The following is a 461373-nucleotide window of genomic DNA, read 5'->3' on the forward strand; positions in this document are numbered from 1 at the left end:
AGCAAGTCCGGCCGCTTCGCCGCCACATGATCCCCGGACGACTCGCCCCGCAGCCGTCGGCCGATCCACGGCACCAGGAACTCCCGCGCCCAGTGGATGTCGTCGCGCCGGACCTCCAGCGTGCCGCGCGGCGGCTGCGCCGGCCACGGCTGGTCCGGGTCCGCCGGCACCTCGACGCCGAGCGCCTGCCCCGCCCGCAGCGCGACCCGCGTGTGGCCCTCGGGCGAGAGGTGCAGCCGGTCGCCGTCCCAGGCACGGCGGTCCTGAACGGTCTTGAGGGACCACAGGTCGAGCACCGGGCAGCCGTAGCGGTCGGCGACCGCGCGCACATGCCCGTTGTACGTCGCTATCTTGCCGCGCAGATGCTTGAGGACCGGGACGTCCCGGGTGTCGAAGCCGGTGGTCACCATGACCGTGCCGACGGCGGAGGTCAGCCGGGCCACGGCCTTCTCGAAGCGCTGTGCGACGTCGTCGGGGTCGGTGCCGGGACGGATGATGTCGTTGCCGCCGGCGGCGAAGGTCACCAGGTCCGGGGCGAGTTCGACGGCGCGCGGGAGCTGGTCCTCCACGATCTGGTCGAGGAGCTTGCCGCGCACGGCGAGGTTCGCGTACCGGAAGGAGTGCTCGGGGGTCCGGTCGTCCAGGAGGACGGCGAGACGGTCGGCCCAGCCCACGAAGGCCCCGTCCGGACCGGGGTCCCCGACGCCTTCGGTGAAGCTGTCCCCCACCGCCGCGTAGGACCGAATCGTGCCGCCGCTGAGTGATCTCGATTCGTTTGCCACGACCACACATCTTTCACCCTGCGATGTGACCTACGCGACCGTAGGAAGGGGTTGACGGGTGGTGATATAGCCCACCCGGTCAGTTTCGCGATTTCAGGAATACGACGGGACACGGCGGAGGGCACGACGAAGGGGCGGGCCCGGAACCGGACCCGCCCTTCACCTCACGTCTCGACGAGACACCTTCACGTCACACCGTCAGGGTCGGAGCGACGTCACATCGTCGGAGTCAGAGCGAGACCCCGTGCGCACGGAGGTACGCGATCGGATCCACGTCCGAGCCGTAGCTCGGGGTGGTGCGGATCTCGAAGTGCAGGTGCGGTCCCGTGACGTTGCCGGTCGCGCCGGAGAGGCCGATCTGCTGGCCCCCGGTCACGGTCTGCCCGGACGAGACGGACAGGGACGACATGTGGGCGTACTGCGAGTACTTGCCGTCGGCGTGCTGGATGACGACCTCGTTGCCGTACGCGCCGTCAAGACCGGCCGACACGACGGTGCCCGCGGCTATGGCCTTGAGCGGGGTGCCCGTCGGGACCACGAAGTCGACACCGGTGTGGTAGCCGCTGGACCACATGCTGCCCGCGGTCTTGTACGCCGTGCCCACGGAGGCGCTCTGGACGGGCAGCACATAGCCGGAGCCGGTAGCGGCCTTGGGCGCGGAAGCCTGCGTGGCGGTGGCAGAGGACTTCGCGGCGGGGGCCGCGGCCTTCTGGCCGATCGTCAGCTTCAGGCCCGGGCGGATCAGGGACGGGTCGCTGCCGACGGCCGAGCGGTTGTCGGAGTAGAGCTTCTTCCAGCCGCCGCTGACGTGCTGCGCGTCGGCGATCTTCGAAAGGGTGTCCCCGCCCTTGACGACGTAGGTCTTGGCAGCGGCGGGAGCGGCCGCGGCCTTGACGACCGAGTGGGCGGCCGCGGGGGTCGCGGCGTGGGCGCCGGCGGCACCCACCAGCGGCAGCGCGAGCGCGGCGCCGCCCACTCCGGCAACGACGATCGTGCGTGCGAAGCCCTGGGACTTGGGACGGCGGTGCTTACCCTTCGCGGGCATGGGAATTTCCTCTCCGTCGCCTGCGAGGTGAGCTGTCGGGTTCGGGCTGGAGCTGCCCGGCCGCGCCCCTTTCGGGCACGGCTTCACCCCGAGCCGTTTCCGGTGTTCCGGAAACGGCGGTCCACCTGGGTCCCCCGCTCCTGCCGAGCACGGATCGATGTGCGGATTCCGGGCGGCGGCAGGATTAGGCGGTCCGTCCGGATTGCGCTGAACGTAAGCGAGCGGGGAGCGCGGGGACAAGCCGCGAATTCCCCTGGCCATTCCGGTTCTTGATCCTTGAATGATCCTTTTCGGAAAAGGCGGTCACGCTCCGTCGATTCACGATCTTTGCAACTGCGATACCTGCTGGGAATTCATTCCGCCCCGCCGCCACGGACGGTCACCGCTATGACCCTGCTCACCCATCGGCCACCATATGGCCTCATTTCAGGGTTAGTTATTCCGTAAGGCGCGATTGCCTACCTTCAGGCTTATTTCGGGCATTTGGCATGAAATCACCAGCCTCCTCTCGCATGGTTGCCCCTGGCAGCCATGTCGTATCGTCGAAGTCGCCCGCAGGCGAGCAGCGCCGCGGCCGACCGGGAGGAGCCCCCGTGACGCAGCAGGTCCCGTCCACCGAGCCCGAGTTGGCCGGAGTGCGCAACTTCCGCGATGTGGGTGGCCTCCCGACCGTGGACGGCCGTCGGGTCAGGCAGGGCGTGCTGTTCCGGAGCGGTCACCTCGCGCACGCCACGGATGAGGACGCCGCGTTCCTCTCCTCGCTCGGGCTGCACACGATCTTCGACTTCCGCAACGCCGCCGACCAGCGCCTCGAAGGCCCTGACGTCACGCTGCCCGGCGTGCGGAACGTGAACCTGCCGCTGACCGACCCCGCGGACGGCGCCGAGTTCTGGCAGATGGTGCGCGACGGCAATCTCGACGAGCTGCGCGCCGCCCTCTCCGAGGGCCAGGCCGCGAACCGCATGATCACGTCGTACCGGACGATCATCGCGGAGCGCACCGCCGAGCACAGCCAGGTGCTGCACTCCCTCGCCGAGGACAGCGTGCCCGCGCTCATGCACTGCGCGGCCGGCAAGGACCGCGCGGGCCTCTCGATAGCGGTCACGCTCCTGGCCGTGGGTGTGGAGCGCGACGCCATCGAGGCGGACTACCTGGAGTCGAACGCGGCACACCGCCGCTACAAGGTGCACCGCAGCAGCGCCTCGAAGGACGCGATGTCCCCCGAGGTCATGGAGCTGCTGAGCCCCCTGTTCGACGCTCGCGCCACATACCTGGCCGCCGCCTTCGAGACGGTCGCGGAGACGTGGGGTTCCACCGACCGCTACCTGGAGGAGGGCCTCAAGCTGTCCCCCGCCCAGCGCGAGCGGCTGCGCGAGCGCCTTCTCGACTGAGACCGGGACCGGCAAGCCGAGTGAGGGGCGTCACCCGCGTGACGCCCCCAGCGTGAACAGCAGATAGATGAAGCCCGCGACGAGGTGCCCGGCGAAGACGTAGACAAGCAGGCGCACCCAGATGCCGCGCGGGAGCTTGTCCTCGATGTCACGCCGGGCGGGCTGCCGCTCGGGCTCGGTCACGTCGTCGGTCTCTGCGCTCATCGAGGGCCTCCCTGGGGCTGTTCGCCGCCGCCCGCCGCCGGGCCGAGGCACAGCGCGGCGGACGGGCTCTGCAGCAGGGTGTGTACGAAGAGGAGCTCGGCGCCGTCGCGGTCGGCGGCGGCGATCCGGTGCGGGGTGAGCGAGTCGAAGTGCGCGCTGTCCCCCGGCGCGAGCGCGTACGCGGTGTCCCCGAGCCGCAGCCGCAGCCGCCCTTCGAGGACGTACAGCCACTCCTCACCGGGGTGGACGCGCACGATGTCGCCCTGGGCGCCGAACGGCACATGGACGCGCAGCGCCTGCATGCCGCGCCCCGGGGCGCCCGCCTGCCGGTAGATCCAGCCGCCCGCCTCGGTGGCCTCCATGTCTGCGGAGCGCACGACCGCGTCCCTGTCGGCGGGCGTCTCGCCCAGGAGTTCGGAGACCGTCGTACCGTAGGTGCGGGCGAGGGCGAGCAGCATCGGGAGCGAGGGCTGACGGCGGCCCGTCTCCAGGCGGGAGAGGTGCGCGGGCGAGAGCCCGGCGGCACGGGCCGCGGCCTCCAGGGTCAGGGCGGCGCGGCGCCGTAGTTCGCGCAGCTGCGGGGCGACGGCGGGCAGCTCCGTGGGTTCCGGAGCCGGCTCCGGAGGGGCAGGGCTCATACCGTCGATTGAGCCAGAGCCGTACCTCTGAGGCAAATTTCTTGCCCCATAGGCAAACAGCGTCCTTCTTCTGGGGGCACCCCTACGAAACCGAGAGGTGCCCCCACGAAGCGGTCAGCGGTTGGCCACCGCCTGCTTCACCAGCGTCTTGCCGAAGTCCCACATCAGCCCGCCGCCCGAATGCGCGTCGTCCATGACGGCGGTGAACGCCTCGACGAAGCGGTCCACCTCGTGCTCCCCGATGATCAGCGGCGGGATCAGCTTGATGACCTCCAGATGGTCGCCGGAGACCTGCGTGAGGATCCGGTGCTTCTGGAGCAGCGGCACGACGACCATCTGCGCGAAGAGGCCCTTGCGCGCGGCCTGGAGTATCGTCCAGCGGCTGCGCAGCTTCAGCGACTTCGGCCGCCCGAACTCGATGCCGATCATCAGGCCGCGGCCGCGTACGTCGCTCAGCAGCTCGTAGCGGTCGACGAGGGCGGCGAGCCGGGACGTCAGGAGCTCACCGGTCGCCCGGGCGTTCGCGACGACCTCCTCGTTCTCCATCACGGAGAGCACGGCAAGGCCCGCGGCCATGGCCTGCGCGTTCGAGCCGAAGCTGGCCGAGTGCACGAGGACCCGGTCCATGGACGAGTAGACCTTCTTGAAGATCCAGTCCTTGCCGAGCGTCGCGCCGACGGGCACATAGCCGCCGGAGAGCGCCTTCGCCACGCATACGAGGTCGGGTTCGACGCCCTCGTCGTGCTGGTAGGCGTAGAAGTCGCCCGTCCTGCCGAGCCCTGTCTGTACCTCGTCCGCGATGAGCAGAGCCTTGTGCTGGTGGAGCATCTCCTGGGCGGCGCGCAGATAGCCGGGCGGCGTCCCGTGGACGCCCTTGCCCTGGATGGGCTCGACGATCAGCCCGGCCACGTCGCCCTTCGCGAGCTCCGCGCGCAGGGCGTCGAGGTCGCCGAGCGGCACGGCGGTGTCCGGCAGGAGCGGCGCGAAGCCGTCCCGGAATCCGGACTCGCCGTTCACGGACAGAGACCCGGTGGTCAGCCCGTGGAAGGCGTGCCCGCAGTACAGGACCCTGGGCCTGCCCGTGGCGTACCGGGCGAACTTCAGCGCCGTCTCGACGGCCTCCGTGCCGCTGTTGCCGAAGAAGACCCGGTCCAGGTGCGGGCTGTGCGCGAGGAGCCGTTCGGCGAGCAGGCCCGGCAGCGGCTGGCAGTCGAAGCGGGTGAGGTCGGCGAGCGAGGCGTCGAGGACGTCGTGCAGCGCCTTACGGACGACGGGGTGGTGCCGGCCGAGGCCCATCACACCGAACCCGGCGAGCATGTCCAGGTAGTCGTTGCCGTCCTCGTCCCAGAAGTAGGCGCCTTCCGCCCGCTCGTAGACCTTGTCGAAGCCGATGGTGTGCAGCATGCGCGGGAGCTGGTGGTTGAGGTACTTGGCGTGCAGCTCGTAGCGCTCGGCGCCGCGGTCGGCCAGGAGTCTGGCGAGATCGAACTCCTTGCTCATACGTTGTCGCTCTCCTTGCCGGCCACGAGGGCCGCCGTCTCGGCCCTGCGGGCCATGCTGGTGCCGATCCGCCCGGCGATCTCGACGGGCGTGAGCCCGATGTCCGCGAGCACTTCACCGCGCTTGGCGTGCGCGAGGAACTGGTCGGGGATCCCGAACCGCCGTACGGGTACGTCGACTTCGGCCTCGCCGAGCGCGAGCGCCACGGCGGAGCCGACGCCGGCCGCCTTGCTGTTGTCCTCGACGACGGCGACGAGCCGGTGCCGTGCGGCGAGCGGCGCGAGGTCCGGGTCGACGGGTTTGACCCAACGCGGGTCCACGACCGTGCAGTTGATGCCGCGCGCTGCCAGGAGATCCGCGACCTGGAGGCACACCGGCGCCATCACGCCGACGGAGACGAGGAGCACGTCGGGGTCGTCGGCCCGGTGCAGTACGTCGAGGCCGCCGATCCGGTCGACCGCCGGGATCTCGGGGCCGACGGACTCCTTCGGGAAGCGGATCAGTGTCGGGGCGTCGTCCACGGTGACGGCTTCGCGGAGCTGGGCCCGCAGTTGCTCGGCGTCGCGGGGTGCGGCGATGCGCAGGCCCGGTACGACCTGGAGGACGGACATGTCCCACATGCCGTTGTGCGAGGCGCCGTCGACGCCGGTCACGCCCGCCCGGTCGAGGACGAAGGTCACGCCGCAGTTGTGCAGCGCCACATCCATGAGGAGCTGGTCGAAGGCGCGGTTGAGGAAAGTGGCGTAGACGGCGACGACCGGGTGGAGGCCCCCCGTCGCGAGTCCGGCCGCCGAGACCGCCGCGTGCTGCTCGGCGATCCCCACGTCCCACACCCGGCCCGGGAACTCCTCGGCGAACTTGGTGAGTCCGACCGGGTGCAGCATCGCCGCGGTGATCGCCACGACGTCGTCGCGCTCCCGTCCGATGCGGGCGATCTCGTCGCCGAACACCGAGGTCCAGGAAGGGCCGTTGGGCGGAGCGAGCGGCTCGCAGGTGAGCGGGTCCATCACTCCGACGGTGTGGAACCGGTCGGCCTCGTCCGCGAGGGCGGGCTCGTAGCCGCGGCCCTTCTCGGTGAGGCAGTGCACGAGCACGGGCCCGTGGAACCGTTTCGCCCGTCGCAGCGCGGACTCGACCGCGCCGAGGTCGTGCCCGTCGATGGGCCCCACGTACTTGAGCCCCAGGTCCTCGAACATGCCCTGGGGTGCGAAGGCGTCCTTGAACCCCTTCTTGGCGCCGTGCAGGGACTCGTACACGGTCGGTCCGATGACCGGGGTGCGCAGGAGTACGTCCTTGCCCCAGGCCAGGACCTTCTCGTAGCTGTCGGTGGTGCGCAGGGCCGCCAGGTGGTTGGCGAGTCCGCCGATCGTCGGGGCGTACGACCGTTCGTTGTCGTTGACGACGATGATCAGCGGGCGGTCCTTGGCGGCCGCGATGTTGTTGAGCGCCTCCCAGGCCATGCCGCCGGTGAGCGCCCCGTCTCCTATGACTGCGACGACGTGGCCCCGCTCGCCCAGGACCTGGTTCGCCTTGGCGAGGCCGTCCGCCCAGCCGAGCGCGGTGGACGCGTGGCTGTTCTCGATGACGTCGTGCTCGGACTCCTCGCGCGAGGGGTAGCCGGACAGGCCCCCCTTCCCCCGCAGCTTCGAGAAGTCCTGACGACCCGTCAACATCTTGTGTACGTAGCTCTGGTGGCCGGTGTCCCACAGGATCCGGTCGACCGGCGACTCGAAGACCCGGTGCAGGGCCATCGAGAGCTCCACCACCCCGAGGTTGGGTCCCAGGTGGCCGCCGGTCCTCGCGACCGCGTGGATCAGGAACTCCCTGATCTCCGCGGCCAGTTCGCCGAGCTGTTCCTCGCTCAACGCCTTCAGATCGCGCGGCCCCCGGATGCTTTCCAGAATTGTCACGCTCGGGCCCCCTCTCCGGTTGTCCTCAGCTCACGGTGACGTCGGGAGCGCCCGAGGCCACCCCGGCGTCCGTCATCTGCTCGGCGATCTTCATCGCCTCTTCGATGAGGGTCTCGACGATCTTCGACTCGGGGACGGTCTTGATGACCTCGCCCTTCACGAAGATCTGGCCCTTGCCGTTGCCCGACGCGACGCCGAGATCCGCCTCGCGCGCCTCGCCGGGACCGTTCACCACACACCCCATGACGGCGACCCGAAGGGGCACCTCCATCCCGTCGAGGCCCGCGGAGACCTCGTCGGCCAGCTTGTAGACGTCGACCTGCGCCCGCCCGCACGACGGGCACGACACGATCTCCAGGCGCCGCTCGCGCAGCCCCAGCGACTCCAGGATCTGGATGCCGACCTTGATCTCCTCGACCGGCGGCGCGGACAGCGAGACGCGGATCGTGTCGCCGATCCCCTCACTCAGCAGCGCCCCGAAGGCGACAGCCGACTTGATGGTGCCCTGGAAGGCCGGACCCGCCTCGGTCACGCCGAGGTGCAGCGGATAGTCACTGGCCGCGGCGAGCTGGCGGTAGGCGTTCACCATCACGACCGGGTCGTTGTGCTTGACCGAGATCTTGATGTCGCTGAACCCGTGCTCCTCGAAGAGGGACGCCTCCCACAGCGCCGACTCGACGAGCGCCTCGGGCGTCGCCTTTCCGTACTTCTTCAGCAGCCGGGCGTCCAGGGAACCGGCGTTGACCCCGATACGGATGGGGGTGCCGTGGTCCTTGGCCGCCTGCGCGATCTCCTTGACCTTGTCGTCGAACTGCTTGATGTTGCCCGGGTTCACCCGGACCGCCGCGCAGCCCGCCTCGATGGCGGCGAAGACGTACTTCGGCTGGAAGTGGATGTCCGCGATGACGGGGATCTGCGACTTCCTCGCGATGGTCGCGAGCGCGTCGGCGTCGTCCTGCGTGGGGCACGCCACCCGCACGATCTGGCAGCCGGACGCCGTCAGTTCGGCGATCTGCTGCAGCGTGGCCCCGATGTCCGAGGTCCGTGTCGTCGTCATCGACTGCACGGACACCGGCGCTCCGCCCCCCACTGCCACCGGCCCGACGTGGATCTGCCGACTCGTTCTGCGGTCGGCGATCGGTCGGACCGGCAGCGAAGGGAGCCCCAGTGAGACGGGCTCTCCTGAGGTCATGTCCGTGTCACCCGCGGTTTCCGGAGACGGTCTCGCGGGCGGCGCGGATGGACTCCTTGAGCGAGCCCATCGTGGCGAGGACGGCCGTCGGCTCGTAGCCGCAGTGCGCCATGCAGTTGTTGCAGCGCTCGTCCTTGCCACGCCCGTAGGCGTCCCAGTCGGTCTTCTCGATGAGGTCCTTGTACGTGGTCACGTACCCGTCCGCCATCAGGTAGCAGGGCTTCTGCCAGCCGAAGAGCGAGTAGTTCGGGATCGCCCACGCCGTGCACGGGAAGTCGACCTTGCCCTCGAGGAAGTCGAGGAACAGCGGCGAGTGGTTGAGTCGCCAACGGCGCCTGTTGCCGCCCGCGAAAGCCTTCTTGAAGAGCTCGCGGGTCTGCTCCACGCCCAGGAAGTGCTCCTGGTCGGGCGCCTTCTCGTAGGCGTAGGCGGGCGAGAGCATCATCTCGTCGACCTCGAGGTCGTCGTTGAGGTAGTTCAGGACCTCGATGATGTTCTGCGGGGTGTCCGTGTTGAAGAAGGTGGAGTTCGTGGTGACGCGGAAGCCCCGCTTCTTGGCCTCCTTGATCGCCTCCACCGCCTCGTCGAAGACGCCTTCCTTGGCGACGGACTCGTCGTGGCGCTCACGCATCCCGTCGATGTGCACCGTGAAGGCGAAGTACGGCGAGGGCGTGAACTTGTCCATCTTCTTGCGCATGAGCAGTGCGTTCGTGCAGAGGAAGACGTACTTCTTCTTCGCCACCAGCTGCCGGACGATCTCGTCGATATGCGGGTGCATGAGCGGCTCACCGCCGGCGATGGACACCATCGGCGCACCGGACTCCAGGACGGCGCCCACGGCCTGCGCCACGGGCATCCGCTGCTTGAGCACTCCGGCGGGATGCTGGATCTTTCCGCAGCCCTCGCACTTGAGGTTGCAGGCGTACAGCGGCTCCAGTTCGACAATGAGCGGGAACTTGTCGCGCTTGCGAACCTTCTGTTCAAAGAGGTACGTCGCGACCTTGATGGACTGACGAAGCGGCATGGCCATCTGGCTCACCTCCGGGGGAGCAGCAAAGAACGGTGCCATTCGAAAAATGCGGGAAGCACGGCACGAAGAACGCGGAAGGCCGATATTCCACCGCGTACCGTGCCGATACGGACGAGTTCATGTTCTGGAGCGTCCACGACCACCCGTACGGCCGCAACCGGGCGCGGGCCCCGCGCGGCCACCGTGCGCAGCGTGGCCGCCGACTCCATGTCCACGGCGACCGCGCCCGTGGCGAGCAGGTCGCCACGCTCGTGGCCGCGCACGACATGGTCGGAGCCGGTGAGCGGACCGGTGTGCACGGTCCGTCCCGGTACCGCCCTGACCAGCTCCTTGACGAGGAGTTCCGTGCCGGTGCACGGCGTAGAGCCGTACGGGTCGCGGGTCTCCTCGGCGACGACCAGGTCGCCCGGGTGCATGCCGGGGGCGAGGCCGGCGCAGAAGCCGGTCGCGACGACGGCCGCGTCGTGCAGGGCGGGGTCCTCGAGGGCCTCGGCCACGGACCGCTCGGCCGCCCTGGGTCCCATGCCGGTGCGCAGCACGGTGAGGTGGGCCGGTGCTCCGGTGCGGGCGCCGGTGCGCAGGGCGAAGTACTCGATGCCGAGCGCGCAGGCGACCAGCAGCGGGGCGGCGTCCGGCGGGCGCGGGGCCGCCGGTGATCCGGTCATCAGTTCCCCTTGCCCGTCAAGGCCGCCTGATCGGCGAACGGCTCCCCGTGGACGTACCGGCCCAGTGCCGTGAGCGGGAAGACGTGGCGATAGAGGTGGTAGTTGATCGAGAAGTCCCACGGGAAGCCGGTGCCGGTGAAGTACGGCTCGTCCCAGGTGCCGTCCTCCAGCTGGGTCTCGGTCAGCCAGGCGACTCCTCGCTCGACGGCCTTGGAGTCCCGCTCCCCCGCCGACAGGAGCGCCATCAGCGCCCAGCCGGTCTGCGAGGCGGTCGAGACGCCGTGGCCCTTCCAGTCCTCGTAGCGGTAGGAGCGCAGGTCCTCGCCCCAGCCGCCGTCGTCGTTCTGGACGGATTCGAGCCAGGCGACGGCGCGGCGGACGGCGGGGTGCGAGGGGGGCAGCCCGGCGGCGGTCAGGGCGGGCAGCACCGACCCTGTTCCGTATACGTAGTTGACGCCCCAGCGGCCGAACCAGGCGCCGTTCGGCTCCTGTTCGGCGAGCAGCCACTCGATGCCGCGCCGGGTGCGCGGGTCGTGCGACATGCCCTCGACGGCGAGCATCTCCACCACGTGCCCGGTGACGTCCGCGGACGGGGGGTCGATGACCTCGCCGAAGTCGCAGAACGGAAGCCGGTTCGGGAACGGGCTGGTGTTGTCGACGTCGAAGGCGGCCCAGGCGCCGTTCTTCGACTGCATGCCGAGGTTCCAGCGCACGCCCCGCTCGATGGCCTTCTCCATGCGCGGCCTGTCCGGGTGCCGGACGCGGCGCAGCGCGAGGACGACCTCGGCGGTGTCGTCGATGTCGGGGTAGTTGTCGTTGTGGAACTCGAACGCCCAGCCGCCGGAGGCTAGTTGGGGCCTGCGGACGGACCAGTCGCCGGGCCGGTCGATCTGTTCCTGGAGCATCCAGTCGGCGGCCTTGACGAGCCGGGGGTGGTCGGCGGGCAGGCCGGCGTCGGCGAGGGCGATGACGGCGAGACAGGTGTCCCATACGGGCGACTGGCAGGCCTCGATCATCCGGGCCCCGTCCTCGCGCCACACGGCGAACCGGTCGAGGGACTCCAACCCCGCCTTCATCACGGGGTGTTCGAGGTCGTAGCCGAGCAGGTGGAGGGCGATGACGGAGTACACCGCCGGGGGCTGGATGCCGCCCCAGCAGCCGTCGTTCTCCTGGCGCTCGATGATCCAGCGTGCGGCGGAGTTCATGGCCGCCTTGCGCAGCCTGCGCGGCGCGACCCTGCGGTACAGGTGCATCGCCTTGTCGAGCCGCTCGAAGGCACCGTCCCAACTCGCCACGGGGGCAAGGGGCTTGGCCGGGTTGGGGTTCCGCACGTCGGCGTGGAGCTCGTCGAGCGGGAAGGGCGCGGGCCGTACCGGGCGCTTCGCGGAGACGACCGTGAGCGGCACGATGGTCTGACGGGCCCAGCAGCCGAAGTCGTAGATGTTGAGCGGCATCCACTTCGGGAAGTAGATGATTTCCGGGGGCAGTTCGGGCAGGTCGTCCCACTTCCACCAGCCGAACAGGGCCAGCCAGATGCGGGTGAAGACGCGGCTCGCGGCGATCCCGCCCCGCTCCCGGACCCAGGCGGAGGCCTTCGCCATGTGCGGCTCGTCGGGGGCGTCCCCGGCCAGGCGCAGGGCTACGTACGCCTCGATGGTGGTGGAGAGTTCGCCCGGGCCGCCGTAGAACGTGGCCCACGCGCCGTCGTCGCGCTGTTCACCGCGGATGAAGAGCCCGGCGGCGCGGGTGGTCGCCTCGTCCCCGATCCCGAGGAACTGGCGCAGCAGCAGGTCCTCGGCGTCCATCGTGACGTTCGTGTCGAGGTCCCCCTTCCACCAGCCCTGAGCGTCCTGCCGGGCGAGCAGGAAGTCCGTGGCGCGCTGGACGGAACGGGTGGCGGCGGCGTGCGTCCCGGCCGCCCCGGGGCTCGTGTCGGTCAATAGGGCAGTGGTGGCCGAGGTCGCGCCGGGAGCTGCCGCTCCGCTGCTTCCGTCGGTCGTCGCTGTCATGGCTTCCCCTTCGTGCAGTGCTCGATCTCTGCTGGGTCCGCCGTCGGCCGATGCCCTGGATGGACACCGGCCGGCGACTGCGAGTCATATGCGGCCGATAGTGATCATCTCTTTCGTACGACGACGAAGTCCGCGAGCGCGACGAACTGCGCCCGCACCTGGTCCTGCATCTGGACGGAGTCCAGGGCCTCGATGGCGACGGCGTACTGCCGGCGCGCCTCTTCGGCGGTCCAGTCGCGGCCGCCGGCCTCCTCGATGAGGGCGGCGCGGGCCGCGAACTCCTCCTCGGAGAAGGTGTCGAAGTCGCTGCTCTTGGCGTCGGCGGCGAGGAGTTCACCGAGCCGCTCGGACGCGGGGCCGCCCGCGGCGAGCGCGGCGACGACGGGCAGTGACTTCTTGCGCTGGCGCAGATCGCTCCAGGTCTGCTTGCCGGTGGCCTCCGGGTCGCCCCAGATGCCGAGCAGGTCGTCGACGGCCTGGAAGGCGAGACCGAGGTGGTAGCCGTACTTCTCCAGCTGGTCCGCGGTCCGGTCGTCGGCGCCGCCGAGCACGGCGCCGATGGAGGAGGCGCAGGCCAGCAGGGCGCCGGTCTTGTTGCCCTCCATCTCCAGGCACTCCTCGACGGTGACCCGCTCGCGGTGCTCGTAGCTGATGTCCTGCGCCTGCCCGTCGATGAGGGCGCGCGAGGCGGAGGTCAGGCGGCGCGTGGCACGGCCGGCCTCGACGGTGCCGAGTTCGAGGAGCACCTCGTTGGCGAGGGCGAAGAGGGCGTCGCCGACGAGGATGGCCTGCGCCGGGCCGTGCACCTTCCAGACGGTGTCCCGGTGGCGGCGCTGTTCGTCGCCGTCCATCAGGTCGTCGTGCAGGAGCGAGAAGTTGTGCACCAGCTCGACGGCGACCGCGCCGGGCACGCCCACCTCGGGTGCCGCGCCCGGGACCTGGGCGGACAGCACGGCGAGCGCCGGGCGTACGGCCTTGCCGCCGTCGCCGTCGGCCGGGTTGCCCTGCGCGTCGATCCAGCCGAAGTGATAGGCGGCGACGGTGTCCATCGGGTGTGCGAGGCGGTCCACGGCGGCCCGCAGCACCGGGGTGGCCAGGGTCCGGCCGCGCTCGAGCAGCGCGGTCACGTCCACCGCGTCGGCAGCCGGTTCGGCCGAGGGCACAGCGGGCACAGGGTCTCCTTTTGTTGCGTCACCGGGGGCCGGATGGTCCGCCCCCTGGAGATCGAGCTTCATGCCGCCTCCCGGAACAGATGACCGCGTGGGCGGTCGAGTGCGGCGAGAGCGGCATCGGCGGCGCTGACACCGCTGCGTACCGCGCTTTCCATGGTCGCGGGCCACCCGGTGGCGGTCCACGCGCCGGCCAGGTACAGGCCGGGGGCGTTGGTGCGGGCCGTGGGCCGCAGCGCGCCGACGCCGGGGGCCGGCGCGAAGGTCGCCGTGCGCTCCCGGGTGACGAAGAAGTCGAGTACCTTCGCGCCCCGCGCGGCGGGCAGCAGCCGCTCGAACTCGGGCAGGTAGCGCTCGCGGAGCACGGCGACGGGCTCGTCGATCTCGTCCTGCGCGGCGGACTGGGACACGGCGAGGTACTGCCCCTCGGTGAGTCCGGAGGCCTCCGTGCGGTCGAAGACCCACTGCACGGGCGAGCCGAGCGCAGTGAAGAAGGGCCGCTTGAGGACCTTGCGGTCGTAGACGACGTGCAGGTTGAGGATCGGCGCGGTCCCGATGGCGAGCAGCCGCTCGGCGTCGTCGAGCGCGCCGTCGGGCAGCAGGTCGTACGTCTCGCGCTGGGGCACGGCGAGGACGACGGTGTCCGCCGCGATCCGCTCCCCGGGAACCTCCACGCTCCAACGTCCGTTCTCGGTACGGGAGATGGAGGTGACGCGTGTACGGAGTTCGGTGCGTACACCCGCGGAGTCGAGCGCCTTGCGGGCGAGAGTGTCGTGGAGTTCACCGAGGGGGACGCGCGCCCAGCCGATGTCGGCCGCGCCCGGTTCGGACAGCAGCCCCGTCTTGAACACCATGGCGGCGAGCCCGAGCGAGGACTCGCCGGCGACGGCGTTCAGGGTGGCGACGCCCACCAGGTCCCAGAGGGCCTCGATGGCGCGCCGCGACTGGCCGTGCTCGGCCAGCCAGCTGCCGAAGTCCCGTTCGTCCAGGGCCGGATCGCCCAGGTCGAGCCCCTTGAGGGCCAGCGCGGCACGCCCTACGTTGGCGCGCTCGGCGAGCGAGAGATGCGGATACGTGGCGAGGCTCGCGGCGAGATGCAGCGGCACGGGCAGCGCGGTGCGGCGCAGTCTGCCGAGCCGGTTCCTGTCGGCGTCGAGCACGGGTACGTCGAGACGTTCCTGCAGGGGCGACAGGGCCGTGCCGTCGATGCGGTCGAGGAACCAGCGGTAGGCGGTGCAGCAGCGCAGGTACACGTGCTGGCCGTTGTCGATGGTGAGGTCACCGCGCTTGAAGGAGAACGCGAGGCCGCCCAGTCTCGGGCGTCCTTCGAGCAGGGTGACGTCGAGGCCCGCGTCGGCGAGCGCGAGGGCGGCCGTGGACCCGGCGAGACCTCCGCCGACCACGACCGCGGTCTGCCGCCCGGTGCCGCCGGCGGTGTTCGCGCCCGGCCCGTCGGGCCGCATGTTCCCGTCTCTCATGCGCCCTCCCCTTCGGCCGTTCCGTCAGTGTGCGCGCGATGGTTGAAAGATGCACGGCAGGCCGCTGAAGTCATGGACGCCGCGTCGGCGTGGAGGGTTGCCCGCCGTTTCCCTTCGGTGCGGACCGCTCTGTCGGACGTGCTCATCAGACACGCCTCCTGAGGGACTGCCGGGAGACGCTGCGGGCGTCGAGTCCGGACAGGCCGCGCACGGCGACGTAGGCCTTCTCGCGCCCGGGGAGCGAGACGCGGCCGCGCAGGACGGCCTCGGGCTCGCGCTCGATGCGGTCGAGCAGGCGCCGGTAGATGCCGGCCATGGCGGCGACGCAGGCGCCGCTGCGCCGGTCGAGAAGCGGAAGCAGCCGGTATCCCTCGGCGAACAGGGCGCGGGCGCGGCGCACCTCGAAGTGCACGAGACCCGCGAAGTCCGAGCCCGCCGGGGGTGTCGGGGCGTCGAAGCCGGCCGAGCAGCCGAACTTGGCGAGGTCGTCGGCCGGCAGGTAGGTGCGGCCGTCCGCCGCGTCCTCCCGCACGTCGCGCAGGATGTTCGTGAGCTGGAGCGCGAGCCCGAGCGTGTCCGCGTACTCGGAGGCACGCTCGGCGCCGCGCGCGCCCGGCTCGGTGCCGAAGATGCCGAGCGAGACCCGGCCGATGGCGCCGGCGACGCAGCGGCAGTAGACCTTGAGGTCGTCCCAGGTCTCGTACGTCTCGCCGCGCAGGTCCATCAGGACACCGTCGATGAGTTCGTCGAGGCCGCCGAGCGGGATCGGGAACCGGTGCGCGGCATGCGCGAGGGCGACGCCCACCGGGTCGGTGTCGTCCTCCGCCACATCGCCGTCACGGACCCGGGCGAGCAGTGCCCGGGTCTCGTCGAGCCGGTCGGCCTTGACGTCCGGCGGCAGCCCTCCGTCGCCGATGTCGTCGACACGGCGCGAGAACGCGTACACCGCCGACATGGCCCGCCGCTTGGCCGTCGGCAGCAGCCTGATGCCGTAGGCGAAGTTGCGTGCCTGCTGTCCGGTCACGGTCTCGCAGTAGCTGTATGCGGCGAGTACCGCTGCCGACACGTGCTGGTCTGACTCCACGGTCCGGCTCACCCCTCTCCTCGCAGAGTCGCTCCCACCTCACGCAGCAACCGGAGCTTGGTGGGCTTGGGCGGTCCAGGAAGTACGTCGTACGAAACGGCGGCGATCGCGGTGACCGCCGCCTTCCCCCCTGCCACGAACCCGGCAAGCAGCAGCTTCAGCCTGCCGTGGACGCTACCCACGAGGGGGGTGCCTTCATTCAGGAGACCGAGGGCGCGTTCGGCCTCGAACGCGACCAGGGCGCGCACCGACGCGCCCGCCGTAGGTGCGGCGAGATCGGACTCCTGGACGTGGAACTGTTTCATGTCCTCGGCGGGCAGATAGATCCGCCCCTGCCGTAGGTCCTCGCCGACGTCCTGAAGGTGTTCGACGATCTGCAGGCCGGTGCACACGGAATCCGAGAGGCGGATGCGCTCGGGGGTCGCGGTTCCGGTGATCGCGAGGACGAGGCGGCCGACCGGGTTGGCGGAGAGCTCGCAGTAGGCCAGCAGGTCGTCGTACGTCTCGTAGCGCGTGACCAGCTGGTCCTGGCGGTTGGCCTCGATGAGGCCGAGGAAGGGTTCGGGGGTGAGGCCGCGGCGGTGCACGGTGGGCTGCAGGCCGCGCAGGAGGGGGTGCCGGGGGGTGGAATCGAACACCCGGTGAAGGTCGGCCTCGAAGGCGTCGAGCAAAGCCAGTCGGTCGTCATCGACCCGTTCGGGTGACACGCCCAGGAGGCGGGCGTCGGCGCCGCCGGGAGCGAGGTCGCCGTCACCGATGTCGTCGACGAGGCGGGCGAAGCCGTAGACCGCCATGAGGTCGTCGCGCCAGTCCCGGGGCAGGAAGAAGGGGGCCACCGGAAAATTCTCGTCGGCGGCCTTGTCGAGTGTCGCCCCAGCCGGGGACCCGGCGGGCGCTCCCGATGATCCCGTCACCACGCGCTGCCCGGTACTAGGACGGCGAGAGCATCGTGGAGCTGGAGAGTTTCCATAGCCATTGCCGTCACATCTCCCGTTCTACACTGCCGACCCAAAACATCCCATTTCGGACACGCCGCCCAGCCTTACGCGCGGCAGACCGACCCCCGAGTCAGGATGTCGCGCATTATCGCCCCTTTGCCGCGAATCGGCACCGGTACAGCTTACGTTGTACAACCGGCCCTGCCCCGACGGGGTTTCCCGCAGATCACAACAACACACCGATTGGCTCCAAGATTCCCTGCACGCAAGGAAGTTGGCCTTCGCTTGACCTCGGCGAGAGATAATTGCTACCTACACGCACCTCAAGGCCCCGCCGAAGATATCCCGGCGGGGCCTTGAGACGCGAAAACGGGTGCGGAGGGTTGCTCGGGGGTGCCCGGACTACTTACCCGTGAACTTCTCGTACTCCTTGAGTACCTCAGCTGTCGGTCCGTCCATACGCAGCTCGCCGCGCTCCAGCCAGAGCACTCGGTCGCAGGTGTCGCGGATCGACTTGTTGTTGTGACTGACGAGGAAGACCGTGCCGGCCTCCTTGCGCAGCTCCCGGATGCGGGCCTCGGAGCGCTTCTGGAACTTGCGGTCACCCGTGGCCAGGGCCTCGTCGATCATGAGGACGTCGTGGTCCTTCGCGGCCGCGATGGAGAAGCGCAGCCGCGCCGCCATACCGGAGGAGTAGGTGCGCATCGGGAGCGTGATGAAGTCGCCCTTCTCGTTGATGCCCGAGAAGTCGACGATCTCCTGGTAGCGCTCCCGGATCTGCTCGCGGGACATACCCATCGCGAGCCCGCCGAGTATGACGTTCCGCTCGCCCGTCAGGTCGTTCATGAGCGCCGCGTTCACACCGAGGAGCGAGGGCTGGCCGTCGGTGAAGACCTTGCCCTTCTCCGCCGGCAGGAGCCCGGCGATGGCCCGCAGCAGGGTCGACTTGCCGGACCCGTTCGAGCCGATCAGGCCGATGGCCTCGCCGCGGTACGCGGTGAAGGTGACGCCCTTGACGGCGTGCACCTTGCGGACGCCGCGCTCCTCGCCGCGCTTGACGATGCGGCTCAACGCGGAGGTCGCGCTGCCCTTGCCCGTCTTGGCGCCGTTGACGCGGTACACGATGTGCAGCCCGTCCGCGATGACGGTCGGGATGTGTCCCTTGCCTGCGTTCTTGCCCAGGATGTCTTCGTCAGCCACGGCCGTACCGCTCCTCGGACTTCCAGAAGTAGACGAAGCCGCCGACGGCGACCAGTACCGACCAGCCGACCGCGACCGCCCACACGTGCGGCGGCAGGTTCCCGGAGCCGTATCCGTCGATGAGCGCGAAGCGCATCAGGTCCATGTAGATGGCGGCCGGGTTCCACTGCAGGATGTCGGCGACCCACGCGGGCTTGTCGGCCAGCATGATCGGGATGGAGAACATCACGCCGGACGCGTACATCCACGTACGCATCACGAACGGCATGAGCTGTGCCAGGTCCGGGGTCTTCGAGCCCAGCCTCGCCATGATCAGCGCGAGTCCGGTGTTGAAGAGGAACTGGAGCGCGAGCACCGGGATGATCAGCAGCCAGGACAGACCCGGGTAGCTGCCGAAGCCGATCGCGACGATGAACAGGACGATCATCGAGAACAGCAGCTGCTGGAGCTGCTGGAGCGCGAACGAGATCGGCAGCGAGGCCCGTGGGAAGTGCAGGGCGCGCACCAGGCCCAGATTGCCCGAGATCGCCCGCACGCCCGCCATCACCGAGCTCTGCGTGAAGGTGAAGACGAAGACGCCCGTGACCAGGAACGGGATGTACACGTCCATCGACATGCCCCGGCTGGCGTGCAGGATGAGGCCGAAGATGAGGTAGTACACGGCCGCGTTCAGGAGCGGCGTCGCCACCTGCCAGAGCTGGCCGAGCTTGGCCTGGCTGTACTGGGCGGTGAGCTTCGCCTGCGAGAAGGCGAGGATGAAGTGACGCCGGCCCCACAGCTGGCTGACGTACTCGAACAGGCCGGGCCTGGCACCACTGACGGTCAGACCGTACTTGGCGGCCAGGTCGGCCGGGGAGAGCCCCTCATCGGGCGACGGACGCGCGGTCACCGCGACACCGCCGTCATGCGTTGTCTCACTCACTAGTGGAAACTTTCGTCTTCAAAGTGCGCAGCCGGTCGGGCATAGGCAGGAGCCAGGGACCGGGGTACGGGCCGAATGCTCTCAGACACGAGCTTGTCAGATAATGGGAGGTCGGCCCAGTCGGGTCAGGCGCCACACCGTACGCCACTTCATGGGACGCCGGGGGCCGCACGGGCTCGTCCAGCCTTCCTTGAACCCGCCGAACCAGGCCTTCAGCGCAGGTCCGGAGGGTCGGCGGGCGAGCGTGAGGAGCAGCCAGACGCCGAGGTAGACCGGGACGATGAGCGCGGGCAGATTGCGGCGCGCGAGCCAGACCCGGTTCCTGGCGACCATGCGGTGGTAGACCGCGTGCCGGGAGGGGGCCGTCGTCGGGTGGTGCAGCACCATGTCCGCGCGGTAGTCGATCATCCAGCCCGCGTCGAGGGCACGCCAGGCGAGGTCGGTCTCCTCGTGGGCGTAGAAGAACTCGTCGGGCAGGCCGCCGACCTCCGCGATCACGCGGGTGCGCACCGCGTTGGCGCCGCCGAGGAACGTGGTGACGCGCGAGGAGCGCATCGGGTCGGCGGCGCGCAGGCGCGGGACGTGGCGGCGCTGGGTGACGCCGGTCTCCGGGTCGGCGATCCGGAAGCTGACGATGCCCAGCTTCGGGTCGGACTCGAAGGCATCGCGGCACAGCTGAGCGGTGTCCGTCTTCGGCAGGAGGCCGTCGTCGTCGAGGAAGAGCAGCACGTCCACGTCGGAGCCCGAGGGCCCGAAGGCCTCGATACCGACGTTGCGGCCGCCCGGGATGCCGAGGTTCTCGGGCAGTTCGACGGTGCGCACACCGGCGGGGACGTCCGGGACCGGGGAGCCGTTGCCGACCACGACCACGTCGACCCGGTCGCCGTCCTGCTTGGCGACGGAGTCGAGGAGGGCGCGCAGCTCCTCGGGGCGGTTGCCCATGGTGATGATCACCGCGCCGACCTTCATCGCCGTACTCACTTCAGCCTGCTCGACGCCAGGATGGACACCAGGTGCAGCACGGTCTGGAGCAGCGCGATGCCGGCCAGGACCGCGACACCCAGGCGCGTGAAGAACAGGTCGCCCCGGATCTGGTCGACGATCGCGAGGACCAGGATCAGCAGCGATGCCTCGATGCCGAGGATGAGGCGGTGGAACTTCAGCGCGGACGCCGCCTTGCGGGCAAGCGCCATGCCGGAGGCCTTGATCTCGGAGGCGGACTCCTTGACCTGCTCCCGGCCGTTCTGTGCGCGGGCCACGCCGACCAGGTCCGTCTCGGCCTTGATCAGGATGGCGCCGAGCGCGGCGAGCGTGCCGAGGAAGGCCCACAGCCAGTCGATCCGGCCGGAACCCCACAGGTCGGCGGCGCGCAGACCGAAGCCGACGAGGACCGCGGCGTCGGTCAGGTACGCGCCGACGCGGTCCATCCAGACGCCGGCGAGCGAGTACTGCTTGCGCCACCGGGCGATCTCGCCGTCGACACAGTCGAGCAGCAGGTACAGCTGGACCGCGACGACGCCGAGGACGGCGCCCCAGATGCCCGGGATCAGCAGCGCGGGGGCCGCGAGGACACCGCAGACGGTCATCAGGTAGGTCAGCTGGTTAGGGGTGACCTTGGTGTTCACGAGGTGGCGGTCCACACGCAGCGAGATCTCGCGCATGTAGAGCCGCCCGCCCCAGTGCTCGCCGCTCCGCCGGTCCTTCACCCCCGCGGGGTGAACGACCGGGCGGAGCTCAGCTACCGATGGCTTTTGCATAGTCGGCGTAGGCGTCCCTGATCTGGTCGGTGGACAGATTGAGGTGCTCGAGGATCGTGTACCGGCCCGGACGGGTCTGCGGCGCGAACTCCACGACCTGGACGAACTCGTCCACGGTGAAGCCGATCTCCTCGGGGGTCACGGGCAGGCCGTGCCTGCGCAGGACCTCGACCATGTACAGCGACTCCTCGCGCGCTCCACGGAGGAACATCGCGAAGGCCGCGCCCAGGCCGCACTGCTCGCCGTGGCTCGCGGCGCGCTTGGGGAAGAGGAGGTCGAAGGCGTGGTTGATCTCGTGGCAGGCGCCGGAGGCCGGACGGGAGTCGCCCGACACCGACATCGCGATACCGGTGAGGACCAGGCCCTCGGCCAGGACCTGGAGGAACGCGTCGTCCCCCACGCCGCCGGGGTGGCGCAGCACGGCCTCGCCGGCCTGGCGCGCCATGGCGGCGGCCAGGCCGTCGATGTCCTCGCCACGCTCGCGCGCGGCCAGCTCCCAGTCCGCGATCGCGGAGATGTTGGACAGGGCGTCGCCGATGCCGGAGCGCACGAAGCGGACCGGGGCCTCACGGATGATGTCGAGGTCGATGACCACGGCGATCGGGTTCGGCACACCGTACGAGCCGCGGCCCGCGTCGTTGTCGAGCGTCGCGACCGGCGAGCACAGACCGTCGTGCGACAGGTTCGTCGCGACGGCGACCAGCGGCAGGCCGACGCGCGCCGCGGCGAACTTGGCGCAGTCGATGATCTTGCCGCCGCCGAGTCCCACGACCGCGTCGTAGCGGCCCTTCTTGATGGCATCGGCGAGCTTGATCGCGTCGTCCAGCGTCCCGCCGCCGACCTCGAACCACTCCGCACGGGGCAGCTGCGGCTCGAGGCGCTTGCGCAGGACGGCGCCCGAGCCACCGCTGATCGCGATGGCCAGGCGTCCGGTCGACGAAGAGATCCGCTGGTCGGCGAGAACGGTCGCCAGGTCGTCGATCGCCCCCGCCCGGATGTCGACGACAACCGGCGAGGGGATGAGCCTCGTCAGTACTGGCACGCGATAACACGTCCCTTGGCGAGGTCGTCGTGGTTGTCGATCTCGACCCACTTGACGTCGCCGATCGGGGCCACATCGATCTTGAAGCCGCGGTTCACGAGCTCCTGGTAACCGTGCTCGTAGAACTGCTGCGGGTCCGTCTCGAAGACGGTCTTGAGCGCGTCGGCGAGCTCGTCGGCGGCCTCGCCCTCGATGAGCGTGACGCCGATGTACTCACCGGTCGCCTCGGCCGGGTCCATCAGCTTGGTGATCTTCGTCATGCCGCCCTCGGGGCCGACGACGACCTTCATCTCCTCGTCGGCGAGGGACTTCACCGTGTCGAGGGCGAGGATGATCTTCTTGCCGTCGCCGCGGGCGGCGAGCAGCGTCTTCTCGACGGAGACCGGGTGCACGGTGTCGCCGTTGGCGAGGATCACCGAGTGCTTGATCGCGTCACGGCCGCACCACAGGGAGTAGGCGTTGTTCCACTCCTCGGCCTTGTCGTTGTCGATCAGGGTGATCTTGACGCCGTACTTCTGCTCGAGCGCCTCGCGACGCTCGTAGACGGCCTCCTTGCGGTACCCGACGATGATCGCGACCTCGGTCAGACCGATCTCGGCGAAGTTGCCGAGGGTCAGGTCCAGAACCGTGAGGCTCTCCTCGTCACCCTCGGGGCCGACCGGCACCAGGGCCTTGGGCAGGGTGTCGGTGTAGGGACGCAGACGCCGTCCGGCGCCGGCAGCCAGCACGAGGCCGATCATGCGGGTTCTCCTTCATCGTGTACGGCGGGTGCGCCGCGCCTGTGGGCGGTCACCCAGTAGCGGATGCTCTCGACGAGCACCACCAGTGCCACGGCCACGGCGCAAACCGTGAGCGCGACAGTGAAATCTGTGTTGGTGAGCAGTGCGGCGATCACCGTGACCACCAGCGTCCTGCCCTCGTGCCCGCCGATCGCCCGGACCAGCCAGCGCGGGGGCGCGCCGGTGCCACCGCGGATGCGGTACACCGTGTCGTAGTGATGGTAGGCGACCGCGGCCACCAGTCCGAAAGCCGCCGGCAACGCTCCGTTTACGTCCGCTTTCGCTGCGATCAGCAGGATCGTGCCGTATTCGGCGGCGCGGAAGACGGGCGGGACCAGCCAGTCGAGGGGGCCCTTGAGGGGACGCGAGACGGCCGCGGCGGAGGTCAGCGCGTAGACGGCGGCGCCGAGGACGGGCCACCAGCTGCCGTAGTCCGACAGCGCTGTGGCGAGTACGAGGAGCAGGGCGCCGAGCGCGGCGACCGCCGGGGCCGTGTGACGAGGCACACCGCGCACCGCGCGCTGGAGGAGTTCGCTCAGCGGGCCGCTGTCGGAGAGCTCCACGAGGGCCTGCGCGGCCCGGTCCGTGCGGGTGGCCCGGCGGGTCAGCGAGCGCAGGACGCGGCCGGCCGTGGTGTAGGCCGCCGCGAGGGCACAGCCGATCAGCAGGACGATGAACGTGATGCGCGGCGTCGTCAGCGCGGTGAGTACCGCGATCAGGGCCCAGCGTTCGCCGATCGGCAGCACTATCATCCGGCGCACCCAGACCGTCCACCCGACGCTGTCGAGCTTGTCCGAGAGGGCCGCGGTGGGGCTGGTGTTCGCCGTCGCGTCGTGGTTCGCCTCGTTGAAGGAGAAGTCCACGACATGGCGGCAGGTCTGCAGGACCATCGCGCCGAGCGCGAGCGCCCACACGTCGTCACCGCCGCGGGCCGCGCCGAGCGCGAGGCCCGCGTAGTAGGCGTACTCCTTGGCCCGGTCGAAGGTCGCGTCGAGCCAGGCGCCGAGCGTCGAGTACTGCAGGGAGTAGCGGGCGAGCTGCCCGTCCGTGCAGTCCAGGACGAAGGAGAAGAGGAGCAGCAGGCCGGCGGCGACGAAGCCGGGGCGGGTGCCGGTGGCCGCGCAGCCCGCCGCGATCAGCGCGGTGACCAGCGAGGCGGTCGTCACCTGGTTCGGGGTGAGACCGCGCCGGGCGCACCAGCGGGCGATGTAGCGGGAGTACGGGCTGATGCAGTAGGTCGTGAAGAAGCCGTCGCGCGCCTTGACCGCCGTACGCAGCCGGATCGCCTCGTCGTCGACGGCGGCGACCGCCTGGCGGGCCTCGTTGCGGGCCTGCGGGTCGGCGGGCACGGCGGCGACGAGCTCACCGAGCTCGGGCCGGTGCACGTCGGTGCCGTACGCCGCTGCCAGGCGCTCGGCGACGCGGTCGGCGAGCACACCGGCCAGGGTGTCGGCCCGCGTGCCGAAGTCCGCCGCGGACGGCCCTTCGGCGGCCTCACGCAGGGCGCCGGTCAGCGCCTCGCGGACCGCGGGCTGTACGGAGACGGCTCCGGGGACGGCCGAGGCGGCGAAGCGGGGGTCGGTGAGGCCGAGGCGCAGGGCGTGGGTGTGGCCCACGAAGCCCGCGTCGACGAGCGCGACCCGCTGTCCTGCCGGGACAGCGGCGAGCGCCGTCCGTGCCTGTGCGGCGTCCGAGGCGAGCCGCACGTCGAAGCCGAGTGCCCGCAGCTCGCCCTCGAGCGACGACCCGGGTACCGGCTGACCGGTGACGATGGCGGTCGACAGACGAACTCACTCCTTGGATTGCCTGCACGCCGGCGCAGCGGGCACAGGCGTGATGGGGGCGCCCCGGGCCGAGTGCGGCCGGGCGGCATGTCGGCAGAGGCTATCGGATGATGAGAAGCGGACGTTCACCGCCCGTTCATGGCCCGATAAGAGCGGTCTGAGTGTGCGCGACCGCCCCGTCATCATTGTCGATCAAGGCCCCGCCCCACAAACCGCCGCTTGCGCGAGACACCCCCGGGGCCCGGGAGGGCACATGGGGACACGCCCTAGGGTGGTCGACCATGACATGGCTGATCACAGGTGGAGCGGGTTATATCGGGGCACATGTGGCGCGGGCGATGGCCGCCGCCGGGGAGGACGTGGTCGTCCTCGACGACCTCTCGACCGGGGTGGCCGAACGGCTGCCGTCGGACGTCGGGCTGGTCAGGGGCTCGGCCCTGGACCCCGAGCTGGTGAAGCGGGTGTGCGCGGAGCACTCCGTGACCGGTGTGGTGCATCTCGCGGCCCGCAAACAGGTCGGCGAGTCCGTGGAGCGGCCCGAGCTCTACTACCGCGACAACGTGGGCGGCCTGGCGGTGCTCCTGGAGGCGGTCGCCGAGGCCGGCGTGCGGCGCTTCGTCTTCTCCTCGTCCGCTGCCGTGTACGGCAACCCGGATGTGGACCTCATCACGGAGTCCACCCCCTGCGCGCCGATGAGCCCCTACGGCGAGACGAAGCTGGCGGGAGAGTGGCTGGTGCGGGCGGCCGGCCGGGCGCACGGCATGGCGACCGTGTGCCTGCGCTACTTCAACGTGGCGGGCGCCGCCGCCCCCGAGCTCGCGGACACCGGCGTCTTCAACGTGATCCCGATGATCTTCGACCGGCTGAGCCGCGGCGAGGCCCCCCGGATCTTCGGTGACGACTACGGCACGCCGGACGGCACCTGTGTACGTGACTATCTGCACGTCGCCGATCTCGCCGAGGCCCATCTCGCGGCCGCGCGCCGGCTGACCGAGCCGGGCGCGACGGGCGACCTGACGGTGAACATCGGCTCCGGCGAGGGCGTCTCCGTGCGCGAACTGGTCGGCCTGATCTCCGAGGTCAGCGGCGACCCGCGGGCGGCAGTGGTCGAGCCGCGCCGCGCGGGCGACTCCCCGCGTGCGGTGGCCTCCGCGGAACTCGCGGCAAAGGAACTCGGCTGGGCGACGAGCCGTGGGGTGCGCGAGATGGTCGAGTCGGCGTGGGCGGGCTGGCGGCTGCGGCATCCGGAGACCACCGCCAACTGAACCGGGCGACGCCCTGACCTGCGGCCATTTCCGCAGGTCAGGGCATATGACAACGGTGTTCAGTGCAGTGTTTGCAGATACCCCCTACCCGTAGTTCACTGTGATCGCGGGGGCGGCCGGCCAGGCGCGCCGACGAGCGGACGGAGGGCGGTTTCCATGGGGGCCGGACACGATCACGGGCACAGCCACGCGCCCACGGGCACGGTCTCGGCCGCGCATCTGGGCCGGCTGCGCATCGCGCTCGGCATCACGCTGACCGTGATGGTGGTCGAGATCGTCGGCGGACTCCTCGCCGACTCGCTCGCCCTGGTCGCGGACGCCGCCCATATGGCGACCGACGCGCTCGGCCTCGGCATGGCGCTGCTCGCCATCCACTTCGCCAACCGCCCCGCGAGCGAACAGCGCACGTTCGGCTTCGCCCGCGCCGAGATCCTGGCCGCGCTCGCCAACTGCCTGCTGCTGCTCGGCGTCGGCGGCTATGTGCTGGTCGAGGCGATCCAGCGGTTCTTGGAGCCGGCCGAGACCGAGGGCGGGCTGACGATCGTCTTCGGCGTGATCGGTCTCGTCGCGAACATGATCTCGCTGTCGATCCTGGTGCGCGGCCAGAAGGAGAGCCTCAACGTGCGCGGCGCCTTCCTCGAGGTGGCCGCCGACGCGCTGGGCTCGGTCGCCGTGATCATCTCGGCGACGATCATCCTGACCACCGGCTGGCAGGCCGCCGACCCGATCGCGTCGATCGCGATCGGCCTCATGATCGTCCCGCGGACCGTGAAGCTGCTGCGGGAGACGCTGAACGTGCTGCTCGAAGCGGCACCGAAGGGCGTCGACATGGCAGAGGTGCGGGCCCACATCACGGGACTCCCCGGCGTCCTGGACATCCACGACCTGCACGCCTGGACGATCACGTCGGGCATGCCCGTTCTGTCCGCACACGTGGTCGTGAGCTCGGAGGCCCTCAACGCCATCGGCCACGAGAAGATGCTGCACGAGCTCCAGGGCTGCCTCGGCGTCCACTTCGACGTCGAGCACTGCACGTTCCAGCTGGAGCCGGTCGGTCACGCGGAGCACGAGGCGAAGCTCTGCCACTGACTGCCCGCTTTCTCGGGGCAGGCGTGCACGCTGCGTGCTACGTTGGCCATGGATCTTGAGGAGGTGGGTTGATGACTGTCGTCGCGGTGAGCGCTGCCCCGCGCAGCGACAGGTGCATCCCCATCTTCCGGGCCCACGGCTGACCCTTCCCGCTCACCCAGCAGGAGTGCGCGTCGGCGGGGCCCTCTCACCCAAGGGTTCAAACCGTTGACCGACAACGTCGTACGTGACGCCTTCTTCGCCCTGCACCACGGACTTCCCCGGCAGGGCCCCGGCTCCGACTCCACCACCCTGCGGCTCCTGTCCTTCGTGGGGCCGCTGCCCGAGCGCCCGCGCGTGCTCGACCTCGGCTGCGGCCCCGGCCGCTCCGCGCTGCTCCTGGCCGCCGAGACCGGCGGCGAGGTCACCGCGGTCGACCTCCACGAGCCGTTCCTCGACGAGCTGCGCGCCGCCGCGAAGGCGCGGGGCCTCGCCGACCGAATCCACCCCGTCAACGCCGACATGGGCGAACTCCCCTATCAGGATGCTTCGTTCGATCTGATCTGGGCCGGGAGCTCGGCGTACTCCATCGGCTTCGACAACGCGCTGCGGCGGTGGAAGCGGCTGCTCGCCCCGGGCGGCTCGCTCGTGCTCACCGAGTGCGAGTGGACCACCGCCGAGCCGTCCACCGAGGCGCGGGCCTTCTGGGAGCCGCACTACGCGCTGCGGACGGCCGAGGAGAACGTCCGGGCCTGCACCGAAGCCGGGTACTCCGTGCTCGGCATCCACCGGCAGCCCGAGTCCGACTGGGACGAGTACTACGGCCCGCTCGCCGAGCGCGCCGACGCCACGGACCCGCAGGCACCCGGCATGGCCGAGGCCCTCGCGGGCGCGCGCGCCGAGCTGGCGATGCGGCGCGACCACGGCGGGGACTACGGCTACACCGGCTACGCGCTGCGCCCCGCGGCGTCGTGGCCCACGCGGCCGGAGTCCGCCGCCGACATCACGGCCGTCCACGCCGTGAACGCCGCCGCCTTCCCGACGGCGGCGGAGGCCGACCTGGTGGACGCCCTGCGGGCGGACACCGACGCGTGGCTGCCCGGCCTCTCGTACGTCGCCGAGGCACCGGACGGCACCGTGGCGGCACACGCGCTGATCACCCGCTGCCTGGTCGGCGGGGCACCCGCGGCGGCCCTGGCACCCGTCGCGGTCCTGCCTCAGTACCAGCGCACGGGCGCCGGTTCGGCCGTCGTCCGCGCGGTGCTCGACGCGGCACGCGCGCGTGGGGAGCGCCTCGTCCTCGTACTGGGACACCCGGCGTACTACCCGAAATTCGGCTTCACCCCGGCCTCCGGGTACGGCATCCGGCCCGGATTCGAGGTGCCGGACGAGGCGATGATGGCGCTCGTCCTGGGCGCGGCGGACGGTTCCTGGCAGGTGCCGCAGGGCACGATCACCTACCCGGCCGCTTTCGGCGTCTGACCCTGTGCATGTCCCGCCCGGCCCTCCGGGCGGGACATGCGGGCGCTGCCAAGTGCCGGGACTGTCTGCCCCGTACGGCAGACTTGGGGTTCGAGGACCGAAGCGAAGGATGGGTATGCCGACCACACCTGCCACCGCGGCGAACAGTTCGTCGAACGGCACCGGAGAAGCGATCTTGCTGGAACTCGTGGACGAGGACGGCAGGACGATCGGCACGGCGGAGAAGCTCTCCGCGCATCAGGCGCCCGGACGGCTGCACAGAGCGTTCTCCGTGTTCCTCTTCGACGAACAGGGCCGGCTGCTGCTCCAGCAGCGCGCGCTCGGCAAGTACCACTCCCCCGGCGTGTGGTCGAACACGTGCTGCGGGCACCCGTATCCGGGCGAGGCGCCGTTCGCCGCGGCCGCCCGCAGGACGTTCGAGGAGCTGGGGGTCTCGCCCTCGCTGCTCGCGGAGGCGGGGACGGTGCGCTACAACCACCCGGACCCGGACTCGGGCCTGGTGGAGCAGGAGTTCAACCACCTGTTCGTGGGGATGGTCCAGGCGCCGCTGCGGCCGGATCCCTCCGAGGTGGGCGAGACCGCGTACGTGACGGCGGAGGAGCTGGCCGTGCGGCACGCCCAGGGTCCGTTCTCGGCGTGGTTCATGACCGTGCTGGACGCGGCGCGGCCGGCGATCCGGGAGCTGACGGGGCCGTCCGCCGGCTGGTGAGTCCGCCGCTCAGGCGTCGGCGGGCTTGAGGGGCAGGGCGGCCCAGATCACCTTGCCCCCGCTCGCCGTGTGCTCGACGTCGCACACCCCGCCCGCCTCGCGGGTGACCTCGCGTACGAGGAGGAGGCCGCGCCCGCCCGTCTGCCCGTCGGTGGCCTCCAGGGCGGTCGGGCGGTAGGGGTGCTCGTCCTCCACGGAGACGCGCACCCACTCGGCGCCGACGGCGACCTCCACCGCGAGGACGGGTGAGAGCAGGGCCGCGTGCCGCACGGCGTTGGTGACCAGCTCGGAGACGATGAGCAGCAGCCCCTGAACGAGGTCGTCGGAGGCGGGTACGCCCTGACGGACCAGCAGGTCACGGACGGCGTGCCGGGCCTGCGGCACGGACGCGTCGACGGCCTGCGCCGTGAAGCGCCAGACCCCCTCGTACGGCAGCGGACTTCCCGGTTGCTGATCGGGGGGCAATCCCCCAGTGTCTTGAGGACTCGGGCGGGACCCCCACCCCTGGTCGCTCATCGTCCGGTCGCCGCCCTTGCGCTCGATTGTCACCACACATCGAGTGTTGGGAATCCACTGGTCCATACCGAATGACTGACCAGAAGTCAGCGAGTATCGACGTAATTTGACCGTTGGCGTATGACAGCGTCAGGTGTGCGACTGATCCTGCCGTTCTAGTTCCCTCTTCCATGGCTATTCAGGTTGTACGTGTTTGGACTCGTCATCGGCCGTCATGAGCCCCACGACGCGTCGGCCGCCGAGCCCGGTGGCGAGAAGGCCCAGGCCGTCGAAGAGCAGCGCGAGCGAGAAGAAGCAACCGATGACGTAGCGGCTGCTGCTCGGCCAGTTGCCGAGGACGAGGACGCCGAGCAGGATGCCGAAGGCGCCCTGCACGAGCGTCCAGCCGAACTGGGGTCCACGCACCACGAGCCCGCCGACCAGCCGGAACACACCACCCGTGAGGAACAGCAGCGCCGCGAACATGGTGAGCGCCTCGGCCGTGCCCTCCGGGTGATGGATCACCACGACGCCCGCGGCGAGGTTGAGCGCGGCGACGACGACGCCCAGCCAGAAGAAATTGGTGCCCCTCGACTGGATGGCGTGCAGGAGGCCGACGATACCGCCGATGAGCAGCAGCCAGCCGAAGAGGAGCATCGACGTCAGTGTGGCGACACCGGTGTAGACGAGGCCCACGAGTCCGGCGAGCACGAGGACGCCGCCGAGTCCGGCGATCCAGCCGAATCCGCGCCGCAGCTTCTTCGAGCCCGTCGCCGGATCAGCCCCTTCGTGGTGGGACCGTGCGTCTCTGTGGTGGGACCGTGCCATGACGCCTCCTCGCCGGTCACCCCTTCTTGATCGTACGTTCGAGGCATGCGGATAGCATCCGGCCCATGTCGCACACACCGCCGCAGCTCACGCACTCGGTCACCGACGGCATCGCCACCGTCGTCATCGACCACGCCGCCAAACGGAACGCCATGACGGACGGCATGTGGCGCTCGCTGCCGCCGCTGCTCGCTTCCCTCGACGCCGATCCTGCGGTGCGGGTGCTCGTGCTGACCGGGGCCGGCGGGACGTTCTGCGCGGGCGCCGACATCTCCACGCTCGGCGGCTCGGGGTCGCGGGCGCAGGAGCTCGCAGTCGCGGCCGAGGAGGCGCTCGCGGCCTTCGCCAAGCCGACGCTGGCCGCCGTGCGCGGGTACTGCGTGGGCGGCGGCTGTCAGCTGGCGGCGGCCTGTGACCTGCGGTTCGCGGCCGAGGACGCGCTGTTCGGGGTCACGCCGTCGAAGCTGGGGATCGTGTACCCGGCGGGCTCGACGCGCCGCCTCGCCTCTCTGGTGGGCCCCGCGGCGGCCAAGTACCTGCTGTTCTCGGGCGAGTTGATCGGTACGGAGCGTGCCCTGCGGACCGGGCTCGTGGACGAGGTGCTCGCCGGGGACGAACTGGACAAGCGGGTCGGCGAGTTCGCTCGGATCCTGGGTGGGCGCTCGCAGCTGACGCAGGCCGCGGCGAAGGAGTTCGCCGACGGCCGCGTGGAGCGGGCCGCGCACTGGGCCGAGCAGGCGCGCGGGAGCGGCGACACCGCGGAGGGTGTCGCCGCGTTCCTGGAGCGCAGGAAGCCGCGCTTCACATGGACCACGTCGGGATGAAACGGCTGTCCTGGCCTACGCATGGAGGAGGCGGCTCTCCGCACTACGCCTGGAGAAAGCGGCTCTGCGCGCGGAACTTCTCCACGAGGTGCGCGGGGGCCTTCTCGGGCGAACCCGCGTCGTACGGCGGCTGCGGGTCGTACTCGGTGAGCAGTTGTACGGCCTGCGCGTGCTCGTCGCCCGCGATCGTGCCGACGAGGGTCAGGCCCATGTCGATGCCGGAGGAGACCCCGGCGGCGGTGACGTACTTGCCGTCGACGACGACCCGTTCGCCCGTCGGCTCGGCGCCGAACTTCTTCAGGGCGTCGAGCGCCAGCCAGTGCGACGTCGCGCGCCGGCCGTCCAGCAGACCGGCGGCGGCGAGGAGCAGCGACCCCGTGCACACGGAGGTCGTCCAGGTGCTGGTGGCGTCGGCGGCGCGCAGCCAGTCGAGCAGGACCTCGTTCTCCATCTGCGCGCTCTGGCCCGGCCCGCCGGGGACGATGACGATGTCCGGGTCGGTCAGCTCCGACAGCGTCTTGTCGGCGGTGAGGGCGAGCCGTCCGGTGTCCGACCGCACGGGCCCGGTCCGCTCGGCGACGAAGGTGAGTTCCGCGTCGGGGAGCCTGCCGAGCGTCTCGTAGGGGCCGACGGCGTCGAGCGCGGTGAAGCGGTCGAAAAGGACGATGGCGATCTTCATCGGGTGCCTTTCGGTCAGGAACGGGTGGGCTCGGACGGGCGCCGGCCCGTTGTACGGGTTCCGGGTGCGCAGAAGCGGCGGCGGTACTCGGCCGGGGACGCGCCGAGCGCTCTGGTGAAGGCGCGGCGCATCGCCTCGGGGGTGCCGTAGCCACAGGTGCGGGAGATCTCCTCGACGCCGTCGGAGGTGTCCTCCAGGAGGCGGCGCGCCTGTTCGAGGCGGACCAGGTCGACGTACCGGCCCGGGGTCATGCCGGTCTCGGCCTGGAAGGCGCGGGCGAAGTGGCGCGGCGAGAGGCGGGCGCGGGAGGCGAGCGACTCGACGGAGAGGTCGTCGTCGGGGTGCTCGGTGATCCAGTGCTGGACCTCGCGCAGCGGCTCGCGCCGCGCGGTCTGGGCGGAGAGCTGGGCACTGAACTGGGCCTGGTTTCCCGGGCGTCGCAGGAACACGACGAGGTGGCGGGCGACCGTCAGCGCGGTGTCCCGGCCGTGGTCCTCCTCGACGAGCGCGAGGGCGAGGTCGATGCCCGCGGTGACGCCCGCCGAGGTCGCCACGTTCCCGTCGCGTACGTAGATGGGGTCCGGGTCGACCTCGACGGCCGGGTGGTCGCGGGCGAGGCGGTCGCAGTACGCCCAGTGCGTGGTCACCCGGCGGCCGTCGAGCAGGCCCGCCTCGGCGAGCAGGATGGCGCCCGTGCAGACGGAGACGAGGCGCTGCGCGCGCGGGCCGTGCTCCCGCAGCCAGGCGGTCAGACGCGGATCCGGGCGGCGCGTGCCCCGGCCGCCGGGGACGAGGAGCGTGTGCGGGGCGGGCGCGTCGGCGAGTGCGTGGTCGGGGACGAGCGTGAGCCCGCTGGAGGTGCGGACGGGCCCGCCGTCGAGGGAGGCCGTGCGGATGCGGTACGTGTCCCCGGGGCGCGGACCCCGGCAGAGGGCGGCTCCGGCGAAGACCTCTGCCGGGCCGGTCACGTCCAGGCTCTGGACGTCGTCGAACAACAGGATGAGCACGGTACGGGCGGCCATAAGGCCAGTCTTCGGGCACGGCGGGACGGCCGCAATGACGAGTACCCCACCTTCCCTGCCATCGCGCGCCTGACGTGGTGGGAGCGGTTCGGTGAATCGTTGGGCGAACGTTTCGGCGAAGGGGCCGCGCCCCGCACGTTCCGCCCGTACCAACCAGTCGGTAACGTACTCGCATGACGACCACCCCGGACCCCCGCGCCGCCCGCCGCTGCCACAACATGCTCAACCCGTTCCACTCGATGCACTACTTCTCGCCCGACCTGGGCAAGGAGCTGGGCGCCATCGGGATCACCCACCGGAGCGCGGCGTACTTCGCGGCCCGCGCGGCGGCGATGGGGGCCGTCGGTGCCGGGACCGTGACGGCGACCTTCTACAACTTCAAGCACGAGCTCGTCGCGGAACACGTGCCCGCGGTGTGGGAAACGGCCTCCCCGGAGACGGTCCTCGCGGCACGCGCGCGTGCCGTCGACTCGACGCTGCGCAGGCTCCTGGGCGACGAGATCGTGGCCTCCCCGGAGATGGCCGAGGCCGCCGCTCTCGCGCTTCGGGCCACGGAGGCCTGCACCCGCCACGCCCGGCCGCTGTACGCCGCCCACGCCGACCTGCCGGTGCCCGAGGAGCCGCACCTCGCGTACTGGCACGCCGCCACGCTGCTGCGCGAGCACCGCGGCGACGGGCATCTGGCCGCGCTGCTCGCCACTGACCTCGACCCCGTCGAGGCGCTGGTGAGCCATGTCGCGACCGGCAAGGGCATGGCCCCGAAGTGGCTGCTCGCCACGCGCGGCTGGACCCGCGAGGAGTTCGACGCGGCCGCCGACCGGCTGCGGGAGCGCAAGGTGCTCGACGCGCAGGGCGAGTTGACCGAACTCGGGGCGGCGCTGCGCCACGACCTGGAGGCCCAGACCGACCGGCTCGACCGGGAGCCGTACGCGCACCTGGGCGAGGCGGGCGTGGCCCGGCTCACGGAGCTGGCGGGCGGTTTCATGGGCACCGCCCTCGGCGCGGGCGCGTTCCCCGCCGACCTGATCGGCAAGACCGCCTGAACGGACACCCGGCGCCGGCAGGCCGGTGGGCTGCCCCCCGTTGTCGGCGCCACCTGCCACAATTGCCGCGCACCCTCAGTTGAGAAGGCGGTACGGCATCGTGGCAACACCCAGCGCAGGTCCCATCACGGGGTCCATCGAAGGCAGGATTGCCGAGGAGCTCGGCGTACGGGAGCGGCAGGTGAAGGCCGCCGTCGAGCTGCTCGACGGCGGTTCGACGGTCCCGTTCATCGCGCGCTACCGCAAGGAAGCGACCGAGATGCTCGACGACGCGCAGCTGCGCACGCTCGAGGAGCGGCTGCGCTATCTGCGGGAGCTGGAGGAGCGGCGTGCGGCGGTCCTCGACTCGGTCAGGGAACAGGGCAAGCTGACCGACGAGTTGGCGGCACAGATCATGGCCGCCGAGACCAAGGCGCGCCTCGAGGACATCTATCTGCCGTTCAAGCCGAAGCGCCGCACCAAGGCGCAGATCGCGCGCGAGGCGGGGCTGGAGCCGCTGGCGGACGGGCTGCTCGGGGACCCCACGGTGGAACCGGCTGCCGCGGCGGCCGCGTTCGTCGACGCCGACAAGGGCGTCGCGGACGCGCAGGCCGCGCTCGACGGCGCCCGTGCCATCCTCACCGAGCGCTTCTCCGAGGACGCCGACCTGATCGGCGAGCTGCGTGAGCGCATGTGGAGCCGGGGTCACCTGGCCGCCAAGGTCCGCGAGGGCAAGGAGGAGGCGGGCGCCAAGTTCGCCGACTACTTCGACTTCTCGGAGCCGTTCACCGCGCTGCCCTCCCACCGGATCCTCGCGATGCTCCGCGGCGAGAAGGAGGACATCCTCGACCTGGCCCTGGAGCCGGAGGAGCCGGGCGACGTCGCCGGTGGCCCGTCCTCGTACGAGCCGATCGTCGCGGACCGGTTCGGGATCAGGAACCAGGGACGGCCCGGGGACAAGTGGCTGGCCGACACGGTGCGCTGGGCCTGGCGTACCCGCATCCTGGTGCACCTCGGCCTCGATCTGCGGCTGCGGCTGCGCACGGCCGCGGAGGACGAGGCCGTGCAGGTCTTCGCGGCGAACCTGCGGGACCTGCTGCTCGCCGCCCCGGCGGGCACACGCGCGACGCTGGGCCTCGACCCCGGCTTCCGTACGGGCGTGAAGGTCGCGGTCGTCGACGCGACGGGCAAGGTCGTGGCGACGGACGTCATCCACCCGCACGTGCCCGCCAACCGGTGGGACGAGGCGCTGGCCAAGCTGGCCCGCCTCGCGGCCCAGCACTCGGTCGACCTGATCGCGATCGGCAACGGCACGGCGTCGCGCGAGACCGACAAGCTCGCCGGTGAACTCATCACCAAGCACCCGGAGTTGAACCTCACCAAGGTGATGGTGTCGGAGGCGGGCGCATCGGTGTACTCGGCGTCGGCCTTCGCCTCGCAGGAGCTGCCCGACATGGACGTGTCGCTGCGCGGCGCCGTGTCGATCGCCCGCCGCCTCCAGGACCCGCTGGCCGAACTGGTGAAGATCGACCCGAAGTCGATCGGTGTCGGCCAGTACCAGCACGACCTGTCCGAGGTGAAGCTGTCGCGCTCCCTGGACGCGGTCGTCGAAGACTGTGTGAACGGCGTGGGCGTGGACGTGAACACGGCGTCCGCTCCCCTCCTCGCCCGCGTGTCCGGCATCGGCTCGGGCCTCGCGGAGAACATCGTGGCGCACCGCGACGCGAACGGCCCGTTCACGTCCCGCAAGGGCCTCAAGGACGTGTCCAGGCTGGGCCCGAAGGCGTACGAGCAGTGCGCGGGCTTCCTGCGGATCCGCGGCGGCGACGACCCGCTCGACGCGTCGTCCGTGCACCCGGAGGCGTACCCCGTGGTCCGCCGCATGGTGAAGACGACGGGCGGCGAGGTCGCGTCCCTGATCGGGAACGCGGCGGCGCTGCGCGGGCTGCGGCCGGCCGAGTTCGTGGACGACAAGTTCGGTCTGCCGACGGTCTCGGACATCCTGAAGGAGCTGGAGAAGCCGGGGCGCGACCCGCGTCCCGCCTTCAAGACGGCGACCTTCAAGGACGGCGTCGAGAAGATCTCCGACCTGGCCTCCGGGATGGTGCTCGAGGGCGTCGTGACGAATGTGGCGGCGTTCGGCGCGTTCGTGGACGTCGGTGTGCACCAGGACGGGCTCGTGCACGTGTCCGCGATGTCGAAGACGTTCGTGAAGGACCCGCGGGACGTCGTGAAGCCGGGTGACATCGTCAAGGTGAAGGTCCTCGACGTGGACATCCCGCGCAAGCGCATCTCGCTGACGCTGCGTCTCGACGACGAGGCGGCGACGGGCGAGCCGGGCGCCGGTGGCGGGGCCGGTGCTGCTGCCGGTGGCGGCCGCCGGGAGCGCGGCGGACGCCCGCCGCAGCAGCGAGGGCAGCAGCGCCAGGGACAGGCCGGCCAGGCACAGGGCGGCCAGGGCCAGGGCGGCCAGGGCCGACGCCAGCAGGGCCAGGGCCAGCAGTCCCAGGGGCAGCGGCGCGGTGGCGCGTCCGCGCCGGCGCCCGCGAACAGTGAGATGGCCGAGGCGCTGCGCCGCGCGGGCCTGCTCGACCCGAAGAAGCGCTGACACACCCGGGGCCGGTCACCACGCAGGTGACCGGCCCCGGGCAGCACGTCGACGCGGGCGGCCCATGTATACGCGGCCTGCACGCGTCAGCCCGGCGCCACACGTCAGCCCACGCGGCACCCGTCAGCCCATGGGGCGCACCTCAGACCGACAGCTCCGTCACCTTGCCGTTGGCGACCTCGAGACGCCGCTGCGTCCTGACGGCGTCCAGCATGCGGCGGTCATGGGTGACGAGCAGGAGCGTGCCCTCGTACGAGTCGAGCGCCGACTCCAGCTGCTCGATGGCGGGCAGGTCGAGGTGGTTGGTCGGCTCGTCCAGGACGAGCAGGTTGACGCCCCGGCCCTGGAGCAGCGCCAGCGCGGCGCGGGTGCGCTCGCCCGGCGACAGCGTGGCCGCCGACCGCAGGACGTGATCGGCCTTCAGGCCGAACTTCGCGAGCAGGGTGCGCACCTCGGCCGGCTCGGTGTCCGGCACGGCCGCGCAGAACGCGTCGAGCAGCGACTCCGAGCCGTGGAACAGGGCCCGCGCCTGGTCGACCTCGCCCACGACGACACCGGAGCCGAGCGTCGCGTGCCCCGCGTCCAGCGGCACCCGGCCGAGGAGCGCGCCGAGCAGCGTCGACTTCCCGGCGCCGTTCGCCCCCGTGATCGCGATGCGGTCGGCCCAGTCGATCTGGAGCGAGACCGGACCGAGCGTGAACTCGCCGCGCCGCACCTCTGCGTCGCGCAGCGTGGCGACGACGGCGCCGGAGCGCGGCGCCGCCGCGATCTCCATGCGCAGCTCCCACTCCTTGCGCGGCTCGTCCACGACGTCGAGGCGCTCGATCATGCGCTGCGTCTGCCGGGCCTTGGCCGCCTGCTTCTCGCTGGCCTCGCTGCGGAACTTGCGGCCGATCTTGTCGTTGTCCGTCGCCTTGCGGCGGGCGTTCTTGACGCCCTTGTCCATCCAGCCGCGCTGCATCTGGGCGCGGCCTTCGAGCGCGGCCTTCTTGTCGGCGTACTCGTCGAACTCGTCGCGCGCGTGCCGGCGGGCGACCTCGCGCTCCTCCAGGTAGGCCTCGTATCCGCCGCCGTAGAGGTTGATCTCCTGCTGGGCGAGGTCGAGCTCCAGGACCTTGGTGACGGTGCGGGTCAGGAACTCTCGGTCGTGGCTGACGACGACCGTGCCCGCGCGCAGCCCGCGCACGAAGGACTCCAGGCGCTCCAGGCCGTCCAGGTCGAGGTCGTTGGTCGGCTCGTCGAGCAGGAACACGTCGTAGCGCGACAGCAGCAGCGAGGCGAGGCCCGCGCGCGCGGCCTGGCCGCCGGAGAGCGAGGCCATCTCCTGGTCGAGCCCGACGCCGAGGCCGAGGGAGCCGGTGATCTCCTCGGCGCGCTCGTCGAGGTCGGCGCCGCCGAGGTCGAGCCAGCGCTCCAGGCTCACGGAGTACGCGTCGTCGGCCCCCGGGGCCCCGTCGACGAGGGCCTGGGTGGCCTCGTCCATGGCGCGCTGCGCGGCGTCGACGCCGGTGCGGCGGGCGAGGAACTCGCGCACGGTCTCGCCGGGGCGGCGCTCCGGCTCCTGGGGCAGGTGCCCCACGGTCGCGCCGGGCGGCGAGAGCCGCAGCTCGCCCTGCTCGGGGGTGTCGAGGCCGGCGAGGAGCTTGAGGAGCGTGGACTTCCCGGCGCCGTTGGCGCCGACGAGCCCGATCACGTCCCCGGGCGCGACCACAAGGTCGAGCCCGGAGAACAGGGACCGGTCGCCGTGCCCGGCGGCGAGGTTCTTGGCTACGAGAGTGGCAGTCATCAGACCGCCGATTTTAGCGATCGGACGGACCGCCCACGCCCGCCGCTCCCCGGCTGGGGAAGACCCCCCCCTCACCGGGCCATCGGCGCCACCAGCACGCTGCCCGTGGTGCGGGCCACGACGAACGACTCGCCCCTGGTCGCCTTCGGGTCGAGGGCGATGCGGTGGCGGCCCGGTTCCAGTACGGCGTCGAAGACGTCCTGGGCGTGGCTGCGGTAGAGCCGGTCGAGGCGGTACGCGGTGAGGCGGACCCGGCAGGCGGAGGTGACCTCCAGGCCCGCCTCCCCGTCGGCGGCGACGAGGCGGGTGAGGCGGCGCTGCGGGACCGCGCGGCGGTCCAGGGCGCTCTCTATCTGGGCGACGAGGAGCGGGATGATCGGGGCGAGCCCGTCCACGTAGGCGGTCTCGGCACCCGCCCGCTCGAACTGTTCGCGCACCGCGGCCCGGTCGGACTCGCTGACGGCGCGGCCGAAGGCGACCGCGCCGTAGGTGCGCAGTTCGTCGGGCGGCACACCGGCCGCGTCCTGGGTGATCTCGGCGCCGATGCCGATGGTGCGCAGCGCGGCGGCGAGCTTGGCGAGGACGGCGACGCGGGCCCCGATGAGCAGGACGCGGCGGGCCGGGGCGGGCTCCGCGCCGCCGTCGAGCAGCGGCCGCAGGGACTCGCGGTACGCGGCGCCGTGGAAGCGGAAGGGGCCTATGCCGCGGTAGCCGTTGAGCTCCAGGTCGGCTCGTTCCTCGGTCTGCCAGGCGAAGTCCCGCCAGATGACGTCGGGCCCGTCCGCCTCGATGACCGCGGTGACGGCCCCGCATTCGAGGCCCTCGCACTCGGGGCACCCGTAGATGACGTAGCGGCCGTCGGGGAGCGGAGCGTCCGCTTCGAGGAGCAGGCTGCGGACGTGGGCCGTGAAGATCGCCGGCGGGATGTCGGAGGCGAGCGGGGAGACGGCGTCGAGGTCGGAGAGCTGGAACAGCAGCGGCGAGCCGTTCACGATGAAGTCCAGGAACTCCCGGTGGACTTGGTAGTCCCCGTTCGTGAGAACTCCACCGGCGCGCATGGCCGGTGCCAGGCCGAAAGTCGCGTACTCGGCAGACATGCCCTGAGTATTCCCACCCGCGACCTGATGTGAGCACGGCATGACCCATTCCGCTACTGGGGTTCATTCGCAGTGCATCGGGCTTCGGCTGGCCCGGTGGTGAAGCGAATCTGGTGGTTGCGACGCGGTGCGTCGCGGCGTCTTTGTGGCGGAGCCGGGCTGGGGGGCGTGAACGGTGACAGTCCGTACGAACGTTCCCCAGGACAGCGGACGTTCGGCATGTCTAGTGTGATCGTCATGCAGCTCCGGTACGCCTTCAGGTTGTACCCGGACACCAGCCAGCAGACAGCGTTGGCGAAGGCGTTCGGGTGCGCCCGCGTCGTGTTCAACGATGCGGTGCGCGCCCGTGAGGACGCCCGCGCGGCCGGGACGGCCTTCCCGAAGATCGGTGAGCTGTCCACCCGCCTGATCACCCAGGCGAAGCAGACCGCTTCGCGGTCCTGGCTGGGCGAGGTCTCCGCCGTCGTCCTCCAGCAGTCACTGCGGGATGTCGAGACCGCCTACCGCAACTTCTTCGCCTCCCTGAACGGCACCCGGAAGGGACCCAGGATTAGTGCGCCGCGGTTCAAGTCCCGCAAGGACTCCCGCCAGTCGATCAGGTTCACCACCAACGCCCGCTGGAGCATCACCGGCAGCGGCCGGCTGAACCTGCCGAAGATCGGGCGGTGAAGGTGAAGTGGTCCCGCACGCTGCCCGCCACTGCCACCTCGGTCACCGTCGTCAAGGACGCGGCCGGACGGTACTTCGCCTCCTTCGTCATCGACACCGACCCCAGCGCCGACGCGACACGGATGCCCGAAACCGACCGCACCATCGGCATCGACCTGGGCCTCACCCACTTCGCGGTCCTGTCCGACGGCACAAAGATCGACTCCCCCCAGGTTCCTGCGGCGCGCGGAGAAGAAACTGAAGAAGGCCCAGCGCGAGATGTCCCGCAAACAGAAGGGATCGAAAAACCGCGCCAAGGCCCGCCTCAAGGTCGCCCGCGCCCACGCCAAAGTCGCCGACGCCCGTCGCGAGTTCCACCACCAGCTCTCCACGCAACTGATCCGCGACAACCAAGCGATCGGCGTGGAGGACCTGTCGGTGTCGGGCCTGGCGCGGACCAAGCTGGCCAAGTCCGTCCACGACGCCGGCTGGTCCTCGTTCGTGCACATGCTTCAGTACAAAGCGGAGCGATACGACCGCACCCTGGTCAAGATCGGCCGGTTCGAGCCGACGAGCCAGGTCTGCTCCACCTGCGGTGTCAAGGACGGGCCCAAGCCCCTTGATGTCCGGGAGTGGACCTGTGCCACTTGCGGCGCGGTCCACGACCGGGACATCAACGCCGCGATCAACGTGAAAACGGCCGCCGGACTGGCGGTATCGGCCTGCGGAGCGCCGGTAAGACCAGAACCCGTTCTGGCACAGCGCGAAGAAGCAGGAAGCCACGGATTCTCGACCGAACCCCGTGCCGCGTAGTGGCACAGCAACGATCGAGAAGGCCAGAATCCTCGGGCTTCAGCCCGAGGAGCAAGTCAAGGTCCGCTCGTGGACAGTGACGCGAGCAGCGATGTGATCGTGGTCGGCGGCGGGGTCATCGGCCTGACGACGGCTCTTGAACTCGTACGCATGGGGCGGCGCGTGCGGGTCTGGACGCGGGATCCCACCGCTCTGACGACGTCGGCGGTCGCGGGCGCGCTGTGGTGGCCGTACAGGATCGACCCGGTGGAACGGGTGAGCGACTGGTCGCTGCGGTCCCTGCGCGTGTACGAGGAGTTGGCGGCGCAGCCCGGTCCTGCGGGCGTGCGCATGGCGGAGGGCGTGCAGGCCGACACCGTCCTTGAGGGTCTTGGACCGTGGGCGGACGGGGTGGCGGGGCTTCGTCCGGCGACCCCGGCGGAGTACGGGGGCGGCACGGGCCTGTGGGCGCGGCTTCCGCTGGTGGACATGCCGGTGCACCTGGAGTGGCTGAAGGAGCGCTTCCTGGCGGCGGGCGGGCGCGTGGAGACACGGGAGGTCACGGATCTCGCGGAGGCGGGCGCGGAGGCGCCGGTCGTCGTGAACTGCACGGGCACCGGTGCCCGGGCGCTCGTACCGGACGATGCCGTACGCCCCCTGCGCGGCCAGCTCGTCCTCGTGGAGAACCCGGGTGTGGACACGTGGTTCGCCGGCGGCGGCGACTCCCCCGACACCTCGACGTACTTCTTTCCGCAGCCCGGCCGGCTGATCCTCGGCGGCACGGCACAGGAGGACGACTGGTCGCTCGAACCCGACCCCGCCGTGGCGGAGGCGATCGTGGCGCGGTGTGCGCGGGTGCGGCCCGAGATCGCGGGGGCGCGGGTCATCGGGCATCGGGTGGGGCTGCGGCCGACGCGGCCCGAGGTGCGGGTGGAGCGTGAACGGGCGCCGTGGGGCGGTGTGTTGGTGCACAACTACGGGCACGGCGGGGCCGGGGTGACGGTCGCGTGGGGCTGCGCCCAGGAGGCAGCAGAGCTCGCCGTCTCCTGAGCGGTTCGACCGCGCGACAGCAGGTCAGCCGATCGGGTCGCCCTCCCTCTCCGTGCCCTGTCCCGGCCCGATCCGGATCTCGAAGTCGCCGTCGTACTGCTCGTGGCCGGCGATGACCGCCGCCTCGACGGCCTCGTCGCCCCTGTCGCTGCGGACGATCAGCGGGTCGTGGCGCAGGTCCCGCATGAGGGCCACGCACATCCCGATCATGACGAGGGTGAAGGGCGCGGCGACGAGGATCGTCAGGTTCTGCAGTCCCGTCAGCGCGTTGCCCGAGCCGTTGCCGATGAGGAGCATCACGGCGGCGACGGCTCCGGTGACGACGCCCCAGAAGATGACCACGAAGCGGCCGGGTTCGAGGGCGCCCTTCTGCGAGAGCGTGCCCATCACGATGGAGGCCGCGTCGGCGCCGGACACGAAGAAGATCCCGACGAGGATCATCACGAGCAGGCTCGTCGCGGTGGCGATGGGGAACTCGTCGAGCACGCCGAAGAGTTGGGCTTCGGGAGTGGTCGCGGCGCGGAGTGCTCCATGCTCCTTCAGGTCCATCGCCGTGCCGCCGAAGACCGCGAACCAGACGAGGCTGACGGTGCTGGGGACGAGGATGACGCCGCCGACGAACTGGCGGATCGTACGGCCCTTGCTGATGCGGGCGATGAACATGCCGACGAACGGCGTCCAGGAGATCCACCACGCCCAGTAGAAGACCGTCCAGCTGCCCAGCCAGGCCTCGACGCCCTTGCCGCTGGACGCCTCGGTCCTGCCGATGAGCTGCGGCAGGTCACCGAGGTACGCGCCCAGCGAGGTGGGCAGCAGGTCGAGGACCAGGATCGTCGGCCCGGCGATGAACACGAACACGATCAGGATCAGCGCGAGGACCATGTTGATGTTGGACAGCCACTGGATGCCCTTCTCGACCCCGGACACCGCCGAGGCGACGAAGGCGACGGTGAGGACCGCGATGATGGTGACGAGGAGGCCCGTGCTCGCCTTGTCCATCCAGTCGAGCACCTCGAATCCGCTGCCGATCTGCAGGGCGCCGAGGCCGAGGGACGCGGCGGAGCCGAAGAGGGTGGCGAAGATCGCGATGATGTCGATGACGCGACCCCAGGCGCCGTGCGCGTGCCGCTCGCCGATCAGCGGTACGAAGACGGAGCTGATGGTCTGCCGGCGGCGGCGCCTGAACGTGCTGTAGGCGATGGCCAGTCCGACGACGGCGTAGATAGCCCAGGGGTGCAGTGACCAGTGGAACAGGGTCGTGGCCATGGAAGTCTCCATGGCCTGGGCCGAGTCGACGGGCTGGGTGCCCGGTGGGTGCGTGGTGTAGTGGGCGAGTGGCTCGCTGACTCCGTAGAACATCAGGCCGATGCCCATGCCGGCGCTGAACATCATGGCGACCCAGGAGACGGTCCTGAACTCGGGAGTCTCGCCCTCGTCGCCCAGCGTGATCTTCCCGTACCGGCTGATCGCCAGCCAGAGAGCGAAGACGACGAAGCCGGACGCGGCCAGCATGAACGCCCAACCGCCGTTGTGGATCAGCCCTTTGAGGAGGCGTGTCGAGACGTCCTCAAGGGAGTCGGTGGCGACGGAGCCCCAGATGACGAACGCCACGGTGAGTGCGGCTGTCACGCCGAACACCACCCGGTCGGTCGCCGGACTCCGTCGCCCCGTCGCCTCCGCGGCAGGTTTGATTTCAGGATCATTCACCCCTCAGGACCTACCACAAACGACGCGAACGCCCCGGTTTCAGCACGTGGTGTCGGGCTCCCCCTCGACGAGGTGGTACGGAGCACGCGCGTCGAGGAGCAGCGTCACGAGCGCCCGTTCGGACTGGCGCAGCGGCACGAACACCCCTTCCCCCGTGCGCTCCTTGTGCACGGCGATCCCGTGCAGCGCCAGCTTGTCCTTGACGGACGCGTACTGCGACGGGTCGAGGCGGTAGCCGCACGGCGGGTTCTGGATGATCTCCGCGGGCTCGGCCGGGTCGTTGTCCGCGCCGCCGACGTAGACGGGTCCGCGGTCGCGGTAGCCGGCCACGCGGGCGGCGCCGGTGGCCGCCTCGATCCTGCCTCGATGCTGGTCGGTGAAGGTGAACAGGCCGCCCAGTGCGGAGAGTTGGCTCTTGACCCGGCGCCGGTTGTTGAGTGCCGGGTCAGCCTTCTCCGCGTCGGTCTGAGGGTCGACGCGGCTCTCGATGAGCAGTCCGACCGCGTGCTTCACGCCGGAGACGTTGCGCAGGATGCGCTCCTGCCCGTCCCCCGCGGTCTGCTTGACGGGCTCGCCGGTCACCGGGTCGGTCCAGATGCCGTACGTGCCGGTCGAGTATCCGCCCGCGTTGGCGGCAGGACGGACGTACGCCGTGGAGAGCGTCTCCGCCTCGTCGTGGACCTGGGTGTCGGTGTTGAGGTTGCGCGGCCAGAGGTCGAAGAGATCCTTGTCGTAGTACTTGGGTGTGGCCCCGTACTCGTGAAGGTCGTAGATCACGTCGGGCTTGCGGTCGCGGATGACGGCGGCCATGGCCCGCGCCTCGGCGGTCTCCAGGGCGATGTGGTCACGGTTGATGTCGACGCCGTCGGAGTTGCCGCGGGTGTTCGCGGCACGGCCGTCGGGGTTGGCGGTGGGGACGACGAGCAGGGTGGTGCGGGACAGGAAGCCCTTCGTCTTCTTGTCCTTGGCGTAGGCGAGGTCGCGGATCGTGGTGAGACACGCCTCGCGGCCGGACGGTTCGTTGCCGTGCTGGCTGCAGATGAGCAGCACGGTGTTCGCGGTCCGGTGCTCGCCGATGCGGACGAGCTGGACGGGCCTGCCCTGCTTGGTGGTGCCGGCCGTGTCGACGGAGACGCGGTCACTGCCCTTGTCGACCGCCGCGAGGAAGTCCTGCTCCTCGGGCTGACCGGTCCAGCGGGCGCCGTCGCTCTGCTCGAAACCGGTCCTCGGCGGCGCGGAGGTGGCCTGGGCCGGGGCCGTGAGCAGGGGCGCGGCGAGGGCGGCCGCCGTCGCGGCCAGGGCGAGGGTACGGATACGGGGTGCCATCGAGTGCGGCGTCATCGAGTGCTGCCTCCCGGGACGGGGCGGAACGGGCGGAGGTAGGACAGGCGCTCGGGTGCCGACGTGCGCGGCGCGGCGGCGTGGGTGCCGGCCGTGGCGGACGCGAACGCGTGGGCTCCGCCGACGAGCGGGACGCGCGCCGACGTCCCGGCCAGGTCGAGGGTGAGCGTGGGCCTGGTCGACGGTGGGTCGATGAGGTCCTTGTCGGTGCCCGCGACGATCAGCGCGAGGCGGTGGCCCGCCTGGACGACGTGGTCGCTGGGGGCCAGGTCGAGGGTGATCGTGTAGGGCTTGCCCGGGGTGAGCGGCTTGCCCTTGCGCTCCGAGGCGTAGTTGCCGAGGTCGACCCAGCCGCGGCTGAAGACGGTCCGGTCGACGTCGGCGGTCTTGGCCTCCGTCCGCAGGAAGCAGGAGCTGTCGCCGGCCGTGCTCGCGCCCCAGCAGGTGCGGTCGGTGAGCGTGGTGATGCCCTCTCCGCCGTCGGCGTAGTCACGGATGGTGGCCGGGCCGAGGTCGACGAGTACGGCCGAGAGGTGGGCGGTCGTGGTCGACGGGGTGGCGGTGACGGTGACCTTCGACGAGCCGGACAGGCGCAGGTCCTTGCCGAGCGGCTCGGTGATGAACCCGGCCTTGTCGGGCGTCGACTTGTCGATCTGCGCTGCCCAGTCGGTCTCGCTCAGCTTCGGGTCGTCGGTGAACGCCTCGGTGCCCCGGCCGTGCTTGAGGCCGAGCGTGCCGACGCCGGCCGCGCTGCCCTTGGCGGGGCTCAGACGCACCGAGTCGGTGGTGCGGGGCGGCCAGACGCGGTCGGTGGTCCAGTGATCGGGGGTGCGCTCGATGTCGGCCATCGGCTCGCGGTCCACGCCGTTGTCGTAGCCGAGGAGTTCATGGTCGAACCAGCGGTGGAGGGTGTCGACCCAGGCGTCGCGGCGGGAGTCGAAGGGGTCGACGTGGCCGGTCTGCGCGAGCCAGATCTTGCGGTCGACGCCCGCCTTCGCGAGGGCGTCCCACCACTGGCCGAAGTGCTTGGCGCGGACGTTCAGGTCCTGGATGCCGTGCACGACGAAGACGCTGGCCTTGACCTTGTCGGCGTCGGGCACATAGTTCCGCTCGTCCCACAGGCCGGTCCAGTCACCGGTCCTGGGTGCTTCGTCGACAAGTCGCTTCTGCACGGCGGCGCAGCGGGCGCGGGCCTCGGGGCTCTCGACGTAGTCGGACAGCCCGTCGGGTCCGCTGTCGTACAGGGGCGCGCCCTGCTGGAAGTAGTAGTCGTACCAGGAGGAGATGCCGCCGATCGGGACGATCGTCTTCAGGCCCTCGACTCCGGTCGCGGCGACGCCGTTGGCGATGGTGGCGTCGTAGCTCTTGCCGATCATGCCGGTTCTGCCGTTCGTCCAGCCGGCCTTGGCGCGTTCGGCGCCGGTGCGGCTGGTGTAGCCCTTGCCGCGGCCGTTCAGCCAGTCGACGACGGCCTTGCCGGACTGGATGTCGGAGCGGCCGCCGACGTCGACACAGCCGTCGGAGCGGTTGGTTCCCGCGAGGTCCACGGCGACGAAGGCGTAGCCGCGCGGCACGAAGTAGTTGTCGTAGTACAGCGGGAACTGGACGACGTTCCCGTGCTCGTCATACGTCTTCAGCTGGCTCTCGTTGCCGCGGCCGCAGCAGGCGTAGTACGGGCTCGCGTCCATGATCACGGGGACTTTGCGGCCCTGCTGTGCGGGTTCGCGCGGCCGGATGATGTCGACTGCGACCCGGTCGGTCTTCCCGTCGCCGTCGCCGTCGAGCCGGGTGTCGACCCAGACGGATTCGCGGATGGCCTTGTCGTACGAGTAGACGGGCTTCGACTCACGGGGCGTGGCGCTCTGGGCGGCCCCGGGAGAGACGAGGACGGCAAGGAGTGCGGCGGTGGCCGCTGTCGCGAGCGTCCTCCACAGGGGGCGCATGCGTCTCTCAGGTATCAGCATGGGGCGGAAGCTACCCCGGTGAACTCCCTTGCAAAAGAGGGCAGTCCTTGGCGATGAAAGGTCCATGGGACGGATTGGCGCATGTCGGCCGAATGGCGATCGTGTGACACGTGGGGCCATGGACATGACCGGGGCGGGAGGGGCTGAATAGGGTCGGCAACAACGTTCACGGCCCTACGACTTGGAGCTTTCGTGTACCGCAGACTCATCGCCCCGGGCGCACTGGCGGCCGCTCTCATGCTGGCGATCCCGGCATCGGCGGCGGACTTCGCTCCCGGGGCTCCGGGCATCGGCGACCCCTACTACCCGGACTACGGGAACGGCGGCTACGACGTCTCCCACTACGACCTGCGCCTCAAGTACCAGCCGAAGACGGACCTCCTGGAGGGCACGGCGACGATCCTCGCCACGTCCACGCAGGATCTCTCGCGCTTCGACCTCGACTTCGGCCTCAAGGTCAGCGAGGTCCTGGTCAACGGCAAGAAGGCCAAGTTCGCCACCTCCGGCGTGGAGGAGCTCGAGGTCACTCCGCCGGCGGGCCTGCCCAAGGGATCGTCGTTCACCGTCGTCGTCCGGTACGCCGGCAAGCCGTCCGAGGTGAAGCTGTACGGCTTCACGTCCTGGCAGCGCACCCCGGACGGCGGCATCGGGGCGAACGAGCCGGAGTCAGCGGCCTGGTGGTTCCCGTCGAACGACCACCCGCGCGACAAGGCGACGTACGACGTGTCGGTGGCCGTGCCGGACGGGACGCAGGCGATCTCCAACGGCGTGCTCCAGTCGCAGTCGTCGAAGCTCGGCTGGACGCGCTTCAACTGGCGTTCCAACAAGCCGCAGGCGACGTATCTGACCACGCTCGCGGTCGGGAAGTTCGACATCACCACGGACAAGACGGCGGACGGCCTGCCCGTCGTGAACGCGTACAGCAAGGACCTGGGCGACAACTACGGCGCGGCGCGCGCCAGCGTCGAGCGCACCACCGAGGTCGCCGAGTGGCTGGAGACGAAGTTCGGGAAGTACCCGTTCAACGCGCTCGGCGGGTACGTCCCGAACGTGCCGTCCAGCTTCGCCCTGGAGACGCAGACGCGGCCGTTCTACAGCCCGAAGCAGTTCGCGAACGGGTCGAACGTGTCGGTGATCGTGCACGAGCTGGCGCACCAGTGGTACGGGGACAGCGTCTCCGTGGACGGCTGGAAGGACATCTGGATCAACGAGGGCTTCGCCCGCTACAGCCAGTGGCTGTGGTCGGAGAAGGAGGGCGAGGGCACGGCGCAGGAGCTGGCGGACTACACCTACGCGCAGCACCCGGCCGACGACGCGTTCTGGAAGGTCGAGCCGGGTGACCCGGGCGCGGAGAACCAGTTCGACATCGCCGTGTACGACCGGGGGGCGCTGGCCATCCAGGCGCTGCGCAACGAGGTCGGCGAGAAGAAGTTCGCCGCGATCCTCAAGGGGTGGCCGCAGGAGCACGCGTACGGGAACGCGAAGGTCGCCGACTTCGTGAAGTTCGCCGAGAAGGTCTCGGGCAAGCCGCTCGCGGCGCTCTTCGACACATGGCTCTACCAGCCGTCGAAGCCTGGCACGGCCGCGGCGCAGCGGGACCGGGTCGCGCGGGCCGTGGTGGCGCCGGCGCAGCCGAAGTCGTGGAAGCAGATCGCGGCGACGAACTCGGTGCACGACCACTGAGGCTCAGTGGCCTTTCGGGGTCGGTGGGCTTCGAGGTCAGCGGGCGCGGGCCGTTTCGGCGGCTCGCGCCCGTCGCGCCATCGGCAGATAACGCAGGCGCTCCGGCAGGAGCGGCACCACCCGCCGGACGACCGCGCCGAACCGTCGCAGTCTGCGCTCCTGGACCGGGGTCCACGGCAGGCCGATGGCCTCCCGCGCGTCGGGCGGCATCAGTCCGATCGTGAGGAAGCGGCGGAAGCGGGCGAGCGGGGGCAGCAGCAGCGGCCACAGTGCGCGCAGCGCGAGCCTGACCGGCAGCGGCCCGCGGTCGGGCGGCGGGACCGGTGCGTCGACGGCGACGAGTTCGCGTACGACGGCCGTCAGCTCGATCTCGTCGGCCAGAACCTTGCGGTAGTAGGGCCAGAACTCCTCGACGGTCTGCGGCATGTCGCGGTCGTGCAGGCCGAGGATCCGGCCGACCTGGAGCCATTCCGCGTAGAGCCGGCGTTCCTGCGCCTCGGTGAAGGGGCGGCGGCCGAGGTAGCGCTGGGCCTGCCGGTACACGGGGAAGCCGGTGGCGTGGACCCAGGCGTAGTACGCGGGAGTGAGCGCGTGGTAGCTGCGGCCCCGGGTGTCGGTGCCGCGGATGGTCCGGTGGAGCTGTCGCAGGCGGCGGCCCTCCTGCGCAGCGCCCTCACCGCCGTAGACCCACAGCATCACCGAGCGCAGGGAGCGCTCGCCGCGGCCCCAGGGGTCCGTGCGGAACACGGAGTGCTCGTCGACGCCCGCGCCGACGGCCGGGTGGGCGACCTGAAGGGTGAGCGCCGCGGGGAGGGCGAGCAGGGAGCGCACCTCACCGGCGATGTCCCACAGGATGCCGCCGGGCGGAGGGGGCTCGGGATCGAGGTCGTGCTGCTTCATACGGCTCCCCAGCGGTTCCCGGGTGATACGTGATCCAGTATGCGGCCCCGGGTTCCTGTGGTGCGGCTCAGGGGTGTGCCATGCCGCCGCCCTGCGACTCACTGCCCAAGCGGGACGCCAGGTCGGACGCGAGCTCCGAGACACAGGTGCGCAGGTCCGTCTCGGCGGCGGCGACCGGGCCGCGCGGCACACCGGCGAGGTCCGCGCGGGGCCGGACGGGAGCGCACTGGCAGGGCTGAGGCAGCTGCTCGCTCCCCGGGGCGGCCGCCTCCTGATCCCCGGCCCACCGCCGCGCCCGGCCGAGGACCCCCGCCGCGAACAGGGCAACGGATGCGCCGAGTTGACCCACCTTGAGGTGGAATTCCAGGGGCAGGGATACGAGGGCCATGCCATGGACCTACCCGACCACCCGCCACTCGCAACGTGCGGCTCAGTCCCCGTCGTCGTACACCGTCACCGCGATGCCGCGGGCCACGAGCCGCTCGGCTATCAGCGGTTCGACCCGCGACCACTTCCCGCCCGCGAGCCCGCACCCGATGCGTGGCATGTGCACCGAGGCGCCCAGCTCGGCGGCCTTGGCCGCGATGTCGGTGAGGCCGGCGTCCATCGCCTCGTAGCGGACGGGGACGCCCTTGCTGCCAGTTCTGGTGCCGCGCTGTCCGATCAGGTTCGCGATCCACAGATGGCGTTCGACCTGGACGTACTGGACGGCGCCGAGCCCGAAGTCGTTCTTCGCGCGCTCGCGGTGCCAGCGGCGGTACGCGGCCTCGGGCTCCGGCCAGCGCCGGGACAGCGCGAGGACGAAGCCCTTGCCCCAGCCGCCCATGTCGTTGCAGACATGCGTGACGACGCGCGTCCCCTTGCCCAACGGCACGGTGGCGTCACCTCGGACATACGTGATCTCCGACATGACGCCACCGTAGGTGCTGCCACTGACAGTGGGGGGCCGGCGCTATTCGCCGTCGGTCAGCTTGGTCAGTTCCTGGGTCGACTCACGCTGGATGCGGCGGCGGGCGGCGAACCAGCCGGCGACGAGCATGACCGCGATGACCGGGATCAGCATCAGGGTCTTGCGACCCGTGACCGGGTCATTCCACATGAGGCCGAGCACGAGCAGCAGGAAGACGATCGTGACGATCTCGGTGACCGGGGACCAGGGCAGGCGGAACGACGGCCGCTTGACCAGGCCCTGCTTGGCCCGCCGGACGAACGCCAGGTGGGCGACCATGATCATGACCCAGGTGCCGATGATGCCGATCGAGGAGACCTCGATGACGATCTCGAAGGCGTCGTGCGGGAGGAGGTAGTTGAGGCCGACTCCGAGGACGCCGACACCCGCGGTGAGCAGGATGCCGCCGTACGGCACCTGGCTGCGGTTCATGCGGGCGGTGAACTTGGGCGCGGAGCCCGACATCGCCATGGAGCGCAGGATGCGGCCGGTGGAGTAGAGACCCGAGTTGAGGCTGGACATGGCCGCGGTGAGCACGACCAGGTTCATGATGTCGCCGATGCCGCCGACGCCCAGCTTGCTGAACAGGGTGACGAACGGGCTCTCGTTCGACGAGTACACCGAGGACGGCAGCAGCAGTGCGAGCAGCACCACCGAGCCGCAGTAGAACAGGCCGACGCGCCACATGATCGAGTTCACCGCGCGCGGGACGACCTTCTGCGGGTCGGCGGTCTCGCCCGCCGCGACACCCACCAGCTCCAGAGCGGCGTACGCGAAGACGACACCCTGCATGACGAGGATCACCGACATCGTGCCGCTCGGCATGAATCCGCCGTGGTCCGTGATCATGCTCAGGCCCGGGGTCTGGCCGTCGATCGGGTGCTGCGTGGCGATCAGGAAGACGCCCACGAACAGGAAGGCGACGAGCGTGGCCACCTTGATGATCGCGAACCAGAACTCCATCTCGCCGAAGTACTTCACCGAGATCAGGTTCACGCCGAGCACGACCGCGAGGGCGATCAGCGCGAGGACCCACTGCGGAATGGTCGTGAAGGCACTCCAGTACTGGGTGTAGAGGGCGATCGCGGTGATGTCCGCGATGCCCGTCATCGACCAGTTGAGGAAGTACATCCAGCCGGCGACATAGGCGCCCTTCTCGCCGAGGAACTCGCGCGCGTACGACACAAAGGAACCCGAGGACGGCCGGTACACGACCATCTCGCCCAGGGCACGCACGACCAGGTACGCGAAGACTCCGCAGACGAGGTACGCGACGGCGAGTGCGGGGCCCGCCGAATGGAGGCGGCCGCCCGCTCCGAGGAACAGTCCGGTACCGATCGCGCCACCGATCGCGATCATGTTGACGTGGCGGGCCTTGAGGTCCTTGCTGTAGCCGGCGTCACCCGCGTCGGCGGGCGCCTGGGACGCATCTGTGCGGGATGCGTCCAGAGCCGTGTTGGCGGCTTCCTTGCTCACGTGGGGGGATCCCTCTGTGGTGCCCGGATTGCTCCGGGGTCCGGATGTGCTGCGGCCCGCGACATTCCTGACATGGCGCGGACCGACTGTGCACCTTCCCCCACCAGGCAGGGAGCACGCGGTGGCGGAGATCACATAGCGGCACTTCTCACATGATGATCAGGCTCTGTACAGCGGGTTCCGAGAGGCGTATAAGCGCTTGCTCGCGCCCCAACAGCCCCTTCACGCCAGACCTTTCCACCCCGCGGCGCTTTCACAGCTTTGGTGTCTCAGCGATACTGTTGAACCTGCCGGGTGCGGAACCGGAGCACGCAGGACGCGGGACCCGAGAAGCGAGGCGCAGCATGACGACGGACACCGGGGAGCCGACGCTCACGGTCGACGAACTGGCCGCGCGCGCGGGCGTCACCGTCCGTACGATCCGCTTCTACAGCACGAAGGGCCTGCTCCCGCCGCCCGTGATCGGGCCGCGCCGCGTCGGCCACTACGGCCGTGACCACCTGTCCCGGCTCGCGCTCATCGAGGAGCTCCAGCACCAGGGCATGACGCTCTCCGCGATCGAGCGGTATCTGGAGCAGCTGCCGACGGACCTGAGCGCGAACGACCTGGCGATCCACCGCGCGCTGGTCGCGAGCTGGGCCCCGGACGCGGAGGAGGACGTCACGCGGGCGGAGCTGGAGCGCCGGGCCGGGCGGGCCCTGTCCGGGGAGGATCTGGACCGGCTCGCCGCGATGGGCGTCGTCGCGTACCTGGAGGACAGCGCCACCTTCCGTGTGGACCCCGGTCTGCTGCGGCTCGGGGTGGAGCTGCTCGGGGTGCCGATCGCGCACGAGACGATCCTCGCGGCGCGCACCGTCCTCGTGGAGCACACGAGGGACGCCGCCCAGGAGCTGACGCGGCTGTTCCGCGACGAGGTGTGGGGGCCCTACCGGGAGCGCGAGTCGGACCCGGAGCACGTGGCGGCGATGAAGTCCCTGTCGGCCCATATGCAGCCGATGGTGGTGCAGGCCCTCGTGACGGCGTTCCAGCGGTCGCTCAAGGAGCAGCTGCGGGAGGCGTTCCGCGCCGAGGGCTGACCCCCGGCGCGGAACCCCGTGACCGTCAGGCGTCGGTGAAGGTCTCGCCCTTCTCGGCCTTCTCGACGAGCAGCGCGGTCGGCTGGAACCGCTCGCCGTAGCGCTCGGCCAGTTCGCGCGAGCGGGCCACGAAGCCGGGCAGGCCGCCCTCGTAACCGTTGATGTACTGGAGCACACCGCCGGTCCAGCCGGGGAAGCCGATGCCGAAGATGGAACCGATGTTGGCGTCCGCGACCGAGGTCAGGACGCCCTCCTCCAGGAGGCGCACGGTGTCGAGCGCCTCGGAGAAGAGCATGCGCTCCTGCATGTCCTTGAACGGGATCTCGTACCCGGGCTTGGTGAAGTGCTCGCGCAGGCCCGGCCACAGACCGGCACGCTTGCCGTCCACGTACTCGTAGAAGCCCGCGCCGCCGCTGCGTCCGGGACGGTCGAACTCCTCGACCATGCGGTCGATGACGACGTCCGAGGGGTGGCCAGCCCAGGTGCCGCCCGCTTCCTCGACGGCCCGCTTGGTCTCGTTACGGATCTTGCGGGGCAGCGTCAGCGTCAGCTCGTCCATCAGGGAGAGGACCTTGGCCGGGTAGCCCGCCTGGGCGGCGGCCTGCTCGACGGAGGCGGGCTCGATGCCCTCGGCGACCATCGCGACGCCCTCGTTGATGAAGTGACCGATGACGCGCGAGGTGAAGAAGCCGCGCGAGTCGTTCACGACGATCGGCGTCTTGTTGATCTGGCGGACCAGGTCGAAGGCGCGGGCGAGCGCCTCGTCACCGCTGCGCTCGCCCTTGATGATCTCGACGAGCGGCATCTTGTCGACGGGCGAGAAGAAGTGCAGCCCGATGAAGTCGACGGGCCGCTCGACGCCCTCGGCGAGGAGGGTGATCGGCAGCGTCGAGGTGTTGGAGCACAGCAGCGCGTCGGGCTCGATGACGTGCTGGATCTCCTTGAACACCTTGTGCTTGAGCGCCGGGTCCTCGAAGACGGCCTCGATCACGGCGTCGCAGCCCGCGAGGTCCTGCGGTTCGGCGGTGGGCGTGATCCGGGCGAGGAGCGCGTCCGCCTTCTCCTGGGTGGTGCGGCCGCGGGAGACGGCCTTGGCGCAGAGCTTCTCGGAGTAGCCCTTGCCCCGGGCGGCGGCGTCGGCGGTCACGTCCTTGAGGACGACCTCGATGCCGGCGCGGGCGCACGAGTAGGCGATGCCCGCGCCCATCATGCCGGCGCCGAGGACGGCGACCTTGCGGACGGGGCGCTTCTCGATGCCCTTCGGCCGGTTCGCGCCGGAGTTGACGGCCTGGAGGTCGAAGAAGAACGCCTGGATCATGTTCTTCGCGGTCTGGCCGGTGACGAGCTCGGTGAAGTAGCGCGCCTCGATGGTCAGGGCCGTCTCGAAGTCGACCTGGGAGCCCTCGACGGCCGCGGCGAGGATGTTGCGCGGGGCCGGGTAGGGGGCGCCGTTCGTCTGCTTCTTGAGGTTGGCCGGGAAGGCGGGCAGGTTCGCCGCGAACTTCGGGTTGGCCGGGGTGCCGCCCGGGATGCGGTAGCCGGGCTTGTCCCAGGGCTGCTGCGACTCGGGGTTGGCGTCGATGAAGGCGCGCGCCTGGGCGAGCATCTCCTCGGGGGTGGCCGCCACTTCGTGGACGAGGCCGTTCTCCAGGGCGCGCTTCGGGGTGTACTGAGTGCCCTGGAGGAGCACCTTCAGCAGGGCATCGGCGATGCCCATGAGGCGTACGGTGCGGGTGACGCCGCCACCCGCGGGGAGCAGGCCGAGCGTGACCTCGGGAAGGCCGATCTTGGAGCCCGGGGCGTCGAGGGCGATGCGGTGGTGGGAGGCGAGCGCGATCTCGTAACCGCCGCCCAGGGCCGCGCCGTTGATCGCCGCGACGACGGGCTTGCCGAGCGTCTCGATGCGGCGCAGGGACTTCTTGATGCCGGTGCCGGTCTCGAACGCCTGCTGGGCGTTCTCGGGGCCGACCTTCATCATGTCCTTCAGGTCACCGCCCGCGAAGAACGTCTTCTTGGCGGAGGTGTAGATGATGCCGCGGATCGAGTCCTTCTCGGCCTCGGCGCGGTCGGCGATCGCGGCGATGGAGTCCTTGAACGCCTGGTTCATGGTGTTCGCGGACTGGTTGGGGTCGTCGAGGACGAGGGTGACGATTCCGGTCTCGTCCTGTTCCCAGCGGATGGTGGTGCTCTCGGTCATTTCTGCTGCTCCGTAGATGCCAGTGCGGGAAAGGACGGGGGTCAGAGTCGCTCGACGATCGTGGCGATGCCCATGCCGCCGCCGACGCACAGCGTGGCGAGGCCGTAGCGCTTGTCCTGGCGCTCCAGTTCGTCGATGAGAGTGCCGAGGATCATCGCGCCGGTGGCACCGAGCGGGTGGCCGAGCGCGATGGCGCCGCCGTTGACGTTGACCTTGTCGAGGGAGAGGCCCATGTCCTTGACGAAGCGCAGGACGACGGCCGCGAACGCCTCGTTGATCTCGACGAGGTCGATGTCGTCGATGGTCAGGCCCGCCTTGGCGAGGGCCTTGCGGGTGGCCGGCGCGGGTCCGGTGAGCATGATGGTGGGCTCGGAGCCGGAGACGGCCGCGGAGACGATCCGCGCGCGCGGGGTCAGGCCGTGGCGCTCGCCGACCTCCTTGGTGCCGATGGCGACGAGGGACGCGCCGTCGACGATGCCGGAGGAGTTGCCCGCGTGGTGGACGTGGTCGATCTTCTCGACCCAGTGGTACTTCTGCAGCGCGACGGCGTCGAAGCCGCCGAGGTCACCGATGTCCGCGAACGACGGCTTCAGCTTGGCGAGCGAGTCGGCGGTCGTGCCGGGGCGCAGGAACTCGTCGTGGTCGAGGACGGTCAGGCCGCTGCGGTCCGTGACGGGCACGACGGAGCGGGCGAAGCGGCCGTCCTTCACGGCGGCGGCCGCGCGCTCCTGCGAGAGCGCCGCGTACTCGTCGACGTCGCGCCGGGAGAAGCCCTCGATGGTGGCGATCAGGTCCGCGCCGATGCCCTGCGGCACGAAGCCCGTCTCGTAGTTGGTCATCGGGTCGGCGAACCAGGCGCCGCCGTCCGAGGCCATCGGGACGCGCGACATCGACTCGACGCCGCCGGCGAGGACGAGGTCCTCCCAGCCCGAACGGACCTTCATGGCCGCCAGGTTGACCGCTTCGAGGCCCGAGGCGCAGAAGCGGTTCTCCTGCACACCGGCCACCGTGTCGGGGAGCCCGGCCGCGATGGCCGCGATCCGCGCGATGTCGGAGCCCTGGTCGCCGACCGGTCCGACGACGCCGAGCACGATGTCGTCGATGGCGGCGGGGTCGAGGTCCGGGAAGCGCCGCTGGACCTCGTGGATCAGTCCGACGACGAGGTCGATCGGCTTGGTGCCGTGCAGGGCGCCGTTCGCCTTGCCGCGTCCGCGCGGGGTGCGGATCGCGTCGTACACGTACGCTTCGGTGCTCACTCGCTTGCCTTTCAATGAGGGTGGGCCGGGCAATGAGGTGGGCCGGGCCGGGAGGTCGGTGGGGAGTCAGCCGAGCAGGGAGCGCCCGATGATCTCCTTCATGATCTCGGTCGTGCCGCCGTAGATCGTCTGGATGCGTCCGTCGGTGAAGGCCTTGGCGACGCGGTACTCCGTCATGTAGCCGTAGCCGCCATGGAGCTGGAGGCAGCGGTCCGCGACGCGCTTCTGGAGCTCGGTGGCCCACCACTTGGCCATCGAGGCATGCACCGCGTCGAGTTCGCCGTTCGAGTGGTCGACGATGCAGCGGTCCAGAAAGGTCCGGGTGACGGCGCACTCGGTGGCCATCTCGGCTATCTCGAACCGGATGTGCTGGAGCTTGGCGAGCGGGCGGCCGAAGGCCTCGCGCTCCTTGACGTACGTCGTGGTGATCTCCAGGAGGTGCTCCGCGGCGGCGATCCCGGCGACGGCGATGCCCATGCGCTCCTGCGCGAGGTTCGTCATCAGGTGGACGAAGGCGCCGTTGAGCTCGCCGAGGAGATTCTCCTTCGGGACGCGGACGTCGTTGAAGAAGAGCTCGGCCGTGTCCTGGGACTTCTGGCCGATCTTGTCGAGGTTGCGGCCGCGCTCGAAGCCCTCCATGCCGCGCTCGACGACCAGGAGGGACAGACCGTGGGCGCCGCCCTCGGGCGTCGTCTTCGCGACGACGATCACGAGGTCGGCGAGGATCCCGTTCGAGATGAACGTCTTGGAGCCGTTCAGCACCCAGTGGTCGCCGCGGTCCTCGGCCGAGGTGCGGATGCCCTGGAGGTCCGATCCGGCGCCCGGCTCGGTCATCGCGATGGCGGTGATCAGGGAGCCGTCGCAGAAGCCGGGCAGCCAGCGGCGCTTCTGCTCGTCCGTGGCGAGTGACGTCAGATACGGCCCGATGATGTCGTTGTGGAGACCGATCGCGAGGCCGGCGGCTCCCGCGCGGGTGAACTCCTCGGCGATGACGGCGCTGTAGCGGAAGTCGGCGTTGCCGCCGCCCCCGTACTCCTCGGGCACGGCGAGCCCGAGGAGGCCCTGGCGTCCGGCCGCGAGCCAGGCCTCGCGCGAGACGATGCCGTCCTTCTCCCACTGCTCGTAGTGCGGGGTGACCTCCTTGGCGAGGAAGGTGCGGACGGTCTCGCGGAACGCGTCGTGCTCCTCGGTGAAGATCTGCCGTTCCATTGCCATCGTGGTGCCCTCCCTACAGCCAGTTCTTGACGGTCTCGACCAGCCGGGCGGGCTCAGGGCCGACCGGGATGACGTTCAGCATGGTGACGCCCGCGGCGCGGAAGGCCTCGACACGCTCGCGTACGTAGCTCTCGGGCCCGCACAGGCTCATGAGCTCGCAGAACTCGTCCGGGACGGCGGCCTCCGCCTCCTTCTTCTTCCCGGAGAGGTAGAGCTCCTGGATGAGCTTGGCCTCCTTCTCGTAGCCGTAGGCCACGGCGAGGTCGTTGTAGAAGTTCTTGCCGACCGCTCCCATGCCGCCCACGTAGAGGGCGATGTTGGGGCGGGCGAGGTCGCGAGCGGCTGCCGCGTCCTCGCCGATGGCGAGCAGTCCGCCGGCGACGACCTGGAGCGGCCCGAGCTCGGGGGCACGCTTGGCGGCTCCCTCGGCGAGCGGGGTGCCCCACACCTGGTGGGCCTTCTCGGGAATGAAGAGCGTGGGCAGCCAGCCGTCGGCGATCTCGGCGGTCATCCGCACGTTCGCCGGGCCCAACGAGGCGACGTACAACGGCACTTGGGGGCGTACGGGCTTGGCGAGGATCTTCAGGGGCTTGCCGAGCCTGCCGCCCTTCTCCGGGGGCAGCGGCATGTCCGTGATGCCGTGGTGGTCGATGACCTCGCGGCGCAGGATGCGGCGGGTCAGCTCGATGGTCTCGCGGGTGCGGCCGAGCGGCTTGTCGTACGCCTTGCCGTGCCAGCCCTCGACGACCTGCGGGCCCGACGCGCCCAGGCCGATGATGGCGCGGCCGCCGGAGACGGCGTCGAGTCCGGCGGCGGTCTGGGCGATGAGGGCGGGGGTGCGCGAGTAGACGTTGAGGATCGCGGCGCCGATCTTCATGCGCTCGGTGCGGGCGGCGAGATAGCCCATGATCGTGGGCGAGTCGAAGCCGTAGGCCTCCGCGACCCAGACGGCGTCGAGGCCCGCCGACTCGAGCGCGGCGGCGTCGTCGGCCGCCTGCCGGGGGTCGGCTGCGTAGGCGAGGGGTGCGGACAGCTCCATCAGTTCTCTTCCTTCGTCAGGCTCGGTACGTCCCAGTCGCGGGCCACCCCGGCGGTGTCGGCGCCCGGCTGCGCGGGGCCGCTGCGGACGGCAGTGGGGGTCGCGGAGAAGCGGGGTGCGGGGGCGGGCTGGGTGATGCCGCCGTGGTCGGTGAAGGTGCCGCGCGCCGCCAGGTGGGGGTGGCCGGGCGCCTCGCGCAGGGACAGGACCGGCGCGACGCACGCGTCGGACCCCTCGAAGACGGCGGTCCACTCCTCGCGGGTACGGGTCTTGAAGCGGGCGGCGACGGCGTCGCGCAGCTCGCCCCAGCGGGCGAGGTCCTTGCGGGCGGGGGCCGTGTCCCCGATGCCGAGGAGTGCGATGAACTCGTCGTAGAACTGCTGCTCAAGGGCGCCGACCGCCATGTACTGGCCGTCGGAGGTCTCGTACGTCCCGTAGAACGGGCAGCCGCCGTCGAGGAGGTTGCTGGCGCGCCGGTCCTGCCAGCCGCCGGCCGCGAGCATGCCGTGGATCATCGCGGCGAGGTGCGAGGCGCCGTCGACGATCGCGGCGTCCACGACCTGGCCCGCGCCGGTGTCGCGCGCGTGGTGGAGGGCGGCGAGGATGCCGACGACGAGGTAGAGCGAGCCGCCTGCGTAGTCCCCGACGAGGTTCGCGGGGACGGTCGGCGGCTCGTCCGGCTTGCCGATCATCCCGAGGGTGCCGGTGAGGGCGATGTACGCGATGTCGTGCCCGGCGCGCTGGGCGAGGGGGCCGTCCTGGCCCCAGCCGGTCATGCGTCCGTAGACGAGGCGCGGGTTGCGGGCGTGGCAGGCGTCGGGGCCGACGCCGAGGCGCTCGGCGACGCCTGGACGGTACCCCTCGATGAGGACGTCCGCCTTGGCGACGAGGTCGAGGACGCGCGCGGGGCCGTCGTCCGCCTTGAGGTCGACGATCACGGAGCGTTTGTTGCGGTTGGTGATGTCGTACTCGGGGTTGATCGAGAGCCCGGCGCCTTTGGGGCGGTCCACGCGCACGACATCGGCGCCCAGGTCGGCGAGGAGCATCGCGGCGAACGGGCCCGGGCCGATGCCCGCCAGTTCGACCACGCGCACCCCGGCGAGCGGGCCGCTGTCCGTCATCCCTGCCACTGCCATCGAGCCCCCAGCACTGTGACACAACTGATGTAACACCAGCGATGCTAAGAACGTGTTCCACTCAGCACAACCCCTGGCGAGCAAGCGCTTAGTAATTTACGACGCACTGCTGCGGTGTTGCCAGGAGGCACGTATGGATTCGGGGTAACTCGCCTGAAACGGGATGCCGTCACGTCCGGCCGGGGCGGCGCTCATCGCGCGTCCAGTTCGGCGACGTGCTTCTTCGTGGCCACCGTCCGGTAGCTCTCCTCCACCCAGTCGCAGAGCAGCTCCGCGCCCGGGGCGCCCTTCACGTCCAGGGGGATCTGCACCCAGCCCGCCTTGCCGAGGCCGTATCCGGCGGGCTCGGCGCCCGGGGTCGTGAGTGCGTGCGCGTGGGTCTCCTCGTCCTTGAGCTTGACCGTGAGCCCCATCGGACAGCTGCCGTCGTCGACGCCGAGGAACACGAACACCTTCTTGTTCACCTTCGCGACCGTCTCGCCCCACGGGAAGTCCTCCGTGGCTCCCGGCATCCCGAGTGCGAACTCCCGTACGCGCGCCCACGTCTTGAGCGCCCGCTGCGACGGCTTCCTCGGTTCGGCCACAACGACCTCCCGCTCCAGGCGGGGCCCCTGAACCTCCGCTCATCCCTCACGCTAGCCTCGGCCACCGACAACGGCGCGCGGCGCAGGGCTGAGGGGTGTCATGACCAGGCAGGACAGCGGGCACGGCAAGGATCGGGACATGCGGGACAGGCCCGGCAGAGCCGACAGGGCGGGCCGCGAGTACGACATCGTGCTCTTCGGGGCGACCGGGTTCGCCGGCGCGCTCACCGCCGAGTATCTGGCGGCGCACGCACCCGAGGGGCTGCGGTGGGCCGTCGCGGGGCGCGACACGGGAAAGCTGGAGCGGCTGCGCGAGCGCCTCACCGCGATCGACCCCGCGTGCGCCGTGCTGCCCCTGGTCCGCGCGGACGTCGCCGACCCGGCGTCCCTGCGCGCCCTCGCGGCACGCACGCGCGTGGTGGCCACGACCGTCGGCCCGTACGTCACGTACGGCCAGGACCTGGTGGCGGCGTGCGCCGAGGAGGGCACCGACTACACGGACCTGTGCGGCGAGCCCGAGTTCGTCGACGTCACCTACGTCCGGCACGACGCCCGCGCGCGGGAGACCGGGGCGCGCCTCGTCCACGCGTGCGGCTTCGACTCGATCCCGCACGACCTGGGCGCGCTCTTCACGGTGGGTCAGCTCCCCGAGGACGTGCCGCTGCGCATCGACGGGTTCGTGCGGTCGAACGCGACGTTCTCGGGCGGCACGTTCGCGTCCGCGCTGACGCAGTTCTCGCGGGGCCGGCAGATGCTGGCCGCGCAGCAGGACCGGCGGCGGCACCAGCCACGCCTCGTGGGCCGCAGGGCGTACGCGCCGACGGGCGCGCCGCGCTACGCCAAGGAGGTCGACGCGTGGGCGCTGCCGCTCCCGACGATCGACCCGCAGATCGTGCAGCGGTCCGCGCGGGCCCTGGAGCGCTACGGTCCCGACTTCCGCTACCGGCACTACGCCGCGGTGCGGCACCTGCCCGTCGCGTTCGGCGGCGTCGCGGCTACGGGCGCGCTGTTCGCCGCCGCCCAACTGCCGCCCGCGCGCAGGTGGTTGTCCGATCGGCTCAAGCCGGGTGACGGCCCGGACGAGGCGCGGCGCGCGGCCAGCTGGTTCTCGGTGCGCTTCGTCGGCGAGGGCGGCGGCCGCCGCGTGTACACAGAGGTCTCGGGCGGGGACCCCGGGTACGACGAGACGGCGAAGATGCTCGGCGAGTCGGCCATGTGCCTGGCGCTCGACGACCTGCCCGAGACCTCGGGCCAGGTCACGACGGCCGTCGCGATGGGCGACGCCCTGACGGCGCGCCTGCGGGCCGCCGGAATCACTTTCCGGGTGGCGGCAACGCGGTAGGGAGTCACCACGCGCGCGGGGAGGCGCCTTGGCTTTGGCCTGCGCCTTCGCCTTCGCCAAGAACGCGGCAGGTCACTACGCGCGCGTGGCGCCCTCCTGGGCCTCCGCCAGCGCTCGCCTGCACAGCGCGTCCGCCCTGCGGGTCGTTTCGGGCTGGCGGTAGTTCGGCGTGAGGTGCAGGGTGTGGGCGCACGCGGTGTCGAGGCTCGTGCGGTGGCCGACGGAGACGTAGACGGGCTTGACGCCGTCGCGGGTGCGCAGCGCCCGGCCGACCTCCTCGTCGCCGTCCAGCAGGGGCGCCGTGCTGCCTCGCGCCGCCGCCGGCTCCTCGTGCGTGAAGGTGAACGGGTTCTTCGCGACGCCGATCGTGGGCAGCCCCGTCAGGACGCCCAGGTGGCTGGCGAGGCCGAAGCGGCGCGGGTGGGCGAGGCCGTACCCGTCGCAGACGACAAGGCCGGGGCCGGAGTTGAGGCCCTCCAGGGCGGCGACCACGGTCGGGATCTCGCGGAAGGCCAGCAGGCCCGGCACGTACGGGAAGGAGATCCGGCCGACGGCCGTGGACTCCTCGACGACGTCGAGGGTCGCCGCGTCGAGCACGACGGCCGCCGCCGCGACGAGGTCGCGCTCGTCGTCGTACGCCACGTCGACACCGGTCACGAGTCCGGTGCCGGGCGGGGGCCCCGGCTCGTCGAGGACGACGAGGGCGCGCAGTTCGTCCTGGACCGCGCGGGCGGAGCGCTCGTCGGCGGGCCAGTCGGCGAGGATCTGTCGGTGGCTCATGATGGCGACCACCATAGGGCGGGGGCGCCGGCGGGCCACGGGTAGCCTGGCGATCATGTTTGTACTTGAGCTGACCTACACGGCCCCGGTCGAGCGCGTCGACCCGCTGCTCGAAGCGCACGTCGCCTGGCTCGACGAGCAGTACGAAGCCGGCGTCTTCATCGCTTCCGGCCGCAAGAACCCGCGCGACGGCGGGATCATCCTCGCCGTCGGGGACGACCGCACGCAGATCGAGAAGATCACGGCGGCCGACCCCTTCGTCACCGGCGACGTGTGCACGTACCGCGTCACGGAGTTCATCGCGACGAAGACGGCACCCGAAATGGAGCGATTCCGCCAGCAGCCGGCCGGTTAGACGGCCCCGCCGCAGGTCAACGTTCGAGCCGGGCGATCCGTCCCTTCTCGCCCGAGGCCCAGCACGCGCCGTCGTGCGTGCAGTCCGCCGTGTCGTACGAGCCCGTGTCGACGGTGCGCCAGGTGCGGCCCGCGTCGAGGGTGAGGTCGGTCCCCGTGGGGCCGACCGCGAGGGCGCTCGTGCGGCTGTGCGGGAGCCAGGTGACGCCCGAGCGGTAGGCGGGGACGGGCGCGGCGGACTGCGTCCAGGTGCGGCCGCCGTCGCGCGTCGTGGCCGAGGCCCGGGGAGACGCCTGGTCCGCGCGGTAGTCGCCGCCGACCGCGAGGCCGTGCGTACGGTCGCGGAAGGCGAGACCGAAGACGCCGCGCGCCGGGTCGCCCGCCGGGATCGGGGCGTCGGTCGCCCGCCAGGTCAGGCCACGGTCCGACGAGTGCAGCACGCGCGCGCGTGCGGCCCCGCCCGTGGCCAGCCACACATCGCGCGGACCGGAGCTGACCAGGCACTGGCCGCTCGCCGCGAAGCCGGCCTCGCCCTCCTGCGCCGCCGGCATTCCGTCGCTGGGCAGGACGTCCCAGGAGCGTCCTCCGTCGCGCGTGGACAGGATCCGGTACTTGCCGTCGACCGGGTCGCTCATCGCGAGGCCGTGGCGCGCGTCGAAGAACGTCAGGCAGTCGTAGAACGCCTTCGGGTCGGGGTTGCGGAAGGACTCGGTCCAGGTGGCCCCGCCGTCGTCCGTGCGGAAGACCCGCGAGGCGTCGCCCTCACCGATCGCGAGGACGACCGCGCGCCGGCTGTCGAAGGCCTCGATGTCGCGGAACTCCAGCTCGCCCGCGCCCGGCGGCGACACGTTCCGCCAGTGCGCGCCGCCGTCCGAGGTGCGAAGGACCGTGCCCTTGGACCCGGCCACCCAGGCGGCGTCGCGACTCACCGCGGCAAGTCCCCGGAACCGCGCGTCGGTACCGGATCCCTTCAATGCCCAGTGCGGCATCGCCTGCGCGTGCCCTCCGTCGGCCTGCGCTCCGGCGGCCTGCGCCGGACCCGCCGGAGCGAACGCGAGGGCGAGTGCCGCCCCGGCCAGCCCCATGGACACCCTGCGTCGCGACTTCCCCATGCCCCTCATGGCGGGCGAAGCTAGCCCACTCCCCCGGCCCCGTCCAGATGGCCCGCACCGCAGGGAGCGGAGACCGGTGACAGAGGTCACTCACCTTTCCTCGGCCGTTCGGTGCACGGATTCCCTCGTTCCGCCGTCTCTTCAAGTGGCGGGGAGTCCTACCCGCCGACCCACCCGTCGTCCGACATGCCGTCCGACTCGCCGTCCGAGCTGTTGCCCGAACCGCCGTCCGTTCAGCCGTCACAAGGGAGCAGGCGTTGTCCACCGTCATCGAGCAAGCCGTAGAGGCCCGTCTCGTCGCCGCCGCGCCGCGGATGTCGACCATTCCCGCGACGTTGCGCTACGACATGCGGGACCCCTTCGCCGTGCGCATGTCGTTCCCCGCGCCGGCCACGCTCGAAGGCGTCGACGTGAGCTGGACGTTCGCCCGAGAGCTGCTCGCGGCCGGGGTGCGGGAGCCGGCCGGTGCGGGCGACGTCCGGGTACGGCCGTACGGCTACGACCGCACGGTCCTGGAGTTCCATGCCCACGAGGGCACCGCGGTCGTGCACATCCGGACCGGCGAGCTGCGCCGCTTCCTCAGCAGTACGGCGGCGATGGTGCCGGTGGGCGACGAGCATCTGCACGTGGACCTGGACGGCGATCTGGCGGAGCTGATGCGGGACGCGTACTGACCAGAGCCCCCTCCACCGGGCTCAACTCCCGTCACCGAGCAGGGCGTTGAGCTCTTCGTATGCGAGCCCGCCGGCCAGGCTCTCGTACGTTCCCTCGGTGAGCAGCTCCCGGGCCGCCCTGCGGACGAGGGCGTGCGCGGCCTGCGCGATGCCCGCGCCGACGCTGATCCGGGCGACCCCGAGCGCGGCGAACTCGGCCACGGACGGCGCCCCGGGCCAGGCCATCACGTTGAGCGGCCCCTCGACACCGGCGACGAGCGCCTTCACGGTCACCGGGTCGGCGGCCCCGGGCACGAAGATCCCGTCAGCACCCGCCGCGAGGTAGGCCGCGGCCCGCTCCAGCGTCGCCGCGAGCCGCTCCTCCGGCTCCCCCACGCCCATCAGATACGTGTCGATGCGCGCGTTCACGAACAGCGCCACACCCTCCGCGTCCGCCGCGGCGCGGGCCACCGCGATCCGCTCCGCCTGCGCCTCGACGGGCCGCAGCGGCTCGCTCCCGCCGTGCCAGGCGTCCTCGATGTTGACGCCGACCGCTCCGGCGTCGAGGACGGCGCGCACGGTGACGGCGACGTCCTGGGCCGCGTCGGCGTAGCCGCTCTCGATGTCCGCGGTCAGCGGCACGTCCACGACTGCGGCGATGCGCGCGACGGCTTCGAGCGCCGCGTCCCTGCCGAGCCGGCCGCCGTCCGCCACTCCCAGGTCCCAGGACAGTCCGGCACTGGTGGTGGCGACGGCGGTGGCCCCGGCGTCCGCGACGATGCGGGCGCTCGCGACGTCCCAGGCGTTGGGCAGGACGAGCGGGCGGCCGGCGACATGCTGCGAACGGAAGGCCAGGGCCTGGTCATTGAGGTGCGTACGGTTCGTCATGCCGTACAGCCAACCACCCGAGTCCCGCGTACAGCTGGCAGGAATCCGACACGTACGTGTGACCCACGCTCAACCCCGCGCACCCCTTGTTCAGCCCCCGCCTCCCCCGCCCGCCGAGGCCCGCGACGCCTCCGCCGCCTTGACGGCCGCGGCGAGCGCGGCACGGATGTCGCCCAGGCTCTGCCGCAGCTCGGGGGAGATGCCGCCGGCGCGGGCGGTGAGGTGGTCGAGGCGGCCCTTGTGCGTACGCCTGGCCTTGGCGGGGATCAGCCTGCGGAGCTTGCCCGTGGCGGCGAGCACCGCGAGTACCGCGTCGTCCTCGTCCACCCGGCCGACCGGCTCGCCTCCCTCCAGCGCGCCGAGCACCTCGGCCCGCAGCACCTCGACGTAACCCGCGCGCTCCAGGCCGTAGTGGGTCACGGGGAAGAGCCCGAAGACGCGCTTGCGCTCGGCCGACAGATAGCCCTCGGAGGCGAGTTGGCGGCGCACGGTGTCGAGGGTGGCGCGGGCGCGGTAGCCGATCCAGGCGCGCCAGGTGCGCGGCCTCGACTCCTCGGCCAGCTCCATCAGTTCGTCGAGAACGGGGTCGCCGGTACGAGCGTCGAAGACCGGGGTGACGACGCCGTCCACGTCGCTGATGATGCGGCGCCCGGCCAGTTCGACGAGGGCGGCGGCGCGGACGGCGAGCTCGATGTCGGGGGCGCCGGAGACCCTGCCCTTCTCCGTGTCGAAACCCCGCAGCAAGAGCCGGGCGGGTAGCGAGAGCGAGCCGTGGGGCACGGGGGTCTCCTCCTGCGGGGTAAGGGCGAGGGCGCGAGGGCTCAAGATAATTCGTTGACGGCCCACAGCCACCTTCGTACTGTGGACAGCGTTCCCGTTGATCCTGTTGTCGTCGATCGGAGTAGGACGTTGCTCTTCTGAGGTTCTGAGACACCGCGTCACGCGGCCGCACCCCACCGGTGCGCCCCGTGTCCTGCGTGTGCGACCTCGGATGACCGAGCCGTCCTCCCGCCTGAATCCGGCACAGGACTGTCCTTCGCGCCCCGTGCGCTCTCGTTGCTTCCGGCTGTGGTCGTCCGCGGTGTCCCCATGCGCTGCCCACCGTTCCCACCGAGCGACCGCGAGGCCGTATGTCTACCTCCCCCACCTCCATCACCTGCACCTCCCTCACCTACGCCTGGCCCGACGGCACTCGGGTCTTCGACGGTCTTCAGGCCGCGTTCGGCCCCGGCAGGACCGGGCTCATCGGCCTCAACGGCTCAGGAAAATCAACGCTGTTGAAGCTGATCTCCGGAGAACTCACCCCGGCGGACGGCGCCGTGAAGGTGGCGGGCGAGATCGGCTATCTGCCGCAGAACGTCACCCTCGAAACCTCGCTGCGCGTCGACGAGGCCCTCGGCATCGCCGGTGCCCGCGCCGCGCTGCACGCCATCGAGGCGGGCGATGTACGCGACGAGCACTTCGCCGCGGTCGGCGACGACTGGGACGTCGAGGAGCGCGCCGTCGCGACCCTCGACGGGCTCGGTCTCGGCCGCATCGGTCTCGACCGCACCGTCGGCGAGCTCTCGGGAGGCGAGTCCGTACTGATCCGCCTCGCCGCGCTGCTCCTGCGCCGCCCCGACGTCCTGCTGCTCGACGAGCCGACGAACAACCTGGATCTGGCCGCCCGCAGGCGCCTGTACGCGGCCGTCGAGGCGTGGCCGGGCGTCATGGTCATGGTCAGCCACGACCGCGAACTCCTCGAACGGGTCGACCAGATCGCCGATCTGCGCGCGGGCGACCTCGTTCGCTTCGGCGGGAACCTCTCGGCGTACGAGGAGGCGCTCGCGACCGAGCAGGAGGCGGCGGAGCGCATGCTGCGGGTCGCCGATGCCGACCTGAAGAAGCAGAAGCGCGAACTGGCGGACGCCCAGGTCAAGTTGGCCCGGCGCAAGCGCTACGGACAGAAGATGTGGGACACCAAGCGCGAGCCGAAGGCGATCATGGCCCAGCGCAAGCGGCAGGCCCAGGTCTCGGCGGGCAAGCACCGCCAACTGCACGAGGACCGGCTCGCCGAGGCGAAGGAGCGGCTCGACGAGGCGGTGGAGGCCGTGCGCGACGACGACGAGATCCGCGTCGATCTGCCGCACACGGCGGTGCCGCCCGGCCGTTCCGTGTTCACTCTGTGCCGGCTGGGGATGGCCTACGGGGCGCGTGTGGAGGGCGAGTTCGAGGTGCGCGGTCCTGAGCGGATCGCGCTCGTGGGGCGCAACGGTTCGGGCAAGACCACGCTCCTGCGCACGATCGCCGGGGACCTCGAACCCGTCGCGGGTGAGGTGGTCGCGCATGTTCCGCTGCGGTTCCTGCCGCAGCGCCTCGACGTGCTCGACGAGGGCCTGACCGTCGCCGAGAACGTGGCGCGGTTCGCTCCCGGAGTGACGAACAACCGCGTCAGGGCACGGCTCGCCCACTTCTTGTTCAAGGGGGCACGGGCCGATCAGCCGGCGGCGACCCTCTCGGGCGGCGAGCGGTTCAGGGCGACCCTCGCGGCGCTGATGCTCGCCGAGCCGGCACCCCAGCTGCTGATGCTCGACGAGCCGACGAACAACCTCGACCTGGCCAGCGTCCGGCAGCTGACCACGGCCCTGGAGTCCTACGAGGGCGCGCTGCTCGTGGCCAGCCACGACCTGCCGTTCCTGAAGTCCATCGGGATCACGCGGACGCTGCTCATGGAGGGAGGCCGGCTGCGGGACGTCACGAAGGGGGAGGCCGGATACGGCGGGTAGCGGCCGCGCTGGGCGGGCGGGACGAAACAGGGCGCGGGCCGGGGATTCCGTCACCGGCGCCGGGCTGTGCATGATGTGCGCGCCGGACCATGAACCCGCCCACGAGCCGTCCAGTCCCGAGGAGAGCCGCCCGTGCCCAGCCAGAAGGCCTTGATCCGCCGCCCCGGACCCCGCCTCGCGGACGGGCTCGTCACACACGTCGAGCGCACGCCCGTCGATCCGGAGCTGGCGCTCACGCAGTGGGAGGCCTACGTCGCGGCGCTCGGGGAGCACGGCTGGGAGACGGTCGAGGTCGGGGCCGCCGACGAGTACCCCGACGCGGTCTTCGTCGAGGACGCGGTCGTCATGTACCGCAACGTCGCGCTGATCACCCGGCCCGGCGCCGCGTCCCGGCGCGCGGAGACGGCCGGCGTCGAGGAGGCCGTGGCCCGGCTCGGCTGCTCCGTGAACCGGGTACGGGAACCCGGCACCCTCGACGGCGGCGACGTCCTCAAGGTCGGCGACACGATCTACGTGGGCCGTGGCGGGCGCACGAACGCGGACGGCGTCCGGCAGTTGCGGGCCGTGTTCGAGCCGCTCGGTGCGCAGGTCGTCGCCGTACCGGTCAGCAAGGTGCTGCATCTGAAGTCGGCGGTGACGGCCCTGCCCGACGGCACGGTCGTCGGGCACGAGCCGATGGTGGACGTGCCGTCCCTCTTCCCGCGCTTCCTGCCCGTCCCGGAAGAGGCCGGCGCGCATGTGGTGCTCCTGGGCGGCGGGAAGCTCCTGATGGCGGCGAGCGCGCCGAGGACGGCGGAGCTGTACGCGGATCTCGGCCTGGAGCCGGTTCTGGTGGACATCGGCGAGTTCGAGAAGCTCGAGGGCTGTGTGACGTGCCTCTCAGTCAGGCTCCGCGAGCTGCACTCCTGAGGCGCAATGAAGCCACAGAGGCCACTGAGACCGGAGGGGCCGGTTCCGGGGGGCCCTTTACAGAGGGTTTAACCTACGGCAACGTAACCTACGACACCGTAGGTACAACCGCTCGTGCCTGCGTTTCGTCTCCTCGCACTACTCCCGTCCCCCCTGGAGCCCTCGTGACCATCACCTCTCCCCACCTCGGCAGCTCGTCCTCCACCTGGACGGACGCCCAGCTGCTGTACGCGCTGGAGGAAGTGGTCGAGAAGGAACTGAACCGGCACCTCAAGGTGGCCAAGGACTGGATGCCGCACGAGTACGTGCCGTGGGCCGACGCCCGTAACTTCCCCGGATTCTTCGAGGACGGCGAGGCCTGGGCGAAGGACCAGTCCAAGGTCACCGAGATCGGCCGGGTCGCGCTCGTCGTCAACCTGCTGACCGAGGACAACCTCCCCAGCTACCACCACGAGATCGCCTCCCTCTTCGGCCGCGACGGCGCCTGGGGCACCTGGGTGCACCGCTGGACCGCCGAGGAGGGACGCCACGGCATCGTGATGCGTGACTACCTGCTGGCGTCGCGCGCCGTCGACCCGGACCAGCTCGAGCAGTTCCGCATGGCGCACATGGCCGAGGGCTTCGAGTCCGACAACCGGCACTCGATGCTGCACTCGGTCGCGTACGTCGCCTTCCAGGAGCTCGCGACCCGCGTCTCGCACCGCAACACCGGCCACCAGTCGGGCGACCCGGTCTGCGACCGCATGCTGGCACGCATCGCCACCGACGAGAACCTGCACATGGTCTTCTACCGGAACCTGCTCGGCGCGGCCTTCGAGCTCGCCCCCGACCTCACGATGCAGGCCGTGCGCGACGTCGTCGTCAACTTCCGGATGCCCGGACACGGCATGCCCGGCTTCGAGCGCGCCGCCGCCCAGATGGCCATCGGCGAGATCTACAACATGCGCATCCACCACGACGACGTGATCCAGCCCGTGCTGCGCTTCCTGAAGGTCCTGGACATCGACGGGCTCGGCCCGGAGGGTCTCAAGGCCCAGGAGGAGCTCGGTCTGTACATGGGCGGCCTGGACAGCGAGGCCTCCAAGTTCGACGAGAAGCTCGCCGCCCGCAAGGCCCGCATGGCGGCCCGCGCCGCGGGCTGAGCCCCGCGCAGCAAGCCCCGCACACAGAGCGCCGCGGCTGGTTCAGCCGCGGCGCAGCTGGTGGCGCTCCTTCTCGGAGAGGCCTCCCCAGACGCCGAAGCGCTCGTCGTTGGCGAGCGCGTACTCCAGGCAGGCGGAGCGCATCTCGCACCGGCCGCAGATGCTCTTCGCCTCGCGTACCGAGCTGCCGGGCTCGGGAAAAAAGAAGTCGGCGCCCGTCTGGGCGCACAGCGCCTCGTCCTGCCAGGAGGGGACGGACGCTGCCGCGCCCTCCGGGTTCATCGCCTGCCGCGCGGAGTTGGGGGCCCCGGGAGCGCTCGTGACGGGTCGCAGCGTGTAGTTCGAGTACATGCCACCGATCGTGCCGCGTGGCGAAAAACAGACGATCAACGACTGATCAACGCGGCGCGCCGGGCGGATTCGGCCTGACCCCGCCCAGTCCCTCCGGGACGCGCCCGGACCCGGCTCAGGTCTGGTTCGGGTCTCCCTTGATCACCGCGAAGCGGGCGCCCTGCGGGTCGGTGAGCTTGGCGATGCGGCCGACGCCCGGCAGGTTCGTGGGCGCGAAGCGCACCTTACCGCCGAGCTCCTGCGCCCGGGCGGCGATCGCGTCGACGTCCGGTACATGGAAGTACGGCGACCAGTGCGCCCCGATGTCGGACTCCGCCGGGTCGTCGCCCAGCGTGACCATGCCGCCGAACATGTCGTCCTCGCCCGTGCCCGCCGGGTTCACCGTCACATAGGTGCCGCCGGGGAACGGCACGTCGAACGTGCCCCAGCCGAGCACCGAGCCGTAGAAGTCCTTCGCCACCGCGACATCCGGGGTGTACAACTCGATCCAGTTGAGCGAGCCGTCCTCCGTGGCGAGATCCAGGCCCTTGTTCCGCCCTGGCTGCCAGAGGCCGAACGTCGCCCCCGCGGGATCGGCGATGACGGCCATGCGGCCCAGGTCCAGCACGTCCATGGTCTGGAACGGCGCGGATCCGCCGGCCTGCTCGGCGGCCTTCACCGTCGCGTCCGCGTCCTGCGTCTGGAAATAGACGGTCCAGGACGGCGGCGCCTGGTCGGGCGTGACGGTCACGCCGCCGGCGACGGTCTTGCCGTCCAGCTGGAACAGGCCGTAACCGCCGACCTCGGGGCCGCCCGACTGGAACTGCCAGTCGAAGAGCCCGGTGTAGAAGGAAACGGCGGCGTCGAGATCCGGCGTTCCGAGATCCAGCCAGTTCGGCGAGCCGTCGACGAAACGGGTGGTGAGCATGGTGCCCTCCTCGTTGAGGGTGCCCCCCTTGCAGGGGTCCCGTTGTCTGCGTCACCGAGTCTGGCACCGCGCACCGACAATGGCCGTTCCACGCGCCGCCGCCACTCCGGACCGGCGCCGCGTCGCCGATGAGCCGCCGACCAGCCTCGACCGTGCCACCGCGCAGCCGACGCCCGCCATCACCAAGCCATCGCCAAGAGTTGAACGGTCCGCAGAAATGGGAGCGCTCCCCGTCACAAGTCTTGACCCGTCGCGCCACACTCGCAACAGTGGGGCTCCCCCACATCTCAGGAGTCCTCCGTGATATCGCGCAGACTGTTCCTGACCGGCGCCGCCACGGCCGCCACCGCACTCACCTACCCGGCCTGGGGCAGCGCCCTCAGCCCGGAGGCCAAGGCAGCACCCGCCACCTGCGAACTCGCCCTGCAGAACAAGTCGTTGCCCGGCACCGTGCGTGCCTATGTCACGGGCCACGAGCAGGGCACCGACCGCTGGGTGCTGCTCAAGCCCGACGGCGGGGTCTACCACCCCGACTCGCCGTCAGCCCCGCAGACCCCGCTGCCCGTCGACTGCGCCATCCCGCTGGGCGCGGCGGGTTCGACACCGAAGATCCTGACGCTTCCTCAGATGTATGGTGCCCGCGTCTACTTCGTACGCGACAACACGCTCGACTTCTTCCTCAACCCGGGCCCCGCGCTCGTCGAGCCGGCCTTCGCGACCTCCACCGACGCGAACTACGGGAAGACCTGGTCGTTCTGTGAATTCACCTTCAACTCAGACCAGTTGTACGCGAACATCAGCTACGTCGACCTGGTGACGGCCCTGCCCATCGGCCTGACCCTGGAGGGCGATGCCACGCACACCGTAGCGCCGCTCCCGGACGGCGCGGTGGACAAGATCGCCGCGGATCTCGCGGCCCAGACCGCCAAGGACGGGCAGCCCTGGGACAAGCTCGTCATCCGCGGAGGCGACGGCAAGGTCCTGCGCGTCATCTCGCCGCAGAACCTGATGGCCCCCTACTTCGACCGCCCCGACGAGATGCCGTTCCGGGACGTCTGGGACAGCTATGTCGACCAGGTCTGGGAGAAGTACCGCACGACGGACCTGAAGATCGATCTCCAGGGCGGCCGGGGCGTGTTCACGGGCCGGGTCAGCGGCGACACCCTCACCTTCAACGGCGGGCACAGCTTCCCCAAGCCCGCCTCGAAGGACATCTTCACCTGCAACCACGGCCCGTTCACCAACAACCCCGGCGACCCCGACGACAAGAAGGGCCTCCTCGCCCGTCTCGCCGCCGGGTTCAACCGCAGCATCATGCTGACCCACCCCGAGCAGCCGAACGGCACCACGACGGCCGACTACTACCAGGGCGACGTCACCAACCACTGGTCGCGGGTCGTGCACGCCAACTCGCCCATCGGGTATGCCTTCCCGTACGACGACGTGCGCCCCGACGGACAGCCGGACGTGTCCGGCGCGGCGCACGACGGCAACCCGCGGCGCTTCACGGTCAGCGTCGGATCGTAGGTCCCGGACGACTCACGCCCGGGCGTCCTCGCGGATGAGCTCTGCGGCCTTCTCCGCGAGGGCGACGGTCGGGGCGTGGGTGTGACCGCGGGTGATGCGCGGCATCACCGAGGCATCGACGACGCGCAGGGCCTCAGCACCCCTGACCCGCAGGCGCGGGTCGGTCACCGAGCCCTCGTCGGCGCCCATGCGGCAGGTGCCGACCGGGTGGTAGAGCGTCTCGGCGCCCGCGCGGATCGCCTGCGCGAGCTCCTCGTCGCCGACGGCCCCCGGGTACGGAGCGAGGGGCCCGTCGGTGTACGGGGCGAGCGGCTCGGCCGCGAGGAGTTCCTCGGCGCGGCGCACTCCGGCCATCAGCGTGCGCAGGTCCTCGTCGCGGGCGAGATAGCCGGGGTCGATCAGCGGCCGCGCCGAGGGGTCCGCCCCGCCCGGGGTGATGCGGCCCTCGCTCGCGGGCTGGAGCAGGACGACGCCGATCGTGATGCCGTGCTCGACGGGCGGGGTGAGCCCGTGGTTGACGAACGGCACGGGAGCGTAGATCAACTCGATGTCAGGGGAGGTCAGTTCGGGGCGGGTCCTGATGAAGGCGACCGCCTCGCCGACGTTCGACGTGAGCGGTCCGCGCCCGGCGAGGAGGAAGCGGCCCACATTGGTGAGCGAGTCCGCGCCGGTGAGGGTGACGGGCCGGGGGCAGCGCATCGTGACGGCGAAGGAGAGATGGTCCTGGAGGTGACGGCCCACGTCGGGGGAGGCGACGCGGACGTCGATCCCCGCCTCGGCGAGCTGCCCGGGGTCACCTACGCCCGCCTGCTGGAGCAGCTGCGGTGAACCGATGGCGCCCGCACTGAGGATCACCTCGCGGCGGGCGCGCAGGATGCCGGGGACTCCCTCGGCGACGACGCCGGCCACGCGGGTGCCGTCGAAGTCGAGGCGCGTGACCCGGGCGTCGGTGCGGATGTGCAGGTTGGGCCGGCGCGCGGCCGGTTTCAGATAGCCGTCGGCCGCGCTCCACCGGCGGCCGCGGCGCTGGTTGAGCGGGGTGAGCGCGAAGCCGCCGTGGTCCTCGTGGTTCAGCTCCGTCAGCTCGCGCAGACCGGCGGCGCGGCAGGCGTCGAGGAAGGCGGACGTCGTCACGTTCGGGTCGCGCGGCGGGGAGATCCAGAGCGGGCCCAGGGTGCCGTGCGGGGAGTCGGCGCGCCGGGTGCCCGCCCAGCGTTCGGCGCGCTGGAAGTAGCGCGCGAACTGCTCGTACGACCACTCCTCGCCGGCCGCCTCGCCCCACGCGTCGTAGTCGTCCCGGTGGCCGCGCACCCACATCATGGCGTTCATCGAGGAGGAGCCGCCGAGTGTGTGGCCGCGCGGCCAGTACAGCTCACGGCCGTCGAGCGCGGACTGCTTGGACGTCGAGTAGTCCCAGTCGTACGGCGTCCGGAACAGCTTCGGGAACGCCGCCGGGATACGGATCTCGGGTTTGCGGTCGCGCGGGCCCGACTCGACGAGCGCGACGCGCACGGCCGGATCCTCCGACAGCCGCGCGGCCAGCACACAGCCGGCCGACCCGGCCCCGACGATGACGTAGTCGTACTCGCTGTCCTTGCTCAACTCGACTCCCGGGGTGGGTGGTTGAGGACCAGGTGATGATCCGCTTCCTCCCCGGAGGTGTACACCCGTGGCGCACCCCCGCGAAAGCCCTCTAACCGGTGTGCCCCGCCGGATGGTGCGGCTCGTAGCCCGGGATGGTGCCGTCCTCCTTCTTCACCAGGAAGAGCCCCACCATCCCCATGTCGGAGTGGCTCTGGACGTGGCAGTGGTACATCCAGGCGCCCGCCCCGACGCCCTCGCCCGCGATGACCTGGAAGCCGAACGAGTCCGCGGGGCCGACGATCTTGTTGTCGACGACCTGGCTCGGGTCGTCCGGGCCGGTCAGCATGCCCGTGCGGTTGTCCGCCCAGCGATGACCGTGCATGTGGAAGGTGTGGTAGTACTCGCCGTGCGTGATCATGACGATCTCGACGCGATCACCCACCGTGGCCTCGAAGTTGGGGCCCTCGTGCGCCGGCTTGTTGTTGATGGTCATGTCGTTGAAGACGATCGTGAACGTGGTGTCCGGGAGGACGTCGCCCTTGCGCCGGACGATGACCGGCCCGTACAGGCCCTTGCGGATGCCGCCGGTGCCGTGTTCCGTGCCGACGACGTGGTCGTGGTAGTGCCAGTACCCCGCGCTGCCCGCGCGCCACGTGCCGTCCTTGCGCCGGCCGGGGACGTGCGTCCGCCAGGTGTAGGTGCGCTTGCCCCCGGGCTCGACGTCGCTCTTGTTGAGCTTGGTGCCGTCGCTGGAGACCTCGTAGTCGAGGCCGTGGACGTGCAGGCTGGCCGCCACGTCCATCGTGTTCTCGAACTCGATGTGCAGGGTGTCGCCCTCGTTGAGCTCGATCAGAGGGCCGGGTACGGACGCCTTGCCCTTCTCGAACCCGTAGCCCATCTGCCCGTCCGCGAGCTTCTCGGCGTACATCTTGATGCGCTTGACCTCGCCGCCGGCCGGAGCCGTGCGCACCGGGCCGTCCGCGGGGGCGGCGTCCGTCGCCGCGATGAGCGACAACGATGTCGCGGTCGTCGCGACGGCGGCCCCACCCATCAGCACCCGCCGGTTGAAGCTGCGCCTGTCCATGCCGAACTCCCCACCCTCGTACGGGATTTGCGGACGTGCCACCCGTGCCTGCCGTGACGACCAGAGAGACGGTAACCGGGTGATCTTCGTTTATCCACACTCAGGACAAAGTTCGTGCCATTGCAGCCATACCTATTGGCGAGCCGCGAAAAGAGGTCTAGCTTCGTCCGCGCCGTACCTGTGACCGACGAGGGGTGGGTGAACTCATGCGGTCCACGCCGCATCAAAAACCCTTGGACGTAAGAGGGTTGGACAGAGACAGACGCAGACGACGCCGTGCAGTCGCCGCGGTCCTGGCGTCCGGGGCGGTCGCCGCCGGACTCCTCACCGGGCCCGCCGCCAGCGCGCGTCCGGGTCCCGAACCATCCGTGACAACGATGTCCCTGCCGTCGCCTCCCGGCGGCTCGAATGTGCGCGTCCTGGTGTACTACGGCTCCGCCGCGGGCGGCGACGAGTCACCGGTGGTGAACGCGGGAATCGCGGCCATCGAGAAGATCGGCCAGAGCGGCCCCGCCGCCCAGCGCTTCAAGATCACGGCGACGGACGACGCGTCCGTGTTCACCAACGCCACCAAGCTCGGCCGTTTCAACGCGGTCGTCTTCCTGACCGGCGGCGGCGATGTGCTCGAACCGGACCAGGAGGCGGGGCTCGAGTCGTTCATGGAGGCCGGCGGCGGGTTCGTCGGCATCCACGACGCGGCCCGCGCCGAGCCGTACTCGGACTGGTTCACCGGTCTGATCGGAGCGCGTCCGGCCGACTCCAGCCCGGCGAACGTCCAGCGGGCCACCGTCGAGGTCGGTGACCGCCAGCATCCGGCCACCAAGGACCTTCCCGTGCAGTGGAAGCGGCCCGACCAGTGGCTGAACTGGGTGAAGAACCCGTCCGGCTCGGTGCACACCGTGGCCCGGGTCCGCGAGTCGACGTACCAGCCGGGCGCGAGCGCCAACGGCGCGGACCACCCGGTGTCCTGGTGCCGTGACTACGACGGCGGTCGCTCCTTCTACACGGGCATGGGCGGCACGGCCTCCAGCTACGACGAGGTGGACTTCCAGTCGCATCTGCGCGGCGCCCTGCTGTGGACGAGCCGCATCGTGCGCGCCGACTGCAAGGCCGCGATCGACTCCAACTACAAGGCCGAGCGTCTGACCCAGCCCAACCAGGTGGGCCAGAACGACCAGATCGGCGAGCCGCACGGCCTGGTCACCGCGCCCGACGGACGCGTCCTGTACATCGGCCGCGGCGGCGCCGACTCCTCGCAGCCGGTGATCACCGACTGGAACAACCCCGACGTCGGCAAGGGCAAGGGCGAGATCCACGTCTATGACCCGAAGACCAAGAAGGTCACCCAGGCCGGGGCGCTCACCGTCTTCGGCAACAAGGGCGGCGGCGACGAGCTCACCAAGGTCGAGGAAGGGCTGCTCGGCATCGAGCTCGACCCGAAGTTCGAGCAGAACGGCTGGGTGTATCTGCACTACACGCCGCACTCGCAGATCGACCGCGACAAGCAGATGGCCGAGCGCCGCGTCTCGCGCTTCACGCTGGATCTGAACACGAACAAGCTGGACATGGGCAGTGAGAAGGTGCTGCTCAAGTGGCCGGTGCAGATTCACAGTTGCTGCCACGCGGGCGGCGGGATGGCCTGGGACTCCAAGGGCAACCTGTACGTCGCGACCGGTGACAACAACTCCTCGGGATTCAGCGACGGCTACTCGGGCAACAACCCGCAGCCGAACTACAAGGGCGTCTCCTTCGCGGACGCGCGCCGCACCGCCGGCAACACGAACAACCTCAACGGCAAGATCCTGCGCATCCACCCGGAGGCCGACGGCACGTACACGCTGCCGGAGGGCAACCTCTTCACGGGCAAGGAGACCGCGGAGGGCGGCGGCAAGACACGCGGCGAGATCTATGTGATGGGTGTCCGCAACCCGGCGCGCATCTCCGTCGACAAGAAGACCGACACGCTGTACGCGGGCTGGGTCGGCCCGGACGCCGGTGAGCCGTCGACGACCTGGGGTCCGGCGAAGTACGACACGTTCGCCGTGATCACCAAGGCGTCCAACCGAGGCTGGCCGTACTGCATGGGCAACAAGCAGCCCTACCGTGACCGCAATCTGCCGGACCCGACGAAGCCGCTCGGCTGGTACGACTGCGACCACCCGAAGAACGAGTCGCCGAACAACGACGGCCTGGTCAACCTGCCGCCGGTGACCGGCAACAACATCTGGTACTCGCCGCAGGGCGGGGCGCCGGACTACCCGCGCGACGCCAACGGCATCCCCTCGTACAAGAAGGAGGAGGCCAAGTACCTCCTGCCGTGGCTGAAGGGCGGCGGGCAGGCCGCGATGGACGGGCCCGTCTACCGCTACGACGCGTCGATCCCGAACGCGGACAAGTGGCCGAGCTACTGGGACGGCAAGTGGTTCGTCGGTGACTTCTACGACGCCACGCAGCCGCGGCACGCGGTGATCACCGACCCGAAGACGGCCGGCGACGGCGGCATCCCGGTGCACGCCGACAACCTCAAGAAGATCGTGCCGGTCGGCAACGACGGCATCAAGAACCTCATGGACTGGAAGTTCGGCCCCGACGGCGCGCTCTACGTCCTCGACTACGGCCGCGGCTTCTTCACCTCCGATCCCAAGTCGGCCCTGTGGAAGGTGACTTACACGGGCGGCGAGGCGACCCCTGCGGCCGGTGACCTGGCCAGGAAGGCGCAGTGATGAGGATGCGCACCAAGAACCGGCGAAGACTGTGGACGGCGCTGTTCGCCGCCGTGCTGCTGATGCTCGGACTCGGCTCCCCCGTCGCGTTCGGGCAGGACGCCCCGGTCGCCGCGGCCCAGCAGGTCCTGAACTGGACGGGCAGCGACGACATCACCAAGTACGCCTCGGCGCCGACCACGGCGGTGGCGGGCGCGACGACAATCGTCTTCGAGAACAGCGCGGCGACCGGCAACACCATGGGCATGCCGCACACGCTGACGTTCGACACGTCGGACCCCGAGTACAACAACGACGTGTCGGTGAACATCCTGGCCAACCCGAACGACAGTGAGGGCGGCAAGCACTCGGTCGAGGTCACCCTGACCCCGGGCCGTTACCGCTACCACTGCACGATCCCCGGCCACGAGGGCATGCAGGGCATCCTCGTCGTGACCGAGGGCGGCGGCGAGGACACGGCCGCGCCGGAGACCTCGGCGAAGGTCGACGGGCAGAAGAACGCCCAAGGGGAGTACATCGGTTCGGCGTCGGTCAGTGTGACGGCGACGGACGCGGGATCCGGTGTCGACAAGGTCGAGTACGCGGTCGGCGCCGACGGCGCCTGGCAGCCCTACACGACCGCGGTGGTCGTCGACCAGGTCGGTACGCACAAGATCCGTTACCGGGCGTCCGACAAGGCGGGGAACGTGGCGGCGGAGAAGTCGGCCGACTTCACCGTGGTCGCGCCGCCGACGGACGACAAGACGCCTCCGGAGACCTCGGCGACGGTGAGCGGCGAGAAGAACGACAAGGGCGAGTACCTCTCGATGGCGACGGTCACGGTGACGGCCTCCGACACCGGATCCGGAGTCAACTCCATCGAGTACGCGGTGGGCTCGGACGGCGCCTGGCAGCCGTACACCTCCCCCGTGATGGTGCACGAGGTGGGCGCGCACACGGTCCGCTACCGCGCCGCGGACAAGGCGGGGAACCAGGCCACGGAGAAGTCGGTCGACTTCACCGTGGTCGCGCCGCCCGTGCAGGACAAGACGCCGCCCGAGGTGTCGGCGAAGGTCGACGGCGAGAAGAACTCCGACGGCGCGTACCTCAAGAGCGCCAAGGTGACGGTCTCCGCGTCGGACGCCGAGTCGGGCGTCGAGAAGATCGAGTACTCGCTCGACGCGGGCCCCTACCTCGCGTACACCGCGCCGGTCGTGGTGGACAGGGCGGGCGCGCACACGGTCGCGTACCGGGCGAGCGACAAGGCCGGCAACACGTCGGCGGCGAAGTCGGAGTCCTTCACGGTCACGACGGGCGGCGGGGTCCCGGCGCCCGACTGTGCCGAGTTCGACGAGCGGTTGACGGTGATCGTCGGCACGGTCGACACGGGCATCCCGAACCGGGTCACCAACAACCGGTGCCGGATCAACGAGTTGATCGAGGACGAGCGGGAGTGGACCTCGCAGGCCCTCTTCCTCAAGCACGTCAAGACCGTCACCGACAAGCTCCTCAAGGAAGGCGTGATCGACCAGCGCGAGTACAACAAGATCAACCGCACCGCCAAGCAGTCGGGGATCGGCAAGCCCGGGCAGACCGAGGGCTACCGCAAGATCTTCGACGGCACGCAGGGCTCGCTCGACAAGTGGGAGCAGGTCGGCGGCGGCAAGTTCGGCCTGAACGCGGACGGCTCGATCACGTCGAGCACCACCGTCGAGGGCATGGGCATGCTGTGGTTCCCGCAGCGCAAGTACGGTGACTTCTCGCTGAAGCTCCAGTGGCGGGACGACGCGCCGGGCACGGGCAACGCCAACGGCGGTGTCTTCGTGCGCTTCCCGTGGGTCCACGACCACCCGGAGGAGTCGCGGCCGGAGTGGGTCGCCATCAAGTACGGGCACGAGGTGCAGGTCCTCGACCGTCCTGACGGCGACATGTACAAGACCGGTTCGATCTACGGCTTCGACCGCGTGGGTCTCGCGGGCGCGGGCGTCACCCAGAAGGGCACCTGGAACGACTACGAGATCCGTGTGGTCGGCCAGCACTTCTCGATCCTGCGCAACGGCGTCCTGATCAACGAGTTCGACAACACGGGCGGGCAGGTCTTCGAGCCGCCGCGCGGGGACGACCCGGGCACGGACGGCCGGCGGTACTCCTCCGGCTACGTCGGGCTCCAGGTGCACAGCACGACGGACGTCATCTCGTACCGGGACATCCGCGTCAAGGAGCTGTAACAGGCAGTATCCGTAGGTGAGTTGAGCGAGTCGAGCCGGGTCAGTCCTCGTGTCTGGCCCGGCTCGGCTGTACCCGCTTGGGCTCGCCCGGCATCTTCGGGTACTCGGGCGGGTACGGCATGTCGCCCAGGCCGCGGTCCCGTTCGTCCCGGTCGGCGAGTTCGAGGAGCGCGTCGAGCCGGAAGGCGTGCTCGTCCATGTCCTCGTGGACGTCGCCGAGTTCGGCGTAGCGGGCCGGCATCGACCCGATGTCGAAGTCGGCCGGGCGGGCGTCGTCGACCTCGTCCCAGCGCAGCGGCGCGGAGACGGGGGCGTTCGGCCGTGGCCGTACCGAGTAGGCGGAGGCGATGGTGCGGTCGCGCGCGGTCTGGTTGAAGTCGACGAAGATGCGCTCGCCGCGCTCCTCCTTCCACCAGGCAGTGGTGACGCGGTCCGGCATACGGCGCTCCAGCTCGCGGCCGCAGGCGATGGCCGCGCGGCGCACCTCGACGAACGTCCAGTTCGGGGCGATCGGCACGAAGACGTGCATGCCGCGGCCGCCGGACGTCTTGGGCCAGCCGCGCAGACCGCCGAAGTCATGGAGGACGGAGCGCAGCTCGTGGGCGGCGCGGACGGCGTCGTTGTAGTCGGTGCCGGGCTGCGGGTCGAGGTCGATGCGCAGCTCGTCGGGGTGGTCGGGGTGCGCGCGCCGGACGGGCCAGGGGTGGAAGGTGAGGGTCCCGTACTGGGCCGCCCAGATGACGGCGGCGATCTCGGTGGGGCACATCTCGTCCGCGTGGCGCCCGCTGGGGAAGGTGATGGTGCCGGTGGGGATCCAGTCGGGCAGGTTCTTGGCTGCGCGCTTCTGGTAGAAGGACTCGCCGTCCAGGCCCTCGGGGTAGCGCTGGAGGGTGGTGGGGCGGTCGCGCAGGGCGCGCACGATGCCGGGGCCGACGGAGAGGAAGTAGCGGGCGAGGTCGAGCTTGGTGTAGCCGGGCTCGGGGAACATGACCCGGTCCGGGCTGGACAGGCGTACCGTCCGCTCCCCCGCCTCCAGCTCCACGGCCGCACCGTTCGACTTGCCCATGCGGGCCACGCTAGGCGCATCGGCCTGCGTGCGCATACCGGGCGGGTGACGGCGTATCGCGACAGAATCGGCTCATGGTCATGGATCTGCCGGTGATGCCGCCCGTGAAGCCGATGCTCGCCAAGTCCGTCGCGAAGATCCCGCCGGGGATGCAGTACGAGGCGAAATGGGACGGCTTCCGCGCGATCGTCTTCCGGGACGGCGCCGACCTGGAGATCGGCAGCCGCACGGGCAAACCCCTGACCCGCTACTTCCCCGAGCTGGTCGCCGCCCTCCTCGACCGGCTGCCGGAGCGCTGTGTCCTGGACGGCGAGATCGTGATCGCCAGGGACGGCCGGCTCGACTTCGACGCGCTCACCGAACGCATCCACCCGGCCGCGTCCCGGGTGAAGACGCTGGCGGAGCGGACCCCGGCGTCGTTCGTGGCGTTCGACGTACTGGCCCTCGGCGACGAGTCGCTGATGGACACGCCCATGGCGGACCGCCGGTCCCGCCTGGCCGAGGCGCTGTCCGGCGCGACGCCGCCCGTCCACCTGGCCCCGTCGACGACCGACGCCGAGCTGGCGCAGACGTGGTTCGAGCAGTACGAGGGCGCGGGCCTCGACGGGGTGATCGCCAAGCCGTTCGACCTGCGCTACCGCGAGAACGAACGCCTGATGTTCAAGATCAAGCATGAGCGGACCGCGGACTGTGTCGTGGCCGGCTACCGCTTCCACAAGAGCGGCCCGGTCGTCGGCTCCCTGCTGCTCGGCCTGTACGACGACGAGGGCGTTCTCCAGCACGTGGGCGTCTGCGCGGCGTTCACGATGAAACGGCGTACGGAGCTGATCGCGGAGCTGGAGCCGCTGCGCCTCGAGTCGGCGCAGGACCATCCGTGGGCCGCGTGGACCGAGGAGTCGGCGCACGAGAAGGCCCGCCTGCCCGGGGCGACGAGCCGCTGGACCGGCAAGAAGGACCTGTCGTGGGTGCCCCTCGAACCGCGGCTCGTCGCCGAGGTGGCGTACGAGCACATGGAGAACGGCGCGCGCTTTCGCCATACGGCCCGCTTCCGCCGCTGGCGCCCCGACCGGACGCCCGAGAGCTGCACGTACGCGCAGCTGGACGAGCCGGTGCGGTACGACTTGGCGGATGTCCTGCGCTAGCCGGTACGAGCGTCAGTTCACGCGAGCTCCGCCAAGTATTTCGAACACGTTCGACCGGAACTGATCGATCCGCCCCTGGGCGGGTATCACCCACAGGTGCGAATACGACGGATGCGGGTGACGCGCGTGCGGCGGGCCGCGATCGTCGCGGCGGTCCTGGCCGCTACGGCCGCCGGGTGCACGGTCGGCGACGGACACCCGCCGGACGGCCACTCCGCGAGCCCCACCGGAGGGGGAAGCCGTGGCCCCGTTCTCGCCGTGAAGATCGACAACGTGGGGCCCGCCCGTCCGCAGACCGGCATCGGCCGGGCCGACATCATCTACGCCGAGCAGGTCGAGAGCGGTCTGAGCCGGCTGATGGCCGTGTACGCGACCCGGCTGCCGCCCGTGGTCGGACCGGTGCGCAGCGCCCGCGAGACCGATCTCGAACTGCTGCGGCAGTTCGACCGCCCCGCGCTCGCGTTCTCCGGCGCCCAGTCGAAACTGCTGCCGCTGATCGCCGAGGCCCCGCTCAACGCGCTCCCGCCCGGCAAGGCCCCGGCGGCCGCCTACTTCCGCGGCAGCGACAAGCCCGCGCCGCACAACCTCTACCTCCGACCGGGCAAGCTGGGCGTGACGCCGCAGGCGGGCGCGCTGGCGGCGGCCGGGGTCACGTTCGGGGCGCGCCCGGCGGGCGGGCGGGCCAAGAACGCCCTCACCGTGCGCTTCCCGGCGGCGCGCTTCACCTTCGACTGGTCAGCCCAGAGCGGCAGTTGGCAGGTATCGATGGACGGCACCCGGGCACGCACCACGGACGGCGGGATGCTGAACGCCTCGACCGTCGTCGTCCAGTACGTCGATGTCCGCAGCTCGCGGTTCCACGACCGGTCGGGAAACACGTCACCCTTCTCCGACACCGTGGGTTCGGGCAAGGCGACGGTACTGCGGGACGGGCGGGCGTACGACGTCCGGTGGGAGCGGCGCTCGGCGGCCGACGGCACACAGTTCACGACGGCGGACGGCGGCAAGCGCATGACGTTCGCGCCCGGGCAGGTGTGGGTCCTCTTCGCCGAGCGGTGAGAGCCCCGGCTCGCACCGGGACACCGCCGTCAGGCCTTCGCGAGCGGCTCCGTCGGATTGCGAAGCCCCTCCGCCGCGTCCGAGACGCGCTGGATCAGGTCGAAGAAGACGGCCTGCTCGTCGGCGGACAGCGGCGCGAGGAAGATCTGATTCATCCGCGCCGTGCGCACGGTCAGTTTGCGGTGGACGCGCGTCCCGTCCTCGGTGAGGCGCAGCAGGGAGCGGCGGCCGTCCTGCGGGTCGCGCACCTTGTCGATCAGTCCGCGGCGGCTGAGGCGGCTGATGACCTCGGCGATGGTCGAGCGGTCGAGGCCGACGCGCTCGCCCACGGTGCGCTGGTCGAGGCCGGGCTCGGCGACGAGCGCGTTCAGGACGGCGAACTGCGGTGAGGTGATCTCCTCGGAGACCATCGTGTTCCACAGCAGGTAGTGCGCCTGCTGGAGGCGCCGGGCCAGGTGCCCCGGGTGGGTGGTCAGATCCACCGCGGCCATCGCGGACCTCCGGTCTTTTTCGAGTGTGTACTGACCAATACTCGACCATAGGGCAGCCCATGTCGAGTCGACTCCCCCGCCTCCTACCGTTGCCACCCTGGGCTATTGACGGTACGGGCATGCGGTGGCACCGTAAGCGCCAGTCACATAAATGCTCAGTGCGCTGAGCATTTCAGGTTCGTGGAGAGGCTGGCTCGGATGGACAAGGTGGTGGCGACGGCCGCGGAAGCGGTCGCCGACGTGGGGGACGGGGCGTCCCTCGCAGTCGGCGGGTTCGGCCTGGCCGGCGTCCCTAACGTGCTCATCGGCGCGCTCCACGAGCGCGGCACCACGGGCCTGAGCGTGGTCTCCAACAACTGCGGGGCGATGGACTCGGGCCTGGCCGTGCTGCTCGCGGCCGGGCGGATCGCCCGGGTCACCGGGTCGTACATCGGCGCCAACAAGGAGTTCGCCCGTCAGTACCTGTCCGGCGAGGTCGAGGTCGAGATGATCCCGCAGGGCACGCTCGCCGAGCGCCTGCGGGCCGGCGGCGCCGGCATCCCCGCGTTCTACACGCCCGCCGGCGTCGGCACCCAGGTCGCCGAGGGCGGACTCCCCTGGCGCTACGACGGCCAGGGCGGCGTCGCGCTGGCGTCCCCGCCCAAGGAGGTCCGCACCTTCGACGGCACGGACTACGTCCTCGAGCACGGCATCCGCACCGACTTCGCCCTCGTGCGCGCCGCCAAGGGCGACCGCCACGGGAACCTCGTGTTCAACAAGTCCACCCGCAACTTCAACCCCCTCGCCGCGATGGCCGGACGCGTCACCGTCGCCGAGGTGGAAGAACTCGTCGAACCCGGCGACATCGACCCCGACGCCGTGCACGTGCCCGGCATCTTCGTCCAGCGCGTCGTGCCCCTCACGCCCGGGCAGGCCACGGACAAGCAGATCGAACGGCGCACCGTCTCCGCGCCTCCGGCACGAGGAACGGTGAGCAGCTGATGGCCTGGACCCGCGACGAGATGGCCGCGCGCGCCGCCCGCGAGCTGCGCGACGGCCAGTACGTCAACCTCGGCATCGGCCTGCCGACGCTCATCCCGAACCACCTGCCGCCCGGCGTCGAGGTCGTCCTCGAGTCCGAGAACGGCATCCTGGGCGTCGGCCCCTACCCGGCCGACGACGAGGTAGACCCCGACCTCATCAACGCCGGCAAGGAGACCGTCACCGTCCTGCCCGGCGCCTCGTACTTCGACTCGGCGCTCTCCTTCGGCATGATCCGCGGCGGTCACATCGACGTCGCCGTCCTCGGCGCGATGCAGGTCTCCGCCCGCGGCGACCTCGCCAACTGGGCCGTCCCCGGCAAGATGATCACCGGGATCGGCGGGGCCATGGACCTCGTCCACGGCGCGCGGAAGGTCCTCGTCGCCATGACCCACACCGCCAAGGACGGCACACCCAAGATCGTCGGGGAGTGCACTCTGCCGCTGACCGGCAAGGCCTGCGTCAACCGCGTCATCACCGACCTCTGCGTCCTCGACGTCACCGCCGACGGGCTCGAACTCGTCGAGCTGGCCCCCGGCGTCACCGCCGACGACGTCACCGCGAGGACCGCCGCCAAGGTCCGCATCCCGGAGGAGGCCCGATGAAGGACGTCTACGTCATCGACGCCGTCCGCACGCCGGTCGGCAGATACAACGGCTCCCTCGCCTCCGTCCGCCCGGACGACCTCGGCGCGCATGTCATCCGTGAACTGCTCGCGCGTACACCGGAGTTGGACCCGGCGCTGATCGGCGACGTGTACTTCGGCAACGCGAACGGCGCGGGCGAGGAGAACCGCAACGTCGGCCGCATGGCGGGGCTGCTCGCCGGGCTGCCCACCTCCGTGCCCGGCGTCACCGTCAACCGGCTGTGCGCCTCCGGCCTCGAAGCCGTCATCCAGGCCGCGCGGGCCATCGCGCTCGGCGACATCTCCATCGCCCTGGCCGGCGGCGTCGAGTCGATGACCCGCGCTCCCTACGTGCTCCCCAAGAGCGACCGGCCGTTCCCCGCGGGCAACACGGAGCTGTACTCCACGACCCTGGGCTGGCGCATGGTCAACCCGCGGATGGAGCCGCAGTGGACCGTGCCGCTCGGCGAGTCGGCCGAGCTGATCGCCGACAAGCACGGGATCACGCGTGAGCAGCAGGACGCGTACGCGCTGAGCAGTCATCAGAAGGCGTCCGCGGCACAGAAGAACGGACTGTTCGACGTCGAGATCGTGCCGGTGGCCGTCCCCCAGCGCAAGGGCGACCCGCTCGTCGTCTCACGCGACGAGTGCGTGCGCGAGAGCGCGTCGCCGAAGGCCATGGCCACGCTCAAGCCGTCGTTCCGAAAGGAGAACGGGACGGTGACGGCGGGCAACGCGTCGCCGCTCAACGACGGCGCCGCAGCACTTCTGCTCGTCGACGACGAGGGTCTGAAGGCCACCGGCCGCGAGCCGCTCGCCCGGGTGACGGCCTCCGGGGTCGCCGCGATCGACCCTCACTACTTCGGGCTCGGCCCCGTCGAGGCGGTCAACCGCGCGCTCGCCAGGGCCGGCAAGGGCTTCGGCGACCTGACCACGCTCGAACTGAACGAGGCGTTCGCCGCGCAGGTCCTCGGCTGTGTCGCCGAGTGGCCCGAGTTCGACCCCGCGATCCTCAACCCGCGCGGCGGCGCCATCGCGATCGGCCACCCGCTCGGCGCGTCCGGCGCGCGGCTCGCCGGATCCGTCGCGCACCAGCTCAAGGCCGCCGGTTCCGGCACCGGCGTCGCCACCCTCTGCATCGGCGTCGGACAGGGCCTCGCGCTCGTCCTCGAACGCTAAAGGACTCAGGAACCCACCATGGCACTCACCCAGTCGGACATCGACGTCGAGGTCGCGGACCTCCAGAGCGCGTACGACAAGGCGCGCGCGGGCGGCGCCCCGGCCCAGCACCACCCGCCACGCGACTACGCGCCGTACCGCAGCTCGCTGCTGCGCCACCCGAAGCAGCCGCTCGTCGCCGTGAACGGCGGCGACCCGGAGACCGTCGAACTGTCCGGGCCCGTCTTCGGCGCCACCGACATCACCGACATCGACCAGGACCTGACGCGTCAGCACGCGGGCGAGCCGCTCGGCGAGCGCATCACCGTGTCCGGACGGCTGCTCGACAGCGACGGCCGCCCCGTGCGCGGCCAGCTCGTGGAGATCTGGCAGGCCAACGCGTCGGGCCGGTACGCGCATCTGCGCGACCAGCACCCGGCGCCGCTCGACCCCAACTTCACCGGCGTGGGACGAACCCTGACGGATGATCAGGGCCGGTACTCCTTCACCACCGTCAAGCCGGGCGCGTACCCGTGGCGCAACCACACCAACGCGTGGCGCCCCGCACACATCCACTTCTCCCTGTTCGGCGACGCGTTCACGCAGCGGCTCGTGACGCAGATGTACTTCCCGAACGACCCGCTGTTCCGCTACGACCCGATCCTGCGGTCGGTGACGGACGACGCGGCGCGCGACCGCCTGGTCGCGGCGTACAACCACGACCTGTCCCAGCCCGAGTTCTCCCTCGGCTACGAGTGGGACATCGTCCTCGACGGTCCCTCCGCCACCTGGATCGAGGAAGGCCGATGACCTCCGTGCCCGAGAAGCTGCTCCCCACGCCGTCGCACACCGTCGGACCGTTCTACGGCTACGCCCTGCCGTTCCCCGAGGGCGAGCAGGTCGCGCCGAAGGGGCATCCCGACACGATCGCCCTGCACGGCTACGTGCTCGACGGCGAGGGCGCCCCGGTGCCGGACGCCATCCTGGAGTTCTGGCAGGCCGGACCCGACGGCTCGCTCGACGGGGCGCCCGGCTCGCTGCGCCGCGACACCACGACCGGCGGACATCTCGGCCGCAACGGCACGGACTTCACCGGATTCGGCCGGGTCGCCACGGACGCCGACGGCCACTACGCGCTCTTCACACTGCCGCCGGGCAACGCGGGAGTGCCGTACGTCAGCGTGTGCGTGTTCGCGCGCGGTCTGCTGCACCACCTGTTCACCCGCGCCTACCTCTCCGACGGCGCGGACCCGCTGCTCGACGCCCTGCCCGCGGAGCGGCGCGCGACGCTGCTCGCGCTGCCGCAGGAAGACGCGCACCGCACGTACCGTTTCGACATCCGCCTTCAGGGCGAAGGCGAAACGGTCTTCCTGGAGTTCCAGTGACACCTGTCGATCCCGACGCCGGCCTGCTCGCCCCCGGCCGGGTGGGCTCCCCCGCCGAGTCGGCCACCTCGGACGCGGCGGTCCTGCGCGCCCTGCTCGACGCGGAGGCGGGGCTCACCCGGGCGCAGGCCGCCCTGGGCCTGGCGCCCGCGGCCGCGGCGGACGCGGTGACGCGGGCCGCCGCGGACGAGGGGCGCTTCGACCCCCGTGACCTCGCGCTGCGCGCCCGCTCCGGGGGCAACCCGGTGATCCCCCTGGTCGCCGACCTGACGGCCGCGGTGGCCGGGGAGCACGCCCCGTACGTCCACCGCGGCGCCACCAGCCAGGACATCCTGGACACGGCGCTCATGCTGGTCGCGGCCCGGACGCTGGACGGGCTGCTCGGCGACCTGGCGCGCACCCAGAGCGCGCTCGGTCGGCTCGCGTCCGCGCACCGCGACACCGTCATGCCGGGCCGTACGCTCACGCAGCACGCCGTGCCGACGACGTTCGGCCTGAAGGCGGCGGGCTGGCGCTCGCTCGTCCTCGACGCACGCGACCGGCTGAACACCGTGCGGGCTTCACTTCCTGTCCAGCTGGGCGGCGCGGCGGGCACGTTGGCGGCGTTCGGTGTGTTCGGCGCCACGAACGCCGGTGAGCTGACCGAGGCATACGCGGCCGAACTCGGCCTGGTCGCGCCCGTGTTGCCCTGGCACACCCTGCGCACTCCGGTCGCCGACCTCGCGGGCGCGTTCGCCTTCACGGCCGGGGCCCTCGCCAAGCCGGCGGCGGACGTGCTCACGCTGTCCCGTACGGAGATCGGCGAGCTGTCGGAGGGGGCGGGCGGCGGTTCCTCCGCGATGCCGCACAAGGCGAACCCGGTCAGGGCCACGCTCGTGACGGCGGCCGCCCGCCGCGCACCCGCGCTCGCCGCGACGCTGTACGCGTCGATGGCGGCCGAGGACGAGCGCCCCGCCGGTGCCTGGCACGCGGAGTGGGAGCCGCTGCGCGACCTCCTGCGGCTCGTGGGCGGCGCGGCGCGCGACGCGGCCGAGCTCACCGAGGGGCTTCAGGTCCACGCGGACGTGATGCGTGAACACCTCTTCGCCACCCATGGGTTGATCGTCTCGGAGCGCCTGGCGGCCGAGCTGGCGCCCCTGCTCGGGCGTGCCCGCGCGAAGTCCCTGATCACCGAGGCGGCGCGGCGCACCCGCACCGAGGACAGGCCCCTGGCCGAGATCCTGGCCGACGAGCCCGATCTCAAGGGCGTCGACCTGGCCGACCTCACCGACCCCGCCCGTTACACCGGCTCCGCCGGAGCCCTCACCGACCGTGCCCTGGAGCGACGTTGAGCACTGCATCCCCCGACCGCGGCACCCTTCTTCACCACCGCGCCGAAGGCCCCGCCACCGCTCCCCCGCTCCTCCTGGGCCCCTCGCTCGGCACCTCCACCGCCCTGTGGGACGTGGTCGCGCCCGAACTGTCCGTCACCCACCGTGTGGTGCGCTGGGACCTGCCGGGACACGGGAAGTCCCCGGCAGGCCTGATCGGTCCGGGTGCGACCGTCGCCGATCTGGCCCGGCTCGTCCTGGACCTCGCCGACTCCCTCGGCATCGAGCGCTTCGCGTACGCGGGGGTGTCGCTCGGCGGCGCAGTGGGCCTGCACCTCGCGGTCCACCACCCGGAGCGGGTGACGAGCCTCGCGGTGATCTGCTCGTCGGCGCACTTCGGCGGCTCGAAGCCCTGGGAGGAACGGGCCGCGCTCGTACGCCGCGAGGGGCTCGGCCCGGTCGCCGAGACCGCCGACCGGCGCTGGTTCACGCCCGGATTCACCGTGCCCGCGCTCATCGAGGACCACCGCACCGCCAACTCGGAGGCGTACGCGGCCTGTTGTGACGCGCTCGCCGCGTTCGACATCCGCGAGGAGCTCGCCTCGATCACGGCTCCCACGCTGCTGATCGCGGGCCGCGAGGACCCGGCGACGCCGCCCGCGCATCTGCGGGAGATCGCCGACGCGGTGTCCGGCTCGTCGCTCGTCGAGATCGCGGGTGCCTCGCACCTCGCCCCCGCCCAGTGCCCCGCACCCGTGATCACGGCGCTGCGCGCCCAGCTCGGCGGGGGTGCCGGACGCGGCATGGAGGTGCGCAGGCAGGTGCTCGGCGACGCACACGTCGACCGCGCGCAGGCCAGGCAGAGCCCGTTCACGGCCCGCTTCCAGGACTTCATCTCGCGCTACGCGTGGGGCGAGATCTGGACCGACCCGACGCTGACGCGCCGCGAACGGTCCATGATCACGATGACGGCGCTGGTGGCCCACGGCCACTACGACGAGCTGGCGATGCATGTGCGCGCCTCACTGCGCAACGGCCTGACGCCCGACGAGATCGGCGCCGTACTGCTGCAGTCCGCGGTGTACTGCGGTGTCCCCGCGGCGAATTCGGCGTTCGCGGTGGCTCAGCGGGTCCTCTCCGAGGAGAGCGGCGAGGGCCCGGCGGCAGGCTGAGCCCTCGCGCACGCCGACGGTCAGCGCAGGCCGCGTCCCGTGTCGAGGACCTCGCGGGCGCGGGCGGCCAGGCCGTCGGCGCCGCACGACTTGGCCAGGGTGAGGCCTCGGGTGAGTTCCGCGACCGAGCGGGCGGCGATGCCGTACTCGACGCGGGCCACCGCGTGTTCGTACGCGCAGGGCGACGCTTCGAGATACGTGACCGACTTCGCGTAGAGCGTCAGGGAGCGCTGGCCGGTCTCCAGGGCGGCTTCGCAGCGCAAGGCCTCCCCGATCGCCGTGTCCGTGCCGAAGCGCTCGGCCTGGAGCCGGGCGTCGGCGGCCAGTTCCCTGGAGCGCTTCGGGTCCTCGGTGGTGAGCGCGCGGGCCAGGTCGCAGGCCCAGGGCGCCATGATCGTGTTGTGCCCGCCGCGGGCGGTGGCCGCCTTGGCCGCCGCCTCCAGCTCGTTGACGCCCTCCTCGGTGCGGCCCGCGGCGATCAGCAGGCGTCCGCGGACGGAGTGCGCGTCGGGCAGGACGATCGTGGAGGGGTAGGGCGGGCCGAAGGAGTAGCGCTCCGCGATCTCCATCGCCTCGCCGATCCGGCCGCGGGCCACGAGCGTGTCGATGAGCATGCACGCCGCGTCCCAGTGCATGGGCAGGCCGCGGCCGACGCGGTCGGCCAGGCGCAGGCTCTCGCGCAGGACGGCCTCGGCGTCGGTGAGGCGGCCGCGCCTGCGGTGGACGTAGCCGACGAAGGCGTGCGCGAGCGCCAGATGGCCGCCGCTCCAGCCCGCGGTCTCGTAGACGCGTACGGCCTCGGTGAACAGGCTCTCCGCGCGGTCGAGCCGGTCGGCGAAGAGATAGGCGCTGCCGAGCATGGCGAGGAGTTCGAAGCCCCACTCGGAGTCGGTCCAGCCGAGGCCCGGCGCGAGGCGTTCGTTGACGAGGGAGCGGTCGCAGAGCTCGACCACCTCCTCCGCGTTCTCGCCGCGCGTCATCGCGTCGAAGGCGCGCAGGACGAGCAGGACCCGCTCGGGGTTGTCCCGGCCGGTGAGGGAGCCCGCGAGCGCGGCGAGACTGCGGGAGCGGCCCGGGGAGTCCTCCTCGCCCGCGTGGATGCCCTCCCACATGTAGCGCATGGCCTGGAGGCGGAGGCGGGCCGGACCCGGGTCGAGCCGCGCGGCCTCGGCGTCGATCTCGCGCAGCGCCTCTTCCAGCTGGTTGTTGTGGACGAGGGCCTGGGACAGCCGGCACACGGCGTCCACGCGCGCGTCCCCGTCGAGGCCCGGGTCGGTGTCGAGCGCCTGGCGCAGGTAGCCGATGGTGACGGCGGGCGAGGTGAGGAGGGTGGCACAGCCCAGCTCGTAGAGCAGTTCGGACCGCACGCCGGGCAGCGGCGGTTCCTGGAGGGCGCGCTCCAGACAGCGGCGGGCGGCCTCCGGGGCGCCGACCGCGAGGTGTTCGCCGGCCGCCGCGCGCAGCTGCTCGACGAGTTCGGGGTCGTCGTCCGGGTGGACCTGGAGCAGATGCCGGGAGGCGGCCGCGGCGCCGTGGCCCGAGGCGGTGACGGCCCAGGCGGCCTGTCCGTGCATGGCGGTGCGGGTGGCCGCCGGGATGGAGCGGTACACGGCGCTCGCGATCAGCGGGTGCACGAACTCCAGCCTCACGGAGCCGTCTTCGTACGTCGCGTCGGTGAGGATGCGGGCGGCGCGCAGCCGCACGGCGCAGCGGCCGGCCTCGCCCGGCGTCATCCCGGCGAGTCGCGCCGCGAGGTCGTGGGCGATCCGGGTGCCGAGGATGGCGGCGGCCCAGGCGAAGCGCGTCGCGTCGGTGCCGAGGCCTTCGAGGCGGTCGACGAGGCCGCGGCCGCGCGCCGACTTGTTCAGGGCGCGCAGCTCGCCGGCCGAGCCCTCCGCGGGTTCGAGTTCGCTGTCCTGGACCTTGGCCAGGAGCTCGACCGTCTCGTACGGGTTGCCGCCGGTGACGGCCCACACCTCGCGGCAGAAGGGGGCGTCGGCGTGCTCGCCGAGGGTGGCGCGGGTGAGTCCGGCGGTGGCGTCGGGGGTGAGGGCGTACAGGGTGGTGCGGGGCCGGGCGGCGGCGCCGACGGCTTCGAGGTGTCCGGTGGAGGCGGCGGTCGCCTCGCCGTCGCGGTGGGCGACGACCACGAGGACGGGGAGGTCGTCGAGGCGTTCGGCGAACGCGGAGAGCCAGTGGAGGGTCTCCTCGTCGGCCCATTGCGCGTCGTCGACGAGCAGGACGAGCGGCCAGTGCAGCCGGGCGAGCCGGGACACGGCCGCGACGAGTCCGTCGCGCACACCCTGCGGGTCGGCCTGGCGGCCGCCCGGTTCGGCTATGCCGAGGGCGGGGCCGGCGATCTCGTACCAGTCGCCGAAGTACTCGCGTGCCTCCTCCTGCGAGAGCGCGAGGAGGGCGGGCTGCAGCAACTGGCGTACGACGTTGAAGGGGACGGAGGTGACGGTCTCACCACCGCGGGCCGACCAGACCGTGGCCCGTCCCGCCGCGATGCGGCGCACCTCTTCGAGGAGGGCGGTCTTGCCGATGCCCGCTTCGCCTCTGAACACGACGAGGCTGCCCGACGACGCCGCGTCCCCGCAGAGTTCGCCGAGCGCCCGCTCGACGTCCGCGATCTCCTTGTCCCGCTCCCACAGGGCGGCCGAGGCGGCTCCTTCAGGCCGACTCCGCGTCATCCCGCACCCTCCCGAAGTCGCTCAACCGACGTACAGATGTCGAGAGTAGCCGGAGCCGGGGGGTTGTGGGTGGGGGTCTGCGCAGGTCTTCGCCGTAAGTGGGAGGGTGCCCTTCCGGAACCGGACCTGCCCCCTCTCATGCCTCTTTCACGCACGCCTCATACTGTGGCGCCCATGACCCAGGTGACTCCCCCCGGCTGGTACCCCGATCCCGGCCAGAAGCCCGAAGGCCCCCGCACCGAACGCTGGTGGGACGGCAGCGTGTGGACGGAGCAGACCCGTGCCGCCGAGGCCGGCGCCGCGCCCGCCCCGCCCGCGTACGCGCCGGCGGCTCCCGGCGCGCATCCGCAGGCGTACGGCTATCCGCAGACCCCCCAGCCGCAGGGGCAGTTCGGCCACCCCGGATACCCGGGCTACCCCGCGTACCCGGAGCCGAAGCCGAGACGCGGCCTCAAGATAGCCATCGCCGCCGGTGTCGCCGTAGTGGTCCTCGGCGGCATCGTCGGCGGGGTGTACGCGCTGACGTCCGGGGACGGCGACGGCAAGAGCGACCGGGCCGACTCCTCGTCAAGTCCCTCCACTTCCCCGGGACTTCCTCAGGGGCCGGAGGACGGGACGGGCGGCAGCGGAGGCAGTGGCGGATCCGGTGGCCCCGGTGGCCCCGGTGGCTCCGGTGGCTCCGGTGGCTCCGGTGGCTCCGGTGGCGAGAGTGGTGCTCCGCAGGCGCCGGGTTCCGGCGACGGTTTCGCCGCCGACCTGGTCAACGGGGTGTCGATGCCCGTGCTCGACGGCTGGACCGGCGGCACGACGAAGGGCGGCAACGCGGGGGTGACGACCGGCCCGTACGCCTGCCCCGGCGACACGAAGCAGCAGTGTGTGCGCGGCGGCGCGTTCTCGGCGTCGGCCGAGGCGCTGAAGCTCAAGGCGACCGGCGCGGAGGCCGCGGCCAAGGAGGACATCTCCAAGAACGCGCAGGAGTCCTACGGCGGCGCGATCTACGGGAAGATCACCTCGCACAAGGAACTGGCCTCCAAGGCCGTCACCGTGGCGGGCCGGCAGGGCTATCTGGTGCGCTGGCAGGTCGTCACGGCCAAGGGCGACGACGGCTACGTCGAGTCGCTGGTCTTCCCCGCGCCGGCCAACCCCAAGTCGCTGGTCGTCGTCCGTTTCGGCATCGACGTGAACGACAAGGCGCCGGACGTGACCTCGATGGACAAGATCACCAAGGGCATCAAGAAGTCCGCGATCGCCGAGGGCGGCGGCAACGGGCAGGACGTGTAGGGCCGCGCACAACACGTGTAGCACCCCGTAACAACCCGTCGGGCGCCACAGGGGGAAAGCCCAGGGGCCGGGCGGGTCCCACTCCGCTCAAGGAGGGACCCGCCCGGCCCGGGGGTGCGCGCCGCGCCCGTCCCCACGGTGCGGCGCGGGCAGACCGCCGTCCGGTCATCCCGACAGACGGCGGTCTCCCGTTCAGGTGGCTTCGCTCAGGCCGAGTGCGGGCAGCACCACGGCGTCGACGAAGCGGGTGAGGTAATCCGCGTCCGCGTACCGGCCCTCGAGGACCGGGCGGATGCGCTGCACCCCGAGCAGTTGGGCGGCCAGGAACTCGACGGCCGGATGGTCCGCGGCGATCTCGCCGCGCGCCACGGCCCGGTCGACCATCGCCCCGAGCGCGGCCAGCTCCGGCTCGACCAGGGCCTCGCGCAGCGCCCCCTGGAGTTCCTCGTCACTGAGGACCGCGTGGCCGAGAGCCTGGACGAGCTGAGTGTCGCGTCCGGCCTGCTGCGCCGCCGCGCGAGCGGCCGAGCGCAGGTCGCCGGCGAACGTACCCGTGTCGACACTGGCGAACTTCACGCAGCGTCCCGCCCGCAGTGCGGCGGCCACGAGCTGCGGCTTCGTCTTCCACTGCCGGTAGAGCGTGGACTTGCTGCAGCACGCCTGGGCCGCGACGCCCTCCATGGTGAGCGCCTCGTAGCCGTTCTCGCGGAGCTGGTCGAGGACCGCGTCGTAGAACTCCCGCTCGCGCTCCGGAGTGATCTTGGAGCGGCGCGAAGTGGTCACTGATGTGCCTGCCTGCTCCTGGGACTCCATGGCTCTTCTCCTCGCGATCTTCACTATCGATACGCCAGTGTACCGGTACGCCAGCGTTTCGGTACACTGGCGTATCGATGAGCGCGGTTCACGCCGTGCTCACCTCCGCATCACCGCACCACCCAGTCGTCATGAAAAGGGGCCGGGGGATGAATTCCCTTACCGAGCCTGCCGAACCGGAGCCGGACACAGCCGGCCGCGAGACGGACGCCGTCGGCCACCAGCCGGATGTCGTCGCCCGCCCGCCCCTGGTCCGGGAGCTCCTGCTGGTCGTCGGACTGTTCCTCGTCTACAAGTTCGGCAGGCAACTGGCCAATGGCCACACCGGCGAGGCGTTCCACAACGCGCACCGCGTGTGGGACCTCGAACGCGCCGTCCATCTGCCGGGCGAGGGCGCCGTGCAGCATGCCCTGCTGCACAGCGACGGCCTCGTCCACATCGCGAACACGTACTACGCGACGGTGCACTTCCCGGCGACGGCCGCCTTTCTGATCTGGCTGTATCTGCGCAGGCCCCGGCACTACATATGGACGCGCCGGGTACTGGCCGCCCTCACCGCGGCGGCCCTTGTGCTGCACCTCACCTTCCCGCTGGCCCCGCCCCGGATGCTGGCCGCCGCGCACCTCGTGGACACCGGGCAGGTGTACGGGCCGACCGTCTACGGCGCGACGCCGCAGACCGACTCGATGGCGAACCAGTTCGCCGCGATGCCGTCCCTGCACTTCGGCTGGGCCCTGATGGTCGCCGTCGGCCTCATCGCCGCGACCCGCTCCCGGCTGCGCTGGCTGTGGCTGCTGCACCCGGCGCTCACTCTGTTCGTCGTCGTCGGCACGGCGAACCACTACTGGCTGGACGCGATCGTGGCGACGGCTCTCCTGGGCATCGCGCTCGCGGTGATCCGGCTGCCCGGCACCACTCGGGCCGCGAAGCCCGGTCAGTCCATCGGCCGGCACCTGCTGCCCGCCCCGCGCGCCGCGGCCTCGTTCACGGCGACCGCGGAGGCCATGGGCGCGGCGATCCCCGCCCCCTGGACCCCGGCGCGTCAGCGCGGCGGCTCCCTCTCCGCGTCCGAGGTGCTCGCGCGCATCCCGGTGTCGGTGACGGCGGGCTCCGCGTCCGCCGTCGACGCGCCGGTCGCGTCGGTCACCTCGGGAGCGGCACGTCCGGGGCGCACAGTCCTCACGGCGTCAGGAGCACACCGGTGAACGCCACCCTCCTCGCCGTCGCGCTCTCCCTCGTCTCGGCGGTCGCCTACGCCGCTGCCGCCGTCGCCCAGGAACGCCTCGCATCACGCACCGCGGGGACCGACTCGGGCGTCCTCGGCCTGCTCGGCACGGGCGCCTGGTGGGGGACGGTCCTGCTCAACGCATCCGCCGCGCTCCTGCATGTGGCGGCCCTCAAGTACGGCCCGCTCACCCTCGTACAGCCCCTCGGCGCGCTGACGCTCGTCGCGGCCGTGCCGCTCGGAGCGCGCTTGGCCGGACGGCGCGTCCTGTCCGTCGAATGGCGCGGCACCGCGCTCACGCTCGCCGGGCTCGGCGCGCTCCTGCTCACGGCCTCGGGCCCGGCCCCCGACGACACGCTCAGCCTCGGCGAGGCGCTCGCCGTCGCCGGTGCGACGGCCGCCCTGATCGGTCTCCTGTCGCGGCGCGGCGCGAAGCCGGGGCTGCGGCACGCGACGGCCTCCGGTCTCGCCTCGGGCATCGCCTCGGCGCTCGCCCAGACCGTGACCGTCGCGGTCACCGACCGGACGGGGCCGCTGCTCAGCGTCAAGGTGATCGTCGTGGCGCTGCTGATCGCCGCGTTCGCGGCGGGCGGCCTGCTCCTGTCCCAGGTCGCCTACCGCGGTGGCCTCGGCGCCCCGCTCGCGATGGTCACCCTCTCCAACCCGGTGGCCGCGGCGATCATCGGCGTCACGCTGCTCGGCGAGCGGCTCCAGGGCGGGATCACGGGGATTCTGCTCACGGCGGCGGGGGCGACGCTCGCGGCCCGCGGCGTCCTGCTCCTCACGCGCACGTCACCGGAGAGCCAGGAGACCCGAGAGACTCCGGAGGCTCGACCGCAGCCGTCGCTCACGGCGGCGGAACCGCTGCCCGAGCTGCCGCCCCGCGTGGCGGAAGCGGGCCCGGTCGCGAGCCTGCCCGGGCTGCCGGGCCTGCAGAGCCTTCCGCCGATGCCCGTACTGCCGGGCACGGTGGTCGTCCTGCCGTCGATCCCGCCCCAACCGGAACCGGGCGCGCTCCAGGCGTCCTGACGGCGACCCCCCTACGGCCTCCGCATGACGCGATCCGCTTTACGGGTCCCGCGTCACGGCTTGCGAGGCGCGGGACGCGTCCTCATCCCGTCCAGCGTGATGCCGAAGACCCGGTCGCGCTGCTCGGTGTCCACGTAGGCCGCGCCGGTGACGCCGGAGATCAGGCGGAGCAGGTCGTCGAAGGACATGTCCTCGCGGACCTCCCCGGCGGCCTGCGCGCGCAGCAGCAGCGGTTCACCGGCGTCGATCATGGCGCGGCGGCAGGAGACGAAGATGTCCGACTCACCGCTGAGTGCGTCCCTGATGGCGCGCTTGGTGACGGTGTAGTCCACGAACCGGCGCAGCCACGTGGCGAGCCCGTCCCACGGCGGGGCGTCCGCGAGTTCGTCGGCGAGCCGGCACAGGGCGTCGACCTCTTCCGCGTAGACCGTCTCGAAGAGGTGCCTGCGCGTGGGGAAGTTGCGGTACAGCGTGCCGATGCCGACGCCGGCCTTGCGGGCGATGTCCTCGAGCGACGCCTCCGCACCCTTCTCGGCGAACGCGTCGCGGGCCGCGGCGAGGAGCGAGTCGAAGTTGCGGCGCGCGTCCGCGCGGCGCGGGCGCTGGGCCGCGACGATCCCGCCGACGAGTTCCCTGTCCGTCATGCGTGCCACTCCCGGGGTGAGACAGCGCGGGCTGCCGAGGTTGTACCGGAGGCATCCCTCCGCTATCGTTATCCAAGTCGAGGGATGCCTCCACTTTAGCAGTCGGCGCACCCCGCTTCCCGCCGCACAGTGCTGCGGTCAGACCGGTCGAGACAGCCGGATCCCACCATCCTCCCAGCTCGCGCGCGCCGGCGGACCGCGGCCCTTGCCGCAGGTCACGCCGGTGTGCCCGGCCACCTTCCGTTCAGAGAGACACCGCCTTGAACCGGAATCGCACGATGTCCCCTCGCACGACCCGGAATCCCATGTCCCGGAATCCCAAGGCGCCGAGCGCGGCGCCCAGAAGCTCCAACCGCCTCACCTTCGCGGTCCTCGCGACGGGTGCCGGCGTGTTCTCGATGATGCAGTCGCTGGTCGCCCCGGCCCTGCCCACCGTCCAGCACGCGCTGCACACCAGCCAGGCCACCTCGACCTGGGTGATGACCGCCTATCTGCTGTCCGCCTCGATCTTCACGCCCATACTCGGCCGGGTCGGCGACCTCGTCGGCAAGAAGCGCACCATGGTCGCCGCGCTCGTCGCGCTGACCGTGGGCTGTGTGCTCGCGGCCCTCGCCCCGAGCATCACCGTGCTCATCGTCGCCCGCGTCGTCCAGGGCATCGGCGGCGCGCTCTTCCCGCTGTCGTTCGGCATCATCCGCGACGAGTTCCCCGGCCACCGGGTCAGCCCCAGCATCAGCAACCTGTCCGCCGTCATCGCGGCAGGCGGCGGTGTGGGCATGGTCGCGGCCGGGCCGATCGTGGGCGCGCTCGACTACCGCTGGCTGTTCTGGCTGCCCGCGGCCGTCGTCGCGGTGACGGCGCTGATCGCGTACCGCTACGTTCCGGAGTCGCCGACGCGCGGCACGGGACGCGTGAACTGGCTCGGCTCCGTGCTGCTCTCCGGCTGGCTCGTCGCCCTGCTGCTGCCCATCAGCCAGGCCACGTCCTGGGGCTGGGCATCGATCGAGGTCGTCGGTCTGCTGACCGCCGCCGTGGTCCTCTTCGCCGCATGGGTGCTCGCCGAGGCGCGCTCCGCGAGCCCGCTGATCGACCTGCGCGTCATGCGGCTGCCCGCCGTGTGGACGACGAACACGGCCGCGCTGCTCTTCGGCGCGGGGATGTACGCGGTGTGGTCGTTCCTGCCCGGGTTCGCCCAGACGCCCTCGTCGGCCGGGTACGGCTTCGGGGCGAGCGTGACGGGCGCGGGGCTGTTGATGCTCCCGATGCTCGTGGCGATGTTCCTCGCCGGGGTGCTCAGCGGCCGGCTCGAACCCGCCGTAGGGGCGAAGGCCCTGCTCACCACCGGCGCCGCGCTGGGCGCGGTCTCCTGCGCGATGCTCGCCGCCTGGCACTCCGAGCAGTGGCAAGTCGCCCTCGCGGCAGGCGTGTTCGGGCTCGGCATCGGGCTCGCGTTCGCGTCCATGGCGAACCTGATCGTGCAGAGCGTCCCGGCGGCGCAGACCGGCGCGGCCACCGGCATGAACGCCAACATCCGCACCATCGGCGGCTCGATCGGCGCCGCCGTGATGAGCAGCCTGGTCACGGGGCACCTCCAGGCGTCGGGACTCCCCTACGCCTCCGGGTACACCCACGGCTTCACGCTGCTCGCGGCGCTGTGCCTCGCCGCCGCGCTCGCGGCGCTGCTGGTCCCGGCCGCGCGCCGGTCGGGCGGACCGCACGTCCCGGCCGCGCACGGGACGACGGCCGGGGCGGACGAGCAGGCGGGCCTGGAGCAGCCCACGTCCCGGTGAACCGGCGCCCGCCAGGGCCTCCCGTTGGGATCAGGCCGGATCAGGGAGCGGGGTCATGGGGGTCCCCCCTGCTCGAACGCAGCCGAGAGCTCGGGGGGTTCGGCGACTGCCGACAACGCCGCGAGGTGCGGTGCCAGACCCTGCGAGCCCGGCATGATCCAAACGAGAGGCCCTGGGCGCCGGCCCGGTCAGCCGAAGCCGCGCGCGTCCTGCTTGAGGGCGGTGTCCACCGTGAGGGCGGTCGCCACGACGAGGCTCAGGAGCGGCTCGGGCAGCTGGTAGTGGATCTGGAGGACGTAGTTGTCCGCGGTCGTGAACATCGTCTTGGCGAGTCCCTCCCACGTCTTCGTGATGCGGGCGACCTCGTTGTCGGCGTGGTCGACGATCGCGAAGTTCCAGGCCCGCCAGTTCTCGGCCTTGATCGCGCCGATCTGCTGGCCGTTCACGTTGATCCCGAAGTTGATCTTGCCGATCATGTTCTGCTGGACGATCTCGCCGACGGGCGAGCCGTCCGGGCGCTCCACGACGACACGCGACTTCATGAACTTCGCGGGCCGCGTCATGACGAGCTGCGGCTGCCCGTACGCGTCGCGGATCTCCAGCTTGTGGGTCATGAACTGGTCGAGGCTGGAGACGAAGCGTGCGACCTTCTTGAGGGTGCTCTGGCCGACCTGGACGACGGAGCCGATCTGGGCGCCGTTCTGATCCATGACGGTGTACTCGTTCGTCAGCTCGATCAGCTTGGCCTTCTGGTTCACCACCAGGATCGGCTCGGTGAAGAGGCTGCCGCCGCCCTGCGCGGTGGGCGCGACACCGGCCTGGTGCTGCACCTGGCGCTGCACCTTGGCGGGGTCGACGTACTGCTGCTGCGGGGCCTGCTGCCCGTACGGGCCGGTCGCGTGCTGCTGCTGCTGCTGCGCGAACTGGCCCTGGACCGGCTGCTGCACATGCTGCTGCTGAGGCTGTCGCTGCGCCTGCTGCGGGACCTGCTGGCCCGCGGACTGCTGCACAGGGCTGGTGTGCTCGGTCCACTGCGCGCCGTCCCACCACCGCAGGGTCTGGGGCGCGCCCTGGGGGTCGGGGTACCAGCCTGCCGGGGTGTTCGAATGCGTCGTCACCCGGGCACACTATCGCGCCATCCTGTGATGGCATCCAGGCCGGACAGATGTGACGTACGCCGCCGCCCGAACCGGTACGGAACGGGCAGCGGCGCGATTTTCGAGTGTCGGCGAGGTCTTCGAGATCTAAGCCAAGCCCTTACGGGTCAGACCGTGAGGATCCCGGGGTCGCTCACGCCGGCCTGTCCGTTCTCGACATGGCCCGCGAGGCGGCGCAGGTACGTGCTGTCGCTGTCGGCGGTCACCTTCAGGTCGTACCAGCGCTTGGTCGCGCGCAGGTCGACGGTCTGGGTGACGGTGGCACCGGCCCGCACCGTGTACGTCTGCGGCTGTCCGCCGTAGGCGTTGGTCACGGTGAGGTGGACGTCGGCGCCGGTGGGGTTCGTCAGCGTGAGCGTGAGGTTGCCCGTGCTCGCGTCGTGGCGGGCGGTGAGCCCGGGCTCGGCGACCGTGTTGGTGCCCTTGAAGGCGCGCAGGAACCCGTTAGGGCCGTGCACCGTGAGGTCGTACTTCCCGGCGGAGTAGGTCGAGTTCCAGGCGTCCGAGATCGACTTACCGGCCTCGGTGGAGTACGTCCAGGGGCCGTCGGTCCGGTTGAGCGACCTCACCTGGAACGCCGCGCCCGCGGAGGGCCCGCCGCTGAACGTGAGCTGGAACTTGCCGGTCGACGGCGTGGAGACCCCGTCGACGTAGGGCGCGTACGGCAGCGGGCGCGCGGGCCGGGAGCCCGACTCCTGCTTGGGCAGCACGGGGCTGGCCGGCGGCTTGGGCACGTAGCTGTTGTGCCGGTCGTGGTCCGGCGGCAGGTACCCGGCGGTGCTGGGCAGTTGTGCCGGGGTCGTGTTCGTGAGGGAGAAGTCGAACGCGGAGGAGAGGTCGCCGCAGATGGCGCGGCGCCACGGCGAGATGTTGGTCTCCTTGACGCCGAAGCGCTTCTCCATGAACCGCAGGATCGAGGTGTGGTCGAGCGTCTCGGAGCAGACGTAGCCACCCGTGGACCACGGCGAGACGACGAGCATGGGGACGCGCTGGCCGAGCCCGTAGGGGCCCGCCGAGTAGCTCGCGTTGCCCTTGAAGTAGTCGAGCGTGGTGTCGGCGGTGGACAGGCCCTGGTTGGCGGAGGCGGGGGCGTACGGCGGCACCACGTGGTCGAAGTAGCCGTCGTTCTCGTCGTACGTGATGAACAGCGCCGTCCTGCTCCACACGTCCGGGTTGGACGTGAGCGCGTCGAGGACCTGCGAGATGTACCAAGCGCCGTAGTTCGCGGGCCAGTTGGGGTGCTCGGAGAACGCCTCGGGCGCCGCGATCCAGGAGATCTTGGGGAGCTTGCCTGCCTTGACGTCGGCCTTCAGGACGTCGAAGTAGCCGTCGCCCGCCTTGGCGTTCGTGCCGGTGCGGGCCTTGTCGTAGAGGGGGTCGCCCGGCTTCGCGTTGCGGTAGTTGTTGAAGTAGAGGAGCGAGTTGTCGCCGTAGTTGCCACGGTAGGCGTCGTCGATCCAGCCCCAGCTCCCGGCGGCGTCGAGGCCGTCGCCGATGTCCTGGTAGACCTTCCAGGAGACCCCGGCCTTCTCCAGGCGCTCGGCGTACGTGGTCCAGCCGTAGCCGGCCTCCTGGTTGCCGAGGACGGGCCCGCCGCCGGTGCCGTCGTTGCCGACGTGGCCCGACAGCATGTAGTAGCGGTTGGGGTCGGTGGCCCCCATGAACGAGCAGTGGTAGTCGTCGCACACCGTGAACTTGTCGGCGAGCGCGTAGTGGAACGGGATGTCCTGGCGCGTCAGATACGCCATCGTGCCCGTGCCCTTGGCGGCGATCCAGTTGTCGTACTTGCCGTTGTTGAACGCGCTGTGGCCGCCGGCCCAGTCGTGGTCGAGGCCCGCGATGAACTGCATGCCCAGGTCCGCCGCGTCGGGGTGGTAGGGCAGGACCTCCTTGGCACCGCTCGCCTGGTTCCACACGGGCTTGCCGCTGGGGAGCGTCACCGGTCGCGGGTCGCCGAAGCCGCGGACGCCCTTCATCGTGCCGAAGTAGTGGTCGAAGGACCGGTTCTCCTGCATCAGGACGACGATGTGCTCGATGTCCTGGACAGTTCCCTTGACGCGGGCGGCCGGGATGGCCGCGGCGCGGTCGATGCTGTTCGACAGGGCGGTGAAGCCCGCGGTCGCGCCCGCTATCTGCAGGAAACGCCGCCGGTTGAGTTCAGGCATGGGTGTGGGGCCTCTTGGGTGTGTGGGGACAGAAGCGAACAGAGTGTTCCAAGAGGACCGGTCAGAGGGGAAGGGGTGATGACACTTGCATGAAAATTCGCCGTATGCGTCAGAAACAATCACGGGGCCGGGATCAGTGGGGAGGTCCAACCGGCCCTCCCCACTGACGACGACTTCAGCCCCGGCCGCCCACCGCGAGCCGCAGCGTCACGATCTGGAACGGCCGCAGCGCCACCCGCACCGCGTCACCGCCGTCCGCCGACATCCGCACCTCTTCCGGCTGCCGCGCGAGCGGACGCTCCAGGAGATCGGTGACCTGGACGCCGGCGAGCGGGAAGCCCGTGCGCAGCGTGCCCGCGGCCCGGCCGCCGAGGGACTCGTAGAGCCGCACGACGACATCGCCCGAGCCGTCGTCGGCGAGCTTCACCGCCTCCACCGTCAGACCGTCGCCGTCCACCGACACCACCGGCTCCGGCGCACCGCCCGAACCGGCCACCCGTAGCGGAAGGTTGAGCGCGTACCCCTCGGCGACCGCGTCGGCGATACTCGCGCCGGGCAGCAGGGAGTAGGTGAAGCGGTGCGCGCCCTGGTCGGCCTCCGGGTCGGGGACTCGCGGGGCCCGCACGAGGGAGAGGCGAACGGTGGTGGTCGTGCCGCCGTCGTCGCGGGTCGTGCGCGAGACGTCGTGGCCGTACGTGGAGTCGTTGAGGACCGCGACGCCGTAGCCGGGTTCGCCGATGTGGACCCAGCGGTGGCCGTACACCTCGAAGCGGGCCGCCTCCCAGCTGGTGTTGGTGTGCGTGGGGCGCTTGACGTGGCCGAACTGGATCTCGGCGCTGGAGTGGTCGGCGCGGATGTCGACGGGGAACGCGGCCTTGAGGATCTTCTCGGTCTCGTGCCAGTCGATCTCGGTCTCGACGTCGACGCGCTTGCTGCCCGCGCGCAGGGTGACGGTCTGCGTGATGCGGGAGCCCTTGCCGAAGGCGCGCTCCACACGGACGGCGGCACGCAGCGGCCCTTCCTCGGTCACCGTCACGGACTCGGCGTCGAGGAGGTCGCGGTAGTGGTTCTTGTAGTGCTTGTCGATGTCCCAAGCGTCCCAGTAGTTGGGCAGGTCGCTGTGGAGGCGGAGCAGGTTGCCGGCGCCGGCGAGCACCTCGCGTTCCGCGGTCAGGTCGTACACGGAGGCCAGCGTCCCGTCGGGGCCGATGACGACGCGCACGAGCCCGTTGTCGAGCGTGCGGCCGTCCGTGACGGTGACGGGGTGGTCGGGGGCGGCGGGGGCCGGCGGCGCCGACCCGTTGGCGGGCACGTGGGTGCGGACCAGGTCTCCGGCCGGGGTGCGGATCACTTCGGTACGGGCGTACGGGCTGGTGTTGAACACGTGCGGCCCGCGCTCGCCACCCCCCAGCGCACCGACCACCTCCGCCGTGAGCGCCTCGAGTTCGACCGCCACGCGCGCGTACTCCGCCTCGGCCTCCCGGTGCACCCAGGCGATGGACGACCCGGGCAGGATGTCGTGGAACTGGTGCAGGAGCACCGTCTTCCACAGCCGGTCGAGCTTCTCGTACGGGTACGCGTACCCCGGCGCGCGCAGGGCCGCGGCCGTGGCCCACAACTCTGCCTCGCGCAGGAGGTGTTCGCTGCGGCGGTTGCCCTGCTTGGTGCGGGCCTGCGAGGTGTACGTGGCACGGTGCAGCTCCAGATAGAGCTCGCCCGACCACACCTGGTCCTTGGGGATCTCCTTGCTCGCCTCGGCGAAGAAGGCGTCCGGGTGCTCGACCCTGACCTTCGCGGAGCCCTCCAGGTCGGCCAGGCGGCGGGCGCGCTCCAGCATCTCGCGGGTGGGTCCGCCTCCGCCGTCACCGTGCCCGAAGGGCGCGAGGGACCGGGTGCCTCGCCCCTTGTCCTGGTAGTTGCGGACGGCGTGCGCCATCTCCCTGCCGGAGAACTCCACGTTGTAGGTGTCGACCGGCGGGAAGTGCGTGAAGATCCGCGTGCCGTCGATCCCCTCCCACCAGAACGAGTGGTGGGGCAGCTTGTTGGTCTGGTTCCAGGACAGCTTCTGCGTGAGGAACCACTCGTTTCCGGCGAGCCGGGCGAGCTGCGGGTAGGCGGCGTTGTAGCCGAACGAGTCGGGCAGCCACACGCCCTTCGTCTCGACGCCGAAGTGCTCGATGAAGAAGCGCTTGCCGTGGACGAGCTGGCGGGCGATGGCCTCGCCGCCGGGCAGGTTGCCGTCGGACTCGACCCACATCCCGCCGACGGGCGCCCACTGGCCCTTGGCGACGGCCTCCTTGATGCGGTCCCACACATGCGGGTAGTTGTCCTTGACCCACTCGTACTGCTGGGCCTGCGAGCAGGCGAAGACGAACTCGTCGTACTCGTCTGCGAGCGCCGTCACGTTCGAGAAGGTGCGGGACGTCTTGCGCTTGGTCTCGCGGATCGGCCACAGCCAGGCCGAGTCGATGTGCGCGTGGCCGACGGAGGAGAGGGTGTGCGCGCCCGCGTGCGCCGGCTTCGCGAGGGCCGGGGCGAGGACGGTCCGGGCGGCGGCGGCCGTGCCGGAGATGTCGTCGAGGTCGAGGGCGTCGAGCGCGGCTTCGAGCGTGTGCGCGATCTCGTGGCGGCGCGGCTCGTGTTCGCTCAGCTCCAGCATCAGCTCGCGCAGGACCTGGAGGTCGAGCGAGAGGTGGAAGACGTCCTCGTCGAGGATCGCGAGGTCGGCGCTCCTGAAGGTGTAGAGCGGCTGGTCGCCCGCCGTGCGCGGGTCGCCGAGCGGGGTGGGGTGGGCGAAGCGGTCGGCGAGGATGTCCGGGTTGGAGGCGGCCTCGATGAGGTAGTCGACCTCTTCGCCGCCCTGCGCGGGGCGGGCCACGGGCACGTACTGGTTCTGCGGGTTGACGGCCTTGAGGGGGCGGCCGTCGGGGAGGTGGACGAGGGCCTCCGCCTGGTTGCCGGGCGAGTCGTTGACGAAGCCCAGGTCGAAGACGGCCTCGACGCGGCGGCCCGCCCACTCGGCGGGGACCGTTCCGTGCGCCGTGAACCAGGTGGTGCCCCAGGGCGGCCCCCACGGGGTGCCGACAGCGAACGGCTTGTACGCGGCCGACTTCGCCTCGGCGAAGGGGACGGGCTCGCCGGTCGCGTGCCAGGCCTGGAGGGCGAGCGGGACCCGGGCGCTGTGGACGGCCGGCTTGACGCGCTGGTCGTGGACGCGGGCGACGCGCTGCTCGATGCGGCGGAGTTCGTCGTGCATACGGGCTCCTCTACTCGGGGGGCGGCGGATCACGGGCCGGGGTCGCGACGCCTGGCACGGCACCTCGCCGCGACCTACCCGGCCCTGATCCGCCGGACACCCCCTAGCGGGTCAGGTAGGCGAGGCCGGGGTGAGCCTCCGTGTATCCCTCCAGGAGGCGGCGGGCCACGGTCACGGAATCGACGAGGGGGTGCAGGGCGAAGGCCTTGACGGCGGCGGCGCGCGAGCCGCCCTCGGCCGCTTCGAGCACCTCGCGCTCGACGGCCTTGACCGAGGAGACGAGGCCCGTGGCGTGGCCGGGCAGCGGCGCCACGCCGACGGGGTGCGCGCCGTTGGCGTCGACGAGGCAGGGGATCTCGACCACGGCGTCGTCGTCGAGGGACGGCAGGGCGCCGCGCCCGCGCACGTTGAGGATCAGCGTCGCGCGCTCGTCGCGGGCGATGGCGCGCATCAGGGCGAGCGCCACCTTCTCGTAGCCGCCCGACTCCTCCAGGTCGGCCGCGTCCCGCTCGCCCGCGCCGGACGCCTCGCGGTTGTGCGCCATGTAAGTGGCCTCGCGCTCGGCGCGGGTGCGGTCCCAACTGGCGTACGACGGGTCGGCGTAGAAGGCGGCCTGCTGGTCGAGCAGGAACGCGCCGCGGGTGCGATCGGCCTCCTGGTAGGCGCGGACGGCCTCACGGTTGAAGTAGTAGTAGTGCAGGTACTCGTTGGGGATCGCGCCGAGGGAGCGGAGCCAGTCCGTGCCGAAGAGGCGGCCTTCCTCGAAGGAGCCGAGCAGCTTCTCGTCGGCGAGCAGGCGCGGGAGCTCGTCGCGGCCGTTCACCTTGAGTCCGCGCAGCCAGCCGAGGTGGTTGAGGCCGACGTAATCGATCCAGGCCTCGCCCGGGTCGGCGCCGAGGACGCGCGCCACGCGGCGGCCGAGTCCGACGGGCGAGTCGCAGATGCCGATGACGCGGTCGCCGAGGTGCCGTGACATGGCCTCGGTGACCAGGCCCGCCGGGTTGGTGAAGTTGATGACCCAGGCGTCGGGCGCGAGTTGCCTGACGCGGCGCGCGATGTCGACGGCGACGGGCACGGTCCGCAGGCCGTACGCGATGCCGCCGGCGCCGACGGTCTCCTGGCCGAGCACTCCCTCGGCGAGGGCGACCCGCTCGTCCGCGGCGCGGCCCGCGAGACCGCCGACGCGGATCGCGGAGAACACGAAGTCGGCGCCGCGCAGCGCCTCGTCGAGGTCGGTGGTGGCGTGCACGGCGGGCGCGTCGGGGACGCCGGTGGCTTGTTCCGCCAGTACGCCGGTGACGGCCCGCAGCCGGTCCGGGTCGGTGTCGTGCAGCGTGACCTCGGTGACTCGGCCCGGCGCGTGGTCGCCGAGCAGCGCTCCGTACACCAAGGGCACCCGAAATCCGCCACCGCCGAGAATCGTCAGCCTCATGCGCCGATCGTAGGGCAGCCTGGTCCGCGACCCGATCTTCGACCGGCGGAGGCCGCCATGAAACCCCCCACGCAACGACGGACAAGACGCCAACTCCTCACTCTGGCCGCGGCCCTGGGCGCCCTCGCGCTCGGCGCGGGCACGGCGGTGGCCGCGCCCACCTGGACCGAGACCGGCACCGCGCGGGTGAGTTCACTCACCGGCAGCCAGGGCCTGGCGAGCCACGCCGACGGCTCGCTGGTGTACCGGGGCCTCGCTTCCGTACCGCTCGATCTGCGCACGGCGGGCTGGTCGCACATAGGCGACCCGGATGTGGCGCAGGGGTACACATTCGACGCGTACCAGGGAAGCGACGCCACGACGAAGAAGATGTTCGCGGTGACGGCCCCCGACGGGAAGCGCACCACGTACGAACACGCCCTGGATCAGGGTGAGTTGCTCAACAACTCGTTCGCGTCCGTGTCGCCCGACGGGCAGTGGCTGGTGGCCGGCGAGTGGGGCACCATGAACCGGCTCCAGGTCTTCCCGGCGCCCGTGCTCAACCCGTCGGCGCCCGCGCCCGGCGCGAATCTCCCGCAGGCCGGGCAGATCACTCTCGACAAGCCGGTCGACAACATCCAGGGCTGCGACTTCACCGACGCCACCCATCTGGCGTGCTCGTCCGACGGCTCGACGAAGGAGGTCCTGGAGGTCGCCCTGGACCGCCCGCTGGACGGCTCGCCGGTCACCGGGCACGTCACGGCCGCGTTCGCGATCCCGCAACGCAGCATCTGCTCGGGCACGTTCGAGGCCGAGGGCGTCGACTACGACACCGCAAGCGGCACGCTGCGGGTGGAGATGGTGCCGCCCTCGCCGTGTCTGGTGACGACGACGGTGATCTCGTACCGCAAGGGCTGACCGTGACCTCGGGCCGTAGGACCTGAGGTGTGGGACGGCGGGGTTCGGGGGATGGTCGCGATCATGACAGATCGCACGTCCCCCTCCCCGTCGGCCCCGTCCGGCCCCTCGGACCCGTCGGAGTCGGCGGCCGGGGCCCTGAACACCGCTCCCCCGCGCCGCCCGCTGCGCCAGCTCCTCGCCGCCTCGGTCGGCAACGCCGTCGAGTGGTACGACTGGTACGCGTACACCTTCCTGGCCACGTACATCGCGGGCCAGGTGTTCCCCAAGGGCTCGGGCAACTCCCTCGTACCGCTGCTCTCCACGTTCGCGGTGTTCGCCGTCGGGTTCTTCATGCGGCCGGTCGGCGGGCTCCTCATGGGAGCGGTCGCCGACCGGCACGGCCGCCGGGCCGCGCTGACCGTGACCATCCTGCTGATGGGCGGCAGCAGTCTGCTCGTCGGACTCACCCCGACATACGCGGCCGCGGGCGTCCTCGCGCCCGTGGTGCTCGTCCTCGCGCGGCTGCTCCAAGGGCTCTCCGTCGGGGGCGAGTTCGCGGCCTCGACCACCTTCCTCGTGGAGTCGGCGGGCCCGGGGCGGCGCGGACTGTTCTCGTCCTTCCAGTACGTGTCGACGTCCGCCGGACAGCTCGCGGCGTCCGGTGTCGCGGCGGCGCTGGTGAGCACGCTCGGCGACGGGCAGATGGACGGCTGGGGCTGGCGCGTGCCGTTCGTACTCGGAGCGCTCCTCAGCCTGGTCGGCTTCTGGATCCGGCGCGGCGCGTACGAGACGCGCAGCGCCGAGCAGCGTGCGGCCGAGCGGCCGGGCCTCTTCGACGCGCTGCGCCATCACCCGCGCGAGTCCCTCCTGATCTGCGGCATCACCGCGGGCGGCACGCTCGCCTACTACACGTGGACGTCCTATCTGCCCACTTACGCGGAGCTGAACGCGGGCATCGACAAGGCGGACGCCCTCGTCGCGGGGACCATCGCGCTGGCCTTCTTCGCCCTGCTCCAGCCGGTCGGCGGAATGCTCTCGGACCGGTTCGGGCGCAAGCCGCTGCTCCTCTTCTTCGGCCTGGGTTTCGCGCTGCTCAGCGTGCCGCTGCTGCGCTCGCTCGGCAGCTCGTTCGCCTCGCTGCTCCTGGTGCAGTGCGCGGGGATGGTGCTGCTCACCGGCTTCACGTCGATCTCGGCCGCGGTCAACGCCGAGGTGTTCCCCGCGCGGGTGCGCGCGGCGGGCATCGGGTTCCCGTACTCGCTCACCGTCGCCGTCTTCGGCGGGACGGCTCCCTATGTCGGCACGCTGTTCAAGGAGACCGGGCACGCCGGGCTCTTCCCCTGGTACGTCGCCGTGCTCTGCCTCGTGTCGTCCGTGGTGTATCTGCGGCTGCCGGAGAGCGCGCACAAGGAGCTCGACCGCTGAGGCGCGTTGCACATAGTGCAACCATGGTTGCGCCTCTTGCCAGTTGAATGGGCACGCACCAGGGTAGGAGCCACGTCACTCTGACCCCGGAGGTACCAGGAATGAGCAGCAGCACCGACCGCCGCCGCTTCCTCGGCGGGATCGCGGCCGTCGCGGCCGGCGGTGTCGTCACGGCGGCGGCGGGTCCCGCGCAGGCGCGCCCGCCGCGCGCGGGACGGCCGCTGTACCTCGGCACATACACCTCCCAGGACGGCGGTGGCAGCGGCATCGGGCTCGCCACGTACGACGCGAGCACGGGCCAGGTGACCGGGACCGGCACGATCGACGGGGTGGCCGACCCCTCGTTTCTGGCGGTGCATCCGCGCGGCCACACTCTGTACGCGGTCGACGAGGGACAGGACGGCGGTGTGACGGCGGTCCGGCTCGCGGACCGGCGCGTGCTCGGCCGGCAGAGCACGGGCGGCGCGGGCCCCTGCCATCTGTCGGTGCACCCGAGCGGCCGGTGGCTGCTGAGCGCCAACTACCTTTCGGGCAGCGTCGCCGTGCACCCCATCGCCGACTCCGGCGCACTCGGTGAACGCACCGCTCTCGTCACCCACTCGAAGCCCGCGCCCGGCCCCGGCCAGGAGGGCCCGCACGCGCACCAGATCATCACGTCCCCGGACGGGCGGCACGTGCTCGCCGTCGACCTGGGCAACGACACCGTCTACACGTACCGCCTCGACACGACGGCCGGGACGCTCACGCAGGTGTCGTACGCGTCCCTGCGCCCGGGCGCGGGCCCCCGCCACCTCACGTTCCACCCGGGTGGCCGCTTCGCGTACCTCGCCAACGAGGTGGACAACACAGTGGTCGTCTGCGCGTACGACCCGGGGACGGGACGCCTCACGCCCGGCGAACCCCAGCCCACCGGCACCGGTTCGGGCACCAGCTACCCGGCGCAGATCCTGGTCACGGCCGAGGGCGGCTTCGCCTACCTCGCCAACCGCGGGCACAACAGCCTGACCCGGTACGCGATCGAGGCGGACGGCGCGCGGCTGTGCCTGCTCGACACGGTGCCCGTCGGCGGCGACTTCCCGCGCCAGATCGCCTTCTCGCCGGACGAGCAACTCCTGTTCGCCGCGAACCAGAAGTCGGGATCCGTGACCGTCTTCCACGTCGACCACTGCGGCGGCGGGCTCACCCCGGCGGAGGGTCCCGCGTTCGCCGCACCGATCGCCGTCTGCGCGCTGCCGCTGTAGCGCGCGGGGTCCCGAAGCCGCGGGGTCGGCCGACGAGGCCGACCGGCGACGGCGGCTCCCGTGACGAGGACGGCGGGCACGAAGACGGCCGGCCCCGCGTGGGGCCGGCCGTCTTCGTGCCCGCCGTCAGGTCACCTCATGATCCCGGTGAGCGCGTCCCCTTCCTTCGCGCACTCCCACGCGCCGTCGCAACACGCCTGCCAGGACCGGGCGTCGGGTCCGAGGAGCACGACGCGCTGGCCGGCGGCCGCGGGCGTCAACAGGGACAGGCGCAGTCCCGCGGTCTCGACGACCAGGCCGGTGGCCGTCCGGCCCGCTCCCGCCGCCGGTCCGTCCGGCAGCCGCGTGGCCTCGGGCAGCGCCTCGGCGACCTCGCCCGCCGGGTAGCCGAAGAGGTCTATGTCGTCCCAGGCGACCGGCGTCGCGGGGGCGGGGTCCGTGGTGGTGACGTCGATCCGGGACAGCCGGTCCGCAGCGCCCGGGCCGCCGCCCCGGAAGCCGAGCGCGACACCGTCGAACTCCGCCTCGAAGGCCCAGTCCGGTTCGTGGAGAAGCCCGTTGAGCCAGGCGTCGTGCGCGTGCCGCAGCTCCGGGTACTGCTCGCGCGTCAGTGTCATGCACTGACGCCTGCGTGTGATCGCGCCCTCGGCCAGACGGGAGAGAACCTCGTCGGGCGTCATCCCGAACCGCACCGCCCCCGCACCGCCGGGCAGCGTCACGCCTGTGTCCTGCGACAACTCCAGCATCGCCCCATTGTTCACGGCAGGGCCCGGGAGACAACCCCCCTGCGGGCCCGCGCACTCCTCCGGCAAACCTGCACACCGAATGCGCAGTCCGGTCACCGTGTGCTGTGAATGCACACAACCCTCAAATGTGCCCCCGGCCAAAAATGCGGGAGTGTCCATTTTGCAGAAATTCATGGAGCCCGCTCAGAAATTCGGACCTGTGGATCCTGTGAAGGGTCTGCTCCCACAACGTGAACACTCCTGCACGTGGCGGTAATTACCTGCCCGCACAGCCTCTGACCGGGGACCTTCCGATTGGATGTGCGAGGCGTCATCGTGCTTTGATCCTCCGCACTGCGGGAGTTGCGCAAGTGATTCACGCATTCTGAGAATTACCAATGAGAAGGGCAGCTCACATCATGAACTCCACCCCCCAGGTTGAGACCCTCGAGATCTCCGACGCCGACCTCGACAACGTGTCGGGCGGCCTCGTCGGCGGTCTGGCCGCCAACCTGACCGGCACGGCCGACTCGATCGTCCCCGTCTCCGGCGTCGTCGGCGGCCTGACCGGCACCGTCGAGGGCCTGACCGGCGTCAACACCGCCGCCGTCACCGGCCTCGCCACCGGCCTGACCGCTGGTCTCTGAGCCACGGCTCTGCCAGGGCCCCGGAACCTCCCCCCGGTTCCGGGGCCCTTGGGCACTCCCGGCACCTCGCCGGACCGGAAGACACGTAAGGGAAGTACGTCGTGCAGTTCCGCCAACAGGCCCTGTCCAAACTGCAGTCGCCGGAGGAACTCGACCTTCCCGTGCGGCTCGCCAGGCCCCAGGGCGTACTCGCGCTGGCCGTGACCCTCGTCGTGATGGCGGCCGCGTCCGTGTGGGCGGTGACCGGGTCGCTCTCCTCGACGCTGCGGGTCCCCGGCGTCCTCACCCACGCGCAGGGCAGTTACGTCCTCCAGAGCCCCGTCACCGGTCAGGTCACGGGCGTGCTCGCCAAGGAGGGGCAGCGCCTCGCCGCGAACTCCCCGCTCCTCAAGGTCAGTACACCGCAGGGCGACCGCTATGTGCGGACCGTCGACGAGGGCCGCGTCACCACGCTCGTCGCTCGGATCGGCGCGGTCGTCACCACCGGTTCCGACGTGGCGACCGTCGAGAAGACCGGCGCCAAGGACCCCCTCCTCGCGATGCTGTACGTCCCCGCGGACCGCGCGGGCACCGTGCCCGTCGGAGCGGACGTCGACCTCACCGTCCAGTCGGCGCCGTCCCAGCAGTACGGCATGCTGCGCGGCCGGGTGCAGGCAGTCGGGCGCGGCGCGCAGAGCAGTCAGCGGGTCGAGGCGTTCCTCGGCGACAAGGAACTGGCCACGCAGTTCACGAAGGGCGGCCCGGCGGTCGCGGTCCTCGTGAAGCTCGTCGCGTCGCCCTCCACCAAGTCGGGTTACGCGTGGTCGTCCAAGGACGGACCCCCGTACGCGCTCGACTCGATGACCCCCGCCTCCGGCGCCGTGCACCTCGCCGAGCAGCGCCCGATCGATTGGCTGCTCCCGTGAGCCCCTCCCCCGCAGTCCAGCAGCAGCTGCCCCCGGCCGGACACGGCCGCCGCCGCGCGCGCCCCGCGCCGAAGCCGCCGCGCCGCCGCCATCGCACCGTCCGCACGCCCACCGTCCTCCAGATGGAGGCCGTCGAGTGCGGCGCCGCGTCCCTCGCGATGGTCCTGGCGCACCACGGCCGGCACGTCCCGCTGGAGGAGCTGCGCATCGCGTGCGGCGTCTCGCGCGACGGTTCGCGGGCCAGCAACCTCCTGAAGGCGGCCCGCAGTTACGGGATGACCGCGCGCGGCATGCAGATGGAGCCGGCCGCGCTCGCGGAGGTCGAGGCGCCCGCGATCCTCTTCTGGGAGTTCAACCACTACGTCGTCTACGACGGCATGGGCCGGCGCTTCGGGCGGCGCGGCGTGCACATCAACGACCCGGACAAGGGCCGCAGGTTCGTGCCCGCCGAGGACTTCGACACCAGTTTCACGGGCGTCGTCCTCGTCCTCGAACCCGGCGACGACTTCCACACGGGCGGGCGCAGGCCCGGCGTCCTGCGGGCGCTGCCCGCGCGCCTTCGCGGTACGACGGGCACGATGCTCGCGGCGCTGCTCGCCAGCCTCCTGCTCGTCGCGGTCGGCGCGGCGCTGCCCGCGCTCAGCCGCACGTACATCGACATGTTCCTGATCGGTGACCAGACCTCGTTGCTCGGCGCGCTGTTCGCGTCGATGGGCGCCATGGTGGCACTCACGGCCGTGCTCACCTGGCTCCAGCAGGCCAATCTGCTGCGCGGGCGCGTCATCGCGTCGACGCTGAGCAGCGCCCGGTTCTTCGGCCATCTGCTGCGGCTGCCGGTGACGTTCTTCGCGCAGCGCAGTCCGGCCGATCTGGTGCAGCGCCTCCAGTCGAACGACGCGGTCTCCGAGACGCTCGCGCGTGACCTGACCGCGGCGGGCGTCGACGGCGTCGTCGTCCTCCTGTACGCGGCGCTGCTGTGGACGTACGACCCGCAGCTCACGCTGGTGGGCGTGGGCATCGCGCTCGGGAACGTCGTCGCGATGCGGATCGTGATCCGGCTGCGGGCCACCCGTACGCAGAAGCTGCGCGCGGACACGGCGCGGCTCACCAACACCTCGTACACAGGTCTGCAGCTCATCGAGACGATGAAGGCGACGGGCGGCGAGAACGGGTACTTCCGGCGCTGGGCGGGGCAGCACGCGACCACACTGGAGGAGCAGCAGCGGCTCGGGGTGCCGAGCGCGTGGCTCGGCATCGTGGCGCCGACCCTGGCGACGCTCAACAGCGCCCTGATCCTTTGGATCGGCGGCCTGCGCGCCGTCGAGGGTCATCTGTCGGTGGGCCTGCTCGTGGCGTTCCAGGCGCTCGTCACGCGTTTCACCGCGCCGATCACCCGCCTCAACGGTGTCGCGGGACGCATCCAGGACTTCGCCGCCGACGTGGCGCGCCTCAAGGACGTGGAGAGCTTCCCGGCGGACGCCCTGTACACGCGGCCCGACGCGGCGGCGAGCACGCGCCGCCTGAAGGGGCACGTCACGCTCGACGACATCACGTTCGGCTACAGCCCGCTGGACAAGCCGCTCCTCACGGGCTTCTCACTGGCGGTCGGACCCGGTCAGCAGGTGGCGCTCGTCGGCGGCTCGGGCAGCGGCAAGTCGACGGTGTCCCGGCTGATCTCCGGGCTCTACAGCCCGTGGGAGGGCACGATCCGCATCGACGGGCAGCGTCTGGAGGACATTCCGCGGGGCGCCCTGTCGGCGTCGGTGTCCTTCGTCGACCAGGACGTGTTCCTCTTCGAGGGCACGGTCCGTGACAACGTCGCCCTGTGGGACCCGTCGATCCCGGACGAGGCCGTCGTCGACGCCCTCAAGGACGCGGCGCTCTACGACGTCATCGCGCGCAGGCCCGGCGGCATCCAGGGCCGGGTCGAGCAGGACGGGCGGAACTTCTCCGGCGGTCAGCGCCAGCGCCTGGAGATCGCGCGGGCCCTGGTGCGCCGGCCGAGCATCCTCGTGCTCGACGAGGTGACCAGCGCGCTCGACGCCGAGACGGAGCAGCTCATCATCGACAATCTGCGGCGCCGCGGCTGCGCCTGCGTCGTGATCGCGCACCGCCTCAGCACGGTGCGCGACAGCGACGAGATCGTCGTCCTCGACCACGGCCAGATCGTCGAGCGGGGCCGGCACGAGGCGCTCGTCGCCGCCGGCGGGCCGTACGCCGAGCTGGTCAAGGAGCACTGACGTGACGTACGCAGATCAGGAGTACGCGGCCGGCGACCAGGTGACCGCCGCGTTCGGCTCCCTGGGCATGCCGGTGGACTGCGCCGGCATGCGCAGCCTGAACCTCGAAGGACCGCAGGTCCTGTGGCTGGTCGTCCAGGGCGCGCTCGACCTGTTCGCGGTCGACGCGGCCGCCCAGGGCCACTGGCACTTCCTGGGCCGGCTCGAAGCGGGGACCCTGCTGCTCGGCCCGGTCGAGGGACCCCAGCACACGTTGGTGGGCCGCCCGTTGCAGGGCTGCCTGCTGCGCCGCATCGGACTGCGCGAACTCCAGCGCCCCGACTACGGCGACGCCTCGTGGTCGTACGACCAGCAGTACCTCAGCCAGTACGACACCCAGGACGCCGCCCTCAGCCTCCTCGAGCACGCCTTCGCCCTGGGTGTGGGCCGCAGCCAGCGCGTCCTGTTCGAGGCACCCCTCGACGGCCGGACGGCCGGCGACGACTCCGTGGGCGACGACGACATCCTGTGGCTGCCGATCCTGCCGGGCAGCGTGCAGTACGGCGCGTCGTACAGCGCGGACACCGTGGGCGAGCTGCTCGTCGACGGCTCGATGTGGCAGCGCATGGTCAACCAGCAGTTCCGGCTCCTGTCCGCGCTCGACCGATGGATCGAACGCCTGGAGAGCGCGCACGAGACCCGGACGGCGGCGGGCATCAAGGCGGGCGAGACCGTCCGCGAGGAGGCCGACCGGACGCTCCTCGCGTCCATCGGCCGCCAGGGCAAGGGCAGTTCACGTCGCGGCTCCTCCTCCGGGAACGGCGACGACGCGACGTACGCGGCGTGCAAGCTGGTCGCGGGCGCGGCCGGAATCACGCTCGCGGCGCCCGAGCGCAGCGGCGCCGTCAGCGACCGCGTCGACCCGGTCGAGCAGGTCGCCGTCGCCTCACGGATCCGCACCCGCGCGGTCCGCCTCGACGGGCGCTGGTGGCGCGAGAACGCGGGCCCCCTGGTGGGGCACCGGGCGTCCGGCACCCCGGTCGCGCTGCTGTGGCGGCGCGGCGGGTACGAGGCCGTGCATCCGTCGAGCGGGCGGCGGACCCGGATCGACGAGGACAACGCGGAGGAGTTCGAGCAGCGGGCGGTCATGCTGTACCGGCCGCTGCCCGACCGGGCGCTGAGCCCGCTGCGGCTGCTGCGGTTCAGCGCGCGCGGCACGCGGGCCGACGTGCGCAATCTGCTGCTCGCCGGGCTCGTGACGGTCGCGATCGGGGCCCTGGTGCCGGTCGCCACCGGGCGGGTGCTCGGCGTGTACGTGCCGAACGCCGAGACGGACCTCATCGTGCAGGTCTCCCTCGCGGTCATGGTGACGAGCATCGTGTCGGCCGCGTTCATGCTGCTGCAGAATCTGACGATCCTGCGCATGGAGGGCCGGATCGAGAGCGCGCTCCAACCCGCCGTGTGGGACCGCCTGTTGAGGCTCCCGACGCGGTTCTTCGCGTCGCGTTCCACGGGTGAGCTGGCGAGCGCCGCCATGGGCATCAGCTCGATCCGCCGCCTCATGTCCGGCGTGGGCCCGGTGGTGGTGCAGTCCGGCACGGTCGGCGCGATGAACCTCGTCCTGCTCCTCCTCTACAGCGTCCCCCTGGCGCTGACCGCGCTCGCCATGCTCGCGGTGATCGCGGGCGTGTTCCTCACCCTCGGGCTGTGGGAACTGCGCTGGCAGCGCCGCCTCGTCGTGCTCGGCAACAAGCTCAACAACCAGGCGTTCCAGACGTTGCGCGGCCTTCCGAAGCTGCGGGTCGCGGGCGCGGAGAGCTTCGCGTACGCCTCGTGGGCCGGGGAGTTCGCGCGCAGCCGCGAGCTCCAGCGGCGCGCGGGCCGCATCAAGAACCTGACGACGGTCCTCAACGCGGTCTATCTGCCCCTGTGTTCGCTCGTCATGTTCATGCTGCTCGCGGGCCCCGCGCGGGGCACCCTCTCCGCGGGCGACTTCCTCACGTTCAGCACCGCGGTGACGATGCTGCTGTCTTCGGTCACGCAGCTCACGGGCGCCCTGATCTCGGCGGCGGCCGTCCTGCCGATGTTCGAGCAGATCAAGCCCGTCCTCGACGAGGCACCCGAGGTGCGCGCCGCCAGCACCCAGCCGGGCGAGCTGACCGGCGAGATCGAGGCGCGTGGCGTGTCCTTCCGCTACACGGACGACGGGCCGCTCGTCCTCGACGACGTGAACCTGTCCATCAGGCCGGGCGAGTTCGTCGCGGTCGTCGGTCCGAGCGGCTGCGGCAAGTCCACGCTCCTGCGCCTCCTCATCGGCTTCGACAAGCCGGTCTCGGGCGGTGTCCTGTACGACGGCCAGGACCTCGGCGCGCTCGACCAGGCCGCTGTGCGCCGGCAGTGCGGCGTCGTCCTGCAGAACGCGCAGCCACTGACCGGTTCGATCCTGGACTGTATCTGCGGCGCCGAGGTGTTCACGCAGGAGGAGGCGTGGGAGGCGGCGGCGATGGCGGGGCTCGCCGAGGACATCAAGCGGATGCCGATGGGCCTGCACACGATGATCGCCGGCGGCGGCGCCATCTCCGGCGGCCAGCGCCAGCGCCTGATGATCGCGCAGGCGCTGATCCGCCGGCCGCGCATCCTGTTCTTCGACGAGGCCACGAGCGCGCTGGACAACGAGACCCAGCGCACGGTCATCGACAGCACCCGCGCCCTGAACGCCACGCGCGTCGTCATCGCGCACCGCCTGTCCACGGTGATGGACGCTGACCGGGTGATCGTCATGGCGGACGGCCGGGTCGTCCAGCAGGGACCGCCGGCCCAGCTCCTCGCGGACACGAACGGACGGCTGCACGAGCTGGTGCGGCGTCAGATGGCCTAGGGCCTCTCGTTCTGATCAGGCTGGGCTCGCGGGAACGCAGCCCGCGCAAGGACATTGACAGAACCCCTCAACCCTGTGAACCTTCGTGCTCGAAGTTGCTCGAAATGGCAATAGTTCAAGCACTGGTAAACATCGACCGGCCGGGCTCCATGGGTCACTCGGGTTGAGCGGAGATGCACCTTGCACGGATTGCGAAGACTGCGGCAACGGCGGCTGAGACGGCAACGCCCGTCTCGCGGAGGCACCTTGGCGGTGATCGGCACGGCCGCACTCCTCGGCGCCACCCTCCTCGGGGCCCCCGCCCAGCAGGCGAAGGCGGCGACCCCCGGCAGCGGCGTCCTGGACGACGGCCACAAGAGTGTGACGTGGCAGAGCCCCGTGTACGCCGCGGGGACCGTGGGCGATCCCGGCAAGTGCCCGGCCGCCGCGGACGACCCCGACAACAAGGTGTGCGACCGCTTCGACCTCGAGGTGTCGGTCCCTGACGGCTACTGGGACGACAACCCCGAGGGCGGCGTCCCCGTCTCGATCGAGTGGGCGAAGCAGCCCACCGACGACTTCGACATGTACGTCTTCGACGACGCGGGCAAGCAGGTGGCCGCCAGCGCGGGCACGGCCGACCCCGAGGCCACGGTGATCCCGAAGGCCGACGGCACGTACCACGTCGTGGTCGTCCCCTACGACGTGCACGACAACTCCTTCGTCGGCAAGGCGTATCTGCCCGAGACGACCGACGCCGGCGACCTGACCTCCTTCACGGGCAAGGACGGCAGCTACACCATCGGCGCCGGCGCCCTGAAGGCGAGGGCCGACTTCCTGACGGGTGGCCAACTGCGGCTCCAGGCCGACCCGTCCGGCACGTTCAGCGACCCGGCAGGATCGCAGATCGTGCGCAAGCAGCCCGCGCTCGACAAGCACACTTCGTCGTTCGACGCGGGCGCGTACTACGGCATCCGCTCCTCCGGCGCCGTCCTGCGCGTCTACAAGAAGCCCCTGCGCTTCGGCCTCTACAAGGCCGACAACAGGACGCGGATCTGGCAGGAGGACAGGCCCCTGCGCTGGTCCACCGGCGGCATGCGGCAGAGCCTGGAGCGCGGCAAGGACGAACAGTTCTTCGGTGGCGGCGAGCAGAACGGCTCGTTCTCGCACCGCGACAAGACGGTCTACGTCGCGAACAACACCAACTGGAACGAGGGCGGTTACAACAACTCGCAGCCGTTCTACCTCTCTTCGGCGGGCTACGGCGTCTACCGCAACACCTTCGCCCCCGGCGTCTACGACTTCGGCCCCTCGGTCCACACGGGCCAGCAGGAGCGCCGCCTCGACGCCTACTACTTCCTCGGTGACGCGAAGAAGGTGATCGGCGGCTACACGTCGCTGGTCGGCAAGCCGTTCATGCCGCCGGTGTACGGCCTCGAACCCGGCGACGCCGACTGCTATCTCCACAACGCCAACCAGGGCGAGCGCCACACCCTCGACTCCCTCAAGGTCGCCGACGGGTACGTCGACCACCAGATGCCGCTCGGCTGGATGCTGGTCAACGACGGCTACGGCTGCGGCTACGAGAACCTCGCCGAGACCGCGAAGGGCCTCCAGGAACGGGGCGCCGAGATGGGGCTGTGGACCCAGGACGGCATCGACAAGCTCGCCGACCAGGTGAAGGCCGGGCAGCGTGTCGCGAAGCTCGACGTCGCCTGGATCGGCAACGGCTACGGCATGTCGCTGGACGCCTGCGACAAGGCGAAGACCGGCATCGAGGACAACAGCGACGCGCGCGGCTTCGTCTGGATGCCCGTCTCGTGGGCGGGCGCGCAGCGCTGCGGCGTGCTGTGGAGCGGCGACCAGAAGCTGTCGTGGGACTTCGTGCGCTGGCAGATCCCGACGTACGCGGGCGCCACGATGTCGGGCATCGCGTACAACTCCGGTGACGTGGGCAGCATTTACAGCCACGACGCCAAGATGTACGCACGTGACCTCCAGGCCAAGACGTTCCTGCCGGCCATCATGACGATGGACGGCTGGGCCACGGACATGACCACCGGCAAGAAGATCAACCAGCAGCCGTGGGTGGACGGCGAGCCCTACACGTCCATCAACCGCAAGTACCTTCAGCTGCGCGAGCGCCTGCTGCCGTACCTGTACACGCTGTCCGCCGAGGCGGCGAAGACCGGTGTCGGCGGGGTGCGCCCGCTCTACCTGGAGTACCCGGACGACCCCGCAACGCTCGGCGCGAACGCCAAGTACGAGTACCTGGCGGGCGACGACTTCCTGGTCGCCCCGGTCTACAAGGACTCGGACACCCGCGACGGCATCTACCTGCCCAAGGGCACGTGGACGGACTACTGGACGGGCAAGACCTACAAGGGTCCGACGACGATCGACGGCTACCACGCCCCCATCGACACGCTCCCCCTCTTCGTCAGGTCCGGCGCGGTCGTGCCGATGTGGCCGAAGGGGACGACGTCGTACAAGTCCCGTGACGTCCATGAGCTGGACTGGGACGTGTATCCGCAGGGCCGTTCCTCCTACACGCTGTACGAGGACGACGGCGTGACCCGTGACTTCGCCAAGGGCGCGTCGGCGACGCAGCGCGTCACGGTCGACCAGGGCAAGCACTCGACCGAGGTCAACGTCGGTGCGAGCAAGGGCAGTTACAAGTACAAGCCCGACGCCCGCGCGTACCGGTTCACCGTCCACGGCGAGAGCGCGCCGCGCCGGGTGTCGGCGGAGGGGCGCACGCTGCCCCGTGTCGGCTCGGCGGACGCGCTCGCGGCGGCCGGGTCGGGCTGGTACTACGACGCGGACACGGGGGTGACGACGGTGAAGACCGCGCGCCAGTCCCTGGACCGCGGCTTCACGGTGACGCTGCGGCGCTGATCCGCAGGGCGGAGTGAGGCGGGGGCGGGTCCGGTGGTGCGGGCCCGCCCCCTCTCCGTTGCCGCGGACGCCCGTATCGCGGGCGTTGGCCTCCGGACGCCGACCCCGGCCCCGCGCCGCACCAGGCGGTTTGCTGGTGCGACGCGGGCTGCTCGTACGATGTCCGCGAGTACGTTCGGGCCGGCGCACGGAGGGAGGGGTGAGGGTGTCGGCTACAGCCGATTCGCGACGTCGTGTCCGCGTTGCGCCCGGCCAGTTCCTCCCCGCCGGAACCCCGTCCACCACGCCGACCAGCACGTCTTCGGCCCGATGATAGGTTCAAACGCGTGATATCGACGGGGCCACTGAGCCGTGCGGCGCTGAGCGGAGTCACCTTGGCGGGTGAGCGCAGACGCGTCGGACTCGTGCTGCCGTCCCGCGAGCCGCTCGACGTCTTCGGTGTGTACGGGCCTCTGCTCGGCACCTTCGCGTAAGGGCTCGGGGAATGACGCAGAGCGACTGGCAGAACAACGTACTGCGGGACCTGCTCAGGCAGACCCAGGCACAACTGGGCGGGGAGGGCGGCGAGATGACGGCGTCGGACATGTCAAGTTCCGAGGTAGCGGGGCGAGGCGCCGGGGCCGAGGGAGAGGCGGAGCCCTCAGCGGCGCCTCCGCCCGCCACCGGGCGCGCACCGCTTCCGCGCCGGCGCCCCAATACGTCTCCGTCACCGGACGCGGGGCCTGGCCCGTCGCCCTCACCGCCGCTCGACCCGGACGACGACGCTGCGGGTGAGCCGTTTTCCCCCACGGCCACCCCGGCGCCGCGCCGGACGGCGTCACTGGCGGCACGCCTCGCGGCGGGCCGAGCGGACCGACCGACTCCGCCGACCGGCGCGGACGCGGTACCGGTCGCGGCGGCATCAACGGACGCCCCCGTCGACGCCCCGCCGACCCCAAAGCCCCTGGCGCCACAGCCCGGACCCGGCAGCACGGGCACGTCACCCCTACCGAACGTGTCCATCGAGATCGACAAGAAGGCCACCCCGACACCCGCGCCCCCGCCCTCGCCCTCGCCCTCGCCCTCGCCCCCGCCCTCGCCCTCGCCCTCGCCCGACATCACGGACGCCGTGCCCGTCCTGGCGGCAGCCGCCCACTCCCCGGCCCCGGACGCCCCAACCCCCGTCCCGCAAGCCGACATCAGGGACGCCGCACCCACCCCCGACGCACCCGCCCCACCCCCGAACCCCCCGGCCTCCCATCTCCCCTCCGCCCCGCCTCCCTCAGGACTCCCCGCCCCCTACACCCCCGCGCCCGCGCCCGCACCGACCCCCCAGCCGCACGCGCCCGCACCCCACCCCCCGGTCGCCCCCAACCCCCGCTCGCGGAACACCCGGCTCCCCGCCTTCACCCCCGAGTCCGTCCCCACCGTCGACCCACGGCTGGCCGGGGCGCTCGGGCGGTCTCAGCACGGGGACACCGTGGCCAAGCGCACGGGGCATTCGCTGCGCAGGCTCGCCTCGTCCGCCGCGCCGGGAGTGTCCGAAGAGACGCGTCTCGCGCGGGAGGTGCAGCAGCCGGTGGCCAACGGCCGGGTGGTCGCCGTGACATCCATCCGCGGCGGCGTGGGCAAGACCACCGTGTCCGCCCTCCTCGCCCGCACCCTCAACCACTACCGGCACGACCCGGTGCTCGCGCTGGAGGCGGACGCCGCACTCGGCACGCTGCCCGTGCGGCTGGGCGCCGAGTCGGTGCGCTGGTCGTGCCCCGACCTCGCGCAGATCCTCAAACCGTCGATGCGACTCACCGACGTCACCGGCTATCTCGTGCCGGTCACCGACGGCGGCTGGCTGCTGCCGGCGAGCCAGGGCCGTGTCGGCGCCCCGCTGGACATACGTACGTACCGGACGGTGTCGCTCGCGCTGCGGCGCTACTTCGCGGTGACGGTCGTGGACTGCGAGACGCTGCCGGGCGAGGTGGCGCGTACGGCGATGGACACGGCGCACGCGCGCGTGGTGGTCGCCCCGATGACGGTGGAGGGTGTGGGCGGCACGCGCGTGGTGCTCGACTGGCTGGCGCAGCTCCCGAAGGCGGCCCTGGCCAGTACCGTCGTCGCGCTCACGTCGAGCGCGCCCGACATGACGCTCGACCTGAAGGCGGCGACCGCGCATCTGCGCGAGACGGGGGTCGCCGTGGTGCACCTGCCGTACGACCGTCATCTGGCGGCGGGAGGCCCGATCCGGACGGCGCTCCTGTCGGAGGCGACCCGCCGCGCGGCCACGAGTCTGGCGGCCGAGGCGGTGCAGCGGGCGGCGAGGTAGCGGCGGCGCGGCAGTTGGACGTGCCGCTCCCCGCGAGCCCGGCATGTTCCGAACGAGAGGCCTATATGAGCAGGGCGATGAACAGGGCGACGGGAGGGACGACGAGGCCTGCGGCCATCAGCCAGCCCGTCCTCTCCGTCGTCTTTTCGGCAACCTTGACACAGAGCGGTGCCACCAGGGCGAGATAGAAGAACAGTGGCACGACGATGATGCCAAGGCCCATGATGACTCCTCGAGTCCTTTCGGTCGGGCGTCCGAGGCCGCTCGGCCGCCGCCGCAGTCCATCACGTCGCACTCGCCGTAGCTGTCGCCGCCCCCGCCCCCGGAACGAAAGGCCCTAGGCACCCGCCCGCGCATGGGAGTAGCTTGCGCTGCCAATGGTTTAGTCCTGAGCCGCCGCCACGGAAGAGGACCCATGCAGGAGTTCACCGTCCCACGCCTCGTCGAGCCACTGCGTTCGGGCGGGCTCGCCGACTCCGTGTTCGCGACGGCCGAACGCGAGCCGAGACGCCTCCAGTTCTCGCGTCCGGGCGACAGCCATGGCGGGGGCACGTGGATTCCGGTCACCGCCGGCGCGTTCTGCGACGACGTGCTCTCCGTCGCCCGCGGCTTCCTCGCGAACGGGGTCCGTCTCGGTGACCGCGTGGCCCTCATGTCCCGCACCCGCTACGAGTGGACGCTCCTCGCGTACGCGCTGTGGACCGTCGGCGCCGAGGTCGTCCCCGTGTACCCCACGTCGTCCGTGGAGCAGGTCCGGTGGATCCTCCAGGACACGGGCGCGACCGGCATCGTCGTGGAGAACGAGAACCACGCGATGACCGTGGCCGCCGCGTACGGCTCGCAGAATGCGCTCACGCGGATCTGGCAGCTCGACAGCGGCTGCGTGGCGGCGCTCGCCGACGACGGGGTGGGCGTGGCCGACGAGGACGTGCACCGGCAGCGCGCGGCCGTCGCCCCGGAGAACCCGGCGGCCATCTGCTACACCTCCGGCACCACGGGCCGCCCCAAGGGCTGTGTCATCACGCACGCGAACCTCGCGTCCGAGTGCGACAACCTGCTGGCCGGCTGGAGCAGTCTCCTCGCATCTCCCGGCGAACCCCCGTCGCTGCTCGCGTTCCTGCCGCTGTCGCACTGCTACGGCCTGATGGTCGTCGTCGGTTCGGTGCGGGGCGGTGTGCATGTGGCGCACCAGCCCGACCTCTCTCCCGAGAGCCTCCTGCCGGCGCTCGCGTCGTTCCGGCCCACGTTCATGTTCGGGGTCCCGTACATCTTCGAGACGGTCCTCGCCAGGTCCCGTGCGGCCGCGCAGCACGCGGGTCACGGCACGTTGTTCCGCAGGGCGGCGCAGGTCGCGGTGCGGTACGCGGAGGCGGCGGAGCGGCAGTCGCTCGGGCGCGGGCAGGGGCCGGGGCCGCGGCTCAGGCTGCGGCACGCGGTGTACGAGCGGCTGGTGTACGCGAAGCTGCGCGCGGTCCTCGGCGGGCGGGTGCGGCACGCGGTGTCGGGCGGTTCGCCGCTGTCCCGCGAGACGGGTCTGTTCTTCGCGGGCGCCGGCATCACGGTCCACGACGGTTACGGCCTCACCGAGACGACGGCGGCGGTGACGGCGCAGCCGGTCGGCGCGGTCCGCTTCGGCACGGTGGGCCGGCCGCTTCCCGGGTGTTCCGTGCACATCGCGGGCGACAGCGAGATCTGGGTCCGCGGCGATGTCGTGTTCTCGGGTTATCTCAACGACCCGAAGGCGACGCGAACGGCGCTGCACGGCGGCTGGTTCGCGACCGGGGACCTCGGACATCTCGACGACGGCTATCTGGTCATCACCGGCCGCAAGAAGGACGTCATCATCACGAGCGGCGGCAAGAGCATGTCGCCGCTGGTCCTGGAGGAGGAGCTGCGGAGCCACCCGCTGATCTCGCAGTGCGTCGTCGTCGGCGACAACAGGCCGTACGTGGCCGCGCTCATCACCCTCGACCCGCAGGCCCTGCACCACTGGCAGCGCCTCAAGGGCCGCGCCCCGGCCGAGCCGGGCACGCTGACCGACGACGAGGAGCTGCGCGCCCAGATCCAGCGTGCGGTCTCTCGGGCGAACACGCGGGTCTCGCGGGCGGAGTCGATCCGTGAATTCCGCATCCTGCCGGGCGAGTTCACACCGGACACGGGCCTGCTCACACCGTCGCTGAAGCTGCGCAGGAGCGCGGTCCTCGCCGCGTACGCCCAGGACGTGGAGCGGCTGTACACGCCCCGCGCGGCGGCGTCGTTCGCACGGGAGCCGTTCGGCCGGCGCTGACCTTGCCCGTATCACGCGTCGACCACGGCTCGATTGCCTCATCCTCAACGGTCGGATTCGGGAAGGCGGGGGATCGAGGGACGCACGGGTGGCGCACACGGGGTTTCGGGGGTGCCGCAGGGGGCGGCGGACACCTGGCGGGTACGGATACGCGGCGCCGTAGGCACGCCCGTCGACGCCCTGCTCACCGCCTTCGACGTGACATCGCCGGGCGTCCCCTGATCCTCCGCCTTACGCCGTCTCGCCCGCAGGGCCGGTCGTGAGCTCCACGCCGAGCAGCCGTCGTGCCCGCTCCTGCACCGGCCTGTCGACCATCACGCCGTCGACGGCCGACACCGCGTCGCCCGCGGCGAGCACCTTCCTGGCCCAGGCCAGTTCCTCGTCCGTCGGCGCGAATCCCGCGATCACCGCAGGGAGTTGCTTCGGGTGGATGCACAGTTTGCCTCCGAAGCCGAGCCGTCGGGCGTGCCGCAGGTCCCGCGCGAGGGCGTCGGCGTCGTCGAGCGCGGTGGTGACGCCGTCCAGCGGGGGCGCTACACCGGCTGCGGCGCACGCCATGACCAGCCGGGACCGCGCATACGCCAGCGCCAGGGTGTCGTCGTGGCGCACGCCCAGCTCGGTGGCGAGGTCGACGCTGCCGAACGCCGCGCGGACGACGCCGGGCGCGCAGCACACGTCGAGGGCGCGCTCGATCCCGGCCGCCGTCTCGACGAGCGGGATCACGGCACAGACCTCCGCGATCCGTGCGATCACCTCGGGGTCCTCGGCCTTGGGCAGCATCACCGGACAGCCGAACGCGGTGACGAGGTCCAGGTCGGCGTCCCACCAGGGAGTGCCCGGCGCGTTGATCCGCACCACCGCGTCCCCGCCCCGCGCGAGCCGGTCGGCGGCGTGCCGGCGGGCCGTGTCCTTGCCGTCCGGCGCGACGGCGTCCTCCAGGTCGATGATCACGGCGTCGGCCCCGGCAGCGGCCGCCTTCTCGAACCGGTCGGGTCGGTGCCCCGGTACGAAGAGCAGGGTGCGGGCGGCGGCGAGGCGGGCGCGATCGCGGCTCAGGCGCTCGAGGTCGGCGAGTTCGGGACGCGCGAGGACAGCACTCGCAGGTTCGACTCCGCTGCGTTCGGCGCTCACTCGAAAGTCACCTCCGCCGTCGCATGCCGCTCGTCGCGGCGCGTGGCGATCCGCAGTCCGGCCGACCCTCCGTCGTCCGCCACCTCGCCCAGCGCGCACACCTGCTCGCCCGCGAACACGGGCTTGCGCAGCCGGTACGAGAGCGTACGGATCTCACGCTCCGGGGCCTCACGGCGGGCGAGTTCCAGCATCAGCTGGACGAGGAGCGGCCCGTGGACGACGAGCCCCGGATAGCCCTCGACGTCGCGGACGTACGGCTCGTCGTAGTGAATGCGGTGGGCGTTCGCGGTCAGCGCGCTGTAGCGGAACAGCAGGGTCGGCGAGGGACGCAGGATCAACTGCCAGTCGGCATCGGACGGTTCGGCCTCGCCGAGGTCGAGGCCGAAGCCCCCGCTCCGTCCCTCGTTCTCTCCGACGCGGTAGACGAGGTCCTGCTCCTCGGTGACCCTGGTCTTTCCTTCCTGCACAATCTCATGACGGACTGTCACAAACGCCATCTCGCCGGTGCGGCCGCGCTTGATCTCGACCTTGGCGAGGGAACTCGTACGCCGGGCAGGCACGCCCACCCGAAGCGGCGCGATGAACTCCGCGCGGCCGCCGGCGAACATGCGCCTGCGGTCCGGCAGGGGCGGCAGGAAGTGGCCGTGCGCGGGGTGCCCGTCGGCCCCCAGCTCCCGCTGTGCGGGCCATTCGAGGAAGTGCAGCCAGTGCCACAGCGGCGGCAGCGGTTCCCCCTTGCCGGCCACGGTCGCCTCCTGGTCGAGGACCTGACTCAGGGCTGCGACGGGCGCGGCGGCGACGGGATCGTCGAGGGTCACGGGCGCCGGGGACCAGGCGTCCAGATATCGTGCGAGCTCGAACTCGCCCTGGGATGCGTCTGGTTGGGGCATGGTTCTCATTCTCCTCCGATGCGTTGCGAAACGGGTGCCGCGGAAGCCACCGGGGCCGCCGCCGCGTCGTGCAGGGTCTCCAGCGACCGGCCGCGGGTGTCGACTCCGAAGAAGAACACGGTGGCCGTGGCGACCAGCCAGCATCCCGCGATGAACACGAACACGGCGACGTAGCCGAGCCCCGGCGTGGTGTAGATCGCCGCTACGACCAGCGGCGCGATGACGTTTCCGATCCGGCCGACACCGTTGCCGAGCCCGGCGCCCGCCGTGCGCAGGCGGGTCGGGAACACCTCGGGGGTGTACGAGTAGAGCACCGCGATGAACGTCTGGCTGAGCGCGGCGACGAGCGTGCCGAACACGACGACGGCCACGACGGACGAGCTGAGCCCGTACCCGATGCCGAGCACCGCGACCACGAGACCGAGCACCACCGCGAGGTGCTTGCGCGGGTAGCGGTCGATGAACGGCCAGGCGAGGAACGCGCCGGGCACTGCCCCGATGGTGGTGACCGCGGACATCGTCATGCTCTTGGCGAAGTCCTGGCCGTGGTCGGCGAGCAGCGTCGGCACCCAGGACTGGAACCCGTAGAAGCCGACGAGCCCGAAGAGCCACAGGACCATCAGGGCCACGGTGTCGCGCCGCTGGCCCGCGGCGAAGAGTTCCGAGAACCGCGGCCGGTCCACCGGAGCGGGAGGCACCGCGAGCGCGTCGGCGGACGGCTCCCAGTCGGGCACGAAGGCGCGCGTGACCTGCACGGCTTCGGTGGTCCGGCCGCGCGCGAGGAGCCAGCGCGGCGACTCGGGCAGGCGTATCAGGAGCGGTACGAGCAGGATGCCGAGGGCGCCGATGACGAAGAGGGCGCGCCAGCCGCCGGGGTCGTCGGCGGTCAGGCCGCGTGCCGTGAACGCCACGACGGGGATGCCGATCAGGCCGGTGCCGAGCGCCGTCGCCTGGGCGCGGCCGCGGCGCGCGGCCGGAGTGACCTCGGAGAGGTAGGTGATCGCGACGGAGGTCATGGCGCCGAGTCCGAACCCGGTCGCGAAGCGGGCCGCGGCCATCGCGCCCACGTCGGTGACCAGCGCGTTGCCCACGGAGGCCGCGGAGAAGAGCACCACGGAGCCGGCCATGACCCGCCGCCGGCCCACATGGTCGGCGAACCGGCCGCCGAGGATCGCGCCGGCCGCCATGCCGGCGAAGGCCAGGGCGGTGACGAACGCGACGTCGTCGACGGTGAAGAGGTGCGCCCGGCGGATGGCGGGCGCGGCGAACGCGAACGTGTTCAGGTCGGCCAGGTCGAAGAAGAACATGGCGCTGACGGTGAGCAGCACCCGCCGGTGCAGAGCACCGTGCCGGGCGCCGCTGAGCGCGGCGAGCAGGGGATGCGCATCGCCCATGCGAGACCTCCGGGGGGACAGGCGGTTGGACAGCCGGTGGGCAGGCGGATCGCCAGGTGCCCGGACGGGTGGCTGGACAGCCGATTGATGTGGCCGCCTCAATGGCGGATTGTGCCGTACAAAACGCGGCCCAGCGTCCGCCCCGCCGGGCGTCCAGTCAACCCCCCTGGGGTGAAGTCGCATGTGAAAGCTTTAATTTGCCCTGCGGTGGCGGCGTTGACGGCCCCGCCATTTGGCCGTACAAAGTAACCACGCAGTGCAGGACACGTACGAAGGGAAGCCATGCCGGCCATCGCGGAATCGCTCGCCGAGTGGGCGTACGGATACGAACCCGACGCCGAGGACCTGGCGCTCGCCCGCCGCTCCCTCCTGGACACGGTCGCGGTCACGCTCGCGGCGCGGGACCACCCGGTGAGTGCGCTGGCGGCCGAGCTGCCGGACGCGGCACGCTGGGCCGCGGTCGGGCACGTCCTCGACTTCGACGACCTGCACATCGAGTCCACGACACACATCAGCGTGGTGATCGTCCCCGCGGTCCTCGCGGCGGGTGGCGACGCGCGCGCCTATCTCGCCGGGGCCGGCGTGATGGCCCGGCTCGGCACGCTGCTCGGCTGGTCGCACTACGCGGCCGGCTGGCACGCCACGTGCACGGCGGGCGCCCCCGCGGCGGCCGTCGCGGCGGGCGTCGCCTGGGGCCTCACTCCCGAGCAGCTCGCGACGGCCATGGCGCTCGCGGTGCCCGGCGCGAGCGGGGTCCAGGCCGCGTTCGGCACCCACAGCAAGTCGCTCCAGGTCGGCTTCGCGGCGGAGGCGGGGGTGCGGGCGGCGCGCCTCGCCCGGGCCGGCGCCACCGCCGACCCGCAAGCGGTCGACGCGTGGCTGAAGCTGGTGGGCGCGGAAGGATCGGACGGCACCGAGGGAGGGGTACCCCGGACCGGCGGCCCCGCCGTCCCCGGTGGCCTCGCCATCAAGATGTTCCCCTGCTGCTACGCGATGCAGCGTCCGATCGCGGCGCTGCGCGACCTGCGCGCCGAGTGCGGCCCCGGCGACGTCGAGGCCGTGCGCGTCACCACCCCCGGGGCCACGATCCACCCCCTCATCCACGACCATCCGGAGACAGGCCTCGAAGGCAAGTTCAGCCTCCCGTACGCGGTGGCGACGGCCCTGCTCGACGGGTTCCCCGGCTTCGGCGCCTTCACGGACGAGGCCGTGGGCCGACCCGAGGCGCGGCGCCTGATGGCCACGGTCGGGACGGAGCGCACGGAGGGCGGTGCCGGGCTCCTCGACGGCGAGGTCGACCTCGCGGTGACGCTCACCGACGGCCGGGTCCTGCGGTCCGCCCTCGCCCATCCCCCGGGCTCACCCCGACGTCCGCCGACAGAAGGGGAGTTGGTGGAGAAGTTCGTCGCGTGCGGCAGCGACGTACCCGCTCTGCTCAAGGACACGACCTGGGAGTCGGCCCGCGCCCTGCTCCTGACCGAACTTCCCGGGAAGGCCCCCGCATGACCGATCCGCTCCCCCTCGAAGGCATCACGGTCGTCAGCCTGGAACAGGCCGTCGCCGCACCCTTCGCCACCCGCCAGCTCGCCGACCTCGGCGCCCGCGTCATCAAGGTCGAGCGCCCCGGCGGAGGCGACTTCGCCCGCCGCTACGACACCACGGTGCACGGCCAGGCCAGCTATTTCGTGTGGCTCAACCGCTCCAAGGAGTCCCTCACCCTGGACCTCAAGTCACAGGAGGGCCGGGACATCCTGGAGGAACTCCTCGCGGACGCGGACGTGTTCGTCCAGAACCTCGCGCCGGGCGCCGCCGACCGCATGGACCTCGGCCCGGCCGCGCTCCAGGCCCGCCACCCGCGTCTCATCCCGTGCACGATCAGCGGGTACGGCACCAGCGGCTCCTGGTCGCAGCGCAAGGCGTACGACCTGCTCGTGCAGTGCCAGACGGGACTGCTCTCCATCACGGGCTCGCCCGACGAGCCCGCTCGCGTCGGCATCTCCGTCGCCGACATCTCGGCGGGCATGTACGCGTACAGCGGCGTCCTCACCGCCCTCTACACGCGGGCCACCACCGGACGCGCGCCCGCCGTCGAGGTATCCCTCTTCGAGGCGCTCGCCGAGTGGATGAGCCAGCCCGCCTACTACACGCGCTACGGCGGTACGCAGCCGCCGCGCATCGGCGCCCAGCACGCCACGATCGCGCCCTACGGACCGTTCACCGCCTCCGACGGGAAGGAGGTGCTGCTCTCCATCCAGAACGAGCGCGAGTGGCAGGCACTGTGCTCCACGGTCCTCGGCCGTCCCGAACTCACCGACGACCCCCGCATGGCCACCGGAGCCGACCGCGTCGCCCACCGCGACGAGGTCAACGCGGCCGTCTCCGCGCGCTTCGCCGAGCTCGGCAGCGAGGACGCCATGGCACTCCTCGACAAGGCCGGTATCGCCAACGCGGGTGTGAACTCCATCGCCGAGTTCCTCGCCCACCCTGCCCTCGCCGAACGCGACCGGTGGCGCGACATCGCGGTGCCGGGCGCGCAGGGACCCGTACAAGCACTGCTCCCCCCGGCGGACCTCTCCGGCGTCACCCCCCGGATGGACCCCGTCCCCGCCGCGGGAGAGCACACCGAACAGATCCTCCGCGCGCTGGGCCGCAGCTCCGCCGACATCGAGCGGCTGCGCGCGCAGGGCGTCATCGACACCACGCACGACCACGAGCAAGGAGCGTCCGCGAAGTGAGCACCCTCGACACCCTCTCCTCCGACGAACAGCTGATCGTCGAGACCGTGCGGAACTTCGTGGACCGCGAAGTCAAGCCTGTCGTACGGGAGTTGGAGCACGCCAACACCTATCCTGAGGCACTCATCGAGCAGATGAAGGACCTCGGCATCTTCGGCCTCGCGATCCCCGAGGAGTACGGCGGCACGCCCGTCTCCACGCCCTGCTACGTACTGATCACGGAGGAGCTGGCGCGCGGCTGGATGAGCCTCGCCGGCGCCATGGGCGGCCACACCGTCGTCTCCAAGCTGCTGCTGCACTTCGGCACCGACGAGCAGAAGAACCGTTACCTGCCGAAGATGGCGACCGGCGAGATCCGCTCGACGATGGCGCTCACCGAGCCGGGCGGCGGCTCCGACCTCCAGGCGATGCGCACGGTCGCGCGGCGCGACGGGGACTCGTACGTCGTCAACGGCGGCAAGACCTGGATCACCAACTCCCGCCGCTCGCAGCTGATCGCGCTGCTGTGCAAGACGGACCCGGCGGCCGAGCCGAAGCACCGCGGCATCTCCATCCTGCTCGCCGAGCACGGCCCCGGGCTCACCGTCTCGCGCGACCTGCCGAAGCTCGGCTACAAGGGCGTCGAGAGCTGCGAGCTGACCTTCGACGACTACCGCGTCCCGGCCGGCGCACTGCTCGGCGGCGTCGAGGGCAAGGGCTTCGGACAGATGATGAAGGGCCTGGAGACCGGCCGCCTCCAGGTCGCCTCGCGCGCGCTGGGCGTCGGCAGGGCCGCGTTCGAGGACGCGCTGCGCTACGCGCAGGAGCGCGAGACGTTCGGCGAGCCCATCTACAAGCACCAGTCGATCGGCAACTACCTTGCCGACATGGCGACGTCGCTCACCGCGGCGCGCCAGCTCACCCTGTACGCCGCCCGCGAGGCGGACGCGGGCCGCCGCGTCGACATGGAGGCGGGCATGGCCAAGCTCTTCGCGTCGGAGGCGGCCATGGAGATCGCCCTCAACGCGGTCCGGATCCACGGTGGCTACGGCTACTCCACCGAGTTCGACGTCGAGCGCTACTTCCGCGACGCGCCCCTGATGATCGTCGGCGAGGGCACCAACGAGATCCAGCGCAACGTCATCGTGCGCCAGCTGGTCTCCCGGGGCGGTCTGGACGTCTGACCTGCGCACCGTCTTGTACGGCCATTAGACTCACGGCACAGGCAGGGCGGTGAACGGCAGACATGACGCGTACGACACGCACAGAGCGGACGAGGGGGACACAGATGGCGGCCCCCGGGCGTGACAGCGCCTATGTACGCCTCGCGCGCGAGCTGCGCGAGGCGATCCTGCGGCACGACTACCCCGAGGGTGTGCGGCTGCCCACCGAGGCGGAGCTCGCCGCCTCCCACGGGCTCAGCCGCCAGACCGTGCGGCGCGCCTTCCAGGACCTGGTCACGGAGGGTCTGGTGCACCGGGTCCCGGGGCGCGGCACGTTCGCGGCGCCCCGCGAGGAACAGTATCTGCGGCAGTTCGGCTCGGTCGAGGACCTCATGGCGCTGTCCCTCGACACGACGATGCGCCTGGTGTCGCCACTGCGCCGCCGCGTCGACGTGGACGCGGCGGGCAGGCTGCGCGTCGGCTCCGACCGCGTGGACCACCTCTCGTTCCTGCGGCTGCACGAGGACACCCCGTTCTGCATGACGACGGTGCATCTGCCGCCGGACGTGGGCGCACTTGTCGCGGACCGACCCGAGCTGACGGAGGCCGGCGCGGACAGCCGCGTCACCGTCATCGGCCTCCTCGACGGCCGCCTGCCCGAGCCGATCGCGGAGGCGGAGCAGTCCGTCACGGTCGCACTCGCCTCGGCCGAGGTGGCGGCGCACCTGGACTGCCCGCCGCAGCATCCGCTGCTCCGCATCGACCGCCTCTACCTGTCGGCGTCGGGCCGCCCGGTCGAGCTGGCCGTCAGCCACTTCCTTCCGGAGCACTACTCGTACCGGGTGCGGCTGCGCCGCCATCCGCGCTGAGGCACGTATGGCGGCCGGCGGGCACTCACGGGCCGCCTCAGAGCGACGACGCCACCGTCAGCCCCTCCAGTACGGCTTCCTCCACGGTCCGCGGTGACACGCAGTCCCCCGCCATCAGGACCTCGCCCACCCGTCCGTCCGCCAGACCGGCGAGCTCACCCACGGGGTCGTGCCCCTGGGCGAGGACGACGGCCGCGACCCCTTCGATGATCACCGGCTCCTCGGTGAGGGTGTGCTGGAAGTACGCCGTGTCGGCGTCGGCACCGTAGGGGCGCACCGTCGGCACGGTCTCGACCCCGGCCCGCGCGGCCTCGGCGAGCATCGACGCGCGCACGTACTGCTGAAGATGCTCGCCCGCGCCGAAGCCGGTCGTGCACAGCGTCACCTTCCGTCCCTGGCCCGCGAGTCGGACGGCCACACCGATCCCGATCCAGTCGCCGCGCCAGTCCGCGACGACGATCCGGCCCTTGGGGACGTCGGCGGTGCCGCGGACGACGTCCCAGGCGTCCAGGACGACGGGGTCGTCGAGGAGTTCGAGGGCGGGCCGGCGCGGAACCGCTCCGGTCGCGACGATGAGCGTGTCCGCCTGTTCACGGTCGAGCAGTTCGGCGTCGACGCGGGATCCGGTGACGATCCGCGCCCCGGCCCGCCGCGCCTCGCCCTCCAGGTTGGTGATCGCGCCGCCGAACTCGGCGCGTCCCGGGAGGAGTTGGGCGAGAAGCACCTGTCCGCCGATGCGTCGTCCCGCCTCGTGCAGGGTGACGTCGTGCCCACGGGACGCGGCCACGGCGGCGGCCTTGAGCCCGGCGGGTCCGCCGCCCGCGACGAGGACCTTCCGGCGCCTGGCGGGCAGGGGCAGCCGCGTGAACCGGCGCTCCCTGCCGGTCTCGGGGTGCTGGATGCAGGAGATCGGATAGCCGCGCTGGAAGTGACCGATGCAGGCCTGGTTGCAGCCGATACAGGCGCGGATCTCCTCCGTGCGGCCGTCGCTCGCCTTGCCCGGCATCTCGGGGTCGCAGATCAGGGCGCGGGTCATGGCGCAGGCGTCGGCCTGGCCCTCCTTGATGATCTGCTCGGCTTCCTGGGGCTGGTTGACGCGCCCGGCGACCATGACCGGCACGCCGACCGCCGCCCGGACACGCGCCGCGATGGGGGCGGTGTATCCGGCGGGCTGTGTCATCGGGGGCGCGATGTGCACGGCGCCGGAGATCGTCGCCGACGACCCGGCACAGACGCTCACATAGTCGACGAGACCCTCGCGGTCCAGCCGGGCGGCCGCCTCGACGGCGAGCTCGGCGGTGAGGCCGTCATGGCTCAACTCGTCGCCGGAGATACGCAGTCCGGCCACGAAGTCGGGACCGGTGTGCGCCCGTACCGACGCGAGGGCCTCGCGCAGGAACCGCAGCCTTCCTTCCGCGTCACCCCCGTACCCGTCGGTGCGCACGTTGACCTGCGGGTTGAGGAACTGGGCCGGGAGGTAGCCGTGGCTGGCGACCACCTCCACGCCGTCGAGCCCGGCGGCGCACAACCGGCGGGCGGCCTCTCCGTACCCGTCGACGACTTCGCGTATCTCGGTCTCGGTCATCGCGCGCGGCATCACGTGGAAGCGCTCGCTGGGCGTCGCCGAGGCCGACCAGGCGACGGGCGCGGAGCCGTCGCGCGACTCCAGGATCTCGCGTCCCGGGTGGAAGAGCTGCCCGAAGACCTTCGCACCGTGCCGGTGCGCAGCCTCGGCGAGTCGCCGGTACCCGTCGACACACGAGTCGTCCGTGGCCATGAGGACATGCGTCGTGTACCGCGCGGTCTCGTGAACTCCCGCCACCTGTACGACGATGAGCCCGACGCCACCCTCCGCGCGCGCCTCGTGATAGGCGACCAGATCGTCGGTGACCTGCCCGCCCTCGACGAGGACCGTGTCATGACCGGAGGACAGAACGCGGTTCTTCAGGGTCACACCGCCGATGGCGAGCGGGCTGAACAGGTGCGGGAATGCGGTCGACGTCATGGCGCGGTGCCTCCTGTGAACTGTGGCTCGGATCAGTCGAGTTGGGGGAGAGAAGAACAGCTCAGTCGCGTACGCCGAGGACGGAGCGGGCGGTGGCGAGGATGACGGAGGCGTAGCCCTCCGCCCCCATGCCACTGCCCGACGCCACGGCCATGTCGCAGCCGTCGACGGCTGCGAGCACGGAGCGCACCGCGACGTCGATGGGTGCGACGGGCACGAACTTCCCTGCCGCGACGCCCGATTCGGCGATGCCGAGGACGAGCTCGCGCCAGTCCTCGTGGGCGCGGCGCACCCCGTCGCGCAGCTCGGGCCTGCGGGCGGCGCTCGCGCAGAACTCGGTCCAGGTCGCGCATCGCCGCTGGAGGTCGGGGTCGTCGGCCAGTTCGCGTACGAGGAGTTCGAAGCGGCGCCATGGGTCGGGCTCGGCGGAAGCACCCTTGCGCCAGCGGGCGATGAGCTCGCCGATCGACCACTCGAAGGCCTCGCGGAACAGCAGGTCGCGGGTGTCGAAGTAGTGCTGGAGCAGCCCGATGGACACGCCGGCGCCGCGCGCCACGTCCCTCATGCGTGCCGCGTCGAAGCCGCGTTCGGCCATGACCAGTGCGGCCGACCGCAGAATCCGCTCGCGCTGCACCTCGCCCGCGTCGCCACCGCTCTCCTTCTCCCCCATGCCCGCCCCTCGTCTCTGTGCCGGTCGCTCCGGACCCGGTCGCCCGGGAACCGGCCCCTCTGGAATTGGCCACTGCCGGACCCCTATCCCGGCCAACAATAACGAATTATTGTGACCGCCGACACAGCACAGCGGCATCACTTTTCGCCGTGCCGGACCTTCTCCCGTCAGCCCCCCGACCGAGACAGGTGGCCCTCTTGAGCCAACAGCTGCACAAGTCCCTGACCTGGCGCGACGGACTCGCCATCGCCATGGTGATCCCCAACGGCCTGCTCCTGACGGTGGGTTACACCGTCGGCGCGATCGGAGGCTGGACGGCGATCACCATCTGGTGCGTCGGGGCGCTCGTCGCGTTCGCGCAGAACATGCTGTTCGCCGAGACGGCCGCGATGTTCCCCGGCATGTCCGGCGGCATCAGCAGATACGCCACCGAGGGCTGGAAGCGCTACTTCGCCCCGCTGGGCGCCGTGGCGTCGTACGGCTACTGGATCGGCTGGTCGTTCAGCATCGCGGTCAACGGCGCGGCGATCGGCCACCTCATCACCGCCCAGTGGTTCCCGCACGCCCCGTCGATCCCGTTCCCCGGCCACCGCATCGGCCTTCCGGAAGCGCTCGCGGTCCTGGCCATCGCCGGCGGCTGGGCCTGCAACTACTTCGGCGCGCGGCTGGCCGCGAGCGTCTCCAAGGCCGTCGCGGCCCTGGTGATGTGCGGCCTCGCGGTGGTCGTCATAGCCCCGTTCCTGCGCCCGGGCAGCTGGGACGCGTCACGCCTGACCTGGTACCACGGCGGCAGCTGGATGACGCTCATCGTGTGGTTCTACGTCACGGCCTGGACGACGTACGGCACGGAGATCTGCGCGTCGTTCGCGCCCGAGTACCGCGACACGGCGCGCGACACGGCGAAGGCCCTGCGGCTGACGTCCCTCATCTCGCTCGGTGTCTTCTTCGTCGTCCCCCTCGCGACGGTCGGCAGCGTCGGCGAGGCGACGCTGCGCTCGGACCCGGTCGGCGCGTTCGCCACCGCGTTCACCCAGGCGCTCGGCGGCTTCTCCGACGTCGGCGTCCTCATCCTGATCGTCTCGATGTTCTTCGGCATGGTGTCGTGCACGGCCGACGGGGGCCGGGCGCTGTACGGCCTGGCGCGCGAGGGCATGACCGTACGACAGCTCGACAAGGTGAACCGCTGGGGTGTGCCGGGCCGCGCCCTCACCCTGGACGCGCTCGTCAACGCGGCGATCGTGGTTCTGCTCGGCGAGCCCCTGAGCATCCTCATCGCCAGCAACTTCGGCTACCTGGTGGCCATGACGCTCGCCGTCGCCGGCTTCCTGCTCCTGCGCAAGGACCGCCCCGACTGGCCCCGCCCGATCCGCCGCGCCCGCGCCTGGATCCCGGTGGCCTGGGCCCTGGTGGCGTTCAACGTCGTGATCGTCTCGGTGGGTGTCACCCACCCGTCCCTCGCGGGCTACGGGGGCGCGACGGAATCCTTCCTCGCGGTCGGCATCCTGCTGATCTCGGTGGTGCTGTACGCGTACCGCAGGGTGGTCCAGGACGGGCAGCGCATCGCCTGGCGCATCGAACCGCCCCTGATGCCGGAGGACGAGGCGGCCCCTCAGCCCCCGAACTCGGCGACCGCCCGCCCCACGATCCGCTCCAACCGGTCGTGATGGGCACCCCGCCAGTACACACGCCCGCACGCACGGCACTGGGCGAACACGTCGTACGTTCCGCGCGTCCCGCCCTCAAGCAGGTCGGCGACGTCTTCCTTACGGGCTTCCTTCAGCAGCCCGTTGCAGGCGGTGCACCGGGTCCAGGGGCGCAGCTCGGGCGTGAACCGGCCCAGTACGTCGCGTAGTTGCTCGTCGGGCCGGTCGCTGTAGACGTACGCGCCGGCCCACAGCTCACGCCGCCGTAGCAGCCCCCGGTCCCGGCTGAGCATGACGCGCCGCTCGGCGGCGGAGCGGGCCGCCAGCGCGGGGTCGCCGATGTCCGTGGACTCGTACGCGGAGTCGACCCCCAGTAGCCTCAACCGCCGTGCCAGCGTGCCGAGATGGACGTCGAGCAGGAACCGCAGCGGCGCTCCCTCGACGCGCTGCGGCCGGACGACGGCCCGGACCTCGACCCGCTCCCCGGCCACGGGAACGTGCCGGACGGCCACCTCGCACCCGTCCACGACCAGCGCCCCGACCTCCGTCAGCGGCACGCCGAGCGACTCGATCACGTGCCCCAGCGTGGACACGCCGTCGGTGACGAGCGGAACGGCCGCGCCCCCGCGCCGCGCATGCGGAACGAACAGCTCCAGCTCGGGCACGACACTGACGACGATCTCCGGTCCGTTCATCGGCTCAGGATGCCATGGGCGCCGCGGCGGGGACCTGGGGTTTTCCCTCGCACGTGGCGGGGGCGGGCGCGCGCCGAACCTGAGCGGACCGCGTCAGCAGCCGCGCCCCCGCGGCTCGAACTTCACGCGCGCGTGCTCGGCCTTGCCGTGGACCTCGCTGTACGTGGCAGGGCTGACCCGGAACCAGAGGTCGTCCTTGGCGGCCTTCCCGTTCACGTCGTCGAGCCGCACGCACCACCGCTCGGTCCGCACGACGCGGGTGTACGTCTCGTTGCCCTTACGGACCTTGTGGCACTGCTTGTAGTGCTCGGTGGTGTACCAGGTGCGGGTCCTCTTGCGCTTGCCACTGCCGCTGCGCGAGGTGTGCTTGACCTTCCGGGTGGCCGGATCACACTCCTTGACCATGTGAGCGCGGGTGCCCTTGACGGTCTTGCGCGGAAGGTGCCGGACGGCGTCGTAAAGCCCCCGCACCTGATCGGAGTGCGGCTTGGAGTACGCACCGCCCTTGCCACCACCGTGGCCCGACACCTTGTCCGCACCACCGCCACCACAGGCACCGAGTGCTGCCATCAGCACCACCATGAACCCGGCCAGTGCCGGACGCCGCATCACAGACATGTCCCTCATCACTCACCACGCGCGCGCACGTACCGTGCGCCTTCACGTTATTGGCATGTACCGACTAACCCGCCGGTCAGCGTAACGGATCAGGTCATCGGCACGACCTCCGGCGTGAGCAGGCAGCCCCACGCCGGGCACTGTTGACACCACACTCGCCCGCCGACCAAAGTCGCCCCGGTGGAGATCAACGACCTGACACCGGCCGAGCGACGCGTCTGGGACGCATTCCCCCGGGGCGAAGCCATCGACTTCACCGAGGACCACGGTGAGCTTCCCGAGGACCACGAACGCCCGCTCCCTGAACGGACGTTACGGGCATCCGTTCTACGGCGCCTGCTCCTCCGCGTCGACCGGGCCGAAGGCCACACCGCTCAGGTGTGGGTGGCCGGGGCCCGGATCACCGGACACCTGTACCTGGGTTACAGCACCATCGACTTTCCGGTGCACCTGGGAGCCTGCGCATTCGACGAGGCTCCCAACTTCTACGGCGCGCAGATCCGCCAGCTCGAACTCCCGCGCTCCACCATGCCCGCCCTCCACGCGGCGACCGCACGCATAGACGGGGTGCTGCGCATCTCCGGCTGCCGCATTCCCGGATCCGTCCGGCTGGGCGGGGCACGGATCGCCGGCGCGTTCTTTCTCGACGGCGCGGAGCTCGGGCGGACAACGGACCTCGACGAACCCGCCCTCCAGCTGAACCACTCCGTGGTGGAAGGCGACGTGTTCGGCCCGGGCCTCGTCGCCCACGCACAGGTCAGGATGGTGGGCATGACGGTTGCCGGCTCGGTCGACCTCGACGACGCCAGGCTGCACGACAGTGACGGCGATGCCCTGGATGCCGAGAACCTCGCGGTCGGCTCCGACCTGCGCGCCATGCGGCTTCAGACACGTGGCCGCCTGAATCTGCGCGGCGCACGCATACCCGGCCAGCTCAACCTGGCCTACGCAGACCTGTCCCATCCCGCAGGCATAGCGCTGCGAGCCAGCAACGCCACCATCGGCGAGCTGTGGTTGCGCAGCGCCCACCCCATCCGGGGAGCGGTCAATTTCCGCGGCGCCAGGCTCGACCTGCTCCATGTCGCCCCGGAGATCCTGCCGGACAAGCTCCGCCTGGACGGGCTGACCTACGCCACGCTCACCCCGCACGAGCCCGCGCCGAAGCGCTTGCCGATGCTGCAACGCGACCAGGACGGCTACGTTCCGTTCGCCTACGAGCAGTTGACCGCCGCCTACCGTCGCATCGGCGACGCGGACGCGGCCCGCACCATCCAGCTCGCCAAGCAGCGCCGCCACCGCGCGACACTGCCCGCCTACGCCCGCCTATGGGGTCACGTCCAGGACGTCACCGTCGGCTACGGCTTCCGGCCCATGCGGGCCGCCGGCTGGCTCCTGTCCCTCTTGGCCATCGGCTCCGTCGCCTTCGCCCTGCACCACCCCAGCCCCCTCAAGCCCGACGAATCCCCCGACTTCAACGCCGTCTTCTACGCCCTCGACCTCCTCCTCCCGATCATCGACTTCGGCCAGGAGAGCGCCTTCTCCCCGACGGGCCGGCACCAGGCGCTCTCATACGTCTTGATCATCACAGGCTGGATCCTCGCCACAACTGTCGCCGCAGGCATCACCCGAACCGTGAGCCGTCAGTAGGGCTCGCCCGGCGGCGCCCGTCAGCCGCCGGCTCCCGGCGGAAAGCCGATCGCGATGTACGACCAGCGCGCCACACCCACCACCAGGAAGCCCAGAGGCGGTGCCAGCCACCAGCGTCCGAGGCTCTGCCGCCACACCGCGAGCAGGGTGGCCAAGAGGGTGAGAGTGCCGAGCGCGATCAGCAGCACCGACGCAAACGCGATTCCTGTCAGTGTCCGCTCATCCCAGACGCCCTGCGGCCGAGTCACCAAGGCGCCGTACGCGACATAGGCGTTGAGCATGTTCGCGAGGACGAGAAGGACTCCCCAGGGCCCTCGCAGCAGGCCGGTCACGCCGGGAGGCCTCCTAGTCGATCGACGTGCTGCCTGATCAGCAGCCGTGTCCATGCGGACACTGCGTGCCCGGTTGATCACGCCGCCGCCCAGAAACGCAAAAGACCCCTGATGAACAGGGGTCTCAGCTGGTGTCCGAGGGGGGACTTGAACCCCCACGCCCGATAAAGGGCACTAGCACCTCAAGCTAGCGCGTCTGCCATTCCGCCACCCGGACTAGGTGTCTGTCGCCCGGCCGGGGTGTTCCCCGCGGCGACATGGATAACAATACCAAAGCCTCGGAGTGCCTTTCACCTGCATATCCGTCGCCTCGGCGGCACCTGCGGGGGGTCGGGAGCGGGGCCGCCTACAGTCTCACCATGAGTAGTCAGTCCGTCACCGGGACATCTTCGCGGGTGCGGCGGCCGCGGGCTCTGTCGCCGCTGCGGGAGCACCTTCGGGACACCTTCTGGTTCGCGCCGACCGGAGCCATGGTCGGGATCTTCGTCGTGTGGTTCCTCGCCGATGAGCTGGACACCGCCATCCTCGACGCGCTCCGTGATGCCGGCGCGTACGACAGCATCGCCCAGCTCCAGGGCATCGCCGACGACGCACAGACCGTCGTGAGCACCATCAGCGCCGCGATGATGACCTTCATCGGTGTCGTCTTCAGCATCTCGCTCGTGGCGCTCCAGATGGCGAGCGGGCAGCTCAGCCCCCGGGTGGTGCGGATCTTCATCCGGAGCCGGATCACGAAGGCGACGTTCGCCGTCTTCCTCGCGACGTTCGTGCTGTCGCTGCTCGTGCTGACCTCGTACGACAGCGAGCCCGACCCGAAGCTCGTCAGGTCCGTGCCCGTCGTGCAGTCCGTGCTCACCCTCTTCATGGTCGGGCTCAGCCTGCTGCTGTTCGTGATGTACGTGAACTCGACGCTGCGGATGATGCGCGTGAGCTACGTGATCGACCGGGTGACCACAGAGGCTTTCCGGCTCGTGGCCCGGATGCCGGTGGAGGTCAGGGGTGCGGGTGCCGTGGAGGACCTTGGGCCCGAGACCGCGCGCGTCGTCCATCAGGGGCGGGCCGGTGTGATGCGTGACGTCAATATCGCCCGGCTCCTCCGCGCCGTCCGGCACCGGCCCGGCGTCACCCTGCGGCTCCTCCCCCGTACCGGCGACTTCGTGGTGCCCGGCACGCCCGTCCTCGCCGTGCACGGCGGGGCGCCGCCCCCTCTGCGGGCCCTGCGCTACACCGTCCACGTCGGCGTCGAGCGCACCTTCCACCAGGATCTCGGGTTCGGGCTGCGGCAGCTCTCCGACATCGCGCTGCGCGCCCTCTCCCCCGCCGTGAACGATCCGACAACGGCCGTGCAGGCCCTCGACCGCATCGTGCAGTTCCTCGCCGCGGTCGCGAACCGGCCGCTCGACTCGTTGCGGTACACGGACCGGGGCGGCGTGGTGCGGCTTGTGCAGCCGGTTCCGGGGTGGGAGGCGCTCGTCGATCTGGGGTTCACCGAGATCCGGGGCTGTGCGGCCGGCAGTCCCCAGGTGTCGCGGCGCATGCTGGCCGGGCTCGACGATCTGCTGCTGCTCGCGCCCGAGGAGCGGCGCGAGCCCCTGCTGCGGCACCGGGAGCTGCTGACGCTGGCTGTGGAGCGGGCCGTGCCGGAGGCCGCCGACCGCGACTTCGCGCTCCGGCCGGACCGGCAGGGCATCGGGTGAGTGAGCGGCACACCACCCTCCTGACGGTGGTGTGCCGCTCGTCGGCGCCGTGAGAGCTACGGCATCAGGTGGTAGTCCGGGAAGTTGCCCGGGAGGCGCTCGCCCTCGGGCCCCTGGGTGACCGCCCGCACCAACAGCTCGCCGCCCACGAACGCGCCCCGCCAGGACGCGCCGAAGCCGCCGAACAGTTCGTCCCTGTCGCCGCGCGAGCGCGGCTTGCCGCGGCCCGTTTTGAAGGCACGGATCTGGGGGGCGAGGCGGTCGTACGTCGCGTCGTCGTCCGTGGAGAGGGTGGCGACCAGCGCGCCGTTGGAGGCGTTCATCGCGGCGAGCAGTTCCGCCTCGGTGTCGACCAGGACGATCGTGTCGACGGGGCCGAACGGTTCGGCGTGGTGGAGAGGGGAGGAGCGGGGTGGACTCAGGAGCGTGACCGGGTGGACGTACGCGCTTGTGTCCTGGCCGGGGAGGAAGCGGGCGGGGTCCGGGGCGCCGCGGTACAGGGGGACGGCGCCGCGGTCGATGGCCTCGGCGACCTGGTCGTTGAGTTCCTTTGCCTTTGCCGCGTTGACCAGCGGGCCGAAGTCCAGCTGCGGGTAAGGGTCTTGAGGGTTCGTCACCGCGAGGGGGTGGCCGACGCGCAAGGTGCGTACGGCCGGCAGGTACGCGGCCAGGAAGTCGTCGAACAGGCTGCGCTGGACGACGAAGCGCGGGTACGCGGTGCAGCGCTGCTTGCCGTAGTCGAAGAGCTTGGGGATCACCGCGGAGAGCTTGCCCCAGTCGGAGTGGTTCCAGATGCCCCAGGTGTTGAGGCCCTCCTGTTCGAGGATGTGGCGCTTGCCGAGGTCGGCGACGGCCGTGGCGACGGCGGCGCCGGTGTCACGGCCGCCGACGAACGAGACGCAGCCGATCTCGGGCGCCCGCACCAGCGCTTCGGAGAGTTCGCCTCCGCTGCCGCTGACGAGGGTGACGGGGATGCCCTCGCGGGCGGCGAGTGCGCAGGCCAGGGTGAGGCAGGCGACGCCGCCGTCGGTGGGGGTCTTGGCGATGACCGCGTTGCCGGCGAGTGCCTGGATCAGGACCGCGTGCACGAGCACGCTCATCGGGTAGTTCCAGCTGGCGATGTTCGAGACGGGACCGTCGAGCGGGGCGCGGCCCTCGACCATCGGCTCGATGCCGTCGACGTACCAGCGCACCCCGTCGATGGCACGGTCGACGTCGGCCTGGGCGAGGCGCCAGGGCTTGCCGATCTCCCACACGAGGAGGAGTGCGAGGAGTTCGCGGTGCTGGGTGAGGGCGTCGAGGGTGGCGCCGACGCGGGCGCGGCGCTCGTCGAGCGGGATGTGCCGCCAGGCGCGGTGCTGGTCGAGGGAGGCGCGCACGGCCCGGTGGGCGGTGGCGGCGTCGAGGCGGGGCGGCCCGGCGATGGGACTGCCGTCGACGGGCGTACTGCCGGGCAGGGCGCGGCCGTCGGCCTGCCAGGTGCCGTTCCACAGGTTGAGTACGCGGTCGTCACGGAACGCCTCGGGGGCGACGGCGAGGCAGCGCTGCCAGGCGTCGTGCCAGGAAGTGCCGGCCTTGAGGGTGGTCGCCGCCGGGGCCTCGGGGTCGCGGGCGTCGGGGCCAGGGGTGCGGGACTTGGGGTTGCTTGCCATTTCGGGTTCTCCGCTCACGGTGCACAGTCGGGGCGGGGGTGCATGGCTGGTGCGGGGGGTGGAGTGGGGAGGTTGCCCGGTGGGCTCGCTCCCCACTCCCGCTGTACGCGTCAGTCCGCCAAGCGGTCGAGTACCAGGCGGGCCGTCTCCGTCGGGGTGGAGCCGACGCGGACCCCGGCCGCTTCCAGGGCCTCCTTCTTGGCCTGCGCCGTTCCGGAGGAGCCGGAGACGATCGCGCCGGCGTGCCCCATGGTCTTGCCCTCGGGGGCGGTGAACCCGGCGATGTAGGCGACGACGGGCTTGGTGACGTGGTCGCGAACATAGGCCGCGGCGCGCTCCTCCGCGTCGCCGCCGATCTCCCCGATGAGGACGATCAGGTCGGTGTCCGGGTCGTTCTGGAACGCGGCGAGACAGTCGATGTGTGTCGTGCCGATGACGGGGTCGCCGCCGATACCGACACAGGTGGAGAAGCCGATGTCGCGCAGTTCGTACATGAGTTGGTAGGTGAGGGTGCCCGACTTGGAGACGAGGCCGATGCGGCCCGCCCTGGTGATGTCGGCGGGGATGATGCCGGCGTTGGACTGGCCGGGGGTGATCAGGCCGGGGCAGTTGGGGCCGATGATGCGGGTGCCCTTCGCGGCGGCGTACGCGTGGAAGGTCACGGCATCGTGTACGGGGATGCCCTCCGTGATGACGACGGCCAGGGGAATGCCCGCGTCGGCGGCCTCCGTGACGGCCGCCCTGGCGAAGACGGGCGGCACGAAGACGACGGTGACGTCGGCGCCGGTGGCCGCGATGCCCTCGGCGACGGAGCCGAAGACGGGGACGGCAACGGGGGTACCTCCGTGGCCCTTGAGGCCTTGGGGGACGTCGAAGTCGACGCTGCGGCCCGCCTTGCGCGGGTTGACGCCGCCCACGACGTTCGTGCCGGCGGCGAGCATGCGCCGGGTGTGCTTCATGCCCTCGGCGCCGGTCATGCCCTGGACGAGGACCTTGCTCTCCTTGGTCAGGTAGATCGCCATGTCCCGCTCTCCTTGGTGAGGTGGATCGCCATGTCCCGGCTCCTTAGCCCGCGTTGGCGAGATCGGCGGCCCGGCGCGCGGCGCCGTCCATGGTGGTGGCCTGTTCGACGAGGGGGTGGGCGCGGCCGTCGAGGATGGCGCGGCCCGCTGCGGCGCTGTTCCCGTCGAGTCGGACGACGAGCGGTTTGGTCAGCCGTACGGACTCCAGGGCCTGGACGATGCCGTCGGCGACGGCGTCGCAGGCGGTGATGCCGCCGAAGACGTTCACGAAGACGGACTTCACGGACGGGTCGGACAGGATGACGGAGAGGCCGTCGGCCATGATCTGCGCGGAGGCGCCGCCGCCGATGTCGAGGAAGTTGGCGGGGCGGGCACCGCAGCCCGCGACCACGTCGAGCGTCGACATGACGAGCCCGGCGCCGTTGCCGATGACGCCGACCTCGCCGTCGAGCTTCACGTAGTTGAGGCCCTTGCCCGCGGCGGCCGCTTCGAGGGCGTCGTCGTGGGCGGACTCGTGGGTGCCCCAACGCTCCTGGCGGAAGCGGGCGTTGTCGTCGAGGGTGACCTTGCCGTCGAGGGCGAGGATCTGGCCGCCGCTCGTACGCACGAGGGGGTTCACCTCGACGAGTACGGCGTCCTCGCGGGTGAGGACGTCCCAGAGGCGGACCAGTACGTCGACGGTCCGGTCGGGGAGGCCGGCGGCCTCGGCGATCTGTGCCGCCTTCGCCGTGGTGACGCCCTCCGCCGGGTCGATCGGGATGCGGGCCACGGCCTCGGGCCTGGTCGCCGCGACCTCCTCGATGTCCATGCCGCCCTCGGCGGAGGCGATGGCGAGGAAGCGTCCGGCGGCCCGGTCGAGGACGTAGGAGACGTAGAACTCGCTCTCTATGTCGACCGGTTGGGCCAGCATGACCCTGCCGACGGTGTGGCCCTTGATGTCCATGCCGAGGATCTGGCGTGCCGTCAGTTCGGCGGCGGGCGGGTCGGCGGCGGGTTTGACGCCGCCCGCCTTGCCGCGGCCCCCGGTCTTCACCTGTGCCTTGACGACGACGCGGCCGCCCAGCCTGCGCGCGATCTCGCGGGCCTCCTTGGGCGAGTCCGTGACCTCGGCCTTCGGCACCAAGATGCCGTGTTCTTCGAAGAGTTCCCTTGCCTGGTGCTCGTACAGGTCCATCTCGGCTCCTGCCGTAAAAGTGCCGCACGCCCCCTGGACACCACCCACCGGATGCGGGATAACAAGCTTCATACAGTATTCGTCGACTGTATGCAATGTACTGCGGCAGTGCACGACTCCCCTACGAAGGGACAGGACTCCGCCATGCCCGACGACAGCCAGGAACTCATCTCCGGTGGTCATCTGGTCGCCAAGGCGCTCAAGGCAGAAGGTGTGGAGGTCATCTACACCCTGTGCGGCGGCCACATCATCGACATCTACGACGGCTGCGTCGACGAAGGCATTGAAGTCGTCGACGTCCGCCACGAGCAGGTCGCGGCCCACGCGGCGGACGGGTACGCGCGCATCACCGGCAAGCCCGGCTGCGCCGTCGTCACCGCGGGCCCGGGCACCACCGACGCCGTCACCGGCGTCGCGAACGCGTTCCGCGCGGAGTCACCCATGCTCCTCATCGGCGGCCAGGGCGCGCACACCCAGCACAAGATGGGCTCGCTCCAGGACCTGCCGCACGTCGACATGATGACGCCCATCACCAAGTTCGCCGCGACCGTGCCGGACACCGCGCGCGCCGCCGACATGGTGTCGATGGCGTTTCGCGAGTGCTACCACGGCGCCCCCGGCCCGTCGTTCCTGGAGATCCCGCGCGACGTCCTCGACGCCAAGGTGCCGGCGGACAAGGCCCGCGTACCCCGGGCCGGCCAGTACCGGGCCTCGACCCGCTCGGCCGGTGACCCCGAGGCGGTCGAGAAGCTCGCCGACCTCCTCGTGCACGCCGAGAAGCCGGCGATCCTGCTCGGCAGCCAGGTGTGGACGACCCGCGCGACCGAGGACGCCATCGAGCTCGTCCGCGCCCTCAACGTGCCCGCCTACATGAACGGCGCGGGCCGCGGCACCCTGCCGCCCGGCGACCCGCACCACTTCCAGCTCTCGCGCCGCTACGCCTTCTCGAACGCCGACCTCATCATCATCGTCGGCACGCCCTTCGACTTCCGCATGGGCTACGGCAAGCGCCTCTCCCCCGACGCGACCGTCGTGCAGATCGACCTCGACTACCGCACGGTCGGCAAGAACCGCGACATCGACCTCGGCATCGTCGGCGACGCGGGCCTCGTCCTGAAGTCGGTCACCGAGGCCGCCTCCGGACACGTTTTCAATGGATACAGCAACGGCGGGGGCGCCAAGCGCAAGGAGTGGCTCGACGAACTGCGGGCGGCCGAGCAGACCGCCGTCGAGAAGCGACTGCCGAGCCTTCGCTCCGACGCCTCGCCGATCCACCCGTACCGCCTGGTCAGCGAGATCAACGACTTCCTCACCGAGGACTCGATCTACATCGGGGACGGCGGCGACATCGTCACCTTCTCCGGGCAGGTCGTGCAGCCCAAGTCGCCCGGCCACTGGATGGACCCGGGCCCGCTGGGCACCCTCGGCGTCGGCATCCCCTTCGTCCTCGCCGCCAAGCAGGCGCGGCCCGACAAGGAGGTCGTCGCGCTCTTCGGCGACGGGGCGTTCTCGCTGACGGGCTGGGACTTCGAGACCCTCGTCCGCTACAACCTGCCCTTCGTCGGGATCGTCGGCAACAACTCGTCGATGAACCAGATCCGTTACGGCCAGAAGGCCAAGTACGGGGACGAGCGCGAGCGCGTCGGCAACACCCTCGGCGACGTCCACTACGACAAGTTCGCGCAGATGCTGGGGGGTTACGGCGAAGAGGTCCGCGACCCCGCCGACATCGCGCCCGCGCTCCAGCGGGCCCGCGAGTCCGGGAAGCCCTCGCTGATCAACGTGTGGGTCGACCCGGACGCGTACGCCCCCGGAACCATGAACCAGACCATGTACAAGTGAGGAGCCCCGCCATGACCACCAAGGCTCTCGAGGGCGTCCGTGTCCTCGACATGACCCATGTGCAGTCCGGGCCCTCCGCGACCCAGCTCCTCGCCTGGCTCGGCGCGGACGTGGTGAAGCTGGAGGCGCCGACCGGGGACATCACGCGCAAGCAGCTGCGTGACCTGCCGGACGTCGACTCGCTCTACTTCACGATGCTCAACTGCAACAAGCGGAGCATCACCCTCAACACGAAGACGGAACGCGGCAAGGAGCTCCTCACCGAGCTGATCCGGCGCTCCGACGTCATGGTCGAGAACTTCGGCCCGGGCGCCGTCGACCGGATGGGCTTCACGTGGGAGCGCATCCAGGAGATCAACCCGCGCATCGTCTACGCCTCCATCAAGGGCTTCGGCGACGGCCCGTACACCAACTTCAAGGCGTACGAGGTCGTGGCCCAGGCCATGGGCGGCTCGATGGCGACCACCGGGTTCGAGGACGGTCCGCCGCTGGCCACCGGCGCGCAGATCGGCGACTCCGGCACCGGCATCCACGCCGTCGCCGGCATCCTCGCGGCGCTGTTCCAGCGCGAGAACACCGGGCGCGGCCAGCGCGTGAACGTCGCCATGCAGCACGCGGTGCTCAACCTGTGCCGGGTGAAGCTGCGCGACCAACAGCGCCTGACGCACGGCCCGTTGGCCGAGTATCCGAACTCCCAGGACACCGCCGAAGCGGACGAGGTGCCGCGTTCGGGCAACGCGTCCGGCGGCGGCCAGCCGGGCTGGGCGGTCAAGTGCGCGCCCGGCGGCCCGAACGACTACGTGTACGTCATCGTGCAGCCCGTCGGCTGGCAGCCGCTGAGCGAGCTGATCGGGCGGCCCGAGCTGGCCGGCGACCCCGAGTGGGCGACGCCCGAGGCGCGCCTGCCCAAGCTCAACAAGATGTTCCAGCTCATCGAGGAGTGGTCCTCGACCCTGCCCAAGTGGGAGGTGCTCGAGCGGCTCAACGCACACAACATCCCGTGCGGGCCGATCCTCTCCACCAAGGAGATCATCGAGGACGAGTCGCTCGTCGCGAACGAGATGGTCGTCGAGGTGGCCCACCCGGAGCGCGGCACGTTCACCACGGTCGGCTCCCCCCTCAAGCTCTCCGACTCCCCTGTGGAAGTGGTCAGTTCACCCCTGCTCGGCGAGCACAACGCCGAGGTGTTCGTCGGGGAGCTGGGGCTCGGGGACGAGGAACTGCGCCTGCTCAAGTCGAACGGAGTGATCTGATTGATGGCCGAGGACCGTGAGCTCACGGTACGGGCGCTGCTCGAATCCGTGCGCGCTGAGGGCCGCAGCGCTCTCACCGCCCCCGAGGGCAAGGTGATCGCCGACGCGTACGGGATCTCCGTGCCCGGCGAGGAGCTGGCGACGGACGTGGACGAGGCGGTCGCGTACGCGGCACGCTTCGGCGGACCCGTCGTGATGAAGATCGTCTCCCCCGACATCCTGCACAAGACCGACGCGGGCGGCGTGATCGTGGGGGTGGAGGGCGCCACCGACGTACGGGCCGCGTTCTGCAAGATCGTGGAGAACGCGCGGGCCTACGCGCCGGCCGCCCGGATCGAGGGCGTCCAGGTGCAGGAGCTGCTGCCGACCGGGCCCTCCTCGCAGGAGGTCATCGTCGGGGCCGTCACCGATCCGACGTTCGGGAAGGTCGTCGCGTTCGGGCTCGGCGGTGTGCTGGTCGAGGTGCTCAAGGACGTGACGTTCCGGCTCGCGCCGGTCGGCACGGACGAGGCCGTGTCCATGCTGGACTCGATCCGGGCGGCCGAGGTGCTGCGCGGGGTGCGCGGCGCGCAGCCGGTCGACCGGTGGGCGCTCGCCGAGCAGATCCGCCGGGTGTCCCAACTGGTCACCGACTTCCCGGAGATCGCCGAGGTCGACCTCAACCCCGTGATCGCGACGCCGGAGGGCGCGGTCGCCGCCGACATCCGGGTGATCCTCGCCGACGGGGCGCCGAAGCAGCGGCGCACCTACGCGCGCGAGGAGATCCTCCGGTCGATGCGCCGGCTGATGCAGCCGCGCTCGGTCGCGGTGATCGGCGCGTCCAACGAGCAGGGCAAGATCGGCAATTCGGTCATGCGCAACCTGATCGACGGGGGTTTCTCCGGGGAGATCCATCCGGTGAACCCCAAGGCCGATGACATCCTGGGCCGCAAGGCGTACAAGAGTGTCACGGACGTCCCGGGTGAGGTGGATGTGGCGGTCTTCGCGATCCCCGCCAAGTTCGTGGCCTCGGCCCTCGAAGAGGTGGGACGCAAGGGGATCCCGAACGCGGTCCTGATCCCCTCCGGCTTCGCGGAGACCGGTGAACAGGCCCTCCAGGACGAGATCGTGGCGATCGGCGAGCGGTACGGGGTACGCCTGCTCGGGCCGAACATCTACGGCTACTACTCGACGTGGCAGGACCTGTGCGCCACGTTCTGCACGCCGTACGACGTGAAGGGCGGGGTGGCGCTGACCTCGCAGTCCGGGGGCATCGGCATGGCGATCCTCGGCTTCGCGCGGACGACGAAGACCGGTGTCTCCGCGATCGTCGGGCTCGGCAACAAATCGGACCTCGACGAGGACGACCTGCTCACGTGGTTCGGCGAGGACCTCAACACCAAGTGCATCGCCATGCACCTGGAGGACCTGAAGGACGGGCGGGCCTTCGTGGAGGCCGCGCGGGCGACGGTGCCGAAGAAGCCCGTCGTGGTCCTCAAGGCGGGGCGCACCAGCGCGGGCGCGAAGGCGGCCGGTTCGCACACGGGAGCCCTCGCGGGCGACGACGCGGTGTACGACGACATCCTCAGGCAGGCAGGCGTCATCAGGGCGCCGGGGCTGAACGAGATGCTCGAGTACGCGCGGGCGCTGCCAGTGCTTCCGACGCCGAAGGGTGACAACGTCGTCGTCATCACGGGCGCGGGCGGCTCGGGTGTGCTGCTCTCGGACGCCATCGTCGACAACGGCCTGTCCCTGATGGAGATCCCGGAGGATCTGGACGCCGCGTTCAAGGCCTTCATCCCGCCCTTCGGCGCCGCGGGCAACCCGATCGACATCACGGGCGGTGAGCCGCCGTCGACGTACGAGGCGACGATCAGGCTCGGTCTGGAGGACCCGCGGATCCACTCGCTCGTCCTCGGCTACTGGCACACGATCGTCACCCCGCCGATGGTCTTCGCGGAGCTGACGGCACGGGTGGTCGAGGAATTCCGCGCGCGGGGCATCGAGAAGCCCGTGGTGGCGTCGCTCGCGGGCGACGTCGAGGTCGAGGAGGCCTGCCAGTACCTCTACGAGCGCGGGGTCGTGGCGTACCCGTACACGACCGAGAAGCCGGTGGCCGCACTCGGTGCGAAGTACCGGTGGGCCCGTGCGGCAGAAAGGCTGGGGGCCGAAGGCGCCTCCGGTAGGGCGGTGGTGGGAGACGGGCGGGATGTTGGGGGGCGGTTCATGAGGTGACCGGACTGAGGGCCGGCCGGCGGTGCGCGCAGGCCGGCCCCGGGACCCATGCGCACGCGAAAGGAATTTGGACAGGGGGCGCTGGCCAGATCTTTCGACGCAAGGGATGCGACCGTCATGACCGCAACCTGTCTATCAACCTCCGTCCCCTACAGGGAGGTGACGGACGCCAACGGCCGTGTGTACCGGGTCGGCGAGACCGATGTCGACATCTTGGGCCGCAAGCGCAAGTGGATGGTGATCCTGCCCTGGGTGGGCATGATGGGGATCTCCTCCGCCGAGTACGCGTTCGCGTCCGCCGAGGACACCCTGCACACCGCGCACGACTGGAACAGCCTGCACATCTTCTGGATGATGACCGTCTGGGTGTTCTTCCAGGCCGCGGTCGCCTTCCCCGCGGGCAGGCTGCGTGAGAGCGGCAGACTGCCGGCCCGCTGGGCGATGATGATCGGCGCGTCGGGCACCTTCCTGGGCTATCTGTCGCTGGCCCTGGCACCACACGTCGTCTTCGCCTATATCGGCTTCAGCGTGCTGAGCGGCATGGGCGCGGGCATGGTGTACGCCACCTGCGTCAACATGGTGGGCAAGTGGTACCCGGAGCGAAGGGGCGGCAAGACCGGCTTCGTCAACGGCGGATTCGCCTACGGTTCGGTGCCGTTCGTCTTCCTGTTCACCGGCTACATGGACCTGACCAACTACCGGTGGGTGCTGCTCTCGGTGGGCGTTCTGCTCGCCGCGCTGGTCGCGTTCGCCGGTTCCTTCTTCAAGGATCCGCCGAAGAACTGGTGGCCTGCGAACGTCGATCCACTCCATCCGCCGGAGGACCCGCGCGCCCGGCGTTCCCTGGAGAAGAACCCGCCGGCCGTCAAGCAGTACACCCCACTGGAGGCCTGGCGGACCGGCCGAGTGGCACTGATGTGGTTCTGTCTGGCCTGCACCTCCGGCGTGAACATCTTCGGCATCGCCTTCCAGGTGGACATCGGCGAGGAGGCCGGCTTCGCCGGCGGAATCGTTGCCACCGCGATGTCCCTGAAAGCGCTCGTCAACGGCAGCGGGCGCGGCGTCATCGGATGGCTCTCGGACCGCTACGGCCGCAAGCAGTGTCTGCTCGCCGTCTGCGCCATCCTCGGGTTCGCCCAGTTCGGCATCCTCTGGTCGGCCGAGGCCGAGAACCTGCCGCTGTTCCTGGTCTTCTCGGCGATCTCCGGTTTCGGCGGCGGCGCCATCTTCCCGATGTTCGCGGCGCTCACCGCGGACTACTTCGGCGAGAACAACAACGCCACCAACTACGGCATGGTCTACAGCTCCAAGCTCGTCTCCGGCCTGGGCGCGGGGATGGGCGCCGTGGTCGTCGGGGCCTGGGGGCACTCCGGTGCCTTCATCCTGGCGGGCTGCATCTCCTTCTTCGCCGGCTTCATCGCGCTCTTCCTGTCCCAACCCGGCAGGCCCAAGTCCCGTGACATCCAACCCAATCCGCAACCGCTCGGTGAGGAGATGGCTTGATATGACGGCGGAGCCCATCGCCGCAGGCAACTCAGCGACGACCACTGGTAGCGAGTACCGAGAAGTCACCGACGAGAACGGCCGCGTCTATCGCCTGGGCGAGACGGACCGCGACATCCTCGGCCATTCCCGTAAGTTCATGGTGTATCTGCCATGGGTCGCGATGATGGCCATCAGCGTTTCCGAGTACGCCTACGGTTCGGCGGAGGACACTCTGTCCAGCGCACATGGCTGGACGCAGTCGAACACCTTCTGGATCCTGAGCGTCTGGGTGTTCTTCCAGGCGGGCATCGCCTTCCCGGCCGGATGGATGCGGGAGAAGGGCATCCTGACAGCCAAGCGGGCCACCATGGTCGGCTCCTTCCTGTGCCTGTTCGGATTCCTCGCGCTGTCCCATTTCAGCAACGTGTGGCTGGCGATCCTGGGATTCGGTGTCATCGGCGGACTGGGTTCCGGCCTCGTCTACTCGACCTGTATCAACATGGTCGGCAAGTGGTTCCCGGAGCGAAAAGGCGGCAAGACCGGTTTCGTCAACGGCGGGTTCGCGTACGGGTCTCTTCCGTTCATCTTCATCTTCAACTACGCGTTCGACACGTCGAACTACCACCGTGTGCTCGACATGATCGGTGCCTATGTGCTGGTGGTTGTGCTCGCCTGCGCGTTCTTCTTCCGGGACCCGCCGAAGAACTGGTGGCCGCACGAGATCGACCCGCTCAAGAAGTCGGGCTCGGACAAGCAGGCCAAGTCCCTCGCCAAGAACCCGCCCGCCGTCCGTCAGTTCACGCCCATGGAGGCCGTCAGGACCGGCATGCTGCCCCTCATGTGGTTCAGCCTCGTGCTGACGGCAGGCGTGTCGATCTTCGGCATCTCCTTCCAGGTGGACTTCGCAAAGGAGGTCGGCTTCGGGCCACTGGTCGCCGCGTCGTCGATGGGTGTGATGGCGGTCATCAACGGCGTCGGCCGTGCGGTCGTCGGCTGGCTGTCGGACATCTGGGGTCGCAAGGTGAGCCTGGTGTTCGTCATCGTCGTCCTCGGCCTCGCCCAGTTCGGCGTCATCTGGGCGGGTGACATCCACAGCGAGTGGCTGTTCCTGTTCTTCGCGTTCCTGTCGGGCTTCGGCGGCGGCGCGTTCTACCCGATGTTCGCGGCGCTCACGCCGGACTACTTCGGTGAGAACTACAACGCCACCAACTACGGCCTCGTGTACAGCGGCAAGCTGGTCAGCGGCCTGTTCGGCGGCGGGCTCGGCTCCATGGTGGTCGCCGCGTGGGGCTACAACGGGGCGTACGCGCTCGCCGGTGGCGTCTCGATGGTGGCGGCAGCCGTGGCCCTGCTGCTGCGGCAACCCGGGGGCGAGCAGGCGCAAAAGGTGGTGGCCACCGCGTAGCTCGCACCCACTGAACGTGCTCATAGGCGTGGGGCCCGGCCTGGTGGCCGGGCCCCACTCATGTGTGCCGCGACGTCAGCGCTTCTTGCGCAGACCGGCCAGGTTGTCGTAGCCGATCTTCGCGTACTTGAGGGACTGGCCGAGGTCGGTGTCGCCGGGCGCGTTGTCCTGCTCGACCATCGGGTTGTGGTAGTTCATCGCCCCGACGCGGGTGAAGAACTTCTCGTAGTCGATGACTCCGGTGCCGAACGGCACCATGTCGTAGCCCATGCCGTTCGTCTCGTTGACCGTGCCGTCCTTGGCGTGGAACAGCGGGTAGCGCTTGTTGTTGCGGCTCACGAGCGCCGCCGGGTCGAAGACGTTCTCCCGCTGGGAGCCGTCGTGGGCGGTGTAGGTGTGGAACTTGTACTGGGCCACGTGCGCCCAGAAGATGTCCATCTCCAGCCAGACCGTCTTCGGGTCGGTCACCTTGAGGAAGTACTCCAGCTTGCGGATGCCGGAGCTGCGGGTCGGCTTGCCCTGCGCGTCGAGGGGGCCGCCGTCGAGCAGGAAGCCGTACGCCGCGTCGTGGTTGTGCGTGTACAGCTTGAGGCCGGCGCCGTGGGCGATCTTGCCGAGCGCGTTCCACTTGTCGGCGGCGGTGTCCCAGTCGGACCGGTAGGCGCTGCCGCTGGGGTCGCCGCCGGTGCCCATGTGGTCCATGCCGAGGATGTTGGCTATCTCCAGGTGCTTCTTGAACGTGTCGAGGTCGGGCTGGCTGAGCGGCCACGACCCCGGGATGAAGCCGTGGTTGCCCTGGGCCCGCAGGCCGTACTCGTCGAGCCAGGAGCGCAGCAGCTTGGCGCCCTCGACGGATTCGAGGTTGGCGCCGCCGGGCGCGTTGGCGTGCTGGCCGTAGCCGGCGAACTCGACCTGCTTGTAGCCGTAACGGGCGAGCTCCTTGAAGACCTCGCGGAAGCCGGACGGGAGGTTGGAGGCGAGCGGGTCTCTGCCCGTGGCGTCGCGCACGGTGTAGAGGATGATGCCGCGCTTGGATGCCGGGACGAGGGCGTGGTGGCCGCCGCCCCGGCCGCCGTTGTGCGTGCTCTGGGCGAGGGCGGGCGATGCGCCGAAGACGGGTGCGGCGACGGCGGCTGCCCCCGCGGCGGTGCAGGTGCTCAGAAAGCGGCGGCGGCTGACGCCGAGAGCGCGGCGCAGGGCGTCGCCGGGTCCGGATTCATCGTTGAACGCGGTCACGGTCTCTCTCTTTCTCGGGTGGGTGCGGGGCGTGTGCGGGTGCGCACCGGGCTCATGCGAGACCGGCCAGGTCGAGCAACAGCGATTTCACGTCGGTGGCCGCGACACGGCCGGTGACGGCGCGGGGGGTGGAACACAGGATGAGCGGACCGTCGGGGCTGTCGTCGCTCAAGGGGAGGCGGCCGTGGCTGCCGCGGATGGGTGAGGGATCGAGGGGCACGACCGCCATGCGGTAGCGCATGCCGAGCTTCTTGCGGGCCAGGGCGCCGACGGCCTTCACCTTGACGTAGGGGTCCTGGGGGTCCATGAACAGCTCGACGGGGTCGTAGCCGGGCTTGCGGTGGATCTCGACGAGCTGCGCGAAGTCGGGCGCGCGGTCGTCGTCGAGCCAGTAGTAGTACGTGAACCAGGCGTCGGGTTCGGCGACGGCGACGAGTTCGCCCGAGCGGGGGTGGTCGAGGTGGTGGGCCTTCTTCCCCTCGTCGTCGAGGAGTTGCTCGATGCCGGGCACGTCTTTCAGCGCCTCGCGGACCGTGTCGAGGTCCTCGGGGCGGCGCACGTAGATGTGGGCGATCTGGTGGTCGGCGACCGCGAACGCCCGGGACGTCATCGGGTCGAGGTACTCCATGCCGTCCTGCGTGTGCACTTCGAGGAGTCCGGCGCGGCGCAGGGCACGGTTGATGTCGACCGGCCGCTCGACGCGGGTGATGCCGTACTCGGACAGGGCGACGACCGTGCGGCCCTCGGCCTTCGCGTCGTCGAGCAGCGGCGCGAGGGTGGCGTCGAGTTCGGCGGCGGCCCGGTGCGAGCGCGGGTCGTCGGGGCCGAAGCGCTGGAGGTCGTAGTCGAGGTGGGGGACGTAGGCCAGTGCCAGGTCGGGATGGCGGGTGGCCATGATGTGACGGGTCGCGTCGACGATCCACCGGCTGGAGACGAGGTCGGCGCCCGGGCCCCAGAAGTGGAAGAGGGGGAACGTGCCGAGTTTCTCGGTCAGTTCGTCGTGCAGAGCGGGTGGCCTGGTGTAGCAGTCGGGTTCCTTGCGGCCGTCGGCGTAGTAGACGGGCCGGGGCGTGACGGTGATGTCGGTGTCGGCGCCCATGGCGTACCACCAGCAGATGTTGGCGACCGTGTACCCCGGGTGGCTGCGGCGGGCCGCGTCCCAGAGCTTGTCGCCGGCGACGAGTCCGTTGTGCTGGCGCCACAGGAGTACGTCGCCCAGCTCGCGGAAGTACCAGCCGTTGGCGACGATGCCGTGCTCGGACGGCATGGTGCCGGTGAGGAACGTCGACTGGGCGGCGCAGGTGACGGCGGGCAGGACCGTGCCGAGGTGGGCCTGCGACCCCGTCCGGCCGAGGGCCTTGAGGTGGGGCATGTGGTCGAGGAGGCGCGGGGTGAGACCCACGACGTCCAGGACGAGCAGCGGGTTCGGGCTCACGTCGGGCCGCTCAACCGTGGTGTCTGTACCGGCAGTTGTCATGGGAGTTCCTTCAGGCCGAGGTCCGTCAGGAGGTCGCGGGCCAGGGTGAGCTCGGCGGCGATGCCGTCGGCGAGCTGGGTGCGGGCGCGGGGGCGCAGCTCGGGCGGGAGCGCCTGCCAGGTGTACGTCTCGACCTCCAGGTGACGGGTGAGCGGATGCGCGCCGCCGACCAGGCGGGTGAGCGTGTCCTTCAGCACCGGGAGCGTGGAGGCGAGGGGGGCCGCGGGCGCCGCGTGCAGCGGTACGTGGAAGTGGGCGCGCCAGGGCGCGGTGTCGGGGAGCGCGCCGCCGGCGAGTGCCTCGCCCAGGTCGTCGGTGCCGCGCAGCCCTTCGGGGGTGAGGGTGCGGGTCTGGTGCAGGAAGCGGGGTTCGTCGAACGCGGCGAGCGCCTCGCGGACCTCGGCCCTTTCGGGGTGCTCGGCGTGCAGGGCCGCGGAGAGCTGGGACTTGACGACGGGGATGCCGGCGGCGGCGAGGGCGTCGAGTGCGGTGGCCGGGTCCTCGAAGGAGGTGGCGAGATGGCAGGTGTCTACGCAGACGCCGATGCGGTCGCGGGCCACGGCCGTGAGCGGGGCGATGGCGTCGCCGGTCGTCTCGACGGTGCAGCCCGGCTCGGGTTCGAGGCCGACGCGGATGGAGCGGCCGGTCAGCTCCTCCAGGGCGTCGAGCCGCTCGGCGAGGGTGGTGAGCGCTGCGTACGCGATGTCCCTGCGCGCCGGGTCGTAGCCGGTGCGCCAGGCGAGGGGCAGCGTGGAGATGGTGCCCTCGGTGATGTCGGAGGGGAGCAGCGCGGCGAGGAGCCGGGCCAGGTCGGCGGTGTGCGCGAGGCGCTCCGGGTCGGCCCAGTCGGGCTTGTACACGCGGTACTTGACCTCTTCGGCACCGAACCCCTCGTACGGGAAGCCGTTGAGGGTGACGACTTCGAGGCCGCGGCGGTCGAGTTCGGTGCGCAGGCCGCGCAGGGCGACGGGGTCGGTGGTGAGGGCGCGCGCGGCGTCCTTGGCGAGCCACAGGCCGATGCCGAGCCGGTCCCGGCCGAGGCGCTTGCGGACGGGTTCGCAGTGGTCGCGCAGCTGGGCCAGCACGCCGTCCAGGGTCTCGGCGGGGTGGACGTTGGTGCAGTACGCGAGGTGGACGGTGGACCCGTCCGGGTGGCGGAAGCGCATCGCTCACGCCCCGCCGCGCAGGATGGAGTTGCCCTCGTGGGTGGCGTCGGTCCCGGCGACGTCGAGGTCGAGCCGGCCGCTGAGGCCGTAGAACGCGACGGGATTGCGCCACAGCACGCGGTCGACGTCGTCCTCGGTGAAACCCGCCTTCAGCATCGCGTCGGCGACCTTGCGCGTCTTGAGGGGGTCGCTCTTGCCCCAGTCCGCGGCCGAGTTGACGAGAACCTGCTCGGGTCCGTACTCGGTGAGGATCGCGACCATCCGCTCCTCGTCCATCTTGGTGTCGGGGTAGACGGAGAACCCGAGCCAGCAGCCCGCGTCCTTGGCCTCCTTGACCGTGGTCTCGTTGAGGTGGTCGATCAGCACCCGGTCGAGCGGCAGGTCCGACTCGCGTACGACGTCCAGGGTGCGGCGCAGTCCGGCGAGCTTGTCGCGGTGCGGGGTGTGCACGAGCGCGGGGAGTTCGTGGTCGGCGGCGAGCTGGAGCTGCGCGGCGAGCGCGGTGTCCTCGGCGGGGGTCATCGAGTCGTAGCCGATCTCGCCCACGGCGACGACGTTGTCCTTGACGAGGTAGCGCGGCAGCGCGTCGAGGACGGGCGTGCAGCGCGGGTCGTTCGCCTCTTTGGGGTTGAGGGCGAGCGTGCAGTGGTGGGCGATCCCGTACTGCGCGGCACGGAACGGCTCCCAGCCGAGGAGCGCGTCGAAGTAGTCGAAGAACGAGGCGGGCGAGGTGCGGGGCTGGCCGAGCCAGAAGGACGGCTCGACGATCGCCCGTACGCCCGCGGCGTACATGGCCTCGTAGTCGTCGGTGGTGCGCGACGTCATGTGGATGTGCGGGTCGAAGATGCGCATCAGGACTCCTCGGCCTTGTGGGGAGGGGGCACGACCAGGGGGGTCAGGGCCAGTACGCGGTGCAGGTCGTCGGGGACGGGGCGGCCCGCGGCGGTGCGCTCGTTCGCGTAGTCGCCGAGCATGCGGGCGAGTTCGGCGTCTCCGCGCGCCCGTTCGGCGAGCTCGGCGACGGCGGACACCGGCACGCCGGTGAAGAGACACTTCAGGACGGCGTGCCGCCAGTGGTGCGCGGTGAGGTGCTCGGCGGCGTAGGGGCCGACGGCGGCGGCGACGAGCCGGGTGTCGTTCGTGCGCAGCGCGTCCTCGACGAGGGACAGCGCTTCGGGCCCTGGTACGAGGTGGGGCAGGGCCGCGAGGACGGCGCGGCGTTCGGCGGCGGCGCCCTGTTCGTAGAGGCGGGTGAGGGTGGCGGTGTCGGCGCGGGCCGCGTGCAGGAGGACGATACGGGCACTGTCGGCGTGCTCGGCGCCACAACGTCGCCCCGCTTCGGCGAACCTCAACTCCCAGGTGGCTTGGGCCTGTTGATCGCCCGCGCCATCCGCCGCCGCCTCCGCCGCGGCCTTGTCGAGCCAGGTGCGGGCGGTTTCGCCGAGGGAGGCGTCGGTGCGGGCACGGAGGGTCGCGATGCCGGGAGGTGTGCCGGTCATGGGGTGCCTCCTTCGGCGGCGGCGCGCAGGAACCGCAGGGATTTCTCGGCGAGTTGGGGCCCGGCGTGAGAGTGGCGGGGCAGTTCCACGACCGTCAGTCCCTGGTAGCCGGTGGCTTCGAGGGCTTCGAGCACCGGCGGGAAGTCGATCTCCCCTTCGCCGAACGGAAGGTGTTCGTGGACACCGCGCCGCATGTCCTCGATCTGTACGTGCTTCAGCCAGGGGGCGGCCTCACGCACGCAGTCGGCGGGCGGCAGCGGCTCCAGGCACTGACAGTGGCCGATGTCCAGGGTCAGGCCGAGCGCTTCCGGGCCGCCGAACTCCTCGCGGAGGTAGTGGAAGTCGGCGAGTGAGCCCAGGAGGTGGCCGGGCTCGGGCTCGATGGCGAGCGGGACGCCGGCGTCGTCGGCCGCGTCGAGGACGGGAGCGAGCGCGTCGGCGAACCGCTTCCAGGCGGTGCCGTCGTCCGTGCCGTCCGGGGTGATGCCGCTGAAGCAGTGCACGGCGTGGGCGCCGAGGTCGGCGGCCACCTGCACGGCCCTGATGAGGAGCCGGGTGCGGGCGGCCCTGGCGTCCGGGTCGGGGTCGAGGAGCGAGGGGCCGTGCTTGCGGCGCGGGTCGAGGACGTAGCGGGCGCCGGTCTCGACGGTGACGGTCAGGCCGTGCCGGTCGAGGGCGCGGGCCACCTGCCGGGTGCGGGTGGGGAGGTCCGGGACCAGGGGGTCCAGGTGCATGTGGTCGAGGGTGAGGCCGACGCCGTCGTAGCCCAGGTCGGCGAGGACGGCGAGGGCGTCCTCCAGGCGCAGGTCGGTGAGGCCGTTCGTGCCGTATCCCCAGCGGATGGTCATGTGACGCTCACCTTCGGTGCGAGGCGGGCCAGTTGGGCCAGGGACGCGGTGGCCAGGGCGGTCAGGGGGGCGCCCGCCCTGGCCGCGAGGGCGGCCTGGAGGGGGATCATGGCGCGGATGCCTCCGCCCACCGCCCGCTGGGTCAGGGGCGGCGAGGGGTTGAGGGCGGCGTGGAGGTAGGGGCGGGCCGCGGTGGCCGCGTAGGCGGCGGCCAGGGCGACGGTGGTGGTCCCCGACAGGCCGGGGGCGGCTGCTACCCGCCGGCCTGCCGGGAGTCGTGGGGCGCGCCCGGTGATCCGGGTCAGCGCGAGGGTCGCGGCAAGCGCGCCCAGGGGGGCTTTGACGTCGCCGCCCTGGGTTTCGTTGCGGGACACCGCGGTGACGGCGAGAGTGTGGGCGGCCAGCGTCGTGGCCGCGGGCACAGCCGCGCGATGCAGGCGGCCCGAGGTCGCCGCCGCTCCCAGCAGCACGTCGAGCCCTCTCGCCGCCGCCATCGCCACCGGTCCCGCCGCTGTCTTCTTCAGGCCCAGGTCGTACGCCCATACCGTCGCCGCGAGCGTGCCCGCGGCCAGGGCGGCGGGACGGCCCGCCCGGGTCGCGAGGGCCAGGCCCGCGGCCGTGAGGCCGCCCGCTGCCGCGAGGGCCGCTGCGGGGCGGATTCGCCCTGACGGCAGCGGGCGGTGCGGGCGGTCCACGGCGTCCTCGGCGCGGTCCGCCCAGTCGTTGAGGGCCATGCCCGCCTCGTAGAGGCACAGGGACGACCCGATGGCGAGGAAGGTGCCACGGCCGGGGCGCAGGCCCACCGCCGACGCGCCCGCGAGGGCATCGCCGGGGACGGTGAACAGGGCGGGCAGACGCAGGAGTTCGGCCCAGGCGCGCAGGTGCTGTGCGCGGCCGGTCACCGCAGGCGTCCAGCGAAGCCGACCAGTGTCGCGTACTGCTCGGCGAGCGCCGGGGACGCGTCGCCGTCGGGGTCCTTGAAGTAGAAGCCGAGCTCCGGCAGGGGCCCCTCGACGCCCTTCTCGTGGGCGCGCAGGAGAAGGCGGGCCAGGTCGAGGACGAGGGGGGCGGCGAGCGCGGAGTCGCAGCCCTGCCAGATCGTCTGGAGGATCATGCGGGAGCCGAGGAACCCGTCGAAGGCGATGTGGTCCCAGGCGGTCTTCCAGTCCCCGAGCGCGGGCACGTCGTCGATGTGGACCTCGCCCTCGGGCGCGGCCCCGAGCGCGTCGGCGAGGACGCGCTCCTTGCCCGCGTTCTTCGCCGCCGCGGCGCCGGGGTCGGCGAGCGCGGCCCCGTCGCCGCCGCCGAGGAGGTTGGTGCCGGACCACGCCCGCACGGACAGGGAGCGCTGGAGGAACATCGGCGCGAGCACGGACCGCAGGAGGGTCTGGCCCGTCTTGCCGTCGCGGCCCGCGTAAGGCAGGCCGCTGGTGGCGGCGAGTTCGGCGAGCGCGGGGTGGTGCAGGCCGGTGGAGGGGGTGAAGTTGACGTACGGGCAGCCCGCGCGCAGGGCGGCCGCCGCGTAGAGGGAGCTGGCGGGCAGCCGGCTGCTGTCGGGGGTGGGTTCCGTGGACGCCACGTTCACGACGACGGCGCCGGCGAGTCCGCCGCGGTCGGCGAAGTCCTTGATGTCGGCGGCGAAGGCGGCGACGAGTTCGTCGTCGGAGCGGGAGTCCCCCGGCTGGGGGCCTCCCGGGCGTATCTCCCGGTCGGCGGCGGCGAGTTCGGCGCCGACCGCGGCCGGCAGGCCGTGCGGCAGGACGCCTCCGGCGGCGAGGTGTTCGGCGCGTTTGGGCAGCGGACAGTCGACCGTGTCGTGCCCGCCGAAGACGAGTGACGACAGCGCGGCGAGCCCGGCGGCGGCGAAGGGTTCGGTCTCGGTGACCATGCCGGTCGGGGGGTGCAGGCCCGCGCCGACAGCGGCGCAGCCCGCGACCGCGGTGGTGGCGACGGAGCCACGGGCCCCGATGAGCCAGACTCCGAAGCGGGCGGTGGGGGACGTGGGTTCGGCGGACATGGGCAGCCTCCTTGTCGTACGCGAACCTGAAGCCGGAGTTGCGGTGGTGGTGCGGGACGGCGGGCGGGGGTCCGGCGTCCCCCGCCCGCCGTCGTCTAGTGGCCGGACCCTGCGCCCGGCTTCGCGGGCAGGTCCTTGACCCGGATGTCACGGAAGGACACCTGGTCGTCATTGCCGTGGTTCTGGATCCCGACGTACCCGTCGCGCAGGCTCCGGGCCGGGTCGGTGTTGGTGAAGTCGTTGACCTTCACGCCGTTGAGCCAGATCCGCAGGTGCTCGCCCTCGACCCGGATCTCGTACGTGTTCCACTCCCCCGGCGGGTTCAGCGCACGGTCGCGCTTCTTCACGTCGGCGGACTGGAAGCTGTAGACGGACCCGGTGGTGCGGTCGGGTGCGTCGGTCGCGTCGATCTGGACCTCGTAGCCGTTGTTCACGGCCGACCAGGGGTCGTCGGACTCCGGGAAGCCCACGAAGACACCGGAGTTGTCGTCCCCGGCCATCTTCCAGTCGAGCTTCAGGGAGTACGAGCCGAGCGGGCGGCCCGCGTACCAGAGCATTCCCATGCCGCCGGCCGAGGTGAGCGTGCCGTCGTCCGAGAGCTCGAAGGAGCCGGGTCCGGCCTGCTTCCAGTCCTTGAGCGACTCGGCGGTCCCGTCGAACAAGGGCGTGTAGCCGCTCTCGGGCCGGCAGTCGGCCTGCGCGGCGCCACTCGCCCAGCGGATCCCGCCGAGCAGGTGCTGCCGGAAGGCCGGGTCTGCGTACGACTCCTTGGTGTGGCCCGCGCCGGTGTAGAAGGAGCGGCCGCCCCGGTAGTTCTGGCACCAGGAGATGGGGTGGTCGCCCGCCATGGTGCCGCCGGTGTACGACGACTCGTCGAGCGAGGCGAGGACGTGGGCGTGCTCGCGCGGGTTGGAGCGGTAGTTGTACCACTCGTCCGTGCGGTTCCACGTCGGGGCGAGGTGGGCGGTGGCCGGGTTGCCCCGGTCCTCGACCTTGACGGTGGCGGGCTGGATCGCCGGGTGATTCTGGAAGTAGGCGCCGGCGAGGCCGCCGTAGAACGGCCAGTCGTACTCGGTGTCGGCGGCCGCGTGGACGCCGACGTAGCCGCCGCCCTTCTCGATGTAGTGCTCGAAGGCCGTCTGCTGGTCGGCGTCGAGCACGTCGCCGGTGGTGGAGAGGAAGACGACGGCGTCATAGCGGCGCAGGTTGGCGTCGGTGAAGTCGGCGGCGTCCTCGGTGGCGTCGACGGCGAAGCCGCCTGCCGCGCCCAGGTCCCGCACGGCGGCGATCCCCTCGGGGATCGAGTCGTGGCGGAAGCCCGCGGTCTTGGAGAAGACCAGGACCCGGCCCCCCGCTCCCGCGTCCCCCGGTGAGGAGGACGCGGGAGCGGAGACACAGCCGATGAGCAGGGCGGCCGCGGAGGCCGCGAGCGCGATACGGGTGGAGGTGCGCACAGTCCTGCTCCTTTCTCAGCCGGTGGTGAAGGTGAAGTCGTCCACGTCGAAGAGGGCGTCGGTGCCCGCACCCTTGAAGACCAGGAAGAGCGTCGTGGTCTTGGCGGGCGCCTTGCTGATGGTGCCGGTGACGTCCTTGTACGTCTCCCAGGACCCGGTGGGTTCGACCTTGGCGCTGCCGAGGAGGCGTCCGGTGGCGGAGCCGCTGCGGATCTCCAGCGTGCCGCCGCTGCCGGCGGAGGCGACGCTCGCGCTGAACGACTTCACGTTGTTCAGGACGTACGGCTTGAAGGAGATCCAGTCGCCGTTGTTGATGTCGCCGACCGCCTTGCCGCCCTCCGCCGGGGTGTGGGCGGTGATGCTGACGCCCTTGGAGTCGCCGTAGTGCTCGGCCTGGCGGTGCTTCTGCTGCGTGACGTTCTGGTCGTGGGTGGTCAGCGCGGGCTGGCCGTTGGCACCCTTGTCCGTGTACTCGGCGTCGAAGACCCCGAAGATGTTGGCGTTCGGGTCGTGCTCGCTGTCCGCGGAGGTCTTGATGGTGCCGGAGCAGCCGTTGGCCGAGGTGACCGGGTGGCCGTGGCTGTCGTGGCCGATGATGTGCGTGACCTTGACCTTGGAGCAGTCGATCGTCCCGTCCTCGGGATCGGTGACCGTCACCTTGAAGGGCACCTCGTCACCGAAGGTGAACAGCTGTCCGTCCGCCGGGAGTTCGAGCGTCACCTTGGGCGCCGTGTTGCCGACCACGATGTGGACGTCGGCGCTGCCGGTGCGGCCCGTCGTGTCCTTGGCGGTGACGGTCGCGGTGTAGGTGCCGTTCTTCTTGTACGTGTGGCTGGGGGCGGCGCCCGTGCCGGTGGTGCCGTCGCCGAAGTTCCAGGAGTACGTCAGCGCGTCGCTGTCGGCGTCGGTCGCGGTCGAGGAGAAGCGGGCCTTGAGCGGGGCCTGGCCCGAGGTCTTGTCGACCTTGGCGTCGACGACGGGCGAGTGGCCGTCGGTCGCGTTCTCGATGCGGTAGAGGCCGGAGTTCTCGTCGCCGCCGAACCAGGACAGGCCGTAGTCCAGGACATACAGGGCGCCGTCCGGCCCGAAGGCCATGTCCATCACCTGCGTGCCGGTCCACGGGAACGGGTTGATCTTGGCGACCTTGCCGTCCGCGTCCTGCTCGATCCGCTTGATCCACTGCCGGCCGAACTCACCGGCGAAGAAGTTGCCGTCGTAGGCCTCGGGGAACTTCACGGGCGAGGTGTTCGCGGCGTCGTAGCGGTAGACCGGGCCGCCCATCGGGGACTCGGAGCCGGTGCCGAACTCGGGCACGGAGGCGCCGTCGTAGGGGATCCAGGCCGGCTGGGCGGGTGGCAGGTCGACGATGCCCGTGTTGTGGGGTGAGGTGTTCTTCGGCGCGGCGCAGTCGAACGCGGCGCCGGACGTCTTGGTGGCGAAGTCGTAGTCGATGTACGCGTCGTTGTTGCCGGTGCAGTACGGCCAGCCGAAGTTGCCGGCCTTCGTGACGCGGTTGAACTCGACCTGGCCCGCGGGGCCGCGCTTCGGGTCGGCGGTGCCGGCGTCGGGGCCGTAGTCACCGACGTAGACGATGCCGGTCGGCTTGTCGACGCTGATCCGGAACGGGTTGCGGAAGCCCATCGCGTAGATCTCGGGGCGGGTCTTGTCCGTGCCCGGGGCGAAGAGGTTGCCGTCGGGTATGGAGTACGTGGCGTCGTCGTTGACCTTGATGCGCAGGACCTTGCCGCGCAGGTCGTTGCTGTTGCCGGCCGAACGGCGGGCGTCGTAGGCCGGGTTGCGGGTGGGCTGCTCGTCGATCGGTGTGTAGCCGTCGGAGGAGAACGGGTTGGAGTCGTCGCCCGTCGACAGGTAGAGGTTGCCGTCCTTGTCGAAGTCGATGTCGCCGCCCACGTGGCAGCAGATGCCGCGCGAGGTGGGGATCTCCAGGATCTTCTTCTCGCTGGCGTTGTCGAGCGTGCCGTCCGCGTTGAGCACGAAGCGCGAGAGCTGGTTGTGGCCGTCGAAGGGCTTGAAGTCCGCAGCCGTGCCGTCGTTCGGGGCGTCGCCCGCGGGGGTGTCGAGCGGCGGCGCGTAATAGAGGTAGATGAAGTGGTTGTCGCTGAACTTCGGGTCCACGCCGACGCCTTGGAGGCCCTCTTCGTCGTGGGAGTAGACGTCGAGCTTGCCGGCGACCTTGGTGGTGCCGTTCTCGTCGGTCAGACGCAGGACGCCGTCGCGCGAGGTGTGCAGGACCTTGCGGTCCGGCAGGACGGCGAGCGACATCGGCTCGCCGACCTCTTCGGCGCCCTTGGCGAGGGTGACCTGCTGGAAGTCCTCCGCGGCGGCCGCGGCGTCGGGGGCGGGCGCCGCGCCGGCGTGGGGGGCGCCGATCGCGAGTGAGGCTCCGGCGAGAAGTGAGCCGGTGAGGAGTGCGAGTGCCTTGCGGAATCTCGGGCGTTTCCTGTGCACGGAGTTCCTCCGGAAAAGGGCGTGCGTACGGACGGGAGCGTGTCGCGCATGCGCTTGGGCGGGTGCGATCGGTACGCCGGGGTGCGCCGTCACCCCGGAACTGTGCGTGTCCTGTACAACATTGGACCGTAGCCACGTTTGTCCGGGACGGAAAGCCCTTGCACAGCAAAGGAGTTGACTTTCTCCCCGCGCAGGACAAACGTGGCCGACGGGCCGCTAGTCGGAGCCGCCGAAGGCCGCGTCGAAGGACGCCGTGGGCGGCTCGAAGTCGAACGCCTTGAGGTGCTTGAGCGCCTCCGGGGCGCCCTGGAGCCGGTCCATGCCGGCGTCCTCCCACTCGACCGAGACGGGCCCCTCGTAGTCGATGGAGCGCAGCATCCGGAAGACGTCCTCCCAGGGCACGTCGCCGTGGCCCGCGGAGACGAAGTCCCAGCCGCGGCGCGGGTCGCCCCAGGGCAGGTGCGAGCCGAGGCGGCCGTTGCGGCCGTCCAGGCGGCGCCTGGCCTCCTTGCAGTCGACGTGGTAGATCCGGTCACGGAAGTCCCACAGGAAGCCGACCGGGTCGAGGTCCTGCCACACGAAGTGGCTGGGGTCGAAGTTCAGGCCGAAGGCGGCCCGGTGGTCGACGGCGTCGAGGGCGCGCTGCGTGGTCCAGTAGTCGTACGCGATCTCCGACGGGTGGACCTCGTGCGCGAACAGGACGCCGTTCTCGTCGAAGACGTCGAGGATGGGGTTCCAGCGGTCGGCGAAGTCCTGGTAGCCGCGCTCGATCATCGACTCGGGCGCGGGCGGGAACATGGCGACCAGGTGCCAGATGGACGAGCCGGTGAAGCCGATGACGGTGTCGACGCCGAAGGCCGCCGCGGCCCGCGCGGTGTCCTCCATCTCGGCCGCGGCCCGCCGCCGTACGCCCTCGGCCTCGCCGTCGCCCCAGATGCGGGCCGGCAGGATCGCCCGGTGGCGCTCGTCGATGATCGCGTCGCACACCGCCTGCCCCACCAGGTGGTTGGAGATCGCCCAGCATTTGAGGCCGTACTTGTCGAGCAGGGCGCGGCGCGAGTCGAGGTAGCCGGGGTCCGCGAGGGCCTTGTCGACCTCGAAGTGGTCGCCCCAGCAGGCGAGTTCGAGGCCGTCGTAGCCGAAGTCGCGGGCCAGCCTGCACACCTCTTCGAGCGGCAGGTCGGCCCACTGTCCGGTGAACAGGGTGAACTGGCGTGGCATGAGCCGTGCCTCCTCAGACCGGGATGGGGGTGTAGACGGAGTTCTTGAGCGCGCTCTCCTCCACGGCGGCGAGCACGCGCTGCACGCGCAGGCCCTCGGCGAAGGACGGTTCGGGCTGTCGGCCGGACGCGATGGCGTGGACCAGATCGCGGGCCTGGTGCACGAAGGTGTGCTCGTAGCCGAGGCCGTGGCCCGGCGGCCACCAGGCCTCCAGGTAGGGGTGGCCGGGCTCGGTGACGAGGATGCGGCGGAAGCCCGCGCTGACCCCGGGTTCGGTGTGGTCGTGGAAGGACAGCTCGTTGAGGCGCTCCAGGTCGAAGGCCAACGAGCCCCTCTCGCCGTTGAGTTCGATGCGCAGGGCGTTCTTGCGGCCTGAGGCGAAGCGCGTCGCCTCGAAGGAGCCGAGCGCACCGGAGGCGAAGCGGGCCGTGAAGAGCGCCGCGTCGTCGACCGTCACCGGGCCGCGCCCGGTCCCGGCGTCGCCCGCCGCGAGCCCGGCCGACGCCCCTACGGTGTCCTTGAGGATCGGCCGTTCCCGTACGAACGTCTCGGTGAGCGCGGAGACGCCGACGAGGGACTCCCCCGCCAGGTACTGCGCGAGGTCGACGGCGTGCGCGCCCAGGTCGCCCAGGGCGCCCGAGCCCGCGTACTCCTTCTTCAGCCGCCAGGTGAGCGGGAAGTCGGGGTCGACGAGCCAGTCCTGGAGGTAGGAGACGCGCACGTGGCGCAGGGCGCCGATGCGGCCCTCCTCGACCATGCGACGGGCGAGCGCGGTGGCTGGGACGCGCCGGTAGTTGAAGCCGGTCATCGCCAACTGACCGCGTGCACGGGCCCGTTCGGCCGCCTCGACCATCGCCTCGGCCTCGTCGACCGTGTTGGCGAGCGGCTTCTCGCACAGGACGTGCTTGCCCGCCTCCAGGGCGGCGACGGCGATCTCCGCATGGCTGTCGCCCGGGGTGCAGATGTCGACGACGTCGACGTCCTCGCGGGCGATCAGCGCCCGCCAGTCCGTCTCGGCCGCGGCCCAGCCGAGCCGGTCGGCCGCGGCGCGGACGGCCTGCCCGTCCCGGCCGCAGACGGCCGCGAGGACGGGCCGCAGCGGCAGGTCGAAGACCCGGCCCACGGTGCGCCAGCCCTGGGAGTGGGCGGCGCCCATGAAGGCGTAGCCGACCATGCCGACACCCAGGGGGCGCGGTCCGGCCCCGGGCTCCTGAGTCGTGCCCATGCAGTAGTCCTCCTCGTCGACGCCGGTCCCGCGGGATGCGCTGTGGGGGCATCCATCACTTGAAGCCGGTCGGCATGTACTGGGCGACGTTGTCCTTGTCGACGACCGCCGAGAAGAGCGTCACGTGGGCCGGGATCTCGAACTCGGCCATGCCGCTGACGCCCTTGCCCTGGCCGAGGGCGCGCGCGAGGTCGATCGCGGAGGCGGCCATGGTCGGCGGGTAGAGGACGGTCGCCTTGAGGACGCTGTTGCCGGCCTCGATGGCCTGCATGGCGGAGAGCGCTCCGGCGCCGCCGACCATCAGGAAGTCGTCGCGGCCTGCCTGCTTGATGGCGCGCAGGGCGCCGACACCCTGGTCGTCGTCGTGGTTCCACAGGGCGTCGAAGTTCTTCTGCGCCTGGAGGAGCTGCGACATCTTCGCCTGGCCCGACTCGACGGTGAACTCGGCGGCCTGGCGGGCGACCTTCTTGATGTTCGGGAAGTTCTTCAGGGCGTCGTCGAAGCCCTGGCTGCGCTGCTTGGTGAGCTCCAGGTTGTCGAGGCCCGCGAGTTCGACGACCTTGGCGTTCTTCTTGTCCTTGAGCTGCTCGCCGATGTAGTTGCCGGCGCTCAGGCCCATGCCGTAGTTGTCGCCGCCGATCCAGCAGCGGTACGCCTGCGGGGTGTTGAAGATCCGGTCGAGGTTGACGACGGGGATCCCGGCGCGCATCGCCTTGAGGCCGACCTGGGTGAGGGCCTTGCCGTCGGCCGGCAGGATCACCAGGACGTCGACCTTCTTGTTGATGAGGGTCTCGACCTGCCCGATCTGCGCGGCGGTGTCGTTCGAGCCCTCCGTCGCCTCCAGGGTGACGTCGGAGTACTTCTTGGCGCGCTCCGTGGCGTTGTCGTTGATCGCGTTCAGCCAGCCGTGGTCGGCCTGCGGGCCCGCGAACCCGATGGTGACGTGCTTGCCCGGCTTGTCGTCCGCGGCGGGCTTGTCGTTCGCCGCGGGCTTCGTGTCCTTGGGCTCGTTGCTCGTGCAGGCGGTGAGCAGTCCGCCCGTGGTGACGGCGGCTGCCGCCCCGAAGAGCAGTCCTCTGCGGCTCGTGGTCTCTGGCATGTCGGTGGGCCCTTCCCGAGTCAAGAAGTGGTGGTGGAGGTGCGTCGCTGGACCAGGACCGCGGCGACGATGATCGCCCCCTTGGCGATCTCCTGGACGTCGCTCTGCAGATTGTTGAGCGCGAAGATATTGGTGATCGTGGTGAAGATCAGTACGCCGAGCACGGAGCCGGTGATGGTGCCCCGGCCGCCGGTGAGCAGGGTGCCGCCGATGATCGCGGCGGCGATGGCGTCGAGTTCGTAGAGGTTGCCGTTCGTGTTCTGTCCGGAACCGGCCAGGACGATCAGGAGGAAGGCCGCGATGCCGCAGCACAGGCCCGACAGGAGGTAGAGGTAGAGGCGCTGGCGGCGGACGTCGATGCCGGCGAGGCGCGCGGCCTCGGCGTTGCCGCCGACGGCGACGGAGCGGCGGCCGAACGTCGTACGGTTCAGGATCAGCCAGCCGACGACGGTGACGGCGGCGAAGACGAGGACGAGCGGTGGGATGCCGAGGATGTAGGCGTCGCGCTCGCCGAGTTTGAGGACGCTGTTCACGGACACGGTCTGGGTCTTGCCGTCGGTGATCTGGAGGGCGAGGCCGCGGCCCGACGCGAGCATCGCGAGGGTGGCGATGAAGGGGACCATGCCGCCGTACGCGATGAGCAGTCCGTTGACCAGTCCGCAGGCGACGCCCACGACGACGGCGGTGAACAGGATTCCGGCGAAGCCGTACTCCTGCGTCGCGACCGTGGTGGCCCAGACGCTCGCGAGGGCGACGATCGCGCCGACCGACAGGTCGATGCCGCCGGAGATGATCACGAAGGTCATGCCGACGGTGACGACACCGATGACGGACGCCTGCGTGAGGATCAGCTGCACGTTGTTCGTGTCGAGGAACGAGTCGGGCTGGGTGATGCCGCCGATCAGGACCAGGACGGCGAGCACACCCACCAGGGACAGGGTCCGCACGTCCGGGCGGAAGCCTCTCGGGCGGGGCCCGGCGGGCGCGGTCTTCGGGGTGGCGGGCCGGGCGGGGGATGTGGGCTGGGTCATGGTGCCGGGCTCCCTTCGTCTGCGGGTTTGTTGTGGCGGGCGTTTCGCGCAGTTCCCCGCGCCCCTATCGGCCCCCGGCGAGGACCAGGTCGAGCACTCTGTGTTCGTCGAGTTCCGTCGCCGGCGACTCGTGGACCACCGCGCCCTCTCTCAGCACCAGGACCCGGTCCGCGAGTCCGAGGACCTCGGGGACCTCGCTGGAGACCATGAGGACCGCGAGGCCGTCGTCGGCGAGGCGGCGGATGACGGCGTAGAGCTCGGCGCGGGCGCCGACGTCCACGCCGCGGGTCGGCTCGTCGAGGAGGAGGACGCGGCAGCCGCGCAGGAGCCAGCGGGCCAGGACGGCCTTCTGCTGGTTGCCCCCGGAGAGGGTGCGCACCGGCGCGGACGGGTTGTCGGGGCGCAGGGACAGCTCGCGGGTCGCGGCCCGCGCGGCGTCGAGCTCCCTGCCCCGGTCCAGCCAACCCCCGTACGAGAAGCGGGACATGGAGGAGACGGAGACGTTGTTGGTGACGGACTCCAGCATGAGCAGTGCCTGTGCCTTGCGCTCCTCGGGGGCGAGGCCGAGACCGGCACGGACGGCGGCGCGGACGCTGCCGGGCCGCAACACCTGTCCGTCGACGGCGACCTGTCCGGTACTGGCCTTGCGTGCGCCGTAGATCGTCTCCAGGATCTCGGAGCGTCCCGAGCCGACGAGGCCCGCGAGGCCGACGATCTCGCCGGGCCGCAGTTCGAGGTCGAGTGGCGCGAACTCCCCTTGCCGGGAAAGGCCCTTGACGGTCAGGACGGGTTCGGCGCGAGGCGGTCCCGAGGGGCGCTCGGGGAACACGTACTCGACGTGCCGGCCGGTCATGAGGGCCACCACGTCGCGGGTGGGCGTCTCCTTGGCGGGCAGTCCGCCCGCGACCGCCCGGCCGTCCTTGAGGACGGTGACGCGGTCGCCGATCCGGCGGATCTCCTCCAGGCGGTGCGAGATGTAGACGACGGCTACGCCGTCCGCGGTGAGGGAGTCGACGATGCGGAAGAGGTTGTCGACCTCGTCCGGGTCGAGGGCGGCCGAGGGTTCGTCCATGACGATGAGGCGGACGTCGTGGGAGAGCGCGCGGGCCATGGAGACGATCTGCTGCTGGGCCGCCGAGAGGTCACCGACGAGCGTGCCGGGACCGATCTCATCGTGCCCAAGTCGCTTGAGCAGTGCGGCAGTTGTGGTGCGGGCGTCGCGTCCGCGGACCACGAATCCGGCGGTGGTCGGCTCGTGCCCGAGGTAGACGTTCTCGGCGACGGACAGCCCCTCCACCAGGTCGAGTTCCTGGTAGATGGTGGCGATGCCGAGGCGCATCGCGGCGATGGGCGACTTGAGCACCGTGCGCTCGCCGCGCCAGGTGATCGTGCCGTCGTCGGGCTGGTGGGCGCCGGCGAGGACCTTGATGAGGGTGGACTTCCCCGCGCCGTTCTGGCCGAGGAGGCAGTGCACCTCACCGGCCAGGACCTCCAGGTCCACGCCGTCGAGGGCGCGGACGCCGGGGAACGACTTGGTGATGCCGGACATGGTGAGCAGGGGTGGTTCCGGTGCCATGAGTGATCCCCTCGGCGGATGCGGGCCGGTGCCAGGGCAGGGCGGAGCTGAGCGCCGTACTGGTGTGGTGATCGCGTGCGGTGTTACGCCGGGCGGTGTTACGCCGGTGAGAACAGGTGGTCGCTGATCAGGCGGGCCGCGCCGATGACTCCGGCGGTGGGGCCGAGCTCGCCCAGGACGATGGGGAGGTTGCCGGTCGCCAGGGGCAGTGACTGGCGGTAGACCTGGGTGCGCAGGGCGGCGAGAAGCGTGTGGCCGAGGCCGGTCACGCCACCCCCGATCACCACGAGGCCCGGATTGAAGAAGCTGACGAGTGAGGCGATGACCTGCCCGGTGCGGTTGCCGCCCTCGCGGATGAGATCGAGTGAGGTGGCGTCACCGGCGGCGGCCGCGACGGCCACGTCGGCGGCGCTGAGCTTCCCGGCCGCCTCCAGCAGGGCGGCGAGTTCGTCGGAACGGCCCTCGCGGGCGGCCTCCTCGGCGTCGCGGGCGAGTGCCGCGCCGCTGAAGTAGGCCTCCAGGCAGCCCTTGTTGCCGCAGGCGCACTGGCGTCCGTCGGGCTCGACCTGGATGTGGCCGATGTCGCCGGCGCTGCCCGTCGTACCGCGGTAGACCTCTCCGCCGACGACGATGCCGCAGCCGATGCCCGTGCCGATCTTGACGCAGAGGAAGTCGCGCGCGGAGCGGGCGACGCCCGCGTGCTGCTCCCCCATCGCCATCAGGTTCACGTCGTTGTCGACCATGACCGGGCAGCCGAGTTCCTGGCTGAGGGCCTCGCGGACGGGGAAACCGTCCCAGCCCGGCATGATCGGCGGCGCGACCGGCACGCCCTCGGGGAACCGGACGGGTCCGGGGACGCCGATCCCGGCTCCGTCGAACCCCTCGGCCAGCCCGGAGGCCCTCAACTTGGCCGCCATCGCGAGCACTTGCTCGAAGACGGCGACCGGACCCTCGCGGACGTCCATGGGCTGGTTGATGTGCCCGAGGACTTCCAGTTCGGCGTTGGTGACGGCGACGTCGACCGAGGTCGCGCCGATGTCGACACCGAGGAAACGCAGTTCGGGGGCGAGCCGGATGTTGTGGGAGCGGCGCCCGCCGCGCGAGGCGGCGAGTCCGTCGGCCACGACGAGGCCCGTCTCCAGGAGCCGGTCCACCTCGACGGCCAGCTTCGACCGAGAGAGGTCGATCTGGTCGCCCAGCTGGGCCCGGGAGTTGGGTCCGCCGTCGCGCAGCAGACGCAGCAGGCGCGCCTGGTGCGCGTTCGCGGGTCGAGCCGTCATGCGTCTCACGTGCCCCTCCCCGCCTCACCGGGCCGCCTGTCGGCCCGTCTTCGGGCTTTCGAGGGGAACGTAGCAGTGGTTGCCGGGAGTGGGAAGAAGTTGCGCAGCAATTACCCATGACTTTCTCCAGTGACAGGACAAAGAGTCGGGAGGGAACATCCGCGTACCCTGTCGCTCGCACAACTGACGGACGTCTCAAGGGGGTTGGAATGACGGAGAGCACGCGCGACCCGGAGGGGACGGCAGAGGAGCGACGGCCCGCCCCCGAACTGCGGGTCAGCACGCTGGAGCTCTTCTTCGACCTCGTCTTCGTCTTCACCCTGACGCAGATCACCGTGCTGCTCGCGCACGACCTGTCGTTCGCCACGGCGGGCCGGGTCGTCCTCATCTTCGTCGTGCTGTTCTGGATGTACGGCGCGTACGCCTACCTCACCAACCAGGTGCCGCCCGACCGGCCCTCACGCCGGCTGCTGCTCATCGTCGGGATGGGCGCGTTCCTGGTGTGCGCGCTGGCCATCCCGCGCGCCTTCACCGACGGCGGCGTGGTCTTCGGCCTCGGGTTCCTGCTCGTCGTCGTGGTGCACAGCGCGCTGTACACGCGCAGCCACGGCCGTGACGTGATCTGGTACGCGGTGCCGAACGCGCTGGCCGCGCTCGCCGTGACGACGGCCGGCTTCTTCCACGGGCTCGCCGCCGACGCGTGGTGGGTGCTCGCGATCCTGCTGCAGATCGTGACGCCGTTCCTGGCGCAGGCCGGTCCCCGCAGCCACGGCGGGCGCACGACGGACGACCTCAGGGGTCAGCTCGGCGGCCTGGAGCCGGGGCACTTCGTGGAGCGCCACGGCCTGCTCCTGATCATCGCGTTCGGCGAGTCCGTCATCGCGATCGGCATCGGCATCGGCGACCAGCCGCTGACGGTGGGCCTGTTCGGGGGCGCGTTCCTGGCGCTGGCGGTCGCGGTCGCGCTGTGGTGGACGTACTTCGTACGGGACGAGGGGGCGGCCGAGGAGACGTTCCGGGCCACGGAGCCCGCGCGCCGCTTCCGCCTCGCGATGAACGCGTACTACTACGCCTTCCTGCCGATGCTGCTCGGGGTCGCGTTCCTCGCGGCGGGCGTGAAGAAGTCGCTCGGGCATCTCGGTGAACATCTGCACACCGGGCCCGCGCTCGCGCTCGCGGGCGGTGTCGCGCTGTTCCTGGTCGGCGATGTCGCGTTCCGGACCGCCATGCGGCTCTCCCCGCTCGCCTTCCGGGCAGCGGCCGTGCCGGTGGTGCTCGGCGCGGCGCTGCTCGGGATACAGGTGGCCGCCGTGGCGGAACTCATCGCGCTCGTCGTGATCCTGGTGGCGATGCTGGCCGCGGAGGCGCGGGGCCAGTCGGGGAGTTCTGCCGGCTGACGGTCGGCTGTGGCCGGCCGCGCAAAGCCGCGCCCCCCTCCAGGGACGCGGCCCCTACCTCCAGGGACGCGGGCCCCTACGACTGGTCGCGCCGGTGGTACGTCTCGCGGGTGTGCTCGGTGTGGGCCCGCATGACCGCCGTCGCCCGCGCCTCGTCCCGCTGCGCGATCGCCGCGATCAGCTCGCGGTGCTCGATCCAGGACTGCTTGCCGCGCTGGCGGGCGACCGGCTGGTAGTACCAGCGCACGCGGCGGTCCACCTGTCCGGCGAGCTCGCCGAGCACGACGTTCCCCGCGAGTTCCATGACCTTGGCGTGGAAGGCCGCGTTCGTCGCCACGACGAGTTCGACGTCCCCGTCGGCGACGGCCTGCTCGCCTGTGGCGCAGAGCTCTTCGAGGGCGGCGATCCCCGCCTTGCCGGCGTTCGCTGCGGCAAGGCGGGCCGCCTCGGCCTCCAGGAGCGTACGGACCGTGAGGAGCTGGTCCGCCTCGTCCTCGGTCGGTTCGTGCACGAAGGCACCCTGCGCCGGACGGAGATCGACCCAGCCCTCCGTGTTCAGCCGCTGGAGCGCCTCGCGCACGGGCTGCCTCGACACCCCGAGGTGCCCGGCGAGTTCGCTCTCGACCAGGTGCTGGCCCGGCTGAAGTGCACGCGTCGTGATCAGTTCGAGCAGCGCCTCGTAGACCCGCTCGCGCAGCGGTCCGGGGCGCTCGAGCTTGGGCACCGCCCCCTGCGGCAGTCCTGTGGACAACATCGCGGTCCCCCTCCTGGGCAACGGAGAAGCCAGTATGAATTGGCTTTCGTCTACAGTCTACCGAGCGCAATGGCCAGTGGGGGCGGGAGTTGGGCTCGTCACACCCGTGAACGCCGCGAAAACACGCCTGCTCAGGGGCAGCGGACGACCTGGCCCGCGTAGGACAGGTTCCCACCGAATCCGAAGAGCAGCACCGGCTGGCCGCTGCGGATCTCACCGCGCTCGACGAGCTTGGAGAAGGCGAGCGGGACGCTCGCGGCGGAGGTGTTGCCCGAGTCGACGACATCGCGCGCGACGACGGCGTTCACCGCGCCGATCTTCTCGGCGAGCGGCTCGATGATCCGCAGGTTCGCCTGGTGCAGGACGACGGCGGCCAGATCCGCCGGTGTGTACCCGGCCCGCTCGCACGCCGCGCGGGCCAGCGGCGGCAGCTGCTGCGTCGCCCAGCGGTAGACGCTCTGGCCCTCCTGCGCGAAGCGCGCCGGCTCGCCCTCGATGCGGACGGCGTTGCCCATCTCGGGCACGGAACCCCACAGGACGGGCCCGATGCCCGGCTCGTCGCCGGGCGGGCAGGCCTCGACCACGACGGCGCCCGCGCCGTCGCCGACGAGGACGCAGGTCGTGCGGTCCGTCCAGTCGGTGACGGCGGACATCTTGTCGGCGCCGATCACCAGGGCGCGCGTCGCGGCGCCCGCCCGCACGGCGTGGTCGGCGGTGGCGAGCGCGTGCGTGAAGCCCGCGCACACCACGTTGACGTCGAGCGCGGCGGGCGAGGGCACGCCGAGGCGGTGCGCGACGCGCGCGGCCATGTTCGGTGAACGGTCGACGGCGGTGGAGGTGGCGACGACGACGAGGTCGATGTCGGCCGCCGCCAGCCCCGCCGACGCGAGCGCCTTTGCCGCGGCGTGCGCGGCGAGGTCGTCGACCGGTTCGTCGGGGCCCGCGATATGACGGGTGCGGATGCCCACGCGGCTGCGGATCCACGCGTCGTCGGTGTCCACCATGGCCGCCAGGTCGTCATTGGTGAGGACCCTGGTGGGCTGGTAGTGGCCAATGGCGGCGATGCGCGAACCGGTCATGCGTGGGCCCCTCGGTGTTCGGGATGCGGGTCCACCAGTCTGGTGAGCGACTCACCGGTACGAGGGCACGTAAAGCGACAGGATTGGGGCGCCCTGGTTGGAGGGTGCCCCACATCACCCTGCGGCGACCGGGGTCTGTCCCGTTTCTACCCCGTGAAGAGCTGCCTCGCCTTCTGTACGAGTTCGTACAGACCGTACGCGAGCGGCACCCCGACCCACAGCCAGGCGAACAGGGTGAGCGCGCGACGGTTAGGCGGACTGCCGGCGCTCTGCGGCTGCGTCATCGGTGGCCTCCCTCGGGGCGGGGATGTGGTGGCGGGCGTGGACGGGACGAATCAGCTCGTTCGCGACGAAGCCCACGACGAGCAGGCCGATCATGATCGTGAAGGACAGGCCGTAGAGGTCCTGGCCGTGCTTTCCGGCCTCTTCCTGGCTGTCGGCGACCCAGTTGACGATCAGCGGGCCGAGCACTCCGGCGGTGGACCAGGCCGTGAGCAGCCGGCCGTGGATCGCGCCGACCTGGTAGGTGCCGAAGAGGTCCTTGAGGTACGCGGGGACGGTGGCGAAGCCGCCGCCGTAGAAGGAGAGGATCACCAGCGCGCAGCCGATGAACAGGGGCTTGGAGGAGTCGCCGAAGCGGGCGATCAGCAGGTACATGACCGCGCCCACGCCCAGGTAGAGGCGGTAGACGTTCTTGCGGCCGACCAGGTCGGAGGCAGAAGACCAGCCGATGCGGCCCGCCATGTTCGCCGCCGACAGGAGCGCGACGAAACCGGCCGCGGCGGAGACGGTGACGGGGGTGCCGCTGTCCTTGAAGAAGTCCGTGATCATCGGGGCGGCCTTCTCCAGGATGCCGATGCCCGCCGTCACGTTCATGCAGAGCACGAGCCACAGGCACCAGAACTGGGGGGTGCGCACGGCGCTGCGGGCCGAGACCTGCACCCCGTCGAGCGGCGCCGGCACCCCGGCCTTGCGCACCCCTTCCGTACGCGGCACCCGCACGAGCAGCACCCCGAGCGACATGAACACGGCATACGCGAGTCCGTGCACGAGGAACGCGAGGGCGATGCCCTTGGAGTCGGCGCCGAAGGACTCCAGCATCTGGGCGGACCACGGGGAGGCGATCAGCGCGCCGCCGCCGAAGCCCATGATCGCGATGCCGGTGGCCATGCCGGGCCGGTCGGGGAACCACTTGATCAGGGTCGACACGGGAGAGATGTAGCCGATGCCGAGGCCGATCCCGCCGACGAAGCCGTAGCCGAAGACGATCAGCCAGAACTGTCCGGTAGCGGCGCCGAGGGCGGAGATCAGGAAGCCGGAGGAGAAACAGACGAGGGCGACGGTCATCGCCCAGCGCGGGCCGTTGCGCTCGACGAGCGTGCCGCCGAAGGCCGCGGAGAGGCCGAGCATCACGATGCCGAGCTGGAAGGGGAGGGCGCTCTGGGTGCCGCTGAGGTGCATGGCGGACTCGAGCGAGGGCTTGAAGACGCTCCAGGCGTAAGCCTGGCCGATGGAGAGATGGACGGACAGAGCGGCGGGCGGAACGAGCCAGCGGCTCCAGCCGGTTGGCGCGACGGGGGGCCTCATGATCCCGAACGTTAGGGAGCCGTACGGGAGTTGGGAAGAGCACGCACCGGAATCCGTACACGGTATGCGATGCGCCACCTCTTGTCGGCTCATCTTCCATACTGTAGACAATGTTTCATCGACAGTCCGACGGTCCTCCGCACTCTCCTCCCGTGAGAGCAGGAGCCCTCGACCGAACGGAGCTCGCCATCGTGAAAGTCGCAGTCCTCGGCGCCGGTGCGATCGGCGCCTACGTCGGATCGCGCCGCATCGCGCCGGCGCCGACGTGCATCTCGTCGCCCGTCGTCCTCGCCATCGACGACACCGTTCCGCTGCCGCGCATCCTGCTGCGGATCGCCGAGTTCTTCCGCGACGAGTCGTGCGGACAGTGCGTGCCGTGCCGGGTGCGCACGGTCCGGCAGGAGGAGGCGCTGCACCGGATCGCCGAGCAGACGGAGACGACGACCGTGTGCGCGTACTGCGGAGTGGGCCGCAACCCCACTCTCCATGTGCAGGACAATGAGATCGTCAAGGTCACCTCGCCGCACGACAACCCGGTGACCCACGGCAACCTCTGCATCAAGGGCCGTTTCGGCTATCAGCACGTACAGAACCGGGACTGATCGACACATGGGACGAGTCACGGAACGACGCAAGGTGCTACGCATCCGGGACGAGCAGGTCTCCAGCAGGCCGGACACGCTCGTCGCCGAGGAGCCTCTGGAGATCCGGCTCAACGGCAAGCCCCTCGCCATCACGATGCGCACCCCGGGCGACGACTTCGCGCTCGCGGCGGGGTTCCTGGTCAGCGAGGGTGTCCTCGGCGCGACGGAGGAACTCCAGAGCATCGTGTACTGCGCGGGGGCGATGGAGGACGGCTCCAACACCTACAACGTCGTCGACGTGCGCACCGCTCCCGGTGTGGTGATCCCCGACATCACGCTCGAACGCAACGTGTACACGACGTCGTCGTGCGGCCTGTGCGGGAAGGCGAGCCTGGACGCGGTCCGTACGACGACGCGGTTCGCGATCGACGACACTCCCCCGGTCCGGATCGAGCCCTCGCTCCTGGCGAGCCTCCCCGACCGGCTGCGCGAGGCCCAGCGGGTCTTCGACCGGACCGGGGGTCTGCACGCCGCCGCGCTGTTCTCGGAGGCCGGGGAACTGCTCGACATCCGCGAGGACGTGGGCCGGCACAACGCGGTGGACAAGCTCGTCGGGCGCGCCCTCCAGAACGGCGGGCTTCCGCTGTCCCGCGCGATCCTGCTCGTATCGGGCCGCGCCTCCTTCGAGCTCGCGCAGAAGGCGGTGATGGCGGGCATCCCGGTCCTCGCGGCCGTGTCCGCGCCGTCGTCGCTCGCGGTCGACCTGGCCGCCGAGAGCGGCCTCACCCTGGTCGGCTTCCTGCGCGGGCCCAACATGAACGTGTACGCGGGAGAGCACCGCATCGCCCTGCCGGCCGCGGCCGCCCAGGGCTGACCGGTTTCCCCGCGGCACGGCGACGGGGCCCGGATCCGGCGGGGAGCGCCCCCTGCGCCGGCCGGGCCCCACGCGCCGACGCCCCGATCCCTCTTCTTCTTATGAGCCGTGCTCGCCGGATATCCGCTCCAGCATGTCCATGAACGCGACGCGCTCCGTGGCCGAAAGCGGGGCCAGGAGCGCGTCGTTGGCGCCCTGGGCGGCCGCGGCGCACCGCCGTAGCGTCGCGCTGCCTTTGTCGGTGGCCGTGACCGCGTTCTTGCGGCGGTCCTTCGGGTCGGGGGTGCGGACGACGAGGCCCGCGTCCTGGAGATCGTTCAGGACGCCGACCATGTCCTTGGGGTCGAGCGAGACGCTGCGCACCAGGTCGGCCTGGGCCACGGGTTGCAGGTCCGTCACCGCGCACAGGACCACGTGGTGCCACATCTTCAGGCCCTCGCGGGCGAGCGCGTCGGCGACGAGGCCCCGCCCGCGCTCCGCGGCGCGGCCCAGGCGCCAGCTGGGGAGGGTACGGATGGCACCCAGGGCGGGAGGGTTCTCGGACATGGGAGCAGTTTAGCCAAGAACCGTTGGACTTCCCAATGAATCTGGGTATCGTTGGCGCTCCCAACGATCCCCACCCCGGGAAGGCGGTGTGCCGATGCGGCGCGTCCGTTACGAACACAGTGGTGGCCCCGGCGTTCTGTTCCTGGAAGCGGCGCCCGTCCCCGAGCCGGGACCCGGCGAACTCCTCGTCCGCACCGAGGCGATCGGCGTCACGCTGCCCGTCGTCCGCAAGGTGCGGGAACCGCGCGAACCCATCCCGCTCGGCGGCGAGGTCGCCGGCGCAGTGACGGCCGTGGGTGCCGGCGTGACGGAGTACGCCGTCGGCGACCGCGTCACCGGCCTCGTCCTCGGGCACGGCTACGCCGACCACGCACTCCTGCACGTCTCCATGGCGTCACCGGTGCCGGACGGCGCGAGCGCCACCGACGCGGTGGCCCTGGTCCGCAGCGGGCTCGTGGCGTACGGAGCGTTGCAGGCCGCGCGCCCCGAGCCGGGCGAGGCGGCGCTCGTCACGGCGGCGGCGAGCGGCGTCGGCCATCTGGCCCTGCAACTCGCGGCGTCGAGCGGCGCCGCTCGGGTCATAGCCGCGGTGTCGGGCCCCGGCAAGGCGGAGTTCGTACGCGGACTCGGTGCCGACGACGTCGTGACGTACGACGACGAGACCTGGGGCGAGCCCGTCGACTACGTCCTGGACGCGGTGGGCGGCGAGCTGCTGACGCCGGGCCTGAAGGCGCTCGCGCCGCACGGGCGGCTCGTGGCGTACAGCTCGGGCGGCGGCACCGTCGAGGCGTACGACCTCCTCGTCGGGGCCAAGTCCGTGATCGGTTTCCAGATGGCGCTCATCGCGCGCGGGAAGCCCGAGACGTACGAGCGGTGGCGCACAGAGCTGTGGCGACTGTTCTTCGAGGGGGCTCTGCGGCCCGTGGTGCACGCGGAGTTCCCCCTGGAGGACGCGGCGCGGGCCCACGAGGCAATCGAGGGGCGCGCCAATCTGGGCAAGGTCGTCCTGATCCCCTGATGCACGGTGCTTGTGGCGTGCCGAGCGTCCCAAGTAGCGTCTGTGGCCCGGACATTGGACGTGGGATGTCTGAATGTCCAGACGCATGAGCCGTGACATCAGCCTTGACACGAGCCGTTGAAGGGTGGCAGCACCATGCCGTCAAGTCTCCGTGTACGTCTGAGATCCCTGGGCACATCCGTCGTCGCGCTGCTCGCAGTCGCCGCGGGAGCCGCACTGCCCGCGCAGGCCGCCGAAGCGGCTGACGCGACACAAGCGACCCAGGCCACCGCGGCCCGAGCGGCCTCGACGCAACCGCCGTTCGAGCAGCAGGTCCTCTTCAAGGCTTCCCAGGATCCCGGGTATGCCTGCTACCGAATCCCGGCCGTGGTGAAGACGAAGCAGGGGACGCTGCTCGCCTTCGCCGAGGGGCGTACGAACGACTGTTCCGACGCGGGCGACATAGACATCGTCGTCAAGCGGTCCGAGGACGGCGGCCGCACCTGGAGCCCGCTCCAGGTCGTCAACGAGGGCGCCGGTGACACACACGGCAACCCCGCCCCCGTGGTCGACCTCAGGACGGGCCGCATCGTGCTCGCGGAGACGTACAACACCGGCCGCACGGACGGAAAGAACTGCGACATTCCGTGCGACCGCACCCCGCACCTCCAGTACAGCGACGACGACGGCCGCACCTGGTCGGCGCCGCGCGACCTGAGTGACGAGATCTTGCCGAAGGACTGGAACTCCTGGTACGCGACGGGGCCGGTGCACGGCCTCCAGCTCACCCAGGGGCGCCACCGCGGGCGGCTCGTCTTCACCGTCAACGCCGAGACCTGGAACGGCACTCGCGTCACCGCGAACCACGCCGCGCTCATGGTCAGCGACGACGGCGGCAGGCACTGGCGGGTCGGCGCGAAGGACTCGTGGCCGATCGCGGACGACGGCACCTTCCGGCAGAAGCCGTCCGAGATGACCCTCGCCGAACTGCCCGGCGGCACTCTGTACGTGTCTGGGCGCGAGCAGGACGGCACCGACCTCGGTCACCGCACGCACACATGGAGCCGGGACGGCGGCGACTCGTTCACGCGGCGCTTCACGACGCTCCCCGACCTCTACACCCCCCAGGTGCAGGGTTCGGTCCTGCGCACCGGCAACCGGCTGCTGCTGGCCTGCCCCGGCGACCCCGACCGGCGCCGGACCATGACCATCCGTTCCTCGTACGACGGCGGACGGACCTGGGACAGCTTCGACCGCTCGACCGTGGTGACGACCGACTGGTCCGGCTACTCGGACCTCGTGCAGGCGACCCACGACCATGTGGGCCTCATGTACGAGGGCGGCGCGGTCGACGCGCGCGACGAGATCCGTTTCGCGCGCTTCACCGAGGACTGGCTGACGCCGCGCCGCGGCGCGGACCCGACGACGCAGGACCGGGCCCGCCACGCGCGGGACGCGGCCGTGCTCGGCGGTGCCTCCCCGACGGCGGGCCGCTTCGGCGGGGCACTCTCCTTCGACGGGACGGACGACGCGGTACGGCTCCCGTACAGCGACCGACTGCCGCTCGGTACCAAGGACTTCACCGTGTCGCTGTGGTTCCGCTACTCCGCCACGACCGGTGAGCAGCCACTGCTGTGGATGGGCGGCATCGGCACCACGCAGCCGCAGGTGTGGCTGCGCGCCGAACCGGCGAGCAACCGCATCACGGGCCTGATCACCACGCGGGACGGCGCCGCGGCCCCGCGGTCCGCGTCGGTGCGCACCACGGGCGCCTACAACGACGGCCAGTGGCACCACGCCGTACTGCGACGCGATGGGGGTACCTCCCTGCTCGAGCGAAGCCGAGAGCTTGGGGGAGGGCAGCTGACGCTCACCGTCGACGGGACGTCGGTCAGCACGCCCGACGTGCCGGGCTCCGTCAGCCGTAACTCGCCGTTCGGCGTGCACGTGGGCGAACGGATGGACAGCCGGGCGCACTTCACCGGCGCGATCGACGAAGTCCGGCTCCAGGACCGAGCGTTGAGCGACGAGGAGCTCAACACCCCGGTGACCACTGTGACCCCGGACACCGTCCTGTGGCTGCCCATGGACCGGGTGCGCGGGGGCCACTAACGTCCCAGCGTGCCCGCGGACACGGAGGCGGTGCGCCGCAGGATCCTGGGAGCGGGTCTCGGCCTGCTGCTCGCCCTGGTGTGCGCCGCCGCCCTGCTGTTGACCGCCCTCCCGGACGACGACCGGGAGGGCGGTCGCCCGTGCGCGGCGCGCGGCGTCGCCTCGTGGTCCGCCGACCCCGGCCTCACGGGCGCGTTCGCCCGCTACGGCGACGACGCCTCGCGGGGCGACGACTGGACGGGCGGCGACGGCACGCACTCGGTGAGGCTCCCGGACGGGCGGGTCCTGTGGCTGTTCTCCGACACCTATCTGGGACAGGTGCACGCGCCGCCCAACCCGGCGGGCCAGCCCCATGCCTGGCGCGACATGTCGGCGCCGTTCGTGCGCAACTCGGCTGTGGTGATGGGCCGTTCGGGCACCCTGGAGCGCACGCTCCCCGCACCCCTGTTCCCCGACCCGGCACCGCAGCAGTGGCGCTGGCCGGTCGCGGCCCGCGTCGAGCCCCGCTCCCCCGGCTCCGCCGAGCGGGTCGTCCGCGTCCTGCTGTGGACCCGTACGACGGGGACCGGCCCCTGGATCTACGGCATGCCCGCCGCCACCGAGGTCGCCACGCTGTCCCTGCCCGGCCTGCGCGTCGAGAGCGTCGCGACGGTCCTCGACCAGCGGGGCGTGCCGGACCCGGCGCGGCGCGTCCTGTTCGGCACGACGGCCGTCGACCGGGGCGGATGGACCTACGTGTTCGGCGGTGACGACGGGCAGGGGGCCACGCGCCGCGCTTATGTCGCGCGCGTGCCGCGCGGCCGGCTCGCCGAGCCGGGGGCGTGGCGCTACTGGGACGGCTCGCGCTGGACGCGCACGGCCCGCCCGCGGCCGGTCCTCGGCGGCGGTGCACGCCGCGGGGTCGGCAGCGCGTTCACCGTCGTGCGCGACGGCGGTACGTACGTCCTGTTCACGATGGCCGCCGGGACCGCGGGCCTGACCCGCGTCACCTCTTACTGGGCGTGCGCGCCGACCGGGCCCTGGCACGGTCCCGCGAAGGGCTTCGAGGCGCCGCTGCCGCCGGACGGGGCGCTCCGGCAGGACACGGCCGCGTACAACCCGCAGGCGCACCCCGCGCTCGGCGGCGGTGACGGGCGCCTGCTGCTCAGCTACGACGTCAACTGGCTGGACGCGACGCCCGCCACCGCACAGGCACAGGTCAGCCGGAACGTGTCGCTGTACCGGCCGCGGTTCGTGGCGCTGCGGCTCGCTCGCCCGCGCTGACCTGCTCCAGGGGGTCGCGCGCCCGGCGCTTGGCGATCACCGCGCACACCATGAGCTGCATCTGGTGGAACAGCATCAGCGGCAGCACGGCGAGGGACGCGTGCGCCCCGAACAGGACGCTGGCCATGGGCAGTCCGGCCGCCAGGGACTTCTTCGACCCGGCGAACTGGATCGCGATGCGGTCGCCGCGCCCGAAGCCGAGCGCCTTGCCGCCGTACCAGGTGGCCGCCAGCATCACGGCGAGCAGCACCGCTTCGACGGCGAGGAGCCCGCCCAGGCGCACCGCGCTGACCTGGTGCCAGATGCCCTGGACCATGCCCTCGCTGAACGCGGTGTAGACGACGAGGAGGATCGAGCCGCGGTCGACGTAGCTCAGCACCTTCTTGTGCCGCGCGATGAAGGAGCCGACCCAGCGGCGCAGGAACTGCCCGGCGAGGAACGGCACGAGCAGTTGGAGCACGATCTTGACGAGGGAGTCCGCGGAGAACCCGCCGCCGCTGTTGCCGAGCAGGCCCGCCGCGAGCAGCGGCGTGATGACGATGCCGGCCAGCGACGAGAAGGAGCCCGCGCAGATCGCCGCGGGCACGTTGCCGCGGGCCATGGAGGTGAAGGCGATCGACGACTGGATCGTCGAGGGCACGAGGGTGAGGAAGAGCAGGCCGTCGTAGAGGGACGGTGTGAGGATCACGGGGACGAGACCGCGGGCCGCGAGGCCGAGGAGCGGGAAGACGACGAACGTGGCGGCGAGGACGGTCACATGGAGCCGCCAGTGCCTCAGCCCGTCGAGCGCCTCACGGGTCGACAGGCGCGCCCCGTAGAGGAAGAAGAGGAACGCGACGGCGGCGGTCGAGGCGCCGGACGCGACATCGGCCGCACCACCGCGCGCGGGCAAGAGCGCCGCGAGGCCCACCGTCCCTATGAGCGCCAGGATGTAGGGGTCGACCGGCATCCAGGACGGCCAAGTCAGGCGTTTCACGGGTTCCATGTTCCTTGCTGTCGGTTCAGGTCGTGCCCTCTCCATCGTCCTCCTGATCACCGCGATCGGGAATCCTGCATACCGCACTGACTGTCATCACGTTCCACGATGAGCGCGGGTAGGGTCGGGGGCATGTACGACCCCTCGCAGCTGCGTACGTTCCTCGCGGTGGCCCAGACGCTGAGCTTCACGCAGGCCGCCCGACGCCTCGGACTGCGCCAGTCCACGGTCAGCCAGCATGTGCGGCGCCTGGAGGACGCCACGGGGCGGATCCTGTTCACCCGGGACACGCACACGGTGGAGCTCACGGAGGACGGCGAGGCGATGCTCGGCTTCGCGCGCCGGATCCTGGAGGTGCACGAGCAGGCGTCGGCGTTCTTCACGGGCACGCGGCTGCGCGGGCGGCTGCGCTTCGGGGCGTCGGAGGACTTCGTCCTGACCCGGCTCACCGAGATCCTGGAGGCGTTCCGGCACGACCACCCCGAGGTGGACCTGGAGCTGACGGTCGAGCTGTCCGGGACGCTGCACGAGCAGCTGGACGCGGGCAAGCTCGACCTGGTCCTCGCCAAGCGGCGGCCGGAGGACCCGCGCGGCGAGTCCGTGTGGCACGACCGGTTGGTGTGGATCGGCGCGGAGCGCCTGCGCCTGGACCCGGACCGTCCGGTGCCGCTCATCGTGTACCCGCCGCCCGGCATCTCGCGCGCCCTGGCCCTCGAAGCCCTTGAGCGGCACGGCCGCGCCTGGCGCGTGGCCTGCACCAGCGGCAGCCTCAACGGCCTGATCGCGGCGGCCAGGGCGGGCCTCGGCGTGATGGCGCACTCGCGCGGCCTGATCCCGCCCGGCCTGGTCCGCGTACCGGAGCGGGCGGGGCTGCCGGAGCTGGGCGAGGTGGACTTCGTGCTGCTGCACGGCCTGCGGCACGACAGTGCGTCGCAGGGAGACGCGGCGCAGGCGCTGGCCCAGGCGATCCTCGAAGGGGGCGACCGCCTGCACCGCAGCCGATAGCAGGGGCGCTAGCGGACGGGCGGCTGGTACGTGAGCTGCTTGACCTTCCGCATGAACGGCGACGTCTCCACGTGCTGGACGCCTTCGAGCCGGCCGAGCTTGCCGCTGATGTACGCGTACAGGTCGGCGGTGTCCCGGGTCACGACCGTGACGACCAGGTTCGAGGGGCCCGCGGTCGCGGCGGCGTAGGCGATCTCCTCGTGCCCGGCGAGTGCGCGGCCGACGGTGTCGAGGGAGGCGGGGGCCGCCGTGATCCACAGGACGGCGCCGTTGGTGAAGCCGAGGCGCGTGGTGTCGTACTCGATGTCGATGTAGAGGGACCCCGAGGCGATGAGCTGGTCGAGGCGCCGCTTCACGGCCGACTCCGAACGGCCCGTGGCGCGCTGGAGTTCGGGGTATCCGGCGCGGCCGTCGCGTTTGAGCACGGCGGTCAGGGGCGCGTCGTCGGGGGTGACACGGACGAGATCCCCGGTCGGCTGCGCAAGCGGGTGGAGCGCCGCTACCTGGTCCGCGGTGAGCGGCCCGTTCTTGACGAGCCAGCCGGTCGGGCCGCCGAAGAAGCGGTGCAGCGTCTGCAGAGCCCGGATCTCGACGATGTGCGGGGTGCGCGGCAACTTGCCGAGCAGGAGGTCGTCGTGGTCGCCCTGGGTGCGCGGGACGGTCATGCAGACGACTTCCGTGCCGCCCGAGGTGAGGCCGATCCACGCGGTGTCGGGCCGGCGGGCCAGGGCGGTGGCGATGGCCTCGGCGCCTTCGGGGGCGCAGCGCAGGCGCAGCATCCAGTGGTCGTGTCCGAGCCGCAGGCTGTCCTGAAGGCCGACGACCCGCAGGCCGCCCTCGGCGACGAGCTTGCGGTAGCGGCGGGCGACGGTCTGGTCGGAGACGCCGAGGACGGCCGCGATCCGGCTGAAGGGGGCGCGGCCGTCGACCTCGAGGGCGTGGAGCAGTTTCAGATCCAGCTCGTCGAAGGGAGGGGATTCCATCGGTCTGCTCGCTCCTGATGTCGGATTCCTTCGCTCCCTGGCTGCTGATCACCAGGATCCGCCGTGCGCGGCCCATCGTACGAGCCTGACATCGGTAAGGCATCGGGCGAGGAGCTGTTGAGGATGCGTACATGGGGACCGCTGACCGCGGTCTGTCTGGGAACGTTCATGCTGCTGCTGGACGTGACGATCGTCGTCGTGGCGCTGCCCGACATGGCGCGCAGCCTGCACGCGTCGCTGAGCGATCTGCAATGGGTGATGGACGGCTACGCGCTGGCGCTCGCCGCGCTGCTGCTCGGCATGGGGGCCGCCGCCGACATACTCGGGCGGCGCCGGGTGCATGTGGCGGGCGTGGCGCTGTTCGCGGTGGCGTCGCTGGGCTGCGGTCTCGCGAGCGGGCCGGGGATGCTCGTGGCGGCGCGGATGGTGCAGGGGGTGGGCGCGGCGGCGATGTTCGCGACGACGCTTCCGCTGCTCGGCTCCGTCTACCAGGGCAAGCGGCGCTCGGCGGCGCTCGGGGTGTGGGGAGCGGTGAGCGGCGGCGCGGCCGCGATCGGCCCCGTGCTCGGCGGCGTGATGACGGAGGGTCCCGGCTGGCGGTGGATCTTCTGGATCAACCTGCCGGTGAGCGTGGTGTCGGTGTGGCTGACGCTGCGGGTGGTGCCCGAGTCGCGGGGGCCGCGCGGGCGGCGGGTCGACTGGGCGGGCACGGCGGCGTTCGCGTGCTTCGCGGGGGCGGCGACGTACGGGGTCGTACGGGCCGGATCGCAGGGGTGGGCGTCGGCCGGGACCACCGCCGCGTTCCTGGTGGCGGCGCTCGCGCTGGTCGCGTTCGTCGTGGTCGAGCGGCGCAGCGCGCATCCGCTGCTGGATCTGGCCCTGCTGCGCAAGCCGGCGTTCGTCGGGGTGATGGCGGGGGCGCTCGCGTTCAACGGCGCCGCGTTCGGCGTCGTCCCCTACACCTCGATCTGGCTGCAGACCCTGCTCGGCATGAGCCCCGTCCACGGCGGCCTGGTCTTCCTGACGATGTCGGGCGCCTCGGTCGTGGTGGCGGTCATCGGCGGGCGGCTGCTGCACGGGGTGCCGGCCCGGTTCACCATCGGCGGCGGCCTCGTGCTGATCGCGGCCGGGCTGTTCTGCCAGGCGGTCCTCGACCCGGGCTCGACGTGGACGGCGCTCGTGCCCGGCCTCGTACTGGTCGGCGTCGGGACCGGGTTCGTCTCGCCGGGGATCGCGGGCGCCGCGCTCGCAGCGGTGGAGCCGGAGCGCGCGGGCATGGCGGGCGGCGCGGTGAACACGTTCCGGCAGCTCGGCTACGCGCTCGCGGTGGCGGTCCTCGGCACCGTTCTGACGTCGACGATGCAGCACTCCCTGTCGCACGGCGCCGCGCACACGCTCGCGGGCGGCGGGGCGCGGGCCCTGGACGGGGTGGTCCCGGAGCACGCGCTGCGGGTGGCCTTCGCGTCGGGGCTGAATACGGCGTCCGTGGTCGCGGGCTGTGCGGCGCTCGTTGCCGGGGTGCTGGTCCTTGCGCTGGTGAGGGCGCCGCGAGCGTCCCACCGTCCGCCGGGGGCGACCGCCGTCGCGGCCGCCGGGGACGGTCGTGAACCGTCCGTGGAGAAATCGGAAGCGACCAGTCCGCCCAAAAAGCCCGCAGCGGACCCCCGGTAACCGCCCCGTACAGATTCCGTGGAGATTACGCCACCGAAACTTACTGAACCGTAAGAATTCTGTCCCGCGCTTCCCCTTGTGGCCGTATTTCACCGGCTGACCAGTGCATATTCCGCGCGCTCCGGCCCATTTGGACCCCTCCCGCCGGGGCGCGCGGTGGGGTACCGTCACCGGCGCTGTGCGGAGCGCCACAAGGAGCAACATTGCGCGAGTTCACCAATCCTCCTCTGGCGTCGGTGCTGCCGGTGGGCGGCCTGGCCGACGCCGTGTTCGACCATGCCCTCGAGGATCCGCTGCGCGTCGCGCTCGGCCGCAAGGACGACGCGGGCCGCTGGTTCGATGTGACGGCCGCCGAGTTCCGTGACGAAGTGCTCGGGCTTGCCAAGGGACTGCTCGCGCAGGGCGTCCGCTTCGGCGACCGCGTCGCGATCATGTCGAGGACCCGCTACGAGTGGACCCTCTTCGACTTCGCGCTGTGGACGATCGGCGCCCAGGTCGTGCCGATCTACCCGACGGCCTCCGCCGAGCAGGTCTTCTGGACCCTGCACGACGCCCAGGTGTCGGCCGCGATGGTGGAGCACGAGGACCACGCGATGACGATCGCCACCGTCATCGACCGTCTGCCCACGCTCAGCCGGATGTGGCAGCTGGACTCCGATCCCGTGCCCCGACTCATCGAGTCCGGCGCCCACATCGACGACGAGGTGGTGCACCGCCACCGGCGCGCCGTCACCCCCGACTCCGTCGCCACGATCATCTACACCTCGGGCACCACGGGCCGCCCCAAGGGCTGCGTCATCAGCCACTCGAACTTCATGTTCGAGTCGGACACGATGGTCAGCCGCTGGGAGCCGGTGTTCCACTCCAAGCGCGGCGACGAGGCCTCGACCCTGCTGTTCCTGCCGCTCGCGCACGTCTTCGGGCGCATGGTGCAGATCGCCACGATCCGCGGCGGCGTGAAGCTCGGCCACCAGCCGCAGCTCAATGCGGCGGCGCTGCTGCCCGACCTGCAGTCGTTCCGCCCGACGTTCATCCTCGCCGTGCCGTACATCTTCGAGAAGGTCTTCAACGCGGCCCGCCGCAAGGCCGAGAAGGACGGCAAGTCGGGGCCGTTCGACAAGGCCGTCGAGTGCGCCGTCAAGTACGCGGACGCACAGGAGGCCAAGGCGTTCGGCACCGGCCCCGGACCGTCCGCGTCGCTGCGCATGCAGCACTCGATCTTCGACAAGCTCGTCTACTCCAAGGTCCGCGAGGCGATGGGCGGCCGGGTGCGGCACGCGATGTCGGGCGGCTCGGGCATGGACCGCCGCCTGGGTCTGTTCTTCGCGGGCGCCGGCGTCACGATCTACGAGGGCTACGGGCTCACCGAGTCCACGGCGGCGGCGACCGCGAACCCGCCGGAACAGACCCGCTACGGCACGGTCGGCCAGGCCATCCCCGGCACGACGGTCCACATCGCCGACGACGGCGAGATCTGGCTGTACGGCAGCAATGTGTTCCAGGGATACCTCAACGACCCGAAGTCCACCGACGCCACCCTGCACGACGGCTGGCTGGCCACCGGCGACCTCGGCGCGCTCGACGACGACGGCTACCTGACGATCACCGGCCGCAAGAAGGAGATCCTCGTGACCTCCGGCGGCAAGAGCGTCTCGCCGCAGCAGCTGGAGGAGCGGGTGCGCGACCATCCGCTGGTCGCCCAGTGCATCGTCGTCGGCAACGACCGCCCGTACATCGCCGCGCTCGTCACGCTGGAGGCCGAGGCCGTCGAGCACTGGCTGAACATGCGGGGCAAGCCGCCGCTGAAGCCCGCCGAGCTGGTCCACGACCCGGACCTGGAGACCGAGGTGCGCAGGGCCGTCGTGGCGGCCAACACCCTGGTCTCGCAGGCCGAGTCGATCCGTACGTTCCGGATACTGGCCTACCAGTTCACCGAGGAGCACGGGCTGCTCACGCCGTCCCTGAAGCTCAAGCGGAAGGCGATCGAGACGGCGTACTCGGAGGAGGTCGAGGCGCTGTACCGGGGCTGATCGCGCGCCGGTGGGTTCCCGACGGTAACCCCGCCACAAGGCCCTGACCCGGCCGCGAAGCGTTTCTGACGGTTCATCAATTACCGATGCGTCAGTTATTGACGGTTCATCAGGTCGCACACAGAATCACCCTCACCCGACGGAGGGGGCCCATCGTGTCGCGAACTGTCCGCACCATCACCGCCACTGTGGCGGCACTGCTGCTCGCCACCGCCTGCAACTCCGCGGCAACCGGCAACTCCCCTGACAGCAAAGGGAGTTCGGTACGCGGAGTGACGGATGACGCCATCAAGGTCGGCGGCATCGTCTCGATGACGACCGCCAGCGGCTACAGCAAGAAGGACACCGACCTCGGCGCGAAGGCCCGCTTCGCCCGCGCCAACGCGGAGGGCGGGATCAACGGCAGGAAGATCGACTACCTGGGCGCGGAGGACGACGGCCAGGACCCGGCCAAGAACCTCGCCGCGGCCCGCAAACTCGTCCAGCAGGACAAGGTGTTCGCGATCTCCCCGATGAGCTCGGTCACCTTCTCCGGCGCCGACTTCCTCCAGAAGCAGAAGGTCCCCACCTTCGGCTGGGGCACGATCCCGTCCTTCTGCGGACCCACCTACATCTACGGCTTCGGCGGCTGCATGGTCCCGATGCCCGGCGGCACCATCTCGCAGACCTGGCCCGAGGGCCTCAAGCAGGTCACGCACGGCGCCAAGGGCAAGACCGTCGCCATCCTCGCCAACGACAACGACGCGGGCACCTTCGCCATCCGCACCTACAAGCAGAGCTTCGCGTCCGCCGGGTACAAGGTCACCTTCGCCAAGTCGTCCGTGCCCGCGACCTCGGTGCCGAGCGACTGGTCGGCGTACACCAAGGAGATCCTGCGCAGCAACGGCGGCAAGGCGCCCGACATCGTCGTCTCCGTCATGCAGACCCCGTACAACATCGGCCTGTTCACCGCCGTCAAGCGCTCCGGGTACCACGGCGTCCTCACCGACCCGACCGACTACGACCCGGGGCTGCTCGCCAAGAGCGCGACGAAGGAGGCGCTCGACGGGGTGCACATCCTGCTGACCTTCGCGCCGTTCGAGACGCGCTCGGCGGCGATGAAGCAGTTCAAGGCCGACATCAAGAAGGCGTCGGGCGGGAAGGACGTGCCGCTCAACATGCACATGATGACCGGCTACATGTCCGCCGACCTCTTCCTCTCCATTGCGCAGAAGGCCGGCCGGGACCTCACCGTCGCCTCCTTCCAGAAGGCCGCGGACGGGTTCTCCGACACCGGCACCATGGTCGGCGACCGCGCCCTGCCCAAGGGGCAGAAGGAGTCGTTCGGCTGCGGCGCCCTCGTCCAGCTCAAGAACGGGGCGTACCACGTCTCGTCACCCTTCAAGTGCTACGAGCCCATCCCGTTCAAGTAGGGGGCGCCCCGCATGTCCGACCTGCTGGCCTTCGTGCTGAGCGGGCTCGTGTCGGGTGCGCTGTACGCGCTCCTCGCCACCGGCCTCGTCCTGTCCTACTCTGCCTCCGGCCTCTTCAACTTCGCCCATGGCGCCACCGCCTACCTGTGCGCGCTCACCTTCTACGAGCTCCACTCCGGTCTCGGCTGGCCCGCCGTGCCGACCGCGCTCCTCCTCGTCTGCGTCGCATCTCCCCTGCTGGGCTGGGGACTTGACCGTCTGATGTTCCGCAAGCTGGCGCGCGTCGGCGAGACCGCACAGATCGTCGCGACCATCGGCCTGCTCGTGGCACTGCCCGCGCTCGGCCTGTGGGTGGTGGAACTGCTCGACGACGCGGGCGCGTCCGTCAAGCCCGCCGAGAACCAGTTCGGGCTGCCGGGCGTCGGCCCCAGCCCCGCGAAGAACTGGCAGCTGATGGACGGCGTCGGCATCGACTCCGACCAGCTGATCACCTGGGTGGCGACCGCCGCCGTCGCGCTCGGCCTGTGGATCCTGATGCGCCACACCACCCTCGGCCTGCGCCTGCGGGCCGCCGTCGACAACCGCTCACTCGTCGAACTGCGCGGTATGAGCGCCGACCGGCTCTCCACCGTGGCGTGGATGCTGTCGTCCGGCCTCGCGGGCCTCGCCGGCGTCCTCGCGACACCACTGCTCGGCCTGTCCGCCCACGACTTCACGCTGTTCCTGTTCGTGTCGGCGACCGCCGCGGTCCTCGGACGCTTCGCCTCCGTACCCCTCGCGTTCGCGGGCGGCCTCGGCCTCGGCGTCCTGCAGAACCTCGTCGCCGGCTACTCGTCCTTCGCCGAACGCATCACGGGGTTCCGTACCGCGGTCCCGTTCCTGATCCTCTTCGCCGGACTGCTGCTGCTCACCCGGCGACAGCGCACGGCGGGGACGGCCGCCGCCGACGCGCCGCCCGTCGACTATCTCGCGGGCCGCGCCTGGACGCGGAAGTGGGGGCCATGGGCGGTGGCCGCCGTGCTGCTCGCGGCCTCCTTCTACACGGTGACGACCCCGTTCTGGAGCGGCATCCTCGCCCAGGGCCTCGCCCTCTCCCTGGTCTTCGTCTCCTTCACCGTCGTGACGGGGCTCGGTGCGATGGTGTCCCTCGCGCAGGCCACGTTCGTCACCGGCGCGGCGCTCGTGGCGGGTCTCCTGATGAGCCACGGCTGGCCGTTCATCGCGGCGGCGCTCGTCGGCACCTGCGTAGCGGCCCTCCTCGGAGCGCTCGTCGCGCTGCCTGCGCTACGCCTCGGCGGCCGTACCCTCGCCCTCGCCACGCTCGCCCTCGCCTTCCTCGCCGACCAAGTCCTCTTCCAGATGGGCTGGTTGAGGAACGGCGACACCGGCTGGGAGATCCCGCGCCCCGTCTTCGGACCCGTCGACCTGAGCGACGACCGGGCGATGGGCGTCGCGATGGTCGTCCTGTGCGCGGCCGCCGTGGCCGCCCTCGGCGCACTGCGGAACTCCCCCTCGGGCCGCGCCATGCTCGCCGTACGCTCGGCACCCGCGGCAGCGATGGCCTCCGGCGTCTCCGTCATCCGCACCAAACTGCTCCTCTTCACCCTCTCGGCCGGGCTCGCGGGCTTCGGGGGCGTGATGTACGCGTCGTACAACACCCGTATCACCGCTACCGACTTCACCGCGATGACGGGCCTGATCTGGCTCGCGGTCGTCGTCGCGGCAGGGGTACGGCGCCCGCAGTTCGCGGTCGTCGCGGGCCTCGTCTACGCGATCGTGCCGCACCTCGTCGCGGACTACGTCACGGACTCCGTCCATCTGCCGGTCGTCCTGTTCGGCCTGGCGGGCCTCGCACTCGCCAACGACCCGGACGGGTACTGCGCGGCGGTCTCCGTACGACGGCACAGGCGCAGGAGTACGAAGCCGGGGGCGGGAGTCCCTGTCGTCGAAGCAACGAGCCGGGCACCGGCCCCTCCGCCCGACGGCGGTGTCCCGCCGGTACTCGAACTGCGCGGCCTGCACGCCGGATACGACGGCGCGCCCGTCCTGCACGGGGTCGGCATCGCCGTCCACCCCGGCGAGATCGTCGCCCTCCTCGGCCCCAACGGCGCCGGGAAGTCGACGACGTGCCGTACCGCCGCCGGACTCCTCACACCCCTGCGGGGGCAGGTGTACGTCGCCGGGCGGGACGTCACACGTGAGGGCCCCGTCCGCCGGGCGCGGGCCGGCGTACTCCTCGCCCCCGAAGGGCGCGGCATCTTCCCCGCCCTCACCATCGAGGAGAACCTCACCCTGCACCTCCCCGACAAGCACGCGCGCGAGGCCGTGTACGAGCGCTTCGCCGGGCTCGCCGCCCGCCGCAACGTCACCGCGGGCGCGCTCTCCGGCGGTGAACAGCAGCTGCTCGCCCTCGCCCCGCTCCTCCAGGAGCCGCCCCGCGTTCTCATCGCCGACGAGCCGTCCCTCGGTCTCGCGCCGCGCATCGTCGAGGACGTGTTCCGGCTGCTCACCGAACTCCGCGACGCCGGAACGGGGTTGCTCCTCGTCGAGGAGAAGGCCACCGAGATCCTCGGCGTCGCGGACACCGTCGCGTATCTCGACCGGGGCCGCGTCTCGTGGTGCGGCCCGCGCGCCGAGGTGCGGGCCGACCGGCTCACCGAGGCCTACCTGGGCCTCGGCGCGAGTGGGCCCGGCACGGCCCAGGACGCGGAAGCGGAAGAGGAAGGGGCGGTGCGGCCATGAGCGGGACCACTGAGGGACCCGTACTCGAAGCCACCGGGGTCGGCGTCCGGTTCGGCGGGATCCGCGCGCTCGACGGGGTCGGCCTGAAGCTCCGCCCCGGCGAGGTGTGCGGGCTCATCGGCCCGAACGGCGCGGGCAAGACCACGTTCTTCGACGTCGTCTCCGGGATCCGACGCCCCGACGAGGGCCGCGTCCTCCTGGACGGCGGGGACATCACGCGCCGCTCCCCCGTGTGGCGGGCCCGCCACGGGATGCGCCGCACGTTCCAGCGCCAGCAGCTCTTCGGCCAGCTCACGGTCGCGGACAACCTGCTGGTGGCGCAGGAGTGGCGGGGCGGTGGAGGCGGGCTGGCCGCCGACCTGCTGGCCGCGCCCCCCAGACGGACGTACGAGCGCCGGCGCCGCGAGCGGGCGGCGTCGATGCTGCGCGCGTGCGGCCTCGAGGCGCTGGCCGGGGAGTACGCGGGCGCTCTGCCCGTGGGCCAGGCACGCATGGTGGAACTGGCCCGGGCGGGGGTGGAGGGGGCGCGGGTGGTGCTGCTCGACGAGCCCGCATCCGGCATGACAGATGATGAAATCTGTCAGCTGAAATCTGTCATCCGCCATCTGTCCGACCAACAGGGCTGCGCCGTGCTCCTCGTCGAGCACAACGTCACCTTCGTCATGGACCTCTGCTCCCGCATAGTCGTCCTCGACCTCGGAACCGTGCTGGCCGAGGGGACACCGGCAGCGGTTCGCGCCGACCCGGCCGTGCGGGACGCCTATCTCGGTTCGGCCGGGTGAGCGGGGCCCGGGGCGCCCCTGTGAACACGACGTGAACGGGAATGCGCCCCGGGCCGTGATCGTTGACGATGGGAGTACCAACCGACAACGCGAAGGATCGAGAGCTCGTGAGCAAGGTCCCCCCGATCATCCTGAACAACGGCGTCGAGATGCCCCAGCTCGGTTTCGGCGTATGGCAGGTGCCGGACGCCGAGGCCGAGAAGGCTGTCGCGACGGCCCTGGAGGCCGGGTACCGCAGCATCGACACCGCCGCGATCTACGGCAACGAGGAGGGCACCGGCAAGGCCATCGCCGCCTCCGGCATCGCCCGCGAGAAGCTCTTCGTCACCACGAAGCTGTGGAACGCCGACCAGGGCTACGACGCGACGCTGCGCGCCTACGACGCCTCCCTCGACAAGCTGGGCCTCGACTACCTCGATCTGTATCTGATCCACTGGCCGCTGCCCTCGAAGGACAGCTACGTCGACACGTACAAGGCCCTCGAGAAGATCTACGCGGACGGCCGCGCCAAGGCCATCGGTGTCTCCAACTTCCTTCCGGAGCACCTGGAGCGCCTCCTCGGCGAGACGTCGATCATCCCGGCGGTCAACCAGATCGAGCTGCACCCGCACCTCCAGCAGCGCGCCGCACGTGAGTTCCACGCGGAGCAGGGCATCGCCACGGAGGCCTGGTCGCCGCTGGGTCAGGGCAAGGGCCTGCTGGAGGTCCCCGCGATCGTCGCGATCGCCCAGAAGCACGGGCGCACCCCGGCTCAGGTCGTGCTGCGCTGGCACGTCCAGCTCGGCAATGTCGTGATCCCCAAGTCCGTGACGCCGTCCCGGATCGTGGAGAACATCGACGTGTTCGACTTCGAGCTGGACGTCGAGGACATCGCCGCGATCAGCGCGCTGAACGAGGACCGTCGCCTGGGTCCCGACCCGGCGACGTTCGACATGGCCTGATCGCTCCACGCGTACGGCTTCGTGTGCCCCGCCTCCGTCCGGAGGCGGGGCACACGTGTGTGAGGCCGTGGTTCAGGTGTAGAGGAAGGCCAGCGCCTCCACCGTGGCCCGGATGCGGTGGCGCAGCTCGGCCGGTTCCAGGACCTCGATGCCGGCGCCGAGGCGCAGGAACTCGTCGTGGGCGTGGTCGACGGACTCGATGGGGACGACCGCCCTGGTCCAGCCGTCGGGCTCCGGGCGGGCGGTGGCGTGCGCCGCTTCGCGCAGGGCGGGGCCCGGCAGCCGGTCGGCGACGCCCGGGGCCAGGCGTACGACGGCGTCGCCGCTGTGCAGGCGGCCGTGGAAGTCTTCCTGGTAGGCCCGCCAGTACGCCGCGAGGTCGAAGTCCGCCGGCGGCTCGAACTGCTCGTCGCCGACGTGGAGTTGGAGGATCTGGTCGACGCGGTAGGTGCGGGGGTCTCCCGTTCCGGCGGAGGCGATCACGTACCAGCGGCCTGCCTTGAGGACGAGTCCGTACGGTTCGAGGCGGCGTTCGACGTCGGTGGGTGCGCGCCAGCGCCGGTAGCGGACGTGCAGGACGCGGCTGTTCCAGACGGCGGTGGCGACGGCCGGGAGGTGGGGGACCTCGTCCTCGTCGGCGTACCAGCCGGGGGCGTCGAGGTGGAAGCGGGCGCTGATGCGTTCGGAATGGGCACGCAGTTCGGTGGGGAGCGCGGCGCGGACCTTGAGCTGGGCGGCGGCGAGTACGGGGCCGAGGCCGAGTTCGGTGGCGGGTCCGGGTGCTCCGGCGAGGAAGAGGGCTTCGGCCTCGTCGGTGGTGAGGCCGGTGAGGCGGGTGCGGTAGCCGTCGATGAGCCGGTATCCGCCGGCGTGCCCGGCGTCGCCGTAGAGCGGTACGCCGGCCGCGTGCAGGGAGTCGATGTCTCGGTACACGGTGCGTACGGAGACTTCGAGGGCGGCGGCGAGCTGGGCGGCGGTCATCCGGCCGCGGGTCTGGAGCAGCAGCAGGATGGACACCAGTCGGCTGGACTTCACTGACACAGGATGTCAGTGAAGTGGTCGTAGCTTCCAGCCATGGCTTTCGAGGAGAAACTGTTGTGGGCGCTGCCGCCCGTCGAGGTGGCGGGCCGGCGCGTCAAGCGCTATCACGTGAGCGCGGATCCGGCGGGGATCGCGCCGGAGGTGGAGAAGGCGGCGTACGCGATGCTGCCGGAGCTGCTTCCGGAGCCGGACGGGACGCCTCCGGCGACGTTCGTCGTGCTGCACCGAGGCGGTGACGACGGGGCGTACATCAACGCGTACAGCTGGGTGTGGGACAACGTCCTGCACTTCCGGGGTGCGGCCGCGGGGCAGCCGGTGATCGGCTGTCCCGACAGTGATCCGACGCGGTTCGTGATCCTCGATCTGCCGTGGATCGGCTGTGTGTGGGAGCTGCCGCCGGTGCTGCACGAACGCGATGCGTGGGTGCGGCACATGCTGGCCCCGGACGCCCCGGACCTCGACGGATATCTGGCCGATTCACTCACCGACGGCACTACGGGAGACCGCTGATGAGCACCGCGCACGACTTCGACTTCTTCTTCGGCGACTGGGACGTGGCTCACCGCAGGCGTACGGACTTCCTCGACGCGGACAGCGGCTGGGAGGAGTTCGCCGCGACGAACCGCTGCTGGAGTCTGTTCGACGGCGCGGCGAACATCGACGAGATGGACTGCCCCACGGAAGGCTTCAAGGGGCTCACGCTGCGGCTCTTCGACCGCGCGGCCGGTACGTGGTCGCTGAACTGGTCGTCCAGCCGTACGGGCGTCCTGTTCCCGCCGGTCATCGGCCACTTCGACCCGGACGGGCGGGGCGTCTTCGAGGGTGACGACACCCATGACGGCAAGGACGTCCGGGTGCGGTTCGTCTGGTCGGGGATCTCGGCGACGACGGCGCACTGGGAGCAGTTCTTCTCGGTGGACGGCGGGGACACATGGCTGTCGAACTGGACGATGGCGTTCACCCGTCGCGCCTGACCCATTCCTGCATCGCGCCTTGACTTCGCGTGCGCTTCAACGCCGAGACTCCCTCCCGTGGCCCGGCATCAGCGCCGGGCACGGGAGGGACCCTCATGAAGTTCCGTACGATCGGCGCCGATCCGGCCACCCGCCGTGAGGTGAGTGTGCTGAGTCTCGGCGCGATGCTGTTCGGCACGCGGACCGACGAGGAGACGTCGTTCGCGATCCTCGACCGGTATGTGGCGGCGGGCGGCACGTTCGTCGACACGTCGGACAACTACGCGTTCTGGCACACGGGCAGCCGCGGCGGGGAGAGCGAGGGCGTGCTCGGCCGGTGGCGACGCAGCCGGGGCGTCGGCGACGAGATCGTCGTCGCGACGAAGCTGGGGGCGAGCCCGCTGACCGCCGGCACGGGGTACGTCGACAACCCCGAGGGCCTGTCCGCCGCGGCGATCCGGCGGGCCGTGGAGGGCAGCAAGGAGCGGCTCGGGATGGAGCGGCTCGATCTGCTGTACGCGCACATCGAGGACCCGAAGGTCGAACTCCGGGAAACCGTCGAGGCGTTCGCGGGTCTGGTCGCCGAGGGCAGCGTCGGACTGCTCGGGGTCAGCAACCACTGGGCGTGGAAGGTGGAGCGGGCACGGGAGATCGCCGAGCGGGCGGGGCTGCCGGGGTACGAGGTGCTGCAGTACCGGCACAGCTATCTGCGGCCGCGCACGGATCTGCCGGCGGATCTGTCGCCGGACGGCAGCCAGGGCCTGGTCGACGGCCAGCTCCTGAGCTATGTGCGGGCCGAGGGCGAGAAGCTCGCGCTCGTGGCGTACTCGCCGCTGCTCGCCGGCGCGTATGTGCGAGGCGACAAGCCGCTTGGCGCCGAGTACGGCCATCCGGGTACGCCCACTCGGCTGGCCGCGCTGCGCGACGTGGCGAAGGAGGCCGACGCCACGGTGAACCAGGTGGTTCTCGCCTGGCTCATCGGCGGCGAGATCCCGGTGATCCCTCTGGTGGGCGCGTCGTCGGTGGCCCAGCTCGACGAGAGCCTGGCGGCGGTCGACCTGGAGCTGACGGTGGATCAGCGGGCTCGTCTCGACGCGGCGCACTGATCTCGCGTCAGGCGTGCCGCGTGAAGGCGTGCACGGTGAACTCCGGGTCAGCGCGAGGAAGTTCGGGGTCGGGGAGCGCGGAGATCAGGTCGGCGAGTGCGGTGCCCCCGGCCGCGTAGATCCTGCCGCGCCGCACGTCGTCGGCGAGGCGCCTCGGGGTGCGGCCCTGGCCGTGTCCGGGGAAGCGGGTCTCGCCGCTCGGCCGCAGTCCGTGGGCGGCGGCGTGGGCGGCGACGCGTGCGGTCGCGTCGGAGGGGAGGCGGCCGCGGTAGGGGGCCACGAGGGTGTCGATGTCACTGCCCACGTCGTGGGCGGCGGCCTTGTCGACGGTGGTCACCAGGACGCCGCCGGGCCGCAGGACGCGGGCGGCCTCGGCTATGACGGGGCGCGCGTCGGGCAGCAGATGCAGCAGCCAGATCACGGTCACGACGTCCACGGAGGCGCTGCGGAACGGGAGTTGGCGGCTGTCGCCGCGGACGGCGGCGCCGTCGAGGCGGGGGGCCGCGGCACGCAGCATGCCGGGGGCGAGGTCGATGCCGACGGGGCGCAGGCCCGGCCGGGTGAGCCGCATGGTGACGAGCCCGGTGCCGCAGGCCAGGTCGAGGAGGGTCCGGGCGGTGGGCGGCACGAGGCCGAGCACGGCCTCGGCGGCCGACCGGGCGCGGGGTATGCCGCCGCGGGTCGCGTCGTAGACCGCGGCTTCCTTGTCGTAGTCCAGCACCGGCGGTCAGCTCGCGCCGTGGGTGGGGGCGATCTCCTGGACGCGCTGGGCGAGGCCGAAGTCGAGGTGGGTGAGGACGCCGCCCACGCTGTGGGTGTTCACGGACAGGTCGACCGTGTTGTAGCCGAGGGTGAGGTCGGAGTGGTGGTCGAGCTCGTCCTGGATCTGCGCGATGTGCACGACGAGGGCCGTGGCCGCGAAGTGGTTGGCCAGGCGGTAGGTGCGGGTGAGTCTGTCATCGGCCACGCTCCATCCGGGCAGCTCGGCGAGACGGTCCTCGATCTCCTTCTGGGACAGCGGCTCCAAGGTCATGACCAGGTCCTTTCCCTGTGATGTGCGAGGAGTTCCAGCCTCCCACAGGGGTGGCGCCGCGCGCTCCTCGGCTACGGTCGTGGCATGTCGACTGCCACGCGTGCTCGCCAGTCCGGAATCGGTCCTCTGCTGCGAGAGTGGCGGGAACGGCGGCGGGTGAGCCAGCTGGAGCTCGCCCTGCGCGCCGATTCGTCCGCCCGGCATCTCAGCTTCGTGGAGACGGGCAGGTCGCGGCCGAGCGAGGAGCTCGTCCTGCGGCTCGCGGAGCATCTGGACGTGCCGGTGCGGGAGCGCAACGCGCTGCTGCTCGCGGCGGGTTACGCGCCCCGGTTCGCGGAGACCCCGCTCGACGACCCGTCGATGGGGGCGCTGCGGGAGGGCCTGGACCGGCTCCTGCACGGCTACGAGCCGTATCCGGCGCTGGTCGTCGACGCGACGTACACGGTGGTCGCCGCCAATCGGGGCATCGCGATGCTGATGGAGGGGATTCCCGAGTCGCTGCTGGCCCCGCCGCTCAACGCGATGCGGCTCACCCTGCACCCGGAGGGCCTCGCGCCGCGGATCCGGAATCTGCGCGAGTGGCGAGGGCATCTCCTGGCCCAGATGGAGCGGCAGATCGCGCTGGACCGCTCGGAGGCGCTGCGCGCGGTGTACGACGAGGTCAAGGCGTACCCGGTGGCTGACAGGGACGCCGGTGACGACGACGGGGAGGGCGGCGAGGCGGTGCCGTACTTCGCGCTGCCGATGGTGATCGAGCACGACGGGCAGGTCCTGTCGTTCGTCTCGTCGATCTCGACGTTCAACACCCCGATGGACGTGACGGTGGCCGAGCTCGCGATCGAGACGTTCCTGCCGGCCGACCCGGCGACGGCGAAGTATCTGCGGTCGCTGGAGCCGTAGTCGGGGCCTCGCGGCCGGATCGACGCGGTAGTGGGCAGGCCACTCGTCGCACTGGTACCGTTCACGCGGCTCGCGCACATGTTCTGTGCGCGCAGTGCCGCGGCTGGGAGCGCACCGGCTCCCGAATCCGCTCGCCGCCCGGCACGTGGGGAGACGTGACGTGAGTGAACGGCGGCCCGCGCCGACCGTGGGCCAGGTGGTCCTGGGCAGACGCCTGCGGGAACTGCGGGAGTCGGCCGGGTTCAACCGCGACGAGGCCGCCCGCGCGCTGCGCGTCACCGGCGCGACGATCCGCCGTATGGAGACCGCGGAGGTCGCCCTCAAGATCCCTTACGTACAGATGCTCCTGGAGCTGTACGGGGTGCCGGAGCCGGAGGCCGAGGCCTTCGTCGGGCTCGCCGAGGAGGCGAATCTGCCGGGCTGGTGGCAGCGGTTCCACGACATCCTGCCCGACTGGTTCAGCCTGTACGTGAGCCTGGAGAGCGCTGCCGGGCTCATCAGGTCGTACGAGCCGCACTTCGTGCCGGGGCTGCTGCAGACGGAGGAGTACGCGCGGGCCGTCCTGGAGGCGGGCACCGTCGGCCGCACGCAGCCCGGTGATCTCGAACGCCATGTGACGTTGCGGATGGCCCGGCAGGCGCTGCTGACCCGTGAGGACGCGCCGCATCTGTGGGTCGTGATGGACGAGACGGTGCTGCGCCGGCCGCCGGGCGGTCCGAAGGTGCTGCGCAACCAGCTCGACCGGCTCATAGAGGCCACCGAGCTGCCTCAAGTGACGCTCCAGATAGCCGAGTTCACGGCGGGTCCGCACCCGGGGACGTTCGGCCCGTTCACGCTGTTCCGGTTCCCGGTGCGCGAGCTGCCGGACATGGTCTTCAGCGAGTACGTCACGGGCGCGCTCTATCTGGACGGCCGGGAAGAGGTGGGCACCCATCTGGAGGTGCTCGACCACATCGCGGCGCAGGCGGCGTCCGCGGAGCGCACGGTGGAGCTGCTGCGGAAGAAGCGCGCCTCGCTCTGACACGCGGCGCGTGGTGACCGGCGACGCGTGGTGACAGCAGTGCCGCGGGCCCGTCGCTGCGGGACCGCGGCACGTGAAGGCTGGGCGTGCGTCGTCAGGCGAGCTTCGCCGTGAGGGTGATCGTGGTGCCGGTGAGCGCCTGGCTCACCGGGCAGTTCTTCTTGGCGTCCTCGGCCGCCGCGGCGAATCCGGCCTCGTCGAGCCCCGGCACCGTGCCCTCCACCGTGAGGTGAATGCCGGTGATGCCCTCACCCGGCTGGAACGTGACGTCCGCGGACGTGACCAGCTTGGTGGGCGGGTTGCCGCCGGTCGTGAGGCCGTTGGACAGGGCCATCGAGAAGCAGCTGGAGTGCGCGGCGGCGATCAGCTCCTCCGGACTGGTCTTGCCGTTGGCCTGCTCGGCGCGGGAGGGCCAGGACACGGCCTGCTCGCCGATGCCGGACGAGTCGAAGGTGACGACGCCGCTCCCCTTGAGCAGATCGCCTTCCCACACGGTGTGCGCGGAGCGCGTGGTAGCCACGGTGATTCCCTTCAGTCGGGTGCCCGTTGGGGCGTTGGGCACCATCCGACCACACCCGGACCGCTTATGGCCGGAATGCGCACGGGGCACGGATCAGTCGGTGGCGTCCGCGGCGGTGCGCTTCTTGCGGGCCGCCATCCACGCGTAGACGAGTACTCCGGCGAACAGGAACAGGACGCCCTGGTAGACGGCCGCGTATCCGGCGCCGCCGACCAGCCACAGCGAGAAGCCGAACGCGGCGAGCGCGAGCACCAGGTCGCGGGCCAGGCGCGGGCCGCTGACGCGGTGGCCCTGTCCGGACAGCAGGAAGTAGATCTGGGCGGCTGTCGCGAGGAGGTAGGGGACGGTCGCGGTGAACGTGGTGACGAGGACGAGCGTCTCGAAGACCCCGGCCGAGCCCGCCGTGTAGTTGTAGACGGTCAGGAGCGAGGCGAGGGTGACGGCGACGAGGACGCCGGCGGTCGGGATGCCGCGCTTCTTCTTGGCGAACACCGCGGGGAACAGGCCGTCCTTGGCGGCGGCGTACGGGGTCTGGGCGCTCAGGAGCGTCCAGCCGTTCAGGGCGCCGAGCATGGAGACCAGGGCGGCTATGGCTACGGCGGTGCCGCCCCAGGTGCCGCCGAACATGGCGTTGACGGCGTCGGAGAAGGGCGCGCTGGAGTCGACGAGCCGGTCGTGGGCGACGGTCCCGAAGACGGCGAGGGTGCACAGCAGGTAGAGGAGGGCGGCGAGGCCGGTGCCGAGGACGGTGGCGCGGCCCACGTTGCGCTCGGGGTCGCGGACCTCGCCGGCGCTGACCGAGGCGGACTCGACGCCGAGGTAGCTGAAGAGCAGGATCGCGGCGGACGCGGAGACGGCGCCGAGCGAGGAGTCGCCGCTCGCCCGGAACGGTCCGAGGTTGTCGGCGTGGAAGAAGAACAGGCCGCCGACGGCGACCAGGAGCAGCGGCGCGAACTTGAGGACGGTCGACACGAGCTGCACCGCGCCGACGTAGCGGGTGCCCGCGAGGTTGGCGAGGGCGGGCAGCCACTGGACGGTGAGCGCGGCGACGATGGTCCAGAACGTGGAGCCGTGGATGGGCAGCAGCACGTCGAGGTAGCCGACGGCGGCCACGGCGAGCGCCGCGTTCGACACCCAGGTGGTGATCCAGTACGACCAGGAGGCCAGGAACCCTGCGAAGTCGCCGAACGCCTCGCGCGCGTAGACGTAGGGTCCGCCGGTCTGCGGATGGCGGTGGGCGAGGCGGCCGAAGACGAGTGCGAGGGTGATGGCTCCGACGGTCAGGACGCCGAACGCGACGAGGCTGATGGTGCCGAAGGGGGCGACGGAGGCCGGGAGCAGGAAGATGCCGCCGCCGATGATGTTGCCCATCACGAGGGCGGTGGCGATGGGGAGCCCGAAGCGGCGGGCGTGCTTGCTGGGGAGCTCTTCGTGCTGCGGGGCCGGAGCCGGCTTCGTCACGGTTCCGGTGTGGGGCATGGGGTGGTGCGCCTCTCTCGTGCGGGCGCCGACCGGGATCGCCGGGCGACGTCCCATGGTCGGTCCCCGGCACACACCGTTCAAAATCAGGCGGATTCGTCCTGCGGAGTGACCGTCGCGGCCGTAAATGATGCGCCTGGGGCGGGTTCGTGCCGGAATTTGTCCAGCGGGACCTGGGGGCCGCAGCCCTCGCGCAGCCAGCGGCGGAGCACGTGGTGGACCTGCTGGGCACCCACCAGTTCGGCACCCTCGGCGACCGGCGGTGAGAAGGCCGCCGGGGCGAGCAGGAACGGGTGTCCCTGGGCGCCGCCGAGGCCTCCGTGGGATCCGATCTGCTCCTCGAAGGCGAGCACTTCGCCCTCGGCCGGGTCGTACCAGGAGTTCACCATGATGTCGGCGGTGTGCGGGAAGGAGTCGGTGCGGCGGACCGCGTCGGCCGCGTGCGCGCCGAAGTCGACCAGGGGTCCCGGGCGCTCGTCGAGGTCGGCCAGGGGGATCTCGGCGCCGCGCGCGCCGAGGACGACGGCGCCGTGCTCCTCGCTGCGCACCAGCAGGAAGCCGATGCCGGGGTGGTTGGCGAGGGTCGTCAGGAGCGCCGGGTGGCGGGCGTCGATCTCCTCCTTGCTCATGCGGTGCGGCACGTCGGGGAAGGAGACCAGGCCGAGGTTGCCGGAGGCGAGGACGATCGGCTCGGAGCGGCGCGACGCGGGGCGGTCCTTCTCGCCGCCCTCCTCGACGGGCCGGCGCAGCGCCGCCCTGACGGCGGAGCGGGCCTCGGCACCACTGTGTGTGCGCCGGGCCCGGCGCGGCACGGGCAGTCCGCAGCCCGCCCGGACGAGGTCCTGGAGGCCGAGCCCGTAGCGGGCGCGGAACGTCTCGCCGGGGCTCTGCCCGTGGTCGGACAGGACGACGATCCGGTACCGGCGCGGGGCGTGCTCGGCGACCTTCGCGATCAGCGCGAGGGAGCGGTCGAGGCGTGCGAGGACCTTCTCGGCGTCGCGGCTGACGGGCCCGGAGTGGTGGGCGACCTCGTCGTACGCGACGAGGTCCGCGTAGACCGCGCTGCGGCCCGCGAGCATGTCGCCGACGACCGCGGCGACGACGACGTCCCGCTCCACGACGGTCGCGAAGGCGCGGATGAACGGGTAGAGCCCGCCGCGGCCGACGCGGGGGCGCTGCCGGGTCAGGCGGGCTCGGGTGGACTGGCCGATCTCGCGGCCGACCTCGGCGACGAAGGACAGGGCGGTGCGCACGGCGTTCGCCGGGTCGCTGAAGTACGCGAAGTAGCCGGCGCGCGAGCGGTTCTCCTTGCCGCGGCGGGCCGCGACGGACAGCACGAGGGCGACCTGTTCGGCGCCTCCGCTGAAGAGGTTGCCGCGGCTGGCGCCGTCCAGGGTGAGCAGGCCGCCGTCGCCGGTGTGCTCGACGGCGCGGCGCTGGAGTTCGGCGGCGCTGGTGGGCCGGTTGGAGACCTGAACCTCGCGGGTGTCCTTCTCGTACCAGCGGAACGCGGGCACGTCGTAGTTGCTGCCGTGCAGGATGCCGAGCTGGCTGGCGCCCGTCTGGCTGGACCAGTCGGTGCGCCAGGGCGTGAGGCGGTGGGTGCCGGCGCCGAGCCAGGCGCCGACGGTGGGCATCACGTCCTGGTTCACGGCGTCGCGCAGGACGTCGTGGCCGACGCCGTCGAGCTGGAGGAAGACGGTGCCGGGGGTGGACGGTCCCGCTCCGGCGCTCCCTCTGCGGCGACGCCGGTCGGCGAGGCGGTACAGGCGGCGGCGGTAGGCGTCGTCGTCGCGTACGGCGAGGGCTCCCCCGGTGGCGGACGCCACCGCGGACATCACGGCGGCGACCACGACGGCGGTCTCGGGGTTCGCCTCGCCCCGGCCGTCGGGGACGATGGCCAGGGCGAAGAGCAGCAGTCCGCCGTTGAGGAAGAAGACGACGAGGCCGAGGACGAGCGCGGGCACCAGGAGCAGGGCGCGCACGAGGAGCGGCCACACCAGCACGGACAGGACGGCGAAGGCCCCCGCGCCGAGCGCGGCGGTGACGCCGATGCGGGTGGCACTGTCGCCGTTGTCCGACTGGAGCTTGAAGTCCGGCAGGATCCCGGCGAGCACGAGCATCGTGACGGTACTGACCGCCCACACCGCGATCGACCGCCAGCACATGCTGGCGAACCGCCGCCAACGCCCCTCGCCCACGCCTCGCTCACCCTCTCGCCGTCACGTCGTCGGCCCCGCGCCAAGCGTGTCATATGAGCGCGATACGTCCGGGTTCTCCCCTGACTGCGAACACAGGGGCCCGGCACGGGGCGGCGCGGGGCGACCGTGGTGCCGGCTCAGCAGCCGTCGTAACCGGCCGTCGGCATCGACATCCGGCGGTGGACGCGCTTCTTCATCTCCGCGTTGTACGACGGCTCGGCGAGGCCCGCGGTCTCCAGGCGGACGCCGCGGCGCTCGCACTCGGCCGTGAACTCGTCGACCGAGCGCAGCGCGGCCCGCAGGACCCGGTCGCTCGGGGCGACGAACAGGTCGACGAGGCCCGCGTCGACGTCCGCCCACAGCACGTCGTGGTCGGAGCGCAGTGAGTGGACGAGGAGTTCTCTGGTCACGACGTAGCCCCGGTCGGCGGCCCAGCGGGCGCACATCGCGTGCTGGCTGCGCGAGTCCACGAGGAAGGGGTCGGCGTCCAGCTCCTCCAGCGGCGTCAGGCTGGCGATCGCCGTGACGCGGACCGCGCCGGCCGCGGTCTCTCCCGCCGTTTCACCCATGGTGTCCCCCTCACCTCCGGTTTCCCCGACGACCCTACTCCTGCCCGTAGGCTCGGGGGAGTCGCACGGAGGAGGTCCTGGAGGTGCCGGTGGAGATCACCTGGTGGGGTCACGCCACCTGCACGGTCGAGGACTCGGGAATCCGCGTGCTGACCGACCCGCTCTTCACGCGCCGCCTCGCCCATCTGCGCCGGCGCCGCGGGGCGCCCCCACCGCCCGAGGCCGCGGTCGCCGACGTCGTGCTCGTCTCTCATCTGCACGCCGACCATCTGCACGTCCCGTCCCTGGCCCGGCTCGCGCCCGGCACCCGGGTCCTGCTCCCGCGAGGGGCCCGGCGCGCGGTGCCCGGCCTGCGCAGGCTCACGCATCTGCGGCTCACGGAGGTCGAGCCGGGCACCCGCGTGGAGGTGGGCGACCTCGTCGTACGCGCCGTGCCCGCGTCGCACGACGGGCGGCGCATCCCGGTGGGACCGCACCGCTCCCCCGCGCTCGGGTTCGTGGTGAGCGGCGAGGCCCGCACGTATTTCGCCGGTGACACCGGGCTCTTCGACTCCATGGCGGAGGCGGTGGGCGAGGTGGATGTGGCGCTCCTGCCGGTCGGGGGGTGGGGGCCCTGTCTCGGGCCGCACCATCTGGACGCGGGCCGCGCCGCCGAGGCGCTCGCCCGGATCGCCCCGCGCAGCGCCGTGCCGGTGCACTACGGGACGTACTGGCCGATCGGCATGGACGCGGTGCGGCCGCACGAATTCCACACGCCGGGCGAGGAGTTCGTGCGGCGCTCCGCCCAGTTGGCGCCCGAGGTGACGGTGCATCTGCTCGGTCACGGTGAGAGTGTGCGGCCGGAGGTCGCCAGGTGAATCCGGTCAGTGGCGCGGGCCGCGAGCTGCTCGCCGCCGCGGTGACGCACGCGCCGCCGGAGTCCACCCAACAGGCCGTCGGATACCCGTCGTTGTTCCTGCTGATCGTGATCGGGGCGCTGGTGCCGGTCATCCCCACGGGGGCGCTCGTCAGCTCGGCGGCCGTGGTCGCCTTTCATCAGACGGCGCCGTTCTCGCTGCTCCTGGTGTTCGGTGTCTCCGCGTTCGCGGCGTTCCTCGGCGATGTGGCGCTGTACTGGCTGGGGCAGCGCGGCATGGGGTCGAAGAACGGCTCGAGGTGGCTGGCCGCGATCCGGGACCGGGCGCCCGAGGAGCGGCTCGCGCAGGCGCAGGACAAACTCGCCGGCCACGGGGTGATGGTGCTCGTCCTGTCCCGGCTCGTGCCCGCCGGGCGCATCCCCGTGATGCTGGCGTGCCTGATGGCGAGGATGCCGCTGCGGCAGTTCGCGCGCGGGGACGTCCCGGCGTGCCTGGCCTGGGCCGTGACGTATCAGCTCATCGGCATCCTCGGCGGCTCCCTGTTCAGTGAGCCGTGGGAGGGCGTCGTGGCGGCGGTCGGCCTGACGCTGGTGATCAGCGCGGCGCCCGCCGTGTGGCGGCGGGCGCGCGGGGGCCGCTCAGACGGTCAGCACGCGTGAGGCGCCGACCGGCAGGTCCCACAGGTCCTTGCGCGCAAGTCCCGCCTTCTGCCAGGCGGCCCGTACGCGCGTGAGGGGTTCGAGGACCGGCTCGGCCGAGAGCAGGAACGTGGCCCAGTGCATGGGCGCCATACGGCGCGCGCCCACGTCCTGCGCGGCCTGCACCGCATCCTCCGGGTCGCAGTGGACGTCCTTCAGCCACCAGCGCGGCTCGTAGGCGCCGATGGGCAGGAGCGCCAGGTCGATGCCGGGGTAGCGGCTGCCGATCTCCGAGAACCAGTGGCCGTATCCGGTGTCCCCCGCGAAGTAGACCCGCTGTCCCTCCAGGTCGGTGAGGACCCAACCGCCCCACAGGGTGCGGCAGGTGTCGACGAGGCTGCGCTTGGACCAGTGGTGCGCCGGGACGAAGTCGAAGCGCACGCCGCCCAGTTCCGCCGCCTCCCACCAGTCGAGCTCCGTGACGCGGGTGAAGCGGCGGCGGGTGAACCAGCGGCCGAGTCCGGCGGGGACGAACACGGGTGTGTCCCTCGGGAGCCTTTTGAGGGTGGGGGCGTCCAGGTGGTCGTAGTGGTTGTGGCTGATGACGACGGCGTCGACGGGGGGCAGGGCGCTCCAGGCGACGCCGGCCGGGGTGACGCGGGCCGGGGTGCCGAGGATCTTGCGGGACCAGACCGGGTCGGTGAGCACGGTGAGGCCGCCTATGCGCAGCACCCAACTGGCGTGCCCCGCCCAGCTGACCGCGACGGTACGGGCGTCCACGGTCGGCAGTGGTCCCGGCTCGAACGGCAGGGCGGCGATCTCCTTCAGCGCGTCGGGCGGCGGACGCAGCGCGCCCTCCCTGGCGAACCGGGCGAAGGCGCGCAGTCCGGGCAGCGGCGCCGTCAGGCGGTCGGCGAACGACTTGGGCCACATACGTCCCCCGCCGAGCGGCTTCGGCTCGGCGAGGGGTACGAAGGACGCGGGGGCATCAGCTCGCTGTGCCGTCGACTCGGACTGCTGCGTCATCGAGGACTCTCCCATCCCTTGACGTCGGCCCTGAGGTCGTCGAGAGCCGACTCCAACATGCTCAACGCCCGCTGTACGTGCGGCAATTCCAGAGGTTCCGGCGCGGTGAGAGACGTCATGCGCTCCTGCGGGGTTGAGCCGAGGAAGGGGCCGGTGGACAGGCGTACCCGCAGCGCGGCGAGGCCGTCGCCGAAGCGGTGGCCGCCGGGGGTGGGCATGCCGAGCCGCTCGGAGAGTCGGTCCTCCAGGTCCTGGGCGTCGCCGACGCCGCGGGCGGCGAGCGCGGGGCGCAGCCGGTCCAGGTCCGCGTACAGCTGGCGGCCCGCTTCGGGCGGCCGGGCGAGTCCGCCGGAGAGGAGCACCGCGCGGTGCACGGCGCCGGCCACGCGCGCGTGGAGCGCGGTCGTGGCGCGCAGGCGCGCGGTGATTCCGGCGGGCTCGCCGAGCGCGTACGTCGCGGCCGCCGCGGCGGGGGCCGAAAGGACCGCGCCGAGCGCGGTGAGGATGTCCAGGACGCGGGCGCGCAGCGCGGCTCCGCGCGCGGTGGCGGGGAAGCGGGCGACGGCCGCGGGCAGGCCGGGCGGCAGGTAGGCACCGGTGAGGTCGGTGACGACAGTGACGTGTTCGGGCAGCATCTCGGCGGGGCCGATCAGGACGGTGGCGCGGGCCGGGTCGTGGTGCAGGGTGTCGCGCCAGGTCTCGTCGCTGACGATGTGCAGACCCTCCTCCGCGGCGGCCTCGACCGCCTCGTGCAGGATCTCGGGCGGCGGCACGGTCCCGGTCGGGTCGTCGGCGACGGACAGGACGAGGAGCCGCGGGTCGCCGCCCTCGGCGCGGACGCGGCGCGCGGTCTCGAGGAGGGCGTACGGATCGGGGACGCCGCCGCACTCGGCGGGCGTCGCCACGTGGAAGACGGACCGGCCGAGGAGCCGTGCCTGGGGCTCCCACCAGGCCGGGCAGGGCCGGGGCAGCAGCACGTCGCCGCCGATCGCGGCGGTCAGCGCGAGGAGCAGGGGTACGCCGCCGGGCGCGGCCGCGGTGCCGCCCGGTTCGGTGGGGAGTCCGCGCCGCTGCCAGTAGCCACAGGCGGCGTCGAGGAGGGACGGGGAGCCGCCGGGCGGTTCCGGGGCTGCCGGGTCCGCGGCGGCGGCCGCGGCGGCCAGCTCGGGCAGGACGGGAAGGCCGTCGTCCGGCAGCGGCGGCCCGTACCGGACGGGCCCGCGCCCCTCCAGGATCCCGTGGTCGTTCCCCCGCATGTGCCACCTCCACGCGCCGCCAGTCCGCACTGCCTGGACCTCATGGGCACCTCATAGGCACCTCATACCCTCCCCAGCCTCTCCCGAGCCGCACACTCGCGCGCGGCCTGCACGGGAGGGACGGCGGCCGCGTCCCGGGAGGGGGAGCACGTGGGAATGCGGCGAGGGGAGGGTCGCGCGGAGCTGGGCCGAGTGGGTGACGGGGCGCCGGCGGGGGCGGCGCCGGTCACCCGCGCGCGTCCGTCACCCCCGCGCCCGCTCCACCCTGCGCTCGTCCCAGACGGGTTCGTCGGACTCGCGCAGCCGGCCGTCGCTGCCGAAGACGAGGTAGCGGTCGAAGGAGCGCGCGAACCAGCGGTCGTGCGTGACGGCGAGGACCGTGCCGTCGAACGCCTCCAGGCCCTCCTGGAGCGCCTCGGCGGACTCCAGGTCGAGGTTGTCCGTCGGCTCGTCGAGGAGGAGCGCCGTCACTCCGGCCAGTTCGAGCAGCAGGATCTGGAAGCGGGCCTGCTGGCCGCCCGAGAGCCGCTCGAACTTCTGCTCGGCCTGGGCCGTCAGCTCGTAGCGCCGCAGCCGCCCCATCGCCGCGCCGCGGTCCTTGGCGTGGTCGAGCCAGAGGATGTCGAGCAGGGTGCGGCCCTGGAGCTCGGGGTGGGCGTGGGTCTGGGCGAAGTGGCCGGGCACGACGCGCGCGCCGAGCCTCCACTCCCCCGTGTGCGCGACCGTGTCGCCGGGGTTCCCGGCGAGCAGGCGCAGGAAGTGCGACTTGCCCGAACCGTTCGAGCCGAGGACCGCGACCCGCTCGCCGTAGAAGACCTCCAGGTCGAACGGTTGCATGAGACCGGTCAGCTCAAGGCCCTTGCAGGTGATGGCCCGCACCCCGGTGCGGCCGCCGTGCAGGCGCATGGTGATGTCCTGCTCGCGCGGCGGCTCGGGCGGGGGTCCCGCCTCCTCGAACTTGCGCAGGCGGGTCTGCGCCGCCGCGTAGCGGGACGCCATCTCGTGGCTGACCGCGGCCGCCTGCCGCAGGTTGAGGACGAGCTTCTTCAGCTGGGCGTGCTTCTCGTCCCAGCGCCTGCGCAGCTCCTCGAAGCGCGCGAACCGCTCGCGCCGCGCCTCGTGGTACGTCGCGAAGCCGGCGCCGTGCACCCAGGCGTCGGCGCCGGCGGGTCCCGGCTCGACGCTGACGATCTTCTCGGCGGAGCGGGCGAGCAGCTCCCGGTCGTGGGAGACGAACAGGACCGTCTTACGGGTCTCGCGCAGCTTCTCCTCCAGCCAGCGCTTGCCGGGCACGTCGAGATAGTTGTCCGGCTCGTCGAGGAGGAGGACCTCGTCCGTGCCGCGCAGCAGCGCTTCGAGGACGAGTCGTTTCTGCTCGCCGCCGGAGAGCGTGCGGACCTCGCGGAACTGGGCCGTGTCGTACGGGATGCCGAGGGCGGCCGTGGTGCACATGTCCCAGACCGTCTCGGCCTCGTAGCCGCGCGCCTCGGCCCAGTCGGACAGGGCCTGCGCGTATTCGAGCTGCGCCGCCTCGTCGTCGACGGTCATGATCAGGTGCTCGGCCTTGTCGACGGCCTTCGCCGCCTCCCTGATCCGCGGGGTCGCAACCGATACGAGCAGGTCGCGCACGGTCGTCTCGTCGCGCACCGAGCCGACGAACTGCGACATCACGCCGAGCCCGCCGCCGACGGTGACGGTGCCGCCATGCGGCTTCAGCTCCCCGGAGATCAGCTTGAGGAGCGTCGTCTTTCCCGCGCCGTTCGGCCCCACGAGGGCGACCACGGAGCCCTCCCCGACCCGGAAGGAGACATCACCGAGCAGCGCCCGCCCGTCCGGCAAGTAGTACTCGAGGTGCGCGGCTTCCAGATGTCCCATGGTCCGCATTGTGGGCGCCCGGCCGGGTGAGGAGCAAAACGATTTCGGCACGCCCCCGGGGTGCGGGGCCTCACGGCGGGTACACGTGCGCAATGTGCGCTGACCTCGACCATCTGACGACCTGGCGGACCGCGCCCCCTGCGGGCCCCGGCCTGCGCGGCCGACTCGCCTCCCTTGACCTGCGTGTTTTCGAGTATGCGGCGCGCCGGCACTGGCCGGGCGGCGACCGTGTCCTGCCCCGGCTGAGCCGCAGCGCGAACCATGGGGTGCTGTGGTTCGCGGTGGCGGGCGCGCTGGCGGTGGGCGGTTCACCGAAGGCCCGCCGCGCGGCCGTGCGCGGGGTCGCCTCGCTCGCCGTGGCGTCCGCGACGATCAACACGCTCGGCAAGCGTTCGGTGCGCAGGCCGCGGCCCGTGCTCGACCCGGTGCCGCTGGTGCGGCGCCTGAAGCGGCAGCCGGTCACGACGTCGTTCCCGTCCGGGCATGCGGCGTCGGCGGCCGCGTTCGCCGCGGGCGTCGCGCTGGAGTCCCGCCCGCTGGGCGCGCTGGTGGCGCCCCTCGCGTTCTCCGTCGCCGCGTCCCGTGTCTATACGGGCGCGCACTTCCCGGGCGACGTCCTCGCGGGCGCCGCGCTCGGGGCGGGCGCGGCCTTCGCGGTACGGGGACTCGTGCCGACCCGCGACCAGATGCCGTCGCCGGGCCGCCCGCTGGTGGACGACGTGCCGAAGCTGCCCGGCGGTGAGGGCCTGGTGATGGTGGTCAACACCGGTGCGGGCAGTCCGGACCAGGCGCGGGCGCTGCGTGGGCTGCTGCCGCACGCCGAGTTCGTCGAGGCCTCCGGGTCCGATCTGCCGGCCGCGCTGGAGAAGGCGGCGACGCGGGCGCGGGCGCTCGGGGTGTGCGGCGGGGACGGCACGGTGAACACCGCGGCGGGCGTCGCCCTGCGCCACGGTCTGCCGCTCGCCGTGCTTCCGGGCGGCACGCTCAACCACTTCGCGTACGACCTGGGGATCGAGGACCCGGGCGATCTGTCGCGGGCCGTCGAGGCGGGCGACGCCGTCGCGGTCGACGTCGGCCGCTTCCGGTCGTCGGCCACCTCCGGGATCTTCCTCAACACCTTCAGCCTGGGCGTGTACCCGGAGCTGGTGAAGGAGCGCGAGCGCTGGTCGCGGCGGATCGGCGGCCGGCTCGCCGACGTGGTGGCCGCCACGCACGTGCTGCGCCGCGACCACCCCCTGCAGGCCGAACTGGACGGTAAGCGGCGGCCGTTGTGGATGGTGTTCGCCGGGAACTGCACGTACCGCCGGATGGGACTCACGGCGGGCCGGCGCGCGGACCTCGCGGACGGCCTGCTCGACGTGCGCGTGGTGCACGGCGGCCGACTGCCGGGCGTACGCCTCCTGGCGGCGGCGCTCGCGGGACCCCTGTCCCGCTCCCCCTTCCACGCCGCCATCCGGCGCACGCGGCTGCGCATGGACCGCATCAGCCCCGGCACGCCACTGGCCTTTGACGGTGAAGTCGGGCCGTGCGGAAGGGAGTTGACCATCGACAAGCAGCACGAGGCGCTGCGGGTCTACCGGCCGCTGACCATACTGTGACGCGTCCAAGCCGAGTCCGCATCATGAGATGGGCATCTCAATATTCGGAGGATCGGCGTACGGTGATCCCACTGGGTTCACCGCTCACCGATCTTGCGAAGGGGTCCGCCATGCCGAAGGAGACCGCTGTCTACACGCACGGCCACCACGAGTCCGTGCTGCGCTCCCACACCTGGCGCACCGCCGCCAACTCGGCGGCGTATCTGCTCGGTTCACTGAAGCCGCACATGAAGATCCTGGACATCGGGTGCGGCCCGGGGACCATCACCGCCGACCTGGCGGCGCTGGTCCCCGAGGGGCATGTCACCGGCGTGGACCAGGCCGCGGGGATCCTCGACGAGGCCCGGGCGACGGCGGCCGGACGCGGCCTGACCAACGTCGACTTCGCGACGGCGGACGTCCACGCACTGGACTACCCGGACGACACGTTCTGCGTCGTGCACGCCCACCAGGTGCTCCAGCACGTCGGCGACCCGGTGCGGGCCCTGCGCGAGATGCGCCGCGTCACCAAGCCCACCGGGTTCATCGCCGTCCGCGATTCGGACTACGCGGCCATGACCTGGTATCCGAACGCGCCGGCCATGGACGACTGGCTGGACCTGTACCGGCGGGTCGCCCGCGCCAACGGCGGCGAGCCGGACGCGGGCCGGCGTCTCAAGTCCTGGGCACTGGAGGCCGGTTTCGACGCGGCCGACATCAACTCGTCATCGTCCACCTGGTGTTATGCCACACCGGACGAGATCGAGTGGTGGAGCGGCCTGTGGGCGGACCGCACCCTCGCCTCCACGTACGCCGACCGCGCTACCGAGAGCGGCCACGCGACGGCTGCCCGGCTGGAGGAGATCTCCGAGGCGTGGCGGACATGGGGGAAGCAGCCTGACGCCTGGTTCTCGGTACTGCACGGCGAAATCCTGTGCCGCAAGACGGATCACGGGGGCGAGGAGAGCTGAGCGGCGCGGGGCCCGCGTCACCGTCCCCCCGGTGACGCCGGCACGCCTCCTCATGACCGATCCCCGTCGTTCCCCGGAAGTGATCACGCGTCCGCGCGTGGCCAACTACGCTCACCGCTATGGAGATCCTGGGAACCACGCTGCGTATCTGCGTCGAGGACCTGGAGTCCTCGGTCGCGCTCTACGAACGGCTCGCGGGCAGCCGGGCCCTGCGCTTCGAGCGCGGCGGGGTCTCCGTCGCTGCGGTCGGCTGCTTCCTCCTGATGAGCGGGCCGAAGGAGGAGATCGACGTCCTGCGCAAGGTCTCGGCGACGATCGCCGTCCCGAACGTCGACGAGGCGCACGCCGTCCTCAGCGCGTCCGGCGCCCGCGTCCTCGCGGGGCCGGTCCCGACGCCCGCGGGCCGCAACCTGATCGCGATGCACCCTGACGGCTCGGTCTTCGAGTACGCCGACCGGCAGGGCCAGGCCCAGGCATAGCGCGAGGCCGCGGGCCCGTCCCCGTATCCTCGCCCGGGCAGGCGGGAGCGAGGACGGTGGACATGGCGGGCAGCGACGGTGACGGCGGCGGGGAGACCCGGGAGGCCGGGGAATCCGTGAAGAGGGGCGGCGCCCGGCCGCCGCTCGGCTCGCGCGCGCGGGACGAGATCCGGCAGCGCATCATCGACCGGCGCTACCCGCAGGGCTCCCGGCTCGTCGAGCGCGAGGTCGCCGAAGAGCTGCAGATGTCGCGCGTCCCGGTGCGGGAGGCGCTCCGCTCGCTCGTCACCGAGGGCCTGCTCGAACTTCTGCCGCACAGCGGGGTACGCGTACGGCGGCTGGCGCGGGCCGACGTGGAGCATCTCTACGAGGTGTGGGAGCCGCTGGCCGTACAGGCGTCCCGGCTCGCGGCCCGGCGGGTGGCGCGGGCCGCGCCGCAGGAGCCGGAAGGGCTCGGCGCGCTGCGCGGGACGCTGGACGTGGCGGAGCGCGCGGCCGCGGCGGACGAGGGGGCGCGCGAGGTGGCTGCGCACACCGCTTTCCACGAGGGCATCGTGACCCTGTCCGGGAATCCGCTCCTTGCGCGCACCATGGAACAGCTCGCCTGGCAGCTCCAACTGCTGTTCGGCCTGCGCGAGGAACCCGCCCATATGCGGGCGCAGCATGCGGTGATCTTCCGGCACATCGTCGCGGGCGACGAGGAGACCGCCGCGGCGAGCACGCTGCTGCACGTGCGCGACAGCCGGTCGGTGGCCCTGCGCTCGCTCTTCGGCGACGACGGCGACGACGGCCCCGAGGATGGCCGCGACGACGGCACCACTTTGTATACCAGCCTCCATTAGATTTCGCTCCGGCTGACCGGAATCTGGGCAGAACATGCAGGTCACACCCGAGCGGAATCATCCACTCCTTGCCCGCACCTCCATCTTGGTATACAAAATGTCGGGCCAACCGATCCCTCCCGCCATCCGCCGAGGAGCCCCGCATGTGCGTCGAGAACTGCCCCCCGCCGTCGAACCGGCTGACCCGCCGAGGCGTACTCGCGGGTGCCGCCGCACTGGCGGGCACGACGGCCGCCCTCGCCGCCGCCGCGCCCGGCGCGTCCGCCGCCGCCCTGGCCACCACCACCGCCCACGCCTCCTCCGGCAGCGCCCCCCGCGGCGGTGACCTCGTCATCGACGGCGGCACGCTCCTCGACCCCGCGACAGGCGAGGTCACCGAGGACGCGGTCGTCGTCATCCGCGACGGCGTCGTCCGCGCGGCCGGCAAGCGCAAGAACGTCGACGTGCCGGCCGACGTCACCGTCCTCGACGCGCACGGCCAGTGGGTCCTGCCGGGTCTCGTCGACTCGCACATCCACCTGAACACCGCCGCCGAGGCCGCCAAGACCCTCGCGCTCGGCGCCACCACCGCGCGCAGCGGTTCGACGAACTTCTACCAGGACATCGCCGTCCGCGAGCTCTCCCGGCGGGCCCCGGGCCTGGCCCCCAGGCTGCGCGCGTCCGGCATCTTCGTCACGCCCGACCTCGGTGACACGATCCTCGCGGACCCCGACCTCACCCCGCTCGCCCGCCTCAAGGGCGGCGTCACCTCGGCCGAGGCGCTGCGCCGCGTCGTCGAGGTCAACCTGGCCCGTGGTGTCGACACCGTCAAGACGCGCGTGAACCCGCGCGCCGGCCTGGCCGAGCAGGACCCGCTGGAGCAGGTCTACAGCCGCGAGCAGCTCTCCACGATCGTCGCCACCGCCCGCCGCGGCGGCAAGGACGTGCTGTGCCACAGCTACAGCGAGAAGGGCTGCCACGACGCCGTCATGGCCGGCGTCAAGTCCGTCGAGCACGGCGCGTTCATCAGTGAGCGGACCCTGCACGAGATGCGCCGCCGTGGCACGTACTTCACGCCCACGATGGTCGCGATCGGCGGCATGATCGGCGACCCCGACCCGGTTCTCGACGAGCGCGGCCGCACCTACCTGCCGAAGCTCAAGGCCGCCGCGAAGCTCGCCCACGAGCTGGGCGTGGGCCTGGTGTCCGGCACGGACTCGTCGGGCGGCTCGGTCGAGCCGATCGGCGCCGAGATCGAGAGGATGCATTCGGCCGGTCTGTCCGCGCTCGACGCGATCCGCACCGCGACCACCAACGCGGCCCGTCTTCTCGGCTTCGAGGACAAGGTGGGCCGTCTCGCGCGCGGTTACGCGGGCGACGCGATCCTGCTGTCCGGCAACCCGCTCGCCGACGTGTCGGTGCTGAAGAAGCCGGTGCGCGTGGTGCGTGCGGGTGTTGCCGTATGAGCGCCGTCGTCTTCAGGAACGTACGCCCGCTCGGTGCGGCGGAGGCCGTGGACCTCGCGGTCGTCGACGGGGTGATCGTCGACGCTCCCGCGCCCGAGGGTGCCGAGATCGTCGACTGCGACGGCCGGATCGCGCTGCCGACCCTGGTGGACGCGCACATCCACCCGGACAAGACCGCGTGGGGCGAGCCCTGGGTGTCGCGCAAGCCCGCGTCGGGGATCGCCGAATTCGCCGCTGCGGACGCCGAGTTGTACCGCTCGCAGACCACACCCCTCAAGGACCGCGCCCAGCGCCTGATGGCCCACGCGGTCACCCGGGGCACCCGGGCGATGCGGGCCCATGTCGATGTCGCGCCCGCTTTCGGCCTTGCCGGTGTCGAGGGTGTCGGCGCCGCGCGTGAGGCGCTGCGGGACGCGGTCGACGTGCAGATCGTCGCGTTCCCGCAGCACGGCGTCCTGCGGGCGCCCGGCACCGCGGAGCTCCTGGAGGAGGCGGCCCGCACCGGTGGCATCGACATCGTGGGCGGCATCGACCCGATCGGCTTCGACGAGGCGCTCGACGCCCAGCTCGACCTGGTCTTCGGGATCGCCGACCGGCACGGCATGGGCGTCGACATCCACCTCCACGACCAGTCCGTCCCCGGCCTGACCGCGGTGCACGCGATCATCGACCGGACCAGGGCGCTGTCCCTCCAGGGCAAGGTCAGCATCAGTCACGCGTTCTGCGTACCCGGCCTCGAAGGGGTTGAACTCGACCGCATGGGCGCGGAGTTGGCGGACGCGGGGATCTCCCTGACGACCGTGGCGCCGTCGCGGCCGCTGGTCCTGCCCACGCGCCGGCTCCGCGAGCTCGGGGTGCGGGTCGGGCTTGGTTCGGACGGGGTGCGCGACTCGTGGAGCCCGTTCGGCAACGCCGACATGCTGCACCGGGCGCATCTGCTCGCCCGGGCCCAAGGGGCGCGTCTGGACGAGGAGTTGGCCGATGCCTTCCGCGTCGCCGCCGATGACGGCGCCCGTGTCGTCGGCCTCCCCCACCTGGATCTGTCCCCCGGCTCGCCGGCCGACTTCTTCCTGGTGCGCGGCGAGTGCCTGCCCCAGGTCGTGGTGGACCTGCCCGCGCGTGACCTGGTGGTCAGGGCGGGCCGGGTCGTGGCCAGGGACGGCGAGCTGCCGCTCCCCTGACCACACGCGCCGCCGCGCGCCGGGTCAGGACTCCCTGGGCCGCATGCTGAAGTCGTACTGGGCGGGCAGCCGTTCGCCCGGTGCGGCGAGGCGTGCCCACAGTTCGGCGATGACCTCCGAGCCCTCGCGCAGGTCGGCGACCTCGAAGCCCTCGTCGAACACAGCCCGTGCCGCCTCCTTGTCGCCCTCGGCAAGGAAGAGCCGGGCCTCGACGAGCCGGAAGCGGCCGCGGGCTCGGGTCGTGGCGTGCAGCCGGTCCCAGACGGTGCGGGCCGCTCCGGGGCGACGGGCCGCGAGCAGCACGTCGATGGCCTCGCGGCCCAGTGCCGCGGTGGCCGCCGTCCAGGCCTCGCCGTCGTCGCGCCGCTCCTGGCACAGGTCGTCGAAGGCTTCGGCGTAGCGGTCGGCGGCGCGTTCGCGATGACCGGCCTCCTGGTCGGCGACGGCCAGGCAGCGCAGCAACGGCCAAAGAGACGGGGCGAGTTCGAGGCCGCGCTCCCAGCTGCGCACGGCCTGGGCCAGGTCACCGGCGTGCCATTGGGCTACGCCGAGGTGGTACTCGGTGAGCGGCTGTGCGGGCGCCGTTTCCAGCATGTCCCGCCAGTGCGGCGCGACGAGGGTGGGCCCGGGCGGTCCGACGCGGCGCGGTTCGGGGATGGAGCCGGTGCGCAGGAGGTCGAGCCAGGGTGCCTGCGCCGGGCCGAGGGTCGACTCGGCGAAGGGTGTGCCGGGCAGCTTGAAGTCGCCGCGCAGCACTTCTAGGGCGCCCCACCCGGAGCCCTCCGCGAGCGACTCCTCCGGTTCCGCGTCGGCGTGCGGACGCCAGGCCGCGTAGGCGGCGTCGACATCCGCCCTCGGCAGCGCGGCTTCGAGGCACTCCTCGACCTCGCCGCGCGCGGCCCCCCAGTCCTCGGCGGAGTGCACGGCGTCGGGCGCCGCGGACAGCGGTCCGTACGACTCCAGCCACGCGAACTCGTCCTCGGCGTCCAGGCGTACGTGCTCCAGCTGGGTGCGGGCGAGGCCCGCCTGTATCTCGGCGTAGCCGCGAGTGCCCGGCTCGGTCAGCCACTCCTGCCAGCGCCGCCCGCCCTCGCCGTGGCCCCACAGGAACAGCTTGCGACCGCGCAACAGGTCGGTCGAGGTCTGTACGAGTCCGTGCCCGTCGTCGTCGAGGGCGGCGATCCAGCGGCGCTGCCCGTCGGGGACCTCGTAGAAGTAGTCGGCCGGGAATTCGCCGCTGAGGGGGTAGGTGCGGTCCACGCCGTCGGACTCCGGGACGGGGACGCGGCGCAGGCTGCGCTCGTAGCCGAAGTGCCAGGCCTCGTCGGCGGGGGCGAGGACGCGGTGTTCCTCGGGGACGGCGATGTTCGACCACCAGTAGACGGGCGCGGGCCGTTCGTGGGGATTGCGTATCCGCACCCCCACGTGGAGGAAGTCGGATCCGGCAGGCAGCCACAGGTCCACCTGGAACGGCAGGTCGCGCAGGCGCTCCCACTCCCACAGGCGGAGCATGTCGCCGCCGTCGGGCGCGGTGACGCGGGCGGCGTGCAGGGGTGCGCAGGACAGGGTGGTGTGCCCGGTCGCGCCGATGTTCCACTCGATGCCGCCGGAGAACCAGGCGCCGTTGAGCGCGAAGTCGGCGGGCTGGAACACCGGGTTGCGGTAGAGGAGTTCACGGCCGGTGGGCTTGTGGAACATCGAGTGGATGCGGCCGCCGAGGCCGGGCAGGACCGTGACGCGCAGCCGGTCGTTCTCGATCACGAGCGTGTCGAGGGTGAGGGGGGCGCGCTCGCGCCCGTAGCCGTTCTTGAGCCGCTCCGGCAGGACGCTGCGCAGCTTCTCGTAGCCGATCTGGCGGGCCATGTCGCGCGGCATGCCCTGCTTGGAGCGGTCGTCGACTTCGTGGAGTTCGTCGAGAGGCCGCAGCGGCGGCAGCGGGTCGGGGGCGCCCACCGCCACGCCGGGCAGGGTCAGTACGTCGCGTCGAAGGGTCGTCCGCTCGGCCTGCGAGTCCGTCAAGTCCGCCTCCCGGTTCGCGGGGCCCGCCGTCCGCACGCGGTGTGCCCCGACGACCATGGAACAGGCTCGCCCATGAGCTGACCAGGGGCTCTCCAGGTCAGAATTAAGCAAAGGCGTATTTCGGCCCGCCGGGTTACTCTCCGCGGATGGGAACGCAGCACACATATCGGGTCATCGTCCGCGGCACATGGGACGGTCTGGCGGACGGCGCGCGCGAGCGGCTGCTCGCCGAGGTCGACGAGCACGGGCTCGCGTCGATGAGGTTCACGCCGGAGGGATCGCTCACTTACGACCGGGTGCTGAGGCACTTCTCGTACCGGTTCGTGGTGGAGTCGGATGCCGAGGACGGCGAGGAGATGGCGGAGGCGCTCGCCGAGGAGCGGGCCGAGGCGTCGCTCAGGGCGCTCGGTGAGGGGTACGGCTTCGGGGCGCTGAAGTCGTCGGCGACGGACATGGACACGATGAAGGTCAGCCGGAAGCACCGGGCATCTCGGCCGTGAGCGCCCAGCGCTCGTGGTCGCGCCAGGCGCCGTCCACGAAGATGAAGTCGGGCGAGTAGCCCTCCCGGCGGAACCCGGCGCGGCGGGCGAGCGCGATGGACGCCTCGTTGCCCGGCTGCATGTTGATCTCCAGGCGGTGCAGTCCGAGGGGGCCGAAGGCATGCCGGACGACGAGGCCGAGGCCCTCGCTCATGAAGCCGCGGCCCGCCGCGTGCGCGAACACGCCGTAGCCGAGGGCGCCGCTGCGGAAGCCGCCGCGGACGATGTTGTTGATGTTGATGAAGCCGGCGATGCCGCCACCGCCCCCGTCGTCCGTCCGCTCGCACACCAGGAATCCGCAACGGGTCGGATCGTCGATGAGTGCGCCCGCGTAGGCGGCGTAGGTGTCGGCGGCGGTGGGCGGGAAGAGCCAGGGGTGGTGCAGGTCCGCGCTCTCCCGCGCCCGCGCGGTGAACTCTTCTCCGTCCGCGAGCGTGAAGGGGCGTATGCCCACGTGGGGGCCTTGGTCGAGGTGGCGGCGGCTGGTGGCAGACATCCGGCCAGCCTACGCCGCGGCCGTGGGGCGGCAGCGGGTTCGTGTCACTTGCGCCTGCTGATGAAGTAGCCACCGCAGATCGCCCCGATGACGGCGCCGAGCACCGGATGGAGCGGCATGGACACCTCGGGGATCAGCAGGCGGATCCTGACCTGCCGGGTGTTCTCGAAGATGAAGACGACGAGGACGACCAGCTCGATGACGGCGATCCGGCCCGGCGGTCAGGCCCGGTGTGAAGGTGCCGGTGACGCCGCTCCTGTCGGAGCTCACCGTGTCCTTGGGACTCATCCGTGGACCCTTCCGCCGGAGCGACGCGTGCCTTCCCCGCCCAGCATGGGCAGCCGGGCGGGGTTCGCGCACGGCGGGGTGTCCCTCCGGGGCGGGGCGCGCGGCCGTACGGGTGACGGCCCCGGCCCCGGGTCGCCCTACTGTCCGACGACCGGCAGCTCCAGGACACCGGTGTCCTCGGGCGCGCTGGTGACGGTGACGGGCTTGATGCCCTTGTTGCCGCCGTACGCGTCGTCGCTCGCCGCGATGACGAACTGGAGGCGGTGCCCCGTCTCGTAGCGGTGGACGATGCCGGGCAGCGACACCGTGAAGGAGCGGGTCACGTCCGGCACACGGACCGGTGCGACCAGTCGGTGGACGAGTGTCTTGCTGCCGTCCGGCGCGATGTCGTACAGCTTCGCGAAGAGGACGAGTTTGTCGGCGGCGTCGTCCGAGTTCTGGACGCGCTCGGTCTTCGGTGAGACGACCTTGAGGGTGGCCTTCGGAGAGCCCACGACGTCGGTCGTGCTGGTCAGCGGATCGCTGGTCCAGCCGAGGTAGGTGCCCGCGGTGTCGCGCGGGGCGGGGTCGGGCAGGCCGGTCAGGCCGGCGAGGGAGGACTCGGAGTGGCTGGTGGGGATCAGCCAGTTCGCGTACTCGCGGCTGCCGCGCGCGACCTTCGCCCGGTTGTCGACGAGCTTGCCGTCGCCGGACAGGTACAGCTTCCGGCTCAGGGCCGGGACGCTCTGCGCGGTGGCGTAGGTCTGGTCCGGGTCCGTGATCCAGTCGCGGTAGTAGGCGAACGCGGGGCCGGTGTCGACGTCCTTCTTGTGCTGGAGGTAGCGGTCGAACCAGGCGAGGATCCGCTTGCCGACGTACGAGGTCTCCAGGTTGCCCTGCGCGAGGTTGAGTTCGCCGCTCGCCGGATCCGTGAGGCCGCCGCTGTGACCCCAGGACTGCCAGATCATCTTGGTGGTCGTGCCCTGCGCCTTCAGGGTCCCGTACGTGGCCTGCGCCTCGTTCAGGTTGAAGAGGCTGTCGGACTGGCCCTGGACGAGCAGCGTCGGCGCCTTGACCTGCTTCAGGTACGAGACGGGGGAGACGCTGCGCGCGTAGTCGAGCATCGGTCCCGCCTTGTCGGACGGGTAGCGGCCGGAGTTCAGGGTGCTGATCGTCTCGCAGGCGTCGGTGACGAAGTGCAGGCAGGTCAGCTTGTTGATCCGGGACGGGTCGAGGGACGGTTCCAGGAGGGGCTGGCCCTCACCGATCAGGTAGAAGCCGTTGGTCCACTGCCACTTGAAGGAGCCGGGGACGGAGCGGTCGGCGGCGTTGTTCGGGTCGAGGGAGTACGCCAGGTCGTTCCAGGTGATCATCGGGACGAGCGCGTCCACGCGATGGTCGACCGCCGCGGTGGCCAGCTGGATCGCGCCGCCGTACGAGCCGCCGATCATGCCGACGCGGGGGTCGCCCTTGCCGTCCTTGGTGACGTAGTCGGCCTTCGTGCCGTCGTCGGCCGCGCGGGTCCCGGCGAGGAAGTCGACCAGCCCGGAGGCCGCTGCGCCGTCGATGCGGGGGTCGTCGAGCGAGACGAGGCACCCCGACTTGCCGAAGCCGAGTCCGGAGTAGACGAGTCCGACGTAGCCGCGCGCGGCGAAGGCCTTGCCGATGGCGTCGGTCGAGCCGTCGGACTTGCTGCCGCCGAAGCCGTTGGTGGCGAGGACGGCGGGTGCGGTGTGGGTGGCGTCGACGCCGGCGGGCCGGTAGAGGTCGGCATCGACGACGCAGCTGCGGCCGCCGGCCTGGACGGTGAACTTCAGTGCGGTGACGGTGTATTCGCCCGTCTGCTGCGTCTGTGGCGTCGCGTTCGCAGGCGCCGCGAGGGCGAGGGGCGCGGCGACCATGGCGCCGAGGGCCAGCGCCAGTGGTGATCGCGGTCGGGATCGGGGCACGGCACGGGACACGGCTACCTCCACGCTGAGGAAGACCCACCGGCTACCGACCGGTAAGTCTGGGCGTGGTCATGTTGTGACACGTGTCATACGCGGGTCAATCACCAGGACGCGTGTTTCTTGACGAAGATTCAGTAACCGAACGATTCAGGCCAGCGCGGGCACATCCAAGCTCAACGTCCCGGCGTCCGCGTCGAGTTCACCCGTGATGCCGAAGGGGATCGTCAGCGCCCCCTCGCAATGCCCGAAGCCGAACTCCTCGACGATCGGTACGCCGAGACCGCCGAGCCGGTCGACGAGCAGCGCGCGCAACCCGTCGTACGCGTCGCACTCCGCCCAGGACCCGAGCAGGATCCCCGAGACCCCGTCCAGCCAGCCGGTGCGCAGGAGTTGGGTGAGGTAGCGGTCGATGCGGTACGTCTCCTCGCCGGTGTCCTCCAGGCACAGCAGCCCGCCCGCGGCTGACGGACGGGCGTGCGGGGCGCCCAGGTCGGCGGCGAGCAGGCTGAGGCAGCCGCCGAGCGTGACGCCGCGCGCGGTACCGCCCACGAGCGGCCGTCCGCCGTCCACCGACGTGATGGTCTGTACGGTCTCCGGTGCGAAGAGCGTGGCCTTCAAGTGGTCCTGCGCGCGGGCGCTCTTGAGGAAGTCGGCCGCCGCGACCATCGGTCCATGCAGGGTCGCGAGACCGAGCCGGGCGGCGAACGCCTCGTGCAGCGCCGTGATGTCGCTGTACCCGACGAACACCTTGGGCCCGGCCGCCCGCATCGCGTCCCAGTCGAGCAGGTCGGCCATGCGCTGCGCGCCGTATCCGCCCCGCGCGCACAGGACGGCGTCGACGGACGGGTCGCACCAGGCCCGCTGGAGACCGGCGGCGCGCTCGGCGTCACTGCCCGCGAGGTAGTCGAACTTCCCATGGACAGAGCGGACTTGGGGTTCGACGACGGGCTCGAGGTCCCAGCCGCGCAGGATGTCGAGACCTGCCTCCAGCCGGTCCTCGGGCACGGGTCCGCTGGGCGCGACGACGGCGACGCGCGCTCCGGGGGCGAGGCGTGCGGGTCGGGCCGGCGGTGTCGGTGACGTCACTTGGACAGCTCCAGCGTGGGGATCCCGGTCGGATGAAGGCCGAACACCTGGGCGTACAGGGAGAGTTCGGACTCCAGTACGCGGATCATGGTGTCCGCGCGCCGGAACCCGTGGCTCTCGCCCTCGAAGGCGATGTACGCGTGCGGGACGCGGCGCCCCTCCAGGCGGGCGAGGAAGCGCTCGCACTGCGCGGGCGGGCAGATCACGTCGTCGAGGCCCTGAAGCAGCAGGAACGGCGCGGTGAGCCGATCCGCGTGCTCGGCCGGCGAGCGCTCCACGTATCGCGCGGGCACTTCGGCGATCGGTCCGACGAGCGACTCCAGGTACTGGGACTCGAAGTCGTGGGTCTCGCCGGAGCCCCAGGCCGTGAGGTCGAGGATGGGGTAGAGGATCGTGCCGCAGGCGTAGACGTCGGTGCCGGTCAGGGACGCGGCCGTGGTCCAGCCTCCGGCGCTGCCGCCGCGGATCGCGAGCCGGTCGCGGTCGGCGGTGCCCTCGGCGGCGAGCGCGAGCGCCACGGCGGCGCAGTCCTCGACGTCGACGACGCCCCACTGTTCGCGCAGGCGGTTGCGGTAGGCACGGCCGTAGCCGGTGGAGCCGCCGTAGTTGACCTCGGCGACACCGATGCCGCGCGAGGTGAAGTAGGCGATCTCCAGGTCGAGTACGAGGGGCGAGTTCCCGGTGGGGCCGCCGTGGACCCACACGACATAGGGCGGGAGTTCGTCGTCGGGCGCGGCGTGGGTGGGGCTGTGCGGTGGATAGATGTGGGCGTGGATGTCCCTGCCGTCGGGGCCCGCGAAGGTGCGGATCTGCGGCTCCGGGCAGTACGCGGGGTCGACGGCGTCGGTGTGCGCGGCGCCGACGACGCGCGCCCGGCCCGTACACGTGTCGAGCTCCACGACCTCGTGGCCGGTGCGCGGGCTGGCCGCTATGCCGACGACGCGGGTGCCGTGCACGGCGAGGGCGGGGCTCCACTCGGTCCAGGGTCCGGCCGTGTCCACGACCTCGCCGGTCGCCGGGTCGAGCACGCCGAGCGCGGTGGCGCCGACGCCGTGGACGACTGCGATCAGACCGCTCTCCAGCGGGGCGAACCAGCGGTGGCCGATCTTCCAGAGCGGCCCGCCGAACTCCTCCTCGCGCGGGCACAGGGCCCGCGGTTCGCCGTCCGGGCCGACGCGGTAGAGGTTCCACCAGCCGCTGAGGTCGCTGGAGTAGACGAGGGCGCCGTCCGGAGCCCACTCCACCTGTGCGACGGACTCCTCGGGCCCGCCGAACGCCGTCCTCGCCCCGCTGAACGTGCCGTCCTCGGCCACGTCCGCGACAACCAGCTCCGTGCCGTCCCACGGCATGCGCGGATGGTCCCAGGCGAGCCAGGCGGCGCGGCGGCCGTCGGGCGAGAGGCGGGGTCCGGTGACGAACCGGTGGCGCCCGTCGGAGAGTTCGCGCACGGCGGCGCGGTCCCCGGCCGCGCTTCCGTCGAGGGGCACCGCGGCGGCGACGCGGCGCACGTCGGTCGGCCCGTCCCCGGTGAACTCCTCCAGGACGCACCACACTTCGCCCCGGTCGAGGTGGATCTGCGGATCGGCCCAGCGCAGCCCGTCCCCCACCGCGGAGACGGGGGTGAGCGGGCGGGGTACGGCGCCGGGGGCGTCGGGCTCGTAGGCGTAGAGCCGCTGGTCTGCGAAGTCGACAAACACCACCAGCGGACCGCGCGGGCCCTCGGCGCCGGCCCACGGCTGGCCGCCGTACTCGATGACGCGGCTGCGCACGTTCCACGGCGCGGGCAGCACCGTGTGCTCCGATCCGTCGGCGCGCCGCCTGACCAGGGCCCGCCGGCCGCCCTCGCCGGGGCGGGGCTCGGTCCACCACGCCTCGTCGCCGACGAAGCCGACGTACTCCGGTTTCCCGTCGTGCGCGGCGGCGAGCGCGGCCGTGATCGGCGACGGCCACGATCCGTAATTCTGGATCAGCACCAACTTGTCCACGTCCCCCATGACTTCAGAGGCCCCCATGTTCTCCACGTGCGACGCCATTTCCTAGACCGTCTCCCCAATCCGATGCCGAAACCCGCCCGACGGCGCCTACGCGGACCGCAGGAAGCGGTCGAGCACGCGGACTCCGAAGTGCAGTGCCTCTACCGGGACCCGCTCGTCCACGCCGTGGAAGAGCGCCTGGTAGTCGAAGCCCTCGGGGAGCTTCAGCGGCGCGAAGCCGTAGCCCGTGATGCCGAGCCGCGAGAACTGCTTGGCGTCGGTGCCGCCCGACATGCAGTACGGCACGACGTGCCCCTCTGGCGCGAACTCCTCGACGGCCGCGCGCATCCCCGCGAACGTCGGCGAGTCGACCGGCGCCTGGAGCGCGACCTCGCGGTGCTCGAACACCCAGTCCACATCGGGTCCGGTGAGCCGGTCGAGGGTCTCGCGGAACTCGTCCTCGCCGCCCGGCAGATACCGGCCGTCGATGTACGCGCTCGCCTCGCCGGGGATCACGTTGATCTTGTATCCGGCGGACAGCATCGTCGGGTTGGCGCTGTTGCGGACGGTCGGCGCGACGAGCGCCGCGGCCGGGCCGAGCTTGGCGAGAAGTTCGTCGGCCGAGAAGTGCGGGGAGTCCACGCCGGCGTCGATGCCGTACAGGGCGGCGAGTTCGGTCAGCGCGGCCGCCACGGTCGGGGTGAGCCTCACCGGCCACTCGTGCGCGCCGATCCGCGCGACAGCGGCGGCGAGCCTGGTGACGGCGTTGGCGTGGTTCACCTTCGAGCCGTGGCCCGCCTTGCCGTGCGCGGTGAGCCGCAGCCAGCCGGTGCCGCGCTCGCCCGCCGCGATCGGGTATATCTGCTTTCCGTAGCCGTCGTGGAAGGTGAAGGCGCCCGATTCGCTGATGCCCTCGGTGCAGCCCTCGAAGAGGCCGGCGTGCTGGTCCGCGAGGAAGCCGGAGCCGTCCTCGGCGCTCGCCTCCTCGTCGGCGGTGAAGGCGACGACGATGTCCCGGCGCGGGCGCACCCCGGCGCGGGCCCACTGCCGGACGACCGCGAGGATCATCGCGTCCATGTTCTTCATGTCGACCGCGCCCCGGCCCCACACGACCCCGTCGCGGATCTCTCCGGAGAACGGGTGCACGCTCCAGTCGGTGGCCTCCGCGGGGACGACGTCGAGGTGGCCGTGGACGAGCATCGCGTCGGCGGACGGGTCCGTGCCGGCGATGCGCGCGACGACGTTCGTGCGCCCCTTCGTGCGTTCGAGGAGGGTGGGCTCAAGGCCGGCTTCGGCGAGCTTCTCGGCCGCGTACTCGGCGGCCGGGCGCTCCTGGCAGTCGCCGCCCCCGCGGTTGGTGGTGTCGATGCGGATCAGCTCGGACGTGAAGGTCACGACCTCGTCGAGCGCCTGATCGTCCACCTGAAATGCCTGGTCAGCCATACTGTTCCTCCACCGCGGCCGAGACGATCGTGGTGACCGCCTTGAAGGTGCGGATGCCGTCGTACATGGTGTCGTTCGTGTAGGAGATCCTGCGCTCGCCGGTGCGCCGGACTCCGGGCACCACCGTCGCGGCCATCGACAGATGCTCGGCGTCGAACTCGAGCTCGATGGTGAACGGGCCGCCCTCGACGGGCTCGTGCCGCACGGCGAGCGCCGCCGCCTCCTGCGCCGCGGCCCTGATGTCGGCGGCGGTCCGCTTCGGCGTACGACAGACAGCCGCATACCGGGACACATAGTCCTTGACCGCGACCTTGCGGGCCTCGGGCGCGTAGCCGAGCGCGTCGTCGCAGGCGAGGTCGTCGCCGGTGACGAGGACGACGGGTACGCCGTACTCGGCGACGACGTGCGCGTTCAGCAGGCCCTCGCTCGCCCGTACGCCGTTGATCCAGACGCCGGTGATGGAGTTGGCGAGGTACGTGTGGGCGAGCACGCCCTCCGTGCCGGCGCCCGTGTGGTAGCCGACGAACGCGATGCCGTCGACGTCGCCGTGCTGGACGCCCTCGACCATGGAGAGCGCCTTGTGGCGGCCCGTGATCATCTCCGCGCGTTCGTCGAGCTGCTCCAGGAGCAGATTGCGCATCGACCAGTGGGCCTCGTTGATGAGCACCTCGTCGGCGCCCCCGTCGAAGAAGCCGAGCACGGCGGCGTTGACGTCCGAGGTGAACATGGACCGGCAGCGCTCCCACTGCGGGGTGCCGGGCAGCACGTCCCCCGGCCAGGTCACGCCGGTGGCGCCCTCCATGTCGGCGCTGATGAGGATCTTCATGGCGCAACACGGTACGCGTCAGAGAACGCGCAGGCCAGAGCCACCCTGAGAGCCAGAGGTCCAGTCCACCGAAAGGCGGCGGGCATCCCTCCGGTCGGCGGATGCGCCGGTGTCAGGACGCGGCCGGGTCCCGGCGCTCCTCGACCTCGTCCGCCTTCATCGCCCGCGTCTCGCTCTTGAGGATCCGGAGCGACTTGCCGAGCGCGCGCGCCGTGTCGGGCAGTTTCTTCGAACCGAACAGGACGATGACCACGATCGCCACAATGAGCAGGTGCCAGGGCTCAAGACCGTTGCGGAACATTTTCGCCCCACCCTTCGTCTCTTCGGATGAGGTGGGCACCACGGACGGCCCCCACCAAGAAGCTTGCTACATTGCGCAACTGTACAACCCCGGATCCGAGTGAGGGCGCACCCCATGGCAGGCACCCGTGAGCAGTTGGCACCCGCGCGCCGAGGCGGCGGCGCCAAGTCCCCCGCGCGCGCGGCGCGACCGAGGCGCAGCCGCGTGCGCTTCACGCTCGCGATAGCCCTGTCCCTGCTCGTCCTCCTGACGGGAGGCGTGGGCTGGGTGTATCTGAAACTCGGCGGCGACATCAACACGTTCAGCTCGGACGGCATCTCCGGCGACCGCCCCGACGCCGACGCGTCGAAGGGGGAGAACGTCCTCGTCATCGGCTCCGACGCGCGCACCGGGGGCAACGAGGCACTCGGCGGGGGCGACAAGGGCGACATCGGCCGCTCGGACACGGCGTTCCTGCTGCACGTCTACGCCGACCATCGCAACGCCGTGGCGGTGTCCGTCCCGCGCGACACCCTCGTCACGATCCCGCCCTGCAAACTGCCCGACGGCAGCTGGACCAGCACGCGGCCCGACACGATGTTCAACGCGGCGTACTCGACCGGCGAGACCGCCGGCGGGAACCCCGCCTGCACGCAGAACACGGTGGAGAAGCTGACGGGCCTGCGGGTCGACCACACCGTCGTCGTGGACTTCAAGGGCTTCGCCGCCCTGACCGACGTCGTCGGCGGCGTGAAGGTGTGCCTGCCGCAACCCATCTACCAGCGCGACCTGAACCCCCATCGCACGACCCCGGGCAAGCTCCTGTTCCCGCGCGGCGAGCAGAACGTCTCCGGGCAGAAGGCCCTCGACTACGTCCGCCTGCGGCACGGCATAGGCGACGGCTCCGACATCGGCCGCATCAAGCGGCAACAGGCCTTCGTCGGAAGCCTGATCAAGGAGATCAAGAACAACGGCCTGACGCCCACGAAGCTCCTGCCGCTCGCGAACGCGGCCACGAGGTCGATGACCGTCGACCCGGGCCTCGGCTCCGCCGACAAGCTCCTCTCCTTCGCGATGTCCCTCAAGAACGTCGACCTGCACAACACCAAGTTCGTCACGATCCCCTGGCGCTACGAGGGAAGCCGCGTCGCGGTCGTCGAGCCGGACGCCGACGCGCTGTGGGCGTCGCTCAGAGAGGACCGGACACTCGACGGGAAGGACGCCAGCGGCAAGAAGGGCGCCAGGCCGAGCGCCTCACCCGCGCCCTCCGCCGCGCCGGATCCGGGGGACGGCATCCGCGTCACGGTCTACAACGGAACGACCGTCATGGGACTGGCCGCCCAAGCCGCGCGCGCCCTTGAGGACGACGGGTTCACCGTCACGGGCACGGCGACCGCGAACACCCGGAACCAGGCGACCACACTCATCCGGTACGGCCCCGGCGAGAAGGCACGAGCGGGCACGCTCGCCCAGCGGTTCCCGGGCGCACGCCTCGAAGAGACCTCGACCGCGGGCATCAAGGCGATTCTCGGGCAGGACTACGCGGACCGTCCGTCGACCGCCGCGACGGCGTCGCCGGAACCCACCGGCATACCGTCCGACGTCTCCGACGACGCCCGCTCCGCCGACGACAGCCTGTGCTCGAACCTGTCCTACGGATGACGCGCCACGGCTGAGCACTGCGGCTGGACCGATGCAACCGACCGGGACCGTTCAGCGTCTTCACCTCTGTCTGTACAGTTGCGCAAATTCGCAACGCACAGCCGAAGCACAAGCACCACACATCACCGAGGGGAACGACGCACACGTGGGCATCATCAGCTGGATCATCCTCGGCCTCGTCGCCGGAGTCATCGCCAAGGTCCTGCTCCCCGGCCGCGACCCGGGCGGCCTGATAGGCACCACCCTCATCGGCGTCGCGGGCGCGTTCGTCGGCGGCTGGATCTCGTCGCGGTTCCTGGACCGCCCGATCGACAACCAGTTCTTCGACGGGACCACCTGGATCGCGGCCATCGGCGGCTCGCTCGTGCTGCTCATCGGCTACCGCCTGCTCTTCGGCAACTCACGCGACTGACGGGCCGGTCGATCCCCCATGGGCCCCGGCCCGCCGGCGTCACCGTCCGGGCCGGTGCGCCTCACGAGCATCCCTCCCCGTTCGGCGCACGGCGCCGGTGAGGTGCTGCTCCACGACGAGGGCGGCGCGCTCGTCGGCCAGGTCCGCTTCCGGCTGTGCGCGCCGTGCCGCACGGGCCGGCTCCTCGGCATCTGGATCCTGGAGTCACGCCGGCAGGAAGGGCTCGGCCGGCGGGCGGTGCGAGTCGCGCTGGCCCAGGGCCACGGCTACCGCTGGAACACCACCCTCCAGACGCGCCCCGGGCGCGGCTTCTTCCTCGCGGTGACCGCGCACGAAGGCGTCCCGCTCGGGCGCGGCCGGCCGCTCTGCCCGCATCTCCTGGGCCCCTTCGGCAACGCTCTGCGCCGCCTCGGCCTGCGACGGCTAGGGGTGTCCGGCGGATCAGGGTCGAATAGGTCGCGGCGCCTGGCGCGGTGCATCGCAAGGCGCCGGAGCCTCCTGATAGCGGAGCTGTTCGGACGTTTCGGCAACGCGGCGAGGTGCCGTGCCAGGCGCCGCGGCCCCGGCCATGATCCGCCGGACACCCCCTAGTGCGCCCGCCCCACGACGAGCCAGCGTGACGGGAGCTCGATGCGGGTGCCGTCCGGTGTGTACTCCGTGGTGGTGAGCGGGAGTTCGCCGCTCGCGAGCACGTCGAGGCCCGCGGTACGTACGTAGTCGGGGACCGCCGCGTCGGACACCTCGCCGGGTGCGATGCCGTGCGCGAAGACCGGTGCCAGCTTCGCGGGCGGGCCCGTGGGGCTCTGCGCGAGAGACATCAGGACGGGCCGGGCGGCCTCGGCGAGCTCCACGACGAAGGCCCGGCCGCGCTCGCCGACGAGCGCCGCGATGCCGTCGACCAGGGCCTGGCGGTCGTCGGTCTCGCACTGGTGGAGCACGCCCCGCATGTACACGTTCGCGTCGCCGAGCTCGGAGTGCAGCTGGTGGGCCTCGGTCTGCTCGGTGGCGTCGAGCTGCCGGAAGTCGGCCCGGCCCGCGGGGTCGGCGTGCCGGGCGTGGCCGAGGGCGGCGTCGGAGAGGTCGGCGCCGACGACGCGCGGGTAGCGGTCGGCGAGGAAGCGCGTCTGGGTGCCGTTCCCGCAGCCGAGGTCCACGACGGGAAGGCCCTCCGTCAAGTGCGGCTCGAACAGGGCGAGATGAACCTTCGCGGTGAGGGCGGGCTCGGCGTCCCAGAAGACTCCGCCGGGTTCGCCGGGAGCCTCGCGCCAGAAGCTCTCCCAGGCGTCCTTGTACCGACTCGTCACGCTCATCTGCAACTCCCGGGGTGCGGTGGCACGGCAAGATCGGTCTACCGCGCCCCGGGCCCGCCCACAAGCACCCGGCACATACCTTCACGCCGCATTCGATGCGTGTACGCCCGCCGCGCCCCCTCGCCAACTACGCCCGTGGCAACGCCAGTTCGAACCATACGGTCTTGCCGGAGCCCGTACGACTCGTGCCCCACTCCCTGGCAAGGGCGCTCACGACGCGCAGGCCGCGCCCGAACTCGTCGCCCGGGCCCGCGTTGAGCAGCGTCGGCAGCCTCTGGTCGTCGTCCTCGACCTCGCACACGAGGGTCCCCGAGCGCACCAGGCGTACCTCGACGCTGCGGGTGCGGGCGTGCCGTACGGCGTTGGCGACGAGCTCCCCGGCCATCATTTCCGCGGGGGCGGTGAGCGCGCCGAGTCCCCAGGCCGTGAGCTGGTCGCGGACGAGGGCGCGCGTGCGGGGCACTTCGGCGGGGCCGGGGGTGACGCTCCAGTGGGCGACGTCCTCGGGCGCGATGCCGTTGAGCCGGGCCATGAGGAGGGCGACGTCGTCCTTGCGGCCGCCGCGGGTGTTCAGGGATCTGATGATGGTGTCGCAGGCGGCGTCCATGGAGGCCGCGGGGTGGGCGGCGGACTCGCAGAGCGTGGCGAGGCCGACGCCGATGTCCTCGCCACGCACTTCGACGAGACCATCGGTGCACATGACGAGCCGGTCGCCGGGCGCCATCGGGACGCGGACCGATTCGAAGGGGACGCCGCCGACGCCGATGGGCGCGCCGGTGGGCAGTTCGAGCAGCTCGCTGCGGCCGTCCTCGGCGCGGACGAGGACCGGCGGGATGTGCCCGGCGTTGGCGAGCTCCAGCTCGTTCGCGATCGGGTCGTAGACCGCGTACAGGCAGGTCGCGAGGTAGTGCTCGCCGAGGCGCTGAGCGAGGTCGTCGAGGTTGCGCAGGAGCTGGGCCGGCGGCAGGTCCAGGGCGGCCATGGTCTGGACGGCGGTGCGCAACTGGCCCATCATCGCCGCCGAGTTGAGCCCGTGACCCATGACATCGCCGACGACGAGTGCGGTCCGCGAGCCCGGCAGCTTGATCGAGTCGAACCAGTCGCCGCCGACGCGGCCGAGGAGCGTGCCGGGCAGATATCGGGTGGCGATGTCGCAGCCCGGCATGTGCGGCTCGATGTGCGGCAGCATGCTGTCCTGGAGGGTCTCGGCAACGCTCTCCTGGTACGTGTACATGCGGGCGTTGTCGAGGACCAGGCCCGCGCGGGCGGCGAGTTCGGCGCCGGTGACGCGGTCCATGTCGTTGAAGACCGGGCGTTCCCGGTGGCGCAGCAGGATCATGAACCCGAGGACGACGTTGCGCGCCTTCAGGGGCACCACCAGCATCGAGCGGTTGGTGATGAGGGGCCTGATGTCGCGCTTCTCGAACTGCGACGCGATCGCGTTGCCCATCTCCTCGGTGATGCGCGGGACGAGGACGGGCTGCCCTGAGGTCATGCACTGGAAGAACGGCGTGTGCGCGGGGAACGGCATGGACTCGCCGACGGGCACGACGTCGTCCCAGCGGCCCGGCTCGTCCGTGTGCTCCAGGGCGACGCGGTGCCACAGGGTGGTCGCGTCGGGCGGGCCTTCGGGGAACCCCTCGCCCGCGACGACCTGTTCGCGCAGATAGGTGCCCGCGACGTCCGTGAAGCGCGGCACGACGGCCCGGCTGACCTCGATGATCGTGCGGGACAGGTCGAGGGACGAACCGATGCGCCCGCTCACCTCGTTGAGGAACTCCAGGTGTTCGCGGACGGCGGCGTACTCGAGGTCGTCCGCGTCGTCGGGTGCGCGGCGCGGCGCGGGCAGTCCGGCGGCGGCCGCGCGGGCGGCCTCCTCCCTGCGGGCCTTGCGCTCGGCGCGCCGGGGCACGCCCCAGTCGGCGGTGACGGGTACGCGGTCGTGGAGGCTGAACTCCAGTACGGGATAGCCGAGTTCGAGCACCTGGGAAACGATGCGGGCGCTCTCGCCGACGCTCATGCTGGGCAGGATGGCGGGGAGTCCGCGGGCCAGCTCGTCGGCTCCGGGAAAGTCGGTGTGCAGGGCGAAGCCGGGCGCGATGCGCTCCACGGGATGCCCGTCGGGCACGTCGTCGGCGTGCAGCCGGCCGGCGTCGGCGGCGAGTACGAGCAGCTTCTCGGGACCGGGGCCGACGAGCGGATAGGCCCACCACAGGACATCGATGCGCTCCCGGCGCGGAGCTTCGAGGCGGGCGCGGCCCGCGGCGGGGTACGAGGCCCGCCCCTCGAGCGAGGAGCCCAGGCCGGGGCCGAGCCCGTCGTACGCGCCCTCTTCCCCGTACGCCTCGGAGTTGAGGCCGTCGGGCAGTGCGCCGGAGACGGGCAGCAGGTCGGTGGCGGGGCGGCCGACGGCGTCCTCGCGCGCGGGACCGAAGAGGCGGCGCGCGCCGGTGCTCCAGTGCGAGACGAGTCCGGACTCGTCGACCACGACGACCGCCAGGGGTACGCGGCCGGGCACGGGGCTCTGTGGGGCCGTCCCGGTGCCACTGTGCATGGCCTGCGCTCCCTTCCCCGCGCGGCGACCGAGCGTCATTGGTTCGGCCCTTTCCCGTTCCACGGTACGCGGTACGGGGGTACAGGGGGCTGCATCGGCCGAATTGAACGGGCACGGAGTACCGGGGCCGGGCACCGCGCCCGGCCCCAACGCTCAGTCCTCGTGGCCCAGTTGCAGGTCGCGCTCCGTGCGGCCGCCGCCCGCCATGTGCAGCACCGTGGCGACCGGCGGGTAACCGGCGGCGATCACGGTGTACTCGCCCGACGACAGGTCGACGAAGCGGAACGTGCCGTCGGCGCCCGTCGTGAGGGTGTCGACGACGTTGCCCGCCGCGTCGAGGAGGGTCACCCGCGCGTCCTCGACGGGGCGTCCGCCGCCGGCCCTGACCGTGCCGCGCAGCACGGCGCCGCCCGCGAGTTCGACGTCCTGGCGGGTCTCGCGCGCGGCCATCACGGTGACGGGGAGCGCGGCGGGGCGGAACGCGGGCGCGCTCCCGGCGAGCGTGTACTCGCCGGCCACCAGCTCCGTGATGACGTAGCCGCCTTCACGCCCGCTGCGGGTCGTGGAGACGACCTCGCCGTGGACGTTGGTCAGGGTCACGGTGGCGTCGCGCACGGGCGCGCCGTCTGCGGTCAGCACGCTCCCGGCGAGCCGCCCGGCGCCGCCGAGGACGACGTCGAGGTCGACGGGCCGCTCCCCCACGGTGACGGTCACGGCCTGGGGCTGGTGTCCGCCCGCCGCCGCGATCAGGACGTAACTTCCGGCGCCGGGCGTCGACAGGGCGTACCGGCCGTCGTCGCCGCTCGCGCCGCGTCCGATCTGCTGGCCGCCGACGTCGATGAGGGTGAGCGCGGCGCGCGGCACCGCGGTCCCGTCGGGGTGCTGGACGATGCCGCAGACCGGCACGCCGGCGCCGTACGAGGTCCGGGCCTGGGACGGGACTGAGGCGCTCTCGCCGCTCGGGGCGCTGTGGGGGGCGGCACTGGACAACAGGGGTGTCTCCTTGAGGAAGAAGGCGATCACGAGGCCGAGGACGAGCACCGGGACGAGGTAGAGGAAGATCCGGGGCATCGCGTCGGCGTACGCCTGGATGTAGCCGTCGCGCAGCGCGCGCGGCAGGGAGTGGACGAGCTGCGGGGTGATGGACTCCGGGTCGGGCAGGCCCGTCCCCTTGGGCAGCCGGTCCGCGAGGGCGTCGGCGAGCCGGTCGGCGAAGAGCGTGCCGAAGATCGCGGCGCCGACGCTGCCGCCGATCTGCCGGAAGTAGTTGTTGGCGCTGGTCGCGGTGCCGATGTCGGCGGGGCGTACGGCGTTCTGCACGGCGAGGATCAGGACCGGCATGATCAGGCCGATGCCCGCTCCGAGTACGGCCATGTAGAGGCTGTAGTGCAGTCGCGGGGTGTCGACTTCGAGGCGGGACAGGAGCCACATGCCCGCCGTCGACAGGGCCCCGCCGAGGATCGGGTAGATCTTGTAGTGCCCGGTGCGGCTGATGAGTTGGCCGGAGACGATCGAGGCGATGACGATGCCGCCCATCATCGGCAGCATCAGCAGCCCCGACTCGGTGGCGCTCGCGCCGTCGACCATCTGGAGGAACGTCGGCAGGTAACTGGCCGCTCCGAAGAGGGCGATGCCGATGACCATGCCGACCAGGCCGGTGATGTTGAAGACGGGGTCGCGGAACAGCCGCAGCGGGATGATGGGTTCGGCGGCGAAGTGCTCGGCGACGACGAAGAGCACGGCCGTCACGGCCGCTCCGGCGGCGAGCCCCAGGATGACCCGCGAACCCCAGGCGTACTCGGTACCGCCCCAACTGGTCAGCAGGACGAGGCAGGTCGATGCCGCCGCGAGGAGCAGGGCCCCGAGGATGTCGAGTTTGGCCTTGACCTCGGGCCGGGGCAGTTTGAGTACGACGGTGACGACGGCGAACGTGACCAGGCCGAAGGGCACGTTGATGTAGAAGCACCAGCGCCAGGTGAGGTGGTCGGTGAAGTAGCCGCCGAGCAGCGGGCCCGCGACGGACGCGAGGCCGAACGCGGCGCCGATGAGGCCCATGTAGCGGCCGCGTTCGCGAGGCGGCACGATGTCCGCGATGATCGCCTGCACACCGATCATGAGTCCGCCGGCGCCGATGCCCTGGACGGCGCGGAACGCGATGAGTTCGTCCATGTTGCGCGACCAGCCGGCCAGCGCGGAGCCGACGACGAAGACGGCGATGGCGAACTGGAAGACGCCCTTGCGGCCGAAGAGGTCGCCGAGCTTGCCGTAGATCGGCAGGCCGATGGTGGCGGTCAGGAGATAGGCGGTGATCGCCCAGGACATCTTGTCGAGACCGTGCAGCTCGCCGACGACCTTGGGCAGCGCGGTGGCGACGATCATCTGGTCGAGCGCGGCGAGCAGCAGCGCCAGCATGAGCCCGAAGAAGACCATGCGGACCCGGCTCGGGCTGAGGCCGTGGTCCGGGAACTGCCCCTGCTCCACGGCCGGTTGGGGCTCGGGGGCCGGGGTCGGTTCCGTCGCCGGCACCGGCCCCGGCTCACTCGTCACCAGCGTCGTCGTGCCCACCTGTCGCTCCCCTCGTCGCACCTGCGCCGCATATTTCTCGCATTACGCGACAACTGCGGGCAAGCGCGACGAGCGGCGGCTCCGGCGGGCTCCAGGCGCGAATGCGCCGGTGGGAGCCCTACGGCGTACAACCGCGCGCGAACGGAAAACCACTCGAAACGGTGAGCACTACATCGGGGTACTACATCGGGGCTACTTCTCCACCTCGGCGGCGAGCTTCGCGAGGACGGCGTCGTAGATGCGGCCGAGGCCCTTGGGGGCGAAGGTCTTCTCGAAGAAGCCGCCGATGCCGCCCGCGCCGTTCCACACGGTGCTGACGACGACGCGCGAGGCGCCCTCGCCGGACGGGGTCACTCGCCAGGTGGTGACCATCGAGGAGTTGCGGTCCTTCTCGACGAGCTCGCCGTCGGTGGGCTCACTGACCTCGAGGAGGCAGTCGCGGACCCGCTTGCTGGTGGCCTGGAGCTTCCAGTGGACGAGCGTGCCCTCGCCGTCACCGCCCTCGCGGACCTCGTACTCGCTGAAGTGCTCGGGCAGCAGCTTCGCGCGCGTGCCGCTGTAGTCGGCGAGCGCGTCGAATACGTCGTCCGGCTTGGCGGCGATGACCCGCTCCGTGATGGCCTCGACCTGCGCCATGGCACTTCCTCCAGCAGTCGGTGTTCTCGGTGTTCGAGAGGGGGCCCAAGCCAACCACCCTCCTGGGTGGCCACCAAAATCGGGGTCGCACGATCAAGGGAACATGTGTTCTATTCTGTGCCCAGTGCTAGCTAGGAGGCGTCATGCGCTGGGAGAACCTCACGGAGAATCCGGCCGAAATCCCGACAGGGAAGGTCACGGACGCCGCGCTCTTCGGCGCGGAGAGCGTGATCACCCGCACGCTCGACACGCCTGAATTCGCGGGCGTCACCTTCCACGAGATCCGGGCCAGGTCGATCGTGAACCGCGTGCCCGGCGCCTCCCGCATGCCGTTCGAGTGGACGGTCAACCCGTACCGGGGATGCACGCACGCGTGTGTCTACTGCTTCGCCCGCAAGACGCACAGCTATCTGGACCTCGACACGGGCCTCGGCTTCGACAGCCAGATCGTCGTGAAGGTGAACGCGCCGGAGCTGCTGCGCCGCCACCTGGCCTCGCGCCGCTGGCACGGCGAGCACATCGCGATGGGCACGAACGTGGACTGCTACCAGCGCGCGGAGGGGCGCTACCGGCTGATGCCGGGGATCATCGAGGCGCTCAGGGACTACGCGAACCCGTTCTCGATCCTCACGAAGGGCACGCTGATCCTGCGCGACCTCGACCTGCTGCGGCAGGCCGCCGAGGTCACCGACGTCGGCGTCTCCGTGTCCGTCGGCTTCGTCGACCGCGAGCTGTGGCGCACGGTCGAGCCGGGCACCCCCGCGCCGGAGCGGCGCCTCGACGTCGTCCGCGCCCTCGGCGAGGCCGGCATCGGCTGCGGGGTCCTGATGGCCCCCGTGATCCCGTTCCTGGGCGACCACCCCGGGCAGTTGCGGGAGACCGTACGGGCCGTCGCGGCGGCCGGGGCTACCTCCGTGACGCCGCTCGTGCTGCATCTGCGGCCCGGGGCGCGCGAGTGGTTCATGTCCTGGCTCGGCCACCACCACCCGCACCTCGTGCGGCGCTACGAGCGGCTGTACGCGGAAGGCGCGTACGCCCCGAAGTGGTACCAGCGCCGGATTACCCGTCAGGTGCACGAACTGGCCGAGGAGTTCGGCATCGGCCCCTCGCGCGCGGAGGCCCCGCGACGGCTGCGCACACGCCAGGAACCGGAGCCCGCCCCCGCGGCCACCCAGCTCACGCTTCTCTGATCGCGCTCCTCCCGGACACGTACACGCCAATCGGGTCAACTCTGCATAGAACAGGACGCTCCCGGCATGGATTCGGGGACCATGCCGCGGGGGCCGCGCGCTCGCGGCCCCGAACCCTCCGTCCTGGGAGGCCCGATGAAGAAACGCGTAGCCGCCGTGTGCGGCGCCGCCACGATGGTGGCCGGCATGCTCGCCGCGGCTCCGGCCGCCGCAGCCCCGACCCTTTCCGTCCAGCGCGCAGCCCTCACCTGGAAGGACTGCGCCACCAAGAAATACCCGACGCTCCAGTGCTCCTCGGTGCGGGTGCCGCTCGATCACGACCGCCCCGGCGGCGAGCAGATCACGCTCGCCCTGTCCCGGGTCCGGCACACCGCGAAGACGTCGCAGGGCCCGCTCCTGGTGAACCCCGGCGGCCCCGGCGGCAGCGGCCTGACGCTGGCGGGCTTCGTGGCACACGCGCTGCCGAAGAGCGTCTCCGCCCAGTACGACGTCGTGGGCTTCGACCCGCGCGGCGTCGGCAAGAGCAAACCGGCCCTGAACTGCCGGCCCAAGCACTTCGCCACCGTGCGCCCGCCCAGCGTGCCGTCCGCCCCGGCGATCGAGCGCGCCAACCTCGACCGCGCGCAGGCGTTCGCGAAGGCGTGCACCACCAAGTACGCGGACGTGCTCCCGTACCTCGACACGGTGAGCGCCGCCAGGGACTTGGACGCGATCCGCGCGGCGCTCGGCGCGCAGCAGCTCAACTACTTCGGCTACTCGTACGGCACCTACCTGGGCGCCGTCTACGCCAAGCTCTACCCGCAGCGCGTGCGCCGCCTGGTGCTCGACTCGATCGTCGACCCGGGCGGTGTCTGGTACGACGACAACCTGGGGCAGGACCACGCGTTCAACGCCCGCCACCAGGCGTTCCTCGCCTGGGTCGCGCGGCACGACGCGACGTACAGGCTCGGCAAGGACCCGGCGAAGGTCGAGGCCGAGTGGTACGCGATGCGCGACGCCGTGCAGAAGAAGCCGGCGGGCAAGAAGGTCGGGGCCGCCGAACTGGAGGACACCTTCCTGCCGGGCGGCTACTACAACGGCTACTGGCCTTATCTGGCCCAGGCGTTCGCGGCGTACGTGAAGGACAAGGACCCGGCCCCGCTCGTCAAGGCGTACAAGGAGTTCGGCGCCGTCGACGCCTCGGGCGTCAACGGCTACAGCGTCTACACGGCCGTGCAGTGCCGCGACGCCGGGTGGCCGCGCGACTGGAACCAGTGGCGCGACGACAACTGGCAGGTGTACGAGAAGGCACCCTTCTCGACCTGGAACAACGCCTGGTACAACGCGCCGTGCGCGTTCTGGCCGACGAGTCCGCTGACCCCGACGGACGTGTCCAACGACGAACTGCCGCCGACGCTGCTCCTCCAGGCCACCGAAGACGGCGCCACGCCCTACGAGGGCGGGGTCGCCGTCCACCGCGAGCTGCGCGGCTCCAGCCTGGTGGTCGAGCAGGGCGGTCAGAACCACGGCGTCAGCCTGAGCGGGAACGCCTGCCTGGACCGGTACCTGGCCGACTATCTGCGGAGCGGGAAGGTGCCGCACGGCAGCGGCGAGGCCGACGCGACATGCAAGAAGCTGCCGGACCCGAAACCGCTCACGAAGAGGGGCGCCGCTGGTCCGCCCCCGTCACGCGGCGTTCGTCTGCACGGGCTGATGGGCTTCCGCGGCTGAGCAGCTCCCTGTGATGCACACCCTGGCCGGGGCGGTGTCCGCCGGGTCACGATGGGCGCATGAGCACCCCTCGAATCCACGACACCGCCCCTGCCGCGGTCCCGGCGGTGGACATCCACGTCCGGGACATGGCCGACGCCGACTGCGAGGCGGTGGCGGGGATCCGGATCCGCGGCTGGCGGACGGCGTACGCGGGCCTGATGCCGGCGTCCTATCTGGCCGCGCTGAGCATCGAGGAAGACGCGGCGCGCAGCCGCGAGCGTCTCGCGCAGGCCGGTTCGTCGGTGGTGAACGTGGTCGCGGAGCGCGCCGGCGACCTCGTCGGCTGGGCCTGCCACGGCCCGTCCCGCGACGACGATCTCCCGCCCGGGGAAGCCGAGTTGTACGCGATCTACGTGCACGACGGGCAGCTGTCCACCGGCGTGGGCCGCACCCTCCTGGACACCTGCCTGGACCGCTGCGCCGACGCGGGCTACGAGCGGATACGACTGTGGGTACTCAAGGGCAACGCCCGCGCCCGCAGGTTCTACGAGCGCGCCGGGTTCACCCCGGACGGCGCCGAGGAGCCGTTCGAGGTGGACGGGGAAGCCGTACCGGAAGTGCGCTACGCGCGCGCTGTCCGCCGCTGATGCCCGGGCTTCAGCCCTAACGCTGTTCGGGCAGTCGCGCGAGCGCGCGCACCGCGGCCTCCGCGAGCGCCGGGTGGGCGAGGGCCGCGGTCAGGGCCGGACGGGCGCGGGCGTCCCCGAGGCCGCCGAGCCCCTCCACGCACGCGAGCGCCACCGCGCGGTACGGATCGCGGGGGCCGAGGCGCCGCTCCAGGGTGGTGATCAGCGCGGGCGCGGACTCGGGAGCGCGCAGCGCGGCCAGGAGCCGCACCGGGTGCAGCGCGTACGCGACCCGCAGCTCGTTCGTCGCGAGAGCCGCGGCCGCGCGCGCGGTGCGCGGGTCGCGGAGCGCGGCCAGGGCGTGCGCGGCGGTGGCACAGCGTGCCGGGTCGCGGTGGTTGAGGAGCAGGACGAGCGCCTCGAAGGCCCGGCGGTCCCCGGCCACTCCGAGGCGGTACGCGGCCAGCTCACGCGCCCACAGCGGCTGCCCGGGCTCGGTCAGCACGGCCGCGAGCTCGTCGAGGTCGCCGGTCGCCGCGATCCGGTCGAACAGCGGGGAGGCGCCCGACTCGGCCCGTAAGCGCTCCGTCACCGATCGCAACTCTTCGTCCATGCGGTCCAGCGTAGACAGGCCTCGGGTCGCGGCGGCGTAGATCACAGAGACTGATGAACGCTGAGGGCTGGCGCGCTCGTTACTCGCCGGTTAACCTCAATTGAGCGGGGCACACTCCCCGCACCCCACTCCTGGCGGCCTGGTGACGCAGCCGCCGAGAGTGTCAGTCGGTTCGGTGCCTCAGGTACCGCAGTACGGCGCGGCTCCGGGACAGAGCCCCGCCGGATCTCCATCTCACGGTTCACCGGACGCCTGTGTGCGTCGCGTCCGGACTCGAATCCCCCGCACTCCGTACGCCCGTAGGCGTATCCGCTTGTGCCCCTCAGTCGTCACTCCTCCCTCCTGGAGTCCTCAGATGGACGCTCCTCTGTCCCCCGCTTCCCCGGCCACCCTCCCGACCGTCGCGGTCGTCGGTCTCGGCACGATGGGCACCGGCATCGCCGAGGTGCTCGCCCGCGCCGGCCGTGAGGTCATCGGCATCGACATCAGCGAGGCCGCGGCCGCGCAGGCCGTCGCCGCGCTCGAGGCCTCGACGGCGCGTGCCGTGCGCCGCGAGCGCCTCACCGAGGACGAGCGGCGGGACGTCCTCGCCCGCTTCCGCACCTTCACGGACCTCCAAGCCGCGGCCGACGCCGACCTCGTCATCGAGGTGGCCCCCGAGTCGTACGAGATCAAGCAGCAGATCTTCCAGGACCTCGACGCCGTGGTGCGGCCGGAGACGATCCTCGCGACCGGCACGAACGCCCTGTCCGTGACGCGGCTCGCTGCCGACTCGGCCCGCCCGGAGCGGGTCCTCGGGCTGCACTTCTTCAACCCGGCGCCCGCGATGAAGCTCGTCGAGGTGGTCTCGTCGGTGCTCACCGCGCCCACGGCCGTCGCCGCGGTCACGGACCTCGCCATCGAACTCGGCAAGGAGCCCGTCGCGGTGGGCGACCGGCCCGGCTTCGTCGCCGACGGCCTGCTGTTCGGCTACCTCAACCAGGCCGCCGCCATGTACGAGGCGAAGTACGCCTCCCGCGAGGACATCGACGCCGCGATGAAGCTGGGCTGCGGCCTGCCCATGGGCCCCCTCGCGCTGCTCGACCTCATCGGCATCGACACGGCGCGCACGGTCCTCGACGCCATGTACGCCGAGTCCCACGACCGCCTGCACGCACCGGCGCCCGTCCTCAAGCAGCTCAGCGAGGCGGGTCTGACCGGCCGCAAGTCGGGGCGCGGCTTCTACACGTACGCGGAGCCGGGCAGCTCCGAGGTCGTGCGGGACGCGCTCACCCCGCTCGCGGGCGAGGTCGTGGACGGCGCGCGCACCATCCGCTCGGTCGGCGTCGCGGGCTCCGGGACCATGGCGTCCGGTATCGCGGAGGTCTTCGCGAAGGCGGGCTACGACGTGGTGCTCGCCGCCCGCAGCGAAGAGAAGGCCGAGAAGGCCAAGTCCCGTATCGGCAAGTCTCTTTCGCGCTCTGTCGACAAGGGCCGCATGACCGCGGAGGCGGCGGCGCAGACCCTGGACCGGATCACTCCGGCGGGTTCGTACGACGCCTTCTCGGACGTCGACCTGGCGCTCGAAGCCGTCGCCGAGGACCTGGAGATCAAGCAGCAGCTGTTCGGCACGCTCGACAAGGTGTGCAAGCCGGGCGCGGTCCTCGCCACGACGACCTCGTCGCTGCCCGTCGTGGCCTGCGCCCGCGCGACCTCGCGCCCGCAGGACGTCATCGGCATGCACTTCTTCAACCCGGCGCCCGCGATGAAGCTCGTCGAGGTCGTGCGGACCGTGCTGACCGGCGACGACGTGCACGCCACCGTCCGTGAGGTGTGCACGAAGATCCGCAAGCACCCGGTGGACTGCGGCGACCGCGCGGGCTTCATCGTGAACGCCCTGCTGTTCCCGTACCTGAACAACGCGATCAAGATGGTGCAGGAGCACTACGCGACGCTCGACGACATCGACGCCGCGATGAGGCTCGGCGGCGGCTACCCGATGGGGCCCTTCGAGCTCCTGGACGTGGTCGGCCTCGATGTCTCGCTGGCCATCGAGAAGGTCCTGCACCGCGAGTTCCGCGACCCGGGCCTGGCCCCCGCGCCTCTGCTCGAGCACCTGGTGGCCGCGGGCTGCCTCGGCCGCAAGACCGGCCGCGGCTTCCGCGAATATGCCCGGCGCTGACCAGCCCACGGGCAGCGGCACCGGACGACCCACCGACTGGGGCGGCCTGCTCCGGCCGCCCGGTCTCGCTCCCCCCGTCCGTGACCCGGGCGGGGGGAACCCCGCTCGGGCGCACGCCACCGCGCATATGCAGTACGTTCATGGCATGTCCAAGGCCGCCAAGTCCTCCCGAACGACGCCCACGCCCGACGCTCCTGAGAGCGCCGCGGGCTCCCGTGCCGCAGCCCAGCGGCTCAAGATGCGCCGGGAGCTGGCGGCCGCGGCGATGGAACTCTTCGCGACCAAGGGCTACGAGGCCACGACGGTCGACGAGATCGCGGCCGCGGCGGGTGTGGCACGGCGGACCTTCTTCCGCCACTTCCGCTCCAAGGAAGAGGCGATCTTCCCGGACCACGACGACACCCTGATCCGGGCGGAGGCGGTCCTCAACGCGGCGCCCGCGCACGAGCATCCGCTCGACACGGTGTGCCGCGGCATCAAGGAAGTCATGAAGATGTACGCGGCGTCGCCCGCCGTGTCCGTGGAGCGCTACCGCCTCACGCGCGAGGTACCCACCCTGCGCGAGCGCGAGATCGCCTCGGTGGCCCGCTACGAGCGGCTTTTCACCCGCTATCTCCTGGGCCACTTCGACGAGCACGCCCACCAGCACGGCAATGACGACCCGCTGCTCGCCGAGGTCGCCGCGTCCGCCGTCGTCACCGCCCACAACCACGTGCTGCGGCGCTGGCTGCGGGCCGGCGGCCAGGGCGACGTGGAGAACCAGCTCGACCACGCCTTCGCGATCGTCCGCAAGACGTTCGGTACGGGCATCGGGGCGGGCCGGGACACCGCCACCGCTCCGGCGGCCTCCGTGTCCACGGGTGGCGACGTACTGGTCACCGTGGCGCGCACGGACGCGCCGCTGGACGAGATCATGGGAACGATCGAGAAGGCGCTGCGGGAACGCGGCTAGGGGGTTTCCGGCGGATCAGGGTCGGACAGGTCGCCGCGCCTGGCGCGGTGCGTCGCAAGGCGCCGGAGCGTCCTGATAGCGGAGCTGTTCGGACGTTTCAGCAACGCGGCGAGGTGCCGTGTCAGGCGTCGCGACCCCGGCCATGATCCGCCGGACACCCCCTAGCGGCTCCGCCGGCACTGCATGAACTGTGCTGGCCCTGGGGCCTGTTGACGCCTCATCGAGAAAACCGGGACGCGCCGCGCTCTCCGGCGCGGCCTCCCGCCCGGAGAGCGCCCCCCGCCGGCCGTCCGGCGCGATCTGCGCACCCGGCTTCCGGTGGACGGCGGCACTCTCCCCACCGCACTGGGCCGAGGCCCCGCCCGGCCGCACGTGTGCGATCCGCACGCCGCCCCCACCGCTCCGCCTCGCCCGCATCGCGGGCCCCCAGGAGGCCCCTGTGGACCCCCTCCGGGGCCTCTGAGGCGCAGGCCGGAGCCGCCGCCGGCCTCCGGTGCCATCGAGTCGCACCACCCCTGACCTGCACTGATCGATCATCGCTCAAAAACTTGTGGCACCCAGTGTCTTGCCGACTGGCACGCGGTGCCATACGTTGAAGGTGTCCGGGCGGCCGGCGTGCAGAGAACTTCCGTACGTCGGCTGTCCCCGCAAGCCACCCCAATCCGTGGCGAGCGCGCCCGGGCGCCTGCGTCACAGGCAAACCTCTCGCGCCGACCAAGCGCTGCCGTAGCAACACCCCGCCGAACCGACGGCACCTCTCCACCCACACAGCAGCACTCCACCCCGACGGAACCCTCAACGTCCCCCTAGGACGCATCGCCGGAGGCAACATCGTGAAGGAAATCCTGGACGCGATTCAGTCGCCGGAGTCGACCTCCGCCGACTTCGCCGCTCTGCCGCTCCCCGAGTCGTACCGCGCCATCACCGTGCACAAAGACGAGACGGAGATGTTCGCCGGCCTCGACACCCGGGACAAGGACCCCCGCAAGTCGATTCACCTGGACGACGTGCCGGTCCCCGAACTCGGCCCGGGCGAGGCGCTCGTGGCCGTCATGGCCAGCTCCGTGAACTACAACTCGGTCTGGACCTCGATCTTCGAGCCGGTGTCCACCTTCAGCTTCCTGGAGCGCTACGGACGCCTGTCGGAGCTCAGCAAGCGCCACGACCTGCCGTACCACATCATCGGTTCCGACCTCGCGGGCGTCGTGCTGCGCACCGGTCCCGGCGTCAACGCCTGGAACCCCGGCGACGAGGTCGTCGCGCACTGCCTCTCCGTCGAGCTGGAGTCCTCGGACGGCCACAACGACACCATGCTCGACCCCGAGCAGCGCATCTGGGGCTTCGAGACGAACTTCGGCGGTCTCGCCGAGATCGCGCTCGTCAAGTCCAACCAGCTGATGCCGAAGCCGGACCACCTGAGCTGGGAAGAGGCCGCGGCCCCCGGCCTGGTGAACTCCACCGCGTACCGCCAGCTCGTCTCGCGCAACGGCGCCGGCATGAAGCAGGGCGACAACGTCCTGATCTGGGGCGCCAGCGGCGGACTCGGCTCGTACGCCACCCAGTTCGCGCTGGCCGGCGGCGCCAACCCGATCTGTGTCGTCTCCAGCCCGGAGAAGGCCGCCATCTGCGAGGCCATGGGCGCCGAAGCGGTCATCGACCGCAACGCCGAGGGCTACAAGTTCTGGAAGGACGAGCACAACCAGGACCCGAAGGAGTGGAAGCGCTTCGGCAAGCGCATCCGTGAGCTCACCGGCGGCGAGGACGTCGACATCGTCTTCGAGCACCCGGGCCGCGAGACCTTCGGCGCCTCGGTCTACGTGACCCGCAAGGGCGGCACGATCGTCACCTGCGCCTCGACGTCCGGCTACAACCACGAGTACGACAACCGCTACCTGTGGATGTCCCTCAAGAAGATCGTGGGCTCGCACTTCGCCAACTACCGCGAGGCGTGGGAGGCCAACCGCCTGGTCGCCAAGGGCAAGATCCACCCGACGCTCTCGAAGGTGTACTCCCTCGAGGACACCGGCCAGGCCGCCTACGACGTGCACCGCAACCTCCACCAGGGCAAGGTCGGCGTCCTCGCGCTGGCCCCGAAGGAGGGCCTGGGCGTCCGCGACCAGGAACTGCGCGCCCAGCACCTCGACGCCATCAACCGCTTCCGCAACATCTGAATCCCCAAGGAGTAGCGGAACATGACTGAGCGCCAGAAGGACCGGCCGTGGCTGATGCGCACGTACGCCGGGCACTCGACGGCTGAGGCGTCCAACGAGCTGTACCGGCGCAATCTCGCCAAGGGCCAGACGGGTCTGTCGGTCGCTTTCGACCTGCCGACGCAGACCGGCTACGACCCGGACCACATCCTCGCCCGCGGCGAGGTCGGCCGGGTCGGGGTGCCGGTCTCGCACCTCGGTGACATGCGCCGGCTGTTCCAGGACATCCCCCTGGAGCAGATGAACACCTCGATGACCATCAACGCCACCGCCATGTGGCTCCTGGCGCTCTACCAGGTCGTCGCCGAGGAGCAGGGCGCGGACATCACCCAGCTCCAGGGCACGACGCAGAACGACATCGTCAAGGAGTACCTGTCGCGGGGCACGCACGTGTTCCCGCCGGTTCCCTCCCTGCGGCTGACGACGGACATGATCGCGTACACGGTCCGGCACATGCCGAAGTGGAACCCGATCAACATCTGCAGCTACCACCTCCAGGAGGCGGGGGCCACACCGGTCCAGGAGATCGCGTACGCGATGTCCACCGCCATCGCCGTTCTCGATGCCGTACGCGACTCAGGGCAGGTCCCCGCCGAGAAGTTCGGGGACGTCGTGGCCCGCATCTCCTTCTTCGTGAACGCGGGTGTCCGCTTCATCGAGGAGATGTGCAAGATGCGGGCGTTCGGGCGGATCTGGGATCAGATCACACGCGAGCGGTACGGCATCGAGAACGCGAAGCAGCGCCGCTTCCGCTACGGCGTCCAGGTCAACTCCCTGGGCCTGACCGAGGCGCAGCCGGAGAACAACGTCCAGCGCATCGTCCTGGAGATGCTGGCCGTGACGCTGTCCAAGGACGCCCGCGCCCGCGCCGTCCAGCTCCCTGCCTGGAACGAGGCGCTCGGCCTGCCCCGCCCCTGGGACCAGCAGTGGTCCCTGCGCATCCAGCAGGTCCTCGCGCACGAGAGCGACCTGCTGGAGTACGAGGACATCTTCGCGGGATCGCACGTCATCGAGAAGAAGGTCGACGAGCTCGTCGCCGACTCGTTCGCCGAGATCGAGCGGATCCAGGAGATGGGCGGCGCGATGGCCGCCGTCGAGTCCGGCTACCTCAAGTCGCAGCTCGTCTCCTCGCACGCCGAGCGCCGGGCGCGGATCGAGGGCGGCGAGGAGAAGATCGTCGGCGTGAACATCCACGAGTCGACCGAGCCGAACCCGCTCACCGCCGACCTGGACGCCGCGATCATGACGGTGGATCACCAGGTCGAGTCGCGGGTCGTGCGGGCCATCGACGAGTGGCGCACCACGCGCCAGGAGTCGAGCGACCGGCAGGGCATGGGCGACCCGTACCACTACCCGACCACCCAGCAGGCCGTGGAGCGCCTGAAGGAGGCCGCGGCCGGCACCGAGAACCTGATGGAAGCCACGCTCGAATGCGCCCGCGCGGGTGTCACCACGGGCGAGTGGTCGCAGGCGCTGCGCGAGGTGTTCGGCGAGTTCCGCGCCCCCACGGGCGTCTCGTCGGCGCCCGTCGCCGTCACCGCCGAGGAGGGCACGCCGCTCGCGGAGGTGCGCCGCAAGGTGACCCGTACGGCCGAGGACCTCGGCTCGGGCAAGCTGCGCCTCCTGGTCGGCAAGCCGGGCCTCGACGGGCACTCGAACGGCGCCGAGCAGATCGCCGTACGCGCCCGTGACGCGGGCTTCGAGGTGGTCTACCAGGGCATCAGGCTCACGCCCGAACAGATCGTGTCCGCCGCGCTCGCCGAGGACGTGCACTGCGTCGGCCTGTCGATCCTCTCCGGGTCGCACGCCGCGCTGGTGCCCGACGTCCTCGACCGGCTGCGCGAGGCGGGCGCCGCCGACATCCCCGTGATCGTCGGCGGCATCATTCCCAACGGCGATGCCGAGGACCTGAAGCGCGCGGGCGTGGCCGCCGTCTTCACCCCCAAGGACTTCGGCATCACGGAGATCATCGGACGTATCGTCGACGAGATCCGGCAAGCGAACAAGCTCGACCCTCTGGAGGTCCCCGCATGACCGCGCCCATCAACCGTCTCCGTCCCCGCCGCTCGTGTCTCGCGGTCCCGGGATCGAACCCGCGCTTCCTGGAGAAGGCCCAGGGTCTGCCCGCCGACCAGGTCTTCCTGGACCTGGAGGACGCCTGCGCGCCGCTCGCCAAGCCGGAGGCACGGCACACCATCGTCAAGTTCCTCAACGAGGGCGACTGGACGGGCAAGACGCGTGTGGTGCGTGTGAACGACTGGACGACCGAGTGGACGTACCGCGACGTCGTCACGGTCGTCGAGGGCGCGGGCCAGAACCTCGACTGCATCATGCTGCCGAAGGTCCAGGACGCCCAGCAGATCGTCGCGCTCGACCTGCTGCTCACGCAGATCGAGAAGACGATGGGCTTCGAGACCGGCAAGATCGGCATCGAGGCGCAGATCGAGAACGCGCAGGGCCTCAACAACGTCAACGCGATCGCGCAGGCCTCGCCGCGCGTCGAGACGATCATCTTCGGCCCGGCCGACTTCATGGCCTCCATCAACATGAAGTCCCTGGTCGTCGGCGAGCAGCCGCCCGGCTACGACGCCGACGCCTACCACTACATCCTGATGAAGATCCTGATGGCCGCCCGCGCCAACAACCTCCAGGCGATCGACGGCCCCTACCTGCAGATCCGCAACCAGGAGGGCTACAAGGCGGTCGCGAAGCGCGCCGCGGCCCTCGGTTTCGACGGCAAGTGGGTGCTGCACCCGGACCAGGTCGCCGCGGCGAACGAGATCTTCTCGCCCTCGCAGGAGGACTACGACCACGCCGAGCTGATCCTGGACGCGTACGACTTCTACACGTCCGAGGCCGGCGGCAAGAAGGGCTCGGCGATGCTGGGCGACGAGATGATCGACGAGGCCAGCCGCAAGATGGCCCTCGTCATCTCCGGCAAGGGACGCGCCGCGGGCATGCAGCGCACCTCCAAGTTCGAAGCTCCGGAGGCCTGAGCACCATGCAGTTCGGACGCACGTACGAAGAGTTCGAGGTCGGCGCGGTCTACAAGCACTGGCCCGGAAAGACCGTCACGGAGTACGACGACCACCTCTTCTGTCTCCTGACGATGAACCACCACCCGCTCCACATGGACACGAACTATGCGGAGAACACGACGGACTTCGGCAAGAACGTCGTCGTAGGGAACTACATCTACTCGCTGCTCCTCGGCATGTCGGTCCCGGACGTGTCGGGCAAGGCGATCGCGAACCTCGAGATCGAGTCGCTGCGCCATGTCGCGCCGACCTTCCACGGCGACACGATCTACGGCGAGACCACGGTCCTCGACAAGACGCCGTCGAAGTCGAAGAACGACCGCGGGATCGTCTACGTGGAGACCAAGGGCTACAAGCAGGACGGCACGCTGGTCTGCGTGTTCCGCCGCAAGGTGATGGTCCCCACCGAGACGTACATCAAGGAGCGCGGCGGCGAGCAGCCCGGCCGCCCCCAGCTCAAGGAGCAGGAGAAGTAGCCATGGCGCGACTCGCCCAGACCGCCGGTCTCACCGACGTCCAGCAGGAGATCCTCTCCACCGTCCGCGACTTCGTGGACAAGGAGATCATCCCGGTCGCCACCGAGCTGGAGCACCGCGACGAGTACCCGCAGCAGATCGTCGACGGCCTCAAGGAGTTGGGCCTGTTCGGCCTGATGATCCCGGAGGAGTACGGGGGTCTGGGCGAGTCCCTTCTCACGTACGCGCTGTGCGTCGAGGAGATCGCCCGCGGCTGGATGTCGGTCTCCGGCATCATCAACACGCACTTCATCGTGGCGTACATGCTCAAGCAGCACGGCACGCAGGAGCAGAAGGACTACTTCCTGCCGCGCATGGCGCTGGGCGAGACGCGCGGCGCGTTCTCGATGTCGGAGCCGGCGCTCGGCTCGGACGTGTCGGCGATCTCGTCGAAGGCGGTGAAGGACGGCGAGGAGTACGTCCTGAACGGCCAGAAGATGTGGCTGACGAACGGCGGCTCGTCGAATCTGGTGGCCGTTCTGGTCAAGAGTGACGAAGGACACCCGGAGGGCACGGCGCCCCACAAGTCGATGACGACCTTCCTCGTCGAGAAGGAGCCCGGCTTCGGAGAGGTCCGCCCGGGCCTCACCATTCCGGGGAAGATCGACAAGATGGGTTACAAGGGCGTCGACACGACCGAACTCATCATGGACGGACTACGCATTCCGGCCAATCGGGTACTCGGCGGCGAGACCGGCCGAGGGTTTTACCAAATGATGGACGGAGTGGAAGTCGGCCGCGTCAATGTCGCGGCACGTGGCTGCGGTGTCGCGCAGCGTGCGTTTGAACTGGGGGTTTCCTACGCCCAGCAACGCCACACGTTCGGCAAGCCCATCGCCCAGCACCAGGCCATCCAGTTCAAGCTCGCGGAGATGGCTACCAAGGTCGAGGCCGCCCATGCGATGATGGTCAACGCAGCACGCAAAAAGGATTCCGGGGAACGAAACGACCTCGAAGCAGGGATGGCGAAGTACCTCGCCTCCGAATACTGCAAGGAAGTGGTCGAGGACGCCTTCCGGATCCACGGCGGCTACGGCTTCTCCAAGGAGTACGAGATCGAGCGTCTCTACCGCGAGGCCCCGATGCTCCTGATCGGTGAAGGTACCGCCGAGATCCAGAAAATGATCATTGGCCGCCGCCTGCTCGAGGAGTATCGATTCCAGGGCTGAATGTCCGCTACAGGGTGTTTTGTTCGAGAAGAAGATCACACCCTGTCAGCACTCTTCAGCCGCCGACTCAGCTTCCTGGCTTGCCCAGTTGTGGCTCGCAACCGATAGCATCCCCGGAAAGCCGCCGTCCCCCCGTACAGAGCGCGGCATCATCCGCTACGAAGGTCATCCATGCCCCACAGCCAAACCTCTGCACCACGCGACGGCGTCCTGGGTGGACGCATTGCGCGCGGAGCATCGCCGTGGCTCCTGCCGACCGTCGCCACAGCCGCCCTGAGCCTGGCCCGTTCGCGTCGCTCCAAGAAGGCCGCCGCAGTAGCCGTACCCGCCACCGCTCTGGCGGCCGGCATGCTGTGGTTCTTCCGCGACCCCGAGCGTGAGATCGCCCCCGGCCGGGTCATCTCCCCGGCCGACGGCGTGGTGCAGAGCATCATGCCGTGGAAGGACGGGCGGACCCGGGTCGCGATCTTCATGAGCCCGCTGAACGTCCACGTCAACCGCGCGCCACTGGCGGGCACGGTGACGTCCGTGGAGCACATCCCCGGCGGGTTCGTCCCGGCGTTCAACAAGGAGAGCGAGAACAACGAGCGCGTTGTCTGGCACTTCGACACCGAGCTCGGCGACATCGAGATGGTGCAGATCGCCGGTGCGGTCGCCCGCCGGATCGTCCCGTACGTCCCGCAGGGCACCAAGCTCGAGCAGGGCGAGCGCATCGGTCTGATCCGCTTCGGGTCGCGCGTCGACATCTACCTCCCCGAGGGTGTCGAGGTCGCGCTCGAGGTCGGTCAGAAGACCGTGGCTGGGGTGACTCGCATTGACCGTGACTGATCCAGAGACGCAGGCCGGGTGGGTGCCCGAGGCCGAGGAGGCGGACGAAGCGGAGGAAATGCCGCTTTCACTGCGCCTGTCGATAGCGGACACCCTCACACTCGGTAACGCCACGTGCGGCTTCATGGCGGTGTACTTCACCACCACCGGCATCCTGATCCCGCACCTCCAGGGCAGCCAGGAATCGGGCATGGCCCGGCACAGCGCGGCCACGGCCGTGATCCTGATGCTGGCCGCGGCGATCTTCGACCTGTTCGACGGCCTGGTGGCGCGCAAGCTCCGCTCGTCGCCGATGGGCGCCGAGCTGGACAACCTCTCGGACCTCATCAGCTTCGGCCTCGCGCCCGCGTACTTCGTCCTCGTGTACGGCATGGTCGCGGACGACGCGCATCAGCGGGTGGCGGCGGTGGGCGCCATCGTGGTGCTCCTGGCCGTCGTGCTCAGGCTCGCGAGATTCTCGTGCGTGACGGTGAAGGACGGCACCTTCCAGGGCATGCCGAGCCCCTTCGGGGCGCTCACGGTCGTGTCGATCGTGCTCCTCGAGCTCCCGTTCGTGGCCACGGTCCTCGCGATCATCGGTACGGCCTGGCTGATGGTGAGCCGCGTCGAGTACCCGAAGCCGCGCGGTCCGCTCGCGGTCGCGATGCTGGGATGGATCGTGGCGGCGATGGGGCTCCTGGCGGCCTGGGCGTTCGACGCCCCCGGCGGCCAGCTGCTGCTCCAGACCGGCTGCGCGCTCCAGCTGGTCCTCGGCGCCGTGATCCCGCTGTTCGCGACGGCCCGGAGGGTGAACAACTTCCGGGACAACCGCCGCGAGGCACGCGCCGCGCAGCTGCCGTAACCCTTACCCGTACGGCCGAAGGGCCCCGAACCGCTTGGTTCGGGGCCCTTCGGCCGTCTCAGGGAGCGAGGTGCAGGCCGGTGCCGGGGAGGCCTGGGCGTACCAGGACCTTCACGTGGTCGTCCGGCTGCCGGAGCGTGTCCAGGGCCGCGGACACGCCGCCGAGACCCACCTGGCCCGTCACGAGCGCGGCCGCGTCGATCGTGCCGTCCGCGATGCGGTCCAGGGTCCTGCCGAACTCCTCCGGCGGGTACGCCATGCACATGGTCACGGTGATGTCCTTGTAGAGGCCGACGACGGGGGTGAAGACGTCCTCCGTCATGCAGGCCCCGATCAGGAGCACCCTCGTCCGACGCGGCGCCCTGTGCAGGATCTCGTTGAACATGCCGGCCCGGCCCGAGCACTCCAGGACCGTGAGCGGCGTGTCCGCGGGCGCGGCCGCCCGCCATGCGTCGAAGGGGTCCTGTGCCGCCGGGTCGACGCACACGTGCGCGCCGAAGCGCTCGGCGAGGTCACGCCGCCTCGGGGACGGCTCCGATACGACGACGGGCGCCACGCCCCGCTCCACGAGCGCGGCGACGGCTCCGAGGCCGATGGGCCCCGCCCCGATGACGACGGCCCCGGAGCCGAGCTCGAGGGCGGCCCGGGCGACGTTCCCGAAGCCCACGGCGAGCGGCTCGGTGAGCGCGGCGACATGCGGCGCCACGTGGTCGGGCACCGGGATCAGCGCGGCCTCCTGGAGCACGACGCGCTCCCCGAAGCCGCCCGGGAAGGCGGTGGCGTATCCGACGGTGCGCAGGGTGCCGCCCGCGTCGAGCGCCCACGGCAGCCCGACGACGACCCGGCCCTGCCACTCCCCCGGGCTCAGCACCCGCGCGCACAGCTCGTGCCCCATGACCAGGTCGGCGTCCGGGTCGAACAGGAACGCCTCGGTGCCGGAGTCGCGGGAGGCGCGCAGGAAGGCGTCGGTGTGGCGGGCGGCGGACAGGTCGGAGCCGCAGATGCCGGTGGCGAGCGGCTCGGCAAGGACCTGTCCGGGGCCCGGCACGGGCTCGGGCACGTCGTCCTCGACGAACCGGCCGCGGCGCAGGACGGCGGCCCTCATCGGACCTCTCCCCCGCCGCGCACCGCTGCCTCGACCGCGCTGCGCATCGCCCCGACGAACCGCTCGCTGTTCTCGTGGGCCCAGGCGGCCGACGCGGTGCGGCGCCGGTTCGCGCCGGTGCAGTGCGGGACGACGTACTCCGCGAACAGTTCGTAGCTGCGGCGCTTGGCGGCGGGGGTGCCGGTCGGGAGGTCGAGCAGGAGGAGCGTGCCGAAGCCGCCGCAGGCCTCGGTGAGCGCCTCGATACGGGCCAGGGCGTCGTCCGGGGTGCCGATGGTGGCGACCCCGAAGACCGGGAAGCCCTCGGCCGTCCACCGGTCGAGCGCGTCCTTCGCGGTGCGGCCCCAGGGCAGCTCCGTGCCGGACAGGCCCTCGATGTAGCGCACCAGGTGCAGCACGCCGTACGCGGCCTGCTCGCGGGCCGCCTCGCGGGTCTCGGCGAGGTGCATCGGAACGACGAGGCGCCAGGCGGCGCGGTCGGCGGTGTGGCCGTGACGGGCGCAGGACTTCTCGTAGGCCGTCCAGTTCCCGTTCAGTGCGGCGAGCCCGGCGGGGTCGGCAGCGGCGAGGGACAGCAGGCCGATGCCGTGCCGGCCCGCCTGGACGGAGCCCGAGGGAGAGACGGTGGAGGCGACGGCCATGTCGAGGCCCTCGGGCCGGTAGGGGCCGAGCTGGAGACGCGCGTCGGCGAGCTCGTACCAGTCCGTCCGCTCGGTCACCGTCTCGCCGCGCACCAGGCGGACGATCGCGTCGAGCGCCTCGGCCATCATGGCGCGCTGACGCAGCGGGTCGATGCCCATCATGAACGCGTCGGAGGCCAGCTGGCCCGGGCCCGCGCCGAACATGACCCGCCCCATCGTCTGGTGGTCGAGCTGGAGCAGCCGGTCGGCGAGGATCAGGGGGTGGTGGTACGGCAGGGAGTTCACGCCCGTGCCCAGCCTGATCCGGTGCGTGAGCTCGGCCGCCGCCGCGATGAACACCTCGGGCGACGCGACGGTCTCGTACCCGGCGGAGTGGTGCTCGCCGACCCATGCCTCGTCGTAGCCGAGGGCGTCGAGATGGCGGACCAGGTCGAGGTCGCCGCGGATCTGGAGGGCGGGGCTGCCGTCGGTTCCGTGGTACGGGGCGATGAACGCGCCGAAGCGCGTGGGCGGTTGAGGCGCTGAAGGGTGCACGCGTACGCCTTTCGTCGGCCAGGACATGAGACATAAGGTCGGGCATCGTGCTTCTTACGTCCTATAGCGGCGCGGCGCACAAATCAACAGGCGCACACGGCAACAGCGGCAGAGGGAGCGGGAGTTGGAAGAGCCACGGACCCGGCGGCGGGGCGACGGGTCGCCCAGTGCGCGCACGCTCGCGCTCACCGTCCTCGGCGAGTACGTCCGCTATCCCGGCGACGAGAAGGTGTGGTCCGGGGCCGTCGTGGGTGCGCTCGGCGCCTGCGGCATCGGTGAGGCCGCGACGCGACGCGCTCTGACGCGGCTCGCGCGGGAGGGCTGGGTGCGCACGGCGCCGGCCGGGCGCAGGACCCGCCTCGTCCTGGAGCCGCGCCTGGTGACGCTGCTCACCGCGTGGACGCACCGGCTGGAGCGCGCGGTCGACGAGACGGCCTGGGGCGGCGAGTGGCAGCAGCTACTGCTGCGCGTACCGGCCGGAGAGTGGCGTGAACGGGCGCTGGTGGAACAGCAGTTGGCGTTCGAGGGGTTCGGACCGCTCGGGCAGGGCGTCTGGGTGGCCGCCGACGCCGGTGGTGTGCCGGTGCTGCGTGAGCTGCTGTACGAGCAGGGCCTCGACCCGTACGCGCTGTGGCTGACGTCGCGCACCCCGGACGACGCGCGGCTCATCGAGCGGGCCTGGGACCTGGTCGCGGTCCGGGAGAGCCACGAGCGGTTCGTGGCGCGCTTCGGTGACCTCCGCGCGGCAGGAACGGCGTCCGGCGACGCTGCCGCTTTCGTGGCCAGGACCCGGCTGGTGCACGCCTGGCGCGGGACGTTCGAGCGGGATCCGCGGCTACCGGGCGCGCTGCTGCCGGACGACTGGCCGGGCCGCGCAGCGACCCGGCTGTTCGTCGACGCGTGGCGGGCGCTGCGGGAGCCCGCCGACCGCTACTGGCGCGGCCTCACCGGGGATCAGGCCGCAGGCGGTGTGTAGCCCTTGGCGACCTCCGACTCCTGTGCCTCGCGTACGACCTTCATGCCGCCCGTCACCGACTTGTCGGGCTGCAGGATCACCGACTGGTTGGAAGACGGGGACTTCGGGTCGCTGAAGTCCTGGGTGACGCCGAAGCCGTTGTCGAAGGCGTCGATCGTCAGGAGGGCCTTGTCGACGCCTTCGCGGGTGAGGTCCTTGCTCGCGCAGGCCTTCTTCAGGGCGTCACCGAAGACGGAGGCCGCGGTCCAGCCGGCCACGACGCCGTTGTCGAGGGAGTCCTTCGGATAGGCCGCCTTGTAGTCCGCGACCAGCTTCTGCGCCTTGGGTGTCTCGGCGCCGATGGGCAGGGACGGCGACGCGACGTAGTAGTTCTTCATCAGCGCGGGACCCGCCTGGGTCGCGAGGAGCTGCGGGGCGAAGGCCGAGTTGTTGCCGATGACGGGCACGTCGAAGCCGCCGGCCGCGGCGACCCCGACGAGGGAGGCCGCCTGGCGCGGGCCCGCACTGATCACGATGCCCTTCACGCCTGCCTTCTTCAGGGCGGCGACCTGTGCGGTCATGTCGTTGTCCGTCGGCTTGATCTTCTGCTCGACGACGGTCAGGCCGGACTTCCCCGCCATGTAGCGGGAGCCCTTGAGCGCGCTCTCGCCGTAGTCGCCCTCGAAGTAGACGTGCCCGAGCTTGTCGCCCTTCTCGAGGCCCTTTTCCTTCATCAGGAAGTCGATCGCGTTGATCGTCTCCAGGTCGTACGTCGAGCCGATGACGCGCACGTACGGGCTGCCGAGCAGGCTCGCCGACCAGGCCTGCGGCAGGACGAGGCCCTTGTCCTGGCCGTCGATGCGCTGCTTGACCGCGGCGACGAACGGCGACCCGATGAACTGGGTGAAGCCGAGCACCTTCGGGGCCAGTTCGGTGTATCCGGCGACGGCCTTCTGCGGGTCGTAGCCGTGGTCGCGGACGGTGAGGGACAGCTTGTAGCCGCAGATGCCGCCGGCCGCGTTCGTCTGCTTCACGTACAGCTGCTGCGCCTGGGTGACGCTCTTGCCGAGGGTGGCGTAGACGCCCGTCATGTCGGTGAGGGCGCCGAGCGTGATCGTTTTCCCGGAGATGCCCTCTCCGGTCTTGACGCCGCCCGCGCCCGCCTTGCCGCCCTTGTCGCCGTCACCTCCGGTGTCCTTCGCCTTGGAGCTGCACGCGGTGAGCGCGAGCAGGGTGGCCGCCGCCAGCGCGGTGGCCCTGAGGATGGTTGCGCGGGACGTCATGTGTCCTCCTGGGGAGTTGGCCTGCCCTGCCGGGCGGTGATCCTCACCAGGCCGCCGGGCAGGAAGAGCACCACCGCCACGACGGCGGCGCCGTAGAGGTACCGGGCCGCCTCGCCCGGTGCGATCCCGCCGGTCCCCGGCGCGGAGACGAGCGGGAGCAGGTCGCTGTAGCGCGTGAGGATCTGGGGCAGCAGCGAGACGAAGGCCGCGCCGATGACGGCGCCCGACACCGAGCCGAGCCCGCCGATGACGATCATGGCGAGGTAGTCGAGGGACAGCGTCATGCCGAAGTACTCGGGCACGGTCCGCTGGAAGACGAGCGCGAGGAGCACCCCGGCGAGGCCCGCGTACATCGACGACAGGACGAAGACCGCCGCGCGGTAGCGGGCGACGGGCACACCGATGACCCCGGCGGCGACGCGGTGGTCGCGGATCGCGTTCATGGCGCGTCCCGGGCGGCCGCGCAGCACGCCGCGCGCGAAGAGTCCGCCGGCCAGGAGCAGTACGAGCCCCACGTACCAGAGCTTCTCCGCGGACCCGAACGGCACGTCGGCGACGACGAGTTCACGGTCGTCGAAGGTGAGCCCGAACAGGCTCAGGGGCGGTACGTCGCGTCCGTTGAAGCCGCCCGTCAGGTCGCGGGCGTTGAAGAGCACGTGCTGGCCGATGAAGATCAGGGCGAGGGTGGCGATGCCGAGGTAGGCGCCGCGCAGACGGCCCGCGATGGGGCTGAAGACGCCGCCCGCGACCCCGGCGACGAGGACCGCGAGGACGGCCGCGAGCCAGGTCGGCAGCCCGAGCCCGGTCAGGCCGTCGGCTCCGTCGCCGGCGAACACGCAGTACCCGTACGCCCCCACGGCCAGGAAGAACGCGTGGCCCATGGAGAGCTGGCCGGTCGCGCCGGTGAGGAGGTTGAGGCCGGTCGCGCCGATCGCGGCCGCCATCGCGAACAGGCCCGCCTGGAGCCAGAACCGGTCGACGTAGAAGGGCAGGGCGAGCAGGAGGACCGCCCCCGCGGCCCAGACGTAGGTGCGGCGGCGGGCCAGGAGCGCGGGCCGGTGGACGGACCTGCGCGCGGGCCGCTCGGTGCGGGTGACGGCCTCAGACACGGGCGAGCTCCTTCGTGCCGAAGAGGCCGGCGGGCCTGATGAGCAGGATGGCGGTCATCACGAGGTAGGGCGCGACATCGCCCAACCCGCGCCCCATGAAGGTGAGTTCGCTCTGGTATCCGGTGGCCATGGACTCGGTCACACCCACGAGGAGGCCACCGACCAGCGCTCCGGTGGTGGAGTCGAGGCCGCCGAGTATCGCGGCGGGGAACGCCTTGAGGGCGGCGAGCGACGTGGCGCGTTCCAGGCCGGGCGTCGGGAAGACGGTGAGGAAGAGCGCGGCCACGGCCGCGAGTCCCCCGGCCACGGCCCAGGCGCCGAGGGAGACCCTGCCCAGGCGTACGCCCATCAGCGCGGCGGTCTCCTGGCTCTCGGCGGCGGCGCGCATCGCGACGCCCCACGACGTGTACCGGAACGCCAGCAGGAAGACCGTGATCAGGAGCGCGGCGACCACGAACGCGGCGATCCGCGTGTGGGCGACGGAGACCTGCCCGACGGTGAGCACGTCGTCGCCCCACGGGTCGCCGAGGGAGAGGACGTCGGTGCCGAGGCGGCGCGTCAGCTCCGTGGTGAGCAGGATGTCGACGCCGATGGTGACGATGGCGAGGACGGCGTGGTCGGAGCCCCGGTAGCGGCGCATCACGAGGAACTCCACCGCGGCGCCCACGACGGCGGCGCCCGCGATCCCGGCGAGCAGCGCGGGCCAGAACCCGAGGCTCTCGTGCAGCGACGCGGTGATGTATCCGCCGGCGAGGAGCAGCGAGGCGTGCGCGAAGTTCACCACCTCGGTGGCGCGGAAGATGACGACGAACCCGAGGGCGATCAGGGCGTAGACGGCTCCCAACGAGACACCGTTGAGGAGGAGTTCGACGAAGGTGCTCACGACGCGGTTCCCTCTCCCAGGTAGGCGCGGACGACGGCGGGGTCGTTCTGTACGTCGTCCGGGGTGCCGTCGGCGATGAGCCGGCCGAAGTCGAGCACGGTCACGGCGTCGGCGAGCCGCATCACCACCCCCATGTCGTGTTCCACCAGGACGATCGAGATGCCGAGGCTGTCGCGGACCCCGGCGATGACACCGGCGGTACGGGCGCGCTCCCGCGCGGTCATCCCTGCGACGGGCTCGTCGAGCAGCAGGAGACGCGGCTCCATGCACAGGGCGCGGGCCAGTTCGGCGAGCTTCTGCTGCCCGTACGGCAACGAGCCTGCGGGGCTGGCGAGTTGGTGCTCGATGCCGACGAACGCGGCGATCTCTCTGACGCGTTCGCGGTGCCTGCGCTCCTCGCGTGCGGCGGCGGGCAGCCGCAGGCCGGCGGCCAGGAACCCGGCGCTGGTCAGCCGGTGCCGGCCGAGCATCAGGCAGTCCTCGACGGTGTCGCGGGGCGGCAGCGCGAGGTTCTGGAAGATCCGGGCGACGCCGAGTCCGGCGATGCGGTGGGCGGACATCCCGGTGAGCTCGTGCCCGCCGAAGCGGACGCTGCCGGTGGTGGCTCGGTAGACACCGGACAGCACGTTGAAACAGGTGGACTTCCCGGCGCCGTTGGGCCCGATGAGGGCGTGGACGGTACCGGGGCGGACGGTGAAGCCGACGGCGTCGAGGGCGGTGAGGCCTGAGAAGCGGACGGTGAGGTCGCGGACGTGGAGGGGCGGGATGTCGGGGGCGCCCGGGTCGGGCCGCGCGTCGTTCGGGTCCGGGTCCGGCTCCTGTGGCACCTGTGCGGGCTCCGGGGTCATCGCGGGCCTCCCCAGCGGGGCAGGGACGGGAGCGTCTCGGCGCCGCGGGTCGCGTCGGCGGCCGCCGTCTCGTCCACGACCCCCAGGTAGCGGCGGCGGATCTCGTCGGACGCGGCGAGGTCCGCCGCCGGACCCTCGACCGCGACCTCTCCGACGTCGAGGACGTATGCCTGCGAGGCGAGGCGGAGCGCGAGGGCCGCGTTCTGCTCGACGAGCAGGACCGCGGTGCCCTGTGCGTTGATCTCCAGGACCGTCTCGGCGATCCGCGCGGCCATCAACGGGGCGAGGCCCAGGGACGGTTCGTCCAGGAGCAGCAGTTGCGGAGAGGCCATCAGGGCCCTGCCCACGGCCAGCATCTGCTGCTCGCCGCCGGACAGGAGCCCTGCGCGCTGGGTCCCTCGGTCGGCGAGGACCGGGAACAGTTCGTGGACGCGGCGCAGTGCGGCCGCCTTCGCGGCCCGGGAACCGGCGGAGCCGAGCGCCCCCGCGCGCAGGTTGTCGGCCACGGTCATACGGGCGAACACCCGCCTGCCCTCCGGGACTTGGGCGATTCCGACGGCGACGACCCGGTCCGGGGCGAGCCCGTCCAGGGGCCGGCCGCGGAAGCGGATCGTGCCCGCGGTGACCGCGCCGCGCTGGAAGCCGAGGGTGCGAGAAATTGCCCTCAGGAGCGTCGACTTGCCGGCTCCGTTGTTGCCGAGCACCGCGACGACGGCGCCCTCGGGCACGTACAGGGACACGTCGCGCAGGGCGCGTACGGGCCCGTAGCCGACGGACACGCCGTCGACGACCAGTCCGGAATCTGCCACCCGTACCCCCTAGGTGCCGTGTCTTGGGTGCCGTCGCTCAGGTGCCGTCGCTCGCCACATGGAGCGGGCCGGTGCGCCGCGTGGCGCTCACCCCAGCACCGCCGGGGCGGCCCGTCCACGGGCCGCGGGCGAATCGCTGCGGGTGACCAGCGCTCACCGGCGTCGGTTGTGCACGGGCACAACACCCCGCGTCAGGGGCCTGCCGGACGCGGCCGTGCGGTGACATCCTCCGCACGGGACCACCGCGCGACGCCCTTGCCGCGGTGGACCGTGGGGAGGGGCGATGAGCAGGCGCAGGCCTCGCACCGGCCAGGACTGGAGACTCCTGAGGGAGACGTGCACGGAGTTGCTGGAACGGGTGCCGGAACTGGTGGACGAGCATCTGCGCCAGCTCTCCGCGTACTCGGAGGTGTACGGGCGGGTGCTGCCGTACGACGTCCAGTGGCGCGAGGCCGAGGAGGCGATGCGCATCGGCATCGAGACGATCGTCGCCCCGCGCACGTCGCCCCGGCGGGACCTGGAGTACGCGGAGGAGTCGGGCCGGCGCCGCGCCGGTCAGGGGCTGCCGGTCGACCTGCTCGTGCACGCGTACCGCAACGCGGGCTATCTGGTGTGGGACGCGCTGCTGGAGAGCCCCGCCGGGCAGGACCCGGAGAAGCTGGCCGTGCTCATGCGGTCGGCGACGATGGTGTGGGCGGCGGTGGACGCGCAGGCCGCGGCGGCGGCCGAGGCGTACCGCGCCACCGAGATGGAGCTGCGGCGGCGCACGGACGAGCAGTTGCAGGCACTCCTCGACGCGCTTCTCGAGGGCAGGCCCGCGCCGGGCCTGGCGGCGCGGGCCGCCGCCGGGCTCGATCTGCCGGAGCACGGCCCGTACGCGGTGGTGGTGCTGCGCGTCGACCGGCGCGACGGGCGCGAGGCGTTCCACCGGCGGATCCAGAACCCGGGCTTCCGGTTCATCTGGCGGATGCGGACGGACTGCGAGGTCGGTGTGGTCGCGCTCGGCAGCGGCGAGGGGCTGGACGAGCTGACGGCACTCCTGGACGGGCGGTGCCCGGGGCCCGGCGGGGTCAGCCCCGTGGTGGCCGGGCTCGCGGAGCTGGGGCACGCGCGGCGCCTGGCCGAACTCGCCCTGCGCACCTGCCCGCCGGACGCGACCGGGATCGTCCGGCTCGACCGGCGCATGCCGACGGCCCTGGTGGTCAGCCAGCCCGAGCTTGCGGGCCGCCTGGTCACGGACGTGTTCGGCGAGGTTCTCGCGCTGGAGCCGGGCGACCGGGCGGTGCTGCTCGAAACGCTCGACGCGTGGCTGTCCTGCGAGGGCTCGGCGGGCCGGGCGGCGGGCCGCCTCTACTGTCACCGCAACACGGTCTTCAACCGCCTGCGCCGCCTCGAACAGCTGACGTCCAGGTCACTGTCCCGACCGCGCGACCTGATGGAGATGACCCTGGCCCTCGACGCGTACCGGCTCTCGCCGGGATGAGGATCACCCCTCACCCCGGCGCACGTCACGCGTCAGGCGTCACCCGTCACACGAGGAAATCGCGGGCGATCCGCTCCGCCACCGTCTCCAGGATCGGGCCTGCCTCGGCGATGCAGCGGGCCACGTCCGGCTCCACGTCCGTGAGGGCGTAGGCGCGGCGGATGCCCGCGCGGCCCAGGGCCTCCGGGGGAAGGGCGAGGCGGCCGCAGACCGCCACGACCTCGACGCCCGCCGCGCGGGCCGCCGCGGCGACGCCCGCCGGGGCCTTGCCGTGGAGCGTCTGCTCGTCGAGGGAACCCTCGCCCGTGATGACGAGGGTGGCGCGGGCGAGCGCGGGCGCGAAGCCGAGGACGTCGAGCATGACCTCGATGCCGGCCCGGAAGCCCGCTCCGAGGCCGACGAGGGCGCCGTAGCCGATGCCGCCGGCGGCTCCGGCGCCGGGCGAGTCGGCGTACTCGAGTGCCTTCGGGCCGATCGACGTGGCCAGGACCCGCGCGAAGTGGGCCAGCGCCGCGTCCAGGGCGGCGACGTCGTCCGACGTCGCGCCCTTCTGCGGGCCGTACACCGCGGGCGCGCCCTTCGGGCCGGTCAGCGGGTTGTCGACGTCGCTGGCGAGGACGATCTCCACGTCGGCCAGGCGCGGGTCGAGCCCCGAGAGGTCGGCCGTGGCCAGGTCGGCGAGGGGCCCGCCGCCCGGGCCGACGGGCTTGCCGTCCGCGTCCAGGAAGCGTGCGCCGAGCGCGGCCAGCATTCCGGCGCCGCCGTCGGTCGTGGCGCTGCCGCCCACGCCGAAGACGATGGAGCGGGCGCCCGCGTCGAGCGCCGCGGCGAGCAGTTCGCCGGACCCGTACGTGGTCGAGGTCAGCGGCGCGAAGACGCCTTCGGGCAGCAGCTGGAGCCCGGACGCCTCGGCCATCTCGACGACGGCCGTGCCGTCCCGCAGGGCATACGCCGCCGTGACCTCGTCACCGAGCGGCCCCGTGACCCGTACCTCGCGGCGCTCGAAACCGGCCGCCACGGCCGCGGCCACCGTGCCGTCCCCGCCGTCCGCGACGGGCACGGACTCGACCGTCACCCCGGGCGCGATCCGCCGCAGGCCGGCCGTGACCCGCTCCGCGACCTGCACGGCCGTGAGCGAGCCCTTGAACTTGTCCGCGGCGATGAGCACGTGCTCCGCCGTCACTCCAGCGTCCGCCACCTTGCATTCCCCTTGCTTTCGCGCCTTGCTCGCGCAAGGCAGTCGCGCCGCTGCGACCTTAACCGGAGGTGGGGGCCGCTGCCCATGGCTGTCCGGTCCGCGAAACGGCGCGCCCGGACGATAAGTCCTGCTATACCCGCTCAAACCGGGGCGCCATGAGGGCAGAAATGATCGATCAGCCGGGCGCTGCGCGCGGACGGTCCGGCGCGCGGCGCGGAACGCCTCGCCCCACCGCGGCCCCTCATCGGGTACACCAAAGACATGACCCCAGTGGGCAGCGACCTCCAGGACCGGGTGCTCGGCGGCTGGCTCGGCCGGATCGCGGGCAACATGCTCGGCAAGCCGGTGGAACAGGGCGAGCACTGGACCCGGGCGCGCATCGACAGCTATCTGCGGCGGGCCGCCGCCCTGCCGCTCACCGACTATCTGCCCGAACCCGCCGAAGAGTCCGACGGCCTCGCGCTGCGCCCCGAGTGGCGGCAGTGCGTGCGCGGGCGGATCCACGGCAGCTGCCGGGACGACGACGTGGACTACGCGATCCTCGGCCTGCATCTCCTGGAGACGCACGGCTTCGCCTTCTCCACGGAACAGGTGGGTGATCTGTGGCTGATGAGGCTGCCGTATCTGCAGACGTTCACCGCGGAGCGGGCGGCGTACCGCAATCTCGCGAACGGGCTGAAGCCGCCGCTCACGGCGACGTTCGACAATCCGTACCAGGAGTGGATCGGCGCGCTGATCCGTGCCGACATCTTCGGCTGGACGTGTCCGGGCGACCCGCGCCGCGCGGCCTCCCTCGCGCGCCGCGACGCGGCCCTGTCCCATACGGGCAACGGCGTGTACGGCGCGATGTGGGCGGCGGCGCTCGTCGCGGCGGCGTTCACGGCGCCGGACCCGCGCCGCGCGCTCGACACCGCGCTCACCGTGATCCCGGCGAGCAGCCGGCTGGCCCGTACGGTGCGCCGCACTGCCACACTCCACGAGTCGCGGCTGAGCTGGGAGGAGACGCTCGCGACGCTGGAGGAGGAGACGGCCGGGCTCGGCTGGATCCACACGGTCCCGAACGCGGCCGTCATCACGGCCGGGCTCCTGTACGGCGACGGGGACTTCACCCGCACCCTCGCGCTCACGGTGCGCGGCGGCCTGGACACCGACTCGAACGGTGCGACGGCCGGGTCCGTGGCCGGTGTGCTGTGCGGCGCCGCGGCGATCCCGGCGCAGTGGAAGGACCCGCTGGAGGACCGGGTGCGCAGCGCGGTGTTCGGGTTCGACGGCGCGCGGATCAGCGAACTCGCCGCGCGTACGGTCGAGTTGGCCGAGGCGCAGCCCGGCTGACCCGGGTCCCGGCACACGGTCGTTAGGCTTCCTTCATGACTGCCTCCGCCGAGTTCGCCGCGTACATCGCGGGCCTCCCTCGCGTCCTGTGCGGCGCCGCCGCACTCTTCCGTGACTCCGAGGGGCGCGTGCTGCTCGTCGAGCCGAACTACCGCGACGGGTGGGCGCTGCCGGGCGGCACCGTCGAGTCCGACACCGGGGAGACCCCGCGCCAGGGCGCCCGGCGCGAGACCGCCGAGGAGATCGGCCTCGACGTGGAGCTCGGCCGGCTGCTCGTGGTCGACTGGGTGCCGGGCACGCCCGCGCGACCGCCGCTCGTGGCCTATCTGTACGACGGCGGGGTCCTGGACGAGGACCGCTTCAAGGCGATCAAGCTCCAGGAGGAGGAACTGCTCTCCTGGCGCCTCGTGGACCGGCCCGACCTGCCGGAGTACGTGCCGGGCTCACTCGGCCGCCGCGTCCTCACGGCCCTCGACGTCCTCACGCGGGGCGAGGGAACGGCGGAACTGGAGGACGGCAAGCGCGTGAGCTGACCCGGCCTGGTGCGGCGCGCGCGCCGATATCGCCTCGCGGTTCGCCCGGAGGGGCGCCTACCCTCGGCGGCATGAGCACGCAGCCTCTCGTCGCGATTCTCAGTGGTGCAGGCATCTCCACGGACTCCGGGATCCCGGACTACCGCGGGCCGAACGGTCTGTGGCGGCGCGATCCGGAGGCGGAGAAGCTCGTCACGTACGAGTACTACATGGGGGATCCGGAGATCCGGCGCCGGTCGTGGCAGATGCGGCGGAAGAACCGGACCCTTGCCGCCGAGCCGAACGGCGCGCACCGGGCCGTCGCCGATCTGGAGCGGGCCGGTGTGCCCGTGCGGGTGATCACGCAGAACGTGGACGGGCTGCACCAGCTCGCCGGGATGCCCGCGCGCAAGGTCCTCGAACTGCACGGCTCCGCACGGAGTTTCGTGTGTACCGGCTGTCATGCGCGTGGGCCCATGGAGGACGCCCTCGTCCGGGTCGAGGCTGGGGAGGACGATCCGCCGTGCCTGGAGTGCGGGGGGATCCTCAAGTCGGCGACCGTGATGTTCGGGGAGCGGCTCGATCCGGTGGTGCTGGGTGAGGCCGTCGCGATCACCAAGGCGTGTCAGGTGTTCGTCGCCGTGGGGAGCAGTCTTCAGGTGCAGCCCGCCGCCGGGCTCGCCGGTGTTGCCGCGGATCATGGGGCGCGGCTCGTCATCGTGAACGCCGAGGCGACGCCGTACGACGAACTGGCCGACGAAGTCATCCGCGAACCCATCGGCACCGCGCTGCCGAAGCTGCTGCGCCAACTCGGCACGGCGCACCCCTAGGGCCTCTCGTTCGGATCATGTCGGGCTCACCGGGTCCAACAGGGTCCGGCACGCACTCCCCCGAGCTCTCGACTGCGCTCGAGCAGGGGACCCCCATCACCCCGCCCCCTGATCCAGCCCGATCCAGACGAACGATCCCAGGGCCGGTCCGGCGGACCCTGCGACGCCGAGCTGATCCGCCGGACAGGCCCTAAGGGCGGATCCCGTCGCAAGCGATGGGCAGATGCCGCGGCCCGCGCAGCACGGCGTTCTGCCGGTACGGCGGCGGGTCCTCCAGCAGACGTGGGTTCTCCAGCCTCCGGGCCAGTTCCGACAGGGCGAACTGGGCCTCCAGCCGGGCGAGAGGTGCGCCGAAACAGCTGTGGATGCCGCTGCCCAGGCCGAGATGCTGGATGTTCCCGCGGTCCGGGTCGAAGCGGTCCGGATTCTCGAAGCGCTGAGGGTCGCGGTTGCCGGACGCCAGGACCAGCCAGAGGGAGGCGCCCTTGGGGACGGTGACGCCCCGGACCTCGATGTCGGCGAGGGTGGTGCGCTGCGGCACCAGTTGTACGGGCGGCTCGAAGCGCAGCAGTTCCTCGACGATGGGCACGGCCAGCCGTGGATCCGCACGCAGCCGCTCCAGGACATCGGGGTTGCGCAGCAGGGTCAGCATTCCGTTGGTGATCAGGTTGACGGTCGTCTCGTGGCCCGCGATCAGCAACAGCGCCGCAGTGCTGAGGAGTTCCATCGTGGTCATCGAACCGTCTTCGCCCTTGGCCGTCGCCAGCTCGGAGAGCATGTCGTTCCCGGGCTTCTTGCGGCGCTCCTCGATCAGGCCGGCCAGGTACATGCCCAGTTGCATCCGGGCGTCGTGCGACGTCTTGCCCCGCTCGGTGGGATCCGCGTCCGGGTCGGGGTCCAGGCTCGCGGCGATCGTGTCCGCCCAGGTGTGGAAGCGCGCCTCGTCCTCGCGCGGAATCCCGAGCAGTCGGCAGATCACTGTCACGGGGAAGGGGTAGGAGAACTGGTCCACCAGGTCGATCCGGCCCGGATCGCCGATGCCGTCGATGAGGCCGGAGACGATGCCATGGAGTTCTCCGCGCATCCCGTCGACCCGGTGGGGGGAGTGCGGCGGGCCGAAGGGCCGGTTCGTCATACGTCGCAGCCGGTCGTGTTCCGGAGGGTCGAGCCGCAGGAAGCTGGGCGGCAGGGCGCTCTCGTCCTCCTGGGACGACTCGGCCAGCGGGTCGCGGGCGGTCGAGGCCAGATTGCGGGCGTCGGAACTGATCCGAGGATCGTGCAGGAGGCTGCGGATCTCGTAGTAGGTGCTGACGACGTACGGCCCGTCCTCTTCGTGGTGGACCGGCGTCTTCCGCAGCTCTTCGTAGATCGGGTACGGATCGGCGCGGTTGGCGTAGTCCAGGATCTGGTGCAGGGGGGATTGCGTCATGGCGAGTCCTCGTGGCCGTGCGGGTCAGTGCGCAGGGGTGAACGTCATCCGGCGGTCGGCCGGCGAGTATCCGCTGAGGGTCACGGTGGGGCCGTGAGTGGGGACCGACGGGTCGGGGTAGTCCGCGTCCATCGGCTGCTGTCCTTCCGAGCGCCGGTCGACCGTGGGGAACGGCGGCGGGAACGGAGCGGTGGTCTCGATCAACTCCTGGTAGAACGGCATCCACCGGCCATGGTCGAAGGCGACCGCACCGATGACGCGCCCCTGGTACCCGTAGACGCCGACGAACCGGCGCTCCTCGAGCGAACCCTGGGAGATCAAGATCTCCGTCCCCAGCGACGGCACCCCGACCGACTTGATGTTGACTCCGAACTGCGAGGACCAGAAGGCCGGCATCCACATGTGGGGGAGACGGTCGGTACTCTCGCTCAGCATGTTGTGCGCCGCGATCCCGGCCTGGGCGACGGCATTGCCCCAGTGCTCCAGGGACAGGAACTGGTAGCCGAACAAGGCGTGCGGGGAGCGGGCGACGTCGCCCGCCACATAGATGTCGTCGGTCACGATTCCGCGGATGTCGAACGCGCGGCAGCCGGCATCGCACGCGATCCCGCGAGGGCCCGCCCCGAGTCCGGATCCGGCGAGCCACCCGGTGTTGCGGGTGGCTCCGAGCGAAACAACCACCACGTCGGTCTCCACGGTGGAGCCGTCGGACAGATGCGCGGCACGCACACGTCCCGAGGCGTCGCCCTCCAGAGCGGTCACCATGACTCCGCACCGCAGGTCCACACCGTGCTGGTGATGGAGTTCGGCGGCGACCGCACCGACCACCCCGCCGAGTGCGCCGACCAGGGGCGCCGCGGCGCGCTCGGCGACGGTGACCGGGAGGCCGCGTTCGCGGCAGGCGGAGGCGATCTCCGAGCCGGTGAACCCGGCGCCGATGACGAAGACCCGCTTGGGTCCCTCGTCGAGCTGCCGTGCGAGCGCGGCTGCGTCGTCGCGGGTCCGCAGCACGAAGACGCCGTCAAGTTCCGCCTCGGCCTCGCGAGGCCACGGTCGCGCCCGTACCCCGGTGGCGATCAGCAGCCGGTCGTACGGCACTTCGTCGCCGTCGGCCAGCCGCACCCGCTTGGCGGGCATGTCCAGGCCGGTGGCCGGGACCCCGAGCCGCCAGGTCGCGTCGACGTTCCGGCGCCTGGGCAGCGCGGTGCGGTCGGCGGTCGCCTTGCCCAGGAGCACCTGCTTGGACAGCGGGGGGCGGTCGTACGGCTCGTAGGGCTCGTCACCGATGATGGTCAGGGAGCCCGCGAAGCCCTTGTCACGCAGGGTTTCAGCAGCCCGCAGGCCCGCCAGCGAGGCGCCGACGACGACGATGCGGCCTTGGCGCTTGAGCCGTTCCAGGGATCCGTCACCGTTCACCGGACACCGCCTCGGCCGGGGCGTCCACCGCATCGACCAGGATGGCCTGAACGGGGCACGCTGCGGCGGCCTGAGCCAGCTTCTCGCGCTGCGCCTCGTCGGCCTCCGGCCTGTACAGCAGCGCCTCCTCGCCGTGCATGGCGAAGACCTCGGGCGCGAGGAACGCGCACTGCGCATACCCCTGACAGCGGTTCAGGTCGACGACAATCCTCACCACGGGATCGGTCCTCTCCAACGGCCCGCTCAGCCCCCTTTGACCACCCTCGGTGTCCGGACGGGATGCGGCGACGAGAAGGCGACCGTTCGAGTGAGCGGTGTGGTCGGCTCAGGTCGATGTGGCCGGCTGTGACCGGGCGGGACGCCGACGCCGCAGGATGTTCAGGCTGACGAGCAACGCCCAGGCCGGGAAGACCAGTTCGGACCAGGGCAGGTTCGCTCCCACGACGAGCAGCGTCAGGCCCGCCAGGTAGCCGAGGGCGACGAGCGGGCGCGGGACGGTGCCGAGTCGGCGGCCGATGGTCGAGGTCGTGATGATGAACACGGCCGCCATCCGCATGGCGTACGTGGTCAGCAGGGCGTAGGCGAAGTGCCGGCCGAAAGGAGGGTGCTGCTGACTCTCGTCGAGCACGGTTCCCGCTGCCGCGGCAGCGCCGAACAGGGTGGCGACGAAGACCAGCCCGCTGCCCAGGAACACGGTGGAGACGAACCGGTCCTCACCCTCGCCGGCCTGCTCGCGCAGGGCGCCCATGAACCACAGGAAGGCGATCCCGGCGAACGGGAGCAGCGCCAGCGCCGTCTGCACCGCGCTGCGCTGTCCGGCATCGACGGTTACATCGCCCCCGCCGTTGCCGCCGGGCAGAGCGATGCGCATCAGGACGATCGCCGCGGCCATCAGGATCGCGAACACCACCCCGGCCACCCCGGCGGCCCAGGGTGTCGCGAGGCGCTCGTGCTGTCGCTCCATGGTCTCCCGCTTTCTGCCTGGTCCTCCTTCGTACAGACACCAGCGATCCAGGGCTCGCGCCACCGGGGTCACTCGGGAGGAAGACGGCGATGCGCCAAACAGGCCATGGGTACCGGGGCGCGCTGACGGACGCCGTCGCGCGGGTCGAGGCGGGCGAGGACGATCCCGCCTGTCCGGTGTGCGGGGGGATCCTGAAGCCGGCGACCGTGATGACCGGGGAGCGGCCCGACCCGGTGGTGCTGGGCGAGGCGGTGTCGATCACCAAGGCGCGCCAGGTGTTCTTCGCCGTCGGCAGCAGCCTCCAGGTGCAGCCCGCCGCGGGACTCGCGCGCCTCGCGGCGGACGACGGGGCGCGGCTCGTCATCGTGTACGCCGAGCCGACGCCGTACGACGACCGGGCCGCCGAGGTCGTGCGGGAGCCGATCGGGACGGCGCTTCCGCGGCTTCCCGGCGAGCTGACCCCCTGAGGGATCCCGCGTAAGGGATCCCGCTAGAACAGCGCCGCGCCCTGTTCGAAGTCGAGGAGGCGCTGCTTGCGTTCCAGGCCGCCGCCGTAGCCGGTCAGGCCGCCGCTCGCGCCGATGACGCGGTGGCAGGGGACGATGACGCCGACCGGGTTCTTGCCGTTGGCGAGGCCCACGGCGCGGGACGCGTTCGCGTTGCCGAGGGCCTCGGCGAGCTCCCCGTAGGTGCGGGTCTCCCCGTACGGGATGCGCTGGAGCTGCTCCCAGACGCTGCGCTGGAACGGGGTGCCTTCGAGGAGCAGCGGCAGGTCGAACTCTTTCAACTCGCCCTGGAAATAGGCCTCCAGCTGGTCGATGGCCGCCCCGAAGGGCCGGCCGTCGCGCTCCCCGAAGGTCTCCTCGGCGGGGCGGTGGCGCTGGTCGGTCATGTAGAGGCCGCTGAGCGTGCCGTCGGTGGCGACGAGCGTGAGCGGCCCGTAGGGGCTGTCGATGACGTGGTGCTGCTTGGCGGTCATGGTCGTACGTCCCTTACACGGGGAGGAAGTTGATCGGGTGGTCGTCGGTGGCCCACAGGTACTGGACGGCGTACGCGCGCCAGGGGCGCCAGGATGCGGCGCGCGCGGTGAGCGCGGCGGGGGTGTGGGGCAGCCCCAACTCCTGTGCGGCGCGCCGCATTCCGAGGTCGGTGGGCAGGAAGGCGTCCGGGTCGCCGAGGGCGCGCATCGCGATGACCTCGACCGTCCAGGGCCCGAAGCCGGGCAGTGCCATGAGCCGCGCACGGGCCTCGTCCCAGTCGCTCTCGGGGCCGAGGACGAGGGTGCCCTCCGTGAGCTCGCGCACCAGTGTGGTCAGGGTGGTGCGGCGGCTGCGCGGCAGGGCGAGCGCCTCGGGGTCGAGGGCCGCCAGCGACGCCGGTGAGGGGAAGAGATGGGTGAGGCCGCCCTCGGGGTCGTCGACGGGCTCGCCGTGCGCGGTGACGAGGCGGGCGGCGTGGGTGCGGGCGGCGGCCGTGGACACCTGCTGGCCGAGTACGGCGCGGACCGCGAACTCGGGCTCGTCGACGGTGCGCGGCACCCGGCGGCCGGGCGCCTTGTCGACGAGCGGGGCGAGCAGCGGGTCCGCGCGCAGTTGCTCGTCCACGGCGACGGGGTCGGCGTCCAGGTCGAGCATGCGGCGGCAGCGGCTGATCGCGACGGTCAGGTCGCGCTGGTCGGTGAGGACGAGGCGGCAGCCGATGTGGTCGGGGGCGGGCGTGAGGGTGACGATGCCGTGCCCGTAGGGGAGGCGCAGCGTGCGCCGGTACGCACCGTCGCGCCACTCCTCGACGCCCGGTACGGCGGTCGCGGCGAGGTGGCCGAAGAGGTTGTCGGGGTTGAGCGGGGCGCGGAACGGGAGGCGCAGCGCGATAGCGCCGGGTGCCGTGGCACCGTTCCTGGGCGCGCGGGTGCGCAGCTCGCTCGGGGAGAGGGCGAAGACCTCGCGGACCGTGTCGTTGAAGGTGCGGATGGAGGAGAAGCCGGCGGCGAAGGCGATGTCGGCCATCGGCAGCTCGGTCGTTTCCACGAGGATCCGCGCGGTCTGGGCGCGCTGGGCGCGGGCCAGGGCGAGCGGGCCCGCGCCCAGCTCGGCGAGGAGCTGGCGCTCGACCTGGCGGGGGCTGTAGCCGAGGCGTCCGGCGAGGCCGGGGACGCCCTCGCGGTCGACGACGCCGTCGCCGATGAGGCGCATGGCGCGGGCGACCAGGTCGGCGCGCTGGTTCCACTCCGGGGAGCCGGGGCTCGTGTCGGGGCGGCAGCGCTTGCAGGCCCGGAATCCGGCCTGCTGGCAGGCGGCGGCGCTGGGCAGGAAGGTCATGTTCTCGGGCTTCGGAGGCACTACCGGGCAGCTGGGCCTGCAGTAGATCCGGGTCGTCAGGACGGCGGTGAAGAACCAGCCGTCGAAGCGGGCGTCCTTGGACTGGACGGCCCGGACGCATCGGTCGGTATCGGTGTGCATGCAGTAAGCATCGCCGATGGCCGCCGCCCTGGGCTGGCGAGAATCCGACATCAACGTGCGGGCCGCGCGGCCCCTCGGCGGGGAGCGGTCAGTCGGCGAGGGCGTCGGCGAAGGCCGCGTACGCCCTGTCGTCGAAGAGGACGAACCGCACCTCTTCGACCGGCGGCCCTGCGACCTCCCGCACCGTGCGGACCGCGATGCGCGCCCCGTCGTCCAGCGGCCAGCCGTAGATCCCGGTCGAGATCGCGGGGAAGGCCACCGTCCGGGCACCGAGCCCGGCCGCCACGCGCAGCGACTCGCGGTAGCAGGAGGCGAGCAGCTCGGACCGGTCCAGGGACGCGGACCAGACCGGGCCGACGGTGTGGATCACATGCCCGGCGTCGAGGTTCCCGGCCGTCGTGGCGACCGCCTGCCCGGTGGCCAGGCCTTTGCCGTAGTACGAGGCGCGGAGTCTGCGGCACTCGGCGAGGATCTCGGGGCCGCCGCGCCGGTGGATCGCGCCGTCGACCCCGCCGCCCCCGAGCAGCGAGGAATTGGCCGCGTTCACGATGGCGTCGGCGGTCTCGGCGGTGATGTCGCCCTTGACCAGGGTGATTCGGGTCATGACGCGCGGATCCTCCTCCACACGGCCTTGGCCGCGTTGTGCCCGGACATGCCGTGGACGCCCGGCCCCGGCGGGCTCGCGGACGAGCAGATGAAGACGGCGGGGTGCGGCGTCGTGTACGGCGACAGGGACAGCTTCGGCCGCAGGAGCAGCTGGAGCCCGCTCACCGCGCCGCAGGCGATGTCACCGCCCACATAGTTCGCGTTCCGCGCGGCCAGCTCGGGCGGTCCGGCCGTGGCCCGCGCCAGGATCCGGTCGCGGAACCCGGGCGCGAAGCGCTCCAGCTGTCGCTCGACGGCGTCGGTGAGGTCGCCGTCCCAGCCGCTCGGGACATGCCCGTACGCCCAGAAGACGTGCTTGCCCGCCGGGGCCCTGGAGGGGTCCATGACGCTGGGCTGGACCGTGATGAGGAAGGGCTTGTCCGGGGCGCGGCCCTCGCGGGACGCGGCGCGCAGGGCCGCCGCGATGTCACGGCTGCCGGGCCCGACCTGGACGGTGCCCGCGTTCCTCGCCTCCTTCGCGGTCCACGGCACGGGTCCGTCGAGCGCGTAGTCGAGCTTGAAGACGCTCGCGCCGTACCGGAAGCGCTCGTAGTAGCTGCCGAGCCCGGCGATGCGGGCGAGCGCCGTGGGCGAGGTGTCGAAGATGTAGGCGCGGGCGGGCGGCAGGTCGTCGAGGCGCTTGATCTCGTAGTTCGTGTGGACGGCTCCGCCGAGGTCCTTGAGGTACGCGGCGAGCGCGTCGGAGATCGACTGTGAGCCGCCGCGGGCGACGGGCCAGCCGCGCGCGTGGCCGGCGAGTGCGAAGACGAGGCCGACGGCTCCCGTGCCGAGGCCGCCGAGCGGGGCGATGGCGTGGGCGACGAGGCCGGAGAACAGGGCGCGCGCCCGGTCGTCGCGGAAGCGGCGCATCAGCCAGGTGGACGGCGGGAGCCCCGTGAGCCCGAAGCGGGCCAGGGTGAGCGGGTCGCGCGGCAGGGATGTGAGCGGCAGCGCCATGAAGTCCCGTACAAGCGCGTCCCACTTGGGCAGGAGGGGCGCGACAAGACGGCGGTAGGTGCCCGCGTCGTGCGGCCCGAACGAGGCGGCCGTCTCGGCGACGGAGCGTGACAGCACGGCCGCGCTGCCGTCGGGGAAGGGGTGCGCCATGGGGAGCTCGGCGTGCAGCCACTCCAGGCCGTACCGGTCCAGCGGCATGTCCCTGAACGCGGGCGAGTTGATCCCCAGAGGGTGAGCGGCCGAGCACGGGTCGTGGCGGAATCCGGGGAGGGTGAGCTCCTCGGTGCGCGCGCCCCCGCCGACGGTGTCCCTGGCCTCGAAGACGGCCACGGAGAGGCCTCGGCGGGCCAGCTCCACGGCAGCGGTCAGTCCGTTCGGTCCCGCACCCACCACGACGGCATCGAGCATCGACGGCACCTTCGGACTCCTTTGTCAGCCGAGGCCACTGGCCGACAGGATATGCCGCAGGGCTGACAGAGCCGGGGCGCGGGGCGTTCCCGGACGGGCTGCGCGAAGGTGCGCCGAGGGTCGTCGCAGGTCATGGGCGCGGGCCCCGCCAGGGGGCCCGGCCGCCGGGTCACTCGCCGCCGAGCAGGTCCACCACGCGCCGGGCGGTGGCCTTGTCCCGGGCCGCCGTGAACGGCAGTGCGTTCCCCCCGGTGATCCGGAAGGGCTCGCCCGCCTTTGTCAGGTGCGTGCCGCCCGCCTCCTCGACGAGCAGCAGCCCCGCGGCGTGGTCCCAGGCTGCTTCCCACGAGAACGCGGTGGCGTCCAACTCGCCGCGGGCGACGGCCAGATACTCAAGGCCGGCCGATCCGCACGGGCGCGGGCGCACCCCGTCGGTCCACAGGCCAAGGAGGTCGCGCTTCTGCGCGTCCGTCGTGTAGTCGGGGTGCGACGTCGCCACGTCGATGGGCTCGTCCGCACCGGGCGAACCGGCGTGCAGCGCCTCGCCGTTGAGCCAGGCCCCCTTGCCGCGGACCGCTACGGCGAACTCGCCGAGCGCGGGTGCGAACGTCCAGGAGGCGAGGACCGTGCCGTGCTGGGCCAGCGCGACGAGCATGCAGAACCCGGGGTCGCCGTGGACGAACTGGCGGGTGCCGTCGACCGGGTCGACGATCCACACCGGGGCGTCCTCGCCTATCGCGTCGTAGACCGCGTAGTCGGCATGGACCGCCTCCTCGCCGACCACGACGGAGCCGGGCAGCAGGGCGCTCAGCTCGCGGGTCAGATACTCCTCGGCCAGCCGGTCGGCGGTGGTCACGAGGTCGTGCGGGCCGCTCTTCTGGGCGACGTCACCCTCGGCGAGCTGCCGGAAGCGGGGCATCACCTCTGCGGCGGCAGCGGCGCGCACGGCGCGCTCCACCTCGGTGACCCCGTGTACGAGAAAGTCGTCGATGCTTTCCGTCGTTTCCTGTGCTTCGATCATGCCTCCATGAGAGCACGCTCCACTGACAACCCGTACCCGCCCGGTGTACGAGGGGTGGAATCCCGTTGAATACCGCGGAACCCCACCCCTGGTACATCGATCCGTGCACCGCCTGATCCGTCAGCGGCCGACGGCGTACCCCTGCATCCCGCGCGGGTTGGCCGCGGCCGACAGGACGCCGGTCTCCGGGTCGCGGGCGACCGCGCACAGGCGGCCCTCCGACCAGGGCTCGCCGACCGTCACGTCGTGGCCGCGGCGGCGCAGCTCCTCGATGACGTCCTCGCCGACGCGGGACTCGACGGTGACGCTGCCGGGCCGCATGCCGCGCGGGTAGAAGGACCCGGGGAAGGAGTCGTTGTGCCAGTTCGGGGCGTCGACGGCGCCCTGGAGGTCGAGCCCGCCGCGCACGGCCGCGCGCAGGGCGACGGCGAGGAAGAAATGGACCTGCCACTGGTCCTGCTGGTCGCCTCCGGGCGTGCCGAACGCGAGGACCGGCACACCGTCCTTCAGGGCGAGCGAGGGCGTCAGCGTCGTACGGGGACGGCGTCCCGGCGTGAGCGAGTTCGGCAGGCCCTCCTCCAGCCAGGCCATCTGGAGACGGGTGCCGAGCGGGAAGCCGAGCTCGGGCACGACGGGGTTCGACTGGAGCCAGCCGCCGGAGGGCGTCGCGGCGACCATGTTGCCCCAGCGGTCGACGATGTCGAGGTGGCAGGTGTCGCCGCGGGTCGCGCCGTCCGCCGCGACCTCCTGGTCACCGCTCTTGGCGACGGTGGGCTCACCGGCACCGGCGCCCGCTATCCCCATGGCGTCGAACCCGTCCTCCCCCGCCGCCACGGCGTGCGCGTGCGCGGAGATCCGGGGCTCGGTGCCGCGCGGGCTGCCCGGCCGCAGCTCGTGGGACGCCTTGTCGCCGACGAGGGCGCGGCGCGCGGCGTTGTACTCGTCGGACAGGAGCTCGGCGACGGGCACGTCCTCGGGACCGGCGTCCCCGTACCAGGCCTCGCGGTCGGCCATGGCGAGCTTGCAGCCCTCGATGAGCAGGTGGACGTACTCGGCGGAGCCGTAGGCGGGCAGCTCGTCGGGGAGCAGGGCGAGCTGCTGGAGGAAGGCGGGGCCCTGGCTCCAGCCGCCGGCCTTGCACAGGGTCCAGCCGTTCCAGTCGTACGTGGCGGGCGCCTCGTAGGTAGCGGACCAGCCGGCCAGGTCGGCGGCGGTGAGCGTGCCGGTGTGGTGGGTGCCGCTGGTGTCCATGGTGGGCCGGCCGGCCTGCCGGACGAGGGCCTCGCCGATGAAGCCCTCGCGCCAGATCGCGCGGGCGGCCTCGATCTGCGCGACGCGATCGTCGCCCGCGCTCTCCTCGGCCTCCTCGATCACGCGCCGCCACGTCGCGGCGAGCTGCGGGTTGCGGAACAGCTCGCCGGGCTTCGGGGACGCGCCGTCCTTGAGGTAGACCTCGGCCGAGGAGGGCCACTCGTCCTCGAAGAGGGCGCGCACGGTCTCGACGGTCTCGCCTACGCGCTCCACGGGCGCGTGCCCGTCCTCGGCGTACCCGATGGCGTAACTCAGCACCTCGGCCAGGGACTTGGTGCCGTGGTCCTTCAGGAGGACCATCCAGGCGTCGAAGGCGCCGGGCACGGCGGCGGCCAGGGGGCCGGTGCCGGGGACGAGGTCCAGGCCGAGGGAGCGGTAGTGGGCGACGGTGGCCCCGGCGGGCGCGACGCCCTGCCCGCACAGGACGCTGACGTCCCCACCGGCGGGGGCGAGGATGATGGGGACCTCGCCGGCGGGGCCGTTCAGGTGCGGTTCGACGACGTGCAGGACGAAGCCCGCGGCGACGGCTGCGTCGTAGGCGTTGCCACCGCTCTCCAGGACGGCCATGGCCGACTGGGAGGCGAGCCAGTGGGTGGACGAGACCATGCCGAAGGTGCCTTGGAGGGTCGGCCGGGTGGTGAACAAGGGTGGTGCTCCTCGGGCGTCAGGCGGATGCGGGGCGGCTGTGAGGGATCGTACGAAGTGACTCGTCGGTGTCCGCGGTTCGGGGTGTCGCGGCGTCGGGGGCGGTGCCGTCGTCGGCTACGAGGTGGCAGGACACCTCGCGGCCGCCGTCCAGGGTGCGCAGGGCCGGGATCTCGGTGCGGCAGCGGTCGACGGCGAGCGGGCAGCGCGTGTGGAAGCGGCAGCCGGGCGGGGGCGCGAGCGGGCTGGGAAGTTCGCCGCTGAGGACGATCCGTTCGCGGGTGCGCTGGGTGACCGGGTCGGGCACGGGCGCCGCGGACAGGAGGGCCTGGGTGTAGGGGTGCTTGGGGTCGGCGAACAGCTCGGCGGTGGGTGCCTGTTCGACGATCTGGCCCAGATACATGACCGCGATCCGGTCGGCGAGGTACTCGACGGCGGCGAGGTCGTGGGTGATGAACAGGCAGCCGAAGCCGCGGTCTCGCTGGAGGTCGGCGAGCAGGTTGAGCACGGACGCCTGGACGGACACGTCGAGGGCGGAGGTCGGCTCGTCGGCGACGAGGAGCGCGGGGTCGACCGACAGGGCGCGGGCGATGGAGATGCGCTGGCGCTGGCCGCCGGACAGCTCGTGCGGGTGCCGGTCGGCGTGCTCGGGACGCAGGCCGACCTGGGCGAGGAGTTCCGCCACGCGCGCGCGTGCCGCCTCGCCCTTCGCGATGCCGTGCAGCCGCAGCGGCTCGGCGACGATCTGCCCGACGGTCATGCGCGGGTCGAGGGACGACGAGGGGTCCTGGAAGACGAGGTGGAAGTCCTTGCGCAGGGGGCGCAGGGCACGCCGGGACATGGTCGTCACGTCGGTGCCGTTGATGCGTACGGTGCCGCCGGTGGGCTCGTCGAGGCGTACGGCGCAGCGTCCGACGGTGGACTTGCCGCTGCCGGACTCGCCGACGAGGCCGACGACTTCGCCGCGGCCGACGGTCAGGGTGACGCCGTCGGCGGCGCGTACGGTGCCGCCGGATGCGGTGAAGTGCCGCTCCAGGGCGTCGAGTTGCAGGACCGGGGTGCTCACTGTGCGGCCTCCTGGAGGGTGTGCGGGTGCCAGCAGGCGGTCAGGTGCGGTGCGTCGGCTCCGCCGTCGGCGGTGACGGACTTGAAGCCGGGCCGCGCCGTCGTGCACTGGTCGTCGGCGCGGGCGCAGCGCGGGGCGAAGGTGCAGGCGTCGGGCTGGGAGTGGAGGCTCGGCACGAGGCCGGGGATCTCGGGCAGGCGCCGCTTGCCGCCCTCGTCCGCGGCGGCCGAGGCGCCGGGCCGCAGGACCGCAGACAGAAGTCCGCGGGTGTACGGGTGGCGCGGCGTCGCGAACAGCTCGTCCACGGGGGCCTGTTCGACGGGCCGGCCCGCATACATGACGAGGACGCGGTCGGCGATGTCGGCGACGACGCCGAGGTCGTGCGTGATGAGGACGATCGCCGTGCCGAGGCGTTCACGCAGCGACTGGAGAACCTCGAGGATGCCCGCCTGCACGGTGACGTCGAGGGCGGTGGTCGGCTCGTCGGCGATGAGGACGGCCGGGTCGCAGGCGACCGCGATGGCGATCATCACGCGCTGGCGCATACCGCCTGAGAGCTGGTGCGGGTACTCGTCGACGCGCTGGGCCGGGGCGGGGATGCCCACGAGGTCCAGGAGTTCGACGGCACGCGCGCGTGCCTCCTTCTTGCTCAGCCCTTGGTGCCGGCGCAGCACTTCACCGATCTGCCGGCCGATGGTGAGCACCGGGTTCAGGGAGGTCATCGGCTCCTGGAAGATCATCGCGATGTCCTTGCCGCGGATCTTCCCGTACGCCTTGTCGTCGCCGCCCGCGAGTTCGCGTGTCCCGAGCCTGATCGAACCGGTGATGTGCGCGGTGGGCGGGAGCAGGCCCATGACGGCCATGGAGGTGACGGACTTGCCGCAGCCCGACTCGCCCACCACGGCGAGGACTTCGCCGGCCGCGAGGTCGTACGAGACGTGGTCGACGGCGTGGACGGTGCGGGTGTCCGAACGGAAGGACACCGAGAGGTCGCGGACACTCAGCACGGGGTCGGGGCTCATCGGGTCGCTCCACGGGGGTCGAGGACGTCGCGCAGGCCGTCGCCGAGCAGGTTGAACGCCAGGGTCGCGGCGACGACGGCAAGGCCGGGGAAGACCGCCATCCAGGGCGCGGGCGCGAGGAAGGACTGGGCGGACGACAGCATCACGCCGAGGGACGGCTCGGGCGGCTGGACGCCCAGGCCGAGGAAGCTGAGCAGGGCCTCGCCGATGATCGCGGCGGGGATGCCGACGGTGGCCTGGACGACGAGAGCCGAGGTCGCGTTGGGCAGGACGTGGCGGAACAGGACGGTGGCGTCCCCTCCCCCGTTGGCGACGGCCGCGGCGACATAGTCGACGTGCTTGAGCCGCAGGGTCTCCGCGCGGGTGATGCGGATGACGGCCGGGATCTGCGAGATGCCGATCGCGATGGTCGCGTTGGTGAGGGACGGGCCGAGCACCGCGGCGAGACCGACGGCCAGGACCAGGAAGGGGAACGCGAGCATCGTGTCGGTGACGCGCGAGACGACGCTGTCGGCGAGCTTGCCGTAGTAGCCGGCGAGCAGTCCGAGGGGGACGCCGACGACGAACGCGAGGATCACGGCGAGGACGCCGACCTGCATGGACGCGCGGGCGCCGAAGACGACGCGGGACAGCTGGTCGCGGCCGAGGTCGTCGGTGCCGAGCCAGTGCGACCAGTCGGGCGCGGCGAGCACGTTGCCGAAGTCGGGCTGCGCGGGGTCGTACGGGGCGATCAGCGGCGCGAAGAGCGCGGCCAGGACGAAGACGCCGGCGATGACGCCGCCGGTCATCGCGAGCCGGTTCTTGCGCAGGGCGCGCAGCTTGACGCTGCCCGCGGCGCGCGAACGTACAGCTGTCAGGGAAAGGGCCGTGGTCACTTGGCGCCTCCGAGCCGGATTCGCGGGTCGATGACCGAGTACGCGACGTCGACCAGCAGGTTGATGAGGATGTAGGCGGCGGAGGTGCACAGCACCACGCCCTGGAGGGTCGCGTAGTCGCGGGTGAAGACGGCGTCGATGGTGAGCTTGCCGAAGCCGGGCAGGACGAAGATCTGCTCGGTGACGACAGCGCCGGAGATGAGGTGGCCGAGCTGGAGTCCGAGCACGGTCACCACGGTGACCAGGGAGTTCCTCAGCGCGTGACCGCCGATGACCTCGCGGCGCGACAGGCCCTTGGCGCGGGCGGTGCGCACGTAGTCGGCGGAGAGGGAGTCGAGCATCGCGGCCCTGGTCTGCCGCATGACGACGGCGGCGAGCCCGGAGCCGAGAACGATCGCGGGCAGCACCATGCGGCGCAGGTTGTCGAGCGGGTCGGTGCCGAAGGGGACGTATCCGGAGGCGGCGAAGACCGGGACGGCGATGGCGAAGGCGAGGACCAGGACCATGCCGAGCCAGAAGGTGGGGACCGAGAGGCCGAGCAGGGCGAGGCCGTTGGCGATCCACTCGGCGGGCCTGCCGCGGCGTACGGCGGCGACGATGCCCGCGCCGATACCGAGGACGACCGCCAGCAGGAGCGAGAGCGCGGCCAGTTCGAGAGTGACGGGCAGGGCCTGGCCGATGGCGTCGGACACCGGCAGGCCGGTGCGTGACGAGGTGCCGAGGTCGCCGGTGAGGGCGTGCCCGATGAAGCGGCCGTACTGGATGACGATGTTGTCGTCGAGCCCGTACTCGGCGCGGATCGCGGCGAGCGCGGCGGGGCTGCGCTCCTCGCCGGCGAGGGCGAGGGCCGGGTCGCCGGGCAGGGCGCGGATCCCCGCGAAGACGACGATCGAGACGAGGAAGAGGGTGATGACGGACTGACGTACACGGGTCAGCACGTACGCGGCCATCGGATGGCCCGCGAAGAGGGCGGACCGCCCCTTCGGCAGGGCTATTTGGCTGGTCGTCACTTGGTGTACCCCGCATCCTTCACGCGGACCAGGCCGTCGCCGTAGACGCGGACGCCCGCGACGTCCTTCCCTGCGACGACGTAGTTCTTCTGGCGGTAGAGGTAGATGAGCGCGTGGGCGTCGTTCGCGCGGCGGGTCAACTTGCCGTATGTCTTGGCGCGTTCGGCGGGGTCGGCCTCGGTACGGCCGCGCTCGATCAGGGCGTCGGTCTCGTCGTCCGAGAAGCCGTAGGCGTTCATGGCACCCTTCGTCTGCAGGAAGCTGGCGATGTTGCCGTCGGGGTCGAGGCGCCCGGACCAGCCGCTGGTGAAGGCGTCGTAGTGACCGGAGTCGGTCTCCTCGAGCATCGTCGCGTACTCGGTGGGGCGCAGGGAGACGGCGAAGCCGGCCTCCTTGGCCATGGCCTGGACTACCTGGCCGAGACGGCTGTTCTCGGGCGTCGTGGACGTCTTGAGTTCGATCCTGAGCGGCGTCTTCACGCCCGCCGCCTTGAGCAGCCGCTTCGCCTTGGCGACATCGCGCTTGGGGCAGGCGGAGGCCGCGACGCCGGGCGCGATGGCGGATTCGGGCGAGACGGGCCCGCAGGCGGGCTCGTACATGCCCTGGAAGACGACCTTGTTGATCAGGTCGCGGTCGATGGACAGCTCGAAAGCCTCCCGGACGCGCACGTCGCGGGCGAGGGGGGTGTCGAGCTTGCCGGGCTTCTCGCCGAGACCCTTGACGTTGCCGACGTTGAGCCCGATGCCCTGGTACCCGAGCGAGGGCGAGTTGAACAGCTGGAGCTTGGGCTCGGTGAGCGCGCTCTTCACGTCGACCGGGGCCATCTGGTCGCCGATCTGGACGTCTCCGGAGCGCAGGTTGGCGAGGCGGACGCTGCCGTCGGGGATCGGCTTGTAGATCACCTTGTCGAGGTGGACGTCGCGCGCGTCGTAGTAGTTCGGGTCCTTGGCGAGCACGATGCGGTCGCCGCCGACGCGCTCGACGAACTTGAACGGGCCGACACAGGAGGGGTGATTCGTGAAGTTCTTGCCGTACTTCTTGAGCGCGGCCGGGGACATCACCATGCCGGAGCGGTCGGCGAGCACCGCGGTGAGCGGGACGTAGGCCTGCTTGAGGGTGAGCTTCACGGAGTACGCGCCGGTGGCCTCGGCGTCCTTGAGCGGGGTGAGTTCGGTGGCGCGGGCCGATCCCGGCAGGTCGCGGTGGCGCAGCAGCGAGGTGACGACGGCGGCCGCGTCGAGCGAGGTGCCGTCGCTGAACTTCAGGCCCTTGCGGACGGAGAAGGTGACGGTGCGGCCGTCCGCCGAGGTCTTCGGCAGAGCGGTGGCGAGCTGCGGGACGACCTTGCCCGCCTCGTCGACGTCGTAGAGCTTCTCGCACATCCCGGCGAAGACCGTGCGGCCTACGAGGGTCTGGGCGAGCGAGGGGTCGAGTTTGTCCGGGTCCGCGTTGAGGGCGACGGTGAGGGTGCCGCCGTCCCTTACGGGCCGGTCGTCGGTCATGCGCTCCCCGCCGACCTCGGTGGCCGAGGACTGGAGGGAGCCGCAGCCCGCCGTTGTGGACAACACCAGGGCAACTGCCGTGACGGCAACCGCTGTTCGGCGCACGAGGAGATACCTCCGCCAGGGGACGAGTGTGCGGGACATCCTGTGGATGATCCGTGTGTGATCAAGGAATACCGCAGAACGTATTTCGCATACAGTTCACAGGCAAGAGGGTTGTCCGCATGGCGGAACACATTTGATGAAGATTGAATAACCGGCCCCGACAAAGAAGGTCACAAGACCCCAACCGGCCGGAACGGGCACGCCCGACCGGAACGGGCACAGGATGTCGGGTCCGCGACCATGGGTCCTCCCTAGCGTGAGCGAGGTCAACAGGAAGGAGCCCGGGGTGCTTGACCGGCTCAACGAGGCCATGGACCACATCGAGCGCCACCTCGACCGGCGCATCGACATCGCCGATCTGGCCCGGATCGCGGCGACGTCGGAGTACCACTTCCGGCGGATGTTCTCCGCGCTCGCGGGACTGCCGCTCTCCGAGTACATCCGGCGCAGGCGGCTGACCGTCGCGGGCGCGGAGGTGCTCGCCGGGGAGCCGACGCTCCTCGAGATCGCCGTGCGCTACGGCTACGGCTCGGGCGAGGCGTTCGCGCGGGCCTTCCGGGGGCTGCACGGAGTGGGCCCCGGCGAGGCCAGGCGGACCGGTGCGGCCCTGTGGTCCCAGCCCCGGATGTCCTTCCGGCTCATCGTCGAAGGGAGCAGCACCATGCGATACCGAGTGATGGAGAAGCCCGAGTTCCACGTGGTCGGCAGGAAGGCGCGGGTCCCCCTCGTCCACGAGGGCATGAATCCGGCGATCGCCGACTTCATCCGGGGCATCGACAAGGAGACGGTGCGCCGGATCGAGTCACTGTCCGACCAGGAGCCCGAGGGGATCGTCTCGGTGAGCGACGACCTCGACCCGAGCCGCGCGGAGGGTACCGAACTCGACTACTACCACGCGGCGGTGGCCTCCGCCGCAGGCCCTGACGACCTGGACACCCTCACGGTCCCGGCGGGCACCTGGGCCGTCTTCGACAGCTCGGGCCCGTTCCCGCAGACCCTGCAGCACCTGTGGCGGGACGTGTTCACGCAGTGGTTCCCGTCCAACCCGTACCGGAGCAGGCCGGGCCCCGAGATCCTCAGCACACGCCTGTCACCCGACGCGGCACTGGCGGACGCGCAACTGTGGATCCCGGTCGAGCGGGAGTGAGTTGAGGCACCCCGCGCGCCACTGTGTACGTGCCGTGACCGGGCCCGACTCGTAGGCGAACACGACGAGTCGGGCCCGGTCGCGGGCACCGAGCTTCGTCATCGCGCGGCTGACGTGGGTCTTGGCCGTGAACGGACTGACGACCATGGGCGCGGCGATCCCCTCGTTCGTCAGGCCGCGCGCCGCGAGCGCGGTCACCTCGCGTTCCCAACGACCGCGTCGTGTCCGCTCTGCTCACCGAGAACCTGCTGCCCGGCAACGCCCCAGCGCCTGCGCCCCCGTGCGCAGCCTCGGGGGCCGGAGCCTGGCGCGGACGGTGCGCCGGGACCACGCGCCGGGCGCGAACCTCGCCCTGCTCGACGATCCGGGGCCGGGCCCCCCGCCTGGGCGGCCGGCACGACCGTGGGCCCGGCATACGCCGCGCTGTGCGACGCCGCCTCTGCAGGCGCGGGACGCTCGACGACGTCGACCTGGCCCTGGTCGAGGAGGCCCTCGCCGCTTGGGACGGCTCGCATCCGCCGCTCGCCCGGGACGAGCTGCCCGACCGCGACCGGCGGCCCGGGGCGCGCCTCGCGGTGCCGGCCGCCGTCACCCCGTACCACGGACAAAGACGTGGCGGCCTGGCTGAAGCCGCCCTTCACCGATCACTGCCTGGTGCAACTGATCGCGTACGGCGCCTTCGCCGCGATCGACCGCATCGAGTCCGCCCTGCCCCTGCCCGCCCTCATGAAGAGGCCCTGACCGCGTACGCGGAGGCCTCTTTGGGGTGAAGGCCCGCTGATGCGGACGCACTGAACTGCGCATGGTGCGCATGAGGGGCAAGGGGGCAGTGTTGTCCCGGGGCAACTCGTGTGACACTGGCGTCCCCTCCCCCTCGCACAAGGGGCGTACGCCGTGCGTTCTCTCCCTCTCCCCCTCGCGCTGACCGTGCGGGTCCTGCCGGTCGCGGTTCTCGCGTGCGCCGGTTGGGCCTGGACCTCGGGCCCGATGGCGGATCCGTCCCGGCAGCCCGCCGCTGCCCCGCAGCCCTCGACGAAGCGTGCCGCGCAGTCGGCGGCGCCCGCGACCAGCCGTGCCTACGACAAGCCGCCCGAGCCGTGCTCCGCCGTCACGGCGAAGACGGTCGCGGAGCTGGTGCCGAAGGCCGATTCGGCCGGCAAGGAACTCGCCGCCGCCGACCGTTCGCTGCGCCGCGGCTGCTCGTGGAGCGCGCTCAAGGACTACGACTACCGCTGGCTCGACGTCTCCTTCGAGATCAAGGAGTCGGCCGCCGCGGCGGACACCGCCTTCACCGCGCGAGGCAAGGGCGACACGGCGCCCGGCCTCGGGGACGAGGCCAGGATCGCGGTCGCCCTCACCTCGCACGACAAGCAGAACACCCGCGAGGCGGTGGTGACGGTCAGGGCCGGCAACGCCCTGGTGACCGTCACCTACAACGGCAGCGACTTCGAGTCCCACGGCGCGCCCCCGACGGACGGCATCTACAAGGGCGCCCTGAAGGCGGCCGGGGACGCGGTGGCAAAGCTGACCGGCAGAACAAGCCCGACCGGTTAGATCCGGACCCCACGCGCCTTGGTCAGGGCCACGTAAAGGATCAGCGAGGATCCGAGCCCGACCGCCCAGCCGTAGTCCGCGAGCGGCTTGAGGAACGGGATGAGGCCGTCCACCGGGAACGGTCCCTGCTTGGAGCCCTGCGCGTCGACCGTCGAGTACGAGCCGCCGACGGCGAGGACACCGCCCACGGCGAAGGCGATCACCGCGTTCCAGTTCCAGCCGCCCGAGTACCAGTAGCGGCCGTTCGCCAGATACAGGTCGGCCAGGTGGAGCACCGTGCGGCGGATGATCCAGTAGTCGGCGATCAGGATGCCGGCGACGGTGCCGAGCAGTCCGCCGACGACGCCGAGCCAGGTGAAGATGTACAGCTCGGGCGTGGAGGTCAGCTTCCACGGCATGACCAGGACGCCGATGACACCGGTGATCAGCGCGCCGGTGCGGAAGTTGATGAGCTTGGGCGCGAGGTTCGCCAGGTCGTACGCGGGTGACACGACGTTCGCCGCGATGTTCACGGAGATGGTCGCGACAAAGACCGTGATGAGCGCGAACAGCAGCCCGAAGACGTTGTCGGTCTTGCCGGCCAGCGCGACCGGGTCCCAGATCGCGGCGCCGTAGACCTTCTCGGACCCGGACGTCACCAGGACGGACATCAGGGCGAAGAAGGTCATGGTCGTGGGCAGGCCGAGGGTCTGGCCCCAGACCTGGGCGCGCTGTCCTTTGCCGAAGCGCGTGAAGTCCGGGATGTTGAGACTGAGCGTGCTCCAGAAGCCGATCATGCCCATCAGGCCGGGGAAGAAGATCTTCCAGAAGTCGGATCCCCAGCCGACCTTGGACGGCTCGTCGAGGAGCGGGCCGAAGCCGCCCGCCTTGTTCGCGATCCACACGAGCAGGACGACGGCGCCGACGAGGACGAACGGCGCCGCCCAGTTCTCGAAGCGGCGCAGGGTGTCCATGCCCCGGTAGATGATGGCGAGTTCGAGGACCCAGAAGAGGACGAAACAGAGCCACAGGGTCCACGGGTAGCCGCCGACGTGCGAGACGTCGGCCCAGCCGCCGAAGACCTTCCCGAGCAGGACGAACACGCCCTGCCCGCCGATCCACGTCTGGATGCCGAACCAGCAGCAGGCCACCGCCGCCCGGATCAGCGCGGGCAGGTTGGCGCCGCGCAGGCCGAACGAGGCGCGGGCGAGGACGGGGAAGGGTATGCCGTACTTGGGTCCCGCGTGCCCGGTGAGCAGCATCGGCAGGAGCACGATGACGTTGGCGAGCCCGATGGTGAGGACGGCCTGCTTCCAGTCCATGCCGAGCGCGACGAGGCCGGACGCGAGGGTCCAGGACGGGATGCAGTGGGCCATGCCGATCCACAGGGCCACGAAGTTGTAGGTGGTCCAGCGGCGTTCGGCGAGGGGGACGGGGCGCAGGTCGTCGTTGGCGTAGCGGCTGTCGGAGGGGTAGGCGTCGGCGCTGAGGTCGATGCCGCCGCCCGCGGGCAGCGTGGGTGGCGCGGTGTCGGTCATGAGCAGGCCATTCGTTCGGGAGCCGGGGGCTCGGACAGCGGGGAGGTGCGAACGGGCCGTGCGGGTGCGGGCGGTGGGGACCCTGGCGGGGAGGGACCGGGGGTGTACGGAGGTGGGGCTCAGGCGTTCACCACGCCTCAGGCGTTCACCGCCGGAATCACGTGCTCCCCGTACGCGTCGATCACCTCCTCCTTCGCGTCGTGCATGGCGTAGAGGGCGAACTGGTCGACGCCGAGCTCCCGCAGGGCACGCAGCTTCTCGACGTGGTCCTGTGCGGTGCCGATGAGGCAGAACCGGTCGACGATCTCGTCCGGTACGAACGCCGTGTCGGGGTTCCCGGTCCTGCCGTGGTGGGCGTAGTCGTAGCCCTGGCGGGCCTTGATGTAGTCGGTGAGTTCGTCGGGGACCATCGAGGAGTGCTCGCCGTACTTGGTGACGAGGTCGGCGACGTGGTTGCCGACCATGCCGCCGAACCAGCGGCACTCCTCGCGCGCGTGGGCGAGGGCCTCTGGCGAGTCGTCGGCGGTGACGTACGCGGGCGCCGCCACACAGATCTTCACCTCGGACGGGTCGCGGCCCGCGCCGGCGGCCGCGTCCCGCACGGCCTTGATCATGTACTGGGTCAGATACGGGTCGGCGAGCTGGAGGATGAACCCGTCGGCCTCCTCGCCGGCCATCTTCAGGGCCTTGGGCCCGTACGCGGCCATCCAGACCGGCAGTCGGGCACCGTCCCGCACCCACGGGAAGCGGACGACCGTCCCGCCGAGGTCGGCCTCGTCGCCGCGGCCGAGCGCCCTGATGACCTTCATGGCCTCGCTGATCCGGGCGAGCGTGTTGGGCTTGCGTCCGGCGACGCGCATCGCGGAGTCGCCGCGGCCGATGCCGCAGATGGTGCGGTTGCCGTACATGTCGTTGAGGGTGGCGAAGGTGGAGGCGGTGACCTCCCAGGTGCGGGTGCCCGGGTTGGTGACCATCGGGCCGACGGTCAGGTGCGACGTCTCGGCCAGGATCCGGCTGTAGATGACGAAGGGTTCCTGCCACAGCACGGCCGAGTCGAAGGTCCACCCGTGGGTGAAGCCCTCGCGCTCGGCGCGCTGCATGAGGGAGACGACGCCGGAGGCCGGGGGGTCGGTCTGGAGGACGAGTCCGAAGTCCATGGGATCCACCACGTTTCTAGTTCAGGTACTGGCAGGTGGAGCGCGCGGTGTACACGCCGTGACCGGCACGGCCCGTGAACTCCCGCTCCGAGATGACGAGTTCGCCGCGGGAGAGCACGGTCTCGACGCGGCCGGTGATCCGCTTGCCCTCGTACGCCGAGTAGTCGACGTTCATGTGGTGGGTGTCCGCGGAGACGACCTGCTCGGCGTGCGGGTCGTAGATGACGACGTCGGCGTCGGCGCCGGGCGCGATCGTGCCCTTCTTCGGGTAGAGGCCGAACATGCGGGCCGGTGTGGCACAGGCGATCTCGATCCAGCGGCGGCGCGAGATGTGTCCGTCGACGACGGCCTGGTGCAGGAGGTCCATCCGGTTCTCGACGCCCGGCATGCCGTTGGGGATCTTCGAGAAGTCGCCGCGGCCCAGCTCCTTCTGCCCGGTGAAACAGAAGGGGCAGTGGTCGGTGGAGACGACCTGGAGGTCGTTCGTGCGCAGGCCGCGCCAGAGGGCCGCCTGGTGGTCCTTGGGCCGCAGGGGCGTGCTGCACACGTACTTGGCGCCCTCGAAGTCCGGCTCGGCGAGGTTGTCGGTGGACAGGAAGAGGTACTGGGGGCAGGTCTCGCCGAAGACGTTCAGGCCCTCGTCGCGGGCGCGGGCGATCTCGGCGAGCGCCTCCCGCGCCGAGACGTGCACCACGTACAGGGGCGCGCCCGCGACCTGGGCGAGCTTGATGGCGCGGTGCGTCGCCTCGGCTTCGAGGAGCGCCTTCCTGACCTCGCCGTGGTAGCGCGGGTCGGTCTCCCCGCGCTCCAGGGCCTGCTGCACGAGGACGTCGATCGCGATGCCGTTCTCGGCGTGCATCATGATCAGGCCGCCGTTGTCGCCGGCCCGCTGCATGGCGCGCAGGATCTGCCCGTCGTCGGAGTAGAAGACTCCGGGGTATGCCATGAACTGCTTGAACGACGTGACCCCCTCGGCGACGAGCAGGTCCATCTCCTTGAGCGTCTCGTCGTGCACATCGGAGACGATCATGTGGAAGCCGTAGTCGATCGCGCAGTTCCCGTCGGCCTTGGCGTGCCAGGCGTCCAGGCCCTCGCGCAGGGTGTGCCCGACGGACTGGATGGCGAAGTCGACGATGGTGGTCGTGCCGCCCCAGGCCGCCGCCCGGGTGCCCGTCTCGAAGGTGTCGGCGGCGAAGGTGCCGCCGAACGGCATCTCCATATGGGTGTGCGCGTCGACACCGCCCGGGATGACGTACTTCTGACGGGCGTCGATCGTCCGGTCCGCGGTCCAGGATTCCGCGGCGTCGGTGCCGGCCGCGGCGAGCGCGGCGATGCGCCCGTCCTCGATGAGTACGTCGGCGTGGATCTCGTCGGCGGCGGTGACGACGAGTCCGCCGCGGATGACGGTACGGCTGCTGCTCATGCTCCCTCTTCCGTGTCTACGCTGCCTACGGGTTGGTCAGCGGCGTGTATGCGCCCGGGGCGCGGTCGCGGTAGAACTGCCAGCGGTCGCGGACCTCGCGCAGCTTCGCCATGTCGAGGTCACGGACGACGAGTTCGGGCTCCTTGTCCCCCGCCACCTCCCCCACGAACTGGCCCTCCGGGTCGACGAAGTAGCTCGTCCCGTAGAAGTCGTTGTCGCCGTACTCCTCCTGGCCGACGCGGTTGATCGCGCCGACGAAGTACTCGTTCGCGACGGCGGACGCCGGCTGTTCCAGCTGCCACAGGTAGCCGGAAAGGCCGCGCGAGGTCGCCGACGGGTTGAAGACGATCTGCGCGCCCTCGAGGCCGAGCGCGCGCCAGCCCTCGGGGAAGTGCCGGTCGTAGCAGATGTAGACGCCGATCTTGCCGACGGCCGTGTCGAAGACGGGCCAGCCGGAGTTGCCCGGACGGAAGTAGAACTTCTCCCAGAAGCCCTTCACTTGAGGGATGTGCGTCTTGCGGTACTTGCCGAGGTAGGTGCCGTCGGCGTCGATCACGGCGGCCGTGTTGTAGAGGACGCCGGGCTGCTCCTCCTCGTACATGGGCAGGACCAGGACAATGCCGTGCTCGGCGGCGAGTGCCTGGAAGCGGCGGACGGTGGGACCGTCGGGGATCGCCTCGGCGTACTCGTAGAACTTCGCGTCCTGCACCTGGCAGAAGTACGGGCCGTAGAACAGCTCCTGGAAGCAGAGGACCTTCGCCCCCTGCGCGGCGGCGTCGCGGACGGCCTGCTCATGGACCTGGATCATGGACTCTTTGTCGCCCGTCCAGGCGGTCTGGAAGATCGCGGCGCGGATCACGGTGCTCATCGGGGACCTCCGGTCGCTCGGTGTGCCGTGAGCCTAGGAAGTCCTTGCCGCGTACCGGAGTTGCACCGTGTCACGTCTGGAGCCGTACGGCGTTCCACACTGTCACCCTCTCTGTGCGTCGTGGGCGAGGAGGGCGATGTGGACGGACGCGGCCTGCTCGAAGTCGTCGAGGTCGAGCCCGAGGAGCGACTCGATGGCCTCCAGCCTGCGGTAGAGGGCGGGGCGGCTCATGTGGTGGAGCTGCGCCGTGCGCGACTTGTTGCGCCCGGTCGCGAGGTACGTCCGCAGGACGGGCAGCAGGCCCGGGTCGTCGGCGTACAGGAGCCCGTCCAGCTCGCGTTCGGTGAAGGCCTGGACGTGCGGGTCGTCGCGCAGGAGCCGTACGAGGCCCCTCAGGCGTACGTCGCGAAGACGCACGACGGGCGGGACGTCCGGGGTACCGGCTGCGGCCTGCGCGACGTGCAGGGCCTCGCGCAGCCCGGCGGGCACGTCGTCCCAGGCGGTACACGGCTCGGCGGCCGCCACCACGACCGGCTCCCCCGCCCCTGCGCGCAGGCGGGCCGCGAAGTGTTCGGTGAGCGGTCCCGGGTCCTGGTCGCGGGCGAGGCTGAGCAGGACGGCGGTGGCCCCGTCCGCGAGTTCGGCGGCGAGTCCCGGCAGCCCCAACAGGCGGAGTACGCGGTCGAGTTCGGCGGGGTCGCCGTCGCGGACGACGAGCGGGGCGAAGGTGCGGCGGTTGACGGGGAGGCCGGCTGCCCTGGTCCGGGGCAGGAGCTGGCGGGCAGGTACGACGCCGGAGACGAGGTCGGTGAGGATGCTCTGCGCGGACTGTTCCTCCCAGGTGTGGGCGGCGCCGCCGAGCATGCGGTGCAGGACGAGGGCCTCGGCGGCGCGTTCGGCGAGGAGCCGTCCGGTGGGGCCGTCGCCCCGGTAGCCGCACAGCACGACGCTGCCCCAGCGTTCGCCGCGCCCGTCGAGGTCGGCGCGGTACCAGTCGGCGCCGTCGGCGCAGCCCGCCCGGCGCGCGATGCGTTCCCAGTCGCGCAGCACGTCGTCCACGGCGGAGCGCTCACCGGCGGTGGCGAGCACGCGGTGGGCGAGGTTGGCGACGACGACGGGGCAGCCGCTGTGCGCGGCGACCTCGTCGAGGAGCCGCTGGAGCGGGGCGCCCGCCGTGATGAGTCCGGTCAGCGCGGTGCGGATGCCCTCGGAGAGGCTGACGGCGGCGAACTTCCTTCTGACAAGCCGGGACTGGACCTCCTCCGTGAGCTCGGCGAAGGGGAAGGGGCGGTGCAGGACGACCATCGGCAGGCCGTACCGCTCGGCCGCGCGCCGCATGTCCTCGGGGGGTGCGGGGAAGGCGCGGCCGAGCCCGAGGACGACGGCGGCCGCCTCGGCGCGGTGCAGGGACTTGATGTACTCGGTCCTGGCGTGGGCGTTCCCGGCGAGGAGGACGCCGGTGGTGAGGACCATCTCGCCGCCGCTGAGCATCACCCCGACGTCGGCGGCCTCGGCGACGTGCACCCAGCGCACGGGCCGGTCGAGGTGGCCGGCCCCCGCGACCACCTCGGGGTCCCCCGCCGCGATCCGCTCCAGGGCGAGTATCTGCCGTACGGACAGGGCGTGTTCGGCGTCGGTGACGGTCATCGGGGCACCTTCCTTACCACCACTGCCTTGGGCCGGCAGACCCGCTGCCTCGGGCTAACAGACGCTGCGCAGGGCCCGTTCCAGGATGGCTGCGCCCTCTTCCGCCTCGGCGACCGTGAGCGTCAGCGGCGGCGCGATGCGCAGCACGCTGGTGTTGTGCCCGCCGCCCTTGCCGACGAGGAGTCCACCCTCGCGGGCCGCCTCGATCGCGCGCGACGCCGCCTCCGGGTCGGCCTCGTCCGTGCCGGGTTTCACCAGCTCGATGCCGATCATCAGGCCCCGGCCGCGCACTTCTCGTACGCACTCCGTCGTGGCGCCGACGGCCCGCAGCCGCTCGATGAGGAGGCCGCCGACGCGGCGGGCGTTGCCCTGGAGGTCGTGTTCGAGGAGGTAGATGAGGTTGGCGAGGCCGGCGGCCATCGTCACCGGCGAGCCGCCGAACGTCGAAATGGAGTTGGAGTCCAGGCAGTTCATGACCTCGGCGCGCGCGACGACGCCCCCGATGGACATGCCGTTCCCGATGCCCTTGGCGAAGGTGAGGATGTCGGGGGGACCGTTCTGCCCGTGCGCCTGCCAGCCCCAGAAGTGCTCGCCGGTGCGGCCCCAGCCGGTCTGCACCTCGTCGGCGATCCACAGGATGCCGTGCTCCTGGAGCACCTCGCGGAACGCCGCGTACAGGCCGTCGGGCGGCGAGGTGAACCCGCCGACGCCCTGGATGGGTTCGGCGATGAGCGCGGCGACGCCTCGGGTCTGGCCGAGGACGTCCCGCAGGTCGTCGACGCAGGCCTCGATGAACTGGGCGTCGGTCAGCTGGGCGTACGGGCCCCGGCTGCGCACCCCGCCGTGGACATACAGCGTCTGGAGCGGCGAGAGGCTGGTCGGGGACCAGCCTCGGTTGCCGGTGATGCCGACGGCGGAGAAGGAACGGCCGTGGTAGCTGTTGCGCATCGCGAGGATCTGGTTCGAGCGGCGGTACGCGGTGGCGAGCAGCAGCGCCGTGTCGTTGGCCTCGGTGCCGGAGGTGGTGAAGAAGACGCGGGCGTCCGGGATGCCGGACAACGAGGCGACGCGCTCGGCGAGTTCGACCATCTGCCGGTTGAGGTAGAGGGTCGAGGTGTGGATGATGCGTCCGGCCTGCTCGCTGACCGCCTTGGTCACCTCCGGCAGGGCGTGCGCGGTCATCGTCGTCAGGATGCCGCCGAAGAAGTCGAGGTACTTGTTCCCGGCGGCGTCCCAGACGTGGCGGCCCTCGCCGTGGGTGATCTCGATGGGGCGGTCGTAGTACAGGGCGAGCCAGTCCGGCAGGACGGCGCGGTGACGGGCGTGGAGGTCGGGGGTCATCAAGGTCGCACGGGTCCCTTCGTCGGCTCCTTCACGAGTGACGGTGGTCATGGCTGCACCAGCCCTTCGTACGCGTCGGGCCGGCGGTCCCGGTAGAACGCCCACTGCTGGCGTACCTCGTCGATGAGGCCGAAGTCGAGGTCCCGTACGAGGAGTTCCTCGTCCTTGTCGCTCGCGGCGTCGCCCACAGTCTGCCCGCGGGGGTCGACGAAGTAGCTCGTGCCGTAGAAGTCGTTGTCGCCGTACTCCTCCACGCCGACGCGGTTGATCGCGGCGATGAAGTACTCGTTGGCGACGGCCGCGGCGGGCTGTTCCAGCTGCCACAGGTACGCCGAGAGGCCGCGGCTCGTGGCGGACGGGTTGTACACGAGCTGGGCGCCGTTGAGGCCGAGCTGGCGCCAGCCCTCCGGGAAGTGCCGGTCGTAGCAGATGTAGACGCCGACGCGGCCGACGGCGGTCTCGAAGACCGGCCAGCCCAGGTTTCCCGGCTTGAAGTAGTACTTCTCCCAGAAGCCCTTCACCTGCGGGATGTGGTGCTTGCGGTACTTGCCGAGGTACGTGCCGTCGGCGTCGATCACGGCCGCGGTGTTGAAGTAGAACCCGGACTGCTCGACCTCGAAGACCGGTACGACGACGACCATTCCGGTCTCGCGGGCCAGCGCCTGCATCCGGGTCACGGTCGGCCCGTCCGGCACGGGTTCGGCCCAGCGGTAGTGCTCGGCCTCCTGCACCTGGCAGAAGTAGGGGGCGTTGAAGACCTCCTGGAAGCCGATGATCCGGGCGCCCTGCCGGGCGGCCTCCCGCGCATGTTCCTCATGCTTGGTGATCATGGATTCGGTGTCGCCCGTCCAGGTCGCCTGGACCAGCGCGGCGCGTACGACGTGGGCCATGTGCCGCTCCTTTGCCTGTTGCCCCCGCCGGGGGACGTCAGAGAGCCTCTACGCCCGTAGACACAGGCCGTAGAGGGACGAACGTAAGCCTCACCGGCGGCCTTGCCAAGACCATCGCCGTTAAGCGGCGGAATCGATCATGTTTCGCACCCGTGCGGGTGAGGAGTGAGCAGACCAGGGACCCTGGTCCGGATCAGTCCGGATCAGGGAGCGGGATCATGCGGGTCCCCCTGCTCGAGCGCAGCCGGGAGCTTGGGGGAATCGGGGGCTGACGACAACGCCGCGAGGTGCGGCACCGGACCCCGCGACCCCGGCCCGATCCGAACGAGAGGCCCTACGTGGGGAACCCGGCGACCCTGAGGGCGTGCACGACGTCCCAGTACCGCTCGTCGGAGACTCCGCGCGCCGCCTCGACGAGCAGCGGGACGAGGCGCCCGGGGTCGTCGTGCACGCTGCGGGCGGCCTCTTCGGGGGTGCGTACGCGGACGTAGGCGTCTAGGAGCGCGCGGGTCTCGCGGTGGCGGCCCTCGCCGGTGAGGCGGAGCACGGACGCGCCGATCTCGGTGGCGGGGCGGGCCACTCCCTGGCGCAGGATCTGCTGGGCGTCGGCGGTGCGTCCCGCGGCGGCGAGCGCGTCGGCGGCGGCCACGAGGAGGTCCGCCGGGAGCGAGGCCGTCTCCCAGAGCAGGGTCGCCCAGTCGGCGCCGAGGCCCGCGCGGTTCAACTCGGCGGCGAGCGGCGGGAATCGGGCGGCGGGCCAGTGGGCGGCCTCGACGAGCACGCCGTGCGCCTCCCCGCCGCGGCCCTCGGCGCGCAGCCGCAGGAGGGTGCCGACGCAGGCGGCGATGGCGGCGCGCGCCTCGCCGTCGAGGCGCTGCGGGGCGGGCGGTGCCGCCTCCTGCCCCTCGGCGGCTCCGGCGAACCGGGCGCCGCGCGGGCTCGCGGCGGAGTTCCGTAACGGGCCTTGAGCGGCTGAAGGCGTGGGATCGACGGTCGACTCGGCCGCACCAGCGACAGGGGCCTCGGCTTCGTCGAGCATCCCGGCGAAACGGGCGCTGCCACGGGGGCGGCGCTTGCGTTCCTTGGGAGGCTTGGAGCGTCCCGCAGGTTCGGGAGGTGCCGACTGCGGGCGCTGCTGCGGTACGGGGAGGGGTGACGGCGCTGGCGGAGGTGGTGGCTGCCGGTCCAGGTCCGCCATCCTCCGGCGGAGCTCCGCACAGCGGGCCGTCGCGCGTTCCTGGTCGTCGCGCGCCCAGGCCAGGTCGAGGCGCATCGCCTCGGCCTGTTCACGTGTGGCGGCCGTGTGCAGGAGCTGGGCCAGCTCCACCTGTCGCTCGGCGGCGTACCGCTGCTCGCGGAGCATCACGTCGAGCCGGTCACCGAGCAGATCGCGGCTGCCGGGCCGTGCGTCGAAGGCGGTGAGCGAGGCGCGGTGCAATGCACGGGCCCGTACGGCCTCTGCCCCTGCTCCTGCGTCCGCCGCCGCCTCGTAGGACCCGCCGCCCACGCCCAGATCCTGGAGCAGGGCTTCCACGACATCCCAGGGAGGCACCTCGGCGCCCGTGAGGCAGGCCCGCATCCCGTCGGGGTCGCGCTGCCAGAAGATGCCGCACCAGCCGGCGTCCTGGTCGAGCCGGGCCAGCAGGTTCCGCAGGTACACCGCGAACTCCCGGACCTGGTCAGGGAGTTGTTCCACTTCCATCACACGCCGCCCGATCCCTCCGCAGAGTGGAGTCTTCCGGTTCGGAAGAAAACACCCTCCGTGTTTCGAGGGCGCTACGGGCGCTTTTCCGGGGCGGCACCGTCCTCACTCGCCGCAGCTAGGCAGTCACCAGCGAGCAACTCGCGACGATCTCGTCCATGGAGAGGCCGAGAGTCCGGGCGAGGGCCGCGACCGTGAAGAACGCGGGCGTGGGCGCCCGGCCGGTCTCGATCTTGCGGAGCGTCTCGGCGGACAGGCCCGCGCTCGCGGCGACCTCCACCATGCTCCGCCCGCGCCGGGCCTCGCGCAGCAGGAGGCCGAGCCGCTCGCCGCGCTCGCGCTCTTCGGGGGTCAAGGGGGTTCGGACCATGGGTCCAGTCTACTGGCAGAACCCCCATTCAAATACCGGTATTGTAATTGGCATGGTGGAACTCAAGACAGACACATCGATCGACGAGATGCGGGAAGCGGGCCGGGTCGTGGCCCAGGCCCTCGCGGCGGTCCGCGAGAAGGCGACCGTCGGGGTCTCGCTCCTGGAGCTGGACTCGGTGGCGCACGGCGTCCTGCGCGCGGCCGGCGCGGGCTCCCCGTTCCTCGGCTACCGCCCTTCGTTCGCCCCGACCCCCTTCCCCGCGGTCCTCTGCGCGTCGGTGAACGACGCGATCGTGCACGGCATCCCCGACGGGTACCGGCTGCGCGACGGCGATGTCCTCTCGGCCGACTTCGGCGCCGAGCTGGGCGGCTGGGCCGGCGACTCGGCGATCAGCTTCACGGTCGGCAAGGCACGCCCCGAGGACCTGCAGCTCATCGAGACGGCGGAGCGCGCGCTCGCGGCGGGCATCGCGGCGGCGGTCGTCGGCAACAGGATCGGGGACATCGCCCACGCCATCGGGAAGGTGTGCCGGGCGGAGGGATACGGCATCCCGGACGGCTTCGGCGGGCACGGTATCGGCCGCAAGATGCACGAGGACCCGCCCGTCCCGAACGAGGGACGGGCGGGCCGGGGCATGCGCCTCAAGCACGGCATGGTGCTCGCGATCGAGCCGATGGTGATCGCCGGCGGCATGGACGACTACTACGCGGCCCCGGACGGCTGGACCCTGCGCACAGGAGACGGCACCCGCGCCGCCCACGCGGAACACACGGTGGCGATCACGGACGCGGGGCCGCGGATCCTCACGGCGCTCTGAGCGGGCCGCCCCGGCTCCGGCTCAGTTGTCCTGAAGGAACTTCTTGGCCAGGGAGTCGCCGAGGGTCACCGCCGCGCCGCGGCTCTCGATCGGGGACGTCTGGTTGTTCTTGAACACGATGTACGTGACGCCGGAGTCCGTGCCGCCGGTCTCCGGGTCCGGGTCGACGCCGAGGGCCTTCGCGGTGGCGTAGGACGCCTCACCGATGATCTGGTTCGGGCCGGTGTCGCCGACGACCGCGTACTCGACCTTGTTGTTGTAGATGACGGCCACGACGCCGCCGCCCTTGATGCCGGCTCCCGCGTAGTTCCAGATGCTGCTGGAGCTGGGCACGACGACGTAGGGGAGTTTCTCGGCACTCAGCGGCTTGCCGTCGGACTGGTGGAAGGCCGTGTCGTCCTGGAACCAGGGGTCGGTGTCGGCGTTGCACTGCGTGGTGATCCGACCGTCGCAGTCGATGTCCATGTCGGCCTTCCAGAACACCGCGCCGTTCTTGCCGCAGACGGGCACGGTCGCCGAGGTCTCCTCGTCGGTGCGGTACTTGCCGTTCGATATCTGCGAACAGGACGTGACCTTGGCGAGCAGGTCGGCCGCGCTGACCGTGCCTTCCTGGGCACGCTGGGGGCCGGCCTCGCGGGCGGTGGCGTTCGTGGGGAGGAGAGCCGTGGCGAGCAGCGCGGCTCCGGCGGAGGCGGTGAGGGCGAGCGTTCGAGTACGCACGTGGGGGACCCTTCTGTTAGGAAAGTTTCCTTACCTTCGGGGCCCAAATCTGGCGCCGCGGCAGGTACCTGTCAACCCCTCGAATACGCCAAGAGGCCCGCGTTTCCCGCCAGTTGACGTCGATCCCACGTCAGCCGACGGGACCCACGGGCCCCTCACCGCGCGTCCGGTCAGCCGCCGGAGGCGGGCCTCACCACCATCGCCGAGCCGCCGCCGCGCCGCACCTTTTCGGCCGCGGCGAGCCACTTGCCGCCCTTCAGGCGCTGCACGCCCGTCGCCGCGCCGATCTCCGGGTTCTGTTTGAAGACGTGGCCGAGCGCCTCCAGGCGCGCTCTCGTCGGCGAGTCCCACAGGCCCGGTTCGAGCTCCGTCGCCGCCGCGTTGCGCTGGCTGGCGCGGGGCGCCGCGATCGCGTCCACCAGGGGCAGCCCGCGGTCGACGAAGCCGGTCAGCGTCTGCAGGACGGTCGTGATGATCGTCGCGCCGCCGGGCGAACCGAGCGCCACCACCGGCTGGTTGTGCCGGTCAAGGACGATCGTCGGGGAGATCGACGAGCGCGGGCGCTTGCCGGGCCCCGGCAGGTTCGGGTCGTGGACCGCGGGGTTGGCCGGCGCGAACGAGAAGTCCGTGAGCTCGTTGTTGAGCAGGAAGCCGCGGCCCGGGACGGTGATGCCGCTGCCGCCCGTCGACTCGATCGTCAGCGTGTACGCGACGACGTTGCCCCACTTGTCGGCGACCGTCAGATGGGTCGTGTTCTCGCCCTCGAAGGTCGTCGGGGCCGCCTTGTCGCCCGGCTCACCGCATGTGCCCGGGTGCCGCGGATCCCCCGGCGCCAGCGGGCTCGTCAGGACCGCGTCGTCCTTGACGAGGCACTCCCGCGAGTCGGCGAACCGCTGCGAAAGCAGCTCCTTCGCCGGTACGTCCTCGAAGTCGGGGTCGCCGACCCAGCGCCCGCGGTCCGCGAACGCGATCCGGCTCGCCTCGATGTAGCGGTGCAGATACTGCTCCTGCTTGGCCTTCGACAGGTCTGTGCGCTCAAGGATGTTGAGCGCCTCACCGACGGTCGTACCGCCCGAGGACGACGGCGCCATCGAGTAGACGCCGAGCCCGCGGTACGAGGTCTTCGTCGGGGCCTGGAGCTTCGCCCCGTACGCCTTCAGGTCCTTGACGGACAGCCGGCCGGGCCGCGCGACCCGGCCCGACGCCGGGTCCACGGGCGGCTTGTTCACGGTGCGTATGACGTCCTTGCCGATGTCGCCGCGGTAGATGGCACCGACGCCTTCGTGCGCCAACTCCTCGTAGGTGCGGGCGAGATCGGGGTTCTTGAACGTGGAGCCGACGACGGGGAGCGCACCGCCCGGCAGGAACAGCTCGGCAGTGGCGGGGAAGTCCTTGAACCGCGCCTGGTTCGCCTCGGTCTGCGAGCGGAACGTGTTGTCGACCGTGAACCCGTCCCGTGCCAGCTTCTGCGCCGGCCGGAGCACCGAGCCGAGACGCTCGCTGCCCCAGGTGTCGAGCGCGGTCTGCCAGGTGGCGGGCGTGCCCGGCGTCCCGACGCTCAGGCCGCTCGTCACCGCGTCGTTGAAGTCGAGGCGCTTGCCGTTCTCCAGGAACAGGCCCGAGTCGGCGGTGAGCGGGGCCGTCTCGCGGCCGTCGATCGTGTGCACCTTGCGGGTCTTCGCGTCGTAGTACACGAAGTAGCCGCCCCCGCCGACGCCCGCGGAGTACGGCTCGGTGACGCCGAGCGCCGCGGCCGTGGCGACGGCGGCGTCCACCGCGTTGCCGCCCTTGCGAAGGACCTCGATCCCGGCGGCGGACGCGTCCGCGTCGACGCTGGAGACCGCGCCGCCGTAGCCGACGGCGAGCGGCACCTTCTGTGCGGACGCGCGGGGCGAGTGGTTCGCGTCGGACGCCGGGGCCGCGGCGGCACCGACCGTCACCAGCGTGGCCACGACAGCCAGCCCCGAGAGATTCCGAAGACTTCGCAGGCTCCGCGGCTTCCCCGGATACCCAGGATTCATCCGATTCCGCGCAACAGGACGTCTCATCCGTACCTCCAGTCAACAGCCGTCTGCGCAGCGTAACTTCAGTTCCGCATGGCGTCAGGACCCCCTCGAACAAGGATCCGCCCGCCCGCTAGCATGCGCCCCCATGACTGAAGACGTGCGCAACATCGTCCTCGGCGTGATCGCAGCCGGGATCAGCGCCGCCCTTGGCTGGCTCGCCCGCACCTACTTGTGGAAGCGCAAACTCCGCCGCAGGCAGGCCTTCTTCGGACTGCCCGACAACTCCGAGTCGCTCCTCGTGGTCAACCGCGACGCGGGCGGCCCCGAGCTGACGGTGAAGCGTCACGACGTCTTCGCCCTGCTCGAACTCTCGGCGATCATCAAGGACTGCGGGGCGCACGCGCAGGTCGTCGCCCACGACACGACCCAGCAGGGCTTCGGGGAACGCACCGAGTTCTGCGTGGGCGGACCGGCGTCGAACCGCCGGATGGCCGCCCATATGCACAGCCTCCTGCCGGGCATCCGCGTCAACACGGACCCGGAGCCCGGCCCCGACCGCGGCGCGTTCCAGATAGGCAGCGAGCGCTACCGCCTGGAGCCGGGGATCACGGAGTACGTGCTGCTCGCCCGGCTGACAGCGGGCCAGGGGCAGGGCTCGCGCCCGGTCTTCCTCTTCTGCGGCCAGCTGCCGATCACCAACCAGGCGGCCACCCGCTATCTCGCCCGCCACCACGAGCGCCTGGCCCGCAAGCACGGCGGCAACGCGTTCGTGCTCCTTCTGAAGGTCGTCAACTCCCAGGCGTACGGCCCCGATGTGGTCGAGCTGGTCGGCGACGTCACCCGCGCCGCCCAGGCACCGGCCCCCGCGGCCACGCCCCGCGCCTCCTCGCACCGGGCGAAGTGACCCGCCCCTGACCTGGGGCGCGGCGGACACCGTTGAACAACAAAACATCGTTACCCGTACGTAACTTACCGACGGGTTACCTACGGTAAGACGCCGCGGTTACCGTCGGGTCACTTTGCACTGACACGAGTGAGGAGTGACCCGTGGCACAGCCGCGACACCCGCGCAGAGCGCTGCGTACGACCACTGTTGGTGCCGTGTCCGCGACCCTGGTCGCCGGGGCGGCGCTGGGCCTGGCCCCCGCCGCGCAGGCGGCGCCGGGGCCGGGCGTGCGCTTCGTCGACATCACCGGCGCCGGCGGCACGGTCCTGAAGGCCAACGTCGTGGCCCCCTCCGACACCTCGCGCAGATACCCGGTCGTCGTGCTCCCCACGAGCTGGGCCGTGCCGCAGATCGAGTACCTCGCCCAGGCCAAGCAGCTCGCCGACTCCGGCTATGTCGTGGTGAGTTACAACTCGCGCGGCTTCTGGCAGTCCGGCGGCGAGATCGAGGTCGGCGGCCCCGAGGACATCGAGGACGCCTCGAAGGTCATCGACTGGGCCCTCGCCAACACCCGGGCCGACCCGGAAAAGGTCGGCATGGCGGGCGTCTCCTACGGCGCGGGCATCAGCCTGCTCGCCGCGGGACACGACAAGCGCATCAAGGCCGTGGCGGCGCTCAGCGGCTGGGGGAACCTGATCGACTCGATCTACTCGGGCCGCACCCAGCACTTCCAGGCCGCCGCCCTGCTCTCCGGCGCCGGCTATCTCACGGGCCGCCCGAGCCCCGAACTCCAGCAGGTCATGAAGGACTTCCTCGGCTCGAACCTGGCCAAGGAGGACGACATGATCGCGTGGGGCAAGAAGCGCTCCCCCGAGACGTACCTCGACAGCATCAACAAGAACGGCGCCGCCATCCTGCTCGGCAACGCCTGGGGCGACACCATCTTCCCGCCCAACCAGTACGCGGACTTCTACGAGAAGCTCACCACGCCCAAGCGCCTGGAGTTCCGCCCCGGCGACCACGCCACGGCCGAGGCGACCGGACTGCTCGGGCTGCCCAACGACACGTGGGAGGACACGCACCGCTGGTTCGACCACTACCTCAAGGGCGCCGACAACGGCGTCGACCGCGAGCTCCCCGTCCGCATCAAGTCCCGCTCCACCGGCGCGTACGAGAGCTACCCCGACTGGAAGTCGGTCGGCGCGACGAAGAAGAAGATCGCCCTCGCGGGCACGACCACGATCCACACGAACGTCGACTCGGGCGCCAACGGCGGACTCCTGGAACTGTCGAACATCCTCGACCAGTTCCTGCGGCTGCCCCCGACGGCCTCGGTTCCGCTGCTGCCGCGCCGCTGGGCGGGCGTGTGGCAGTCGGAGAAGTACACATCCGAACAGCATGTGCGCGGGACGGCGAAGCTGCACACCACGCTCACCCCGACCAAGGAGAGCGGAACCCTCGTCGCGTACCTCTACGACGTGGGCCCGCTCGGCCTCGGCAAGCTGGTCAGCAACGCGCCGTACACCTTCCACGGCAAGACACCCGGTGCTCCGATCGGCGTGGACCTGGAGTTGTTCTCCACGGCCTACGACGTCCCGGCAGGGCACCGGCTCGCCCTAGTCGTCGACACGGTCGACCCGCTCTATATCGAGCACAACCCGACCGGCGCGCAGCTGACCTTCTCCTCGCCGAAGGACGACCCGTCATACGTGTCGATCCCCCTGCGCGAGCAGTGATCTCCGGCTGCTGCCGGGCGGGCATGGCCCTGTGGTCTCTGCAAGGAGCCCCTGCTACTGCACCCCCGGCAGCAGCGTCCCCGGTTCGGCCGGGGCGACTTCGACCGCCTCCACCTTGGGGTTGCGCCGCTGGCGCTTGGACACCCATTGGGCGAACCACGAAAGGAGCATGCACATCCCGATGTAGATCGGAGAGATCACCATCACCACGGGGATGAAGGGCAAATCGTAGTCGAGGTTCGAGGCGATGAGCTTCCCGGCGTGGAGGAACTCCTCGTAGGTGATGAGATAGCCGAGCGAAGTGTCCTTCAGGGCGACCACCAGCTGGCTGATGATGGCGGGCAGCATGGCGCGTACGGCCTGCGGCACGAGGACGTGCGTCATGACCTCGGTCTTGCGCATGCCGAGCGCGAACGCGGCCTCGCCCTGGCCGCGTTCGACGGAGTTGACACCGGACCGGAAGACCTCGGCGAGCACCGAGCCGTTGTAGAGGGCGAGCCCGGCGACGAGGGCGGGCAGCGGCTGGACCTTCAGCGCCACGAAGATGAAGAAGATCATCACCAGGACGGGCATCGCGCGGAAGAACTCCACGACGAGGGTGGCGAGCCAGCGAACCGGCCGGTGGTCGGACAGACGCCCCACCGCGAGCACGGTCCCGAGCACGAGCGAGAGCACGGCGGCCATGGCGAACGCCTTCAGCGTGTTGCCGAGCCCGCGCAGGAGCAGCTCCTGGATGCCCTTGTACTCGAACGGCATCCACTTCGTGTAGGTGAACTGGTCGGTCTCGAACAGGAGGTAGAAGATCCAGGCGAGCAGGCCGAGCACGATCAGCATGGACAGCACCCCGTACAGCCGGTGCCGGCGCTCGGTCCTCGGTCCCGGTACGTCGTAGAGGGCCGTCGCGTCGTGGGCAAGAGCTTTCATCGGGGAACTCCCCAGCGCTTCTCGAGCACGTTGAAGATCGCGCTGATGGTGAGGGTGATGATCAGGTAGCCGACGGCGATCCAGAAGAACGTCCAGATGATGTTGTAGCCCAGCTCGCTGAGGGTCTTGTAGGTGCCGAGCAGCTCGTTGACGCTGAACGCGCCGGCGATCGCCGAGTTCTTGGCGAGGGCGATGAGGGTCGAGCCGACGGGCGGGATGACGGACCGGAAGGCCTGCGGGAGAATGACCATCGACAGCGTCTGGCCGAACGTCATGCCGAGGCTGCGGGCCGCCTCGCCCTGTCCCCTCGGCACGGTGTTGATGCCGGAGCGCAGGGCCTCGCAGATGAACGCCGAGGTGTAGCAGCCGAGCGCGAGGATCGCGAACACCTTGAAGGGCAGCACGAGTCCGAAGCGCGGCAGGCCGAGGAGTACCGCGAAGAACAGCAGGGTCAGCGGGGTGTTGCGCAGGATGTTGACCCAGACCGTGCCGAAGACACGGAAGGAGCCGACGGGCGCGACCCGGAACGACGCCATCACGAAGCCGAGGACGAGCGCGAGGATCGAGGCGTAGACGGTCAGTTCGACCGTCCCGAGGAACCCCTTGGCGAAGGTGGAGAAATTGCTGGTCAGTACGGACACGGGGCCTCCTCAGTTCGCCGGGTAGCGGTCGATGGGGGGCGGCTTCGGCGCGGGCACTCCGGAGAGGCCGAGCGTCGCGTCGTACGCCTTCTTCCAGTCGCCGTCGTTCTCGCGGGTCTGGAGCGCGGTGTCGATCGCGAACCGCAGCGCGTTGTCGCTCTTCGGTACGCCGATGCCGTAGGGCTCCTTGGAGAACGGCTTGCCGACGAGCTTGAGTTCGTCGGGCACCTTGGCCGCGTAGCCGAGCAGGATCGCGTCGTCGGTGGTGACGGCGTCGACCTGGTAGGTGAGCAGGTTGTCGACGCAGACGGAGTACGTGTCGTACGCGACGAGCACCGCCTTCGGGTAGTCCTTCTGGATGCGCTGGTAGGGGGTCGAGCCGGCCGCGGAGCAGACGCGTTTGCCGTCCAGGTCCTGCGGTCCGTTGATGTCGTGCTCGTCGGTGCGGACGAGGAGCGACTGGCCGGCCATGTAGTAGGGGCCGCCGAAACCGACGAGCTTCTTGCGGTTGTCGTTGATCGTGTAGGTGCCCACGTAGTAGTCGATCTGGCCGTTCTGCAGGGCGGTCTCGCGGTTGGCCGAGGCGATCGTCCTGAAGGCGACCGACGAGGGGGCGAAGCCGAGGGACGCGGAGATCATCTTGGCGATCTCGATGTCGAAGCCGGAGTAGACACCGGTGGCCGGGTCCTTCTCGCCGAGGTAGGGCTGGTCCTCCTTGGCCCCCACGACGAAGTGCCCGCGCTTCTTCGCCTTGCGCCACGTCTTCGAGTCGGTCAGCTCGAACCCCTGCGCCACCTGGTACTTGGGCAGTTGCGCGTCCGACGGGCCCTTGGTCGGCGGGCTGCCCTCCTTGCCGCAGGCCGCCGCGGCCAGGGCGGTGAGGGCGAGGGCGGCGACGGCGCGGAACACACGTGTCTTGCGCAGCATGGATCGGTCCACCCCCGTCAGTGCTTGAGGATCTTGGAAAGGAAGTCCTTGGCCCGCTCGCTGCGCGGGTTGGTGAAGAAGTCCTCGGGGGTGCGGTCCTCGACGATGCGGCCGTCGGCCATGAACACGACGCGGTTGGCGGCGGAGCGGGCGAAGCCCATCTCGTGGGTGACCACGACCATGGTCATGCCGTCGCGGGCGAGCTGCTGCATCACCTCGAGGACCTCGTTGATCATCTCCGGGTCGAGGGCCGAGGTCGGCTCGTCGAAGAGGAGGGCCTTGGGGTCCATGGCGAGGGCGCGGGCGATGGCCACGCGCTGCTGCTGGCCGCCGGAGAGCTGGGCGGGGTATTTGGTGGCCTGCGAGGCGAGCCCCACCCGGTCGAGGAGTTCTTGGGAGCGCTTGTCGGCCTCCTCCCGCTTGCGGCCCCTGACCTTCATCTGGGCGAGGGAGACGTTCTGCAGGACCGTCTTGTGCGCGAAGAGGTTGAAGGACTGGAAGACCATCCCCACCTCGGCCCTCAGATGGGCGAGGGCCTTGCCCTCCTCCGGAAGCGGTTGTCCGTCGAGTCGGATGTTCCCCGACTGGATCGTCTCGAGCCTGTTGATCGTCCGGCAGAGCGTCGACTTTCCCGACCCAGAGGGGCCGATGACCACCACCACCTCCCCCTTGCCGACGGTGAGGTTGATGTCCTGGAGGACATGCAGCTCCCCGTAGTACTTGTTGACGTCACGCAGCTCGATCAACGGATCGACGGCCATGGCAAGACCTGCCCACTCTCAGCTGTGTCGGTCCGCGCAAACTATCCACGTCAATTTGGGACTTGACCGGCGACACGCACGTATGGCCATTAACCGTATTTGCGGTGCTACGTCTCCGATGCCTCGGCGTAGAACTGCGACAGCTCGGGCGCCCCGCTGGTCGCCCATTCGTGGCCCGCGGCGACGACGTCGACCTCGCGGCCGGAGGGGAGCCGCACCACCGGCTGCCCGTTGGGCCAGATCACCCACGTCGCCTCCGGCACCTGGCGGACGAGGACCGTACCGAGGTACAGGCCCGCGTCGTTGCCGAGCCACGGCAGCGCTTCCTCGTCCTCGCGCCAGCGCGGCACCAGTTGGTCGAGCGCCTCCAACGACGCGACGGAGTCGTCCAGTTCGACCCCGGCCTCGTGCGCCTGCGAGCGCAGCAGCTCGCACTCGGAGAGAAGTTCGGCGATCCCCTCGGCCCCGCCGTCACCCTCGGTGAAGACGGCCACGCCGAAGGCGGAGCCGTGCTTCCTGCGCCAGTTGTCCAAGAAAGGGATGTTCATACCGCTCACCCTGACATCCCCGCAGGCTGTCGCACCACAGGGCGCGCTGAGCTCCGTTACGGAGAGTTCGGGCCACGTTCGCACGCGGCTCATTGACGCGAACCTGTCTCCTCTTTAGCTTCATGGCTCACCTGTCACGTCTCACCCACCAGTGGAGGGAGTCGGTCGTGCGCCGACGCGTCTGGGGAACGGCAGCTGTACTGGCGCTCTTTACGGGCTTCGCCCCGACCGCCGTCGCGCAGGCCGCCCCGCACAGACCCGAGCCGCTCCCCCTGGAGCGGCTCTTCGACAACAGGGCGGTGAGCGCCGACGACCGGGCCGGGGAGGCCGACTTCGACGGCTCGGGCAGCTCGCTCTCCGTCGGTGACCTGTCGGCGGCCGGCTGGACTCCCGGGCGGGCCTTGGGTGTTGAGGGCGCCCGCCTCACCTGGCCGCGCACGGTGGCGACCGGGCCCGACAACGTGCGCGCAGACGGCCAGTCCGTCCGCGTGCACGGCCGGGGCGACGCGCTCGCCTTCCTGGTGGCCGGAACGGGCGGCGACGCGGCCGGCAGCGGCACCGTGCGTTACCGGGACGGCTCGCGCTCCACGTACCGCCTCACCGCGCCCGACTGGCGCACGGGCCCGCTCGCCACCAAGTCCGTGGCGCTCCCCCACCGCAACACACCCGGCGGCCAACTCGCCGAGAAGACACGGCTGTACGTCGTCACGGTGCCGGTCACCAAGGGCCGCGAGATCGCCTCCGTGGACCTGCCCCGGGACCCGGGCACCCCCGATCTGCATGTCTTCGCCCTGTCGGTGCGCTCGCCCGCGCCGGGGTGGAGCGGCACCTGGTCGGCGTCCACCGCCGGATACGCCGCCGTCGGCCCCTGGGCGGACCGCACGGTGCGGCTCGTCGTGCACACCAGCGTGGGCGGGCCGCGCGTGCGGATCCGGCTCGACAACACGTTCGCGTCGGCGCCGGTGCGGGTCGGGAGCGCGACGGTGGCCGTGCAGGACGCGGGCGCCGGGGCCAAGGGCGAGCCGGTGCCGCTGACGTTCCGGGGCTCGGCGGGTACGGAGATCCCCGCGGGGGCACAGGCGTTCAGCGACGCGGTGGGCTTCGATGTGCCGGCCGGCGCGAATCTGCTGGTCAGCTTCCATCTTCCGGAGGCGGTCGCCACGGCACCGGTGCACAGCCAGGCGATCCAGCGCTCGTACGTGAGCCTGCCGGGCGATCACGCGGCGGAGGCCTCAGCGGCCTCGTACACGTCGACGATCACGTACTGGCCGCTGCTCACCGGTGTCGACGTGAGCGGCGGGCCCGGGTCGGTCGTTCTGCTCGGCGACTCCATCACGGACGGCGTGAAGTCGACGCCGGACGCGAACCACCGTTGGCCCGACATGCTCTCCACCCGGCTGCGCGAGCAGGACGCGGTGCCGCACTACGGAGTCCTGAACCAGGGGATCTCGGCGAACCGGGTGACGGGCGACCGCTATCCGGGGGACGGCGTCTCCACGGACACGGGCGGTGTGAGCGCGCTGCACCGCCTCGACCGTGACGTGCTGTCCCAGACGTCGGCGCGCACGGTCGTCGTCTTCCAGGGCGTCAACGACGTACGGGCCGGCTTCAGCGGGGCCCAAGTCGTCGCCGGGCTACGGGAGATCGCGGCGCGCGCCCACGCGCGGGGCCTGCGCGTGGTCGGGGCGACGGTCACTCCGTGCGAGGGCGAGACCCTGTGCACAGCCACGGCGGACCGGGAGCGGGAGGTCGTCAACGCGTATGTGCGGGACAGCGGGGGCGACTTCGACGCGGTGGTCGACTTCGACGCCGTGGTGCGCGATCCGGCGCATCCCGCGCGGATGCGGCCCGAATACGACAGCGGGGATCATCTGCACCCGGGGGACGCGGGGCTCGACGCGATGGCCCGGGCGGTGGATCTGGGGGCGCTGAGGCCGTAGAGCTCCGGCTCAGCCCCCCTCGGGTCGCAGAGGTCCTAGACCTCCAGGTCCACGACCACCGGGGCGTGGTCCGAGGCGCCCTTGCCCTTGCGCTCCTCGCGGTCCACGTACGAGTCCTTCACGGCCCCCGCGAACGCCGCGTTCCCGTAGACGAGGTCGATGCGCATGCCGCGGTTCTTGGGGAAGCCGAGCTGGCGGTAGTCCCAGTATGTGAAGGGGTGGTCGTACTTCAGGGGCCGCGGGACCACGTCGGTCAGGCCCGTCTCACGGAGCGCGGCGAGCGCGGCGCGCTCCGCCGGGGTGACGTGCGTGGCGCCGTCGAAGAGGGAGATGTCCCAGACGTCGTCGTCCGTCGGCGCGACGTTGTAGTCGCCCATCACGGCGAACGGGCGCGAGCCCCCCGCGTCGCCCGCGACGGCCGCCTTGAGCGCCTCGAACCACTGGAGCTTGTACGCGTAGTGCGGGTGGTCCACCTCGCGGCCGTTCGGCACGTATACCGACCAGACGCGCGCCGGGCCGCACGTGGCGGAGATCGCGCGGGGCTCGTGGGCGCCTTCGTAACCTGGGTCGCCGGGCAGGCCGGTCACGACGTCCTCCAGGCCGACGCGGGAGATCAGCGCCACGCCGTTCCACCGCCCGTTCGCGTTCACCGCGGACTCGTAGCCCAGCTCGCGCAGCTCGTCCACGGGGAACTGTTCGGCCGTGCACTTGGCCTCCTGGACGCACAGCACGTCCGTCCCGGTGTTCTCCAGCCAGGCGAGGAGCCTGGGCAGCCGGGCGGTGATCGAGTTCACATTCCAGGTAGCAATCCGCATGCCCACAACCTACCGGGCGGGTACGACAACGCCCGCCGAACCCGTGGCGGCCGCCGGCGGGGCGCGCTGGGCAGCAGACGACAGGCAGCAGGCGATAGGCGATAGGCGATAGGCAGGCTACCTTGCAAGTTTCCCTGTTTGAAAGTTAGCCTGTCGAAGCATCTCCCCCCGGATCCGCAAGGAGCACCCCCCATGTCCGCCACCACCCTCGACGAGCGCACCGCCCTCGTCCTCATCGACCTCCAGAACGGCATCCTCGGCCTGCCGACCGTCCACCCCGCCGACGGAGTCCTGAAGAACGGGGCCACGCTCGCGGACGCCTTCCGCGCCAAGGGCCTGCCCGTCGTGCGGGTCCGCGTCGCCTGGTCCCCCGACGGCGGCGACCTGCCGGTGAGCCGGTCGGCCACCCCGGGGCTCACCCAGGCGCCGCCCGCCGCGTTCTCCGAGTTCCCGGACGAGCTGGGCCCGCTCGGCGACGACATCGTGATCACCAAGCGGCACTGGGGCGCGTTCACGGGGACGGAGCTGGACCTCCAGCTGCGGCGCCGCGGAGTGACGCAGATCGTGCTCGCGGGGATCTCGTCCTCGATCGGCGTCGAGTCCACCGCCCGCTCCGCCTTCGAGCTGAGCTACCACCTCACGGTGGTCGAGGACGCGACGACCGACACGGACGCCGCGTCCCACGAGCACAGCTTCGGCAAGATCTTCCCGCGGATCGCGGAACTCGCCACGACCGAAGAGATCGTCGAACTCCTCGGCCGGTAACCGGAGTTCACAGCCCGCGAGGGTGCTCAGAGCGTCGCGTACTCCTCCGGCGTCAGCCGCAGGTTGTCCGTCCCGCCGAGCGCCCCGATCTGCCCTTCGTAGATGGGCCAGGCCAGGTCGGTCAGCAGCGCGTCATGGATGTCGTACGCGCGCTGCGGGCCGACCTCGCGGAGGTAGTCGATGACCTCGGCGATCTTGTTCCAGGGGGCCATCACGGGCACGAGGAGGGTCTCGACGGGCTGGTCGGGGACGGTGAACGCGTCGCCGGGGTGGAAGACGCGGCCGTGGTCGATCAGGTAGCCGACGTTCGTGATGCGGGGGATGTCCGGGTGGATGACGGCGTGCAGTTCGCCGTGGACCTGGATGTCGAAACCGGCCGCCTCGAACGTGTCGCCGTGCCCGACCGTGTGCACCCGGCCGGGGAACGCCGTCGAGATCTTGTCGGCCACGGACTTCAGGGTCCAGATCTCGGTGGCCGGGTCAGCTTCGAGGGCCACCCGCAGCCGGGCCTCGTTGAAGTGGTCGGGGTGCTCGTGCGTCACGAGGATCGCCTCGGCGCCGACAGCCGCGTCCTCCTCGCAGAAGCCGCCCGGGTCGATGACGAGCGTCCGCCCGTCCTTCTCCAGGCGGACGCAGGCATGGATCTTCTTCGTGAGCTTCATAGGAACCATCCTGCGCTCCCGGCCCGCGTCCGGCCCGCCCCGGCACCCGGTCGTCTAGTCCTGCGGCGTGGTCTCCTCGCGGATCACGGCCTGGGCCACCTTGAACGCCGAGTTCGCCGCGGGCACGCCGCAGTACACGGCGGCCTGGAGCAGCACTTCCTTGATCTCGTCGGCGGTGAGGCCGTTGCGCAGGGCGGCGCGGGTGTGGAAGGCCAGCTCTTCGAGGTGGCCGCCGGCGACGAGCGCGGTGAGCGTGACGCAGCTGCGCATGCGGCGGTCGAGGCCGGGCCGGCTCCAGATCTCGCCCCACGCGTAGCGGGTGAGGAACTCCTGGAAGTCGCCGGAGAAGGCATCCGCCGAGGCCAGCGCCCGGTCGACGTGCGCGTCGCCGAGCACCTCTCGGCGCACCTTGAGACCGATGTCGTGCCGGTCGGGCCGGACCTCCGCCTCGGGCTGGGCCTCCGTGGGCCCGATCTCCGCCACGGGGGCGACCGGCGGGGGCGGCGGCGCGAGGACGGGCTTGACGGGGGCGGCGGGGATCGCGTGCTGCCCGGTCTCGTACGCGGGCTGCCAGGCGGTCGAGAAGTGCCGTACGAGGAGGTCGGTGACGGCGGCGGGCTGCTCGACCGGGGCGAGGTGCGAGGCGGCGGGCACGACGGCGAGCCGCGCGTCCGGTATGCCGGCGACGAGTGTGCGCGCCTGGGCGGGGCCCGTCACCTGGTCGTCGGAGCCGACGAGGACGAGCGTGGGGACACCGATGGAGCCGAGCTCGGCCCGTACGTCGAAGGACGCGAGCGCCTCGCAGGCGGCGATGTAGCAGCCCGGGTCGGTGGTGCGCACCATCTGCACGGCCCAGTCGGTGATCGCGGGCTGGGCGGCCGCGAAGCCGCTGGTGAACCAGTGCTCCGGGGACGTGCGGGCGATGGGGTCGAGGCCGTTGCTGCGGACGATCACGCCACGCTGGCGGAACTCGTCGGCGGTGCCGAAGCGGGGCGAGGCCGCGATCAGCGCGAGGGAGGCCACGCGCTGGGGGTGGCGCAGCGCCAGCTCCGCGCCGATGGCGCCGCCCAGGGAGCAGCCCGCGTAGCCGAAGCGCTGCACGCCGAGTTCGTCGAGCGTGGCCAGGAGACGCGCGGCGAGGTCGGCGACAGAACCGGCCGGGTTGGCGGGGGCGCCGCCGTGCCCGGGCAGGTCGAAACGGAACACCCGCCACTGCCGGGCGAGCTCGGGTACCTGCCGGTCCCACATGTGCCAGGTGGTACCCAGTGAGGGACCCAAGATCAGGACTGGGGCGTCTTCTGGCCCGTCAAAGCGGTATTGCAGGGTGTTCTTCGGTGTCTCACTCACGCCCTGCACGGTCTCACATCTCACAATTTCTCACACGACTGGGTGGACACCCCGTGCAGGCCATCCCACCTTGTGGAGGCTTCGCGAAGATCCTCCATGTCCGTCTTGACGTACCACTGCTTGGTGGTCTTCACGTTCGTGTGACCGGCCCACCGCGCAAGGGACGTGGTCCGGCACGCCGTTGTTGGCCAGGAAGGTGAGGCACGAGGCGCGTGCGTCGCAGGTCCGGACGCGCCGGAGTCCGAGAATCTCCCTTGCCGGCACCAGGGCGGGCAAGGGCAGATCCCGCTCGCCGGCAAGGGACTTGGTGTCCTTTCCACGATGTGCCGACCGAACCCGCTGCAGGCCGCAGTCGACCGGGCGCGGGCCACGACGCCGGCGGGTGAAAGATCATCAGATGGAGCCGATCGGAACCCTTGTTGACCTTCACCTTGGGGGAGGCCACAGCATCGGTGGGGCCGGGCGATGTGCTCGGTATGAGTGAGGAGTGGGCATGGGGTTGCTGACCATCGGGGCGTTCGCGAAGGCGTCGCGGCTGTCACCGAAGGCGCTGCGTCTTTACGACGAGCTCGGCCTGCTGACCCCCGCTCGCGTCGACCCGGTGACCGGCTACCGCCTCTACGCGCCGGAGCAACTCGACCAGGCTCGACTGGTCGCCTGGCTCCGACGCCTGGGGATGTCCCTGGCCCGCATCCAGCACGTCTGCACGCTGGAGGCGGGCCCGGCGGCCCGGGAGGTCCGCGCGTTCTGGGCCCAGGTCGAGGCCGACACCGCCGCGCGGCGGGACCTGGCCACCTTCCTCATCAACCACCTGTCCTGGAAGGACCCTGCCATGTCCCCGACCGCCAAGCCCCTGGGAATCCGTTACGCCGCACTGTCCGACAAGGGCCTTGTCCGCGAGAGCAACCAGGACACCGCCTACGCCGGGTCCCGCCTGCTCGCCGTCGCCGACGGCTATGGCAGCCAGGGAGCCCCCGCGAGCGCGGCCGCCGTTGACGCACTCAAGTACCTCGAAACCGACAGCGTCCCGGCGGGCGATCTCCTCAACGTCCTTGAAGACGCCGTCGAACAGGCCAAACAGGCCGTGCACGGCGTCGCCGGGACCGGTTCTTCACCCGAGGAGGCCGGCACGACACTCACCGCGATGCTCTGGACCGGATCACAGCTGGCCCTCGTCCACATCGGCGACTCCCGCGTCCACCTCCTGCGCGACGGAGAGCTGTTCCAGATCACGCACGACCACACCATGGTGCAGTCGATGGTCGACGAGGGCCGCCTCAGCCCGGAAGAAGCCGCCTCCCACCCCCAGCGGTCGCTGTTGATACGAGCCCTGGGCCTAGGGGCCGACGCCACCCCCGACCTGCGCCTCCACGACGCCCGGCAGGGAGATCGATACCTGCTCTGCTCCGATGGACTGTCGACCGTCGTGCCGACCGAAGAGATCCACCGGGTGCTCTCCGAGATCAGGGAGCCCGAGGAGGCGATCCGCGAACTCGTCGCCCTCGCCAACGGCTCCGGCGGTCCCGACAACGCCAGCTGCGTGGTCGCCGACGTCATGGAGCTCCAGCAGTAGGAACGTGCGGCATGCACGTCGAGTTGCACCGGATCCGCTGACAGCAGCGGTACGTGGTGGATCACCACTCACGGGCGCCCGTCCCCGCGAGGACGGGCGCCCGTGAGCGCGGCCCGCGCTACGGCGTCGTCGTCGACACCACGTACACGAAGGGCTTCGCCGGGTTCTCCTGGTTCACCACGATGTCCAGGGTCGGCTCGGGGTTCTTCTGCTTGTGGGTGAGGCCCCGGTACGGGCCGGGGCCGTCGAAGGCCCAGCCGACGACCCTCTGGTTGCGCGGGCTGATGGCGATCTCGTCCTTCTTCAGCTCGGACGAGCTGGTCCCGATGGTCTTCAGGAACTTGTCGAGGCCGGAGTCCGTGGTGCGGAAGCGGACGTAGAGGCGGCTCGTCCTGAGGTTGTTCGTCTCGTAGTACGCGACGCCCTTGGCGGAGGAGACCGGTATCGGCACCTGGTACAGCCGGCGCTGGACCTTGGAGGGCCAGCCGATGGTGAGGCCCGTCGCGGAGTACTTGGCCTCCTTGTCCTTGCCGCTGCTACGGCTCTGGTCCGCGGAGATCACCAGATAGCCGGCGGGCACGCCGATGAGCAGCACGATCGTGAGCAGCGTCAGCGCGCGGCGGCGGATGACCCTCCGGCGGTTCCCAGGGGGGCGCTGCCCTTCGTCGGGGGACGAGGGCTGGCGTGGCACGGTCATTACTTGGGTCCCTGGGTCTCGCCGGCGGCGCTCGCCGGGCTTTGCGGGCCGAGGCCGAAGCCCTTGCCCTGGTGGTAACGCTCGTAGCGCTCGTACCGTTCCACGCGCCGGCGCTTGGCGCGGCGGAAGCGGCGGGCGACGAGCCGTGCGAGGTCCGCGGCGCCGACCATACCTGCCTCGGGGCCGAGCTGGGCGCGGGCGATGCGAGCCTCGGGGCGGTAGCCGCGGCCGGTGAGGTGGCGCCTGAAGGCGTCGCGGGCCGGGCCGATCAGCAGGTCGTCGGCCGCGGAGACGCCACCGCCGATGACGAAGCAGGACGGGTCGAGGGCGGCCGCGAGGTTCGCGATGCCGACGCCGAGCCACTGGCCGATGTCCTGGAGCAGCTCGATGCACATGGCGTCGCCCTCGCGGGCGAGCTCGGTGATGAGCGGGCCCGTGATGTCGGAGACGTTGCCCTTGACGCGCTCGATGAGCCCGTACGCGACCGGGGAGTCCGCGGCGGCGAGCTCGCGGGCCTCGCGCACGAGGGCGTTGCCGGAGCTGTACTGCTCCCAGCAGCCGCGGTTGCCGCACGGGCAGCGGTGGCCACCGGGGACGACCTGCATGTGGCCGAACTCACCGGCGACTCCGAACTTGCCTCGCTTGACCTGGCCGTCCTCCAGGATCGCGCCGCCGATACCGGTGCCCAGCGTGATCATGACCAAGTGGTCCTCGCCACGGCCCGCGCCGAAGCGCCACTCGGCCCAGGCGGCCGTGTTCGCGTCGTTGTCGACGAGTACGGGGACGGAGAGGCGGCTGGAGATCCGGTCCCGGAGGGGCTCGTTACGCCACGACAGGTGGGGCGCGAACAGGATGCGGTTGCGGTCCGCGTCGACCCAGCCGGCCGCGCCGATGCCGACGGCGTGCACGTCGTGCCGGTCGGAGAGGTCGAGCACCAGCTCCGTGATCGTGTCCTCGACGACCTTGGGGCTCTTGGACTTGTCCGGAGTCTCTGTGCGCAGGGTCTCCAGGATGTTGCCGTCGGCGTCGACGACGCCCGCCATCACCTTCGTACCGCCGATGTCGATACCGACGGTCGGGACGCGCGGCGCCGTCAGGTGGGAACGGCGCTCACGCGTGCCGACGGTCCGCAGGACGGTGGCTCGTGCGGAGCCGCGGTGGGCGAGGTCGCGGTAGGTGCTCATCGCGCCGATTGTGCCATTTCGCTGGCCGCTGTGGCTCATCCGCCAGGCGCCGGTGACCTGGGGTGGGCGTGGCGCTACCGCAGGTCCCATTTCGTCTGCGGGTCCGACGTGGCCGGTCTCGCCCCGCGGCGGAGCCGCGAAGTGTCACAGCCCCGCGGCCCTACGGGCGCCCGGCCTACGGAGCGTCCCGGCCCTCCAGCTCGTGGCGCAGGTCGTCCAGTTCGCTGCCGCCTGCCATCTGGCGGGTCAGTTCGTCGAGGGTGATCTCGTCGCGGGCGTAGCTGCCGAACATCGTGCCCCTCTTCAGGAGGACGAAGCGGTTGCCCACGAGGTACGCGTGATGCGGGTTGTGCGTGATCAGGACCACGCCGAGGCCCGCGTCGCGCGCGGCGGCGACGTACTTCAGGACGACGCCGGACTGCTTGACGCCGAGGGCGGCGGTCGGCTCGTCGAGCACGAGGACCTTGGCGCCGAAGTAGACGGCGCGGGCGATCGCCACGCACTGGCGTTCACCGCCCGAGAGGGTGCCGATGGGCTGGTCGACGTCGCGCAGGTCGATGCCCATGCGGAGCAGCTCCGCGTGGGTCGTCCTGCGCATCAGGTCGACGTCCAGCCGCTTGAAGGGCCCGGAGCCCTTCGTCGGCTCGGAGCCGAGGAAGAAGTTCCGCCAGACCGGCATCAGCGGGACGACGGCGAGGTCCTGGTACACCGTGGCGATACCGCGGTCGAGGGACTCGCGCGGACTGGCGAGCCGGGTCTCCTCGCCCTCGATGCTGAAGGAGCCGGAGTCGTGCCGGTGCAGACCTGCGATGATCTTGATGAGGGTCGACTTGCCCGCGCCGTTGTCGCCGAGGACACAGGAGATCTCGCCCGCGTGCACGACGAGGGAGACGTCCTCCAGGGCCCGGATGTTGCCGTAGTACTTACTGACGCCATCGAGCTCGACCAGCGCCGTACGCTCTGCGGTCTCGGTCATTTCGTCGCCTCCGCGCGCTTGCGGACCCACGCGTTGAGCAGGGTCGCGAGGAGCAGCATCGCCCCGAGGAAGAACTTGAACCAGTCCGGGTTCCACTCGGCGAACACGATGCCCTTGCTCGTCATGCCGAAGATCAGGGCGCCGATGGCCGCGCCGACCGCGGAACCGTAGCCGCCGGTGATCAGACAGCCGCCGATGACGGCCGCGATGATGTAGATCAGCTCGTTGCCGACGCCCTCGCCGGACTGCACGACCTCGAACGAGAACAGCAGGTGCTGTCCCGAGATCCAGGCGCCGAAGGCGACGCCCATGTAGAGGCCGATCTTGGTCTTGTTGACCGGGACGCCGACGGCGCGCGCCGCGTCCTCCCCGCCGCCGACCGCGTAGATCCAGTTGCCGACGCGGGTGCGCAGCAGGATCCAGGTGGCGACGACGATCAGGGCGAGCCACCACAGGATGGTGATCTTGAAGTTGACGCCGCCGACGGTGAGCGTGGAGGCGAAGACGTCCTTCGCGGAGGAGAAGCCCTCCATGTCGGAGATCGACTTGGTGGAGACGGTGCCGCTGATCAGCTTGGTGAAGCCGAGGTTCATGCCGGTCAGCATCAGGAACGTGCCGAGCGTGATGATGAAGCTCGGTGGGTCCGTGCGGGTCAGCATGACGCCGTTGAACACGCCGATGGCGAGCGTGAACAGGAGCGAGACGCCCACGCCGACCCAGACGTTGGCCGTCATCTGGTAGCTGAACATCGACGAGATCAGCGCGGACGTGGTGACCATGACACCGGCGGAGAGGTCGAACTCGCCGCCGATCATCAGCAGGGCCACGGGTACGGCCATGATGCCGATCGTCGACGACGCGTACAGGACCGTGGCGAGGCTGGAGGCCCGCAGGAAGCTGTCCGCGAAGATCGCGAAGAAGAGGAAGACGGCGATGGCGCCGACGACCGAGCCGAGTTCGGGCCGGCCCATGAGCTTGCGCAGCGGTGACGTCTTCAGGAGCCGCTCGTCCGTGAGCGGCGGGGTCCCTGGTGCGGCGGCGCTCATCGTGTCCCCCGGTTCGTGTACTCCTCGAGCTTGGCCGCCTGGTCCTTGGTGATGATCTGCGGTCCGGTGAGGACCGGCTTGCCGCCCCCGAGGACGTCCGCGTTGTAGCGGTAGAGCCAGAGCAGGTCCACGGCCTCGTAGCCCTGGAGGTAGGGCTGCTGGTCGACGGCGAAGCCGAGTGTGCCGTCCTTCAGACCGCCGGCGACCTTCTCGTTGAGGTCGAAGGTGTCGATCTCGGCCTTGCTGCCCGCGTCCTGCTTGGCCTTCACGGCGGTGGCGGCGAAGGGCGCGCCGAGCGTGACGACGGAGTCGATGGACTTGTCGGCCTGGAGCTTGGCGCCGATGGAGGACTGGACGTCGGGCATGTTGGTGCCCTCGACGTACAGGTTCTGCATCTGGCCCTTGAAGGTCTCCTTGGCGCCGGCGCAGCGCTGCTCGTGGCCGACGTTGCCCTGCTCGTGCAGGACGCACAGGGCCTTCTTGCGGCCGCGCTTGTTCAGCTCCTCGCCGACGGCCCGGCCCGCGATCGTCTCGTCCTGCCCGATGTGCGTGAGCGCGCCGAACTTCTTGGACTCCTCGGAGCCGGAGTTCACGGTGATCACGGGGATGCCGGCCTTCTCGGCGCGGGCGACGGCGGCCTTCATGGCGTCGGGCTTCGCGAGCGTGACGATCAGGCCGTCGACCTTCTTGTCCACGGCCGCGTCGACGAGCTGGGCCTGCTGCTGCGCCTCGTCGCTGTGCGAGTACAGGAAGTTGATGTTGTCCTTGATCGCGGCCTGCTTCGCGCCGCTCTGGACGATGTCCCAGAAGGTGTCGCCGTCGCCCGAATGGGTCACCATCGCGACGGTCCAGCGCGGGGTGTTCACCGCGGCCTTGCCCTGGGCCGAGGCCGCCTTCCTGGCGTCCTCCGCCCGCTTGCCGCCGGTACTGCTGCACCCCGCGAGGGTGAGACCGACTGCCCCTGCGAGGGCGATGCTCACCCAGCTCCGAAACCGTGCCACGAGGCCGTGCCCTTCTTCTTCTGGTGCCTGGTTCTGCGGGGCCGGCGGACCTGCCCCGGGGGCTCGATGACCGGCCCCAAACATCCAAGTATCGGGCACTGGGATCACGCATCCGTTCACCGGGTACCGCGCGCGGTGTACTTCTCGAGCTTCGGCACGTCCTTCTCGGTCACGATCGCGGGGCCCGTCAGGACCGGCTTTCCGCCGCCGATGACGTTGGCGTTGGTGCGGTAGAGCCACAGCTCGTCGACGGCGAGATAGCCCTGTAGGTAGGGCTGCTGGTCGACGGCGAAGCCCACGTCCTTCGCCTTGAGGCTCTTCACCACGGCCGCGTTCAGGTCGAAGGTGTCCACCTCCGCCTCGCTGCCCGCGTCCTGCTTGGCCTTCACGGCGACGGCAGCGGTGGGGGCGCCGAGCGCGACGACCGCGTCGATGTCCTTGGCCGCCTGAAGCTTGGCCTCGATGGACGACTGGGACGCGGGGGCGTTGGTGCCCTCGACGTTGAGGTTCTCGACGGTGCCCTTGAAGGTCTTCTTGACGCCGGCGCAGCGCTGCTCCAGGGAGACGTTGCCCTGTTCGTGGATGACGCAGAGCACCTTCTTCCTGCCCCGCGCGTTGAGTTCGCTGCCCACGGCCTCGCCGGCCACGGACTCGTCCTGCCCGATGTGGGTGAGCGCGCCGAACCGCTGCGAGAACTCGCCGCCGGAGTTGATCGTGACGACCGGGATCCCGGCGTCCTTCGCCTTGGCGAGTACGGCCTTCATGGCCTCGGGCTTGGCCAGGGTGACGACGATCCCGTCGACCTTCTTGTCGATCGCCGACTGGACCAGCTCGGCCTGCCCCTTGGCCTCTTTGTCGTTCGAGTAGAGGAACTGGACGTTGTCCTTGGCGGCGGCCTGCTTGGCGCCGCTCTGGACGATGTCCCAGAAGGTGTCGCCCTCGCCGGAGTGCGTGACCATCGCGATCTTCAGGCGGGGCGTGCCGGCGGACTTGCCGCCTCCTGAGCCGTCGGCCTTGTCCTCGGAGGTCTTGCCTCCGGAGCTGCTGCATCCGGCCGCGAGTGCGACGACCGCAATGAGGGTTGCTGCCGTGCGGGCTGTGCGCATGGTGTGCCACCTCTCTCCTCGCCGCCCGTGTGCGGCTGGAGGAGTTCTAGCGGTGGGTACCCGGCACCGTCAATGACTTTGTCATAACATTCTTACGGCCGTACGAGGAGCTGGAACTCGAAGGAGTAGCGGGACGCCCGGTATGTGTGCGACCCGAACTCGACGGGTCGGCCGGTGTCGTCGAACGTGGTGCGCTGCATGGTCAGGAGCGGGGCGCCCGCGGGCTCGGCGAGCCGCTCGCCCTCCTCGGCCGTGGCGGCGCGGGCGCCGACGGACTGGCGGGCGCTGTGCAGGGTTATCCCCGCGGCGCGCATCAGCCGGTAGAGCCCGGTCGCCTCCAGCCGCTCCGTATCGAGCGGGAGCAGCCCGGTGGGCAGGTGGTTGCAGAGGTATGCGACCGGGTCGCCGTGGGTCAGCCGCAGCCGCTCGACCCGGTGCACCTCGTCGCCCTCCGCCACCCCGAGCGCGGCCGCGACCTCGGCGGACGCGGGCACGAGGGTGTTGGCCGAAACGCGCGTCTCGGGCTTCTGGCCCGCCGCCTCCAGGTCGTCGTAGAGGCTGCTGAGCTCCAGGGGGCGCTTGACCTGGCTGTGGACGACCTGGGTGCCGACGCCCCGGCGGCGGACGAGAAGGCCCTTGTCGACGAGGGACTGAATGGCCTGGCGCACGGTGGGCCGGGACAGGCCGAGCCGGCCCGCGAGCTCGATCTCGTTGCCGAGCAGGCTGCCGGGCGTCAGGGAGCCGCGCTCGATCGCCGCCTCCAGCTGCTGGGAGAGCTGGAAATAGAGCGGAACCGGACTGCTGCGGTCCACGCTGAGCTGGAGCGACACGGTCGGGTCGACTACTGGTTTGGCCACGGGCCGAGCGTAGTCGCAAGGAATGTTGACGGGAAGTCGTGAAGTTCGGTTGTCAGGACAAACCGTTGACAGCGGGTTCCCCGGGCGGCACCTTGACTGCATGCGCATCGGACTCATCGGGACGGGCCGTATCGGCACCTTTCACGCAGCTGTTCTGGAGCGGTACCGCGAGGTCGGCTCGCTCGTCGTCACGGACGCGGACCCGGAGCGGGCCGTCGCGCTCGCGGACCGGATCGGCGCGACCGCGGCGCCCACGGTGGACGAGATCTTCTCCTGGGGCGTGGACGCGGTGGTCATCACGGCGGCGACGTCCGCGCACGGCGACCTGATCGGGCGGGCGGCGCGGGCCGGGCTCCCGGTGTTCTGCGAGAAGCCCATCGCCCTCGACCTGCCGGGCACGCTGGCCGCGCTCGACGAGGTGGAGCGGGCCGGGACCGTGCTCCAGCTGGGCTTCCAGCGCCGCTTCGACGCGGGGTACACGGCGGCGCGCGAGGCGGTGCGCTCGGGCCGCCTCGGCCGGGTGCACACCGTACGGGCCATGACGAGCGACCCGGCGCCGCCGCCGGCCGCCTATCTGCCGCTCTCCGGCGGGCTCTACCGGGACTGCCTGGTCCATGACTTCGACATCCTGCGCTGGGTGACCGGCCGCGAGGTGACGGAGGTGTACGCGACCGGGTCCGACGCCGGGCCCGCGATGTTCCGCGAGGCCGGGGATGTCGACACGGCTGCCGCCGTCCTCACGCTGGACGACGGCGCGCTGGTCACGGCGACGGCGACGCGCTGCAACGGCGCGGGCTACGACGTACGCATGGAACTCTCCGGCGAGCTGGACACAGTCGTCGTCGGCCTCGACGACCGCACGCCCTTCGCCTCCACCGAGCCCAAGGGCCCCTCGGCCGCGACCAAGCCCTGGCCCGGCTTCCTGGAACGCTTCGCCCCCGCGTACGAGGCGGAACTCGTCGCGTTCGTCGACGTGGTGCGCGGCGAACGCGAGAACCCGTGCGACGGCCGCGAGGCACTGCACGCGCTGCGGATCGCGGAGGCCTGCGAACTGTCGCGCCGGGAGCGGCGGTTGGTCCGAATGGAGGAGATTCCTGGGGGCTGATTCTCCGGTCCCTCTTCCATACCTCGTATGCAACTCGGGCGAACGATCGTGGCCGCGCCGTCGCCGAACTCGGTGAGCCGGGCGCCCACGAGACGGGTGGTCCACGGTCGACGGGTCGCAGCGGACCACGGCCTGGCGCCGGCCGCCGGCTCAGCCCTGCGCGACCGGCAGGATCGTGCCCTGGGCCACCGCGCACAGCTTCTCCGTGCCGTCCTCGGGGTACGGCCGACCGGTCGCGCCGGGCGGTGGTGTCCTGTCACTCACCACCGGACCGGCAGACTGCGGACACCCCTTATCAGCATGCCGGGCAGCCAGTCGTCGGCCGGGCCGTCGAGCGCGAGCGCGGGGGCGCGGTCCAGGAGCGAGCGCAGGGCGATCTGGCCTTCGAGGCGGGCCAGGGGTGCGCCGAGGCAGTGGTGAAGGCCGTGCCCGAAGGCGATGTGGCCCCGGGCGTCGCGCCGGATGTCGAAGCGGCCCGGCTCGGGGAAGCGGTCCGCGTCGTGGTCGGCGGCGGCGAGGCCCACGAGGACGGGGGAGCCGCCGGGGATGACCGTGCCGCCGATCTCGGTGTCATCGACCGTGAAGCGGTACGTCGCGTTCTCCACGGGGCCCTCGTAACGCAGCATCTCCTCGACGGCGCCGTCGAGGAGGGTCATGTCGGCGCGCAGGGCGTCGAGTTGACCGGGGTGGGTCAGCAGAGCCCGTACGCCGCCCGCGATCAGGTTCACCGTCGTCTCGTGGCCCGCGATGAGGAGGAGGAAGGCCATGGCGCGCAGCTCGTCGGGCGAGAGCCGGTCGCCGTCCTCCGCGGTCGTGCGGATCAGGGCGCTGAGCAGGTCGTCGGCGGGGGCCGAAGCCTGCTTGTCCTCGATCAGGTCGCGCAGGTACGCGGCGAGTTCCGCGAACACCGCGTACTCGGCCTCGCGGTCGGTCGGCGCCACCACCTCGTTCGACATGCGCCGGAAGTCGGCGCGGTCGATGTCGGGCACGCCGAGGAGCTCGCAGATGACCGTGAGCGGCAGTGGGAAGGCGAACGACTCGACGAGGTCGGCGCGGCCGTGCGGGAGCATCGCGTCGAGGAGGTCGTCGGTGATGCACTGGATGCGCGGGCGCAGGGATTCGACGCGGCGCGCGGTGAAGGCGCGGGTGACGAGGGAGCGCAGCCGCGTGTGGTGCGGCGGGTCGGTGATCAGCAGATGGGCGCCGATCAGCTCTTCGTCGAGGCCGGAGAAGCCCAGCTTGGCGGGGGACTTGACCAGGCGCGGGTCGGTGAGCGCGGCGCGCGCCTCCTCGTGCCCGACGATCAGCCACGCCTCGCCGTCGTCGGCGGGCTTCGGCAGCCGCACCCGGTGCACCGGGCCCCGGGCGCGCAGCTCCTCGTAAACGGGATACGGGTCGGCCGTGAAGCCCGCGTACTCGCCCAGATCGATCAGTTCCCCCATGGCACCGCCCCTCACGTCGGTCAGGCGTCGATCCCTGCTGAATCTAACTCGCGCCACTGGCAATCGGTTCCCGTGACGTGATCGACGCGCCGCCCTCGGCCAGGAAACGCGCGAGCGGCAGGGTCGCCGCGCCGACTGTCACCGCGTCGGGTCCGAGGCGCCCGAGTTCGATGGTGGTCTGGGCGTACGGGTGGCGCAGCGCGTACGCGGCGGCCGCCCGCCGGACCGGTTCGAGGAGGCGAGGGCCGAGGAGCAGCCCGGCCCAGCCGCCGACGACGATGCGCTCGGGGTTGAAGAGATTGACGAGGTCGGCGATGCCCGCGCCGAGGAACTCGGCCGTCTCGTCGAGGAGTTCACCGGCTTCGGGGGCGGCGAGGAGTTCGGCGAGCGCCCCCTCCTCGTCGGCCGAGGTCGGGTGGCCGCCGCTCTCCCGCCACCGTTCGAGCAGCGCCTCGGCGCCCACGTACGCCTCCAGGCAGCCGCGCGCCCCGCACCGGCAACGGCGTCCGCCGACCTGGAGCGTGGTGTGGCCCCACTCCCCCGCACTGCCGGACGAGCCCTGGTAGGGGACGCCGTCGGCGATGACGCAGGCGCCGACGCCGGAGCCGATGAGGGTGACGACGGCGTTGCGGGCGCCGCGGCCCGCGCCGAACCACATCTCGGCGAGGCCGAGCGTCTTGGCTCCGTTGTCGACGAACAGGGGCAGTTCGGAAGGGAGTTCACCGCAGTCGCGGAGCATCGCCTCGAGGGGGACGGCGTCCCAGCCGATGGCCTGGCCGTGCACGACGGCTCCGACGGCGCCGCCCGCACCGGAGGCGTCGACGATGCCGGGCACGCCGATGCCGACGCCGATGAGGGCGTCCGGCGCGACCTTCGTCTCGGCGAGCACCTGCGCGAGGCCGGCCGCGACGATCCGTACGACGTCCCGCGCGTCATGGTGTCCGTCGGGCAACGGGGCATCCACGCGCGCGAGTTCGTTCAGGGTGAAGTCGAAGAGCTCCACGCGTACCCGTGTCTCGCCGATGTCGACGCCGGCGAGGTGGCCGCAGTGCGGGGCGACGCGCAGGAGCGTGCGCGGCCTGCCGCCGTCGGAGTCCACCGATCCGGCTTCCTCCAGGAGACCGTCGGCGACGAGCTCGGAGACGACATTGCTGATCGACCCCGAGCTGAGTGCGGTGAGCGGGCCCAACTCCTGTCGGCTGAGCGGCCCGTCGAAGTAGAGCTTGCGCAGCACCGTGGCGCGGTTGTTGCGTCTGAGGTCACGCACCGTGCGCCGGCGTGGTCCGGCCATCGTCATCCTCCCCCGTGCGGCGACCCCTGAGCGCCGTTCGCCCGCGCCCGGGTCACGCTGTGAATTTACCCGTGCCGCGGGGGTCAGTCGTCCAGGAGTCCCGCGTCGTGGGTCAGGAGGGCGATCTGGACGCGGTTGTTCAGGCCGAGTTTCGCGAGGATGCGGGAGACGTGCGCCTTGACGGTCGCGACGCTCATGTAGAGCTCGGCGGCGATCTCCGCGTTGGACGTGCCGCGGCCCACGGCGACGGCCACCTCCCTTTCGCGGTCGGCCAGTTCGGCGAGGCGCTCACGCGCGCGTGCCCTGCGGTCCTGCTGCGGGTCGGGGCCGGTGGCCCGCGTGATGAGCTGCCGGGTCACGGTCGGCGACAGGACGGGCGCTCCGGAGGCGACCCGGCGGACCGCCTCGACGATCTCGGCGGGCGCGGTGTCCTTGAGGACGAAACCCGCGGCCCCGGCGCGCAGCGCCCGCAGTACCTGTTCGTCGGCGTGGAACGTGGTGAGGACGATGACCTCGGGTGCGTCGGGCCGCGCCCGCAGCGCCTCGGTCGCGGCGAGACCGTCCACGTCCGGCATGCGGATGTCCATGAGGACGACGTCGGGCCGGGTCTCGGCGACGAGGGCGGGGACCTCCGAGCCGTCGCCCGCCTGGCCGACGATCTCGATGTCGGGCACGCCCCCGAGCATGAAGGAGAGGCCCGCGCGCACCAGCGGGTCGTCGTCGACGAGGAGCACCCTGATCGGTTCCACCGAATTCACCCAGTCCCGCCTTCGCGCCGTCGTACCGCGGCCGTCACCGTCCCCGGGGGCCACCGTAGCGAGCCGGTGATCACGTGGTCCAGGCGTGCCGGCCGCGGGCGGGGGTCACCCGGGCCACGGCAGCCAGGCCTCGATCGCGAAGCCCCCGTCGTCGGCGGCGCCGTGGCCGAGGCTGCCGCCGGCCAGGGTGGCGCGTTCCGTGAGGCCGATCAGGCCCTGGCCCGAGCCGGGCACGTGCGGGACCTCGCCCGGGGGCGGCGGGTTGCGGACCGAGACGGTGACCCCGTCTCCCGGAGCACCCGACACGAGGACCTCGACCTCGGCGCCGGGGGCGTGCTTGCGGGCGTTGGTCAGGCCTTCCTGGACAATGCGGTAGGCGGTGCGGCCGACGGACGCGGGGACGGCGTCCGGGGCGGTGACCTGCTGGTCGAGGACGATCTTCATGCCCGCCTCGCGGGACTCGGCGACCAGGGCGTCGAGCCCGGCGAGCGTCGGCTGTGGCCGCCCCGACTCCTCGCCGTGGTCGTCGGCCCGCAGGACGCCGATGATCTCGCGCAGGTCCTGGAGCGCCTCGTGGGCGCTCTCGCGGATGACGCCGGCCGCCCGCGCGACTTCCTGCTGGGGTGCGTCGGGCCGGAACTCCAGGGCGCCCGCGTGCACGCTGAGCAGGGTGAGCCGGTGGGCGAGCACGTCGTGCATCTCGCGGGCGATCGCCTCGCGGGCGAGGCGCTGCGCCTGCTCGGCCCGCAGCCCGGCCTCGGTCTCGGCGCGCCTCGCCCGGTCGCGCAGCGACATCAGGAGCTGGCGCCGGGAGCGTACGAACATGCCCCAGCCGACGACGGTGATCGTGAGGACGATCGTGAAGGTGACGGAGACGACGTACGGCGAGTCCGGGTCCGGCCGGATCCAGAAGAAGAACGGGATCAGCGCGCAGGAGGCGCCGGCGACCCAGGCGACGTACCGGAAGGGGCGGTGCACGGCGAGGGTGAAGATGGCGACCATGGTGGCGCCGCCCGCGCTGTTCGACACCATGCTGACGGCCGCCAGCGCGATGGCCAGGCCCAGGGGCCACCTCCTGCGCAGCCACACGGCGGCGCAGGCGAGCGCGCCGAGCCACTGGTCGACGTCGGCGAGGCCCTCGGAGGTGTTCGGGTCGTTCGAGACGGAGTGGGCGCCGAGCAGGCCGATGCCCACGGCGGCGAGGAAACAGGTGAAGTCGACGACCCAGTCGCGCAGGGTGCGGCGCCTGCGGCCGGGGCGGCCGTCAGGGTCCAGGTCGAGCTCGTCGGCGACCGCCGAGGGCAGCATCCTGCGCCGCCACCGGTACAGCTCCCCCGGTGAGGTCGTCCCTGTCCGCTCCCGAACCTCCATGGTCGACAAATCTACGCACCCGTGGTGCCCGGGACCGCCCCGTGGAGCGGACCGTGGACGAAAGTCGCGGCGGCCGGTACTTCGGTAGGCGCGCCCCGTCGTAAGTCGCGTCTTGCGGCGGGACGCGCCTCGCCCCGCGGCCGATGTGCGTGGGAGGTCCGCGGGGCGAGGTTGTCACCCATGAAGAAGGTTCTGGAGTTCATCGGCGCGATCGCGCTCATTCAGGGCACGGTCGGCCTGCTGCACAAGTTCACCGGGTGGCTGAGCTGGGGCGTCATCAAGCATCTCGGCATCCTCGACGGCTACGAGGTGTACGGGAGCATCGCGCTGATCGTGCTCGCGTTCGCCCTGTTCGCCGCGTCGGAGAACCTCAAGAGCTGACGGCGCCGGTCACCTGGGTCGTTCAGCAGCCGTAGTCGACGAGGTCGAACGTCGCGTAGTGATCGCCGGTGTAGTAGTCCTCCTGGGACTGCTCACCGGTGACGATGCGGCGGGCGCCGCGGGTCGGGGAGCCGGGGGTGATGACCGTGTACTCGTGGTAGTAGCCGGTGGACTGCGAGGGCAGGACGCCCTCCCGGTTCTGGAAGACGGTGCCGTCCTGGTCGTACGGGTAGGGGCCGCCCTGCTCGATGAGGTCGAGCGTGTCGTGGGCCTGGGAGGGCAGCGCCGAGTAGCAGATGTCGCCGACGGCTGTCACGGAGTACGTGACGGGGGCCGGGGCCGCGGTGGCCGAGCCGGCGAGGACGGGGCCGCCGATGAGCAGGGCGGCGGCGAGGGCAGTGACGCTGGCGATTCGTGGGGGGATTCGCATGGCCCTAGTGTGACGCGCGTAGAGCATGACGTGTCAACGTCAAGTCGGGGGAGTTTTCCGGAAGTTAACCAATCGGAGGCACCGATTCAGGCGCCTCCGGGGCGCGTTCAGGGCCCGTTCAAGGTGCGGCTCAGGCGGTGGCGCGGCGCCCCCACGCCGTCCCTGCCAGCACGAACACGGCCCCCAACAGGCCCAGCGGCCCCAGGCGTTCGCCGCCGACGGTGATGCCGGCCGCCGCGGCCCACAGCGGCTCGGTGCCAAGAAGCAGGCTCACCCGGGACGGTGACGTCCGGTGGACCGCCCACATCTGCACGAAGAAGGCGAAGAGCGTACAGAAGACGGACAGGAAGACGAGCCCCGCCCATGCGCGCGGGCCGAAGTCCGCGGCCGCCTCCCACGGCGCGGCGCCCGTCCCCGGCACCACGCACAGGAGCGCGAACACCACGACGGACGCGCCCAGTTGGACCGTCGTCAGGGGCAGCGCGTCCGCGCCCCGCACCGACTTCATCCGGGCCATGGCGAGGACGTGGACGGTGCGGGCGAGTGCCGCGAGCAGCATCAGGAGGTCGCCGGCGGACGGGGCCGTGAAGCCGCCGCTCTGGGTGAGCAGGACGACGCCGGCCACGGAGACGGCGGCCGCGGCGAGGAAGGTGCGGGACGGCCTGGTCCGCTTCACCGCGGCCTCGGCGAGGGGCGTGAAGATCATGGTGAGGCTGATGATGAGGCCCGCGTTCGTCGCCGAGGTGTGGACGACACCGTAGGTCTCCAGGAGGAAGATCCCGCTGAGGATCAGCCCGAGGAGTCCCGCCCCGCGCCACTGCGCGGCGCTCAGCCCACGCAGCGCGCCCCGCCCGGCCACGGCGAGCGCCGGCAGGACGGCGCCGAACCGGAGCACGAGGACCGCGAGGACGGTGGTCTGTGTAGTGATGCCCTTGGCCGCGAGATAGCTGGCTCCCCAGACGACGGCCACGAGGAGAACGGGGAGGTCGGTGAGCCAGGCGCGGCGGGGCGCGGTGACGGTGAGCGTGGTCAAGGTGCGGTCTCCGGCGGCGTACGGCGGCGTGGAGACGACGGCGGCTCGCACGGGGACGGGCTCACGGTACCGACGGCAAGATCATCAGGGCCACCGCTTTCCGCCCACCGGACCCGCCCGGCAGCTCACCGCCGCGGGCGGGGGCATCGGTGTCCGTTTGCCGCCAGCGTCGGCGGTCACCCGTCCATTTACTTGAAGTCATAACAACCGATGGCTTCAGGAGGACCCATGAACGGCAAGGCAGCACTCGTCACCGGTGGCAGCCGCGGGATCGGCGCGGCGACCGCGCTGCGGCTGGCCCGCGAGGGCGCGGATGTGGCGGTCACCTACGTGAACGGCAAGGAGGCGGCCGAGGAGGTCGTGCGCCGCATCGAGGCACTGGGCCGGCGCGGTCTCGCACTGCGCGCCGACTCGGCGGACGCGCACGAGGCGGCGGGGGCGGTGGATCAGGCGGCGGACGCGTTCGGCGGGCTCGACGTGCTGGTGAACAATGTGGGCGTGGGGGTGCTCGGGCCGCTGGAGGGCTTCTCGCTCGCCGAGATCGACCACGCGCTCGCGGTGAACGTGCGCGGCGTCCTGCTGGCGTCGCAGGCGGCCGCGACGCGACTGTCCGACGGCGGCAGGATCGTCACCGTCGGCACCTGCATGGCGAAGCGCGTACCGGGCCCTGGCGGGACCGTGTACGCGACGACCAAGGCGGCCCTGATCGGCCTGACGAAGGCGCTGGCACGTGAGTTGGGCGGCCGCGGCATCACGGCGAACATCGTCCACCCGGGCCCGATCGACACGGACATGAACCCGGCGGACGGACCGTACGCCTCGGGCCAGACCGTGTCCGTCGCGCTGGACCGGTTCGGCACGGCCGACGAGGTGGCGTCGATGGTCGCCTATCTCGCGGGCCCCGAGGCCACGTATGTCACGGGCGCGGAGTTCGCCGTGGACGGCGGGCACGCGGCGTGACGTGTGCGCGCGGGGGCGCACCGGTGCTGTCAGGCCGGTACGCCCCCGCGCGGGTCCGGGACCCGGGTCAGCCGCCGAGCTCCTGGTGACGGGCCGTCAGGCGGGCCGTGCCCTCATCCGTCAGCGAGCCGAACAGGCGCAGGCGGGAGATGCCGCCGTCCGGGTAGATGTCCACGCGCGCGTGGGTACCGACCGCGGGAGTGTCGAGCACGAAGCGGTGGTTGGTGTCGGGCTGCAGGCGGGTGCGGGGCAGGACCTCCACCCACTCGCCATCGTCGCCGTCGCGCACCGAGACAGACGCCCAGCCCGCCGAGTTGCCCTTGAGGTAGGCGGTGTCGATCTCCAGGGCGCGGATCTGCGACTGGCCGGCCAGGCCGTAGCTGATCCAGTCGTTGCCCTGGTCGCGGCGGCGGCGGGTCTCCCAGCCGTCGTCCATCTTGCGGGAGCGGCCCGGCTGGATGGTGTTGCTCGCGGGCGAGTAGAAGAGGTTGGAGGCGTCCTCGGCGCGGCCGCCGTTCTCCAGGGCGACGACGTCGAACGTGCCGAGCGTGGCGAGCCACTTGGGGTCGGGCACGACCTCGCCGTGGACCCGCAGGCGGGCGATGCCGCCGTCGGGGTGCTGGTTGACGCGCAGGTGCGTGAAGCGCTGCTCCACGTCGACGGCGAAGCCGTTGGCCGCGTGGCCGCCGACCGCCGTGCGCGGTACGAGCGTCGTCCACTTGACGTCGCCCGAGAGCAGCTCCTCCGGGGTGGGCGCGCCTTCCACGGACGCGGCCTCGACGGAGACCGCTTGCGGGTAGTTGCCGCGGAAGTGGGCGGTGTCGACGATGATGCCGCGGATCACGCCGGGGGCGCCGAGCCGGACGAGCGCCCAGTCGTGGTCCTCGGCGGTCGGCCACGGGTGGTCCGCGCCGGTGCCGCGGCGACGGCGGGTCTCCCAGCCGTCCATGATCTTGCCCTTGTGGCCGAAGTGCTCGGGGTCGAACTCGGCGCGCTCGGGCACGAGGAGGTTCTCGCGCTGGGCGAAGAACTCGTCGTTGGCGGCGATGACACCGGCGCCGAGCTGCCGCGCGGCGAGGTCGGCGTACTGCGTGAACGGGAAGTCGGCGGTGCGGTAGTCGGCGTAGGGGTCGCCGCCGCCGTAGGGGTTCGCGTCGCCGGTGAAGCTGGGAATCGCCGTCACAGTGATCAGTTGTTCCTTTCGAGGAGCTTGCCGGCGGGAGCGGTGAACTCGCCCTCGGCGACGATGCGCTCACCGCGCAGCCAGGTCGACTTCACGACGCCGTGCAGCGTCTTGCCCGCGTAGGCGGTGACGCGGTTGCGGTGCTGCAGTTCGGCCGGGTCGACGGTGAAGGTCTCCTCGGGAGCGAGGACCGCGAAGTCGGCGTCGCGGCCGGCGGCGATGGCGCCCTTGCGGTCGTCGAGGCCGACCAGCTCCGAGGTACGCGAGGACATCCAGCGCACCACGTCGTCGAGGGAGTGGCCGCGCCCCCGGGCCTCGGTCCAGATGGCGGAGAGGCTCAGCTGGAGGCCGGAGATGCCGCCCCACGCGGTGGCGAAGTCGTCGGTCTTCAGGTCGGCGGTCGACGGCGAGTGATCGGTGACGACGCAGTCGATGGTGCCGTCGGCGAGCGCCTGCCACAGCAGGTCCTGGTTCGCGGCCTCGCGGATGGGCGGGCAGCACTTGAACTCGCTTGCGCCGTCCGGGACTTCCTCCGCGGTGAGCGTGAGGTAGTGCGGGCACGTCTCGACGGTGAGCTTGACGCCCTCGGCCTTGGCCTCGGCGATCAGCGGCAGCGCGTCGGAGGAGGACAGGTGCAGGATGTGGACGCGGGCGCCGATCCGCTTGGCGGTGTCGATGAGCCCCTTGATCGCGACGTCCTCGGAGATCCGCGGCCGGGTCGCGAGGTAGTCGTCGTACTTCGGGCCGCTGTTGTGCGGGGCGACGTCCAGCTCGTGCGGGTCCTCGGCGTGCACGATGAGCAGGCCGCCGAACCCGGCGATCTCGGCCATGGAGGCGGTGAGCTGGTCACCGTTCAGGTGCGGGAACTCGTCCACGCCGGACGGCGAGAGGAAGCACTTGAAGCCGAAGACCCCGGCGTCGTGCAGCGGACGCAGGTCCTTGACGTTGTCGGGCAGCGCGCCGCCCCAGAAGCCGACGTCGATGTGCGCCTTGGCGGCGGCGACGTCCTGCTTGGTGCGCAGGTTGGCCACCGTCGTCGTCGGCGGCAGCGAGTTGAGCGGCATGTCGACGATCGTGGTGATGCCGCCGGCCGCCGCGGCGCGGGTGGCCGTCCAGAAGCCCTCCCACTCCGTGCGCCCCGGGTCGTTCACGTGGACATGGGTGTCCACGAGTCCGGGCATGAGGACATCGTCACCGAAGTCCTCGAGCCGGGCGCCTGCCGGTACGTCCGCGTCGCGCGGAAGGACGGCGGCGATCTTTCCCCCGGCGACGGCGACCGACGCGGGCCGCGTGCCTTCGGGGGTGATGACGCGGGTCGAGCGCAGCACCAGTTCGACGTCGGACACCCGAGCCCCTCTCAGTAAATTCAACGTTCTGTTGAAGGAGTTTTCACTCCAGTCCAGGGTCCGTCAAGAGCCACCCCGTAAGGGACGACGCCATCCTGGACGTTTCCACAAAGTGGAATTAGAATTCCGTAAGCCAGAACGTAGCTACCTACGACGACACCGTCAAGAGACCACAGGTATGGCCCGGCGACACCCGGACAAAGGCCCCTGACCGGCTGGAACAACCCGGGCCGTGCCACACCCCCCTCGGTGACCGCCGGGTAGGCTGCTGCCTTGCCCTTCCGCCCCGAAAGGAACGCGCCCGTGCCGACGTCAAGCGCCAGCACCAAGTCCTCTGGCCCTTCCGCCCCGACCGGCGGAGTCCAGTCCCTCGAGCGCGCCTTCGACCTCCTCGAGCGGATGGCCGACGCCGGGGGCGAGGTGGGTCTCAGCGAGCTCTCCGCGAGCAGCGGCCTTCCCCTGCCGACGATCCACCGCCTGATGCGCACCCTGGTCGCCTGCGGCTATGTGCGCCAGCAGACCAACAGGCGCTACTCGCTCGGCCCCCGCCTGATCCGCCTCGGCGAGTCCGCCTCCCGCCTCCTCGGCACCTGGGCCCGCCCCTATCTCGCCCGCCTCGTCGAGGTGACCGGCGAGACGGCGAACATGGCGCTGCTCGACGGGGACGAGATCGTCTACGTCGCCCAGGTGCCGTCCAAGCACTCGATGCGGATGTTCACCGAGGTGGGCCGGCGCGTCCTGCCGCACTCGACGGGCGTGGGCAAGGCCCTGCTCGCCGACACCCCGGCCGACGAGGTGCGCGCGCTGCTCGCGCGGACCGGCATGCCGGCCGCCACTGAGAAGACGATCACCACGGCCGACGGCTTCCTCGACGCGCTCGCGGAGGTGCGCCGCGCCGGGTACGCGGTCGACGACAACGAGCAGGAGATCGGCGTGCGCTGCCTCGCCGTCTCCGTGCCCAACTCCCCCACGGCCGCCGCGATCTCGATCTCGGGTCCGGCGGGACGCGTCACCGACGCCGCGACCGAGAAGATCGTGCCGGTGCTTCAGCAGGTCGCCGAGGAGCTGTCGGTGGCGCTGTCGAGCTCCGGGGTCGGCGTGTAGCGGGCACCACCCGCAGCGTCACGGGACGGGCCGGCCTTCGTGAGCCGCCCGTCCACCATTTCGCACACCTCGTCCGCCACCGCGAGATGCGCCCGGTCGTGCGTGACCAGGACCGTCGCGGTGCCGCGCTCCCTGGTGAGCCGGGCGAGCAGATCCAGTACGGCCGCCCCGCGCTCGTGGTCGAGGGCGCTCGTCGGCTCGTCCACGAGCAGGACCGCCGGCTCGTTCATCAGGGCGCGGGCGATGTTGACACGCTGGCGCTGACCGCCGGACAGCTGGTGGGGACGGCGGCGCGCCTGGTCCGTGAGCCCGACCGCGGCCAGCAGCTCCCCTGCCCGCTCCCGCACGTCGCGCGGCCTGCGGCCGTCCAGGTGGGCCATCACCTGGAGCTGTTCGAGGGCGGTCAGGGACGGCAGCAGGTTGGGCTGCTGGAAGACGATGCCCAGAGAGCGGCGGCGCAGCTCGGCGCGTTCGGCGGGGCCGATCGAGTCCGTCGGCGTACCGCCCACGGTCACGGTGCCGCTGTCGGGCGTGACCAGCGTCGCCGCGACCGCGAGGAGGCTGGACTTGCCCGACCCGGACGGGCCGACGACCGCGGTGACCGTGCCGGCCGGGACGTGCAGCGTGACGCTGTCGAGCGCCGTGAGACGTCCGTCGCCGTCCGGGTAGGTGAGGGTGATCTCGTCGAGGTCGAGGCTCATCGGGCGCTCCCGAGTGCGGTGAGGGGGTCTACGGCGGTGATGCGCCGGATGGACAGGGCGGCGCCGGCCGCGCCGAGTGCGGTCATGACGGCGGCCGGGCCGAGCGTGGTGAGCGGCTCCATGACGAACGGCACGCTGTCGGGCACGAACGCCCCGATGAGCGCCGCGAGCACCGTCCCGAGGGCCGTACCGCCGACGAGCATGACCACGGCCTGCCCGAGCGCGTCCTTCAGCAGATAGCGCGTCGAGGAGCCGAGGGCCTTGAGAACCGCGATGTCGCCGCTGCGCTGGATCGTCCACACGGTGAAGAACGCGCCGATGACCATCGCCGAGATGACGAAGAGGAAGCCCCGCATCAGCTGGAGCGAGCCGTTCTCGGCCTGGTAGGACCCTATGGCCTCAAGGGCACCGGCCACGGTCCGCGTCTCGGTGCCCGCCGCACGGTCCGCGGCACCGAGGTCGGCGCCGTCCCCGGTGCGCAGGGCGATCACGGTGGCCCGCTCCCCTGTGCGCTGCCCGCCCGGCGCCACGTTCTGCCAGTCGCCGAGGTCGATCCAGACGACGGGTGTGTGGCTGTACGAGGCGTCGCCCGCGACCGCGCTCACCGTCAGGGACGTACTGGACAGGGCGATACGGTCACCGGGCCCCGCGCCCAGATCGTCCGCTGCCTGCCGGGACAGGACGGCCGTGCCGGGTGCCGTCGTGTCGGGCGCGAGCCCCGAGCCGGGCCGCACGCCGAACGCGGACACGGCCGCCGTGTGGTGGCCCGCCTCGGCGTTGACGGTGCTGATGCCGAGCGGCTGCGCGCTCTCGATCCCCGGCCGCGCGGCCAGCGCCCGCCACTGCCCGGCCCCGACCGTCGAACCGGTGAACGACACCGCCTGGCCGTCCGCGGGCCGGGCGAACGCCAGGTGGTCGGCGGGCAGCCCGGTCAGCGCCGAGGTGTTGTCCCGGGCCAGGCCCGCGGTCAGGGCGGACAGCAGGCCGACGAGCAGCGTGATCAGCACGACCACGCTTCCCATCAGCGCGAACCGGCCCTTGGCGAACCGTAGATCTCTCCATGCGACGAACATGGTCCCCAGCCTGCGGCCGGGCCCCCGCCCCGGGCATCGCGCCACAGCACGCTTCACCCGAATCGAAGGAAGGAGCCGCCTTTCAAACTTTCGGTTGACCGTCTTCGAGGTTCTTCTGCCTACGCTGGTGACGGTATGGATCCACGTTCTCTGACCCCCGTTCTGCGCGTCCTGCGCCTGTGCCTGCATCTGCTGATGGCCGGGCTGCTCCTGCTGGTCGCCGGCCGCGCGCTGGCCGGGGACTCGACGGGGGCGGGCGCCGTGGTGGCCGCCGCGGTCGTGATGACCGTCGTGTACGGGGCGGGCCCGCTGATCCCGGCCGTACGGGACACGCGGGATGGGGCGGCGCTCTGGCTCGCGGCGCTGTGCGCGGTGTGGCTGGTGCTGCTCGTCCTCTCCCCCGACGGACTGTGGCTGGCATTCCCGCTGTACTTCCTCCAGCTGCATCTGCTGCCCGCCCGCTGGGGCGTCCCCGCCGTGGCGCTCACCGCGTGCGCCGCCATCGCCTCGTACGTACGCCATGGGCAGGAGCTCAACCCGGGGGCCTTCATAGGGCCGCTCCTCGGCGCGGCCGTGGCCGTCGCGACCGTCATGGGCTACCAGGCGCTGTACCGCGAGAGCGAGCGCAGACAGCGCCTGATCGAGGAGCTGATCGCGACGCGCGCCGAACTCGCCGCCGCGGAGCGCACGGCGGGCACCCTCGCCGAGCGGGAGCGCCTGGCGCGCGAGATCCACGACACCCTCGCGCAGGGTCTGTCCTCGATCCAGCTCCTGCTGCGCGCGGCCCAGCGCGCGCTGCCGCCGCAGTCACCGGCCGCCCCGCACATCGAACAGGCGCGCGCGGCCGCCCAGGACAACCTGGCCGAGGCCCGCCGCTTCGTGCGGGCCCTGTCGCCGCCGGACCTGGAGAGCGGGTCGCTCGCGGGGGCCCTGGAGCGGCTGTGCGCGACGGCTCCCGGGCTCACCGCCCGCTTCACGGAGAGCGGCACTCCGTCCGGGCTGCCGACGCCGTACGAGGTCGCCCTGCTGCGGATCGCGCAGTCGGCGCTCGCGAACACCGTGCGCCACGCGGGGGCCCGCCGCGCCGAGATCACCCTCAGCTTCATGGACACGGCCGTGGCCCTCGACATCGTGGACGACGGGCGCGGCTTCGACCCCGCGTCGGCCCCGTCCGGCGACGGGGGGTTCGGCCTGCCCGCGATGCGCTCGCGCGCGGAGTCCCTGGGGGGCACGTTCACGGTGGAGTCGGCGCCGGGCCAGGGCACGGCGGTCGCGATCACTCTTCCTCTCCCCGTGGAAGGCGCGCCATGACCGTCCGCCTCCTGCTCGCCGACGACCACCCCGTCGTACGCGCCGGGCTGCGCGCCGTCCTCGACGCCGAACCCGACTTCGAGATCGCCGCGGAGGCCGCCACGGCGGAGCGGGCCGTGGAGCTCGCCGCGGCCGGCGGGGTCGACGTCGTCCTCATGGACCTCCAGTTCGGCGCCGGAATGCACGGCTCGGAGGCGACGGCGGCCATCGCGGCGAGGCCCGGTGCGCCGCGCGTCCTCGTCCTGACCACGTACGACACGGACGCGGACATCCTCGCCGCGGTGGAGGCGGGCGCGTCCGGCTATCTGCTCAAGGACGCGCCGCCGGAGGAGCTCGCGGCGGCGGTCCGTACGGCGGCCTCCGGCCAGTCCGCGCTCGCGCCCGCCATCGCACACCGCCTGATGGACCGCATGCGGGCCCCCGCCGAGGCGCTCAGCCGCCGCGAGCTGGAGGTGCTCCAGCTCGTCAGGGACGGCCTGTCGAACCAGCGGATCAGCAAGGAACTGTTCCTCAGCCAGGCGACGGTGAAGTCCCATCTGGTGCACATCTACGCCAAGTTGGGCGTCGACTCGCGCACAGCGGCGGTCGCCGCGGCCACCGCACGCGGCCTCATGCGCCGCTGACCTGCCCGTCCAGCCTGCCGGACCCGCCGCCAAGCAGTCACCTTCGATCACCCGCCGCAGCCCGTGCCGCGCAGGCGGCGAAGCGGGCACCGTCACGACTGGGCAGTCGGCGCGCACCCCACGACCGAACCGGAAATCCGCCCCACACACAGCGGCAGCCACCGCACGCGGCCTCGTGCGCCGCTGCCCCCGTTCACCCGGCCGGACCCGCCGCCGCGAAGTCGTGTGCGCTCGCCCGCCGCAGCGCGCGCAGTTCGTGTCGTGCCAGCGGCGGCGCGGGCACGGTCAGGACCGGGCAGCCGGCGTGTGCGACGACGTAGCGGTGGATCCGTCCGCGCCACATGCGGCGTGGATGGACGCCGATGACGAGCAGGTCGTCCGGGCCCGCCACCGCGTCGCGCAGGGCCCGGCCCGGCCTGGCCCTGACGACACGGCGTACCAGGTCCACGTCCTGGGGCGGGCCGCCGAGCGCCTCGGCGAAGGCGCGGTCGAGGCGGACGCGGGCCTCGCCCTGCCAGTACCGGGCCCACTGCCGGTCCGGGCGGCGGGCGTACAGGCTCTCACCCTCGGGCGGCTCCCAGGCGAGGACGGCGACGAGGACCCGGCCCGAGCGGCGCGCCTGCTCGGCGGCCGCGCGCAGCGCCGCGAGCCCGCCGAGCGAGTCGCTCACCCCGACGACGACCTGACCGACCATTTCCTCGGGCCGCCGGGCCTCGACGGCGCTCACGGCTTCCTTCCCTTGCGCCGCTTCCCGTTCACCAGCGCGCGGACCCAGGCACCCGCCGCCCGCGTGGTGCGCGCCTCCGCGCGGCGCTGCATCTCCCGCTCGAAACGGTCCGTGACACAGCCCGCCTCGTACCCGTCCATGGCATGCCTCCTCAACCGGCTCCCCAGGCCAAAATCCCTGACCTCTCGCGAGTCTGTACGCTGATTGGCCTGGACAGCAGGGCCAATAGCGGGGAGTTGGCATGGCAGGCAATCGAGTGGTCCACGCCTTGAACGCGCCGGGCACGGACAACATGAACAGGTCCCTGGGCAGCCGCCGCCTCGCCGACCTCCTCGCGGTCACCGCCGGGGAGAGACCCGGCTACCGCGCCTTGGCCCAGGGCGTACGCACCCTGCTGCTCGACGGGCGCATCCCGCTGCACACCCGGCTGCCCGCCGAGCGCGAGCTGGCCACGACGCTCGGCGTCAGCCGCGCCACGGTCACCGCCGCCTACGACCTGCTCCGCGAGGGCGGCTACGCACGCAGCAGGCGCGGCGCGGGGACGTGGACCGAGCTGCCCGAGGGACAGCGGCCCGCCAGCGTGGCCGTCTTCCCCACGGGCGACGACGTGATCGACCTCGCCATCGCGGCGCCCGGCGCGCCCGAGGCGGAGCTCGCCGACGCGCTCGCCGCCGCCGGCGCACTGCTGCCAAAGCACGCGTCGACGCCCGGCTACCACCCGTACGGGCTTCCCGAGCTACGGGCCGCGGTCGCCGAGCGGTTCACGCGGCGCGGCCTGCCGACGCTCCCCGAGCAGATCCTCATCACCTCGGGCGCCCAGCAGGCGGTGTCGCTCACCCTGGGGCTCCTCGCCCGGGCGGGCGACCGCGTCCTGGTCGAGAACCCGTCGTACCCGAACGCCCTGGACGCGCTGAACAGGGGCGGGATGCGGGCCACACCGGTGCCGGTCACGGACGGCGGCTGGGACACGGACCTGTTCGAGTCGGCGCTGCGGCAGACCGCGCCGCGGCTCGCCTATCTGATCCCGGACTTCCACAACCCGACCGGGCGGCTGATGCCGCGCGAGCAGCGGGTGCGGCTCCTCGAGGCGGCGCGGGCGACCGGGACCTGGCTGGTCGTGGACGAGACGGTCGCCGACATCGCGCTGGACGTGCCGGCGCCCGCGCCATTCGCCTCGCTCGCCGCGCACGGTGCCGGCGAACAGGTCGTCACCGTGGGCTCGTTGAGCAAGTCGCAGTGGGGCGGGCTGCGCATCGGCTGGGTGCGGGCGGGGTCGCGGCTCATCACGGAACTGGCCACGGCACGGGTGCCGTTCGACATGTCGGGTTCCGTGCTCGACCAGCTCGTCGCACTGCGGCTGCTCGACCGGATGGACGAGGTCCTGAGCGAGCGCCTGCCGCGGATGCGGGCCCAGCGGGACGCGCTCGCCGAGGACCTGGCGCGCGAACTGCCGGAGTGGCGCTGGCAGTTGCCGCCCGGCGGCCTGTCGCTCTGGATCGACCTGGGCCGCCCCATCGCCTCGGCTCTCGCCCGGGCCGCGCTGCGGCACGGGGTGCGCATCGAGGGCGGCTCCCGCTTCGGCGCGGACCCGGGGACGCACGAGCACCGGCTGCGCTTCCCGTACACCCAGCCGCCCGAGGTCGCCAGGGAGGCGGTGCGCCGCCTGGCACAGACCCTCGCGGACGGCCTCGGCCCGGCGGGCGAGGAGCCGGGACGGCCGCACTGGGTGGCGTGAGACGGCAAGAGACCTGGTTGACGGGTCGTCAACTTCCGTACGAAGTCAGCGCAGTGGCGGCCCGCCGAACAGTTCCACCGCGTTCCGTACGCCCCCAAGACCCTTCGCCAGGGCGCTGACCGAGCCGATCGCGCCCGCGATGAGCAGCAGTGAGCGGCGCAGGCGCGGGACCTCGGGGAGGCCGCCGGCGGCCATCGCGTCCAGGGCGGCCAGTTCGTCCTCCGCGACGGCCCGGTCGGGGAACTCGGCCGGATGGGCTGCCAGTTCACGGCGCAGCCTGGACACCGCGGTGCGCAACTCCGTCACCCGAGGATCCTCTTCGCTGACCGCCACCGGCTTCTGCCCCACGCTCCGCAACACAGTTCTCCCCCCTCGCACGCCTTTGTGCGACCGCACACGTGCGCGTTCGCACGTGGTACGCCTTCCGCGGCCCCGCTGGGCGTGGGTCTGACGCGCCGCATCGGGGCCGCCGGCCAGTAAACGCCACTTTCTGCCGCGCCCGCCACCGTGCCGGCCGAATTCCGGCCTCACGAGTGTCCCCGGGGGTCGACGCGCGGGCCGCCCGGTGAGGTATCCAGGCTTCATGACACACGCAACGGATGACGCTCCGGTGACGGGACTGCTGCTCGCGGCGGGCGGTGGGCGCAGGCTCGGCGGGCGGCCGAAGGCGCTCCTGACGCACCGCGGGCGCCCCCTGGTGGAGCACGCGGTGGCGGTGCTGCGCGCGGGCGGCTGCGAGCGCGTCCACGTCGTGCTGGGCGCGGCAGCGGACGACGTACGGGCGCGGGCGGACCTGGCGGGGTGCGTGCTCGTGGAGAACCCGGCGTGGGAGGAGGGCATGGGCTCGTCGCTGCGGGCGGGGCTCGGCTCGCTCGCCGGGACGGGGGCGTCGGCCGCGCTCGTACTCCTTGTGGACCAACCGGGGATCGGGGCTCCGGCGGTGGCGCGCGTGCGGGCCGCGTACCGGTCGGCGGGGTCGCTGGCGGCGGCCGCGTACGACGGGGAGCGCGGGCATCCGGTTCTGTTCGGGGCGGAGCACTGGCCGGGGATCGTGGCGAGCGCGGCCGGGGACCGCGGGGCGCGCGCGTACCTGAAGGAGCACGCGTCGGAGCTCACGCTCGTGGAGTGCGGCGATGTGGCCGATGACTACGACATCGACACCGAGGCCGACCTCAAGCACCTTGAATGAGTGGTGAGTGAGGGGCATGAACGGGGCGTGAGGAGCCTGGCACCGAGCGCCACGTTATGTCGACCCGGAGAATCTCGACATCAACAAACCATTGAACTTCCACAATGAGGAAACTAGTATCCACTGCTCAGAAGGGCCGGTCCCCCCGCGCGGGGTCCGTAGTCGTATTCCGGCGCCCACGGCACTCGGTGCCGCCCGCGCCCGTTCGCTGAAGGAAGTGACAGCTCATGTCCGCACCAGCGCCGTCCCCGCTGGCCATCGTCGACGCAGAGCCCCTGCCCAGGCAGGAAGAGGTGCTCACGGACGCGGCCCTCGCCTTCGTGGCCGAGCTGCACCGGCTGTTCACGCCCCGGCGTGACGAGCTCCTCACCCGCCGCGCGGAGCGTCGCGCCGAGATCGCCCGCACCTCCACGCTCGACTTCCTCCCGGAGACCGCTCACATCCGCGAGGACACCACCTGGCGCGTCGCGCCCGCCCCGGCCGCGCTGAACGACCGCCGCGTCGAGATCACCGGTCCCACCGACCGCAAGATGACGATCAACGCCCTGAACTCGGGTGCCAAGGTCTGGCTCGCGGACTTCGAGGACGCCTCGGCCCCCACCTGGGAGAACGTCGTCCTGGGCCAGGTCAACCTGATGGACGCCTACACGCGCAACATCGACTTCACGGACGAGCGCACCGGCAAGTCGTACGCCCTCAAGGGCAACGACGAGCTCGCGACCGTCGTGATGCGCCCGCGCGGCTGGCACCTGGACGAGCGCCACCTGAAGGACGAGGCCGGCCGGCCCGTCCCCGGCGCGCTCGTCGACTTCGGCCTGTACTTCTTCCACAACGCCAAGCGCCTGATCGAGCTCGGCAAGGGCCCGTACTTCTACCTCCCGAAGACGGAGTCGCACCTGGAGGCCCGCCTCTGGAACGAGATCTTCGTCTTCGCGCAGGACTACGTCGGGATCCCCCAGGGCACCGTCCGCGCGACCGTCCTGATCGAGACGATCACGGCCGCGTACGAGATGGACGAGATCCTCTACGAGCTCCGCGACCACGCCGCCGGGCTGAACGCGGGCCGCTGGGACTACCTGTTCTCCATCGTCAAGAACTTCCGTGACGGCGGCGCCAAGTTCGTCCTGCCGGACCGCAACCTGGTCACGATGACGGCCCCGTTCATGCGTGCCTACACCGAACTCCTCGTCCGCACCTGCCACAAGCGGGGTGCGCACGCGATCGGCGGCATGGCGGCGTTCATCCCGTCGCGGCGCGACGCCGAGGTCAACAAGGTCGCGTTCGAGAAGGTCAAGAACGACAAGGACCGCGAGGCCGGCGACGGCTTCGACGGCTCGTGGGTCGCCCACCCCGACCTGGTCCCGATCGCGATGGCGTCCTTCGACGCGGTCCTCGGTGACAAGCCGAACCAGAAGGAGCGCCTGCGCGAGGACGTGTCCGTCGCGCCCGGCGACCTGATCGCGATCGACTCCCTCGACGCCCGGCCCACCTACGACGGCCTGGTCAACGCCGTCCAGGTCGGCATCCGCTACATCGAGGCGTGGCTGCGCGGCCTCGGCGCCGTCGCCATCTTCAACCTGATGGAGGACGCGGCCACCGCCGAGATCTCCCGCTCGCAGATCTGGCAGTGGATCAACGCCGGCGTCGTCTTCGAGGGCGGCGAACACTCCGGCACGACCGTCACGGCCGACCTGGCCCGCGAGGTCGCGGCCCAGGAGCTCGCGAACATCAAGGCCGAGATCGGCGAGGAGGCCTTCGCGGCCGGCAAGTGGCAGCAGGCCCACGACCTCCTCCTCCAGGTCTCCCTGGACGCGGACTACGCGGACTTCCTGACGCTGCCCGCGTACGAGCAGCTCGCCGGCTGAGTCCGGCCCCGCACCACCCGAACCCTCGGCACCGCACAGCGCCGGGGGTTCGGTCGTGTCCGGGGTCAGCCCTTGTGACCGAGGTGGACGGACCAGTCCTGTTCGGCGGCCGGTTTGCCGTGCAGGTCGGGCACGCGCTTGAGCCAGGCGGGGCGGCCCTTCTCCGTGTCGGCCGCGCGGCGCGCGTCGGCGGCCGCCAGCTGGTCGCGCGACGGGAAGTCCCTGGGCAGCCAGGCGGCGGACGTACGGGCGCGGGCCGCGAGATAGGAGACGTACGCCTCACGGACCTCGTCCGGCGAATGGAAGCCCGGCTCGTCGGTCAGCCACGCGTCGGGGACGAGCGCGGTGATCTCGCGGAGCATCTCCTCGGTGACGAGGGGCGCCAGCTCCGCGTCGGCGGCCTCCGTGTCGGGCCCGTAGGCACCGAGGGCGTGATGGCGGAAGTCGTACGCCTTGTCGGGCGCGGACGCGTCCCAGCGGTGGTGGAAGATCAGGGCGGCGCCGTGGTCGATCAGCCACAGCTTCGGCTCCTGGATGCCGAAGGTGGGCCAGATCATCAGGTTCGAGCTGTGGATCGTGCGGTCCACGTTGACCGTGAGGGCGTCGAGCCACACGATCTTCCCGGCCTCCAGCGGGTCCACCGTGAAGGCGGCAGCGACCTCGGGCGTGAAGTCCTTCGCGCCCGGCAGGAAGTCCATCCCGAGGTTGAGCCCGTCGCTCGCGCGCAGCAGGTCCTGGACCTCCTGGTGCGGCTCGTGTGCGGCCACCTCGGGGTCGAAGTGGACGCGGACCAGCTCGGGGAAGCGCAGGCCGAGGCGGCGCGCCAGCTCACCGACGACGATCTCCGCGACGAGCGCCTTGCGGCCCTGCGCGGAGCCGGTGAACTTCACGACGTAAATACCCAAGTCATCCGCCTCAACCAAACCAGGCAGAGACCCGCCCTCCCGAAGGGGCGTAACGTAGCGGGTCGCAGTTACTTCCGTGAGCATTTTCCCAGGCTATACGGCCGACAGGGCCGGTAACCCGAGGTACGCCCCGGGAGTTGCCTGCTACCTCACAAGTGGCCAACCGTTGACGCGGGGGAGTATCTGGGGAGTTTCCGCATGAAGGTACCGAGGTCATCTGCCACGACGCTATCGCGGGGAGCGAACCACCCTCGCACAACGGTGCAATCTCGGGCTCTTACCCCCCTCTGCACGCAGTCTCCTAGACCACGCTGCGGGCCAAACTTGAACCCGGGGAGAATCTGGGGATTTTCAGCCAAGGCCGCCCGTGACGTCAGCACAGCACGGGTCCAGGCCGTTTCACCGGTCACGGAGGTGAAGTCGTCGGCTCGACGCAGCGCGCCCCCATGCACCTGGGCTGACCGCCTCCTACCTCCACACCCTCACCCAGGTCTGCCCATGGCCCCGGCACGCGCAGACCTACGCGCGGATGATCCGAGCCGATCGCCCCGTCCTGCTGTGGAGCGTGCCCTGCTGGCTGCTGCTCCACGCAGGCCAGCACTGGCCGCTCCCTGTCACGCTGGCCGGAACCGCTCTGTTCGCCTGAGTGCGCGAGTCGACCCGCAGGCGGGTGAACACGATGCGATGGAGCGCGGCATTTGCCTGACGGCCGCCACCACGGTTGAGGCGACGGTACTGCCGGCGGCCCGAGGAACGCTCAACGGGACTGACCCCGCACAAAGCTGCAAACGACGCCTCACTGCCCAGCCGTTCCGGTTTGTCCCCCGCCGCGATCAGCAGAGCGACGGCCGTGTCCGGACCGACCCCCACCACCTCAAGCAGCTGCGGGGCATGACATTCCACGAGCCGGGCCAGACGATCCTCCACATCCCGGATCTGCTCGGTCAGCCGGCCGATCCGGTGAGCCAGCAGACCCAGCGTGATCCGAGTGGCCTGCAGCACCGATTCCTCACCGTCCTCCTCGCGACTGCTCACGTCAGCGAACCGCGCACAGGTACGGAAGAGTTCGGCATTGCCCAGTCCGGCCAGTTCTTCCCGCAGGGCTGGATCGGACGGCCTTGAGCTGGTTGATGGCCTGGGTGCGGGCTTTGACGGCCGACGCCTTCGTAGGTTTGTGCACTCTCGCGATCTGCACCGGCCCGTCGCCCACTTTGGCCCGGGCGCGAGCCTCACGGCTTCCAGGTGACGCGGGTTGCAGCATCGAGTGTGGTTGGACCCCCGTGGCTCGGCGTGACTCACCTGAAAGCCTTCCGGGATCTCCCCAACCAGCAGCTTGAACACCACACGGTGAACGATTTGCGTCTTCCCCTGGTAGCAGACGGTGCCGTAGCCGGACGGGCCCTCCCGATTACAGCTACCGGTCCACAACCAGCAGCCGGACTCCGGGTCCACCTCAATCTTGCTAAGTGCGGTAATGGGGCTCTTGAACCCGCACACGCTGTGTAGCCGCCTGGCGTTGTAGAAGTCGGTGATCCAGGTGGCGGTCTTGATGCGTGCCTGTGCCGAGGGCGGAGGGCGCGGCCGGCTCCGCCGCCCGAAAGCCCGAGGCTAGGACGGTTGCAGAGGCGAGCAGAGGTAGTCAGAGGAAAACACTCGGATTGCCCCCGGTCCGGCCCGGGTCGCTCGGAGGCAGCCAGAGGCAGCGGCCTCTCCAACTGGCTTCTGAGCGACCTGAGTTGGGCGGTGTAGATCACAGTGGCGGCTCTGGCCCGAGTCCGACTCGTCTCCATTCGAGCCGCAATTGAGGACGCCCGCCTCTGATCCGGGGCCCCGCGAGGAGGACGGCCATGACCGGACCAGACCGAACCGACGGCCGCCCGCTCGCCGCGTCCCTCAGATGCACGTCCTCGCGGGCCATCCCCGTCACCGCTGCGGGGTACGGGCGCCACCCCCGTCCACACAGAGGCGTACCCGCAGAACAGCCGCGCTTTCACCACACATTTAGTTTCAAGTGAAACCGTATCGAAAGTACATATGACTGTAATGTGACTTCGTGACCACGCTTCCTCGCAGACCCCCCCCTGCCGCCTCACGTGCGACCGACCGCCCCGGGGACACCTCGCCTTTCGCGCTCGCCCTGCTGCTGCGCCGGGCGCACTGGCGTGCGGCCGCGGTCATGACGGAGGCGCTCCGCCCGCTCGGCGTCGAGTTGCGGCATTTCGCGGTGCTGCTGGTGCTGGTCGACCGCGGGCCCACGGTGCAGCGGGACCTGGCGGCGGCGACGGGGTCGGACAAGGCGGGAATCATGCGGGTCGTGGACGACCTGGAACGCATGGGACTGGCCGTACGCAAGACGGTTCCGGGGGACCGGCGGGTGCGGGCGGTGGAGATCACGCCTCGGGGTGTCGAGCTTTTCGATGCGGCGCATGTGGCGGCGGAGCCGCTGGCCGAGCGTCTGGTCGCCGAACTGGGACCCGGTGGGTCCGAGCAGTTGACGGGTCTGCTGACCCGGCTCGCACATCCCGCAGCGGGCGAGGCGTAAGCGCTCCCGCGCGGCGGCTGTCCGAGGCATGGACAGGTTCCATGTGTTCCATGTCGTACGGGCTTGCACGGCGCCCCCGCCTTGACGGCTGCGGCCATCGCCACCACACACCGGCCCGGCTGCGAGCAGGGACGCCTCCGGTCGGGCGTCAGCATTGCCGAACAGGCCGAATGCACCCCCGACCGACACGTCGACCGACAGCAAGTCCGCGAAACCTGCGCACACCCCGTCGACCGGCGGTGAAGATCACCCGCGAGGGACCGGCAGACGACGGCGACTCGCGGCCCTCCCCTGCACGAGCCCCCTCCTCGATATGCACCTTCCCACGCATCGGATAGTGTTAAATGATACTGTCGCAGATGTAACGAGTATGTGCGCATCGAATGGAAGGGATGCAGGCGATCATGAACGTCTATGAGGCGGTCGCGAGTCGGCGAGCTGTGCGGGGATTCACCGACCAGCAGGTCCCGCGGGAGGTGCTGCAGCGTGTGCTGTCCGCCGCGGCCTGGACGCCGTCAGCGTCGAACCTCCAACCGTGGCATGCCTACGTGCTGACCGGCCGGCCGCTGGCTGAGCTCAAAAAGCGCACTGGCGAGCGCATAGCCGCAGGCGACCCCTGGGACGAGCCGGAGTACGAGCAGTACCCGACCGCACTGAAGAGCCCCTACCAGGAGCGCCGATCCGCCTTCGGTGAGCAGCGCTACGGCGCACTCGGCATTCCGCGTGACGACCTGGAGGCGCGCCAGAGAGCCTCTGCCGCGAACTGGGACTGCTTCGGTGCATCCGCCGCCCTGTTCTGCTACATCGACCGCTGCATGGGTCGACCCCAGTGGTCCGACGTGGGCATGTATCTGCAGTCCGTCATGCTGCTGCTCCGCGCCGAAGGGCTGCACAGTTGCACGCAGATGGCCTGGGCGAAGTATCACGAGACCGTCGCCGAGGTCCTGTCGCCCCCGGATGGACTCCTCCTCTTCTGCGGCATGTCAATCGGGCACGAGGACGTCACGGCAAGCCAACCCCGTATCGGCCGAGCGCCGCTCGAGGAGACAGTCACGTTCGTCGACGGCTGCTGACACCGTCGACGTCTGGATGCGGCGAACCGGCTCTCTCGCCCGCCAGAGCTTCGACATCCGGTTCGGCTCCATCAAGCCCCCGGCCGGCACTGACGTTATGCACGGTCGTCCCGAAGAGCCGGGGCCACCTGGTGCGCCAGTACGAGGAAGCGGCTGAAGCAGCCTTGACTTTTGGTGGCCACAGTTTCGTTACCAGTGGAGTTGTGCCCTTCTGCGCCTTATGTTCGGCAGGCAGTACCCCGGCCTTCAGGAGAGCACCTGGTATCCCGGGCCGGAGCCGTCCGCAATTGCGCGGTAGCCGGGTGGTCCCGCCACTAGACAGCCGTAACCTAAGGAAGGGAGACCGCAGGATCATGGATCTCGAACCGTCCCCACCTGGATCGGACCTTGAAGAGGCTGTCTCGGTCTTCGTGCAGTACCGGACACGTCTGTTCGGAATCGCCTATCGCGTGCTCGGCAGCGTGGTCGAGGCCGAGGATGTGGTTCAGGAGGTGTGGCTACGCTGGCAGAAGACAGACCGTTCCGCGGTGGTCAGCCCGGTCGCCTTCCTATCGAGCGCCACAACCCGTATGGCGATCAACGTCGCGCACTCGGCACGTGTGCGCCGGGAGACCTACATCGGGCCCTGGCTGCCCGAGCCCGTCGACACCAGCTCGGATCCGCAGGTGGGCGCACAGCGCGCAGAGGCCCTCGAACTGGCGCTGCTGCTGGTACTGGAGAAGCTGAGCCCCGCCGAACGCGCCGCGTACGTGCTGCGTGAAGCGTTCGATTACACCTACCCCGAGATCGCTGAAATCCTTCAGCTCAGCGTCGTCAACGTCCGGAAGATCGTCAGCCGCGCCCGCAAGCATCTGTCGGACGAGCAGCGGGAGAGCGTGGACACGGCGGAGCACAGACGCCTTTTGAACGCCTTCGTCTCAGCGGCTCAAACGGGCGATGTGGCTTCACTGGAGACCCTTCTCAGCGCCGATGCTGTCAGTCTGTCCGATGGAAACGGTCTCCGGGGCTGCGCTCGTATACCTGTGCTGGGCCGTTCACCTATCGCCAAAATGTCGACCTATCCACGGCTGTGGCGGGAAGCAGAGCCCAGGTTAGTCGACGCCAACGGCCTTACGGGCGTGACGATCAACCGGGATGGCCGAGTCATGGCATTCATGACGATAGCCGCCTCGACGGTAGGCATCCACAAGGTGATGTGGGTGTTCAGCCCGAGCAAGATCGCCGCGTTCCTCGAATCGTGTTCCCGCTGCGCGGCGACTCCGTCCAGTGCCGGGCGATGCGAGACTGCGCCAGGCGTGACGGGGCGCTCGTCGTGCGGTCAACGCAGGCACCCGGCAGCGTTCGCCCCGCGTCGCCGACAGGCTGGTTAGCCAGCACATCCGGGTCACGCAGAGGCGCTGATGCAGCCGACCTTCCCGACTGGCTTCGTTCACTTTTAACAGCACCGTTTGTCCAGCACTTTGGGCAGCAGAGGGACGTCGACGGGCTCGGGAATGTTCACGAGAAATGACGTCAGTGCATCGGACGGCCCGCCGCCCGTGAGGGCGGCGGGCCGTCGAAGCGGGCCAGGCTGAGGTCAGCCAGCTTTGGCGGAGTCGAGATGACGGGTGTCACCGAGGCTGACGACTTGGCGGTTGTGGAAGAAGTCGTCTTCGCGGAGCGTAGTGATGCTCCCGGAGGGGGCCCGGAAACTGGCATAGCCGGCCGACTCGATCGGCATCTTGATCCAGGACGCCACGACGAACGTCAGGGAGCCGCCGTGCGTCACGATGATCTGATGTTCGCAAGGGTTCTGCAGGATCTCGTCCGTTACTGCGTAGATGCGTTGCGCCCACGCAGCCTTGGTCTCGGAACCCTGCACACCCTCGTCGTGGTCCATTCGCTCCCCGACAGCGGGCGGTGGGACGAAGCGCCGGTCCAACCACTCCTGCGGCTTTCCCCCCGCCTCACCGTAGGACTTCTCCCGCAGCCTGCGATCCACCATCGGCTTCACGCCGAACAGTTCGGCCACCTCCTCGGCCGTCCGCAGGGTGCGCTGCAGATCCGAGGAGAACAGCTCCACCTCGGCGCCGTCCGGGACCTGGGCCCGCAACGCCTGGGCGATGGAGACGGCCGCACGGACGCCAGCGGGCGTCAACTTCGAGTCATGCCATCCGCCGACGACTCCCTCGACGTGGTGCGTCGCCTCCGGATGGGTGACGACATAAAGAGTGCGCATCAGTGCGTGCCTTCCTGTAGATAACGTCCTGCCGGATTGCAGTCCGCAACTATGGAAGAGACAGCTCAGAACCCTCAAGCGGGTTCTTCTGCCCGGGCTCTGGCCAGACCGAGTCGACGGCCTTCTTGACCGTCCTCCACGACACGTTGTACTTGCGCTCAAGCTCGCGCATCTTCATGCCAGCACGGTGATCACGCCGGATCGCCGCGTACAGCTCGACCTTGGACATCTGCGGCATGACCAGGACCTTTCACCAGGAGCACCTCGATGCTGTCCTGGCAAGTACCGCAGTGCTGTCAAAACTCGGGTTCTGGCTCAACTTCCGTGAAAACCATGCCGACCGGGCTCGTGCCAGCCTCTGGACGAGCCGCTGACCTGCCGGTTCGCCAGGGCCGCCAGCCTCGGACACCGAGGATCGGTTCGACTTCACGGAAGTTGTGCCAGAACCACTACTCGTGAATAAAGCCAGTGCGGGCCGCGTCCGCGATCACCGCGGCGTCCTTCGCATCGGTCTTGGCCTCGCCCGGATACAGGTCGGCGATCCGGCGCATGGCAAGTCCCGGCAGGTAGGCGACCTTGCAGCCGGCGTCCCGGGCCACGGTCAGCGGGAGGGCGCCGATGGAGGCGGGCTGGTCCACGATCACCAGGACGGTGCCGAACTTGGCGGTCAGTTTGTCGAAGACGGCCCGCAGCTTCGGCTCGCTGTTGGGCAGCTGCTTGTCGAGGACCTTCTTCCCGGCTGGAGTGAGCCCGTGGCCGTGATGAGGGGTCTTGCCGACGTCCAGGCCGAGGAATACGCCCACGTCTTCGGTGTCGAACATCGCGCCCTTCCAGGGGAGTTGAACGTGCTGGCCTCGGCTTCGGTGTCGTACGCGCGCATCCACGTTATGCAGACCTGCCGCCCGCGAGCTGTCCGGCATTGCGCCGGACCGGACGGTGGCCGGGCCTCTCATCAGCGTCTCCGACGGCACCTGCCGGGCCCGGAGGCCAGCGGCCCTCTTGTAGGACCGCCGAAAACATCACGGGGGGCCGAGGTGGACGCTCATCGACCTGGGCCCTTCTGCGCGGAACCCATGCGGTGAGTCAGTCAGCACCTCATGTTCGGTCGGCGTGACGAACCAGCGGGAAGAGCCGCCCAGAAATCGCGGCCACCCCGCCTTGCCCCGCGCTGGGTCCGAATGACGCCCATGACGGGTGACGGCCGCAGCCGCAGGACAGGACAGAGCGGTCTCCCACGCGATCCCCAGTGGGCGCACCTGGCGTGGCGGCAGTGGCGCGTGGTCATCCAGGAGCACCGTGCGCACCAGAGAACCGACAGCACCGAGCGGCGATCGCGCGGCCGCACTACAGCGCCCAGAAGCGATCAGGACCAGCCATCGCCCTGCTGTGACGGGTTTCGGTGCGAGCCGGGGTCGCGGGGGCTGGGGGACTCGTTCCAGGAGCGTAATTTGTCGGGATTAAGGACGACCCAGACCTGTGTGACGTGGTGGTCGGCGGTGTCGAGGCTGATGACGGCGGCGACCTGACGGTCGTAGCGGGCGATGAGACCGGTGCACCCGTTGACGGAGTGGGTGGTCAGCGTGGTACGAGGGTGGCGAGCCAAGAGTGTCAGCAGGCTATGGGCGACCTGACGGCTGCCGTGTACGGGCCTGCTCAGTGCCCGGACCTTGCCGCCGCCGTCAAAGAACGCCGTGGCGTCCGGACACAGCAGCGACTCGAGCAGTTCGGCATCCTCGTTCACGCAGGCCTGGCGGACTGCGCTGGCGAGGACATCGCGCTCGTCCGGCGGGGTGGGGCTTGAGCGCTGCATCCGAAGGCTGTGGCGGGCCCGGTCGGCGAGTTCCACACAATCCGGCTCTGAGCGTCCCACGATGTCGGCTACTGTGCCGGGGGCCATCCTAAAGACGTCATTAAGCACGAACGCCGCCCGCTCGGCCGGCGACAGAGAGTCCAGCGCGTCGAGCAGAACCCGGCTGACCTCCTCCGCCAGCCTCGCCTGCGCCCCATCGGCGTCTCCCGTCTTCGTATGGTGCTCCTCCCTCTGGTCCCTCCGACCGGCCGCACCCCGGCGGGAGTCGGCGAGCAGCTCCAGACAGATACCGCCCGTAGTCTTCACAAGCCAGCGCCGGGGAGCTGTGATCCGCCCGCGCTCCGCGTCGGACAGCCCGTACCACCGGCGGTAGGTCTCACCGACGGCACTCTCCGCCTCACGGGAACTGCCCAGCATCCAGTAGGCGACATCCAGCAGGTGCCGACGCTCGTCAAGCAACTCCGCGACCGGCACCGCGTCAGTATCGTCCATACGGCATCCTCCTGCTCACACGGCACCACACAACACGGCCGCCCCCAATGATCCCTTCGGCCTTCACGAGGGCTTCAGAGATTTCCGCGCGCCGATGACAGGGTGCCACCATGCAGCGCCTGCGCCCGGCAAAGGAACTCTCACAGCCGATGACTGAGTCCTCGCACACGACACACCTCCTTCGTTTCTCGGCTCGATCCTTTGACCGGGCATGCACGCGTCTTGTGACATCAGCTGTCCCAGACCCTTGCCCGTGCTGACCGACGCGCACGGCACCTCGCTGTGCGTTTCACTGACCTCTTTCATCCTGTGTCGTGGGGATGAAACGGGCCGGTCAGGCAAAATTGCATGGCGAGGCACGCCGTCGGCGCTGTGGTGATCTTGCCTTGGCACGACGGCTGCCTCACCGAGACCGGGCTGGCCCTCACCTCACATCACCCGAAGCCAATCCGAAAAGGTCAGTAGCAGCCACAGGATCGTTGTCTGGTCCTCGGGTTCGCGGGCCCTCAAGCCGTCGCGGAGCAGGGCGACCTGGGTGACGTGGCGAGCGTCGTAGGCGTCTGTCTTGCGGTCGCCGCCGGTGGACAGCAGTCGGGCCCGGGCCGACAGTGGAGGGCACGTCCACCACGTTCTCGCCTGCGGCGGCCAGCTGCTGGGCGAGAGTGCGGCCCAGGCCGCGCGCGCCTTCGACGGCGAAGCGGCGTTCGGGCCACTGCTCGCATCAGCGCAGCAGCCGGCGGAACGTGCCGGCGTTGACGACGACCCGACGCTGGGCCACCTGGTGGCCCGCGACGTCGACAGCGACGGTGGTGCTGGCCATCCACGGAGTCGGTCCCGAAACCGCCGCCCGGCTCCTGACCGCTGTCGGCGACAATCCCGAACGCCTGCGGTCCGAGGCAGCCTTCGCCCATCTGTGCGGTGCCGCTCCCATCCCCGCCCCATCCGAACGCAGGGACCGACACCGACTCAACCGCGGAGCAACCGTTCCGCCAACACGGCCCTCTACCGCATCGCCGTCGTCCGAACGCTCCGTAGCCCGCGAGGTCTTCAAGGCCCTCACCTGCACCGATAGCAACAAGAAAGTCCTTACGCGGGCCGCTTGACCCAAGATGGGAGCATCCCCTGCGCCGATGGGTTGAGACTTCGAATGGGTTGAGACTTCGAACACCTTCTCCACCGGCACGGGGGTCTTGTGTGTTGCGGCACCGACGCTGTCACCCGATCAGTGCCACGCTGCAAAACTCACCCTTTCGCAGCTACGCAGAACTCGACTGCGTGTCACAAATACTCCGGGTGACCGGTCTCAGTCATAGCCCCGGCGCCTCTTCGCAGAGACGATGAAGACCATGATCGGACTCCGGGGTCTCCTGCCGAATAACGAACCCTGGAGGTCTGCATTTCCATCGCTGCTGAACGACGAGGCAAGTACGCCATGTATTGGCGCGAACGGGCGGCTTGTCTACGTGTGGACCCTGATCTTTTCTTTCCCATAGGGAACAGCGGCCCGGCGCTCACACAGATCGACGAAGCCAAGGCTGTCTGCGGTAGTTGCCCTGTTCTGGAGCAGTGCCTCGGCTGGGCCGTGGGCGTGGGGCAGGTGGAAGGCATCTGGGGCGGCATGACGGAAAGCGAACGCCGTGCGATCAGGCGGCGTGGCGCCCGCCGGGGCAAGGAGATGATCACCAAGGCGGCGTGATGGTTCCCCACTCACCGCCGCCGGAGTGAGCTTCGCGCCGGACTCTCCGGACCAGCCTGCGTAACTGCGCCGGGAACAGCGGCGGCCGCACGCCAGGCTGAGCACCCAGTCACCCTGTCGAGCGAGGGAGTAGCGGGCAGCGTCAGGACAGTCTGGGAGCGTCCTGCCCGGCCAACGCGAGGGTTTCGGCGACGTACAGGTGGATACGACCTGCTGGACAGTGAGGGTTCTCTGGCCACCGGCACGCGATGTTGAGGGCAAGCCCGGCACCGGCGTCACCCGCAGCGGTGAAGACGGGTAGCTGATGTGACAACGCGGTCGATCAGAGCCGGGCGCTGTGAAGTTTCGGGATCGTCACAGTTCTCGCTGAGGTGGTTCTTGTAGCCGACCCAGGCGAGTCCACGCGCAAAGACCGCTTCGAGCGAGGGGTATGAGTCAGTGGCGATTTGCCCGGCCAACTCGCGCCGGTCCTGTTTCGTCGGTCGGAAGCCGGCAGGCGTCACCCCGCGTCCCGTAGCGTTCCTGTCATGCCGGATCCACGATCGTGCGCATCCACTCCGGCGCGACTACGGCGAGCGCCTGCGACATCTCCCGCAACACCTCACCCACGAACTCGAGGCTGTTGCGGGCGTGTACAGCAGCCAGGACTTGTGCGGTCGGTGCGATGTCGCCCTCTGAAGATCGTTTTTCGAAGTAATACTTGCCCCTCTCTTGTCACAGATCCAGTTCATCTCCTGTCTTATGTCGGGAGGTGGCAACACGCATGAACCGAGGGTGGAATACCGTGCCAGTGCCTCATGCAGCCGCGACTGTCGGATTCACCCCCGAGTCCCGGCACAGCGTGCGCCGAGAACACGAGGAAACACTTAGAGCTGCGATGGATTTCAATGCATTGATCGCCCAGGACAATGCGTCCCTGGAACAAGGCCTGCTTCCCGCACCAACGCTGCGTGACGACAACTTCTCGGCCGCTTCCTGTTACGTTCCAGGGCGGGCTCACTCGCTGTTGTGCGGTGACTTCTACGACATTGTGCAAACCGAGGACTCGACCGTACACGTGATCTTGGGAGATGTCTCGGGACATGGAGCGGCTGAGGCCGCCCTGGCGATTCACCTGCGCCTGGCTTGGCGGACCGCCGTTCTTTGCGGCAAGACCCAGTTCGAGCAACTGCGCATCCTGGAGAAGGTCCTGATCGATGAGAGAGCGGACGACGACACCTACACCACTGTTGTGTCGCTGGTGTTCCCTCCAGGAGGATCGTCTTTGAAAGTGGTGAGCGCGGGACACCCGGGGCTTCTGCTACGCAGCCAGGGGGAAATCCGCTGGGTCGAGCCTCGGGCTGGAATCGCCCTCGGCCTGTTTCCGGGATACGAGGACTGGACGCAGACCGATGTCTCGCTTTCCCCGCGCGACAGCGTGGTGCTCTTCACCGATGGACTGTACGAAGGAAGGACTGCCCCCTCCACACGACTTGGCGAGGAAGGCCTCCTGCGGCTGGCGGTGCAGCACGTACACCTGCCCGGGCAGGAGTTCATCGACGCCCTGGTCCACGGCGCTGCGTCCAGGGCAGCGCCCTTCGGGGGCCTGGCGGACGACATAGCGGTGCTTCATCTGGGCTGGAACTCAGAGAGCTGACCGCCCGTGTCGGTATGTCATTGACGATGATCGATTACGCCTGGACCGAGGTCTTCTGCGTGAGGCGATCACAGGGTGCCTGGCCGCCAAGGCAGCGGTGGGCGGTGATAGCTGCAGCTGTCCCTCTTCGTAGTGACCGGAGACCCAGGTGTCAACGATGATCGTCAGTTTTGGCCGCGTCGAGTTGGGAGTCGAGCTCGTTGTCCAGGGCGAATCAGCGGGCGTAGCCGACGCAGATGTCCGGGCCCGGGACGCTTTCGCCGGCCGCGGCCGGCGGCAGGGTGCCGGGCCGCCACGGTTGTCCCGGGCCACGGTCGGCCAGGGTGGGGACGCGCAGCAGCGTGGCGAGTCGGGGCACTTTCGTGAACCGGCTGGTGTGGGGACCCCGTCAGCAGTGAGCCCAGGCCGACCGTATCCGGGTCATGCCCCTAGCAGGGCCAGCAGCGCGGCGCCGTCCTCATTGCCCTCCGCGACCAGCGTCGGCAGCCGTGCCACCCCGGACCCGCTCAGGCACTCGATGGGCCGCGCGCGAAACGCCCGCTCACACCGGCTGCGGGCCGCGACCAGCACCTTCTCGATCCGGGGCGGCCCGGGGGAGCTCGATGCTCCGCAGCCGGCACTCGACCAGCAGTGTCTCGTGCTGCCGGTCCTCCACCAGCTCGACCGGGCGCACCTACGCGGAGCGACGCGGTCAACTGTTCCTCGTCCTCCAGGACCGCCGGCCGGAACCGCAGGTCTCGCGGATCTGCTTTCGGTGACGCTCAACGACCGCCAGGTCGTACTTCGCAAGCTCTCCGGCCGGCACCTTCACCAGACCGGCGACGTACCTACGGCAGGCTGCAGGAACTCCGCGTCAGACTCCGGGCCTCTTCCGGCGACCACTCAGCCCGCCCCTTCCCGCCGACCCTGCGGGTGTTCAGCCGGACATCGCAACGAGAGGCCCAGCACCGAGAAACACGCTGTGCGCACCGTTGTCTGGATTTCCGGATGCTCGAAACTGATGAGCCCCGGTCACCGGAGGGACGGATGATGTAGACGCGAGCGCCTTGCTCGCAGACCCCTACATCAGCTCTGTGCCGTGTGGCTTTTCCGTCGTCGGCCGTCTGGGACCGGGTCAGACATGGGCGAAGCGAATACCGATGGTTCAGTGCAACGTCCCCAGGGTCACAGCGACACATAGCATCGTGGCGGTGATCAGAGCCATCGCGGTCGCCGTTCCGCGCAGCCAGTGCCTGAAGCGCACTTGGTGTTGCTCTTGCTCCAGGCTGATGCGGTCCGAGATGTGCTCGGTGACCATACGAGCTACGTACTTCTGCTCGTCGAGATACCACAGCTCGATATTGGTCTTCTGCTCCAGGGTCAGACCTGTGGCCCGCGTGGTGAAGGCTGCCACACGCTGACGTGCTGCATGCAGATGAGCCTCCCGGTAGAGGTATGTTTCGATGTCGGTGAGGCCGCGTTCAGCCTCCTTGCTCGGGTCCATGGTGTCCTCCAGTGAGGGAAAGGCTAGTTGTGATGATTCCGGGAGCCAGGAGTGAGACGGTTGACAAGCCAGTCGCCGTAGTGAGTAGGCGTGGTGCAGGCATCAACATCGGGAAGGAGGTCATGACGTCGAAGTCCGGCACCGAAGTAAGGACTGCGGTCGGGGAACAGAAGGCGGTAGACCCCGATGTCGGTGAGGGGTGCGCGACCGAACGTATCGAGCCGGAACTGGCCCGGGCCGCAGTCTCACGAACGCCGAGGAGAGGCCTGAAAGAAGCGAGAGCGTCTTCGATCAGCTCAACGGCCCGTTGAGGCGTCTGGTCCGGCAGTCCGAAGGTCGGGAGGCCGAGCGGAGTGCCTGCGTGCTGGAGGCTCAGAGCGTAAAGACCTCCGCCAACGTACCCGCGGCCGACCAGGGCATCGACGCCGGCAAGAAATCACGGGCCGAAAGCCGGCACATCGGCGTCGGCACCCCCGGCCTCCTGCTGGCGGCTGGATGACCACGGCGAGCGTCTCGGACAACTCCGGTGGCATCCACCTGCTTTCGGGCATCGCCGACGCGAACCCTCGTGTCACCAAGGCGTGAGCCGACACCCGCTATCGCACCAGAGCCATCGACCACAGCGCTTGCCACGGTATCGACGTTGAAGTCGTCCAACGCGTCCCCGGCGTCAGAGGCTTCAAGGTGATTCCCCGGCGTTGGGTTGTCGAGCGGACCTCGGCCGGCTCATGCACCACCGCCGACTCGCCCGAGACTAGGCAACCCACCCGCGAAGCCACTCCGAACTGGCGCGACACCTGAACCTCGAACCAAACAACCTCGGCCGGACAAGTGGTCCTTGGGTCTTTCCGGCATGCTCATGCGACTGAGCCGTCGCCCGCCCGGCTCTCATTGCCGGTTCGGATTGCCGTTCGTGACGAACGCGTCCCGTGGATGCTGAACGGAGGCAAGGGAGACGAGATCCCTGCCCCACAGTGCGGCGGTGAGCCAGACGGCGAGAACGCGGACCTTGCGCTCCCAGCTGGGCACAGCAAGGACGTGATAGCCCCGGTGCATAAGCCAGGCGGGAAGTCCCTTGACAACGATGCTCTTGTACTGGAAGACGCCTTGTCCGAGACCCAACGTCGCCACCACTCCCAGACTGCTGTGGCGATAGTTTCGGATCTTGCCACCCCGGAGGCTTGCTGCGATGTTCTGTGCAAGGCGCTTGCCCTGCCGCACGGCATGCTGGGCGTTCGGCACCGTACGCGCGCCCGGTACGGGAGAAGCGAGGTCCGGAACGGCCGCATCGTCTCCGGCCGCCCACGCATCCGCCACGGGTTCGCTGTCGGTGCCCACGCGCAGATCAGGCCTCACCACGATCAGGCCCCTCTCATCGACGGGCAGATCCGTGTGGTTGTGCACGATTGGATTCGAAGCGTTCCCAGCGGCCCAGACGATCAGCGCGGAATCGAATTCCTCACCGTTGGACAGCACAACGTGGCCGTCTTCGGCAGAGAGCAGCTGCGTGTTCAGATGGACTCGCGCGCCGCGCTGTTCCAAAGAGCGCACGACCCAGGCACCAGGCTTGTCTCCCACCTCGGGCAGGATTCGGCCTCGAGCCTCAACCAGGTGGAACGACACCTCGTCGAAGCGTAGCTCCGGGTAGAACTTGACCATCGCAGTCGCCAGCGACAGCAGTTCACCGAAGCCTTCGACGCCGGAGAACCCGCCACCCACGAACGTGACGGTGAGCAGCCTTTGCCGCTCGGCGCCAGGCGGTAGTGACGCCGCCTGATCGAACGCCGTCATCAGCCGATCTCGAATGGCCACCGCCTCCTCCACATGCTTCAGGCCTATCGCCTGCTCCGCCAGCCCGGGTACAGGGAAGGTGCGGGTCACGGCGCCGGCAGTGACCACAAGGGTGTCGTATTGAAGTTCGTAGTCTGCTCCGCTCGCAGAGCGCACGGACACCGTCCGGTCTGCGTGGCGGATCTCGGTCACGCTCCCGGCGATCAGCCGGGTGCTGCGCAGGTGTCGTCGCAACGATACGGCAGCGTGACGTGCCTCGACCGATCCAGCCGTCACCTCCGGCAGGAAGGGTTGGTACGTCATGTAAGGACGCGGGTCGACAACCGTGACCCGCGCCTCGCCCCTATGCAGCTTCTTCTCAAGGCGCCAAGCGGTGTAGAAGCCCGCGTAGCCTCCACCGACAATCAGAATCTCACGCATCGGTCCCTCTGTTCGTTGTGCGACACCAGATAGACCAGACGGGTCAGCACGGTGTGACACGGCTGTGCACGATGGAGCGACGGAGCCAATTTCGTCACAGAACTTGAGGGCATCCGGTCCTCACTCAAGGCAGCGGTGTGAGGCCACGAAGGCAGGCGAACGCTGTCGTCGCCAAGCGTGATGTTGGCATGAGGTGTGGGTGTGACTCGACCGTCGAGAGAGGGCCTGACTGTGCTCGTTGTTCCGGATCCGAGGTCGTCAGAGGGCTGCTGACCCGGTACGCGCACCATCTGGCTGCGCCGTTCCCATGGGCGGACCCTGCACGACCCCAAAGAGGCCCGTGATCGCCTGTCCCGCCCGATCAGGCTGTCGTTACACTCGCTATAGTCTCATTCGATACCGTCACGTGTTTGACTGTGGTTGAGCACTGATCTCCTCTTGGAAGGAAACCCATGGCCACGCTGCTGCACATCGACTCGTCCGTGTTCCCCGGCGAGGCATCCTCGTCCCGTTCGGTCACGGCCGCCTTCCGCAAGACGTGGGAGGAACAGCACCCGGAGGGCACGGTGATCTACCGCGACCTCGCCGCCACCCCTGTACCGCACATCACCGCAGCCGCCTGGTCCGCCGGCTACACCGCCCCGTCCGAGCGCACTCCGGAGCAGTCCGCCGCGTTCGCCGCACGGGTGGAGCTCATCGAGGAACTGGAGCAGGCGGACGCCGTCCTGATAGGCGCCCCCATGTACAACTTCTCGATCCCCTCGACCCTCAAGGCATGGCTGGACAGCATGCTCCTCCTCGGCCGCACTGCGGGCGAGACACCCTCCGCCCAGGGCACCCCGACCGTGGTCGTCGCCAGCCGCGGCGGCTCCTACGCGCCCGGCACGCCGCGCGAGGGCTACGACTTCGTACAGAACTACCTGGAAGCCGTCCTCAAGAACACCCTCGGCCTGGACCTCCACTTCATCGTCCCGGAACTCACCATGGCCCCCCGCAACCCGGCCATGACAGAACTCATCCCGCTCTACGAGACCTCCCGCAAGCGTGCCTTGGAGGACGCGGCCGCCAAGGCCAAGGAACTCGCGGAACTCCTCGCCGCGTAACCACCCGACACTTGGACACCGTGGGACGCCTCGGCACAGGACGTCACACGGTGTCTGTGTTGCCTGCGCCCCGCCTGAGACGGTGGCGATCAGCCCTTGATCGACAGTGGGTTGGTCCAGATTTTGGAGCCGCCAGCCGGCCGCGCCTCTGGACGATGGCGGCGAAGTCCTACCTGCAGCCGGGCCGGTGTGTGGTGGCGATGGCCGCAGCCGTCAAGGCGGGGGCGCCGTGCAAGCCCGTACGACATGGAACACATGGAACCTGTCCATGCCTCGGACAGCCGCCGCGCGGGAGCGCTTACGCCTCGCCCGCTGCGGGATGTGCGAGCCGGGTCAGCAGACCCGTCAACTGCTCGGACCCACCGGGTCCCAGTTCGGCGACCAGACGCTCGGCCAGCGGCTCCGCCGCCACATGCGCCGCATCGAAAAGCTCGACACCCCGAGGCGTGATCTCCACCGCCCGCACCCGCCGGTCCCCCGGAACCGTCTTGCGTACGGCCAGTCCCATGCGTTCCAGGTCGTCCACGACCCGCATGATTCCCGCCTTGTCCGACCCCGTCGCCGCCGCCAGGTCCCGCTGCACCGTGGGCCCGCAGTCGACCAGCACCAGCAGCACCGCGAAATGCCGCAACTCGACGCCGAGCGGGCGGAGCGCCTCCGTCATGACCGCGGCCGCACGCCAGTGCGCCCGGCGCAGCAGCAGGCCGAGAGCGAAAGGCGAGGTGTCCCCCGGACGGTCAGTCGCACGCGAGGCGGCGGAGGGGTGAGGAGCGTCGGCAATCACAACTCCAGGTTACCAGCCACCCATTCATCCGATACGGTATCGTTTGAAACAAAATATGGTATGCCCGCCTCCGCTGCACCCACGCAACGTCGGTGCGAGCTCGCGCCGGGATGCCGAACGCTCGTCTTGACGGCGGTCAGCCGTGGAACGATCGTGGATAGAGCCGATGGCAAAGGCAATCCGGCGGTCATCCGGCACGGCACACCAGGTAGGCACCATGACGCACTCCCCCGCATGGTTCGGTCCGCTGCCTCCAGGATCGGCACGAATCCGCGTCGACGCAGCCGCGGCCATCGCCGTCTCCGACCCTTCTGGCCGGATAATCCTTTGGACCAACGCTGCACAGCTGCTGTGGGGTTACGCGCCCGAAGAAGTCATCGGCAAGTCCCTCACCAGTCTCTTCACCACCGACGGGGCGGCGCTGTTGCACCGTGACGGCCGCTCTGTCGAGGCGCAGGTCTGTGTGTCGCCTTTGGGGGCGTCTGAACGGCCGGGCGGGTTTCTGCTGACCGCACAGCCTCGGGTGTCTGCAGAGGCTCGGTCGAGTGCACAGGACCCCGGAGACGAGGCGTTGATGCGGTGGGTGTTCGAGCAACATCCATCTCACCTCGGGATATTCGACTGCGAAGCCCGGAGCCTGAAGCAGAACCGGACGATGGCCCGGGCAACCGGTTTGCGCGAGGACGAACTCCGCGACCGGCGCATCAGCGACCTGATCCCGGATGCCCCGCTGATCGAGAACGACCGATGGATCCGGCAGGTGGCCTCGACGGGCGACCCGGCGCAGAGAGAGGCTTTCCTCAAGGTCCCCGGCGAACCGAAAGCGCACGCCTGGACCGTGGATTACTTCCCGCTCAAGGACTCTGTGGGCCGGGTACGCGCGGTGGCGATGACAGCGTACGACTATTCCGAGCAGTACGAGTCACGGGAGCGGCTGTCCCTGCTTGGCGAGGCCCGCACCCGCATCGGGGCCAGCCTGGAACTGGAGGGGACGGCTGAGGAGCTCGCTGAGCTCCTCGTGCCCCGTTTCGCGGACGTCGTCAGCGTCGACCTGTTCGAGGCGGTCTTCGGCGGTGAGCTGCCTGCGGCTGTTCTCTCCGGCCCCGTTCTGCTGCGCCGGGCCGCACAACGGCCGGAGTTCTTCGCGGCAGGGGCGCGTCCTGCCCCGGGCGAGACCCGGTGGCACCCGGCTTCCTCACCGGTCAGCCGTTGTGTGGCGACCGGGAGAGCGGAACTGCACGACTTCACCGATCCAAAGGTGACCCGGTGGTTCGCCGACGAGCCCACGACGGCGGCAGAGCTGCACGCCTGTGGAGCGCACTCGCTGATCACGGTGCCGATCCGAGCCCGCGGCACTACTCTCGGAGCCGCCGCTTTCCTCCGCCATGGCACCTCCCGTGAGTCTTTCGCCGCCGACGATCTGACCGTCGCCGAGGACTTGGTCGCTCGTGCCGCGATCTGCCTGGACAACGCCCGCCGGTTCACCCGCGAACGCGGCATCGCGCTGTTGCTGCAGAGCACCCTGCTGCCGCGTGGCCCGATCACGCATCCGGGCGCGGAGACCGCTGCCCGTTACCTGCCTGCCGACCGCGCCGCCGAGGCGGGTGGGGACTGGTTCGACGTGATCCCCTTGCCCGGCACTCGTGTCGGCCTGGTCGTCGGGGACGTCGTCGGCCACGGCATCGGCGCCTCGGTCACCATGGGCCGGCTACGGACGGCGGTACGTACCCTCGCGGACATCGACCTGCAGCCCGACGAGCTCCTCACCCACCTCGACGACATGGTGACCCACCCGGTGGAAGAGACGGGCGACGAAGCCGATGGCGGTGTCGCCGGTTACGATGCGATCCCCGGCGACATCGGCGCCAGCTGTCTGTACGCCGTCTACGACCCGGTGTCCGGTACCTGTGCGCTGGCCCGGGCAGGTCACCCGCCCCCGGTTCTGGTGCGCCCGGACGGCACCACACAGGTCCTCGACGTGCCCGCCGGGCCCCCGCTCGGGCTGGGCAGCCTGCCGTTCGAGGCGACGGAGGTGAACATTCCCGAGGGCAGCCTGCTGGCATTGTTCACCGACGGACTCGTCGAAACCCGCGGCCACGACATCGATGAACGGATCGACGAGTTGCGCCGCGCCCTGGCCCGGCCCGTGCCCTCGCTGGAAGAACTGTGCGACACAGTCCTGGAGTCCTTGCACTCCGACACGCGGACCGACGACATCGCCCTGCTCGTCGCCCGCACCCGGGTCCTCGGGAAGGAACACGTCGCCGAGTGGGACGTCCCCGCGGACGCGGCCGCTGTGGCGGAGACACGCAAGCTGGTGGACGAGCGGCTCACCGCGTGGGGGCTGGAGGAGGCCGCGTTCACCATGGAACTGGTGGTCAGCGAACTGGTCACCAACGCGATCCGATACGGCACCGAACCGATCCGTCTGCGGCTGATCAAGGAGCGCTCCCTCATCTGCGAGGTCTCCGACAGCAGCAACACCGCCCCTCACCTGCGCCGGGCCCAGGTCAGCGACGAGGGCGGCCGGGGACTGTTCCTCGTCGCCGAGCTCACTCAGCGCTGGGGCACCCGCTACACCTCAGCGGGCAAGACCATCTGGGCTGAACGAGCCCTGGGTCGATCGCCGCGGACGGCGCCCTCTTTCTGACAGTCCGATTGCTCCTGGCGCCTACACCCCGATTTCCGGTTGCCGTCCGCAGATCCGCTCGATGGCCCGGCGCTTCGCCGACGGGGTCGGTGTCACAGACCGGGTGGCCGCCCGGTCCTAACTGGGGAACCCAATCCGATCCGACGCCGTCGTGAGAAAGGCGGAGGGTTTACTTGTCGCAAAGACCAACCTCATCGAGCCGTCCGCCCGGGGATCCGCCGTCGACGGGCTTGCACAGCCTTCCCCGTCCCGTGGCCGTGGTGGTGGGCGCCGGTGGAGTACTCGGAGCGGCGCACGTCGGTATCGGGTACGCGCTGGAACAGCGCGGATTCGTCCCGGATATGATCATCGGAACGTCGGTGGGTGCTCTCAACGGAGCCATCGCGGCCGCCCACCCCGACAGGGCCGCGCCGTGGCTGGACCAAGTGTGGACCCACTTGCACCGCCGTGAGGTCTATCCGCTGGGCCACCGCCTGTTCTCACGGGCCAGCGTCTTCACCGATCGCGGCCTGCGTCGGCTGATCGCCCGGGCCGAGCTGCCGTCGCGGATCGAGCAGCTGTCGATCCCCTTCACCGCAGTGGCCATGGACCTGGTCACCGGCAATTCGGTGCTGCTCGACCACGGCGACCTCGAGTCCGCGCTGCTGGCCAGCGCAGCCATTCCCGGGATGCTCCCCCCGGTGGATCGTGGAGGGCGGGTGCTCGTCGATGGCGGGGTGATCGCCTATGTCCCGGTACTGGCGGCCCTGCAGGCCGGGGCGGCGAGCGTGGTGGTGCTGTCGACCGGGCCGGAGAGCTCACCGTTGCGCCCCACCACCCCACGCCGACGTGCCAGTGCCATCGCCGCCAGGGCCGGGACACTGTTGTTGCACCATCAGATCGAGCGTGACCTGCATGAGGTGTCCAAGCACATCCCGACCGTCGTGCTGCCGACCGGCATCGAGGCCTGGCCCGCTCCGTGGGACTTCCGCCAGGCCCAGCGCCTGATCAGCACCGCGTCCCGCACGGCGGGGCGCTTCCTCGACGGGCTACGCATCAGCGGTCCGGGCCTGTACCGGCTCGACGGCCCTCCGCTGACATCCGCCAGTCCGGGCGAGGCATCCACTTCTTCGATATCAGGGGTTGACCTGTGAGTACCATCGCGTTCCTCAATATCGGCATGCACGGGCACGTCAACCCGACGCTGCCGGTTGTGGCCGAACTCGTTCGGCGCGGCCACACCGTGACGTACCACACCCCACCCGCGTTCCACGAGGAGATCGAGGCCACCGGCGCGACTGTGTACCTGTACCCCGGGGGCGACCAGCCGCTCCCCGACCCACCGACGCCGGCCATGTTCATAGAGACGCTCGGGCTCGCCGCCGTCCGCTTGCTGCCCGCTGTGCTCACCGATCTGCGCCGCGTCCGACCCGACCTGATCGTCCACGACAGCGACTGCCTGTGGGGCGCAATCGCCGCCCGCGAACTCAAGGTGCCTGCGGCTTCGTCGTTCACCACGTTCGCCTACAACCGGCACGTCCACAGCATCACCCGCGGCTCGTGGGACCTGCTGGCCGCTGCGATGGCCCGGCCCAGCGGCCTCCAGGCCTACCTTCGGTCCCGCTGGAGTCTGCATCGCCGCTACGACACGCGTGGACTGCCACTGGTCGACTTGATAAACATCCGCCAGCCACTCAATCTGGTCTACACCTCGCGGGCGTTCCAGCCTGCCGCCGAGGAATTCAACCAGTCCTACCGGTTCGTCGGCCCAAGCGTCGGGGCCCGTCCCGTCGACCCGTCGTTTCCGGCCGAACAGCTACGGGAACCAGTCCTGTACGCCTCGCTGGGCACCGTGTTCAACGCCGCCCCGCAACTGCTGCGCACCTTCGCTACCGCGCTCGCCCCGCTGGGCGGGACCGTGATCATCGCCACCGGGCAGACCGATCCCTCCGCTCTGGAGCCGTTGCCGGCCAATGTGCTCGCCCGTCGCTTCGTACCGCAACCGGAGGTACTGGCCCGCGCGGCGCTGTTTGTCACTCACGGCGGGATGAACAGTGTCAACGAGGCCCTGTACGCCGGGGTCCCGATGCTGGTGGTCCCGCAGGGTGCCGACCAGCCGATGGTGGCCCGACAAGTCGCCGAGCTCGGCGCCGGACTGTCCATCCGTACCCAGGACGTCACCGAGGCCTCCGTACGTGCCCTCGCCCGGCGCCTGCTGGACGACCCCTCGTTCCAGGCAGCCGCAGCGACTCTGCGTGCCGCCCAGCTGGAGGCGGGGGGGTACCTGCGGGCCGCCGACGAACTCGAGCGATACCTGGATGCCGCCGACTCGGTCAGTCGACCGGCTCCCGTCGATCCGGCACCGCGAGGCTGAGCGATGTCACCTGTCGTCGTCGTCCTGTTGCTGTTCGGCGGGCTGTCGGAGGCCGCCGGGCGCATCCTGCCCATGGTGGCGTGCCGGCCCGGCATGTCGCGGACATCTTTGTCCGGGCTGCTACTGGCCGGTGGCTTGGCGGAGGGTGCTGTGTTCACCCTGTGGCCGCTGACCGCGGAGACCCTGGCCCAGCTGGTGCATTCCCCAGCACCGCCAGGCGGCGGGTTGGTGTGGACACCCGGCCTGGTCGCCCCGCTGGTGCTCGCTGCCGTCCTTGCGTTCCCGTTGCTCGGGCCCCTGTTCCACCTGCTGCTGTTTGTCGGGGTCGGAGCCGATCTGGCCGGTCCACTCGCCGCGGCGACCGGGCTGGGCTGGTGGTCCGCCGCCGGTTGTGTGGCCGTCGCCGGGGTGGGCCTGGGGGTTGCTGTAGAGACTGTTCGGCGCCTGGTCGTGAGAATCAGTGCGCCCAAGACTCCGGAGTCGATCGCATGAACGATTTTCTGCTCTGGGTCTGCGTGCTCGGGCCGGTTCTGCTCGTTGAAGCTCTGCTGGCCCGCTACGAGGTGCTGGCCTACAGCGCCGGCTGGCGGAGCCCTGTCACCGCGCTCCCGAAGGGTGTGCCCTATGCCCGGGGCGCGGCCCCTGATAGTCCGCCAGATGCCTACCTGGTCTACCTGGACGGCATCGGGAAGCGCCGCTCCCGCGACACTCGTGACGGCGGCCAGCTGGTCAGGGCCGTGATCGCCGGAGCGCCGGAGCTGCGGGTACTGGGTCAGGTGCAGCCCTACTCGCCACTGGCAGAACCGCTTGCTGACCGGCCCGTGTGGTCGTGGGTGGGCCGCCGCGTCGGTCTGCTGCTGTTCCTGCACAATGTCATGCAGACCTTCGTCGCCGCCGACCACCGGTACCGTCCTCTGTACGACCGGGCCGTCGGCTCCCAGATCGCCGCTCAACTCCGGCTCGCCGGCTACCAGCCCGACAGCGGTATCCCCGTGGTGCTGCTCAGCTACAGCGGCGGCGCCCAGGTCGCCGCAGGCGCGGTCGACGCACTGCACACCCAGCTGCGCTCCCCGCTTCTACTGATCATGCTCGGCGGATTCCACAACGGTGCCAACGACCTCACCCATGCCGAGCACGTGCATCAGCTCACCAGTGCGAACGATCGGATCGAGCGGGTCGGCACCTGGATATTCCCTCAACGCTGGCGGCTGTTCCGCCGTAGCCAATGGAATCGGGCCCTTCGCGCCGGGAAGATCACCGCACATCGGCTCGACCCGGCCAACCACGTCGGGCCGCGCAGCTACATCAGCCCGGAGGCGCAGCTGCCCGATGGCCGCAGCTACCTGGACCGCACCACCGACACCGTGATCGCCATCATCCGTGCCCGCTACGGCGCGACCGTGGCGACAGATGTCGACGACCTGTTGCCATGAAGATCGCCCGCGGGCGGCGGGGCGCCGGCCGTCGCCCGGGACAGAGCAGCACCAGGGCCCAGATCCTCACGGCCGCCCTCGATCTCTTCGCTGCCAAGGGCTATGCGAGCACAACGATGCGCGAAATCGCCCAGCGGGCGGAAGTGGATCCTGCGCTGATCCACCACTTCTTCGGCAACAAGGACGGTCTCTTCCGGGAGGCCGTTTCCTGCCGGGTCGGCATATCCGCCCTTTTCGAATCCCTGACGGAGGGCACGGAGGAGGAGAGAGGACCTGGTGAAGAACCGCGGGAAGTGGATCACCCGGATGTTCCTCTCCTATTGGGAGGACGAGTCGACCCGCCCCGCGCTGGTCGCCGTCTACCGGGCAAGCCTGTCGGACGAGGCGACCGCCAAGGCGTTCCGCAACGAGATCGAGGCGACCTTCGCGTCATGCTTGGGCCGAATCGCCCCCGAAGAGACCGAGCGGACACCGGCGTTCATGTCTCTGGTCTCTGCACAACTGGTCGGCCTTGCCATACTGCGCTATGTCCTCGCAGTGGAGCCGCTGGCCTCACTCGAGCGTTTTGGGCACCGCTCCCCAGGCGGACAGCAGCCGCCAGTGACCGTCGATCAGGTCGCCGGTTGTGCGGGAGGGCAGCATCCGTGCGGCGATCACCCGCGAGTAGCCGGACACCATTACCAGCACCGGCGGCCGGCCGGTCTGCCCGTAGCCGAGCGGGATGTCCGCCTCGGGAAACCACAGGTCGCACTGGGCCAGTTCACCCGGCTGATAGGTCGTGCGGGAAACCGGATCGACGGGAACGTAAGCGGGCCGTAGTTCCCGTACTCGCTCCTTGAGGACCGTCATCCCGCGCCCGTCAGAGGGTCAGGATTCGAGCGACGCCGAGACACTCACCAGCACGCGGGCGGAGTCCGCAAAAAGGAGCCCCGGTCAGCGAACCGGCCGACCATGGTCGAGCGGTGCATCAACCGCTCGACACAGTGGCGAGGGATCGCGACCCGCTACGAGAAGACCGCGACATCTACCTGGCCGGACTTCACATCGCGGGCATCTTCCGCTGGTCCGCCCGGTGATCCAAACGAAAGTCCCAGGTCGGCGGCTACCTGCGGGCGGTCTTAAAAACCGTCTGCGCGAGTCACCGTGGCTTCACATCCCCGCACAGCCAGATACTTGCAGATCAGAAGGGGTGCCTCTGCCCGGAGCGGCACCCCTTCCGCACGACCTCGTTTCACCTTGGCCCGCGGATGTCCCACCTGTGACCAGCACGTGCCGCCCTGTAATAAGTGGCGAGACCGCTCAGCGCTCACCGGCCGGCCCCGGCCACAACGCCCGCACCGCGTCAGGCACCTCGGCCACCACAGCCGGATCGAGCAGAGCCACTTGGAGGATGTAGCCGGGGAGGACGGAGAGCATCGTTGAAGCGATCGCCTCAGCCGTCACATTCGTGGGCAAACCACCGTGTTCCTGGTGGTCGCGGACCAAGGTGACCAGATTGGCGCGTATACGGCCCATGAGATGGTCGAGCTTGCGCGCCAGCGAGCGGTTGCGCATGCCCTCTCCCCAGACCAGAACCGCGAGGCCGGCCACGTCTTCCTCAACGGACTTGGCCCGAATCACGTCGAGCAGCTCCGCCATGACCGCCCCTATGGATTGGCCCTGCCGGTTCGTGGCGACGGCGAGCGTGATGTCGAGGACATCGCGCATGTTCTCCTCGGCGATCGCGAGGATCATCTCGTCCTTGCTGGTGAAGTGCCGGTACACCGCGCCCGCGGACATCTGCGCCTCGGCGAACAGGTCCTGCATGGACGTGGAGTGGAAACCGTCACGGAGGAAACAACGGCGCGCCGCGTCCAGGATCTGCTCGCGGCGGGCGTCCATGTGCTGCTGGGTGACCTTGGGCATGAGGCCAGCGTAGCAAAGAAAACGAATATTCGTGTTGACGTTTCCCGAGCGGCAGGTCAAACTGAGAACCCAAAAAAACGATCGTTCTTTTTCATGAAAGGGCGGGCTGTGAGGAACCCCTTGTCAGGACACCAGGCATGGCGGGAAGTAGCCGTTGCCGCCGTGGCGCTGCCCATAGCGATCACACTGGCGGTGATGGCGTTCGCCTGGCCGGCGGGGCGGACCTCGCCGCGCGACGTCCCGGTCGGGATCGTGGGCACCGGGCCGGCCAGCCAGCACGCGGTGGAGGGACTGACCCGTGCGAAGCCCGGCGCGTTCGACTTCCACCTCTATGCCGACACGCAGGCCGCGCGGTCGGCGATCAAGAACCGGGATGTCTACGGCGCCTTCGCCATCTCCGGCCACAGCATCACCGTGCTGAAGGCCACCGCCGCCAGCCCCTCCGTGGCCCAGCTCCTGACCGATATCGGACAACAGCTGGCCGACAAGGCCACTCAGCAGATCACCCAGCAGAAGGCCGCTGGGGCACATTCCCCAGCGAAGGCCCACAAGCAGGCAGCCGCCCAGCAGGGCGCTGCCCAGCAGAAGGCCGCCCAGCAGGGAGTCGCCGGTGCTGACTCCTCGGTGAAAATCCTCGTGAAGGCGGTCGACGTGGTGCCCGTCGCCACGGAGGACCCCCGGGGTGCAGTGTTCAGCTCATCAGTCTTCCCGCTCACTATCTGCGGCATCCTGATCGGGGCATTTGTCACGATGGCTCGCGGCCTGGCCCGCCCGCGGCACCGAGTGCTGACACTTCTCGTCGCATGCGCCGTCGCGGCCCTTGGTATTTATCTCGTGGCCCAGGGTTTCCTCGGGGCGCTGCCCCACAATCACGTGGCCACGTGGGCGATCCTGTCGCTCGACCTGCTCTCCGTCAGCGCCACCGCTGCCGGCGTGATCCGACTCCTCGGGCCGGGGGGCCTTGGGCTCAGCGCCGGGCTCATGGTCTTCGTCGGGAACGCCTTCTCCGGCGCCACCTCCGCTCCGGAGATGCTCCCCAAGGGCGTGGACTACGTCGGCCAGTGGCTGCCCCCCGGCGCAGGAGCCAGCCTGCTTCGCGATACCACGTACTTCGACGGCAACGCGGGTGCCGGCCACCTTGCCGTCCTCGCTCTGTGGAGCCTCTGCGGGCTTACAGCAGTCATGTGCGGCCACTGGGTCACCGGGGAAGCCCGCGGCACGAAGACCAGTGCGCCGGCTTCCGGGGAGTTTCTCCCGGCCTTGCCGGGGTCCGGCGCCGCTTTGCCGATGCGGCGTCACGCGCACGCCCGTCGCCATGACGATGACGGCTGATGGCAAGCGCTTTGTGCGCGCAACCAGGCCCTGGCCGCCAAGGACTTCGGCCCGGTGTCGAAGGTGAATGAGGCGCTGACGCACGGCCGCTCCGGGCCTTCGTCGCCTGGTCCATCCCCCGGCCAGGAACATGGCGCCTGACCCGGGCACCAGCTTATTTGGGCCGAGGCTGATGCCCGCAAGGCCAGTTCCCGCGCATCCCACGGCGACACCGACCGCCCGGGAACGCCTCAGCCGGAACCCCGCACGACGCCGGCCGACACCCGACACGCGGCCGCTGCTCCCTGTCCTGGGCCGCTCGCTGCGCAGGCGACCCAGGAGGGAAAGCAGCAGGTCAGGTGTTAGCTTCCGCCTGCAATGGGGACAGCACAGTCGCCATCCAGTCCGGTGACCAGGCCGCGCAGGACAGGGCCGTACTCGGGGTGCGCGAGGGCGGAGGCCATCTGGGCGACGAGGTAGTCGGCGGGGTTGCCGGTGTCGTACCAGCGGCCGCTGATGACCTGCCCGTACGCGGCGCGGGTGGAGGCGTAGGCGTTGATGGCGTGGGTCAGGTAGACCTCACCGGTCCTGTGCTCGTACCAGCGGCGGGTCTGCTCGCGCAGTTCGTCGATGATGCCCGGGGTGACGACGTAACCGCCGATAGCCGCATACGACGACGGGGCTGCAGCGGGCTCGGGCTTTTCGACCAGGCCGGTGATGCGCAGTCGGCCGTCTCCGAGGTCCTCTTTGACGACGGGCACGCCATAGCGCTGGGAGTCTACGGGGTCCATAGGTATGAGAGCCAGCACCGGGCAGCCGGTCTGCTCATACGCGCGGATCAGCTGCTGGGCACGGGGGACCTCGGCCACGAAGACGTCGTCGGGCCACAGCACCAGCACCGGTTCGTCGCCGAAGGCACGGGCAGCGTTCAGCACCGGAGTGCCGTTGCCGTAGGGGCCGTACTGGTCGAGGTAAGTGATGTGGCCCTGGCGGCCCAGCTCCGCGACCTCCTCCACCGCGTCGGCCTGGGCCGTCTTGCCGTCTTTGCGGAGCTGTTCCACGAGGGCGGGGTTGGGGCGGAAGTGGTCCTGGATAAGGCTCTTCCCTCCGGAGACGACGATGGTGATATCGGTGATGCCGGAGTCCACCAACTCGCGCACGGTGTGCTCGATAACCGGTTTGTCGCCGACCGGGAGCATCTCCTTCGGTGTGGCCTTGGTCAGCGGCAGCAGGCGGGAGCCGAGTCCGGCGGCGGGGATCACGGCCCTGCGAATCGTCGGGGACATCATGTCTCTCTCGGTCGAGCAGGCACACCGCATCTACCGGTACGACACACGCTGACGCCACCAACGCCCGTCGGCGCCCCCGTCGTCAGCCTGTTCCGCCGACCGCTGGCATGGCCACGGCAGCTGCCCTCGCCAGGTCCGCGCCTGCGGCTGATTCCCGCCATCGCCCGCCAGTGAACCGGGCATGGCAGCGGAACCGGCAGATACCGGCAAGCAACCGAGCGTTTGCGCAAACATCCAAGTACTGGACCGTACGCACCATCGGTGCGCTCCCACAAATAAGCCCCCTTCCTGCATCCATACAGGTCAAGAGCAGTGCTCCTTACAACGTGTCGCAAGTTCGAGCAGCTTCCCCTACGTTTTGCAGAACTCGTACTGACCGGTTGCCGACTTTTCTGGCGGTGCATCAGACCACCACCGCGAGGTGCTCAGAGTCGTTGTTGGCCCCGGCGCTGCCCCACCACGAACGGCCGGCGCCAACCCACCATCGCCGCTCGCGCTCGACCTTCCCGGTGGAGGCCTCAAAGAGAGGCACCTCAACTTGTGCTGTCTCGCCGACCTGCTTCAGCCAGCGGGTGACCGTGCCCTCAGTGACGCTCTCACCAAGGGCGGGTACGGTTACGGAATCCGCCATTACTTCGGTTACTCCTCATGCAATCGCAGGGCGCCCCGGGCGCCCTTTGTCTTTCCACGCCCTGCAGTCCGCAGGTTCACTTCCAAAGCGCCACACCCTCGACGAGGTGCTCACCCCTGCCGGCCGTAGCGATCGCGCGCTTGGACAACCGTCTCCGGGGCGATTGCGCCGGCCCGCGCCAACTGGTCCAGGGCGGCAACAACGATCGACTCGGCGTCCACATGGAAATAGCGGCGTACGGCATCACGGGTGTCCGACAGTCCGAAGCCGTCCGTTCCCAGCGACGTGTAGTCCTGCTCGACCCACTGGCTGATCTGGTCAGGCACCTGCCGCATCCAGTTGGGTGAGGTTGTCGAGACCCTCGCGGGCGGCGAGCGCCAGGGCGGCCGTCGCTTCGGGTTCGTCCATTTCTCCGTCGCCGAGGAAGGCCCATACGCGGGACCCGGTTGTGTCCTTGATGCCCCGGGCCTGCAGGTATCGGTTGAACCGACCCTGGTAGATGGCGGCGAGCGGACCGAGCCCCATGGAAACGGTCCGAAACTCCCACAGCCACGGCAGCCGGCGGGGGTGGGGGTAGGACGGCAATCCTTGGCCGTCGGCCTCGCGTCGGAAATTGTCCAACTGCTTCTCGCCGAGGCGCCCTTCCAGGAAGACGCGGGCATAGATGCCGGGCGAGGCATGCCCCTGCACGAACAGCTGATCGCCGGAGCCGTGCCCGTCCTTGCCCTTGAAGAAATGATTGAACCCGACCTCATAGAGCCATGCCGCCGAAGCGTAGGTGGCTATGTGGCCGCCGAGCCCCAGACGGGAGCCGCGTGTCACCATCGCTGCCGCATTCCAGCGGTTCAGGGCGGTGATCCTGGCCTCCATGGCGACGTCACCAGGAAAGACGGGCTGCGCCGACGCCGGGATCGTGTTGATGTAGTCCGAGGACAAGAGCTCGGGCAGAGCGATCCCGGACCTGGCCGCGTACTCGTGCACGCGTCGCAGCAGGTACACCGCCCGATCCGGCCCTGAGTTCCGCACGACAGCGTCGAGTGATGCCTGCCATTCGGAGGTCTCCTCGGTGTCCCGGTCGGGTAGCTGGTCCAGCTCACTCGTCGCAGAGAACTCAGTGGGCCGGGACGGATCACTCATGGCAGCCTTCCTGTCACAGTGGGGGTAGGTGAGAGACCGGCTGTCGAAACGGACGTGTTCCAGTGCCGGACGGCACGAGATGTGCGTGGGTGATGGGTGAAGTCAGCCCTTCAAACCACTTAGGACCGCGCTCGTGCCACTTTCGTGACAGCCCCGAGCACTGCGCCGAAGTGCCCGTTGCGCTTGGGAGCGCACTCCGAGGTGCACAGGCCGGGAGCACCGTGTGGCCTTCCCCGGCCCCTCCTGCGCGCCCCACGCACAGGAAAACACGGAGCCCGGACGTGCAGACACACGTCGGCGGACGGTGTGGCCGCCTCATGGGCGGTACACCTGTGGAGGTGCAACACAACGTCAAGGACCCTTCGGCAGGGCCGTGGACGGGTGAGCCGGAGGGCGTGGTGAAGGCGACGGGACGTCCTCGGAGCCGGGTGATGACGTGATCCATCACCCGGACGGCAACGCGCCGGCGGATGCGCGGACTCGGTTCGTCGTGGCCATGCTGTGCGCGCCCGACAAGCCGCTGCTCGAGCTGCTCGACAAGGAGCAGTTGAACGAGCGGCTCGTCGTGGCCATGCTGTGCGCGCCCGACAAGCCGCTGCTCGAGCTGCTCGACAAGGAGCAGTTGAACGAGCGGCCCCACCTGTGCGCTCCGCGGCCCACCGACTGAACCGGTGCACCTCTCTCCTCTGGGCCCGACCCGCAGCCGGGTCTGATGACATGGCCACTGAGACCCGCATCACACAGCCCTTGGTGTCACACCTCGCCGGGTTGTCCGGTCAGAAGTGCGTAACGGCAATTCTGTCAGGAGGACCCATGGACGCACGTCTCAATTACTACGGCAATCCCCTCGCGGGCAAGGTGCTGAAGCACCTGTTCTCGGCCAGCAAGGTGCTGTCGGACTCGACCCTGCCGGCCACCATTCAGTATCTGGTCGAGGTCCGCGCCAGCCAGATCAACGGCTGCGGCTTCTGCACCGACATGCACACCAAGGAGGCCGCCCACGCCGGGGAAACCTCGGTGCGGCTCAACCTGATCGCCGCCTGGCGGGAGGCGACGGTCTTCACCGAGGCCGAGCGCGCCGCGCTGGAGCTGGCCGAGCATGGCACCCGCATCGCTGACGCGGCCGGTGGTGTCCCCGACGAGGTCTGGGCGGACGCCGCCAAGCACTTCGATGAGGACCAGCTCGCCGCGCTGACGACCCTCGTCGCCATCATCAACGCCTACAACCGCATCAACATCATCACCCAGCAGCCGGCGGGCAGCTACAAGGTCGGCATGTTCGGCTGAGTCAGAGTGCGGCCCAGCCGGCGCGTACGGTTCTTCTTCGCGTCATCGTTACCTTCGGCGGAGAGACGGACTTCGGGCGCCAGCCGATTGCGCTCAACCACGCAGTCGGCTGAGCCGGCTTCTTCGCGGCCCGATACTGCGCCTACCCTTTCGGGCGGACTCCTGAAAGACGGTTCTCTTCTCAGGGATCGATCGTGTTCTCCCCGGAGGCTGCCCGTCAAAGTCGGATGCAGATCACCCTTGGTCGCCAAGGGCCCACCGTATGCCCGTCCCGATGCCATCAAGGTCAGCGTCATCACAACGTTTGACCACGACTGCCACGGTGCGCTGCTCTCTCGATGCTGCAGCTCGCCGAATTGTGGACGCCGCTGGCAGGGGGCAGGGTCTTATAGGGACTCGCTGCGTGTAAGGCAAAGGCGCGCGGCGTGTCACAGATGCGGGCCGTGCCTTGTCTTCACTGTAAAGCATGTTGTCGTGAGCCCGATATTGACGACGCGAGGTCGTTCCATTCCGGGCAGGTCTACGGAGGCGTAACACAATGCACGAAATGCACGGAATGCACTCAGGGGACGGCTTCGGACCCAAGATGTTGGCGGACGTCAAGCCGCCTTTCATTCCCGAGGGCGCTTCGGGAATGACCATCCTCGTCGAATGGGCCCCCGGTGACCCTGGGACTCCCCCGCACCGCCACTCGGGGCCGTGTTTCGGCTACGTGCTCGAGGGCGCGGTCCGGTGGGAGCTCGAGGGTGAGCCGGAGCACGTGATCAAGGCCGGTGAGACGTTCTGGGAGCCGGGCGGTGAAGTGATCCACTATCAGAACGGCAACGCCTCGTCGGACGCGCCGGCCAAGTACGTCGTGTTCATGATGTGCGCGCCGGGCCAGCCGATGCTCACGCTCGTCGACGACGAGGAATTGGAGAAGCGGGCACACCTGCGCGCCCCGCGGCCCACCGACTGACCTGCCGCCTGCGCACAGGCCTGTTCCGAACGGATCCCGTTCGCTCTGTGGGAGGACGCGGTAAGGCATGAGCGCCACCGATGTCGTGTACTGCATGCTGACAGCGCTGTTTGCGTCGGCGGCCGTCCGCGCACTGCGGTATGCCCTCGTGTCACGGAGTCTTCGATGGCGCGGCCGAGTGGACCATCTCCTCCACACCGCCATGGCCCTGGCCATGGCGGTGATGCCGTGGAACTGCAGTTCCGCGCTGCCGGAGCTGCCGCTGACGGCCTTCTTCACGGCAGCTGCTTTGTGGTTCCCGCTGGCCGCTGCCGGCCGTTGTCAGCAGTCGAGACTGACCGCAACCGCACGGAGGCTGCCGTACGCGGCTGGCATGGCAGCGATGGCCTGGATGACGCTCTCCATGGCGGGCCTGTCGCACGAGCCCCTGACACAGGGTCTCCCCGCGGAGCACCAGGCCGTGCATCTCAGCCACTCTGCGGGGGGATCGAGGGCCGGCGCCGTGGTCACCGGAGTGCTGGCGCTGTACCTGCTTGCGTACGCTCTTTGGTCACTGACCCGTGGCATGCCCACGCTAAGCAGCGTTTCGGACGCCGTAGCCAATTCCACCAGCACGAGTGGGCGTTACCCCTACTTCTGGGACGGATCGATGGCTTTGGGAACGGTCATCATGCTGCTCATGCACCTTTGACCGCCGTCAGCACCCGGACCGCGTAGGCATGGTTCAGCGCAGAAGGAGAGGCGAGGTTGGGATGCTGAAGACCGCTGAGACCTACGGTCAGGGGACGGCCACCAGCTCTCGCAGGCGACCGCACCCGGCACCTCTGCGGCCGGTTCGCCTGTGAGCGTGCGAGTTCGTCAGGCGAGCCAGTCGGTGTAGCGGGTGGGAGCGAGGTGGGCGTTCTTGTCTGTCAGGACGTCGCCCTTGACGACGGCGAACATGCCGGCGGTGGGATCGGTGACGACTCTCCGGTTGTCGCCCTTGTGGGACAGGGTGATCCGGCCCAGCTCGTCGAGGGTGAAGACCTCGGGGCCGGCGATGTTGCGAATGCCATTCAGCGGGGCGCCGGCGGCGACCTCCGCCACCGCGTCCGCCACGTCCTTGGAGGCAATGGGCTGGATGGGCGTGGCGGGCAGCCGGACGGTGTCGGCGTCAGCGGTCCAGGACAGGACCGCGTCCATGAAGTCCATGAACTGCGTGGCCCGCACGATCGAGTAGGGGATCGGCCCGGCCGCGAGAATCTTCTCCTGGAGCGCCTTGGCGCGGTAGTAGTCCAGCTCCGGTACCTGGTCCGTGCCGACGATCGAGAGGATGACGAAGTGGCCGACGCCGCCCTTGTGGGCCGCGGCCAGGAGGTTGTCCATCGAGGTCTGGAAGAAGGCCAGGGAGGCTTCGTCGAAGGTCGGGGAGTTCGTCAGGTTGACGACGACGTCTGCTCCGGCTGCCGCCTCGTCGAGTCCTTGGCCGCTGATGACGTCGACTCCGGTGGACTTCGAGTGCGGTACCGTCTCGTGCCCGGCGGCGTTCAAGTTGTTGACGACCTGCGATCCGATCAGTCCCGTACCGCCGATGACTGCGAACTTCATGACATGCCCTTTCGCCGGTAGTACGTCCGAAGTGAGACATAAGCCACTATATGAGTGCAGCATGGGTTCGGCCCGGACACATCCTGTCCGACTCCCGCGGCCGGCTTCGTGTGCTCGGCCCAGGGCAAGGGCGGGCGGCAATCGTACTCACCCGAGAGCCCGCCTCGATCAGCGTGGTCGAAGCGGTCGACGGCCCGGCCGGGTGTTCACCTGCGCGGAGATTCGCCGGGGCGGCCCGTTGGCCACCCCAGCCGAGTCGTGCACCACGCCGTAGGTCTGACACCACGGATCCACAAGAGCGCCGCTCGTCACTTGATCCAGGCGCCGGCAACCGACACCGGCTCGAGGACCCGGCCGCACCCCATGAAGTGCTCATGCCGGAGATCGGCCAGCCATGGGAAACGGCCGCCGAACGGCTATGGCGAGTGACGCCGCAGGAACCGCCGATCGCAGCCAGAACCAATTACGCGACCGGCGACATTCTCGACGACCGCCTGACACGGGCTCATTCCAACCTTGCACTGCAATGTTGACGGAGTCATGCCATGACTGGATCCGGTTGCCCAACCTGTCCACCGACAAAGAGCGTGGAGGCAACCGTTGCCGTTGGGCGGGACCCGGAAGACGGCGGCTACTTGTTGCACGTCGGCCTCCGTCAAGTGACCGGACATCGACCCTGCCGTCGCCCCCGCGCTTGGAGAAGGCCAATTCGCTGTGCCCTTACACGAAGATGGCCCTACTCGAACGCCGGCAAGCATCAGGCTGGCCTCATGGCCCACGGCATCAGCTGCCTCTCCGGCCGCATGTCGTTTCTGTAGCCGTCGTGTGCCCATGGCGGCACACGACGGCTTTTCGCTCGACAGCCGAGCCGCCGACCGATGCTCCATCGAAGGCCAGGTTCACAGAGCCTCCGGGCCCACCGGCGAATCCACGGACCCCGGTTCCATCGCGTTCTTGCTCTGCTGGATGATCTCCTGCACGTGAAGCTCGATCTCCTGCGGGTCCAGGCCGAGCACCTTGCCTATGTGCACCGCCCAGACCTCGGCGCGAAGATTGGTCTCAAAATCCAGATCAGCCCTGACGTTCTCACGAGTGGCATGCCTATTCTGGCTCACCATCACGAATGTGGACAGGAAGATGGCCTCCAGGCTCACGATCATAGTGAGCAGCCCGAACGGGTAGGGGTCGAAGACCGCTACGGAGCCGAACAGCCTGAGGTTGAGGGCGATCCACACCGCAAACCAGACGGCGTGGACGTACACAAAGCCCATCGTGCCGGCGAAGGCGGTGATCGCGTCTGCGAACCGGTCCTGCGACGTGCGCATCCTGGCGAATACCAGCCGCTCGTGGCGCAAGCGGAGGTCGAGGCGATGAGTACCGCCGGAAGCGGAGCTCGACCGGAAGGCTCGATCTCCGGAGTGAACAGTCATCTACTGCCTCATTCCCTCGCCGGGGCGCCACCGCCCCAGCCACCGATGATCCCGCAACTTTCCTGCTGGGCACCGCTGCACATGTGTTTTGCATAGACACGGAGTGACATCACGCGCGGTGCAAGGTCTCGACACGTCCAGCCGGGGCAACCCGGGCCACGGCGTCCGCCTCGGGCCGTGCCGGCTCCCCGAGGTCCGCGGCCGTCACGGAAAAACCTGGGTGACGCCGCGGTGCCAACTGCGCGACCAGGCGTGATCGCCACCAAGGACGAACGCCTCGCCCTCCTGCCCCGAGAGCGAGAAGCATTCGGATTGATGGTCGTGTACTGCGCCCAGTGCTCCGGGCCGTCTTCTTCGAAGAAGATGGCCCGGACCGGACAGACGGGTTCACACGCATGGCCGTCCACGCACGCGGAAGAGATGATGTAGAAAATCCGGTTGCCCTCAAAGATGCAGTCCACTGGGCACTCGTTGAGGCAAGCTCTGTCCGTGGTGTCGACGCAGGGCCGTGCAAGGGCATACGGCATCTTCCTCTCCTCCGCCCGACGGAGATGATCAGTGGCCAGCCGGCTCGCGAAGGCAGTGTTCGGCTGGAGGTATGACCGTGAAGCCCACGAGGTTGTGACGGCTGGCGCCTGCCCCGCCTAGGTGTGCTGTCCCGGGACGTCGGTGACACGCGTGCTCCTCTCCGGCCCGAACATCGGCTCACTCCCACGTCCAACGTCAGTGGGCACCACTCGCCACAGGAGCGCCCACGGGAGGTGTCACAGATTCCTGGACATCCTGGTCCTACTGACTGACAACCCCTCGGCGACCGGAGTAGATCGTGGCTATCACCGAACAACGTATTTCCACCATGGTGCTGGTGATCGGAACCGGAGGTGCCGGGCTGCGAGCAGCAATCGAACTGGCCGAGGCCGGTGTCGACGTCCTCGCGGTCGGCAAGCGCCCCAAGGAGGACGCGCATACGGCGCTTGCTGCCGGAGGAATCAACGCTGCCCTCGGCACTATGGATCCCGAGGACAGCTGGCAGCAGCACGCCGCCGACACTCTGAAGGAAAGCTATCTGCTCGCCGATCCCCGCACCGTGGAGCTCGTCACCCAGGGCGCCGCTCGCGGCATCGGTGACCTGGAGCGGTACGGTATGGCCTTCGCCAGGGAGGAGGACGGCCGGATCTCCCAGCGCTTCTTCGGCGCGCATAAGTTCCGGCGGACCGCGTTCTCCGGCGACTACACCGGTCTGGAGATCCAGCGCACGCTGATCCGACGCGCGGACCAGCTGAAAGTCCCGGTACTCGACGGCGTTTATATCACCCGGCTCCTGGTCCACGACGGCGCTGTTCTCGGTGCCTACGGCTTCGATCTCACGAACGGGACGCGCTACGTGATCCATGCCGACGCCGTCATTCTCGCGGCGGGCGGCCACACCCGCATCTGGCGGCGCACGTCCTCCCGACGCGACGAGAACACGGGCGACTCCTTCCGTCTGGCCGTGGAGGCCGGCGCCCGCTTGCGCGACCCGGAGCTCGTGCAGTTCCACCCTTCCGGGATCATCGAGCCGGAGAACGCGGCCGGCACCCTCGTCAGCGAGGCCGCGCGAGGTGAGGGCGGCATCCTGCGCAACGCGCTCGGGGAACGGTTCATGAACCGCTACGACCCCGTCCGCATGGAGCTGTCCACCCGCGACCGCGTCGCTCTGGCCTCCTACACGGAGATCAAGGAAGGGCGCGGCACGCCCAAGGGCGGCGTGTGGCTCGATGTCTCCCATCTGCCCCGGCAGACGATCATGACGCGGCTCCCCCGCGTCTACCAGACTCTGCTCGATCTGCAGATGCTGGACATCACCCGCGAGCCGATCGAGATCGCGCCCACCGCGCACTATTCGATGGGCGGTGTGTGGGTACGCCACGAGGACCACAGCACCGACGTGCGCGGCCTGTACGCCATCGGGGAGGCGTCCAGCGGCCTGCACGGCGCCAATCGCCTCGGCGGAAACAGCCTCATCGAACTGCTGGTCTTCGGCCGCATCACGGGCCAGGCAGCCGCCGCATACTCGCAATCTCTGACCGCCCAGCCGCGGTCGGCATCAGCCATCGCACAGGCCCGCTCGGAGATCGACGATCTTCTCGAGGCCGACGGACCGGAGAACGTCCGCGCCCTGCAGCGCGCCATCCGCAACACCATGACCGAGCACGCCGGAGTCGTACGTGACGAACAGAGCATCCGCGCCGGGCTGGCGGAGCTCGCGGTGATCGAGAAGCGGATGGAGGACGTCGGCGTGCACCCGGACATCGCCGGCTTCCAGGATCTCGCGCACGCCTTTGACCTCAAGTCCGCGGCCCTGTCGGCCAGGGCCACCCTCGAAGCAGCGCTGGAGCGTCGCGAGACTCGCGGCTGCCACAACCGCAGCGACTACCCCCACCTGGACCCCGCTCAGCAGGTCAACCTCGTGTGGTCGCCCACGACTGGTATCACCCGCGAGAGCATTCCAGCCATCCCCGACGAAATTTCCTCTCTGATGGCTGAGGTCTCGACCGATGGAAAGCTCGTCGAATAAAGCGACCGATGGTCCGCCCTACCTTCGCTCGCAGACCGGGCCTTCGAGGGCGTTCTCCGGGAATCTCCCCGATTCCTACGAACCCCTGTCACAAGTAGAGCCGCTATCCGGTCTCTCCTAGTGCATACCGAAATTCATTTGGCGCCGACGAGGGGCACATCGTAGATGCGCGCCGCGCCATGAAAACCTACGAAAGGACACCGCTATGAAGGTCGTAGTGATCGGCGGAACCGGGCTCATCGGCTCGAAGCTGGTCGGCAAGCTCAACGAGTACGGGCACGAGGCGGTCGCGGCCTCGCCCAACACCGGCGTCAACACTCTGACCGGCGAAGGACTGGCCGAGGTGCTGCAGGGCGCGTCAGTCGTGGTCGACGTGTCCAACTCCCCTTCGTGGGGCGACGAGGAGGTCATGAACTTCTTCCGCACCTCGACCAGCAACCTCCTGAAGGCCGAGGCGAACGCTGGCGTGACGCACCACGTGGCGCTGTCCGTGGTCGGCACCGACCGCCTCCAGGGGAGTGGTTACTTCCGCGCCAAGCAGGCGCAGGAAGAACTGATCAAGGCCTCCGACGTCCCGTACTCCATCGTTCACGCCACGCAGTTCTTCGAGTTCGTGAACGGGATCGCGGACATCTCGACCGAGGGCGACACCGTACGTCTGGCACCTGTCAAGTTCCGGCCCATCTACTCCGACGACGTCGCCGCGGCCGTCGGCCGCACTGCGGTCGGCGCACCGGTCAACGGCGTGGTCGAGGTCGCCGGCCCGGACGTGTTCCAGCTCGACGAACTCATCCGTCAGATACTCGGCGACAAGGACGACGCCCGCACGGTCGTCACGGACCCGAGTGCCCCGTACTCCGGTGCCGAACTGAAGGAGACCACGCTCGTGCCGGGCCCTGACGCGCATATCGCCGAGACCCGGTTCGCCGACTGGCTCATGCGGCAGCAGTAGGGGCCCCTGCGGGGTGGCCCCTGGCGACAGACAGGGGCCACCCGGCCGCAGCTTCACCTCACTGCTGAAGGGCTGGCACTACCTCCTGATCAAGGACGTCGAACTGCCCGTTCACATTCGATCTCGAGTTCGGTGTAGCGAGCCGGAACGCTCACCGTCAGAACCGTCTGGACGCCGCGGGCACGTTCACCCTGTAGCGTTCCGACCGGGGGGCCTGACGGTAACAGCCGACTCAAGCCGGGCATCAAGTCGTTGCCCGGCCTGCCTCACCGACCGGCCGTGGTCAGCCGAAGAAGGCCGCCCATCGCGCAACTCTCCGAGTCGCGCGGCTCGTTGGGAGAGGTGACCCGATGGCCCTGTCCCAGCATGACCTACTTCGACGGCTGGAGCCGGTGGACCTCCTTCATCCCCCGCCTCATGAAGGGCCCGACGACCGCCTCACCACGTAGACACGGTCCAAGGCGCATGCACCGGGTGCTCACAGGCGGGCGTGGCCATGATCGTACTGCCGGTGTTACCCGGGTAGTCCGCGATAGCCGCGGTAGGGGATGCGGAACGATGGCGCCGACTCCCTGGTAGGCGCGGTCCGCGAGGATGAGGACTTCCCATCGCAGGCACGCCTGTACGATCCCGAGTACTCAAATCCTGGTCAGTTGGTCACTCCCGGGCAGGTTCCGTTCCGAGGCAGCCTTCGCTTCCTTCGCCGACGAATGAGGGGCGCCTCTTGGCTACCCCGGCACAGAGGTTCTCTGCAGCGTCCCCGTGCGGCCGACGCTGTGCACAAGGCCGAGCACGGACAGCTCGACGAGAACAACGCCGACCTACCGAAACCGACTTCGGCAGGTCACCCCGGGGCGCTGGAGACGTCGGACCCGGGCTGTTCATCATGAAGTGCGGCTAGTGCGGCGGCGAGCTTGCCCCGGCCGGTAATGCCAAGGCGTGGATAGATGCGATACAGATGCGCGCCCACGGTCCGGTGCGAGATGAACAGGCGCTGGCCGATTTCCCTGTTGCTCAGCCCCTGTGACGCCAGCACGGCTATCTGCATTTCCTGGGCCGAAAGCTGCTCGCCGGTGTTCGCGTACCGTCGACTGCTCGACTCGCCGGTGGCACGCAGCTGCTCGCGGGCCATCTCGGCCCAGGGCTGCGCGCCGACGCGGTCGAACTCGTCGCGGGCGAGTCGAAGCGGGTGCCGGGCGTCCACGTTGCGGCGTTGGCGGCGCAACCAGCGGCCCTGGTGCAGATGCAGCCGGGCACGTGACAGCGTCCAGTCGGCCGGCAGTGCGGTGAGGGCGGCGGCATAACGCTCCTCCACTCTGTCATCCGGAGCCAGCACCGCGTCGGTGTAGGTGTGAGCCACCACCATCATTTCCGAAGGCAGCTGTCTGGCCAGCACCGGAAGGTCGGCCAGCAGTTCTCGGGCCTGCTTCACGGTGCCTGCGGCGACTGCGGCGTCCGCCAGGTCCGGTGCGAGCAGCCAGCGACTCACCGAGTGGTAGTGCGGGTCAACGGGATCGAACGCGCGAGTGAGAACGTTGTATGCCTCCATTGCGCGGCCGTCGAAGAGAGCGAGCAGGCCGTCGGTCTGCTGCGCCATCACGGTGACGAACGGCATACCCGGGAACAGGCTGTGCATGCGTAGTTCGCGGACCGTCCGCGCTGCTTGTTCGGTTTCTCCGCGCAGCGCCGCCACCAGGCCGGCCGTAGCCTTCAGTCCTATCCAGACGATCCATTCTCCGGTTTCCTCGGCCAGGGTGAGCCCCTCGGCAGACTCCTCGCGAGCTCGCTCGAGCTGACCGAGGTACACCTGCGGCCAACTGGCGGCCAGCGAACGGGCGAGCAGCCCGAGCCGACCCTGCGACCGCCACGCCGCGGCCGCCAGCGCGAGGTACTGGACGGCGCGACTGATGTCACCGATGACCATTGCGCCACTACCAAGAAAATGCAGGATCCGACCGTCTTGATGGTTTGCTCTGATTCTGTCGAGCCGCGCGATCACGTCAGCCCCGTACTGGTACGGCTCGGTGTATGCCCGCACCGCCAGCACGTGGGGGGCGTCCGGGTCAGGATTCCATCGGTCCAGTTCTGCTGCGGCCCGGGCGCGCACCTGCGCATCGCCGTCCTGGAAGAAGCATCGTGCGCCGGCACGCCACAAAAGGTTCTCCGCGACGTTTTCGGCTCCCGCGTCGAACGCTCCGGCCGCCGCAGTGACCATGTCCTGGATCCGTCGCTGTGGCTCGCCCGGTTCGAAAGCAGAATTGTCGGACACCACCATGAGGCGAGCCCGCTCCACCCGGCCCAGCACGCTCATGTCGGTGCGGTCCAGCAGCGTCTGGACGCTGATGCGGTCGTTGATCTCGCTGTACAGCTCGGCCGCCCGGACCAGGATGCCGGTCCGGCGCTGCGAATTGAGGACAAGGTCGGCCGCCTGGCGCAGCGCCGGGACGGCAGCCGCCACCTTTCCTCGGGCCTGCGACGCATCGGCGAAACGCTCGAGCCGGGCGGCCAGCTCCTCGTCCGGCCCGATGGTGGCCGCTGCCTCGTGGGCGAGTTGACGCTCGGGGCTGTCGTCCATCACCGATGCGAGAGCACGATGGGTGGCCAGCCGGTCGGCGAGCGTAGCGTGGGTGTAGATCGCCGTGCGCATCAGCGGATGGCTGAACTCGACGGTATAGCCGACCAGGCTGACGAGATCCGCGTCGACCGCCTCCTGCACTGCATCGACGGAGACCGCCGAGCCAGAGAGGCGACTCGACACGTCCAGCAGCAGGTTCAGGGGCGTGGCCGGCTCGGCGGCCATGACCAGGAGCAGGGTGCGACACTCCCGGCTCACCGAATCGGTACGCGCGGAGAACGCATCCTCCAGGCGCTGGGTCAGCGGCAGGTCGTCCATCTGCGTGGTCATGCCCTGCACCGCCTTAGGCAGCTCTACCAGGGCCAGCGGATTGCCCGCGGCACGCTCCAGGATGAGCGCCCGCAATGGCGCCTGCAGGTCGGGCGCGCCGACATCGAGCAATTCGGCGGCGGCCGGCGGGCCGAGCGGTCCCAGAGGGAGGTCCAGGAGCACGTACGATTCGGAGTACTGGATCCGGGCGGCAGCGATCACCTGTATGGCGAGGTCGCGGGTGCGCCGGGCGACGAACTTGAGCACGTCCCGGCTGCAGGAATCGATCCACTGCACGTCGTCGACCAACAGCAGGAGCGGCTGCCGGTTGGCCGCGTCGGCGAGCAGCTCAAGCACGGCCAGTCCGACCCGATATATCTCGGGCTCGGTGTCCCCGACTCCGAACGCGCCGCTCAGCGCCGACCGGTGCGGAGCCGATAGGTCTTTCATGCCACGGACGACTGGTTGCAGCAGCAACTGCAGCGCGGCGAATGGCAGCCACTGCTCGGGCTCCACCCCGGACGTGCGTAGCACCGTGAAGCCGCTTTCGTGGGCCTCGGCCCCGAGCGTGCGCAGCAGAGCCGACTTGCCGACACCAGCGGCGCCATGGACCAGTAGCGCACTGCCGTGCCCGGCCGCAGCGTCCGCCAGCAGCCCACGCAGGGTGCGCAGCTCCTTGTCCCGTCCGATCATCGCACGCGTACAGATGCCGCCTTCTGCGGGGTTCGCAACAGCCCCGTCCCGACGCGTACGTCCGCCGGGACCGTGCGCATGTGGACCGGAACGAGCCGGGCGAAAACCATGCCCTCTGCCGTCCGGCGCTGCCCGCCTTCGTTGCTTGCGTTGACCGTGGTGACAGGATGCTCAGGCAGGACCGGACGTTCACTCATCGGCACAGCGGGCGTGGGGCACAGCACGTGAGGCTTCCTCCGTCAACGGGTCGTTCTGACCGCCATGGTACCCGTCAGGTGCATATGCCGGTGCAACGCAACCATCAGTCGAACGGCTCTCGGACGACGCAGCGAACCACGGGTCTCAACCGATTCCGGGCGGACCCGTGACTTTGCCGAGCGTGATACCGAAGGGGGGAAGAAGCCGTGGAGGCTCATAGCCGAAGCACCCCATCGGCGGAATCGGTCGCCCGGAATAAGATGAACCACTGTCAAGGCGGTCAGGTTCTCCCTCTCAGGACCTTGCCCTGCAGGTTCAGTCAAACTGAGGGTCGAAAAGACATCGGCGAGCAGCACTGCGTCGGGCACCGGCCGATTCCCGAGACCGTCGGCTGGCGGCCCCGTCGATCCGCTCGGAATGACCATTCGATTTCCGGTCGGTGCAGTCCGGCCCGGATCGCGCCCAGATCAGCATCCTGCTGGGGCAGCGCCCACAGTTGATCAATCCAGCCGTGAGAGAGGGGTCCATGCTCGCCGGTAGACCCTCTCGTCGGTACACCCGTTCCCCTGGGCGTCGCAACGTCACCGGGTCACCGGTTCCGACCCGTACACGTCCCAGGAATCGCCGGACATTCCTCGATCGGGCTCGAAGCCGTGCCTATTCGGGTCGTCATGTTTCATCTGGCAGGTGGCTGACGAAACTTTCGACACCCACAAAACGACTTTCTTCTCCGAGGGGTACGACCTCGAAGGTGCATTTTAGGAACTCGTCGATCACTACCGCCGATGTGGCTACAACAAACACTTCCCAGCCCGACCGGAATGACATGTACACCAACCCGTGACCGCGGATTTCGGTAGGCCACATCTGGACGTCGCCGAGGCCAGCGAGCCACCGTCGACCGGAAATCAGGAGCTCGCGCCCAAATTCCCACTCAATGGCCGCGTCGGTGCCCGCATTGAATGCTATGGATACTGAATACGGCTCCGTGCTGTCGTATCGGAGATCTGTTATGACCGGCAGCGGCGCCTCCTCTTCGACAAGAGCGACGACCGTCCGGCACGTCACTGGCTCGGGCTGGGTGTCCCGCCCCGCGTGGCCATCTTGTCGGTGTCTGCGATCTTTGTAAGCACACTCGCGGTCATCATCGGTGTCGAAGACCTTCCCACTCATAATTCGTCCTCTCTCGTCTTCCCGCCACGACGGCTACTGAGACGGCTGCTGATCGGGGGCCCAGAGCCGTGAATTGGCAACCGTTGGTTCGGCGGGCCCTCACCTGCTCCGATGTACTGCCTCCGAGCCTGGGACCGGCGGAGGCCCGATTCATCAGTCAAGTGACTATGAGCGGACGGGCCAGATCGGATCAGGGCGCTGGCACTGTGCAGCGGTCGAGTGACAGCGCCGGGTCGCCGCACACCTCCCGGTTGATGACCCGCTCGTCGGGAACCGAGCCGAATCGCATGACCGCTTCGCCTGCCGTCTGCATCGGCAGCTGACCCTCGACGCGAGCGTCGGGCCTGCAAACACTGCCAGCAGCTCGCCGTCGTCGTCCTGGCAGACGGTTCAGCCGACCCGGACAACACTCTGTCGCTGGCGCACATAGGCTCGCTGGGTAAACAGGTCCACCCGCCACGGCTCCTTCTTCCCGACCCCGATGGCTCCGGTCGCCTGGGTCACCCAGCGGTCGTCCTGGCGCTGGGGACCGTCCAGCGATGATCGGCCCAGCTGTGCCGCCGCGAAGGCCGCGCAGTCGCTGCACTGGGCGACACAGGCTCTCAGCCTTGCGGAAGTCGCTGTACGCACCCGGCAGCCGACTGGAGCTCATCCTCGCTCTCCAGACCAGGGCGCTACGCCCACCGGGCGTATTGGTGTGCTTCGTGCGGCGCCGCCGCATTGGCGGCCGTCGCGTCGGATGGTCGGCCGATCCGCAGCGGCCGTCGGGGCACCCCCTCCATGCGCAGGCCGACGCGGCGACCACCACCACCGCCTCGGCGTCCTGCTCCGACGTCGATGTGTTCTTGACCCGTGGCGCGGAGCGGGCCGCGTTCGTCCTCGATGACGTCTTCGGGATGGCGCCGCGCACGGCCGCCGACATCTGGGGCGGTCCGAGAACTGACGGACAGGTGCACGCGGTGCGCGAGGCCTGCGCGGCACAGGACACCGATCGGCTCACCACGCCGTTGGCGGCGGACGCGGCGGCGTTCTTCGACGGGCCGGCAAGGTACGGACGCGGGTACGGCCCGTGCACGGCCGGAAGCAGGTGCCCGGGGTCTGCCAATGGCCGGACCGGACTGGTCGTGCCGTACGCCCGGCGGGTCGCCGCTGTCACCGACCTCGACGTCGCGGGCCGTCAGGTCGTCCAGGTCGGGGTCGTCATCAATCCCGACAACTCCTGTCCTGGAACGAAGCCGCTGCCCGGCCCGGCCGTCGTAGGGGCCCGTCGGCACGGACACAGCACACACGGGTCGGAAAGACTGGTTTCTCCGGGCAATGCCGGCGTGAAAGTGGCACTCGGACGCACAACATCCAACACGTCTTCGACGCCACGTCCGCAGTTGCACGCAAACCCTGTCACAAAACAGTGGCCTCCATGGTCAATAAGGCTGACGCGATCGGAGCAGGCCCCTGTGGGTGGTTTCGCCCTGCCCGAACACCGCCTCGCGCCAGCAGTTGCCCATCGGACGGCCGGTGCGTCGCGTCATCTGACAGCGCTGGCCCCCGGAGGAACGGAGACAGAAGGACCATGCATCCCGAGACACCCCCCGCGGACGATGCCCTTGACGGGGCCGTGTCCGTCTTCGTCGGACTCCGGCCCCGCCTCTTCGGAATCGCATACCGCGTACTGGGCAGCGCGGTCGAGGCCGAGGACGTGGTGCAGGAGGTGTGGCTGCGCTGGCAGAAGACGGATCGCTCGGTGGTCGTCAGCCCGGCGGCCTTTCTGTCCAGCACCACCACCCGGCTGGCGATCAACGTGGCCCAGTCCGCCCGGGTGCGGCGCGAGACCTACATCGGCCCGTGGCTGCCCGAACCCGTCGACACGAGCAGCGATCCCGAGGTGGGCGCCCAGCGGGCCGAAGCCCTGGAACTCGCGATCCTGCTCGTCCTGGAGAAACTGACCCCCACGGAGCGGGCCGCATACGTGCTACGGGAGGCGTTCGACTACGCCTACGCCGAGATCGCCGAAATCCTCCAGCTGACCGTCGTCAACGTGCGCAAGATCGTCAGCCGCGCCCGCACGCACCTCGGCGCGGAGCAGCGCGGGAGTGTCGACGCGGCCGAACACCGGCGCCTGCTGGAGACGTTCGTGGCAGCGGCGCAGAACGGCGACATCGCCTCCTTGGAAGCGCTTCTCACCCCGGATGCCGTCAGCCTGTCCGATGGCAACGGCATACGCGGCGCCGCGCGCGTGCCGGTACTGGGGCGCGCCCGGGTGGCGAACCTTTCGACCGCGTATCCGAGGTTTTGGGGCGAGGTGGAGGTACGGCCCGTCGAGGCCAACGGACGCGGTGGGGTGCTGCTCCACCGGGACGGCCGCCCCTCGACCTTCATGACCATCGCGGCCTCGGGCGATGGGATCCACCGGGTCATGTGGGTGTTCAACCCGAGCAAGATCGCCGCTTTCCTCGACTCCCGCTCGCGGTACGCGACCGCGTCGGGCATATCAACCCGCTTTTGCTGAGAGGACTTTCATGCGCATCCTGGCACGTCTGGGAGCGGTCGGTGCCGTGCTCGCCGCTGTCTCCCTCCCCGCAGGCCTGGCCCACGCGACCCCGGGCGGCCCCGGGGTGACCGCGAAGGTCATCGCCCGGACCACCGTCGGCGACCGGGACTACATCCTCCGCGAGATCACCGTTCCTCCGGGCCAAGGCACGGGGTGGCATTACCACGACGGTACTCTGTACGGCTATGTCAAGCAGGGAACGCTGAGCCACTTCGACGCCACCTGCGCTCCGGACGGTGTGTACCCGGCGGGAAGCACGATCCAGGAACCGGCGGGCGCCGATCAGGTGCACATCGGTGAGAACCGCGGAACCACGGACGTCGTTCTCGAAGTCCTGTACGTGCTGCCGCACGGCGCCCCCTTCTCGGAGGACGCCCCCAACCCGGGCTGCGCCATCGAGTAGCCGGCAACCGGGGGGCGACCCGGTCGCTCCTCGACGCGCGGGTGTTCCTGCCTATGATGTTGGGTGGTACTGGTAGCGAGCCGAATGACATGTCGTGGCACTGGACACGGGCGCGACCACAGGGTTGAGGGGCGAGAGGAACACATGGTGTCTGTAACCCACGCTGCGCATGAGATCGAGGTAACCGCCGAGAGCCTCCAGGGGGATCTGGCTCGGCTGGAGGTCCAAAAGCAGGCCCTGGAACGGGAGTTGGCCGCGGTCAAGGCGCACCTCGGCTCCGTCCAGCGGGCCCTGGGTGCGCTGCAGACCCTCATGTCCGCCGCCGGGTCGGCACCGCCCGGAGCCGTCGGCGCCACGGCCACGCACGAGACCGGCGGCGCCACCCGTGTGGAGCCGCGACGGGAGCCGGCCACGACGGCTCCCGTCGACGAGGCCACGGCCTCCGACGAGGCGGGCGGTCAGCAGAAGTACGGCAAACTCACCGAGCAGATCCTGGACTACTTCGCCGGAGCCGGTGACACCGACGTCCGGGCACGCGATGTCGCCGAGGCGCTCGGCCGTGCCACGGACAGCGGCAGCATCAACGCCGTGCGCAGCACTCTCGACCGCCTGGTCGGCACGTCCCGGATCCACCGCGCGGGCCGAGGTCTGTACCGCGCCGCGTGAATCTCCGCATCACCGGGGAGCCCACGGCGCGCGGAACGGCCAACGGCGACACCGCCGCGGAGCCGGCCCCGCCACGGCTCCGCGGCGGGAACCCGCTCCGGTCGCGCCCCTGATCCAGCGGGCGACCACCCGGACGTTCTGCGTCGGTGACCGGTTACACCGCATGATGTTGTGACACGGTGCACAATGGTTGCTGCGGTACAGCATGCGCAACTATACCTTCGGTGTATAGTGCGGGCATGCCGACAGGCGGCCTCCACGCCATGCCGCTCCCCCTTCTGTACGGCCGATGTGATCGGCACTCCATGCCCCCGGGCCGTACGGACGGCGCCCCGCGCCCCGTACGAGAGGAAGACAGTGAGCCCAGCTCGCAAAGATGCGCGTCATGTCGTGACGGCGAGAGTCCCGGGCGGTGGACGGCGTTTCGGGGGACTTCGCGCGCTCGGCCTCGGTGCCCGGCTCGCCCTGACCGGTGGCCGGGAGGGCAAGGTCCGCACCACCCTGACGGCCGTCGGAGTCGGGCTCGGAGTCGCCGTGCTGTTGCTCGCCGCGTCGGTACCCACCGCCCGGCACCACCGGGACGAGCGCATTCACCACCGCATCGACGTCAACCTCGACGACCGCGCCATCATGCCTTCGGCGGGCACTGTACTGATCAGCGACATCGACACCGTGTTCCGGGACAAGAAGATCCGGGGGCGCATGGTGCAGCCGGAGGGGTCCGGCGCACCGCTTCCGCCCGGACTCCGGCGTTATCCACGCCCCGGAGAGATGGTCGTGTCACCAGCACTGCGCAAGCTACTGGCCGCACCGGGCAGCGAGCTGCTGCGCGAGCGCCTCGCCCACCCCGTCGTGGGCGAGGTAGGCGACCCGGGCCTGCTCGACCCCGGCGAGTACGTCTTCTACCTGGGCGGAGATCACATGGTGACCGGCGTCGCGGGCACGCGGCGACTGGACCACTTCGGCAAGGTCTACGCGAAGAAGCCCCTCTCCCCCCAACTCGCCCTGCTCAGCATCGCGGGGATCGTCGTACTGCTCGCCCCGGTCGGCGTCTTCATCGCCGCGGCCGTCCGGTTCGGCGGTGAGCACCGGGACCGGCGGCTGGCCGCCCTGCGGCTGGTCGGCGCGGACCGCCGGATGACGGCCGGCATCGCCGCGGGCGAGACGCTGCTCAGCACACTGGCCGGTATCGCGCTGGGCGCGATCCTGTTCATGGCGGGCCGTCAGTTCATCGGGCTGGTGGAGGTACAGGGGCTGGGCGTCTTCACCGAGGATCTCACTCCACAGCCTCTACTGGCGGCCCTCACGGTCGTCGCCGTCCTCGCACTCTCCCTCGCCGTCACGCGGATGGCGATGAACAAGGTGGCCGTGGAGCCCCTCGGAGTCGTCCGCAGGTCCGGCGGGACCACCCGGCGCCTGTGGTGGCGTATCGCGCTTCCCCTGCTCGGACTGGTCCTGCTGCGGACGTCCGTGCGCAACGCATCCGACCTGCACGACGTCACCACCGTCGTGCAGGTGGTCGCCGGCATGCTCGCGCTGCTCATCGGGGTCACCGCCGTGCTGCCCTGGATCGTGGAACGCCTCACCGGGCTGTTCGGCGGCTTCGGTCCGCTGTCCTGGCAACTGGCGGTACGAAGGCTGCAGTTGAGCGGCGAGGCTGCCACCCGCTCGGTCAACGGGATCGCGGTCGCCGTGGCCGGTGCCGTGGCGCTGCAGACCCTCTTCACCGGGATCACCCAGCAATCTGCGGACCGCACCCCACAGGCGGCGCACGGTTCCTCCTCGCCCCGCACGCACATCGGTTTCGCCCGCCTCGATGACGGCAAGGGGGACGCGGAGCGGTACGCCCCGGTGTTCGCCGCGACTCCCGGTGTGCAGCAGGCCGTCGGTTTTGGGGAGTTGTCCGTGAGTACGCCCGACGGCGCCTTCCCGCAGACGGTCCGCATAGCCGACTGCGCCGGGTTGCGCCGACTGGCCGTGTTGCCCGCCTGTTCCGACGGGGACGCCTTCCTCGTCACTCCGGCCGGCACGCACGGAGCGGACGACATGACCACATGGAAGGCGGGCATGAGGCTGCGCATCGGCGCGGACGGCCCCGGATGGAAGACACCGCGCATCACCGCCACCGCCCACGCCACGAGCGCCGATCCACCAGGCGACTTCCCCGAGCGCATGCTGCTCACCACCCCCGGGGCAGCAGGGCCGATCGCGATCGCACACGCTGTCAGCACGGTCGACCTCACCTACACGGCCGCAGGCAGGAACGTGCAGGACCGCATCCGCACCGCGGCCGCCCGACTGGACCCTTCCTTCACTGTCGACTTCCCCGGACAGCCTCAGGGCAATCCGGCCCGCGACGGGATCAAGCGGGCCCTGCTGGCCGGGGTGACGGCCGTCCTGCTGCTGATCGCCGCGAGCATGCTGCTCGGCGCGCTGGAACAACTCCGCGACCGCGCACGCGTCCTGGCCGTGCTGGTCGCCTTCGGTACCGGGCGGCGTACGCTCGGCGGATCCGTCCTCTGGCAGACCGCACTGCCCGTCGCACTGGGGCTGCTCGTCGCGGAGCTGGTCGGGACGCTCCTCGGCGGCGCACTGCTCGGTCTCGTCGGCAAGCCCGTGGTCTACGACTGGAGCACCCTGCCGGCCATGGCCGGCATCGGCGCGACCGCCGCCGTCGGCGTGACCCTGCTGACCCTGCCCACACTGTGGCGGTCGACGCGGCCGGAGGGCCTCCGGCACGAGTGAGCGGTCGTCCCGGAGCGTGGCCGAGCCTGTCACCGAACTCGATCTGGCAGGCCGGGTCGCGCGCACCTGAGAACACCAGGGCCGGGGCGGACATCTCCGTCAGCGCTGGCTTCTACTCCGCGCCCGTCGTCAGGGCGGGGCGGTAGAGCTCAAGGATGCTGTCCTTCATCATCGGCGCGTCCACGTGGCTGACCATCTCCTCGGTCATGAACCGGTCGCCCTCGACCAGTCGTGCCAGATCCTGGCGAGGGGATGCCAGATGTACTGGGCGCGCTGACCGGGCCGTTGCCGCCCCCGGGGCCGAGCAGGTGACATCCGCCCCGGCGCCGCCACGACCGCGGTCGCGCCGCACTGTCACAGACGGGGCACATGGCCGGTCTTGCTGGATATGCACCCATCCCTGGCAGATGCGTCCGCCGCCCCTCTCCACCTGGAGCCGCAGGACGGCTACGCGATCAGCGCCGAGTTCTACGACGTCCTGCAGGCGGAACGAGACGCCGCGCGAGTACGTCGGTTGTACGGCGGCCATGTCCGGCACGCCCGTCTCGGTGTGCTGGACGCCGGCGCGGGAACCGGCCGGTCACGCTGATGAGCCTTGCGGAGTCCCGGGCCCCCGTGCACGCCGTCGAGCCCACGCGTGCCATGCGCTCCCCGCTGATGACCGGCCTCGCGTCCCTGCCCGCCGCGCTGCGCAGGCGGGTGACCGTGCATCCGCACACCCTGCAGGAGTCCGGCCTGCACGGCGTGGCGGACGTGGCAATATGCCACAACATGGTCGCGTGTCTGCCTCCGGCCTCCCGGCGCTCCCTGTGGCCGGCCCTCGCCGACGCGCACGTGGCCGGGGGTGTCCTGCTCGTCCAGCTCCCGCCCGCCCGTCTCCCCCTGCACGAGACCACACATGATCTCCCGACGCAGCGGGTGGGGCAGCACGAGTACGGGGGACGCATGGTGACCTCGGCCGACGAGAACCGGATCCGGACCCGGTTCGACTACTGGGTCCGCGGCGACCACGGTGTGCTGCGCGAACACCACGAAACGTTCTGGATGTGGTCCGCCTCGCGTGCGACGGTGGTCGCGGAACTGGCCGGGTCCGGGTTCGTCCCACGGTCCGGTCCGCCGGATCCCACCGTGTTGACCGTCCGGCTCGCGGCGACACACAGGAGCCGCCGGTCCGGCTTGTAGCATGGGGTCCGAGACTGGAGGACATATATGCGCGCCGGTGACCACCCAGGCTCCCTCGACCGGGCGGCGAGTGACTTCGTCGCGGCGCGGCCCCAGCTCTTCGGTATCGCCTACCGTGTGCTCGGCAGCGCGGTAGAGGCCGAGGACATCCTCCAGGAGGCGTGGCTGCGCTGGCAGAGCACCGACCGCGCCGGGATCGAAGAACCGGCCGCCTTCCTTTCCACGGTCACCGCCCGGCTGGCGATCAACCTGGCCCAGTCCGCCAGAGTGCGGCGCGAATCGTATACGGGACCCTGGCTTCCCGAACCCCTGGACACGAGGGCGGATCCGCAGCTGGGCGCGGAGCGGGCGGAGGCGCTCGACCTGGCAGTCCTTTTCCTGCTCGAGAAGCTGAATCCCGTGGAACGCGCCGCCTACGTACTGCGGGAAGCCTTCGTCTACCCGTACCGCCGCATCGCGGAGGTCCTGGAGACCAGCGAGGCCAACACGCGCCAGCTGGTGACCCGTGCCCGCAAGCGTCTGGCCGCGGAACGCCGGGAACCGGTCGGCCGCGCTGCGCACCGGCGTCTGCTGGAGGTGTTCCTGGACGCGGCGCGGACCGGTGATCTGGCGGTACTGGAGGAGGTCCTCACGGAGGACATCGTGAGCTACTCCGACGGCGGCGGAACGCGCGGGGCATCGAAGATCCCGGTATCCGGGCTGCCGCACGTCTCCCGGTATCTGGCCGCCTTCGCCCCGCGCTTCTGGCCGCGGACGGATGTCCGCTGGGTCGAGGCCAACGGCAGGCCCGCCGTCCTGGTCTCGGAGGACGGCAACGCGAAGGTGCTGCTCTGTGCTGATGTGTCCGCGCGCGGCATCGAACGTCTCTTGTGGGTGATGAATCCTGCGAAACTGGTTCCTTACGTGGCTTCGCTGGACGCCTGAGGCGGCTTCCGCGCGCTGCGGACGGCCACGGATCCCGGGCGGGCGGGTGTTCCGTCGAGGGCATGTCACAACAGGGGTGACATGCCGGTCAACTAGCTGTCCCTGACTGGCACGCCCTCACAACGTAAAGGCTCACACAATATGACACCCAGCACACACGAGGCCGTGGGCTCTGCCCGGCGGCCGGTGGTTACCCACCCCCGGACATCCGATCCGGCTCCGCGCGCGGCGATGGACCGCGACGTCGAGGGGGTCACGCGGTGAACGAGCCGGTCAGGTTGCCCGATCTGTCCACCGAAAGGGACTTCGACGGGGAGTCCTTCGCCGCGATCTACACCACAACGGTGACCGTGAGCGGCGGTGTGGCGAGTCACGGCCGGGCCACCGGCCGGGCCCGCTCGGCCGACGGAATCCTGGATCTGGACCTGCGTATGCCCGCCGAACTGGGCGGCGACGGGCAGGGGACGAATCCGGAGCAGCTGTTCGCCGCTGGTTTCGCCGCCTGCTACCACGGGGCGCTGAGCCTGGTGGCACGGCAGGCCGCGCTCGACCCGTCGGCGATCTCCATCGAGGCGACCGTCGCGTTCGGGCGGGACCCGGCGGACGGCGGCTACCTGTTGCGCGTGGACTTGGTGGTCGAGTGGCCGGACGTCGATCCCGGCGTGGCCGCCCCGCTGATGGAGAAGGCCGATTCGCTCTGCCCCTACGCGAAGATGGCCGGGCAGGGCACGCCGACGAACATCACCCTGGCTTCCTAGCCGGACGGACCGCGCTTCGCGAGCCGGGCCTGGCCGGGAAGCGCGGTCCATCTCGGCCCACACCGTGATGACACCCGCCTCCGACGTCCGGTGGATCGGTACGGGGGACATGGCGCAGGATGGCGGAGATCTTCTCGACGCCGGGCAGGACGAGACCGTAGACGTTCTTCCACCCACCGTCGACGACGTGCCGGCCGAGACGGCGGAGGAGGCGGGTACCGAGTCCGCTGTTCTGCCCAGACGTCCTCCGCGAGGAGCCATCGCGTCGCGCATCGCTCTCCGTTCCGTTTTTTGAGTGTGCGTGGCCTCTATCAGACCGGGTTCCGGGACACCGTGTGACAGCGTGCTCGGTCACATGTCACACCGGAAGGGCCCGTCCTGTCTCAGAAGCGAGGCCGGGGGCTCGCCCGGTCCGTCGCGGTCGACTCGCACACACTGACCGCGGACGAACCCCGGCCCGGGGCAAGTTCTATTCCTGCCTGACCGCTCGTTCGGACGCGTTGTTCGAGCTGGCTGATGCCGTTCTGTGCGGCGACGGGCCGGTGAGGTCGCTGGCCGAACTGTCCCTGGTGGGTGAACACCGCCGCGGCCATGGCGGGCTCTACGCCGCCCTGGCCCGTGGACGCATTGATGCCGGACGGCTGAGGCGGGCGCTGGCCGAAGTGCCACTGCCGCGGACGGCCGACGGCCGGCTGGTCCTGGCCGTCGATGTCACCTGCTGGCTGCGGTCCGACACACACCTCACCACAGCGGATCTTGTGCCACACCTACGGCCGGGGGAAAGACCAGCACATCCCCGTCCCCGGCTGGCCCTACTCAATCGTCTGCGCACTGGGGCCAGGCCGCAGCTCGTGGACCGCACTCCTGGACGCACTGCGCCTGGCGCCCGGCGACGACACCGCCACTGTCACCGCCCGGCAGTTACGCGATCTGCTTCAGCGACTGATCGCAGCGGGGCAGTGGCAGACGGGCGACCCGGACATCCTCATCGTCGCGGACGCCGGATACGACGCACCCCGCCTCGGCTTCCTCCTGAGGGGCCTGCCCGTGCAGGTGCTGGCCCGGATGCGATCAGACCGCGTCCTGCGCTGGGCTGTCCCGCCCCGGCTGCCACACACCCAGGGCAGGCCGCCCCGGCACGGAGGCGAGTTCGTCTTCGGACAGCCCGACACCTGGGACACCCCGGACACCGAAGCCGTCACCGACACACGCCTCTACGGCACCGCCAGGGCCCGTTCCTGGAACCGGCTCCACCCCAAACTGACCCACCGCTCCTCCTGGGCCACAACCGACGGCACCCTCCCGATCGTCGAGGGCACAGTGATCCGCCTGGACATCGACCACCTGCCCAGCGGAGCAACCCCCAAGCCGGTCTGGCTCTGGTGGTCCGGCACCGACGCCACCTCGGCAGACGCAGACGGCCTCTGGCAGGCATACCTGCGACGCTTCGACATCGAGCACACCTTCCGCCTCTTCAAACAGACCCTCGGCTGGACCTCCCCGAAGATCCGCACCCCCGAGGCGGCCGACCGATGGACCTGGCTAATCCTCGCCGCCTACACCCAACTCCGTCTGGCCCGCCCACTCGCAGCCGACCTACGACGCCCCTGGGAGAAACCCCGTTCCCGGGACAGAATCAGTCCTGCCCGCGTCCGCCGCGACTTCCTGCACATCCGACCACAAGCCGCCTGCCCGGCCAGAGCACCGAAACCCTCTCGCCCTGGCCCCGGTCGGCCACCGGGCGGAAAGAACACCCGGCCCACACCCCGCCACGACGTGCACACACCCCGCAAAACACCATCGGCGAAGCAGCGGACACAGAAGTCAACCACCCCACGACCCCGCCGCACAGGTTGAAGATCAAGCTAGCCGGAACGGCTCGCGAGGACCGCACGACCGACGAGAGCCGGGCATCGTCACCGATGCCCGGCTCTTCCACGTGCGGACGCTGATCCCGACCGGGTCGGTACGCACGGCCCCGTACCGCGATCAGCGTCTGTGCACCCCGGTGGTCTGCCGGTACTCCTGCGCGGTCGGCTTGGTGATCTGTGCGTCCTCGCCGTAGAAGGCGCGGCTGAGCCGGACGCGCAGCTTCCGGGTGAGGCGGACCGCAGTAGCCGCGTCCCCGCCGTCGGCCCCGCGATCGGTACCGATCGGCTCGTACTGCTCGTGCTGGGTCAGCAGGTGGATCCGTTCCTGACTGAGCGGTGCGTGCACCTCGACGAACTCGCCGTGCGGCAGGCGCTTGATGACGCCGGTCTCACGACCATGCAGCAGGGTGTCGCGGTCCCTGCGCTGCAGGCCCAGGGCACACCGTTTCGTCAGGACGTACGCCGCCCACGGGACGACGAACAGGCCGACCCGAATCAACCACGTGACGGACTCGACCGGGACGTGGAGGCGGATTGCGATGATGTCGTTCGCGGAACCGATCAGGGCTACCCCGTAGAAGCCCAGCCACGCGACGCCGAGTGCGGTGCGCACGGGCTGGTTGCGCGGCCGGTCCAGGAGGTGCCGCTCCCGCTTGTCGCTGGTCACCCAGGCTTCGACGAAGGGGTAGGCGCCCAGGGTGAGGAAGAGACCAACGCCCGCCATGAGCGGAATCAGATTGTCCAGTGCCAACGTGTGGCCCCAGAAGGAGACTTCCCAGCCGGGCATGACCCGCAGCAGCCCGTCGGCCACCCCCATGTACCAGTCGGGCTGCGACCCGGCCGAGACCTGATCACTGCGGTAGGGGCCGTAGGCCCAGACGGGGTTGATCTGCGCGACCGCGGCGATGACGAAAATGACGCCCGCCACGAGGAAGAAGACTCCGGCGGACTTCACGGCCCGCACCTTCGCCGGCAGCCCCACGACATTGCTCTCGCTGCGCCCCGGGCCCGGGTACTGCGTGTGCCGGTGACGGAGTATCAGGAACAGGTGGAGGACCAGCAGTCCTACCATGAGACCGGGGATGAGCAGGACATGGATCACGTTGAAGCGGGCCACGAGGTCCGTGCCCGGGAACTCGCCGCCGAAGAGGAACATCGAGACATAGGTTCCGACGATCGGGAGGGAAAGGATCGTCCCGTTCACGACCGCGAGCCCCGTCCCTGACAGGAGGTCATCCGGCAGGTCGTATCCCGTGAGCCCTTCGAACATACCGAGTACCAGCAGCAGGAAGCCGACGATCCAGGTGAGCTCGCGGGGTTTACGGAAGGCGCCCGTGAAGAACACGCGCATCATGTGGACGAGCAGGGCCGCGACGAAGACCAGCGCCGCCCAGTGATGCGCCTGCCTGATCAGCAGGCCGCCGCGGACGTCGAAGGATATGTGCACGGTCGAATCGAATGCCTCTGACACCAGCTGGCCCCTCAACGGTGCGTACCTTCCGTCGTATCGCACCTCCTTCATGGACGGATGGAAGTACAGGGACAGATACACACCGGTGATGAGGAGGACGACAAAGCTGTAGAGACAGATCTCTCCCAGCACGAACGACCAGTGGTCCGGGAAGATTTTCCGGATTCTCTCCCGCGTCGCTCTCGGCGGCGCGGCGATTTCCCGGCCGGGCTCACCCATGCCGTCACCACCGTTCATGATTCGCTCACGCCGCGATGACCGCTGTTCCGATCGCGCCAGTAGGCGGCCTGTTCTCCTCGCTCAGCGGTCATGGCAGCGAAACCTCCGGGATTCTTACGCGTTGAAAGGCCCCGGATATCGATCACACTCTCTTGTCTTCATGACGAGGTACCGGGGGCTGCCACATAAGACCGGACAACCCGCGCATCTGTGACACCCGTCCGTAACGCAACCGGTGTCACAGGTCCCGTGTGACCCCGGTCAACCACCGGGGCACACGGTCGCAGGGAGGATGCGAGTCGCCCGACGAGCGCGGGTACCTGCCGGATGTCGCCTGGCGGGCGCGGACGATGCTGGTCCGAGACCTGCGCTGCACGGAGACAGAGCTTTCCGGTGCTGGGCTGTCCCCGGAGGGGGTCGTACGGTCTATGCCTTCTCGTACTCGTTGTACTTCTTCAGACCCGCCGTGGTACTCGGCCATCCACTCACGCGCGAAGGTGCCGTCCTGGATCTCGGCGAGGACCTGCTTCATCTCGGCCTTGGTGGCCTCGGTGATGATCCGCGAGCCGGTGACGTAGTCCCCTCACTCGGCGGTCTCGGAGACCGACCAGCGCATCTTATCCAGACCGCCCTCGTACATCAGGTCGACGATCAGCTTCAGCTCGTACAGGCACTCGAAGTAGGCGATCGCCAGCTGGTAGCCCGCCTTGACCAGCGCCGCGGTGCCACCGCAGAGGACGGCCTGCTCACCGAACAGGTCGGTCTCGGTCTCCTCGGTGAAGGTGGTCTTGATGACGCCGGCGCGGGTGCCGCCGATGCGCTTGGCCTACGAGAAGGCGTTACCCGAGGCGTCCTGCTCGACAGCGGCGATGCAGGGAACGCCGCGGCTCTCCTCGTACTGGCGGCGCACCAGGTGGCCCGGGCCCTTCGGGGCGACCCTGCAGACGTCCACGCCGGCCGGGGGCTTGATGAAGCCGAAGCGGATGTTGAAGCCGTGGCCGAAGAACAGGGCGTCGCCGTCGTTCAGGTTCGGGACGATGTGCTCCTCGTGGACCTGGGCCTGGATCGGGTCCGGGACCAGGATCATGATGACGTCGGCCTCGGCTCGCACTTCGGCATGGCGAACTGGCGAGCCTTTGCAACCTTGTGCCGGGTCGTGCCTGGGGTGAACGGCTGACCGGGGGCGCTCGTCATCGGAGTGACGTCGGGCCAGCGCCTGTCACATCCGACTCGCCTGTCCGGTCAATGCGGAGGGCGGCACGCACGCCGCTCTCCGTGAATCATCGCAGTGAGAGAAGAGGGACGCCTGATGCCACCGGACCCCGAGGAACACTCCGACCCTGCCTTCACCAGTGCGTCCCTGGCGGCCGAGGCTGCGCTGCTGGAGGCACGGCTGCGAATGCTTCAGGAGGAGATCGACCAGACCGATGCGGGCATCGAGACGCTATCCCACACACTCCGCCTGCTGCACCGCGATGCCTCCGCCTTGGCCGATCCGCCGGACGGCGCGCGGCACTGTGACTCATCCGGCTGAAGGAACACCGAATGACAACGACCGTTGTGCTGTGCGGTGCATCGGGTGACACGTCCTGGGAAAACCGTGGGGTCGATACCTCTCCCATCGGTCTCCCAACGGTATCCAATCGGTGTGCGCCCGTGCCTACGATGTCGAGGGGTACCCGTTTCCGGCGATCGGCGCCACCCTGCCGGACGCGATCTGGCAGCAATGCCGCACCCACTACGCCCGCGTGTTGCTGAGTCAGGTGCCCAAGTCGGCCCAGCCCTGGGTGGCCACACTGCTGCGGACCATCTTCGAACAGCCCGACGCCGAATCTGTCCAGGCCCGGATGCGGCACGTGCTCGGCGCCCTGGAAGCCAAGTTCCCCAAACCGCAGCCCACTTGGACGACGCCCAGGGCGACGTCCTGGCGTTCACCGCGTTCCCGCGCGAGATCTGGCGGCAGATCTGGTCGAAGAACCGCAGGAACGGCTGAAAAGGGAGATCCGCCGCCGCACCGACGTGGTCGGCATCTTCCCCGACCGCACCGCCCTGATCCACCTGGTCGGCGCGGTCCTGGCGGAGCAGACCGACGAAGTGCACCGAAGCCTGCCGCTACATGGGACTCGACCTGCTCGCCAAGGCCCGCCTCCACCCGATCGAGTCAGAAACCGACGAGACCGTCCTGCCCACGGACAGCGGACGGCCAGCCCTACAACCTGTTCGCCGAGCTCCTCGATATCCTCGCCGAGGGCGGCATGCATCGACACTCCGGGGCGGAAGTACGCACACCATCCTCGCAACACCGAGTTCAGCCGGTGGAGCAAGGACTCCAGCGACAAGCCGACGTTCTGCCGTCCGGTAAGTTCCTTCACCTTGCCCGTTGCGGAACGCACTGATTTCCGTGCCGGATAGGTGTAGATGTACTGCCGGTCAGTGCCCAGTTTCCGGTGGCGCTGGATGCGCCATCCGCTGTCAGCATCCTCCGCATCTCGGGGGAACCTCAGTCCGGTTGGAGGCGACGGTGCTGATCGCGGCGATCCACCAGTGGCTGTGAGCCGCTGAGAGGCCACCCAGCCGTGCCATGCTGACGCCGGAAGCGACAGCGCACGGTGGGGAGAGGTCCAGTGGCCGCCAGGTACTACTGCACAGACAGCGAGAACGGCGACCACGTCGATGACCCGTCCGAGGACGCGTTGTTCGAGCTGATCGGCGAGCTCAACGACCAGGACAACACGTTCGTCGTCATCCAGCCCGACCAGGATGATCCCGCGTGGTTCGCCTCCGTCGCGGTCCTGGACGAGGGCGGCTACGAGATCGTCCGCCGCGACACCGCTCGCCGCGAGCATCACGTGAGCACCGAGAACCGTATCGACCGGATCGCGGGCGACCTCACCAAATGAATGGCCGCCCGCGCGTTCTAAAACACGGCCTAGTCTTCTGAGTCGGGAATTCTGTTCAGATAGCTGGCGAGGCGTTCGAGGATTTCGTCTACGGTCTTCGTCCAGACGTAGGGCTTCGGGTCGGTGTTCCAGGCGGCGATCCAGTTGCGGATGTCCTTCTCCAGGGCCTGACTTCCGCGGCCCCGCCGCTGAAGGCGCGGTGCGTCACCGGGATGCCGCCGTCGCCGGTGACCGCCAGTCCGGCCTGGATCTGCTTCAGGTCGGTGCGCCGGTCCTTGGGATGCCCGAACTTGACCACGGGGTAGCCGCTGTCGGGGTTGTCGTAGGCGCCGTAGAGGGAGACGCTGGTCATGTCCCAGTGGCAGCGCGAGGCGTCGATGCCGAACTCGGTGATCGCCTTGGCCCCGATGGAGCCGATGAGTTCGTCCAGGTGCGGGGCGATGGCGTCCAGCGCGCGGGCGATGCGGTCGTCGTTGAGGAAGTCGGCGTGGATGCCGAAGACGTCCTCAACAGCCCACTGCCCGGCCCAGCGGGCCACCTTGAACAGGGGCGTGGGCGAGGACAGCCGGTTGGCGATCAACGCCTCGACGACCTGTCCGTGGGTGAGGTGGGCGACATCGCGCACCGGGCACAGTCCGTCGAGTGCCGGCGACGTCCAGCCGGCGCAGGAAGTGCGCACAGGCCGGCAGCGCCCCGAGCCGCTTCTCGACCACCGCGGTGATCAGAAGCTCGGCACGGGGACGCCGCACAGGGGAACGGTCGCGACCGACGTAGACTCGGCGATCTTGCCGCCCTGGTGCCGCAAGTCCCCGTAGATCAGCGAGGCGCTACCGTCTCTCTCTGCCTGCACGGCCTGTCCTCTGGCGACTTCGGGCCCGCCCTGGAGTAGATTCTCGGCTCCGCAGCCGGCCTGTCTGCGGCCACGGTCAGCCGCCTCACCCAGCAGTGGCAGGCCGACCACGCCGCGTTCTGCGAGCGCGACCTGCCCGGCAGCGACTACACCTACGTCTGGGCCGATGGCCCGCTGGCCTGCCTGACGCGACGAGGCCCCGCCGGATTTTCCGGCGGGGCCTCGTCGCGTGGCTGGTCAACAAGCCTCCACGGGGCAAGCCCGCTGGGGAGAATCTGGGGAGAACTTAGAGGTCATCTCAATTGGCGAGTCTGCGGTAGCAGATGAGGGTGCAGGCGATGCTGGTGAAGGCCAGGAAGTGGATGGCCTGCCGCTCGTAGCGACGGTGGAGGCGTCGGCAGCCGGCGAGCCAGGCCATGGTGCGTTCGATGGTCCACCGGTGGCGCCCCAGCTTCTGTGACGTCTCAACTCCCTTGCGGGCGATGCGCGGTGTTATGTGGCGCAGTCGGAGCCATTGTCGCAGGTGACGGTTGTCGTAGGCCTTGTCGGCGTGAAGCTTGGCGGGGCGCCGGCGGCGTGGACCGCGCCGGGATCTGATCGGTGGGATGCCGCGCACGAGTGGTTCGAGGGCCTGGCTGTCATGAAGGTTGGCGCCGGAGATGCCGACGGAAAGCGGCAGTCCGGTCCGCTCGGTGATCAAGTGGATCTTCGAACCGTACTTGCCCCGATCCACAGGATTCGGACCCGTCAGGTCCCCTTTTTCAGGGCCCGCATGTTCACCGAGTCGATCGCGCACCGCGACCAGTCCAGCTCGCCTCGAGCCCCCAGCTCGTCCAGGACCAGACGATGCAGTTTCGCCCAGACCCGCTGGCGGCTCCACTCCATGAACCGGCGGTGAGCCGTGGCCCCGGATGGCCCGAACACAGGCGGGACCTGCGACCACGTGCACCCGGTCGTGGCCACGAACACAATCGCCGCCAACACCTCACGGTCCCCATGACGACGCCGACCACCACCCTGCGGCCGAGTCGGCGCCTCCGGCACCACCCGCTGGAACAACTCCCACAGCCCATCCGGGACCAGACGCTCAGTCAGCAACACAGCACCAGGCTACCGGCATCGCCAATTGAGATGACCTCTTAGCCCCCTGGGGAGCGCCCGGGGAGAATCGGCTGCACAAGACCGCACGACCATGAAAGATCGAGAAAGACGCGTACGTGCAGGTTAGGAGGCTTCCAGGGTATGAACGCCCTGGTCAGCGGGGCCAGCTGGAAGACTTCACGACGTAGGTCCCCAGGTCGTCGGCCTCGACGACCCCCGGCACGGAGCCGCCGGTCCGCAGGGGGTTCAGATACCGGACGGCCGTCACTTCTCGCAGCACACCTGCCAGCCTAACGGGCGACGCACGCGGCCGAGGGGTGGCCGGGATCGCACCCTGCGGCGCTCCGGGTCCGCCCGGTGCCCGGCGACTGCCGGTACCGTCGTTCCGGCTGCGGAGATCTTCTTGCGCTATCTCCCTTGCGCGGGACCGATGATGAGGGACGGGACGCATGGTGAACGGTGGCCGGGTCGCGGTCGTGGGCGGGAGCATCGCCGGGTGCGCCGCGGCTCTCGCGGCCCATCGCGGGGGCGCGGACGAGATCGTCGTGTACGAGCGGGCCGCGGGCTCCCTCGCGGAACGCGGCGTGGGCCTCGCGGTGCACGACGCGCGGTACGCCGAGCTGGAGTCGGCCGGGTACATGGACGCGGGCATGCCGTGGGTGGGCCTGGTGCGCCGTCGCTGGTACGTGCGCGCCGGGGGCAAGGAGCTCGGGCGCGAGATCGCCGTCATGCCGTTCCCGTTCCGTACGTACAACTGGGGGCCGCTCTGGCGCGATCTGCGCCGGGCGGTGCCCGAGGGCGTCGAGTTCCGTACGGGTGCGTCGGTGGCGCGGGTCCAGGCGACGGCGGGCGGGGCCCGCGTGCACACGGCGGCCGGTGGCGCCGAGGAGTTCGGCCTCGTCATCGGCGCGGACGGCTACCGCTCGGCGGTGAGGACCTGCGCGTTCCCCGACGTACAGCCGCGGTACGCGGGATATCTGGCGTGGCGGGGCGCGTTCCCCGCACAGCGGCTCTCCGAGCCCGGTCTGTGGGCCGAGGAGGACTGCGCGTACGTCGTGTTCCCCGGCGGGCACCTCATCGTCTACCGGATCCCGGACGGCGGCCCGGCCGGCGGCCATCGCGTGAACTGGGTTCTCTACACGGCTCCCCCGCCGGGCGTCGACGCGGCGCTGCGCGTCGACCTGCCGACGAGCCTGCCGCCCGGCACCCTCACCGACGCGCTGCGCTCCCATCTCGCCTACCTGGCCGACGAGTTGCTGCCGCCGTACTGGGGTGACCTGGTCCGCCTCACCACCCCGGACGAGCTGGCCCTCCAGCCCATGTACGACTTCACGGCCCCGCGGTACGCGACGGGCCGGTTCATGCTGGCCGGGGACGCGGCGACGGTCGCGCGCCCGCACACCGGGGCGGGGGCGGTGAAGGCCCTCCAGGACGGCGTCGCCATCGAATCCGCGTTCCGCGCTGCGCCGGCCCTGGACGGGGCGCTCGCCGCGTACGACGACTCCCGCACGGCGGCCGGCGGCGCGCTGGTCGGGCTCGGGCGGAGCCTCGGCCGGGCGCTCGTGCAGGAGACCCCGGACTGGGGGGAGTTGGACCAGGCCGGGCTCGAGGCGTGGTGGGCACAGGCGGACGGAACCGGGGTGTTCGGCGGGAAACAGCTGGATTCCGGCACCGGCCCGCAGCCCCGCTGAGCAGTCGTTTTGTTGTGCGCGTACGTTGATCCATAAGATCCGGCGATGATCATAAGAAAACGGCTGGCGGCGGGAACGTGTGTCCTGTTCGCCGCCCTGACCATGGGGCTGACGCCCGTCGGCGCCGCCGCGGCGGACAACCCCGACGAGCAGCCCACGGCCGCCCCGAAGGTCGAGCTCGTGCTCGACGTGAGCGGTTCCATGCGGGCGCGCGACATCGACGGCGGGACCCGGATGGCCGCCGCGAAGCAGGCGTTCAACGAGGTGCTCGACGCGACGCCGAAGGAGGTGGAGCTCGGCATCCGCACGCTGGGCGCCAACTACCGCGGCGAGGACCGGAAGGTGGGCTGCAAGGACACCGCACAGCTCTACCCGGTCGGGCCGCTCGACCGCACCGAGGCGAAGACCGCAGTCGCCACCCTCTCGCCGACCGGCTGGACGCCGATCGGCCCCGCGCTCCTGAAGGCGGCCGACGACCTCGACGGCGGCGACGGATCGCGCCGCATCGTCCTCATCAGCGACGGCGAGGACACCTGCCGGCCGCTCGACCCCTGCGAGGTCGCCCGCGACATCGCCGCCAAGGGCATCAACCTCACCATCGACACGCTCGGCCTGGTCCCTGACGCCAAGACGCGTGACCAGCTCAGCTGCATCGCCGAGGCCACCGGCGGGACATACACCTCCGTGCGGCACACCGATGAACTCACCGACCGTGTCGGCCAGTTGGTCGACCGGGCCGCCGACCCCGTGGTCAACCCCGTGGCCGTCGAGGGCGCCAAGGAGTGCACCGGCGCGCCGGAGATCAAGCCCGGTCTGTACACGGACCGCGAGACGTTCGGCGAGCACCGCTTCTACCGCGTGGCCGTCGCCCCCGGGCAGGAGCTGCGTGCCTCGGTGAGCGTCGCCGCGGACCGCGCGGTCAACAAGGACTACGGCGTACTGCTGCGCGCGGTCACCGAGCACGGCCGTGAGATCGTCCGGGGCTCGGAGGCGGGCGACGGTCGTACGGACGTGATCTCGACCGGTCTGCGCTACCCGAAGCCCGAGCAGGGCGACGACGAGGCGGCGGCCGAGACCGTCTGCCTCCAGGTGTCGAACTCCTACTCGGCCCCCGCGTCGGTCAAGACGACGCCGGGCCTCCCGGTCGAGCTGACCGTCGACGTCGTGGACGCGCCGAGCGCCGCGTCCGACGTGGCCGCGTTCGGCCTCGGCCGCGGCTGGTGGCTGCTCGGCGCCCTGGTGCTCACCGGCTTCGCGGCGGGTGTGCTGTGGGGTTGGATCTCGCGCTGGCGGGTCGCGGTCTGGAGGACCAACTGATGCGTACGACCAAGCTGTTGGTGACGGCGGGACTCCTCGGCGCGAGCGCGCTGACCGCACTGCTCGGGGCCGGCACGGCGTTCGCCGGCTCCGGCGACTCGGGTGACTCCGGCGACGACAAGGCCCCCACCGAGGCGGGCACGTCGTTCCGCACCGCGCAGGAGGTGGAGCAGGGCCGGCGGGCCACCGCGGGCGCCTCCACGGGTGACTACCTGTACTGGTCGTTCCCGGCGGACGCCGGGCAGCGGCCCACGGTCAAGGCGACGGTGAAGCTGCCGGACTCGGCGGCGCGGCCCTCGGGCGCGACGTGGCGGATCGACGTGTACGACGGGCTGAGGCGCCGTCAGTCCTGCATGTACGGGACGCAGTCGAGGGCGGCGGCGCAGGATGCGTCGTCGGTCGACCTGTCCTGCACGCTGCGCACGGTGCGGGCCTGGTCGGAGCAGTGGGCGAACGACCCGCTGCCCGGCACGTACTACGTCCGGCTCACGGCGGCCACGCTGACGCCCTCGGACCAGGGGCTGCCCGTCTCGGCCGAGGTCGAAGTGACCTCCAAGAAGGTCGGCGGCTCCGCGGCGGTGGACGGCTCGCTCGCGGCCCCGCTCGTGCCGGGCTCGACGACGGAAGAGGCCGCTGCCGCCGCCGACGACGCCTCTGACGAGGAGAACGGCTCGTCGGCGAGCCAGGCGCTCGCGACGGGTGAGCCCGAGGACGGCTGGTCCTCCGGCTGGTGGTCGGACCGCTGGGTCTGGACGGCGGCGGGCGGCATCCTGGCCGCGCTCGCCGGTATCGGCGGCTACGCCCTGACGCGCGGCACGGGCCGCCCGTCCCGGGTACCGCCGGGCATGTAACCCGCCTGTCCATGGCGCCCGCACACCTCAAGTGCCGGGCGTCATGGACGAGTTGGTCTCTGCTTCACACCTCGCGCAGCACCTTCGCCAGGGCGCCGTCCCCGGACACGGCGACACGGCCCGCGCGCGCCGCCTCCTCCAGCGTCAGCTCGCCCCGCACCACGGCGACGCAGGTTTCCGTGCCGAGAACGAGCCGCGCGTCGGGCTCGCCGCCCACCGGCCCCTCGGCATAGACAGGCCCGCCCGCGCCCGAGCCGCCGACCCGCACATGGAACTCCCCCTCGTCGAGGTGGACTTCGACCACGCCCTCGCCGCCGAGCCGCTCCAGATGACTCAGGAGCGGCAGGGCGAACCAGTGCGCGCGTACCGCGTCCCTGGGCCCGCGCTCCTCAAGCGCAGGTGCGCCCCACTCACCCAGCGCCTGGAGCACCGGCAGCAACCGGCGCCCCCGCGGGGTCAGTTCATACACGTACGCCGAGACGGGCGCGGGCAGCCTGCGGCGCTCGGCGACGCCCTCACGCTCCATGTCCTTCAGGCGCGAGGCGAGCACGTCCGTACTGACGCCGGGCAGGTCGGCGTGCAGATCGGTGTAGCGGCGCGGCCCGGCGAGGAGCTCACGGACGATCAGGAGCGTCCAGCGGTCCCCGACGGCGTCGAGGGCGCGGGCGGCGGCGCAGTACTGGTCGTAGCTTCGGCGTGGCATGGCTCGCAGTCTATGCAACTTGTTGGACTTTCCAAGCGGTCACTTGGTAAAACCAAGTCACACACGTCACGGGCAGTCCGGGAGGGCACCACATGGAGTTCCGGCAGTCGAGCAAGCTCAGCGAGGTCTGCTACGAGATCCGCGGCCCGGTGATCGAGCACGCCAACGCCCTTGAGGAGGCGGGCCACAGCGTCCTGCGCCTCAACACCGGCAACCCCGCGCTCTTCGGCTTCGAGGCGCCCGAGGAGATCGTCCAGGACATGATCCGGATGCTCCCCCAGGCCCATGGCTACACCGACTCGCGGGGCGTCCTGTCCGCCCGCCGCGCCGTCGCCCAGCGCTACCAGGCGCTCGGCCTCGAGGTCGGCGTCGACGACGTGTTCCTCGGCAACGGTGTGTCCGAGCTGGTCTCCATGGCCGTACAGGCACTCCTGGAGGACGGCGACGAAGTCCTCATCCCCGCCCCGGACTTCCCGCTGTGGACGGCCGTCACGACGCTCTCCGGCGGCAAGGCCGTGCACTACGTCTGCGACGAGTCGGCCGACTGGTACCCCGACCTCGACGACATGGCCGCGAAGATCACCGACCGCACCAAGGCGGTCGTCATCATCAACCCCAACAACCCCACGGGCGCCGTCTACCCCAAGGAGATCATCGAGGGCATCCTCGACCTCGCCCGCCGGCACGGCCTGATGGTGCTCGCGGACGAGATCTACGACCAGATCCTGTACGACGACGCGGTGCACCACAGCGCCGCCGCCCTCGCCCCCGACCTGGTCGTCCTCACGTTCTGCGGCCTCTCCAAGACCTACCGCGTCGCGGGCTTCCGCTCCGGCTGGCTGGTCGTCACGGGACCGCGGCAGCATGCCCGCAACTATCTGGAGGGCCTGACGATGCTCGCCTCCATGCGGCTGTGCGCCAACGCCCCCGCCCAGTACGCCATCCAGGCCGCGCTCGGCGGCCGCCAGTCCATCCGCGAACTGACCGCGCCGGGCGGGCGCCTCCTCGAACAGCGCGACAAGGCCTGGGAGAAACTCAACGAGATCCCGGGCGTCTCCTGCGTGAAGCCGAAGGGCGCCCTGTACGCGTTCCCGCGCATCGACCCCAAGGTCCACCCCATCGTCGACGACGAGAAGTTCGTCCTCGACCTGCTGCTGCGCGAGAAGATCCAGGTCGTCCAGGGCACCGGCTTCAACTGGCCGCGCCCGGACCACTTCCGCATCCTCACCCTCCCGTACGCTGACGATCTAGACGCCGCGATCAGCCGGATCGGCCGCTTCCTGAGTGGGTACCGCCAGTGACGTTCTGCACCACCTGCGCCCTGCCGAGCCTGACGCAGTTCGCCTCGCCCCAGCTCGTCGAGGCGATCGTGGAGGACGGCCACGACCGCGCCGACGACCCCGCCTGGGAGACCTCGGGCGCTGCCACGGTGGAGGACTACGCGCTGTGGTGCGGCCATCTGTGCGGCCTGACCTGCCTGCGCATGGCGCTCGGCCCGAACGCGCCCAGCCTGTTCGACCTGCGCGACGGAGCGCTCAAGTACGGCGCGTACACCGTGGATGCGGACGGCGACATCCACGGTCTGATCTACGCCCCGTTCGCCGAGTACGCCCGGGAGGAACTCGGCCTGGACGCCACCGTCCACCGTCATCTGACGGTCGACGAGATCGCCGCGCTGCTGGATACGGGCCGGACGGTGATGGCCTCGGTCCACTACGGGATCCGCCGCCCGGAGCGGCCCGCGCCCGGCCGGGGCGGACACCTGGTCCTTGTCACGGCTCGCGACGGTGACCGCTTCCACTTCCACAACCCGTCGGGAATCAGCCCCGAAACCCGTTGCGCGGAACTGCCGTTGGCGACGTTCGAGACGTTCTTCGCGGGGCGGGGAGTCTCGTTGGGGCCTGGACATGGAGCGGGTCCGAGGGCGTAGCCGGCCCCCGGACCCCATGAATGCCACTCACATCACACGCCGACACGCTTGAGGACCCGGGTCAGTGTCAATGCCCTGCGTCCTGCCTTTGGACTACCGCCCATCGAGCTGGGCGGGCCGGATTCGAACCGGCAATTCGGGGCCTGGGGCCCGGGTCCGATCGATTCGGCGATGAGCGGCGAATACTGAGTCTGGAGCAAGAGTCTGAGATTGATGGCGGTCCGCGTGTGCTGTGCGGACCGCACCGTCACGACAAGCTTCAGCTTCAGCTTTGCGCTCCTCGCGCACCCCGGCCGCCGGCTGAGCGGCGCCCGGGGAGTCTTGTGCGGGCCCCTGGATCAGCCGAACAGGTAGCTGAACACGGGGTCACCCGCCCGCTGGTCGGTCACCTCCGCCGCGTTCGCCTCCTCGCGGGCGAACTTGACGGCCTGCTGGAGCCTCTCGATCCGCTCCAGCAGCTCGTTCACCCTGCGCGCGGGCAGCGCGCCGGAGAACTTCACCGTCGTCCAGTACCCGACGGGCACGTCCTCGTAGTACACCTCGACCTGCGCCGGGTGCTTCTCGGTCGCCTCGGCCTTCACGTGGTTGCGCGGCACCTTCTTGGTGCGCAGCGTCCGCACCGGATCCGTCTTCCAGTCGTCGGTCGACGGGTCCTGCGTCCACGACTCGGAGGCGTCGAGCACGGGCAGCTTGCGCACGAAGGTGTTGAGGTCGACGAGCTGCTTCTCCAGGAAGAGCAGGTATGCGACCGGCACCTGGCTCAGGACGGCCCGTCCGTCGACGGTGACATCGGCGCGCGCCTCGCAGTTCGCCCAGTCCTTGGTGGCGGTCACATCGAACAGCCGGGTGAGCGTCTTCGCGGTGTCCCGCAGCACGTGCTCGGCCTTCACCTGGACCCGTGTCGACTCGGGCGGCAGCTGCTCGCCCTCCTCGTCCTTGGGCTGGTAGGTACGCGAGATCCCGGCCAGGAGCGCCGGCTTCTGAAGCCCGTGATGGGCCGCCGTCAGGTCCTGGTGTGCCTTGGACTTGACGCCTTTCTCCACTGCGATGATCTGATTGAGTTTCGTTGCCACGTGAGAACGGTAGTCAGGCACCGCACTCCGAATCGAATGGTTTTTCCCCGGCCCACGAGGAGCGACTCACCATGGATGCGGCGCTGATAGCCGTGCTCGGCACCCTGCTCGGTTCCGTCGTCACCCACTTCTTCCAGGCGCGGTCCACCGAACGGGTCGCCGGACTCGCCCGCGCGGAGCAGCTGCGTCAGGAGCGGATCTCCAGCTACAGCGCGTTCGCCGGGGCCCTGTTCGACTACCGGCGCAGTCAGAACGACCGCTGGTTCCGGGCCCATGAGGTGCCGGGTTCCACGCAGGCGGAGGAGGCCCGATTCGCCTCGTACGAGGCGCGGATCAGTGCGCGGCAGGCGCTGGCGCGGCTCCAGTTGGTGTGTGACCGCGCGGACACGCGCCAACTGGCGGAGAGCTCCTTCGAGTTGGCGAACTGTCTGCATGAGGCGGTGGACGAGGAGGACCGGGACCGGCGGTCACAGCGGTGCAAGGAAGCCCTGACGAGCTTCATCGACTCGGCGGCCCCGAGCGTGCGCTGACCGTGTGTCCGACATCGCCATGAGCGATCACCGGCCTCGGTGGGCACTACCTCTGCATGACAGACAGGCCGCTGCTCCTCCTCGACGTCGACGGGCCCCTCAACCCGTACGCCGCCCGCCTCCCCCGTCTGCGCGGTTACGCCGCTCACCGCGTCCACCCGGCGAACTGGCTCTCGCGCCAGACCCCCGGCTCGCGCCGCCACCGCCGCGGGTTACGGGTCGTACTCAACCCGTCCCACGGCCGGCGCCTGGCCGGCCTGCCCTTCGAACTGGCCTGGGCGACCACGTGGATGCACGAGGCGAACGAGATGATCGGCCCGGCGATCGGACTGCCCGCCCCGCTCCCGGTGATCGAGTGGCCCGAGCTGTTCGCCAGGGATCCCGACGGCCTCTACTGGAAGACGCGCCCGCTGCTCGCCTGGGCGGCCGGGCGGCCCTTCGCGTGGGTCGACGACATGATCACGGACCTGGACTCCCGCCATGTGACCGCGCACCACGACGCTCCGGCCCTGCTCCTGCGCATCCATCCGCGCCACGGGCTGCGCGAGACGGACTTCACGACGCTGTCCCGGTGGGCGGAGGCGTTGTGACGCGACGCTTCACCGGCCGAGCAGTGCCGTGAGGGCTCCGACGGGGTCCGTGTCGGGGGTGCCTCTCGGCCACCAGTCCTCGCGGCCCGGGTCCGACTCGTAGCCGTACCAGAGCCCTTCGCGGCCGAGGCGGAGCTGGAGGTTGTCCGTGGACAGCCTGTTGCGGTGGGGACGGAAGTGGGGGAAGTCCGCGGCGATGAGGGCCGGGCGGGCGCGGTCGAAGGGGCCGGCCGGCGGGTCCCACTCCTCTTCGAGGACGCCCAGGCCCGCGAGTCCGCCCTGGCGCCAGGCGGCGACGGCGCGGGCCAGGTCGGTGGCCGTGCGTCCGGTGCCCTGGGCGAGGGACTTGTAGAGCGCGCGCGTGGACGCCGCGAGGCCGGAGCCGGGGTGGGCGGCGGCGAGCCGGACCGCGTCCTGCCAGGGGGTGAGACCGGCGATCGGGTCGATGCCCCGGGTGAGGAACGTGTGGGCGCGGGCCGCGGCCTCCGTGGCGAGGAGGTCCAGGGCGAGCGGGTCGGGGGCGCCGGACGCGTGCGGGTAGACGGGCGGGCGGCCGGGGTGCGCGGGGGCCGGGAAGGGCGGGGGCAGGAGCGGGAGGGTGCGGGGCGCGAGGGCTTCGCGGGCCTCGACCGAGGGCAGCGCGGGGGCCGTGGCGGAGCGCTCGTCGGCGGCCCGCGCCGCGTTGCGCCGGGTGAGGTCGGCGAGGAGCTCCTGTTCGCCGCGGCCGCGCAGCAGGAAGAGGACGAACGGATCCTCGTCGAGCAGTCGTGCCGTCTGATAGCAGAGCGCGGCCGCGTGCTTGCAGGGGTAACCGTCGTCCGGGCAGGAGCAGTCGGGGATCAGGTCGCCGACGGCGGGCAGGAGGTCGGCGACGGCGGCCAGCGCGTGCGGCACGTCCTTGTCGAGGAGCGCGGCCATGTGGTCGGGGCGGGCGGCAGCCGCGTCCAGGATGCGCTCCCAGTCCTCGTCGGGGAGGGTGCGCAGGCGGATCTCCGTGCGGTACGGGCGGGGGCGTGAGCCGTGGACGTAGGCCATGACGCGGCCGGGGGTCGCGGTGATGGCGTCGACGTGTCCCCGGTCGGCGTAGGCGCGGCCCCGGGTGAGGCGGGCCGTGTCGAGCGCCGTGTCCACGAGGGCGTCCACCCACGCGTTCCCCCACCAGGTCAGGGCGAAGGCGTCGGCCGTGCGGGTGCGGGGCGGCAGGGGCGGGAAGGTGCGGCGGCGGTCGTCGACGCGGGCGCGGGCCTGGGCGTGCGCGCCGGCGCGGCCCGGCGTGTGGGGGGTCATGCCGTCCTCCGTGTCATGCCGTCCTCCTGAGGGAGACGAGGTCGGCGAGCTCCCGGTCGGTCAGCTCGGTCAGGGCGGCTTCGCCGGAGCCGAGCACGGCGTCCGCGAGGGCCTTCTTGGCGGCGAGCATCTCGGCGATGCGGTCCTCGACGGTGCCCTCGGTGATGAGGCGGTGGACCTGGACCGGCTGGGTCTGGCCGATGCGGTAGGCGCGGTCGGTGGCCTGCTCCTCGACGGCCGGGTTCCACCAGCGGTCGAAGTGGACGACGTGGCCCGCGCGGGTGAGGTTCAGGCCGGTGCCGGCGGCCTTCAGCGAGAGCAGGAAGACGGGGACCTCGCCGGACTGGAAGCGGTCGACCATGCGCTCGCGTTCGGCCACGGGGGTACCGCCGTGCAGGAGTTGGGACGGGATCGCGCGGGCGGCGAGGTGGGTCGCGAGGAGGCGGGCCATGGACACGTACTGCGTGAAGACGAGGACGGAGCCGTCCTCCGCGAGGATCGTGTCGAGGAGTTCGTCGAGCAGGGCGAGCTTGCCGGAGCGGCCGGTGAGGCGGGCCCGCTGGCCTTCCGCCTCCTTGAGGAACTGCGCCGGGTGGTTGCAGATCTGCTTGAGCGACGTCAGGAGCTTCATGATCAGGCCGCGGCGTGCGATGCCTTCGGCGGCCTCGATCTCCGCCATCGTCTCGCGGACGACCGCCTCGTAGAGCGAGGCCTGTTCGCGGGTGAGGGGGGCCGGGTGGTCCGACTCGGTCTTCGGCGGCAGCTCGGGGACGATCCCGGGGTCGGACTTCTTGCGGCGGAGCAGGAACGGCCGCACGAGGCGGGCCAGGCGCTCGACGGCCTCGGCGTCCTCACCGGTCTCGACGGCGCGCGCGTGCCGTGCGCGGAAGGACTTGAGCGGGCCGAGCAGTCCAGGGGTCGTCCAGTCGAGCAGGGCCCACAGCTCGGAGAGGTTGTTCTCCACGGGGGTGCCGGTGAGCGCGATGCGGGCGGGCGACGGGATCGCGCGCAGCGCCTTGGCGGTGGCGGAGAAGGGGTTCTTGATGTGCTGCGCCTCGTCGGCGACGACCATGCCCCAGGTGTGCCCGGCCAGTTCGGCGGCGCGGGTGCGCAGGGTGCCGTACGTGGTGAGGACGAAGCCGCCTGCGAGCCCGTCGAGGGTGCGGTCCGTGCCGTGGAAGCGGCGGACGGGGACGCCGGGGGCGAAGCGGGTGATCTCCCGCTGCCAGTTCCCGAGGAGTGACGCCGGGCAGACGACGAGGGTGGGCGCCGCCTTGTTCCTGCGCAGGTGGAGCGCGATGAGGGTGACCGTCTTGCCGAGGCCCATGTCGTCGGCGAGGCAGCCGCCGAGGCCCAGCGAGGTCATGAGGTCGAGCCAGGCCAGGCCCCGCAGCTGGTAGTCGCGGAGCGTGGCGTGCAGGCCCGCGGGCTGGGTGACGGCGGCGGGGCCTTCGACGAGGCGGTCGCGGAGGTGGGCGAGGACGCCGGTGGGGACGGCCTCGACGCGCTCGCCGTCGATGTCGGCCTCGCCGGTGAGGGCCACGGCGAGGGCGTCGACGGGTTGGAGCAGTCCCAGCTCGCGTTTGCGGGCCTTGCGTACGAGGTCGGGGTCGACGACGACCCACTGGTCGCGCAGCCGGACGACGGGCCGGTGGGACTCGGCGAGTTCGTCCATCTCGCGCTCGGAGAGGGGGTCGCCGTCGAGCGCCAACTGCCAGTTGAACTTGAGGAGTTCCTCGCCGTCGAAGAACGGGGTGCCGTCGGTGGCGGAGCCGGGCGCGGCGGCGCGCACCACGGCGGTGGCGGTGAGGGCGCGGGCCAGGTCCCTGGGCCAGTGGACCTCGACGCCCGCGTCCGCGAGGCGGGCCGCGGCCGGGCCGAGCAGGTCGAGCAGCTCGCCCTCGGAGAGTGCGAGGACGTCGGGCACGTCACGCTCCAGGACGCGGCCGAGCGGGGGCCAGACGCGGGCGGCGCGGCGCAGGGCGAGGACGGCGTCGATCCTGGCGCGCGGCCCGAAGTGCGCGTCGCCGTCACCGGCCCAGAGCCGCGCCGCGTCGACGACCTGCGTGGGGTCGGCGAGGCTGTGCACCTGGACGAGGGCGGCCCCGGCTCGCCGCCGCTCCTCGGCTCCTGGGCCTCCCGGGCCGTCCTCACCGGCGGAGGCGGGGTCGGTGGCATCGGCAGCGTCGTCCGTGTCGAAGAGCGTGAAGTTCGAGAGGTCCAGGCGCAGGGACACCCGTACGCCCGCGTCCATACCGGCGGCCGCCTCGACCGCCCAGGCACGCGCGCGGGGCAGGTGCTGCGGCGCGAAGGAGGCGAAGGGCGCCCCGGCCGCAAAGGGGGCGGCGGGGCTGCGCGGCAGGGAGTCGGCGACCGCGTCGAGGAACGCGCGCACAAGGGCCTCGGGCTCGGGCAGCCGCAGCGGCTTGGAGCCCTCGACGGGCGCGGCATGGGCCTCGTACGGCATGGCGGCGGCGATGGCGCGCAGCTGTGCGATGTCGTCCGCGTCGAGCGGTCCCGCGCGCCACGCGTCGTGGTCGGAGGGGGTGAGGCCGGGCAGGAGGCGGCCGCGGCCCACGAGGTGCAGGGCGTGCAGGGCGGCGGCGCCCCAGCAGGCCGCGGCGGGGTGGGCGCCAGGGGTGTGGCGGGCCCGGACGAGCAGGGGCAGGGCTTCGGTGACGGGCAGCCGGACTGCGGGCACGGTCCGGGCGCGGGCGCCCGCGCCGTGCGGCCGGACGACGGTGAGCGGAGTGGCGCCCGGCAGGTCCGTGCCGTCCGGGTGCCAGAACGCGACGATGCTCTCGCGCGGCAGGGGCGCGGGAAGGAACACGGCAGCCGCGGCGACGGTGACGCCCCTGTGGTCGATCTGCTCCGTCATGGCCGGGCTCCTTTCCCTGGTCGGCAGGCATGGGTACGCCCTGGTCGGTCCGGCGTGCGTCGCCCTCGTCCGGCGGGACCGGCGACGTCTACGACCTTACGGGCGGGGTCTGACAATCAAGGCCGGGCGTCCCTCCCGCACCGCGTGTACGGTTCGAACGACGGGTCCGGGCAAGATCGCCGGGCCCGACCGACGGCAGCCTCGGAGAGAACAGGACAGTCGCATGGGTGACCTGCTGCTGGTCCGGCACGGCGAGACCGAGTGGGCCCTGTCCGGGCAGCACACGAGCTGGACCGACATCCCGCTGACGGAGAACGGCCGCGAGCAGGCCCGCAAGCTCGCCCCGCTCGTCGGCAGCTATCACGTCGGTGCCGTCTTCTCGAGCCCGAAGGTGCGGGCGCACGAGACCGCGAAGCTCGCGGGGCTCGGGAACGTACGAGTCGATGCCGACCTCTGCGAGTGGGACTACGGCGCCTACGAGGGCATCACGACGCTCGAGATCCAGCGCACCCGGCCCAACTGGTTCCTCTTCACGGACGGGGTCGCGCCGGGACCTCCCGAGCACCCCGGTGAGAGCCCCGAAGAGGTGGGGGCGCGGGCCGACCGCATGATCGCGAAGGTCGACGCCGCGCTCTCGGAGAACGAGGGCAGCGTCGTCCTCGTCGGCCACGGCCACTTCCTGCGGGTCCTCACGGCGCGCAGGCTCGGCCTGCCACCGGCGGACGGCGCGCACTTCCTGCTGGCGACGGGCACGGTCAGCAGGCTCAGCACGGAGCACGGCCGCCCGGTCGTCGCCAGCTGGAATCTGCGGCCCTGACAAGCCATCGGACCGGGCCGTTGTCAGACCCGTGCTGCACCATCGGAACGTACGGAGCACGTACCGGACGAGGGACGGAATCAGGGGGGCGCCATGGCCAGGCCGCTGTCCGCCGCGCAGCGGCGCATCGTCGACGAGGCCGACCCGGTCACCGGGCGGCTGAAGGGCGGTGACGCCCAGCTCGCGCGCCTCGTCCTGATGAAGCTCGCGTTCCGGCACCCGCGACCTCCCCACGACCACTTCCTGACGCCGGCCGGACACCGGATACGGGAGGCGGGGGACGAACCGGAGCGCGCCGAGCAGCCCCCGCCGCCGGAGCCTTCGGGCGGCGGCCCGTTCGCGGCGCGGGTGGGCGGAGAGGCGCCGGTGCCGGGCGGTGCGGCGCGGGCGCGCGAGGTGAGCAGTGCCTGGCAGGGGCTCGTGGAGATGCGCCGGATGACCAATCCGGGCGGTGTCACCGACCGCCCGTGCGCCTGGGAGCGCGCGCATCTGGTGCAGGCCGCCGCCCTCGCCCTGGAGGCGGCGGGCTGCCGTCCGGCGGAGGGTGACACCGGGGACGGCTACCGTGTCGGCGGCACACCACAGCCGGAGGCCGTGGCGGTACGGGGGCGCGGGCCGGACGGAATCGCGGGCTGCGCCGCCGCGTTGGAGCGGGCGGGGTGGCAGGTCGGCGAGCACGCGGAACCCCGCACCGGGGGGCGGTACTTGCTGGCGTCACCGCGAAGATCATGACGATCGAGCAGCAGACGTAGCACCCGAAACAGAAGCCGTAGTGGCTGTACCAACCGCATTAGCCGTAGTAGTCGTCGAAGGGGAAATCGTGGCCGAGCCGTTCACCGTGCGCATTCAAGTGCGCGGGTACGAGACCGACTCGCAGGGGCACCTCAATCAGAGCGTGTATCTGCAGTACGCGGAGCACGCGCGATGGGTGCTGCTCCAGCACGGCGGGATCCGGCAGGCCGACCTGCTGGCGAAGGGGGTCGGCCCGGTCGCCCTGGAGACGACCATCCGCTACCGCCGAGAGCTGCACGCGGGCGACGAAGTGGACGTGAGCTGCGCGTTCGTGTGGACGGAGGGCAAGACGTTCCGGATCGAGCAGTCGATACACAAGACCGACGGCACGCTCGCGGCGGAACTGACGAGTGCGGGCGGCCTGATGGACCTCAAGGAGCGCAGGCTCGTGGCGGATCCGCGCGAGTACTTCCGGGCACTCGCGTCGGATCCACGCGCCTTCGGCCTCTGATTCCCGACGGCCCTGGCCGAACGCCGCCTTAGACGAACGCCCCCTTGTGCTCTTCGGCCCACATGGCGAAGGTGCGGGGCGGGCGTCCGAGGATCCGTTCGACGTCGTCCGTGACGATCGCGTTGTGGCCGGCGCGGACGTACGCGAACCCTTCGAGGACACTGTCCACGGACTCCTCGGCGATGCCCGCGGCAAGCACGTACTCGCGGGCGGACTCCAGGGGCACCTCGACGGTCTCGACGGGGCGCCCGACCGCCGCGGCGATGGCGGCCGCCTGGTCGGGCACGGTGAGGAGTTCGGGTCCGGTGAGGGTGTAGACGCGGCCGGTGTGCCCGTCGGCGAGGAGGGTCTCCACGGCGGCCTCGGCGATGTCGCGCGGGTCGATCACGCCCTGGGCGCCGTCCGCGAACTGGTTGGGGACGGGCCGCCCGGCCCGGATCTCCGGTGCCGACCACAGGAAGTTCGACGCGAACGTCGTGGGGCGCAGTACGGTCCACTCCAAGTCGCCCGCCCGGAGCGCCTCTTCGCCCGGGACGTGCCACATGCCGAAACGTCCGGCGCCCGGCTCGCCCGTGCCGATCGCCGAGAGCTTCACGACCCTGCGCACGCCGGCCGCCCGCGCCTCGTCCAGCAGGGCCTTGTCCTGCGCGCCGGGCCCGGACCCCGAGCCGGGCAGGGTCACCATGAAGACGGCCGTCGCGCCGGCCACCGCCGCGCCGAGGGTCTCCGGGTCGTCGAGGTCCCCTCGGACGACCTCGGTGGCGGGGCCGAACGCGGCGCGGGCCGGATCACGGGTCAGGGCGCGGTGCGGGACACCACGCGTGGCCAGGAGGCGGGTCACTTCACTGCCGATGGTGCCGGTGGCACCGGTGATGAGGATCATGGCTGCAACGCTGCCGGTCAACGGGCCCCCGTAGCTAGGAAATTCCGGCACAGCCGGCGGGCCCCGGACGGCACACCCCCCGGTTAACGTGGAGAGGTGACCATGCTGCGGGACAGGACGGCGGAACAGGCGGGGGCGCCGTACCACACCGGCACCCCCGGGCGGTACGGCACCCCTCTCGCGCCGCCCGAGGCGCTGCGGCCCTGGATCACCGAGATCGACTCGATCAACTCCGTCGGCTCTTCGGACTTCGGTCAGGGGGACGCAAGGCCGATCACCCACGTCCCGGACGCGGCGACGCGTCTGGTGTTCCGTGTGCTGCCGGACGGCGGCACCGACGTGGTCGCCATCGGTCCGCGCACCAAGGCCTCGTACTACGAGGAGAAGCGGCTCCCGATGTGTCTGCAGCTGCGGTTCCGGCCCGGGGCCGCGCGACCGCTGCTAGGGGTGTCCACACGCGAACTCGTGGGCCGTGCAGAGCCGTTGGAGTCGCTGCCGGGCGAGGCGGGCCGACGGCTCGCGCGCGGGCTCGCGGCCCTCGGGCCCGCCCCGGACCCGGACGCCGTACTCGCGCGCATGACGGAGCTGCTGCCGGACGGTCTCACGCCGCGCGACCGTGGCGAGCGCGCCCGCGACGGCCTGGTGCGGGCGGCGGTGGAGGCGCTGTCGACGGCCCCGGGCCGCGACCGGCCGGGGACGGTCACCGAGGTGGCCCGGCAACTCGCCGTCAGTGAGCGACAGTTGCGCAATCTCTTCGCGGACGGCGTCGGACTGTCCCCCAAGCACTTCGCGCGGATCGACCGGGTGCGCCAGGTGCTCGCCGGCGCGGGCGCCGAGGAGCACCCGCGGTGGGCCGGGCTCGCGCACGCCACCGGTTACTACGACCAGTCGCACATGACGGCGGAGTTCCGCGCACTGCTCGGCGTACCGCCGACGGCGTTCGTCACGGGACGCCTCCCGGCCGCGCGCCCCTGCGGCCCGGGCCGCTGATCCCACCGGCGCCCCACCCACCCCCTCCCCACATACAAAACCGCCGTTCACGTGCGGGAACGGCCCGCGGGAGCACATCGACCCCCGCTCCACACCCCCAACTCCCCTCCGCTTGACGGGTATACGTCACCCACAATCTCTGGTAGGAAACCTTCCTAACAGTTCGCGGAAGAACGAGCTCCCCCATGGAGGTCCCGTGCACACCCCCCACATACGCACGTCGCGTCGCACCCTGCTCGCCCTGATCGGCGCCTCGGTCGTCGCGGCCCCGCTCCTCACGACCCAGCTCGCGACGGCCACGCCCGTCTCCGCGAGCGGGCTCGACGACCCGGCGAAGAAGGAGATCGCCATGAAGCTGGTGTCGAGCGCGGAGAACTCCTCGCTCGACTGGAAGGCCCAGTACGGCTACATCGAGGACATCGGTGACGGCCGCGGCTACACCGCCGGGATCATCGGCTTCTGTTCCGGCACCGGCGACATGCTCGACCTCGTGGAGCTGTACACGCAGCGCAAGCCCGGCAACGTCCTCGCGAAGTACCTGCCCGCCCTGCGCGAGGTGGACGGCACCGACTCGCACGACGGCCTCGACCCCGACTACCCGCGCGACTGGGAGAAGGCGGCCGAGGACTCCGCGTTCCAGCAGGCCCAGAACGACGAGCGCGACCGCGTGTACTTCAACCCGGCGGTCTCACAGGGCAAGGCGGACGGCATCGGCACGCTCGGCCAGTTCGCGTACTACGACGCCATCGTGATGCACGGCGACGGCGATGACGCGACGAGCTTCCGCAACATCCGCAAGCGCGCCCTCGCCCAGGCCCAGCCGCCGGCGCAGGGCGGCGACGAGGTCGCGTACCTGAACGCGTTCCTCGACGCTCGGGTGTGGGCCATGAAGCAGGAGGAGGCCCACAGCGACACGAGCCGCGTCGACACCGCGCAGCGCGTCTTCCTCGAGAACGGCAATCTGAACCTGGACCCGCCGCTCGACTGGAAGGTGTACGGGGACAGCTACCACATCGACTGACAACTCCCTTCCCAAGGCGGCGCGTTCGGCACTCGCGAGGGCCGGGCGCGCCGCTTGCGCCTGCACCGAACGGCCCATCCGCCCCTTGCCCCCGGCTCACCATGATCGCTACGGTCCCGGGCAGCCGTCCGTCTACGCGCGTCACCCCGATGCGATGCCCCCGAGCGTCACCCCGAAGCGAGAGGCCCGCCCATGCAGCTCCGCCACAAGTCACTGCTCGCCGCCGCCACCGCGACCCTTGCCTTGGTGACGGCAGGCCAGGCGGGGGCCGCGGGCCCCTCGGCGCAGGTCGGCGGCGATGTGAAATCCGGCGTCAGCGGGCTCGCCCTCACCGGGCACTCCGACGGAACGGTCCACGCGCTCATCGTGCGCGACAACAAGAAGCCGGGCGACAACCGGATCCCCCAACTCACCTACAGCGAGGGCGGGTCCGCCTCCGCCGACGTCACCCCGGTCACCTGGGACGGCGCGGAGCCGACCGACCTGGAGGCCGTCGAGGCGGTGCCTGGCACACCCGGCGAATATGTGGCCCTGGCCGGCCGGGGACTCGTCTACCACCTCCGGCGGACCGGCAGCACGGTGAAGGTGCTCGACCTCTCGCCGCTCCCCGGGATCCGCGAGGGCGACGACTTCGAGAGCTTCGCACTGGCCTCGAACCAGGGGAAGCTCGCGGCGGTGTGGGCGGACCGGGGAGACGGGGCCGGGCGGCCCGCGACGGTCTTCGCGGCGCCGTTCTCCTACAGCGAGTACGGGGACGCGAAGTTCGGGGCGCTTCAGCAGGCGTCGTTCCGGGCGCCGTACCCGACGGGTGACGTCCGGCACGTGTCCGACATCTCGGTGACCGGTGACGGGCGGATGCTCGTCTCCTCGGCGTCGGACGCGGGGGACGACGGGCCGTTCGACTCGGCGGTGAGTGCGGCGGGACGCGTGCGGATCTCGGGGTCGGGTGCGGTGCGGTGCGGCTGACGGTCTCCACGTCGCCTGCGGTACTGGGGAAGTTCACGGGGTTCAAGGTCGAGGCGCTGGAGTGTGTGCCCGGTTCGCGTGACGCGGTGCTCGGCACGGACGACGAGAACAAGGGCGGTTCGGTCAGGACGGCCGCCCTGTGCGGAAGCTGACCGCGACACCACGGACGGCCCGGACAGCCCGGACAGCCAAGGGACACGTGATGAGAAGCCCTAGGGCCTCCGGCTGTGCTCCCCCGGCGTGGTGCCGAACGCGCGGCGGAACACGTCGATGAAGGCGCTGGTGGAGGACCAGCCGCAGCGGTGCGCGACCGTTGTGACCGGCTCGCCCTCCGCCAGCATCCGCAGCGCGTGGTAGAGGCGGAGCTGGGTGCGCCATTGGGGGAAGGTCATCCCCAGTTCGCGGCGGAAGAGGCGGCTCAGCGTGCGTTCACCGGCTCCGGACGCCCTCCCGAGCGCGGCCAGGGGGCGGGCGTCGGCCGGGTCGTCGTACAGGAGGGCGCAGACCGCTTTGAGGCGCGGGTCGGTGGGGGTGGGGAGTTGGAGGGGCTGCTGCGGGGATGCGCGTAGCTGGTCGAGGAGGACGGCGCGCAGGCGCCTGCTCTCGGGGCTGTCGTCGTCGGGGTCGCGGGTGGCGGCGAGGAGCAGTTCGCGCAGCAGCGGACTGACGGTCAGGACGGTGGGCGCGTCCAGGCCGAGCGGGTTGACCCGGGCGGGCAGGCCGAGCGTGTGCAGGGCGAGGTGCCCGTGGGCGCGGTGGGCGTGGACGCAGCCGGCCGGTACCCAGATGGCGCGGGTGCCGGGCGCGAACCAGGTGCCGGCGTCGGTGGTGACGGCGAGGACTCCCGAGCCCGCGTAGACGATCTGGTGCTCGTCGTGCCGGTGCGGGTCGATCCGCCCGCCCGCCGCCAGCGTCCGGGTGCGGGTGGGTGCCTGCGGAGTGTGGCGGACATCCGGCATACGTTGGCACTTTATCGGAAGCGCGCCACGGCGGCCCGTACGGACGATGGACGGGTGTCAGACAACCGGACCTCCGTCTCCCCCGCGCCCACGACCGAACCAACAGCCGCCCCAGGACCCCCGGCCCGCCGGCGCGGGCCCATCACCCTGCTCGCTCTCGGGCACGCGTGCGTGGACGTCTACCAGGGCGCGGTGGCCGCCCTGGTGCCGTTCTTCGTCTCCGAGCGGGCCTACACGTATGCCGCCGCCTCCGGGATCGTCCTGGCCGCGTCGCTGCTGTCGTCGGTGGTGCAGCCGCTGTTCGGCGCGCTCACGGACCGGTGGGCGATGCCGTGGCTGCTGCCGGTGAGCTGCGTGGTGGGCGGGGCCGGTGTGGCGCTGGCCGGCGTCGGGGACTCGTACACCCTCACGCTGGTGGTGGTCGCGGTGTCCGGGATCGGGGTCGCCGCCTACCATCCTGAGGCCGCGCGCGTGGCCCGCGGCGCGAGCCGTGGCAGCCATACGGCGATGGGCTGGTTCTCGCTGGGCGGCAACCTCGGATTCGCGACCGCGCCCCTGCTGGTCTCGGCCGTCGTCGCCACCGGCGGGCTGCACGCGTCGCCGCTGCTGGTCGTCCCGGGCCTGGCCGGAGCGGCCCTGTGCGTGGCCGCGCTGCGCTCGGGCCGGAGAGCCGCCCCGGCGGCGGGCGGAGCCGCGCTCGAAGTGGACGGCAGGGACGACTGGCCGTCGTTCCTCAAGCTGACCGGCGCCATTGTGTGCCGCTCGATCGTCTTCGTCGGCCTGAGCGCGTTCATCTCCCTGTACGCGCGCCAGCGGGCGGGCGGCGGTGAAGCAGCGGGCACAGCCGCGCTGTTCGTGCTCTACATCGGCGGCGCGGTGGGCACCGTGGCGGGCGGCAGGCTCGCCACCCGCTTCGGCCGCGTGCCGGTGCTGCGCCGGTCGTACGCCCTGACGGTCCTCGCCGTCGCCGGGGTCGTCTGCGTCCCCGGTCCCGCGCTCTACCTGTGCGTGGCGCTGACGTCGGCCGGCCTGTACGTACCGTTCTCGCTGCACATCACGCTCGGCCAGGACTATCTGCCCCGGCGCGTGGGCACCGCGAGCGGCGTCACGCTGGGGCTTGCGGTCAGCGTCGGCGGGATCGCGAGCCCGGCGATCGGCGCCCTCGCGGACGCCGCGTCCCTGCGCACCGCGCTCGCGCCGCTGACCGTCCTGCCGGCGCTCGGCTGGCTGCTCGTACGGACGCTGCGCGAGCCCGGCGGACGGCCGGCGAAACAGGCGGAGTGACGGACAGCGCGGGAGGGCCGGTTCGGGCACCGTGGCCGAACCCGCCTTCCGACCCCGGTGGTTGAAGACAGGGTCCAGGCCGACCGCCAGGATGCAGTCCGTCGAGATACCCGAACCCAGGACGAAGGCCGGTCCCGTCGCGCCACGGCTCACCCGGGACCGGCAATCCGGTGTGATGGCACAGCAACTTCCGCCGTACGGTCGGCGGCGTCACGCCCGGTGCGTCAGTGCACCCCTGCCGCGGAAGACCCTGCCGACGCCGAGGACCCGGCGACCGTACGCGTCGACGCGATCTCACCGCCCGGTTCCATGGGGGCCGTCACGTCGTCCGCGTCGCCGCTGCGGCCGAGGTGGTTGAAGAGCAGATTGAGAATCACCGCGGCCACGCAGCCCGTGGAAATACCCGAATCCAGGATGATCTTCGCGGTCTCCGGGAACGCGTGGTAGAACTCCGGCGCCGCGATCGGGATGAGTCCGACGGCCAGCGAAACGGCCACGATCAGTACGTTGTTGTCCCGCTCCAGGTTCGCCTTGACGAGGGTCTGGATGCCGCTCGCCGCGACCGAGCCGAAGAGCACGACGCCCGCGCCGCCGAGAACGGGCCGGGGAACGACCGCGATCAGCGAGGCCGCCATCGGGCACAGGCCCATCAGGACGAGGAAGCCGCCGCCCGTGGCGACGACGTACCGGCTGCGGATCTTCGTCATCGCGACGAGGCCGATGTTCTGGGCGAACGCGCTGCACATGAAGCCGTTGAAGAACGGGCTGAGCGCCGAGCCGAGCGTGTCGGCCCGCAGGCCGGCCGCGATGGTCTTCTCATCGGCGGGACGCTCCACGATCTCACCGAGCGCCAGCATGTCGGCCGTGGACTCCGTCATCGAGACGACCATGACGACACACAGGGAGACGATCGCGGCGGCGGCGAACTGCGGGGCACCGAAGTGGAACGGCGTCGGGAAGCCGATGACGTCCGCGTCGCCGATCGGGCTGAAGTCCGTGACGCCGAAGGGGATCGCGACGAGGGTGCCGATGACCAGGCCGAGGAGTACGGCGATCTGCTTGACGAAGCCCGTGGTGAACCGGCGCAGCAACAGCACGATGACGAGAGTGATGCCCGCCAGCGTGAGATAGGTCGTCGAACCGTAGTCCTTCGCCGCGGGGTTGGGGCCCTGGGCCCAGCCGAACGCGACCGGCATCAGCGAGACGCCGATGAGGGTGATGACCGTGCCGGTCACGACCGGCGGGAAGAAGCGCACGAGCTTGCTGAAGAAGGGGGCCGCGATGAAGCCGAGAACGCCGGCGACGATCACCGCGCCGAAGATGACGGGCAGCGCGTCCTTCTTGTCGTCGGTCGAGTTGACGACGGCGATCATGGGGGCGACACCGGCGAAGGTGACGCCGTTGACGAACGGCAGACGGGCGCCGATCTTCCAGATGCCGAGGGTCTGGAGGAACGTGGCGAGCCCCGCGGTGAACAGGCAGGCGCCGGTCAGGAAGGTGAGTTCCTTGGGCGACAGGCCCACGGCGGCGCCCACGATGAGCGGCGGCGCGACGACGCCCGCGTACATGGCGGCGACGTGCTGGAGGCCGGTCGTCGCCATCTTCAGCGGCGGCAGCTTCTCGTCCACCGGGTGCTTGCCCGCAGGATGTTCGGTGTGCCCCTCGGATATCTCGTCGGGGGTGGTGCCTTGCTTGGTGAACCTGGGCTTGATGGCCACAGCGGCTCCTCCGTTTGTTTTCCAGTGCCTGGGCGGCACTCGCTTCTGGGAGGTGGTACGACGTGCAAGGACTTGCCGGTATTCGGTTGTGGGTACTGCGCCCAGGTAGTGCTGACCGCCCCGGGATCGTGAAGTGTTGGGCCACGATCCGGGGCGGCACTTGAGCAGCCCGCTCGGCAGCTCAAGTCCGGTCGGGGGCCGTCCCCCCCGACCGGAGTTCCAGGGTGGGAGGTGGCCGCCGGATCTCCGCGGCGTCGCTGAGATCCGGCGGCCACCTCCTACGCCTCGGCGGTGATCCGCGCGAGACGCTGGGCCTCCTGACGCGCATCGCGGGCGATGGCGTCCTCGTCGGCGTGCAGCAGGCGTCCGTCCTCGACGACCGGCTGTCCGTTGACGAGGGAGAGGGTGACCGGGGCCGCCGCGCCGAAGACGATGGCGGTGACCGGGTCGGCGATCGAGGAGTGCCCGATGCCGTCGATCTTCCACAGGACCAGGTCGGCGAGCTTACCCGCCTCCAGGGAGCCGATCTCGGCGGCGCGGCCCAGGACCCGGGCACCGCCGGCGGTGCCGAGCCTGAGCGCCTGACGGGCGTTCAGGGCGGCCTCGCGGTGGGCGCCGAGACGGTTGATGAGGAGTGCGTTGCGCAGCTCGGTGTGCAGTTCGCCGGACTCGTTGGACGCGGTGCCGTCGACGCCGAGACCGACCGGTACGCCCGCCTTGAGCATGTCCGGGACGCGGGCGATACCGGCCGCCAGACGGGCGTTGGACGACGGGCAGTGCGCGACACCCGTGCCCGTACGGGCGAAAGCGGCGATGTCCGAGTCGTTCATGTGGACGCAGTGCGCCATCCACACGTCCTCACCGAGCCAGCCCGTCGACTCGAAGTAGTCGGTCGGGCCCATGCCGAAGAGCTCGTGGCAGAACTTCTCCTCCTCGACCGTCTCGCTGCCGTGGGTGTGCAGCCTTACCCCGAGCCGGCGCGCCAACTCGGCGCCCTGCTTCATGAGTTCGGTGGACACGGAGAACGGCGAGCAGGGGGCGACGGCCACCTGGGTCATGGCGCCGAAGGAGGCGTCGTGGTGCTTCTTGACGGTCTCCTCGGTGGCCGCGAGCGCGCCCTCGAGGGTCTCGACCGCGAAGTCCGGCGGCAGGCCGCCGTCCTTCTCGCTGCGGTCCATGGAGCCGCGGGCGAGCGTGAAGCGGACACCCATGTCGGAGGCGGCGCCGATGATGGCGCCGGACAGGTCGCCGGAGCCCTGCGGGTACACGTAGTGGTGGTCCATCGCGGTGGTGACACCGCCGCGGGCCATCATCGCGAGGGAGCCCTGCGCGGCGACGCGGGCCATCTGCTCGTCGATGCGCGCCCACGTCGGGTACAGCGCGACCAGCCAGTTGAACAGGTTGTGGTCCGTGGCGAGGCCCCGGGTGATCCACTGGTAGAAGTGGTGGTGGGTGTTGATCAGGCCGGGCGTGACGAGGTGGCCGGTGCCGTCGACGCGGCGTACGACGTTCTCCAGGCCCGCGGGGGCCTGGCCTGCGCCGACGGACTCGATCTTGTTGTCGGCGACGACCACGTAACCCGAGGCGTACTCGGTGTCGTTGGCGTCGACGGTCGCGATGGCCGCGTTCTCGATGACGATGCGGGAAGGGGCTGCCGAGGGTGCCATGGTGCTTCCTTCATGGGTGAGTGGCGACGGGGGTTCCCCCTGCTCGAGCGAGCCGAGAGCTTGGGGGAGGGCACGGCAGGACCCTAGGAGGATTTGAGTGCCGCGGCGGCGGTGGCGCGGCCGCGGGTGCCGAGATGGTGAAAGAACAGGTTCAGCGATACGGCCACCAGGGCGCCCGCGCTGATGCCGGAGCCCAGCACGGTCTGCGCCCAGGCCGGGAATTCGGCGTAGAAGGTGGGCGCGGCGAGCGGGATGATGCCCGCGCCGAGCGAGACGGCGACCAGGATGATGTTCGAGCTGTCGTCGAGGCCGGCCTCCGACAGCGTACGGATGCCGCTGACGGCGATGGAGCCGAAGAGGACGATGCCCGCGCCGCCGAGGACCGGCATCGGCACCGTGGAGACCACCGCGCCGAGCACCGGGAAGGCGCCGAGGACCAGGAGCGCGCCTCCCGCGGCGGCGACGACGTAGCGGCTGCGCACCTTGGTCAGCGAGACGACGCCGACATTCTGGGCGAAGGCCGAGGTGGGGAAGCCGCCGAAGACGGGGCCGAGAAGGGTGGCGAGGCCGTCGGTGCGCAGGCCGCGGGTGATGGTCCTGCCGCTGGTCTCGCGGTCGCAGATCTCGCCGATGGCGAGCATTCCGGCGCTGGACTCCGTCATCAGGACGAGCATCACCAGGCAGAGCGAGAGGATCGCGGCGGGCTGGAACTCGGGCGTGCCGAACGCGAAGGGCGTCGGCAGCGCGGCGACCGGGGCCGACTTCAGGGCGCCGAAGTCGGCCATGCCGAACGGGATCGCGGCCAGCGTGCCGATCAACAGGCCCAGAAGCAGGGCGACTTGCTTGACGAAGCCGCGGCCGAAGCGCTGGATCATCAGGATGACGACGAGCGTGAACGCGGCGAGTCCCAGGTACTTCATGTCGCCAAAGTCGGCGGCGGTCCTGTCACCGCCCTGCGCCCAGGCGACCGGGACGGGCATCAGGGTCACCCCGATGAGGGTGATGACGACGCCCGTGACGAGCGGCGGGAAGAAGCGCAGGAGCCTGCCGAAGAACGGGCCGATCGCGAGACAGAAGACGCCGGCGACCATCACCGCACCGTAGATGGCGGGGAGTTGGTCGCCCCGGGCGTTGGTCTCGGCGATGGCGAGCATCGGCGCGATGCCGGCCGAGGAGGCGGCGTTGACGAAGGGCAGCCGGTTGCCGACGAGTCCCTTGACGCCGAGGGTCTGCAGGAGGGTGGCCACGCCCGCGATGAGCAGACTGGCGGCGATGAGCCGGGTCTGGCCCGCCGTGTCGAGACGGACGGCCTGGCCGATGATGAGCGGGGGCGTGACCACGCCCGCGTACATCGCGGCGATGTGCTGGAGTGCCGCGGGGACGAGCCGCGAGGGGTGGAGCTTCTGGTCAACCGGGTGGACGGTCAAGTCCTGTGCCATTGACGTCTCCTGAGCTGCAGTAAACTGCTCGTCTTCCTACGGGAGGGCGGTCAGGGCTTGACCGTCATGAGGCCGTACGGCCGAGTGAAAAGCCCCTTGGGGCGGAGTCACTGCTGTTCCCTCCGGTGATGTCACCGGTCGTTCCGGGAACTCGGTCCCCGGGGCCTCTGCAGAGCCCCGGGGACGTCAATTGCCGTCAGAGGTTGGTCATGTCGACCGGGATGTGCGGCTCGCAGCCGTCGCGCAGGATGGTGGCCTCGATCAGGCCGTAGGGGCGGTCGGCCGCGTAGTACACGGCGCCGTCCTTGGCTTCGTTCTCCAGACCGAAGGCGGAGAGGTCCTGCCGGAAGTGGTGCTTGTTGGGCGCGGAGAAGCGGATCTCGTCGATCTCGCTGCGGTTGTTGATGACCCGCGAACCCATTTGGTACAGCGTCTGCTGGAGCGAGAGCGAGTACGTCTCCACGAACGCCTGGAGGATGTGCTTCTTGGACTGCTCGTAGGACTTCTCCCACTGCGGCATGCGCTGGTCGTCGGACGTCCAGTTGTGCCGCCACCACGTCGACAGGGACGTGGCGAGGATACGGTCGTAGTCCTCCTGGAGCGTCGTGTACTTGTCCTTGATGTAGCCCCAGAACTCGGAGTTCGTGGAGTTCATCACGGTCAGGTCCTTGAGCCCGGACAGGACTTCGAACTTCTCACCGTCGTACGTGATCTGCGCGAGGCGGGTCTCCTGGCCCTTGCGGACGAAGGAGTGCTTGACCTCGTCGGCGCCGATGAACTTGGAGTTGCCGTCGGAGCCGGCGATGCGCTCCCAGGAGTACTCCTCGATGCGGATGCGCGCGCGGTGGATGGACGGCTGGCTGTCCACGAAGTGCCGGGCGAGGTGGATGCCGTACTGCTCGGCCGACTCGATGCCGTATTCCTTGGCGAACGCGAAGCAGGTGTTCTTCGTCGTGTCCGTCGGAAGGCAGTTGGCGTTGGAGCCGTTGTAGTGGACGTCGTCGAGGTCGCCGGAGAGGGCGACGGAGACGTTCAGGTCCTTGATGTGGTGGGTGTCGCCGTCCCGCGTGATCTTGACGACGCGGTTCTCTGCTTTGCCGTACTGGTTCTGGCCGAGAATCGTGGGCATGTCTGCTAGCTCCCTCGGTAAACGGAGTAGCCGAACGGGTTGAGCAGCAGCGGTACGTGATAGTGCTCGCCCGGCTTGACGGCGAACGTGATCGCCACCTCCGGGAAGAACGCACCGCTGTCCCTTACGCGGGGGGCGTCCTGCTGCGCCTCGGCTTGCTTCACTGTCTTGATAGAACGCGTGAAGTACGTCTCGACGGCGAAGTCGAGCCGTACGTGGGTGGTGCCCTCCGGCAGCGCCGGCAGGTCCTTGCAGCGCCCGTCCGCGTCGGTCGCGGAGCCGCCGAGCGCCACCCACTCGGCGTCGCTGCCCTGACGGGCGGCGAGCGAGATGGCGACGCCCTCGGCGGGGCGTCCGATGCTGGTGTCGAGAATGTGCGTCGACACCGACGCGGTGGTCGCGGTGCTCATCAGTCCTTGTCCTCTTCCACTTCTACGTCTTCTTCGGCGAGGCGGGTCAGGCGGATACGGTTGATCTTCCCCAGTTCGGTGCGCACGATCTCGCGCTCCGTCCCGGTGTCGTTGCCGATCCTGGCCTTCATCGCGTCGCGCATCTGCTCGCCGGTCGCCCCGGTGGCGCAGATCAGGAAGACATGACCGAACCGGTCCTGGTACGCCAGGTTCAGTTCGAGCATCTCGGCCTTGAGCTCCTCGGAGGCGCCGGCCATGCCCCGCTGCTCGCGGGACGAGGTCGGGTCGCCCGGCTTCGGGCGGCCGATCGGGGGGTGCCCCGCCATCGCCTCGGCGAGATCCTCGGCGCTGAGCTCGGCCATGGCGACGTCGCTCGCGGCGAAGAGTTCCTCCGCGGTTTTGAAGGGGCGCTGGGCGAGGAGCTTGCTCCCCCACGCCGAGCTGGCACACACCTCGTGGAGCGCGGCACCGGCCGCGTTCTCCTGAAGGGTGTTGAACCGGGAAAGCCCCGGCATCGGACGTGAAGTCACGGGAAGCCTCCGTGGCCTTGAGCTGGACGGGCTGCGGATAGCTAACGCCCTCCGAAACACCACGTCAACACTTTGTTGAAAACTCGGAGTTACAAAAACCGCCGCCCGGTATCCGGACGGCGGCTGGTTCGACACCTTGGCGTGATACTGGGGAGGCTACTCCCCCTTGGCGGCGTTTTCCCTGTTCAGGTAGTTGTAGACGGTAAAACGACTCACCCCGAGCGCACCGGCCACGGTCTCCACTCCGTGCCGCACGGAGAAGGCACCGCGTGCCTCCAGTATCCGTACGACCTCCTGCTTGGCCTTGCGGTCGAGGGCTGACAGGGGCATGCCCTGCCCGCGCTCCATGGCCACCAGGATGTGATCCAGGGAGTCGGCCAGCTGGGGCAGCCGTACGGCGATGACCTCGCGGCCCTCCCAGTGCAGGACGACATCGTCCTTGCCCGCCTCCTGCGGCGGCAGCATCTCGCCCCCCATGGCGTCCACCAGCGGCTTCACCGCGCTGACGAAGGGGACGTCTCCTGTAGCGGTCACTTGTCGCCCTCCCCGACGACATTGACCTGGAGTGAGACGCGGGTGGCGCCGGCCTCCAGGGTCTGGCGCAGCAGCGCCTCCACCGCACCGAGCACGGCGCCCGCGTCCCCCTCGGCGGTGTTGCCGAACGGTCCGACATCCACCGCGTCCAGTTCGGCCTTCTGGATGACGTCGCGGGCGACGACCGCATGGGGCGGCGCCTCGTCCAGGTCGAAGGGCTCGGTCGTGAACTCCACTCTCAATCGCACGGGGTCAACCTACTGCCGCGACCGGTTTTTCCGGCAGCCCCTCTTGACAAGAGCGAAGCATCCCCGGCAGTCTTCCATCAAGCAGAAACGAACTTCCGCTATACGGAACTCGACACCGAGTGCCGTACGGATCTCGATACGGAAGGGAGCGCCGACCCCCATGCCGAGCTTTTCGATGGGCACAGCCGCAGACCAGCGCTTCAACGTCAACCTGTCGATCCTCTTCACGGAACTCCCGCTCCTGGAGCGCCCCGCGGCCGCCGCCGCGGCGGGCTTCACCGCGGTCGAGCTGTGGTGGCCCTGGGTCGACGCCCCCACCCCCGAGCAGTCCGAGCTCGACGCCCTCAGGAAGGCGATCGAGGACGCGGGCGTACAGCTCACCGGACTCAACTTCTACGCCGGACAGCTGCCGGGCCCCGACCGCGGCGCCCTGTCCGTCCCCGGCGAGGAGAGCGACAAGTTCCGCGCGAACATCGACATCGCGGCGGACTTCGCCCTCTCCCTCGGCTGCACGGCGCTCAACGCGCTGTACGGCAACCGCGTCGACGGCGTGGACCCGGCGGTCCAGGACGAGCTCGCCCTGGAGAACCTGGTGCTCGCGGCCCGCGCCGCCGACCGCGTCGGCGCGATCCTCCTGATCGAGGCGCTGAACAAGCCCGAGTCGCCGCTGTGCCCGATCGTGAGCGCCCCCAAGGCGATCGAGATCGTGGACAAGGTGAACGCGGCCACGGGCCTCGGCAACGCCAAGTTCCTGATGGACCTGTACCACCTGTCCATGAACGGCGAGGACCTGCCCGCGGTGATCGAGCAGTACGCCGCGAAGACCGGCCACGTGCAGATCGCCGACAACCCGGGCCGCGGCGCCCCCGGCACCGGTTCGCTGCCGCTCGAGGAGCTGCTCGACCAGCTGGCGAAGACGGGCTACGAGGGCTACGTCGGCCTGGAGTACAAGCCCGGCGACAAGCCGAGCGCCGAGGCCTTCGCCTGGCTGCCCGCCGGGGCCCGCGCCGCGCGCTGAGCGTCCCGACGCGCGCCAACTCACCTACGTACGACCGCAGTTAGAGAGGCACCCTCATGAGCAACCTCCCCAAGATCGCGTGGATCGGACTCGGCATCATGGGCTCCCCCATGTCCGAGAACCTGATCAAGGCTGGTTACTCGGTGACCGGCTTCACCCTCGAGCAGGACAAGCTGGAGCGGCTCGCGGCCGCCGGCGGCACCGCGGCCGGCTCGATCGCCGAGGCCGTCAAGGACGCCGACGTCATCGTCACGATGGTGCCCGCCTCTCCGCAGGTCGAGGCCATCGCCTACGGCGAGAACGGCATCCTCGAGAACGCGAAGTCCGGCGCCCTGATCGTCGACATGTCGTCGATCACCCCGCAGACCTCCGTGGACCTCGCGAAGGCCGCCAAGGACAAGGGCATCCGCGTCATCGACGCCCCGGTCTCCGGTGGCGAGGCCGGTGCGATCGAGGCCGTTCTGTCGATCATGGTCGGCGGTGAGCAGGCCGACTTCGACGAGGCCAAGCCGCTCCTCGACGCCCTCGGCAAGACCATCGTGCTGTGCGGTCCGCACGGCTCGGGCCAGACCGTGAAGGCCGCCAACCAGCTGATCGTCGCCGTGAACATCCAGGCGTGCGCCGAGGCCGTGGTCTTCCTGGAGAAGTCCGGCGTGGACCTGACGGCCGCGCTCGACGTCCTCAACGGCGGCCTGGCCGGCTCGACCGTCCTGACCCGCAAGAAGGACAACTTCCTGAACCGGGACTTCAAGCCCGGCTTCCGGATCGACCTGCACCACAAGGACATGGGCATCGTCACCGACGCCGCCCGCAACGTGGGCGCCGCCCTGCCCGTCGGCGGTGTGGTCGCCCAGCTCGTCGCCTCCCTGCGCGCCCAGGGCGACGGCGGCCTCGACCACTCCGCGCTGCTGCGCGGCGTCGAGCGCCTCTCCGGTCAGCAGGTCTGACCCCCCGGACTTCCGGGCCGTGGCGGCGCTGACACCTGTCCTGTCGCGCCCAGGCGTCGCCGCGGCCCGGAACCATGCCTTGCAATTCAACAAACCGTTGACCACAACTTCAACAAACTGTTGACGTAGCTGTTCAGAGCCTCTTACGCTCCGGTTCACCGTCAGCAGTCCCAGCAGTTCCGTACGGAAGGTCACCCTCGCCACCATGTCGAAGCGTGTGCTCACGACCGAGTCCGGCGCTCCTGTCGCCGACAACCAGAATTCCGCCACCGCCGGCGTCGGTGGCCCGCTTCTCCTCCAGGACCAGCACCTCCTCGAGAAGCTCGCTCGCTTCAACCGCGAGCGCATCCCGGAGCGTGTCGTCCACGCGCGCGGTTCCGGCGCGTACGGCTACTTCGAGGTGACGGACGACGTCACCGGCTTCACCCACGCCGACTTCCTCAGCACGGTCGGCAAGCGCACCGAGACGTTCATCCGCTTCTCCACCGTCGCGGACAACCTCGGCGGCGCGGACGCGGTCCGCGACCCGCGCGGCTTCGCGCTGAAGTTCTACACCGAAGAGGGCAACTACGACCTCGTCGGCAACAACACCCCGGTGTTCTTCATCAAGGACCCGATCAAATTCCCCGACTTCATCCACTCCCAGAAGCGCGACCCCTTCACGGGCAAGCAGGAGGCGGACAACGTCTGGGACTTCTGGGCGCACGCCCCCGAGGCGACGCACCAGATCACCTGGCTGATGGGCGACCGCGGCATCCCTGCCTCGTACCGCCACATGAACGGCTACGGCTCGCACACCTACCAGTGGACGAACGCCGAGGGCGAGGCCTTCTTCGTCAAGTACCACTTCAAGACGAACCAGGGCATCCGCTGCCTCTCCTCCGAGCAGGGCGCCGAGATCGCGGGCAAGGACGCCAACTCGCACCAGACGGACCTGCTCCAGGCCATCGAGCGCGGCGTCAACCCGTCCTGGACCCTGTACGTGCAGCTCATGCCCGTCGCCGAGGCGGACGACTACCGCTTCAACCCGTTCGACCTCACCAAGGTGTGGCCGCACAAGGACTACCCGCTGCAGCGCGTGGGCCGCCTGGTCCTCGACCGCAACCCGGACAACGTCTTCGCCGAGGTCGAGCAGGCCGCGTTCTCCCCGAACAACTTCGTGCCCGGCATCGGTCCCTCCCCGGACAAGATGCTCCAGGGCCGCCTGTTCGCCTACGCGGACGCGCACCGCTACCGCCTGGGCGTCAACCACACCCAGCTCGCGGTGAACGCGCCCAAGGCGACCAACGCCGACAACTACGGCCGCGACGGCCTGATGGCGTCCAACGCCTACGGCCGCGACCGCAAGAACTACGAGCCCAACTCGTACGACGGGCCCGCCGAGACCGGCCGCCCGCTGTCGGCCCCGCTCGCCGTCGCCGGCTACACCGGCACGCACGAGGCGCCCGCCCACACCAAGGACGACGACTTCTTCCAGGCGGGCGAGCTGTTCCGCCTGATGTCGGACGACGAGAAGTCCCGTCTGATCGCCAACATCGCCGGCGGCCTCTCGCAGGTTTCCCGCGACGACGTGATCGAGAAGAACCTGGCTCACTTCCACGCCGCCGACGCCGAGTACGGCAAGCGCGTGGAGGAGGCGGTCCGCGCCCTGCGCGAGGACTAGCACCCGAGCTGCGTCCGGGGTCTGACGGGAGGTCAGGCCCCGGACGCAATGCCCGCGCCGCTGTGCAGACCCGGATGAGGGGTGGTCACACGGCGACGCGGGCGGTCCGCCCCAGGCGGACAGGCACGGTCCGCGGCGGCTCTGCGAGCCAGTGCGGTGGTCAAGATCCTGGCGGCCCCTGCTCGACCTGAGGGGAGGGCAGCCGCCGGGGTTCATCCCAGGCCGCCGCGGTACCGGCCACACCACGGAATCCGCCCGGCGGCACGCATGCATGTTTCGCCAGTCGCATGCCGTCGGGCGGCACCAACTCCCTTCGGGGAAAGACCTCTTCGGGGAATGCTCAGTTCAGGAGAGGCCGGCTTCGGGGGAAGCGCAGAACGCCGAGTACGGACGGTCCCGTACTCGGCGTTCTTGCGTTGTCCCCGCGTCGCTCGGCCGACGGTGCTCAGGAGTTGCCGCTGCCCGCCTGCGCGATCAGCTTCTCGCGCAGCACGGTCCACTGCGCCGTCATGTCGTGCACGAGATACAGGTCGCGCCGCCGCGTCCAGGCCTGGCCCGACTCGGGGTCGTACGTGCCGGGCATCTCGAAGCCGGCGGGCGCGTACGCCTTCATGCCGCGGTCGTTCGTGGTCTGCACGCAGCGCTTGACGTGATCGCGGAAGCCGATGACGCCCGCGGTGCCGATGCCCTCCGGCAGCTTCTCGCGGGCCTCCACGACCTGGGCGGCGACGCCGTCCGTGCTCAGGTACGTGATGGTGCCGTCCGGCGCGACGACCGGCTCGATCGATGTCACGTCGGTCATGCGGTACTTGGACTTCAGGAAGCGCGCGATCTCCCACTGCGCGTACACGGGCACGTCCCTGCGGGCGCGCACGCGGGCCACGGTGTCCGCCAGCTCCTCGTTGACCGGTCCCGGCTCGTACATGACCTTCGTGGGGTCGCCGCCACCGGCCGGCGGCCGGTTCCCGAAGCCGTACGCGACGAGGAAGTCGATCCGGCCCAGGGGCACCGTCGGCGGGTGCCAGTCGAAGCCGATGTCGTGGATGTGGGGCTCGACGGCGCGGGCGGCGGCCCGGTCGTCGAGTTCGTCGCCGAGCGCGGCCCGCATGGCCTTCCTCAGCCGGTCGTCCCTCAGCCGGTCGTCGCCGTACGAGGGGGCGGGGGCCGCGCCGAGCAGGGCGGGGGCGGCGGCCGCCGCCGCGATGCCCGCGGCGAATCTACGTCGTTCCATGACCGGATCGTCGCCTTCCGGGGCGGCCCGCCGGTCAACACTGGGCGGCGCGCGGATGTCAGCGCGGTGTCACGTGTAACTCGCGGTGTCATGCCGAAGGGGCGGTACACCCCCCATCGGGTGGACCGCCCCCGGTTCGGCCGGCAGGCGCCTGATCAGGCCGTCAGCGGCCGGATCGCGGTCGGCGCGTGGCCGGGCTCGGTCGCGAGCTCCTCGAACTCCTTGACGGCGCTGATGTCGGCCGTCGGGCTCATCGAGATGTTCGTGATGCGCTCCAGGATCGCCTCGACGACGACCGGCACGCGGTACTGCGCGGCGAGCTTCTTGGCCTCCTCGAAGGCCGGCAGGAGCTGGTCGGGCTCGGTGACGCGGATCGCCTTGCAGCCGAGGCCCTCGGCGACCTTGACGTGGTCGACGCCGTAGACGCCGAGCTCGGGGCTGTTCTGGTTCTCGAACTCCAGGTTGACCTGGAAGTTGATGTCGAGACCGATCTGCGCCTGGCGGATCAGGCCCAGGTAGGCGTTGTTGACCAGGACGTGGACGTACGGGATGCGGTGCTGCGCGCCGACCGCCAGCTCCTCGATCATGAACTGGAAGTCGTAGTCGCCGGAGAGCGCGACGACCTGGGTCTCCGGGTCGGCGGTGGCGACACCGAGCGCGGCCGGGATGGTCCAGCCGAGCGGGCCCGCCTGGCCGCAGTTGATCCAGTGGCGCGGCTTGTAGACGTGCAGCATCTGCGCGCCGGCGATCTGGGAGAGGCCGATGGTGGTGACGTAACGGGTGTCGGGCCCGAACGCCTTGTTCATCTCCTCGTAGACGCGCTGGGGCTTCATCGGCACGTTGTCGAAGTGCGTGCGGCGGTGCAGCGTGCCCTTGCGCTCCAGGTGGGAGGCGACCCACGCGGAACGGTCGGGGAGCTTGCCCGCGGCCTTGAGCTCGCGCGCGACCTCGACGAACAGCTCGAGGGCGGCCTTGGCGTCGGAGGCGATCCCGTAGTCCGGGGCGAAGATCTTGCCGATCTGGGTCGGCTCGATGTCGACGTGGACGAACTTGCGGCCCTCGCGGTACACGTCCAGCTTGTAGCCGGTGTGACGGTTGGCCCAGCGGTTGCCGATGCCGAGGACGAAGTCCGATTCCAGGAACGTGGCGTTGCCGTAGCGGTGGCCCGTCTGCTGGCCGACCATGCCCGCGTTCAGGTCGTGGTCGTCCGGGATGGTGCCCCAGCCCATGAGGGTCGGGACGACCGGCGTGTTGGTGATCTCGGCGAACTCGACCAGGAGGTCGGAGGCGTCCGCGTTGATGATGCCGCCGCCGGCGACGATCAGCGGGCGCTCGGACTCCAGGAGGAAGGAGATCGCCTTCTCGATCTGGGCGCGGGTCGCGGCCGGCTTGTAGACGGGCAGCGGCTCGTACGTCTCCGGGTCGAAGTCGATCTCGGTCTGCTGGACGTCGATCGGCAGGTCGATGAGGACCGGGCCCGGACGGCCGGAGCGCATCAGGTGGAACGCCTGCTGGAAGACGCCGGGCACCTGGGCCGCTTCGAGGACCGTGACGGCCATCTTGGTGACGGGCTTCGCGATCGAGGCGATGTCGACGGCCTGGAAGTCCTCCTTGTGCAGGAGGTGGCTGGGCGCCTGGCCCGTGATGCACAGGATCGGGATGGAGTCACCGGTGGCCGAGTAGAGGCCGGTGATCATGTCGGTGCCGGCCGGGCCCGAGGTGCCGATGCAGACCCCGATGTTGCCCGGGTTCGTACGGGTGTAGCCCTCGGCCATGTGCGAGGCGCCCTCGACGTGGCGGGCCAGCGTGTGGCTGATGCCGCCGACCTCCTTGAGGGACTTGTAGAAGGGGTTGATGGCGGCACCCGGCACGCCGAACGCGTTCGTGACGCCTTCGCGCTTGAGGATCTCAACTGCCGCGCTGGCAGCGGTCATACGAGCCATTGAGTTCTCCTGCTTCGGCTGTCGGATTCGCGCTCCCGTCGCGCCCCCGCGGCGAGCTGTGAGTCCGTGTTGTCTTCGTACTGTCTTCAGCTTCTAATTTCCACATCGCGGAAACTAGGTTCTGCTATATGGAAGCAATGTAGGCGGCGACCTGCCGAGCGTCAAGGGACGGCCTCTCGTCGACGGATCCGGAGGGATCTCGCCCGACTGCCTGCCGCGGCCGGGGAGTTTGGAGGACGATGGGTGCCGAGGGTCTTTCGTTCCGATCCGGCCTGATCCGAACGAAAGGCCTCAGGGCGGGAAGCCATCACGTGAGCCCGGGTGCGGAGCCCCGGGCGGATGCCGGGAGTGGGTCATGGCTCAGAACGTGCCGGTGCGGTGCCCCGCCTGCCGGCGTGAACAGGTGTATGCGCCACCGGTCTACCCGTGCTCGTGCGGCGCGCCCGTCGTGCCGCCGCTGCGGCGCGGGGCGCCCGCGGAGCCGGTCACGCACCGCACCTGGCTCGACGACTGGGTGACCGTGCGGTGCGCGGCCTGCGGGCGCCGGGACCGGTGGCCGCGCCCGGAGATCGGCTGCGCGTGCGGCACGGTGCTGAGGATCCCGGTCGACGGCGACCCGGCGCCGAGCCATGACGCGTCGCCGGACTCCGACGTGGTGGGCGGCATGACCTGGCCGGGGCTCGCGGACCCGCCCACGACGGACGGTACGGATCAGGCCGGTCCTACGCGGCCGGGCCCCGCCCACATTCCGCTGCCGCCCACGGCTCCCGTCCCGCGCCCCGCGTTCCAGCCGGTGGCCATCCGCACGGCGCGCGACGCAGTGACCGCTGTCGCCCTCTATCTTCGCTGGCTCGGCTACCGGGACGTCCGCCGCGCCGACCAGCGCCCCTCGTCCGGCATCGGCCTCGCGGCGCGCGGCGTCGTCGCCCAGGTCGAGCCGTCGGTACGGCCCGCCACCCTGCGGGACGTGGAGTGCCTGTGGCTGACCGGCATGACGGAGTCGGCGGTCAGCGTCTACTTCTCGCTCGCGGGCTACGACGAGGACGCGCGCACCCGCGCCGACGAACTCGACGTCCCGCTCTTCGTCCTCGACCTGGCGGGCATGCCCCAGCCGGTCAACAATCCGGCGGACGAACTGATAGCGGCCGGGGCGTAGACCCTGCCGGGTTCGGTCGGAGGTACGGGACGGGGCCTCATCCGGGCTGATCGCGCCCGGATGAGGCCCCGCAGAAGAAGTCGTACGCCTCAGCCGGCGTCGGCCCCGTAACCCTCCCGCAGCTCGATCTTGCGGACCTTGCCGCTCACCGTCATCGGGAACGCGTCGAGGATGCGCAGCCGGGCCGGCGTCTTGTAGTGAGCCAGCTGGTCGCGGCAGTACGCGCGGAGCTCCTCCAGGGTGAGCGTGTCCTCGGGGTCGCGGAGGATGACGCAGGCCAGGACCTCCTCCCCGTACCGCTCGTCGGGCACGCCCACGACCTGGACGTCCGCGATCTTCGGGTGGGCGTAGAGGAACTCCTCGATCTCGCGCGGGTAGACGTTCTCGCCGCCCCTGATGATCATGTCCTTGATGCGGCCGACGATCTGGACGTAGCCGTCCTCGCGCAGGACCGCGAGGTCGCCGGTGTGCATCCACCGTCCCGGGTCGATGACCTCGGCCGTCTTCTCCGGCTCGTCCCAGTAGCCGAGCATCACGCTGTAGCCGCGCGTGCACAGCTCCCCCGGCTCGCCGCGCGGCAGCGTCACGCCGCTGACCGGGTCGACGACCTTGACCTCGATGTGCGGCAGGACGCGGCCGACCGTGCCGGTGCGGCGCTCCAGGTCGTCGTCGCGGCGGGTCTGCGTGGAGACGGGCGAGGTCTCGGTCATGCCGTAGCAGATGGAGACCTCCGCCATGTGCATCTCGGCGACGACCCGCTTCATGACCTCTACGGGACACGGCGAGCCCGCCATGATGCCGGTCCGCAGCGACGACAGGTCGTACGTCGCGAAGTCGGCGAGGTTCAGCTCGGCGATGAACATGGTCGGGACGCCGTACAGCGACGTGCACCGCTCGCGCTCGACCGCGTGGAGTGTGGCGACGGGGTCGAAGGACGGGGCGGGGATGACGATGCAGGCCCCGTGGGATGTTGCGCCCAGATTACCCATCACCATCCCAAAACAGTGGTAGAAGGGCACGGGCAGGCAGACCCGGTCCTGCTCGGTGTAGCCGACCGTCTCGCCCACCCAGAAGCCGTTGTTGAGGATGTTGTGGTGGGAGAGCGTGGCGCCCTTCGGGAAGCCCGTCGTGCCCGAGGTGTACTGGATGTTGACCGGGTCGTCACAACTCAACTCCGCCTGCCTGGCGTCGAGTTGCTCGACCGTCACCGCGGCCGCACCCGCCGTCAGGGCGTCCCATCCGGGGTCACCGATGAAGACCGTCTCGCGCAGCTCGGGGCACCGCTCCCGCACCTGCCGGACGAGCGCCCGGTAGTCGCTGCCCTTGTGCTCGGTCGAGGCGACGAGGATGGAGACGCCCGCCTGCCTGAGCACGAACTCCAACTCGTGGGCGCGGTATGCGGGGTTGATGTTCACCATGACCGCGCCGATGCGCGCGGTCGCGTACTGCACGAGGACCCACTCGGGGCAGTTGACTGCCCAGATCCCGACGCGGTCACCCTTGAGCACACCTGCGGCGAGCAGCCCGCGCGCCAACTGGTCGACGTCCGCGCCGAATTGGGCGTAGGTCCAGCGGCGCCCGGACGGCACGTCGACCAGTGCGTCACGGTCGGGGTACGTGGCCACGGCCCGGTCGAGGTTGCGGCCGATGGTGTCGCCGAGGAGCGGCGCGGGGTCCGTCCCGTGCGCGTACGAGAGGTTCGGGGGCCGGTACGTCGTGCGGGGTTCGCTCGTCATCGGAAGTCCTCCTCGCGGTACTCGGCCGTGGAACCCTGCGCCGTGCGCTCGCGCAGCTCGATCCGGCGGATCTTGCCGGAGACCGTCTTGGGCAGTTCGGCGAACTCCAGACGCCGGACGCGCTTGTACGGCGCGAGTACGTCCCGCGAGTGCTGGAACAGCAGCTTCGCCGTGCCGGGCCCGGGTTCGTACCCCTCGGCGAGGACGACGTACGCCTTGGGGACGGCGAGCCGCAGCTCGTCGGGGGCGGGCACGACGGCCGCCTCGGCAACCGCCTCGTGCTCCAGGAGCGCGCTCTCCAGCTCGAACGGACTGATCTTGTAGTCGGAGGCCTTGAAGACGTCGTCCGAGCGGCCGACGTACGTGAGATAGCCGTCGGCGTCGCGCGAGCCGATGTCGCCGGTGCGGTAGTAACCGCCCGCCATCGCCTCGGCCGTCCGCTCGGGGTCGCCGTGGTAGCCGACCATGAGGCCGACGGGCCGCTCGGACAGATCGAGGCTGATCTCGCCCTCCTGTGCGCCCGGTCGGCCGGTGACCGGGTCGAGCAGCTCGACCTTGTAGCCGGGGCTGGGGCGACCCATGGAGCCGGTCTTCAGCTCCTGACCAGGGCTGTTGGAAACCTGCACGGCGGTCTCCGTCTGGCCGAACCCGTCCCGGATGGTGACGCCCCAGGCGCGCCGCACCTGCTCGATGACCTCGGGATTCAGCGGCTCGCCCGCGGCGACGACCGCGCGCGGCGGCGTCGCCAGCTGCGTCAGGTCGGCCTGGATGAGCATGCGCCACACGGTCGGCGGGGCACAGAAGGACGTGACGCCCGCGCGCTCCATGACCTCCAGGAGCCGGCCCGCGTCGAAGCGCGTGTAGTTGTAGAGGAACACGGTCGCCTCCGCGTTCCACGGCGCGAAGAAGTTCGACCAGGCGTGCTTGGCCCAGCCGGGCGACGAGATGTTCAGATGGACGTCTCCGGGACGCAGCCCGATCCAGAACATGGTCGCCAAGTGCCCTACGGGATACGACACATGGGTGTGCTCGACGAGCTTGGGCCGGGCAGTCGTGCCGGAGGTGAAGTACAGGAGGAGCGGGTCCTCGGCCGACGTGACGCCGTCGGGCTCGAAGGTCTCGGAGGCGTCATCGGCTTCCTCGTACGAGAGCCAGCCGCCTTCCGCAGTGCCGCTCGCACCGACCACGGTTCGGGTGAAGTCGCCGGGGACCTCGGTGAACTTCTCGACGTCCTCGGGGCGCACGATGACGTGCCGGGCCCGGCCGCGGTCCACGCGGTCGCGCAGGTCGGCGGGTCCGAGCAGCGGTGTCGCGGGGATGACGACGGCCCGCAGCTTCATCGCGGCGAGCATGATCTCCCACAGCTCCACCTGATTGCCGAGCATCAGCAGGACCCGGTCGCCCGCGCGGACGCCCTGGCCGCGCAGCCAGTTGGCGACGCGGTTCGAGCGGCGGCGCAGCTCGTCGAAGGTGAAGCGGCCCTCGCGGCCGTCCTCCTCGACGATGTGCAGGGCCGTCTTCCCGTTGCCGTCGGCGATGGCGTCGAACCAGTCGAGGGCCCAGTTGAACCGCTCGGGGCGCGGCCAGGCGAAGCCCTCGTACGCGGCGGTGTAGTCGTCCGCGTTCCGCAGCAGGAAGTCCCTCGCCGTGCGGAACTGCTCGGTCGGGTTCGGATCCGTACCGCTGGTCGCCGTCGTCATGTGTCCTCCTCATTGCGGACCGTGCATGCCATCGTGTAATCCGTGACGCAGATCTCACCACCCCCGGACGGGGGTGGTGTACGGACCGCTCCCTGGAAGGACACGGCGAGTGAGCGCAGACGGGGCCGACGCGGTGGAGATGCGTGCCGCTCTGGTGCGGCTGCGGCGGGGCACGGGACTGCCCGTCGCATTCGGCGGACTCATGACGGGCGGCACCGTGACGGGCGGCACCGGTTCGGTGCGCATCGGTGAATTGAGCGGCGCGGTGACGGGCGCGCTCCGCGGCCTCGCCATCGCGACGGGCAACGGCCTCGGCGGCAAGGCGCTCGCCCTGTCCCGGCCGTGCGCCGTCACGGACTACCCGGTCTCGCGGCACATCAGCCACGAGTACGACGCGGCGGTCGCGGCCGAGGGCCTGCTCTCGGTGCTCGCGGTCCCCGTCGTCGTACGCCGCCGGGTGCGGGGCGTGCTCTACGGGGCCCTGCGCACCGCCCAGCCACTGGGCGACCGCACGCTGGGCGAGGCGGTCGCGGCGGCGCGCGACGTGGAACAGGCCTTGGTGATACGGGACGAGGCGCGGGCGCTGCTGGCGGCGGTGGGCGGAGCGAGGGCCTCCGGCGCTGGGACTGGTGGGGTAGCCGGTTCGGTGGCCGGTGCGTTGGCCGGCTCGGCGGCTGCGGCGGCCGGCTCGGCGGCGTGGGAGGAGGTGCGGGAGGCACACGGCGCGCTGCGGGCGCTCGCGCCTCGCGTCGTGGATCCGGCACTGCGCGAGGAACTCCTCACGGTGTGCGGCAGGCTCGCCTCGGCGACGGCACCGCCGCGGGTGCGGGACGTGGGGCTCACGCCGCGCGAGGTGGACGTCCTCGCGTGCGTGGCCACCGGCGCGACGAACGCGGCCACGGCCGAACGCCTCGGCCTGCGGCCCGAGACCGTGAAGGGCTATCTGCGGTCGGCCATGCGGAAGTTGGGCGCGCACACGCGCCTGGAGGCGGTGGTTGCGGCACGGAGGGCGGGGCTGCTGCCATAGCTGCTGCCTTGGGCGGCCCGCGCCTCGGGCAGGAGCAGTTCCTCAAGTGGTCCGTGGACGACGAAGGGGGTTGGGGGACATGCTGGGGAACATGGTGTCCACCGACCGGTATCTGGCGTTCGCGGCGATGTCGCTCCTTGTCATCGTGATCCCTGGGCCGAGCGTGCTGTTCGTGATCGGGCGCGCGCTCGCGCACGGCCGGCGGACGGCGGTCGCGACGGCGCTCGGCAATGTCATCGGCTCGTACGTGCTCGTGGTGGGCGTGGCGCTCGGGATCGGTTCCCTGGTGGAGCGCTCGGCAGCGGTGTTCATGGCGGTGAAGCTGGCGGGAGCCGCGTATCTGGTCCTCCTCGGCGTGCAGGCGTTCCGGCATCGCAGAGAGATGCGGGCCGAGGACATCCGGGCGCCGCAGGGCCCGCCGCGCGGGGATCTGCGGACGGTCGCGGACGGCGCGCTCGTCGGGGTGACCAACCCCAAGGGCATCGTCTTCTTCGCGGCGGTCCTGCCCCAGTTCGTGGACCATTCGGGCGGTCAAGTGCCCGTGCAGATGCTTCTGTTGGGGCTGATCCCGATCTCGATCGGCCTGGTCACGGACACGCTGTGGGGCCTGACGGCGTCCGCCGCGCGTACGTGGTTCGCCCGGTCCGACCGCCGCCTGTCGCTGATCGGCGGCACGGGAGGCTTCGCGATGATCGGCCTGGGAGTGACGGTCGCGGCGACGGGTCGCGCGGACTGATCCCGGCGCGCGCCGGCTGCCGCCGCTCGGGACCCGCGAGCGGGAGCCCGGCGCTCCGTCAGCCGCCGCTAGTCCGGCCGTACGGTCCCGAAGCGGATGTCGCACGTGCTCTTGGCCCGCAGCGTGCGCGCGGTGGTCTCCGCCTCGTCCGTGAGGGCGTCGCGCTGCCCCGCTGTGAGCTTTCCGAAGGGCTGGAGGGTGAGCGTGACGGAGGCGTCCTTGGCCTCGTCGAGCTTCCAGAGCCCGGCGAGCAGGCCGTCGACGAGGAAGGTGGGAAAGGCCATGTTCCCCTTCCAGATGCGGTCCTTGTACGCGAGCGGCACGAGGCGGGTGCGGTCGGCGTGCGAGAGCAGCACGTTGTCGAACTCGGGGAGGAGACGCGGCGGGGCAGGGGTGTCCTCGTCGGGGCGGGGCGCGTCGGGCAGGTCGAAGAGCTCGACCCCGTGCGGGTCGCGGAACGTGACCAGTTGCGGCCGCAGCCGCTCGAAGACCTCCCTCATACGGGTCAGGCCCGCCCACTGCTGCATGTCCTTGACCGAGGCGGGCCCGAAAGCGGCCAGATAGCGCAGGACGGTGCCGTCCGGGGCGGGCGCCGGGTCGGCAGCCCGGTCGAGCCAGTGCTCGGCGGTGGTCAGGGCGACCTGGCCGCTGCGCTTCCACAGGCCGCGCGGCGTGGTCTGCACGAGCGGCAGCCGGCAGCGCGCGGCGATCGTGAGGGCGAGGGGGTCGGCGTCGGGCCACTCGGCGAGGAGCAGCTCCCTGATCTGCTTGGGGGTACGCGGCTCCTGCTCGACGTACGCCTTGGTGAGCGCGGTGAGCCGGTCGAGGTCGACGCCGGGCAGGCCCTTCGCGAACATCTTCAGCTCCCGCTCGCGCGCGGGCTGGACGAGGGGGCGCAGGCTCATGCAGTCGTCGGCGCTGTGCAGGTGGATGGTCGAGCGCATGGTGACGATACGGACGACTTCGCGGTCCTCGAGGAGTCGGGAGAGCTCGGCGGGGTCGAAGCCGTCGAGCCGGGCGGCGAGCGCGCCGTAGGGCGGCTTCACGTTCTGCGCCTGGAGCCCCAGCAGATGTTCCACGGCGGCCTTCACGGTGACCGGCGAGCGCCGCAGCAGGAACTGACGATCAAGGGTGGCGCGACCCAGGGCTCGGGCCGACAGGGTCGGCGCAGCCGCATTGCTCACACTTGCCTTGGCCGTGCTCCGCGTGGTGGTCATACTCGGCACGCTATCGGGACTTGCGGACAGCTACTGGCCTAGAGCCACCGCCCAGCCAACCACCCGCGTCCCACCCGACCTGCCGACCCGCCCCCTGACGATCACTCCCCCACCGGCCGTATTTTGGGCTGGATATCCTGCACAGTGGCCGAAGTGACAGCCGTTTCGACACGCAAGGCGGAGACATGGCAGAGCGGCGGACCCGCCCCGGAGCGGAACCGAAGAAGTACATGTGGCGCCGCGCCGCAGGACAGTCGCCGGCGAACCCGCCCGAGACCGACACCACGCCGCCCCCGCCCGCCGCACCCACCAACCCGGCGTCGGAGACGGCGAGCGTGGTGCAGGCGGCGCTGTACCGGGACGGGGTACGGGTGTCGTCGCCCGCGACGCTGGCCGAGACGTTCCGCGAGCTGCGCGAACAGCAGGACGGCATGGCATGGATCGGCCTGGCCCGCCCGACGGAGTCCGAACTCCTCTCCCTGGCAGGCGAATTCGACCTGCACCCGCTCGCGGTCGAGGACGCGCTGGAGGCGCATCAGCGGCCGAAGCTGGAGCGGTACGGGGACACGCTGTTCGTCGTCCTGCGCGCCGCCCGCTACCTGGACGCGCCCGAGGAGGTCGAGTTCGGGGAGCTGCACGTGTTCGTCGGAGCGGACTTCGTCATCACGGTCCGGCACGGCGCGGCGCCCGACCTCTCCGGTGTGCGCCGCCGCATGGAGGACTCCCCCGAGCTGCTGAAACTCGGCCCCGAGGCGGTGCTCTACGCGATCCTCGACGCGGTCGTGGACGGCTATGCCCCGGTCGTCGCCGGCGTCCAGACGGACATCGACGAGATCGAGACGGAGGTCTTCTCCGGAGCGCCCGAGGTGTCCCGGCGCATCTACGAACTCTCGCGCGAGATGGTCGAGTTCCAGCGCGCGACCCGCCCCCTGGTCGGCATGCTGCACGCCCTGATGGCGGGCTTCGCCAAGTACGGCACGGACGAGGAACTCCAGCGCTACCTGCGCGACGTGGCCGACCACGTCACGCACACGAGCGAACGCGTCGACGGCTTCCGCCAGGCCCTCGCGGACATCCTGACGGTGAACGCGACGCAGGTCACCCAGCAGCAGAACGCGGAGATGCGGGCACTGGCCGAAGCGGGCTTCGAACAGAACGAGGAAATCAAGAAGATCTCGTCGTGGGCGGCAATCCTGTTCGCACCGACACTGGTGGGAACCATCTACGGCATGAACTTCGACCACATGCCGGAGCTGCACTGGACGGGCGGATATCCGTTCGCGATCGCGCTGATGGCAGTGGTGTGCACGAGCCTGTACGTCATTTTCAAGAAGCGGGACTGGCTGTAGTAGGGATCTGGCACCCGGGTGGCCCGGTCGGCGGCGTTCGGAGAGTCACTGGTTCCGGCACCGCTGAGAGGGGGCCCTGATTCACGGATGTCCTCCTCGGGCACTTCGGCTGCCGGGCGGATCGAGGTCGGAGCTACGGCAATACGCGCGGCCGCCCGGCGGTGCGGGGGAGGTGTCGGCCGCGCCGCGTCGACGGCCGCGTTCGCCATCCGTCAGGCGCGGGTCTGCCCATCGGCGGTCCGCTCGGTACGGCGGAAGGCAAGGTCGATGATCCGCCGCCAGTTCACGGGCGGCTCGGGTACCACGACTCCGGGGCGGTCGCGCGGTACGAGGACCCGCAGTGCCCCCGGGCGCAGCGTGCAGACCACCGGGGTGGGCATCCGAAGCGCCTCGCCGTCGACCGCGACGGAGATCTCGTCCGCGTCGGTCGTCACCTCGACACGGTGTGCGGTCATGACGGTCAGTCCGGTGGACTTCGAGCCCCGCACGGCCAGGTCGGCAGCCTGCGCCGCGTCCTCCACCCGGATCCCGAGCACCCCCAGTTCGCCGTCGTCCAGTCGCGGCCGGCGGCCGCCGCCGCTGAGCTCGTCGGGTGAGGTGTACGGGTTGTTGCTGACCAGCAGTGCCTGCTGGGAGGAGAGGGTGGTGCCGTCGACCCGTGCGTCGAGCCGTCGTACCCCTTCGCCGAGCAGCAGGTCCGGCATGAGGGACAGCGCCGTGCCCGCCTTGTCGTCGCGGTACTCGGGCCGTTGCACGACATCCGCGTACACCCCGAACGACACGGTGTTCACGAAGGCCCGGCCCGCGATGTCGCCGAGGTCGACCCGGACCTCCTCGCCGGCCGTCAGCGCGTCGAGGCAGCGGGAAGGGTCGGAGCGGTCGAGGCCCAGGTCCATGGCGAAGTGGTTGCGGGTGCCGGCGGAGACCACGAGGAACGGCAGGTCGTGCTCGGCGGCGATCGCCGCGACCAGGGCCTGGGTGCCGTCGCCGCCGGCGACGCCGAGCAGGTCCGCGCCTTCGGCCACGGCCTGCCGGGCCAGCGCGGCGACGTCCGCCGGGGCGGACGGATCGAGCAGGATCACCCGCGCGCCGAGTTCCTCCGCCCGCTCGACCAGCCGGAACCGGCCGACCTTCCCGCCCCCGGACTTCGGATTCATGATCAGGACCGGCCGGTTCGGCCGGGAAGCGGCCCTCGTCCGCGTCGGCCGCTCCGGGCGCGACTTGCGCAGCGCCGTCCTCGCGCAAGCCAGGGCCACGCCCCAGCACAGGCAGAGGACCAGAGCCGTCAGCCACAGGCCGTCGTGCGCGAAGAGCACCAGGACGGCGACGGGGGACATGACCGCGAGGAGCGCCCCGCCCAGCCGCACCAGTCCGCGGTGCGCCACGAACCACCAGATGCCGACCGCGCAGACGATCAGCCCCAGGAGCCCGGCGCCGACGACGACCAGGCCGCCCTCCCCCAGCGCGAGCACGAGCACGACCACCGAACCCACCACCGCGAGCACGGCCAGACGTGCCAACAGCCGCGCGGCCCCATTCCCGCCGGGGCCCGTCGTGCGCGTCCTGCCCATGGGGTCCTCTCCACAGCCCTGTCCGACCGCGAGCCCGGTCCTGGGCACCAGCCTGCATGCTCCCTGATCGGGGAGCATCCCAGCGGGCGGTGGGCGAACTCCTGCGCGATCAGCGCGCCGAAGGTGAACCAGACAGCCGGGGCCATCAGATGGCTCACGTCATGCTCGAGGCCGAGGTTGTCGCTGCCGAAGGTGTGCGCGGCAGGGGCGTAGCACAGGCCTGCCACGAACGCCGCGACGAAACCGTCGCCGCCGACCAGCACGGAGGCCGCGTAGGTGAGGAATGGCAACGCGGGACCGGCCCGGCGCGTTTCGTCCCCGGCCCCCCGGCCGAGCGTGGAGGGTCGATGGCGTGTACTGCTCGACGTACCTCGGAACCTCGTCCTGGACGGTGAGCGCGCGGGCGGTGTGGGCGCCGGTCATGCCCAGCCCTCCGGTGCCGAGGATCATCGGACCACCTCGTAGCGGAGGTGGGTCACGCCCGGTGCCACGATGGTTTCCAGCTGACGCAGGCGCACGTGCTTCGGAAGCTCGTGGAAGAAGCTGCGACCGCCGCCCAGCAGGACGGGCACCTGGTGGAGGATCACCTCGTCGACGAGATCCGCCTCCAGCGCGGAGGCCGGCGCTCCGCCGCCCATGACCGCGACGTCCTTGTACCCGGCGCCCCTCAGCTGCTGCCTCACAGCCAGTGAAGCCGGGAGCAGGGCCGGAAACGACTGGTGCACCACACGGAAAACCCCGCCCCGGCACCGTGGGCATTGGTTGAACGACCAAGCAGCTTTTGCCTTCGGCGCACCGGGGTCGCGGACCGAATCTGTCCGCGAGAGGTGCCAGGGTGATTCAAGGGCCGCAGACGCACTCCGCCGCGGACCCTCGCCCGCACACACGCACCACGCAACGAACGGAGCACCGCGTGAGCCGCCACATCCAGGTCACCTTCGATGCCCACGACCCGCGGGCGCTGTCGTCCTTCTGGCGCGACGTACTGGGCTATGTCCACCCGGGCCCGCCCGGCGTCGACGTACCCGAGGGCGCCGACCCTCTCGCCGCGTGGGACGGCTTCCTCGCGCGGATCGGCGTACCGGAGGAGCAGCGCAACACGAGGTCGGCCATCGAGGACCCGGAAGGGCAGGGTCCGCGGCTGTTCTTCCAGCAGGTGCCGGAGGACAAGGCCGCCAAGAACCGCGTCCACCTAGACGTCCGTGCGGCACCCGGACTGGAGGGGGAGGAGCGCATGGCGGCGCTCGAGGCCGAGTGCGCCCGGCTCGTCGCGCTCGGCGCCGCGCGGGTACGACGCGATGAGCCCGCTCCCCCGCTGAGCACGGGCTACATCGTGATGACCGACCCGGAGGGGAACGAGTTCTGCCTCGACTGACGTGGTTCGGCCCGTAGTTGCGGGGCCCTACCTGCGTCCGGGGCGCAGGGCGTGCTGGGCGGCGAGGCGGACGGGGGCGTTCTGGGCGCCGTATCCGCGGTATCCGCCGTCGCGCTGAACCAGTTCGAAGAAGACCCGGCCGACCGTCTCCGTGTAGAAGTGGCGGAAGGTGCCGTGCTCGTCACGGTCGTAGAGGATGCCGAGTTCCCGGTACGTCTCCGCCTCGCCGGGGGCGAGCTCGAAGCGGGCCGCCAGGTCGTCGTAGTAGTTGGGCGGTACGGGCAGCGGGCGGCCGCCCGCGTCCTGGAAGGCGCGCGCGGCGGCGACCACGTCGTTCGTCGCCAGGGCGATGTGCTGGGCACGGCCGGCGTCGTCGGCGGGGCCGGGGCCGATGCCGAGCGCGATCCGCACCCTGCCGTCGTCGTTCGTGACGGCGCGGCTGCGCAGCAGCCCGTAGGGGTCGGCGACGTCGACGCTCTCCTGCGGCCGGAGCCCGAGGACCGTGCGGTGGAAGAGCGCGGCCTCGTCGAACTGGTGCCAGGGCTGGGTGAGGGCGAGGTGGTCGATGCGCAGGACGGCGCCCCGCCGGTCCCGGTCATGTTCGCCGGAGCGGGAGCCGGGGCCGTCGCCGGAGCCGTCGCCGGGCAGCGGCGTGAAGTCCTCCCGCCAGTTCGGCAGGCCCTCCCGGTCCGTCGCGCAGAAGAAGATCTCCACGCCGTCGGGCGCGGCCACCGCGTCCAGCGGGGCATCATCGGGTGCCCGGTGGCGGGGCAGTACGGGGGCGAGGAGCGAGTCCGCGCGGGCGGTCGCGGCCGCCGGGTCCGGGGACTCCAGGCCGAGCGCGGCGAGGGCGAGGCCGTCGCGGTGGCGGACGGGATCCGTGGTGACGAGGATGCGGGCCTCGCCGCACTGCCACAGTTCGACAGGCTTGCTGCGGTGCCTGGCGGCCCGTTCCAGGCCGAGCGCGCCGAGGAGCGCGGACACGGCACCGGCGTCCGGGGTGGCGAGTTCCGCGAAGGCGAAGCCGGTGGTCTTGACCGGTGCGGGCGGCGCCGTGAGGCCGGCGGCCTCCTGAAGGAGCATGAGGGAGCGCCGGGCGTCGACGGCGGTGGGGCCCGCGTCGGCCTGCCGGAAGACGTCGTTGAACACTTCGAGCGAGAGCGGGCCCGGGTAACCGGCGTTGATCACGTGCCGGACGAGTCCGGTCACGTCCAGGCCGCCCTGGCCGGGGAAACAGCGGTAGTGGCGACTCCACTGGAGCACGTCCATCGCCATCAGCGGGGCGTCGGCGAGCTGGAGGAAGAAGATCTTCTCGCCGGGGATGTTCTCGATGCCCTTGGGGTCGGAGCCGCGGGCAAGGATGTGGAAGCTGTCCAGACAGGTGCCGAGTGCCGGGTGCCCCGCCGCCTCGACGATGCGCCAGGCGTGGTCGTACGTGCTGACGTGGCGGCCCCAGGCGAGTGCTTCGTAGGCGACGCGTACGCCGTGTTCCTGCGCCGACTCCGCGAGCCGGTGCAGGTGTTCGGCGGCGAGCGCGTCGTCGTCGACGGCGAGGGGCGAGACGCTGGAGCACACCAGGACGGTGTCCGTGCCGAGCCGGTTCATCAGCCGGAACTTGTGCTGGGCGCGGCGCAGGTTCCGCTCGAACTCCTGCGGCGGCACCGCCTCGATGTCCCGCATCGGCTGGTAGAGGTCGATGGTCAGGCCGAGGTCGGCGGTGCGGGCCCGGATCTCCTCGGGGGTGAGCGGACTCGCGAGGAGATCGTTCTCGAAGATCTCCACCCCGTCGAACCCGGCCGAGGCGGCGGCGGTCAGCTTCTCGGTCAGGGATCCGCTGAGCGAGACGGTGGCGATCGAGGTACGCACGACGGTGCTCCTTGAGAGGGAGGAGGAGGGGGCGGTGTGGGGGCCGGGGTGTCAGCCTCGGGCCGCCGCCGCACCCGCGAGTTCGGCGATGTCCGCGAGCATCCGCGTGACGTCCGGCTCACGGCGCGTGAAGAGGCGGAACGCGTCGGCGGCCTGGAACACCGCCATGCCTGCGCCGTCGAGTGTGGCGCAGCCCAACTCCCTTGCGGTGTGCAGGAGTTCCGTTTCCAGTGGGCGGTAGACGACTTCCGCGACCCAGAGGGACGGGCGCAGCAGGCGGGCGGGGAGCGGGAGTCCCGGGTGGGCGGCCATGCCGGTGGGTGTGGCGTGGACGAGGCCGTCGGCGCGGGCGAGGGGCTCTTCGACGCGGTCCGGGGTCCCGGCGGACGCGCGACCCTCGCCGAAGTGCCGGTTCAGCGACGCGGCCAGGCCCTCGGCGCGCTCGGGCAGTGCGTCCACGACGGTGAGGTGGCCGCCGCCCAGGGTGAGTACGGCGTGCGCGACGGCCGCGCCCGCGCCGCCCGCGCCGAGCTGCACGACCCGGTCGAGCGGGGCGTCGGGCAGGCCACGGGCGAAGGAGGCCGCGAAACCGGTGACGTCGGTGTTGTGGCCGACGGCGCGCCCGCCCTCGAACACGACGGTGTTGACGGCGCCGAGCGCCGCCGCCTGCGGGGCGAGCTCATCGAGGTGCTCAATGACGAGCTGCTTGCAGGGGTGGGTGATGTTCAGGCCGTCGTAGCCCACGGCCCGGGCCGCCCGCACCAGGTCGCCGACCCGGTCGGGGGTGACACCCAGGGCGTCGATGTCGATCAGCCGGTAGAGATGGCGCAGGCCCTGGCGGTCGGCCTCCCGCTCATGGAGCGCGGGGCTCAGCGAGGGGCCGATGCCCGAACCGATCAGACCGACGAGACAGGAGTCCTGGGACACCGCGCTCCTCCTAATGTACGAACTGGTTCGTTAGTAATATCAGGAAGGCGTCATCCTGGAAAGGGCAGCCGGTCGCCGGCCCCGGCCCTGCTTCTACAATCACCAGCACAGAACCGACCCGGAGGAACGCATGGCCACAGTCGAAGAGCCGACGCGACCCGCCGGACGGACCCGCGACGCCGCCCGCACCCGGGCCGAGATCCTCGACGTCGCCACCCAGGAGTTCGCCCGCGCCGGATACACGGGCGCCCGCGTCGACGAGATCGCGGCCCGCACCCGTACCACGAAGCGGATGATCTACTACTACTTCGGCGGCAAGGAACAGCTGTTCACGGCGGTTCTGGAGCACGCGTACTCGGCGATCCGGCAGGCCGAGCAGGAGGTCGACGTCGACCATCTGGACCCGGTCGCGGCCATCCGCCGGCTCGCCGAGCTCACCTTCGACCACCACGAGGCGCACCCCGACTTCATCCGCCTGGTCGCGATCGAGAACATCCACGAGGCGGAGCACATCGCCGCCTCCGAACAGCTCGGCGCGCTCAACTCGCCCGCGATCGAGGTGATCCGCCGCATCCTCGACGCCGGACGCGCGTCGGGCCTGTTCACGGCCGAGATCGACGCCGTCGACCTGCACGCGATGATCAGCTCGTTCTGCTTCTTCCGGGTCTCGAACCGGCACACGTTCGGCGCGCTCTTCGGCCGTGACCTGGTGGCGGAGGACCGGCGCGAGCACTACCGGACCATGCTCGGCGACATGGTCATCGCCTATCTGACGGCGGACCGCACCGAGGACTAGGAGCGGGTGCCGGGAGGGCACCTCGTGCGGAACGGAGCGGGTGCCGGGAGGGCATCTCGTGCGGAAGTTTTCGCGGCCCACCTCTTGACACGCGGGTAACGCCAGCGCAACATCCGTAGCCATCCGCTACTAACTACCCAGTGGGTTAATTAGCCGCTC

At 70.8% G+C, this 461373-nt stretch carries 392 protein-coding genes, 1 tRNA gene, 24 pseudogenes and 1 riboswitch (1 of these 418 only partly in view); of the genes and pseudogenes, 185 read left to right on the forward strand and 232 right to left on the reverse strand.

Features of this window, described 5'->3' with window-relative positions:
- A protein-coding gene (locus tag OG698_RS11440; RefSeq protein WP_406102992.1) for an SGNH/GDSL hydrolase family protein crosses the window boundary here: on the reverse strand, positions 1-782 show its 5' portion. The gene continues 10 nt to the left of window position 1, outside the view; 782 of the gene's 792 nt are visible here — the first part of the coding sequence; its start codon is at positions 780-782; the stop codon falls past the left edge of the window.
- A 229-nt stretch (positions 783-1011) separates the two neighbouring features.
- Positions 1012-1827 (reverse strand): LysM peptidoglycan-binding domain-containing M23 family metallopeptidase, encoded by an 816-nt coding sequence (locus tag OG698_RS11445; RefSeq protein WP_406102993.1) that lies wholly within the window; start codon positions 1825-1827, stop codon positions 1012-1014.
- Positions 1828-1829: 2 nt separating this feature from the next.
- A riboswitch (cyclic di-AMP (ydaO/yuaA leader) is annotated at positions 1830-2012 on the reverse strand.
- A gap of 408 nt (positions 2013-2420) precedes the next feature.
- On the opposite strand from OG698_RS11445, the gene OG698_RS11450 reads away from it, so the two are divergent.
- Positions 2421-3218 (forward strand): tyrosine-protein phosphatase, encoded by a 798-nt coding sequence (locus OG698_RS11450; protein ID WP_399968276.1) that lies wholly within the window; start codon positions 2421-2423, stop codon positions 3216-3218.
- Between the two features lie 30 nt (positions 3219-3248).
- Here OG698_RS11450 and OG698_RS11455 read toward each other — a convergent pair whose 3' ends face one another.
- The 20 genes from OG698_RS11455 to OG698_RS11550 all read right to left on the reverse strand — a co-directional run bounded on the left by OG698_RS11455 (position 3249) and on the right by OG698_RS11550 (position 24519).
- On the reverse strand, positions 3249-3422 hold the full coding sequence (locus tag OG698_RS11455; protein WP_406102994.1) for a DUF6126 family protein: 174 nt from the start codon (positions 3420-3422) through the stop codon (positions 3249-3251).
- Entirely contained in the window at positions 3419-4060 is a 642-nt protein-coding gene (locus OG698_RS11460) for a helix-turn-helix domain-containing protein (protein WP_406102995.1), read from the reverse strand. Before OG698_RS11460 ends, OG698_RS11455 begins: the two co-directional genes overlap by 4 nt.
- 114 nt (positions 4061-4174) lie before the next feature.
- Positions 4175-5560: an aspartate aminotransferase family protein gene (locus OG698_RS11465; protein ID WP_406102996.1), complete on the reverse strand. Its 1386-nt coding sequence runs from the start codon at positions 5558-5560 to the stop codon at positions 4175-4177.
- Positions 5557-7470 (reverse strand): 1-deoxy-D-xylulose-5-phosphate synthase, encoded by a 1914-nt coding sequence (gene dxs, locus OG698_RS11470; protein WP_406102997.1) that lies wholly within the window; start codon positions 7468-7470, stop codon positions 5557-5559. Before dxs ends, OG698_RS11465 begins: the two co-directional genes overlap by 4 nt.
- Positions 7471-7495: 25 nt before the next feature.
- Positions 7496-8662: a flavodoxin-dependent (E)-4-hydroxy-3-methylbut-2-enyl-diphosphate synthase gene (gene ispG / locus OG698_RS11475; protein WP_100591700.1), complete on the reverse strand. Its 1167-nt coding sequence runs from the start codon at positions 8660-8662 to the stop codon at positions 7496-7498.
- Between the two features lie 7 nt (positions 8663-8669).
- Positions 8670-9692, reverse strand: a complete 1023-nt coding sequence (hpnH, locus tag OG698_RS11480) for an adenosyl-hopene transferase HpnH (RefSeq protein ID WP_116507572.1) — start codon at positions 9690-9692, stop codon at positions 8670-8672.
- A gap of 5 nt (positions 9693-9697) precedes the next feature.
- On the reverse strand, positions 9698-10357 hold the full coding sequence (locus OG698_RS11485; RefSeq protein ID WP_399968262.1) for a 1-hydroxy-2-methyl-2-butenyl 4-diphosphate reductase: 660 nt from the start codon (positions 10355-10357) through the stop codon (positions 9698-9700).
- Positions 10357-12366, reverse strand: a complete 2010-nt coding sequence (gene shc / locus OG698_RS11490; protein WP_406102998.1) for a squalene--hopene cyclase — start codon at positions 12364-12366, stop codon at positions 10357-10359. Before shc ends, OG698_RS11485 begins: the two co-directional genes overlap by 1 nt.
- Before the next feature lie 104 nt (positions 12367-12470).
- Positions 12471-13601, reverse strand: a complete 1131-nt coding sequence (locus OG698_RS11495) for a polyprenyl synthetase family protein (RefSeq protein WP_406102999.1) — start codon at positions 13599-13601, stop codon at positions 12471-12473.
- The gene (gene hpnE, locus OG698_RS11500) at positions 13598-15013 is read right to left on the reverse strand and encodes a hydroxysqualene dehydroxylase HpnE (RefSeq protein ID WP_406103000.1); all 1416 of its coding nucleotides are present in this window, start codon (positions 15011-15013) and stop codon (positions 13598-13600) included. The genes OG698_RS11495 and hpnE overlap by 4 nt, the downstream gene beginning before the upstream one ends.
- The gene (locus tag OG698_RS11505) at positions 15010-15159 is read right to left on the reverse strand and encodes a DUF6380 family protein (protein WP_406103001.1); all 150 of its coding nucleotides are present in this window, start codon (positions 15157-15159) and stop codon (positions 15010-15012) included. The genes hpnE and OG698_RS11505 overlap by 4 nt, the downstream gene beginning before the upstream one ends.
- Positions 15159-16109: a presqualene diphosphate synthase HpnD gene (gene hpnD / locus OG698_RS11510; protein WP_100591694.1), complete on the reverse strand. Its 951-nt coding sequence runs from the start codon at positions 16107-16109 to the stop codon at positions 15159-15161. Before hpnD ends, OG698_RS11505 begins: the two co-directional genes overlap by 1 nt.
- The gene (hpnC, locus tag OG698_RS11515; protein ID WP_406110971.1) at positions 16106-17011 is read right to left on the reverse strand and encodes a squalene synthase HpnC; all 906 of its coding nucleotides are present in this window, start codon (positions 17009-17011) and stop codon (positions 16106-16108) included. Before hpnC ends, hpnD begins: the two co-directional genes overlap by 4 nt.
- 426 nt (positions 17012-17437) lie before the next feature.
- Complete coding sequence (locus OG698_RS11520) at positions 17438-18235, reverse strand: ABC transporter ATP-binding protein (protein ID WP_227298363.1); 798 nt, start codon at positions 18233-18235, stop codon at positions 17438-17440.
- Positions 18228-19157, reverse strand: a complete 930-nt coding sequence (locus tag OG698_RS11525; RefSeq protein WP_406103002.1) for an ABC transporter permease — start codon at positions 19155-19157, stop codon at positions 18228-18230. The genes OG698_RS11520 and OG698_RS11525 overlap by 8 nt, the downstream gene beginning before the upstream one ends.
- A gap of 96 nt (positions 19158-19253) precedes the next feature.
- Positions 19254-20126, reverse strand: coding sequence for a glycosyltransferase family 2 protein (locus OG698_RS11530; RefSeq protein ID WP_406110973.1), 873 nt, complete (start codon positions 20124-20126; stop codon positions 19254-19256).
- An 8-nt stretch (positions 20127-20134) separates the two neighbouring features.
- The gene (locus tag OG698_RS11535) at positions 20135-20914 is read right to left on the reverse strand and encodes a CDP-alcohol phosphatidyltransferase family protein (protein WP_100591831.1); all 780 of its coding nucleotides are present in this window, start codon (positions 20912-20914) and stop codon (positions 20135-20137) included.
- Positions 20892-21956 (reverse strand): iron-containing alcohol dehydrogenase family protein, encoded by a 1065-nt coding sequence (locus tag OG698_RS11540; protein ID WP_100591691.1) that lies wholly within the window; start codon positions 21954-21956, stop codon positions 20892-20894. Before OG698_RS11540 ends, OG698_RS11535 begins: the two co-directional genes overlap by 23 nt.
- Complete coding sequence (locus OG698_RS11545; protein WP_326773237.1) at positions 21944-22696, reverse strand: phosphocholine cytidylyltransferase family protein; 753 nt, start codon at positions 22694-22696, stop codon at positions 21944-21946. Before OG698_RS11545 ends, OG698_RS11540 begins: the two co-directional genes overlap by 13 nt.
- Positions 22693-24519: a DUF5941 domain-containing protein gene (locus tag OG698_RS11550; RefSeq protein ID WP_406110975.1), complete on the reverse strand. Its 1827-nt coding sequence runs from the start codon at positions 24517-24519 to the stop codon at positions 22693-22695. The genes OG698_RS11545 and OG698_RS11550 overlap by 4 nt, the downstream gene beginning before the upstream one ends.
- A gap of 281 nt (positions 24520-24800) precedes the next feature.
- Between OG698_RS11550 and galE the strand changes: the two genes are divergently transcribed.
- The 4 genes from galE (at position 24801) to idi (ending at position 29043) form a co-directional block, all read left to right on the forward strand.
- Positions 24801-25784 carry a UDP-glucose 4-epimerase GalE gene (gene galE / locus OG698_RS11555; RefSeq protein WP_406103003.1) on the forward strand — a complete coding sequence of 328 codons (984 nt, stop codon included), beginning with the start codon at positions 24801-24803 and terminating at the stop codon, positions 25782-25784.
- Positions 25785-25940: 156 nt separating this feature from the next.
- Entirely contained in the window at positions 25941-26873 is a 933-nt protein-coding gene (locus OG698_RS11560) for a cation diffusion facilitator family transporter (RefSeq protein ID WP_406103004.1), read from the forward strand.
- 207 nt (positions 26874-27080) lie between these two features.
- Entirely contained in the window at positions 27081-28334 is a 1254-nt protein-coding gene (locus tag OG698_RS11565) for a bifunctional class I SAM-dependent methyltransferase/N-acetyltransferase (protein WP_406103005.1), read from the forward strand.
- Positions 28335-28449: 115 nt separating this feature from the next.
- Positions 28450-29043: an isopentenyl-diphosphate Delta-isomerase gene (gene idi / locus OG698_RS11570; RefSeq protein WP_383080327.1), complete on the forward strand. Its 594-nt coding sequence runs from the start codon at positions 28450-28452 to the stop codon at positions 29041-29043.
- A 9-nt stretch (positions 29044-29052) separates the two neighbouring features.
- Here the strand turns inward: idi and OG698_RS11575 are convergent, their stop codons facing one another.
- Positions 29053-29559 (reverse strand): ATP-binding protein, encoded by a 507-nt coding sequence (locus OG698_RS11575; protein ID WP_406110977.1) that lies wholly within the window; start codon positions 29557-29559, stop codon positions 29053-29055.
- 174 nt (positions 29560-29733) lie between these two features.
- On the reverse strand, positions 29734-30366 hold the full coding sequence (locus tag OG698_RS11580; RefSeq protein ID WP_406103006.1) for an HdeD family acid-resistance protein: 633 nt from the start codon (positions 30364-30366) through the stop codon (positions 29734-29736).
- A 65-nt stretch (positions 30367-30431) separates the two neighbouring features.
- On the opposite strand from OG698_RS11580, the gene OG698_RS11585 reads away from it, so the two are divergent.
- On the forward strand, positions 30432-31190 hold the full coding sequence (locus tag OG698_RS11585) for an enoyl-CoA hydratase/isomerase family protein (protein ID WP_406103007.1): 759 nt from the start codon (positions 30432-30434) through the stop codon (positions 31188-31190).
- A gap of 43 nt (positions 31191-31233) precedes the next feature.
- Here the strand turns inward: OG698_RS11585 and OG698_RS11590 are convergent, their stop codons facing one another.
- Positions 31234-31869 carry a DJ-1/PfpI family protein gene (locus OG698_RS11590; protein WP_406103008.1) on the reverse strand — a complete coding sequence of 212 codons (636 nt, stop codon included), beginning with the start codon at positions 31867-31869 and terminating at the stop codon, positions 31234-31236.
- A gap of 14 nt (positions 31870-31883) precedes the next feature.
- The gene (locus OG698_RS11595) at positions 31884-32891 is read right to left on the reverse strand and encodes a GlxA family transcriptional regulator (RefSeq protein ID WP_399968238.1); all 1008 of its coding nucleotides are present in this window, start codon (positions 32889-32891) and stop codon (positions 31884-31886) included.
- A 173-nt stretch (positions 32892-33064) separates the two neighbouring features.
- On the opposite strand from OG698_RS11595, the gene OG698_RS11600 reads away from it, so the two are divergent.
- Together OG698_RS11600 and OG698_RS11605 are read left to right on the forward strand one after the other, a co-directional pair.
- Positions 33065-33934 (forward strand): SCO6745 family protein, encoded by an 870-nt coding sequence (locus OG698_RS11600; protein WP_406103009.1) that lies wholly within the window; start codon positions 33065-33067, stop codon positions 33932-33934.
- A gap of 100 nt (positions 33935-34034) precedes the next feature.
- Positions 34035-36521 (forward strand): Tex family protein, encoded by a 2487-nt coding sequence (locus OG698_RS11605; protein WP_406103010.1) that lies wholly within the window; start codon positions 34035-34037, stop codon positions 36519-36521.
- A gap of 142 nt (positions 36522-36663) precedes the next feature.
- Here OG698_RS11605 and OG698_RS11610 read toward each other — a convergent pair whose 3' ends face one another.
- Positions 36664-38307, reverse strand: a complete 1644-nt coding sequence (locus OG698_RS11610) for an ABC-F family ATP-binding cassette domain-containing protein (protein ID WP_406103011.1) — start codon at positions 38305-38307, stop codon at positions 36664-36666.
- A 71-nt stretch (positions 38308-38378) separates the two neighbouring features.
- The gene (locus OG698_RS11615; RefSeq protein WP_406103012.1) at positions 38379-39404 is read right to left on the reverse strand and encodes an oxidoreductase; all 1026 of its coding nucleotides are present in this window, start codon (positions 39402-39404) and stop codon (positions 38379-38381) included.
- 237 nt (positions 39405-39641) lie between these two features.
- On the opposite strand from OG698_RS11615, the pseudogene OG698_RS11620 reads away from it, so the two are divergent.
- Both OG698_RS11620 and OG698_RS11625 read left to right on the forward strand, forming a co-directional pair.
- A pseudogene (locus OG698_RS11620) lies at positions 39642-40865 on the forward strand (RNA-guided endonuclease InsQ/TnpB family protein).
- Positions 40866-40934: 69 nt separating this feature from the next.
- Positions 40935-41894 carry an FAD-dependent oxidoreductase gene (locus OG698_RS11625; protein ID WP_406103013.1) on the forward strand — a complete coding sequence of 320 codons (960 nt, stop codon included), beginning with the start codon at positions 40935-40937 and terminating at the stop codon, positions 41892-41894.
- Positions 41895-41918: 24 nt separating this feature from the next.
- Here OG698_RS11625 and OG698_RS11630 read toward each other — a convergent pair whose 3' ends face one another.
- From OG698_RS11630 to OG698_RS11640, 3 genes are all read right to left on the reverse strand, one after another.
- Positions 41919-43532: a BCCT family transporter gene (locus tag OG698_RS11630; protein WP_406110979.1), complete on the reverse strand. Its 1614-nt coding sequence runs from the start codon at positions 43530-43532 to the stop codon at positions 41919-41921.
- 108 nt (positions 43533-43640) lie between these two features.
- The gene (locus tag OG698_RS11635) at positions 43641-44942 is read right to left on the reverse strand and encodes a M14 family metallocarboxypeptidase (protein ID WP_406103014.1); all 1302 of its coding nucleotides are present in this window, start codon (positions 44940-44942) and stop codon (positions 43641-43643) included.
- Positions 44939-46906 (reverse strand): Xaa-Pro dipeptidyl-peptidase, encoded by a 1968-nt coding sequence (locus OG698_RS11640; protein ID WP_406103015.1) that lies wholly within the window; start codon positions 46904-46906, stop codon positions 44939-44941. The genes OG698_RS11635 and OG698_RS11640 overlap by 4 nt, the downstream gene beginning before the upstream one ends.
- A gap of 192 nt (positions 46907-47098) precedes the next feature.
- Here OG698_RS11640 and OG698_RS11645 point away from each other — a divergent pair, with 192 nt between their 5' ends.
- Entirely contained in the window at positions 47099-48589 is a 1491-nt protein-coding gene (locus OG698_RS11645; RefSeq protein ID WP_406103016.1) for a M1 family metallopeptidase, read from the forward strand.
- A 36-nt stretch (positions 48590-48625) separates the two neighbouring features.
- Here OG698_RS11645 and OG698_RS11650 read toward each other — a convergent pair whose 3' ends face one another.
- From OG698_RS11650 to OG698_RS11665, 4 genes are all read right to left on the reverse strand, one after another.
- On the reverse strand, positions 48626-49489 hold the full coding sequence (locus tag OG698_RS11650; protein WP_406103017.1) for an oxygenase MpaB family protein: 864 nt from the start codon (positions 49487-49489) through the stop codon (positions 48626-48628).
- A gap of 67 nt (positions 49490-49556) precedes the next feature.
- Complete coding sequence (locus OG698_RS11655; protein WP_383080365.1) at positions 49557-49877, reverse strand: hypothetical protein; 321 nt, start codon at positions 49875-49877, stop codon at positions 49557-49559.
- 42 nt (positions 49878-49919) lie between these two features.
- Complete coding sequence (locus tag OG698_RS11660; protein WP_406103018.1) at positions 49920-50399, reverse strand: macro domain-containing protein; 480 nt, start codon at positions 50397-50399, stop codon at positions 49920-49922.
- A 42-nt stretch (positions 50400-50441) separates the two neighbouring features.
- On the reverse strand, positions 50442-51914 hold the full coding sequence (locus OG698_RS11665) for an amino acid permease (RefSeq protein ID WP_406103019.1): 1473 nt from the start codon (positions 51912-51914) through the stop codon (positions 50442-50444).
- 344 nt (positions 51915-52258) lie between these two features.
- Between OG698_RS11665 and OG698_RS11670 the strand changes: the two genes are divergently transcribed.
- On the forward strand, positions 52259-52990 hold the full coding sequence (locus OG698_RS11670; RefSeq protein WP_406103020.1) for a MerR family transcriptional regulator: 732 nt from the start codon (positions 52259-52261) through the stop codon (positions 52988-52990).
- 25 nt (positions 52991-53015) lie between these two features.
- Here the strand turns inward: OG698_RS11670 and OG698_RS11675 are convergent, their stop codons facing one another.
- The 6 genes from OG698_RS11675 to OG698_RS11700 form a co-directional block, all read right to left on the reverse strand.
- Entirely contained in the window at positions 53016-55187 is a 2172-nt protein-coding gene (locus tag OG698_RS11675) for a 3-hydroxyacyl-CoA dehydrogenase NAD-binding domain-containing protein (protein ID WP_406103022.1), read from the reverse strand.
- A 41-nt stretch (positions 55188-55228) separates the two neighbouring features.
- On the reverse strand, positions 55229-56443 hold the full coding sequence (locus OG698_RS11680) for an acetyl-CoA C-acetyltransferase (RefSeq protein WP_362901837.1): 1215 nt from the start codon (positions 56441-56443) through the stop codon (positions 55229-55231).
- 66 nt (positions 56444-56509) lie between these two features.
- The gene (locus tag OG698_RS11685; protein WP_406110981.1) at positions 56510-57652 is read right to left on the reverse strand and encodes an acyl-CoA dehydrogenase family protein; all 1143 of its coding nucleotides are present in this window, start codon (positions 57650-57652) and stop codon (positions 56510-56512) included.
- A gap of 19 nt (positions 57653-57671) precedes the next feature.
- The gene (locus tag OG698_RS11690; protein ID WP_406103023.1) at positions 57672-58697 is read right to left on the reverse strand and encodes an LLM class F420-dependent oxidoreductase; all 1026 of its coding nucleotides are present in this window, start codon (positions 58695-58697) and stop codon (positions 57672-57674) included.
- Positions 58697-59833 (reverse strand): CaiB/BaiF CoA transferase family protein, encoded by a 1137-nt coding sequence (locus OG698_RS11695; protein WP_406103024.1) that lies wholly within the window; start codon positions 59831-59833, stop codon positions 58697-58699. The genes OG698_RS11690 and OG698_RS11695 overlap by 1 nt, the downstream gene beginning before the upstream one ends.
- Positions 59834-60024: 191 nt before the next feature.
- Positions 60025-60345, reverse strand: a complete 321-nt coding sequence (locus OG698_RS11700; protein ID WP_406110983.1) for an MmcQ/YjbR family DNA-binding protein — start codon at positions 60343-60345, stop codon at positions 60025-60027.
- A 211-nt stretch (positions 60346-60556) separates the two neighbouring features.
- Between OG698_RS11700 and OG698_RS11705 the strand changes: the two genes are divergently transcribed.
- A complete protein-coding gene (locus OG698_RS11705) occupies positions 60557-61759 on the forward strand; it encodes a saccharopine dehydrogenase family protein (protein WP_406110985.1) in 1203 nt (400 codons plus the stop codon).
- Between the two features lie 75 nt (positions 61760-61834).
- Here the strand turns inward: OG698_RS11705 and OG698_RS11710 are convergent, their stop codons facing one another.
- A complete protein-coding gene (locus OG698_RS11710) occupies positions 61835-62539 on the reverse strand; it encodes an endonuclease V (RefSeq protein WP_406103025.1) in 705 nt (234 codons plus the stop codon).
- Positions 62540-62594: 55 nt separating this feature from the next.
- On the opposite strand from OG698_RS11710, the gene OG698_RS11715 reads away from it, so the two are divergent.
- Positions 62595-62894, forward strand: a complete 300-nt coding sequence (locus tag OG698_RS11715) for a YciI family protein (RefSeq protein WP_399968200.1) — start codon at positions 62595-62597, stop codon at positions 62892-62894.
- A gap of 16 nt (positions 62895-62910) precedes the next feature.
- Here the strand turns inward: OG698_RS11715 and OG698_RS11720 are convergent, their stop codons facing one another.
- Positions 62911-64014, reverse strand: coding sequence for a WD40/YVTN/BNR-like repeat-containing protein (locus tag OG698_RS11720; RefSeq protein WP_406103026.1), 1104 nt, complete (start codon positions 64012-64014; stop codon positions 62911-62913).
- A gap of 248 nt (positions 64015-64262) precedes the next feature.
- On the opposite strand from OG698_RS11720, the gene OG698_RS11725 reads away from it, so the two are divergent.
- Positions 64263-64679, forward strand: a complete 417-nt coding sequence (locus tag OG698_RS11725) for an SsgA family sporulation/cell division regulator (protein ID WP_406103027.1) — start codon at positions 64263-64265, stop codon at positions 64677-64679.
- Positions 64680-64700: 21 nt separating this feature from the next.
- On the opposite strand, the gene OG698_RS11730 is transcribed toward OG698_RS11725, so the two are convergent.
- Entirely contained in the window at positions 64701-65546 is an 846-nt protein-coding gene (locus tag OG698_RS11730) for an isocitrate lyase/phosphoenolpyruvate mutase family protein (protein ID WP_406103028.1), read from the reverse strand.
- A 90-nt stretch (positions 65547-65636) separates the two neighbouring features.
- Entirely contained in the window at positions 65637-66371 is a 735-nt protein-coding gene (locus tag OG698_RS11735; RefSeq protein ID WP_406103029.1) for a GPP34 family phosphoprotein, read from the reverse strand.
- A gap of 305 nt (positions 66372-66676) precedes the next feature.
- Between OG698_RS11735 and OG698_RS11740 the strand changes: the two genes are divergently transcribed.
- The 3 genes from OG698_RS11740 (at position 66677) to OG698_RS11750 (ending at position 70362) form a co-directional block, all read left to right on the forward strand.
- A complete protein-coding gene (locus OG698_RS11740; protein WP_406103030.1) occupies positions 66677-68311 on the forward strand; it encodes an ABC-F family ATP-binding cassette domain-containing protein in 1635 nt (544 codons plus the stop codon).
- A 132-nt stretch (positions 68312-68443) separates the two neighbouring features.
- Positions 68444-69220, forward strand: a complete 777-nt coding sequence (ddaH, locus tag OG698_RS11745) for a dimethylargininase (RefSeq protein WP_406103031.1) — start codon at positions 68444-68446, stop codon at positions 69218-69220.
- 164 nt (positions 69221-69384) lie between these two features.
- Positions 69385-70362 carry an acyl-ACP desaturase gene (locus OG698_RS11750; protein WP_329568665.1) on the forward strand — a complete coding sequence of 326 codons (978 nt, stop codon included), beginning with the start codon at positions 69385-69387 and terminating at the stop codon, positions 70360-70362.
- A 42-nt stretch (positions 70363-70404) separates the two neighbouring features.
- Here the strand turns inward: OG698_RS11750 and OG698_RS11755 are convergent, their stop codons facing one another.
- Together OG698_RS11755 and OG698_RS11760 are read right to left on the reverse strand one after the other, a co-directional pair.
- Positions 70405-70644, reverse strand: a complete 240-nt coding sequence (locus OG698_RS11755) for a WhiB family transcriptional regulator (protein ID WP_329581343.1) — start codon at positions 70642-70644, stop codon at positions 70405-70407.
- Between the two features lie 184 nt (positions 70645-70828).
- On the reverse strand, positions 70829-71620 hold the full coding sequence (locus tag OG698_RS11760) for a VOC family protein (protein ID WP_406103032.1): 792 nt from the start codon (positions 71618-71620) through the stop codon (positions 70829-70831).
- A 300-nt stretch (positions 71621-71920) separates the two neighbouring features.
- Here OG698_RS11760 and OG698_RS11765 point away from each other — a divergent pair, with 300 nt between their 5' ends.
- Positions 71921-73147 carry a glycoside hydrolase family 64 protein gene (locus OG698_RS11765; RefSeq protein WP_406103033.1) on the forward strand — a complete coding sequence of 409 codons (1227 nt, stop codon included), beginning with the start codon at positions 71921-71923 and terminating at the stop codon, positions 73145-73147.
- Positions 73148-73159: 12 nt separating this feature from the next.
- Here the strand turns inward: OG698_RS11765 and OG698_RS11770 are convergent, their stop codons facing one another.
- Positions 73160-74749 carry a GMC family oxidoreductase gene (locus OG698_RS11770; protein ID WP_406103034.1) on the reverse strand — a complete coding sequence of 530 codons (1590 nt, stop codon included), beginning with the start codon at positions 74747-74749 and terminating at the stop codon, positions 73160-73162.
- A 91-nt stretch (positions 74750-74840) separates the two neighbouring features.
- Entirely contained in the window at positions 74841-75815 is a 975-nt protein-coding gene (locus OG698_RS11775; RefSeq protein ID WP_406103035.1) for a multicopper oxidase domain-containing protein, read from the reverse strand.
- 293 nt (positions 75816-76108) lie between these two features.
- Here OG698_RS11775 and OG698_RS11780 point away from each other — a divergent pair, with 293 nt between their 5' ends.
- Both OG698_RS11780 and OG698_RS11785 read left to right on the forward strand, forming a co-directional pair.
- Complete coding sequence (locus tag OG698_RS11780) at positions 76109-78538, forward strand: ThuA domain-containing protein (protein ID WP_406110987.1); 2430 nt, start codon at positions 76109-76111, stop codon at positions 78536-78538.
- Between the two features lie 5 nt (positions 78539-78543).
- Positions 78544-80745, forward strand: coding sequence for an OmpL47-type beta-barrel domain-containing protein (locus OG698_RS11785; RefSeq protein ID WP_406110989.1), 2202 nt, complete (start codon positions 78544-78546; stop codon positions 80743-80745).
- Between the two features lie 40 nt (positions 80746-80785).
- Here the strand turns inward: OG698_RS11785 and ligD are convergent, their stop codons facing one another.
- Complete coding sequence (ligD, locus tag OG698_RS11790) at positions 80786-81811, reverse strand: non-homologous end-joining DNA ligase (RefSeq protein WP_406103036.1); 1026 nt, start codon at positions 81809-81811, stop codon at positions 80786-80788.
- 80 nt (positions 81812-81891) lie between these two features.
- Between ligD and OG698_RS11795 the strand changes: the two genes are divergently transcribed.
- Together OG698_RS11795 and OG698_RS11800 are read left to right on the forward strand one after the other, a co-directional pair.
- Positions 81892-82953: an ATP-dependent DNA ligase gene (locus OG698_RS11795; RefSeq protein ID WP_406110991.1), complete on the forward strand. Its 1062-nt coding sequence runs from the start codon at positions 81892-81894 to the stop codon at positions 82951-82953.
- Between the two features lie 111 nt (positions 82954-83064).
- Positions 83065-84012: a DUF3048 domain-containing protein gene (locus OG698_RS11800; RefSeq protein ID WP_406110993.1), complete on the forward strand. Its 948-nt coding sequence runs from the start codon at positions 83065-83067 to the stop codon at positions 84010-84012.
- 29 nt (positions 84013-84041) lie between these two features.
- Here OG698_RS11800 and OG698_RS11805 read toward each other — a convergent pair whose 3' ends face one another.
- The gene (locus OG698_RS11805) at positions 84042-84503 is read right to left on the reverse strand and encodes a MarR family winged helix-turn-helix transcriptional regulator (RefSeq protein WP_406103037.1); all 462 of its coding nucleotides are present in this window, start codon (positions 84501-84503) and stop codon (positions 84042-84044) included.
- Between the two features lie 198 nt (positions 84504-84701).
- Here OG698_RS11805 and OG698_RS11810 point away from each other — a divergent pair, with 198 nt between their 5' ends.
- The 7 genes from OG698_RS11810 to pcaD are packed head-to-tail and all read left to right on the forward strand — an operon-like array spanning position 84702 to position 91173.
- A complete protein-coding gene (locus OG698_RS11810; RefSeq protein ID WP_406103038.1) occupies positions 84702-85484 on the forward strand; it encodes a CoA transferase subunit A in 783 nt (260 codons plus the stop codon).
- Entirely contained in the window at positions 85484-86128 is a 645-nt protein-coding gene (locus tag OG698_RS11815; RefSeq protein WP_406103039.1) for a CoA transferase subunit B, read from the forward strand. Before OG698_RS11810 ends, OG698_RS11815 begins: the two co-directional genes overlap by 1 nt.
- Positions 86125-87327, forward strand: coding sequence for a thiolase family protein (locus OG698_RS11820; RefSeq protein ID WP_406103040.1), 1203 nt, complete (start codon positions 86125-86127; stop codon positions 87325-87327). The genes OG698_RS11815 and OG698_RS11820 overlap by 4 nt, the downstream gene beginning before the upstream one ends.
- Positions 87328-87345: 18 nt before the next feature.
- Positions 87346-88116: a protocatechuate 3,4-dioxygenase subunit beta gene (gene pcaH, locus OG698_RS11825; RefSeq protein WP_406103041.1), complete on the forward strand. Its 771-nt coding sequence runs from the start codon at positions 87346-87348 to the stop codon at positions 88114-88116.
- Positions 88113-88691: a protocatechuate 3,4-dioxygenase subunit alpha gene (gene pcaG / locus OG698_RS11830; protein ID WP_406103042.1), complete on the forward strand. Its 579-nt coding sequence runs from the start codon at positions 88113-88115 to the stop codon at positions 88689-88691. The genes pcaH and pcaG overlap by 4 nt, the downstream gene beginning before the upstream one ends.
- Positions 88688-90022 (forward strand): 3-carboxy-cis,cis-muconate cycloisomerase, encoded by a 1335-nt coding sequence (gene pcaB / locus OG698_RS11835; RefSeq protein ID WP_406103043.1) that lies wholly within the window; start codon positions 88688-88690, stop codon positions 90020-90022. Before pcaG ends, pcaB begins: the two co-directional genes overlap by 4 nt.
- Positions 90019-91173 (forward strand): 3-oxoadipate enol-lactonase, encoded by a 1155-nt coding sequence (gene pcaD, locus OG698_RS11840; RefSeq protein WP_406103044.1) that lies wholly within the window; start codon positions 90019-90021, stop codon positions 91171-91173. The genes pcaB and pcaD overlap by 4 nt, the downstream gene beginning before the upstream one ends.
- A gap of 20 nt (positions 91174-91193) precedes the next feature.
- Here pcaD and OG698_RS11845 read toward each other — a convergent pair whose 3' ends face one another.
- Positions 91194-93866: an ATP-binding protein gene (locus tag OG698_RS11845; RefSeq protein WP_406103045.1), complete on the reverse strand. Its 2673-nt coding sequence runs from the start codon at positions 93864-93866 to the stop codon at positions 91194-91196.
- Positions 93867-94040: 174 nt separating this feature from the next.
- Here OG698_RS11845 and OG698_RS11850 point away from each other — a divergent pair, with 174 nt between their 5' ends.
- Positions 94041-95147 carry a DUF2510 domain-containing protein gene (locus tag OG698_RS11850; protein WP_406103046.1) on the forward strand — a complete coding sequence of 369 codons (1107 nt, stop codon included), beginning with the start codon at positions 94041-94043 and terminating at the stop codon, positions 95145-95147.
- Between the two features lie 192 nt (positions 95148-95339).
- Here OG698_RS11850 and OG698_RS11855 read toward each other — a convergent pair whose 3' ends face one another.
- Positions 95340-95960: a TetR/AcrR family transcriptional regulator gene (locus OG698_RS11855; protein ID WP_100591641.1), complete on the reverse strand. Its 621-nt coding sequence runs from the start codon at positions 95958-95960 to the stop codon at positions 95340-95342.
- 149 nt (positions 95961-96109) lie between these two features.
- On the opposite strand from OG698_RS11855, the gene OG698_RS11860 reads away from it, so the two are divergent.
- Both OG698_RS11860 and OG698_RS11865 read left to right on the forward strand, forming a co-directional pair.
- Positions 96110-97165, forward strand: coding sequence for a phosphatase PAP2 family protein (locus OG698_RS11860; protein WP_406103047.1), 1056 nt, complete (start codon positions 96110-96112; stop codon positions 97163-97165).
- Positions 97162-98214 carry a hypothetical protein gene (locus OG698_RS11865; protein ID WP_406103048.1) on the forward strand — a complete coding sequence of 351 codons (1053 nt, stop codon included), beginning with the start codon at positions 97162-97164 and terminating at the stop codon, positions 98212-98214. Before OG698_RS11860 ends, OG698_RS11865 begins: the two co-directional genes overlap by 4 nt.
- A 53-nt stretch (positions 98215-98267) precedes the next feature.
- On the opposite strand, the gene OG698_RS11870 is transcribed toward OG698_RS11865, so the two are convergent.
- A complete protein-coding gene (locus tag OG698_RS11870) occupies positions 98268-98858 on the reverse strand; it encodes a TetR/AcrR family transcriptional regulator (protein WP_406103049.1) in 591 nt (196 codons plus the stop codon).
- A 305-nt stretch (positions 98859-99163) separates the two neighbouring features.
- Here OG698_RS11870 and OG698_RS11875 point away from each other — a divergent pair, with 305 nt between their 5' ends.
- Positions 99164-100648: an MFS transporter gene (locus OG698_RS11875; RefSeq protein WP_406103050.1), complete on the forward strand. Its 1485-nt coding sequence runs from the start codon at positions 99164-99166 to the stop codon at positions 100646-100648.
- Between the two features lie 188 nt (positions 100649-100836).
- On the opposite strand, the gene OG698_RS11880 is transcribed toward OG698_RS11875, so the two are convergent.
- From OG698_RS11880 to OG698_RS11895, 4 genes are all read right to left on the reverse strand, one after another.
- Complete coding sequence (locus OG698_RS11880) at positions 100837-101766, reverse strand: phospholipid scramblase-related protein (protein ID WP_406103051.1); 930 nt, start codon at positions 101764-101766, stop codon at positions 100837-100839.
- A 146-nt stretch (positions 101767-101912) separates the two neighbouring features.
- Positions 101913-103970, reverse strand: coding sequence for a phosphocholine-specific phospholipase C (locus OG698_RS11885; RefSeq protein ID WP_406103052.1), 2058 nt, complete (start codon positions 103968-103970; stop codon positions 101913-101915).
- Positions 103971-104145: 175 nt separating this feature from the next.
- Positions 104146-107226, reverse strand: a complete 3081-nt coding sequence (locus tag OG698_RS11890) for an alpha-mannosidase (protein ID WP_406103053.1) — start codon at positions 107224-107226, stop codon at positions 104146-104148.
- 103 nt (positions 107227-107329) lie between these two features.
- Positions 107330-108658 (reverse strand): 6-phospho-beta-glucosidase, encoded by a 1329-nt coding sequence (locus tag OG698_RS11895; protein WP_406103054.1) that lies wholly within the window; start codon positions 108656-108658, stop codon positions 107330-107332.
- 57 nt (positions 108659-108715) lie between these two features.
- Here OG698_RS11895 and OG698_RS11900 point away from each other — a divergent pair, with 57 nt between their 5' ends.
- From OG698_RS11900 to OG698_RS11910, 3 genes are all read left to right on the forward strand, one after another.
- Positions 108716-109555, forward strand: a complete 840-nt coding sequence (locus tag OG698_RS11900; protein ID WP_406103055.1) for a hypothetical protein — start codon at positions 108716-108718, stop codon at positions 109553-109555.
- A 51-nt stretch (positions 109556-109606) separates the two neighbouring features.
- Positions 109607-110962 carry an MFS transporter gene (locus OG698_RS11905; protein WP_406103056.1) on the forward strand — a complete coding sequence of 452 codons (1356 nt, stop codon included), beginning with the start codon at positions 109607-109609 and terminating at the stop codon, positions 110960-110962.
- Between the two features lie 101 nt (positions 110963-111063).
- Positions 111064-112203 (forward strand): lactonase family protein, encoded by a 1140-nt coding sequence (locus OG698_RS11910; protein ID WP_406103057.1) that lies wholly within the window; start codon positions 111064-111066, stop codon positions 112201-112203.
- 131 nt (positions 112204-112334) lie between these two features.
- Here OG698_RS11910 and OG698_RS11915 read toward each other — a convergent pair whose 3' ends face one another.
- Entirely contained in the window at positions 112335-112949 is a 615-nt protein-coding gene (locus tag OG698_RS11915; protein ID WP_406103058.1) for a hypothetical protein, read from the reverse strand.
- Positions 112950-113347: 398 nt separating this feature from the next.
- Between OG698_RS11915 and OG698_RS11920 the strand changes: the two genes are divergently transcribed.
- The 7 genes from OG698_RS11920 to OG698_RS11950 all read left to right on the forward strand — a co-directional run bounded on the left by OG698_RS11920 (position 113348) and on the right by OG698_RS11950 (position 124753).
- Positions 113348-113575, forward strand: coding sequence for a type A2 lantipeptide (locus OG698_RS11920; RefSeq protein ID WP_116507716.1), 228 nt, complete (start codon positions 113348-113350; stop codon positions 113573-113575).
- Positions 113576-113676: 101 nt separating this feature from the next.
- Positions 113677-114480, forward strand: coding sequence for an HlyD family efflux transporter periplasmic adaptor subunit (locus OG698_RS11925; protein ID WP_406103059.1), 804 nt, complete (start codon positions 113677-113679; stop codon positions 114478-114480).
- The gene (locus tag OG698_RS11930; RefSeq protein ID WP_406103060.1) at positions 114465-116720 is read left to right on the forward strand and encodes an NHLP family bacteriocin export ABC transporter peptidase/permease/ATPase subunit; all 2256 of its coding nucleotides are present in this window, start codon (positions 114465-114467) and stop codon (positions 116718-116720) included. Before OG698_RS11925 ends, OG698_RS11930 begins: the two co-directional genes overlap by 16 nt.
- A 67-nt stretch (positions 116721-116787) precedes the next feature.
- Entirely contained in the window at positions 116788-119577 is a 2790-nt protein-coding gene (locus OG698_RS11935) for an NHLP bacteriocin export ABC transporter permease/ATPase subunit (protein ID WP_399968408.1), read from the forward strand.
- 252 nt (positions 119578-119829) lie between these two features.
- The gene (locus OG698_RS11940; protein ID WP_406110995.1) at positions 119830-122454 is read left to right on the forward strand and encodes a TIM-barrel domain-containing protein; all 2625 of its coding nucleotides are present in this window, start codon (positions 119830-119832) and stop codon (positions 122452-122454) included.
- Positions 122455-122780: 326 nt separating this feature from the next.
- Complete coding sequence (locus tag OG698_RS11945) at positions 122781-122927, forward strand: hypothetical protein (protein ID WP_406103061.1); 147 nt, start codon at positions 122781-122783, stop codon at positions 122925-122927.
- Positions 122928-123448: 521 nt separating this feature from the next.
- Entirely contained in the window at positions 123449-124753 is a 1305-nt protein-coding gene (locus OG698_RS11950; protein WP_406103062.1) for a type VII secretion protein, read from the forward strand.
- Between the two features lie 61 nt (positions 124754-124814).
- Here OG698_RS11950 and OG698_RS11955 read toward each other — a convergent pair whose 3' ends face one another.
- The gene (locus tag OG698_RS11955; protein WP_406103063.1) at positions 124815-124976 is read right to left on the reverse strand and encodes a hypothetical protein; all 162 of its coding nucleotides are present in this window, start codon (positions 124974-124976) and stop codon (positions 124815-124817) included.
- Between the two features lie 192 nt (positions 124977-125168).
- Between OG698_RS11955 and OG698_RS11960 the strand changes: the two genes are divergently transcribed.
- Positions 125169-127040 carry an AMP-dependent synthetase/ligase gene (locus OG698_RS11960; protein ID WP_406103064.1) on the forward strand — a complete coding sequence of 624 codons (1872 nt, stop codon included), beginning with the start codon at positions 125169-125171 and terminating at the stop codon, positions 127038-127040.
- A gap of 231 nt (positions 127041-127271) precedes the next feature.
- On the opposite strand, the gene OG698_RS11965 is transcribed toward OG698_RS11960, so the two are convergent.
- The 3 genes from OG698_RS11965 to OG698_RS11975 are packed head-to-tail and all read right to left on the reverse strand — an operon-like array spanning position 127272 to position 130455.
- The gene (locus OG698_RS11965) at positions 127272-128171 is read right to left on the reverse strand and encodes an HpcH/HpaI aldolase/citrate lyase family protein (protein ID WP_406103065.1); all 900 of its coding nucleotides are present in this window, start codon (positions 128169-128171) and stop codon (positions 127272-127274) included.
- Positions 128168-129061, reverse strand: a complete 894-nt coding sequence (locus tag OG698_RS11970) for a MaoC family dehydratase N-terminal domain-containing protein (protein WP_406103066.1) — start codon at positions 129059-129061, stop codon at positions 128168-128170. The genes OG698_RS11965 and OG698_RS11970 overlap by 4 nt, the downstream gene beginning before the upstream one ends.
- Before the next feature lie 5 nt (positions 129062-129066).
- Entirely contained in the window at positions 129067-130455 is a 1389-nt protein-coding gene (locus OG698_RS11975) for an MFS transporter (protein WP_406103067.1), read from the reverse strand.
- 282 nt (positions 130456-130737) lie between these two features.
- Between OG698_RS11975 and OG698_RS11980 the strand changes: the two genes are divergently transcribed.
- The 4 genes from OG698_RS11980 to OG698_RS11995 all read left to right on the forward strand — a co-directional run bounded on the left by OG698_RS11980 (position 130738) and on the right by OG698_RS11995 (position 135201).
- Complete coding sequence (locus OG698_RS11980) at positions 130738-131961, forward strand: MmgE/PrpD family protein (protein ID WP_406103068.1); 1224 nt, start codon at positions 130738-130740, stop codon at positions 131959-131961.
- Positions 131958-133190 carry a CaiB/BaiF CoA transferase family protein gene (locus tag OG698_RS11985; protein WP_406103069.1) on the forward strand — a complete coding sequence of 411 codons (1233 nt, stop codon included), beginning with the start codon at positions 131958-131960 and terminating at the stop codon, positions 133188-133190. Before OG698_RS11980 ends, OG698_RS11985 begins: the two co-directional genes overlap by 4 nt.
- Complete coding sequence (locus tag OG698_RS11990) at positions 133187-134353, forward strand: acyl-CoA dehydrogenase family protein (RefSeq protein ID WP_406103070.1); 1167 nt, start codon at positions 133187-133189, stop codon at positions 134351-134353. The genes OG698_RS11985 and OG698_RS11990 overlap by 4 nt, the downstream gene beginning before the upstream one ends.
- Before the next feature lie 104 nt (positions 134354-134457).
- On the forward strand, positions 134458-135201 hold the full coding sequence (locus OG698_RS11995) for a GntR family transcriptional regulator (protein ID WP_406103071.1): 744 nt from the start codon (positions 134458-134460) through the stop codon (positions 135199-135201).
- Between the two features lie 37 nt (positions 135202-135238).
- On the opposite strand, the gene OG698_RS12000 is transcribed toward OG698_RS11995, so the two are convergent.
- Together OG698_RS12000 and OG698_RS12005 are read right to left on the reverse strand one after the other, a co-directional pair.
- Positions 135239-137206, reverse strand: coding sequence for an FAD-dependent oxidoreductase (locus OG698_RS12000; RefSeq protein WP_406103072.1), 1968 nt, complete (start codon positions 137204-137206; stop codon positions 135239-135241).
- Positions 137207-137267: 61 nt separating this feature from the next.
- Complete coding sequence (locus OG698_RS12005) at positions 137268-137876, reverse strand: TetR/AcrR family transcriptional regulator (protein ID WP_406103073.1); 609 nt, start codon at positions 137874-137876, stop codon at positions 137268-137270.
- 197 nt (positions 137877-138073) lie between these two features.
- Between OG698_RS12005 and OG698_RS12010 the strand changes: the two genes are divergently transcribed.
- Entirely contained in the window at positions 138074-139540 is a 1467-nt protein-coding gene (locus OG698_RS12010; RefSeq protein ID WP_406103074.1) for an APC family permease, read from the forward strand.
- Here the strand turns inward: OG698_RS12010 and OG698_RS12015 are convergent.
- Both OG698_RS12015 and OG698_RS12020 read right to left on the reverse strand, forming a co-directional pair.
- Entirely contained in the window at positions 139486-140214 is a 729-nt protein-coding gene (locus tag OG698_RS12015) for a Mut7-C RNAse domain-containing protein (protein ID WP_406103075.1), read from the reverse strand. The two genes, OG698_RS12010 and OG698_RS12015, sit on opposite strands and share 55 nt — an antisense overlap.
- A 93-nt stretch (positions 140215-140307) precedes the next feature.
- Positions 140308-140832: a hypothetical protein gene (locus OG698_RS12020; RefSeq protein WP_406103076.1), complete on the reverse strand. Its 525-nt coding sequence runs from the start codon at positions 140830-140832 to the stop codon at positions 140308-140310.
- A gap of 180 nt (positions 140833-141012) precedes the next feature.
- Between OG698_RS12020 and OG698_RS12025 the strand changes: the two genes are divergently transcribed.
- Positions 141013-142479: a membrane-associated oxidoreductase gene (locus OG698_RS12025; RefSeq protein WP_406103077.1), complete on the forward strand. Its 1467-nt coding sequence runs from the start codon at positions 141013-141015 to the stop codon at positions 142477-142479.
- Between the two features lie 20 nt (positions 142480-142499).
- Here the strand turns inward: OG698_RS12025 and OG698_RS12030 are convergent, their stop codons facing one another.
- Together OG698_RS12030 and OG698_RS12035 are read right to left on the reverse strand one after the other, a co-directional pair.
- On the reverse strand, positions 142500-142811 hold the full coding sequence (locus tag OG698_RS12030; protein ID WP_406103078.1) for a hypothetical protein: 312 nt from the start codon (positions 142809-142811) through the stop codon (positions 142500-142502).
- Positions 142812-142940: 129 nt separating this feature from the next.
- Positions 142941-143028 (reverse strand) — tRNA-Leu (locus tag OG698_RS12035).
- Positions 143029-143170: 142 nt separating this feature from the next.
- Here OG698_RS12035 and OG698_RS12040 point away from each other — a divergent pair.
- Positions 143171-144508 carry a DUF2254 domain-containing protein gene (locus tag OG698_RS12040; RefSeq protein ID WP_406103079.1) on the forward strand — a complete coding sequence of 446 codons (1338 nt, stop codon included), beginning with the start codon at positions 143171-143173 and terminating at the stop codon, positions 144506-144508.
- A 56-nt stretch (positions 144509-144564) separates the two neighbouring features.
- Here OG698_RS12040 and OG698_RS12045 read toward each other — a convergent pair whose 3' ends face one another.
- The 3 genes from OG698_RS12045 to sucC all read right to left on the reverse strand — a co-directional run bounded on the left by OG698_RS12045 (position 144565) and on the right by sucC (position 148356).
- Entirely contained in the window at positions 144565-146160 is a 1596-nt protein-coding gene (locus OG698_RS12045; RefSeq protein WP_406103080.1) for an aldehyde dehydrogenase family protein, read from the reverse strand.
- Positions 146161-146270: 110 nt separating this feature from the next.
- Positions 146271-147182 carry a succinate--CoA ligase subunit alpha gene (gene sucD, locus OG698_RS12050; RefSeq protein WP_406103081.1) on the reverse strand — a complete coding sequence of 304 codons (912 nt, stop codon included), beginning with the start codon at positions 147180-147182 and terminating at the stop codon, positions 146271-146273.
- Between the two features lie 43 nt (positions 147183-147225).
- Positions 147226-148356, reverse strand: coding sequence for an ADP-forming succinate--CoA ligase subunit beta (sucC, locus tag OG698_RS12055; protein ID WP_406103082.1), 1131 nt, complete (start codon positions 148354-148356; stop codon positions 147226-147228).
- A 144-nt stretch (positions 148357-148500) separates the two neighbouring features.
- Between sucC and OG698_RS12060 the strand changes: the two genes are divergently transcribed.
- The 5 genes from OG698_RS12060 to OG698_RS12080 all read left to right on the forward strand — a co-directional run bounded on the left by OG698_RS12060 (position 148501) and on the right by OG698_RS12080 (position 156555).
- Positions 148501-150198 carry a thiamine pyrophosphate-binding protein gene (locus OG698_RS12060; RefSeq protein ID WP_406103083.1) on the forward strand — a complete coding sequence of 566 codons (1698 nt, stop codon included), beginning with the start codon at positions 148501-148503 and terminating at the stop codon, positions 150196-150198.
- A gap of 11 nt (positions 150199-150209) precedes the next feature.
- Positions 150210-151451, forward strand: a complete 1242-nt coding sequence (gene frc / locus OG698_RS12065) for a formyl-CoA transferase (protein WP_100591602.1) — start codon at positions 150210-150212, stop codon at positions 151449-151451.
- 3 nt (positions 151452-151454) lie between these two features.
- Positions 151455-153665 (forward strand): acetate--CoA ligase family protein, encoded by a 2211-nt coding sequence (locus tag OG698_RS12070; RefSeq protein WP_406103084.1) that lies wholly within the window; start codon positions 151455-151457, stop codon positions 153663-153665.
- 117 nt (positions 153666-153782) lie between these two features.
- Complete coding sequence (locus OG698_RS12075) at positions 153783-155168, forward strand: OFA family MFS transporter (protein WP_406103085.1); 1386 nt, start codon at positions 153783-153785, stop codon at positions 155166-155168.
- 1 nt (position 155169) lies between these two features.
- A complete protein-coding gene (locus tag OG698_RS12080) occupies positions 155170-156555 on the forward strand; it encodes an OFA family MFS transporter (protein ID WP_406103086.1) in 1386 nt (461 codons plus the stop codon).
- Positions 156556-156630: 75 nt separating this feature from the next.
- On the opposite strand, the gene OG698_RS12085 is transcribed toward OG698_RS12080, so the two are convergent.
- From OG698_RS12085 to OG698_RS12160, 16 genes are all read right to left on the reverse strand, one after another.
- Positions 156631-157791: a sugar phosphate isomerase/epimerase family protein gene (locus tag OG698_RS12085; RefSeq protein ID WP_406103087.1), complete on the reverse strand. Its 1161-nt coding sequence runs from the start codon at positions 157789-157791 to the stop codon at positions 156631-156633.
- Positions 157792-157843: 52 nt separating this feature from the next.
- Positions 157844-159268, reverse strand: a complete 1425-nt coding sequence (locus OG698_RS12090) for a nucleotide pyrophosphatase/phosphodiesterase family protein (protein WP_406103088.1) — start codon at positions 159266-159268, stop codon at positions 157844-157846.
- On the reverse strand, positions 159265-160434 hold the full coding sequence (gene eboE / locus OG698_RS12095; RefSeq protein ID WP_406103089.1) for a metabolite traffic protein EboE: 1170 nt from the start codon (positions 160432-160434) through the stop codon (positions 159265-159267). Before eboE ends, OG698_RS12090 begins: the two co-directional genes overlap by 4 nt.
- A gap of 3 nt (positions 160435-160437) precedes the next feature.
- Positions 160438-161286: a TatD family hydrolase gene (locus OG698_RS12100; protein WP_398374786.1), complete on the reverse strand. Its 849-nt coding sequence runs from the start codon at positions 161284-161286 to the stop codon at positions 160438-160440.
- Complete coding sequence (locus OG698_RS12105) at positions 161286-161933, reverse strand: EboA domain-containing protein (RefSeq protein ID WP_406103090.1); 648 nt, start codon at positions 161931-161933, stop codon at positions 161286-161288. The genes OG698_RS12100 and OG698_RS12105 overlap by 1 nt, the downstream gene beginning before the upstream one ends.
- Positions 161930-162781, reverse strand: a complete 852-nt coding sequence (locus OG698_RS12110) for a sugar phosphate isomerase/epimerase family protein (protein WP_406103091.1) — start codon at positions 162779-162781, stop codon at positions 161930-161932. The genes OG698_RS12105 and OG698_RS12110 overlap by 4 nt, the downstream gene beginning before the upstream one ends.
- Entirely contained in the window at positions 162778-163683 is a 906-nt protein-coding gene (locus OG698_RS12115) for an SCO3242 family prenyltransferase (protein WP_406103092.1), read from the reverse strand. Before OG698_RS12115 ends, OG698_RS12110 begins: the two co-directional genes overlap by 4 nt.
- A complete protein-coding gene (locus OG698_RS12120) occupies positions 163680-164798 on the reverse strand; it encodes an inositol-3-phosphate synthase (RefSeq protein ID WP_406103093.1) in 1119 nt (372 codons plus the stop codon). The genes OG698_RS12115 and OG698_RS12120 overlap by 4 nt, the downstream gene beginning before the upstream one ends.
- 95 nt (positions 164799-164893) lie before the next feature.
- Positions 164894-166252, reverse strand: coding sequence for a ThuA domain-containing protein (locus OG698_RS12125; RefSeq protein ID WP_406103094.1), 1359 nt, complete (start codon positions 166250-166252; stop codon positions 164894-164896).
- Positions 166253-166267: 15 nt separating this feature from the next.
- On the reverse strand, positions 166268-168721 hold the full coding sequence (locus OG698_RS12130) for a PQQ-dependent sugar dehydrogenase (protein ID WP_406103095.1): 2454 nt from the start codon (positions 168719-168721) through the stop codon (positions 166268-166270).
- Positions 168722-168937: 216 nt separating this feature from the next.
- Entirely contained in the window at positions 168938-169942 is a 1005-nt protein-coding gene (locus OG698_RS12135) for a sugar phosphate isomerase/epimerase (RefSeq protein WP_116507835.1), read from the reverse strand.
- 13 nt (positions 169943-169955) lie between these two features.
- Complete coding sequence (locus OG698_RS12140) at positions 169956-171167, reverse strand: Gfo/Idh/MocA family protein (RefSeq protein WP_406103096.1); 1212 nt, start codon at positions 171165-171167, stop codon at positions 169956-169958.
- Positions 171168-171222: 55 nt separating this feature from the next.
- Positions 171223-172266, reverse strand: a complete 1044-nt coding sequence (locus OG698_RS12145; RefSeq protein WP_399968053.1) for a substrate-binding domain-containing protein — start codon at positions 172264-172266, stop codon at positions 171223-171225.
- 20 nt (positions 172267-172286) lie between these two features.
- Positions 172287-173297, reverse strand: coding sequence for an ABC transporter permease (locus OG698_RS12150; protein WP_406103097.1), 1011 nt, complete (start codon positions 173295-173297; stop codon positions 172287-172289).
- 64 nt (positions 173298-173361) lie between these two features.
- Entirely contained in the window at positions 173362-174873 is a 1512-nt protein-coding gene (locus OG698_RS12155; RefSeq protein WP_406103098.1) for a sugar ABC transporter ATP-binding protein, read from the reverse strand.
- A 98-nt stretch (positions 174874-174971) separates the two neighbouring features.
- Positions 174972-176153, reverse strand: coding sequence for an ROK family protein (locus tag OG698_RS12160; protein WP_399968049.1), 1182 nt, complete (start codon positions 176151-176153; stop codon positions 174972-174974).
- Positions 176154-176362: 209 nt separating this feature from the next.
- Between OG698_RS12160 and OG698_RS12165 the strand changes: the two genes are divergently transcribed.
- Positions 176363-177550 (forward strand): low temperature requirement protein A, encoded by a 1188-nt coding sequence (locus OG698_RS12165; RefSeq protein WP_406103099.1) that lies wholly within the window; start codon positions 176363-176365, stop codon positions 177548-177550.
- A 76-nt stretch (positions 177551-177626) separates the two neighbouring features.
- On the opposite strand, the gene OG698_RS12170 is transcribed toward OG698_RS12165, so the two are convergent.
- The 4 genes from OG698_RS12170 to OG698_RS12185 all read right to left on the reverse strand — a co-directional run bounded on the left by OG698_RS12170 (position 177627) and on the right by OG698_RS12185 (position 180970).
- Positions 177627-178304 carry a GntR family transcriptional regulator gene (locus tag OG698_RS12170; RefSeq protein ID WP_406103100.1) on the reverse strand — a complete coding sequence of 226 codons (678 nt, stop codon included), beginning with the start codon at positions 178302-178304 and terminating at the stop codon, positions 177627-177629.
- A 131-nt stretch (positions 178305-178435) separates the two neighbouring features.
- Positions 178436-179383: a beta-ketoacyl-ACP synthase III gene (locus OG698_RS12175; RefSeq protein ID WP_406103101.1), complete on the reverse strand. Its 948-nt coding sequence runs from the start codon at positions 179381-179383 to the stop codon at positions 178436-178438.
- A gap of 146 nt (positions 179384-179529) precedes the next feature.
- Positions 179530-179667 (reverse strand): hypothetical protein, encoded by a 138-nt coding sequence (locus tag OG698_RS12180; RefSeq protein ID WP_406103102.1) that lies wholly within the window; start codon positions 179665-179667, stop codon positions 179530-179532.
- Positions 179633-180970, reverse strand: a complete 1338-nt coding sequence (locus OG698_RS12185; protein WP_406103103.1) for an OFA family MFS transporter — start codon at positions 180968-180970, stop codon at positions 179633-179635. The genes OG698_RS12180 and OG698_RS12185 overlap by 35 nt, the downstream gene beginning before the upstream one ends.
- 272 nt (positions 180971-181242) lie before the next feature.
- On the opposite strand from OG698_RS12185, the pseudogene OG698_RS12190 reads away from it, so the two are divergent.
- Positions 181243-181572 (forward strand): annotated as a pseudogene (locus tag OG698_RS12190) (NADH-ubiquinone oxidoreductase-F iron-sulfur binding region domain-containing protein); the annotation flags it as partial.
- Between the two features lie 7 nt (positions 181573-181579).
- Positions 181580-182428 (forward strand): formate dehydrogenase accessory sulfurtransferase FdhD, encoded by an 849-nt coding sequence (fdhD, locus tag OG698_RS12195; RefSeq protein WP_406103104.1) that lies wholly within the window; start codon positions 181580-181582, stop codon positions 182426-182428.
- Positions 182429-182527: 99 nt separating this feature from the next.
- Here fdhD and OG698_RS12200 read toward each other — a convergent pair whose 3' ends face one another.
- Positions 182528-182974 (reverse strand): MarR family winged helix-turn-helix transcriptional regulator, encoded by a 447-nt coding sequence (locus OG698_RS12200; RefSeq protein ID WP_406103105.1) that lies wholly within the window; start codon positions 182972-182974, stop codon positions 182528-182530.
- Positions 182975-183068: 94 nt separating this feature from the next.
- Between OG698_RS12200 and OG698_RS12205 the strand changes: the two genes are divergently transcribed.
- From OG698_RS12205 to OG698_RS12215, 3 genes are all read left to right on the forward strand, one after another.
- Positions 183069-183992 (forward strand): zinc-binding alcohol dehydrogenase family protein, encoded by a 924-nt coding sequence (locus OG698_RS12205; RefSeq protein ID WP_406103106.1) that lies wholly within the window; start codon positions 183069-183071, stop codon positions 183990-183992.
- A gap of 135 nt (positions 183993-184127) precedes the next feature.
- Positions 184128-186083, forward strand: coding sequence for an exo-alpha-sialidase (locus OG698_RS12210; protein WP_406103107.1), 1956 nt, complete (start codon positions 184128-184130; stop codon positions 186081-186083).
- Between the two features lie 9 nt (positions 186084-186092).
- The gene (locus OG698_RS12215) at positions 186093-187346 is read left to right on the forward strand and encodes a DUF4185 domain-containing protein (RefSeq protein ID WP_406103108.1); all 1254 of its coding nucleotides are present in this window, start codon (positions 186093-186095) and stop codon (positions 187344-187346) included.
- On the opposite strand, the gene OG698_RS12220 is transcribed toward OG698_RS12215, so the two are convergent.
- The gene (locus tag OG698_RS12220) at positions 187282-188295 is read right to left on the reverse strand and encodes a bile acid:sodium symporter family protein (protein WP_406110997.1); all 1014 of its coding nucleotides are present in this window, start codon (positions 188293-188295) and stop codon (positions 187282-187284) included. The two genes, OG698_RS12215 and OG698_RS12220, sit on opposite strands and share 65 nt — an antisense overlap.
- A gap of 159 nt (positions 188296-188454) precedes the next feature.
- On the opposite strand from OG698_RS12220, the gene OG698_RS12225 reads away from it, so the two are divergent.
- The gene (locus tag OG698_RS12225) at positions 188455-189327 is read left to right on the forward strand and encodes a LysR substrate-binding domain-containing protein (protein ID WP_406103109.1); all 873 of its coding nucleotides are present in this window, start codon (positions 188455-188457) and stop codon (positions 189325-189327) included.
- A gap of 8 nt (positions 189328-189335) precedes the next feature.
- On the opposite strand, the gene OG698_RS12230 is transcribed toward OG698_RS12225, so the two are convergent.
- Entirely contained in the window at positions 189336-190310 is a 975-nt protein-coding gene (locus OG698_RS12230; protein WP_406103110.1) for an Lrp/AsnC family transcriptional regulator, read from the reverse strand.
- A gap of 123 nt (positions 190311-190433) precedes the next feature.
- Between OG698_RS12230 and OG698_RS12235 the strand changes: the two genes are divergently transcribed.
- The 6 genes from OG698_RS12235 to OG698_RS12260 all read left to right on the forward strand — a co-directional run bounded on the left by OG698_RS12235 (position 190434) and on the right by OG698_RS12260 (position 199888).
- Entirely contained in the window at positions 190434-191981 is a 1548-nt protein-coding gene (locus tag OG698_RS12235) for an MFS transporter (protein ID WP_406103111.1), read from the forward strand.
- Positions 191982-192184: 203 nt separating this feature from the next.
- Complete coding sequence (locus tag OG698_RS12240; RefSeq protein WP_406103112.1) at positions 192185-194011, forward strand: AMP-dependent synthetase/ligase; 1827 nt, start codon at positions 192185-192187, stop codon at positions 194009-194011.
- 155 nt (positions 194012-194166) lie between these two features.
- On the forward strand, positions 194167-195423 hold the full coding sequence (locus OG698_RS12245; protein ID WP_406103113.1) for an ABC transporter substrate-binding protein: 1257 nt from the start codon (positions 194167-194169) through the stop codon (positions 195421-195423).
- 12 nt (positions 195424-195435) lie between these two features.
- Positions 195436-198165, forward strand: a complete 2730-nt coding sequence (locus OG698_RS12250) for an ABC transporter permease subunit (protein ID WP_406103114.1) — start codon at positions 195436-195438, stop codon at positions 198163-198165.
- Positions 198162-198947 (forward strand): ABC transporter ATP-binding protein, encoded by a 786-nt coding sequence (locus OG698_RS12255; RefSeq protein WP_406103115.1) that lies wholly within the window; start codon positions 198162-198164, stop codon positions 198945-198947. Before OG698_RS12250 ends, OG698_RS12255 begins: the two co-directional genes overlap by 4 nt.
- Before the next feature lie 68 nt (positions 198948-199015).
- Positions 199016-199888, forward strand: a complete 873-nt coding sequence (locus OG698_RS12260; RefSeq protein ID WP_406103116.1) for an aldo/keto reductase — start codon at positions 199016-199018, stop codon at positions 199886-199888.
- Positions 199889-199960: 72 nt separating this feature from the next.
- On the opposite strand, the gene OG698_RS12265 is transcribed toward OG698_RS12260, so the two are convergent.
- The gene (locus tag OG698_RS12265; protein WP_406103117.1) at positions 199961-200923 is read right to left on the reverse strand and encodes a helix-turn-helix transcriptional regulator; all 963 of its coding nucleotides are present in this window, start codon (positions 200921-200923) and stop codon (positions 199961-199963) included.
- A gap of 39 nt (positions 200924-200962) precedes the next feature.
- On the opposite strand from OG698_RS12265, the gene OG698_RS12270 reads away from it, so the two are divergent.
- From OG698_RS12270 to OG698_RS12280, 3 genes are all read left to right on the forward strand, one after another.
- On the forward strand, positions 200963-201439 hold the full coding sequence (locus tag OG698_RS12270; RefSeq protein WP_351436070.1) for a hypothetical protein: 477 nt from the start codon (positions 200963-200965) through the stop codon (positions 201437-201439).
- Positions 201439-201903: a hypothetical protein gene (locus OG698_RS12275; protein ID WP_406103118.1), complete on the forward strand. Its 465-nt coding sequence runs from the start codon at positions 201439-201441 to the stop codon at positions 201901-201903. The genes OG698_RS12270 and OG698_RS12275 overlap by 1 nt, the downstream gene beginning before the upstream one ends.
- A 95-nt stretch (positions 201904-201998) precedes the next feature.
- Complete coding sequence (locus tag OG698_RS12280; protein WP_406103119.1) at positions 201999-202988, forward strand: aldo/keto reductase; 990 nt, start codon at positions 201999-202001, stop codon at positions 202986-202988.
- Positions 202989-202995: 7 nt separating this feature from the next.
- Here OG698_RS12280 and OG698_RS12285 read toward each other — a convergent pair whose 3' ends face one another.
- A complete protein-coding gene (locus tag OG698_RS12285) occupies positions 202996-203709 on the reverse strand; it encodes a class I SAM-dependent methyltransferase (RefSeq protein WP_406103120.1) in 714 nt (237 codons plus the stop codon).
- A 6-nt stretch (positions 203710-203715) separates the two neighbouring features.
- A complete protein-coding gene (locus tag OG698_RS12290) occupies positions 203716-204021 on the reverse strand; it encodes a 4a-hydroxytetrahydrobiopterin dehydratase (RefSeq protein WP_406103121.1) in 306 nt (101 codons plus the stop codon).
- An 84-nt stretch (positions 204022-204105) separates the two neighbouring features.
- On the opposite strand from OG698_RS12290, the gene OG698_RS12295 reads away from it, so the two are divergent.
- Both OG698_RS12295 and OG698_RS12300 read left to right on the forward strand, forming a co-directional pair.
- On the forward strand, positions 204106-204921 hold the full coding sequence (locus tag OG698_RS12295) for a helix-turn-helix domain-containing protein (RefSeq protein WP_406103122.1): 816 nt from the start codon (positions 204106-204108) through the stop codon (positions 204919-204921).
- Positions 204922-205081: 160 nt separating this feature from the next.
- Positions 205082-205942: a helix-turn-helix domain-containing protein gene (locus OG698_RS12300; RefSeq protein ID WP_406103123.1), complete on the forward strand. Its 861-nt coding sequence runs from the start codon at positions 205082-205084 to the stop codon at positions 205940-205942.
- 94 nt (positions 205943-206036) lie between these two features.
- Here OG698_RS12300 and OG698_RS12305 read toward each other — a convergent pair whose 3' ends face one another.
- From OG698_RS12305 to OG698_RS12320, 4 genes are all read right to left on the reverse strand, one after another.
- Complete coding sequence (locus OG698_RS12305; protein WP_399968008.1) at positions 206037-206462, reverse strand: OsmC family peroxiredoxin; 426 nt, start codon at positions 206460-206462, stop codon at positions 206037-206039.
- Positions 206463-206555: 93 nt separating this feature from the next.
- Positions 206556-207941 (reverse strand): amino acid permease, encoded by a 1386-nt coding sequence (locus OG698_RS12310; RefSeq protein WP_406110999.1) that lies wholly within the window; start codon positions 207939-207941, stop codon positions 206556-206558.
- Between the two features lie 86 nt (positions 207942-208027).
- Positions 208028-210109: an alkaline phosphatase family protein gene (locus OG698_RS12315; RefSeq protein ID WP_406111001.1), complete on the reverse strand. Its 2082-nt coding sequence runs from the start codon at positions 210107-210109 to the stop codon at positions 208028-208030.
- Between the two features lie 170 nt (positions 210110-210279).
- A complete protein-coding gene (locus OG698_RS12320) occupies positions 210280-210711 on the reverse strand; it encodes a hypothetical protein (protein ID WP_326773376.1) in 432 nt (143 codons plus the stop codon).
- An 83-nt stretch (positions 210712-210794) separates the two neighbouring features.
- Between OG698_RS12320 and OG698_RS12325 the strand changes: the two genes are divergently transcribed.
- Both OG698_RS12325 and OG698_RS12330 read left to right on the forward strand, forming a co-directional pair.
- Positions 210795-211568, forward strand: a complete 774-nt coding sequence (locus OG698_RS12325; protein ID WP_406103124.1) for an MBL fold metallo-hydrolase — start codon at positions 210795-210797, stop codon at positions 211566-211568.
- Positions 211565-212227, forward strand: a complete 663-nt coding sequence (locus OG698_RS12330) for a DedA family protein (RefSeq protein ID WP_406103125.1) — start codon at positions 211565-211567, stop codon at positions 212225-212227. The genes OG698_RS12325 and OG698_RS12330 overlap by 4 nt, the downstream gene beginning before the upstream one ends.
- Here the strand turns inward: OG698_RS12330 and OG698_RS12335 are convergent.
- From OG698_RS12335 to OG698_RS12345, 3 genes are all read right to left on the reverse strand, one after another.
- Positions 212207-213232 carry an MBL fold metallo-hydrolase gene (locus OG698_RS12335; protein WP_406103126.1) on the reverse strand — a complete coding sequence of 342 codons (1026 nt, stop codon included), beginning with the start codon at positions 213230-213232 and terminating at the stop codon, positions 212207-212209. The genes OG698_RS12330 and OG698_RS12335 overlap by 21 nt on opposite strands.
- Positions 213229-214488 carry an aminotransferase class I/II-fold pyridoxal phosphate-dependent enzyme gene (locus OG698_RS12340; protein WP_406103127.1) on the reverse strand — a complete coding sequence of 420 codons (1260 nt, stop codon included), beginning with the start codon at positions 214486-214488 and terminating at the stop codon, positions 213229-213231. The genes OG698_RS12335 and OG698_RS12340 overlap by 4 nt, the downstream gene beginning before the upstream one ends.
- A gap of 243 nt (positions 214489-214731) precedes the next feature.
- The gene (locus OG698_RS12345; protein WP_406103128.1) at positions 214732-216363 is read right to left on the reverse strand and encodes an ATP-binding cassette domain-containing protein; all 1632 of its coding nucleotides are present in this window, start codon (positions 216361-216363) and stop codon (positions 214732-214734) included.
- Positions 216364-216455: 92 nt separating this feature from the next.
- Between OG698_RS12345 and OG698_RS12350 the strand changes: the two genes are divergently transcribed.
- The 6 genes from OG698_RS12350 to OG698_RS12375 all read left to right on the forward strand — a co-directional run bounded on the left by OG698_RS12350 (position 216456) and on the right by OG698_RS12375 (position 222858).
- On the forward strand, positions 216456-217961 hold the full coding sequence (locus OG698_RS12350; RefSeq protein ID WP_406103129.1) for a bifunctional phosphatase PAP2/diacylglycerol kinase family protein: 1506 nt from the start codon (positions 216456-216458) through the stop codon (positions 217959-217961).
- Between the two features lie 110 nt (positions 217962-218071).
- The gene (locus OG698_RS12355; protein WP_406103130.1) at positions 218072-218911 is read left to right on the forward strand and encodes a class I SAM-dependent methyltransferase; all 840 of its coding nucleotides are present in this window, start codon (positions 218072-218074) and stop codon (positions 218909-218911) included.
- Between the two features lie 119 nt (positions 218912-219030).
- Positions 219031-219390: a VOC family protein gene (locus tag OG698_RS12360; protein ID WP_406103131.1), complete on the forward strand. Its 360-nt coding sequence runs from the start codon at positions 219031-219033 to the stop codon at positions 219388-219390.
- A gap of 62 nt (positions 219391-219452) precedes the next feature.
- Positions 219453-220232, forward strand: coding sequence for a GntR family transcriptional regulator (locus tag OG698_RS12365; RefSeq protein ID WP_406103132.1), 780 nt, complete (start codon positions 219453-219455; stop codon positions 220230-220232).
- Positions 220233-220375: 143 nt separating this feature from the next.
- Complete coding sequence (locus OG698_RS12370) at positions 220376-221677, forward strand: amidohydrolase family protein (RefSeq protein WP_406103133.1); 1302 nt, start codon at positions 220376-220378, stop codon at positions 221675-221677.
- Positions 221674-222858: an amidohydrolase gene (locus OG698_RS12375; protein ID WP_406103134.1), complete on the forward strand. Its 1185-nt coding sequence runs from the start codon at positions 221674-221676 to the stop codon at positions 222856-222858. The genes OG698_RS12370 and OG698_RS12375 overlap by 4 nt, the downstream gene beginning before the upstream one ends.
- A 24-nt stretch (positions 222859-222882) precedes the next feature.
- On the opposite strand, the gene OG698_RS12380 is transcribed toward OG698_RS12375, so the two are convergent.
- A complete protein-coding gene (locus OG698_RS12380; RefSeq protein ID WP_406103135.1) occupies positions 222883-224877 on the reverse strand; it encodes a DUF5107 domain-containing protein in 1995 nt (664 codons plus the stop codon).
- Between the two features lie 146 nt (positions 224878-225023).
- Here OG698_RS12380 and OG698_RS12385 point away from each other — a divergent pair, with 146 nt between their 5' ends.
- Entirely contained in the window at positions 225024-225377 is a 354-nt protein-coding gene (locus OG698_RS12385; protein ID WP_406103136.1) for a DUF6204 family protein, read from the forward strand.
- Here the strand turns inward: OG698_RS12385 and OG698_RS12390 are convergent.
- Positions 225346-225912: a GNAT family N-acetyltransferase gene (locus tag OG698_RS12390; protein WP_406103137.1), complete on the reverse strand. Its 567-nt coding sequence runs from the start codon at positions 225910-225912 to the stop codon at positions 225346-225348. The two genes, OG698_RS12385 and OG698_RS12390, sit on opposite strands and share 32 nt — an antisense overlap.
- A 41-nt stretch (positions 225913-225953) precedes the next feature.
- On the opposite strand from OG698_RS12390, the gene OG698_RS12395 reads away from it, so the two are divergent.
- Positions 225954-226148 (forward strand): hypothetical protein, encoded by a 195-nt coding sequence (locus OG698_RS12395; protein WP_406103138.1) that lies wholly within the window; start codon positions 225954-225956, stop codon positions 226146-226148.
- A 189-nt stretch (positions 226149-226337) separates the two neighbouring features.
- Here the strand turns inward: OG698_RS12395 and OG698_RS12400 are convergent, their stop codons facing one another.
- The 6 genes and pseudogenes from OG698_RS12400 to tatA form a co-directional block, all read right to left on the reverse strand.
- Complete coding sequence (locus OG698_RS12400; RefSeq protein WP_406111003.1) at positions 226338-228080, reverse strand: CocE/NonD family hydrolase; 1743 nt, start codon at positions 228078-228080, stop codon at positions 226338-226340.
- Between the two features lie 195 nt (positions 228081-228275).
- Positions 228276-229214, reverse strand: a complete 939-nt coding sequence (locus OG698_RS12405) for an LD-carboxypeptidase (RefSeq protein ID WP_406103139.1) — start codon at positions 229212-229214, stop codon at positions 228276-228278.
- Positions 229211-231208 carry a prolyl oligopeptidase family serine peptidase gene (locus OG698_RS12410; protein WP_406111005.1) on the reverse strand — a complete coding sequence of 666 codons (1998 nt, stop codon included), beginning with the start codon at positions 231206-231208 and terminating at the stop codon, positions 229211-229213. The genes OG698_RS12405 and OG698_RS12410 overlap by 4 nt, the downstream gene beginning before the upstream one ends.
- An 87-nt stretch (positions 231209-231295) precedes the next feature.
- Positions 231296-232630, reverse strand: a complete 1335-nt coding sequence (locus OG698_RS12415) for a M20/M25/M40 family metallo-hydrolase (RefSeq protein WP_406103140.1) — start codon at positions 232628-232630, stop codon at positions 231296-231298.
- On the reverse strand, positions 232623-233456 hold the full coding sequence (locus OG698_RS12420) for a M55 family metallopeptidase (RefSeq protein ID WP_406103141.1): 834 nt from the start codon (positions 233454-233456) through the stop codon (positions 232623-232625). Before OG698_RS12420 ends, OG698_RS12415 begins: the two co-directional genes overlap by 8 nt.
- 145 nt (positions 233457-233601) lie before the next feature.
- Positions 233602-233757 (reverse strand): annotated as a pseudogene (gene tatA, locus OG698_RS12425) (Sec-independent protein translocase subunit TatA); the annotation flags it as partial.
- Between the two features lie 114 nt (positions 233758-233871).
- Here tatA and OG698_RS12430 point away from each other — a divergent pair.
- The 3 genes from OG698_RS12430 (at position 233872) to OG698_RS12440 (ending at position 236401) form a co-directional block, all read left to right on the forward strand.
- Complete coding sequence (locus tag OG698_RS12430; RefSeq protein WP_406103142.1) at positions 233872-235398, forward strand: LCP family protein; 1527 nt, start codon at positions 233872-233874, stop codon at positions 235396-235398.
- Between the two features lie 145 nt (positions 235399-235543).
- A complete protein-coding gene (locus OG698_RS12435; RefSeq protein ID WP_100591537.1) occupies positions 235544-235810 on the forward strand; it encodes a GlsB/YeaQ/YmgE family stress response membrane protein in 267 nt (88 codons plus the stop codon).
- Between the two features lie 54 nt (positions 235811-235864).
- Positions 235865-236401 (forward strand): hypothetical protein, encoded by a 537-nt coding sequence (locus OG698_RS12440; protein ID WP_406103143.1) that lies wholly within the window; start codon positions 235865-235867, stop codon positions 236399-236401.
- Here OG698_RS12440 and OG698_RS12445 read toward each other — a convergent pair.
- The 4 genes from OG698_RS12445 to OG698_RS12460 all read right to left on the reverse strand — a co-directional run bounded on the left by OG698_RS12445 (position 236398) and on the right by OG698_RS12460 (position 242875).
- Positions 236398-237120: a class I SAM-dependent methyltransferase gene (locus OG698_RS12445; protein WP_406103144.1), complete on the reverse strand. Its 723-nt coding sequence runs from the start codon at positions 237118-237120 to the stop codon at positions 236398-236400. The genes OG698_RS12440 and OG698_RS12445 overlap by 4 nt on opposite strands.
- Before the next feature lie 127 nt (positions 237121-237247).
- Entirely contained in the window at positions 237248-239674 is a 2427-nt protein-coding gene (locus tag OG698_RS12450) for a SpoIIE family protein phosphatase (RefSeq protein WP_406103145.1), read from the reverse strand.
- Between the two features lie 153 nt (positions 239675-239827).
- Positions 239828-242239 (reverse strand): MFS transporter, encoded by a 2412-nt coding sequence (locus OG698_RS12455; RefSeq protein WP_406103146.1) that lies wholly within the window; start codon positions 242237-242239, stop codon positions 239828-239830.
- Between the two features lie 192 nt (positions 242240-242431).
- Complete coding sequence (locus OG698_RS12460) at positions 242432-242875, reverse strand: SRPBCC family protein (protein WP_326773396.1); 444 nt, start codon at positions 242873-242875, stop codon at positions 242432-242434.
- Positions 242876-243018: 143 nt separating this feature from the next.
- On the opposite strand from OG698_RS12460, the gene OG698_RS12465 reads away from it, so the two are divergent.
- The 3 genes from OG698_RS12465 (at position 243019) to OG698_RS12475 (ending at position 246404) form a co-directional block, all read left to right on the forward strand.
- Positions 243019-244065: an Rv2578c family radical SAM protein gene (locus OG698_RS12465; protein ID WP_406103147.1), complete on the forward strand. Its 1047-nt coding sequence runs from the start codon at positions 243019-243021 to the stop codon at positions 244063-244065.
- A gap of 135 nt (positions 244066-244200) precedes the next feature.
- Positions 244201-245775 (forward strand): alpha/beta hydrolase, encoded by a 1575-nt coding sequence (locus tag OG698_RS12470; protein ID WP_406103148.1) that lies wholly within the window; start codon positions 244201-244203, stop codon positions 245773-245775.
- Positions 245776-245834: 59 nt separating this feature from the next.
- Positions 245835-246404: a GNAT family N-acetyltransferase gene (locus OG698_RS12475; RefSeq protein ID WP_406103149.1), complete on the forward strand. Its 570-nt coding sequence runs from the start codon at positions 245835-245837 to the stop codon at positions 246402-246404.
- Between the two features lie 16 nt (positions 246405-246420).
- On the opposite strand, the gene OG698_RS12480 is transcribed toward OG698_RS12475, so the two are convergent.
- Positions 246421-246996, reverse strand: coding sequence for an adenylosuccinate lyase (locus OG698_RS12480; protein ID WP_406103150.1), 576 nt, complete (start codon positions 246994-246996; stop codon positions 246421-246423).
- Between the two features lie 355 nt (positions 246997-247351).
- Between OG698_RS12480 and OG698_RS12485 the strand changes: the two genes are divergently transcribed.
- The 9 genes from OG698_RS12485 to pssA all read left to right on the forward strand — a co-directional run bounded on the left by OG698_RS12485 (position 247352) and on the right by pssA (position 258710).
- Complete coding sequence (locus tag OG698_RS12485; protein WP_406103151.1) at positions 247352-249157, forward strand: 3-hydroxyacyl-CoA dehydrogenase family protein; 1806 nt, start codon at positions 247352-247354, stop codon at positions 249155-249157.
- 127 nt (positions 249158-249284) lie between these two features.
- Positions 249285-250109 carry a TetR family transcriptional regulator gene (locus tag OG698_RS12490; RefSeq protein WP_356271830.1) on the forward strand — a complete coding sequence of 275 codons (825 nt, stop codon included), beginning with the start codon at positions 249285-249287 and terminating at the stop codon, positions 250107-250109.
- 833 nt (positions 250110-250942) lie between these two features.
- Positions 250943-252280, forward strand: a complete 1338-nt coding sequence (ccrA, locus tag OG698_RS12495; protein WP_399967950.1) for a crotonyl-CoA carboxylase/reductase — start codon at positions 250943-250945, stop codon at positions 252278-252280.
- Between the two features lie 21 nt (positions 252281-252301).
- Positions 252302-254353 carry a protein meaA gene (locus tag OG698_RS12500; RefSeq protein WP_406103152.1) on the forward strand — a complete coding sequence of 684 codons (2052 nt, stop codon included), beginning with the start codon at positions 252302-252304 and terminating at the stop codon, positions 254351-254353.
- The gene (locus OG698_RS12505) at positions 254350-255315 is read left to right on the forward strand and encodes an HpcH/HpaI aldolase/citrate lyase family protein (RefSeq protein WP_406103153.1); all 966 of its coding nucleotides are present in this window, start codon (positions 254350-254352) and stop codon (positions 255313-255315) included. The genes OG698_RS12500 and OG698_RS12505 overlap by 4 nt, the downstream gene beginning before the upstream one ends.
- 5 nt (positions 255316-255320) lie before the next feature.
- Positions 255321-255833 (forward strand): MaoC family dehydratase, encoded by a 513-nt coding sequence (locus OG698_RS12510; protein ID WP_100591523.1) that lies wholly within the window; start codon positions 255321-255323, stop codon positions 255831-255833.
- A 2-nt stretch (positions 255834-255835) separates the two neighbouring features.
- Positions 255836-257041, forward strand: coding sequence for an acyl-CoA dehydrogenase family protein (locus OG698_RS12515; protein ID WP_100591522.1), 1206 nt, complete (start codon positions 255836-255838; stop codon positions 257039-257041).
- 171 nt (positions 257042-257212) lie between these two features.
- The gene (locus OG698_RS12520; protein ID WP_100591521.1) at positions 257213-257869 is read left to right on the forward strand and encodes a phosphatidylserine decarboxylase; all 657 of its coding nucleotides are present in this window, start codon (positions 257213-257215) and stop codon (positions 257867-257869) included.
- Positions 257856-258710, forward strand: a complete 855-nt coding sequence (gene pssA, locus OG698_RS12525) for a CDP-diacylglycerol--serine O-phosphatidyltransferase (protein ID WP_100591520.1) — start codon at positions 257856-257858, stop codon at positions 258708-258710. The genes OG698_RS12520 and pssA overlap by 14 nt, the downstream gene beginning before the upstream one ends.
- Before the next feature lie 58 nt (positions 258711-258768).
- On the opposite strand, the gene OG698_RS12530 is transcribed toward pssA, so the two are convergent.
- Positions 258769-259815, reverse strand: a complete 1047-nt coding sequence (locus OG698_RS12530) for a zinc-binding dehydrogenase (RefSeq protein WP_406103154.1) — start codon at positions 259813-259815, stop codon at positions 258769-258771.
- Complete coding sequence (locus tag OG698_RS12535; protein WP_406103155.1) at positions 259812-261017, reverse strand: LLM class flavin-dependent oxidoreductase; 1206 nt, start codon at positions 261015-261017, stop codon at positions 259812-259814. Before OG698_RS12535 ends, OG698_RS12530 begins: the two co-directional genes overlap by 4 nt.
- A gap of 97 nt (positions 261018-261114) precedes the next feature.
- Here OG698_RS12535 and OG698_RS12540 point away from each other — a divergent pair, with 97 nt between their 5' ends.
- Positions 261115-261966 carry a PaaX family transcriptional regulator C-terminal domain-containing protein gene (locus OG698_RS12540; protein ID WP_406103156.1) on the forward strand — a complete coding sequence of 284 codons (852 nt, stop codon included), beginning with the start codon at positions 261115-261117 and terminating at the stop codon, positions 261964-261966.
- On the opposite strand, the gene OG698_RS12545 is transcribed toward OG698_RS12540, so the two are convergent.
- From OG698_RS12545 to OG698_RS12565, 5 genes are read right to left on the reverse strand one after another with little or no spacing between them, the layout of a single operon-like run.
- Entirely contained in the window at positions 261945-263228 is a 1284-nt protein-coding gene (locus OG698_RS12545) for an ABC transporter substrate-binding protein (RefSeq protein ID WP_406103157.1), read from the reverse strand. The genes OG698_RS12540 and OG698_RS12545 overlap by 22 nt on opposite strands.
- The gene (locus OG698_RS12550; RefSeq protein ID WP_406103158.1) at positions 263225-264337 is read right to left on the reverse strand and encodes a branched-chain amino acid ABC transporter permease; all 1113 of its coding nucleotides are present in this window, start codon (positions 264335-264337) and stop codon (positions 263225-263227) included. Before OG698_RS12550 ends, OG698_RS12545 begins: the two co-directional genes overlap by 4 nt.
- Positions 264330-265220 (reverse strand): branched-chain amino acid ABC transporter permease, encoded by an 891-nt coding sequence (locus tag OG698_RS12555; RefSeq protein ID WP_399967935.1) that lies wholly within the window; start codon positions 265218-265220, stop codon positions 264330-264332. Before OG698_RS12555 ends, OG698_RS12550 begins: the two co-directional genes overlap by 8 nt.
- The gene (locus tag OG698_RS12560; RefSeq protein ID WP_406103159.1) at positions 265217-266068 is read right to left on the reverse strand and encodes an ABC transporter ATP-binding protein; all 852 of its coding nucleotides are present in this window, start codon (positions 266066-266068) and stop codon (positions 265217-265219) included. Before OG698_RS12560 ends, OG698_RS12555 begins: the two co-directional genes overlap by 4 nt.
- On the reverse strand, positions 266065-266877 hold the full coding sequence (locus OG698_RS12565; protein WP_406103160.1) for an ABC transporter ATP-binding protein: 813 nt from the start codon (positions 266875-266877) through the stop codon (positions 266065-266067). The genes OG698_RS12560 and OG698_RS12565 overlap by 4 nt, the downstream gene beginning before the upstream one ends.
- 283 nt (positions 266878-267160) lie before the next feature.
- On the opposite strand from OG698_RS12565, the gene OG698_RS12570 reads away from it, so the two are divergent.
- Positions 267161-268360, forward strand: coding sequence for a helix-turn-helix domain-containing protein (locus OG698_RS12570; protein ID WP_329569035.1), 1200 nt, complete (start codon positions 267161-267163; stop codon positions 268358-268360).
- A 46-nt stretch (positions 268361-268406) separates the two neighbouring features.
- On the opposite strand, the gene OG698_RS12575 is transcribed toward OG698_RS12570, so the two are convergent.
- The gene (locus OG698_RS12575; RefSeq protein WP_399967928.1) at positions 268407-269558 is read right to left on the reverse strand and encodes a glycerate kinase; all 1152 of its coding nucleotides are present in this window, start codon (positions 269556-269558) and stop codon (positions 268407-268409) included.
- A gap of 261 nt (positions 269559-269819) precedes the next feature.
- Between OG698_RS12575 and OG698_RS12580 the strand changes: the two genes are divergently transcribed.
- The 3 genes from OG698_RS12580 (at position 269820) to OG698_RS12590 (ending at position 272232) form a co-directional block, all read left to right on the forward strand.
- Positions 269820-270890: an ADP-ribosylglycohydrolase family protein gene (locus OG698_RS12580; RefSeq protein WP_406103161.1), complete on the forward strand. Its 1071-nt coding sequence runs from the start codon at positions 269820-269822 to the stop codon at positions 270888-270890.
- A gap of 35 nt (positions 270891-270925) precedes the next feature.
- The gene (locus OG698_RS12585) at positions 270926-271423 is read left to right on the forward strand and encodes an NUDIX domain-containing protein (RefSeq protein ID WP_406103162.1); all 498 of its coding nucleotides are present in this window, start codon (positions 270926-270928) and stop codon (positions 271421-271423) included.
- Positions 271424-271494: 71 nt separating this feature from the next.
- Positions 271495-272232, forward strand: coding sequence for an SIR2 family NAD-dependent protein deacylase (locus tag OG698_RS12590; protein WP_406103163.1), 738 nt, complete (start codon positions 271495-271497; stop codon positions 272230-272232).
- A gap of 190 nt (positions 272233-272422) precedes the next feature.
- On the opposite strand, the gene OG698_RS12595 is transcribed toward OG698_RS12590, so the two are convergent.
- The 4 genes from OG698_RS12595 to OG698_RS12610 form a co-directional block, all read right to left on the reverse strand.
- A complete protein-coding gene (locus OG698_RS12595) occupies positions 272423-273661 on the reverse strand; it encodes a cytochrome P450 (protein WP_406103164.1) in 1239 nt (412 codons plus the stop codon).
- Between the two features lie 24 nt (positions 273662-273685).
- On the reverse strand, positions 273686-275110 hold the full coding sequence (locus tag OG698_RS12600; RefSeq protein ID WP_406103165.1) for an NAD(P)/FAD-dependent oxidoreductase: 1425 nt from the start codon (positions 275108-275110) through the stop codon (positions 273686-273688).
- Positions 275067-275291 (reverse strand): ferredoxin, encoded by a 225-nt coding sequence (locus OG698_RS12605; RefSeq protein WP_406111007.1) that lies wholly within the window; start codon positions 275289-275291, stop codon positions 275067-275069. Before OG698_RS12605 ends, OG698_RS12600 begins: the two co-directional genes overlap by 44 nt.
- A 111-nt stretch (positions 275292-275402) precedes the next feature.
- A complete protein-coding gene (locus tag OG698_RS12610) occupies positions 275403-276041 on the reverse strand; it encodes a hypothetical protein (protein ID WP_406103166.1) in 639 nt (212 codons plus the stop codon).
- Between the two features lie 113 nt (positions 276042-276154).
- Between OG698_RS12610 and OG698_RS12615 the strand changes: the two are divergent.
- Positions 276155-276508: pseudogene (locus tag OG698_RS12615) on the forward strand (SIR2 family NAD-dependent protein deacylase); the annotation flags it as partial.
- A gap of 23 nt (positions 276509-276531) precedes the next feature.
- Here OG698_RS12615 and OG698_RS12620 read toward each other — a convergent pair.
- The 11 genes from OG698_RS12620 to OG698_RS12670 all read right to left on the reverse strand — a co-directional run bounded on the left by OG698_RS12620 (position 276532) and on the right by OG698_RS12670 (position 289106).
- Positions 276532-277020: a methylated-DNA--[protein]-cysteine S-methyltransferase gene (locus OG698_RS12620; protein WP_406103167.1), complete on the reverse strand. Its 489-nt coding sequence runs from the start codon at positions 277018-277020 to the stop codon at positions 276532-276534.
- A 13-nt stretch (positions 277021-277033) separates the two neighbouring features.
- Complete coding sequence (locus OG698_RS12625; RefSeq protein ID WP_406103168.1) at positions 277034-278500, reverse strand: AlkA N-terminal domain-containing protein; 1467 nt, start codon at positions 278498-278500, stop codon at positions 277034-277036.
- An 88-nt stretch (positions 278501-278588) separates the two neighbouring features.
- Positions 278589-279104 carry an O-acetyl-ADP-ribose deacetylase gene (locus tag OG698_RS12630; RefSeq protein WP_406103169.1) on the reverse strand — a complete coding sequence of 172 codons (516 nt, stop codon included), beginning with the start codon at positions 279102-279104 and terminating at the stop codon, positions 278589-278591.
- Positions 279101-280510: a phytoene desaturase family protein gene (locus OG698_RS12635; RefSeq protein ID WP_406111009.1), complete on the reverse strand. Its 1410-nt coding sequence runs from the start codon at positions 280508-280510 to the stop codon at positions 279101-279103. The genes OG698_RS12630 and OG698_RS12635 overlap by 4 nt, the downstream gene beginning before the upstream one ends.
- Positions 280511-280679: 169 nt before the next feature.
- Positions 280680-281531 carry an inositol monophosphatase family protein gene (locus OG698_RS12640; RefSeq protein ID WP_384248481.1) on the reverse strand — a complete coding sequence of 284 codons (852 nt, stop codon included), beginning with the start codon at positions 281529-281531 and terminating at the stop codon, positions 280680-280682.
- Between the two features lie 120 nt (positions 281532-281651).
- Positions 281652-283487, reverse strand: coding sequence for a gamma-glutamyltransferase family protein (locus OG698_RS12645; protein WP_399967904.1), 1836 nt, complete (start codon positions 283485-283487; stop codon positions 281652-281654).
- 19 nt (positions 283488-283506) lie between these two features.
- The gene (locus OG698_RS12650; RefSeq protein ID WP_406103170.1) at positions 283507-284553 is read right to left on the reverse strand and encodes an ABC transporter ATP-binding protein; all 1047 of its coding nucleotides are present in this window, start codon (positions 284551-284553) and stop codon (positions 283507-283509) included.
- A complete protein-coding gene (locus OG698_RS12655) occupies positions 284550-285575 on the reverse strand; it encodes an ABC transporter ATP-binding protein (protein WP_406103171.1) in 1026 nt (341 codons plus the stop codon). The genes OG698_RS12650 and OG698_RS12655 overlap by 4 nt, the downstream gene beginning before the upstream one ends.
- Positions 285572-286432 carry an ABC transporter permease gene (locus tag OG698_RS12660; RefSeq protein WP_406111011.1) on the reverse strand — a complete coding sequence of 287 codons (861 nt, stop codon included), beginning with the start codon at positions 286430-286432 and terminating at the stop codon, positions 285572-285574. Before OG698_RS12660 ends, OG698_RS12655 begins: the two co-directional genes overlap by 4 nt.
- A 14-nt stretch (positions 286433-286446) precedes the next feature.
- Positions 286447-287400 (reverse strand): ABC transporter permease, encoded by a 954-nt coding sequence (locus OG698_RS12665; RefSeq protein ID WP_100591799.1) that lies wholly within the window; start codon positions 287398-287400, stop codon positions 286447-286449.
- A gap of 56 nt (positions 287401-287456) precedes the next feature.
- Positions 287457-289106 carry an ABC transporter substrate-binding protein gene (locus tag OG698_RS12670; RefSeq protein ID WP_406103172.1) on the reverse strand — a complete coding sequence of 550 codons (1650 nt, stop codon included), beginning with the start codon at positions 289104-289106 and terminating at the stop codon, positions 287457-287459.
- Between the two features lie 247 nt (positions 289107-289353).
- Here OG698_RS12670 and OG698_RS12675 point away from each other — a divergent pair, with 247 nt between their 5' ends.
- Positions 289354-290214: a GyrI-like domain-containing protein gene (locus tag OG698_RS12675; RefSeq protein ID WP_406103173.1), complete on the forward strand. Its 861-nt coding sequence runs from the start codon at positions 289354-289356 to the stop codon at positions 290212-290214.
- Here the strand turns inward: OG698_RS12675 and OG698_RS12680 are convergent.
- A pseudogene (locus OG698_RS12680) lies at positions 290158-290427 on the reverse strand (response regulator transcription factor); the annotation flags it as partial. The gene OG698_RS12675 and the pseudogene OG698_RS12680 overlap by 57 nt on opposite strands.
- Between OG698_RS12680 and OG698_RS12685 the strand changes: the two are divergent.
- Both OG698_RS12685 and OG698_RS12690 read left to right on the forward strand, forming a co-directional pair.
- Positions 290427-290955 (forward strand): annotated as a pseudogene (locus tag OG698_RS12685) (DNA-binding protein); the annotation flags it as partial. The pseudogenes OG698_RS12680 and OG698_RS12685 sit on opposite strands and share 1 nt — an antisense overlap.
- Before the next feature lie 153 nt (positions 290956-291108).
- Positions 291109-291768, forward strand: coding sequence for a hypothetical protein (locus tag OG698_RS12690; RefSeq protein ID WP_406103174.1), 660 nt, complete (start codon positions 291109-291111; stop codon positions 291766-291768).
- Here OG698_RS12690 and OG698_RS12695 read toward each other — a convergent pair.
- The 9 genes from OG698_RS12695 to OG698_RS12735 form a co-directional block, all read right to left on the reverse strand.
- Positions 291765-293285 carry an NCS1 family nucleobase:cation symporter-1 gene (locus OG698_RS12695; protein ID WP_406103175.1) on the reverse strand — a complete coding sequence of 507 codons (1521 nt, stop codon included), beginning with the start codon at positions 293283-293285 and terminating at the stop codon, positions 291765-291767. The genes OG698_RS12690 and OG698_RS12695 overlap by 4 nt on opposite strands.
- Before the next feature lie 137 nt (positions 293286-293422).
- Positions 293423-294442: a TIGR03842 family LLM class F420-dependent oxidoreductase gene (locus tag OG698_RS12700; protein ID WP_399967892.1), complete on the reverse strand. Its 1020-nt coding sequence runs from the start codon at positions 294440-294442 to the stop codon at positions 293423-293425.
- Between the two features lie 16 nt (positions 294443-294458).
- A complete protein-coding gene (gene hydA / locus OG698_RS12705) occupies positions 294459-295865 on the reverse strand; it encodes a dihydropyrimidinase (protein WP_383081028.1) in 1407 nt (468 codons plus the stop codon).
- A gap of 25 nt (positions 295866-295890) precedes the next feature.
- On the reverse strand, positions 295891-296733 hold the full coding sequence (locus OG698_RS12710; RefSeq protein ID WP_100591491.1) for a nitrilase-related carbon-nitrogen hydrolase: 843 nt from the start codon (positions 296731-296733) through the stop codon (positions 295891-295893).
- Between the two features lie 102 nt (positions 296734-296835).
- Positions 296836-298380, reverse strand: a complete 1545-nt coding sequence (locus tag OG698_RS12715; protein WP_406103176.1) for a PucR family transcriptional regulator — start codon at positions 298378-298380, stop codon at positions 296836-296838.
- Between the two features lie 54 nt (positions 298381-298434).
- Positions 298435-299721: an aspartate aminotransferase family protein gene (locus OG698_RS12720; RefSeq protein WP_406111014.1), complete on the reverse strand. Its 1287-nt coding sequence runs from the start codon at positions 299719-299721 to the stop codon at positions 298435-298437.
- Positions 299722-299768: 47 nt separating this feature from the next.
- Entirely contained in the window at positions 299769-300611 is an 843-nt protein-coding gene (locus tag OG698_RS12725) for a nitrilase-related carbon-nitrogen hydrolase (protein WP_116508073.1), read from the reverse strand.
- 334 nt (positions 300612-300945) lie between these two features.
- The gene (locus OG698_RS12730; RefSeq protein ID WP_406111016.1) at positions 300946-302313 is read right to left on the reverse strand and encodes a hypothetical protein; all 1368 of its coding nucleotides are present in this window, start codon (positions 302311-302313) and stop codon (positions 300946-300948) included.
- Between the two features lie 118 nt (positions 302314-302431).
- Positions 302432-302683 (reverse strand): helix-turn-helix transcriptional regulator, encoded by a 252-nt coding sequence (locus tag OG698_RS12735; protein WP_356271890.1) that lies wholly within the window; start codon positions 302681-302683, stop codon positions 302432-302434.
- Positions 302684-302735: 52 nt separating this feature from the next.
- Here OG698_RS12735 and map point away from each other — a divergent pair, with 52 nt between their 5' ends.
- Entirely contained in the window at positions 302736-303503 is a 768-nt protein-coding gene (map, locus tag OG698_RS12740; protein ID WP_406103177.1) for a type I methionyl aminopeptidase, read from the forward strand.
- 21 nt (positions 303504-303524) lie between these two features.
- On the opposite strand, the gene OG698_RS12745 is transcribed toward map, so the two are convergent.
- A complete protein-coding gene (locus tag OG698_RS12745; RefSeq protein WP_406103178.1) occupies positions 303525-304223 on the reverse strand; it encodes a glycoside hydrolase family 75 protein in 699 nt (232 codons plus the stop codon).
- 170 nt (positions 304224-304393) lie between these two features.
- Positions 304394-306271, reverse strand: coding sequence for a gamma-glutamyltransferase (gene ggt / locus OG698_RS12750; protein WP_406103179.1), 1878 nt, complete (start codon positions 306269-306271; stop codon positions 304394-304396).
- 103 nt (positions 306272-306374) lie between these two features.
- Between ggt and OG698_RS12755 the strand changes: the two genes are divergently transcribed.
- Both OG698_RS12755 and OG698_RS12760 read left to right on the forward strand, forming a co-directional pair.
- On the forward strand, positions 306375-307133 hold the full coding sequence (locus tag OG698_RS12755; RefSeq protein ID WP_329569064.1) for a hypothetical protein: 759 nt from the start codon (positions 306375-306377) through the stop codon (positions 307131-307133).
- A gap of 143 nt (positions 307134-307276) precedes the next feature.
- Complete coding sequence (locus tag OG698_RS12760; protein WP_406103180.1) at positions 307277-308851, forward strand: alpha/beta fold hydrolase; 1575 nt, start codon at positions 307277-307279, stop codon at positions 308849-308851.
- 54 nt (positions 308852-308905) lie between these two features.
- Here the strand turns inward: OG698_RS12760 and OG698_RS12765 are convergent, their stop codons facing one another.
- The 5 genes from OG698_RS12765 to OG698_RS12785 all read right to left on the reverse strand — a co-directional run bounded on the left by OG698_RS12765 (position 308906) and on the right by OG698_RS12785 (position 312652).
- Complete coding sequence (locus OG698_RS12765) at positions 308906-309775, reverse strand: amino acid ABC transporter permease (protein WP_406103181.1); 870 nt, start codon at positions 309773-309775, stop codon at positions 308906-308908.
- Entirely contained in the window at positions 309772-310416 is a 645-nt protein-coding gene (locus OG698_RS12770; protein WP_326773435.1) for an amino acid ABC transporter permease, read from the reverse strand. Before OG698_RS12770 ends, OG698_RS12765 begins: the two co-directional genes overlap by 4 nt.
- 9 nt (positions 310417-310425) lie before the next feature.
- Complete coding sequence (locus tag OG698_RS12775; RefSeq protein WP_406103182.1) at positions 310426-311343, reverse strand: glutamate ABC transporter substrate-binding protein; 918 nt, start codon at positions 311341-311343, stop codon at positions 310426-310428.
- Positions 311344-311360: 17 nt separating this feature from the next.
- Positions 311361-312104, reverse strand: a complete 744-nt coding sequence (locus OG698_RS12780) for an amino acid ABC transporter ATP-binding protein (RefSeq protein ID WP_406103183.1) — start codon at positions 312102-312104, stop codon at positions 311361-311363.
- 107 nt (positions 312105-312211) lie between these two features.
- The gene (locus OG698_RS12785) at positions 312212-312652 is read right to left on the reverse strand and encodes a DUF6278 family protein (RefSeq protein ID WP_100591478.1); all 441 of its coding nucleotides are present in this window, start codon (positions 312650-312652) and stop codon (positions 312212-312214) included.
- Between the two features lie 122 nt (positions 312653-312774).
- Between OG698_RS12785 and OG698_RS12790 the strand changes: the two genes are divergently transcribed.
- A complete protein-coding gene (locus tag OG698_RS12790; RefSeq protein WP_406103184.1) occupies positions 312775-314592 on the forward strand; it encodes an SGNH/GDSL hydrolase family protein in 1818 nt (605 codons plus the stop codon).
- Positions 314593-314627: 35 nt separating this feature from the next.
- On the opposite strand, the gene OG698_RS12795 is transcribed toward OG698_RS12790, so the two are convergent.
- Complete coding sequence (locus OG698_RS12795; RefSeq protein WP_399967867.1) at positions 314628-315407, reverse strand: exodeoxyribonuclease III; 780 nt, start codon at positions 315405-315407, stop codon at positions 314628-314630.
- 192 nt (positions 315408-315599) lie between these two features.
- Between OG698_RS12795 and OG698_RS12800 the strand changes: the two genes are divergently transcribed.
- On the forward strand, positions 315600-316172 hold the full coding sequence (locus tag OG698_RS12800) for an isochorismatase family protein (protein ID WP_406103185.1): 573 nt from the start codon (positions 315600-315602) through the stop codon (positions 316170-316172).
- 26 nt (positions 316173-316198) lie between these two features.
- Here the strand turns inward: OG698_RS12800 and OG698_RS12805 are convergent, their stop codons facing one another.
- Together OG698_RS12805 and pcaC are read right to left on the reverse strand one after the other, a co-directional pair.
- Positions 316199-316834, reverse strand: coding sequence for an MBL fold metallo-hydrolase (locus OG698_RS12805; protein ID WP_356271916.1), 636 nt, complete (start codon positions 316832-316834; stop codon positions 316199-316201).
- A 54-nt stretch (positions 316835-316888) separates the two neighbouring features.
- Positions 316889-318181 carry a 4-carboxymuconolactone decarboxylase gene (pcaC, locus tag OG698_RS12810; protein WP_406103186.1) on the reverse strand — a complete coding sequence of 431 codons (1293 nt, stop codon included), beginning with the start codon at positions 318179-318181 and terminating at the stop codon, positions 316889-316891.
- A 493-nt stretch (positions 318182-318674) separates the two neighbouring features.
- Here pcaC and OG698_RS12815 point away from each other — a divergent pair, with 493 nt between their 5' ends.
- Positions 318675-319754 carry a MerR family transcriptional regulator gene (locus tag OG698_RS12815; RefSeq protein ID WP_406103187.1) on the forward strand — a complete coding sequence of 360 codons (1080 nt, stop codon included), beginning with the start codon at positions 318675-318677 and terminating at the stop codon, positions 319752-319754.
- Positions 319755-319872: 118 nt separating this feature from the next.
- Here the strand turns inward: OG698_RS12815 and OG698_RS12820 are convergent, their stop codons facing one another.
- The 7 genes from OG698_RS12820 to OG698_RS12850 all read right to left on the reverse strand — a co-directional run bounded on the left by OG698_RS12820 (position 319873) and on the right by OG698_RS12850 (position 326594).
- The gene (locus tag OG698_RS12820; protein ID WP_406103188.1) at positions 319873-320451 is read right to left on the reverse strand and encodes a sugar kinase; all 579 of its coding nucleotides are present in this window, start codon (positions 320449-320451) and stop codon (positions 319873-319875) included.
- Positions 320451-321635, reverse strand: coding sequence for an ROK family glucokinase (locus tag OG698_RS12825; RefSeq protein WP_326773445.1), 1185 nt, complete (start codon positions 321633-321635; stop codon positions 320451-320453). Before OG698_RS12825 ends, OG698_RS12820 begins: the two co-directional genes overlap by 1 nt.
- A 175-nt stretch (positions 321636-321810) precedes the next feature.
- Positions 321811-322611: an ATP-binding cassette domain-containing protein gene (locus tag OG698_RS12830; protein ID WP_399967854.1), complete on the reverse strand. Its 801-nt coding sequence runs from the start codon at positions 322609-322611 to the stop codon at positions 321811-321813.
- Entirely contained in the window at positions 322608-323657 is a 1050-nt protein-coding gene (locus OG698_RS12835) for an ABC transporter permease (protein ID WP_406103189.1), read from the reverse strand. Before OG698_RS12835 ends, OG698_RS12830 begins: the two co-directional genes overlap by 4 nt.
- Positions 323654-324658: a sugar ABC transporter substrate-binding protein gene (locus tag OG698_RS12840; RefSeq protein WP_399967850.1), complete on the reverse strand. Its 1005-nt coding sequence runs from the start codon at positions 324656-324658 to the stop codon at positions 323654-323656. The genes OG698_RS12835 and OG698_RS12840 overlap by 4 nt, the downstream gene beginning before the upstream one ends.
- A 116-nt stretch (positions 324659-324774) precedes the next feature.
- Positions 324775-325764, reverse strand: coding sequence for a sugar ABC transporter substrate-binding protein (locus tag OG698_RS12845; RefSeq protein WP_406103190.1), 990 nt, complete (start codon positions 325762-325764; stop codon positions 324775-324777).
- 92 nt (positions 325765-325856) lie between these two features.
- Positions 325857-326594: a GntR family transcriptional regulator gene (locus tag OG698_RS12850; protein ID WP_406111018.1), complete on the reverse strand. Its 738-nt coding sequence runs from the start codon at positions 326592-326594 to the stop codon at positions 325857-325859.
- A gap of 127 nt (positions 326595-326721) precedes the next feature.
- On the opposite strand from OG698_RS12850, the gene OG698_RS12855 reads away from it, so the two are divergent.
- Complete coding sequence (locus OG698_RS12855) at positions 326722-327726, forward strand: Gfo/Idh/MocA family oxidoreductase (RefSeq protein WP_329569104.1); 1005 nt, start codon at positions 326722-326724, stop codon at positions 327724-327726.
- A gap of 260 nt (positions 327727-327986) precedes the next feature.
- Here OG698_RS12855 and OG698_RS12860 read toward each other — a convergent pair whose 3' ends face one another.
- The 4 genes from OG698_RS12860 to OG698_RS12875 all read right to left on the reverse strand — a co-directional run bounded on the left by OG698_RS12860 (position 327987) and on the right by OG698_RS12875 (position 332588).
- Positions 327987-329168 (reverse strand): cytochrome P450, encoded by a 1182-nt coding sequence (locus OG698_RS12860; RefSeq protein WP_406103191.1) that lies wholly within the window; start codon positions 329166-329168, stop codon positions 327987-327989.
- A 43-nt stretch (positions 329169-329211) separates the two neighbouring features.
- Complete coding sequence (locus tag OG698_RS12865) at positions 329212-330459, reverse strand: ROK family protein (RefSeq protein ID WP_406103192.1); 1248 nt, start codon at positions 330457-330459, stop codon at positions 329212-329214.
- 83 nt (positions 330460-330542) lie between these two features.
- Entirely contained in the window at positions 330543-331208 is a 666-nt protein-coding gene (locus OG698_RS12870) for a response regulator (RefSeq protein WP_406103193.1), read from the reverse strand.
- A 114-nt stretch (positions 331209-331322) separates the two neighbouring features.
- Entirely contained in the window at positions 331323-332588 is a 1266-nt protein-coding gene (locus tag OG698_RS12875) for a histidine kinase (RefSeq protein WP_406103194.1), read from the reverse strand.
- A 180-nt stretch (positions 332589-332768) separates the two neighbouring features.
- On the opposite strand from OG698_RS12875, the gene OG698_RS12880 reads away from it, so the two are divergent.
- Entirely contained in the window at positions 332769-332969 is a 201-nt protein-coding gene (locus tag OG698_RS12880) for a hypothetical protein (RefSeq protein ID WP_406103195.1), read from the forward strand.
- 22 nt (positions 332970-332991) lie between these two features.
- Here OG698_RS12880 and OG698_RS12885 read toward each other — a convergent pair whose 3' ends face one another.
- Both OG698_RS12885 and OG698_RS12890 read right to left on the reverse strand, forming a co-directional pair.
- Positions 332992-333399 carry a ribonuclease domain-containing protein gene (locus OG698_RS12885; RefSeq protein WP_329569115.1) on the reverse strand — a complete coding sequence of 136 codons (408 nt, stop codon included), beginning with the start codon at positions 333397-333399 and terminating at the stop codon, positions 332992-332994.
- 130 nt (positions 333400-333529) lie between these two features.
- Positions 333530-334432: a DMT family transporter gene (locus OG698_RS12890; protein WP_406111020.1), complete on the reverse strand. Its 903-nt coding sequence runs from the start codon at positions 334430-334432 to the stop codon at positions 333530-333532.
- A gap of 228 nt (positions 334433-334660) precedes the next feature.
- Between OG698_RS12890 and OG698_RS12895 the strand changes: the two genes are divergently transcribed.
- Entirely contained in the window at positions 334661-335392 is a 732-nt protein-coding gene (locus OG698_RS12895) for an SDR family oxidoreductase (RefSeq protein WP_383081151.1), read from the forward strand.
- A 67-nt stretch (positions 335393-335459) separates the two neighbouring features.
- Here the strand turns inward: OG698_RS12895 and alc are convergent, their stop codons facing one another.
- The gene (gene alc, locus OG698_RS12900; RefSeq protein ID WP_406103196.1) at positions 335460-336575 is read right to left on the reverse strand and encodes an allantoicase; all 1116 of its coding nucleotides are present in this window, start codon (positions 336573-336575) and stop codon (positions 335460-335462) included.
- 5 nt (positions 336576-336580) lie between these two features.
- Complete coding sequence (allB, locus tag OG698_RS12905) at positions 336581-337921, reverse strand: allantoinase AllB (RefSeq protein WP_406103197.1); 1341 nt, start codon at positions 337919-337921, stop codon at positions 336581-336583.
- 303 nt (positions 337922-338224) lie between these two features.
- Between allB and OG698_RS12910 the strand changes: the two genes are divergently transcribed.
- Complete coding sequence (locus tag OG698_RS12910) at positions 338225-339025, forward strand: IclR family transcriptional regulator (RefSeq protein ID WP_100591454.1); 801 nt, start codon at positions 338225-338227, stop codon at positions 339023-339025.
- Here the strand turns inward: OG698_RS12910 and OG698_RS12915 are convergent.
- Positions 338968-339726 carry an ABC transporter ATP-binding protein gene (locus tag OG698_RS12915; RefSeq protein WP_406103198.1) on the reverse strand — a complete coding sequence of 253 codons (759 nt, stop codon included), beginning with the start codon at positions 339724-339726 and terminating at the stop codon, positions 338968-338970. The genes OG698_RS12910 and OG698_RS12915 overlap by 58 nt on opposite strands.
- Entirely contained in the window at positions 339723-340799 is a 1077-nt protein-coding gene (locus OG698_RS12920) for an ABC transporter permease (protein WP_406103199.1), read from the reverse strand. Before OG698_RS12920 ends, OG698_RS12915 begins: the two co-directional genes overlap by 4 nt.
- A gap of 135 nt (positions 340800-340934) precedes the next feature.
- On the opposite strand from OG698_RS12920, the gene OG698_RS12925 reads away from it, so the two are divergent.
- Entirely contained in the window at positions 340935-342110 is a 1176-nt protein-coding gene (locus OG698_RS12925) for a sensor histidine kinase (protein ID WP_406103200.1), read from the forward strand.
- The gene (locus OG698_RS12930) at positions 342107-342733 is read left to right on the forward strand and encodes a response regulator transcription factor (RefSeq protein ID WP_326773462.1); all 627 of its coding nucleotides are present in this window, start codon (positions 342107-342109) and stop codon (positions 342731-342733) included. The genes OG698_RS12925 and OG698_RS12930 overlap by 4 nt, the downstream gene beginning before the upstream one ends.
- A 193-nt stretch (positions 342734-342926) precedes the next feature.
- On the opposite strand, the gene OG698_RS12935 is transcribed toward OG698_RS12930, so the two are convergent.
- Positions 342927-343460: a universal stress protein gene (locus OG698_RS12935; protein ID WP_406103201.1), complete on the reverse strand. Its 534-nt coding sequence runs from the start codon at positions 343458-343460 to the stop codon at positions 342927-342929.
- Complete coding sequence (locus OG698_RS12940) at positions 343457-343600, reverse strand: hypothetical protein (protein ID WP_406103202.1); 144 nt, start codon at positions 343598-343600, stop codon at positions 343457-343459. The genes OG698_RS12935 and OG698_RS12940 overlap by 4 nt, the downstream gene beginning before the upstream one ends.
- A 101-nt stretch (positions 343601-343701) precedes the next feature.
- Between OG698_RS12940 and OG698_RS12945 the strand changes: the two genes are divergently transcribed.
- Complete coding sequence (locus tag OG698_RS12945; RefSeq protein ID WP_406103203.1) at positions 343702-345195, forward strand: PLP-dependent aminotransferase family protein; 1494 nt, start codon at positions 343702-343704, stop codon at positions 345193-345195.
- 45 nt (positions 345196-345240) lie between these two features.
- Here OG698_RS12945 and OG698_RS12950 read toward each other — a convergent pair whose 3' ends face one another.
- Positions 345241-345555, reverse strand: a complete 315-nt coding sequence (locus tag OG698_RS12950) for a DUF5955 family protein (protein WP_406103204.1) — start codon at positions 345553-345555, stop codon at positions 345241-345243.
- 223 nt (positions 345556-345778) lie between these two features.
- Here OG698_RS12950 and OG698_RS12955 point away from each other — a divergent pair, with 223 nt between their 5' ends.
- Complete coding sequence (locus OG698_RS12955) at positions 345779-346384, forward strand: NTP transferase domain-containing protein (RefSeq protein WP_406103205.1); 606 nt, start codon at positions 345779-345781, stop codon at positions 346382-346384.
- 227 nt (positions 346385-346611) lie between these two features.
- Positions 346612-348249 (forward strand): malate synthase A, encoded by a 1638-nt coding sequence (gene aceB / locus OG698_RS12960; RefSeq protein ID WP_100591447.1) that lies wholly within the window; start codon positions 346612-346614, stop codon positions 348247-348249.
- A gap of 65 nt (positions 348250-348314) precedes the next feature.
- On the opposite strand, the gene OG698_RS12965 is transcribed toward aceB, so the two are convergent.
- Entirely contained in the window at positions 348315-349238 is a 924-nt protein-coding gene (locus OG698_RS12965) for a HipA family kinase (RefSeq protein WP_406103206.1), read from the reverse strand.
- A 373-nt stretch (positions 349239-349611) separates the two neighbouring features.
- On the opposite strand from OG698_RS12965, the pseudogene OG698_RS12970 reads away from it, so the two are divergent.
- Positions 349612-349797: pseudogene (locus OG698_RS12970) on the forward strand (hypothetical protein); the annotation flags it as partial.
- Between the two features lie 59 nt (positions 349798-349856).
- On the opposite strand, the pseudogene OG698_RS12975 reads toward OG698_RS12970, so the two are convergent.
- A pseudogene (locus OG698_RS12975) lies at positions 349857-350651 on the reverse strand (transposase); the annotation flags it as partial.
- A 556-nt stretch (positions 350652-351207) separates the two neighbouring features.
- Here OG698_RS12975 and OG698_RS12980 point away from each other — a divergent pair.
- The 3 genes from OG698_RS12980 to OG698_RS12990 all read left to right on the forward strand — a co-directional run bounded on the left by OG698_RS12980 (position 351208) and on the right by OG698_RS12990 (position 354139).
- Positions 351208-351696 (forward strand): MarR family winged helix-turn-helix transcriptional regulator, encoded by a 489-nt coding sequence (locus OG698_RS12980; RefSeq protein ID WP_406103207.1) that lies wholly within the window; start codon positions 351208-351210, stop codon positions 351694-351696.
- Between the two features lie 404 nt (positions 351697-352100).
- A complete protein-coding gene (locus OG698_RS12985) occupies positions 352101-352769 on the forward strand; it encodes a nitroreductase (protein ID WP_406111022.1) in 669 nt (222 codons plus the stop codon).
- A gap of 353 nt (positions 352770-353122) precedes the next feature.
- Positions 353123-354139, forward strand: coding sequence for a sigma-70 family RNA polymerase sigma factor (locus OG698_RS12990; RefSeq protein WP_406103208.1), 1017 nt, complete (start codon positions 353123-353125; stop codon positions 354137-354139).
- Positions 354140-354345: 206 nt separating this feature from the next.
- Here OG698_RS12990 and OG698_RS12995 read toward each other — a convergent pair whose 3' ends face one another.
- From OG698_RS12995 to OG698_RS13010, 4 genes and pseudogenes are all read right to left on the reverse strand, one after another.
- Entirely contained in the window at positions 354346-354987 is a 642-nt protein-coding gene (locus tag OG698_RS12995; protein ID WP_406103209.1) for a histidine phosphatase family protein, read from the reverse strand.
- Between the two features lie 49 nt (positions 354988-355036).
- On the reverse strand, positions 355037-355225 hold the full coding sequence (locus OG698_RS13000; RefSeq protein WP_406103210.1) for a hypothetical protein: 189 nt from the start codon (positions 355223-355225) through the stop codon (positions 355037-355039).
- 229 nt (positions 355226-355454) lie between these two features.
- Positions 355455-355808: pseudogene (locus OG698_RS13005) on the reverse strand (IS110 family transposase); the annotation flags it as partial.
- A gap of 542 nt (positions 355809-356350) precedes the next feature.
- Complete coding sequence (locus OG698_RS13010; RefSeq protein WP_406103211.1) at positions 356351-357289, reverse strand: RNA polymerase subunit sigma; 939 nt, start codon at positions 357287-357289, stop codon at positions 356351-356353.
- Positions 357290-358125: 836 nt separating this feature from the next.
- Here OG698_RS13010 and OG698_RS13015 point away from each other — a divergent pair.
- The 3 genes and pseudogenes from OG698_RS13015 to OG698_RS13025 form a co-directional block, all read left to right on the forward strand.
- Positions 358126-358313: pseudogene (locus OG698_RS13015) on the forward strand (transposase); the annotation flags it as partial.
- A 408-nt stretch (positions 358314-358721) separates the two neighbouring features.
- On the forward strand, positions 358722-358985 hold the full coding sequence (locus OG698_RS13020) for a WhiB family transcriptional regulator (RefSeq protein ID WP_406103212.1): 264 nt from the start codon (positions 358722-358724) through the stop codon (positions 358983-358985).
- 877 nt (positions 358986-359862) lie between these two features.
- Complete coding sequence (locus OG698_RS13025; protein WP_406103213.1) at positions 359863-360621, forward strand: PP2C family protein-serine/threonine phosphatase; 759 nt, start codon at positions 359863-359865, stop codon at positions 360619-360621.
- 214 nt (positions 360622-360835) lie between these two features.
- Here OG698_RS13025 and OG698_RS13030 read toward each other — a convergent pair whose 3' ends face one another.
- Positions 360836-360979 (reverse strand): hypothetical protein, encoded by a 144-nt coding sequence (locus OG698_RS13030; RefSeq protein ID WP_406103214.1) that lies wholly within the window; start codon positions 360977-360979, stop codon positions 360836-360838.
- A gap of 786 nt (positions 360980-361765) precedes the next feature.
- The gene (locus tag OG698_RS13035) at positions 361766-362104 is read right to left on the reverse strand and encodes a hypothetical protein (protein ID WP_398379800.1); all 339 of its coding nucleotides are present in this window, start codon (positions 362102-362104) and stop codon (positions 361766-361768) included.
- A gap of 271 nt (positions 362105-362375) precedes the next feature.
- Between OG698_RS13035 and OG698_RS13040 the strand changes: the two are divergent.
- Positions 362376-362905 (forward strand): annotated as a pseudogene (locus tag OG698_RS13040) (transposase); the annotation flags it as partial.
- 87 nt (positions 362906-362992) lie between these two features.
- On the opposite strand, the gene OG698_RS13045 reads toward OG698_RS13040, so the two are convergent.
- Positions 362993-364315, reverse strand: coding sequence for an NAD(P)/FAD-dependent oxidoreductase (locus tag OG698_RS13045; protein WP_406103215.1), 1323 nt, complete (start codon positions 364313-364315; stop codon positions 362993-362995).
- A 452-nt stretch (positions 364316-364767) separates the two neighbouring features.
- Between OG698_RS13045 and OG698_RS13050 the strand changes: the two genes are divergently transcribed.
- On the forward strand, positions 364768-365418 hold the full coding sequence (locus OG698_RS13050) for an FMN-dependent NADH-azoreductase (protein ID WP_406103216.1): 651 nt from the start codon (positions 364768-364770) through the stop codon (positions 365416-365418).
- 298 nt (positions 365419-365716) lie between these two features.
- On the opposite strand, the gene OG698_RS13055 is transcribed toward OG698_RS13050, so the two are convergent.
- Positions 365717-366202: a MarR family winged helix-turn-helix transcriptional regulator gene (locus OG698_RS13055; protein WP_406103217.1), complete on the reverse strand. Its 486-nt coding sequence runs from the start codon at positions 366200-366202 to the stop codon at positions 365717-365719.
- 217 nt (positions 366203-366419) lie between these two features.
- On the opposite strand from OG698_RS13055, the gene OG698_RS13060 reads away from it, so the two are divergent.
- From OG698_RS13060 to OG698_RS13090, 7 genes and pseudogenes are all read left to right on the forward strand, one after another.
- The gene (locus tag OG698_RS13060) at positions 366420-368852 is read left to right on the forward strand and encodes a SpoIIE family protein phosphatase (RefSeq protein ID WP_406103218.1); all 2433 of its coding nucleotides are present in this window, start codon (positions 366420-366422) and stop codon (positions 368850-368852) included.
- A gap of 251 nt (positions 368853-369103) precedes the next feature.
- On the forward strand, positions 369104-369985 hold the full coding sequence (locus OG698_RS13065) for a patatin-like phospholipase family protein (protein WP_398379792.1): 882 nt from the start codon (positions 369104-369106) through the stop codon (positions 369983-369985).
- Positions 369982-371205, forward strand: coding sequence for a macrolide family glycosyltransferase (locus OG698_RS13070; protein ID WP_406103219.1), 1224 nt, complete (start codon positions 369982-369984; stop codon positions 371203-371205). The genes OG698_RS13065 and OG698_RS13070 overlap by 4 nt, the downstream gene beginning before the upstream one ends.
- 3 nt (positions 371206-371208) lie before the next feature.
- Positions 371209-371697 carry a hypothetical protein gene (locus OG698_RS13075; protein WP_406103220.1) on the forward strand — a complete coding sequence of 163 codons (489 nt, stop codon included), beginning with the start codon at positions 371209-371211 and terminating at the stop codon, positions 371695-371697.
- Positions 371694-372638 carry a hypothetical protein gene (locus tag OG698_RS13080; RefSeq protein ID WP_406103221.1) on the forward strand — a complete coding sequence of 315 codons (945 nt, stop codon included), beginning with the start codon at positions 371694-371696 and terminating at the stop codon, positions 372636-372638. Before OG698_RS13075 ends, OG698_RS13080 begins: the two co-directional genes overlap by 4 nt.
- Positions 372635-372829 (forward strand): annotated as a pseudogene (locus OG698_RS13085) (TetR/AcrR family transcriptional regulator); the annotation flags it as partial. The gene OG698_RS13080 and the pseudogene OG698_RS13085, both read left to right, overlap by 4 nt.
- 115 nt (positions 372830-372944) lie before the next feature.
- A pseudogene (locus tag OG698_RS13090) lies at positions 372945-373139 on the forward strand (hypothetical protein); the annotation flags it as partial.
- A 57-nt stretch (positions 373140-373196) separates the two neighbouring features.
- Here the strand turns inward: OG698_RS13090 and OG698_RS13095 are convergent.
- Together OG698_RS13095 and OG698_RS13100 are read right to left on the reverse strand one after the other, a co-directional pair.
- A pseudogene (locus OG698_RS13095) lies at positions 373197-373493 on the reverse strand (IS21 family transposase); the annotation flags it as partial.
- A 444-nt stretch (positions 373494-373937) separates the two neighbouring features.
- Positions 373938-374543 carry a TetR/AcrR family transcriptional regulator gene (locus OG698_RS13100; RefSeq protein ID WP_398379782.1) on the reverse strand — a complete coding sequence of 202 codons (606 nt, stop codon included), beginning with the start codon at positions 374541-374543 and terminating at the stop codon, positions 373938-373940.
- 162 nt (positions 374544-374705) lie between these two features.
- Here OG698_RS13100 and OG698_RS13105 point away from each other — a divergent pair, with 162 nt between their 5' ends.
- Positions 374706-375875: an ABC transporter permease gene (locus OG698_RS13105; protein WP_398379780.1), complete on the forward strand. Its 1170-nt coding sequence runs from the start codon at positions 374706-374708 to the stop codon at positions 375873-375875.
- A gap of 341 nt (positions 375876-376216) precedes the next feature.
- On the opposite strand, the gene OG698_RS13110 is transcribed toward OG698_RS13105, so the two are convergent.
- The 4 genes and pseudogenes from OG698_RS13110 to OG698_RS13125 form a co-directional block, all read right to left on the reverse strand.
- On the reverse strand, positions 376217-377140 hold the full coding sequence (locus OG698_RS13110) for a UTP--glucose-1-phosphate uridylyltransferase (protein ID WP_406111024.1): 924 nt from the start codon (positions 377138-377140) through the stop codon (positions 376217-376219).
- A 493-nt stretch (positions 377141-377633) separates the two neighbouring features.
- Positions 377634-377774: pseudogene (locus OG698_RS13115) on the reverse strand (biotin/lipoyl-containing protein); the annotation flags it as partial.
- Positions 377775-377884: 110 nt separating this feature from the next.
- Positions 377885-378100, reverse strand: coding sequence for a hypothetical protein (locus OG698_RS13120; RefSeq protein ID WP_406103222.1), 216 nt, complete (start codon positions 378098-378100; stop codon positions 377885-377887).
- A 16-nt stretch (positions 378101-378116) separates the two neighbouring features.
- A pseudogene (locus tag OG698_RS13125) lies at positions 378117-378911 on the reverse strand (pyruvate dehydrogenase (acetyl-transferring), homodimeric type); the annotation flags it as partial.
- A gap of 436 nt (positions 378912-379347) precedes the next feature.
- Here OG698_RS13125 and OG698_RS13130 point away from each other — a divergent pair.
- From OG698_RS13130 to OG698_RS13145, 4 genes are all read left to right on the forward strand, one after another.
- The gene (locus tag OG698_RS13130) at positions 379348-379578 is read left to right on the forward strand and encodes a hypothetical protein (protein ID WP_406103223.1); all 231 of its coding nucleotides are present in this window, start codon (positions 379348-379350) and stop codon (positions 379576-379578) included.
- Positions 379579-379724: 146 nt separating this feature from the next.
- A complete protein-coding gene (locus OG698_RS13135) occupies positions 379725-380198 on the forward strand; it encodes a carboxymuconolactone decarboxylase family protein (RefSeq protein ID WP_398379778.1) in 474 nt (157 codons plus the stop codon).
- Positions 380199-380745: 547 nt separating this feature from the next.
- Entirely contained in the window at positions 380746-381156 is a 411-nt protein-coding gene (locus OG698_RS13140; RefSeq protein ID WP_398379776.1) for a cupin domain-containing protein, read from the forward strand.
- A 67-nt stretch (positions 381157-381223) separates the two neighbouring features.
- On the forward strand, positions 381224-381847 hold the full coding sequence (locus OG698_RS13145) for a DUF5134 domain-containing protein (protein ID WP_406103224.1): 624 nt from the start codon (positions 381224-381226) through the stop codon (positions 381845-381847).
- Between the two features lie 167 nt (positions 381848-382014).
- Here OG698_RS13145 and OG698_RS13150 read toward each other — a convergent pair whose 3' ends face one another.
- Complete coding sequence (locus OG698_RS13150; protein ID WP_406103225.1) at positions 382015-382743, reverse strand: SDR family oxidoreductase; 729 nt, start codon at positions 382741-382743, stop codon at positions 382015-382017.
- A gap of 374 nt (positions 382744-383117) precedes the next feature.
- On the opposite strand from OG698_RS13150, the gene OG698_RS13155 reads away from it, so the two are divergent.
- On the forward strand, positions 383118-383276 hold the full coding sequence (locus tag OG698_RS13155) for a hypothetical protein (RefSeq protein WP_398379770.1): 159 nt from the start codon (positions 383118-383120) through the stop codon (positions 383274-383276).
- A gap of 366 nt (positions 383277-383642) precedes the next feature.
- Here the strand turns inward: OG698_RS13155 and OG698_RS13160 are convergent, their stop codons facing one another.
- On the reverse strand, positions 383643-384173 hold the full coding sequence (locus OG698_RS13160; RefSeq protein WP_406103226.1) for a DUF1003 domain-containing protein: 531 nt from the start codon (positions 384171-384173) through the stop codon (positions 383643-383645).
- Positions 384174-385029: 856 nt separating this feature from the next.
- Between OG698_RS13160 and OG698_RS13165 the strand changes: the two genes are divergently transcribed.
- Both OG698_RS13165 and OG698_RS13170 read left to right on the forward strand, forming a co-directional pair.
- Positions 385030-386730, forward strand: a complete 1701-nt coding sequence (locus OG698_RS13165) for an FAD-dependent oxidoreductase (protein ID WP_406111026.1) — start codon at positions 385030-385032, stop codon at positions 386728-386730.
- A gap of 205 nt (positions 386731-386935) precedes the next feature.
- A complete protein-coding gene (locus OG698_RS13170) occupies positions 386936-387682 on the forward strand; it encodes an SDR family oxidoreductase (protein ID WP_406103227.1) in 747 nt (248 codons plus the stop codon).
- A 536-nt stretch (positions 387683-388218) separates the two neighbouring features.
- Here the strand turns inward: OG698_RS13170 and OG698_RS13175 are convergent.
- The 3 genes and pseudogenes from OG698_RS13175 to OG698_RS13185 form a co-directional block, all read right to left on the reverse strand.
- A pseudogene (locus tag OG698_RS13175) lies at positions 388219-388314 on the reverse strand (IS5/IS1182 family transposase); the annotation flags it as partial.
- A gap of 212 nt (positions 388315-388526) precedes the next feature.
- A complete protein-coding gene (locus tag OG698_RS13180; protein ID WP_406103228.1) occupies positions 388527-391259 on the reverse strand; it encodes an ATP-binding protein in 2733 nt (910 codons plus the stop codon).
- A gap of 867 nt (positions 391260-392126) precedes the next feature.
- The gene (locus tag OG698_RS13185) at positions 392127-392630 is read right to left on the reverse strand and encodes an SsgA family sporulation/cell division regulator (protein ID WP_406103229.1); all 504 of its coding nucleotides are present in this window, start codon (positions 392628-392630) and stop codon (positions 392127-392129) included.
- 1570 nt (positions 392631-394200) lie between these two features.
- On the opposite strand from OG698_RS13185, the gene OG698_RS13190 reads away from it, so the two are divergent.
- From OG698_RS13190 to OG698_RS13230, 9 genes and pseudogenes are all read left to right on the forward strand, one after another.
- Positions 394201-395136 (forward strand): RNA polymerase sigma-70 factor, encoded by a 936-nt coding sequence (locus OG698_RS13190; protein WP_398379758.1) that lies wholly within the window; start codon positions 394201-394203, stop codon positions 395134-395136.
- A gap of 10 nt (positions 395137-395146) precedes the next feature.
- Complete coding sequence (locus OG698_RS13195) at positions 395147-395581, forward strand: cupin domain-containing protein (protein WP_406103230.1); 435 nt, start codon at positions 395147-395149, stop codon at positions 395579-395581.
- 144 nt (positions 395582-395725) lie between these two features.
- Positions 395726-396247 carry a hypothetical protein gene (locus OG698_RS13200; RefSeq protein ID WP_406103231.1) on the forward strand — a complete coding sequence of 174 codons (522 nt, stop codon included), beginning with the start codon at positions 395726-395728 and terminating at the stop codon, positions 396245-396247.
- A gap of 390 nt (positions 396248-396637) precedes the next feature.
- On the forward strand, positions 396638-398992 hold the full coding sequence (locus OG698_RS13205; protein WP_406103232.1) for an FtsX-like permease family protein: 2355 nt from the start codon (positions 396638-396640) through the stop codon (positions 398990-398992).
- 388 nt (positions 398993-399380) lie between these two features.
- Positions 399381-399581, forward strand: a complete 201-nt coding sequence (locus OG698_RS13210; RefSeq protein ID WP_406103233.1) for a hypothetical protein — start codon at positions 399381-399383, stop codon at positions 399579-399581.
- On the forward strand, positions 399581-400174 hold the full coding sequence (locus tag OG698_RS13215; protein ID WP_406103234.1) for a class I SAM-dependent methyltransferase: 594 nt from the start codon (positions 399581-399583) through the stop codon (positions 400172-400174). The genes OG698_RS13210 and OG698_RS13215 overlap by 1 nt, the downstream gene beginning before the upstream one ends.
- A 27-nt stretch (positions 400175-400201) precedes the next feature.
- Positions 400202-401098, forward strand: coding sequence for an RNA polymerase sigma-70 factor (locus OG698_RS13220; protein WP_406103235.1), 897 nt, complete (start codon positions 400202-400204; stop codon positions 401096-401098).
- Positions 401099-401358: 260 nt separating this feature from the next.
- Positions 401359-401856, forward strand: a complete 498-nt coding sequence (locus OG698_RS13225) for an Ohr family peroxiredoxin (protein ID WP_398379746.1) — start codon at positions 401359-401361, stop codon at positions 401854-401856.
- Positions 401857-402335: 479 nt separating this feature from the next.
- A pseudogene (locus tag OG698_RS13230) lies at positions 402336-403713 on the forward strand (NF041680 family putative transposase).
- A 132-nt stretch (positions 403714-403845) separates the two neighbouring features.
- On the opposite strand, the gene OG698_RS13235 reads toward OG698_RS13230, so the two are convergent.
- Positions 403846-405417, reverse strand: coding sequence for a cytochrome bc complex cytochrome b subunit (locus tag OG698_RS13235; protein ID WP_406111028.1), 1572 nt, complete (start codon positions 405415-405417; stop codon positions 403846-403848).
- 429 nt (positions 405418-405846) lie between these two features.
- Positions 405847-406534 (reverse strand): annotated as a pseudogene (ilvC, locus tag OG698_RS13240) (ketol-acid reductoisomerase); the annotation flags it as partial.
- Between the two features lie 192 nt (positions 406535-406726).
- Here ilvC and OG698_RS13245 point away from each other — a divergent pair.
- A complete protein-coding gene (locus OG698_RS13245) occupies positions 406727-406951 on the forward strand; it encodes a hypothetical protein (RefSeq protein ID WP_406103236.1) in 225 nt (74 codons plus the stop codon).
- A 55-nt stretch (positions 406952-407006) separates the two neighbouring features.
- Positions 407007-407629 (forward strand): annotated as a pseudogene (locus OG698_RS13250) (transposase); the annotation flags it as partial.
- A gap of 55 nt (positions 407630-407684) precedes the next feature.
- Here the strand turns inward: OG698_RS13250 and OG698_RS13255 are convergent.
- Positions 407685-408086 (reverse strand): annotated as a pseudogene (locus tag OG698_RS13255) (group II intron maturase-specific domain-containing protein); the annotation flags it as partial.
- Here OG698_RS13255 and OG698_RS13260 point away from each other — a divergent pair.
- The gene (locus OG698_RS13260) at positions 408042-408317 is read left to right on the forward strand and encodes a hypothetical protein (RefSeq protein ID WP_406103237.1); all 276 of its coding nucleotides are present in this window, start codon (positions 408042-408044) and stop codon (positions 408315-408317) included. The pseudogene OG698_RS13255 and the gene OG698_RS13260 sit on opposite strands and share 45 nt — an antisense overlap.
- A gap of 29 nt (positions 408318-408346) precedes the next feature.
- On the opposite strand, the pseudogene OG698_RS13265 reads toward OG698_RS13260, so the two are convergent.
- Both OG698_RS13265 and OG698_RS13270 read right to left on the reverse strand, forming a co-directional pair.
- Positions 408347-408490: pseudogene (locus tag OG698_RS13265) on the reverse strand (IS630 family transposase); the annotation flags it as partial.
- 323 nt (positions 408491-408813) lie between these two features.
- A pseudogene (locus tag OG698_RS13270) lies at positions 408814-408996 on the reverse strand (hypothetical protein); the annotation flags it as partial.
- 97 nt (positions 408997-409093) lie between these two features.
- Between OG698_RS13270 and OG698_RS13275 the strand changes: the two are divergent.
- A pseudogene (locus OG698_RS13275) lies at positions 409094-409338 on the forward strand (transposase); the annotation flags it as partial.
- A 127-nt stretch (positions 409339-409465) separates the two neighbouring features.
- On the opposite strand, the gene OG698_RS13280 reads toward OG698_RS13275, so the two are convergent.
- Together OG698_RS13280 and OG698_RS13285 are read right to left on the reverse strand one after the other, a co-directional pair.
- A protein-coding gene (locus OG698_RS13280) for an IS5 family transposase (protein WP_406111030.1) occupies positions 409466-410262 on the reverse strand; the annotation gives its coding sequence in 2 pieces (ribosomal slippage) (positions 409466-409927 and positions 409930-410262; 795 coding nt in all).
- 160 nt (positions 410263-410422) lie between these two features.
- Positions 410423-410548 (reverse strand): hypothetical protein, encoded by a 126-nt coding sequence (locus tag OG698_RS13285; protein ID WP_406111748.1) that lies wholly within the window; start codon positions 410546-410548, stop codon positions 410423-410425.
- Positions 410549-410720: 172 nt separating this feature from the next.
- Between OG698_RS13285 and OG698_RS13290 the strand changes: the two genes are divergently transcribed.
- Genes OG698_RS13290 through OG698_RS13300 form a run of 3 tightly spaced genes read left to right on the forward strand, consistent with a single transcriptional unit; the run spans position 410721 to position 414127 of the window.
- Positions 410721-411959, forward strand: a complete 1239-nt coding sequence (locus OG698_RS13290; protein WP_406111032.1) for an FAD-dependent monooxygenase — start codon at positions 410721-410723, stop codon at positions 411957-411959.
- Between the two features lie 45 nt (positions 411960-412004).
- Positions 412005-413276: a VWA domain-containing protein gene (locus OG698_RS13295; RefSeq protein ID WP_406103238.1), complete on the forward strand. Its 1272-nt coding sequence runs from the start codon at positions 412005-412007 to the stop codon at positions 413274-413276.
- Positions 413276-414127 (forward strand): hypothetical protein, encoded by an 852-nt coding sequence (locus OG698_RS13300; protein ID WP_406103239.1) that lies wholly within the window; start codon positions 413276-413278, stop codon positions 414125-414127. Before OG698_RS13295 ends, OG698_RS13300 begins: the two co-directional genes overlap by 1 nt.
- Positions 414128-414191: 64 nt before the next feature.
- Here the strand turns inward: OG698_RS13300 and OG698_RS13305 are convergent, their stop codons facing one another.
- Complete coding sequence (locus OG698_RS13305; protein ID WP_406103240.1) at positions 414192-414830, reverse strand: winged helix-turn-helix transcriptional regulator; 639 nt, start codon at positions 414828-414830, stop codon at positions 414192-414194.
- A 92-nt stretch (positions 414831-414922) separates the two neighbouring features.
- Between OG698_RS13305 and OG698_RS13310 the strand changes: the two genes are divergently transcribed.
- Together OG698_RS13310 and OG698_RS13315 are read left to right on the forward strand one after the other, a co-directional pair.
- Entirely contained in the window at positions 414923-416131 is a 1209-nt protein-coding gene (locus OG698_RS13310) for a pyridoxal phosphate-dependent aminotransferase (protein ID WP_266743651.1), read from the forward strand.
- The gene (locus OG698_RS13315; RefSeq protein ID WP_406103241.1) at positions 416128-416760 is read left to right on the forward strand and encodes a peptidase; all 633 of its coding nucleotides are present in this window, start codon (positions 416128-416130) and stop codon (positions 416758-416760) included. Before OG698_RS13310 ends, OG698_RS13315 begins: the two co-directional genes overlap by 4 nt.
- Positions 416761-417098: 338 nt before the next feature.
- Here the strand turns inward: OG698_RS13315 and OG698_RS13320 are convergent, their stop codons facing one another.
- Positions 417099-417833 (reverse strand): hypothetical protein, encoded by a 735-nt coding sequence (locus tag OG698_RS13320; protein ID WP_406103242.1) that lies wholly within the window; start codon positions 417831-417833, stop codon positions 417099-417101.
- Positions 417834-417904: 71 nt separating this feature from the next.
- Here OG698_RS13320 and OG698_RS13325 point away from each other — a divergent pair, with 71 nt between their 5' ends.
- Together OG698_RS13325 and OG698_RS13330 are read left to right on the forward strand one after the other, a co-directional pair.
- On the forward strand, positions 417905-418363 hold the full coding sequence (locus OG698_RS13325; RefSeq protein ID WP_383081240.1) for a hypothetical protein: 459 nt from the start codon (positions 417905-417907) through the stop codon (positions 418361-418363).
- Positions 418364-418419: 56 nt separating this feature from the next.
- Positions 418420-418953, forward strand: a complete 534-nt coding sequence (locus tag OG698_RS13330; protein ID WP_406103243.1) for a hypothetical protein — start codon at positions 418420-418422, stop codon at positions 418951-418953.
- A 9-nt stretch (positions 418954-418962) separates the two neighbouring features.
- On the opposite strand, the gene OG698_RS13335 is transcribed toward OG698_RS13330, so the two are convergent.
- Together OG698_RS13335 and OG698_RS13340 are read right to left on the reverse strand one after the other, a co-directional pair.
- The gene (locus tag OG698_RS13335; RefSeq protein ID WP_406103244.1) at positions 418963-420240 is read right to left on the reverse strand and encodes an SWIM zinc finger family protein; all 1278 of its coding nucleotides are present in this window, start codon (positions 420238-420240) and stop codon (positions 418963-418965) included.
- 13 nt (positions 420241-420253) lie between these two features.
- A complete protein-coding gene (locus tag OG698_RS13340) occupies positions 420254-423118 on the reverse strand; it encodes a DEAD/DEAH box helicase (protein ID WP_406103245.1) in 2865 nt (954 codons plus the stop codon).
- A gap of 223 nt (positions 423119-423341) precedes the next feature.
- On the opposite strand from OG698_RS13340, the gene OG698_RS13345 reads away from it, so the two are divergent.
- The 3 genes from OG698_RS13345 (at position 423342) to OG698_RS13355 (ending at position 425178) form a co-directional block, all read left to right on the forward strand.
- Positions 423342-423935, forward strand: a complete 594-nt coding sequence (locus tag OG698_RS13345; protein ID WP_406103246.1) for a histidine phosphatase family protein — start codon at positions 423342-423344, stop codon at positions 423933-423935.
- Positions 423936-424028: 93 nt separating this feature from the next.
- The gene (locus OG698_RS13350; protein ID WP_406103247.1) at positions 424029-424667 is read left to right on the forward strand and encodes a hypothetical protein; all 639 of its coding nucleotides are present in this window, start codon (positions 424029-424031) and stop codon (positions 424665-424667) included.
- An 88-nt stretch (positions 424668-424755) separates the two neighbouring features.
- The gene (locus OG698_RS13355; protein ID WP_406103248.1) at positions 424756-425178 is read left to right on the forward strand and encodes an acyl-CoA thioesterase; all 423 of its coding nucleotides are present in this window, start codon (positions 424756-424758) and stop codon (positions 425176-425178) included.
- Positions 425179-425206: 28 nt separating this feature from the next.
- Here the strand turns inward: OG698_RS13355 and OG698_RS13360 are convergent, their stop codons facing one another.
- Positions 425207-426061 carry an NAD(P)H-binding protein gene (locus OG698_RS13360; RefSeq protein WP_406103249.1) on the reverse strand — a complete coding sequence of 285 codons (855 nt, stop codon included), beginning with the start codon at positions 426059-426061 and terminating at the stop codon, positions 425207-425209.
- A 102-nt stretch (positions 426062-426163) separates the two neighbouring features.
- Between OG698_RS13360 and OG698_RS13365 the strand changes: the two genes are divergently transcribed.
- The 4 genes from OG698_RS13365 to OG698_RS13380 all read left to right on the forward strand — a co-directional run bounded on the left by OG698_RS13365 (position 426164) and on the right by OG698_RS13380 (position 429190).
- A complete protein-coding gene (locus tag OG698_RS13365) occupies positions 426164-427051 on the forward strand; it encodes a helix-turn-helix domain-containing protein (RefSeq protein WP_406111034.1) in 888 nt (295 codons plus the stop codon).
- A gap of 196 nt (positions 427052-427247) precedes the next feature.
- Complete coding sequence (locus OG698_RS13370; RefSeq protein ID WP_406103250.1) at positions 427248-428072, forward strand: chitosanase; 825 nt, start codon at positions 427248-427250, stop codon at positions 428070-428072.
- Positions 428073-428264: 192 nt separating this feature from the next.
- A complete protein-coding gene (locus tag OG698_RS13375; protein ID WP_406103251.1) occupies positions 428265-429038 on the forward strand; it encodes a hypothetical protein in 774 nt (257 codons plus the stop codon).
- Entirely contained in the window at positions 429029-429190 is a 162-nt protein-coding gene (locus OG698_RS13380; protein WP_406103252.1) for a hypothetical protein, read from the forward strand. The genes OG698_RS13375 and OG698_RS13380 overlap by 10 nt, the downstream gene beginning before the upstream one ends.
- Positions 429191-429250: 60 nt before the next feature.
- Here the strand turns inward: OG698_RS13380 and OG698_RS13385 are convergent, their stop codons facing one another.
- The gene (locus OG698_RS13385; protein WP_406103253.1) at positions 429251-429997 is read right to left on the reverse strand and encodes an AraC family transcriptional regulator; all 747 of its coding nucleotides are present in this window, start codon (positions 429995-429997) and stop codon (positions 429251-429253) included.
- A 141-nt stretch (positions 429998-430138) separates the two neighbouring features.
- Between OG698_RS13385 and OG698_RS13390 the strand changes: the two genes are divergently transcribed.
- Entirely contained in the window at positions 430139-431281 is a 1143-nt protein-coding gene (locus tag OG698_RS13390) for an MFS transporter (protein ID WP_406111036.1), read from the forward strand.
- Positions 431282-431505: 224 nt separating this feature from the next.
- Here OG698_RS13390 and OG698_RS13395 read toward each other — a convergent pair whose 3' ends face one another.
- The 8 genes from OG698_RS13395 to OG698_RS13430 all read right to left on the reverse strand — a co-directional run bounded on the left by OG698_RS13395 (position 431506) and on the right by OG698_RS13430 (position 438956).
- Positions 431506-432882, reverse strand: coding sequence for a nucleobase:cation symporter-2 family protein (locus OG698_RS13395; RefSeq protein ID WP_384249359.1), 1377 nt, complete (start codon positions 432880-432882; stop codon positions 431506-431508).
- A 395-nt stretch (positions 432883-433277) separates the two neighbouring features.
- Complete coding sequence (locus OG698_RS13400) at positions 433278-434666, reverse strand: 8-oxoguanine deaminase (RefSeq protein ID WP_406103254.1); 1389 nt, start codon at positions 434664-434666, stop codon at positions 433278-433280.
- A gap of 83 nt (positions 434667-434749) precedes the next feature.
- Complete coding sequence (locus OG698_RS13405) at positions 434750-436105, reverse strand: nucleobase:cation symporter-2 family protein (RefSeq protein WP_406103255.1); 1356 nt, start codon at positions 436103-436105, stop codon at positions 434750-434752.
- Between the two features lie 196 nt (positions 436106-436301).
- Entirely contained in the window at positions 436302-437234 is a 933-nt protein-coding gene (pucL, locus tag OG698_RS13410; RefSeq protein WP_326773486.1) for a factor-independent urate hydroxylase, read from the reverse strand.
- A 5-nt stretch (positions 437235-437239) separates the two neighbouring features.
- On the reverse strand, positions 437240-437644 hold the full coding sequence (gene uraH, locus OG698_RS13415) for a hydroxyisourate hydrolase (RefSeq protein WP_326773487.1): 405 nt from the start codon (positions 437642-437644) through the stop codon (positions 437240-437242).
- Positions 437644-438159 (reverse strand): 2-oxo-4-hydroxy-4-carboxy-5-ureidoimidazoline decarboxylase, encoded by a 516-nt coding sequence (gene uraD / locus OG698_RS13420; RefSeq protein ID WP_406111038.1) that lies wholly within the window; start codon positions 438157-438159, stop codon positions 437644-437646. The genes uraH and uraD overlap by 1 nt, the downstream gene beginning before the upstream one ends.
- A gap of 171 nt (positions 438160-438330) precedes the next feature.
- The gene (locus tag OG698_RS13425) at positions 438331-438708 is read right to left on the reverse strand and encodes a helix-turn-helix domain-containing protein (protein ID WP_266675213.1); all 378 of its coding nucleotides are present in this window, start codon (positions 438706-438708) and stop codon (positions 438331-438333) included.
- A complete protein-coding gene (locus tag OG698_RS13430) occupies positions 438705-438956 on the reverse strand; it encodes a hypothetical protein (protein WP_406103256.1) in 252 nt (83 codons plus the stop codon). Before OG698_RS13430 ends, OG698_RS13425 begins: the two co-directional genes overlap by 4 nt.
- A gap of 160 nt (positions 438957-439116) precedes the next feature.
- Between OG698_RS13430 and OG698_RS13435 the strand changes: the two genes are divergently transcribed.
- From OG698_RS13435 to OG698_RS13445, 3 genes are all read left to right on the forward strand, one after another.
- On the forward strand, positions 439117-439974 hold the full coding sequence (locus OG698_RS13435; protein WP_406103257.1) for a TIM barrel protein: 858 nt from the start codon (positions 439117-439119) through the stop codon (positions 439972-439974).
- 56 nt (positions 439975-440030) lie between these two features.
- The gene (locus tag OG698_RS13440; RefSeq protein ID WP_100591420.1) at positions 440031-440921 is read left to right on the forward strand and encodes a 2-hydroxy-3-oxopropionate reductase; all 891 of its coding nucleotides are present in this window, start codon (positions 440031-440033) and stop codon (positions 440919-440921) included.
- Positions 440922-441126: 205 nt separating this feature from the next.
- Complete coding sequence (locus tag OG698_RS13445) at positions 441127-442584, forward strand: catalase (protein ID WP_399967769.1); 1458 nt, start codon at positions 441127-441129, stop codon at positions 442582-442584.
- A 445-nt stretch (positions 442585-443029) separates the two neighbouring features.
- On the opposite strand, the gene OG698_RS13450 is transcribed toward OG698_RS13445, so the two are convergent.
- A complete protein-coding gene (locus tag OG698_RS13450) occupies positions 443030-443815 on the reverse strand; it encodes a hypothetical protein (RefSeq protein WP_406103258.1) in 786 nt (261 codons plus the stop codon).
- A 155-nt stretch (positions 443816-443970) separates the two neighbouring features.
- Positions 443971-445758, reverse strand: a complete 1788-nt coding sequence (gene gcl / locus OG698_RS13455) for a glyoxylate carboligase (protein ID WP_329569179.1) — start codon at positions 445756-445758, stop codon at positions 443971-443973.
- A gap of 355 nt (positions 445759-446113) precedes the next feature.
- Between gcl and OG698_RS13460 the strand changes: the two genes are divergently transcribed.
- Positions 446114-446914 carry a hypothetical protein gene (locus OG698_RS13460; RefSeq protein ID WP_406103259.1) on the forward strand — a complete coding sequence of 267 codons (801 nt, stop codon included), beginning with the start codon at positions 446114-446116 and terminating at the stop codon, positions 446912-446914.
- A gap of 89 nt (positions 446915-447003) precedes the next feature.
- On the opposite strand, the gene OG698_RS13465 is transcribed toward OG698_RS13460, so the two are convergent.
- A complete protein-coding gene (locus tag OG698_RS13465; RefSeq protein WP_406103260.1) occupies positions 447004-448650 on the reverse strand; it encodes an AMP-binding protein in 1647 nt (548 codons plus the stop codon).
- The gene (locus OG698_RS13470) at positions 448647-450350 is read right to left on the reverse strand and encodes an AMP-binding protein (protein WP_406103261.1); all 1704 of its coding nucleotides are present in this window, start codon (positions 450348-450350) and stop codon (positions 448647-448649) included. The genes OG698_RS13465 and OG698_RS13470 overlap by 4 nt, the downstream gene beginning before the upstream one ends.
- Positions 450351-450459: 109 nt before the next feature.
- On the opposite strand from OG698_RS13470, the gene OG698_RS13475 reads away from it, so the two are divergent.
- Together OG698_RS13475 and OG698_RS13480 are read left to right on the forward strand one after the other, a co-directional pair.
- Positions 450460-451377 carry a response regulator transcription factor gene (locus tag OG698_RS13475; protein WP_406103262.1) on the forward strand — a complete coding sequence of 306 codons (918 nt, stop codon included), beginning with the start codon at positions 450460-450462 and terminating at the stop codon, positions 451375-451377.
- A 91-nt stretch (positions 451378-451468) separates the two neighbouring features.
- On the forward strand, positions 451469-452113 hold the full coding sequence (locus tag OG698_RS13480; protein ID WP_406103263.1) for a LysE family translocator: 645 nt from the start codon (positions 451469-451471) through the stop codon (positions 452111-452113).
- A gap of 68 nt (positions 452114-452181) precedes the next feature.
- Here OG698_RS13480 and OG698_RS13485 read toward each other — a convergent pair whose 3' ends face one another.
- Positions 452182-453330 (reverse strand): winged helix DNA-binding domain-containing protein, encoded by a 1149-nt coding sequence (locus OG698_RS13485; RefSeq protein WP_406103264.1) that lies wholly within the window; start codon positions 453328-453330, stop codon positions 452182-452184.
- 185 nt (positions 453331-453515) lie between these two features.
- On the opposite strand from OG698_RS13485, the gene OG698_RS13490 reads away from it, so the two are divergent.
- Positions 453516-454679, forward strand: coding sequence for a magnesium and cobalt transport protein CorA (locus OG698_RS13490; protein ID WP_406103265.1), 1164 nt, complete (start codon positions 453516-453518; stop codon positions 454677-454679).
- 212 nt (positions 454680-454891) lie between these two features.
- Here the strand turns inward: OG698_RS13490 and OG698_RS13495 are convergent, their stop codons facing one another.
- Together OG698_RS13495 and OG698_RS13500 are read right to left on the reverse strand one after the other, a co-directional pair.
- The gene (locus tag OG698_RS13495; RefSeq protein ID WP_406103266.1) at positions 454892-456250 is read right to left on the reverse strand and encodes a diacylglycerol/lipid kinase family protein; all 1359 of its coding nucleotides are present in this window, start codon (positions 456248-456250) and stop codon (positions 454892-454894) included.
- Positions 456251-456696: 446 nt separating this feature from the next.
- Positions 456697-456933: a dihydrofolate reductase family protein gene (locus OG698_RS13500; protein WP_406103267.1), complete on the reverse strand. Its 237-nt coding sequence runs from the start codon at positions 456931-456933 to the stop codon at positions 456697-456699.
- 230 nt (positions 456934-457163) lie between these two features.
- Here OG698_RS13500 and OG698_RS13505 point away from each other — a divergent pair, with 230 nt between their 5' ends.
- On the forward strand, positions 457164-457625 hold the full coding sequence (locus tag OG698_RS13505; protein ID WP_406103268.1) for a VOC family protein: 462 nt from the start codon (positions 457164-457166) through the stop codon (positions 457623-457625).
- 27 nt (positions 457626-457652) lie between these two features.
- Here the strand turns inward: OG698_RS13505 and OG698_RS13510 are convergent, their stop codons facing one another.
- Together OG698_RS13510 and OG698_RS13515 are read right to left on the reverse strand one after the other, a co-directional pair.
- Positions 457653-459491, reverse strand: a complete 1839-nt coding sequence (locus OG698_RS13510; protein WP_406103269.1) for a bifunctional sugar phosphate isomerase/epimerase/4-hydroxyphenylpyruvate dioxygenase family protein — start codon at positions 459489-459491, stop codon at positions 457653-457655.
- 51 nt (positions 459492-459542) lie between these two features.
- Entirely contained in the window at positions 459543-460418 is an 876-nt protein-coding gene (locus OG698_RS13515) for a shikimate dehydrogenase (RefSeq protein ID WP_406103270.1), read from the reverse strand.
- Positions 460419-460548: 130 nt separating this feature from the next.
- On the opposite strand from OG698_RS13515, the gene OG698_RS13520 reads away from it, so the two are divergent.
- A complete protein-coding gene (locus OG698_RS13520; protein ID WP_406103271.1) occupies positions 460549-461214 on the forward strand; it encodes a TetR family transcriptional regulator in 666 nt (221 codons plus the stop codon).
- The last annotated feature ends 159 nt before the right edge of the window (positions 461215-461373 follow it).

The organism is Streptomyces sp. NBC_01003 (assembly GCF_045162695.1).
Lineage (GTDB): Bacteria > Actinomycetota > Actinomycetes > Streptomycetales > Streptomycetaceae > Streptomyces.

Excerpts from the sequence above, each read along its gene's own strand:
- OG698_RS12070 (WP_406103084.1), top strand. The coding sequence starts at position 151,455 with ATGGCCGAGGACCGTGAGCTCACGGTACGGGCGCTGCTCGAATCCGTG.
- OG698_RS12110 (WP_406103091.1), bottom strand. The coding sequence starts at position 162,781 with ATGACCATCCGCTGGGGATACGGCACGAACGGCCTCACCGACCTGCGC.
- OG698_RS12345 (WP_406103128.1), bottom strand. The coding sequence starts at position 216,363 with ATGGGACATCTGGAAGCCGCGCACCTCGAGTACTACTTGCCGGACGGG.
- OG698_RS11755 (WP_329581343.1), bottom strand. The coding sequence starts at position 70,644 with ATGAACCCGGAGGGCGCGGCAGCGTCCGTCCCCTCCTGGCAGGACGAG.
- OG698_RS12595 (WP_406103164.1), bottom strand. The coding sequence starts at position 273,661 with ATGACGCAATCCCCCCTGCACCAGATCCTGGACTACGCCAACCGCGCC.
- OG698_RS11740 (WP_406103030.1), top strand. The coding sequence starts at position 66,677 with ATGTCTACCTCCCCCACCTCCATCACCTGCACCTCCCTCACCTACGCC.
- OG698_RS13170 (WP_406103227.1), top strand. The coding sequence starts at position 386,936 with ATGAAGGTCGTAGTGATCGGCGGAACCGGGCTCATCGGCTCGAAGCTG.
- OG698_RS13075 (WP_406103220.1), top strand. The coding sequence starts at position 371,209 with ATGTCACCTGTCGTCGTCGTCCTGTTGCTGTTCGGCGGGCTGTCGGAG.
- OG698_RS13145 (WP_406103224.1), top strand. The coding sequence starts at position 381,224 with ATGAGCGCCACCGATGTCGTGTACTGCATGCTGACAGCGCTGTTTGCG.
- OG698_RS12015 (WP_406103075.1), bottom strand. The coding sequence starts at position 140,214 with ATGAACGGACCGGAGATCGTCGTCAGTGTCGTGCCCGAGCTGGAGCTG.
- OG698_RS12045 (WP_406103080.1), bottom strand. The coding sequence starts at position 146,160 with ATGGCAAGCAACCCCAAGTCCCGCACCCCTGGCCCCGACGCCCGCGAC.
- frc (WP_100591602.1), top strand. The coding sequence starts at position 150,210 with ATGACCACCAAGGCTCTCGAGGGCGTCCGTGTCCTCGACATGACCCAT.
- OG698_RS12860 (WP_406103191.1), bottom strand. The coding sequence starts at position 329,168 with ATGGGGGAACTGATCGATCTGGGCGAGTACGCGGGCTTCACGGCCGAC.
- OG698_RS12755 (WP_329569064.1), top strand. The coding sequence starts at position 306,375 with ATGACTGAAGACGTGCGCAACATCGTCCTCGGCGTGATCGCAGCCGGG.
- OG698_RS12945 (WP_406103203.1), top strand. The coding sequence starts at position 343,702 with ATGGCAGGCAATCGAGTGGTCCACGCCTTGAACGCGCCGGGCACGGAC.
- OG698_RS13150 (WP_406103225.1), bottom strand. The coding sequence starts at position 382,743 with ATGAAGTTCGCAGTCATCGGCGGTACGGGACTGATCGGATCGCAGGTC.
- OG698_RS13450 (WP_406103258.1), bottom strand. The coding sequence starts at position 443,815 with ATGGAACGACGTAGATTCGCCGCGGGCATCGCGGCGGCGGCCGCCGCC.
- OG698_RS12200 (WP_406103105.1), bottom strand. The coding sequence starts at position 182,974 with ATGTCCGAGAACCCTCCCGCCCTGGGTGCCATCCGTACCCTCCCCAGC.
- OG698_RS12880 (WP_406103195.1), top strand. The coding sequence starts at position 332,769 with ATGAAGAAGGTTCTGGAGTTCATCGGCGCGATCGCGCTCATTCAGGGC.
- OG698_RS12100 (WP_398374786.1), bottom strand. The coding sequence starts at position 161,286 with ATGCGCATCTTCGACCCGCACATCCACATGACGTCGCGCACCACCGAC.
- OG698_RS12570 (WP_329569035.1), top strand. The coding sequence starts at position 267,161 with ATGAGCAGGCGCAGGCCTCGCACCGGCCAGGACTGGAGACTCCTGAGG.
- OG698_RS13405 (WP_406103255.1), bottom strand. The coding sequence starts at position 436,105 with ATGGCACAGGACTTGACCGTCCACCCGGTTGACCAGAAGCTCCACCCC.
- OG698_RS11560 (WP_406103004.1), top strand. The coding sequence starts at position 25,941 with ATGGGGGCCGGACACGATCACGGGCACAGCCACGCGCCCACGGGCACG.
- OG698_RS12155 (WP_406103098.1), bottom strand. The coding sequence starts at position 174,873 with ATGGCACCGGAACCACCCCTGCTCACCATGTCCGGCATCACCAAGTCG.
- OG698_RS11670 (WP_406103020.1), top strand. The coding sequence starts at position 52,259 with ATGACGACGGACACCGGGGAGCCGACGCTCACGGTCGACGAACTGGCC.
- aceB (WP_100591447.1), top strand. The coding sequence starts at position 346,612 with ATGTCCGCACCAGCGCCGTCCCCGCTGGCCATCGTCGACGCAGAGCCC.
- OG698_RS11695 (WP_406103024.1), bottom strand. The coding sequence starts at position 59,833 with ATGGCAGTGGCAGGGATGACGGACAGCGGCCCGCTCGCCGGGGTGCGC.
- OG698_RS12845 (WP_406103190.1), bottom strand. The coding sequence starts at position 325,764 with ATGCGCACAGCCCGCACGGCAGCAACCCTCATTGCGGTCGTCGCACTC.
- OG698_RS12255 (WP_406103115.1), top strand. The coding sequence starts at position 198,162 with ATGAGCGGGACCACTGAGGGACCCGTACTCGAAGCCACCGGGGTCGGC.
- OG698_RS11970 (WP_406103066.1), bottom strand. The coding sequence starts at position 129,061 with ATGCCCCAACCAGACGCATCCCAGGGCGAGTTCGAGCTCGCACGATAT.
- OG698_RS13395 (WP_384249359.1), bottom strand. The coding sequence starts at position 432,882 with ATGGCGACGACCGGCCTCCAGCACGTCGCCGCCATGTACGCGGGCGTC.
- OG698_RS12985 (WP_406111022.1), top strand. The coding sequence starts at position 352,101 with ATGAACGTCTATGAGGCGGTCGCGAGTCGGCGAGCTGTGCGGGGATTC.
- OG698_RS12340 (WP_406103127.1), bottom strand. The coding sequence starts at position 214,488 with ATGCGGGGGAACGACCACGGGATCCTGGAGGGGCGCGGGCCCGTCCGG.
- sucD (WP_406103081.1), bottom strand. The coding sequence starts at position 147,182 with ATGGCGATCTACCTGACCAAGGAGAGCAAGGTCCTCGTCCAGGGCATG.
- OG698_RS13385 (WP_406103253.1), bottom strand. The coding sequence starts at position 429,997 with ATGCCGGATGTCCGCCACACTCCGCAGGCACCCACCCGCACCCGGACG.
- OG698_RS11890 (WP_406103053.1), bottom strand. The coding sequence starts at position 107,226 with ATGCACGACGAACTCCGCCGCATCGAGCAGCGCGTCGCCCGCGTCCAC.
- OG698_RS12080 (WP_406103086.1), top strand. The coding sequence starts at position 155,170 with ATGACGGCGGAGCCCATCGCCGCAGGCAACTCAGCGACGACCACTGGT.
- OG698_RS12670 (WP_406103172.1), bottom strand. The coding sequence starts at position 289,106 with ATGTCCCGCACACTCGTCCCCTGGCGGAGGTATCTCCTCGTGCGCCGA.
- OG698_RS13445 (WP_399967769.1), top strand. The coding sequence starts at position 441,127 with ATGTCGAAGCGTGTGCTCACGACCGAGTCCGGCGCTCCTGTCGCCGAC.
- OG698_RS12710 (WP_100591491.1), bottom strand. The coding sequence starts at position 296,733 with ATGAGCACCGTGATCCGCGCCGCGATCTTCCAGACCGCCTGGACGGGC.
- galE (WP_406103003.1), top strand. The coding sequence starts at position 24,801 with ATGACATGGCTGATCACAGGTGGAGCGGGTTATATCGGGGCACATGTG.
- OG698_RS12930 (WP_326773462.1), top strand. The coding sequence starts at position 342,107 with ATGACCGTCCGCCTCCTGCTCGCCGACGACCACCCCGTCGTACGCGCC.
- OG698_RS11910 (WP_406103057.1), top strand. The coding sequence starts at position 111,064 with ATGAGCAGCAGCACCGACCGCCGCCGCTTCCTCGGCGGGATCGCGGCC.
- OG698_RS11850 (WP_406103046.1), top strand. The coding sequence starts at position 94,041 with ATGACCCAGGTGACTCCCCCCGGCTGGTACCCCGATCCCGGCCAGAAG.
- OG698_RS11690 (WP_406103023.1), bottom strand. The coding sequence starts at position 58,697 with ATGGAGCTGTCCGCACCCCTCGCCTACGCAGCCGACCCCCGGCAGGCG.
- OG698_RS13365 (WP_406111034.1), top strand. The coding sequence starts at position 426,164 with ATGCTGCGGGACAGGACGGCGGAACAGGCGGGGGCGCCGTACCACACC.
- OG698_RS13135 (WP_398379778.1), top strand. The coding sequence starts at position 379,725 with ATGGACGCACGTCTCAATTACTACGGCAATCCCCTCGCGGGCAAGGTG.
- OG698_RS12640 (WP_384248481.1), bottom strand. The coding sequence starts at position 281,531 with ATGATCGAAGCACAGGAAACGACGGAAAGCATCGACGACTTTCTCGTA.
- OG698_RS12965 (WP_406103206.1), bottom strand. The coding sequence starts at position 349,238 with ATGCTCACGGAAGTAACTGCGACCCGCTACGTTACGCCCCTTCGGGAG.
- OG698_RS11545 (WP_326773237.1), bottom strand. The coding sequence starts at position 22,696 with ATGATCGGCCTCGTGCTGGCTGCCGGCGCCGGACGGCGTCTGCGTCCC.
- OG698_RS12270 (WP_351436070.1), top strand. The coding sequence starts at position 200,963 with ATGGCTTTCGAGGAGAAACTGTTGTGGGCGCTGCCGCCCGTCGAGGTG.
- hpnE (WP_406103000.1), bottom strand. The coding sequence starts at position 15,013 with ATGAGAGACGGGAACATGCGGCCCGACGGGCCGGGCGCGAACACCGCC.
- OG698_RS12170 (WP_406103100.1), bottom strand. The coding sequence starts at position 178,304 with ATGTTGTCCACAGGACTGCCGCAGGGGGCGGTGCCCAAGCTCGAGCGC.
- OG698_RS11805 (WP_406103037.1), bottom strand. The coding sequence starts at position 84,503 with ATGGCCGCGGTGGATCTGACCACCCACCCGGGGCACCTGGCCCGGCGC.
- OG698_RS13335 (WP_406103244.1), bottom strand. The coding sequence starts at position 420,240 with ATGACCCCCCACACGCCGGGCCGCGCCGGCGCGCACGCCCAGGCCCGC.
- OG698_RS12135 (WP_116507835.1), bottom strand. The coding sequence starts at position 169,942 with ATGCCACGCCAGTTCACCCTGTTCACCGGACAGTGGGCCGACCTGCCG.
- OG698_RS12420 (WP_406103141.1), bottom strand. The coding sequence starts at position 233,456 with ATGAAGATCCTCATCAGCGCCGACATGGAGGGCGCCACCGGCGTGACC.
- OG698_RS11995 (WP_406103071.1), top strand. The coding sequence starts at position 134,458 with ATGGCGGCCCCCGGGCGTGACAGCGCCTATGTACGCCTCGCGCGCGAG.
- OG698_RS13495 (WP_406103266.1), bottom strand. The coding sequence starts at position 456,250 with ATGGGCAGGACGCGCACGACGGGCCCCGGCGGGAATGGGGCCGCGCGG.
- OG698_RS12955 (WP_406103205.1), top strand. The coding sequence starts at position 345,779 with ATGACACACGCAACGGATGACGCTCCGGTGACGGGACTGCTGCTCGCG.
- OG698_RS12320 (WP_326773376.1), bottom strand. The coding sequence starts at position 210,711 with ATGGGTGAAACGGCGGGAGAGACCGCGGCCGGCGCGGTCCGCGTCACG.
- OG698_RS12450 (WP_406103145.1), bottom strand. The coding sequence starts at position 239,674 with ATGCACAGTGGCACCGGGACGGCCCCACAGAGCCCCGTGCCCGGCCGC.
- OG698_RS11720 (WP_406103026.1), bottom strand. The coding sequence starts at position 64,014 with ATGAGGGGCATGGGGAAGTCGCGACGCAGGGTGTCCATGGGGCTGGCC.
- OG698_RS12280 (WP_406103119.1), top strand. The coding sequence starts at position 201,999 with ATGAAGTTCCGTACGATCGGCGCCGATCCGGCCACCCGCCGTGAGGTG.
- hydA (WP_383081028.1), bottom strand. The coding sequence starts at position 295,865 with ATGAGCAGCAGCCGTACCGTCATCCGCGGCGGACTCGTCGTCACCGCC.
- OG698_RS12485 (WP_406103151.1), top strand. The coding sequence starts at position 247,352 with ATGGACGCTCCTCTGTCCCCCGCTTCCCCGGCCACCCTCCCGACCGTC.
- OG698_RS12350 (WP_406103129.1), top strand. The coding sequence starts at position 216,456 with ATGTGCGCTGACCTCGACCATCTGACGACCTGGCGGACCGCGCCCCCT.
- OG698_RS13100 (WP_398379782.1), bottom strand. The coding sequence starts at position 374,543 with ATGCCCAAGGTCACCCAGCAGCACATGGACGCCCGCCGCGAGCAGATC.
- OG698_RS12385 (WP_406103136.1), top strand. The coding sequence starts at position 225,024 with ATGGGAACGCAGCACACATATCGGGTCATCGTCCGCGGCACATGGGAC.
- OG698_RS13470 (WP_406103261.1), bottom strand. The coding sequence starts at position 450,350 with ATGACGACGGCGACCAGCGGTACGGATCCGAACCCGACCGAGCAGTTC.
- OG698_RS13035 (WP_398379800.1), bottom strand. The coding sequence starts at position 362,104 with ATGGACCCGAGCAAGGAGGCTGAACGCGGCCTCACCGACATCGAAACA.
- OG698_RS12295 (WP_406103122.1), top strand. The coding sequence starts at position 204,106 with ATGTCGACTGCCACGCGTGCTCGCCAGTCCGGAATCGGTCCTCTGCTG.
- OG698_RS11595 (WP_399968238.1), bottom strand. The coding sequence starts at position 32,891 with ATGGCCGCCCGTACCGTGCTCATCCTGTTGTTCGACGACGTCCAGAGC.
- OG698_RS13050 (WP_406103216.1), top strand. The coding sequence starts at position 364,768 with ATGGCCACGCTGCTGCACATCGACTCGTCCGTGTTCCCCGGCGAGGCA.
- OG698_RS13215 (WP_406103234.1), top strand. The coding sequence starts at position 399,581 with ATGAGCCTTGCGGAGTCCCGGGCCCCCGTGCACGCCGTCGAGCCCACG.
- OG698_RS13180 (WP_406103228.1), bottom strand. The coding sequence starts at position 391,259 with ATGATCGGACGGGACAAGGAGCTGCGCACCCTGCGTGGGCTGCTGGCG.
- eboE (WP_406103089.1), bottom strand. The coding sequence starts at position 160,434 with ATGCGCTTCCGCCACCCGGACGGGTCCACCGTCCACCTCGCGTACTGC.
- OG698_RS12610 (WP_406103166.1), bottom strand. The coding sequence starts at position 276,041 with ATGGAGCGACAGCACGAGCGCCTCGCGACACCCTGGGCCGCCGGGGTG.
- idi (WP_383080327.1), top strand. The coding sequence starts at position 28,450 with ATGCCGACCACACCTGCCACCGCGGCGAACAGTTCGTCGAACGGCACC.
- OG698_RS11700 (WP_406110983.1), bottom strand. The coding sequence starts at position 60,345 with ATGCCGGGAGCCACGGAGGACTTCCCGTGGGGCGAGACGGTCGCGAAG.
- OG698_RS11915 (WP_406103058.1), bottom strand. The coding sequence starts at position 112,949 with ATGCTGGAGTTGTCGCAGGACACAGGCGTGACGCTGCCCGGCGGTGCG.
- OG698_RS12775 (WP_406103182.1), bottom strand. The coding sequence starts at position 311,343 with ATGCTGCGCAAGACACGTGTGTTCCGCGCCGTCGCCGCCCTCGCCCTC.
- OG698_RS12920 (WP_406103199.1), bottom strand. The coding sequence starts at position 340,799 with ATGTTCGTCGCATGGAGAGATCTACGGTTCGCCAAGGGCCGGTTCGCG.
- OG698_RS12180 (WP_406103102.1), bottom strand. The coding sequence starts at position 179,667 with ATGACGCAGCCGCAGAGCGCCGGCAGTCCGCCTAACCGTCGCGCGCTC.
- OG698_RS11575 (WP_406110977.1), bottom strand. The coding sequence starts at position 29,559 with ATGAGCGACCAGGGGTGGGGGTCCCGCCCGAGTCCTCAAGACACTGGG.
- OG698_RS13295 (WP_406103238.1), top strand. The coding sequence starts at position 412,005 with ATGATCATAAGAAAACGGCTGGCGGCGGGAACGTGTGTCCTGTTCGCC.
- OG698_RS12730 (WP_406111016.1), bottom strand. The coding sequence starts at position 302,313 with ATGGAAGTGGAACAACTCCCTGACCAGGTCCGGGAGTTCGCGGTGTAC.
- pucL (WP_326773486.1), bottom strand. The coding sequence starts at position 437,234 with ATGCCCACGATTCTCGGCCAGAACCAGTACGGCAAAGCAGAGAACCGC.
- OG698_RS12105 (WP_406103090.1), bottom strand. The coding sequence starts at position 161,933 with ATGACCGGCACACCTCCCGGCATCGCGACCCTCCGTGCCCGCACCGAC.
- OG698_RS11485 (WP_399968262.1), bottom strand. The coding sequence starts at position 10,357 with ATGACCGGATCACCGGCGGCCCCGCGCCCGCCGGACGCCGCCCCGCTG.
- OG698_RS12765 (WP_406103181.1), bottom strand. The coding sequence starts at position 309,775 with ATGAAAGCTCTTGCCCACGACGCGACGGCCCTCTACGACGTACCGGGA.
- OG698_RS11600 (WP_406103009.1), top strand. The coding sequence starts at position 33,065 with ATGACGACCACCCCGGACCCCCGCGCCGCCCGCCGCTGCCACAACATG.
- OG698_RS13060 (WP_406103218.1), top strand. The coding sequence starts at position 366,420 with ATGACGCACTCCCCCGCATGGTTCGGTCCGCTGCCTCCAGGATCGGCA.
- OG698_RS13440 (WP_100591420.1), top strand. The coding sequence starts at position 440,031 with ATGAGCAACCTCCCCAAGATCGCGTGGATCGGACTCGGCATCATGGGC.
- OG698_RS12410 (WP_406111005.1), bottom strand. The coding sequence starts at position 231,208 with ATGGGGGACGTGGACAAGTTGGTGCTGATCCAGAATTACGGATCGTGG.
- OG698_RS13485 (WP_406103264.1), bottom strand. The coding sequence starts at position 453,330 with ATGACCACCACGCGGAGCACGGCCAAGGCAAGTGTGAGCAATGCGGCT.
- OG698_RS13465 (WP_406103260.1), bottom strand. The coding sequence starts at position 448,650 with ATGACGAGCGAACCCCGCACGACGTACCGGCCCCCGAACCTCTCGTAC.
- OG698_RS13400 (WP_406103254.1), bottom strand. The coding sequence starts at position 434,666 with ATGGCACCCTCGGCAGCCCCTTCCCGCATCGTCATCGAGAACGCGGCC.
- fdhD (WP_406103104.1), top strand. The coding sequence starts at position 181,580 with ATGGGACGAGTCACGGAACGACGCAAGGTGCTACGCATCCGGGACGAG.
- hpnH (WP_116507572.1), bottom strand. The coding sequence starts at position 9,692 with ATGGCCATGCCGCTTCGTCAGTCCATCAAGGTCGCGACGTACCTCTTT.
- OG698_RS12365 (WP_406103132.1), top strand. The coding sequence starts at position 219,453 with ATGGCGGGCAGCGACGGTGACGGCGGCGGGGAGACCCGGGAGGCCGGG.
- OG698_RS11585 (WP_406103007.1), top strand. The coding sequence starts at position 30,432 with ATGTCGCACACACCGCCGCAGCTCACGCACTCGGTCACCGACGGCATC.
- OG698_RS13480 (WP_406103263.1), top strand. The coding sequence starts at position 451,469 with ATGGTGTCCACCGACCGGTATCTGGCGTTCGCGGCGATGTCGCTCCTT.
- pcaH (WP_406103041.1), top strand. The coding sequence starts at position 87,346 with ATGGCACTCACCCAGTCGGACATCGACGTCGAGGTCGCGGACCTCCAG.
- OG698_RS12630 (WP_406103169.1), bottom strand. The coding sequence starts at position 279,104 with ATGACCCGAATCACCCTGGTCAAGGGCGACATCACCGCCGAGACCGCC.
- OG698_RS12225 (WP_406103109.1), top strand. The coding sequence starts at position 188,455 with ATGTACGACCCCTCGCAGCTGCGTACGTTCCTCGCGGTGGCCCAGACG.
- OG698_RS13195 (WP_406103230.1), top strand. The coding sequence starts at position 395,147 with ATGCGCATCCTGGCACGTCTGGGAGCGGTCGGTGCCGTGCTCGCCGCT.
- OG698_RS13045 (WP_406103215.1), bottom strand. The coding sequence starts at position 364,315 with ATGCGTGAGATTCTGATTGTCGGTGGAGGCTACGCGGGCTTCTACACC.
- OG698_RS13210 (WP_406103233.1), top strand. The coding sequence starts at position 399,381 with ATGCACCCATCCCTGGCAGATGCGTCCGCCGCCCCTCTCCACCTGGAG.
- OG698_RS12805 (WP_356271916.1), bottom strand. The coding sequence starts at position 316,834 with ATGAAGCTCACGAAGAAGATCCATGCCTGCGTCCGCCTGGAGAAGGAC.
- OG698_RS11650 (WP_406103017.1), bottom strand. The coding sequence starts at position 49,489 with ATGAAGCAGCACGACCTCGATCCCGAGCCCCCTCCGCCCGGCGGCATC.
- OG698_RS12490 (WP_356271830.1), top strand. The coding sequence starts at position 249,285 with ATGCAGTACGTTCATGGCATGTCCAAGGCCGCCAAGTCCTCCCGAACG.
- OG698_RS12260 (WP_406103116.1), top strand. The coding sequence starts at position 199,016 with ATGGGAGTACCAACCGACAACGCGAAGGATCGAGAGCTCGTGAGCAAG.
- gcl (WP_329569179.1), bottom strand. The coding sequence starts at position 445,758 with ATGGCTCGTATGACCGCTGCCAGCGCGGCAGTTGAGATCCTCAAGCGC.
- OG698_RS13155 (WP_398379770.1), top strand. The coding sequence starts at position 383,118 with ATGCCGGAGATCGGCCAGCCATGGGAAACGGCCGCCGAACGGCTATGG.
- OG698_RS13520 (WP_406103271.1), top strand. The coding sequence starts at position 460,549 with ATGGCCACAGTCGAAGAGCCGACGCGACCCGCCGGACGGACCCGCGAC.
- OG698_RS13325 (WP_383081240.1), top strand. The coding sequence starts at position 417,905 with ATGGATGCGGCGCTGATAGCCGTGCTCGGCACCCTGCTCGGTTCCGTC.
- OG698_RS12580 (WP_406103161.1), top strand. The coding sequence starts at position 269,820 with ATGACCCCAGTGGGCAGCGACCTCCAGGACCGGGTGCTCGGCGGCTGG.
- OG698_RS12290 (WP_406103121.1), bottom strand. The coding sequence starts at position 204,021 with ATGACCTTGGAGCCGCTGTCCCAGAAGGAGATCGAGGACCGTCTCGCC.
- OG698_RS12895 (WP_383081151.1), top strand. The coding sequence starts at position 334,661 with ATGAACGGCAAGGCAGCACTCGTCACCGGTGGCAGCCGCGGGATCGGC.
- OG698_RS12120 (WP_406103093.1), bottom strand. The coding sequence starts at position 164,798 with ATGTCCGCCGAACCCACGTCCCCCACCGCCCGCTTCGGAGTCTGGCTC.
- OG698_RS11815 (WP_406103039.1), top strand. The coding sequence starts at position 85,484 with ATGGCCTGGACCCGCGACGAGATGGCCGCGCGCGCCGCCCGCGAGCTG.
- OG698_RS13190 (WP_398379758.1), top strand. The coding sequence starts at position 394,201 with ATGCATCCCGAGACACCCCCCGCGGACGATGCCCTTGACGGGGCCGTG.
- OG698_RS11820 (WP_406103040.1), top strand. The coding sequence starts at position 86,125 with ATGAAGGACGTCTACGTCATCGACGCCGTCCGCACGCCGGTCGGCAGA.
- OG698_RS12160 (WP_399968049.1), bottom strand. The coding sequence starts at position 176,153 with ATGACGGCTCGACCCGCGAACGCGCACCAGGCGCGCCTGCTGCGTCTG.
- pcaG (WP_406103042.1), top strand. The coding sequence starts at position 88,113 with ATGACCTCCGTGCCCGAGAAGCTGCTCCCCACGCCGTCGCACACCGTC.
- OG698_RS11590 (WP_406103008.1), bottom strand. The coding sequence starts at position 31,869 with ATGAAGATCGCCATCGTCCTTTTCGACCGCTTCACCGCGCTCGACGCC.
- OG698_RS12505 (WP_406103153.1), top strand. The coding sequence starts at position 254,350 with ATGACCGCGCCCATCAACCGTCTCCGTCCCCGCCGCTCGTGTCTCGCG.
- OG698_RS11795 (WP_406110991.1), top strand. The coding sequence starts at position 81,892 with ATGGATCTGCCGGTGATGCCGCCCGTGAAGCCGATGCTCGCCAAGTCC.
- OG698_RS12915 (WP_406103198.1), bottom strand. The coding sequence starts at position 339,726 with ATGAGCCTCGACCTCGACGAGATCACCCTCACCTACCCGGACGGCGAC.
- OG698_RS12150 (WP_406103097.1), bottom strand. The coding sequence starts at position 173,297 with ATGACCCAGCCCACATCCCCCGCCCGGCCCGCCACCCCGAAGACCGCG.
- OG698_RS12990 (WP_406103208.1), top strand. The coding sequence starts at position 353,123 with ATGGATCTCGAACCGTCCCCACCTGGATCGGACCTTGAAGAGGCTGTC.
- OG698_RS12500 (WP_406103152.1), top strand. The coding sequence starts at position 252,302 with ATGACTGAGCGCCAGAAGGACCGGCCGTGGCTGATGCGCACGTACGCC.
- OG698_RS12625 (WP_406103168.1), bottom strand. The coding sequence starts at position 278,500 with ATGCACACCGATACCGACCGATGCGTCCGGGCCGTCCAGTCCAAGGAC.
- OG698_RS12210 (WP_406103107.1), top strand. The coding sequence starts at position 184,128 with ATGCCGTCAAGTCTCCGTGTACGTCTGAGATCCCTGGGCACATCCGTC.
- OG698_RS12140 (WP_406103096.1), bottom strand. The coding sequence starts at position 171,167 with ATGGGCACGACTCAGGAGCCCGGGGCCGGACCGCGCCCCCTGGGTGTC.
- OG698_RS13345 (WP_406103246.1), top strand. The coding sequence starts at position 423,342 with ATGGGTGACCTGCTGCTGGTCCGGCACGGCGAGACCGAGTGGGCCCTG.
- OG698_RS12620 (WP_406103167.1), bottom strand. The coding sequence starts at position 277,020 with ATGACCGCCAAGCAGCACCACGTCATCGACAGCCCCTACGGGCCGCTC.
- OG698_RS12535 (WP_406103155.1), bottom strand. The coding sequence starts at position 261,017 with ATGTCCTGGCCGACGAAAGGCGTACGCGTGCACCCTTCAGCGCCTCAA.
- OG698_RS11760 (WP_406103032.1), bottom strand. The coding sequence starts at position 71,620 with ATGCTCACCACCCGTTTCGTCGACGGCTCGCCGAACTGGCTGGATCTC.
- OG698_RS12785 (WP_100591478.1), bottom strand. The coding sequence starts at position 312,652 with ATGAACATCCCTTTCTTGGACAACTGGCGCAGGAAGCACGGCTCCGCC.
- OG698_RS11715 (WP_399968200.1), top strand. The coding sequence starts at position 62,595 with ATGTTTGTACTTGAGCTGACCTACACGGCCCCGGTCGAGCGCGTCGAC.
- OG698_RS12430 (WP_406103142.1), top strand. The coding sequence starts at position 233,872 with ATGGCAGGCACCCGTGAGCAGTTGGCACCCGCGCGCCGAGGCGGCGGC.
- OG698_RS12460 (WP_326773396.1), bottom strand. The coding sequence starts at position 242,875 with ATGGCGCAGGTCGAGGCCATCACGGAGCGGGTCATCGCCGCCAAGCCG.
- OG698_RS11895 (WP_406103054.1), bottom strand. The coding sequence starts at position 108,658 with ATGAGGCTGACGATTCTCGGCGGTGGCGGATTTCGGGTGCCCTTGGTG.
- OG698_RS11900 (WP_406103055.1), top strand. The coding sequence starts at position 108,716 with ATGAAACCCCCCACGCAACGACGGACAAGACGCCAACTCCTCACTCTG.
- OG698_RS12090 (WP_406103088.1), bottom strand. The coding sequence starts at position 159,268 with ATGACAACTGCCGGTACAGACACCACGGTTGAGCGGCCCGACGTGAGC.
- OG698_RS11505 (WP_406103001.1), bottom strand. The coding sequence starts at position 15,159 with ATGAGCACGTCCGACAGAGCGGTCCGCACCGAAGGGAAACGGCGGGCA.
- OG698_RS12780 (WP_406103183.1), bottom strand. The coding sequence starts at position 312,104 with ATGGCCGTCGATCCGTTGATCGAGCTGCGTGACGTCAACAAGTACTAC.
- OG698_RS11885 (WP_406103052.1), bottom strand. The coding sequence starts at position 103,970 with ATGCCTGAACTCAACCGGCGGCGTTTCCTGCAGATAGCGGGCGCGACC.
- OG698_RS11530 (WP_406110973.1), bottom strand. The coding sequence starts at position 20,126 with ATGAAGGTCGGCGCGGTGATCATCACCATGGGCAACCGCCCCGAGGAG.
- OG698_RS12370 (WP_406103133.1), top strand. The coding sequence starts at position 220,376 with ATGTGCGTCGAGAACTGCCCCCCGCCGTCGAACCGGCTGACCCGCCGA.
- OG698_RS11615 (WP_406103012.1), bottom strand. The coding sequence starts at position 39,404 with ATGTCTGCCGAGTACGCGACTTTCGGCCTGGCACCGGCCATGCGCGCC.
- OG698_RS12940 (WP_406103202.1), bottom strand. The coding sequence starts at position 343,600 with ATGGACGGGTACGAGGCGGGCTGTGTCACGGACCGTTTCGAGCGGGAG.
- OG698_RS13330 (WP_406103243.1), top strand. The coding sequence starts at position 418,420 with ATGACAGACAGGCCGCTGCTCCTCCTCGACGTCGACGGGCCCCTCAAC.
- OG698_RS11455 (WP_406102994.1), bottom strand. The coding sequence starts at position 3,422 with ATGAGCGCAGAGACCGACGACGTGACCGAGCCCGAGCGGCAGCCCGCC.
- OG698_RS13200 (WP_406103231.1), top strand. The coding sequence starts at position 395,726 with ATGGTGTCTGTAACCCACGCTGCGCATGAGATCGAGGTAACCGCCGAG.
- OG698_RS11955 (WP_406103063.1), bottom strand. The coding sequence starts at position 124,976 with ATGGGCCTTGGCATCATCGTCGTGCCACTGTTCTTCTATCTCGCCCTG.
- OG698_RS12355 (WP_406103130.1), top strand. The coding sequence starts at position 218,072 with ATGCCGAAGGAGACCGCTGTCTACACGCACGGCCACCACGAGTCCGTG.
- OG698_RS12020 (WP_406103076.1), bottom strand. The coding sequence starts at position 140,832 with ATGTCTGTGATGCGGCGTCCGGCACTGGCCGGGTTCATGGTGGTGCTG.
- OG698_RS11705 (WP_406110985.1), top strand. The coding sequence starts at position 60,557 with ATGCGGGACAGGCCCGGCAGAGCCGACAGGGCGGGCCGCGAGTACGAC.
- OG698_RS12530 (WP_406103154.1), bottom strand. The coding sequence starts at position 259,815 with ATGAGGGCCGCCGTCCTGCGCCGCGGCCGGTTCGTCGAGGACGACGTG.
- OG698_RS11730 (WP_406103028.1), bottom strand. The coding sequence starts at position 65,546 with ATGACGAACCGTACGCACCTCAATGACCAGGCCCTGGCCTTCCGTTCG.
- OG698_RS12520 (WP_100591521.1), top strand. The coding sequence starts at position 257,213 with ATGCCCCACAGCCAAACCTCTGCACCACGCGACGGCGTCCTGGGTGGA.
- OG698_RS12400 (WP_406111003.1), bottom strand. The coding sequence starts at position 228,080 with ATGGTCGCCGCGCCCCTCGCCCTCGCGGCGCCTGCGAACGCGACGCCA.
- OG698_RS12250 (WP_406103114.1), top strand. The coding sequence starts at position 195,436 with ATGTCCGACCTGCTGGCCTTCGTGCTGAGCGGGCTCGTGTCGGGTGCG.
- OG698_RS11465 (WP_406102996.1), bottom strand. The coding sequence starts at position 5,560 with ATGAGCAAGGAGTTCGATCTCGCCAGACTCCTGGCCGACCGCGGCGCC.
- OG698_RS13235 (WP_406111028.1), bottom strand. The coding sequence starts at position 405,417 with ATGGGTGAGCCCGGCCGGGAAATCGCCGCGCCGCCGAGAGCGACGCGG.
- OG698_RS11985 (WP_406103069.1), top strand. The coding sequence starts at position 131,958 with ATGACCGATCCGCTCCCCCTCGAAGGCATCACGGTCGTCAGCCTGGAA.
- shc (WP_406102998.1), bottom strand. The coding sequence starts at position 12,366 with ATGACAGCGACGACCGACGGAAGCAGCGGAGCGGCAGCTCCCGGCGCG.
- OG698_RS13185 (WP_406103229.1), bottom strand. The coding sequence starts at position 392,630 with ATGAGTGGGAAGGTCTTCGACACCGATGATGACCGCGAGTGTGCTTAC.
- OG698_RS11535 (WP_100591831.1), bottom strand. The coding sequence starts at position 20,914 with ATGCAAAAGCCATCGGTAGCTGAGCTCCGCCCGGTCGTTCACCCCGCG.
- uraH (WP_326773487.1), bottom strand. The coding sequence starts at position 437,644 with ATGAGCACCGCGACCACCGCGTCGGTGTCGACGCACATTCTCGACACC.
- OG698_RS13020 (WP_406103212.1), top strand. The coding sequence starts at position 358,722 with ATGTATTGGCGCGAACGGGCGGCTTGTCTACGTGTGGACCCTGATCTT.
- OG698_RS12695 (WP_406103175.1), bottom strand. The coding sequence starts at position 293,285 with ATGACCGACACCGCGCCACCCACGCTGCCCGCGGGCGGCGGCATCGAC.
- ligD (WP_406103036.1), bottom strand. The coding sequence starts at position 81,811 with ATGGGCAAGTCGAACGGTGCGGCCGTGGAGCTGGAGGCGGGGGAGCGG.
- OG698_RS12715 (WP_406103176.1), bottom strand. The coding sequence starts at position 298,380 with ATGACCGTCACCGACGCCGAACACGCCCTGTCCGTACGGCAGATACTC.
- OG698_RS13245 (WP_406103236.1), top strand. The coding sequence starts at position 406,727 with ATGCCACCGGACCCCGAGGAACACTCCGACCCTGCCTTCACCAGTGCG.
- OG698_RS12855 (WP_329569104.1), top strand. The coding sequence starts at position 326,722 with ATGCGCATCGGACTCATCGGGACGGGCCGTATCGGCACCTTTCACGCA.
- OG698_RS11935 (WP_399968408.1), top strand. The coding sequence starts at position 116,788 with ATGCCGGTGGACTGCGCCGGCATGCGCAGCCTGAACCTCGAAGGACCG.
- OG698_RS12415 (WP_406103140.1), bottom strand. The coding sequence starts at position 232,630 with ATGGCTGACCAGGCATTTCAGGTGGACGATCAGGCGCTCGACGAGGTC.
- OG698_RS12790 (WP_406103184.1), top strand. The coding sequence starts at position 312,775 with ATGGCTCACCTGTCACGTCTCACCCACCAGTGGAGGGAGTCGGTCGTG.
- OG698_RS13140 (WP_398379776.1), top strand. The coding sequence starts at position 380,746 with ATGCACGGAATGCACTCAGGGGACGGCTTCGGACCCAAGATGTTGGCG.
- OG698_RS12205 (WP_406103106.1), top strand. The coding sequence starts at position 183,069 with ATGCGGCGCGTCCGTTACGAACACAGTGGTGGCCCCGGCGTTCTGTTC.
- OG698_RS11460 (WP_406102995.1), bottom strand. The coding sequence starts at position 4,060 with ATGAGCCCTGCCCCTCCGGAGCCGGCTCCGGAACCCACGGAGCTGCCC.
- OG698_RS12665 (WP_100591799.1), bottom strand. The coding sequence starts at position 287,400 with ATGGCCGCGTACGTGCTGACCCGTGTACGTCAGTCCGTCATCACCCTC.
- OG698_RS11975 (WP_406103067.1), bottom strand. The coding sequence starts at position 130,455 with ATGGGCGATGCGCATCCCCTGCTCGCCGCGCTCAGCGGCGCCCGGCAC.
- OG698_RS12795 (WP_399967867.1), bottom strand. The coding sequence starts at position 315,407 with ATGCGGATTGCTACCTGGAATGTGAACTCGATCACCGCCCGGCTGCCC.
- OG698_RS13310 (WP_266743651.1), top strand. The coding sequence starts at position 414,923 with ATGGAGTTCCGGCAGTCGAGCAAGCTCAGCGAGGTCTGCTACGAGATC.
- OG698_RS12925 (WP_406103200.1), top strand. The coding sequence starts at position 340,935 with ATGGATCCACGTTCTCTGACCCCCGTTCTGCGCGTCCTGCGCCTGTGC.
- OG698_RS11905 (WP_406103056.1), top strand. The coding sequence starts at position 109,607 with ATGGTCGCGATCATGACAGATCGCACGTCCCCCTCCCCGTCGGCCCCG.
- OG698_RS11875 (WP_406103050.1), top strand. The coding sequence starts at position 99,164 with ATGTCCCGGAATCCCAAGGCGCCGAGCGCGGCGCCCAGAAGCTCCAAC.
- OG698_RS13350 (WP_406103247.1), top strand. The coding sequence starts at position 424,029 with ATGGCCAGGCCGCTGTCCGCCGCGCAGCGGCGCATCGTCGACGAGGCC.
- ispG (WP_100591700.1), bottom strand. The coding sequence starts at position 8,662 with ATGACCTCAGGAGAGCCCGTCTCACTGGGGCTCCCTTCGCTGCCGGTC.
- OG698_RS12830 (WP_399967854.1), bottom strand. The coding sequence starts at position 322,611 with ATGACCGAGACCGCAGAGCGTACGGCGCTGGTCGAGCTCGATGGCGTC.
- OG698_RS12865 (WP_406103192.1), bottom strand. The coding sequence starts at position 330,459 with ATGGCCGGACCACGCCGGCGCACGGTGCGTGACCTCAGACGCAACAAC.
- OG698_RS12475 (WP_406103149.1), top strand. The coding sequence starts at position 245,835 with ATGAGCACCCCTCGAATCCACGACACCGCCCCTGCCGCGGTCCCGGCG.
- OG698_RS13220 (WP_406103235.1), top strand. The coding sequence starts at position 400,202 with ATGCGCGCCGGTGACCACCCAGGCTCCCTCGACCGGGCGGCGAGTGAC.
- OG698_RS12235 (WP_406103111.1), top strand. The coding sequence starts at position 190,434 with ATGCGTACATGGGGACCGCTGACCGCGGTCTGTCTGGGAACGTTCATG.
- OG698_RS11870 (WP_406103049.1), bottom strand. The coding sequence starts at position 98,858 with ATGACGGACAGGGAACTCGTCGGCGGGATCGTCGCGGCCCAGCGCCCG.
- OG698_RS12885 (WP_329569115.1), bottom strand. The coding sequence starts at position 333,399 with ATGCGAATCCCCCCACGAATCGCCAGCGTCACTGCCCTCGCCGCCGCC.
- OG698_RS11635 (WP_406103014.1), bottom strand. The coding sequence starts at position 44,942 with ATGACGCCGCACTCGATGGCACCCCGTATCCGTACCCTCGCCCTGGCC.
- OG698_RS13460 (WP_406103259.1), top strand. The coding sequence starts at position 446,114 with ATGGCTCAGAACGTGCCGGTGCGGTGCCCCGCCTGCCGGCGTGAACAG.
- OG698_RS11855 (WP_100591641.1), bottom strand. The coding sequence starts at position 95,960 with ATGGAGTCCCAGGAGCAGGCAGGCACATCAGTGACCACTTCGCGCCGC.
- OG698_RS13375 (WP_406103251.1), top strand. The coding sequence starts at position 428,265 with ATGCAGCTCCGCCACAAGTCACTGCTCGCCGCCGCCACCGCGACCCTT.
- OG698_RS11980 (WP_406103068.1), top strand. The coding sequence starts at position 130,738 with ATGCCGGCCATCGCGGAATCGCTCGCCGAGTGGGCGTACGGATACGAA.
- uraD (WP_406111038.1), bottom strand. The coding sequence starts at position 438,159 with ATGCCGGGGCTTTCCCGGTTCAACACCCTTCAGGAGAACGCGGCCGGT.
- OG698_RS11845 (WP_406103045.1), bottom strand. The coding sequence starts at position 93,866 with ATGACGCGGAGTCGGCCTGAAGGAGCCGCCTCGGCCGCCCTGTGGGAG.
- OG698_RS11610 (WP_406103011.1), bottom strand. The coding sequence starts at position 38,307 with ATGACTGCCACTCTCGTAGCCAAGAACCTCGCCGCCGGGCACGGCGAC.
- OG698_RS13305 (WP_406103240.1), bottom strand. The coding sequence starts at position 414,830 with ATGCCACGCCGAAGCTACGACCAGTACTGCGCCGCCGCCCGCGCCCTC.
- OG698_RS13000 (WP_406103210.1), bottom strand. The coding sequence starts at position 355,225 with ATGCCGCAGATGTCCAAGGTCGAGCTGTACGCGGCGATCCGGCGTGAT.
- OG698_RS12720 (WP_406111014.1), bottom strand. The coding sequence starts at position 299,721 with ATGACCCCCGACCTCCACGCCCGTCACCGCGCCGTCCTGCCGGACTGG.
- OG698_RS12875 (WP_406103194.1), bottom strand. The coding sequence starts at position 332,588 with ATGGAGGTTCGGGAGCGGACAGGGACGACCTCACCGGGGGAGCTGTAC.
- OG698_RS12480 (WP_406103150.1), bottom strand. The coding sequence starts at position 246,996 with ATGGACGAAGAGTTGCGATCGGTGACGGAGCGCTTACGGGCCGAGTCG.
- OG698_RS12000 (WP_406103072.1), bottom strand. The coding sequence starts at position 137,206 with ATGACGTCGACCGCATTCCCGCACCTGTTCAGCCCGCTCGCCATCGGC.
- OG698_RS11445 (WP_406102993.1), bottom strand. The coding sequence starts at position 1,827 with ATGCCCGCGAAGGGTAAGCACCGCCGTCCCAAGTCCCAGGGCTTCGCA.
- OG698_RS12515 (WP_100591522.1), top strand. The coding sequence starts at position 255,836 with ATGGCGCGACTCGCCCAGACCGCCGGTCTCACCGACGTCCAGCAGGAG.
- map (WP_406103177.1), top strand. The coding sequence starts at position 302,736 with ATGGTGGAACTCAAGACAGACACATCGATCGACGAGATGCGGGAAGCG.
- OG698_RS12445 (WP_406103144.1), bottom strand. The coding sequence starts at position 237,120 with ATGAGCGTGACGAGTCGGTACAAGGACGCCTGGGAGAGCTTCTGGCGC.
- OG698_RS12800 (WP_406103185.1), top strand. The coding sequence starts at position 315,600 with ATGTCCGCCACCACCCTCGACGAGCGCACCGCCCTCGTCCTCATCGAC.
- OG698_RS13110 (WP_406111024.1), bottom strand. The coding sequence starts at position 377,140 with ATGTCCCCGACGATTCGCAGGGCCGTGATCCCCGCCGCCGGACTCGGC.
- OG698_RS12040 (WP_406103079.1), top strand. The coding sequence starts at position 143,171 with ATGAGTAGTCAGTCCGTCACCGGGACATCTTCGCGGGTGCGGCGGCCG.
- OG698_RS12075 (WP_406103085.1), top strand. The coding sequence starts at position 153,783 with ATGACCGCAACCTGTCTATCAACCTCCGTCCCCTACAGGGAGGTGACG.
- OG698_RS12470 (WP_406103148.1), top strand. The coding sequence starts at position 244,201 with ATGAAGAAACGCGTAGCCGCCGTGTGCGGCGCCGCCACGATGGTGGCC.
- OG698_RS12145 (WP_399968053.1), bottom strand. The coding sequence starts at position 172,266 with ATGCCAGAGACCACGAGCCGCAGAGGACTGCTCTTCGGGGCGGCAGCC.
- OG698_RS12005 (WP_406103073.1), bottom strand. The coding sequence starts at position 137,876 with ATGGGGGAGAAGGAGAGCGGTGGCGACGCGGGCGAGGTGCAGCGCGAG.
- OG698_RS11775 (WP_406103035.1), bottom strand. The coding sequence starts at position 75,815 with ATGGACAGGCGCAGCTTCAACCGGCGGGTGCTGATGGGTGGGGCCGCC.
- OG698_RS12375 (WP_406103134.1), top strand. The coding sequence starts at position 221,674 with ATGAGCGCCGTCGTCTTCAGGAACGTACGCCCGCTCGGTGCGGCGGAG.
- OG698_RS12995 (WP_406103209.1), bottom strand. The coding sequence starts at position 354,987 with ATGCGCACTCTTTATGTCGTCACCCATCCGGAGGCGACGCACCACGTC.
- OG698_RS12825 (WP_326773445.1), bottom strand. The coding sequence starts at position 321,635 with ATGAGCACCTACCGCGACCTCGCCCACCGCGGCTCCGCACGAGCCACC.
- OG698_RS12060 (WP_406103083.1), top strand. The coding sequence starts at position 148,501 with ATGCCCGACGACAGCCAGGAACTCATCTCCGGTGGTCATCTGGTCGCC.
- OG698_RS12360 (WP_406103131.1), top strand. The coding sequence starts at position 219,031 with ATGGAGATCCTGGGAACCACGCTGCGTATCTGCGTCGAGGACCTGGAG.
- OG698_RS11660 (WP_406103018.1), bottom strand. The coding sequence starts at position 50,399 with ATGTCGGAGATCACGTATGTCCGAGGTGACGCCACCGTGCCGTTGGGC.
- OG698_RS13300 (WP_406103239.1), top strand. The coding sequence starts at position 413,276 with ATGCGTACGACCAAGCTGTTGGTGACGGCGGGACTCCTCGGCGCGAGC.
- OG698_RS11495 (WP_406102999.1), bottom strand. The coding sequence starts at position 13,601 with ATGAAGCTCGATCTCCAGGGGGCGGACCATCCGGCCCCCGGTGACGCA.
- OG698_RS13025 (WP_406103213.1), top strand. The coding sequence starts at position 359,863 with ATGGATTTCAATGCATTGATCGCCCAGGACAATGCGTCCCTGGAACAA.
- OG698_RS12165 (WP_406103099.1), top strand. The coding sequence starts at position 176,363 with ATGACGGAGAGCACGCGCGACCCGGAGGGGACGGCAGAGGAGCGACGG.
- OG698_RS12545 (WP_406103157.1), bottom strand. The coding sequence starts at position 263,228 with ATGACGTCCCGCGCAACCATCCTCAGGGCCACCGCGCTGGCGGCGGCC.
- OG698_RS12815 (WP_406103187.1), top strand. The coding sequence starts at position 318,675 with ATGGGGTTGCTGACCATCGGGGCGTTCGCGAAGGCGTCGCGGCTGTCA.
- OG698_RS11675 (WP_406103022.1), bottom strand. The coding sequence starts at position 55,187 with ATGACCGAGAGCACCACCATCCGCTGGGAACAGGACGAGACCGGAATC.
- OG698_RS11810 (WP_406103038.1), top strand. The coding sequence starts at position 84,702 with ATGGACAAGGTGGTGGCGACGGCCGCGGAAGCGGTCGCCGACGTGGGG.
- OG698_RS11785 (WP_406110989.1), top strand. The coding sequence starts at position 78,544 with ATGCGCACCAAGAACCGGCGAAGACTGTGGACGGCGCTGTTCGCCGCC.
- OG698_RS12465 (WP_406103147.1), top strand. The coding sequence starts at position 243,019 with ATGCGCTGGGAGAACCTCACGGAGAATCCGGCCGAAATCCCGACAGGG.
- OG698_RS11685 (WP_406110981.1), bottom strand. The coding sequence starts at position 57,652 with ATGGAACGGCAGATCTTCACCGAGGAGCACGACGCGTTCCGCGAGACC.
- OG698_RS12335 (WP_406103126.1), bottom strand. The coding sequence starts at position 213,232 with ATGACGCAGCAGTCCGAGTCGACGGCACAGCGAGCTGATGCCCCCGCG.
- OG698_RS11580 (WP_406103006.1), bottom strand. The coding sequence starts at position 30,366 with ATGGCACGGTCCCACCACAGAGACGCACGGTCCCACCACGAAGGGGCT.
- OG698_RS12390 (WP_406103137.1), bottom strand. The coding sequence starts at position 225,912 with ATGTCTGCCACCAGCCGCCGCCACCTCGACCAAGGCCCCCACGTGGGC.
- OG698_RS12585 (WP_406103162.1), top strand. The coding sequence starts at position 270,926 with ATGACTGCCTCCGCCGAGTTCGCCGCGTACATCGCGGGCCTCCCTCGC.
- OG698_RS12185 (WP_406103103.1), bottom strand. The coding sequence starts at position 180,970 with ATGAGGCCCCCCGTCGCGCCAACCGGCTGGAGCCGCTGGCTCGTTCCG.
- ggt (WP_406103179.1), bottom strand. The coding sequence starts at position 306,271 with ATGAGACGTCCTGTTGCGCGGAATCGGATGAATCCTGGGTATCCGGGG.
- OG698_RS13010 (WP_406103211.1), bottom strand. The coding sequence starts at position 357,289 with ATGGACGATACTGACGCGGTGCCGGTCGCGGAGTTGCTTGACGAGCGT.
- OG698_RS11710 (WP_406103025.1), bottom strand. The coding sequence starts at position 62,539 with ATGAGCCACCGACAGATCCTCGCCGACTGGCCCGCCGACGAGCGCTCC.
- OG698_RS12835 (WP_406103189.1), bottom strand. The coding sequence starts at position 323,657 with ATGAGCGCCGCCGCACCAGGGACCCCGCCGCTCACGGACGAGCGGCTC.
- OG698_RS13360 (WP_406103249.1), bottom strand. The coding sequence starts at position 426,061 with ATGATCCTCATCACCGGTGCCACCGGCACCATCGGCAGTGAAGTGACC.
- OG698_RS12220 (WP_406110997.1), bottom strand. The coding sequence starts at position 188,295 with ATGCCGGTCGACCCCTACATCCTGGCGCTCATAGGGACGGTGGGCCTC.
- OG698_RS11860 (WP_406103047.1), top strand. The coding sequence starts at position 96,110 with ATGAATTCCCTTACCGAGCCTGCCGAACCGGAGCCGGACACAGCCGGC.
- sucC (WP_406103082.1), bottom strand. The coding sequence starts at position 148,356 with ATGGACCTGTACGAGCACCAGGCAAGGGAACTCTTCGAAGAACACGGC.
- OG698_RS12635 (WP_406111009.1), bottom strand. The coding sequence starts at position 280,510 with ATGCTCGATGCCGTCGTGGTGGGTGCGGGACCGAACGGACTGACCGCT.
- OG698_RS12315 (WP_406111001.1), bottom strand. The coding sequence starts at position 210,109 with ATGTGCTGGCGGTCGATCGCGGTGTGGGCGGTCAGTACCGTCACGATG.
- OG698_RS12600 (WP_406103165.1), bottom strand. The coding sequence starts at position 275,110 with ATGCGGTGGACGCCCCGGCCGAGGCGGTGTCCGGTGAACGGTGACGGA.
- OG698_RS12275 (WP_406103118.1), top strand. The coding sequence starts at position 201,439 with ATGAGCACCGCGCACGACTTCGACTTCTTCTTCGGCGACTGGGACGTG.
- OG698_RS13160 (WP_406103226.1), bottom strand. The coding sequence starts at position 384,173 with ATGACTGTTCACTCCGGAGATCGAGCCTTCCGGTCGAGCTCCGCTTCC.
- OG698_RS13435 (WP_406103257.1), top strand. The coding sequence starts at position 439,117 with ATGCCGAGCTTTTCGATGGGCACAGCCGCAGACCAGCGCTTCAACGTC.
- OG698_RS12735 (WP_356271890.1), bottom strand. The coding sequence starts at position 302,683 with ATGGTCCGAACCCCCTTGACCCCCGAAGAGCGCGAGCGCGGCGAGCGG.
- OG698_RS12725 (WP_116508073.1), bottom strand. The coding sequence starts at position 300,611 with ATGGCCCACGTCGTACGCGCCGCGCTGGTCCAGGCGACCTGGACGGGC.
- OG698_RS13490 (WP_406103265.1), top strand. The coding sequence starts at position 453,516 with ATGGCAGAGCGGCGGACCCGCCCCGGAGCGGAACCGAAGAAGTACATG.
- OG698_RS13080 (WP_406103221.1), top strand. The coding sequence starts at position 371,694 with ATGAACGATTTTCTGCTCTGGGTCTGCGTGCTCGGGCCGGTTCTGCTC.
- OG698_RS13340 (WP_406103245.1), bottom strand. The coding sequence starts at position 423,118 with ATGACGGAGCAGATCGACCACAGGGGCGTCACCGTCGCCGCGGCTGCC.
- OG698_RS11800 (WP_406110993.1), top strand. The coding sequence starts at position 83,065 with ATGCGGGTGACGCGCGTGCGGCGGGCCGCGATCGTCGCGGCGGTCCTG.
- OG698_RS12590 (WP_406103163.1), top strand. The coding sequence starts at position 271,495 with ATGAGCACGCAGCCTCTCGTCGCGATTCTCAGTGGTGCAGGCATCTCC.
- OG698_RS12175 (WP_406103101.1), bottom strand. The coding sequence starts at position 179,383 with ATGACCGGTTCGCGCATCGCCGCCATTGGCCACTACCAGCCCACCAGG.
- OG698_RS12700 (WP_399967892.1), bottom strand. The coding sequence starts at position 294,442 with ATGGACTTCGGACTCGTCCTCCAGACCGACCCCCCGGCCTCCGGCGTC.
- OG698_RS12510 (WP_100591523.1), top strand. The coding sequence starts at position 255,321 with ATGCAGTTCGGACGCACGTACGAAGAGTTCGAGGTCGGCGCGGTCTAC.
- OG698_RS12655 (WP_406103171.1), bottom strand. The coding sequence starts at position 285,575 with ATGAGCCCCGACCCCGTGCTGAGTGTCCGCGACCTCTCGGTGTCCTTC.
- OG698_RS12230 (WP_406103110.1), bottom strand. The coding sequence starts at position 190,310 with ATGGAATCCCCTCCCTTCGACGAGCTGGATCTGAAACTGCTCCACGCC.
- OG698_RS11960 (WP_406103064.1), top strand. The coding sequence starts at position 125,169 with ATGCAGGAGTTCACCGTCCCACGCCTCGTCGAGCCACTGCGTTCGGGC.
- OG698_RS12560 (WP_406103159.1), bottom strand. The coding sequence starts at position 266,068 with ATGACCCCGGAGCCCGCACAGGTGCCACAGGAGCCGGACCCGGACCCG.
- OG698_RS11920 (WP_116507716.1), top strand. The coding sequence starts at position 113,348 with ATGAACTCCACCCCCCAGGTTGAGACCCTCGAGATCTCCGACGCCGAC.
- OG698_RS12820 (WP_406103188.1), bottom strand. The coding sequence starts at position 320,451 with ATGACCGTGCCACGCCAGCCCTCGTCCCCCGACGAAGGGCAGCGCCCC.
- OG698_RS11640 (WP_406103015.1), bottom strand. The coding sequence starts at position 46,906 with ATGCTGATACCTGAGAGACGCATGCGCCCCCTGTGGAGGACGCTCGCG.
- OG698_RS13165 (WP_406111026.1), top strand. The coding sequence starts at position 385,030 with ATGGTGCTGGTGATCGGAACCGGAGGTGCCGGGCTGCGAGCAGCAATC.
- OG698_RS12310 (WP_406110999.1), bottom strand. The coding sequence starts at position 207,941 with ATGCCCCACACCGGAACCGTGACGAAGCCGGCTCCGGCCCCGCAGCAC.
- OG698_RS11655 (WP_383080365.1), bottom strand. The coding sequence starts at position 49,877 with ATGGCCCTCGTATCCCTGCCCCTGGAATTCCACCTCAAGGTGGGTCAA.